Origin of the sequence: Chloracidobacterium sp. (genome assembly GCA_016711345.1) — a bacterium.
In the GTDB taxonomy this organism is placed as follows: domain Bacteria; phylum Acidobacteriota; class Blastocatellia; order Pyrinomonadales; family Pyrinomonadaceae; genus OLB17.
This window is the reverse complement of sequence record JADJTD010000001.1, coordinates 2,824,615-3,285,987: the sequence shown is the minus strand read 5'-3', so window position 1 is coordinate 3,285,987 and position 461,373 is coordinate 2,824,615. Positions and strand designations below refer to the sequence as shown.

The following is a 461,373-nucleotide window of genomic DNA, read 5'->3' as shown; positions in this document are numbered from 1 at the left end:
GAGTTATTTCCCTCTTAAACCTTTTGAAAGAGCGCTCGAGGGCGGGACGATTTCGAAATCTAAGGTGATAGTCGCCGTTCACCCACCTAACCTCAAAACGGCTGCGATCACTCAAGAGGAGTTTGTAAGGAAAATCATAACGCAGTATCGTATCGAGCATTAATTTATGCTCGCGGCTTGTTAGGCCTTGATCCGATGCTTTTGAGTATTCGTATATAGCACCCAACACGAGAAGGTGTTGTTTGTCGGAGTCAACCGCATCCAACAGTCGCTTAAAAATGGGCTTGACGCGAAAGCTGATCCCAGCACCGATCTTATCTTTCGCAGCCCCAATCTCATTGCTTCTCTCCCGGCCCACGTACGAGTCGAAACGAAAATTCCTTGGCAGGTCCACCGCGATCGCAATGCCGGGATCAAACTCGTCGACTGTGCCGGGTTCTTGGCCTGAGGTAAAGATCGGAGCAAAGCAAAGGAAACAGGCCCCGACTAAGATGAGCTTTCCAACAGCGATGATCATCTTGATAAGGGCCTCCTTTCCTGCCAAATTGCATTAACCTAGGTCGTCATCGACAAATTACTGGATCACAAGCGGTATCTCCGACGCCAACTGAAGGTCGATAAGGAGACCAAGCCGTTTTTCTATCTGAAAGAAAAGTGCTGCTTTCTTACCCGGCAATACCTTTCCAACAAGCGGAATGTATTTCTGCCTAAGTTTGGTGATAGCTTCTTCGTTGTCGATCGAGCGGCGATTAAGGTTCGCGGCCGTCGCATTGGTGAGCTTGTCATAATTCGCAGCATAGTCCTTGACTATCTGAACGCGGGCATTATAAATCGTTGCAAGCTCGCCTGCGTACTGCTCGTAAACCGGCCAGAACTTCACCGCCTCAGCCTCTGTCAACGGCATATTTAGCGCAAGAAACTGCTTTTTGTCCGATCTCAGGTCCTTTCGCAAGAGTGTGATGTATTTGTCATATTCTGGATTGGATATGCTTGACTGGGCGGATATAGCCTGGCCAGCCATCAGTGTGACGACCAATATCGCAACCGTCATAAAGACTCTCAATATCATTTGTTTTCTCCTTAACTTTGGTTCCGCCACCTCACCTTAGCAAAAAGCGGCTAATTATTTCCAAACCTTTATGTTCACTAAATTCCATGGGTTCTGGAAAGTTTCGATCATGATCTCACCCTTCTCATCAAGTTTGAGTTTAGCGACTGGGTAAAGTGTTCCCTTGGTTTCTCCTTTTTTCTTGCTGATTATGATCTCACCCATGGCAAGTGAATAATCCATCGATCGGCTGCTGCTCCAAAGTTCACCAAACGCGATCGGCCGATCAGTCACAAACCGGATCCTTCGGCCGCCATCCGGCATCGGAAACGTCCGAATGTAGTTAAGATCGAAACCAAGGGTTCCGGTGACTGCTATCCGCCCCTTCGACTTCATCTTGTCTAGCGCATTTGCTAGTCCCTCTGAGCCCTTCTCCCGAAAAACTTCTAGGAGCACGTTCTTGTCTTCCGCCGTAGAATATTCGCTGATACGGACATCGACATTTGTTAGTCGCCCGAGTTGTGTCGAGGTCCCCATCGCCGTGCCGCTGATCTGCTCCATCTTTTGTGCAGAGACGGCCAAACCTGCCAAAAGCAGAAGGAAAACCGACATCAGTATGGTAGCCAATATATTCTGATCACTATTTTTACTCATCGTTTTTGTCTCCATTCTCATTTTTTATGTCGCGGTATATAAAATCCCCCGACCTAATTGAATAACTTACTTTCCGTCCTAAGTATACGGATCAACTATTGCTGTTGTAACTGTCAGTTCTTACAGGTAATTCCAAAAAATTTCATTGATCGCATGCTAAGTTCTAATAGTAATTTCGGGTTGGGTGTTCTGATTGGTTCCCAAAAAGACGCGCCCGTTTCCGGGCGCGACCAAACCAACAGTAATGGCCGTAGCTGTTGCTGGCCACGACGGCCCCGTTGGTGAACTTGTGTGTTGCATTAGTTGCCCGCAATTCCCTTGTTGAGCAGCAATTTGATCTCAACGCGGCGATTCTGTGCCCGCCCAGCGGCTGTTGTGTTCTCTGCCGCCGGCATATCAGAACCCGCTCCGAATGGTTGAACGAGACGCGTTAGCGGCAAACCGTATTTCGTGACCAAATATCCAATCACCGCATTTGCACGCTTTTCGCTAAGTGTCTTGTTCTTTGCACTGTTTCCTGTGGAATCAGCAAAGCCGATGACCGATATCATCCAACCCTTAGTATCCTGCGTCTTTACCCATGCCCGTGCTTCATCGATGATCTGCTTGCCCTTCGGTCCGAGTGCAGCACTGCCGGTAGCGAACGGAACGACGATCGTTTTTATGGTGTTATAGTCACCAAGCCCGTTGATACGATTGTTGGCGCGATCCGCCGAGGCTTGTGCAGCAGCGGCCATTGCCTGAGCTTCGTCGATCTGGCCAGCCATACGTTTCGCATTTTCCTCAGTCGCTGCGATCCTTGCTTCGTTCTCCTCTATCTTCTTTCTGTTTGCCTCAGCTTGCGCCTCAACGGGGTCAACGCTAACCTGTAGGGCTTGCGCAGTCCTCAGATCTTCCGGATCGAAATCGATCTGTCTCGCTATAATGTGTCCGTCGGCGTTTCCTGTTCCGCTTACCTGGATTCGAAGTCCCCTTAGCAGATAACTTGCCGGAAATTGATCGCCCCCGCGAAGCACTTTTTTATAGGTTTGAACTTTAGTGCTCGGCAACAAATCGACATAGTATATGTCAGCACTCGAAACATCGCGCATCGTCAGCGAATCTGCACCCCGAGTCGCAATCACACCTTTGATCTTTACGTTTTCGTTGAAGCCGATGCTCTTAAAGGCCGTCTGAGCGGATGCGTTTACGATCATCCCTGTAAACAAAATTATGGCCAATAAGACTACTTGGCCCGATCTAAGATTTTTAACTTTCATTTGAATAACTCCTTTCATGATATTTTCCCATACGCCTTAATAACGATTTAACAAGTGGTAAACAGAAATGGTCTTGTAGGCGTCCTCGAAAAGACCTCTTCCTTAGCGCACGGACATATCGTATTTGCAAATCAGAGGTCTTTCAACTGTTACTTTTAACAGTCTTGCTCCGCCCCGACCTTTCATAGCTTAGGCGCAAAGAAACGGTTCTGTGACAATCCACCTCACCAAATCGATACTGGCATCCATTTGGTTACCGTAATTCTTGATTCAATTGCCCTCACAAGTAAGAAAGCCAACTAAGCCTTCTCGTTCGTTCGACATAAAACCAGGTGGAAATCGCAAAGATTGTGTAACTTAGCGTCCTGCACAAAAATAGGATGTTTTTGGCTAAATATTGTGAGAAGCCTAAGGGGTACACAGTCTTAAGGCAATTTTTCGTTAGTGCAGCGAATGGGCAGACAAATCCGAGCCTGTTCGCCGAATTTTTTGCTGGCTCATCTGTATTAAAAGATGTTAAACTGGTTCTGGCGATATATTTCGCCGGTCACTTTCCTCTTTTTCACTCCTGATTTATCGTCCTCTCATGGATAGAAAGCAATTATCCAGTATTAGCAAAGGGATAGTTATCGTTGCAGGCATTGTCTGTTTTGCGATAGCTGTCGCGAATATTGCGGTGGCCACGTTCACGGTGGGCTTCCTTTGTGTGCTTGCCTTCTCGGTCCTGGTTGCCCCGCATGACCCTGACGCTGCCGCGATCCAGATTCGCTATTAGCTTCTCTGACGCGCTTGTTTTCTTTACATTCCTTTTTTACGGCGGACCGGCGGCAATCGTAGTGGCTGCACTTGAATCACTGGCAAACTGCCTTTATTTAAGGTCAAAGGGATTTCCTTTTGGCCGATTGATGATCCCGACCAATGTCTCGATCAACACGGTTTCGACGACAATAACATTTGCAATTTGGCAGATAGTCACTCACGTCGGATACGTCTCTGCAAATCCTGATGAGACGCAACATCTGATATCGATGGTTGGCTTCCTTGCCTTGACCCAATTCGCAGTATCATCATTTCTTGCAGCGATCTTTCAAGCTCTCAAGGACGGTTCGAGTCTTTTCGCAACTTGGCGAAAAGACTGTTTTTCGAGTTCGATGACGCAGATCGTCGGAGCGGCCTTGGCAGGTTTCTTGTTTAAGCTGATCAATTTCGGCGATCTCATAACGGGAGCCATCGCCTTTATTGCTTTAGGGATAACCTACTTTAGTTACAAACAGTCTATTGACGAAGTAAACGTTGCGATCAATCAAGCTCAGACTGCGGAGCGCGAAAAGGTCGAAACGGAACGCGATCGCCGACGAGAAGCTGAAAAACATGCTTCCCAGCTTGCGGTTTCACTCGAAAAAGAAGAAAAGGCCAACGAAGCCCTGCGTAAGAGCGAGAAGGACCTTCAACATGCGGCACTTTATGATTCACTGACCGGCCTTCCGAATCGAAAGCACTTTGGCGATATGCTGCGGCGGTTGATCGACCAATATAAGAATGATCCGGCAGCGGCATTTCAGGTCCTGTTTCTTGATATTCAGAAGTTTAAGAATATTAACGACAGTTTGGGGCACACGCTTGGCGACAAAGTGCTGATGGTAGCCGCAAAAAGATTTGTTCGAATGCTCAGCTCCGGTGATATGGTGGCACGCATCGGCGGTGATGAGTTTGCCATAATTCTTAGAGACCTTTCGACGGCCAGCAAGGCACAAAAGGTCGCCCGCCGCATCCTCACCAATATTTCTCAGCCTTTCTCGCTCAGCGGAAATCGCATTTCGATCAGCGTTAACATCGGCATAGCGCCTTGTGACACGGAATACAACACACCCGAAGAGATCCTTCGCGACGCCGATATCGCGATGCATTACGCAAAGGAAAAGCAGACCGGCGTAGCGGTGTTTACCAAAGAACTTCGCGTTCGCTTTCTCGAACACGTCAGGCTTGAGAACGATCTCCGCAACGCTATCGACCGGAAAGAGCTTACGATGCACTATCAGCCGCTTGTATGCTTGCAAGATGGTACGCTGTTGGGTTTTGAAGCTCTTCTGCGTTGGCATCACAGCGAATTAGGCCAGATACCGCCGAACAAATTCATACCCATCGCCGAAGAATCGGGCCTTATCATTCCGATCACGACCTGGATCTTGCAGGAAACTACAAACCAGTTGGCGAAGTGGCAGAAGATTGGCTCTTCGCACAAAGATCTGATCGTCAGCGTAAATATCTCGGGCAAGCATCTCGGTAAAGATGAGTTGGTTGACGATGTAGAAAATGCGCTGGCTATCTCGAAGATATCACCTTCTTCGCTCAAGCTTGAGATAACGGAAAGTGCCGCGATGGAAAACGCTGAGCACACGATCAGCATTCTCAACCGCTTGAAGCGGCTTGGCGTGCAGCTTAGCATCGACGACTTCGGGACCGGATATTCCAGCCTCAGCTACCTGCATCGCCTGCCGTTCGACACGTTGAAGATCGACCGTTCGTTCGTTTACAGCGTCGGCGAGAGCGGCGAGAATTCCGAGATACTGCAAACCATAATCTCGCTGGCAAAAAGCCTCAAGAAAAAGGTCATCGCCGAAGGCATCGAGACCGAAACGCAATTATCACTACTGCAAAACCTCGGCTGCGACTATGGCCAAGGCTATTTGCTTGCTAAACCTCTAACAAAAGAAAAAGCGGAACAGGCACTCTACGAAAGCCGCGGCTGGCTGCCGCACGGCGACGTTCGCAGCGTACCCGACTACACACCGCCGCAAACAACAGAGACGCGGCTGTAAGGTTTTCGTGCGTCGAATCGCGGCCGCTTTCAGGTTGCAATGTTCGTGGATAGGCGTATGGTTAGACACATAGCTCCTATTTTGTTGCTTTTGCGAGTCGCCTGATACAGGACATCTGACCGCACCGATCGTTGCTCTTTGGCTTTTTGAGTTGTCATCACCACTCATTTCGTTATCCGGCAAATTCCTGATGGAAGAGGATAATAAATGGACGACTCCACCCCCCAAGGGATTCACCCCGAATTTATTGTATTGTTAAACCGCTCAGAAACAGTTCTCGCCGAGCTAAAGAAAATGAACGACGGCCCGAAACCGATCGATACGGCAAGATATGTGAGGCTAAAAAATGAACTCCGCGAAATCGCCGACCAAATGGAACTCCTCATGCCCGGCCACAAGACGTAATCACAATGCAGAAGCCCGCACGTAAGTAAGGGCGTTCACGCAACACGAATGAAACGCGGCCCTTTATGCAGAAGCCCGCACGTAAGTATGGGCGGAACACGCAACAACTGAGTTTCGCCCTTGCTAACGCGCAGGCTTCCACAAATGCCGCGTAAATTCCAGCCAAACGAAGTATGATTTGCAAAGAATTGTATAGGAATTTGCTTGATGGATTGTTTACATACTTTGATAGATATTATGCGTCGTTAGATGGAAATTGTGCATCTATGGATTGACAAGTTCCGCCCAGAGTTTATCCATGCTCATCGGTCAACGAATATTTACAATCAACCGATGTAAACACTCAATCTATACATTTAATATCTGCATTATACGATTGAGCTATCACATCGATAGATGCATTTATTGCATCTACTTACCGGTGAAACGAGCAGAAATCCTTCGGTTCGCTGCCTGCTCGGTAGGTTTTGGCTTGTTTGTCGGGGCAATTTATGGTGGCTCGCATTCCTGTTAGCGGACAGATCATCACTGTTATACTTCCCGTCTCATCGGCGGGCGGGCGCTGATCTTTCTGCTGTTTATTTGATGGAGGCTCGCTGCCGTCCTGCCAGGTCTCGTCAAGAGGCGTCGGGCTGCGTGACGGGTTTACGCTCGTATCGAGGTCATCAACGTCGTCCGCAACCTCCACCAACGCACGAGTCGGCATAGTTCCAGCTATAAAAAATTCGATACGGCGAAATTCCGCTGGAACATCCGTCACATAGATCTCCGGCTCGGGCGTCGGCTCGTCAAAGTCAGGCATGTCGGGATCTTTTGGCCGCTTTGGAGTTGGCGAAGGCGTCGGGCTCGGCTCGGTTGTCGCGTCTAGTTCGCGAATGAGCGCACCGTTGCGAATATCGATCTCGGCTTTTCGAAGGTTCGCCGGCATCGTCCAGTCGCCGTTCCATTCGGGATGCATCCGCAAGGCTTCCTTCATAAAATCCGCCCACACCGGCATCGCCGAATCGGAGCCTTTCATTCCAAGGTCATCGCCGTTGTCAAAACCGACATACACCACACAAACGAGTTCGGGCGTAAAACCTGCGAACCATCCATCGCGCGAAGTTCCGGTCTTTCCCGCAAACGCAGTCTTGCCGGCATTGTTACGAAAGCCCCAACTCTGCGCCTGAGCAGCAGTGCCGCGATTTATGACGTCCTTCATAATGTCGTCCATGATATATGCGACATCAGGACGAACAACATTTTTACGATCAGGTGGCGGAGCAGTTTTGGTGCGGCCATCGCCTGTGGTGATCCGCGTGATCGGCATCGGCAGAACGCGGTCGCCGAGATTGGCGAACATCGTATATGCCGTCGCAACCTGAAGCGGTGACGCCTCAGCCGTGCCGAGAGCCATCGAAGGATAGGCTTTTTCGACCTTTGGAAAACCTGCTTTGGTCGCAAGATTCATGACCTTGCCGACGTTTATCTGCATTGCGATATCAACCGTTATCACGTTCTTGCTTTTGACCAGTGCGTCACGCAGCGTTGTGTCTTTGTTAGAGAAAAAGTCGCCGAAATTTCCCGGTGTGTAAGATTCCTGATTGAATGTGAAAGTCTTTTTCTCGTCCTTGAAAATGCTTGCTGCCGTGAACTGCCGAGTGCTGGAATCGTAAGCCGAATTGATCGCCGCTGCATAAACGAAAGGCTTAAATACCGAACCAGGCTGACGCATAGCATCGGTCGCACGATTGAACTGGTTCGCCAAATAATCGCGTCCACCAACCATCGCGACGATCTCGCCCGTCTTTGGCCTGATCGCGACCAGAGAAGCGTTCAAGCCTTCTTTTTTGGGGAAATGTTTATCGAGTCCGGCAAGCCGTTTGTTGACGATCTCATAAGCCATCCGCTGAAGATCAGGGTCGATAGAAGTGTAAACCCGCAGATGCTGAAGGGCTTCGGGATCGTTGACCAGCTTAGGCAGTTCCTCGATCGCATATTGCGAAAAGTACGGCATTCCTTGAAGGTCTTTTGCGTTCGATACCTGTTTGAGTTCGATCGGGAGATCGCGATATTCGGCAAGCTGCTCGGGCGTTATTTCGCCCGTTTTGGTCATCGACTCAAGGACTTGATTGCGGCGTTCCTTTACACGGTCGGGATTTTTGTAGGGATTGTAACGATTAGGGCTGCGAATGATACCGGCGATAAACGCGGCTTCCGGAACGGACAGTTGCGAAACATCTTTACCAAAATACGCACTCGCTGCTTCCCCAACTCCGTAGATCGAAACACCCGACTGCTGGCCGAGATATATCTGGTTCGCGTATAGCGTAAATATCTCCTGCTTCGAAAGCCGCGTTTCTAGGATCAGCGACATGTATGCTTCAGTTACTTTGCGCTCGATGGTCTGTTCGCGGGTGAGCAGAAGATTCTTTACAAGCTGCTGCGTGATAGACGAGCCGCCCTGATTTGCAAGCGGTGAGTTTTCGTCGCCTTCGTAACGCCGCCAAAGAGCACGCGCAATACCGCGAACGTTTACACCGTAATGCTCAAAGAACGAACGATCCTCGGTGTTTGTTATCGCTTTTACGAGGTGCGGCGGCAGATCGGCGAATTTTACGGTCTTTCGACGGCCATCGCCTTCCGCGGCAATTGAACTAAGAATTTTTGGTTCAAGTTTTACTTCATTGAGCTGAGTATTCGCGTCTCGATCACCGATACCCGCCACCGTCTTGAGGTCCCTGCCAAATTTGACTGTCAGCGATGGAAAAACCTTTTTACCATCGATAGTTGCGGTCATTCCTGGCTCAATACCAACGATGTCGCCCTCGACCACATAACGGCTGCGCGAGGCATCTGCCTGATTGTTTCGCTCAATGTAACCGGCTGACTTCAAATACTCAACCAGTTCGGGAATCGTCAAGGCTTCGCCGGTCTTTAATGTCTTCGGTGCTGAATAAACTCCAGCAGAAGGAGTAAACACTTCGCCGCTCAATAGCTTTTGATCGATCCGGCCTGAGAAATCAAACCAAAAGTAGGTAAGCGTCAGAAAAATGCCAAGCAGCACGAACAGGCTCGCCGCGAGCGTCCATCTATTAAAGAACAGCCTCAAAAGACGCCGGAAACGCGAAGTCGGCGGTGCCTGATATGAGGAAGTCTTGCGCCGGGCCTTTACCCAGCCTTTTGGCGGCATCTTCGATCGGTTTGATCTGACTGATTCGTTATCCTGCATCTACGGGTTGGAAATACAAAGACGAAGTGAGATTATCACTTTGGCGAGAGCCACGATTATTCTAACGAGTTTTGCCATACAATGTCGAACTAATTTCAGTCTATGAGCGTCGGCATCTATTCCACGATAGCCAAGATCACAAGTCGCAAGCTGGTTTTTGCGGCAGTCATCGTGTGCACGATGATCACGATCGGGGCAGTTGGATTCAAGTACTTTGAGCAATTTTCGTGGCTTGACAGTTTTTATACATCCGCCCAGACCGTGACGACAGTCGGTTACGGCGATCTCGCGCCAACTACTGCCGCGGGTCGCATTTTTGCGATCCTTCTAATGCTGACGGGCGTCGGAACTGTACTATTTGGCTTGACGCTGCTTGCACAGGCCGTGATCCAATCTGAAATGGTCATGTCACTGGGTAATCGCCGTATAATCAAAGAAATGGAAAAGTTAGAAGGCCACTATATCATTTGCGGAGCGGGACGCGTCGGTCGCCGAATAATCCGCAGCCTCGAACGCCAAAATCTGCCACACGTCATTATTGAACGTAGCGAAAATCGGCTGTCCGAGCTCGATCCGGACAGTTCGCACGTCATTGTAGGCGATGCGACATCTGAAGAAAATTTGACCAAGGCAGGAGTAAAACGTGCACAAGGCCTCGCGAGTTGTCTGCCGGATGATGCGGCGAACATCTATGTCGTATTAACAGCGCGCGGTCTTAATCCAGATCTTCACATCGTCGCACGGGCTGTCGAAGAACAAGCGGAACCAACCCTCATCCGTGCAGGTGCAAGCCGTGTTGTTGCCCCGACCATTATCGGCAGCCAATCAATGGCGAGAGCTTTGCTCAAACCCGCTGTTGCGGACTTTATGGATTCGATCGTCGCGGAGACGCACGATCTGGTATTTGAAGAAATGGCCGTCGACGCAACTTCGCCCTATTCCGGTCAATATCTAAAGGACACAAATATAATGAGTGAACTTAGTCTCATCGTTGTTGCAATTCGTCGAAAGGATGGTGAATTGGCGTTTCAGCCAAAGGGTGACACAAGAATTGCGAACGGCGATCTGCTCATTGTGATCGGCAAGGCAGAATCGGTTCAGCGGCTTGTCGAGACAAACAAGCAATGAAGATATTGGTTACAGGCGGCAGTGGTTTTTTGGGAACACATGTCAGGCAGATATTTGACGCCGACGATCTATCGCGGCGTTCAAATCTCGACATTCTGAATATACAGGATGCAGCAATAGTGCGTGATTACGATGTCGTGATCCACCTCGCTGCTCATCTCGATAAATCACCTGAATCAGCCCGACAGGTGTTTCTCACCAACGTCGAAGGCACGGTCAATCTCCTGCGTGAGATCAAAGAAAACGCCGTGTTCATATTCGCATCCACGAAGGACGTCTATGGACGTTTCGCAGACAACTATTTCGAGGTTCCCGAGTCTTGCCCGACACTCTATGCCGGACAATCCGCACTCGAATGGTCAAAACTCATCGCCGAGAGATATGTCGAATATTATGCCCACGCAAGGAATTTCCGTTCATGCATCTTCCGGCTCTCGACTGTTTATGCCAGTGTCAGCGAAGGCAACGCACCCAACTTTGTCGGCCATTATGTTGACGCGATAAACAAAGGCGAGCGTTTGCAATTACAAGCGAACGGTACGCCTCGGCGCGATCTGCTTCACGTTGATGATTTTTCAAGAGCATGTTCTGCGTTCACTGAATCGGTGATTCGACACGGCCTATACAACCTCGGCGGCGGAGCCAGAAACGCATTGACGTTAAGTGAACTAGTAGCAAAGATGGAACAAGTTTCAGGCTTTAAGGCAGTGATCGACAAAGAAAACCCACTGCCAGCCCCGATACCGATGAACTACGTCACAGACCTGAATCTCGTAACTCAAGAACTAGATTGGTCGCCGACTGTTGAACTTACTGAAGGTTTGGAAACACTTTTTTAACGCAAAGACGCAAAAGAGCAAAGACGCAAAGGAAGACATGAATACGTCAAACCGATCATTTAGTTTTTTCTTTCCTTTGCGTCTCTGCGTCTTTGCGACTTTGCGTTAAAAATTCTGGTGGAATGAAAATAATCGTACGCGGAACAAATTGGATAGGCGATGCGGTGATGTCGATTCCGGCTTTGCGTGAGCTTCGGCGCATTTTTCCGGATTCGCATGTTTCGCTGCACACGCGTTCTTGGGCCGAAGGTTTGTTTAGGGATGCAGATTTCATTGATGACCTTGTGACCTTTGAAAAGAACCGTTGGAAGATCAAGGACGTTTACGATAATTCGCAATTTCTGCGTGACGACGGATATGAACTTGCTGTGCTATTTCCAAATTCGTTCGAGTCGGCAGTTACAACTTTCTTTTCTCGAATTCCTCGCCGCATTGGTTATAACAAAGACGTTCGTGGCCTGTTGTTGACCGATCCGGTCGCGGTTCCCGAATGGAAGAACCGCAAGCACGAGGTTTTTTATTACCTAAATCTCGTCGCCGAAGTCGAGCGGCGAGTGCTTGGCCGCGATACGGTTTCGCAAGCGATCCCAAATATCGATCTCAATATTTCGGAAGAGCGAAAGATCGAGGCACGAAGGAAACTATCCGATCTCGGCGTTGATCTCTCTACAAAAACCATTGCCCTCGGCGTCGGCTCAACGAACTCGCGAGCAAAACGCTGGCCTGCCGAGCGGTATGCAGAACTTAATGACAAGCTTCAAACCGAAATGGATGTTAATGTCATTTTGGTCGGGTCGGAATCTGAAAAAGATGTTTCGGACGAGGTCATCAAGCTCAGCAATATAAAACCGATAGACTTAACAGGAAAAACCGATCTCGCCGAAGCGGTTGCGGTGCTTTCCGTGATAGATCTTTTGATCTCAAACGATATGGGACTTGCACATGTAGCTCCGGCGGTCGGCACTTCAACGATCGCGATCTTTGGCCCGACAAATTCTGAAACAACGCGGCCATATTCATTAAATGCCGAGGTTATTAAGAAAGATGTCGATTGCTCTCCGTGTATGCTACGCGATTGTCCGATCGATCATCGCTGCATGACTTTGATATCGGTCGATGAAGTTTTCGAAGCGGCAAAACGCAGGTTAGCCGATGAAGGAGAGAATATGAATAAGCAACCAGCAGTATTTCTTGACCGCGACGGCACGCTGATCGAAGAGGTGAATTACCTCTCGCGAGTTGAAGACCTGCGCCTATTTCCATTTAGTGCCAGTGCTGTTCGATCGCTAAAAGATGCAGGTTTTCTCGTTATCGTCGTCACAAATCAATCGGGCATCGGCAGAGGCATTTACACCGAAACCGACATGCACTCGATCCACGAAGCCATACAAGCCGAGCTTTCAGGAGCGATCGACGCTTTCTATTTCTGTCCCCATCTGCCCGACGCCGGCTGCCGCTGCCGCAAGCCTAATATAGGAATGATCGAATCAGCGATGGCTGATTTTGATATTGATATTGAGAGATCGTGGATGGTCGGCGATAAAAAGATAGACGTTGAAACAGGCTTGGCAGCAGATCTTAAAAGTGCTTTAGTGTTAACAGGTTACGGCAATGAGCATCAATTACTACTCGAACACGAACCGAACATATTAGCTAATGATCTGAAAACGGTCACGGCCGCTATACTGGATGATACGTTCTAGCTGTTGGCAGCCGGTATCAGATTCTCCCAAAATCATCTTCCAATCTAATAATATCGTCCTCGCCGAAATAATCGCCGGTCTGAGTTTCGATGAGAATCAGTGTTTCGGAAGTGTCAGAGTTTTCGATCCTGTGGGCATCTCCACAAGCGACATCGAGCGATTCACCGGTTTTTAGTAGAATTTCACTGCCGTTTAATGTTACTTTAGCTATACCGCGCACGACGTACCAATGTTCTGCGCGGCGCGCGTGTCTTTGGTAACTTAGACGTTTACCGGGCAAAACCTCGATCCTCTTTACTTTGTAATCAACTGCTTCGTCGATCACGGTAAAACTGCCCCAAGGCCGTTGATCGTGTTCGGGCGAATTGTTTTGAACTTCGATTGTTTCCATTTTGCTTCGCTGCAAGTATGTTCAGTTTAGACGAAAAGGACGAATCAGCCAATTCCCGACAGATACAGAGAATTCAAACGCTCATAATCGGGCGTTTGATGGCGATCTTTTTGCTGCTCGTAACGAGCTGGTTCTGGTACAGCGGCACGTTCAAGCTGTCGTTTGACACATTTCCGCAAGGAGTGTTTCTTGCTTTTCTGATCTCGGTCGGGCTGACGATCGTTTATTTTTTCCTGCTTCGCCTAAGCAAAGATCTCAGATGGCAGATCCGCACACAGTTTGTTCTCGACGCCCTTTTGATTACTTGGCTAGTTTGGCGGACAGGAGATCTTACATCGCCTTACATTACGCTCTATATTGTTCTCATCAGTGTAGCGAGTTTTTTCCTGAGGCCGCTCTCGACGCTTCTGATGGCGATGGCCTGTTCACTGCTGTTTATAAGCTTGGCGATCTTGACCGGCAATGCCGTGATGGAATCTTTCGGCACGGCACAAGCAACAGGTAAGGCTGTCCAGATCGTCAGTTTTCATGTAGTTGCATTTCTGGTCGTAGGCCTGCTTGCGTCGAGATTGTCCGATAGGCGAACTTCCGGCGAAGAGTTAGCTGAGACTGCAAAAACCCTCGCCAACCTCCGCGTCCTGCACGAACGCATAGTCGAATCGATCCGCTCCGGTCTGATTACGACCGATCTCGAAGGTAATATATATACATTCAACGCTGCGGCGACGGAGATCACAGGATATCGATTGGACGAAATGCAGGGAAAATCGATCAGTTCCCTTTTTGGTGATATTCGCGAATCCACTAACCTTTCGCTCGCAGCGGCCGGCGAAGGTGAGCAATTGCCGCGTTTTGAGACAGATCTTTTGACTCCTGAGGGTTTTGCGGTGCGTATTGGTTACAGTGTTTCGCTCCTTTTGTCTGAGCTGCATGAGGCTTCGGGGCTGATCATCACATTTCAGGACCTTACCGATATTCGTTCGATGGAGGAAAGCGTTCGCCGCAAAGATCGCCTTGCTGCCGTTGGACGCGTTGCTGCAGGTTTGGCTCATGAGATTCGGAATCCTTTGGGAGCTATGCGCGGGGCGATACAGGTGCTTGAATCAAAGATACCGATGGGTTCGGTTGAAACAGGCTTGATGGACATAATTCTTAAGGAGTCTGATCGCCTGAACACTATTATTACAAACTTCCTCGGATACGCGCGTCCGATGGCGGCGACATTTTCTGACACCAATGTCGGCGAAGCTATAAACGATACGATCACGCTTTTAAAACACAGCCCCGACGTTAAAGAAAATCACAAATTAAAGCTAAATATCGAAGAAACGCCTGTCATCATTTCGGCGGACATTACGCAGTTGAAGCAGATATTCTGGAATCTGGCACGAAACGCTCTGCAGGCCATGCCTGATGGCGGCGAACTGGCGGTTGGCGTTGATTCCGTGCCGAACAATCGTATCCGCATAACTTTTGAAGACACAGGCATCGGAATGACGCCGGATCAGGTCGAGCAGCTTTTCGAGCCGTTCTCGAATTCGACGACCGGCGGCACAGGACTTGGGCTTTCGATCGTTTATCAGATAGTAAAAGATCACAACGGTGCGATAAATGTTCGAAGCCGCGAAGGCGAAGGCACGGTAATAACCGTCGATCTGCCAAAGGAAAACCGAAGAAAGGCCATGGAAGCGGCAAATGGCAATAAAACCGATGGTCAGCCATCGAAACTTACTGAGTTTTTGAAAGTTTCGGACAATAAGTAGCGGGCTGGAATGGATATTTCTCTTGAACAAAGCAATCATAATTTGTCACAATAGAAATAGCGGCTTTACCGCATCCATTCCCCTTTTATAGCGAATCAACATTTCTCCATGCCAAACATACTAATCGTTGACGACGAGCAAAGTTACCGCCAGCTTTTGAGCCTTGTGTTCGAGACGGATGGCAACAACATCCGCACGGCAATGAACGGGCGGCAAGCCTTGGAACTGCTTCAGGAAGGCCCGGCGGACATTATTATATCGGACGTAAAAATGCCCGATATGGACGGTATCGAGATGTTGAGGGCTGTTCGTGAGACTTTGCCGGATATTGGCGTGGTTCTGATGACCGCCTTTGCGTCGGTCGAAACGGCTCGCGAGGCGTTCAAGCTAGGGGCGGATGATTTTATTACAAAGCCGTTCGATGTCGAAGAATTAAAGCTGATCGTAAAGAAAACGCTTGAAAAGCAGGCGTTGATAGACGAAAACCGTGCTTTCAAGCGTGCGCAGCGCGAGCGCGGCAGCGTAAAGAACATTGTCGGCACTTCGGGCGTGATGAATGCGATCTTTCAGATGATCGAGACCGTTGCCGAGGTGCAGTCAACTGTTCTAGTGACCGGCGAAAGCGGCACTGGAAAGGAGTTGGTCGCGAGGGCGATCCACGATCTGAGCCCGCGTGCCGAAAAGCCTTTTATCTCGATAAATTGCGGTGCTTTTACCGAAACGCTGCTCGAATCCGAGCTGTTCGGCTACATGAAAGGAGCGTTCACTGGTGCGAACGCCAACCGCAAAGGCCTGTTTGAAGCCGCGCACGGCGGGACGATCTTCCTCGACGAGATAGGTGAAATGTCACCTGCTATGCAGGTCAAGCTGCTTCGTGTTCTGCAGGAAAAGCGTGTAAGGCCCGTCGGTGCTCATGACGAACTGTCGATCGACGCCCGCGTAATAGCCGCGACCAACCGCGATCTCAAGCAGATGAGCGAAGAAGGTACGTTTCGCGAAGACCTTTTTTATCGTGTATCGGTGATACCTATACATTTGCCGCCGCTGCGTGAGCGTACCGAAGACATCGCCCAGCTTATCGATCATTTCTTAAAGAAATTCTGCGATCAGGCGGGCAAAACGTTGACGATCTCGCCGAAAACCATAGTTATTCTTGAGAATTACGCATGGCACGGCAATGTTCGCGAGCTTGAACACACTATCGAACGAGCCGTCGCGCTCGAACGCACAGGCGAGATACAGCCCGAACAGCTTCCCGATCATATAACTAATTACAATCCGCAGCGTATCAAAGCCGAGTTCGATCTGCCCGAAGCAGGCATCGACCTCGTCAGCCATCTCGACAACCTCGAAAGGACCTACGTTGTCGAAGCCCTCCGCAAAACCGCCGGCAACCAAACCAAAGCCGCCGATCTGCTGCATATACAAGTCCGCTCGCTACGCCACTTACTTGATAAACACAGCATACGAAGCCTTTCCGCTCAAATGCGTTCTTCCGATTAGATCAGCAATTGGCGACAGAACGCGGCTTTGCCGCTCGATGTGCGGAAAAGCTATGCTTTTCCGAATAGACCTTTATCAAAATCCTGCGGCTATGCCGCCGCTTTTACGAAAGCAGCGGCATAGCCGCAAACATTTGAGTTGAACTTCGGAAAAGCATAGCTTTTCCGCAAATCGACGGGCAAAGCCCCGAAAACAAATAACATTGACACTTTTTGTTACCTTGTAGATACCAAAAACTGTTAAAACAGGCCTTCCAAACGATCTCACGGCACTTATCCACGCTTGACCTTAGAACATATCGCCGCTCTTAACCTCTTTACTCTCAGCACTTAGCACTCTCACAACTCTCCAAACTCCCTTGTGGCACGGGTATTGATAATAGAGCAGTGGCCTGGGAAAGGTACATATTTCGAATACTTTAGGAGATTGTGAATTTAACATGAAAAATCAGAAAGGTTTCTCGCTTATCGAACTTTTAATCGTTGTTGTGATCATCGGCATTATTGCTGCGATCGCTATCCCTAACCTGCTTGCTGCACGTCGTTCAGCTAACGAAGGATCGGCAGTTTCAGCTATGCGTACATTGCATGGTGCTCAGATGACCTATGCTTCGACATTTGGTAACGGACAGTATGCCGGAACAACCGCTCTTTCGGGTGGTGGTGTAACAGGTGCTTTGGGTGCTCTTGCTACCAACGGTCTTGTTGACGGCGTTCTCGGAACGGGAACAAAGGCTGGCTATAACTTCCAGGGCTTGAAGGCTGACTCGACCACGCTTATCCCTGCACAGTTCATGTACACGACCATACCGACGACCACGACCGGCATTACACAGACCGGTTCGCGTAGATTCGGTGTCGCGACAGAAGGTGTGATCATGGCGGATACGACTCTGACCCAGTTCGCAACCATCTTGGCCGTACAGGGCGGAACACCGCTTGGTAACTAATACGGTTAACACTTAATCCCACAAAGAGGCTGCCTGATTCAGGCAGCCTCTTTTTTTGTTCAGAGTTACGCGTTTACGCGTGAAGATAACGGCTTTTGGGCCGTTCGGGTTTACTTTGGCTCGTTCGGGTTAACATTGGGCTTGATCAGGTTAACTTTTGGCTCGTTCGGCCTAACTTTGGGCTTGTTCAGGTTAACTTTTGGCTCGTTCAGCCTAACTTTGGGCTTGTTCAGGTTAACTTTTGGCTCGTTCAGGTTAACTTCTGGCTCGTTCGGGTAAACTTTGTGCTTGTTCAGGTTAACTTTGGGCTTGTTCAGGTTAACTTTGGGCTTGTTCAGGTTAACTTTCGCAATAGTAGAGTTAATTTTGCCAAGAATTAAGTTAACTTTCGCATTAGTTAGGCGAATTTCGGCTCTGTTCAAGCCGCTTCTATTGCGTTTCAGCCAGTATTCATAAGGTTTCGGTTGGAATTTGGGCCTTCAAGACGTCCTCCGCCGCCTTCCCGCGTCTTCGTGTCCCTCGCCGAGCGGTGAAGCTATGCTTCACCGTGAGCCTAAATATCTCTTTGCGGCTACGCCGCCGCTCTTGCGGTTATTCAAAGACGGCGGCACAGCCGCAAAAAACTAGTGGAGCACTCTCGGAAAAGCACAGCTTTTCCGCTTGGCAACCGGCACACGAGGCTAATACCTCCCGCGAAACATAACTCACGCCGGAAATGTCTTCAATAACGTATCAGAGTCGTGGTAAAATTAAACTAGCCGCTCGGCTACGCTCTACAAAATTCCCCCTCGCAGACAATGCACCCTGACACAGCATATTTACCGGCATCGGACTCTGGACGGCTAAGCGGATTTTTAATGCCGGCGCTGCTGGCGTTCGCGCTTTTGGCGATATTGTATTCGCTGCCAAAGCCGGCGATGCAGGTAAACCAGCCATTTAAGGCAGAACTGCTGTTGTCGGTCTTTTTGATGGCGTTCTTTGCGTTGATGCAGCGAGGCCGGACGCTCGTTCTCTCGGCTCCCGCGAAGGTCATCGCCTGCACCGTCGCAGCCTTTATATGCTGGAGCGCCGTTTCCGTCTTCTGGGCAGCGTCGTTCGGCGGCGTCGCACATCATACGCTGCTGTGGGCGATGTATCTGATCATTTTCGTGATCTTTACCGGCAAAGCATGGCCCGCCGCCAACCTGCGATTTATTATCACGACCTTTGCCATCGCCGCGCTCATTCTCGGCCTGCTGTGCTTTTTTGATTATCTTTCGATCAGGGAGTTTTCGAGCGCCGAAGGCAACATACGCATCAGGTACGGCAAATACGCCGAACTGCTCGTCACCATCGCGCCGCTTCTATTCGCCGCCGCCATCTACGCCCGCAACCGTCGGCACATGGCGTTCATTCTCGTGACGGCTTTGTTGAGCTGGATAACCGTAATGCTCTCGCTCAGCAAAGGCGCGTTCCTCGCCGGGATCATCGGTTTCGCAATTTTCTTTGCCGCGTCCTTTGCTCTATCGGCAAAGATACTTCGAAAACGCGTTGCTCTGTTCGCCGCCATCTGGCTCGCCGTTACCATCGGCACGCAGGTTTTCTTCTCGTTCTTCTCCGCCGTTCCTTCGACGACGAGCTACATCACCGGAGCCGCCGATCAAACACGCAGCACTTCGACGATGCGAATATTTACCTGGAGCGTCGGTCGACAAATGACTCGCGACAACTGGCTGGTCGGCGTCGGAGCAGATAATTTTGGCGTCGCATTTAATAAGGAACGCATCCGCTATCGAGAGACGCACCCAAACGAAACGTTCGCCGAGATCGCCGAAGATTATCTAGTCGAACGCGCCCACAACGAACCGCTCCAAGTCCTGTCAGAACTAGGCGTCATCGGTTTTGCGCTGTTCGCTATGCCATTTATTTTGGCGGCGATGTATTTCATTAAAAAGTTTCTGCACGAAAGGCTGCGATCTTCACCGTTCCTGTGGGCCGCGTTTGCCGGAATGGCCGCGTTCGCCGTCAGTTCGCAATTCAGTTCGTTCTCTTTCCGCTCCGCACAAAACGGCGTCGTGTTCTTCATGGTGTTCGCCGTCGCAATTAACCAACTGCGCAAGTCTCACGTCAAAACAACGACCGATCATCGCCCCGTTGTTGCACTAAGCTGGCTCGCGATAACGCTGATGGCAGCATTTTGCGCGACGAAAGTCTTCGCGCAATATCACACTTACATGGGCGAGCGTTCGGAAAACTCCAGCATCGCCAACAGCCATTTCCAAACCGCCGTCAAAGCCGATCCCGAATACGCCGGAGCATACTTATCACACTCCGGACTTGCCATCAGAGATTCCGATCCTTCGACGGCAGCGCAATTAACGCGAAAGGCCATCGATCACGGCGTCGGCAGCGTCACGGTCTATTCGCAACTGGCAAAACAGCAAGTTAAGGCCGGAAACATCGCCGCGGCAGAAGCAACTTATCGCGAAGCACTTTCGATATATTCGCGCTCAGTTTATATGCACATGGAGTTTGCGATCTTTCTCGAAGATCAATCCAGGCCCGACGCCGCAGCAGAACATGCCGCGATAGCCCGCTCGATCGATCCGCGTCAGGCTTTGGGTTGGTACCTCATCATGCGCGAAGGCAGCGTCCGGACTTTTTACAAATCGCGGCAAGATCAAAGCATCACGCCGCCCGCTGAGCTTGTGCCGCCGACGGCAGTTCTACAATATGTTGATAAAGCGCCCGGAACCTGATCGGCGTTTTTTATGATAAAATAATTTGACGCAGAGCAATGTCTTGGGCTGCGATTCAATCAAACAAAAAAGATGTCCAACGAAGGAACAGGAACCCTGCCCCGAATCTTCGCCATCGCGAAAAATGCGTTTCGCGAGGCCGTTCGTGATCGCATCCTCTACAATCTGATACTGTTCGTCCTGCTCATCACCGCGAGCGCGATCTTTCTCGGCGAAATGACCGCCGGGCAAGAAGCACGCGTGATCGTAAATCTCGGGCTTAGTTCAACTCTCATCTTCGGCACGTTCATCTCGATCTTCGTCGGCGTCAGCCTCGTTTGGAAAGAGATCGAAAAACGAACCATCTACGCGATCTTTTCAAAACCAGTAGGCCGCGGCGAATTTATCATCGGAAAATATCTCGGCCTCTGCCTAACGCTGTTCGTAAACGTCGCCGTGATGGGCATCGGCGTCTCACTCGCTCTGCTCTATGTCGGCGGACGGCAATTTGCGGTCTCGATCTGGCCGGCGATCTTTCTGATATTTCTCGAACTAACCATACTAACAGCCGTCGGGATAATGTTCTCATCATTCTCCACACCTGCTCTCTCCGCTCTGCTCACATTTTTCATCTTCGTGATCGGCCACTTCAGCGCAAGCCTGCGTGACCTCGCCCAGGCACTTGGATCGCAAACGGCGAAGGTGGTCTTCGACGCCATTTATTATTTGGCGCCTAACCTTGCTCACTTCAGTTACATAACCGAAACCGCCAACGGCATCGCCGCACCGCCATCGATGTTCGGCGGAGCATTACTCTACGCTGTCGTCTATGACATTATCCTGCTGACTATAACCATCGTTGTTTTCAGACGCCGCAACTTCAAATAATGAGATCGAACGTTTTACAAAAGATACTGCTGCCCGCCGCGATCATCATCGCAGGTTTTGCAGCCGTGTTTTTTCTAAGCGATCTCACGACGAACGCCCGTCCGCAATTGCCAGATGATTATGCAGATTCGGATCTCACCATAAATGGATCAAAGCTCAAGGGTTTTGCCTTTGGAATGGAAGGCCTGATCGCGGATATGTATTTTACGCGTTCGCTGCAGTACATCGGCGACAAGGTGGCAAAGTCTAAATCCGATTTTATCAATGTCGAGGACCTTCGCGATCTGAATCCGCGATTGCTGTATCCGCTTCTCAAAAATGCGACCGATGTCGATCCGCATTTTATTGCAGCGTATTCATTCGGAGCAATGATAATGCCCGCCATCGACGCTGAAAAAGCCGTGGAATTAGCTTCCACAGGAATTGCGAACAATCCAAACGAATGGCGTCTCTATCAGCATCTCGGTTACATATATTGGCGTCTGGGCCAATATGAAAAAGCTTCCGAGATCTACGAAAAAGGATCGCAGATCGAAGGTGCCGCATCGTTCATGAAGATAATGGCCGCTTCGATGAAAACCAAAGGCGGCAGCCGCGAAACGGCACGGGCCATCTATCGTCATATGCTCGAAGGAGCAGAAGACGAACAAACGCGAATCACCGCAGAAAGAAGGCTCAAGGAAATTGACTCTTTCGACGAACGCGACGCTGTCGATCGCATCCTTGCAGAATTCAAAGAGAGATCTGGCCGCTGTGCAAACAATCTGGCTGAGATATTTCCAATGCTGGCGACAATAAAACTGCCGTCGGGCAAAGACTTTCGCATCAACAAAGCAAACCAACTCGTCGATCCGACTGATGCACCCTACATTCTCGATAAAAATAGCTGCGTCATAACACTCGATATAGAACGTACCGGATTGCCGGATACTCGTACGACCCAACGCTAATAATATGGAATACGCCGTTGAGATAAAAAATCTGTCTAAGGACTATGAAACAGGTTTCTGGAAAAAGAAGCGTGTGCGTGCTCTCGATGACCTGACGCTGAACGTTCGGCCTGGCCAGATCTTCGGCTTTCTCGGCGGCAACGGCGCAGGAAAAACGACGACGATCAAAACTCTCATGAGCCTGATCTTCCCTACTGAAGGTTCGGCAAAGATCCTCGGCCATGACATCTCAGATGTTCAGATGCACCGGCGCATAGGCTATTGTCCAGAGAATCCCTATTTTTACGATTACCTGACCGCACGCGAACTAATGAATTATTTTGGCGAGCTTTTTGGTTTCGATGCCGCAAAACGCAAAGACAAATGTGAGCACCTTTTGGACGCGGTCGGACTCGCCGAGAAAGATCGCAGCAGACAGCTTCGTAAATATTCTAAAGGAATGCTGCAGCGCGTCGGCCTCGCTCAATCGCTCATCAACGACCCTGAAATAGTCTTTATGGACGAACCCATGAGCGGCCTCGATCCGGTGGGAAGACGCGAAGTTCGCGAACTCATTGCCGGCCTACGCGATAAAGGCACAACCGTTTTTATGTCAACGCACATTCTATCCGACATCGAAGCTCTGTGTGATGAGGTCGCAATATTACGCGGAGGCAAACTTTCGGCGTTCGGCAATCTCAACGATCTCCTTGCTACGGACGGCCAATCTCGCGCTCTCGAGATCAGCGTTCAAAATGTCACAGCCGATGCCATTCGCGAAAAGATCGAATTCATTTCCGGTGCAACACTCGCTCCAAAGCCGAGCGGGGCAGTCATACATGTCCTCGACGAAAGAGACATCGACGCTGTGCTCGACATCACCCGCCAAGCCGGCGGCCATCTCGCGTCAATTCAACCAGTAAAACAGTCCCTTGAAGAATTATTTGTAAAACAAACTCAGTAGCAGAGGCCCGCTCGTTAGCAAGGGTTGCATTAAATTATTTCTCAACCCTGATAGCAGTCACTTTCCACCGGATATTAGCGCGGTCGTCGTCTTTTGCAAAGCCGTCGAGCGATAACGTAACAGGAATAGTTTGGTCAGGTTCGAGTCGCGGAACCTGCGTGGGAACAACGAGAATGCGTTTTTCCTTTAAGACCTTTTCAAATTGAGTGACGACACTAACGTTGATCTCAAGTGCATTCAAAGTTCGCGTGCCCTTGTTGCGTATCTTTCCGTTGATAAACATCGAGATCGTTCCAGTCGCCATCGGCGATTGTATCGTGTTCGGGTCGGTGGAAATAATAATGTCCTTTGTGAGATCCGCAAATTCCGGCGAGCCTTCACGTAATGTGCCTTCAAGGATCTTTGCAGTCTGATCTTCTATCGAGGGCTTGAACGACAAAACCCAGATCGCAGTTCCGATCACGACTGCACCGATCAACAATGCCGCAACAAATACCTTATTAATGCCCTTTTTTTCCTCAGGTTTGAACAAATCTTCCATCTATTAAGAAGTTTAACGCAGAGTCCGCAAAGAACGCAGAGAAAAAGCTGTTTATCTTAGAAATATATCCGCATACTCAGCGGTCTCCGCGTGTAGATCTAATTACAAACTTAGACAACACATCTCGGCAAAATGTTCCCCGATACGGTATCATTTTGTCGAAATGTCCACTTCAAAGGCAAAAACTTCACCGCTGCCTACATTTGTAGAGGCTGTTCTGCCGGTTCCGCTTCGACGTGCTTTTACATACAGCGTTCCGAAAGAGATGCAGGATGTAATAAAGATCGGTGCTCGGCTCAAGTTGCCATTTGGACGGCGAAATCTGGTTGGTTACGCCGTCGGACTTCATGTTGAGCTTCCCGCAGATGTCGAGATCGACGAATCCAAGATCAAAAATATCATCGAAGTAATGGACGAGGAACCGCTCATTACACCCGAAATACTTAAACTCACGCAATGGACGGCGGACTATTACGCCAGCTTTTGGGGCGAAATGCTCAAAGCGGCTTTGCCTGCCGGCCTGAATTCCGAAAAAGTGCGCTCAAAACGCCGCAAGGCCGTTCGGCTTTTATCGACCGTTCCTGACGATGACAAACCGCAAACCGACCAGCAGGAATGGATCATCGACCTGCTCTCGTCAAACGGCGGCACGATGTTGTTTACAGAAATTATCGAGCAAGCCGATGTGGGAGCGTCGCCGATAAATACTCTTGCAAAACGCGGGATGGTCGAAGTATTTGTACAGGACGTAAGACGCGACCCTTTGGCCGGAGCGGAATTTCCTGACCGCGAAGACTTTACGCTGACGGACAAGCAACAAACGGCACTGGATCATATAACAACGGCCCTAAAGAAAGATGGTGAATTCAAAGCGTTTCTTCTTCACGGCGTGACTGGAAGCGGCAAAACCGAGGTTTACATTCGCGCAATGCAGATCGCATTGGAAACTGGAAGATCTGCATTGATGCTGGTGCCGGAGATCGCTTTGACGCCTGTTTTTTCAAGGCGGTTGCGAACTGTATTCGGTTCGGACGTGGCGATATTGCATTCAAATTTGTCGCAAGGCGAGCGCTTTGACGAATGGACGCGAATCCGACGCGGCGATGCTCGCATAGCAATCGGCACACGTTCGGCGGTGTTTGCCCCGCTTGAAAACATCGGCCTCGTGATCGTCGATGAAGAACACGATGCGTCCTATCGGCAGCACGAGTCGCCTTTTTATAACGCTCGCGATGTCGCGGTAATGCGTTCACATTTTGCGGGTGCGGTTGTCGTTCTCGGTTCAGCGACTCCGGCGATGGAATCTTTCTACAATGCCAAAACCGGGAAATATACCTATCTTCAATTGCCCGAACGCATAGGCGATCTTGGCTTGGCGGATGCTCAACTTATCGATATGCGCGAGGTCTTCAAACGCGTGGGCAAAGATGTCGCACTCTCGCCGGAACTGCTTGAGGCTATCAAAACAACGCATGAAAAAGGTGAGCAAGTCATCATTCTGCTCAACCGACGAGGCTTTTCGCAATTCGTCTTGTGCCGAACGTGCGGTGAAACGATGAAGTGCAAAAATTGCGACATTACTCTCACTTTTCACCGACGCGACAACAAACTGATTTGTCATTACTGCAACTATCGTGAAAAAGTGCCAGAGGTTTGCACGCACTGTCAGAGCGAATTTTTGTATTTTGTCGGTGAAGGAACTGAAAACATTTCTGATCAACTCGAAAAGAAATTCCCTGCAATGCGCATTGCCCGCGTTGACCGAGACACGATGTCGCACAAAGGCGAGATCGACGAAGTGCTGCTCAAATTCGCAGCGGGCGGCATTGATATGCTCGTCGGCACGCAAATGATTGCAAAAGGACACGATTTTCCAAATGTAACGCTCGTAGGCGTGATCTCGGTAGATATTGGTTTGGGCTTACCGGACTTGCGAAGTGCCGAGCGAACGTTTCAGCTAATCACTCAGGTTGCGGGCCGTTCCGGAAGAGGAACTCGTTCGGGCAAGGTGCTGATTCAGACTTATTATCCCGAACATTACGCTCTGCGTCACGCAAAAGAACAGGATTACGATGGATTCTATAAACAGGAAATAAAATTCCGCGAACGTCTGGGATATCCGCCGTTTTTTGTGCTGGCATCGATCATGATAAAGCACCGCGACCTTGCCTACGCATCAAAAAATGCTAATATCTTGCGGCGTTCGCTCGATGCGGCAAATACGGCAAAAACCTCTCGCATCCTCGGCCCTGCTCCGGCTTCTCTGTCTCGTCTCAAAAACGAATATCGCCTTCAAATAATAATCAAAGCTGTCAGCCGCAGATCATTAAGAGAAACTCTTGACATCGCTCTCGCCGACGCAGAACACAACGGCTGTGATCTGCGGTTCGTGTACGTCGAGATAGATCCGGTAAATTTAATGTGATTAACCAGCAGCCTTCGAAGTCATTCCCGCATCAGTCATCTTGACCTGAGCATAGACCTCGGTAAGTGAAAGTTTGCAATTGATCGATTCGAGCGAGATCACGTCTTCACGTTCATCGTAGATGCGATAGATCCACTGCTTAGCGTTTTGGCGGGCGTAATGCTCGATGCGCATTTCGCTTTCATTGACGAGCAGGCATTCCTTGATCTTCGGGATGGCGAGAAAGCCCTCAAGCTTTTGCGAACGTCCTCCGAATTTAGCCATTGTCGAAGATATCTCAATAACGACAGTCGGATTTAGAAGCAATTCGGCACTTGCATCGCTAAATTCAGGTTCTCCGCTGACCACAACAACGTCAGGAAAACAAATCGAACTCGTACCTAAGCGAACCGGCATATCGCCGCCGTAGACTTCGCTTGTGCCGCGATGAACACGGCTGCCGATCGCGACAATAAAATTGGTCGCGATAATATTATGCCAGCGGTTTGCAGCTTGCTTCGGAGCTATGCTCCCATCAAGGAACTCATTTCTAATCAGTTCTCGTCGTATTGGTGAGGTCCTTTGCTGCTTTCCGGCGGTCGGGTCTGACGTTGGCTGGGTCATAATGTATTTTTTGCTCCTATCGATTTAACAAATGAGACCATAGAAAACCAATAACAAAGACTGCGGGCTTTGCGTGGGCTAATTTGTTTGTAAAAATAGTGTGACACACGCGCTGGGCGCGTATCAAGGAAATTTTGATGAAACTTGCCGAATTGGCCACAGCAACCTTCTCGACTATAGAGCAGGGCTCGCCTGACCTTGAGATCACCTCAACCGCAGGATTGGACCTTGCGGGCAGCGGCGATATTACTTTCCTCGCCAACCCAAAATATCTGCCGCACATCAAGGAAACCAAGGCTTCTGCCATTTTTTTGAATGACGGCGTTGCCATTGCACGCGACGATATAGCGGTGCTGCGAGCAAAAGACTCTTACCTGGCATACACCAGAGCGATGCACTTGTTCTTTCCGGCAAAGGATCTCAAACCTTTTATTCATCCGACGGCTGTTATAGACGAAACTGTAAAAGTTGCAGATAATGTCGAAATTCACGCAAATGCGGTAATCGGTGCGGACTGCGTGATTGCTGACGGTGTGCGGATCATGCCAAATGTGACGGTCTATCCAAACGTCACCATCGGCGAAGACTCGATCATACATTCCGGCGTGTCGATCCTAGAGAACTGTGAGATCGGGCAACGCTGCATTGTTCAAAATAATTCCACGATCGGCTCGGACGGCTTCGGATACGCTAGAGACGAAAACAAACACTGGCTGAAAATACCCCAAACAGGCAGGGTCATTCTCGAAGACGATGTCGAGATCGGTGCCAACACGGCGATAGATTCCGCGTCTGTCGGCGAAACGCGAATAAAACGAGGAGCCAAGATCGATAACCTAGTCCAGATCGGACATTCCTGCACCATTGATGAGAACGCACTTATATGTGCCCAAACAGGTCTCGCCGGAAGTTCGCACATTGGCAAACGAGTAATCTTGACCGGCCAGGTTGGTATCGCCGGTCATTTAAAAGTAGGCGACGACGCTGTGCTTACAGCCAAATCCGCCACTTCACACGATGTCGAACCGGGCAAAATAATGTCGGGAATACCGGCATTTGAAAACCGTGATTGGCTCCGCTCGACCGCAGCTTTTCGCAAACTAGGCGAAATGGCACAGCGTCTAAGGAAAGTCGAAAAACAAGTTTTCGGCGAATAGTCACTTTGCGTTCTTCGCTCCTTTGCGTGAAAATTTTTTACATATGGAAACATCGGAATCAGGCTACGACATAACACCATTATCAGCCGAAGCCATAGAACGTCTCGCCCAGGACCTCAACGAAGAAGAATATCGGATTCTCCTGGACCACGGCACCGAACCGGCGTTTTGCGGGACGTTGCTCGACAATAAAATTGACGGCACTTACGCCTGCCGTTTGTGCGGGCTGCCACTGTTCAGTTCGAGTGCCAAGTTTCATTCAGGCACGGGCTGGCCTTCGTTCTACAAACCCTTCGACAAAGACCACCTGACAAACATCGAAGACAACAGTTACGGCATGCGCCGCGTCGAGATTCGCTGCGCAAGATGCGGCGGCCATCAAGGCCACGTCTTCCCCGACGGCCCTCCGCCAACCGGCCAACGTTATTGCCTAAATTCAGCGTCACTTGAATTCTTTAAAGAAGGCGAGGAAATCCCGCAAAAGAGTTGAGTTATCCAGATGCATCCTCCCGAGCAAGCAGTTCTTTCTTTCGCTCGATGCCCCAGCGATAGCCGCTTAGCTTGCCATCGGTTGCAATGACTCGATGGCATGGAATGACAAGGGCGACACGGTTTCTGGCGCATGCCTGAGCCACCGCACGGACTTTTTTCTTATCGCCAATAGCCTCAGCAACCTCGCTGTAAGATCGTGTATCGCCGTAAGGTATCTTTCTCAGAAAATCCCACACCTGCATCTGAAACGCGGTCGCCTGCAAGTCGAGCGGCAAGATGAGCGGCTTGTTTTTGCCAGCGAGATATTTCAGGATCTCCTCAACCGAAGACTTTAAATTCTCTGCGTCCTCTGCAATCTCCGCGTTGGGAAATTCCTTTCTTAATCCGTCAGCTAATTCCCTCTCGCTGTCGCCAAACGTCACGCTACAAATACCGCGTGGCGTCCTCGCGACCAGCAACTTCCCTAGCTCACAATCTGTAACTATGTAGTTGATGTTCATTCCTTTTCCACCTTTTTTATAAATTGCCGGCGTCATGCCGAGGTTTTCCGCCGCTTTTTCATAAAGCCTGCTGCTCGACCCGTAACCAGCTTCATACATTGCTGTTATGACATCGCTCCCATCCTTGATCTCGTGTTTGAATCGCTCCAGACGCTTTGCTTCACCGTATTTTTTGGGAGAAATGCCAACGATATCTTTGAACGTCCGCTGAAAATGCGACGGGCTGAGGTCTAGTTCGTTACTTAGGTCATCGAGCGAAAGTTGATCGTCCTTGTCCATCAATTCACACGCCCGAAGCACCATATCGATATGCGGATCGGCAGCGTTTGTCAGTTTGGGCTTGCATCGAAGACACGCCCGAAAACCGTCCAACTCCGCACTTTTAATTCCATCAAAAAACTCAACATTTTCACGTTTCGCTGGCCTTGCCGAACACGATGGACGACAGAAAATGCCCGTTGTTTTAACCCCAAAAACGAAAGCCCCGTCAAACCTCGCATCTCTCGCCTGCACAGCCCGCCAATAGATCTCTCTTTCCATGCTATTGAGTTTATTCGCTCTCGCAACTGAAATCTATCCGAAAATTGCTGTAGAATTTTATTTATGAGTTCGATCGTTTTGTTCGACGGCGTGTGCAATTTTTGCAACGATGCTGTGAATTTTATTATTCGTCACGATCGAGCCGGGCGTTTTAAATTTGCACCACTGCAATCTGAGATCGGACAGGCATTGCGGGCGAAATATGGAATCGGTGAAAACGTGGATTCGATCGTCTTGATCGAAGATGATCATGCCTTTACCCACTCGACCGCTGGTTTGCGGATCGCGAAAGGCTTGGGCGGCATTATGTCGGCTGCGTATGTATTTATTATAGTTCCGACAGTAATTCGCGATTTTTTTTATAAGACATTCGCCAATAACCGTTACCGATTATTCGGAAAAAAGGAAGTTTGCATGATCCCGACAGCGGAAGTACGAGAGAGGTTTTTATAATTATGAAGGCAATATGGAACGGCACAATTTTGGCCGAAAGCAATGACACAGTAGTGGTAGAAAACAATCATTATTTCCCCGCCGAATCGATCAAGCAGGAATATTTTTCGCCATCCGAAACACATACTGTTTGCGGCTGGAAGGGCACGGCGAATTACTATGATGTCACCGTAAACGGCGACACTAACAAAGACGCCGCGTGGTATTACCCTGAGACAAAGGACGATGCCAAGAATATCGAAGGCTATGTCGCATTTTGGAAATGTGTTGTCGTCGAAAATTAATACTGTGAGTTATTCGCTCGAAACATTGGAATATGCCAAGCTCCTTGAACTTGTCAGCCGCCACGCCCAGACACCGATGGGCGTAGATCGTTTCGCGCTCCTTAGGCCGCTTGCGACGCGGCGTGAACTCGATGCTGCTCTCGCGGCAATCATCGAGACCATCTTTCTCAACGAAGAAAATCAGGTAACGTGGTCGTTCAGCGGACTCGAAGATCCGTCCGATGCTGTCGCTATCCTCAGGATCCAAAACGCCGCGCTCGAACCGAATCTGATGCTTGAGGTCGCCCGAGTTTGCAGCCAGGCGTTGTTCGTCCGTTCGTCAATGCAGCCGGCAAAAGACGACGCTCCGACGCTATGGCAAATAGTGGAAAACATTCCGCCATCGCTGCTAGCAGTGATCGACCGGATCAACAAAAAGCTGCTGCCCGGCGGCGAGATAGACGATTCCGCCTCGCCCGAACTCTCAAAGCTGCGGCGTGAGATAAATTTGCAAAAAGGTCGGCTGACCAAATCGCTCGAATCCGCGATGCGGAAAGCGGGAACCGCGATCCAGGACGAAATCGTGACCGTTAGAAACGACCGCTTTGTCATTCCCGTAAAGACAGATTTTCGCGGCAAGGTCAGCGGTGTGGCTCACGGATTTTCTTCGAGCGGTTCGACGGTTTTTGTCGAACCGCTCGAAGCCATCGAGGCGAACAACGAGCTGCAAAATCTAAAAGGCAAAGAAGAACGCGAGGTCGCCCGAATATTATTCGCTTTAACGGAAGATCTTCGCGAACAGCTTCCCGCGGTCGAAATGGCGGTCGATGCCGTCGCCGAACTCGATTTCATAAAAGCAAAGGTAGAATTTGCCCGTAAATTCAATGCTGTCGTACCTGAGATCAACGATGACGAAATGCTCGACCTAGTCGACGCACGACATCCGCTTCTTGAAGAAAATCTAAAAAGTATTTCAGCGCAAAGCCGCAAAGTCGCAAAGTTAGAACTACCTGCGGTAGCGGGTGGTTTAACGTCCGACATAGTGCCGTCTTCTTTCTCGCTGACCCGCAATAACTCAGTCATGATAATCTCCGGCGCAAACGCAGGGGGCAAAACGGTCGTGCTCAAAACAGCGGGATTGCTGTCATTGATGGCGATCTCCGGCCTGCCGGTTCCGGCAACTGAAGCTAAAATTCCCTTTTACCGCTCGGTCTTAGCCGACATCGGCGACCACCAATCGCTCTCGGCAAATCTCTCGACTTTCTCGTCGCACATGTCGAACATTGCCGGGATGATCGAGGAATGTGTGCCGCCGTCGCTCGTCTTGCTTGACGAAGCAGGGACCGGAACTGACCCTGAAGAAGGCTCTGCCCTCGGCGTCGCGATCGTCGATCATTTTCGTCAAAAAGGTGCTCAGGTCATCGCCTCGACGCATTATCGCGGCTTGAAAATGTACGCTGCGAATGACGAAAGCATCATCAACGCCTCGGTCGAATTCGACGAAAAAACGTTGCAGCCTACATATAAATTGCTTCTCGGCCTCGCCGGTGCTTCGTCCGGTATCGAGATCGCACGGCGATTCGGCATTGATCAAAATGTCATCGATATTGCGCGTGAAAACCTCGACATTTCCGCTCAGGAAGCCGAAAATTACCTTAAAAAACTGCAAACCGAAACCAAGATCGCGACCGACCTCCGCATCGCTCTCGAAGAGGAACGCGAAGCGGTTGCGATGAAATTTGCAGGGCTTGAGATCGAAGCAGTCAAAAAAGAAAAGGATCGCCAAAAGGAATTCGAAGGCGAGCTTGCCAATGCGATCGACGAATTCGACCGCCAGTCAAAAGCCTTCATGCAGACGCTCGAAGACAAAGCCCTAAAAAACAAACTCGACAAAGAACGCCTGTCGCGAAAAGCCGAGCTCAACCGTGCCGTCATGTCCAAAGTCGGAACCAAGAAAAGTGGTCAGTGGTCAGTGATCCGTGGTCAGACGGACGGAAACGCGAGTGTGAACGAGCGTGCCGATTCGCAATCTACGATTATCCAGATTGGCAGCAAGGTCATTACGTCTTTCGGCAACATCGGCACCGTCGAAAAACTCGACAAAGAAGTCGCCGAAGTCCTCGTCGGCGGCATGCGGCTCCGCGAAAAGATCGCTGACCTTCAACTCGCAGAGGCGGAAACACGACCGGCAGGAAGTGTGTCTTCTCGTTCAAAAACTCAAACGATAAACATCGACGGAGGCGACGCACCCGCCGAACTAAACCTCATCGGCAAAACCACCGCCGACGCCGAATACGAGATCGACCGCTTCTTCGACGAAGCCTACATGTCCTCCGTGCGCCGCGTCCGCATTATCCACGGCTTCGGCACCGGTGCATTAAAAAATTATGTTCACCATTTCTTAAAGGGTCACCCGCACGTCGAAAAGTTTGGCTTCGCCCCATCCGACCAAGGCGGCAACGGCGCTACAATTGCGGAGTTGAAACAATGAAGAATTTAGGCTCTATTGTTGTTTTGTTTTTAGCGGCTTCTTGCTTTGGTCAGGTTTCACCTCAAGCTGTAAAGGTGGACGAGTTTGGAATGGTTACTTGTGGGGATTTACTTTCTCGGATCGACAATTTGTTTGTTCAGATGGGAAATAATCCTAATGCGTCTGCTTTCATTGTGATTTATCCTAAAAAAGGTCTGCTAGGGAAAGCCGAACGCCAAAGGAAGTTTATAGAGAACATCTTTCAACGTCGTCAAAGTGATGTGGACCGGCTCAGAATTATTCGCGGGGAGGAGTCCGAATCGGAAGCAGGTGCGTTCTTTCTTTTACCGCCAGGAGCAGCCGCTCCGATCAACGAAGTCTTAGGGTGGCCCGAGAAGAAGACGCTTGATCTTACAAAACCGTTTATTTTCGGCACCGAAGCAGACGAAGATCCTTGTCCGGATTTCCCTTTTTCGACCTACGCTCGCTTAATACTATCGAACCCAAATGTAAGAGGCCACATCGTTATCTATCCGTATTCACGGAAATATCGACACGAGGTTGCTGCGGATTGGATAAGAACACTTACCGCAAAATATGGGGTTCCTCGGAAACAGTTACGCGTTTTCTTTGGAACGCAAGCGAATTCACCGTATAGCGAGTTTTGGATCGTCCCGGTTAAGAAGAGGTAAATGCAATACAACCGACACTTCATCAACGATCTGAAAAACCGGTACTGGTTTTGAACCAATACCAAAAAACCGTGCGCCTTGATAATGATGCAATACTGTGCTATCGTTGCAACACAGGGTTTTGTGTCCGTCGCACTAATAAGTTTTACAGGGAGAATGGCTCGAATAATGGCCATAATTTTGCTCGTCCCCAAGTGGATCAATTTTTGTTAAAACTCGTGGGAAATGGGCGAATATGGCCGCAACCCAAGTATTTACAATATTTAGAATTTCCCACAGACGTGTGACAAAGTGGGATAAAAAAGTGGTGGGACAGTGGGACACTTTGCGTATTAGTGGGCTAAGATGAAGAGATTCAATCACTTAGCCTGTCCCAAGAGCTGTCCCAAAGTGTCCCACGTTGGGACAGCCGTTTGGGACGATGTGAACGCATTAACTGAGGAATGCTCTACGACCAATATTTCATTGACGATCTTAAAAACCGTGCAGACATTGTGCGGATAATACAGCCGTATGCGCAAGATCTGAAGAAGAAAGGGGCGAATTGGATGGCGTGTTGTCCATTTCATCAGGAAAAGACGCCATCGTTCTCGGTCAATCCGTCGAAAGGATTTTACAAATGCTTTGGCTGCGGCAAAGGTGGCAGCGTTTATAACTTTTTGATGGAAATAGAAGGGCTAAACTTCCCCGAAGCGATAAAACGCGTCGCCGAGATCTCCGGCGTGATGCTGCCCGAACCGATTGACGATCAAAACTACGAGATCAACAAAAAGAAGAAAGAAGAGAAGAAAAAAGTCGCCGACGAGATAGTCGAGCTGAACAAGATCGCCCTCGAATTCTGGGAAACCGAGCTGCAAGCCAAAAACGCCAAGGCTAAAGCGGCTCGTGAGTATCTGGAAAAACGCGGCATCTCTGAAGAAACGCAAAGGGCGTTTCACATTGGCTTTTCACCTGATAAATGGGACGGACTGCTCAATCTGCTTCGCGAAAGGAATGTTGATGAGAAACTCATTGAGCAAAGCGGCCTTGTCTCGGTAAATGAAGAAAAAGATCGTGTTTTTGACCGCTTTCGCGGGCGGATCATGTTCCCGGTTCTGGATGTCAACGGCAACGCGATAGCTTTTGGTGCCCGAGCAATGGGTTCGGACGAACCGAAATACCTGAACTCACCCGAAACGCCCGCTTACACAAAGGGCAACCATCTTTACGGGCTTTTCCAATCGAAAAACGACATTCGTCAAAAGAAATTCGCGATCCTTGTCGAAGGCTATCTCGACCTGATCGCGCTTTATCAATTCGGCGTTACCAATGTTGCCGCGAGCCTTGGAACAGCCTTTACAGATCAGCAGGCAAAACTTCTGCACCGTTTTACTGACCGGATAGTTATTAATTACGACGGCGATTCGGCAGGCATTAAAGCTGCTCGGCGTGCTATCGAGCATCTTCTGCCGCAGGAATTCGACATCAAAGTGCTGGTGTTGCCTGACGGTAAGGACCCTGACGATTTCATACGCGAGAACGGCGCCGAAGCCTACAATGAAAGACGCGGCAAGGCCGCCGGTTTTCTTCGTTTTGCTCTCGATGCATCGGTCAAAGACCGCAATCTCAACAATGCAAAACATAAGGCTGACGCTATCGAAGATTTCCTGCCCTTGATATCGGCGATCAGAAATAATATTCAACGCCGTGAGAGTTTCGATCAGGCGATGACGTTTTTCCAAATCGAGGACGCTGGCCTGCGGCGTGAATTGTGGACCTCGCTCAAGAATATCGATCACGTGCCAACGCCGAACATCACGCAAAAAATTTCCCGCGCAGCCCGTGCAAAGATCACCGTCGCCGAACGCCGTTTACTTGAACTGCTGATCTTCGACCGCGAGCTGCAGGATATTATCCTGCCACAGCTTGAGCCGAGTGATTACGAGAATGTTGCCGCTGCCGAACTCTTCGCTGCATTTATGGCGGCTCGTGAGGCACAGCAAGGGATCGATATCCCGACGCTTCTTGAACATATTGGTGATGATGACACTTCTCTGGAGCTTGCCCGCGAATTGCTCGCCGGCAAGCCGCGGCGTGAAAAAGATGATGCGATCGATGATGTTTTGCATCAGGCCGAGAATTGCGTTTTCAGCTTGAGAAACATGGCTATCACTAACCGAATCATGGAGATCAGCCGCGAAGCGACGTTGGCTGAGAGTGCTAATGATACCGAGCTTTTTAACCAGCTTACCTTTGAGCAGCTTGAGCTTGAAAAAATACGCCGTGAACTTCAGCGTCGAATCACTGAGTTGTGATATACTTACCGTTTTTATGCTCATCGCCGCTATATTGAACATTTGGCGTGTTTTGGACGTAGTAAACATATAACGAACAACGATTTAACCGACATTTTAATCTAACGCTTTTTATAGAAATATGCCTGATTACGACGAAAAAGAAGACCTAGTAGATCGCCTGGTTGCCCTCGGTCGGCGAAAAAAGGGGCTGAGCCTCGATCAACTCCATCGCGAACTCCCGGAAAACATGCTGTCGTCTGACGACATCGAGGATGTTTTAGAACGGCTCGAAGGGGCCAATATTTCAGTTACCGAAACTGACGCCCAACTCATCGAGCGTGCGCAGACTCTGGCACTTGATGACGAGGAAGAAGAAACAGCCGATGAGGATGATCTTGATCTTGACCTCTCGGCCGGTGTTTTGGATAAGTCCAACGATCCTGTTCGACTATACCTTCGTGAGATGGGTGTCGTGCCTCTTCTCAACCGTGAAGGCGAGGTCGTAATCGCAAAGCGTATCGAACGCGGCCAGATCAAGACCCATAAAGCAATTTCGAGATCACCTATCGCAGTGGAACGTCTGCTTCAGATCGGTACGGACCTTGCTGCCGGAAAGGCCAGCATTCGTGAGACGGTCGTATTCTCCGAACAGGCTGAGATCTCCATAGAAGAGGATAAGGCCGAAGAGTATCTTCGCTGGACGATCGAAGGCATCGAAAGCATCCGCGGCAATTTCAAAGAAGCATTAAAATCTTGGGTTGCTCTTGTCAAAGAACAGGAAAAGGCGGCGGGCAAGAAATCAAAACGCCTGCGAACCTTGCGTCGAAAGACTGCCCGTTTGCGACTCGATATCGCTCAGGAGATCAAGAATCTCAATATCACCGAACGCTCGCGGCAAGTATTGATCGCCGCCATTCGCAAGGTCGTTGAGGAAATTCGAAAGGCTGAGCGATCGATTAAGAGGAATCAAGATAAGCTTGATAAAAAACCGGCGGCACCCGAAAAGAAAGTCCTAAAAGCCAAGATCGCTGAGTCTCGCGCCGTTTTGACTGAGATTGAAGAGAAATATCATCTTCCGGTTGTCGAGATCAAGCGTTCATACCAGACGATCAGCGTCGGCGAATTTGATACCAACAAGGCAAAACGTGAGCTTGTCGAAGCCAACCTTCGTCTCGTCGTTTCTATCGCTAAGAAATACACTAACCGCGGTTTGCAGTTCCTCGACCTTATTCAGGAAGGCAACATCGGTTTGATGAAGGCCGTCGATAAGTTCGAGTGGCGTCGCGGTTATAAGTTCTCGACCTACGCAACCTGGTGGATCAGGCAGGCGATCACCCGAGCCATCGCCGATCAGGCGAGAACGATCCGTATTCCGGTCCACATGATCGAGACGATCAACAAGCTCATCCGCACATCGCGTCTGCTTGTTCAGGAACTTGGCCGCGAACCCACGAGCGAAGAGATCGCGAAGCGGATGGACATCCCTGTCTCCAAGGTGCGAAAGGTTCTAAAGATAGCTCAGGAACCGATCTCGCTCGAAACGCCTATCGGTGAAGAAGAAGATTCACACTTAGGTGATTTCATCGAGGACAAGTCGATCCTAAACCCAGCAGAATCAGTCACTTTCTCGAATTTACGTGAGATAACGGATGAAGTTCTTGCAACACTCACTCCGCGCGAGGAAAAGGTCATCAAGATGCGTTTCGGACTCGGCAACACGGGTTCCGAACATACTCTCGAAGAGGTCGGACAGCACTTCGCGGTCACCCGCGAACGAATCCGCCAGATCGAGGCAAAGGCCCTTAGAAAGCTTCGTCACCCTTCCCGGTCACGGCGTCTAAAGGCATTTTTGGAAGGAAAGCAACCCTAAATTTGGTATAAAGATAAAAACCGGTTGATTAGCTCTGCCGGTTTTTTTCTCCTAACTTCAAACCTAATCTGCATTACATATTTTCGTTTCTAGACAAGGAAACGTGTTGGATAGCTCCCTCTAGATCCGTCACCTTCCCATCAAGTTGTAGTTCATAAACTGTATCGAGAATTTTCTTGAATTCGGGCGATGGTTCCATTCCTAATTCGATCAAATGACGGCCCATCAGAATTGGATCGGGAGCTTTACTCTCAATCTGTAGTTCACGCACTTTCTCGATGAACCACTCTTGGGCCTCCGAGCCAAATCGTTTCTCCACGGGCAGCCAATCCGGATTGCGGCCAAGCGAATCAGCCTTTGCGACACGATAGAGCAAATCGGCCTCGACCTTTCGTGCGAGACGGCGAAACGCTCCGTCGCCGACCGGTGATTTTGCCTTGTAATATTCACCGGGCTTTAAATGATAGCGAACAAGCTGAACGACCTGCTCGCGAACATCAAAGCCGCCGAGAGTAAAAATGCCGAGCGTATCGAGGAAAGACAAAGTCGGCTCGACGCCCGCTTCGTCATGGCCTCGCGAACGCATTTTCCCATCAATAAATTCTGTCGTTGGCGGTTTGCCAAAATCATGCGCCAAGGCTCCGAGCATGACTGCAACTTTTCGTGCGTGATCGAGTTCGTCGATGAGTTTTCGAGCTTCATCGACAACCATCAGCGTGTGAACATCAACATCGCCCTCGGGATGCCATTCAGGTTCTTGAGGAACACCAACGAGTGCCTGCATCTCTGGAAATATTTGTTCGACAACGCGAAGATCGTAAAGCCACTTCAACCCGATCGACGGCTGCTGCGCCTGCAGCAAAAGTTTCTCAAACTCGCCCCAGACACGTTCTTTCGGGAGATCGGTAACATCAATGGTTTTGCAAAGATCAACCGTGTCCGCGTCAATATCGAATTCAAATCTCGCCGCAAACTGTGCGGCACGAAGAACCCGCAAACTGTCTTCGCCAAATGTGATGCCATCGACCATCTTCAGGACTTTACGTTCAAGGTCGGCTCGCCCTTCAAATGGATCGATGATCTCGCCCGTCATGATATCTTTCAAGATCGCGTTTATCGTAAAATCCCGGCGGCGGCATGCGTCCTCAAAGGACATTTCAGGATCGCCTTCGACAACAAAGCCGCGATGCCCGCGTGCGTTTTTACGTTCGCGTCTGGGAATAGAAACATCAAGATTATTTCCTAGCTTATAAACTGCAAACGCCTCGCCAACAACATTCACTTCGCCCGCAATGCCCGCTGTAACTATGAATGCATCCAGTATCTCGCGCAGCTTTTCAGACTGAACGCCGTACACCTCAACATCCCAATCCTTCGGCTCGACGCCCATTAGCTCGTCGCGAACACACCCGCCGACAAGCATTGCCCGCCCGCCCGATTTACGAACGTAATCGGCCAATTTGACTAAATTTTCTTGAAGATTGCGCATTCTCAAACGAACTACAATTTTGCCCCACATCATGAATCCAGGCAAAGGTAACAGCCCTATTCGAGCACTAAAAGACAGGAATCTACTCTTTTTTATCCAACGGGATGATGTGAACAGCCGCATCTTGGACCTCGCGAAGAAATCGGTTGATAACAGAGCCTTTCAATAGAATCTGCCAGCGTGAGCGGGCGGATTGACCGAAGATTACATGGGTAATGCTGTTTTCACGAGCATATTGAAGCAATGCATCGGCGACATTATTTGATTTGAGCTTTACGACCCTAGCACCAAGCGTCTCCGCAAACCGGATATTCTCCTGTAGGGCGGCATATACCTCAGGTGTGATACGTCCAGGTTCTTCCTTAGGGGTCTCGACATAAACTGCCGTCCAGTCCTCATTAGCAAATCGTCCGGCGATCCTAGCTCCCGTGCGGAGTATCCTTTTTGCGCTGCCGCGCGATGCCATACAAACCATGACTTTCTCTGGAATAACCGCGTTTTCGAGTCCCTCTCGTTCACGGTACTCTTGATCTTTTGTTGCTTGTTGCTGAGCGACCTGCCGCAGAGCCAACTCTCGCAACGCGGCAAGATTTCCTTTCCGAAAAAAATTATTCAGGGCCTGTTCGATCTTCTCAACCGAGTAAATTTTCCCCTGTCGGAGGCGTGTTCGCAGTGTGTCTATTGAAACATCGACATCGATCACTTCATCGGCACGATTAAAAAAGCAGTCAGGCACCGTTTCACGCACGTTTACACCGGTGGTGCGGGTAATTATGTCGTTTAAAGACTCAATGTGCTGAATATTTACGGCAGTAATGACGGATATCCCATTTTCTAAAAGCTCCAATACATCTTTGTAACGCTTGGTATTTTTAGCGCCCTCGATATTTGTATGTGCAAGCTCATCAACAATTGCAACTGCGGGACGGCGGGCGATCACAGCGTCCAGGTCCATTTCCTCAAACCAATTGCCGCGGTATTCAATTTTTTGTAAAGGCACCCTCTCGAGATCTTTGATCTGTTCCTCGGTTTCAACGCGCCCATGCGTCTCGATAGCCGCAATTACTACATCAATGCCCTGTTCCTTTAGTTGATGTGCGTCTTCGAGCATCTTGTAGGTTTTACCAACTCCCGCGGCTGCCCCTATATAAACACGAAGCTTTGCCCGCTCGCTCTCTTGAAGCATTTTCAGTAGCGATTCTGGAGTTGGACGATTGCCATCGCGATTTGGCATTTCTGTGATCTCGGTGTCTACAAACATACCGTATTTGTGATTATTTTGATACCGGTTTTTGTCTGTCGAGTTCAATATTCAACTTTAAGACATTGACTCGAGGCTCCCCGAGAAAGCCCAGTTGTCGCTCTTCGTTAAATTTTGCGACCACTTCACGTAATGCCGACTCACTAAGTCCACGTTCTTTGGCAATTCGTGGGATCTGAAATTCCGCCCCGGCCGGTGAAATATGCGGGTCAAGCCCAGACGCGCTAGTTGTCACAAGGTCGGCTGGCACGCGAGCGTTTAGATTTTCCGTCTGTAGCGCTTCCGTATCCGCCTTAATACGATCGATCAACTTCTTGCTCGTCGGGCCCAAATTCGAACCGCTTGAAGCGCCGGCGTCATATCCGTTGCCAGCGGCGCTCGGACGCGAGTGGAAATACTGAGCAGAAGTAAAATTCTGCCCGATGAGTTCCGAGCCCACGATCTCACCTTTCGCATTTCTAATGAGCGACCCATTTGCCTGGTTCGGGAATATGACCTGACTCACACCCCAAACCGCGAGCGGATAGAGAATACCGAGAGAGACAGTAAATACAAGGATCAGTAACACAGATGTAGTTATGTTTTTCATATATTTATTAAGCCAATCCTAGTGCTGTAATAACCATGTCAACCAGTTTAATTCCGATGAATGGTGCGATTATGCCGCCGAGTCCGTAGATCAATAAGTTTCTCTGCAATAGGGACGAAGCCGACATCGGGCGATATTTTACACCTTTCAGAGCCAACGGGATCAAGGCAATAATTACCAACGCATTAAAAATAACAGCCGATAATATCGCCGATTGCGGCGTCTTCAACCCCATGATGTTGAGCGTATTGAGAACCGGAAATGTCGCAGCGAACATGGCCGGAATTATTGCGAAATATTTTGCAACGTCATTGGCGATTGAGAAGGTCGTCAGAGCTCCGCGTGTCATCAGAAGCTGCTTGCCGATAGCGACAACCTCGATCAGCTTTGTAGGGTTGCTGTCGAGATCGACCATATTACCGGCCTCTTTGGCTGCTTGAGTGCCAGTGTTCATTGCTACGCCCACATCAGCCTGTGCGAGCGCTGGGGCATCGTTTGTTCCGTCACCAGTCATGGCGACGAGCTTCCCTTCGGCTTGCTCGCGTTTGATGAGAGCCATCTTGTCCTCGGGCGTTGCCTCTGCGAGAAAATCGTCAACGCCCGCCTCATTTGCTATTGACGCAGCAGTGAGCGGATTGTCACCCGTGATCATCACCGTTTTGATACCCATCTTCCGAAGCTCGTTAAATCGCTCCCGCATGCCGCTCTTGACTATATCCTTAAGATAGATCACACCAAGCGGTTTGAAATTGTCGGCAACGACGAGCGGCGTTCCGCCCGCTTTTGCAATTCTCTCTACAACCTCACGAAGTTCGGCCGGCGATTGCTGACCTCCGCTTAATACGTATTTCTCAATAGCATCAACCGCGCCTTTCCGGATCTGACGCCCGTCTAGATTTACACCCGACATACGAGTCTGAGCGGTAAAAGGGATAAACTCCGCCTGGCTATTGGAAAGCTCACCGACCTCACGACCGCGTAACCCATACATTTCCTTTGCAAAAACGATGATGGATCGCCCCTCAGGTGTCTCATCTGCAAGCGAAGAGAGTTGCGCAGCGTCAGCGAACGTTTCAGCGGAAACTCCTTTGAGCGGAATGAACTCAGCTGCCTGACGATTTCCAAGAGTTATCGTTCCAGTTTTATCGAGCAGGAGCGTGTTAACGTCGCCCGCAGCTTCCACAGCCCGACCGGACATCGCCAAAACATTATGCTGGACGAGCCGGTCCATACCCGCAATACCGATCGCCGACAGTAGTCCTCCGATCGTAGTGGGAATAAGGCATACAAGCAGCGAAACCAACACGAATATAGTTTGCGGCGAGTTCGAATAGATCGCAAAAGGTTGTAATGTTACGACCGCAAGTAAGAAAACAATGGTCAAGCCGGCAAGCAAGATATTCAGAGCGATCTCGTTAGGTGTTTTCTGTCTCGACGCACCTTCAACAAGGGCGATCATGCGATCGATAAATGTCTCACCCGGATTGGAGGTGATTTTAACCTTGATCCAATCGGACAAAACGCGCGTGCCGCCTGTTACAGCCGAACGGTCGCCACCCGACTCGCGAATGACAGGCGCCGATTCGCCCGTGATCGCCGATTCGTCCACGCTAGCGACGCCTTCGACAACCTCACCGTCACCTGGGATAAATTCGCCAGCCTCCACGTAGACTATATCGCCGACGCGGAGTTTGGTCGCCACAACCGTTTCGGCAATACTGCCGCCGTTCTTCAGCAGTTTTGCGCTCGTCTCGGTTCTTGATTTACGTAGCGTGTCGGCCTGTGCCTTGCCGCGGCCCTCGGCCATTGCCTCTGCAAAGTTTGCAAAAAACACTGTGAACCAAAGCCACAGCGTGATCTGCAGTTCAAAGCCCGTTACAGTCGCCGGCATAAACATATTGGCCATCATCCGGAAGGTCAAAAATGCGGCACCGACCTCGACCACGAACATCACCGGATTTTTTAGCATTCTCCGGGGGTTGAGTTTTCTGATCGCATCGATCAGCGCCTGAGTAATAATGCTTCGATCCCAAATTGAAATTGCTTTTTTCATTTTCTTTTATTGGAGAGCCAACAGCTCTTCCGCCCTCCTCGTTTAAAACGTCTGTCCGGCGTACATCTGGAAATGTTCCAGGATCGGAGATAGACTTAGGACTGGAAAAAAAGTAAGTGCCCCGACGATCAATATAATACTGACCAGCAAAACAGCGAATAACGGTGTATTCACCGGAAATGTCCCGAGAGTTGCCGGCACGGTTTTCTTGCTCGCAAGGTTACCGGCTATCGCCAGCATCGGAATGATCATAAAGAACCTTCCTACGAGCATAGCTATGCCGAGTGTTGTGTTATACCAAAGGGTATTGGCACTTATTCCGGCAAATGCAGAGCCGTTATTGCCAGTGCCGGATGTAAAGGCGTAGAGGATTTCCGACAATCCGTGGGCTCCTTGATTGTTCAATGATGTCAACCCGAAATCGGGTGAGACCGCCGAGATCGCGGTGAAAACAAGGATGATCAATGGGAAGATCAATATATATAACATCCCCATTTGGACGTCGTACGCCTCGATCTTTTTGCCCAGATACTCGGGCGTGCGGCCAACCATTAACCCAGCGAGAAAGACCGTAAGGATGATCATCACGAGAATTCCATACATCCCCGCGCCGACACCCCCGAAAACCACTTCGCCGAGCATAATGTTCACGAGAAGCACCATACCTCCGATCGGGGTAAAACTGTCGTGCATCGAATTGACGGCACCGCAAGACGCGTCCGTGGTAACCGTAGCGAACAACGCTGAATTTGCAACGCCGAATCGCGTTTCCTTTCCCTCGAAGTTTCCCCCAACGACAGTTTGGTTAACTGAAACGGGGTAAAGCGGATTACCTCGCGATTCCGCGCCGTAAGTTATAAATGTACCGGCAAGAAAGAGGAATGACATTGCTCCAAATACTGCCCAACCGTGCCCCTGCGACTTGACCATCCGTCCGAGCGTGTACGTAAATCCGGCCGGAATGAGGAAGATCAGCAGCATCTGAATAAAATTCGAAAACGGCGTCGGGTTCTCAAACGGATGCGCAGAATTTGCGTTAAAAAATCCACCGCCATTCGTGCCAAGCATTTTGATAGCCAGCTGTGATGCCACTGGTCCTTGGGCGATCGTCTGCGTATCGATCGTGCTGTCTTCTTTGACATTCTCACCGGCTTCATCAGTAATGACGTTTCCATCATCGTCTTTTTTGTCCACCTGTACGACAAATGAGTCGGTTAATCGGGCAGTGTCATAGGCCTTGAAATTCTGGACAACACCTTGTGATACGAAAAAGATTGCGGCAACGAAGGACAGCGGCAACAGCACATACAATGTTCCGCGAACGAGATCAACCCAGAAATTGCCGAGTTTGTCAGTCTCGAAACGAGCGATTCCGCGAATGAACACAATGGCTAACGCCATGCCTACCGCGGCCGAGAGAAAGTTCTGCAGGGCGAGGCCGGTCATCTGCGTGTAATAGCTCATAGTCGTCTCGCCCACGTAACTTTGCCAATTGGTGTTAGTGACAAATGAAACGGCCGTGTTGAACGACGAGTGTTCAGACGGGCCCGCAAACTCCTGCGTGTTGAGCGGCAAATAGAACTGAAGCCGCTGGACCGCGTAGAGAGCGAGCGATGATACCAGGCTGAAAAGCAGCATGGCGATACCGTATTGCTTCCAGTTCATCTCGCCTGACGAATCAACTCGCGTGATCGCATAAAGAAGACGCTCTACGGGCGCGAAAATGATGCTGAGTATCGTCCTCTCACCGTTATAAACCTTGAGCAGATAGATGCCCACCGGCTTTGCGAGTATTGTAAGAACGAAGAAAAACAGAAGTATCTGTAAAATTCCATTAGTAGTCATGATATTAAAATCTTTCAGGGCGCAGCAGCGCGTAAACCAAATAGATCAACAACAATCCCGTACAAATTAGCGCCAAAATAGTTTCCCAATTCATTCGCTTTTCTCTCCCTTCTTCAATCTGTCGCAACCTACGAGATACGCCATTGCAAGCAGGAAGAATCCGATGATCACACCAACAAAAACTAAATCCAACATTTCAACACCTCTCAATCAAGTCAATTAAAGTTATAGCCAAGCTCGAACAGGAAATAGTGATTGCCATCAGCCGCAGCAGTGTTGCCGATCGAATACGCCCAGTACGTCGTCACCTTCGAAGTCGGTTTGAAGATCACGCCGGGCGTGAAATAGCCGCTGGCATGCTTTCCGGTTATCCAATCGGCAGCAACCGAGAATTTGCTGTTCACCGTCTGTTCAATTCCGAACTGTCCGCCGGCGCGAACCGCATCCGCGGCAAACACATTCTTGCTGGCGACATATCCGCCCCCCGTAAGACGCGTCTTATTGATCGTCTTGCTTAGTGCAAGATACGAATAAGTCCCTATATTGTATGTACGGTTTCGCACAGGAATATAGAAATTGGTGCCTGCTACAAGGGCAGTGTCTTTCTTCTTATTCTCGAAAAACTTCCACTTCACGGTCGGCACGAAGGTCGTCGAATCACTGCCCGGCTGAACATTGCCTGTCAGATTAATGCCGACTTCGACATTGCCGCCGACGCCAACGACGACTCGCGGCACAAAGCTCGAAAATTTACTCAACGCTTCTTGATCGTTGACCTTGAACGACGCATCCAATTCGAGATATACCTTGCCGCGATCGAGAACATCGGTCGTCGGCACATTAAAGATCGTCTGCTGTGCATTCGCTGCGAAGCTGAATATACAAATTGTCAAAAAAGCCGATAATAATAATATTGTTTTCATTGTAATTTCCTTAGACCACGCTTTCCGCGCGATCGCTACATATTCCAACCGGTACGCACCATCGTCATCGACTTTTCCGCCTCGTGTGCTTTATCGATGCTATGTGCCGCTAAAATAAGAAGGGGAAAGGCGACCACTAACAATACGGTTCCAAAATTCTCAACCCGATGGTAATCGCTTAATAGCCTCAACAAAGAAAGCGTGCCGATCACTGTTCCCACGAGACCGGTGATTCCACCGAGGGCCGAGCTGAACACAAAGGTCATTTTCCAACGTAAAAGCGTTGTTTCGAGTGCAGTTCCAGACACCTTCCTTTCCGTATACAATGTTTTTGGCAAATATATGGTCCTCATCTCTTTATCATCCCTGGTCATGACAGGCTATTGTTCGCCAACTTCATTTCCAAAATCAGATTACGACGAGGTTCGTAAGTTTGGAGCAAAAGATCCATAAATAATTCGTAAATTTCCATATTTCCCAACCGTTCCGCCAATTAATATTGCAAACTCCATACCTGCCAGCCCACACACCGGCCTTTTTCCGTCGAACCGTCCTAATGGGTGGTGATTCTGAATAGGCTGACCCGTGCAGAGGTTCGTTGGGTCGAAAAAATGGTGAAGAATCAAGTTCAAAGCGCGAAAACATCCACAGTTACGCCTTACCATTTCCGGCCTCGTGTGCCTTATCGAAACTGCGCGCTGCGAAGGAGGACACCAGACAAGCGGTCACGAGAAACAAGGCTCCCAGATTGTCGAGATATTGGTAAGAACTCGTAATCCCGAGCTGAGAAGATACACTCAGGAAAAGACCCGCCAACCCAAAGAATATGCCAAACATTGAACTCCATCGGATTGCTAAACTCTTTTTTTTAAGATTGAAATGGACAGCCGGTACCGGCATCTTTTTCTCCCTATAATATGAATGTGAATTTGACTGAATTAGTGTGGACATTTACATATCATCCTTGGTCATGAGCGGTTTTGCTGAACAGCCCACGTCCAAAAATAGAGTGCGAGCCAAACAATAAGGAACGGGTAAAAGAGTCATAAAAGGTTCGTAAATATTTATTTTCGATGTATCCTGTAAGAACTCCGCGTATTTGTTTGCCTGTTAGTTTCTTTCGATCTTGTCCAGAAAGATCGCCCCGATCAAGATCATCGGTATCGCCACGATCAACAGGACCGTGCCGACGCTGTCGAATACACCGTCGCCCGAAACTAATCCATGGATCACCACGCAAACGACACCAACAAATAGCGACGAAATGCCGCCGAATATTCCGAACGAAGCCAGTACGGAGCACACGAGCGGGCTTAGTACCTTCTTTCGCACAATCCTTTTCACGCTCGGCAGTGAACGGGCCGCCTCCACCAATGCTTGTTGTTTGATCCCGTGTCTCATTACTGTTTTAAGCAGCATTAAACGCCGCCTACACAACAACGTTAATGGGAAGAAACTAAGGAGTGAGTAAGGGTTTTATAAAAAGTTCGTAAAGATTTTTACGATGGTGAAGAGTCAAATCTATAGCCGACCCAGGGTTCGGTGCGGAGGTAAAGCGGCTGTGACGGATCTTTTTCGATCTTTTTGCGAAGCTGCCCGACAAAGACGCGGAGATATTCATTTTGCTCACCGGAGTTGCCTCCCCAAACGGCAGTGAGAATTGCGCGGTGGGTGACGACCTTGTTCCGGTTGCGAAATAGGAATACGAGCAAGTCGAATTCTTTCGGCGTGAGATGTATCGACACGCCAGCGACCGAGACCTCGCGTGTAGAAAGATCAATGTGAAAGTCACCATCAGCAAGTTCCGTTTCGGTATCGCCATTAACCTCAGGCGAACGTCTCAAGGCTGCGCGAACGCGCGCGAGAAGCTCGTCAATGCCGAACGGCTTTACTACATAATCGTCGGCTCCCGCGTCGAGAGCCCTGACCTTTGTCCGCTCTTCGCCCTTTACGGATAGCACGATGATCGGCAGCGTAGAAACCTTCCGCACCTCTCGGCAGAATTCGATACCGTCCATTTCCGGCATTTGCAGGTCGGTAATTATCAGATCGGGATGCCAGTCGCGAAACGTGTCGAGAGCCGAGACGCCGTCGGCAGCCGTGCGAACGTCGTAGCGATGGGCGGTGAGGCTATGACGCAAAACACGCGTGATCTGCGGTTCGTCATCGACAACCAGAACTTTTTGCGGCTCGCTCATTACTCTCCTATCGGCAGCGTCAGCGTAACTTTTGTACCGATGTCATTCGCACCTGATTTGATCTCGATCTTGCCTTTCTGAGCCTCGACAATACCGCGGGCAATGGCAAGCCCCAGACCAAGTCCATCTGATGATTCGCCTTCGATTCGAACAAACTTCTCAAATACTCTATCCCGCATTTCTACCGGAATTCCCTTGCCTTCGTCCATGACGGAGATCACAACGCTATTGCCGTGCGATTGCGCCGAAATCGTGATCGTCGTATCAGGCGGCGAATATTTCGCGGCGTTCTCGACGAGATTATAGACCACTTCGGCTATGGCCCGCGCATCGACGCGGATAAGAGGCAATTCCAGTTCGAGATTTAGCACCATGTGATGTTTCGCGATTACCCGTTCTGCGCGCTCCAGGGCGATGGTGATAATCTCTTCGACATTGGCAAGAGCTCCTGTCGTGTCTACCGAACCTGCCTCAACGCGTGCCAGTTGGACCATACCTTCGATGAAGCCATTGAGCCGGTCCGTTTCTTCATTAATTATATTCAGAAATTCGCTGCGGCCCGATCCGTCTAGTTCAATCGTCCGATGGCCGCCTTCACTGTCAAGCAATGTGGTGACCGAAGCCTTAATAGACGTCAGCGGCGTTCGCAGATCGTGAGTAACAGCATCAAGCAAAGCCGATTTCAGCTTTTCGCTTTGCCGCAATGCCTCAGCCTGGGTCGCCGTTTTGAACGCCGCCTGCAATTCCTCGAAAAGCCGCTCAGACTCTCGTGCTCGTCGCTGCGCATACGCCGACAGTTCACCGGCGATAAGAGCCGTCAGCGTGAACGCCGCCCACGCGACGAGATTCTGCGGATCAGATATCGTCCAGGTGTGCACCGGCGGCAGAAAAAAATAGTTAAAACATAGCATCGCAACAAACGACGCCAGAAGAGCAGGGTTTCGCCCAAAAAAGGTCGCAGCAGCTAGAACAACCAACAGGAATACCAGGGCAACGGTGGTCGAATTAACCGTGTCGCGCAACTCGATCAACAGCACCGCGAGCAAAAGCACCGCCGCCAGAGATACGCCGAATCTCGTCAGTTTTGATGTAAAAACGCCCTTCGCCATTGCCGCAGTTTTATTGCAGCCGCTTCTGCAAATACTCTTTTAAGGCATCGACGCCCACCCGTTCCTGTTCCCAAGTGTCGCGGTCGCGGACGGTGACGGCGTTATCGACTAGCGACTCATGATCGACGGTTACGCAGAATGGTGTGCCGACTTCGTCTTGGCGGGCGTAGAGCTTGCCGATGCCGCCGGTGTCGTCGTAAACGGCTCGCATCGAAGGCTGCAATTCTCGTTTCAACTTCTTAGCCAGCGTAACGATCTCGTCGTTATTTTTTGCAAGCGGCAGAACGGCAACCTTGATCGGGGCTAGTGCAGGTTTGAGTTGTAGAATAACGCGGACCTCGCCTTTGTCGTTTGTTTTTTCGGTGTACGCGTCCATCATCACTGCGAGCAAGGTGCGGTTGACGCCGATCGACGGCTCTATGCAATAAGGATAGAACCTTTCGTTTGTCTGCGGATCAAAATACGACAGGTCCTCAGTCGAGTCAGGATTGATGCGTTTTCCCTCGGCATCTTCAGGCTTTTTCGAGTGGACTCGCAAGTCATAATCAGTACGGTTTGCAATTCCGAGCAGCTCATCGAATTGCTTATCTTCATCTTCACGCTCCGGAAAAAACCGATAGAGAAAATCGACCGTCCTGTCTGAATAATGCGCAAGCTCCTCCTTTGTTTGTTCGTAGTGTTTAATGTTCTCACGTGCAATTCCAAGCGAATCGAGCCATACACCGTAAGCATCGATCCAATCCTGGTGAATTTGCGGAGCAGACTCGGGACGGCAAAAATACTCTACCTCCATCTGTTCGAATTCACGCGTTCGGAAAATGAAATTGCCGGGCGTAACCTCGTTGCGAAAGGCTTTGCCGATCTGCGCGATGCCGAACGGCAGTTTGCGACGCGAAGTGTCGAGCACATTTTTGAAATTAACAAAAATTCCCTGCGCGGTTTCCGGTCTGAGATATGCCAAAGCCGTCGGGTCGTCATCCGCCGAAGCCGCTCCGACCGTTGTGCGAAACATCAGATTAAAATCGCGCGGGTCGGTCAGATTTGTCGAACCGCAGCTTGAACAAAGGTGCTTGCCGTCAGCGTTCGTGTCGAGCTTGTCCTGTCGCAGACGCGAGTTGCAATCGCGGCAATCGACCAACGGATCGCTGAACGTGTCTTCGTGGCCGGAGTATTTCCAGACAAGCCGATTCTGTATGATCGACGAATCGACACCCTCAATATCGTCGCGTTCATAGACAAGCCAGTTCCACCAGCTTTTCTTGATGTTATTTGCCAGCTCAACGCCCAGCGGCCCGTAATCCCAAGACGAGCCAAGCCCGCCATAAATATCCGATGCCGGATAAACAAACCCGCGACGCTTGGACAGCGATACAATAGTTTCAATGTTTGGTGCAGACATATAAATAGATAACAGTGAAAAGTGCAAGTTTAACGCTTCCAAACGTGCATTTCCAATTAGGGCACCTTATGCGACCGAAAATAGGTCAACAACAGTGATGAAGACTATGTTGCTCTATCTCCGTGCCACAAGGTTCTTCCTCAAACCCGCAATCCCATATCCGAATCTAAACTCTAAAATCGACCTGTCCCACTGTCCCACCGTTTTTTTCGTTCCAAAACGTTCCACTTCGCATTGGAACGGTCTAACTGTTGTAATCATTGCAGTTAACATCACTTTTTTTGACCAGATTTCAGCATTTCGGAAAAAAACTTTTTCCTTTTCCCCGTGGAGCGAATTTACAGCTAAACTACTGTAAACAGTAATCTTAGACCATTGGGCTAAGTTGTCCCACCGTTTGGGACGCTTGGAACGCTTTTTGGGACAGCATGGTCAACCCTACTTAACAACGACGCGTGTTTTCTTTTTCACAAAAAAATATTCGCACCCAAATCAGCCTTACGTCTCTCGCAACCGAGTCAACACGTGTTTTGTCAAAGAACCATCAAGCTAACCATTATACACCGCGTGTCAACCGTAGATGATTTTTGCCCAGGTGAAACATCGAAAGATCGCGGAGCTTACACCGGTATTTTCATTTCCACGGTTATTTAACTTCTCGAAACGGCGTAGCTTTCTCGATTTGATACGACTTTCTGATGAAAATGGTTCGGATTCCGCCAATTTCCCGTTTAGAGGTCTTAGAAGTGGAAAAAAGTGATCAATGAACACATTTAAGGCCCAGGTGTTTCTCGAATGGTAGGAAGTCGCGGTCGTTGTGAAGCAGCTTATAGCCGCTTAGAATGCATCGTGTCGCGATCAAAGCATCAATAGTTTTTCTAACGGTGAACCCTAGCGAACGTAAACGAACATAGTTTTTCGCCGATTCGATAGAAACTCTTTGGCCGCCAACCACAATCAAATCAAATCCAGTAAGAACTTTAAGTGCCGCGTCGAACTCGTTCTCCCGACTATACCCTTGCAGCACCTCAGTCATGATCAAATCGCCAACAGCGATTTGTTCGACACCCAAAATACTTTGCAGCTTAGTAGTATGTGGCTTATCGACCTGTCCAAAATAGTCGATCCAGACGCTAGAATCGACGACAATCATCTATCAAGCCTCATTTCTTCCAGATCTCCTTCCCAATGCAGTTTGCCTCGTAGCTTTTTCGCTTCCCGTTCCTGCCGTTTCAAACGCAAGATTGTCTCGAGCCCAAGCTCGACCGCCTCGCGTTTTGTTTTTAATCCGGTAACTTTTAGCGTGTCTTTCATCAACTTATCGTCGATCTCGATATTCGTTCTCATGATGTGTATATTTTCCACCTCTTATACACATCATAAGTTTCTTAATATGATGATGTCAATAAAAAGAGACGGGCCGAGACTCGTCGTCAATTATCCCTGTCGCTGAAGGTGGCAAAAATAATAGGAAATGTCTAAATGATCGATTATCTGTCTCCGTAGGAGACAAATGTTTGTAGTAAGGGCGATTGAATTTTTAGTACCAGCCCCGTTAGGGGCGACATATAGCTAATAATTACAGCAAATGCCGCTCCTACGGAGCTATGTCGGATTTTTGTTCGGTGCTACAAACATATCGCCCCTAACGGAGCTGAAAAGACCGGGGTCAGGAGTGCGTTTCGTCAATTCTCGAGTGTGGCAATGGTATCGCAAAAGATCTCTAGAAGAAATCAAAAAAATCGCAATATCGCAGGCCTGACACCGATTGTTCTACCGATTGTTCTATGTTCTATGTCTGTCTGGGGTGATGCTTTCTAAAATTCTTGAAAAAGAACAATTTGCCGATTTCGATCAACTGAGCCAATTCCATTTTTTTTAAGATTTCGGGATTAAGTCCAAGATATTCATAGAAATCAAATAAAAGCTCAGTAAGTTGATGGGAGTGATCTTCGCCCGTTTCAATTATTTCAGCCCCAACATAAGGCGAATCATCTGGCACAGGATCGAGTCTTTGACCTCCGGCATCAAAAACCTTGTAGATTCCATCCCGAATATCGATTGGCTCCATCTCGATCTGCGCGTCATTTATCGCGTAGAAAAACTCTACATCCAAACCTTCAGCTATGATTATTGGTAATTTCATCAAAATCTATCAAAAAACCAATTGTCAGATGGATGGCTCTCAAAGGGACGATGTCGTCCCATACCCTGACCTGGCATTGATTCTCCTTTTCTCTTTCCCTTAGTATATTTCGGACCTTGACGGTGATAATGAGGAAACTGGCCTATACCCCCTTTCCGATTTCCGAACGGTGCACCGCGGAAGTTTGGTCCAACCGGTACCTCGTCGCCGTATCTAACCCATTTTCCTGCCTTCCCTAAATATCTACAGACAGTCCCTCCCCCAATGATGTTGAGAGCGACGTTGGCTCCGAGCCTCATCGCAGCTTCAGCTCTCACATCGTTCGGTTGCGAGTGGTCACCTAAATCCCAAGACCACCGAGCCACATCGTCTAAGCCCAGCAAATCGGAAAGCGTGTTGGAAAGTCCGTTCCCCATCCAGTTGTCAGGAGAAAATGGATCGCGAAAGTAATTAAGAGGACCACCGTCTAACCCAAATGGATCAATAAAGTTAAGTGGATCATTCCAAACATACCCATACAGATTCACATCACCGCCGGCGAAGCCGATCGGGTCTTCGGAGATGAAGCGGCCTATTTGGGGGTCGTAGAATCTGGCACGGCTGTATTGCAGACCGCTAAACGAATCAAACTCCCGCCCCGTAAACTGATACCGCGTCGAGAACGAAGAATTCGACGGATTCCCAAACGAATCGTAGCTGTTCACCTCGTTAACGCTCCCATCCGAACTAGTCACCGCCACCGTCGAACCAAGATGGTCCTGCAAGAAATGATATCCGCTCATCACCCAATATCTAAAGTTTGTCCTTTCAGCAAACCGTTTCGATAATACACGTCACGACATCACCTGACAACAAAAAAGAACGCATCCGAAGATGCGTCCTTTTTTTTCCCTTGAAAAAACTATGTCCGTTCACGGAACCGGCGGAGTTGCTCCGGGTGGAACGACCCAGATGACTACGTTGGTCTTATTTCGAGGTTCGCCTCGGACCATTCTAATTCTTGCCGGGTCCATGCCGCGGCTTCTTACCATGTAGTCGAGGTAGAATTTCGCCGTTCGGTCATATGGGTTTTTTGCTCCCGGATAGATGATGACGTACATCTGTGCGTCGGGTGTGTTCTGGACCTGGATCACGCAGTTGTCGAGGCGTGCTTTGTCCTGATCGCGATTGCCGGGTTCAAACTCGTCGCATCTGAATGGTGTCGGTGCAGGCGGCAATTTGCCGACCTCTGTCGGAACCGAGATCACCTGACGGCATTTATTGTCATAAGTGTCGTCGTTGACGTCGAGTTCGGCGTCGATCGTTCCGCTGCCCATTCCCGTCGTGTCCACCGTTATGGTCGGCGTGCCGAGTCCGCTCGTGATCTTGCCATTCGAAACTTTCCAGTCGTAGCGGAGCGGTATCGGTGCAGTGCCGGAATTGATCGCGGCAAATGTAACCAGATCGCCGTCCATTACTTTGTCCGGGCCTTCGATATGAAAGCGGTAAGGACAAGGCGTGTTGATCGTTTCGCGCACCAGTTTTAGACAAATACATGTCTTGCCGTCGCGGCGGATCTCGATCTCATCCTTCCAAACTTTGCCGTCAGGGCCGGTTACTTCGACCGTGTGAAAGCCCGGAAGAAGATAAAATTCAGCCGCAGTTCCAACCCCGCTCATGCCGACTTGCTGTCCGTCAACGATAACGGGAAGTGCATCTGGCGTCGTTCTGACGCTAAGCGTGCCCATTCCTTTGGGCCGCTTTTTCGAATCTTTATCACCGCTAGCCAACGCTGTCGATATGCCAAGCGTTAACATTAACCCAAGCACGAAAAGAAAATTGTATCTGATTACTCGCATTTTTATTTCCTCATCATTTGAGCGAAGAGCATTCTACATTCGCCCGCTGATCGATATGAATCTATTTGTCCTCGTCTTCAGTTTCGCCAATTCCCTTCTTGCCGTACTTGCGGCGAGCGGCGAGTCCGATCGATGCCAAGCCTGTTCCAAAGAGCAGGATCGTGACCGGTTCCGGCACAGGCTGCGGCGGAGTCGGCGATGGCGGAGGTGTCATCGGAGTAGGTGTCATCGACGGCGTGTGCGGTGTCGGTGTCTGTGATGGCGTCACAGGAACAGACGGCGTGGGTGTCGGCGTCTTATCGTCATCGTCTTTGATAAGAATGAACGCGATGGGTATCGCAGCTAATCCTAACAGAGCCCATTTTGGAAAACCGCGACGCTCGTGATCCGGTTCTTCGCAATCGCAGACATCGTCTTTGACTATGTCGCTTTTGGTCTCCGTTATAACGCGGCCGTCTTGGGGAGCAGTGCCTTTTTTCTTATCGTCATCGTCGTCACCGAAAAGGAACGAATAGTCGCCCGCAACTTTGAGCTGCGTGAGCGAACCCGTTCCGGATTTGCCGGGACGCGCATTTATGACCTGAACAACTTGATCAAAACGGACCGGAGCCGCGTTGATGCTGGTTGTAAAACCTGCCAAGACCGAAGCCACTATTGTGGCTGAAAGGACTACCCTAAAGTTAATATTTCTCATGTCTGTAACCTGACTCAAACGGTATCTGGGCGAAAACGATTACGCTTTCACAGTTCGGTTGGCACTCACTGTCGAAATTGATTTTTGGGGCAGTCCTAAAACCATATCAAAGTTGCAACTAAAATGCACGCTTTTTTTATTTTTTTTGGGCCGGACCTTCCAAATTGCACAATTTACCAAATTTCAAGGGGAGAAAATGTTCAATCCACCTTCGATTCCAGGAATATTGGATTTATTTTTAATTATTTTTTTATGAAGAAGAAATAAAAAGCCGGTTATCACAAAATAGTGATAACCGGCTGTGTTTTCCTAATTAATATAAGTGCGGAGACCCGCACTTTAGTAAGGGTTTAACATTCAACATTGAGTGTAAACCCCTTGCCAACGCGCAGGCTTCTGCATCAATTATTCCTCTTCAGGTGCATCCTTTGCTTTTTCTTCGGAGAGGATGGCTTTGCGCGAAAGCTTGATCTTGTTGCCTTCCTTACCGATACATTTGACCATGATCTGCTGGCCTTCCTTGAGTTCGTCGCGAACGTCGCGAACGCGGCGATCTGAGATCTCAGAAATATGCAGCAGGCCATCTAGTCCAGGAATAATTTCAACGAACGCTCCGAAATCTACGATACGCGAAACCGTACCTAGATACGTCTCACCGATCTCAGCCTCCGCAGTCAGGGCTTTGATGCGAGCAATCGCGGCCTGTGCGGCTTCGCCGTCGGCTGATGCGATAGAGATCGTTCCATCATCGTCGATGTCGATCTTCGCACCGGTTTCCTCGGTGATCGAACGAATGACCGAACCGCCTTTACCGATAACGTCGCGGATCTTCTCAGGATTGATCTGCATCGTGATGATACGAGGAGCATACTGCGAAATATCTTCGCGCGGCTCGCCGATCGTCTTGGTCATGATGTCCAGAATATGGATACGGCCTTTCTTTGCCTGCTCCAAAGCTTCCTGCAATATCATCGCGTTAATGCCGCCGATCTTGATGTCCATCTGCAAAGCGGTGATGCCGTCGGCAGTTCCGGTTACTTTAAAGTCCATGTCGCCGTAGTGATCTTCCGCACCGGCGATGTCCGAAAGGATCGCGTAACGATTGCCTTCCATGACGAGTCCCATCGCAACGCCGGCAACCGGCTTCTTGATCGGAACACCCGCGTCCATCAGACTCAAAATGCCGCCGCAAACCGAAGCCATCGACGAAGAACCGTTGGACTCCGTAATGTCCGAAACAATGCGGATCGTGTAAGGGAAATCTTTCTCATCGGGCAATACCGACAAGATCGCACGGCGAGCGAGGTTTCCGTGACCTGTTTCGCGACGTGACGTTCCGCCGAAACGACCAGTTTCACCGACCGAATACGGCGGGAAATTATAGTGGAGCATGAACCGGCGATCGATAGTACCGTTCTCAAGATCGTCCATGAACTGCCCGTCTTGTTTCGTTCCAAGAGTAGAAGTGACTATCGCCTGTGTTTCGCCTCGCGTGAATAACGCAGAGCCGTGAACACGCGGCAGCCAGCCGACCTCGCAATTGATCGGACGGATCTCAGAGAACTTTCGTCCATCGGGACGACGCTTGTTGCCAAGCATGTCCTCGCGGAAGATCTTTTCTTTGAGCTGTCCAAAGGCTTTGCCAGCGGTCGCACGTGCGCCCGGATCGTCTTCGGGATAGCTTTCGACGACCTCTTTCTTTAACGCATCGAGACCAGCATAGACCTCGATCTTGTCGCGGCCAGTTGAATCAAGTGCCTTACGCAGTTTGTCAGTCCAGGTCTTTTCAACGTCGGTGACGATATGCTTATCCAAAGCAGGTACTTCAAACACGCGCTTCTTGATCTTAAGTGCCTTGCCGAGTTCTTTCTGCCAGAGGCAAAGACGTTTGATCTCACGATGGCCAAGCATTAGAGCCTCGACCATGATGGTCTCATTGACCTCTTGAGCTTCGCATTCGACCATGCAGATCGCTTCTTCGGTACCTGCAACGATGAGGTCGAGTTCAGATTCACGGCGTTCGTCAAAGGTCGGATTGATCAGGTACTTGCCGTCGATCAAACCGATACGAACTCCCGCGATCGGATTCTCAAAAGGAATATCCGAAAGGTAAAGAGCGCACGACGCTCCTGTGATCGCGATCACGTCCGGATCGTTCTCCGCATCGGATGATATGACCGAGGCTACGATCTGCGTTTCAAAACGATAGCCATCTGCGAAGAGCGGTCGCACCGGGCGGTCGATCATGCGGCAGGTGAGAACTTCCTTCTCTGAAGGGCGTCCCTCGCGGCGGAAGTAGTTTCCGGGAATGCGTCCGGCGGCGAACGAATTTTCACGATATTCGACCGTGAGCGGAAAAAAATCAAGCCCTTCCTTTGCGGTGCGGGCACTTACTGCAGCAACGAGCAGCATTGTATCGCCGTAGCGAATTACGACCGAACCATCGGCCTGTTTGGCAACCTTGCCTGTTTCGACGACCAATTCTTGGTTACCAAGTTTGATCGATTCACTTAAATATTTTTTTGTCATTATTTATCCTCTAAAAAAACAAAGACGAAAGAGCATGCCGTGAAGCCCTTTCGTCTTTGAAAAACTAATGGTTTTAGTGATGATCTTCTTTTGTCCGTCGGCGTTTTGTGCTGTCACGTTCAGCAACCGAGCGGCAAATTCTTCGCGAAGATCTCTTTTTCTAACAAGCCCGAAGCGACTCTCTAATAAGACCTACGAGTCCTATAAGACTCATAAGGCCTATAAACAAATTATCTTCTCAATCCTAATTTCTTAATGATCTCATGATATTCGTTAATATCACGACGCTTGAGGTAATCAAGCAATTTCCTTCGACGAGAGACCATTACAAGCAGTCCGCGTCGGGAATTATTGTCTTTTTTGTGTATCTTGAAGTGTTCCGTTAATTCGTTAATACGCTGCGTCAGCAACGCTATCTGCACCTGAGACGAACCCGTATCTGAGGTATGGGTTTTGTAGTCGCCTACTATCTGTTCTTTTAGTTCTTTTACTGTTGCCATTCTGTCTAGCTTATTCGGCCTCTCCTTCTGCTTGCAGTAACTCCGCTGGTAAAAAAGCGGTAACCACAAAATTGTTTTTTACTGAAAACTACTAACTTATTGGTTAAGAGTGATCTGTTTAATTATCCACTATTAACCTTTATCTATCAACTTTCTAAAAACACTCTTCCTTTAACTATCCGTCAGATCGTATTTGAATTCTTCCATGAACTTCGTTGAGAAATTTCCTTTCTGGAAATTCTCGTCCGCCATGATCTTTCGATGCAGCGGGATCGTCGTTTTGATCCCTTCGACGACCATCATATCGAGGGCTCGCTGCATACGAGCGATCGCCAATTCGCGTGTCCTCGCATGGACGATCAATTTTGCGATCATCGAATCATAATACGGCGGAACCACATAGCCCGGATAAACTGCCGTATCGACGCGAACGCCCGGCCCGCCGGGAATATTGAATGCGGTGATCTTGCCGGGGCTCGGCGTAAATTTGACAGGATCCTCGGCATTGATACGGCACTCGATCGAATGGCCGACGATCTGAACATCTTCCTGCGTGTAACCGATATCCTCGCCGGTGGCGATCCTTATCTGGTTGCGAACGATATCGGCAAGCGTCACCATTTCGGTGACGGGATGCTCGACCTGGATTCGCGTGTTCATTTCCATGAAGTAAAAACTGCCGTCTTCGTCGAGCAAAAATTCAAATGTTCCCGCGCTGGAGTAACCGATCTTTTTGCAAGCCTTTACCGCAACCGCTCCCATTTTTTCTCTTTGTTCTTGAGTGATGACAGGCGACGGCGCTTCTTCAAGAAGTTTTTGATGACGACGCTGGATCGTGCATTCGCGTTCGCCTAGTGAGATCGTGTTGCCGTGTTCATCAGCTAAGACCTGTATTTCAATGTGCCGCGGACGCTCGATATATCTTTCAATATAAACGGCTCCGTTCTTAAACGCGGCCAAGGCTTCGGTCTGTGCGGTTTCGAGTGCGTTGGCAAGTTCTTCTTCTTTTCGGACAATACGCATTCCGCGTCCGCCGCCGCCGGCTGCTGCCTTAATAATTACAGGATAGCCGATCTCACTAACCAGCTTCTTAGCTTCGTCCGCAGATTCGATAGGATCGGGACTTCCCGGCAGAATAGGAACGCCGGCTGCGGTCATAGTTCGTCGGGCCTCGACCTTGTCGCCCATCATCGCGATAACATCCGGTCGCGGCCCGATAAATTTGATATTGCAATCTTCACAAATTTTTGCGAACGTTGCCGACTCAGCCAAAAATCCGTAACCAGGATGAATGGCGTCGGCATTTGTTATCTCGGCAGCGCTTATGATCGCAGGAATATTGAGGTAGCTTTCGGCCGACTGCGCCGGACCAATGCAGAGAGCTTCGTCGGCATATCGGACATGGAGAGCTTCGCGGTCGGCTTCAGAATGTACGGCGACGGTCTTGATGCCCATCTCCTTGCACGTCCAAATGATCCGGCAAGCGATCTCACCGCGATTTGCGATCAGGATTTTCTTAATCTCACGCATAAACTAGTGTGTATAAAGTGTAAAGTCCAAGGTCCAAAATCTTTGCAGACGACCTGAGCCGGCTTTGACATTGGACGTTGGACTTTTGGACTTTGGACTATTTCTTTATCCCAAAAAGCGGCTGACCGTATTCGACGGGCTGGCCGTTCTCGACGTAAATTTTTACAACTGTGCCCGAGACCTCAGCCTGTATCTCGTTCATCAACTTCATCGCTTCCACAATACAAACAGTCGTTTCCGGCGAAACGCTACTGCCTTCGCTTACATATGAATCCTTGTCCGGGCCGGGCGAGCGATAGAATGTTCCGACAATAGGCGAAGTGATCTTAAAGAGTCCCGCATCCTCATCAGCAGTTTCAATGACAGGCGCCGTTGCAGCCGAAGCAGATGCCACGGGAGCAGGAGCAGAAGAAACCGATGCGGCAACAGGCGCTGCCTGCATGGGTACACCGGTCATCTTGCTTAGGCGAACGCGAATGTTCTCGTTCTCAAACTCAAAATCCGTAAAGCCGCTTTCGTTGACAAGCTCCGCGAGGGCACGTAACTCCTCCATGTTAAAGGACGGTTCTGCCATCTTTTTTACTTTTGCGGTGCCACTGTTACTTTTTTTCTCAACCACTAGATTCTCGTCTTTTGCTTTAGCCGAAGCCGATGTTGCTCCCATTTTAGAAAGCCTCCGTGTGTTTAGCCTTTTGCGGCCAGTTCTCGCGGATTATCAACCAATTCGATCACCGCCATTTCAGCGTTGTCGCCTTTGCGATGGCCGAGTTTGATAATGCGCGTATAACCGCCGTTACGGTCTTTATAGCGCACACCAAGCTCATTGAAAAGTCGCTGAACAGCTTTTACGCCTGCAGTTCGCTCGATCGGCTCTTTCGTTTCGCCCTTACTTCCGCGAAATCGGCTCTGCTGAGCCTTGAACGTGCCGTTTCCGGCATGGAAAAACCCAGCCGCCTGACGGCGAAGATGGACACCGCGAAGAACCGCATCATCACCGGTAAGATTCTGAGCTTTTCTTGCCATGGTAATCACCTTTTCGATAAAAGGCCTCAACTCTTTTGCCTTTGGAACAGTCGTAACGATATGTTCCTTATCCGCATTGATTAACGAAGTTGCCAGATTACGCAGCAGCGAGATGCGATGCGATGTCGTGCGGCCAAGTTTTCTGTGTGCTTTTCTGTGTCTCATTTCTTTAAATTCATGAGTCTGTAGTCTCTAGTCAAATCAAGACCCAAGACCAAGACCCAAGACTGGTCTTAATCTAAATCTCGGCCACCGCTTCCGGGGATCGGATTTCCCTGTTCGTCAAAATCCATTCCAAAATCGAGGCCCATTCCGTGAAGCAGGTCCTTGATCTCTGTAAGCGATTTTTTACCAAAATTCTTGGTATTAAGCATATCTTTTTCGCTGCGTCGAATCAGGTCGCGAATCGAGCGAATGTCGGCGTTCTTCAAACAATTATAAGAACGCACCGAAAGCTCAAGTTCATCGACCGATTTATCGAGCAGATCGTTCCGCATAAGCGGCGGACGAGCGATATCCTCGTATTTGTATTCTTCTTCTTCCTCTTCGAAATTGATAAAGATCGACATATGATCTTTGACCAATTTTGCTGCCAGGCCGATAGAATCTTCCGGCTTGACCGAGCCGTCGGTCCAAACCTCGATCGTCAAACGATCATATTCCGTGTTCGATCCCTGTCTGGTTTTTTCGACGTTGTAATTAACCTTTTTGATCGGCGTGTGTACCGCGTCGATGGGAATATAACCAACCGAAAGGTCTTCGTCGTTGTTGAACTCAGCCGACACATATCCGCGGCCTTGTTTGAGCCGCATTTCAATATTCAATTTGCCGCCGGCACTGATGGTCGCGATGTGAACTGTGGAATCAAGAATCTCTACATCACCATCGGCCTCAATGTCCGCACTTGTGACTACTCCCGCTCCCTTCTTGCTTATCGAGAGAGTTTTCACTCCGCCGCCATTCAATTTGAATGGAATCTGTTTGAGGTTTAGGATTACGTCGGTTGCGTCTTCGACAACACCCTTGATCGATGAAAATTCGTGTTCGACTCCCTCGATACGAACGGCCGTAATAGCAGCTCCTTCGATCGACGAAAGCAAAGCACGGCGGATCGAGTTACCGATCGTCGTGCCGAATCCGCGTTCGAAAGGCTGTGCATAAAATTTTCCGAATCGCTCTGTCAATGTCTCGGTCTCGACATTGAGGCGGCTAGGCATTTGAAAATCTGTCCAATTATTGCTTGTCATATGTGTTCTTCTTATAGTTTCTACGAGTGGCCTTGTCCCCGGTTCGAGCTTAGCAAGAACGAACTTTCATGAACCGGCTACTTCAGCCACTCTGGTTTAATTACTTACTGTAAAGCTCAACGATAAGCTGCTCGTTGATGTTTGCGTCAATATCCTGACGATTAGGCAGTCCCGCGATCAACACCTGCATATCTTTGCCCTGCGCATTTATCCATGCGGGACGTCCACGTCCAACTGCTGTTGCCCAAGCCCCATCAACGTGAGTGTTCTTCTGTGAACGGTCTTTGACAGCGATCGTGTCACCGGCCTTCACCTGAAATGAAGGAATGTTGACCTTGCGGCCGTTGACGGTAACATGTCCGTGGTTTACAAGCTGGCGTGCCTGACGGCGTGAAGTGGAAAATCCTGAACGATAGACTACGTTGTCAAGACGGCGTTCGAGCATGAACAACAAGTTCTCACCCGTAACACCTTTCTGACGACGCGCTTTTTCGAAATAATTGCGGAACTGCTTTTCGAGAACAAAGTAAATACGTTTTACTTTCTGTTTCTCGCGAAGCTGCTCACCGTAACCGGCAAGCATTTTGCGCCTGGCGGCACCGTGCTGTCCGGGAGGATTAGTTCCCCGCTTTTCAATAGCACAAGAGGGCTTAAAACATCTGTCACCCTTCAAAAATAACTTTCCACCTTCGCGACGGCAAAGCCTGCACACCGCATCTCTATATCTAGCCATTAATTTATTCCTGCCTCCGTGTTTTTAACGGAAAAGTTTACGAGCCGAAGCCCTTCTTCCTTTCGATAGTTATCAAAAAATCCAAATCTCAAATCTAAGAAAGCTCAGACTCGTCTGCGTTTCGGCGGACGGCATCCGTTGTGTGGGATAGGTGTTGTATCACGGATCGACGTAACACGTATGCCTGCCTGATTGATCGCTCTGATCGCTGACTCACGGCCTCCGCCTGGGCCTTTTACCCGAACCTCGACCTCACGCATGCCCGCATCCTGAGCTTTACGGGCTGCTTCTGAAGCAGCTTGCTGCGCCGCGAATGGCGTTCCCTTTCGCGAACCGCGAAATCCGCGTGCACCGGATGAAGATTGAGCGACCAAATTACCTTCGGTGTCGGTGATCGAGATCATCGTATTATTGAACGAAGCCGCGATATGGACGATCCCAATAGGAATGATCTTTTTCTCTTTCTTCTTAAAAGTCTTCTTTTTAGTTGCTGCTGCTTTTGCCATATTTTTAGTTCGGAGTTTGCTGAGGTCACCGAGTTTCTGAGCATTATGAGTTCCTGAACTCCTATAACTCTGTTAACTCTCTAAACTCGCAACTTTATTTCTTACCTGGAGCCTTCTTCTTCGCCACAGCCGCTTTACGCGGTCCTTTTCTTGTTCTTGCGTTGGTGCTGGTGCGCTGTCCTCGAACCGGCAGGCCGCGACGATGACGCAGGCCGCGATAACAGCCGATGTCCATCAAGCGCTTGATGTCCATTTGAATACGCTTTCTGAGATCGCCTTCAATATTGCCTTCCGTATCAAGAAGCGTACGGATCTTATTCAGATCGTCTTCGCTTATATCCTTGATCCTGGTATTAATATCAACGCCGGCCTGTTCAAGGATCACCGTTGCGCGCGATTTACCCACACCGTAAATGTAGGTCATTCCAATTTGTGCCCGCTTATTGGGCGGTAGATCTACTCCTGCTACACGAGCCATAAATTCTCCTAAAAATTACCCTTGACGCTGTTTGTGCTTCGGATTTTCGCAAATTACACGCACAATCCCTTTGCGGTGTATCACCTTGCATTTGTCGCACATTTTTTTAACTGACGGCCTGACTTTCATCTTTTTATACCTGTCCTACTTATAGCGATATGTAATTCGTCCGCGTTTCAGGTCATACGGCGATAATTCAACTAAAACTTTGTCGCCCGGCAAAATTCGGATAAAGTTTTTCCTCATTTTCCCAGAAACATGTGCCAAAACCTCATGCTGATTATCGTCCACGGCAACCTTAAACATTGCATTCGGCAGTGTTTCCAGCACTGTCGCCGTGACTTCAATCGCTTCCTCTTTAGACATACAACGCGTGCCAACCGATTGAATAGTTGAGCAAACGAATGATTTTATACGTTGTCCGACCTTTTTTCAAGTCAAGCAGACACGGTTTCTGTCATTACGTTCTGCCGAAGACGCTTTTGTTCCTTTGTAAGCGTCAAAATCTCCGGCCCGTCAACAGTTACCGCAAGCGTGTGCTCGGCATGAGCCGACGGTTTACCGTCAAGCGTAACCACTGTCCACTTATCGCTAAGTGTTTTTGTTTCAGCAGTTCCAAGATTCAACATCGGCTCGATCGCGAAGCAATATCCGGCCCGAATTCGCTCCTTAGTGCCCTGCCGACCATAATTGGGTATCTGGGGCGACTCGTGCATCGAACGTCCTATGCCGTGCCCGGTGTAATCACGAACTATTCCATAACTGAACTTTTCCGCATGCTGCTGAACCGCCCAACCGATGTCGCCGACACGATTATTCACACGGCACGCCTGAATACCAAATTCAAGACACTCCTCAGTAACGCGAATCAGTTGTTTTAGCTCATCGGTTATCTCGCCAACCGGCACCGTCATCGCTGTATCACCAACAAACCCTTGATACGTCGCCGCCATATCGAGCGAAACAATATCGCCTTCGTTTAGCGGGTCTTTCTTCGAAAAGCCGTGAACGATCTCATTATTTACCGAAGCGCAGATGGCAAATGGAAAGCCATGATAACCGATAAATGTTGGAATTGCACCCGCATCTCTGATCATCTTCTCAGCGGCGTTATTAAGATCCATCGTCGAAATGCCAGGAGCGACCATTAAACGCAAAGCCTCCCGCACCTCAGCGATCAACTCGCCTACGGCACGCATTTTGTCTAGATCTTTTGCTGACTTTGCGATTATCATTTGATTACTAAACAGGCTGCGAAAAATCTCAAATAAGCTCATTCAACTCGTGATAGATATTCTCGATCTCTCCGGTTCCGTCCACTTTCTTGAGGCGTCCGGACTTTTCGTAATGTTCCAGCAACGGCATTGTCAATTCATCGTAAGTTTCAAGCCGCACTTTGACCTTTTCCTCCGAGTCATCGGATCTATGGTCAAGCTTTGCTTCCGGGTGGTCGTCACAAAAACCATCGGCTTTTGGCGGCTTTGAATATATATTGTATATCTCACCACAAACCGGACAACTCCTGCGTCCTGTCAAACGTTTCATCAATTCGTCACGCGGAACATCGACCTCGATCGCCTGTATTTCCTTGCCTTGCTCTTTCGCAAGCTCTTCAAGCTGCTTGGCCTGTACCGCAGTTCGCGGATAACCATCTAGAACAAAACTTCCAGCCGTGTCCGGCTTCGATGTGCGTTCACGGACGATCTTGTACGTCAGGTCATCGGATATCAGCTTGCCCGATGACATTATCGTCTGAACCTCACGGGCGAGCGGCGTGTCGAGCGTTTTCATCTCGCGAAACATGTCGCCAGTTGATATCTGTGGGATCGACCGGCGCTCCTGCAATAGTCTCGCCTGCGTCCCCTTGCCTGCTCCCGGAGCACCTATCAAAACAATGATCTTATCCATTTAAACTGTTTACCGCAGAGACGCCAAGACGCAGAGGAAGAAGAATCATTTGACTCTTCTCAGCGTCTCTGCGTCTCTACGGTTCAAATGATCTAACTTCGGCGCCCTCTAAGTCGCGAACCTGCTCCAAGGAACCCCTCGTAATTACGCATTACCAGTTGAGCCTCTATCTGAGAAACCGTGTCCATTGCAACACCGACCAGAATCAGAAGCGAAGTGCCTCCGAAGAAAAACTGGTATCCCAAGCCTGTAGGAATCCAACTTAATCCAGGCGTTGCCGTCAAAAAGTTATCGATTGCTGTACCGACAAATGGCAACCGAGCAACCTTAAACCCGCTAAGGAGCAACTGCGGTGCGAACGCAACAAATGCCAAATACAAAGCTCCAACTGTCGTCAGGCGCGTCAGTATTGAATTCAAATAGTCAGCAGTCGGGGCACCTGGTCTGATACCAGCGATGAATCCGCCGTGCTTTCTTAGATTGTCGGCTACCTCATCTGTATTAAAAATGATGGTGATGTAAAAGAATGTGAAAACAACGATCAAGGTCAAAAAGACAAGTTCGTAATATGGATCACCGCCGTGAAATTGCTGAAAGAAAGCATACACTTTCGACCAAGCAGAATCAGGGTTAGCAGGGTCAGCCGGAAATGCCGAAAACAAAGTTTGAGGCATCGCCAAAACCGACGAAGCAAAGATTACCGGGATGACGCCGCCCATGTTGATCTTGAGCGGAAGACTCGTTTCCTGCCCGCGAAATGTCTGATTACCAACACGCCTGCTTGCGTAACTGATGGCGATATTTCGCCTCGCCGATTCGACATAAACGATCAAAGCGATCAGCGCGATAATGACAACGACCAAAAAAACAACGCCAAGCGACTGTAGAGGATCGCCCGAACGGACGCGTTCAGATATCTGCAAAATTCCGTTTGGCAACCCAATAACAATTCCGGCAAAGATCAGAAGCGAGATGCCGTTTCCGACGCCGCGTTCTGTTATCTGTTCACCTAGCCACATAACAAAGATCGTTCCCGTCGTGAGCGTGATAACGATCATTGCGGTCGCCCACCATGTTTCAGGGATGATCTGGTTACGTGACAGCCACGTCGATACGAAAAATGTTTGCACGGCGCAAAGAACAACGGTCGAATACCGTGTCCATTGATTCATTTTCTGCCGACCGACCTCGCCTTCTTCCTGAATCTTCTTCATTGCCGGCGAGAGCACTGGCAAAAGCTGCATTATGATCGACGCCGTAATATAAGGTGTGACGCCGAGAGCAAACACAGAGATGGTGCGGAAATTACCGCCGGAAAAGAGATCGAGAACACCAAGAAGCGTACCGGCAACGTCGCCCCAAACGCGTTCAAGCTGCGCCTTATTGATACCGGGTGCCGTAACGTGCGCACCCAAACGATAAACCGCCAAGAGCCCAAGCGTAAAGAGAATGCGTTTCCGCAGCTCAGGGACCTTGAACATGTTTTGGACAGCGCTAAAAAACTTCTCCATATATTTTCTGTTTTGAGTTCGCCCTCAGGCGGCCCCAATACAATGCATCTGCCGTCTACAGCAGGTACTTCAAAATTAAGCCGCAGCCTCAGCAGCCTTCGTGATCACCGTTGCGGTGCCGCCTGCTTTTTCGATTTTTTCCTTCGCCGTTTTTGTGAAGCGGTGCGACGATATCTTAAACGATTTAGAAATCTCACCGGTTCCCAGTATTACGAGATCGTGCTTTGCCTTTTTGATCAGGCCGCGCTCGTGAAGAATTTCTGGCGTGATCTCGTCACCAACCTTGAAATTTTCCTCGATCTTCCCAAGGCTTATCTCGATCCACTGTTTCTTAAAAATGTTTGTGAACCCGCGTTTAGGCAGACGTCGCTGAAGTGGCATCTGGCCGCCTTCGAACCCGCGCTTGCTGCTGTAGCCGGACCGCGATTTCTGTCCCTTGTGGCCCTTGCCTGCAGTTTTGCCAAGCCCCGAACCGGGACCGCGTCCAAGACGCTTTTTCTTATGCGTCGAGCCTTTCGCAGGGTGTAAATTATTTAATGATAAAGCCATAACTTTGCTCTTTAACTGCTTTCGATGCGTCCTAAGACTTAGTCAACAATACGCAGCAGGTGTGGAACTTTAGCCACGATACCGCGTGCCGCTGCCGAATCCTGATGAACAACGATCTGGTTGAGCTTTGTAATGCCCAACGCTTTAATGATCTCTTTTTGCTTTTTCGCGTAACCGATCATGCTCCGGTAATATTGGATCTTGATCTGTCCGACTTTTGCTTCTACTTTCTTTGCCATAACTGTTTGAGTTCGTAGAATTCATAGAGTTTTGTCGAGTATTTACTCAATAAACTCCGAGAACACTAAACACTCCTAAACCAATTCTTCTACCTGCTTTCCCCTTAAGCGTGCAACTTCAAGAGGATCCTTCATTCTAAGCAGCCCGTTAAACGTTGCACGAATTACGTTGTGTGCATTATTTGATCCGAGGATCTTTGTGCGAACGTTATGCACACCCAGACTCTGCAAAACAGCACGAACCGCACCGCCTGCGATAACGCCAGTACCTTCTGCAGCCGGTTTGAGCAGTACGCGTCCCGCACCGTATTCACCGATCATTTCGTGCGGTAAGGTTCCTGCGATCAGCGGAACGCGGATAAGGTTGTTCTTTGCCGCTTCGACAGCTTTCTTGATCGCGTTTGGAACTTCTTTCGCCTTTCCGGTACCAAAACCGACGTGTCCCGCCTCATCACCAACAACGACCAGAGCCGCGAACGACATATTTTTGCCGCCCTTAACAACTTTCGTCACACGGTTGATCGAAATGAGCTGATCTTTGAGCAACAACCCGCCCGGAGCTATTTTCTGTTTATTCTTCATTACTTTCCTGCTTTGTTTCTTTTGCGGCCGCTTCGTGTTTGTTAAGTCCGCCTTCACGCGTTGCGTCCAAAAGAGCCTTTACGCGGCCGTGATACACATAACCGCCACGATCAAAGACCACGCTTGAGATACCTGCCGCAACAGCCCGTTCAGCGATCGCCTTGCCGACTGTTTTTGCGGCTTCGATGTTGCCGCCAGCCTTGATGCCAAGTGCCTTTTCCGTTGTCGACGCAGTTGCCAACGTTTTACCGTTGTTGTCATCGATCACCTGAACATAAATGTGATTCAGGCTGCGGAAAACTGCAAGTCTCGGCCTTTCCGCCGAACCACGAACTTTCTTACGAATGCGGCTGTGAACACCTTGCCGAATATCTGATCTGCTTTTCTGTCCCATAACTTTTTTGAGTTTGGCGAGTTCCTTGAGTTTTTTGAGTTTTTTGAGTAAATCTCATACTCATGAACTCAAAGAACTCTATTAACTCTACAAACTATTTCCCTGTCTTGCCTGGTTTCAATCTGTAAAACTTATCCGCGTAACGAACGCCCTTACCTTTATATGCATCAGGCTTTCGCAGGCGGTTCAATTCCGCCGCGACCTGACCGAGCAATTGTTTGTCAATACCACTTAAGGTTATCGTCGTCTGATACTGATTGATTGATGTTTTAGTATTGACACGCTCGGCCTTGGCATCAATTCCCGCAGGCAGAGCATATTCGATCGGATGGGAATATCCAAGAGAGAACATGATCTTCTTGCCCTGAACATCTGCTTTGTAACCGACTCCGACGATATCCATATCCTTTGAAAATCCTTCGGTTACGCCAACTACAGCATTATTTGCTAACGCCCTTGCCAGACCATGAAATGCCGCTTGGTCATTACCAGCGCGTTCCGCGGTCAGCACTCCATCCTCTTGCTTGAACGAAACGCCTGCCGGGATCGGTGTGCTAAGTGTGCCCTTAGGCCCTTTCACTTCCATCGCCGAATCATTGATCGTCACGGTCACACCAGACGGTATCGTTATCGGTTTTTTTCCTACTCTTGACATATTCTTTATATTTTCAATTTACGAATGCCGATTTGCGAGCTTTCTTTCCAACGCAAATCTAAAATCGCAAATTAGTAAATCTCCGCCAGAATCTCGCCGCCGACATGTTCTGCCCGCGCACGCTTTCCGCTCATCAACCCTTTGGACGTCGAAACGATATTCACGCCGTAACCGCCGAGCACTCTTGGAATCTCGCCGGAACCAACGTAAACACGTCGCCCTGGTCGCGAGACTCTCGCCAAATGTGTGATCGACGGCGTTCCCTTCGCATCATAGCGAAGAAAAACGCGGATCATATACTTAACGCCTTCGCCCTTGATTGAAAAGCTGTTGATGTAGCCCTCTTCCTTGAGGATTCGAGCCACTTCCATTTTCAGTTTTGAGCCCGGAATATCAACGCGTGGATGATTCGCTGCAATTGCATTGCGAATTCGCGTGAGCATATCGGCTATTGGATCTGTCATTACTTAAAAACTCCGTTCAAAAATATGGAACGCTTACGTTCTATATGTCTTTTTTCTACCAACTAGATTTAACAACGCCCGGAATCTGTCCTTCCAGAGCCAAATCACGCAGTGCAATACGGGAAACTCCGAATTTTCGCAAAAAACCGCGCGAACGCCCTGATTGCGAACAACGGTTGCGAACCCTTGACGGGCTGGCATCGCGAGGCATCTTTTGCAGTCTTATCACCGCAGCATCGACCTCTTCCGGCGTCGATTTTGGATTATTTACGATCGCCTTCCACTCAGCACGTCGCACTTTGTAAAGCACGACCATATCTTTGCGTCTGTTGTTTTTTACTACTTTGCTTATCTTTGCCATAAATCTTGAGTCCAAAGTCTCAAGTCCAGTGCCCAAAGTCTTCCGTCCAAAAAACCTGGACGCTGAACTCTGGACCTTAGACTATTGTCTAAAGGGCATACCGAGCGCTTTCAGGAGCGATCGTGCCTGATCGTCAGTCGGAGCCGTTGTAACTATCGAAATATTCATTCCGCGAGTTTTATCGACCTTATTAAAATCGATCTCAGGAAAGATCAACTGCTCACGAATTCCGACCGTGTAATTTCCGCGTCCGTCAAAAGCTTTGCCCGAAATACCGCGAAAATCACGAACACGCGGCAGAGCGACTGAGATCAAACGATCGAGAAATTCATACATCCTGTCGCCGCGGAGCGTGACCATCGTTCCGATAGCCATTCCCTGACGAAGCTTAAAGGCCGCGATCGATTTCTTTGCTTTCGTAACCACAGGCTTCTGGCCCGTGATCGATCTCAATTCTTCCGTCGCAACATCGAGGATCTTTGCGTTAGCACTGGCTTCGCCCAACCCCATATTCACGACGACCTTCTCGATCTTCGGGATCGCCATCGGATTTTTGATATCAAACTCCTTAGCCAATGCCGGAGCGATCTCATTCTTGTATTTTTCTTTTAACCTGGCCATCATTCTCGTCTTCCTTTTCTGGGTTCCGGTCTCACCTGATCTTAAATCTTAAATCTTAAGTTTCAGATATTCCGTTTCCAGAGATCAACTATTTCTGTTCTTCAGCCGCCGGCACTGCTTCTTCCTCGCCGTCTATCTTCTTTTTCGCTTCGCGTCTGTATGAACCACTTTCCGCTATCACCTTGCCGCTTTTGGCAATGCGTACCTTTTTATCGTCTCGAACTTCATATTTGACCCTGGTCGGTTTGCCCGTTTCAGGATCCACCAGAGCAACATTTGAAATGCTGACCCAAGCTTCCTGCTCTATAATGCCGCCTTCGCGATTCATCTGAGGCATTGGTTTACGGTGACGCTTTACGATCATCGCGCCTTCAACCTTGACCTTGCCCACGCGTGCATCGACGGCAAGCACTTTGCCGCGAAACGGCTGACGCTTACCGGCGCTGTCATAACGGTTATATTCTTTACCCGCAATAAACACGACTTGGTCACCACGTTTAATTCTGCTTCTAACTGTTCCTGTCTTAACCGCTTTCATTTCTTATATAACCTCCGGAGCGAGGCTGACGATCTTCATAAAATTCTTTTCGCGAAGTTCGCGGGCGACCGGCCCAAAAACACGCGTTCCCACAGGTGTACCATCTTCCTTTACAAGCACCGCAGCGTTTTCGTCAAAACGAATATACGTGCCGTCCTTACGGCGAACTTCCTTTCGTGTTCTGACGATAACGGCATTGTAAACCTTGCCCTTTTTCGCAGTTCCGTCGGGGGATGCCTCTTTGACTGTAACCTTAATGGTGTCGCCAAGCCGTGCGATCTTTCCGGTCGAACCGCCCACCGGCATGATCATCTCGACCCGTTTCGCTCCCGAATTGTCTGCGACCGCTAACGAGGTCTGCATCTGAATCATAACTTTTTCACTCCGTTCGAAGTTCTCCGAGTTTTTTGAGTTTGGTGAGTTGCGAGTGTTAAAAACTCCGCAAACTCTGTCAACTCGGCCAACTCGTAACTTTAAAGCTCTGCTTTTTGAATGATCTCAACCACACGCCAACGCTTTCTTGCTGACAATGGACGTGTTTCAACAATTTTTACCTTATCGCCAACCTTGGCCCCTATTTCGTCGTGCGCCATAAACTTCTTGCGCTTTTTGACGTATTTACGGTAGACAGGATGCTTGACGAGTCGATCCACTCGAACCGTAACCGTCTTCATCATCTTGTCCGAAGAAACGATGCCGACCTTTTCCGCACGTTTGTGAACTTTTACCCCATCTGTCGCTGCCGGAGCTGATTCTTTCTTCTTGTCAGCCTTTTCGGTTTTGGCTGCTGCTTTTTTCTTCGGCTTTTCTTCGACAATAGCTTCCGGAGCGAACTCTTCCGCAGCAGCTTCGACGGGTTCTGCGGTCTCTGCCGCAGCTTCGACAGCGGCTACTTCAACTGCTCCTTCTGCCGTTTCAGTAGGCGTCTCTTCGACTTCGTCTGATTTCTTTCTCACCATTTTCTTTCTCTATTGGCTTATGCCTTTATGCTCGTTGCTTCCGCACCTTTCTTGCTAAGCAGCGTATAAACCCTCGCGAGTGTCTTCTTTTCCCGTCTGATATCCTTAACCACTTCGCCAACGCCTAGCGTCTTGCGAAACTTGAGCCTGAACAGCGATTCCTTCAGAGCATCGGCTTGATCAGTCAATTCCTCGACGGTCATTTCGTTAAGCTGTTCGAGTTGTTCTTTCCGTTTCATTTTAAACTATGCCTCCCTCGAGGTCTGCACGCGTAACAAACTTCGTCTTGATCGGCAGTTTCTGAGCCGCAAGATTCATAGCTTCACGCGCCAACGACTCTTCAACACCTTGAATCTCATAAAGGACACGTCCAGGCTTAACTGGAGCGACCCAATGGTCCGGAGCTCCTTTACCGCTGCCCATACGGGTTTCGGCAGGTTTTCTGGTGATCGGCTTATCAGGAAAAATGCGGATCCAGATCTTGCCGCCACGTTTTACATGGCGAGTCATCGCGATACGAGCCGCTTCGATCTGGCGGTCAGTGATCCACGCAGCCTCTAATGTTTTGAGGCCAAAATCACCAAAACTGAGTTTTTCGCCGCGTGTCGCTTTTCCGCGCATACGGCCTTTCATAACTCTTCGGCGCTTAACCTTTTTCGGCATTAACATAACTTAATTTCCTCTTCTAACTGCCTATCGCGTTCGATTACCTGTCTCCGCGATCCCTTCTTGGCCCGCGGTCATTACGTCTCGCGTTTCGATCCACCTTAACTTCATTCATCGGATCGGTCGTCGTTCCGCGTGCCATCGAAGCATTAGGGTCAAGAATCTCACCGCGATAGATCCAAACTTTTACACCGATTATTCCAAATGTTGTCAATGCTTCGGCAAACCCAAAATCTATATCTGCCCTTAGCGTGTGCAACGGCAGACGCCCCTGAAGCGACCATTCGGTTCTTGCGATCTCAGCTCCGTTGAGGCGTCCTGCGATCATAACTTTGATGCCCTGTGCCCCGAAACGCTGCGATTCTTCCATCGTCTTTTTCATCGCACGGCGAAACATAATACGTTTCTCCAATTGCTGTGCGATCTTCTCCGCCTGAAGCTGAGCATTCAATTCAGGATGGCGAATCTCTTGTATCGAGATCAGGACTTCGCGACCTGTGGTTCGCGAAAGATCTTCACGAAGCTTCTCGATCTCGGCACCTTTACGTCCGATGATGATGCCTGGACGCGAAGTGTAAATAATGATCTTTAGTCTGGCTGCCGCACGCTCGATATCGATGTGCGAAACTCCGCCGCCGCCGAATTTCTTTTTGAGATCCCGTTTGAGCTGCAGATCTTCAGCCAAAAACTTGGCAAAATCTTGCTTTGCAAACCAGTGCGAGTGCCAATCTTTGTTGTATCCGACCCTAAAGCCGTATGGATGAACTTTCTGTCCCATAATAAATATTTACTTTTTCTCGGCGTCCTCGCTAGTCTCGTCTGCGACGTCTTCAGCCAACTGCTCAGCAGCTTCTGCTGCAGGAGACTCAACATTGACTTCCTCAGCCGAAGCAATTTCCACTGCTTCCATTTCCGGAGACTCAACAGCCTCTTCTACCGCCGGTTCTTCGATCGGTTGCTCATCAGCAACCGCGGCTTTCTTCTCTTTCTTTTCCTTTTTGACCGGAGTCGCCTCTTTTTTCTTAGCTTTCTCAGCCTTTCTAGCAGCTATACGCTCTGCCCGAAGAGCTTCGAGTCTGATCTGTTCCTCGGTCTTCTCTTTTTCTTCGCTTGTCACCTGAATCGTGATGTGACAATAATGACGCTGCTCGCGATATGCGCGTCCCTGCGGGGCGGGACGCATTCTTTTTCGGCCTTTGGTCGGGCCCATATCGACAAAACATGTCTTGATCCAGAGATCGTCGGGATCAATAGCGATGTTGTCCTGCTCAGCCTTGTAGGTCGCATTAGCGATCGCCGAATTCAGACACTGTGCGATCGGATCTGCCGCACGCTTGTCAGTAAATTTCAGGATCGACAACGCACGCGATACGTTTATGCCGCGGATCATATCGATCACGAGCCTAGCCTTACGCGGGCTGCCTTTAAGATATTTTGTTTTTGCTATCGCTTCCATATTCTTAGTGAATAGTGAACTGTGGAAAGTGAAAAGATTCTAATTGTTCACTTCCAGTTTTTCACTACTTGCGTTTCGCCATTTTCTCCGCTTTCGTTCCCGGATGCCCCTTAAACATTCTCGTCGGCGAGAATTCACCTAACTTGTGGCCAACCATATTCTCGGTAACGAATACCGGAATATGCCGCTTGCCATTGTGCACGCCAAAGGTCAAACCGACCATATCGGGCGTGATCGTCGATCGACGCGACCAAGTCTTGATCGCTTGCGGCTTCATTGCACCATCGGCGATCTTGCGAAGCATTTTCTGAACGCTAAGATCAATAAAGGGTCCTTTTTTTAATGAACGTGGCATATTCTATTTTGGATTTTGGATTGCCGATTTTGGATTTTTCTTCAATCAAAAATCCAAAATCTAAAATCCAAAATGTGTTACTTCCTTCTTCTATCCTTCACGATCATATTCGTCGTGCGTTTGTTTCGTCGCGTCTTATATCCGCGTGTCGGCTGCCCCCAAGGCGTTACAGGATTACGTCCACCTGATGTCTTACCTTCACCACCACCATGCGGGTGATCGACCGGGTTCATCGCAACTCCGCGAACTTTCGGGCGTTTACCCATCCAGCGTGAGCGGCCTGCCTTACCAAGCGAGACGTTCTCATGCTCAGTGTTCCCAACTTGTCCAACTGTTGCCATACAAACAACAGGCACCTTTCGAACTTCCCCCGAAGGCATTCTTAGCTGTGCATAATCGCCTTCTTTAGCGACGATCTGAGCAAAACCACCGGCCGAGCGGACCATCTGCCCACCTTTCCCTGGACGCATTTCAATGTTGTGAACCTGCGTACCCAACGGAATGTTCTTGATCGGCAATGCATTTCCCGGCAAAATATCGGCTTCCTCGCCGCTCAGGATCATCGTTCCAACCGTCAATCCGAGCGGGGCGATGATGTATCGCTTTTCGCCGTCAAGATAGTTTATCAGGGCGATGTGGGCCGAGCGGTTCGGATCGTATTCGAGTTGGGCCACTTTTCCCGGAATTCCTGATTTATCGCGTTTAAAATCGATAATACGATAATGCCGTTTATGGCCTCCGCCGCGTCGGCGGATCGTAATGCGCCCGTCGCTGTTGCGGCCTGAAATTCTCTTCTTTGGCTCGAGCAACGATTTCTCGGGTGTTGCCCCTTTCGTCAACTCATCCCGCGTTAGATACGTTTGATAACGTCTCGCCGGTGATGTTGGTTTTAATCTCTTGATTCCCATAATTCCTAAATTTGAAATTTCAGATATGAAATCTCAGATGGCCATTTTATATCGCTTCGGCGTAATCAACCATCGGCTCGCCTTTTCTTAAGGTCACATAAGCCTTCTTAAAGCCTGCTCGCCGTCCTTCAATACGTCCGCGCCGTTTCATCTTGCCTTCGTAAAGAACAGTTCGCACCTGTGCGACCTTTACATTAAAGATCTCTTCTACAGCACCCTTGATATCGATCTTGGTCGCTTTTTTATCAACACGAAACGTCAATACCTGGCCCTTGGTGCGGTTACTGTTCTCGTCAGACGAGTCTTCTTTCAGAATGACGCTTTTTTCGGTAACGACTGGCGATTTCAATATTTCCCAAACATTTGGTTTACTCATTATTCTTCAGTAGCCTCCTCAGCAGCATCCGTGACCGGAGTTTCTACTTCCGCCGTTTTTTCAGCTTTCGGCTTGGCCTCTTTTTTCGCCTTCGGCTTGATCTCGGCTACTTCCACCTCAGCCATTGCTCCTGTTTCCCGTTTAGGGTCAAGCAGCGCGTTGAGTTCTTCGACAGCAGCTTTCGAGATCAAGAGTTTTTCATGATAGATAATGTCGTATATGTTAAGCCCAAAACTATTTGTAACCTTGGTCTTCTGGACGTTTCGCGACGACAGGATCAAATTTGCGTTATCTAACGAATCCACTATGAGCGTCTTAGTTGGCTTTTTAGTATTGTCCGAAAGGCCGAGCGTTTTGATCGCCACCAAAAACTCACTCGTCTTAGGATTCTTAAACTCAAACCCATCAATAATGATCAGGTTACCTTCGCGCAATCTTTCCGAAAGAGCCGAACGCAAAGCGCCGCGGCGCATTTTCTTCGGCATCTGGTACGACCAGTCGCGGGGCTGAGGCCCGTGAACATTGCCGCCGCCCTTCCACAGAGGCGAGCGGAGCGATGCGATACGCGCGCGGCCCGTTCCCTTCTGCTTCCATAGCTTGCGGCCCGAACCGGAAACGTTTCCGCGAGTTTTCGTCGCCGAAGTTCCCTGCCGGCCATTAGCCTGAAAATTCATCACCGCTGAATGGATCAACGACTCGTTAAGCTCAACGCCAAAAACGGCATCTGACAGAACGACATCACCAACCTCTTTATTATTCAAATTGCGAACCTTTACGGTAGGCATAATTTTCTCACTCCGTTCGAGTCTAGCGTTTAGTCAGAAATCGTAAGCTGGATGTTTCCTGCTCAAGACTTAAGACTTAATAACTTAAGACTTTTTCACTATTACAAGACCGCCATTAGGCCCGGGCACTGCGCCGCGAACCATTAAAAGATTATTATCTATGTCCACTTTCGCGATCGTCAGATTCTGCACGGTCACGCGGGCATCGCCCATATGTCCCGACGAACGCGTACCTTTAATAACACGCGAAGGATACGCCGACTGGCCGATCGAACCCGGCGCACGGACGTTCATCGAACCATGCGACTCAGGGCCGCGTTGAAAATTGTGTCGCTTGATGGTACCGGCAAAACCTCGCCCTTTCGACTTACCAATGACATCGATCTTGTCGCCATCCGCAAAAAGGTCAACCTTGACCTGATCGCCAATAGTCGCATCGACCTCATCCACCTGACGAATTTCCCTCAAAACACGCGTCGGAGGCGTTCCCGCCCCAGTTTTTTCAAAGTGTCCGCGAAGCGGCTTTGTAACGTTCTTAAGGCGAATCGGCTTGTCTTCGACAAGTCCAAGCTGCACGGCATTGTAGCCATCGCGACCCGCCGCACTCTTTGTCTGGACAACAACACAAGGTCCCGCTTTGATGACCGTAACCGGAGTTACAGTGCCATCCTCAGCAAAGAGCTGCGTCATTCCCATTTTTCTACCAATGATTCCGCTAATCATAACTTTTAAGTTCTGCGAGTTTCCCGAGTTAGGCGAGTCGGCTGAGCTTCAAACTCATAACTCGGTTAACTCTGCCAAACTCAGTCAACTAATTCTTCCCAAACGCCTTGATCTCTACATCAACACCGGCAGGCAGATCCAATTTCATCAACGCATCTACCGTTTCCGCAGTCGGATCAAGAATGTCCATCAAACGCTTGTGCGTTCTGATCTCGAACTGCTCACGCGACTTCTTGTCAACGTGCGGCGATCTCAAAACCGTCCATTTATTCTTAATGGTCGGTAGGGGTATCGGCCCCGCGATCCTCGCCCCCGTTCTCTTCGCCGTATCCACGATCTCGGCGGTGGACTGATCCAGAACGCGGTGATCGTAAGCCTTTAACTTGATGCGGATCTTTTCGTTTAACATATTTCTATTCCACCACTTCCGAAACTGTTCCGGCACCAACCGTGCGGCCGCCTTCGCGGATAGCAAAGCGGAGGCCTTTTTCCATGGCGATCGGAGCGATGAGCTCGATCTCCATCTGTATGTTGTCGCCCGGCATCACCATCTCGACTCCTGCCGGAAGGTGTGCAACGCCCGTTACGTCCGTTGTTCTAAAGTAGAACTGCGGGCGGTAGCCTGTAAAGAACGGTGTGTCGTCCGCCTTCTTCTTTGGTCAAAACGTATGCCTCGGCCTTGAACTTAGTGTGCGGCGTGATCGAACCCGGCTTAACGATCACCTGTCCGCGTTCGATCTCTTTTCGCTCAACACCACGAAGCAGCAGTCCGACGTTGTCGCCTGCCATCCCGCTGTCGAGCAGCTTCTTGAACATTTCGACGCCTGTGCAGACCGAGTTTCTCGTCTCTTTGATACCGACGATCTCGACAGGGTCGTTGACGTTGATCGTGCCTCGTTCAATTCTTCCGGTCGCAACCGTACCGCGTCCTTGAATGGTGAAGATATCTTCCACCGGCATCAGGAACGGCTTGTCCGTCTCGCGTGCAGGCGTCGGAATGAAATCATCTACCGCCTGCATCAGCTCGTCGATCTTCGGCTCCCAAGCGGCATCGCCTTCGAGGGCTTTCAGAGCAGAACCCTGAATGACAGGAATGTCGTCGCCCGGATACTCGTACGAGCTAAGCAGCTCGCGGATCTCCATCTCGACGAGCTCGAGCAGTTCCGCGTCGTCGACCATGTCCGCTTTGTTCATAAAGACGACCATCGTCGGGATACCAACCTGACGGCCGAGAAGGATGTGCTCGCGTGTCTGCGGCATCGGGCCGTCCGTCGCTGCGACAACGAGAATAGCTCCGTCCATCTGGGCGGCTCCCGTGATCATGTTCTTCACATAATCGGCGTGACCCGGGCAATCAACGTGAGCATAGTGCCGGTTTGCCGTCTCATACTCAACGTGCGAAGTCGCAATCGTAATACCACGAGCCTTTTCTTCAGGTGCGTTGTCGATCGAGTCAAACGACCTAAACGTCATCTTAGCGTTATGCTTTGACATCACCTTTGTTATTGCTGCCGTCAATGTCGTCTTACCATGATCCACGTGCCCAATTGTCCCAATGTTCACGTGCGGCTTGCTGCGATCGAATTTTTCCTTGCTCATTGTCTTTCTCCTAAAAAGTGATAGTTATTTAGCTACCTGAACTCGTTCCCGTTCCCTTGATCTTCGCGATAACTTCCTCTGCGACATTTCGCGGAGCTTCGTTATAACGCTCAAAATGCATACTCGAAGTCGCCCGGCCCTGAGTCGAACTTCGCAGATCGGTTGTGTATCCAAACATTTCCGACAGCGGCACAAATGCCGTCACGACCGAAACATTGCCCGGACGCGGTTCCATTTTGTCGATCTGACCGCGGCGGCGGTTAAGATCGCCATTGACCGCTCCCATATACTCTTCAGGCGTAACAACCTCGATGCGCATGATGGGCTCGAGCAAAACCGGCTTGGCTTTTTTCACCGCATCCTGAAATGCGAATGAACCCGCCAACTTAAATGAAATTTCGTCGGAATCGACTTCGTGGTATGAACCAAATAGCAGGCGAACCTTGATATCCACAAGCTCGTAACCAGCCAAATAACCACGGCCCATTGCATCGCGGATGCCTTCCATGGTCGGCTTGATAAACTGTCTTGGAATCGATCCACCGGTGATCTTGTCCTCAAAGACAAAACCTTCGCCTGGAGCCGGCTCGATCTCGAGCTCGACGTGCCCAAATTTACCGCGGCCGCCTGACTGTTTCTTATATATCTCTTTACCCGGTGCGGATGCAGTGATTGTTTCACGGTATGCAACCTGCGGTTTACCGACATTTGCCTCGACGCCAAACTCACGCTTCATGCGATCGACAATGATCTCAAGATGAAGCTCGCCCATTCCGGCGATGATCGTCTGACCGGTTTCGTGGTCGGTATTAACTCTAAAACTCGGGTCTTCCTGTGCAAGGCGATTGAGCGCGATGCCCATTTTATCCTGATCGGCACGCGTTTTCGGCTCGACCGCGACACGCACGACAGGTTCAGGGAAATCCATCGACTCAAGAATGATCGGCTTCGTTTCGTCCGAGATAGTGTCGCCGGTCGTGGTATTTTTCATACCGCCAATGGCAACGATCTCGCCTGCCGATGCCGTTTCGACATCTTCACGCTTGTTGGCGTGCATGAGCATCAAACGCCCGACTCTTTCTTTTGAATCTTTGATCGTGTTCGTAACATACGAACCGGAGGTAACCGTTCCCGAATATATGCGCACAAACGCCAACTGGCCTAAATGCTTGTCCGCCATCAACTTGAAAACCAAACCTGAGAACGGAGCCTTTGCATCGGGCGGACGAGTTTCGATCTCGCCATTTTTCGGATTTGTGCCCTCGATAGCAGGAATATCTAGCGGACTTGGAAGAAAGTCGACAACCGCATCAAGCAGCGTCTGAACACCTTTATTCTTAAATGCCGAACCGGTGAAAACCGGCACGATCTTCATCGCGAGAGTTCCCTTGCGAAGAGCGACGCGAAGCTCGTTTTCTGAAATCTCCTCGCCTTCAAGGAATTTCATCATCAAATCGTCATCGATAGCTGAAACAGATTCGACCAGCTTTTCACGCTGTGCCTTTGAAACCTCAACAAGGTCTGCCGGAATATCGACGATGTCATAATTTGCGCCTTTCGCCTCGTTGCTCCAGACAAAAGCCTTCATCGTGATCAGATCGACAACACCGGTGAAATGCTCCTCTATACCGATCGGAACCTGCATAGCAACAGCGTTTGCACCAAGTCTGACCAAAATCGATTCAAATGAACGATCGAACGAAGCTCCTGCACGATCCAGCTTATTAATAAAGCAGATACGCGGCACGCCGTACTTGTCTGCCTGACGCCAAACCGTCTCCGATTGCGGCTCAACACCGGCGACGCCGTCAAACACACAAACAGCACCGTCCAAAACACGAAGAGACCGCTCAACTTCCATCGTGAAGTCAACGTGTCCCGGTGTATCGATAATATTGATGCGGTGTTCGATGTTGTTGCGTGTCCAGAAACAGGTCGTCGCGGCCGAGGTAATTGTAATACCGCGTTCCTGCTCCTGCTCCATCCAGTCCATCGTCGCGGTTCCTTCATGAACCTCACCGATCTTGTGTGAAACACCTGTATAGAACAAGATGCGCTCCGTCGCCGTGGTCTTACCCGCGTCGATATGGGCCATGATGCCGATGTTTCTAAATTTGTCTAAACTAATGTTCGCCATTACTAAAAATCTTAAAATCTATAATGTGCAAAAGCCTTGTTGGCCTCTGCCATGCGGTGGACGTCGTCCTTTTTCTTCATTGCTCCGCCACGTCCGTTTGCTGAATCGAGAAGCTCGCCTACCAAGCGGTCTTCCATTGTCTTTTCACTGCGGCCGCGAGCATTTGTTACGATCCAGCGGATCGCAAGCGTATTGCGGCGATCACGGCTGACTTCGAGCGGCACCTGATAGGTCGCACCACCGATTCGGCGTGATTTGACCTCAAGCGTCGGTGCGACGCTGTCGAGAGCAGCCCTAAAAACTTTCAACGGCTCATCTTGAGCTTTCTCGCCCAACTTCGTCATAGCACCGTAAAAGATCTGCTCGGCGATGGACTTCTTGCCCGCCCACATCAAGCCGTTGATAAACTTCGTCACGGCGATGCTGTTGTAGATCGGATCCGGTAATACTTCGCGCTTTCCTGCAACTCTACGTCTTGGCATAACTTACTATTTCGCTCCCTTCGGACGTTTCGCTCCGTATTTCGAACGCGACTGGTTGCGGTTCGCGACGCCCGAAGCGTCCAGCGTTCCGCGAATAACGTGATAACGAACACCTGGGAGATCCTTCACACGACCGCCGCGGATCATCACGATCGAGTGTTCCTGCAGGTTATGCCCGATACCGGGAATATATGTAGTAACTTCGATCTGATTGGTAAGGCGGACGCGGGCGACCTTACGAAGAGCCGAATTAGGCTTCTTTGGGGTCGAAGTGTAGACACGTGTGCAAACACCGCGTTTCTGCGGGTTGGCCTGCAAAGCCGGACTCGCCGTTTTATACTTAACGGCTTGGCGTCCTTTTCGAACTAATTGGTTGATCGTCGGCATTCTTTCTTTCTGAACCTCTTATTTAAAAGACAAAAGTAAACCCTTACCTGACTCTTGCCGAATAAATCCGGCAGTTAGCTCAAGCAGCTCTCGCTGAATGAATTACTAAATTCGATTATCTAACTCACGAGAAGTGAAACTTTGCTGTAGCGTGGCATAAAAGAAATGTTCAAATTCGCCGACGGCCTGTGATGACCGCGTTTTACGCAACAATCCATGATTCAAAATCTCAAATATCTACTTTGCGACTCCTTATAGAACCGCTCAGCAAAACAGACCGTAAAAGTCCGAAACTTCAGATTATCGGTATTTGGGCATTCGATGTCAAGCCGCTCAAGGCACCTTCTTGTACAAAATTGCACAAATTCGGAAATATTTGTAAACTTTCCCTTTTCGTAAAGGGGAAAGCCCTTGCTCTATATATAATTAATAAGTAATACAGTAATACTACAATGACCAATCTCGAAACATATTTATCAAAGTTCACCGAAGCAGACTGGCTCGCCGCAATTGACGAGCTTCTGCCGTGTATTCACGAAGTCGATCAAGAAGCAGTACAGATCTGGTTCCGCTTCTATCCGCTTGACCTGGTTCGCTACATCGACGCTGCCGAAGATCGCGACGCAATTCTCAACGGCCTTGCCCTCAAAGGCGATCTCGAACTAAAGAACCAGATCGATACTTCGCATCATTTCCTATACGGCCACAGGTTTTGGCCAAAGGTTAAACGCAAAGTCGAAAAGGAAGCCGATGCTTTCAAAGATGAAGGCCAGCCGTTGATCGAGATCATAAAAAGCATTTCGTGCAGCACCGCCAGCAAACTCAACATCGAGCGCAATCTCGTCAACGCCATCGCCGCCGTCGGCCTCGCAACGCTGAATCAAGTCGGCATCGAAGCCTTCAAAGCCGCGTCCGGAGAACTCGATCCCAAAGCAAAAACGGCAAAATCGCCCGAAGCAGCTATCGCCGCGCGCGAAAAAGACGATTCACAAGGCATGCTCGGGTTTCTTAAGACCGTTGACAAAAAATTCTCGGTCAAGTTTTCCGGCATAAATTCGTCCGGCAAGTTTCCCGTCATCGCTGCCGAAGAGATCGCTTCTGCATCGCAAAAAGATCGTTCGCACGCATGGCAAGAGCAAGACGAACGCTGCTGGGAAGGTCCTGTGCCGATCGAATGCACGGCTGCGTCGTGCGGCACTTGCTGGGTCGGCGTGATCGGCGGTCGCGAAAAACTCTCCGACGTAACACCACGCGAACGCCGAGCGATGAGCGTCTTCGGCTACAACCAACCCGACAACGCCAAGCCGTTTCTACGCCTCGCATGTAAGTCCGAAGCCAGCGGCAACGTGACTATAGTCATCCCGCCCTGGAATGCAGTCTTCGGCAAAAAAGTCCGAGGCGACGTCGAGGAACTAGAACTTGAACCGGCAACCACATCAGCCCAAAAACTCCGCGACACAATAGCCTCAGCCGCTAATGGTGAGTAAGAAGATTTTTTTGCCACTAATTACACGAATATCACGAATTGATTTAATCTCTTTATTTGTGCCATTCGTGTAATTCGTGGCTAAATCTCTGTGCAAAACGAAAAGACAAACTTTCCCCCGATAGCATTTGTCCTGATAGCGGTTCTAATGTGGAGTACCGGCGGGCTTTTTATTAAGCTCACTTCCCTCGACGCATTTGCCGTGAACTTAGGCCGCTCGCTGTTTGCGGCGATCACGGTTGCGCTCTTTACTTATAAGAAAGGGCTGAAGCTCGACAGGTTTACGATGCTGACTTCGTTTCTTTACGCCGGCACACTGACCTGTTTCGTTTACGCTAACAAAAACACGACAGCCGCCAACGCCATCTTTCTTCAATACACCGCACCGATTTACATCCTGATACTCGCACCCTTTGTGCTAAAGGAGAAATTCCGTGTCAAAGACCTGCTCACCGTCTTTTTCTGCCTCATCGGTATGAGCCTTTTCTTCGTCGGCCAATTCGACACCGCAGCGCTCACCGGCAACCTCGTAGCCCTGCTATCGGGTTTATTCTTCGGCTTGTATTTCATCTTTCTGCGGCATCAGCGCTCGCTTGGGAATCGAAATCCCGCACTTTCCGTCTTCTACGGCAACGTCCTGATCGTAGTCCTAATGATTCCCCTCGTCGCGCCCAACTTACCCACACAGATCGGAACAATAGACGTTATTGCAATTCTTTTCCTCGGCGTCTTCCAGATCGGCATCGCCTATCTCCTCTTCACCAAAGGCATCGCCTCCGGCGTGCGCTCCCTCGACGCAAGCATCATCGGCTTCATCGAACCTCTCCTAAATCCAGTCTGGGTCTTCCTATTCCTGGCCGAAAAGCCAACCAACTGGGCCATTCTCGGCGGCACAATAATAATAGCGACAGTAGCTATACATACACTTGCCCAATACCGCCTGAGATTGGTTGTAGCTGACAAGAATTAAAGGTTTCGGTTATTATTCTGCTGGAGGATTTCTACAGATGAAAAGATTAGCGATCGTTATTTCACTGCTTTTAATTCCGATGGCCGCTGCGGCGCAGCATGATCATGGTAAGCCAACGAAAACGCCCGAGACAACGCTCGAAAAAGGCTTAGGCAACGTCGATCATCGGGTGACGACTTCGCAGCCCGAAGCGCAAAAATTCTTCAACCAGGGCCTTGCGTACATTTTCGCCTTCAATCACGAACAGGCTGTAAGATCCTTCAAACGTGCCTCTGAGATCGACGCCAACCTTGCCATGGCATATTGGGGACAGGCGCTCGCTCTTGGATCAAATTACAATCTTCAAGCAGATTCCGCGGCGCTAAAGGACGCCTACGCGAACCTGCGAAAGGCGGTCGAACTCGCGCCTAAAGCCTCGCAAAAAGAACAGGACTACATCAACGCTCTCGCAAAACGTTACGCCACCGATCCGGACAAAGTAGATCGCCAACAACTTGCCCGCGATTACAAAACCGCGATGGGCGAACTTGTAAAAAAATATCCAAACGATCTGGACGCCGCGACGCTCTATGCCGAAAGCATGATGAATCTGCGTCCATGGCAGCTTTGGACGCAGGACGGAAAGCCGGCTGAGGATACGCTTGAGATCGTCGCGGTCTTGGAGAGCGTGCTAAAACGCCAGCCGAATCATTCGGGCGCCAATCACTATTACATCCACGCCGTCGAAGCCTCGACAAATCCCGAACGCGCCCTGCCAAGCGCAAAACGCCTCGGACTCATCGCTCCGAACGCGGGACACTTGGTGCATATGCCTTCGCACATTTACATCCGGACCGGAGATTACACCGCAGCTGCAAAATCCAACGCGGATGCAGTCGTTGTCGATCGCAATTACGTCGCAAAAAACGGCCCGCAAGGCGTTTACCCGATGATGTACTACAACCACAACATGCATTTTCTCGCCTCGGCAAACGCGATGAACGGCAATTACAAACTGGCGATGAAATGGTCGCGCGATCTCGAGACAAATGTTAAACCCGCGCTCGAAGCAATGCCGATGCTCGAAATGTTTTCAGTTTATCCGTTTGTCGCGATGGTGAGATTTGCCAAGTGGGACGACATCCTAGCCGAGCCGCAGCCGAAAAAAGAACACGTTGTTACGACCGCGATGTGGCATTTTGCACGCGGAACCGCTTTTAGCCGCAAAGGTAAAGCCGAAGACGCCGCAAAAGAACTCGCCGATCTTCAGACGATCACCAATGTCCTTCCTGCCGACGGCCCGTTTGGCAACAACACCGCCGCAAATGTCCTGAAAGTTGCAAACGAACTTCTCACCGCCGCCGTTGCCCAAGCTCGCGGCGATAAAGAAAAAACGCTCGCCCACCTTCGGCAGGCTGTCGCCGCCGAAGACGCTCTAAACTACAACGAACCACCCGACTGGGACCTGCCCACACGCGAATGGCTCGGCCAGTTTCTGCTTGCCGACCGAAAGTTCGCCGAAGCCGAATCCACCTACCGCGCCGAACTAATCAAACACCCCAAAAACGGAAGAGCCCTCTTCGGCCTAACAGAAGCCCTAAAACACCAAAACAAACCCACCCGCGCCGTCCAAAAAGACTTCCAAAAAGCCTGGGCCAATGCCGATACGAAATTGCAAGTAAATTAGTGGGGGCTAAGGCGGCTGTCTATTTTCATACTCGCCGAGCGGAAAAGCTATGCTTTTCCGTCAAGCCCTTTTAATTCTTCGCGGCTACGCCGCCGCCCACTAAAAACTTGATCAAATGACACGAAAAAAATGATACAATTTCGCGTGTTATGAATAACCTTCTAGAAATCACGCCCGAAACGGTTACTCTCATCGAGTCTTACGCAAAACATGCAGGCTTGACGGTAGAAGAATATCTCCGCAGCCTGTTGCCATCAACCGAAGACGATCTTGGACTTGCCGCTGATTCCTCAGACACCGACTTCGATCGCGATATGGAAGCATTCGCCGAAACCGCGGACGCGATTACGCCGTACTCCGGCACTTATTCCCGCGACGACATTTACGCCGATCACAACTAATGGCATATCTGATCGACACCAACTGTTTCCTCCGTCTCGCGGAACCAAACAGCCCGAACAGAACCGACGTCCTTTCCGCACTCAAAAAATTACATTCGTCGGGAGAAACTCTCTGCTACACGCCACAAGTGCTCGCGGAATTTTGGAATGTTTGCACTCGTCCAAACACTGTCCGAGGCGGACTCGGCTTGTCCGTTGAATCCACCGAACGGAAAGTAAAACTAATTGAAAAACACTTTCGCTTACTGCCCGACAACCTAAAAACCTTCACAGAATGGCGGCGTCTCGTCTCTGACCTAAAGATCAAAGGCGTCCAAGTCCACGACGCCCGCATTGCGGCATCGATGATCGCCCATAAAATTTCGCACTTACTCACATTCAACGAATCCGACTTTCGCCGTTACTCTCAAATCACCATCATCAATCCTGTTAACGTTTAACTGGAATATAGTTACTGATTAGGCGGTTGACACACGCCCAAATGGGTGTATTATTTAACGACATTCAATATTTCCGACCATGCTCCAGCGAGGGCGAAGCCTGTTTTGAATATGGATAAAGATAATAGAATTCTTGCTTCTGTGGCATTATTCAGCGAGCTTTTTGATCGAAATCAGGACGTATACCACTTAGTGGGCGAATTCATAAAGTCGGCTCTTATTTCTAATCGAGCTTGGGAATTTACTCTCGACGAAGCAAATCATTACCTTCGCGATAATTTCGATTTTTACCTGCCCAAGGCGGTCATTTCAAAGGTTCTCCGACTTCGTCTAAAGGCGGCAGGTTTTGTTCAGGCATTAGGAAAAGACCACTATAAAGTCACCGACCCAAGTACGTGTTCGACAAATTCACTTGATGATGAATTTGAGAGGTTAAAGCAAACATACGATTCGATTTGTGGCAAGCTAATCGAGTATTCGAAAGCCTTCACAAGTACAGAACATCGAACCGGTGACGAGGTTGGCGACCAGTTCTACCATTTTCTTCTTGGCGATTCAGTTCCCGAAGACCTTTCTCGACTTTACAGCGCATTTATTGTCGAATTCAGTTCAGAAGACGAGTTTCGTGAACATCTAAATCTGATTCGAGAAGGCTTAGTAATTTACTCCGCCCTTATTTCTGCTCAAGAACCAAATGAGCAAGGAATATGGCGCACGGATTTGAAAGTCGTTCTTGACACCGAATTGTTACTCACTATGGGGGGATTCAATGGTCCCGTATATCAGCAATTCTTTGATGACTTTTACTCATTAGTAAAGGAAGTCAACAATGCAAATGCTAGTCGAGGTAAAAAAGCTCGAATATCTCTACATTATCTTGAGGAAGGCAAGAATCAAATTGAGGGAATATTTGCAAGAGCCGAAGCGACCGTGGGAGGTCGAGATGCCATCAGCGCACATTCAACTACTGCACATCGGACCATTATTAACGGTTGTAGTACTCCTAGCGACGTTCTAGAAAAGAAGGCTCGATTCTACAGACGACTCGAGATAGAGGGAATACGGGAGATTGAATCTTCGAGGGTCTATGAAAGGATACCGTTCAATGTGGAAGATTCCAGTTTATTAAAAGCTCTAAGTAGTGACGCCGCTCGCGTGGGTTCAGGTTATAGCCAAGACGAAATAGCCGCTCGTCTAGAACAGTTTACTATTATCAACCACCTCCGAGGTGGCGTGAGCAGCTCTCAGTTTGAAATGTCAAATGCGATATTGCTAACCGGTGATCGTCTCACACGCTTTTTGGGTAATGACCCACGCGTTAAATTTAATATAAAAGACTCTCCTTTTGCTATTGATATTGACTATATTACCAACCGGCTTTGGTTCAATCTCAACAAGGGCTTTCGAGATAAGACTTCCCTTCCAATGTCGTTTGATATGGTAACAAGGGCTCAAAGTGTACTTGGTGCTCAATTACGCGTAGCTGTAAATGCTCGGTACTCGAAATACAAAGGTCTTTATGATTCTGGCCGGATAGATCGTGACGAAGCATTAATAATATTCTCAGAAATTCGAGCCAAGGAGATTGATCCCCGTACCATTACAGAAGCTTCTCTTCAAGATGTTCTTGAATTTATTAGTGACGAACATCTCGATGAAAAAGTTGTACAGGTTAAACAACTCGAAACAATTGCTCAAAATGTTCCGACGCTTGAATATCGGCTCAAGTCTCAACAATTCGAGAATTTCCTCCTCATGCACAGAAACTTTAAGAGTTTATTGCGCGTTATTGCGGGAATACTCTTTTTTTTCATATACTCTTCGCCGATCTATATCGGAATTTTTATATTTTTGCTTGTAAGGGCTCTGCAGTCGGAGATTGATTCCCGACTTGCGGTTGTTGCCACATTTATTTCTTTTTTGATTCCGCTCTTTCCGCTCTGGGCGAAAAGACACCAAATTAGATCGGCCATTTCCAGGGGTATTTGCCGCCGATATCGTTCATACTTACTTGCCAAACTGGGCCGGCGTCGCCTTCAACTGAAATTGTAAGAAGGGAAAAGGCTCTGTTTAGAGGGGCGTTTGTCACGAACGGTCGATAACCGGTATGAGGGCTGCAAGGTGGCTGGGATCGGAGTCTATGTTGAAACACGGGCAGCCGATTTTGTGCGACCGAAGTCAAATAGAACGCTGGAGTTCTTCTTGATATTTGGAACATTCGAGAACGGCGGCGGAGCCGCAATGTTTTATTTTATGTTACGGAAAAGCATAGCTTTTCCGCACATCGAATGGCAAAGCCGCAGAACCTCCACTATCCCTTTTTCTCATTTTGGGCCTTACCTAAACCCTCTCCCGACGGCGACGGCGGTGCTTAGTTCTAGGAGCATTGTGCCTTCGTTGTCGAGGTCGACGTTTGTGAAAAGCAGCGTTCCGCGCGGGGCTATGCCGACCTCTTTGCAAAACGGTGCGGCGTGAATTATGCGGTAGGTGTATTTCCGCGCTTTGTGAGCTTTTAGCGGGAATGCACTGAGGATGCGAGGGTCTTTTGGTGCGAGGCCGATCGTGCGCGTGTTTTCGTCATATCGAAATTCGATCGCAGCGGGATAGTCAAGCGCCTTCACAGCGGCCATATTCAGCAAAAACACTTTTCGATGATTCAAGGTTACTCGCGGGATGTCACCGGTTCCCACTCGGTTCGGCAAGCCCGTATAGACCTGCCAACGGCTTTTTGGTTTTTCATTTATCATGTGAAGTATTGTTTCACAGTTGCAATATTCCGTCAAGTGCGGTTCCCAATGCAGAAGCCCGCACGTTAGTAAGGGCGATACATTCATCATAAAGGCAACTATGAGATCCTATAATCACGCTCCTTCGGTCCTTTACAAGTTGCGTGTTTCGCCCTTACTTACGTGCGGGCTTTTGCAAGCTGGAAGCGGTCTTTTGCATGGAAAACGACAATGAAGAGAACGACGGAATCTGAATGGAGATCTTTTTCAAAAAGCCCTCGAAAGCAATATTTCCCGATGGCTTTTTAGGGGTCTCCGATGGCTTTTTCACTCCTTCCGATGGCTTTTTGGGGTCATCTGATGGCTTTTTCTTATAAAACCCCTCAGCTATCGCTTCGCGGTTCTGACTTAGGCGTGATAAGCTGTTGAAATATCTTCAAAAAACAAGTCTTATTACTTGTTTATTACCTTTTGCTAAAGAAGTAGTTAAAATTTTGTCAGGAGAACATTAACGATAATGACAGATATCAATACGCCTTCACACGTCAAAAATGCCGAGCTGATCAGCTTTGTTACCGAGATGGTAGCGTTGTGCAAGCCCGACAACGTCTATTGGTGCGACGGTTCGCAGGAAGAATACGACCGTCTGTGCGAAGAGATGGTCGCGGCAGGCACTTTTACACGTTTGAACCCAGAAAAACGGCCAAATTCATTCCTTGCACGCTCGCATCCTTCTGACGTAGCCCGCGTCGAGGACCGCACTTACATCTGCTCTCGCAACAAAGGCGACGCCGGCCCGACCAACAATTGGATGGCTCCGGCCGAGATGAAGGCGCTTCTAAAACCCAAGTTTGACGGCACTATGAAAGGCCGCACGATGTATGTCGTGCCGTTTTGTATGGGCCCGATCGGTTCGCCGATCTCGCAATTTGGCGTGCAGCTTTCTGATTCGCCATACGTCGCGGTCAACATGAAGATTATGACCCGTATGGGCGATCAGGCTTTGAAAGCTCTCGGCGACGGCGAATTTACCAAGTGCCTCCACTCGGTCGGAATGCCGCTCGCGGCCGGTGAAAAAGACGTAGCATGGCCTTGCTCACCAGATCCAAAAGATAAATACATCGTTCATTATCCTGAGGAAAACACGATCGTTTCTTACGGTTCAGGCTACGGCGGCAACGCTCTTTTGGGCAAGAAATGTCTCGCTTTGCGTATCGCTTCGACGCTCGGACGCGATCAGGGCTGGCTCGCCGAACACATGCTCATCGTCGGTGTGAAATCGCCCGACGGCCGTAAAGATTACGTCTGCGCGGCGTTCCCTTCAGCTTGCGGCAAGACCAATTTCGCGATGCTCATTCCGCCTAAGGAATTTGTCGAGGACGGCTGGGAGATCACCTGTGTCGGCGACGACATAGCGTGGATCAAACCCGACGAAAACGGCAAGCTGCGTGCGATCAATCCTGAATTTGGCTTCTTCGGCGTGGCTCCCGGCACCAATTACGCCACCAACGCCAACGCGATGGAATCTATCAGGGAAAACACGATCTTCACCAACGTTGCATTAACTGACGACGGAGACATTTGGTGGGAAGGTATGGACGGCGACCCGCCAGCACACGCCATCGACTGGCAAGGCAACGATTGGACCCCAACCAGCGAAGTCAAAGCCGCTCACCCAAATGCAAGATTTACCGCTCCGATAACGCAATGCCCCGTAGCTGACGAAATGTTTGACGACCCAAGCGGCGTGCCCGTGTCGGCGTTCATGTTCGGCGGACGACGCAACAGCGTTGTGCCGCTCGTGATGCAGTCGTTCAACTGGTCTTTCGGCGTATATTCTGCCGCAACGATCGGCTCGGAAATGACCGCTGCCGCTTTCGGCAACATCGGCGAGGTTAGACGCGATCCATTTGCGATGCTGCCATTCTGCGGCTATCACATGGGTGATTATTTTGGCCACTGGCTCGATTTTGGCCGCAAGGTACCAAACCCGCCGCGTATCTTCACCGTCAATTGGTTCCGCAAAGATGAAAATGGCAAGTTCGCTTGGCCGGGCTACGGCGATAACATGCGTGTCCTAAAATGGATCGTCGAACGTGCCCGCGGCGAGGCTGCGAGCGTCGAAACGCCGCTAGGATGGATGCCAAGCTATCAAGATCTCGACTGGCGTGGACTTGACTTTACACGGGAACAATTCGATGCCGTGATGAACATCGACCGCGACACTTGGATCAAGGAGATCGCGATGCACGATGAGCTTTTCTTCAAGCTCTACGATCGGTTGCCAAAGGAAATGACCTTTATCCGCGAACTTCTGGTCTCGAGCCTATGGCGTTCACCCGAGCTTGGACTGGCAGCTCCGCGTCCGGAAGCGGAGCCGCTAAAGGCCGTCAGCAAAGGCGAATAAAGAATTAACCGCAATTGCCGCGGATTAACACAGATACGAAAATTAGAATCAATCAGACTTAGTTTATATTTGTGTTTATCCGCGTCCATTTGAGGTTAATTATCTTTCTTACGCAATTGACCTCGACCGTAGATTTCCGTATAATTTGAGTTTTTCGACTGGATGAAGGTTTTCTTCGCCATCGACAGGAGCTAACACAACAATGAGTTACGCAATTATTAAAACAGGTGGAAAGCAGTTTGCGGTCGAGAGCGGCATGACGCTTCGCGTACCGACGATCAGCGCTGAGGCAGGAAAGAAGGTTGATATCGACACTCTTCTCGCTGGCGGTGTAACCGGTGCGGGAACGGTCAAAGCAACTGTGCTAAAACATGGCAAAGGCGATAAGATCATCGTTTTCAAAAAGAAACGCCGCAAACAGTACAAACGCAAACAAGGCCACAGACAAGGTTTTACAGAAATAACGATAGACTAGATTTAGGAGTTTCGGATTTGGGAATTTGTTTTTTGGTTGCTTTCAATCCAAAATCCAAAATCTAAAATCCAAAATCGAAATATGGCACATAAAAAAGGTGTAGGTTCATCCAGAAACGGCCGCGATTCAAATGCACAGCGGCTTGGTCTCAAGAAATTTGGCGGCGAGCACGTTCTCGGCGGCAACATCATTGCACGTCAACGCGGAACTAAATGGCATCCGGGAAACAATGTCGGCCGCGGCAAAGACGACACGCTGTTCTCGCTGATCGAGGGCTTTGTAAAATTTGAGAACAAAGGCCGGAAAGGAAAATTCATTAGCGTGTATGTAGAAGGTGCTCCGGAACTTGCACCAAAAGCCGTTTAATCAGAAAAAGCAGAATTTTTTTCAGAAGAAAGAGGATGCCCGAAAAGGCACCCTCTTTTTCAATTGCTCCCAACTCTCCGTGGCGGACTAAAGTGTCCTCACCTTTTGCCTTCCACTTAAAACAGTGTGACTTGTCCCGCGTTAGCATTGGCACCGGGATTGCCTTCATTAAACATTATCCGCTCGATCGAAAGCGGCGAAACCGAACCCGACTTTCCGACCGCCGTAAACTTTAAATTCAACAACACACCATCTTTATCGATGGACTTTGCTCCATAAACGACAACCCTCAATACGCCGGGCTTTGATGGATTTGTCACCAGCGAAAGCTCGTTGCTTATTGTTCCCTTTATATCGGCGCCGGTATCGACTGGTTGTATCACTCCGGGATCGTATTTTAGGTCGAATTCATATGAGATAACGTCTTTACCGGCCAGGCCGGTAACTTTCACGGGAACGACAATTAGGTTTCCAACCTTTGACTTCATTTTTGGCAGATCAACAATTGCATCTTGTCCAAATTTCCGGCTGCCGTTTTGTGTCTGGGCTTCATTATCCGCTACGGTTTTCCCATCCTTTGTCGATGTGTCAATGTTCGTGGCATTTGAATTTTGCGCGAAGCTTTGTTTTGGCGACGGAGATAAACCGGCGGAGGCAATCCCATTGTTAGCCGACATCTGGTTTCCGCTGTTCGCGTTGCCGCATCCATTTTGAATAACGCACAGCCCCAACACTCCGACTACATATACCACGTAAATTTTCATGTTTTCACCTCAATTAACTCCTTCTTTCTGTTGCCCAACAGTCCTTCATTTTTGCGTTTCAAAATTTTTTTTCAAATAAAATTCTAATTTTACTTTCAACTTTGCCAAAACGATGCCTATAGAGCAAATTCACTAAGTTCTGCCTCCAAAACACTTGCCGGATTTTCCACATTTTTATCCACAGATCGAGCATCGACTAATCCACACGATTTCCACAGAATGCCCGTGAAATAAGGGCAATAGTTAAAGTATTTTATACTTGACATTGGTTTTTACGGGTGTAAGATGGTTCTACAGTCAAGGTTGCTTACGGGCATTTTGACCGGCACTTGGAAGTGGAACAGATGTGGCGACACATCGTTTGCGGACAGAAGGAGCGGAAAGCCGCTGTCCATGATCGCCAGAGCCGAAGCCGAAAGGCTTGCTAAGGTCGCCTTAGGGCAGACCGAGTTGTTCGGATAAAAACGAACAACACCCCACGGCACTGATCAGCCAACGGGCGTTAAGCCGCTCACATCCTTCGGGACATGAGCCTCGTTGCCGGGAACGTAACCGGCGGTGGAGGAAAAGCCACCAGAAAAACTACCTAACGGCATCGTGCTTTCGAGTACAACAACTTGAATTTATTCACTTTGGATGCTGACCGGAAACAACTCTCCGCAGAGTATATTCGGAATACAAAACCGGCGGTTAGAACGTGTACATGCGACAACCGCCACTCTTTCAAAACGCTTCGGCGTGATGAAAGAGCATAAAAATAAAAGCGTTGATCCGAGCAATCGAATCAACGCTTTTGTTTTTTTCCTTTTTCCTTTGCAAAAGCCCGCCGTGTCAGAACCGGGAGCAGTAGCGACTGGGTTCTTGCAGAACCCCGCACGTAAGTAAGGGCGATACACTCATCACCAAATGTACCGACACATACTAACGTGCGAGGCCTACAATTCTAAAAAAGCTCGACCTTACCGTCAGTCGCGAAAACTCGGGGCTCACCCTCGTTGAACATAAACCGTTCCCAAGTTAGCGGCGACACCGAGCCCGATGCCCCGACGGGAACAAATCTAAGATTCAACAACAATCCATTTTCTTCGATCGGGATCGGGCCGTACACGACGACCCTCAAAAGTCCCGGTTCGTGAGGATTTACAACAACCGAAAGCCCTCGGCTGACAGTGTTTACCAGATCGACCGGATCGTTTTGAGGCCGTATAACCGACGCATCGTATCGAAGATCGAACTCATAAGCAATAATGCCCTTATTTGCAGCACCTTGAACCTTGATCGGAATCAAAATTTCCCTGTCCGCCTGTGATTTCAGATGCGGAGCAGCAACTGCGGCACTTCGTTCAGGCCCATTTCGGTTAACGGTCGGACGCGACGGAGCGGAATCTGTCCAGTTCCCCGAAACATCGCCCATCAAAAGGGCATTGTAATTCTCTCCGGCGACATTACCTACAAGCTGGTAAGTTCTCGCAGTCGGAAGAAAGTTCCAAGTTGCCGTCGAACCTATCCCCTGCCCAGTGTATGGCGGCCCGGCAGCGAATTTGGCAAGCATAGCTGCGTCCAGTGACGAAATACCTGAATTGCCGCTCACATCCGATACAAGCAATTGTGTGGTATTTAACGTATTAGTGCCAGCGACATATTGAGTGATCTTCGCCGCGTCGAACGAAGTAATCGAGCCATTAACACCACCATCCTTTGAAAGCGTTATGGTGTAGGAACCTAGTCCTAAACCACTAAGCGAATACAACCCATTCGAATTAGTAACAGTAGAAACCGGCGGCGAACCCGAAGCGTTAAGCGTTACATTTGAAATATTTCGCGGTGACGGAGGATTGCCGATCGCATTGCCGTAGCTGATGTTGCCCGAAATCGATCCGGAACCGGAAACTGCAACACTTCCATTTGTGGTCACTGCTGGTGGATTGCCTTCGTTGAATAGGAATCCGGAATGTAGGCCGTTGCCCGGATCCGTATAGTTTTCAAAGTTCAAGGTGGTCGATTGTCCTGCAATGCCGACGATATTAAATCTCAGATTTAACAATGTTCCGGAGCCTGTTAAAGACGCTCCACTGAAGGCGGAGATGATAAAGTGCCCGGGATACTGCAAATTAGGCGTTATCGCCAGATTGCCGCTCAAGGTTCCAGTCCGATCATAAGGGGTTGAGGCCGGCGTTATCACTGTCGGATCAAATGTAATTTGCAAATCATAGGAAATAACTCCCTTTCCCGTTAGATCGCCGACCGTGATCGGAACCGTAATGGTTGAGCCCTCTTGAGCTGTTACCGAAGGCAGCGATACCGCAATCGAGTTGAATGGCGTGCTTGTTGCACTCGCCGTCGCCGTATTTGTACTCGTGCTCGTCGGCGTATTTGTTGGAGTTCCCGCATTGCAGACCCCAAGCCGGATCGAAGTCGAGCCGGAACCGTTCGCTGTGGTTAAATCTTGTATGTTGTCGCCATTGAAATCACCAATCGCTACGTCGTTTGAGCGGAAACCGACAGTAATTTCTGGTGCCGCAGGTGAAGAAAATTCTCCATAGTCGTCTCCCAACCGTATCGAAACCTTGTCGCTGTTATTGTATGAAACAGCAAAGTCCTGATAGTGGTCGTTATTAAAATCGCCAATGGCAATCGAGAATGGCTGCGGCGCGACTGCGACCTCCGGCGTTGCCGGCGAAGTAAAACCGCCGAGGCCGTCTCCCAAACGCACTGAAACCGTGTTTGTGCCTGTGTTTGCCGTGACGAAATCCTGTATTCGGTCACGATTGAAATCCCCAATTGCTATCGAGCGGGCAATAGACCCAACGGAAACCTCGGGTGTCGTCGGTGAAGTAAATCCGCCGACTCCGTTTCCTAATCGGATCGAAACAAAGTTTTGGCTGTGTGTAGCCGCAATATCCTGAAAGCCGTCTCTGTTAAAATCTCCTATCGCGATCGAGTTTGCCACCCCAATGACGGTCGGGTCACCGGCTGGCGACGGAACGAATCCACCTGCACCGTCACCGAGCCGGATAGCGATGCCTGTATCGAAATTCCCCACTGCAAGATCGGCTTTGCCGTCTCTGTTAAAATCTCCGACCGCTACTGCATTCGTGTTACTGCCAGCCGCAATCTCGGGTACGGCAGGCAATGTAAATCCACCATTGCCGTCTCCGAGTCGGATCGAAACGGTGTAGCCATATTGGTGGGGACCGAAGGAGTTAGTTACAACGATGTCCTGGTTACCGTCACCGTTAAAATCAGCTATCGCGACTGCAAGTGGCCGGTCCCCGACGACTACTTCAGGCACAGCGGGCGAGGTAAATCCGCCGCTGCCGTTTCCCAAACGAATCGAAACGTTATTGGATGAATAGTTGACCGTTAGCACGTCCTGATTGTCGTCGTTGTTGAAATCGCCGATCGCTACCGAGTTGGGTATAGAACCTGCGGGAATTTCCGGCACTGAAGGCGCAGTAAAATACGACTGCTGCCCACAATACGGTCCCGGTAGGACCAGCAAGCCAAATGTCTTCGAGATGCTAGCGCCGTTTGCCCCGAACGCTCTTACAGTAATTGCAATTCCTACAGACGTGTGCATCTCGGGTTGCGCGTTTGTCACGCGCACGATGCCTGTCACTGGGTCGGCAGTTAGCTGACCTGTAAAACTCGCCGGAGCCTCGACGCTTATGCTCACACTGTTTGTCGGAGGAGCATCGGGCGTGATCGTGATGTTGTCACTCAAATTCACACCGACAGTTGGATAATTACCAAGAGTAGGCGCCGAGCCCGCAGTTTTAGACTGCTCCAGTTCGCGATCTGCTGTCTGAACGCCCGCAGGCATTGAGTCAAATCTGCCCCAACCGGCATTAGAGGTGACAGTGGCGAGGAGAACTAAGGTTAGAGTGAGAAGAATATGGGATGAGTGTTTGGTAGGCATATCGGACTCCTTTAGGGTGCAGATGGCATCTTTGACGGTTCTAGACGATCTTCTCGTGCAGGCGTTAGCATTAAAATAGTTCTATTTGTCCATTATTCGCGCTTACTGCCATCTCACCTTCGTTAAACATAAATCGTTCCCACGTCAGCTGCGACCCCGTCCCTGATGCTCCGACGGAAGTGAATCTAAGGTTCAGCAAGATTCCATTTCCAGTAATTGGCATTGTTCCATAAACCGCGACCCTCAAAAGTCCCGGTTCTTCAGCGTTACTCACTGCGGTAAATTGACCGCTGACTGTTTTAGTAATATCAACACCTGTTCCCTCAGGTTGGATCACCGATGGATCGTATCTGAGTTCGAACTCGTAGGCAATTACGCCTTTATTAGCGACTCCTTCCACACGAACGGGTACTGCCACCTCTTTCCCTGCTGAAGATACCACACGCTCAATCAAAACGGACGCATTCCTTATCGGACCACCTATGCTTCGGTTTACGGGACGACCGCTGCTATCGGCCCAATTGCCGGAAACCTCACCGAACAGCAGGCCAACATAGTCCTGACCGGTAATACTGTCTGTCATCGACGGGTAAGTTCTGCTCTCGGGAAGGAATTTCCAGGTTCCTGTTCTTCCAGACGGCGAAGCACGAACAACAAAATTTGCGATCTGTCCCGCGTCGAACGAACTGATGCTGCCGTTATTGCTGACATCGGCAACTAACAGTTGATTATTTGCCAGAGAAGCAACATCCGCCGCATGCTGAGCAACCCTTGCCGCATCGAGTGAAGTTATATTATTCACGGCACTCGTCTTTGTAGGCGTTACGGTAAACGGGCCCGCTCCGGTTACACCAAGCGAGTACCCGCCCGGGAGATTGTAACTCCAGTTATTCATTGTACCCGTTGTTTGCGAACCTGATGCCCTCATCAATACGTACGAAACAGCGCGATATGGAAGCGTGCCTCCGTTTGCCGCATTACCGTAGAGGACGGCTCCGTCAACGGTATACGGAAAACATCCGCCAAGACGGATGGAAATGTTTGGCCGCTCAGGGCCTGACTGTGGTCTGGTTGTTGCAGCAAAATCTTCAATACCATCGCCGTTAAAGTCACCCACGGCGATCGATCCGACGCGATTCGAACCTGTTCCCAAATAAACTCGAAGCAGAGTTGACGTCGCAAAATTGCCGCTCCCATCACCTAACCAGATGGAGGCGGAGCCGTAGTTGAGATCGGTGATGACATCCTGTTTACCATCGTTATTAAAATCTCCAACGGCGACAGTGTCTGACCCTGCCATCGGAACCTCAGGTACGGCAGGTGAAGTAAAACCTCCATTGCCGTCCCCGAATCGGACCGACATATCCCCTCCATTCTGACTCGTGCTTGAAACCAAATTGGTCGTTACAAAGTCTTGGTTTCCGTCACCATTAAAATCTCCGATAGCGATGGACATCGGAATGTTTCCGACCGCGACTTCGGAATTGGCTGACGTAAACTCGCCTTTACCGTTTCCAATGCGGATAGAAACCGAGTCCGCAAGATCGTTTGATGTCGCAAGATCCGGAATGCCGTCGTTGTTCAAGTCCCCGGCAGCTAACGCAAAAGGCCGGCTACCAACGTCAACCTCAGAGACCGAAGGCAACACAAACCCGCCGTCTCCGCTTCCCAATCGGACCGAAATGCTGGTGTCCGACAAATTGGCTACCGCGATGTCTAGATTCCCATCGTTGTTAAAGTCGGCGATCTGCATTGACGTAGGACCTCTTCCAACGGCAATTTCAGGCACGGGCGGCGAGGTGAAGCCTCCATTGCCATTCCCAAGTCGGATCGACACATTATTTGCGGTGCCTTGGTTTGCCGTTGCAAAATCCAGAAAACCATCACCATTGAAATCGCCAACGGCAATTGGATGCGGAGCTGCTCCTACAGGAATCTCAGGCACGGGCGGCGATGTAAATCCGCCATTGCCGTCACCAAGTCGGATCGAGACGCTGCTAGCCGGAGCGTCGTTTGTTGAAACGAGGTCAAGAAAACCGTCCTCATTGAAATCGCCCATAGCGACTCCCATCGCCGGTCCGCCAACAGCAACTTCAGGTATTGCAGGCCAGGTAAATCTCTGATTTGAGGTACAAGCAGTACCGCCCGATGCGGGCAGTGCCGTTGATGCGCCTACAGAAGCCTTATTAGACGACACAGGTCTAACGGAAGAACCGTGACCAATTCGGCTTCCCCAATTGGCATTTACGGCGATGGTGGCAAAAACTACTAGTATCAGGGTGAGAAAAAGAACGCGGGATGAGTGTTTGGTGGGCATGTCGGACTCCTTTGTGGTGCGATTGGCATCTGACGGGTCGTTAACCGACCTTAAGATGGCTACTATTATTATACATTGATTAACAGTGTTTTCCCACACATTTCATCGCACTGTAAGCCCGTAGATATTGGCCGAAAATTGTATGGCGAAATCACACCGCGCCGCAAACGCGTGTTTTAATGTCCTTCACGCTCGAAAACAACGTCGTGTTCGGAAAGGTTGCGTCAAATCGAGGACGTTAATCTTCCCAACGATGCAACAATGTGCTATGTTGTGGCGTATATGGTCGTGATTACAGCGATTTTGCTCTTTGAAAACGAAATGTGAACAAGATTTGAAGGCAAAGAACGTCTTTTCTTGTCTTTCTTTGCGATCTTTGCGTCTTTGCGGGAGAAAATTTTCCCGCAAAGACGCGAAGTCGCAAAGCAGGCCAGAGTGCTCATTTCGGCACTCACGCATAACCCTCGATGAAATGCTTGTCCGCTCAAAGATTACCCTTCAGAAAATCCGGCGATACCGTAACCCCATTAATTGCTGTGTTTAGATTTGCTGTAAGACAATATCTTATTTTTTTGTAAAATTTGCCGGACAAGACATTTTTTTGACTGTAAACCATTGTGAATACAGTGGCCCACGTTGTCCGGTGGGGTCACCGGACAAATCCGGACAAGCCGGACAAAAAAAACGGTGGGACAGTGGGACACTTGATGGGACACCTAATGAAATCAACAACTTAGCCTGTCCCACTCCGTTTGGGACAGATTGGGACAGTTAGAACGCCGATGTTGACCAACTTTCCTTACGAGGACTTAACACATAGAATAAAGGTTTATGTTTCTCGACCGTGTAAAGATCAAAGTAAAGGCCGGTAACGGCGGTGACGGTGTTACGGCATTTCGGCGTGAGAAATTCATACCGCGCGGAGGCCCTTCGGGTGGCGATGGAGGAGTCGGAGGCAGCGTCTGGATGGAAGCCTCGGAGGGTTTGAATACGCTGTTGCACCTTCGATTTAACCCCGAACACAAGGCCGAACGCGGACGTCATGGCGAAGGTTCAAACCGCTCAGGCAAAGACGGCGAAGACGCGATAGTAAAAGTGCCTGTAGGAACGCAGGTGTTCGATCCAGAGACTAATGAGCTTCTTTTTGATTTCACCGAGGCTGGCCAGCGTTATTTAGCGGCAAAAGGCGGCAAAGGCGGTTGGGGCAATTCGCATTTTGCGACTCCGACCAAGCGTGCTCCGAAATATCATTATAATGGGCGGCCCGGCGGCGAGAAGGAATTGCAGCTTGAGTTGAAGCTGATCGCAGATGTCGGCTTGGTTGGGTTTCCGAACGCAGGTAAATCGACTTTGATCTCTGTGATCTCTGCCGCCAAGCCAAAGATCGCCGATTACCCTTTCACGACGCTGGAACCAAATCTTGGTGTCGTTGATATGGGCGATTTTCGGACGTTTGTGGTTGCCGACATTCCCGGTTTGATCGAAGGTGCGTCCGACGGAGCAGGCCTCGGCCATCGCTTTTTGCGGCACGTTGAGCGGACAAAGGTCATCTTGCATCTCGTAGATGTTTCATCGCTGTCGGGCCGCGATCCGATCTCTGATTACGAGATCATCAACCGCGAACTGACAAATTACGACGCCAATCTCGGCGCACGCCCGCAGATAGTGGTAGCAACAAAGATCGACGCCCTCGACGAACCCGAACGGCTCGAAGCTCTAAAAAAGCGTGCGAAAAAAGACAAGAAAGTGTTTTTCGCAATTTCGTCAGTAACAAACGACGGCGTGAAAGAGTTGGTCAACGCGGTCGCGAAAGCAATAGATCAATTCACCACAGAGAACAAAGAGGCCACAGAGAACTTGAAAACGGCTTGATCCTTGCCTCTGTGATCTCTGTGATCTCTGTGATCTCTGTGGTGAAATTATCCCAAATGAAGCGAATAGCATTTTATGGAGGCTCGTTCGACCCGGTTCATCGCGGGCATTTGGCGATCGCTCATGCGTTGTTAGATCAGTTCAGCCTTGATGAGTTTGTGTTTGTTCCAGCATTTCACGCTCCGCACAAGCTCCGTAAAACGTCGACTTCGGCTTATGATCGCTACGCAATGCTCTGTCTAGTTACTCAAAACGAACCAAACATTCGCGTATCAAAAATGGAGATCGAAATGCCCGAGCGGCCATATTCGGTCGAGACTCTGACGAGGTTAAATGCCGAGCTGCCAAATGACGAGATATATTTCGTGATGGGTGCAGATTCGTGGATGGACATAACGACTTGGCGTGAATGGGAAAAGGTTTTGGCGTTATCAAATCACATAGTGGCGACACGTCCCGGTGTTGAGATCGCCTTATCGCATGTAACTGATGAGATCAGATCAAGGATCGTCGATCTGCGGTCAGAACCGGGAGCGATAGCGACTGGGTCTCTTCCATCTAAACGCTCAATTTACATCACCGACGCTGTAAACATAGACATTTCAGCGACTGAAATAAGACAGAATATCCGCGACATTGTTACAACCTGGCGCGAAGATGTGCCTTTGGAAGTTGCAAATTACATCGAAAAATATCAGATTTATAACTAATGGAAGAAACACAGGAAAGATCGCTTCAGCGAGAAGCAGTCAAAATTGAAATAGCCGAAAAGCCTACGCCTTTTGCAGAACTCGACCCCGACGTAAAACTCGCCATTCGGTGTGCCGCCGAGAAGAAAGCCTTCGACCTGATCGCGCTCGACCTGCGTGATATTGCTAGTTTTACCGAGTTCTTTGTCATCGCCAGTGGTTCAAACCAACGCCAGGTACAGGCCATCGCCGACGAGATTAACGAACAGCTCAAAAAGCAGCTCGGAACAAGGCCCGTACGCATCGAAGGCTACAATTCCGCCGAATGGGTGCTGCTCGATTACGGCGATTTCGTAGTCCACCTCTTCAACGGCGAGGCCCGTGAATTCTACGACCTGGCAAGACTATGGCTCGACGCCCGCAAAGTCGAACTGCCTGAGAATCTCTAGAAATCTCTGTGTTCTGTGTGTCATTTCCTCTGTGGCCTTGTGTTTAGTTGGATTTAAACACAGAGGACACAAAGCAAAGAAACACATAACACAACGATCTTCAAACTAAGCCGTTACAGTTTTATGACAATATTCGTGTCGATGGCTTTAAAAATTTGCCGAATTGCCCCGTCTTTACGGGCTTTTATACAGAACGGCACTCGGATAATCGATAAAAAGCCGTTTGAGCCCCCCAAAAAGCCATCTTAGCGCCCTAAAAAGCCACTTTTCACCCCCCAAAAAGCCACCAGAAAATCATAATATCTGAGTATGATGGTTCAACCTTGGCGGCGTTGGCAGGATGGACGGAATGGTCGGCACATGCAGAGGTCCGTACATAAGAAAGTGCCGTACTCGCAATAAGGGCAAGAGAGTTTTTTAACGCAAAGACGCCCCAAGATGCCAAGGCGCAAAGAAACCCAAATCAACTCATGCCCGAAATAAGAACATTCCCCTCTGCTACTTTGCGTTGAGTTTTTTTTCGACTCCGATGTTGCGTGTTTCGCCCCTTTCTAACGTGAGGCTTCTGCATTCTAGAAAAGTTCGATCTTTCCGTCAGTGATTGTCACCCTCGGCTCGCCTTCGTTGAACATTATCCGATCGAACGAAAGCGGCGAAACCGAACCAGCCGAACCAACGGACGTAAATCTCAGATTCAAAAGCAAGCCGTTTTCATTTAGCGGCCAAGCTCCATAAACAACAACTCGCAAAAGACCCGGCTCAGCCGCATTTGTCACAACTGAAAGCCCTCGACTTACAGTTCCCGAAACATCGACTGGCTCAACCAAAGGCTGTATCACCGAAGTATCATATCTGAGGTCAAACTCATAAGAGATCACTTCCTTATCCGCAATGTCTTCAACACTAACCAAAACAACGATCTCCTTATCCGCTGCCGTCAAAACCTCCTGAACCGTGACGTTGATCGGTCTCGCCATCCTATAGTTGTCTTCACCGTCCACTGCCCACTGCCCACTGACCACTGTTCCCGCCGGCCTCGCTCCTGTGTTGTTCCAGTTGCCCGAAACCTCGCCCATCAGCAATGCAGAATAGTCTTCTCCAGAGATGCTGCTTGCAACCGATGCGTAGTTCCTGTTTGTTGGCGTAAATCGCCAGGTCGACGTCGAACCGATGCCCGGAGCTTCATATGGCGGCCCGGCAGCGAACTTCGCGATCATCGCCGCATCGAACGACGTAACCGAAGTGTTGCCGCTCACATCTGCCACCACCAACTGATTTCCGGTCAACAACGGATTCGGCGGCCCTGCGACATGCTGTGAGATCCGGGCGGCATCAAATGAAGTAATGCTATTCGATCCCCCCATTTTTGTCGGCGTCACAGTATATGAGCCCGCTCCAAAACCGGTCAGCGTATATTGTCCCGCACTCGCACCAGGAGCAGCAGTCGTCGTCATCACCGTCGGCGAACCTGCTCCCGTAATCGTCACATTAGAAACAAATCGCGGTGTCGGCGCTCCGATAGCATTGCCATATGTAACAGTGCCAATGATCGATGGTGTTCCTGCAGCAGTCGGCGTATTTGTTGGGGTGTTTGTGGGTGTCGGAGTTGTTCCGCCGGCGGGACGGAATAACGTCACTATCCTATCTCCGGAACGCCCGACTACCATTTGATTGTTTACTGCGTCGAATGACACTGATAAATTCGATCCGCCGTTCGCGGTGTTTCCCAGAACGCTGTTTGAGCTACTGATCGGGCCCGAGACACCGATAGATGCGTCAAGATAAGTTATGGCTCCGGCCCTCGATATAGCCCCATTAGCCCAGTCTGGGGAACGTAACGGATAAAGCCCATTTCCAAACGTCGAACTCACAAAGAAAGATGCACCACCTACACCATCGAACGCTGTGCTTCCTACCAGAGAGTTTGCCGACGAAACGGGGCCTGAGATTCCCGTAGTTCCATTCGCTATGGTGATAGCTCCGGCATTTTCGATGGCTCCATTGTTCCATGAGGGGCTATTTATCAGATAGGCGCCGTTCGAGAGTTCGACAACGGGTTCCGAAGTGTTAGCAAGATTGTCCCCTGCGCTAGTGCCGACAAGTGAATTTGCAGCGGAAACCGGCCCTATTAGTGGAACCGCAGGATTGCCAAACGTAACGGCACCCGCGTTCGCTGCTGCCCCGTTGTCCCACGCGGGTTGCCTAACGACATAATTGCCGTTAGCAAGGACTATAACGGCCTGGTTGATAAAATCATCGGGTGTTGTGCCGTATAGGGAATTTGCCGTAGACACGAGACCTGTAGAACCCGTCGATCCGTTTCCATAAGTCAATGCTCCAACGTTTGCGGTCAGTCCATTATCCCAACTAGGACTGGAGATAAGATAGTTGCCGTTTGCGAGCGCAGTAACTCCATTAAATATGTCGCCGATACGGTCGTCGGCAGTTCCACCAATATATGAGTTGCTCGCCGTTATCGCACCTGTAACACCAGTCGTTCCATTGCCAAAGCTAACGGCTCCGACATCAGCGATAACTCCATTGTTCCAAAATGGGCTGCTAATGAGGTAGTTGCCATTTGTCAATGTTCGCGATCCGCGAAAACCAACACGATCGCTGGCTGTCGTGCCGACAAGCGAATTTGCAGCCGTCACGGTACCCGAAAGGCTGCCGGAAGCGTTCAAAAATGTCCCAGCGCCAGCGTCGACTATTAATCCGTTGTCCCAGTTAGGGCTAAGAACCAGGAAATTGCCATTCGGCTGAGTTATGCCGCCGCTGCCGACCTGATCTGAGGCTGTGGTACCGATCAGCGAATTGGCGGCACTCACCACGCCGATCAAATTACTTGAGGTGTCCAGAAATGTAACGGCGCCTACATCGACTATTGCTCCATTGTCCCAGTTAGGGCTGGAGACTATATATTTCCCGCTCGGTGAAAAAATTGCGCTGCCGCTGCCGACCTGATCGCCCGCCGTCGTGCCAATGAGCGAATTCGCCGCTGACACTACGCCAGAGCCACCCGTTGCCACGTCGCCCAAAGTTACGGCACCAGTATTGGCGACGACTCCGCTATCCCATAGCGGGCTGCGAACAATGTACTTTCCCGCCGATGTAACTGTCACGCTGCCGCTCGACACCTGATCGCTCGCAGTCGTGCCGACGAGCGAATTAGAGGCCGAGATCGTTCCTGCAATGCCGGTTGCACCGTTAGCAAAGGTTGCTGCTCCGACGTTTGTAATCGCACCGGCGTCCCAGTTGGGGCTACGCACGACGTAGTTTCCGTTCGTAAATCGCGAAACTGTCGAATTTCCCGTGCCGCCGACCTGATCGTTTATAGAAGAGCCGACGAGTGAATTAGCTGCTGAAACAACGCCGGTGCATCCGGTTGTGCCGCTGCACCATGTGATTGCTCCGGCGTTTGTCGCTGCTCCGTTGTCCCATATCGGTGAGTGTACGAGAAAGTTGGGGCCATCCAGCAGCGGGAGGAGGCCACTGTCACTGCTTCCTACTCGATCGTTCAAAGTTGATCCGATAAGAGAATTCGCAGCAGTAATGGTGCCGAACTTTCCGGTATTTCCGTCGCAAAACGTAACGGCACCTACATTTGCGACTACACCGTTGTCCCACGAGAGGCTAACGACAACATAGTTCCCGTTAGCAAGAACCGTGGGTATATAAACGCCGTCATCGGAAGTCGAGCCGACAAGAGAATTTGCGGGCGAAACTACTCCTGTGCATCCTATTGTACCGCTGCACCATGTGACCGCACCTGCGCTGGTCGCAGATCCGTTGTCCCAGCCTGAACTGCGAATTATGAAATTCCCATTTCCGACGATCCTCATACCAAAATCCCCGATCGCGTCAAAGGCGGTTGAGCCGGTTATTCGGCTTATCATTGTTCCCGTCGCCCCGTTGTAGAGATAAACGGCGCCGACCGCAGTTGGCCCGCCGCCCGGCTCTGTAAAGCCCGGATCAGCGATAACGATGTTGCCATTAGGCAGCGCCGTGACAAAGCGGCCAAAGGACACGCTGCCTGTCGGCCCAACGATGTCCGTCTGTGTACTGGCCATAACATTACGTGCTATTAATATTTCAAGTAAGACGATTACAAGTAAAGCGATCAGTGTGCCGGCTGGCCTAGATGAGTTCATATCAAGATTCTCCGATTTTGCGGTCTTTAAATACTAAGCGTAAAACCCCGACATTTTCCGCCATTAAACTTTACACTTAGCCACGCCGGGCGGGTAAAACTATGTTGAAGTCGGAAACTTTGGTCAAATCGAGAAAGTTAGGTCATATCGGGAAAGTTGGTATTTCAAAGCGCGCGTCAATGTGCTAGCGTAAGTGCACATCGGATGGCTAATCACATGTTGCTTGAATTTGGGTTGTTGGGTAGTTTCTAGAATGCAATGAAATTTCGGTTTATTTGGGTTGGGAAGACCAGGGATAAGAATTGGCGGGCGCTGCATGATGAGTATTTGGGGCGGCTGGGGCATTTTGTGAAGTTTGAGGTCGTTGAGGTCAAGGATTCGGCGGCTCATGAGGGGAGAGAAATTGAAGGCAAACGTATTCTAGAAAAAGTGAATCAAAGCTCCTTTGTCTGTCTTCTCGATGTGACCGGTCAAGGGCTGTCATCGCCGGAATTAGCAAAGGAAGTTGAAAAATGGCAAAACGGCGGATCGAAAGAGATCGCATTCGTGATAGGCGGTGCCGATGGCATATCGTCAGCAGTTGCCGAAAGGGCTGACCACGTGCTATCTTTATCGTTTCTTACTTTTACACACGAGATGGCTCGTGTCGTTTTACTTGAGCAATTATACCGGGCATACACAATACTTAAGGGCTTTCCATACCAGAAATGACAAAATCCGCACTAACTAAAACTGCATTAAAAGAAGTAAAAGAAAAGCTGCTCCGCGAGCGAGACCTGTTGATCGAAAAGCTGAAAGGCAACGATCTGTCGATCGACGATGCGGAAACGCCTGATCCTGTGGATCTTGCAGTCAGGAACTATTCAAAAAATGTGATGCTTGCAGTTTCGGAAAATGAGAGCAAGCAGCTCGCCCTCATCGACGAAGCCCTCCTTCGCATCGAAGACAAGGAATACGGCACCTGCCTAAATTGCGAAAAGGAGATCAATCAAAAACGTCTCGCCGCGATTCCTTGGGCCAGATTCTGTTTGGATTGTCAGGAACTTCTGGAGCGCGGACTGCTCGACGAAGAATAAGATTTGAAACATGATCGCGGCACTCAGAAATTCGCTTTTCTCATTAGTTTATCCGCAAGAGTGCCGCGTCTGTTCTGCCCATGTCGAAGATCATTCGGACGGCACCGCTTGCCGCGAATGTTGGACAACCACACGGCTCTTCGACGGGACTGAAATGCTCTGCAATAAATGCGGAGCTTTTTTTGGCGACAAAGCCGCTCCCGTCGCGGTCTATTGCCGTCAATGCGACGATCATCATTACAGTAAAGCAGTTGCTCTCGGCATATATGAAAAGGCTTTGGCTGCGGCGATCGTGAATCTGAAAACCGCGCCTTCCCTGCCCTCGCGGCTTCGGTCTATGATTCGATCGTCGGGTACTTTGCGATCTCTAAACGAAGTTGACACGATCATCCCAATACCGCTTTCACGACTGCGGCGACGCGAACGCGGATTTAATCAGGCCGAAATAATCGCCGGTCCCGTCTCAGCGGCGCTTTGTATTCCATTAGACAGCCACAGCTTGACGAGAAAGCTTCCCACGCCTATCCACCGCATCGGAATGGACAGAAAGGCGCGGGAATTGACCGTTAAGAATGCGTTCGAGGTTGCTCGTCCCAAATTGATCAACGGAAAGAATATTCTGCTCGTCGACGACGTGTTCACTTCCGGTGCCACGGCATCTGCATGTGCGCGAATTCTGAAGAAGCATGGAGCGGACAAGATCAGTGTCTTCACGCTCGCACGAGCGGTGATGAAATAGATATTTAACAATCAAAGATCGTCTCTATAAACGATAAGGTACGCCGCGTTTTTTCAATTCAAGGTCTTCGTTTTCGAGATTCTGTAGGCGCATAGATATGTCGGCGGTCATTCTAAGATCAGCTTGCGAGCCGTTCTTTAGATGAAAATAACCGGCAGCGGCGATCATCGCGGCGTTGTCGGTCGAGAGGTGTTTCGACGGGAAATAGACAGGTAACGCGAGCCTTTTCGCTGCGTCTTCGGCAGATGTCTTGAGCGACAAATTGCATGCAACACCGCCAGCGACGATCAGAGTTTTTGGCTGTAGTTCGATGGCAAGTTTTTCGAGAGTTCCAACGAGCGCGTTGACGACCGCTGCCTGAAAACTGGCCGCTAAGTTTTTGATCGGCTGAGTCGGCTCTTCACCGTCAGCAAACGGAGCGATCTCATTTTCACGAACGTATCGTGCGACTGCCGTTTTCAGTCCGCTAAAGCTGAGATCAGGTCGGCCGTCAGATATTTTGGCCTTTGGAAATTTAACATGGCTCGCATCGCCTTCCAATGCAAGTTTCTCGATCACCGGCCCGCCCGGATAACCAAGCCCGAGCATCTTCGCGACCTTGTCAAAAGCCTCGCCCGCCGCATCGTCACGCGTCCGAGATACTACTTTATACTGCCCTTCCTTCGGTACGTAAAATATGTTTGTATGGCCTCCGGAAACTATCAAAGCCAGTGCGGGATATTCAACCTCAGGATTCTCGAACGCGACAGAATAAACGTGTCCTTCGATATGATTCACACCGATACAAGGAATGCCGAGCGAGTACGCAAGCGATTTCGCATAGCAGACGCCGACCAGCAGCGAACCGATCAATCCGGGACCTTGTGTAACGGCGATGGCGTCGATCTCAGTCAGAGACACCTCAGCCTTTTCAAGAGCTTCGGCAACTATCGGCTCGATCTTCTCGAGATGCTCACGTGATGCAAGCTCCGGCACAACGCCGCCCCAAGGCTTGTGCATTTCGATCTGCGAAGCGATCACCGACGAAACGATCTCGCGCCCGTCACGCACAACTGCAGCGGCCGTCTCATCGCAAGAGCTTTCGATGCCTAAAATGAGCATGTAACCAGATTAGCAGATTATGGGCTTGGAAATAATTTAACGATCTCCAACACTTGACGCGAGAATTCGATGCCGGTTGGAAAACGATCTTTAACTTCGGCACGAAGCCGCTCGGCATCATTGGCCAAATAGTTGGCGAGCTGTTCCTGAGAATCGACGTGATACCCCATTTTGTACTGCAAACCGTTCTTCGCAAAAAACGCGGCCGCAAAATGCCCGGTCGCCAGCAGATCGGGAATATGCTGCTCGGTCATATACTCTTCGTATTCGGCGGTTAGTTCGCTGTCAACGGTTGCGGTTACTTCGTAAATGAGCATTATCTTTCTCCGGTAAAAAGCGCTGTTTTGTTGCAAGTGATTTATTCTTAACTTAGGCGTAAAATAACACGAACAGGAACCTAACAAAAATGCAGTCCAAAACAAAAATGGCTTTTCGTCTCACAAAAACCGCTTACCTTAACTTCCTAAAATGTCCGCAGGAGTTTTGGTTGGAATATCATCAGCCGCTGTTAGTCGCAAAGGAGATTACGCTTGAACACGAGCATCTGCGTCAGCAAGGTTACGCGGTCGAGCAACTCGTCAAACAAATGTCCCGATTTCAGATGAACGATGAGATCGCAGTCGATTTTCAGCGGACATTCCAAACCGCAGACGTTGCCGCACGCAGCGACATTGTCGTGACGGACAGAGCGTCAGGCGAGATCGAAATATTTGAAATAAAATCGTCCTCATCTGTGAAAGAAGAACATTACGACGATGTTGCGTTTCAAAAGGTCGTTGCGGAACGTTCCGGCGCTAGCGTTCGCCGTGCGTATGTCATCACAATGAACAGCGAATACGTTCGCCAAGGCGAGATCGATGTCGAACAGCTATTTACTGTTACCGAAGTCACGGAAACTGTCGATCCAAGGCTCGCTCAGACCGAAGATCAAATTCAGAAGGCTTTCGAATATCTGGCTTCAACTCCTGTTCCTTCGCTTGTAGATTATTGTCTTGATAAAAAACTCGATTGCCAGTTTATCAAGCTTAATTTTCCCGGCCTGCCCGAATACACAGTTTTCGATATTTCGTTCCTCAAGCACGATAAACGCCGACAGCTTCTTGTAGACGGCATTATCGACATCGTTGACGTTCCCGATGATTTTCCACTGTCCCCAAACAGCGGTCACAGGTGCAAGCCGCCAAGTCGCGCGAAACTAAAATTGACCGCGAGAAGATAGCCAAAAAGATGAGCGAATGGGAATATCCGCTTCATTTTCTCGACTACGAAACGTTTGCATATGCAATCCCGCAGTTCGACGGCATTAAACCTTTTCAGCAGATGTGTTTTCAGTATTCGCTGCACACGATCGATCAACCAGGAGCGGAACTGCGACACCGCGAATATTTATCCCGCGGTAATGACGGCCCGCCGCGTTCAGTCGCCGAGCATTTACGCGATTCAATGTCAGGCGGCATCGGCACAGTTTTTGTCTGGTACGAAGCGTTTGAAAAGGGCCGCAACACGGAAATGGCCGAAATGTTTCCCGACCTCGCAGACTTCTTTAACGAGGTAAATGCCAAGACCTACGACCTGATGAAGATCTTTTCAGAAAATCTCTATATTCATCCTGACTTCAAAGGCAAGACATCGATCAAGAAGGTTCTGCCGGTTCTCGTGCCGTCGCTTTCGTATCAAGAACTCGGCATAAGCGAAGGCATGGCAGCGACAATAAAATGGTTTCGTGCCGCGACGTGGACGAGTATGAACGATGCCGAGCGGTTGACTATATTCAACGATCTTCAGGAATACTGCGAACTGGATACATTCGCGATGGTCGAGATCTTTCGAGTGCTTGCTGCGTTATAAAGCCGCTTGCTAGTCTCTATTAAGGCTTCTTACCTTCGTTCCAAGACGGCTTGAAATCAGAATTAACCAGCCATTGCACGGACGCGACCATCGAGTTGATAGCCTGCGTCATATGCACAAAGTCAATCGTTTTGATCTCGTCGCTGACCTTATGATAATCGGAGTGAATGCCAAAACTGGAAACTGTGTGGGCGATAATTCCTTGCTTAGCTAGCGTGTAATTATCTGATCTGCGAAAGAAATTCTGCTCCGGATGCGGATCTTGAACAAGCTTGGCACCACGCTTTGCGAGTTCAGGCCCGAGATTTGAACGCTCATAGCCGGTCAACCAAAGTTCCTCGGGCTTAACCTTCGCATCAGGACGGCCGATCATCTCAAATTCAAGATTTGCAACCAGTTTTTCTTTAGGAAAAGGAAGATTGTTGACGAAATATGTCGCACCAACGCCGCCAATTTCCTCACTGCCAAAACATACAAAATAAACTGTTCGTTTAGGCTTGTGTCCGCTGCCCAACACGCGGGCAAGTTCCAAAACCGCTATCGAGCCTGAAGCATCGTCATCTGCACCGTTATAAATTTTGTCATCGCCAGGCACATTTTCACGCACTCCTAAATGGTCGAGATGCGCACTTATAAGAATTACTTCCGCCGAGAGTTTTTTATCTGTTCCGGTGATCTTTCCGATCGCGTTCCATGTTTGTCGCGGCTTAACAACAGCCTGAACAAAAGTCTCTTTTCCTGAGGCATCTTTATCACCTGCCGGTTCGAGGCCAAACTGCATGAATTGCGAACCGATATATTCAGCCGCGATCCATTCAAACACCGTTCCACTTTGACGTCCCTGCATCGCATCGCCGGCGAGAAAGTTCATCGCCGCCCGCACATTCTTTTCATCAACTGCCGAGATGACCGGTTTCGTGCCGGTTTGCGCAAAAACATAAATACTTGATGCGACCAATAACGCCACTATCAGGCCAAGCCTTTTGAGACAATTTGGTTTCATAAGTTCTTCTATCAGGCTTCAGAAGACACGCAAATGTTCGTTAAGAAACTGATCCCGTCGTCAATTCTTACTCCGAAATTCTCCGCAATAGTCTGCCCGATGTCCGATAGCGATTGCCGCGTACCCAGACATACGCCCGGTGCGGCGGCTTTACCGTAAACAAGCAACGGCACATATTCGCGTGTATGGTCCGAGCCGCGATATGTCGGATCATTGCCATGGTCGGCGGTCATAATGAGCAAGTCGTCAATGTTCATGGCGTCGATGATCTCCGGCAATCGTGTATCGAAATGCTCAAGGGCCTTCGCATAGCCTTCCGTATCGCGTCGGTGGCCGTACAGCATGTCAAAATCGACCAAATTGCAGAATATAAGTCCATGTGAATCGGCATTCAAAGCATTGATCGTCTGATCGATTGTTTGGTCGTTGTTCTTTGCGGTCAATTCTTCCGTCACGCCGATTCCATCATAGATGGATGCGATCTTGCCGATGCACACGACATCAAGCCCGGCATCTTTCAGCTTTGGCAAGAGGTTTCTCGGCGGCGGCACTGCGTAGTCGTGACGATTCTCAGTGCGCTTAAAATCTTCGGCATTGTCTCCGAGAAAAGGCCTTGCGATCACGCGGGCAACTTGATCATCACCTTGCAGAATGTTCCTGGCGATCTCGCACATTTCATAGAGGCGGTCGATATGTACGACTTCCTCGTGAGCGGCTATTTGAAAAACACTGTCTGCCGAAGTGTAAACGATCGGCTTTCCCGTGCGGACGTGCTCTTCTCCAAGTTCCTTTATAATTTCAGTGCCGCTTGCCGGGACATTACCGAGCACGCCCGGAACATTAGCTTTGGCAATAAACTCATCTATGATCCTCGGCGGAAACCCGTCCGGAAATTTTGGGAAACCCTGTTCAAGAATTATGCCTGCCATTTCCCAATGACCAGTCGTCGTATCTTTACCATCGGACTTGAGCGTGCATTTGCCGTATGAACCCGTTGGACGTTCAACCGCTCCAAGTCCGTTGAGCGGCGCAATGTTTCCAAGCCCCATTGCCTGTAGGTTCGGAATGTTAACGTGGCGTGATTCGAGAATGTGACCAAGCGTATCAGAACCTGCGTCGCCCCACGCCGCAGCATCGGGCATTTCACCGATACCGGCACTATCCAACACCATCAAACAGACACGTTTATATTTCGACTTCATAACCCTAATTTTGCCACGAATCCGCGAAATCTTAAATTCCATGACGGAAATTGTCGCCAAGCTATCACCGTTATCACGTATTTATTGACATCACAGCGAAAAAAAGACTAAATTTTTCAATAGTTCAGACAAATTTTCCAATATTTATTTTCAGAGCCAGCAAGGAGGGCCAGATGTTTCTCAAAAGATCCGACAAGAACATTCGTTTTGCAACATATGCTTTTTTGGCATTATGTCTTACGGCTGCCGCCATTTTTTGGAGCGGCATTTATTCAACGACCACTTCGGCGCAGGCTCGATCAAGTGTGCCGACTTCCAATGCCGCGTTTGCAACATTTCCCGGATCGGGTTTCGGAGACATACCCGATGGCGGTGCAGGATGCCCTCAACCCGGTGCTCCCCTTACAATTGCTTATGAGGCTAGCGGCCTGAGCGGAGTTCCGACGGGTATCTCTCTTAGCATGACTTTGGGCCATCCATATATGGGAGATATCTCCGCGACACTATATGCACCTGACGGATCATCGCAAATACTCTTCGAACGAACCGGAGCGACCGCAGCCACTGCATTTGGCGACAATACTAATCTCGGTGCCACTTACATATTCTCGGACACCGCTCCCGCTCAACCAAGCGGAGGCTGGTGGCAGGAAGCGGCTGCTCGCACGACTGCTGAGATCATGACAGCGGGAACATACAGAACAACCGAGCCCGGAAGTTCTACGCAGACCAGTCCTGCTCCGTTCACTAACCTTGACGCCGCTTTTGCAGGAGTTGCTGACCCTAACGGAACATGGTCACTGATCGTAACGGACGGCTGTGCGGTCGATACCGGTTCAGTCACGGCTTCGACTCTCACGATCAGCACAGGCGGACCTTCGCAGGTCCAGCATGTGACAGATTTCAACGGCGACGGCAAGACTGATATCTCCGTTGCGAGAAATGAGGGCGGAACGATCGTCTGGTACAACTACGATGGCATCTCAAATCCTCCTGCCGGGATCACTTACGCCTTTTTCGGGGCGGCGGCAACGGATTTTATCGTTCCCGAAGATTTCGATGGCGACAATAAATCCGATATAACGGTCTGGCGTCCAGGTGTCGCAGGCTCTGCAGGGTTCTATACTCTACAGAGCACCAACAACACCGTGAGATTTGAGGCTCTTGGCGTCGAGAATGACGATCCTGCGGTCGTCGGTGACTATGACGGTGACGGCAAAGCCGATCCAACTGTCTATAGCTGTCCTTCGGTGTCGGGACCGGATGGCCAATGCTACTTCCATTACCGTGGCAGCCTGAATAATCCATCGGGCAACGTAACGTCAATACCATGGGGCTTTGGAGTTGACGGAGACTTTTTCCCGCTTGTCGGCGACTTTAATGGCGACGGCAAGAACGATTTCTGTATCCAACGGTCTAACCCCAGCAACCTGTCACAGGGACAATTTATTTTGCTTCTCAATTCCATTGGAACTGTCGAATATATCGACTGGGGATTCAGTTCGGACTTCCTCATTCCGGGTGATTACGATGGAGACGGAAAGTCCGATTTCTGTGTCCGCAGAACAGTTGGTGGATTTAGAAATCACTATGTTCTTTTGCGAACCGGAGCGGGCTTCTTCCAGCAGTGGGGAATCACGGGTGATGTGTCGGTTCCCGGCGACTATGACGGTGATGGCAAGACAGATATAGCAGTCTGGCGTGGAAGCTCGACACCGGGACAGACTGCTTTCTACATCCTCAATTCCGGAAACAACTCGGTTCGAGCGTTCCAATGGGGACAGTGCCCGGACGCCAGCAATTGCGACTATCCACCCGCAAATTGGTCAGTGCATTAAATTGTCAAAGAGCAATGAACTCAAGGCCCGGCAACTTCGCCGGGCCTTTTTTTATCAGTTTGCGGGGGCGGTATAACCTTCGCGAGACCTTACCGTGGCTCCGGCGGGCAAACCCTTGAGTTCAATTTTTATCTTGCGATAAGTTCCGTCGCGTTTTTCGTTCGACGAATAATAGCCGATAGAATACTTTGTTCCGATCTCGTCTGCGACAATCTTAAAGGCTGCTCGTGCCTCGCTGAGATCGCCGACGGGAAATACTTTCCCGCCCGAAGTTTTGGCAAGGTCATGCATCTCGGCGTCCGCTGTTTCATATAGCGTTTTGCTGACCGCAAGCCGCTCAAATTCGCCAAGCTGGCAAAAACTTGTAGCTCTTTCCATACCCTTGCCCTTTATGCCACGATAGTAGCGCCTGATCTGTGCAGTAGAAAAGCGTATCGCCAAGTTGCAGTCTCCGGAAAGCTGAGATTCGAAATCGTCTCGCGTGTCAACCTGGATAAAAAAAGATATGATCCCGGCATCACTGAGAGCTTCCTTGACCTCATAAAAATCCGAAGAGCTTACAGAATCTACACCGTCAGTCAATGCAACCAGCGCTCGCCGTCCGCGAAATTGCTCCTGCGGCGGATCGCGAAAAACATTATTCACGACCTTCATCAGCGAGTCGTAGTAAGGAGTGCTGTTGCTGGTCCTGACACTGTCGATCGCCGTGCGAAGCAGTTTACGGTCGGACGTGAGCGGACTAACGACCTCTTCCACGGCAAACGCCTGATTGTCCTTGCGTTCAGTGCTGTACGCAATGATCGCAACGCGGTCGCCGGGCCTCAGTGAAGCTACAAATGACTGAGCCGCGCTTTGTATCAGGCGCAGGTCCAACCTTGCCGAGCCGGAAGTGTCGAGCAGCAGAGCAACTTCGAAAGGTTCGGTCGTTGTGGAAAAATCGACGATCTCCTGCCGCTTGCCGTCTTCGGTGACGATAAAGTTTGAGGCCTTCAATCCACGCAGCGGCGTGCCGTTTGCCGAAACAACCGCAATAGGCACATCGACAAGCTGCGTATCGACTCGAATGACCTCGTCATTCTCGGTCGGCTTCGGCGTCTGTGCAAAAGCGCAAACAGAAATTCCAAGCATAAACATCAGCAATGGAAAAAACATTCTCAAACGCATAAAAACGATCTGCCTCACTTATACTTTCTAAAATAGATTACATTCAAGTGTGTAACTAATACCTAAACGCGGTCATCGTCGGCTTGTCGCCGGTTGCTCCGAACTGGAAAGCGATGAACGCTCCGTTCGAACTGTTCTGGCGATACCATGTGCCGTCTGACGGTCGGAAGACATTGATATCAGTTTTGCCGTCACCATCAAAATCACCCGGCGCAGGTATGTCGCTGGCTAGCCCAAAGACTTTGTAGTCGTAAACCGAATTCGAACTATATTTCAGATACCAGATGCCGTCTGTCGCTCGATATGCACCAAGGTCGGTCTTGCCGTCGCCGTCGTAGTCTGCTGGCGCGATAATGTCCGTTCCAAACCCAAACAATTCGCCATAGAGCGAACCGTCGCCGCTGTTTATCCGATACCACGCTCCGGACGATGGCCTAAATACCGCGATGTCGGACTTACCGTCGCCGTCAAAGTCTCCGACTGTCGGCTTGTCTTCACCTGCTCCGAATTGAATACCGGAGAACGACCCATTTGAGCTGTTCTGCCGATACCAAGTTCCGGTCGATGGACGAAACACAGAAACATCAGCCTTTCCATCGCCATCATAATCAGCGGGTGTCGGCAAGTCTTCTGCAAGCCCAAACACGTAATACTCGACTGTTCCATCCGAACTCTTGAGTACATACCAAATCCCAGTCGAAGGCCTATAAACAGCTATGTCAGTCTTCCCGTCACCATCATAGTCAGCCGGAGCTATCTTGTCCGAACCAAACCCAAACAAAGTTCCATAAAGCCCAGCCTGAGATTGCTGGATATACCAAGCTCCATCCGTCGGACGAAACACCGAAATATCTGTCTTGCTGTCACCGTCGTAGTCAAATAAGGCTTGGCTTGGAAGTCCTTCTGCCTCATAAGATCCGATATCAGTTCCGTCAGCCGCATTGGGGATGGATGCCAGATCCTTTGGCCTCATTGACAATCGCTGGTCATATATAACGCCCGAACCTGCATTATTGCCTGCGTCGAGAGCATCACTACGTGACAGCAGGGCGTGTGTTGGAGTTGTTCCGCCGTAATTGCCTAGCGGAGCAAGGCGTGGAAAGGCATTGATTTTGTCACCAGTGGCGTTTAGGTAACCGCCGCCGTTATCGTTCGTCAAATTAAAGCCTTGAGAAACATACGTTGCTTCCGGTTGTATAAAAGCACTCAGATTATTGGGCGAATTGTTAGCTATTATGGTATTACGCAATGTAGTTGTTGCTTGATCAACGGGACTGGCAGTTGTATAAATACCTCCACCTGTGCCCGCTGAATTATTGGCGATTGTACTGTTCACAACATTCAGTGTGCTTTCGTCAATGGCAGAAAAAAACAGAATACCTCCGCCCGCGCCGGTCGTCGAATTGTTAGCACTTATAGTGCTGTTGAGGATCTTTAAGTTTGATCCACTCTCGCCATAGAAGCCAATTCCGGCACCGCCGAAATCGCCCGCCGTGTTGCCGCTGATCGTGCAGCCGTTGAAAACGGCGTTTATGGGAGTAAAGAAGACTCTAAGATGAACACCGCCTCCGACATTTGATGCATAATTGCCGGTGATATGCACATAATTCAACGTTAAGTTCCCGAAGCTGACGATCCCGCCGCCATATTCCGCTCGCCCGTTCGCGATGGTCATCCCTTCGAGCCTGACATTCGACGATACACCCGCAATCGAAAAGACGGAAAAATCCGCTGCACCATCCGCACGCCGCACCGTCAATTTGTTCGCTCCCGGACCGAGTAGTGCCATCGGAGTATTGATCGAAGGCAAAGCGGTTTGGAGTTCTATGACTTGAGGTGCTGGGAAAAGAGAGCCGGCAAACGTAATAAAGTCCTCGCCTGGACCGTTTTCATTAACAGCATTGATCGCTTCACGCAATGTGCATTCATTGTCATCACAAACCCCGTTTCCAGGATCATTAAGCGAATTGATCGTCAACACGATTGGCGGAATTGTCGGTGTTGCGGTAGGCGTACTCGTTGGAGTAGTCGTCGGCGTTGAAGAGACAGTATTTGTCGGCGTCGAAGAAGGACTTCCTGAAACAGTCGGCGTTGGTGTGCTGGTTGCGGTTGGGGTCGAGCAGCTTCCGGTGACGATGAAGCCTTCGAGGCGGAATGCTTGTTCGGGGAAAGATGGATCTATGCCGCAGACGGCTCCTCTATTGGCAAAGTTCACGCACTGCGGGATGGAGTAGCCGCCGCCCGGATTTTTCCATTGGGCTACGCTCAAAGACGGAAATGCGGCTCGATTTGCCCAGGCCCATTGTCCGCCGGGCGTGAAATCCATTCTCGCCTGGACCGATGCCCAGTAAATTCCCGTTTGAAGAGTAACGCTCGACGGCAAAGTTATCTCGAACTCATCCCCATTTTTTGTATAACTCAATCCGTTGAACACTGAGGAGCCGATCCTTACATTGAATGAGTCTGCGGGGCCTGAGCCGTTGAAGTAGATGCCGCGTGCAACTATCTTTTGTATCGCCCAGCTTTGACCCGACGTGACCGTGAAATCTTCCATCGCCTCGGCATCGAATGCGTTATTGGCAGTCTCAAAATCCTGCGACGCCGTTCCGTTCGTTCCAAAGTTGCTCATCTGGTCCCAGAGCACTTGCGAAGAACATGTACCTCCTAGCGGCACTGAGACCTCGGAAGCCGGGTTTGCGGCTACATGCTCACTGCCGGTAACGGACAACATAAAATACATAACTGCGGCTATGCCAATAATGGTAAAAATGATCAGTCTTTGCATAAGTACAGTTTACTCCCACGATCCGGCAAAACAGCAACAAAAATAATACTAATACAGTGGTGGTTGAAAATATTTCAGTTCGCCTGTCCCAAGGTGTCCCACTGTCCCACTGTTTTTTTTCAAGCATTTTTGCTTGCAATCTTGTCTCACAGATGCTACAAACCATTATATAGCACACATCGCGATCTGTAAATGATATTTGAACAATGCATCTTTTGCGAGGAACACACATGAACACGAAACACACATTACAATATGCAGAAGAGCCGGATCTTGAGGGTCTTGTCGTCGTCAAGAAATTTAACGAATGGATGGCGCAGGTATGTTCGGTGCCTGTGTCGAAGCTGCTTTTCGGGCAGTTGTGGATTGAGGGCGAGATCGCGGTGCTGACAGGCGATCCCGGAGCCGGAAAGAGCCTGCTCGCGGTGCAGATCGCCGAAGCCGTTGCACGCGGCAAAGGTTATGCCGGCAAGATCACGCCTGAAGGCGTAACTCTGAACGATGAGCTTGCGTGTACGTCGGCGGCGCAAAAGGTTCTATATATAAACCTGAAACAATCATCAAAACAATTCGCAATGCGATATGCCGAGGAGCACGATCCAGAGGACGGCGAGACTCTCAAAAACCCATACAAATTCTCAAAAAACCTTCACCGCGTGGACATCGACATCCATTGCAAAGTGCCGGACGGATATAAGACGTTTGACGAAATCCTGCCGCTGCTTGTTGAGAAGCTGGCACATAAATACAAAGCAAAAGTCGTCATCATCGACAGCATAACTTATTTGCACCGTTCGGTTTACGGCTACCGCGAGACGTACGCGATGATGAAGGGACTGCATCGCATAAAAACAAAGCGCGGCATCTCGATACTCGTGCTGGCGAGGTCGTCGAAGTACGGTTCGGTGCGTGAAAGTGCCGCCGGAAGCTGCTCGGCCTTGTTCAGCCGGTTTGCCGACAGCGTGTTTAAGCTGGGCACGAGCAGGCTCGATCCATCTGCAAGATATCTGAAACAAATGATCGTCCACAGCAGCGAAAAGATCTTTGACGAATCGCGCGTAGCATCGCTCATGCTCAAGCGGCTCGGCGGCAACTTTCTCGGCTTTGAGCATTACGGTTATCACGCTGAGAACGATCACAAACATCAGACGAGTGACGACCGGCTTTGGCCCGCGATCGATAAAGTAAAGAGATTGTCGGACGAAGGAAAAAGCATTCGAGAGATCGCTGCGGAACTCGATATTCCGAGAACGACCGTTCACCGCTATCTGCAAATGTGGAACAAAGAGATCGGCGCTGCTATGAAGCGGGAAACATTTGTACGCGAGCAATACGACCCGACAAAAGACAAAAACCATTTCCCCGGCCACGAAGAGTACGACGAAGCGAAGAACCACCCGAAATTCGGACTGCTTTACGACCCGAGCATTCCCGACAACGACCCGCAATACCGGCTGCTGATGCGCGAATACGGCCTCATCGACAACGCTTCTTATAGAGCAAGTAAGGCGTACGAAAAGACCGGCATCACTCCGAAGCTCATCGAAGACAAACAGTATGCGGAGTTTATAAAAGACGTTTATGATGTCGGTCAATTTCCGCCGGAGATAGACGCAGATGACGCAGATAACGAAAAAGACAAAGATAAAGACAAAGATCATTCTTCATCTGCGTCATCCGGGTCATCTGCGGTTAACGAACGTCATTCACGCAAAGGCTGGCCGACCGTCAATGAAAAAGGAGTGCCGATCGATCTGACTAAATTGCCCCAAGGGGTGAAACACTCGCTCAACGCCTTCGACCACGACATCTGGATCGAAACCGAGGACGAATACACCGGCAAACCGGCCATATGGTATTCGTTTGACTCGAAAGGCCGATTAAAAAAACACGTCCGCGACTCCTTGGGCGTCAAGAGCATCCTCATCGACAAACCCGACGGCCCACGTAACGGAATTATCTGGGTTGATGAAGACGAAAACGATCGTGAGGAGGTTGACTAGTTTTTTGGGCCGTGTCCTCTGTGTCTTCACTTTGTGTTCTCTGTGTTGAGAAAACATCTAAACACAAAGTCCACAAAGCGAAGACACAGAGAACTCTGAGAAGAGCAAAAATCGGTGGAACCAGAGCGGCGGCATAGCCGCGAAAGTTTGGGAGACTCATCCGGCGAGGCATAGCCCTCGCCGCTCAGCGAGGGGCAAGGCCCATAAGAAAATTTCTGTTGAAACCAGTTAAGCGGAAAAGGCTTCGCGGATGGCGAAGCCTTTTGCTCTACTAAATTGTTGCTTCTAACTAAACGTATTTGTCGATGACCTTGGCGATCGCTTCGCGGGTGACGGCGCCCACTATGCGTTCTTGTTCTTTGCCGCTTTTGAAGACGATCAACGTCGGAATGCCGCGAATTCCGAACTGCTGCGGGACGTTCATGTTTTCGTCAACGTTCATCTTAAAGACACCCGCCTTTTCCTGATACTCTTCGGCGATAGCCTCGACGGTCGGGGCGATCATGCGGCAAGGGCCGCACCATTCGGCCCAAAAGTCCACCAATACGGGCTTGTCCGAGCCTAAAACATCGGTTTCAAAATTTGTGTCTGTTGCTTCTTTTGCAAAATGTGCCATTTTTTCTCCTACCATAACTATAAGTACGAAATTAAATTCTAACGGTTCTATTCGATTTTTGCCAAGCGTGTCCGTAGCCCGCACGTAAGTAAGGGCCGTCCTGGAATTCTATGTGGTCAATCTTCATTCCTCGGGTCGACACTGTGTCTTGTTGAGCCCTTACTTACGTGCGGGCTACTGACACGACTATCTTCCCAAAATGCGAGCCGCTTTCCATGTAATTTAGGGCTTCGCGAGCCTTGTCGAATTCGAATACGCGGTCGATGACCGGCTTAAGGTTGCTTGCGGCGATCTCGGCGTTCATCTCTTCAAACATCTGCCGCGAGCCGATGAAGATTCCCTGTACGCGAATTCCCTTCATAAAGACCGGCACCGGATTAAATTCACCCGACATGTCTAATGCACCGATCAGAGCGATGTGGCCGCCCACTCGAACCGCCTTAACAGAACGCGGCAAAGTGCCTGTTCCGCCGACCTCGATCACGTGATCGACGCCGATGCCGTCGGTCAATTCGAGTACGGCCTTGTCCCAATCGGGCGTTGTTTTGTAATTGATGATCTCGTCTGCACCAAGCTGTTTTATGCGTTCGAGCTTTTCATCGCTACCGGAAGTCGCGATGACCTTTGCCCCGAAGTGCTTTGTAAACTGCACTGCAAAAACCGACACGCCGCCTGTTCCAAGCGTCAGAACAGTGTCGCCGGATTTTATCTTTCCCGAAACCACAAGAGCGTTCCAAGCGGTCAGCGCGGCACATGGCAAAGTCGCGGCTTCTTCGTAAGAAAGATGTGCGGGAACCGCAACCAAACCTTCCTCGTTAAACGCTCCGTACTCGCGAAGAACGCCGTCGTTCCCTGCTCCGATAGCGGACTTTGATTTTGCGGCAGACGGCTCACCGTCGGTCCATGCTTGAATCACGGTCGAACAAACGCGGTCGCCGGTCTTCCATTTGGTGACGCTTTCTCCGACCTCGACGATCTCGCCCGAACCGTCTGAAAACGGCACCGCAGGCAGCTTCATTCGAGGATTGTATTGGCCTTTGACAACCATCACGTCGCGGAAATTGAGCGACGCAGCGTGAAACTTTACAACAACCTCATTCGGCGCGGGCACAGGCATTACCCGCTCGACAATGCTGAGATTTTCGATGCCAAATTGTGATATTTCGTAAGCTCTCATTGGGAGCAAATAACCGCCGCAAAACCGTGATGATATATAATTCCCAATCAATCTTATTCAAAAGTCGAAACAATTTTGTTACGGCGAATATTAAAAATCCTCTCGCTCAAAACGTATGCCCCCATTTGATTTTTTGCGCGATATTTAACGGAAACTCTCCAGTATGGTTCATTACCTATATTGATTCCGGTCACTTTTGACCAGCGAACTATACGCATTGAATAGGGGTCATGTAACGATTCGTTGAAATAGGCCATCACAATAGCCACTTTGCCGTCCTTAGCTTGGTATGGTTTTGGACCGAGTAGTTTTTTATCTTTGGGTTCAGATTGCTCGATTGAAGTCGGACCTGAATAATTACCACTACTGATACGAGTTCCTTTTATTGACACAGGCACAAAGACCTTCCCTTTTGGCGTCATCATACCGGGATTCGCCGCCTTTAACTCTAAAACACTTACACCTGTGCTATCGGACATATTTTGCCAAGTTTCGCTAACTTGTTCGCGTGGAATCCTGATTTCCCGTCCTGCACCTAAAACCGTATTAGGAAGAAGTCCATTAAACTTTGCGATACCGATACCACTTACCCTATAGCGAGCAGCAATTTTGGCTACAGTATCACCCGCTTTAGCCCTAACAACAATAGTGCTTATCGGTTTGTCAAGTAATGTGGATTTACTATATGGAACTACAGAATTTCGTTCAATCTGTTTTTTTTCCGGGAGTACAGGTTTTGCTAGATCGTCTAATGGAGAGGGGATAAATGTTTGCTTCGTAAAACCCATTGTCGGAGAGTCCTTTATCGGGGGGAATCGCTTCCTCAACTGAGAATATGCATAGTGGGCTCTAATATAATGGATACGGGCTTGGTCATAGTCTTTTTTTGCTAATTCAAGTCTTGGTTCTTCTGTTTGACCATGGGTGATTAACAGAGCAGTCAATAGGGTTTCTTTAGCATCAAATTCTTGTCGAGTTTCGTCCAAATTTTTTCTCGCCAGAAATACCTCTTTTTCTTCGCCACTTAATGGATGTTGCTGAGTCGCATTTTGTAACACTGATCTTGTGCTTCTTTCGATAAGTTGGTCGTCTAATTTCCATTCGCAACGTGTCACCACTTCGGATATCTGAGGAGACTGACTCTTAAACGGAAACTCAATCCGATATACCGTTTCGATCAGCTGGTCATAACAACCCTGAAGTTTAGGTTCACTTTTTATGTTCATTGCTGAAGTTAAAAAAACTTCAATGGATTTGTTAAATTTCTCACCGGCATCAGCAAACCTCCTGTCCTCATAGGCAAGCAACCCTTCCTTGAACGAAATGCCGGAGTTCTGTAGCACTGTGGCTACTGTGCTCACAACCTGTATTGGCGATTCATTACTTGACTTAGACTCGTCAACTTGAGCAACCACTAATGCGGCTACGAAAAACACCACTACTACTGTCTGCAGACCTCGCCACATGAAAGAGAACCTCAGCGTTTAAGATAAGTTCATGGTTATTTTACACCACGAATTGGAATTTCAACAAAAAAGCCATGCCCGTGAAGAGCATGGCCATCTTTATTTTAATAGGATTAGGAGATTTATTTCGCAGGGATTCTGATCTCGCGTCCGGCGGGCAGAACTGTGTTCGCTAGCACGCCGTTGTATTTTGCCAGTTCGGTCGCATTGACCTTGTATCGCTCGGCGATCTTCAAAACCGTTTCGCCTTTCTTAGCCTTGACGATCGTTACGTTGCTTGGAGCGAGCGACGTCGGCCTATTTGTAGGCCGAGAATACGATGTCGCCTGTAGATTGTTGCCTCTTACAGGAACAAATACTTTGCCGTAAGGCACTGACATTCCGGGGTTTGCCGCCATCAGTTCGGAGACTGTGACGCCGGTCCGGTTCGAGATATTCTGCCAGGTTTCGCCCGACGAAGAATTTGCAAGGTTCGTGTTGTTTACCTGCGAAGCCGGTATGCGTCGGAAAAGAGCGACAACCTGATTTGCGCGGCCAGCCGGAACGTTGATGACGTAAGGCTCAGGCGGCGTCGAATTGCTGCGAAGGTGCGGATTAAGGTAACGCAAATACTGAACGGTCGTGTCCGAAGCCTGTGCAACAATGCTCAAATTCGTCGAAGCCGGGATCCTGATGCGGTCATAACGCAGCGGAGCCGCTGGACGAATATGGCCAAAACCATATTGGTTCGGGTTATTTGCGATCAAGATCGTAGCCAGAATGTTTGGAACGTAGTTACGCGTTTCCTGAGGAAGATATGGATAGGCCGCCCAGAAATTTGTGACGCCTGCACGGCGGATCGCCTTGTCAACGTTGCCCTCGCCGCAGTTGTAACCGGCAATTGCGAGTTCCCAGTTGCCGTAGCGGTTGTAGAGAAACTTCAAATATCGTGCAGATGCTCGCGTCGCCTCGTCAAAGCTGTTTCGCTCATCGACATGAGCGGTTCTACGCAGTCCGTATCTCGCACCGGTTCCTGGGATAAACTGCCACAAGCCCGACGCCGCCATGTGAGACATTGCTCCGGGCTTCCAAGCACTTTCGACCTGTCCGAGCCACGCGACATTCTCAGGAATTCCCTCTTCCTTAAAGATGCGGCGGGCCATGAGCATGAACATTCCCGAGCGGTAAAGCCCGACTTCCATCGTCGTACGCCCGCGTCCGCGATAGTAATTTATGTACTGCTGGATCATCGGATGGACCTGAAAGGCAAACCCGAGTGATTTATTGGCGACCGCATACTGGATGTACTGATACTGCTGCTGGGCGACAGGATTGTCGTCGATCTGCTGCTCGTCCGCTGTCAATTTAAGCTGCGAAAGCTCGTCGAGCGGCGAAGCTTCAAACTTTTGAGTGTTAAATCCGCTATTAGCAAGATTTGCTTGGCTTGCGGCATTCACAGCAACGGTTGTATCGGAAGGCAACCCCGCAGACTTTGGTGTTGCGGTCTTAATTCGGCTGCTGATCCTATCCGCCAAACCGCTATCGATCGCGGTCCATTTGCAGGTCGCCGAAAGGTCCTTGATCCTCGGCAAATGGCCTCTATCGGGAAACTCGAGGAGATATACCGTCTCGATAAGCTGGTCGTAACACGATTGAAGGTTCTGCTCACGCTGGATATTCAGCGTAGAATTGAGGAAAACTTCTACTGATCTGTTAAATTTCTCGCCGGAATCGGACATTCGACTGTCCTCATAGGCAAGCAGGCCTTCCTTAAAAGCCACTCCTGACTCACGAAGGACGGTATTGACCGCTTCCTTTGCCTTTTCTATCTCAGGAGTATTCTGCGCGTTCGAACTCGAACCAAACGCAAAAAATAATACCGCTATAATACTAAAAAATCTAAAATTGCTTTTTTTCATTAAATAACTCTAACGTCTTATAATCACAAAAGTTGCGTATCTCCTGCCGAGCAGAAAATATCGCAATTTAATCCTTTGATTTTACCATCCACTAAGCACCTTGTCAAAGCTTAAGTCCTTATAGAATAAGGGCTATTGGCTCTGGCGATGGCTTAAGACGCCTTTGACGCCTTGGCTTTCTGGCCCTCAGCGGGCAAAATGCTCGCCTTTAGTGCAACTTCGAACACCTGTTGCACGTTTTCGACAAATATAAACGTCAAATCGTCGCGAACTTCCTGTGGAAGGTCTTCCAGATCACGTTCGTTCGGCGCCGGGAGGATGACCGTCTTGATCTTTGCCCGCCGTGCCGCTAACAGTTTTTCTTTGACGCCGCCTACCGGAAGCACGTTGCCACGCAAAGTGATCTCGCCCGTCATCGCCACATCCTTGCGAACAGGACGCTGGGCCAAAACGGACACAAGTGCCGTCGCCATCGTAATACCTGCGCTTGGGCCGTCCTTCGGTATTGCTCCTTCGGGCAAATGGATATGGATGTCAAAATTCTCAAGCACAGTTTCGTCTATCCCAAGCTCTTTTGAACGTGCCTTTGCATACGAGAACGCTGCTTGAGCAGACTCTTGCATCACTTCGCCAAGCTGGCCGGTGAGCAAGAGTTTGCCCTTGCCTTTTGTTTTTAATGCTTCAATAAACAAGATGTCGCCGCCGACGGCTGTCCAAGCGAGGCCCGTAACGATACCGATCTGATCCTTCTTCAATGCACCTTCGTTAAAGATTCGCGACACACGCAGAAAATCCTTAAGATTGTCTCGCGTGATCTGCATCGGCTTGAAGCCGCCTTCGCGCTCTGCCTTGTTTCGGGCGACTTTGCGGCAAACTTTGCCGATCTCACGCTCAAGCTGCCTTAGGCCGGCTTCCTGCGTGTATTCGGAGATGATCTTTGCTACGGCCTTGCGGTCAAATTTGACGTCGTTCTTTTCCAAACCGTTCTCTTCGATCTGTTTCGGGATCAGATGACGCCTGGCGATCTCGGCCTTTTCTTCCTCGGTGTAGCCTGAAAGCGAAATGATCTCCATCCTATCGCGCAAAGCAGGTTGGATCGTATCCAGCACGTTGGCAGTGGTCATAAACATCACGTTTGAAAGATCAAAGGTGATGCCAAGATAGTTGTCGCGAAATGTCGAATTCTGCTCGGGATCAAGCACTTCGAGCAAAGCGCTCGATGGGTCGCCGCGAAAATCCGCTCCGACCTTGTCGATCTCGTCGAGCATTATCAAAGGATTGTTCGTTCCCGCTTGCTGAATTGCTTGTATGATGCGGCCGGGCATTGCTCCGACATAAGTTCGTCGATGTCCGCGAATCTCGGCTTCATCATGCAAACCACCAAGCGACAATCGGATAAATTTACGATTCAATGCTCGTGCTACCGAACGGCCAAGTGACGTTTTGCCTACTCCGGGCGGGCCGACGAGACATAGGATCGAGCCTTTTGGCTTTTCGCGAAGCTTTCTTACGGCAAGCGATTCGACGATCCTTTCTTTTACACGCTCAAGGCCGTAATGGTCGTCATCGAGAATTTTTTCGGCCTTTTTCAGGTTGAGATTATCTTTTGAGGTTTTTGACCATGGAAGATCGGTCATTATATCCAGCCAATTTCTGAGCGTAGCGGTTTCGGCTGTGTCGGGATGCATACGCTCAAGTTTTTTCAATTGTCTGAGCGATTCTTCCTCTCCATTTTCGGGCATTTTCGCCTTTAAGATCTTGTCGCGATACTGTTCGATCTCCTCGAAAAGTTCATTTCCCTCACCCAGTTCAGATTGTATGGCCTTCAACTGTTGCCGCAGGAAATACTCCCGCTGTGACCGGTCAATATCGGCACGCGCCTGTGTGTTTATCTCCTGCTGAACCGTGAGTACATCGATCTCTTTGCTCAGAAGGTCATTCACGCGTCTCAACCGAGGCACAGGATTTTCAATATCGAGCACGCTCTGCGCGTCTTCGACTTTGAGTTCGAGATTCGACGCAGAAAGATCGGCCAAACGTCCGGCGTCATCAAGATTGGCGATGATCGCTAAAACCTCAGGAGAGATGTTTTTTCCGAGGCTCGCGGCACGTTCCATTGAACCGCGAACATTACGCACAAGAGCCTCGACCTCAAGCGAATTTTCTGGTGCAAGAGGTTCTGATATCGGCGTTACTCCGGCCTTAACATAATCGCCGCTGCCTATTACCGAATCTACGCGGCATCGCGAGAGGCCTTGTATCAGAATGCGAATACGGCCGTCCGGCAATTTGAGCATTCGCATGATGATGGCAACGGTGCCGACGGTGTATAGATCGTCCTGTTCCGGTTCTTCTTTATTTACGTCTTTTTGCGACACGAGCAGGATCATCCTGTCCTGGCCTAAAGCAGTTTCGACCGCTTTTATAGACCTGTCACGCGAGACAAAAAGCGGGACGATCATGAAAGGATAAATAACAATGTCGCGCAGCGGCAGAACCGGCAGTTCCGCCGGTATCTGCACCATGGGCTCGATAACATCTGTCTCAAGAGAGATAGGAAATTCTTCGATCTCAACCATAAACTTTTATGTTAAGTGACTTGGAACAAAAGGGCAAAACTTGAGTAGTGGAGGGACGGCGAGCAGGCTTGGGTTTAGCCGATGATCCGACGGAGAAAGTTCGTTTTTTCTTCGGTGAGATCTAAAAAGCGAACGCCGAAACCAAACCCCGGTAAAAGGTATGCAATTTCGCCGGTAAACCGCTGTGAATCACCCTGTCCGATCGTAATTGTAAGCGATATTGGCTCGCCTTCTACGACACTTGCGATCGAATCGACGTAGCAGCCGCCGAGGCTGATCTCACCAATGCGGGCCTGATAATTTCCGGAGGAAAACTCTAACGAAGCTTCGGCAAAATATTCTTTACGTTCGTATTTTCTTTGTTCGGACATAGATATTTCCTCCTACTTTTTTGTTTTCTTGGTTTTTCTTGTTTTTGAACGGACGAGGTCTTTTACTTCGGACATAAATTCGGACACGTCTTCAAATTGAAGATAGACAGATGCGAAACGAACATATGCGACCTTATCGAGAGCTTTTAGCCGCCGCATGATGATCTTGCCGATGTCATTGGTCGAAAGTTCGCGGTCGAGCGAATCCTGTACATTTTTTTCGACCTCATCGACGATCGCTTCTAATTGAGGTGTCGAGATCGGACGTTTTTCCGACGCACGAAATAGCCCGGCGAGCACCTTATTTCGGTCCCAACTCTCGCGTTTGCCGTCTTTTTTGACGACCATGTAGGGTATCTCGTCAATGCGTTCGTAGGACGTGAAGCGGCGGCCGCAGTCCAAGCATTCGCGGCGGCGGCGAATCGAATCGCCGTCCTTAGATTCCCTCGAATCTACGACTTTATCTTCTATATGTGAACAAAAAGGACAACGCATTAGCTTTCTGGTTGAAAATCCGGCGAATCTGTCTCGATCTCACGTTCGGCGTTCTCGCTTGAGAGCAGGCTACGAAAACGTTCGACACTAATGTCACCGTGGAACAAATAGTATAACCCGAACACCAGCGCCGGTGCGAAGTAGATAAGGTGCATCATTATCGAGACTGCTGCCGCCTGATCTTTATCGACACCGAGAAGAATAAGGCTGAATGCAGTTGCCCAATGAAACGCTCCTGCTCCGCCTGCAGGCGTCGGTGTAAGGGCGGCAAGTGTTGCCACAGCCATTACAAAAGTCGAGTCGAGGAACGTCATCGGCATACCGCCACCCGATGTTAGGCCAAAAGCCAGCAAGATCAACCATGTCGGTATCGCGATCGAGATCCACAAAACTGCCGTCCAAAAAACTGACAGAAACACGCCCAACGGGCTTTTGAGGATGTCGAGCGACGACGCGAGCTTTTTCAAAATGCTTAGAATCAGGTATTGCAGCCGCCCCGGAATAAATTTTTGGTCGATCAGACGCTCGAAGAACGAAATGATCGGTATTGAAAATCGATGGTAAACGACAAGTCCGATTATGCCGGCCAGAATCAGCCCGCTCAGAACATTTCCGGCAGATTTAATATAGGCAAATTGATCGGCATGTTCCGGCGGGATTCGAAACCAAATAAGACTGATCGAAAAGAACGCCATCACCGACGCAAGGTCGAGGATTCGCTCAAGTACTATGGTCACGAACGCAGAGCTCGGACGTATGCGGCGATCACGCATCGGGAGCCACATCGGGCGAACAATCTCACCAGCGCGGCCAACGATTAGAATTGCCGCAAAACCAACTGTAGTCGTCGCAAAAAGATCATGAAGACGCGAATCCGAGATCGGCTTGAGCAGCACTTGCCAACGCACTGCACGGATAAAATAGCCGAAACAGATCCCGATAAATGCCAAAGCCAAATAGAACTTATCAGCCTTTGCCAAACCGGAGCGCACCTCTGCCCAATCCAGGTTCCTCCCGAAAAAATACAGGATGACAACCATGACCAGAAAAAGGACGATGAATTTTAGATGTTTACGCAAATCTATGCTGCCGAATTCCTATCGAACGGCTCCTTTTCGTTTTGGACAGATTGTTAAGCTATCTTTCCCACAGTGTCTGTTGGAAAGCGACAAAGACATTAAGATACAGCATTAGAGCGAAAAATGGAAAAATTGGCATTCGCAAATGCCCAAAAAGCCATTTGAGAAGATAAAAAAGCCACCTCGCTCCACCCAAAAAGCCACTGCTATCGCTCAACAACACAAACCCGCATCGGCCGCCGGATCGGAATGCCCCCTCCTGTGAAATATTTCACAAGGGTATGGACTTTCTCGCGCTTTCAGGACGCTAATTTTCACTTTTTAGACGCGGCCGCGACGGCTTTGAATTGTTAGGTAGGCATTTAGGACGGTGCCGTATCAACGGAACAGTGTTTGCACTGATATTGGGTGTGATGGAAACTACAACGATAATTGAAAAAAGTATGGAAACGAAGTTCAACTTTGCCTTTGCGGACAGCCCATTCAATGGTGAAAGGTCACCCTTGGCCATCACGGATGATTTCGCAATGAAGAAGTTGCCAATGCAGGCTTGGGAATACTGTATTTTCGAGATCAAGGGAATCCACTCAGATCAAGAACGGGCAGAACGTGTTGATGAGCTGAATAAGCTGGGCGCGGCTGGATGGGAACCAGCAGGAACAACTTCAGGGGGGTCTCAATACCACGAGTATATAATCTTCAAACGTCCAGATCCGCTCACAGCTTCAATTTCGTGACCCGCGCATCTGAGCCAGTCAACGCGGACTCCATACCATGCTCGAGATACGGAACGCCACTTGCCTTAAGCGTATATTAGAGGACGCCGAAAGCCCGGTAACAGCGACAAAAACCGGCAACATCCATAAGCCATTTGGGACGTCATACCAGTCGATTAATCGAGGAGGTACCAAAATGAACAGGTTTATTAGATCACATAAAATTTTGATGATCGCAACGTTTGTATTTTTTGCATTATTTTTTACACTTACGTCATTTGCGCAAAAGCCTGGTCCGCCAATAGGAGGGGCTGCGCCGTTAAATCCGCATGATTTCTCGGATTCGTATTACATGCAGAATGGTGTGCACTATAAAGGCATAATCTGGAGGCGAAATGGTGCTGATGGGTTATCGGTTTTTAACGACCAAAGGTACACCAATTATCGGAACGTACGCGTAACAGTGACAGTACCGGCATATACCCAAGGCGGTGAACCTTATTTCTGGTACCCTTTGGGTGAGCTTACAAACACCGGATTTACCGAGGACACAGTCGGAATTATGGCCATGCAAATGGCGAAGCTTTTCCCGATCTATTTGTTTCCGGACGAGAAGTACATCACCTACAACACAATTGTGAACACGAGGCAGGCACCGCTGGTCGATAACTCGCTGGCGTGGTATGCCGAACCGGCGAATCCGCTCGGGCTGCGCGAAGTTTTTCTTGTAAATTACAGCAAAAAGGCGCATTCGGTGGATGGAGTCAAAATCATGCAATACATGCGTGAAAAGAATGGGACCGCAACTGATGGTATGCCGATCATTAAAACCCTCGTAGATCTCCAAATGCTTTACGAACAAGGGTATTTGACAATGGACTACGGCGATTCAGAGAAAGGCCCAAACATCGGACATTATGTAATGGCTCCGATCCTGAGCGACCCCACGAAGGGCGTCATCGCAAAGGACGCTTTCCTTTGGATGTCGACCAGAGATGGAAACCCGTTAAAGGCGGAAATGTTCTTTGTGGATCAGTTTAACTGTCTGCAGCGGACAGGTGAATGGTGTCAACAATAACCATCACCCGATTTATCCTAGAAGGGCTGCCGATCAGGCAGCCCTTTTTTGTCTGAGATAATCTTCTATTTTTTTGGATCCCTTTCGAAAGCGTCTTAAGGAGCGTATCCACCGAAAACTCGTTGTGGATGGTATCGACAAGGAGCTAACAATGCTCCTGTGGCTAGAAAACACGATCAGGGTCGGCCACAAATAGAAAGGCCTGTAGTACGCGCATATTCGCTTGCGGTTTTACTTTCGACAAAAAAAGCCGGCCGCATTTCAGCGACCGGCCACATCAATTAAGATCATTTCCCTGGGAAGGGACAATTTAGGTAAATTTACCGAACGCCGACATTTGAAGGGCCGGTGGCAGTGATCGAAAATTGCGATCCGCTGTTGAGTTCGAGGTTGTCGCGGCCTTGTAGAACTACTGTTCCTGCACCAGCTCCTCCGCCTACAACTGCTCCGATCGCGGCGCCTTTACCGCCGCCTGCGATGGCACCGATAATGGCTCCCAAAGCGGCTCCGATGCCCGAGCGGACAACGGTCGTTGTCGTTTGGCTCTTGTCCTGAACCGTTCCTTCGTTATTGACGGTTATGGTATTCCCATTTGTATCGCGAACCTGATCAACGATACCGGCAAATGCATATGTACGCCCATCACGCGTTCTGATCGTATCGAAGCTGAGCGTCATATTCGCTCTGCCCGAAACGACGCCGGAACCTTCGCCATTGACGGTGCCTTCGATAACGGCGCCATTATATTGCGACGGTGAAGTAACCGTCATTGAAAAGCGGTCGTTATCTCGTGTCGTTTTGGTAGAGATCGACGAATCGAGCGTCGCGACGATCGCGGTGTTGTTCGGGATCAGAAACCTGTTTGACTGATTGCCGCCGTTGTTTGTCGGATAACCGGTCGTGTTCCATTCCGGTGTCTGACTCGTTTTGTCATACACACTCGCGACTGTCACCGTTGTGTTCTGGTTTTCGATGTACACGCGGCGAGTAACCTTGAGCTGGCCATTATTCATCGGCGTAAAGCTGACGTAATAGTCATTCATACGGTCGCCTTCGTAGTTGATCGTCAGATCACGGTTTGTCGCTGTGACATTCGTGGTAACGGTTCGACCGTTTGGCGAGGTCTCGGTTTGACTGACGCCATCAGCATTGAGAGTCACCGATTGAGCGTTTGCCGATGACATAGTCACCTGCTGGCCGCGTTTTTCGAATGTGAGTGTTTCAGGCGACGTCAAGCGACGTTCGAGGCCGCGTCGTGACCGTTCACGCTGATTGGTATCAATGTTTGCATTCGAGATCGCCCGAGCGACCGCGTCCTGCACGTTGTCACTCTGAGCTGAATTCAGCCGATAAGTACCGGTCAATCGCGAATCAAAGTCGCTGTAGCCGTTGTTACCGTAGTTGCCATTGTTACCGCTGTTACCATTGTTGCCGTATGGGTCGTTGGGATAGATGGGATTGTTCCAGTCCCAGCTAACTCGGTAATAATTAGCAAGCGTGTTCAGATCGCCGCGGACGAGGTTCCATTTGTTGGTAACGTCATTGTTCGTGCGATTTGACGACATAAAGCTGTTGATCGAAGCCGACGGACGCATAACCTGGTCGATACCGGCATTACGGTTGCGATCGTTGAAGTTACGGCTCAGATCATTCAGAGCACGGTTAAATTCCGAGATATTTTGCGGTACATTAGCCGCCGAACCCATTTGCCCGTTTCGGTTATAGCGATTGTTCCAGCTATTGAAACTCTGTTGAAACGAGGTGCTGCGCTGCTTGAGCCTGTTTAGCAGATTTCTCATCTGCGTAACGCTTACCGTGTATGAGCCTTGGTATGTTGTCGGCGTCACGGCGTCGTTCCATGTGTAGCGCACCTGATAGTATCCGCTAAGCGTGTTCAGATCGGTTCGGATCTGGCTCCACAGATTTTGAGAGTTTTGCGACATGCGATTGTTTCGCATAAAGCTGTTCAAGAACGCCGCCCTGTCCAACACTTGCTGAACGTCATTAGACGAGGAACGACGCGAGGAGAAGTTGTTTTTGAGATTATCTGTCGCCGTCTCAAAGTTTGCGACGATCTGATTGATCGAATCTTCCTGTCGTGTTCCGTCAATGTTGCTTCGGTCCAGAGTGCGGTCAACCGCGGTTTTGAATTCGTTTGTTCTGCTCTCGATCCGGTCCAAAAGTGTCTGAACCTGACGGTCAGTTGCTCGATAGGCCCGATTCTGTGCCTGAGCCGTTGTGCTGAATGTGAACGCTAAAGCGATCAATGTAAAATATGTAATATGTCTTAAATTAACTTTCATAAGGTGGTCCTCCTGGAACCATGTATTGGGAAATTGTCGATCCTCCCGGATATTTTGCCTCGCTGCGACGGGTGAAGACTGTTCGGAGCTATACAATATTCGAGGCTTTTTGACCGTTTTTAGCCTGTTTTGAATGAGAATTAGACTCACTTTGTAATCCTTCGAGCCCGTCCATTACCGATCCGGCGGCTTCGGAAATAGCATCAGTGACAACATCTTTGCCCGAAGCAAGTTTGCCGGACGCGAAATCATAGACGGCTTCCGCTTTGTCCTTTACAGTCTGCACAGCGTCCGTTGACCGACGTTTCAATTCGTCCGCTTTTTCAAGCGTCGCGTCGTATCCTTTTCGCGAAACATCAGCGATATCGCCGCGTAATTTGAGTCCTGATTTAGGAGCAAAAAGAAGCCCCAGGACCGCACCTATGGTTCCGCCGATCAACAAATAGGTCACGCCATTAGCGAAACCGTGTTCACATTTATTATTTTCTGTCATTTTATTATTCCTCGTTGATTAAAGTGGTTGGACTATGAAAAGTACCGCCGCAAGTCACAATACTGGCGGCCACTAAGTATTATTGGGAGAACTTAGCTTATTGACTAAGGATATGGAATATAACTGTGTTTGTATGTATGGTAGAACACAATGACAAAACTGTCTGTTTTAAGAGTAACGCGGTTGGTAACAAATGAGATTTCACCTAAGAAATCGTTAAATCTGCTATATTTTTATTGGAACTTTTGTTTTTGCTGCCTCGTAACTAATCATTGACAAGGCGAGGTTTCGTGCTTTGTTGCTTTAGAGCAAGGGGCAGTAAAAGTTTCGGGAGAATACGTTTTTGGAAGCATTAAAGGCTGTGACCGAAATAAATGGTGCGGAACTCGTCAGGCGTGCTCGGGCAGGGGACGGCGCGGCGTGGGAAGATATTGTCTCGGCTTATTCTCGCCGGATATTCAATCTTGCCTACCGTTTTACATCGAGCGTTGACGCAGCAGAAGACCTCACACAGGATGTTTTCATCCGCATTTATAAGACGCTTGAGCAATTCGACGCGAAACAAGGCGATCTTTCGAATTGGCTGATGCGGCTCGCCCGAAATTTGATAATTGACGATTACCGGCACCGCCAACGGAATCCGCAGAATTCGATGGCCGACGCGGTTGACGATCATTCCTACCATTTGCGTGCAGCCGGGACTTCGGCCCACAAGGAGATGGAGCGAAAAGAACTCGCTTCGCAGGTGCAGGAAGGCATAGATAAATTGCCTGAAGATCTGAGAACATGCGTCATTTTGCGTGACATCGAGGAATTGACGTATCAGGAGATCGTTGACGTGTTACAGATCCCTGAGGGAACCGTCAAATCACGTATCAATCGCGGGAGAATTGAGCTCGCGAAGATATTGAGACGGATGAGGGTTGTGACTATATAAGGAGATATTAACCGCAGAGACGCAGAGAATTAAGATGATTGTCGAAGTGATATTTCAATTGATTTTTCAAGGGTTTGAATTGATTTTACATAGCGTCGCAGGGGCTCATAGGTATAAATAATTATGAAAAAGGAGCAGACAAACATAGTAAATTGTTCGACGTTCGAAGAACTGTTGACCGATTATCTCGACAAGACGCTTGAGTCGCCGGCACATAAGGCTGTTGCGGCACACGCGCTTAGCTGTCCGCTATGTCATTCGTTGCTCAACGACGTAAAAGAATCTCTTGAGGTCTGCCGCAATATTGCTGTTCCCGCTCCTTCGATAACGCGGCTTGAGGCACGGGTCATTTCGATGACGATGCCCGAAACGGCGATGTCGTGCGAGGATTTCGAGGGCTATCTGACAGATTATCTCGACGGATTTTTGCCGGCGGCTTCGTTCCATAGATGGGAACGCCACGCAGCGCTTTGCACTACTTGCGAAGATCTGCCCGGAATGGTCGTTCGTTCGATCGCGGCTTGTTATACATACAAGATGGAAGAGTTGCCGCTTCCCGCAGGTTTGCATGTACGAATTCTCAATCTGACCCTCGGCACCGAAAAAGCTAAGGAAGTAAAAATGTCGTGGGGAGCACAGGTTGGCGAATGGTTTCAGGGACTGCGATTTCCGGTTGGCATTCCACAGCTTGCTCCGGTCGCGATGATGTTCCTTTTTGCGTTTCTTGTCTTTAGCCAGACGGTGTCGGCTGACGGATCGCTCGCCGGGGTTTACACACAGAGTTTAGAACTCGCCGAGCAAACATATCAGCAAAGCGCCGATGCGTGGAACGGCAAGCCAAATTCTGAGGTAGAAACGATCAGGCAAAATCCGATCAGCGGCACAACCGATGTAAAAAACGAGGACAATAAATAATGAATTGTGCCTATCACACTCAAAATGCTGCAGTTGTCGGTTGCAACAGTTGTGGACGTCCGCTTTGTCCCGCTTGTGACCACCGCATCAAGGGTTTCCCTTTTTGTCAGGACTGCATCGTTCAGGGTGTCGATCTTTTGAGACAGCAAACCCGCGCTGACAATGTGCCATTTGTAAAGAAACGCACCTCACCGGTGATCGCGACATTTCTGTCGATGATCTGTCCGGGACTCGGAGCAGCTTACAACGGCCAGACGGTTAAAGCTCTTGTGTATTTTGCGGTTTTTGTCGGGCTGTTCCAGATGGCTATCCTGACTGGCGGAACGCCGCTATTTGTGCTCGGCTTTATGGGCATGTGGTTCTTTGCTGCTCTCGACTCCTGGCGAACTGCTCAGATGATAAGATCGGGACTAACGCCGGATGTAGCCGATGATATATTAGTAAGCCGATTTTCTGGCAATCCGAAGTTGTGGGGCATTGTGCTTTTGGTTCTGGGTGTCGGATTTGTGTTCAGTCGATTTATTGATCGTGCATTTTTAACGAGGGTTATTTTGCCTGTGATGCTTATCGGCCTCGGAATTTATGTAATCAGAGGCTACATTCTAAAGCCAAAGGCTGCTGAATCAAGATATGCTCCTCGTGAGCAGCCTAATTTTGCGATCGCCCGTTCACAGCCGAACCAAGCCGAGTATCAAATGGCCGATTTTACCAACCGGCCGCGAAGCGGAAACTGGCGGGATATTTAAGGAGTTTGAATTATGTTCATAAAAGCCGCGTCTGTTGTAGGAAGTCTTCTTGCGATCATCGCTCTAGTTATTGTTCTTCTAAAAACGCTGATCGGCTTTGTCGGCTTTCTGGCGTTTGCGGTCAAACTCATTATCGTTCTGGCGTTCCTAGCAGTTTTTGCTTTTGTCGGGTTTATGCTGTTTCGTGCATGGCAGGATAAGCAGAGAGCCGGATAGTTCAAATATGCACAGGCCCGCACGTTAGTAAGGGCGAAACCTTCGACCTGAGTATTTCGCCTTTACTAACGTGCGGGCTTCTGCATTGCTACATATAGTACCGGTTTGGCACATTTGCCTTTTTGGGTAGCTTATGTTGTTATATTAGTAAGTTTCTCATCATCGTGTTTGAGACGATCAAGGGGTAAATCACCCACACTCAGCGAGAGTTTGTAGTTTATTTTGACTCTTGTAGGTTTCGCGTTAGTCGCTCGCGGCTATTCTTGCGTGATTCCGCGTGCTGAAAATGCTTTTTATTTTCAGTGCGAAATCATTAAAAGGAGCTTAAAAGCATAATGCAGAAAAACGACAAGTCATACGCTTTTCTTTTATCGCATTCATCAAAATCGAGAATTTATATTAAACGGATCGCAATCTCGAAACGCTATGCGCATTTCGGTTCGGTCAGTGTCTTTTTATTTCTTTGTTGTACAGTTTTAGGTGCCGGGATCGGAAGTCTCATCGAAACGCCTGTGTTAGCAGAGGCATTTGCAAGGACTTCCCTGCTTACTCGAGTCGCAGCCGAAACAGTCGTTAGGACTCCAAAGCCCGATCCGGCTGAACCCGCTGCGGGAGGCGATTACGCTCTGAACAGCGGCGGCCCGGCAAATAACGAGCAGCCTCTCAGCGGTGATCCCGAGATCGACAGCGAAGTGCTTGCGATCCGCAACAATGCAGATCCAGACTTTCTGCCGACAATGTGGGCGCATTTAGGTAAGATCAACAACGAATTCGGCTTTCGACGTAATCCTTTCGGCGGACGAGCCTATGAGTTTCATCCCGGAATGGACATTGACGGCGAACGCGGCGATGTAATAGTTGCGCCGGCAAATGGAACAGTCATTTCCGCTGGTTACAAAGGCGGTTACGGCAACCTCGTCGAGATCGATCACGGCAACGGCCTCACAACACGTTACGGCCATATGTCGAAGATCGAAGCCGAGGTCGGCCAGACGATCACGCGAGGCACAACGATCGGTCAAGTTGGTTCTACAGGCCGTTCAACCGGCCCTCACCTTCATTTTGAAGTCCGTCTCAACGACAAGCCGATCAATCCACGCCTATTCCTTCCGGCTGAACCAGTCGACCTCAACGCCATTGAGCGTTAATTGGAATTGCATTTAGTACCTAAAAAGCGAGCTAAATCATGGCTCGCTTTTTTGTATTTAGGCATTTAGTTGGTAATATTTATTAAATCTGAAATTAAATCTTTGTAATCGAGGAATGTTCTTTATGACACTTAAAAATAACCGTTTGTTTTCTTTGGCAATATTGATCGCAATATGTCTTTCCAATTTCACTTTTGTCTTTGCCTATGACGAAGGCATGTACACGCCGGATCAGATCGCCGGAATGGCAGACACTCTTAAAAAGAAGGGTCTCAAGCTTAAACCTAGCGAAGTTTACAATCCGGCAGGCGGCGGAATAACCGACGCCATAGTGCGTTTGGACAGCGGATGCTCGGCTGAGTTTGTTTCGCCTGACGGATTGATACTGACCAACCATCATTGTGGATTCGACGCACTTGTGGCGGCTTCGTCGCCGGAAAGAGATCTCGTAGAAACAGGTTTTAATGCCGGAAGCCGCGCGGGTGAATTCCAAGCGAAAGACGGCGAAAAGCCTTTCTCGATCACGCTAACGCAGCGCGTCGAGGACGTGACAGCAAAGATCAAAGCCGGTACAGAAAACCTGTCTGGCAAAGAGCTTTCGGACGCGATCAAAAAGAACACAGATGCACTCAAGGCTGCCGAAGAAGCAAAGGCACCTAAAGGCTCCAAAATTGTCATTCAGGCGATCTCGAGCGGTTTCTTTTACTATCTTTACCAGACAGCGGAGATCAAAGATATTCGAATGGTTTACGCTCCGCCTCGCAACATTGGCGTCTTTGGCGGCGACCCGGACAATTTTGAATGGACACGTCACACTGGCGATTTCACGTTCCTGAGAGCTTATGTCGCACCGGACGGTTCACCTGCCGAGTATTCGCCGAATAACGTTCCTTATAAGCCGAAGAAATATCTTGCCGCGAACATTGGCGGTTTGAAAGAGAACGATTTTGTATTCGTGCTCGGTTTCCCGGGCGGAACGACACGTTACCGCGAAAGTCAGTCGATCCAGTTCGCTCGCGATGCCAACTTCCCTTTCCTTGGAAGCTGGCTACGGGCTGTTGGCGATACGCTCCGACTGGTCGGACAAAGTGATGAAGAAAAACGCATTGCTCTACAGGGCGAAGTTGCAAGCTATGACAATTCGCGAAAGGTTTTCGAAGGCGGAGCCATAAGGCTCAGGAATTCGAATGTTGTCCAGCAGCGTCAGGCTGAAGAAGCAAGAATGGCAGCCTGGATCGCCGCCGATCCGGCACGTCAGCAAAAATACGGTACGCTTTTAGCCGATCTCAAAACTCTGTCCGACGAGTCGAATGCAACAGCAAAACGTGACGTCATGATGCGTCGTTTCCCTGATCCGATCTCGGGAGTGGTCTTGGGTCAGATCGTCGCCGCAGTTACCGCTACGCAGCCTCCGGCAAAAATGCTGACCGACACCGAAAGAGCGGCAAAGCTGGAGCAGATCAAGGAAGCTTACAAAAAACGTGAACCTGTCTTTGAGCTTGAGATGCTCAAGTTCTTCCTCAAATCGTTTGCCGATCTGCCGGAAGGGCAGAAGTTCGCACCGGCTGAAGCCCTCTTTGGCTCGTTAAAAGGCTCTGCCCGCCGTCAGGCTGAGGCAAAGTTTGCCGATACGATCGTCAATGGCGAATATGCGTCCGCCGAAAGAACCGCAGGGCTTTACGGGCCGCGAACTATGGATTACCTGCCGGAACGTGAGGCCATTCTCACCTTCGCCAGAGGCGTTGCGGCGGAAAAGGCTGCTCTCGGTGTTCGTGGAGCCAAGTTCGGCGGCAGCATTGACCGTCTTCGCGTGCTCTACATGCAGGCATTGAAGGAAATGCGCGGCACTACGACGATGTATCCGGACGCGAACTTCACAATGCGTTTCACATACGGCCACGTTAAAGGCTACTCGCCGCGAGAAGCCGAATATCGCTCGCCGTTCACGACCGTCAAGGGCATGATCGAGAAGAATACAGGTGAAAAGCCGTTCGACGCACCGCAAAAGCTGATCGATCTGCAAAACTCGATGGATTTCGGCCGATATGGTGAAAACAACACCGTCGTGCTGAACTTCCTATCGACCACCGACATCATCGGCGGCAACAGCGGCTCGCCCATCCTCAACGCCAAAGGCGAACAGGTCGGCATCTGCTTCGACGGCAACTTCGAAGGCCTAGGCAACGATTTCTACTACGATTACAATGCAAATCGAACGATCTCGGTCGATATTCGATACGTCCTCTTCGTCACCGAAAAATTCGGCGGAGCGAAGTGGGTCGTAGATGAAATGAAACTCGTAGGCAAGAAGTAGGTCAAAACCGGGCGCGATAGCGACTGGATAAAGGCTTCGTCCACACGGACGAAGTCTTTTTTCTTTGGAAAAGTTCGATATTTCCGAGGAAACCCGCCGTATTTCCGGGGAAACGCGCCATATTTCCGGGGAAACGCGCCATATTTCCGAGGAAATGCGCTGTATTTCCTCGGAAAAACACGACATTTCCATAGTCGCGCCGTCCCCGACAAGTGTCGCGGGCTACTTTTCCGAATAATCCAGCTTGATCGAGTTCATTCCGCGTTGGATGACTTTCTGGCGGCGGACGACGCGTTTTCGGTTCTTGGTTGGGTTGAAGATGTTTAACGGGCTGGGGATCATTGCCGAGAGGTACGCGGCATCGCTCGGCGTGAGGTCTGAGGCGGACTTTTTGAAATAGGCTCGCGAGGCCGCTTCGGCACCGTAAATGCCGTCGCCCCATTCGATTACGTTGAGGTATATCTCGAGAATGCGTTTTTTTGTGAGTTCGCGTTCGAGAAAGTAGGTGTAAACCGCTTCGCGGCCCTTTCGCAGGAAGTTGCGGTCTTCGGAAAGGAAAAGGTTCTTAGAAAGCTGCTGCGTCACGGTCGAAGCACCGCGTTTGAAGCTCGGCATCGGCGGTATCCAGTCGTCTTCGCTCGGCTTGCAGTCCTTCTTTTCCTGCGGCGTCTTTGCCTCGGCCTCACACTCTTCGCGGGCTTCTTTTTCGCCTTCCTTTACGGCCTCGTCCCATGCCTTTTGGATCGCGTCCCAATCAAAACCGTCGTGCTCAAAGAATCTGGCGTCTTCGCCCGCAAGCACTGCACGCTGTAAATTAGGCGAGATCTGTTCGATCGGCATCCAGATCATAAACTTTCGCGGCTCACGGCCCTCAGCCGTCGCTTGCGAAAGTCGGTATTCGATCATCGACGAAGTCGTCGGATTCTCAGTCCGCAGACGCGAGATCGCCGGGAACGTGATGAACTCGTACAAAAACCACACGAGCAACGCTCCGACAAGAACGAGAGACAAGACTTTTATCCAATACCACATCCCTTTTAGTGAATAGTGAATAGTGAATAATGAATAGTCAAGAGCACAGGAATGTTCCCGCCGATTTACTAATCGCTATTTACTATTCACGATTCACGTTTTACTATTCACTTAGAAGCTATGGGGCAATACGACAATGTAGTTGCGGTAATACTTGGTGGCGGTGCGGGGTCGCGCCTTTTTCCCTTGACGCATGAGCGGTCGAAGCCGGCTGTACCGCTTGGCGGGACGTATCGACTGATCGACGTGCCCGTTTCGAACTGTATCAACTCAGAGATCACCCAGATATTCGTGTTGACGCAGTACAATTCCGCGTCGCTCAATCGTCATATCTCGCGTACATATCGTTTTTCAAGCTTCTCGACGGGTTTTGTCGAGGTTCTGGCAGCCGAACAGACAAAAGAGAACCCTGAATGGTTTCAGGGTACTGCGGACGCCGTTCGTCAGGTGCTGCCGCACTTGAGCGATCAGCATGTTGATACGTTGCTCATACTTTCGGGTGACCATCTTTACAGGATGGATTACACCGTATTTCTCAAACGCCACTTCGACACCAAAGCTGACATGACTGTTTCGGTTCATCCTTGCCGACGAGATGAGGCACCGGAATTCGGCTTGCTGAAAACCGATGCGAACGGCAAGATCGTCGAATTTCGTGAAAAGCCGACGGGTGACCTGCTCGAATCTATGCTTGTCGATACGACGGCCTTTGGACTGTCTGCCGCAGAGGCCGAGAGCCGTCCGTTTCTGGCGTCGATGGGGATCTATGTTTTCAACTACAACCGAATGGTCGAGCTGCTCAACGCCGATAATTCGTGGGTAGATTTTGGACGCGAGATAATCCCCGCTGCCATCGAGAAATATAATGTTCAGGCACATCTTTTTACAGACTATTGGGAAGATATCGGAACGATCCGCGCTTTTTACGAGGCAAATCTCGATCTGGCTTCACCGCTCCCGAAATTTAATTTCTTTGATGCAGCAGCGCCGATCTACACACGCAGCCGCTATCTGCCGCCTTCGAAGATGCACGGCTGCGATATCGATAATTCGATGGTCAGCGAAGGCTGCATACTGAACGGCGTCCGCGTTCGCAATTCGATCATCGGGCTGCGCAGTCGTATCGATAAAGGCGCAGACATTCAGGATTCAATAGTCATGGGCTCGGATTTTTTTGAATCGATATCCGAAATTACCGGTAACATTGCAAACAGGATCCCGCACATCGGCGTTGGCGAGAACACTATCATACGGCGTTCTATAATAGACAAGAACGTTCGTATCGGGAAAAACGTTCAGTTACTTAACAAGGACGGAGCGGAAAATTTTGAAGCCGACGACAAATCGTTCTATATCCGCGACGGAATTATCATTATCCCAAAAAACGCGGTCATCGCGGACGGCACCGTGATTTAGACATTTAACTTCGGATTGGTGTGAAATGGGTATATAATCTGTAGCATTTCCACAAGGATAAGCAGAGCGTGATCAAACGACATTACATTATCTATTCGGCTATCGCAGCATTGACTGTGATCTATACTTTTGCATTTATAGGCCTTAGCTCAAATGCAGCATCGAATCTCGACGAAGGCTTTGAGGCTGGCGGCAAAGGTTCCTACGCTGTTGGCACGGTCACACTGAAAACGGGTGAATGGACACTGGATGACGCTCTCACCGGAAGCCTGACCACCGATCACAAAATCGGCACCTTTGCTGCGCGCGTTCGCAACTCAGGCACAGTGAGGATGAATTTCAATGTTCCTAACGCCGGAACATTCTCCGTCCAACATGCGGTTTACGGAACAGATGCGAGCAGCACATGGGAATTGTGGGGTTCACAAAATGACGGGGCGACATGGCAGAAGTTTGGCTCCACCATCACCTCAAGTTCGCAGTCGCTCACGACTGAAACATTCACTATCGGAGCCCGAAAGGCGATCCGCTTTGAACTTCGCAAAATTTCAGGCGGAGCAAATCGCATTAATTTCGACAGTATATCGGTGACAAGCCTTGGCGGCAACACAACGCCAACGCCGACAAATACGCCAACCAATACTGCAACCGCTACTCCAACTAACACGGCCACAGCAACAGTTACTAGCACTCCGACAAACACAGCTACCGCGACTTCAACGGCAACGGCGACCTTTACTCCGACCGCGACACCAAATGTGATCATTAACGAAGTTGATTCCGATACGCCTGGTTCCGATGTGGCTGAGTTTGTTGAGCTTTATGACGGTGGTGCCGGAAACTCTCCTCTTGATGGGCTTGTGTTAGTGTTTTACAACGGATCGAACGATCTGTCTTACGCCGCATTTGACCTTGACGGTTTTAGCACAAATGCACAAGGGTATTTTACACTCGGCAACGTTGGCGTACCCGGAGTCGATATTACCTTTGCAGGCAACACGCTTCAAAACGGACAAGATGCAGTGGCTCTTTACGCCGCCAATGCTACGGACTTTCCTGTAAATACACCTGTAACTACGACGAATCTCCGCGATGCAATTGTCTATGACACCAATGACGCTGATGACCCCGGCCTGCTTGTTTTGCTGAATGGAGGTCAGCCTCAGGTTGATGAGAATATAGCCGCGAACGGCGATGTTGTTTCAATGCAGCGTTGTCCAAACGGTTCCGGCGGCAATCGTAATACAAGTACCTACACGATTTTTGGCCCGACGTCCGATGCTGGAAATTTGTGCGGCGGAACTCCGACAGCTACCGGAACGCCAACGAATACAGCCACTCCGATGGCAACCGGAACCCCGACAAACACTGCAACGGCAACCGCTACTGCAACAAACACTGCAACGGGTACACCAACGCCGACGAACGTTCATATAACGATGGGCAATCCTTCGAACGCCATCACGGATGTTAATCAGCCAACTAACTATTTGATGCTAAAATCGACCTACGTCCTGTCGTATCACCGAGACAATCGCAGGCCAAACTGGGTTTCTTGGCATCTAGATCCATCTTGGCTGGGTGGTACCCAACGACAGGATGATTACCGTGAGGATCCCGCTTTGCCGGCATCATGGTATCACGTCAACCAAAACGGTTACTCCGGATCCGGTTACGATCGCGGGCATATGTGTCCGTCAGGAGACAGAACATTAACCGTTCCTGATAATTCGTCAACGTTCCTGATGACGAACTTTATCCCGCAAGCTTCGGACAACAACTCAGGGCCTTGGGCGGACCTAGAAACCTACTGCCGCACGTTGGCAAATCAGGGCAATGAGCTTTACATAATTTCCGGCGGTTCAGGTATAAACGGTGTTATTGGACCTGCGCAAGTTGCCCTGCCAACAGAGACCTGGAAAGTCATAATTGTCATACCGCAAGGAACAAACGACGTTTCCCGTGTGACAACTTCAACACGAACTATCGCGGTCAGAATGCCTAATGAGGATGGCCTTGGGCTTAACTGGCGCAACTATCGCGTCAGCGTTGATAATATCGAAACATTGACAGGTTTCGATTTCTTCTCAAATGTGCCGTTGGGGATTCAGGCCGTTATCGAAGCAGTCGTGGACAATGGGCTTGTTGAGGATTGGGAATTGCTACCTGACCAATATACGATTGATGAGTTAGAAGCCGAACGGAAATACAGGCTTCAAGACGCGATCAAATGACTATTGACATCTTAGGGATTAAACCGGTTGCCATATTTATTGGTAGCCGGTTTTATTATCTCTGCCGTTTTTTACGAACGATATACGTTTCTCTTGCCCGCACTGCCAACCCCTCTCTTTCGACCTTTACTTTTAGCTTCCTGACTTTTCCGGGCTTTACGTCATCGGGGTAAATGCCAAGACTGTAAAATTCGCGCAGCTCGCTCGCGATCTTGGAAAATCCTTCCGACAAATTCATTGTCGTGCTGGCGAGATAAACAGTGCCGCCAGTCCGCAGTGCGAGTTGATCGAGAAATTCTCTGGCTCTTTCGTAATCTTCTGCACTTGTGCCCCGGCTGTTCGGTGTTGCGATCGTTGGAAGTGGAAACGGAATAGGAATGCTGCCCTGCTGTGGGATCGGGCTTTGAATAGGCGGCGTTGTCGGAATTCCTGTCCCATTCTTCATTTTCTGAACGTCGGCATAAGTGTCATATCGGATAGGATAAATGAGAGCGTCAAGTTCCATCGCATCACCGGTGTTATTCATTGCATTTGCCCTGCGGCTCGTCGTATCAACGCCGTCAGTAAACAGAATGATCGCTTTACGGCCTTCGATCCTCCGAAGGCGTTCGTTCATTACGAGATCGACGGCTTCGTATAGGCTTGTGCCCGTTGAGATCTTAGTGCCTTTTATCGCACGGTATATGGCTTGGCGGTCGTTGGTAGCTTCGCAGAGCATGTGAACTTCCTCATCAAAAGAGATCACCATCACCTTGTCCTGCGGGCGAAGCTGGTCGATAAACGCAATAGCCGCCGATTGTATCTCAGTGATCTTGAAGGTCGTCGAGTAACTCATATCAAGCACGAGAGCGACGGTAAACGGCTGCTGTTCGTTTGAAAACAACGCGAGTTCTTTTTCAACTCCGTCTTCAAAAACCTTGAAGTTTTCCTTCGCCAGCCCGCCGACAAAACGGCCTTTTTTGTCCATCACACGCACCGGTATGGTCACAAGCTGAGTGTCAACCTTGATGACCTCTGTATCATCTACAGTTGCGGCTGAGTCATCAACCGGACTTACACTTCCTGGTTCTGGAGTTGGCGAAGATTTAACAGGCCTCTGGTTTGATTTACCACCCGACGAAGAAGTGTCACGGCCGGACTGTGCCAGTATCCCAATGCCGCTAAAAAGAAGAATAAAACCCGCAGCAAAGTATGTTCCGATATTCTTCATTGAATGTTGACCTTAGAATACAACATTCGATGCCGCGAAGTGCAGAGAAGGATGCCGCATCGATAAAAAAGAAGACGTTTTAAGTCCGTCTTCGATTTGCAACTTTTGCATAGGAATCTTGGGTTATCTGCCGGCAACATTCCTGGTTGTCTGTCCAACAATGTAGCTGTTCTTGGCTCGAACGACGACGTTCGGACGCATAACACGAATCTTGATCTGTTTTCTATCCCCAACCTTGCCTACGTTTTCAGGATAGTAGCCAAGCGAATACTGGCGTCTCAGTTCTTCGGCAATGCCTGAGAACGCCGCTTCGACGTTATATAGCGACTGAGCCTCAAATTCACGTCCGCCGCTGTTCTGTGCCAGCATTTCGAGATATTTGCGACCTTTGTCATATTCGCCCCTAGAACCCGAACCGCCGCCCCGACCTGTATTTACATTGCCGCCTGATAGTATCGCACCAAGAATGTCGCCAATAGAAACCTGGCCGCCTCGGCTTCCCGGACCGGGAAAATTGCCGCCCATGTCACGAGACGTGTCGTATCGAAGAGTGTAAAAGATAGCATCGGCCTCTTCGGTAGATCGCAGCGTGCTGTCGTAGTTCGCGTGACGCGATGTGGTGTCAACGCCGTCGCTAAACAGCACTACAGCCTTTCTGCCGTCTATCTGCCGCAGTTGATTGTCGATCACATAATCGACAGCATCATAAAGGCTCGTTCCGTCACCAAATCGCGCTTCTCTGATCGCACTTCGAAGCTGGTTTCGATTGCCTGTGACCGGGCTTAGAACATGAACATCTTCATCGAACGAAATAACCATCACACGGTCGCCGGGCCGAAGCTGATTTACAAATGTAATGGCCGCGTTCTGTATCTCATCGATCTTGAACTGCGTAGAAGGACTCACGTCGATCAACAGAACAACTGTAAACGGCTGCTCGACAGACTGAAAATAATCAACCTTCTGCTGGATGCCGTTCTCAAATATTTGAAAGTCCTTTTGCTGCAAGCCTGCAATGAATCGGCCTTCGCGATCGAGCACCGACACCGGCATAGTCACAAGATTTGTTTCGACCTTGATAACCTCGTTGTCATCACCTGCTTTTGCAGGCGGTGTTGGCAACGAAGATGGATTCGGATATCTGCTGCTGCCGGACAACACCGGAGGACTGTTCGGTGTTGAGGATTTGTAAGGCTCATTCGCAATTCTAGGCGGCGTTGCCGTAGTCGCAACTCGCGGGCGCGTTGACTTGTCCGTCTGCCCAAACGCTGAAAAAGCGAAGCTCAATAAAAGAAGGCCTAATGTAGTAACAAATTTCATCAACCGCGTTCTCCAGACTCAGTAATACTTGGGAAAGCGCCGATTTGATTAGAAATTAGAATAATTCGTTGCTAATGATTTTCATCAAGGAAATCTATCGCAAGATCATGAAACCTGCGGCGAACAGAATTGATATTTACAAACGGCAATGCGTGGTTATGGGTACGGTTGGTCAGCAAGATAAATACCCGCTCTTTGACAGGATCGATCCACAGGCTCGTGCCCGTAAAACCAAGATGGCCAAAGCTCTCCCGTGACATTTTGCTCCCTGCTGTCGAGTCCTTTGTCGAAGCAAGCTGAAAAGCAAACGAGCGGTCTTCATTCATCCCCTTTGTAAAATTGGTGCGGAAAAGCTCACATGTTTCAGGCTTTAGAAGTGTCGTGTAATTCGGTAAAAACTGCTGGGCGATCTTGAATGTCTCTTCCGCAGTTGAGAAAAGCCCCGCGTGACCAGCTATACCACCCATAAAATAAGCGTTGCCGTCGTGAACCTCTCCCCAAATCTGATGAGTGCGGAAAGCGGAATGCGGAATGCGGAGTTCGGGAAATAATTCACGGCAAGTGTTTTGTTCATACTGATTTCCCTTTTCACTCGCCGCAAGCCGCATTTTTAATTCGGCTGGCGGATTGAAAAATGTGTCTTTTAGTCCGAGCGGACTAAAAATCTCTTTCCTTGATTTATCTTCCAATGAATTCTGTTCGCTCATACTAGCGAGTCTGTAACCCAAAAGCAGGAAATTTAGATCGCTGTAGACTACTGACGCTCTTGGCGACTGATCTAAGGGGAGATCTGTAATTGTTGCCTTCACTGCTTCGGGTATAAATTTCGGATCAAAAAAGACGGAGTAAAAAGGAAACCAGGCTCTAAAACCGGAAGTATGAGTTACAAGGTCCATGACTGTTATTTCAGCCTTGTCGTGCGACTTAAGCTCCCGGAACAACTTCCAGATCGGACTACTCAGACTCAGATATGAGTCGCTCTCCAGAAATCTCGCAAACAAAAGCCCCGTCACCAACACCTTAGTCAAACTCGCCAGATCGTAGACGGTGTCGATACTCGTCTCGATCCGTTCAGGTTCGACAACAGCAAAGCCAAGAGCATCCCGCAAAACGATCTCGCCTTTTTCAGCAACGAGATAGACGGCGGAAGGAAAATCACCTGCGTCTATACGTTCCTGAAGAAATTTTGATATTTGATCTTTCACGTCGCTAGCTTATATTTTGCACGATTTATTAAATTTTGGTGAACTTAGCATCGGGTTTATTGACAACAAAATGGACGGGCAATAAACTTTAATTCTAAATCTATTTCAAAGAGGTAAATATACTATGAGCAAAGCAGAATCTGCAGATTTGATCTTAAAACTATATGACTTGCGTCGCGAAGCCACCATGCGCGAGGCCCGCAATTGGATCTTTGGTTTTAATCCGACTAGCGCTGAGGAATACATGCAAACCATGATGGACGAGAAGGTCGGCGGGTATCTCAGGATGGTCGTTTCATATTGGGACATGGCCGCGACAATGGTGAATCAAGGAGCCATCGACGCCGACATGTTCGATCAAACTAATGGCGAGCATACCTTAGTCTTTGCAAAGATCGAGCCTATTCTTGCCGATCTCCGGAAAATGTGGGACAGGCCCGAGGCTCTCGCAAATCTGGAAAAGGTCATCATGGATCGCCCCGACGGAGCCGAAAAGGTCAAGAAAACGCAGGAGTGGCTGAAGACCATGATGGCTCAATTCGCCGCTGCGAAAGAAGCTAACGCCTAAACATCAAGTCGTTGGCGATGCTCAGCAATTTTTTCGAGTACGCCTACAGCAAGTTCTAACGCCCGCCGCCCGTCATCACCAGTGACAGGCGGCGACGTATTTTCTTCGATTGAATCTAAAAACGCCGTGATCTCTGCCCGAAGCGGCTCAACCTCGTTAATTTCAAGCCTATTTATCGAAATCCCGGCAAGCGGATGTACTGCTTCTGGATTTAATGACGTCACAGACGCAAACTTCGTCGCGTAATCAAGCACGACATATGAATTCGTTTGATAAAACCGCGTCTTTCGAATTTTTTCAGTGCCTATGCGTGACGCGGTAATATTCGCAACCGCTCCATTTTCAAATTCGATCCGTGCGTTTGCTGCATCAACCTTGTCGGAGATCACAGGAATGCCGACCGCACGAATTTCCGACACCTTTACATCTTCGCCGACCAGCCATTGAATCGCGTCGAGATCGTGGATCATCACGTCCAGCACGACATCGACATCGAGCGAGCGATTGGGGAACGGCGAAACGCGATGTATCTCGAAATAGAGCGGTTTTGTAACATGCGGCCTGAGAGCTACCATTGCCGGATTGTAGCGTTCGAGTTGGCCGACCATAAGTTTTGCACCGGATAATTTGGCAACGGCAATCATTTTGTCGGCCTCGGCAAGAGTTAAAGCGATGGGCTTTTCCACGAGGACGTGAACGCCTTTGTCGAGAAACGCACACGCAATTTCGCAATGAGTTTCGGTCGGTGTTGCTATCGAAACGGCATCGACTTTACCGATTAGTTCACGCCAGTCGGCAAAACTCGCCACACGATGTTCGGAAGCAATTGCCGCGACTGTTTCGGCGTTCGAATCGCATATGGCGACTAATTCGATGCGGCCTTCGCCAGCGAGTTCTGCATAGTTTCGAGCATGATGTCTGCCGAGGCTTCCAACGCCTATCGCAGCAACCCGCATTTTTAGATTTTCGCCCATAATTTGATAACAAACTTCTTTTCGGCAATACTTTACATTCTTTATTATGACGCCGGAAATTTCAAAGACCGAAGATCAAACCCCAAAAATCACCGGCAGGTTTGTCTGGATACTTTTCGGTTTCTTGATCGTTTTTGTCTATTTCTTCGCGCTCAATATTCCTTTGCTTGGCCCCGACGAACCGCGTTATGCTCAGGTCGCACGCGAAATGCTCGATCGCGGCGACTGGATCACGCCAACGCTCGGTGGATTTAACTGGTTCGAAAAGCCGCCGCTTTTATATTGGCTACAAATCGTTTCATTTAAGACCTTCGGAGTCAGCGAATTTGCAGCGAGGCTTGGCCCGGCTCTTTTCGGTCTTGGAACGATCGCAAGCCTTTGGCTGCTTGGCAAATTCGTGTCAGAAAGACCTCCAGTAGAGAATGGTTTAATTGACGCATCCGGTAATAAACCATCCTTCGCACATTCCACGGCCTTGATCGCTGCGTCAACGCTTGGCATCTTGGTGTTTTCGCGTGGAGCAAGTTTTGACATTATCATTACTTTTCCGATCACCGCGGCGTTGGTAAGTTTTTTCATCTTCTATCATCGAACAGACATTGGCATTAAACCGCCCGTTACCGGTTCTGACTTGATACCACTTTTCCTTTTTTATTTCTTTATCGGCATTGCACTTTTGGCAAAAGGACTGATAGGTACACTCTTTCCGTTTGCGATCGTCGGAGTTTTCTACTTACTATCGAGGCGTTGGCCGAGCCGAACATTTGTTTTCAGCCTGCTCTGGGGAAGCGTGGTCGCCATTGCTATCGCATCCGCTTGGTATCTGCCGATGTATCAACGTCACGGCTATCAGTTTATTGATGAGTTTTTTGTCCAACATCATTTTCAGCGTTTTACCTCAAATAAATACCAGCATCCGCAGCCATTCTATTTCTATTTATGGGTTTTGCCGTTGATGACACTTCCCTGGCTGCCATTCTTTTTCGCGTCACTCTGGAATGTCGTAAAAAGATCATTGCTGCCCTTAGCCAAAGAGACCTCAGAGACTAAATCTCCTCACCTTCTCTCTTCCTCTCCTCTTCTCTTCATCTCTCTTGCGTGGGTTCTTGTGCCACTTATTTTCTTCTCTTTATCCGGCTCGAAACTGCCCGGATACATTTTACCGGCCGTTCCGGGAGCCGTGATCATTACGTCGATATATGTCTTCGACCTGGTACGAAACAACCGTAAATGGCGTAAAGCGATTCTGATAATTGCAGCATCGACATTCGGAGCAACTATTCTCCTACTTATATTCGCCGTGCCGCGATTCGCTGAATCCGACTCAGTTAAAGCTCTTATTCAGGCAGCGAATAATAGCGGTTATGGATCAGATCGCGTTCTCATGCTTCACACCATCTCGCACAACGCCGAATTTTACGCCAGCAACCGCTTGCTGCGTGATGCAGATGGTAAACAGCGTCGACTTTCCGGTGTCAATGAAGTAACAAACGAGATCGCTGCAGAAAATGGCAAATCCGTACTTGTTCTGGTTCCACTCGAGTATCTTTCACAACTGACTAAAAATGAAAAGATAGAAACAGTGGTCATCAAAGACAATGGCGAGCTTGCTATTGCTGCTGTATCAGCCAAATAGGTTTTCATTCCGCAGCCCGACGAATCCGATCCATCAGGGCAACGCCGATTCCCTTCTCTTCTACACGCTCGCAGTAAATTTTCTGCACTCCTTCACGATCACATTCGCGAAAAAACTCGAAGAGCGAATGCGCATAATCACCTACTGTCGAACAAATATGCTCTCGTACAAATGTTACATTTAGCCGGTCTAGGCCGATATATGCAGCCGATTCGGTATCACCAATTTCAGCGGCTCTTTCTACGATGATGATCTTGGCCGTGGGCGAATAATGCTTGTGACGCAGGCCGGGACTTCGAGGAACTTCAGCTTCCAAGGTCTCATAGATCATTGTAGTAGGAACAACTGATCGAAGTTGTTCGATAGAAACCGAACCACTCCGCAAGATCAACGGAGCATCCCTCGTGCAATCGACGACAGTTGATTCCAACCCGATCTCTGTAGCATCGCCCTGTAAAATACAATCGATCCGGCCATCGAGGTCTTCGGCAACCGCTTGCCACGTCGTCGGGCTTGGCCGTCCCGACAAATTTGCCGACGGCGCGACGATCGGCGTTTCACACGCTGACAAGAACTGATGTGCAGGTTCATATCGCGGCATTCGAAAGCCGATGGTATCCAATCCAGCCGTCGCAATATTAGGAACGTTTGGCAGCTTCCTTAAAACGATCGTCAACGGTCCCGGAAAAAATACTTTAAAGAACCTCGCTGCGTGTTCTGTAACTTCGGCGGCTAGCAAATTGATCTGTTTAATATCCGCAACGTGCGCGATCAGAGGATTATCCCCAGGACGTTGTTTTGCTTCAAAGATCTTTGCTATCGCCGAAGGGTCAAAAACGTTTGCCCCGAGGCCGTACACGGTCTCGGTCGGAAAAGCCACAATTCCACCGCGTTTTATGAATTCGGCTGCCTCGATCGGGGAAGTTGTAACAACAGTTTTCATTTACTAAAGCTTCACGCAAAGCCGCCAAGAAAGCAGATGGACGCAGATAAAAGGACTTTCTTATCCGCGTTCATCTGCGTTGATCTGCGGCTAATTTTTCTTTTCTCTGCGTTCTCAGTGCCTCTGTGGTGAATTCTCTCTTCTTCAAGTTAAAATAGGACTGTGACCATCGCGGAAAAATTAAAAATCCTTCCGACCGACGCCGGGATTTATATTCACAGGAATGTAGCCGGCAAGATAATCTATGTCGGCAAAGCAAAAAATCTGCGCAACCGCGTGCGGTCGTATTTTCAATCGAGCCGAAATCATGATCCGAAAACTCGCCAATTGGTAAAGGTCATCGCAGATTTCGAGTTCATCGTTGTCGATAACGAGGTCGAAGCCCTTGTGCTCGAATCAAACCTCATAAAAAAACATAAGCCTCGCTTTAATGTTTTTCTAAAGGACGACAAATCTTACCCGCATCTAAAACTGACAAACGAACCATTTCCAAAAGTCGTTGTCACTCGAAAGATCATTCGTGACGGATCGAGTTATTACGGACCTTTTTTGCCTGCTGTACTCGCACGAAATACGTTGAATCTTGTGAACCGCGCGTTTCAGCTTCGAACCTGCGAGATTGAGATAAACGGTAAGCTTCCGCGTCCGTGCCTCGAATATCATCTCAAACGCTGCCTCGGCCCTTGCGTCAAAGGCCTGTGTACGCAAGCCGAGTATCAAGAAGCAGCCGCCGACGTCAAAACCTTGCTCGAAGGCAAAAACAAAGAGCTTGCCAAGACGCTCGAATCGCGAATGTGGCAATTTTCCGAACAGGGAAAATATGAACTTGCCGCAAAATATCGCGACCTGCATCGCACGGTTCTCGCTTTGAGTGAAACTCAAAAAATGGCGACCACTGCGGAGCGAGATATCGACATTATCGGCTTCTATCGCGAAAATCAGCGGCTCGCACTTCAGCTTTTTACAATGCGCGAAGGCCGCATTGTTGGCCGCCGCGAATTCTTTTGGGAAGACTTACCCGAAGATAATTCCTTCAACGCGGCAGAGTTTCTCGGCGTCGTTCTTGCCCAATATTATTCGACGGATTACGTTCCACTCGAGATCCATGTGCCTCAGGATTTTGAAGATCGCTCAGTGCTTGAAAAAGCACTAACGGAACGTCGCGGCCGCAGAGTAAAGATCCTTGATCCCAAACGCGGTAAAAACAAACATCTGGTAAAGCTGGTCGAAACAAATGCAAAGATCGCTTTTGAACAGCGTTTCCGTGTGCTCAAACCAGATTCTCAAAAGGTCTTAGAAGAACTTCAGGAATTGCTCGAACTCTCGTATTTTCCCGAACGGATCGAGTCGTTCGATATTTCAAATATCTCAGGTTCGGAAAATGTTGCGGGCATCGTCTCATTTGAGAACGGCAAACCTGCACGCGCCAATTACCGCCGTTTCATTATCAAATCCGTTGAAGGTGCAAATGACTTTGCTTCAATGCACGAGGCAGTCTTTCGCCGTTACAAGCGTCAGGTCGATGAGCAAAAACCTCTGCCCGAACTTGTTTTCATCGACGGCGGCAAAGGCCAGCTTTCTGCGGCAGCCGCCGCGATGCAGGCTCTCGACCTTGAGCAGATAATGCTTGTCGGCCTCGTCAAACCGCCTAAACAACATAACCAGATCTCGCATCTACTAATTTACGGACGCGAAGACCGCCCCATACCGTTTGACCGAAATTCGCTTGCGTTTCGGCTCGTCCTTCAAATCCGTGAAGAGACTCATAAAACGGCTATCGAATTTCACCGAAAACGCCGAGAGAAACGCGACTTCTCATCCGAGCTTTCCGAAATTCCCGGCATCGGCGATAAACGCAAGATGAAACTGCTGCGAGAATTTGGGTCGATCGAGCGTATCTCAAAGGCAGCGGCAGAAGACTTGCGGCCTTTCGTCGGTCCAAAAGCTGCCGCTGAGATCGCAGATCATTTCGAAAATCAACGTAACCTTGCCTCTCGTTCGTGAGAAACAATTGAACGTTAAGCAGCAATGCCTTCAGCAGTCTCATGCAACGTCGGAGTGTCGGCATGAGGAACAAAGCATTTGCGGCAGCGGGCCTCGTATTTATCGCTCGCACCGACCTCGACGCGAGCTTCAGATGCAACCGTTCGCTGTGAGTAATTTGCTGTCGCACCGCATTTCACGCAGATCGCATGAGTCTTGGTGATAAATTCAGCAATAGATAAAAGCTGCGGCATCGGCTCGAAAGGCTTTCCGGTGTAATCCTGATCGAGCCCGGCAATGATGACGCGTTTGCCCTGTTCGGCGAGACTGTTAACAGCATCAACGATCGCCATATCGAAAAACTGCGCTTCGTCGATTCCGATGACCTGAGCATAGATGTCGATCTGGGACATCATTCCGGCAGTGTCGGCAACAGGAATAGAAATGTGCTTCTGGCCGGAGTGCGAAGCGATCTCCTCCTCCGAATAACGCATATCAATTCCAGGCTTGAACACCTGGACCTTTTGCCGCGCGATCCGCGCACGTGTAAGCCTGCGGATCAGTTCCTCGGACTTGCCCGAAAACATCGATCCGGCAATAACCTCGATCCAGCCGGTGCCATTTTGGCGGACTTGCCGGCGTTCGGTAGAATTATCAAATGCAAATTCTTCAACCATAAATAATATGAATTCCCTGAAATCTCACCGCTTTTTAGAAGAAGTTGAGATTACCATGTAGCAAAAGTTTTGTCATTTTCAGACCCGGAATTTATCAAATCCGCCAGAGCATGCATTGTTTCGTCCACAGATATCTTGTCGATCGTTTTATCGCGAATGATCGCAAGTCTGTCGGTCAAAGGCAGATACGTCATCGGAGCACGCTCGTCCAGAAGCAACAGGATCGGTGTTCCGGCACAAGCCGCAAGGTGCATCGGGCCGGTATCGTTTGTCACAAACGCTTTCACAAGCCCCGCAGCAGCTATAAACTGAGCCAGCGAAAGACCGTCAACTAGAATTGTAGACGGCGGAAACAATGCCTTGACTTGATCTTTGATCGCTTTTTCCTCGGGGCCAAGAAACACGACAGGAATGTAACCATCGCTCACCAGCCGAGATGCAAGCTGCGCAAAATTATCGAGGCTCCAACATCTGCTTGGATGTCCCGCTCCGGGAAAAATCCCGATCAATCGATCCTGCGAGTCATTGAAAAATTTAGCCCGAACAAATTCGAGGTCAACCGCTGAAGTCTGAAAGACAAATCTACGATCACTGCCGTCAACTCCAAGCGGAATCAGAACATCGAGATATCGGTCGCCAAGATGCTTGGCCTTGTCTTCCTTGGGCGGTGATGGACTAAAATTTGAAAGTATGTCAAGCGAGCGGCTTTCTCGATTTGCCAACAGCCGATGCTTTGCCTTTGAAAGAAATGCGAGCAGGTTAGTTTCAGAGAGGCTGTGAAGATCGATGACGAGATCGATCTTCCGGCGTCGGATGTCGCTTACAAGTCTAAAGATCTTTGCGATAGATGCGAGCCTCGGCCCATCTCGCAGTTCGACACGGTCAACCTTAATGACCTCATCTGCCAGTCCGGAAAGGGTGACAATTTCGCCCGCAGCCATTCCCGTGAGCACAGCAATATTTGATGCGGCAAACTTGTGCCTGATCGCTTTGAGAGCGGGCAAACTGAGAACTACATCGCCAAGCTGTCCAAAATCGATGACGAGAATATTTTGAAAATTACGCGTCTTGTGGTCCAAAAAAGTCTAATTACCGCGAAGGTCCGTTCCGGTCATTTCGAGCGGCTTATCAATGCCCAGCACACTTAATATCGTCGGAGCAACATCCTCGAGAGCCCCATTTCCTTTTAGTTTAATTTCACCTGCTTGAGCGTCGATATAATGAAACGGCACGGGATTTGATGTTGCTGTCGATCTGCTCTCGCTATTGGTCTTGGCGGACATCTCTTCACAATTACCATGGGTCGAAGTTATCATGACGACACCGTCGCGTTCCTGCATGCCGGCACAAATTCCACCCAAACATGTATCAATATATTGTATCGCTGCAACCGTTTTCGACATATCGCCGGTTCCGGCCATCATATCGGCGGCAGGAATATTGATAACGAAAACCCCTTTCCCTGTTGATTCCAATTCTCGCAGAAATTTATCAGTGATCTTAAAACTTTCGGCCTCCGGCTGCCCAAACTTCGACCCGTTCATCGGCGACGGCACTAGTATCTGCTGTTCGAATTGACGCTGGCCATCATCGCCTCCGTCAAAGAAATACGTCAAATGATGAAACCGTGAAGACTCAGTGATCTTGAAATTCGGTATCTCAAGTTCCGATAGGATCTCAGTCAGCGTATTTTTCTCCGGCTCACGCCCAAAAGCGACCGGAAGCCCAAATCCCGCATCATATTCAGCCATGCACACAGTATTCACGATCGGTTTAGTACCTATCGATCCGTCAGGAATTGAAACTGATCGCACTATCTGCAGCATTCCATCGGCGCGATGATTAAAGAAAACAACCAGATCATCGTCTTTAAAAGTCGTGACCGGTTCTCCAGATTCACGTTCGAGAATGATCGGGGAAATAAACTCGTCCGAAATACCACGCAAAAACGAACTGCGTATCGCGGTTACAGCATCGGCCGCTCGTTCGCCTTCGGCATAGGCAAGCATCGTGTAAGCACGCGCCGTTCGCTCCCAATTCTCGCTGTTGTCCATCGCAAAATAACGCCCGCAGAGCGTGGCGATCTCACCAATACCGATGTCCGCGAGCTTTAGCTCAAGAGCCTCAACATAAACATCTGCCGTTCGCGGCGCAACATCTAGGCCGTCAAGAATGCAGTGAACAAAAACGTCCTGCAACTCATGCCGCTTTGCCATTCGCAGCAAAGTAAACAGATTTTCGGTCGATGAATGGACTCCGCTATCGCTGAGAAGGCCGACAAAATGAACTGACGAGTCGCTCATTTTTGCCTTTTCGAAGGCTGATCTCAGCACCTCATTGTCCATAAAAGAGCCTGACTCGATAGCATTTTTGATCCGTGAGATCTCAGTTTGAGCGGCACGTCCCGTTCCCATTCTTAAGTGGCCAACCTCAGCATCGCCAACATCACTTATTTCTCCATCACCTTCAGCGGTCGTTGACAAAAGGGTCATCGGAAACGTGCGGCATATCTCGACGTAATACGGCGTGTGAGCAGCGGCAATTGCGTTTCGTTCCGTTCGCGGTGCATATCCCCACCCGTCTAATATGACGAGGGCAACTGGACGTTGGTTTGTTAGGTTATTTGATTCCATCTATAAAGGGCGGCCCGAACGGCCAAACGAAGGTGCAAAACAATTATAAACGATTACACCTATGCGAGAGCAACAATTACTTTCGCCCGGACGAAGCATGGATCCGAAACTCAGGCGCGACCGCAGGTAAACCGGCTTCAGTGCGTGCTCGGTTCACAAGATAAGTGTGTTTCAGCATATCCTGCCTCAAAAGCTCTCTGAAATACTCGCTGACCGAACTGTAGCCGAACGATCTTACCCGCTTTTCTACATATTGCCTCGCCTCGGCTGGGACGGAAATATTTATTGTTGCTCTAGACATCACTTACTCCTTTTAGCTCCCTTCAAAATCGCCGATTGTGGCACAGCCTGACACAAAAGATCGGCTCTGACCTTACTTAAACACTGTCAACATTACACTTAACCCTTGTACTTCGGCGTTCCACTCCGTTCCGCCTCGTTCCAGTGCTCGACGGAACGCTCTAACTGTTGCAATTGTTGGAATAACACCATTTTTCTTACCTCGTTCCGCCATTTTTCGAAAAAAAAATATCTATTTCACCGGTCGCCGACTTACTGGATACATAGTAGCAGATGTTGCGTTGTTTGTCAAGCTTTTTATCTGTGCAACAGATGGATTTGAGGAGCTTAACGACGCGAATCGGATATTTAATCTAGTATGCGTCGGGAGCGGGACGCTCCATCCAGCGTTCGGGATGTTTTAGGCCGGTAAAATCAAACTGGCTATAGAGGCCGTGTGCATCATAGGTCGCGAGCAGCCAACGCCGCAACCCTTGCAAGTCAGGCTGTGCAAGAATGATTTCCATCAGCCATTTGCTCAGGCCTTTGCCGCGATGCTCTTCGAGAATATATACATCGCCAATGTATGCAAAAGTCGCCTTGTCTGTGACCACGCGAGCAAATCCAACCTGAACGCGGCCGCGATAAACCCCAAAACTCAACGAATTTTCGATAGCCGTCAATGTCTGTTCCATCGTGCGGTTTTTCGCCCAATACGATTCCTGCGATAGGAAGCGATGGATCGCGCTCAGGTCGAGCCGCCGCTTGTCAGTATCTATCTCGTATTCACCTTTTCGTTGTTTCATGGCAGATTAAATCCCAAGAACGCGTCGTGCACGACTGCAAAATCCGGCGGTTGCGGCCTGCGGATATTTTGCCGCTACGAGCCGAAGTTCGTCGAGTAGTTCAGGCTCGTTTTCCGCAACCTTTGCGGCGACAGTCATCGAAAAAACGCGTACCGCTACGGTCTCAGCCGGATCGGCAAGCAGATTGTAGCATGCATCAAACACCCGTCCTTGATAGCGTTTGGGAATATTAACAAACTGAAACAGCCTTGCAACATTGCGTTTAACGGCGACGTGAGCGTCATCTCGTTCGAGCTGCTTTATCAGTACGTTGAAATATGGTTTTACAAGCTCAGGATGCCGCTCAATACAGTAACTTACTGGCCACGCCGCACGCTGCGAAAGCCTGTAAACCGGGCCTAGAAGATATTTCATCAATTCCGCAAACCGCACAGGATCATTGCCGACATAATCTGAGATCTTCGTCGCTTGTTCTTTTGAATGAACTTCGAGAAGGGCGTCGCGGATGTTCATGTCACAAAAGCACCATCTTAATGCACCCTCAGTATAACTCCCGTTTGTCGACCCCTAATCGCGAGAGTTTGGCAAGATACAAGCCAACTGCCTGAAAACTTTTAACTTCCGGACAGTAGCGATTAACAACATGATACTGCCCGTTCCTAGAGCCCTCAATGACCCACTCTGAACCATCAAGGCAGATTGTCACCTCGCCTTTTTCATTGGGTTCCTGTTTTTTTTCTAGGTAGGGCAACTCCCAAAATGAAGCTTTTCTCAGCAGGTCAAGCAAGCGATCCCATTCTTTTCGTCCCAATGTGCGCTTTTTCTCGACCTTGAGTTCTCCCGCATCATACCCGCCCTGTCCACTTAAACGCTTTGCAATAAGAACATAGTTGTTTTTATGTTTTTCAACTCGAATCTTTATTGGATTGTGGAAAGTTGGAATAAAGGTTATTCGATAAATTTCAGTATTCGAATCTTCAACCGGTAAGACAGGGTCTTCTCCGAACAGTTTAGATACCTTTATGTTGCCCGAACTGGAAAGAACACTCTGCCGAGGCGTTTCCTCCTGCGCCAAAGCCGTGGCAAATAAACAAAAAATAAGAATGGTTAATCCAAGTATCGGCCTCATGGTTTAGATAGGTACCTGCAAAATACGAAGTACTCACTGGGGGAACCGTTGACAAACTATTAGTTGCTAGGAACGAGTTTTTAGTTGGTAGAACGCCTTACGACCTGGATACTTTGCCGAATCGCCTAGGTCCTCTTCGATCCTCAGCAGTTGATTGTATTTTGCGATGCGGTCCGAGCGGCACAAGCTGCCGGTCTTGATCTGGCCGGCGTTTGTTGCCACTGCGAGGTCGGCGATGAAATTGTCCTCGGTCTCGCCAGAGCGATGAGATATCACGGCGGTCATGTTGTTTGTCCTTGCAAGTTCAATTGCATCAAGTGTTTCTGTGAGAGTACCGATTTGGTTGACCTTGATCAATATTGAGTTTGCGGCATTAACATCGATTCCCTTTTGCAAGAATTTTACGTTTGTCACGAATAGATCGTCACCGACAAGCTGTACTTTGTCACCGACCTTTCCGGTTAGATTTTTCCAACCGTCCCAGTCGTTCTCAGCCATGCCGTCCTCGATCGAGATGATTGGATATTTCGAACACCAGTCAGCCCAATAGGATGCCATTTCCTCTGATGAAAGCTCTCGATTGTCGCTCTTTTTGAAGATATACTTGCCGTCCTTATAAAATTCGCTTGAAGCAGGATCGAGAGCGATCATTACATTTTCGCCTGCTTTGTAACCGGCTATGTCGATGGCTTCAAGAATCGTTTCGACCGCTTCGTCATTAGATTTGAGGTTTGGCGCAAAGCCGCCTTCGTCGCCGACACTGGTCGAATAGCCGCGTGATTTAAGGACGTTTTTCAGATTGTGAAAGATCTCTGCTCCGCACCTGAGTGCCTCACGAAAGCTGTCCGCTCCGACAGGCATGACCATAAATTCCTGAAAATCGACATTGTTATCTGCATGGGCGCCGCCGTTGAGGATATTCATCATCGGAACCGGCAGCGTTTTGGCGTTCGTGCCGCCGATGTAGCGATAAAGCGGCATTTCCTGAAACGCTGCTGCGGCTCTAGCGTTTGCCAGTGAAACCGCGAGGATCGCGTTGGCCCCTAGTTTTGATTTATTTTCCGTGCCGTCCAGGTCGATCATCGTCTGATCGATCAATGTCTGATCGAGACAATCGAGCCCTTCTAGTTCCCGGCCAATTGTTTCGTTGACGTTACTAACGGCGTCCAAAACACCCTTGCCCAAATAACGAGATTTGTCTCCGTCCCTAAGTTCTACGGCCTCATTCTCGCCCGTCGAAGCCCCGCTCGGAACCGCCGCGCGTCCCTGCGTTCCGTCTTCCAAGATCACCTCGGCCTCAATAGTCGGATTACCGCGCGAATCCATTATCTCGCGTGCCCAAACCTGCTCAATAAAACTCATTTTTGCTATATTCTCCTCTGTAAGATTTTCAACGCAAAGACGCTAAGTTGCAAAGACGCAAAGCTGAGATTTTTTTATCTTGCTTTGCGTTTTTGCTCCTCTGCAACTTTGCGTTGAAGTTCTAATCTTCGACCGTCTCAACTTTTTCCATTCGGACCTGCTTGATGCGGCGTTTATCGACCTTTTCGATCTTGAAAATATGGCCGTTGAACGGCACGGTCTCGCCTTCTTCCAAAACTTGGCCTGCCTCGGACATCAGGAAACCGGCGATCGTCGTATAACCTTCGGAAACGGGCAAATTCATCTCAAGACGCTTATTGAGGTCGCGAACCGCGAGGCTGCCGTCCAGCACATAGCTTCCGTCCGGCTGCTCATCTATTTGTTCGTTGACCTCTTCGTCATGCTCGTCTGAAATGTCGCCAACTATCTCTTCGAGAAGGTCTTCCAGCGTAATAATGCCTTCGACGCCGCCATGTTCATCAACGACAAATCCGAAATGGAATTTCTCTCTCTGCATTTGCCGCAAAACGTCTTCTAGATGTGCAGTATCGACCACGTAATTCGGTTTATGCAGTATCGCGGCAAGTTTGAATGATTTCGGTTTGAGCATATAGCCGACGAGATCTTTGCTGTGAATAAAACCGGCGATCTCATCGAGTGAACCGCGGTAAACCGGAAGCCGTGAATAACCGCTGACCGCAAAAGCTTTCGATATCTCATCAAGTGTGCTGTTTTCAGGAACTGCGATGATGCCCGTTCGCGGTATCATCGCCTCCTTAACCGTCGTTTCGGAAAACTCAAAGACCCTGTTTATTAATGTTCTCTCTTCCTCGTTAATTTGACCGCTTTCTTTCGACAGATTGATCAGGCTGCGTATTTCGTCTTCGGTATAACTTGATCCGTGTTCGCCTGAAGGATGGAGCCCAAATAGCCTTACCGTCTTTGTACCTGCCCAATCTAACAAGCGGATCGGATAGCTAAATATTTTGTAAAAAAGGAGAAGCGGCGCGGCGATGACAAAAGAAACTCGCTCGGATAATTCAAGGGCGGCTGTTTTAGGAGCAAGTTCACCAAATACAATATGGAGAAAAGTTATAAACGAAAACGCTATTACAAACGAGATAGTGTGAAGCACAGTGCCGGACACTAAAAATTGCGCTCCGGTAATTTCGCCAATGTAGATCAATAAAGGTTCGAGAATAGCCGCAACCGCAGGTTCGCCGATCCATCCGAGTCCCAAAGAGGACAAAGTTATTCCAAGCTGCGTTGCGGAAATGTACGCATTCAGGTTGTTTAGCATCCCCAACAGACGCACAGCCGCTTTGTCACCCTCAGCAACCATTGCCTCGATCCGGGATTTTCGTACTGCGACTAACGCAAACTCGCTCGCAACAAAAAAGCCGTTCGCAAGCACGAGGAATATAACCAACAATATCTTGAAGAATGTGGTAAGCAGCGTTGGCATTTCTGCCACGGTTTCAATTTGAGCTGCAAAAAATAGAAGCAAACTGGCAGGGTCGTCCATTATCGAAGTCAGTGTTGAACATGTGCGACATTTTCCAATCAGGCAGTCGCCACCTATTTCCTATTTAGATCTCACCAAACCGGTGATTAGCGAACGATTATAGCACAAAAAACGGCTCATCCGGCTTTCAAATATTAACCTCGCGATCGTCAAGCATCTCCTGGATCAGCATCCGGCATGACCCACAGCCGCCACCTGCATTGCAAATGCTAGTCACTTCGTCAACAGTGTTTAGTGAATCTTCGGCGATCAAACCTTCAATTGTTTCCTCAGACACACCAAAGCAAGTGCAGATCAGAGCCTTCTCACCCAGAAATTCCTCGATCTGGCTGGTTCTATGGTCGGCAAAAGCGGCTCGAAGCGATTGGATGCAGACAGAGGCACATTCTATTCGACCCTCCGGCATTTCGCCGAGGTTCGATTGAATATGCATAGTCAAGTCGTAATCGGTCAACCCGTGAAGATCTGTGAGGCTTCTTCCATAAACGTATTCAGCCATCACATCAGCAGCGGCAAGCATAAAACCACATCCGTTCGACGCAAAGGATGCACTGGTTACCATGCGACTTTCTTTATTGATCGACAGCAAAAACCGAACAAAAGAGCCGCAGCAAAAATTTGCGGCAGTCGCTGATGCACTCGGTACAATGTCACGTCTATCATTTGCCAGCCGAGCAAGCCTGTCGGAAATATTGTCAGGATAAACCACGCCTTAGATGGTAAACATTTTGGGGCATTTCGCAAATCAGGGGCGGGCGGCTTTTACAATTGCGGATTAACAATTTACGATTGAATTGTTATGCGACGCATTTTGCTTTGCCTTGTTACACTGCCCTTTTTGATTTCGTGGGATTGCCGTCCCGCGGCTCCGCCTGTATCGGTCTCAAATCAGCCTCTAACCGCAGGCGACAGGCAGCCAATGAAGCCACTATCAGAAATGAGTTGGACCGATGCGGAACAGCGGGTTCAAAAACTCTCTGATCTGAAAGGAAAGGCCGTGATTCTTGATTTTTGGGCAACAAACTGCCCTCCTTGCAGAGCTGAGATCCCTCATTTGAATAGTCTGATTGCAAAATACGGCCCGGAGAATTTACAGGTCCGCGGACTGCACGTTGGCGACAGTCAGGACAGGAAAGAGATACCGAAATTTGTAGCTGAAACGCGGTTAGATTATCCGATAGCATTTCCCGAAGATGACCTGACCAACTTTATCTTTGCGGCTCGTACCGACATACCCCAAACCGCCGTCTTTGACCGCCAAGGTACTATGATCGCAAAGATCGTTGGATTTAGCCCTTCCATTCAGAAGGAACTCGACGCCGCTGTCGAGAAGGCCGTGGGAACGCAATGATCTATGAGAGATATTCCGGTCGGCAACGGTAATCTGCTCGTCAATTTCGACGATAAATACCAAATTCGCGACATTTATTTTCCGCACGTCGGGCAGGAAAATCACACTGAGGGTTTTCCGTTTCGCTTTGGCGTGTGGGCTGACGGCGAGTTTTCGTGGGTCTTTTCGGATGACTGGGAGCGGTCTTTGAAATACCTGCACGAAACATTGGTCACTGATGTCGTTCTCACAAACAAAAAATTAGGGGTCAAGATAACCTGCAATGATACGGTCGCGAGTCATGACAACATTTTTTTGCGTCGTATTCGGGTGACAAACTTGATAGACGCAGAAAGAGACGTTCGCGTATTTTTGCATCACGATTTTCGGCTTTATGAAAATAATGTCGGCGACACCGCATTTTACGATCCCGAAAATCTAGCGCTTGTCCATTATAAAAAACACCGATATTTCCTTATAAACACCGAGCCGCATTTTGACACATTCGCTACAGGCAGAAAAGCCTTTCGCGATCAGGAAGGCACTTGGCGCGATGCTGAAGATGGCGAGTTGCACGGCGGAGTGATCACCGAAGGCTCAGTTGATTCGACTATAGGACTTCATTTTTCTCTCACATCCGGAGAAACCAGCGAGTTTTACTATTGGATCAGCGCCGGGACGACACATTCTGAGGTCGCAAAATTAAATCGCCTTGTTCTCGCCAGAAAGCCGTTCGAATTTCTCGCTTACACCGAAAATTACTGGCGTGCATGGGTGAATAAAAATGACGTAGATTTCGGTGATCTGCCGCAGTCCGTCATTGATCTCTATAAACACTCCCTTCTCATTATCAGCACACAGATCGATGATGGCGGAGCGATACTTGCGGCAAACGATTGGGACGTAACGGAAAGGGCGACCGATCATTACAGCTATTTATGGACACGCGATGGAGCCTTTGTAGCAAATGCTCTGGACGCAGCCGGCTATCCGGAAATAACACGCACTTTCTTTGATTTTTGCAATAAAATACCTCATCCAAAGGGTTATTTTATGCAGAAATACAATCCCGACGGCACGGTTGCTTCGGGCTGGCATGCGTCGTGGGACATTCATAACAAGCGTCAGCTTGTTCCGATCCAGGAAGACGAAACTGCTCTTGTTATATGGTCGCTGTGGCAGCATTACGAATGGTATCGTGACATAGATTTTGCACACAGGCTGTATGTTGAACTTGTGGTTGATTGTGCACGGTTCATGGTCGAATATCGCGATCCAGAGACGAAGCTGCCGCAGCCGAGCTGGAATTTGTGGGAGGATCGTCGCGGCATTCATACTTTTACTTGTTCAACGGTCGTTGCGGGTTTACGAGCGGCAGCAAATTTCGCTGAGTTGTTTGGAGAAAATGACAACGCTATAACTTACAAAACCGCTGCTAATGAGATCGTTGAAGCAATGCGTGAACATCTCTACAGTCCGCAGCTCGGCCGGTTTTTGCGGTCGCTGCAGGTTAATGGAGATCATTCACTGACCGCAGATACAACCATTGATGCTTCGCTGTTCGGCGTATTTTATTTTGACTGCTTTGATATCGACGATGAGATGGTTGTCGGAACAATGAAAGCCGTCGAAGAAAAACTCTCGAACAACACCGAATTTGGCGGGCTTGCAAGATTTGAAAATGACAGCTATATGAAAGTTTCCGAACAAATAACCGGAAATTCATGGTTTATCTGCACGCTCTGGCTGGCTGAGTATTACATTGCAAAGGCTAAAACGGCGGGTGACCTTTTACCGGCGCTTGAAATTCTCCAATGGACGGTTGACCGTGCTTTGCCTTCTGGTGTTTTGGCGGAGCAGGTCGATCCTCTGACAGGCGAAGAGATCTCAGTCTCGCCGCTCACATGGTCGCATTCGACGTTTGTCGCTACTGTGCATAGCTATTTGGATAAAAGAAAAACCTTGGCGTCTTAGCGTCTTTACTACTTTGCGTTAAAATCTAATCAATGCGAAAAGCAAAGATATTAGCCACATTAGGCCCGGCATCGAATTCGCGGCCGATTTTGGAAGAGATGCTTAAAGCAGGTCTAAATGCCGTGCGCATAAACATGTCGCATGGCACGACCGACGAGCACGCAGAAAATATACGCACCGCCCGTGCAGCTGCTGCTGCCCTCGGCCTACCGCTAGCGATCCTCATTGACCTCTCCGGCCCAAAGATCCGCACACGGACATTAAAAGACGGGCTGCCGGTCATTCTCAAAGCAGGGCAAAGTTTTACGATCACGACCCGCGATATTGTCGGGAACGAAAACGAAGTTTCGACGAATTTTGATCATCTTCCCGACGCGGTCGAGGCAGGCGCTCGTATTCTTATTGACGACGGAGCGATCGAACTTGTCGTCGAATCTGAGAGCGGAACAGAAGTCTTTTGCCGTGTCGTGACCGGTGGACTGCTCAGCGAACGCAAAGGCATCAATCTGCCAAACACGCCGCTTCCGATCCCGTCAATGACCGAAAAGGACCACGCCGATCTGATATGGGCAATGGAGCAGAATGTCGATTACGTAGCCCTTTCATTTGTCCGAACGGCCGCCGATTGCATACAAGTCAAAGACATCATCAAAAAGCTGAATAAGCGTAAGCTCGGCCGCGCATTGCTAGTCGCAAAGATCGAAAAGGCCGAAGCCATCCAGAACCTTGACGAAATAATCGAAGCGACCGATGGAGTAATGGTCGCCCGAGGCGACCTCGGCGTTGAGACCAGCGTCGAACTCGTGCCCGTTTATCAAAAGCGGATCATTGAAAAGGCGGTCGCGAACGATAGATTTGTTATCACTGCAACACAGATGCTGCAATCGATGATCGAGCATACGTACCCGACGCGGGCAGAGGCTTCGGACGTTGCAAACGCCGTTTGGGACGGCACCGATGCCGTTATGCTCTCGGCAGAAACCGCCACCGGCAGGCATCCGGTCGAGACGATCAAGACGATGGCTCGCATCATTGATTCGGCTGAAACCATTGAAGTCGCTCAGTTGAGAAAGCCGGTGAAATTTAACCAACCGTCTTCTGCGAGAACCAGTCAAGCTCTCTGCAAAGCCGCTGCAGCCGCAGCAAAAGAGATGCAAACGGAAAAGGTCGCCGTCTTTACAGAGTCTGGGCTAATGGCTCGACGCCTTTCCGCGTTTCGCTCCGGACTGCTCACGTTTGCGTTAACGACTTCAGCGGACGCTCGAAACCAGTTGGCCTTGATCTGGGGCGTGCGGCCTTTCTATCACGAGAGTTTAAGTACGTCTGCGAGCGAACCCGACTTCGGCAATGTCACAATGATGGATCTGATGGATGCGGGCTCCGACTCCACCGAAGAGATGTTAAAAGTGGGCGAACTCACTCTCCTAAACGAAGGCGTCGTCGAAGTAGGCGAAACTCTTATTATGATGGCCGGCAGATTGTCGGGCTTGGGTTTGTCCAGTTCGGTGATCGTTTGGACGATAGGTGAACAAGTTCCGCGCAGGTAACAAAATGAAGTTAGCGTTTCTTTTAATACGGATAAGTTAGACGACCGCACCAAACAGTCTACCGACCAATGCGGTAGCTGCCATCGCTGCCGTTCCCCAAAACAAGACACGAAAAGCTCCCGCTAAAACGCCTGCTCCACCCGCTCGAGCAGCTACTCCGCCAAGCAGTGCAAGAAATACGTGAGAACTGCCAGCCACCCACGGGATCATTGCCGTGCCATTAACAATAGCCGTGACACCAAGCGGTAACGCCGCACCGATAGCAAAACTCACAGCTGAAAATAGTGCCGCCTGTATCGGCCTTGCACTTAGAGCCTCCGATATACCAAGTTCGTCGCGGGTATGAGCACCAAGCGCATCGTGAGCTGTTAGCTGTGTTGCCACTTCCATAGCAAGATCGGGAGAAAGGCCGCGGTCGATGTAAATTCCTGCAAGTTCGTGCAATTCGTGTTCGGGGCTAGCGGCCAATTCCCGCTTCTCGCGTTCAATATCGGCTTTTTCTGTATCAGCCTGTGAATGCACGGAAACATACTCGCCCGCTGCCATCGACATTGAGCCGGCGACAAGGCCCGCAACCCCCGCGATCATTACGGCCGCATGATCTGCATCGGCCGCAGCAACGCCTATCACAAGACTTGCCGTGGAAACAATCCCGTCGTTGGCACCTAAAACAGCTGCGCGCAGCCAGCCGATACGGTGAGTTCGATGTAATTCGCGATGGCTCATTATAATATTCTATCCAGAGACAGAATACTCTATTGGTGGTGTTTTGAGGAAAAGTTGTCGCGGCCATGACGAAGCGTCTTTGCCATCCAAACGAGTTCGTCGAGAAAGCCTGCAATGCGTTTTTCGTAGGCTTCGTCGAGAAGTTTGCCGTTCTCGTCAAATTTGTCTCCGACCTTTGGAAAATTGAGATCGCTAAATGTAACGACAAGGCCGAGTTCACGAACCATCGGAACACACGCTTCAATCACGCGAGTGCCTCCCCACGGTCCGGCGGACACGCCGACGAAGGCGACGGCTTTGTGGATATACTCTTTTAACAGCAGGTCGAGAACACTTTTCATGCTGCCGGGATAGCCGTGATTATATTCGGGCGTGACGATAACTAGGCCATCGGCGCGAATTATCGCATCGCGCCATTCGGGAAAATCTCCGCTGATCTCAGGACCGTAATGATCGTGCGGCAAATTAAAATCACAAACGTCAAAGAGCTGCGTTTCTATATCTCCGCGCTCCCGCATCTTACCGCAAACCCAGTTTGCGACATTGCCGCTCTCGCGATTTTTGCGTGCCGTGCCGAGTAAAGTTGGAATGAAGAGACTCGTACCCATGTTAATCCGCGCCTAAGACCTGAGCGACTGCTTCTTTCTTCAAGCCGCTACCGTTACGCTTCTTGTATTCGGTGAGCGAAATTTGCGGGTCGCGCCAGGCGTCTAGGTGGCCGACTTGGTGGACGCATTGGATCGTGCAGGTTGGGGCGCACCATTTTTCGGTGTTGTATTCGCGATCCATGTCGGCGTGGGTGTATTCGAGCAGCGGGATGCCCGGCGTGCCTCGCTGTTGCGAGCACCAACTGACAATTCCGGCTTCGTCTATGTAGAGATAACGGGCACCGGCACGGCAGCGCCATTCGTATTCGCCGCCATCGACGAGTTTGTCCTGAAACCAGTTCCAACGAGCGTATGAACTGGCTCCTTTCGACTTGATCTCTTTGTAAACTTCTTTTTCACGTGGAGTCAGACCTTTGAGCAAACCGTCGCCGTCGTGAATGACGCCGACCGTTGATGAAAAGCCTAGCTCTCTTGCTCTATTAGCGATCTGCAAAGCTTCATCGGGATTTGCAACGCCGCCGCCGACAACCGAATTGATGTTGACCTTAAATTTCGCGTGATCACGAAGGTTTATGAGCTTGCTGTCGAGCACCTTGAGGCTCTTTTTCGACACGTCATCGGGCGTGACGTTGTCGATCGAGATCTGCAGGTAATCAAGGCCTGCTTCATTGAGACGCTTGACCTTTTCGGGTTGAAAATAATAGCCGTTCGAGATCAGGCCGGCGATCATACCGTGATGGCGAATGCGTTCGATGATCTCGTAGATCTCAGGATGCATCATCGGCTCGCCGCCGGAAATTGTAATGACCGACGAGCCAAACTCAGCCAGTTTATCAATGCGTTCGAGCATTACGTCGATCGCCACCGGATCGCTCGTCTTGTCGTATTCGTTGCAATAGGTACACGCCAAATTACACCGCCGCATCGGCACAATATGCACCAAAACGGGATGTTTCGTCGATGCAAAAGCACGAACCGTGTGCCTCACACCGCGTGTAAATCTGCTAAAACTGCTAGCCTTTGGCATAAACTAAACCACAAATCTTCAAACAAGTAATTATAAATTTTGAACCTAATCCGTTCAAATCACTAAAGGCTCGGAAGGAGTGTGTAGCTGTCCCAAGTGTCCCACTGTCCCACCGTTTTTTTTCACTCTGTCCAGTTCCAACGTTCCGCACCGTTCCACTACCCCGTGGAACGCACTAAACCTTGCAGATGCAGGAGTTAAAGGCGCAAAATGCCCGCATTCCACGATTGTTGAAAAAAAGTAAGCTTTGTCTCGCAAAACTTCATAACTGCTGCACATATTAATGTTACAGCAACACGAGGATTCGAGACACCGCAAACATCGCCGGAACAAGTCTGCGAAGCAGAGTCAATCTCTTAATTCAACGGCTATAACAGGCTTGTTACTTGGCAACAACGTATTCGACGTAACTATGCTTTAATCTTCTTGGCCGAACTTGGATAGTTCAGCTTAAACATATTGCCGTCAAGTTTTACGTTCTTTTCAATCTTTGAGAGCAGAACTGTCGTTGTGTCGTTGTTTTGTTCCGTGATCTTCGCTTGGCGAGGCATTCCGTCCGGATCGACCCAGAGGTCAGCCATCTTGTAGCTAGTTGGCGTTTTGGGCGTAAGTTGAATGTGCCATGTTCGCGTTGTACCGCCGACCTGTTCTTCTCCAAGATAAACGACGGAGTAGTTTGCCTGAAGTTGGGCCTTGGACATGTTCATAAAGGACAGCGGTCCGCCGACAGCCGAACTATTCTTGGCCTTGCTGACCTTGCCAACGATCACTTGATTTAATCTTGGGCGATAAAGCTCATAATTATCGCCTATTACTGCCATCTGTTCCTCGGTAGGCTTTGTCCAATCAACTCTGATATATGAGCCGCGCTTTGCGGTTTTGGGCAGATAACTCGTGCTTCCTATGTAAATGTCGGAATCATTGATCTGAACATTTACCTTCTCCATAGTCACATTTGCTGTAAGAGACTGGAGCGCTTTATTATTCAAATCCATGCGTTTGAGTATTTCACCCAGGATATTCTGAGCCTTAGCTTCCGTTACGGAAACAGATGAAATCAAAAGGCCGAAACTGACAACAAAAAAACTATAACGTAATGCTTTTCTCATAAATTTAGCGATCTAAATCGATGTAATTAAAGGGTTTTATTAATTAACTCTGAGAGAGTCCTGATCTTTGACGGTCGAAGAGGCGGTTTTGGTTGCAGGCTCCTTGGTTTTATCGAACCATTCTTTTGGCGTCGCAAAGATGAAAATAAGGATAACGATGCACAAAACGTCCCATTGCCAAGAGGCCCGTTCATAGTTCCAGTTGATGATGTTTTTCATAACAACTCAATTTAGTCAGGCTTGCCGCCCGCTTATGCAGGCGGTTCTGACACAATGTGTCCGTCACGCATTTGTATCGTTCGCGAGCAGGCAAGCGCTGCCTCGGGGTTGTGCGTGATCATGATGATCGTCTGATTAAATTTTTCATTTAGCTCGCGAAACATCTCCAAAACGATCTGCGAATTCTCAGTATCGAGATTTCCCGTCGGCTCGTCCGCCAAAATTATCGCCGGAGCGTTGACGATCGCCCTCGCAAGAGCGACACGCTGCTGTTCTCCGCCGGAAAGTTCGAGCGGCTTATGGTGCATTTTATCTTCAAGCTTGAGAAGCCGCAAAACCTCGCGCCGTCTGTCCGAATTCTTGCTGCCGTTGCCTGTGTGTATTTTCTCGGCAAGTTTGAGATTGCCCTCGGCAGACAGTGTCGGAAAAAGATTGAATCGCTGAAAGACGAATCCGATCTTTCGGCGACGGATGTCTGTACGTCGTGAGTCAGACACTTTTGCAAGGTCCTCACCGTCTATTAAGATGCTGCCGCTTGTCGGGCTCAGCAATCCGCCGAGCAGATGCAGCAACGTCGATTTACCGCAACCGGACGGCCCCATTATCGCCACAAATTCGCCCTCGTTCACCTCAAGCGATATACCACGCAGCGCCGGAACATCTATCTTTCCGATTTTGTACGATTTTTTTAGATCGCTTGTGGACAGGATGGCTTTCATTGTCAGGTTTATTGAAATCGTGTGCCTGAGGTCTTTTGGGGGCCGTTATTTTTCTCGGTACCGGGCTGTAGATCGCCGCTTGCATCGCTCAGCCGCTTGTCGAGGTCGATCTCCTCTAAATTCCACGAGTTTTGAAGCACGAACGCGTTCTCAGGATAGGTCTTACCGATGCTCACAGCCTCAGGTGTTTGATAGGTCAGCTTCATCGAATATTTGTCCTGCGGACGCGTCACCTGGATCTCAAGCGGCAGGTTTGGATAGTCGCCGCTTTCGCCTAAGTTCCCTTCCTTACCATAAACGATGTCAGATTCGATCTCGCCCTTTGCGTCAAATATCTGCTGGCGTGCCAAGCGAATACCGCCAACACGGTCGAACCAAAATCGGCGTTGAATCATCAATCCGCCGTCAGTAGTTTTGCCGTATTCATCGAGCAAATAATAACCACGCATCACTTTACGAAGCGGTGATTTTTTGTCGACGCTTTCGTCTTCCTCGGTCTGAAAGATCGAGCTTTGAGTGTAAAGCTTTTCGTTATCAGTCGAACGCACAAGCATCGCATCGGTGAAATGCTGCGGCCTGAGATTGGCAAATGCGTTTACGCTCTCCTTAACTACTTTGCCGTTGCTCAGATCGGTGGAATTCAGGTTCTTTTGCAGTTTTGAATAGTCGGCATTATTAGTTCCCTTGACAAACTTTTTATATTTGCCCGAACCGCCATCCTGCAATACCGCTACTCGAAAATTTGTGCCGTCCGAAGTCATCTGAGCGACATCACTTTTTATTATCGGCACCTGGACCTTTAGCAAGATCTTGCCCGGACGCTGAACAACAACTTCGCCGTCCGCTTGTCGATAAACTTCCTTGCTGCCGAACTCGGCAAACGAGTTGTCCTCAAACTTCAAATACATCTTCGCCCGCATCGAAGTTACTTTCGCAAATCGATTGATCTCGTTGATCAAAGTCTGCTGGCCGGCATTTTCAGTTTTAAGGAGAGTTGGCGTTTTCTTGTCAGTCTTGACGATGTTGCACCCAACGGCAAAAAGAGCCGCCATTGCTATCAGCAATGTCTTTAGTTGCAATGATCTAGCGGTTAAAAACCTCATCCTACTCTGATGCCTCGAATCGGCCTTACAGTTGTAGCAAAGCTACCCAAATCACACCTTGTGACGCTCCTCAAACCGAAAATAATACCACGTCAAAACAGCATATCCTAACCAAGAAAAGGCGCGGAACCGAGGCCGCTTTTGCCTCATGTTCCGCGCACATCATTTCTCGAAAAGTGGACTAACCCGTAAAGACGCCCGAGCCTCTCGTCAGATAATCCTGCATTGTGTATGCAAACATTATCGCAAGCCAAAAGAAGCTGCCCACCGCAGCCAGCCAGATCATACGCTTGCTCCAATAGACGTGCATAAAAAAGAGCATGACAAAGGTCATTTTGGTAAACGCGATCAGAAGTGCGACCAGCGTGTTAGCTCCCGGAAAGATACCGTCCATATCCACGGTCGCCGCAAAATAGGTCAATATGGTACCGACGACAAGGATCATAAATATCCCCAAATACTTGGGAATATTCATGTGGTCGTGGTCGTGATGTTCGTGGTTATGTTCCGTCGCCATAATTTTCTAATGCATAAAGTGCCTGCCCAGCAGGTAGAGCAGAGGAAACAGGAATATCCAAACAATATCGACAAAGTGCCAGTAAAGTCCCGACATTTCAACCGGCATATAATATTCCGCCGTGTAATAGCCGCGCCAGGCCGTCCAGAGCAGCCATAGCATCAGGCCGAGGCCCACTATCATATGAAGGGCGTGCAGCCCTGTCATCACAAAGTAGATGAAATAGAAAATGCGCACCTTGTCGCGAAACTTGTTGGCGTCAATGATCCCATTAGAGAAATAGCCGATCTTTTCCGCGTTGGTCAGCAGATTCTTATCCTGGGCGTATTTGACCAGTGAACAGTCGGCCCACTGAAACTCACCTTTCGGATTTGGGGCGTGGTGAGCTGCCGCATCGGGGCCGTGCGATACCTGCCAACAGGGCTTCTCGGCTTCGTGATGAGCATTCTTATCCTCTTTATATCTTTTATTGAGCCCTGTGACCGGGATCAGGCCGTCGTTATACTTGCTCGTGTACTCGATCGCCTTGACACCCAAAAAGGCCGCGCCAAAGATCATCGTAAGCACGATCATCACGACCTGCATCATCCGTTTGCCCTTCTGAGCGTAATAGACCGTGAGGGCCATCGTCAGTGAGCTGACGATGAGTACGAGGGTGTTGAGGCCGCCCCAGAATGCGTCGAGATGATTACTGCCGGCCGCAAACGCCATCGGATACCGCGAACGAAAAACGAGATATGCCGTAAACAACCCGCCGAAGAACATGATCTCCTGGACAAGGAACAACCACATCCCGATCGAGACGCTTTCTTCCTGCTGGCCCATGTCTTCAAACTGATGCTGAAGCCCGGGCTCGTGGTAAACAAACTTGTCCGAATGTGAATGTGCCGACATAATTTATTTGCGATTTTAGATTTTAGATCTGCGATTGAGCGACCAAGTGACCGCAGACCGCAAATCGAAATTTTGCAAATCAGACCAAAGCCGCCTCCCGACGTTTTGCTTCCTCGATATCGAGGCCGTTTTCTTCGCCAAATTCGTATGCTTCCCAAGTGACGACCGGCATCGTCTCAAAATTCTCAGTTGGCGGCGGCGAACTTGTCCGCCATTCCAGTCCCGGCAGCATCCACGGGTTGTCACCTGCAGGTTTGCCCGCTATGAGCGAATGCATCAGATAAACTGCCGGCATAAGAAGGCCGATCCCCAAAACCGATGCTCCGGCGGTCGAAAAAATATTCAAAACCTGCAACTCCTCTGGATAGGACGCGTACCGGCGAGGCATTCCCTGATAGCCGACAATAAATTGAGGGAAAAACGTAAGGTTAAACCCGACAAATACAAGCATGGCCGAGATCTTGCCCCAAAATTCCGAGTACATCTTGCCCGTCATTTTAGGCCACCAGTAATGGATGCCGCCAAGATATGCGATCACCTGGCCGCCGACCATTACATAATGGAAATGGGCAACCACGAAATACGTGTCAGTAAGATGAACCGTAAGGCCCATAGCTCCTAGAAAAAGCCCAGTCAACCCGCCGATCAAAAACAGTCCCATAAAGCCGATCGCATAAAGCATCGGCGTGTCAAAAGAAATCGATCCTTTGTACAGCGTCGCCGTCCAGTTGAACATCTTGATGGCGGACGGCACGGCTACGACCATTGTCAGGAACGAGAAAACAAGGCCAGCATAGATCGATTGCCCGCTGACGAACATATGATGTCCCCAAACGAGAAATCCGAACACAGCAATGGCTATGCTTGAAAATGCGATAAATTCGTATCCAAAGACCTTTTTACGCGAGAAGTTTGAGATCAGTTCGCTGATAACCCCCATTCCCGGCAGGATCATGATGTAAACTGCCGGATGAGAGTAGAACCAAAATAAATGCTGAAACAAGATAGGGTCACCGCCTATTGACGGATCGAAGATACCAACCTGAGCAACCCGTTCAATGGCAAGGAGAAGCACAGTGATCGCTACCACCGGCGTTCCGAGTACCATCACAAGACTGGTTGCGTAATGTGCCCAAACGAACAGCGGCAACCGAAACCAGGTCATTCCCGGAGCACGCATCGTGTGGATTGTGACGATAAAATTGAGTCCGGTCAGGATCGACGAAAATCCGTTAATAAAGATGCCGAGACCAACGAGCATCACATAAGAATTGGAGAAAGTCGTCGAATATGGCGTGTAAAATGTCCAGCCTGTATCGACGCCGCCCTGCATCAGTGCAAACAGAACAAGGCCACCGGCGATCCAATAGATGTAAAGACTCAAGAGATTAATGCGCGGCAGGGCAAGGTCCTTGGCACCGATCATGATCGGCAGAAGAAAATTGCCCAGGATCGCGGGTATCGACGGGATCAAGAAGAAAAAGATCATCAGGATCCCGTGTTGCGTAAAAACCTTATTGTAGGTTGCTGATTCCAGCAGATCGCTGGCCGGTGTTAGCAGTTCAAGCCGGATAGTAGCTGCATAAAGCCCGCCAAAAAGAAAGAAAATCGACACCGAGATCAAATACATGATCGCGATGCGCTTGTGGTCCTTGGTCAACAGCCATGATCTGAGCGTCGAGCCGTTGGTCAGATAATTCAGCTTTTGCTTACTCCCGTAACCGTGTGATATGGCTTCTTGGCTTTGCATAATCTCTTAAAACCTACTTATTACTCGTATTGCCGTGTGCGGCCGGTTTTGATGCCGCTGTGTTAGCAGCCGATGTATTCGCATTGGCCGCCGGAGCCGTCGTCGCGGCCGCACTAGTAGAACTTGAGGCAGCGGCGGCATTGGGACTGAGCGATTTAATATAAGCTACAAGTGACGTGAGTTGTTCCTCAGTCACCTGTCCCTTAAAGGTTGGCATTATGGGCTGAAATCCTTCAACGACCTGCGATGACGGGTTAAGTATCGAATTGCGAAGATAATTCTCATCAGCCTTGACCGTGGCTCCTCCAACCAGTTTTACATCGTGATTGAATATGCCTTCGAGTTTCGCACCACGCTGGGCAGGTCCGCCGGCATGACAGGAGGCACAGCCTAATTTGTTCATAAAAAGGTCTTTGCCTTCTTCAACCGGAGTCTGTCCAGAAACACTGCCGCTCAGCCAATTGTCAAAATCACGCTGCTCCATTACATAAACATAGCCGCCCATTCCTGAGTGGTTAAGTCCGCAATATTCGGCACAGAAAAGGTGATACTTGCCGGGCTTTGTCGCATTGAACCAAAGATACGTGTAGCGTCCCGGCACGACGTCCGCCTTCGTCCTAAACGCGGGAATATCAAAATCATGCAGAACGTCTTCAGTAGTCATGGTCAGTTTGACATTGCGTCCTACTGGAACATGTAGCTCATTGATCTCGCGCTGTCCGGTTTGGTGTTGTATTTTCCACATCCACTGTTTGCCGACAACATAGATCTCCATTGAGTCATCCGGCGGTGTGAACTGTTCGAAGTATACTAACGCTCCACCGAGAAAGATGGTCATCGAAACAACGAAGGGAATGATCGACCACACGGTTTCGAGTACCATCGAACCATGCATCTCTTCAGGTGTCGCAAATTTTTCAGTCTCACGATACTTGATGGCGAAAACAAAAATAGCTACGACGATAGGAATCGAAAACACGATGCTGACGACTATAAGGTATGCATACAACAAGTCGACATGCGCCGCGAAAGTCGATGCCTGTTCTGGAAATAATGGAACCCAATTTGTAGTCTGCATAAATAATCAAGTCGCAAGTTTCGAGCGTTAGTCTTAAGTCAGAAAGAGATCCTGCTTAATACTAAAACTCAAGACTCCAGACTCTTCCGTTTATTCTTTCGCCAAAACGCGAAGATCATAGTTCCCATGCCGAGCAGCGTCAAAACGCCGAAAATTCGAACACCTCTCAATACCGCAAGGCCATACTTGCCGGTAGAAGGATCGTAGTGATAGCAATACAACAGCAACTTTTCCGTCGCGGAACCAACCTTGTTTTCTGCCGATTCCATAATGCCGAATTTAACATCCTTCGGCGAGTAATCGATCCCGTAAAGATATCGTGACAGTTTGCCGTCGGGCGTTACGACCATTACTCCCGCAGCATGGGCGAATTGATTGCTCTTTTCATCCCACTTAAAGCTGAAGCCCGCTGCCGAGGTCACTTTGTCGATGGCTTCCCGAGTACCGGTCAGGAAATGCCAGCCCTTCTCAGTGCCAGGTCGGCCGTAGCGCTCCATATAGCTCGCCTTTTTATTCTTTGCGAGATCAGCGATATCATTTTCACGAGCGTCAAAGCTGATCGCAACCACGTCAAATTCCTTGCCTGCGTCGAATGAAACTCCTTTTAAGCTGCCCGTCAACCCGTTCAGAACCTGATTGCAGAGCATCGGACATTCGTAATAAACAAATGTAAGAACAACCGGCCGGCCCGAGTTAAAATATGTGCCTAATTTTACAGATCTTCCATCTTCGTCTTTTAGTTCTGTATCAAGAGGCAATTGTTCGCCAAGCTTTTGTTCGATGCCGACTGTTTTCAAAGTCTCGGGCAGGCCGGTCGTAGAGCCAAATTCTGCCGGATCATACGTCTTAGGCGAATACAGCGGCGAATTGTAATGCTCGTTCTTTTGGGCAAAAGCATCAGAAACTAAAAGTGAAAAACCAAAAACTAAAAGTGACGTGAAAACCGCAATGTGCCGCACACGACCGCCAAAGCTGAACGTCACAGAACCTTTAGTTTTTAGTTTTTCACTATTCACTATCTTTTTATCGTCTCTTTTCCGCTGCTAATCTGCCTGCGCTCGCATCCGTTACATACGAACGGGAATTTTTAAGAGTTTCCTCCGCCTCGGCCCCGGCTTTTGCTTTCGGGTTACCCGCAAGAAATTTTTCTTTGGCTGTCTCGATCGGCATCACGCTAACCGTTCCGGTCTTCGAATCCTTTCGACCGTGTTCCCACATTTCGTCCCACTGTTTTTTCAATTCCCTGTATTCGGATTGGGGTGCTTGCAACTCCATGTTCACCCAACCTTTTTCAGACTCAACGCCAAAACCCGGTGCTGCCTGTAGCCTAGGCTCAGGCGGAAGTCTTTCTTTCTCGGACATGGCTAACGGATTTTTTTCACTGTCGGGCACCTTCCAATAATCATTCAAAGTGCCAAGAAACGCCCACATCAAGCCGAAAGTAATAACTATCAAAAGCACAAGTCCGATCGTGAAACCGACTATTCCCTTAAACTGTATCTCGTTCTGCTCATACGGGATATTAAGGTCAATGGCATTGTCCGAATGTTTCTTTGATGACATAACTTAATCTAAATCCAATCCCTTAGTGTCCACGGCCGTGTTCGATGGCTCCTTGCAAATATGGATCTTTGACAGGTACCAGCGGACGCTTCATCAACTCGCCAAAGAACCACCAAAGCCAAATACCGCCAACCGCGACTGGTGCTACGAAGTCCATCCAGCTAATGTACAATCCCCCCTGCTCAAGTCCGCCCGGCATAACACGATTACTCGGCCCGATCAGGTAAAACATATCAACGACACGCATCACAAGGATAAATATCGCTAGTGTAGCCAGCCATCGAGCCTTTCGCTTGAAATCCTGTTGAAGCAAAACAAGGAACGGAAACGCGAAATGGAACGCGATCAACCCGATACCAACATAGCCCCATCCGCCTTTCATACGAGTCAACCACCAGCCGGTTTCTTCAGGCAAATTTCCCGCCCAGATGATAAGAAACTGTGAGAAATTGAAGTATGCCCAAACCATCGTCAGGGCGAGCATCAATTTACCGAGATCGTGAAAATGCCGTTTTCCGACCACGCGATCCATTGGAGCCTTGTCCGACAAAAAGCTGAGAACCGCAACAACAAAGCAAAAACAGCTCAACGCCCAACCCGCGATGAAAAGTAGTCCCCATAGGGTCGAAAACCAATGAGCATCCAGCGTCATCATCCAATCAACTACCGCAAACGTTACAACGAGCGAGTAAATGACCAGGATCGGTCCTGAAAACCGGGACATACGCTCAAGAATGAGCCGTGATTCCTCGACGGTGTTGGTTTCATCCTGCTTGGCCGACCATTTATTGAGCAGGTAAACCATTATGCCTAAGAGAACAAAATATATAACCGAACGAACGATCCAGAACCACGGCGTCATATAAACCCCGCGATGCTCCATTACGTGATCGGTCGGCGGCAAAATTGTCCATTCGTAAACCTTATGCGTGTAAACGCCAATCGCGAGCGGAATGAACATCAAGGCGATCAAGGGCAGTGTCCTTGATCCGGCCTCAAGCATCCTTCGGATCACAACCCCCCAAGCCCCGCCTGTCAAATATTGCAGCATCAACACACCAAGTGAGCCAATGCCGATGCCGCCCCAGAAGATAAATCCGAGCAGCCACGACCTCAGGGCCTGCTCAACATTGAAGTAAGCCCCAACCGCCCACAATATCAATGCGATGCCGCCAATGCCGAGTGCCACCGTTCGCAGTCGGCTGATCTCATTCGGAGCCATGTAATTGCCGGAATTCGCCATTTACTCGTGTCCTCCGGTTTTATGCGGCTCAGTTTTGATTTCTGTATTTGAATTCATCTTCAAATTCTCATCCGGATTCTGGCTTACTTGAAGAGCACGGATATAGGCGACTATCGCCCAGCGGTCGGCGGGCGGGATTTGATAAGCATAGCTGCTCATCCTGCCCCATCCGTTCGTCATCACATCAAAGAAATGTCCGACAGGGGCATTTCGCAGCCGGTCGTCATGATATGTCGGCGGTTTTGGAAAACCGCGCCGCACGACCATTCCATCGCCATTGCCTATAGGGCCGTGACAAACGATACAGTTAATGTTGTACCTCTCCTGACCTCGGTCAACAAGTTCTTTTGTGACCGGCAGAGGAAATTCGTCAATATCATTTGGGAAGCTTGAAACAAGCGTGTTTCCCGACGCGTCTGTGGTGGTCGCAACAGGAGCGTTCAGATTTGGATTATCGATCTTGCCCGTGTAGAACGCCTTATTGTCGTTCAACTGACCCCGAGCGACCGTTCCTTCCACCTTTGCAGGCCAAGCTCGTTTATCGTCGATCTTCTTATAAGCCTTGTACCGCGGCTGGTCCTGCATATCAAACCGGACGCCGCAAGCAGAAGCAAGTAAGCAGAAAGCAGTGAGCAGTAAGCAGTAAGCTCCGATTCTGGACTTTGAGTCTTGAACTTTAGACTTATTCTTCAACATCAAAGACCTCCTGTCCGCCCAGGCCTTCCATAAAGCTTCTGGTTTTTTCGTAGTCGTATTTCGGATCGGCGGATTCTATAATAAGAAAGAACTTTTCACGCGTCGCCAAAGCAAATCTGGGCACGTTAAATACCGGATGATACGGAGATGGCAGCCCGTTCATAAACAACATTCCAAAAACCGCCACAAAGGCTGAGAACAGGATCGTCAATTCATATGACGCCGGAATAAATGCCGGTAGGCTGAAATGCGGCCTGCCGCCTACGATGATCGGCCAGTCGACAACATGCACGAAATATTGAAGTCCAAGACCGGCAACCAGTCCAGTAATGCCGCCTGCAAATATTAAATAGGGCAAAATGCTCCGCTTGACGCCAAGAGCTTCGTCGATCTCGTGAAGCGGGAACGGCGAAAACGCATCGGTCTTGACATAGCCCGCGTCGCGAACACGCCGCGCGGCATCGACAAGCTGGGTCGCCGTGTCAAATTCTGCCATTATTCCGTGAAGATTTTCCTTCATACTCAGCTACTGCTTCTGCAAGCCCGTTTTCGTTATTATCGAAGCTTCCTGATACTCGTCGTAATCAGTGTTTATTTCCCAAAGGTTATTTCCTTTGTTATTCAAAATATTCTCTGCCGCCAGCAACCCCATCAGGATCGAATGGTCTTGATTGTTGTACTTAAATGCTCCGTATCGCCCAATCGGCATCAAATTCTTTACGGTTTTCAAGTAGTCCTCGATCGGCTCTAAGATCTCTCTATAACCCATCGAATATATCGGATAGCACCGGTTAATTCTATAAACCTTGCCATCCAAGACCTCTGCATCGCCGATCAGTCCTGTCTGCCTGATCTCCTTTTTGCCCATCTCGATCAGATCGTCGTCGGGCATGTGCCACATTTCGTCTTCTTCCTGGCACCAGAACTCCATACACAAAATGGAAGTTTTTTCATCGCCGTACAGATACGGCACCCAATTCCGGAAGTTCGTAATTCGCCCGCAATTCAAAGATGGCGAATGAACATAAAGCCAATTGTCCTTGAACAGTTCCGTTGCATCAACGTTCAAATAAACCAGAATGGTGTTCCTGAACTTCAGCGAATTGGCCTTTTCCCTGATCGCATCCGGAGCCTCTTCGAGCCGTGAGACCAAAAGCGACAGCGGCATCGTCGAAACCACATAGTCAAATTTCAATTCCTCACCAGTCGTGAGCACCAAACCGGTAGCGGTCTCGTACTCCGTCACGACTTTCTCAACTCCGGTGTTAAGCCTAAGCTTGCCGCCATTGGCCTGAAACTTCTCGGCCATCAACTCATAGACCATTCCGGTTCCGCCGATCGGGTAAGCAAACTGATCGACCAGCGTCTTATGTTTGCCGCCGCCAAAGAATGCATTCTTTACCGCTTCCATCAACGAAAGCTTTTTGATCCGCTGTGCGGCAAAGTCTGCATCGAGCTCGGTACAACGTATTCCCCACAACTTTTCAGAGTAGGTCTTAAAAAAAACCTCAAAAAGCCTTTTACCAAAACGGCTCGTGACCCACGTTTCGAAGTCTCCGCGAACTTCCGTCGGCGACAATTTCTCTTTCAAATAGCTAAGAACACATCTGGTTGTTTCAAAAACCCCCAGTTTTGCAAAAGCATCAAGCGGCTTGAGCGGGTAATAGAAGAACCGGTTGTTATAAAAGATCCGGGTCAGCCTATCGACCATCTCATACTTATTCTCAACAACCTCAAGCCAAAATTCGTTCACCCTTGAATCGGATGAAAAAAATCTATGCGGCCCGATATCAACCTTTTGATCCCACAGCGTAATGCTCTTGGCAAGTCCGCCGACGCTGCCGCTTATTTCAAACAACGTGACCTCAACGTCCTTTTGCTTTGAGGCTTGATAGGCTGCGGTCATTCCGGCCGGACCGGCTCCGATGACTGCTACCTTTTTCAAATTACCGCCATTACTCATTCCCAAACCTAGCTCTTTGATCCGGGCGGGTCGGTCCGGTCGTATGTATATTCGACCTCATTCACATTTTCTTCGAAATCCTGCTGATGCCCGTGCACATTTGCCTCAGGCAACAGCGTTCTGACTTCAAATATCGAAATCATCGGCACAAACCTGACAAACAAGTAGATCAGTGTAAAGAAAAATCCGATCGTGCCAATGAACATTGACCAATCGAAAACCTGCGGACTGTACATCGCCCACGAAGACGGGAGAAAATCACGGTGCAGACTTGTTACGATAATAACGAAACGCTCAAGCCACATTCCGACGCTAACGACGATCGAGATCACGAAGAGCCAGAACTCACTTTCCCTGAACCGCTTGAACCACAAAAATTGGATCGAGATGCCGTTACAAAAGATAAGCAGCCAATACGACCACCAATACGGGCCTTCCCAGATTCGGTTCTTGACCATGAAGACTTCGTATTGCGAAGCGCTGTACCAGCCAAAAAAAGCCTCCATCGCGTAGCCGTAGACCACGATCAAACCGGTCGCGAGCATCACCTTGCCCATATAAACGAGGTGCGTATGCGTAATAAAATCCTTCATCCCGTACAAGTGACGCAGCGGGATACAAAGGATCAGAACCATCGCGAAGCCGGCAAAGATAGCACCGGCGACGAAGTACGGCGGAAAGATGGTAGCATGCCAGCCAGGCACCTGCGACACCGAGAAGTCTAATGACACGATCGAGTGAACTGAAAGCACAAGAGGTGTCGAAAGTCCGGCAAGGATCAAATATGTGATCTCATAACGATGCCAGTGTCTCGCCGAACCGCGCCAGCCCCATGACAAGGCTGCATAAACGAACTTGAAATATTTGTTCTTTGCCCTGTCGCGAAGCGTTGCTAGATCGGGTATTAAACCGACATACCAGAACAAGGCGGAAACCGTTGCATACGTAGAAACCGCGAAAACGTCCCAAATTAAAGGCGAGCGAAAATTGGGCCAGATGCCCATCGTATTCGGATACGGAAACAGCCAATACGCAGCCAGCCACGGACGCCCGGTGTGCAGAAGCGGAAACATAGCGGCGCAGGCGACAGCAAATAGGGTCATTGCCTCGGCAAAACGGTTGATTGACGTTCGCCACTTCTGATTAAGAAGCAGCAAAATGGCCGAGATCAACGTTCCGGCATGGCCAATACCGATCCACCAGACGAAATTGATAATGTCGAATGCCCAACCAACTGGTTGGTTGTTTCCCCAAATACCGATACCGTTCGCGAGAAGCCAAATGACCGAGAACAGAAGCATCTGTGCGATCATGAACGCAATACCGAACCCAATAAACCAATGGAACGGCGTTCGCTTCTTGAGCGTAACGTCGCTGATCTTGTCGGTGACGCTTGCCAAATTATGGTCGCCCTCGATCATGGCCGGGTGAAGCTTTTGTTGAAGGTCTTTGTCTTCGTTCAACATTTAGTGTTTTTCGCCTCCCGGTTTAGGCTTTGCCTCTTCAGTTCCATGGCCTTTTTGAACATGCGGCTTATAATCCGGCATTTCCTTGTTCTGGTTCTTCAGCCCTGCAAGGTATGTCGTTCGCGGCTGCGTATTCAACTCATTGAGCAGATTATAGTTGCGGTGATCCTTCTTCGCCTTCGCAACACGGCTGTTCGGATCACTTATGTCTCCAAAGATGATAGCGTCCGCCGGGCAAGCAGACTGACAAGCAGTCACGACCTCGCCGTCTCGTACTTTGCGACCATCCTTTTCAGCCTCGATACGTGCCTGCGAGATTCGCTGCGTGCAATATGTACACTTCTCCATCACACCACGACTACGGATCGAAACCTCCGGGTTTCGCATTAGCTTATATTGAGGGGTGTTCCAGTCCTGATAAAGCAGGAAATTAAAGCGGCGAACCTTATACGGACAGTTATTAGAACAGTATCGAGTTCCGACACAGCGGTTGTAGACCATGTCGTTAAGGCCTTCAGCACTGTGAACCGTAGCATGAACAGGACAGACGACTTCACACGGAGCCTGTTCGCACTGCTGGCAAAGCACCGGCTGGAAGTGAGGCCCGTCGGGATTCTCCATATCGCCTTCAAAGTAGGCGTCAATACGAAGCCAGTGCATTTCGCGGCTGCGATTGACCTGCTCCTTGCCCACGACCGGAATGTTGTTCTCTGATTGACACGCCAAAACACAAGCATTGCAGCCTACGCAGGAATTAATGTCGATCGACATTCCCCACCTGTAATTCTTTTCATAAACAGCCTGATGCTGTTCGTACGGATACATCGACTTGTCGTATTCGTTGTGCTGGTGGCCGTTTTTAATGCTCTCTTCGATCGTGTCGATATCCCAAACACGCAGCAGATCGCGGCCTTCCATATTGAAGTGGATCTGCGTCGACGCAATATCGGTCTGCTCACCCGTCACCTTGATGTCGCCGAAGCCGTGATCCATCGCATCCGAGCGGCGAATATCAAAAACGCTGTAGCCGATTCCGCTACCGACTTTTCCGGCACGCGTACGGCCATAACCCATGTAAATCGTCACAACACCGTCAGGCTGGCCCGGAGCGATCCACATCGGAACGGGCTTATCGACCTTGCCGCCCTGATATGTGAGCGTTACCAGATCAGAGAACTGGTTGCCGCCTTTTGTATTGATAAAGCTCCTGCCCTGAGCCCCGCCAGCAAATTCCCTCGCGTCGTTATCGACATTTATCTTAAGATCTGCGGCTGTTTTAGGGCTGATAAGGGCAACGTTGTCCCAGGTGATCTTGTTAAGCGGATTTGGCAATTCCTGCAGCCACCCGTTATTCACAAACCGACCGTCATAAACACACGGATCAGGCAAAATTGCGATCTCAAGACTACCAGATGCCGCAGTTTTTAGTTCTGGCTGACCCAAAAAGGTGGAATTTGCCGTCACCGGTTTCGGCACAGCGGCAGTGTTCGGTATGATACCGTCGTGGACCGCCTTTCGCCAATTGTCTTCAAAATTCTTTGGTGCAATTGCAGCGACCGGTACGCCAGTAGGCGACGCTGACGCTTTTAGGGCCTCTTTGCCGTCGTGTTGCTCTTTCGATTCCAGCTTATCTTCGGCCTTTGCAGGAGCCGCTGCTGCTGCCTTGATATCCTGCTTTTGCCAATATTCTTTTACAATGTCGAGATCTTTCTTATCAAAATTCTCTCTTAAGAAGAGCTGAACAACTTCGTGAATACTCTTTCCGTCATAAAGCGGCTGTATAAGCGGCTGAACGATAGAAGCCGTTCCGTCATATGCTCGAGCATCGCTCCAACCTTCGAGAAAATGCTTCTCTGCAACGTGCCAATGGCAATACTCAGCTGTTTCGTCGGAGTAAAGGCCTAAATGAATACAAAGCGGCACTTTAGCCATGCGCTCAGCATTTAACTTTAAGTCCGCTGGAGTGTTGTACATCGGATTTCCGCCCAAGATGGCAAGCATCTTGACACGGCCGCTATCGATATCACCAATAAGTTCGCGAAGCTGTTCGATCTGCAGTTTGTCTGAGTTTGGCGACAACGGTTCGGTGTAGACCACAGTCTCACCGGCATTTCCGAGAACACCATTAATAGCATGGGCAAGAGCGTGAACCAACGGAGACTGATTATCACCTGCAACAACCAGCGATTTGCCCTTGTGCGCCAACAGGTCTTTTGCGAGTCCTGCGATCCATGCCGCGTTTTCGGTGTATGTTGAATTCGCCCCCGAAACGCCGACCGCTTTGGCAATCGCCTTTGTAATTTCAGCTATTTGGCTCGGCTTGACGGCAATACGATGGTCCGCTTTTGCACCGGTCAAGCTGATCGTCGATTCGACGCAGTAAAGGCGGCTTATCTCTTTCTTCTCCTCCGAAAACGCCTTGCCCTTGCTGTAATCCTTAATGTAGGCAACGTTAAAGCCTGAAAAAATGTCCGCGTCTAGCGACAAAATTCGCTCTGCCTTATCAAACTTATAGACTGTATGCACCGGCGAGCCAAATGCCATCTTTGCTCCGGCCAGAGCGTTGTCTTTATTGATCGGCTCGTACTGTATCCATTTTGCATTGGGCAATTCGGCCTTAACTTTCGCAAACTGGTCGATCAGCGTTGGCGAAGTGACTGTTTCGGTCAAAAACCTAACTCCCGCACCGCCGTCCTTACGATTTTCTTCGACAGCGGCACGCACCTCATTCAAGAAAGCTTCCCAGGTCTTCGAGCCTCCACGGTAGGTAACTTCTTGCGAGCGGTCCGGGTCGTACATCCCGAGGATCGAAGCCTGAGCAAGCACGTCGGTCGCTCCGCGACTTCCAGGATGGCTTGGATTTCCTTCTATCTTTACCGGACGCCCCTCGTATGCTTTTGCCAGAAGACCTGTCGCGACTCCGCCAAGAGACATCGCCGTCGCGAAGAAATTAGCCTTTCCCGGCAACATTCCCTCGACGGGATGAACATACGGCACGATCTTTTCACTAGGCTGAATAACACATCCGCTAAGCCCCGCGAGAGCAAGCGAAGCTCCCATTACCTTTACAAAATTACGGCGGCTTAGGCTACTGTCCCACTCCTCGATCTCATGCGGATATTCCTCAGAAATGAAATCCCTGAACTCGGGTGTATCGGCATGTTCCTCGATACTACGCCAATACTCCTTCCCGTTAAGCGCCAAAATCTGGTCGCGAAGTGAGGCAAATGTTGTTTTGCTTGCTGGGCTGGGCATTATTATTCAGATTCCTCTCAAAATAAGCTCTATCTGTGACAGACTGAGCAACTCGTCATCATCTCTTTGCTTCTGATCTTATAATCGGCCTTCAATTGTTTGCGTTCTGCCGTGTCAAGGTCTCTGTCCTGCCACTGCATATTGTAGATCTCGGATTTCGGACGAATAAAATTCTCCGGAGCCCGGTGACATGCGATGCACCATTCCATTTGCAGCGTGCTTTCCTGGTAAACGGCAGGCATATTGTCTATTTGGCCGTGACAAGTCGAGCAACCAACACCTTTCGCTATGTGAATGCTGTGATTAAAATATGTATATTCCGGCAGATCGTGAACACGTTCCCATTCTATCGGCTTATTATCACGGAAACTTGCACGCACCAGCTCAAGATACGGCTGGTCTGCGAACAACTGGCTGTGACAATTCATACATGTCTGCGTCGACGGCATGCCTGCTGATCCGGTCGTCTCTACCGTCTGGTGACAATAGCGGCAATCAATGCCGTCATCTCCAACGTGATGCTTGTGGCTAAACTGCACCGGCTGCTGTTTTTCCACATACTGCCCCGTGAGATAAGATGAGCGGGCGAGCTGCGTAAAAGCAAAAAACGCAGTCGCACCGAGGATAGGCACCATGATCAAGCTGATCTTGGCGATATTATTTGCACTTTTATTAAAAAGTTGTGCCATCTTCTAGAATTCCCGCGGAGAATAATTTACAAAATTAGACCTCTCGCGCTTTCCATATCTTGAAACAGAAATGGAAAAAGGCCGAAGAACAAACGTATGACTTAAGATTGCGTACTGTAAACCGTAAATGATTTTACTAAAACTTCTAAAATCTGCAAATTGCACACAATAGAAAAATAACCGCGTTCCACATATCAAGCAATATATAACAACATAAGCCTTGTTAATAAGCAGAATAAATATTTTCGATTTCGGCTTATTACTCGGCCTGATGTGCAAGTAAGGCGGCTCCCGCAGCGGCTGCGTTTTCGCCGAGTTTGCCTTCTACGATCTTTGTAGAATCGAATGAAGGCCTGAACGAAAGCTCTTTTGATCGCTGGACGATACCATCCAGAACCAGATGCTTCGCCTTCATTATCTCGCCCCCAATAACAATCTTTTCTATATTGAGGAGATTGATCACACTCGCAACAGCACTTCCGACGTAGGCTCCCGTGCGCTGCAACATCATCTGGGCAAAATCGTCTTCCTTCAGCGCAGCTGTAATGATCGCGTCAAGCGTGATCGCTTCCTCATCGAGACTATTGAGAGACGATGTATTATCTTGATGAATTCGGCTGCGAATGCGGCGAATGATGTTGACGGTTGAGGCAACCTCTTCGAGTTTTGTTCCTTCGGAATCGATAGGCACATAGCCAAATTCTCCAGCAAAGCCCGCAGCACCACGCCATATTTCACCGTTCAGGATAAATGCTCCACCAACACCTTCGCCGAGCGTTATGTAAAAAAGGTTGCGACTTCCGCGTCCGGCACCTAGCACGAACTCACCGTAAGCAGCAGCATTTGCATCGTTTTCGATCACGGCCTCAATGCCGGCTGCAGAACGCATCTGACCAACAAGATCTATATCCGAATGTTCCGGAATTTGTGCCGAGAACGCTACCCTTTGAGCTTCTCTATCAACTAAACCAGGAAATGAAATGCCAGCACTAGTGAAATCGCCAAATTCCGCTTTCAGTTTCTTAACAAAACCTAGAAGCTGAGCAGCACGATCCTCTTCCTTTTCGACAGGTGACGAGAACGTCTTGGCGATCGCGTCTTTCTCATCAATCGAAACGGCGAGAAAATGCGAACTCGAAACCTCGATACCAACGCGATTGGATCTGTTTTCCATCGAACCTGTCATTAATTTGTTTGTGCAGAAAAAAATGCCGACGCTATTCGCGATTTTAGACACTGTAACTTGGAGTGTCAACCACTACGTTTTTTTCAACACGCCATAACCGGTAACTTTGACTGTATGAAACTGTAAAGTTACTCTTTTTAATACGATGCGGCTTATTGCCATCTCGATATGGAGCATCAGTTTTACGAACTAGTCGCAGAATTTGGCATCGTTGCCGTCTTTGCACTTTGCACGGTCGAAGGTGACATAACTCTCTTGATCGCCGGAACAATGGCGCACGGAGGCCTTTTCGGCGAGTGGGGATTTTTGTTGGTGTTGATCGCGGGTACGTTGGGCGGCGTCGTAGGCGATTGCTGCGGTTACGGAATAGGACGCATCTTTCACGAAAAGGCAAAAGACTATCGCTTCTACCAGGTAGCGCAGCCGCGAATCGAAAAATTAATTGAAAAATTTGGAAACTCAGCGATCATTATCTCAAAATACATTTACGGCATTCGCGTTGCGATGTGTGTATTTTACGGTGTTGGGCGAATGCCTTTTTTTCGATTCCTGAGTCTTAGTTTTATTAGCTGTCTTTTTTGGGTACTTCTGCTTTCCGGCACGGGTTATTTTTTTAGCGGGTTTGTTACATCGATAATCGGTGATTTTAAACAGATCGGCATCGCTCTGTTCATCATCGTCCTGGTCGGCGTTATTGTCTTTTATGTGATCGAAAGATTCTGGCTGTCCGAACGCGTTGAAGCCGCCAACCCCGAGACCATACAGAGGATCGAAGAAAAACTGCTAGCAGTCGAAGAAGTTGCAACCGAAAAGCTCCACGACCTTGGCGAACGCCTGCACCTAACGCGTGAACCAAATCGTGAAGAAAAAGTTGAAGAGAAAAAGAGAAAAGAAGAAGAAACAACAAGTCAGAACTACAAGCAATAGTATTTGCTTTTCCCCCACTACTGACTACTAACCGTTCACATATGATAATCGAATCCTCAGCCCCAACACGCGTTGACCTTGCCGGCGGCACAATCGATATTCCGCCGCTTTTTCTTTTTCATGAGGGTGCAGCGACGGTCAATTTTGCCGTAAGCCTCCTTGCGCATTGCCGCATCGAAACCCTAGCCGATGACCGCATCATTCTCGAATCGACCGATCAAAAAGAGAGTCTCGAAACCACTGTCGGCAAAATAGCTTCACTTAAAGACGAACTGCGTTTGAAGCTTCTCTCAAAACTCGTATATTTCTTTCGACCGGAAAAAGGCTTTAAGATGACGACTACATTGGAAGGACCTTCGAAAGCAGGTCTCGCTGGTTCGTCAACGCTTAATATCGCCTGCATCGGAGCCTTGAATAAACTTGTCGGCGATCGTTACAATCCCGAACGTTTTGTTCATATCGCCGCAAATGTCGAATGTCAGGTGATCGAAGTGCCGACCGGGTTTCAGGACTATTATTCAGCTCAATACGGCGGTGTTGCTTGCATTCATTTCGGCGCGGCGGGTATCCAACGCGAAAAGTTAGACATTGATATCGCGACGCTGGAAAGCCGCATCGCCGTCTGCTACGCTGGTGAACCGCACGACTCCGGCACCAACAATTGGGAGATCACAAAACGCCACATCGACGGCGACCGCGAGCTTTTTGAATTATTCGAAGGCATCCGCGACACGTCTTTAAAAATGCGTGAAGCTTTGATAGCGAATGACTGGAACGATGTCGGCCAGATCCTCGCCGAGGCTCATCCGCAACGTAAAAAACTTTCACCCAACATCACCACGCCGCAAATGGATCACTTAATTGACACCGCCCTCTCCAACGGAGCCATTGCCCCCAAGGTCTGCGGAGCCGGCGGCGGCGGCTGCATCGCATTCTACTGTGAAGAAGGCCGACGCCGTGATGTGGAAAAAGCCCTGAGCAATCAACCGGGCGCCAAGGTTTTGGAATGGCAAGCCCATCCACAAGGCTTGACCGTAAAAGTGACCTAACCCGCTGCATAAACGGCGAGCCAGCTTCAAAAAAACCCGCACTCGTATCAGAACCGGGAGCGATAGCGACTGGTTATTTTGCCGAAGCCTTACTAACCCGCCGGCCTCAGCATTTATTAAAGCAGTTCGATCTTTCCCTCAATGATTGCAACTCGCGGCTCGCCCTCATTGAACACTATCCGCTCAAACGATATCGGCGACACGGAACCAGATGCGCCAACTGTAGTAAATCTCAGATTCAGCAGAAGGCCGTTTTCTTCTATCGGATACGCTCCGTAAACAACAACCCTCAAAAGCCCCGGTTCCGTTGCATTTGTCACGACCGAAAGCCTGCGGCTGACTGTTCCATTCACATCAACCCCATCACCAACCGGCTGTATCACCGAAGGATCATACCTGAGATCAAATTCATAAGAGATCACGCCTTTGTTAGCAATACCTTCGACTGTCACGGGAACAACGATCTCTTTATCAACAGATCCAACAACCGAAGGTAATTCAACCGCAATACCCCTTTCCGGCCCGCTGCCTTCTACTTCTGCCAACTGCCTACCGTTAAAAGGCCTCGCCGCCGTCGGATTCCAGTTACCTGTGACCTCGCCGACAAGAATGCCGATGTAGTCCTGGCCCGTCTGAACACCTATCGGGTCGGCGTAACTTCGAGTCGTCGGTGATGCTCCGATCGGGAACGTCGGCTCTGTTAAGCTCGGAACGAAGAATCTCCACTGGCCTGCCAAACCTATTGGCGGCCCAAGCCCTGAAACAAACCTTGCGATCTGTGCCGCATCGGTTGAAGAGAGTGCTCCGTTGTTCGTCACGTCCGCCGCGATCCTCTGCCGGTCGTTGGTGATAAGCGAAACACCCGAAACATGCTGAGCGATCCTCGCCGCATCGGCTGACGAGACGCCGTTCTGCCCCGTTGTCTTAGTTACACCAATCGTATAGTTTCCTGTACCAAAACCTGTAAGCGTGTATTGCCCCGCAGTTCCGCCCGGCGCGTCAGTCACCGTCGTAACAAGGGGTGAACCAACCGTACTCGCTACCGTCGCATTAGAGATGAACTTCGTAGTCGGCGACGCCGGATTGCCGTACGTGACCGTTCCGCTGATCGAAGGCGTTTCCGCAGGTGTTGGTGTTGCCGTCGCTGTCGCTGTCGGAGTAGCGGCGGTGACTACTGTGAAACAAGCGGAGAATTCACTGGTGTTTCCAAAGGCCGAACCATCGGTGGCCGTGGCGGTAATGCTGTTGCCGGCGTTTAGGGCCGCTGGCGCAAAACCAAATGGCGTTACGTTGCCCAAGGAGTCAGTGTTGGATGTGGTGATAGACCCGAGCCATATCTGGCCCTCGCCATTGCCAGAACCGTCGCATGCTGTGTTCTCGAAGAAATCGATGCGATAGCCTGTTGTGCTGTTCGGAGTGGTGTTCAAAGTTCCAGTAATTATCGGTGTGTCACCGGAAACGGCGCTAGTAATGACCGGGAAATTCTGAAGGTTGTTTGCACCCGGGTCTGGGTCGTCGGTGTCGTTCGCCGTGACGCCGTCAACTCCGAGGTCTATTCCCAGTCCGCCGTTTGAGCGAATGAAATTACTCTTGATCGCGTTGCCTGTGCCGCTTAAGGCAAAAACGCCATCCAGAGCATTCGAACCGATAATATTGCACGAATTATTGCAGATTCCGCCTGTTACATCAGTTCCGCCAAGCGTGTTGGAGATACCGGCATTGAAGAAAACACCATGGCCGCCGTTGCCGAGGCCAGCGCCGGTTGAGCTGGTTCCAATCATGTTGCCTCGGATCAAATTTGCAGTGGTTGACACATTGAGCAGTTCGACTCCGTCCCCGTTGTTGCCTGAAATAACATTGCCGGGCGCCGTTCCGGCCGCAGCAGAAAGGCCCCCGATATTGTTGCTACTGGCTCCAACGGTGATCAGAACACCGTTGCTCGTGTTGCCGAGATCGAGTGTCCCTGTGATATCGGTGCCGATGTAGTTGCTCGCGATCGAATTGCTGACCGCCGCTCCGGCATTGATCTGGATGCCATTGGCGTCATTGCCGGAAATGATGTTTCGCAGTTCGGCGGTTGCTCCGCCGATAGTGTTGCTTGCGCCTGCGACGATGACTCCATCACCCGAGTTGCCGAGATCGGTTGTTCCGCTCGCGTTCAAGCCGATGATGTTGCCCTGAACCTGATTCGATCCGGAACCGATGTTCACGCCCTGCGCGTTGTTGCCGGAGATGACGTTACCCGCAGCGGTGCCGGGAGTTGCGGTCGTGCCGCCAATGGTGTTGCCAGAGGCATTCACCAGAACGCCGGCGGTGATGTTACCAAGGTCGGCGGTACCCGACGAATTCGTGCCTATATAGTTGCCTTGAACGAGATTACCGGTCGATGCCGCAACGCTAATCTGAACGCCGGCCTGGGCGTTATTGCTGATGATATTGCGCCCGGATGCTAAGGTGCTGCCAATGATGTTATTGGGCGAGTCTTCGATCCAAATGCCGTTGATAGCGTTGCCCGCGCCGGTCGCGATCGTTCCGTTTGCCTGCAGGCCGACGATATTGCCGCGCACCGACATTGCGGTAGACGTCGCGCCGGAAATGTAGATCCCTTGCTGACCGTTGCCTGAAATGACGTTTCCGGGAGCCGCACCAGCCGTCGTCGTTGTGCCGCCGATAACCGTGCTGTCCGAACCGCTTAGAATGCGCACGCCGCTGCCCGCATTGCCGACATCCGTCGTACCGTTGCTTCCCAGCCCGATATAATTACCAAGTATCTGATTGCCGTCCGCTGCTTCGCCGGTGATCTCGACGCCGTCGTGGAAACCGTTGACGCCATTACCGGAAATGATATTTCGCAAATCAGCAGTCGTGCCGCCGATAACGTTGTTAGGCGAACCGTTGATCAAAATGCCGTTTTGGTCGTTACTCGCTGAGGCTGTGCCCGCTGCATTTGTGCCGATGTAGCAGCCGGTTATTGTATTGCCGCCCGCGACTGCCGTGATCTGTATGCCGTCGCCGCCAAAGTTATTGATGATCAAAGCTCGAATAGTTGAGCCGCCTGCCGTGATGCTCAGGCCATCAATACTGCCGCCAGCGGATGTGCCGTTTAATTCTATAAGCGGTGTACCCGAAAAGCCGGGCTGTGTCGTTCCGTCGATCGTCACTGCCTCGGTAATTACTGGAAGGGCCGACAACGGGCTGATCGTCTGCACACCCGCCCCAACAATGTTAAAAGTGATAGTGTCACCTCCCGGTGTGGTATTTGCACAGTTCAACGCGTCGCGCAAACTTCCAGAGCCGCTGTCATTCGTATTTGTCACAACAGTGCAAGGTCCTGCAGTGGGCGTCGGCGTTGGAGTGTTTGTGGATGTACTCGTCGGCGTAAGTGTCGGAGTGTTCGTCTGCGTAGCCGTGGCAGTGTTGGTAGGTGTATTTGTCGTCGTCGCAGTCGGCCCGGCAACAAGGAACGCATTCCGCACCGATTCCGCAATGCTCTCCGAACCATTAAAAGCTCCGCTGCGATAATAACCGCGGGCGCGGATGTAAATGTTCTGTCCTGTCGAGAGGTTCAAACCTGTCAGCGACCAAGTGTCTCCCGTGGCCGTGCCATTGCCCAACGGAGTGTAGTTCACGTTGTCGGTTGACGACTCAAAAGTGACGCGCTCGAGTTGCGGACTCGATCCGCTGCGTGTCCACGTAACGGTTGTTTGCGTGACGGCCAGGTTTTGCAGCGCAGCAGCTGCGTTGCTCAACCGGGCAAAAAGGTTTCGAGGCTGTCCGCCAATGCTGCTGAAGTTGCCACCGGTTAAAATCTTGCCGTCGGATTGCACGGCCACTGAATAGACACCACCGTTCGCGCTCGGGTCGAACGAATCAGCCAACCCTGTTATAGAGTCGAGGCGTGCTATGCCGTTGCGCGTCTGTCCGCCGATGCTGGAGAAAAGGCCGCCCGCTAATATAGTGGCGTCCGCCTGCATCGCAATTGTCATAACACTAAAGTTTGCAGATGGGTTCCACGAATCAGCCGCTCCAGTAACGGCATCGAGCCGGGCGATGTAATTGCGCGACTGTCCACCGATGCCAGTGAAAAATCCGCCCGCTAGTATCTTACCGTCCTGCTGCACGGCGATAGAATTAACCTCAGGCTCACTCACACGGAACGCGTTCGGGGTAAACGAATCAGCCGCTCCAGTAACTGCATCGAGCCGGGCAATGTTGTTGCGAGTCTCTCCGCCGATAGTGTTGAAAAATCCACCCACCAGAATCTTTCCATCTGCTTGTATCTTGATTGGCTGGACAAAAGGAATTGGTATGCTGTCGGTTGCGTTTGGATCAAACGAATCTGTCAGTCCGCTCACCGGATCGACTCGGGCGATACGGTTGCGCGTCACTCCTCCGATGGTGTAAAAAACACCGCCCAAAACGACCTTACCGTCTGTTTGCACCGCGATTGAAAAGACAGCGTCGTTCGCATTCGGGTTAAACGAATCTGCCAACCCTGTTGCAGTATCGAGCCGGGCGATACGGTTGCGGGTCTGTCCACCGATGCTAGTGAAAGTACCACCCACCAAGATCTTGCCATCCGGCTGCACCACAATTGAAAAGACCTGTCCGGCAGCGTTCGGATTGAAGGTGGTGTCTAGCGTTCCATCGGTGTTTAATCGCGCAATGTTATTGCGCATAACGCCAAAAACCTGGGTAAAAGTGCCGCCAATGAGAATCTTGCCGTCTGGCTGCACTGCGAGGGCATAAATAATTTGGCCAACGGCGCTCAGATTCAGGGTTCGATCAAGCCGTCCGTCAATTTCCAGACGGGCGATATAGTTTCGCGTCAGTGGCGCTCCGCCGAAGTTCGGATCAAACGTAGTAAAATCCCCGCCTGCCAAGATCTTGCCGTCCGGCTGCACCGCGATCGAACGGATTCCACCATCCCCGTTCGGGTTAAACGAATCTGCAAGGCCGGTAGAAGGATCAAGCCGGGAGATGCCGACGCGTAACTGTCCGCCGATGCTGCCGAAATCACCGCCCACCAAGACCTCGCCGTCCGGCTGCACGACGATTGTACTGACAATGTTGTTCGGGTTCGGGTTGAACGAATCTGCCAGCCCCGTGGCCGCATCCAGTCGCGCAATGTGGTTGCGCGGCTGTCCGCCGATGTTTGTAAAAACGCCGCCCGCTAAGACCTTACCATCCGCCTGCACCGCAATTGCACTGACACCAAAGGATCCGGGGCTTACGTTCGGATTGAATGAATCGGCGAGCCCCGTCGTTGGGTCGAGGCGGGCCATGTGACTGCGCGCCTGTCCGCCGATGCTGCTAAAAGTGCCGCCTACCAATATTTTACCGTCTGACTGCAAGACAATGACACCTACCCCGAAACCGCTTACAGCCGGGTTGAACGAATCCGCCGTCCCGTCCGGGTTGAGCCGTGCTATGCGGCTGCGCGTTTGCCCGCCAATACTGCCGAAATCGCCGCCCACCAAAATCTGGCCGTCCGCCTGGACTGCGGCCGTGTAGACCTGAGCGTCAGCGTTCGGGTTGAACAGATCGGCCTGTCCGGTAACAGCATCCAGACGCGCAATGCGATTGCGCGTCTGTCCCCCGATGCTGTTCACTCCGTTAAAACTGCCGCCGACAAGGATCTTCCCGTCCGCCTGCAGCGCAATGGCTCCCACAAACGCCGAAGCGTTCGGGTCGAAGAGCGTGTCCACCGTCCCGTCGGGATTCAGCCTTGCGATGCGGTTCCGTGATATACCTTTTACCATAGTGAAATCGCCGCCAATAAGGATCTTGCCATCCGGCTGCACCACCACGATCTGAACTATACCGTTGGCGTTCGGGTCAAAACCGTCGAGCGCGGATTGCGCTCGAACAGCCAACGCAATGTTAAACATCAAAAATATAGTTACAGTGACGACATAAAATTTCTTGTTCATAGTTTTCCTTTAGAACCGTTCGATCTGTCCGTTGGTTATAAATACTCGCGACTCGCCTTCGTTGAACATTATCCGCTCGAATGAAAGTGGTGAGACCGCACCTGTCGAACCGACCACCGCAAACCTCAGATTCAAAAGCACGCCATTCTCGTCTATCGGATAAGCCCCGTAAACAACAACCCTCAAAAGCCCCGGCTCAGCGGCATTTGTCACAACCGAAAGGCCGCGACTTGCTGTTCCTTTTAGATCAATCACATCAACAAGCGGCTGTATGACCGAAGGATCGTATCGAAGGTCACATTCATAAGATATGACGCCTTTGTTCGCAATGCTCTGTACGCTGACAGGAATGGTAATTTCCTTATTCTTTGTAGAAATCTCTGGCAGGCTGACAGCGATGTTTGCTTTTAAACTCTCGTCTGTCTCCTGACTCAAGTCACCTGTCTCCTGTCTCCTGTCTGCGGTTCTCGCCGCGGTTGGATTCCAATTGCCGGAGACGTCACCCATCAAAAGGCCGCTGTAGTCTTCGCCTGCAATACTGCTCGTTACTGACGTGTATGTTCGGCTCGTTGGCGAAGTTCCGACAGGAAACGTCGGCCCCGGCGAAACAAAAAATCTCCATTGTCCGGCTAAGCCTGCTGATGAACCAGTAGCGACGAATGTCGCGATCTGTGCCGCATCAAAGGAAGAGATCGCATTGTTATTACTGACATCCGCCGTTACCTTTTGGCTATCGGTAGTTAAAAGCACGGAGCCTGAAACGTGCTGTGCGATCCTTGCCGCGTCGAGTGATGAAATGCCATTCTGGCCTGTTGTCTTGGATAACGAGACCGTATAAGAACCAGATCCAAATCCGGTCAGCGTGTATTGTCCCGCAGTTCCGCCGGGAGCCGCAGTCGTCGTGAACACACTCGGCGAACCGGTTCCGGTGACAGTTGCGTTCGAAATATACTTCGGCGGCGCGGCCGCGTTGCCATACGTGACCGTTCCGCTTACCAAAGGAGCTGCAGTGAGAAATACATTCCGCACGGATTCCGTTATGCTCGCAGAGCCGTTTTGGTTGCCGGTGGGATAAAAGCCGCGGGCACGGATGTAAATGTTCTGTCCGGTCGGCAGATTCTGCCCGCCGAGCGTGAAATCACTGGTCGTGCCCGTTCGCGTGCCTGTACCAAGGAACGTATAATTCACACCGTCGACAGATTGTTCGAACGTGACGCGAGAGAGTTCCGCGCCCGCTCCGCTGTGCGTCCACGTGAGGTTCGTCTGTGTGACAGACAGATGTTGCACCGCGATTTCGTTCGTAAGCCGGGCGAATTGGCGACGAAGTTGCCCACCGATGGCGCCGAAATCACCCCCGACAAGAATCTTTCCGTCCTGCTGCACCGCGACTGCATAGGGTGGGTTGTTGGCATTCGCATCGAAGGGGATGTCGAGGGTGCCATCGACATTAACCCGAGCGAAGTGGTTGCGGTTGAAAATCGGACCGCCGTTTGGCGCGATCGTGAAGAACACGCCTGCGAGGAGAATTTTTCCATCGGTCTGCACCGCAATGGCTCTGATAGTACCGCTGACGTTCGGGTCGAACGTTGTGTCGAGCGTGCCGTTGGCGTTTACCCGGGCGATGTGACTACGAGTGGCTGTCCCGCCGCCGTTTGGAGCGAGGGTAGTGAATTGTCCCCCAAGAAGAATGTTCCCATCCGCCTGCACCGCAATTGCACTGACAGCATTGTTGGCATTCGGATCAAAGGAGCCATCGAGCGTGCCGTCGGCGTTCACCCTAGCGATGCGGTTGCGCGGGGCGATCGGAGCGCCGTTTGCCTCCAGCGTGGTGAACTCGCCGCCGAGGAGGATCTTTCCGTCTGTCTGCACGGCAATAGCACTGACAGTACCGTTGGCATTCGGATTGAAGGTGATGTCAAGAGTGCCGTCGGGGTTCAGACGTGCGATGCGATTGCGCGTGGTCGTCGGGCCGCCACTTGGCGTAAGGGCGGTGAAGTTGCCGCCAATCAGAATCTTTCCATCCGCCTGCACCGCGATGGCGTTGACAGCAATAGGGGAGGGACCGGAGCTAACATTCTGGTCGAACGCTGTGTCCACCGTGCCATTCGCGTTGAGCCGCGCGAGGTTTCCGCGCGTGACAGTCCCGCCGCCGTTTGGTGCGAGGGTGGAGAACGTGCCGCCGATGATAATTTTGCCGTCTGCCTGCACAGCGATTGCATGAACTATCTCCGCAGTTCCGTCGAAGATGTTTGGATCGAATGCAATATCGAGTGTGCCGTCGGGATTGACACGCGCGAAGCGGTTCCGCGTCACCGGCGTCCCGCCGTTTGGCTCTAACGTGCCGAAACGGCCGCCGAGGAGTATCTTTCCGTCCGCTTGGATCGCAATCGCGGTGCCAACGGGACTGGAAAAAAAGTCGCCAGCAGCCGGATTAAACGACGCATCCAGCGTGCCGTCACTCTCAACCAGTGCGATTCGGTTGCGCGTAACAGCCGCCCCGCCGTTCGGAGCAAACGTGGTGAACTGGCCGCCCACGAGAACCTTGCCGTGCGCTTGAATGACGAGGGCGTGTACCGGACTGCTCGCTTTCGGGTCGAAGGAATCGGCCAGCCCGGTGGCGACATCCAGACGAGCGATGTAATTTCGGGATTGTCCGCCTATGCTATTTACTCCGGTGAAAAAGCCGCCAGCCAGAATTTTACCGTCTGCCTGCACGGCGATGGTACGGACATCACTGGTTGCCGCCGGGTTAAGTGAATCAGCCAGGCCGCTCACCGGATCCAATCGAGCCATCCTGCCGCGTGCCTGTCCGCCAATGCTGGTGAATTTGCCGCCTGCCAGAATCCTGCCATCCAACTGCGCCGCAATGGCACGGACTTCATCGTTCGCAGCTGGGTTGAAAGCAGCGTCCACCGTGGAATCCGGGTTCAACCGCGCGATGTACAGCCGGGCTTGGCCGCCGATGGTGGTGAAAGCTCCGCCGACCAATATCCCGCCATCCGTCCGTACGAGGATCGACCAAACAGAACTGCTCGCGTCCGCCTGAAACAGCGCATCAGCCGCGCCGCTTGCCGCCGCCAGCCGGGCGATCCGGTTGCGTGTCAAGCCGCCGATGCTGGTGAAATCACCGCCCGCCAGAATCTGCCCGTCCGTCTGCACTGCTATGGAAAGGACAGCATTATTAGCATTCGGATCATATGCTGTGTCGAGGGTGCCGTTTGCCTCTAAACGCGCGATGCGATTGCGTGTGGTACCGGCGACGCTGGTAAAAAGGCCGCCGAGCAGGATCTTGCCGTCCGGCTGCAGCGCGACGCAATAGACACTGGAACTCACGTTCGGGTCGAAGGATGCATCGAGCGTTCCGTCGTGGTTCAATCTGGCCAACCGATTACGTACAACCGCCGCTCCGCCATTCGGCGAGACGGAAGTAAAATCGCCGCCGATAAGGATCTTGCCGTCGGGCTGCGCGGCCACGGCCCTCACAAGGCCATTGGCGTTCGGGTCAAACCCGTCGAGCGCCGACTGCGATCGAGCAGCCAACGCTAAGTTCAGCATCAAAAATATGACTCCGGTTACGGCATAAAATTTCTTGTTCATGGTTTTTCCTGTTGATTATCTATTGCGGCAAAGCCTTAAAACGGGAGATGTGTTCACCCGTTCACTGCAAATAATTAGTTCCTGTCCGGCGCGAATTGTGCTACTTTTAAGAAAAAGCACGTTTGAAAATCACAGCATCGAATATTTCTCCCGGAAAAGTCCTTTGTTTTCGATGAGAAAGTTATTAGAAAGTTATTAGAGGCCGTATGTCGTTGAAAACACAGAGCTTTACGTTTGAAGGCTTTCTTCTCGATACTAAGGAAAAAGTCTTAGTGAAAGACGGTAAACCGCTGCCGGTTACGCCAAAGGCCTTTCTACTGCTCTCAATTCTGGTCGAAAATCACGGTCTTTTGGTCGAAAAGAATGACTTGATAAGCCAGGTCTGGCCGGATAGTTTTGTTGAGGAGGGCAATCTTACCTTCACTATTGGACTCCTGCGAAAGACGCTTGGCGATGACTCACGCAAACCTCGTTTCATTGAAACCGTTCCACGGCGCGGCTATCGTTTCATTGCGGAGATCAGCGAAGCACCGGTTGAAATAGCTACACAACCTAGAGTCATCGAGCAACCAACGACGAAGTACAGACGTTATGCGGCATTTGCTGCATTATGCATTTTCCTGCTCTGCACACTCGCGACGGGAACGTGGCTGGCTAAAACTCAAGTATTTGGGTCGGCTTCGATACCGATTTTGGATGCCAATTTTCGTTCCGAGAAATTTTCGAGTTCGGGCAAAACGTTACACGCCGTCATTTCGCCGGATGGCAACCTCGCTGCATATATCGATGAGACCGGCGGCAAATTAAGCGTTTGGCTAAGAAAATTAGAAACTTCAGAAAATACGCTGCTTGTTCCGCCGAGTGACGAATTTTATTTCGGGCTTGTTTTTGCTAACGACGGTCAATCCCTTTACTTTGTGCGAAAACCTCCGGGCGGAAACGAGAGGGAGGCAACGAGCATTTATCGCATATCGCTCCTCGGCGGCGTGCCTGAAAAAATAATAGCCTTTACCGAGGGCTGGATCAGTCTCTCGCCCGACGACCGGCAAATTTCCTTTGTTCGTTGCCAGTATAAGGAAAACGACTTCTGTTCCCTGATGATCGCCGACACCACCGGCCAAAACGAGCGTAAAATACACACGACTGCCAAACGTGTTCGGATCAGCGATAACCAGTTTTCGCCCGACGGTAAATCGATCGTTTTTGCGAGTGGAGTATCCGACAACGGCGCAAAAGATTTTCACCTTGCCAAGATCGATCTGCAAAATGGAATGGAATCCGCAATTTCATCACCTGCTTTTTTTAATATTCACAGTTTGAAGTTGTTGCCTGATGGGGAAACTCTCCTCGTGACGGCTCAGGAAACCCTTGACGGACAGTCAAAACTCTGGCAAATTTCAATGACGACCGGCGAAACGCGATCTCTCACAAAAGATTCTGCTAGTTTCAGGGGCATTAGTTTAACGAAAGATGCTAGCCGGATGATGTCCACGCAAGTTAGCGAGGATTTTCAGCTATTCCTTTCGTCTCAAGGGCTAACAAAAGGTTTGACTCGCGCTCGTGAGGCGGTTTTCTCTCCCGATGGAAACATCGTTTACTTTACACAGGATGGCAACATCTGGGGTATTAACCGCGAAGGAGGCGAACAACGCCAGCTAACTAACAGCCCTCACAAAGATCATTCTCCCTGCGTCTCACCCGACGGGAGCACAGTCTTTTTCAATTCAACCCGCTCCGGAACAAATCAGGTTTGGCGGATGAATTCTGATGGAAGCAATCAAACAGCAATGACAAAAACGGAAGGCGGTTTGCCGGTATTCGTTTCGCCGGACGGACAATGGGTTTATTACGAGGCGAACAAGCTGCATACACTGTGGAAGGTCTCCACGAAAACCGGCGAGGAGGTTCAGGTTTCTGATCACAAGGTCCATCGGCCCGCACTTTCACCCGATGGGACCTTAGCCGCCTTTTTTACTCGAAAGAGTGAAAAGGAGGAGAGGACAAGCATTGCCGTGATGCAGGTTGCCGATAAAAATATAGTGAAAGTTTTCGACTTTGCCGACGCCCGTTCACTTCCTGTGAGGATCGCATGGTCGATGGATAATCGTACATTTAGCTATGTGACTTGGAGCGAGCAAGGTAATACTTTGTGGGAGCAGTCGCTGGACGATGCCGAACCTCGTCATGTCGCCGATCTAGGCGATAAAGAAGTTGAATACTATTCACTTGCTCCCGACAATAATTCTTACATCTTTACCCGCGGCGAATGGTTACATACTGCGGTATTGATCGATGGTCTTCAATAATCCGTGTAATCTTAAACTACTTTGTGATAGTGGCTAGGTCGAAGAACGCTATGTGTATTGGCGCTGCTGACGGCAATGAGCAAACCGACGAATATGAATGGAAAATATTAGCTGTGACAACGAGGGGCAACGACAGGTCCAGTTTGGCGTTGACCCAAACGCTCCCTGTGTCATCCACTAATCCTTAAGAATCACTTTCAGAGATCATTCTTGCGCGATTTTAAGCTCTTGACGACACTGAATAGGGTTTTTAAGCGGCTATTCTCTCTATCGTATTTGCCAGCGAGCGAAAGATGTCGCGGCCATCGTTGGAGCCGAGCATTTCTTCGCAGGCTCGTTCGGGATGGGGCATCATGCCGAGGACGTTTCGGTCTTGGTTGCAGATGCCGGCGATGTTTGAGCGGGCTCCGTTTGGGTTGGATTCGTCGGTGGCTTCGCCGTTTTCGTTGCAGTAGCGAAAGATGATCTGACCGTTCTCTTCGAGCGAATTAAAGGTCGCGTCGTCGCAGGTATAATTGCCTTCGGCGTGAGCGATCGGGATTGAAAGGATCTTTGACGGATCGACTTCGGATGTAAAAGGCGTGTTCCGATTTTCAACGCGGAGATTGACGTGTTTGCAGATGAAATTGAGGCTGCGATTTCGCATCAAAACGCCGGGCAACAAGCCGGCTTCGCACAAGATCTGAAACCCGTTACAGATGCCGAAAACAAACTTTCCTTCAGAGGCAAACTGTTTAACAGCATTCATCACAGGCGAAAACCTTGCCAATGCTCCGGCACGTAAATAATCCCCGTAAGAAAATCCGCCGGGAACGATCACCGCATCAAACCCACGCAGCTCAGTTTCCTGATGCCAGATAAAATCGACCGGCTGGCCGACAAGCTTCGACAGCACGTGGTACGCATCGTGATCGCAATTAGAACCGGGAAAAACTACAACTCCAAACTTCACGCTGTGATCTCCACTCTGTAATCTTCGATCACGGGATTGGCGAGAACATCTTTGGCAATTTGCTCGACCGCTTGACGAGCCTCCGATTCGGAAGCCGCCGAGTCTATCTCGATCTCAAAATATTTTCCCTGCCTGATGTCACTGATATTAGTATGGCCGAGAAGTTCGACCGAATGATGGATCGCCTTGCCTTGAGGATCAAGGACGCTCGGCTTGAGAGTTACATAGACTAAAGCTTTCATTTGCCGCTCCGAAATAAATTGTAGATTGTGAACGAGTTTCTTGTATTTATCAATGTCTTGTGGTAAATTTCACCTAATTTCCCGGCTCTCGAACTTCTCAATTGAAAAATTTCTTAAGGAGAATTTAATACTAATATGAACAACTCTGGAAAGTCGGCCCTAGGACTTGACGCCAATGTCGCAGCCTTACTCGCCTATTTGCCAATATGTGCTGTTAACCTGATCATGAGCATCATAATTATTGCCACGGACAAGACCAATAAACTTGCACGGTTTCACGCCTTCCAGTCGTTGTTGCTAATGGGAGCGTGTATTGTTCTTGGTGTCGGTCTCGGGATCTTAGGCGGCATTGTCGCGGTGGCACAATCCACTGCACTCGCGTTAGTGCTTCTTTTGGTTCAGGCCGTAATAGGTCTGGCAATTCTTGCAGCGATTATTATGTGCATGGTCAAAGCTTTTCAGGGACAGATGTTTAAGCTCCCTGTCATCGGCGACATGGCCGACAAGTGGTCTAACTAACCAAAAACGCGGCTAAAAACTTTATCGACATTGCGCAAGTAATGTTGCAGATCAAAGACGCGGGCGATCTCTTCAGCAGAAAGGTGCGTAGAGATGTCCGCGTCTTTATTTATTAGCCCTTGATAATCACCGCCTTCGTCCCAGACCTTCATCGCATTTCGCTGCGTCCAGGCGTATGCGTCCTCGCGTGAAACGCCTTTTTGCGTCAAAGCCAAAAGCAATTGCCCGCTAAAAACAAGCCCTTTTGTCAGGTCAAGATTCTTAAGCATATTCTCCGGATATACGATCAGCGTGTCGAGAAGGCTCGTCGTCTTGGCGAGAATATAATCAAGTGTCGCACTAGAATCGGGCAGTACGATACGTTCGGCAGATGAATGCGATATATCGCGCTCATGCCAGAGAGCGACATTTTCAAGTCCGACGATCGAATTGGCACGGACAGTGCGTGCCATGCCGCAAATGCGTTCCGACAAGATAGGATTTCTTTTATGCGGCATCGCCGACGAGCCTTTCTGGCCAGTCTTAAAAAACTCCTGAGCCTCGCGTACTTCGGTTCGCTGCCAATGACGCACCTGCAGTGCGATCTTTTCTAACGTCGAAGCAATTATCGCGAGCGTGCAGAGATACTCGGCATAACGGTCGCGCTGGATGACCTGTGTTGAAACGTCAGCCGCTTTCAGGCCGAGTTTTTTGCAGACCCCTTCCTCGACCTCCGGCGAAAGATGCGCAAACGCGCCAACCGCTCCGCTGATCTTGCCTACTGAGACAATATCTTTGGCTTTCAGCAATCGCTCCCTATTTCGTTTCGTTTCCGAATACCAAAGAGCCCACACCAACCCGAACGAGGTCGGCTCAGCATGAATTCCATGAGTGCGTCCGATCTGCGGCGTATCTTTGAATTCGAAGGCCCGGCGTTTCAGAATTTCAAGCAATGCATCAGTCTTTGTAAGCAAAATATCACACGATTCTCTGAGCAGCAGAGCATTCGCCGTATCGACAACATCGCTTGAAGTCAGCCCGTAGTGTACAAACCGCGCGGATTCGCCGATGTTCTCGGCTAGGTTCGTCGTAAAGGCGATGACATCGTGATCGGTGGTTTTCTCGATCTCGCTTATCCGTTCGACCGTAAATGCAGCCTTTGCTTTGATCTCAGCGAGCGCCTCAGCGGGAATCGTGCCCATCTCGGCGTGAACTTCGCAAACGGCCATCTCGACATCGAGCCACTTTTGAAATTTATTCTGTTGCGACCAGACGGCGCCCATTTCGGGCAATGTGTATCGTTCGATCATAATTTTTCAGGCTCCTCACTAATTAAGAAGCCGTAGCAGGCTTTTCGTCGGCATTGTTGCTTCTCTCTTCATCCGGCAGTTCGCTCGCCGCAAGTTTGTCGCCCAACACGTCTTCAAAATAGACCATTTTCACGATCACGACGATTACGGCGAGCAACGGCGTCGCAAGCACCAATCCGAGACCGCCGATCAGGGCTCCCAGCACAAGCTGAAAAATGATGGTCAAGGCGGGTGCAAGCTCGACGGTCTCACGCTCGATGATCGGCGTGACGACGTTCGATTCTATCAACTGCACTCCGACATATAGGCCAAGGACATAAACGGCGCTGATAGGGCTATCAATGAAAGCCAGCAATATAGCCGGAATTGCCGAAATAATTGGCCCAAAATTTGGAATAAATGACAACAGTCCGGCGATCAACCCAAGCGTCAATGCCAGCGGCACACCCAAGATCGAAAGCCCGATCCAGGTCAGTATGCCAATAAAGATCATCGAACCGACTTTACCGATCAGCCACCAGCGGAGCGTTTCGTAGATCGTATCCAGTATTTCGCCAACCCGATCGCGCTTTGCTATGGGAAAAAACCTAGTCATTCCCAATGCATAAAATCGCGGTTCGCTTGCAAGATAAATGGCGATCAGAATGACAACAAAAATATTGCCTAACGCTCCCAAGGTTGAGGAAAAATAACCGCCAACCCGAGTCAGCATACTTGCCGCGTCAATCTTTGCCATTACATCATCGGCACTGGGAAGTTGATCTATGAGCGTGCGGCCCCAGTTATAATGAGATAAATATTCGCCGGCGCTCTCAGCCGATCGAGGTATCTCAACCCTCAAAACCCGAACCTGTTCCGCGACACTTGGAGCCAGTAAAGCAATCGCACCCGCAACCAAAACAATGAGTAAGGCCGCAACGATCAGTACCAGCCACCCTTCACTCACCGGTACCCAACGACGCAAAATGTCGGCGAGGCCGCGTAAAAAGATCGCCAGCAATGCCGCCGCGAAGATCAACAGCAGGATGTCAAAAGTGAAATAGGCCAGAACGAGACAAAGTATGATGAGACACACCACGCCAACAGCAATGAGTACTCGCTGTGCGTAGCTTTTTCCCGGCTCGGTTTTTTCGGCCATTGATTAGATGAGATTCTTTGCGATCAGCAGTTCCGCATTCAACACGGCACATCCGGCCGCGCCGCGCAGAGTGTTATGGCTCAACGAAACAAAACGGTAGTCAAAAATATTATCAGGAAAAACACGTCCGACAGTGATCGTCATACCATTGCCGTTGTCGCGGTCAAGCCGTGTCTGCGGCCGCGACGGCTCGTCTGTGACTTCCATGAAATGCTTCGGCGACGAGTGCAGATCAAGCGACGGAAATGTTCGCATCGACTCGATAACTTCTTTGAGGGTTGACGTTTGTTTTAGTTTCACTCGAAGCGACACCATATGGCCGTCGATCACGTTAACACGGAAGCACTGTGCAGAAACGGCAAAATCAGCTTTGACTATCGCTCCGTCAACGAATTTGCCGATTATCTTTTGAGCTTCTATTTCGACCTTCGGCTCTTCGCCGGCTATGTATGGAATTACATTGTCAAAAATATCAAGCGACGGAACGCCCGGATATCCCGCACCCGAAATGGCTTGGAATGTTGTCAAAATAACCGATTCGACACCAAACTTGCGATGCAAAGCCGCAAGCGGCGGAGCAAAGCTGGTAACCGCACAATTCGGATTGGTAACAATAAATCCCTTCGTAAAACCGCGATTGGCTTTCTGTTTCTCTATCAGGCCGACGTGTTCGTGATTGATCTCAGGGATCAACAGCGGCACATCCTCGTCCATCCGATAGCTCGACGAATTGCTGATTACCGGATAACCTGCGCGGGCAAATGCTTCCTCAGTTTCGCGAGCAACGCTCGACGGCAAACTCGAAAAAACAAGATCACAATCCAACGGCGGCTCGATCGGCGACACGACAATGTCGCGAACCGACTCCGGTATCGCCCCAGCCAACTTCCACGCACAAGCCTCCGAATAAGGCTTCCCCGCCGATCGGTCCGAAGCCGCCATCGCAGTGATCTGAAATTGCGGATGCCCCTCCAAAAGCTGCGCAAACCGCTGTCCAACAGTGCCCGTTGCACCTAATATTCCAACTCTGTATTTTCTACTCATAAGCTGTCGAGAAAAAATTCAATTCTGATCAAAAACTAAACGTCAACGCTCCCGAGACCTTAACTGCCGTTCCTGACAGGATCGTCGGCTCAAAAACCGCCTTCTTCGCGGCCTCGACAGCCGCCTTCCTGAGCAACGGATGCCCCGATACGGCGGTGGCTGATACAACGACACCTTTTTCATCCACCGTGACCTGAACCATGACCGTTCCCGATGCTTTAACCGCCTTAGCCGCAGCAGGATAATCCGGCTTCGGCAGTGACCTGGCTTTTCCGTTCATGATGCCGCCGGAAACCAATCCTCCAAAATGCTGAGTTTTCGGTGGTTCCGTTTGCGTAGGCGTCGCCGATGCATCGATACTTGGTTGCGGCGCTGATTCGACTATCTGCAAAGGTGTAGGAGTCGGATCGATCTTATTGCGGATAGTGCTGCAAAATATCGCGGATGCAAATATAAATGCGAGCGGAATCAATTTCACAATGACAAGGCCCCTTTCATCCGCCGAACCCCCTCGGCCATCCTTTCCTCTGTATTACAAAACGAGATTCTCAAAAAACCTTTTGCCTCGTCGCCAAAAGCAATGCCCGGAACGGTCACCACGCGATTTTGCAAACACTTTTCTGCGATCTCAATATCATCTCCAAGCGAACGCACATCAAGCATCGTGTAAAAAGCACCTTCCGGCGAAGTCGCGTGTAATCCGAGTTCTTTATCAAGAAGATCTACCAAAAATGCTCCGCGTTTTTTGTAGATATCGCGGGCGTTTTGTTTGGCGGCCTCGGCTTCGTCGGTCCAGCCGAGGAGCGAAGCTTTTTGCGTTATGGTCGATGTGCAAACTGTCAGAAAACCGTGAAGCACCTGAATGGCATTCATAATGTCGGCATCGGAACTTGCCGCCCAGCCAAGACGCCAGCCGGTCATACTCAGAGATTTTGACAAGCCGCTGACGATAACGGTCTTATCGTAGTATTGCGATGCCGAATGCGGCCGTTCGCCAAAATAAAGGTCGCTGTATATCTCGTCCGAGATAAGATAAATGCCCGTGCCTTTTAACGCGTCCGCGATCTGTTTCAGATCTTCGGGCGTCAGTATTTTGCCTGTCGGATTGGATGGCGAGATAACGACGGCCGCTTTTGTCTTTTCTGTAATTTGAGATTTGAAATTTGAAATATCAAATGCAAATTCGCGATCCGCAGGCATACGATAATAGACAGGCTTTCCCTGTGCGATCTTGACGCAGGCGTCATAGGCAGGAAAGCTCGGATTTGGCACGAGCACCTCATCGCCTTCGTCAACTATGCACATGAATGCCGCTGTCATCGCTTCCTGCGAACCGCACGTCACGACAACATTATTGCGTTCCAACTTGAGATGCGGATATTGCTCTGCGATCTTGTCACGCAACGCCGGAATTCCCGGATGCGATGTGTAGCCGTTTTGCTCATCGAGTGTCACACGAGCGGCTTCGGCCCGCATGAATTCGGGCGTCGGCAGATCGGGCTCGCCAAGGCCGAAATTAATACTGTCCGGCAACGCACGCTCAAAAAACTGCCGTATCAGTGTCGGCTGCAGCCCCTGCATCCGCCGAGGCAATACAAAATTCTCGATCGATCGTGCCGGCATCATTTTTCTTTCTCTTCCTCGATCCCGCTTTCCTCGAGGTCCTCGCGAACCGTACCGACTTCGACATTAAATTCGCCTTCGGCCTGCGCCAGCGGATCTGCGTTTATAACTCCCGCGAGCGTCTCGATCTCGCCTATGATCTTTTGCCCAAAACCGGTAATGCTTTCTTTCAGCCCGTGTTTCTCGCCATTATCGTGTTCGTTTTCTGTCATTATAATTGCCTCAATTTCCATTTTAGACGAATGCGCCAAGAGATTAAACCCGGCAAATTTGATAGGTCAGATACAAAGCCCAAAGAATTTTCAAACTGCTACAGATCGCTTTCAGCGCTGGAACAAATCCTACTTCTTCCTACCGGAGTAGGAAATCTTCATACTCCTTACTACCATGAAACGGGCTTGGAACGTGTAACTTGTTGTTAATAAATGGATTATCCTATTCGTTCCGTTCAGTCGCGTTTTTAAAAGTTTTTCTGAGAATAAGTTTTCAAAGAGCAATTCTTTATACGAAAAATCCTAGCATAATTTTCTGCAAATAGCAAGAAATTTTATCTGTGAAACAGACATTTATTATCACAGATATTCAATAGCAGGTTTAACGATGGGCAGCAAAATCGATAAATCCGCTGCGCGGATCGGCTGAAAGCAGGCGCACATTAACTTTCTCACCGACATTCAGCCCGTGTTCGCCTTGTTCGATGCGTCCATCGACAGGCGGCCGCAGGATGCGTGCAAACGTACCGCTCGGCGTAATGCCGGTGACGATGGCGTCAAAATTCTCACCGATGTGCCGCTGCATCACTGTCGCCGCGACTACCTTTCGCATCTTTCGCTCGACTTTACGGGCGGCACGCTCCTGATCATTGCAATGCGTGGCGATGGCCTCGAGTTCATCGGCGGTGTAGGGCGATGGCTGGTTTGAAATGACCGCTTTGACGAGCCGTTGGACAACAATGTCCGTAAAACGGCGATTTGGCGCAGTCGAATGAGCATAATCGCGAACCGCAAGCCCAAAATGTCCGCCTGTGTCTTCGCCGGGACGCTCGACGACATACTCGCCGCTGCCGATCAACTTTATTATCGAAAGCGAAAGGTCTGGGAAATGTTCGGGGTCGGCCGCACGGCGTCTTTCTAGAAAATCTGCCAACGCAGGTTGATCCGGCTCATCAGGTAAATGCTCGCCATATTCGGTGGCGATGCGAACTATGCCGTCCCATCGCTGAGGCGTTTTGACCACGCGGCGGAGCGAGATCGATCCGTGAGCTTCGAGAAACTCGGCCATCTCGACATTTGCCGCGACCATAAAATTTTCGATCAGCTTGCGAGCCGAATTTGGATGGACGGACACAATGCCTTTGATCTCGCCATCCTCAACGACGGCAGATGATTCGATAGATTCGAATTCCAGCGAGCCTTTTGCACGACGATATGCCTGCAAACGAATCGCCGCCTGTCTCTGTAGCTCGATCTGCTCCTTCAACCCCGAAGTTTGTACGACCGAACGAGGCATCTCTCCGCCGTTGTCGAGCCATTCGCCGACATCTTCGTAAGCAAGCTTTTCGCGATTACGAACCAACGCTCTGTAAAACGTACTCTCCGGCACATCGCCATTTTCCTTGACCGTCATATCGGCGACTATCGCCAGCCGATCTTCGCCTTCGTTCAACGAGGTAATATCCGTCGAAAGTTCAACTGGCAGCATCGGAAATATCTTGCTTTCGGTGTAAACGGTGACGGTATTTTGCTCGGCGTGCGTGTCTATGGGCGAATCTTTCGGGACAAGTGTATCAACATCCGCAATGCCGACAAGCACTCGAATATCGCCATTCGGCAAACTTTCGGCCCACTCGATCTGATCGAGATCGCGCGAACTCGCATTATCTATCGACGACCACAACAGAGCACGCAGATCTTTAATTGAGGCATCGGCGATAGGCTCAGCGGCATTTTTTATTTGGTTCAATTGATCTGAAACAGCGTCCGAAAACTCCGGCTCAAAACCGTTTTCAGCCATCGTTTGACGTGCCCGCTGTGTCAGCCAACTACTCGATCCTTGATCGTTCATTTTCTTACTCTTACTTTGCGTTCTTTTGCGACTTTGCGGGAGATTTTATCTCAAATAATCTTCAAGCTTGGTCGAGGCGTCGGTCTTTTCGTCGCGGTATTTGACGATGATCGGGCAGTAGATCGAGAGGCCGTTGTCTTTGCCAAATCCGCTCGTCACAGCTCGTGAACCTTGCACAACAACAGCACCGGCAGGAATTTCGAGCGGCTTGTCACCTTCGGATTTGATAACGCGGCCATTCGGCAGATCAAATACCGGAGTCGAACGCGTCAGTATCACACCGGAAGCCAAAACTGCACCTTCGCGAACAATAGTTCCTTCGTAAACGCCCGTGTTTCCACCGACCAGAACATCATCTTCGATAATGACCGGAACTGCACCAACCGGCTCCAAAACGCCGCCGATCTGTGCCGCCGCCGAGAGATGAACACGCTTGCCGATCTGCGCACACGAGCCGACGAGAGCATGAGAATCGATCATCGTGCCTTCATCGACATAGGCTCCGACATTGACGTAAGCCGGCGGAACCACAACTACGCTCGGTGCAACATAGCTTCCGTCACGTATCGCCGAGCCGCCTATCACGATCCGGACGCCGTCCTCTAGCGTCATCGGACGGAGCGGAAATGTATCCTTGTCAAAGAATTGCAGTGTCTCGGTCGGCTTAGAAATCTCGACCATCTTGCCCATCCGAAACCCTAGCAAAATTCCCTGCTTTACCCAAGCATTCGCATTCCAATTGCCGTCCGCATCTTTTTCAGCCGAACGGATCTCGCCACGACGAAGAGCCGTCTTAAAATTCTCGTAGACCTCGCGATCTGCGGATGTAAACTCTGTTTTCGCAAACAATTCTTCTATTTGGTTTCGTAAATTCACAGTTTTTCTAATCTCGAGCAATAAATACCGCTCTTGCGATCAACCCAATGCCGCCGGCGAATAAGATCAACATTATCACCGTATTAAAAAGGCTCGTCGGCTGAAAGTATATCTGTAGATTCATCAGTATCCCCGAGCCGATGAAAATAACGCTCAGACCTACAAGTATCCAGCCAATGATCGATCTGCCGTTAAAGAAAACAAAAGCGATGCCGAAAATGAGCGGGACGAGCGACAAACCGAACGAGTTGTAACCGCCCCAATTCCAAAAGCCGCTCGCAACGACAACGCGGCTGATGAGCATGTATGCACCAGAGATCGTCATCACAAGGCCGATAACAAACTCGATGATGCCTCCGTCCGTTCCGCCTGGTCTTTTTAAGCCATCAAATTCCATCGTCAAAATCCCTCTTCCGCGGCAGTCCCCGAATTGATTGAATTCTTGCCAGTCGAAAAATACCTATAACTGATTTTCCCTAATCCAACGCTCACTAGAAGATTTAGTGGTAGCCAGAGGAAAGGGTAAAAGTCATTCTTTCCAAATAAAGGTCTCCTATCTTGATGCCCCCATGTGAACCAGTAAAACACCACCAAATTGACCAGTAATAAGATACTCACAACCGCAAAATGAAAGAATGATTTGAGACTTCGCAGTGATCTTCCACTATTCGAAACGTTCACAACCACAAGGATCGCCGAGATACCCCAGTACAGCGCCAAAACAACTACAGTGGCCACAAGCATAAGCCACACGAACACATCCGTTAGGTTGAGTTCTGGTAAACTCAGCATTACTTACAAGATCTCGGCCATTATCTGTTTCAATCTTTTCTTTGTTGCTTCCTTTACTGGCACGAGCGGAAGCCGCAGATTTTCCTCGCATAGACCCATTTCCTTCATCACAAATTTACACGGAGCGGGCGAAGATTCGACAAAGTTTGCCTCCATCAACTCCAGCAGTCGGTAATTGATCTTGCGTGCAAAATGGAACGAACCATTGAGTGCGTGATCGACCATTTTTGAGGTTTCTTTTGGCAGTTCGTTGGCGATGACCGAAACAAGGCCGTCGGCACCGAGCGAGATCAAAGGCAATGTCGCAGCGTCATCACCGGAAAACACCTTAAAGTTCTTTGGCCGGTTTTTCAGTATCTCCATTATCTGCGAATAATCGCCAGATGCTTCTTTGGTCGCAACGATGTTCTCGTATTTTTCGGCCAGCCGCAGCGTTGTCTCGGCGGAGATATTCGAAGCGGTCCGAGAAGGCACGTTGTAAAGCACGATCGGAAACCCCTTCACCGATCTCGCGATCTCGGAAAAATGGGCAAACATTCCTTCCTGCGTCGGTTTGTTGTAATACGGCGCCACGACAAGAGCCGCATCGGCTCCAACCTCGCGGGCTTTTCGTGTCCGTTCGATAGCATTAGCAGTATTGTTGGTTCCGGTCCCGGCGATCACATGAACTTTGTGCCGTTTAGCTACGCCGACTGTCAGCCGTATTACTTCCGACAATTCATCCTCGTCCATCGTGACGTTTTCACCGGTCGTCCCGCACGGAACAAGCAGCTTCACGCCATTCTTCACTTGCCGTTCGACCAGCTTCTTAAAGCAATCGCCGTCGATCGAGCCGTCCTTTTTGAAAGGTGTAACAAGAGCCGTCGCGCATCCACGCATCCAGTCAATTTTCATCGTCATAAGAAAAATACATTGCCTCTAAAATTGGCTTAAGTATATTCTTATCGATGTTGAAGTTACAAAATAAATCTGCGGAATTTATGAATGCTGTAAAATTATTTTTATTAACTGCTCTTATTTTCCTGTCCATAGCTTGTCAATATCCGACTATTGAACAGAAGAATTCCGTCACGACACAGAGCAATATTGAACCAAAGTCTGTTGCAATTGCCGACAGTTTTGCCTATCCAGTTGGAAAAACAGACGTTGTGACTCAAAAGAAAGATAAGGACGAATGGTATAACGCTTTAGACTTTGGAGAGAACGACCATCTTGGCGAAGATTGGAACAAAAATACTGGCGGTAACACGGACTGCGGCGAAGCGGTTTATGCGGCGGCCAACGGTATTATCACCTATGCCGGAGATGCTGGACCAGGCTGGGGAAATGTCGTGATCATTGAGCATACGTTACCGTCCGGAGAAAAGATCGAGTCGCTATATGGTCACATGCTGGAGATCCTCAAAAGAGACGGCGGGGTCAAAAAACGGGAGCAAATTGGTAAGGTAGGCAATGCGAATGGCCGCTATCTGTGTCACCTGCATTTTGAAATGCGAACGAAAATCAGTCCGGTGGTGGTTACGCAAGCGAACGAAAAGGATGGGTTGATCCTTCTGATTTTATAGATTCACACCATTGAAAAACTGCTCTAGCTTTCGCAGGTCAAGTTTCCCGTCAGTCCGCACACCTGAACAAAGATCAAGACCAAATGGCTGAACCGTTTCGATAGCTTCTCGGACATTCTCCGCGTTCAGTCCGCCCGCAAGAAAAACCGGCTTGCCGCAAGTCTCGACTATTCTTCGACTCAGACGCCAATCGTGTCGTCTTCCTGTACCACCAAGTTCTTTTACTGCAAGATTCGGATTTCCGCTGTCGAGCAGGATCGCGTCGACAAATTCTGCAAGTTCTGCGACTTCGTCAATCGATTGCTCATCAATTACATGAATGACCTGTACCAGCTTTATATGCGGCAACGCGTCACGAACTACCTTGTAATCACGTCCGTGCAGCTCGTCAACGATCTGGATAGTGTTGGTTTTAGTGCGGTGATGATGATCGATGATACCCTGTGCAGTTTGCTGGCTCGTCAGCAAAAATGTCGCTACCGGCGGCGGCACTGTTCGGGCGATCGCATAGATTTCTTCATCCGCAATCGGCCCTGGTCCCGAAGGCATTTTGCCGACGAGGCCGATTGCAGATGCACCAAATGAGATAGCATCGGCAGCCTCTTGTTCATTGGCGATACAGCAGATCTTTACGCGCGGTTTCATTTTCCAACGATCTCGTCCATAACATCGGTGAATTCATAAAAACCCTTTTTCCCGACGATCCACTCCGCCGCAAGCAACGCTCCCGACGCAAATCCTTCACGTGAGCGTGCCGTGTGTTCGAGCAATATCTGATCGGCGAGGCCGTCGAAACCGACACTATGTGTTCCAGGAATGCTACCGGCCCGTGTCGTAGAAATACTGATGTCTTTCTTGATATGTTCGGCAAGAATCTCTTTGAGTTTCAGAGCCGTGCCGCTCGGGCTATCAAGTTTGCGTGAATGATGCTGCTCCTCTATAAAGGTTTCGTATTCGGGAAATTTAGCAAAAAGTTCGGCTGCAAGATCGGCGATACGATAAAAAATATTCACGCCGATGGAAAAATTAGCACCAAAAACAAACGCACCGTCGCCACCGTGGACGATTTGTTCGATCTCGGCCCGCTGTGCGTTCCACCCGGTTGTTCCTTCTACGAGCCGCACGCCCGCAGCCACGCAAGCCTCGACATTTCGCCGAACGGCCCCAGCCGTTGTGAAATCTATCGCCACATCGGAGCACTTCAACTTCTCGCCCAATTCTGCCGCCGACAAACTAGCGTCCGTGTCATCAATAACGACAGCGATCTCGTGTCCTTTCTCCTCGGCAAGAGCTCGGATGAGCTTTCCCATCGCGCCGTAACCGATAAGTGCAATCTTCATAAGTTTTATTTCACCATAGAGCCACGGAGAACACAGAGAAGATAATAGTATTAACTCTGTGCTCTCTGTGACTTTGTGGTGAGTAATCTTTTTGCCAATTCGACATACAACCCAACAGCTTCTTCCAAACCTTTTTTTAGCACAAACTCATCCTTTGTATGCGCAACAAGGATCGAGCCCGGGCCAAGCAGCAGCGGTTGGCCCCAATTGCCCAAATGCGGAATGTCGGTCGTGAACCGCACGACCTTTTGCTTAAATCCATCAACTTGGAGCATCCTGACCGGCAAGCTGTATGACAATACTTCAAGTTCACCGCGTCCGCGTATGAGGCTTGTCAAAGCGTCGCGGATCGGTTCCATCGGCGTCGTCAAGCGAATTAGCAAACCTGTCTCGGCGGTTGGCGGAATGACATTGAGTGCGACGCCGCCGTCGAGTGTTGCGATGTTACATGTCGTCTCGCCAAAGAAATCGTCGTGCGGAAATTTCGTATGCCGAACGTCCTCTAAAATATCAAGCAGTTTCTCTATCGCTGAATCCCCCTGTTCAGGATAAGCCGAATGTGCAGCTTTTCCTTGCGTCTTGATCTTTGCGCGAAACGCTCCTTTTGAACCGATTGCCAGGTCATTATCGGTCGGCTCGCCGTTTATCAGATATTCGCATTTCGCGGCCATCGGATGGTCATTAGCGACCTTAGCACCGGTTGAAGCTCTTTCTTCTTCAACGGTATAAAGCAGCCCAATATCTTCGATCCCTTGCCGCCTTAACTCCTCAGCCGCGACAATCTGCGCGGCAATTATCCCCTTCGCATCACATGAACCTCGCCCGTATATTTTCTCATCGTCTTCAGTCGGAGCAATAAACGGCGGCACCGTGTCCATATGCGTCGAAAGCCAAACTCGCGGCGTATCGTTCAAATAAGCAATGACATTGCTCTGCTTTTCCGAAACCGCCTGCAGCTCAACCGTCCAGCCAAGCGATTCGAGATAGTCGCGAAGATAGAATCCGACCATTTCCTCATCGCCGGAAACGGACGGAATATTCATGAGAGATTTTGTCAGTTCGAAAAGATCCATAAGAATTTTCACCACAAAGGCACTGAGAAAACAAAGAAAACTAAAAGAACTCTTTGTGAAGCCTTCCTATTACATCCGCAACATATTCTTCCTTCACAACAAACGTTAAATTCACGCTCGAGGCGCCGTGTGAGATGAGGGCGACATTAACGTCGTTGATCGTTGAAAAAACACTCGATGCGAGGCCGGTCTTTGCTCGCAGGCCTTCGCCGACGACACAGATAACGCCGTAACCGGCTTCGACCTCGACATCGCCGAGGCGTTCGAGTTCGGTGACGATCTGTTCGAGCGAGGCGGTGTTGTCAAGCGTCAGGGCGACCGAGACTTCCGAAGTGGAAATAACGTCGATGACAGTTCGGTATCGTTCAAACACCTGAAACAGCGCGCTCATAAAACCATAGCTGCCGAGTTTTCGTGCCGAAGTGATGCGCAGGATCGTGATCTTTTTCTTGTGGGCGATCGACTTGATCTTGTTCGGAGCTTCGTCAGAATCGGCAAGCACCATCGTGCCAACCGCATCCGGCTCGAACGTATTACAAACGCGAACAGGGATCGAATTATCGACCGCCGGTTTGATCGTTTTCGGGTGCAAAACTTTGGCTCCGAAATACGCAAGCTCGGCCGCTTCTTCGTAAGAGAGAACGGGAATTGTACGAGCCTCACTGCAAATACGCGGGTCGCAGGTCATCACACCGGTCACGTCTGTCCAGATCTGCAATTCGCCGGCCCGCAAAGCCGCCGCGACGAGCGCCGCCGAATAATCAGAACCTCCGCGTCCGAGCGTAGTTGTCTCACCGCCGCGATTTGCCGCGATAAAACCGCCCATGATCGGAACTTCGCCGGCGTTGATAAGCGGTTCGAGTTCTAGTTTGATAAGTTCGTTTGTCTCATCGACGAGCGGCGTTGCAGCGCCGTATTCGTCATCGGTGACGATCATCCGCCGCGCATCGACCTGTCTTGCATTAACGCCTTTCGCCTTCAAAACCTCGGCAAGCAAACGAGATGAAAGCTGTTCCCCATACGAAACGATCGCGTCCTTCAGCATCTGTAGCGGTAGCGAACGCCGTGTAACACGCATCAGCAGATCAGACAGCTCGTTACGGGCGAACTCCAACTCGCCATTGAAAGCATTTGGTGCATCAGCGGGAATGAAGAGCCTTGAAACCTCGATATGTCGCTCAAAATGCGGTTCAAGCGAAGCAATGGCCTCAGCAAAATCGCCTTTTTTGGCGATCTCAACCGCATCGAGCAGAGCGTCCGTTACCTTAGTCATCGCCGAAACAATAACCACCGGCTTCCTGTCCATCTGCGTCGACACAACATGGAAAACGCGCTCAAACGCCGCGACATCGCCCACTGACGTGCCGCCAAATTTCATCACTGTCGGGTGTAGGGTTTCGCTCACAATTACCTTGTAAATTTAAGGTAAATCCAGCTAGTAAGCAAAAGGAAAGAAAGAAATTCACTTATTTGGGAAGTGCAGCAAATTCTGCCGGATCAACTCGGCCTATCGTCTGGTAGCCAAAAAGCTCAATGTCCGGTGAAAGATAACCGTCCTTTAACGGCACATCGTGAACCAGATCCGTGCTCAGATACTTCTTGTTGTCATCGCAAAATACAGTTGCGACTATTGCGTCTTTGCCCAATTTCTCCTGCGCCATCAACGCTCCGAGAAAGTTGGCCCCTGACGAAATCCCGACCCCGAGGCCAAGCCGCGACGCAAGTTTCTGGGCCATAAGTATCGAGTCTCCGTCCGAAACGCTGATAACTTCGTCCAACTTACCAAGGTCGCATATCGCTGGTATAAATTCATCGGAAATTCCCTGGATCCTATGACTGCCCACCTTATGCCCCGTCGAAAGCGTCGGCGACTCCAATGGTTCGAGTGGATGGACCTTGATCTGCGGATCCTTTTCGCGGAGAAATGCCGCCACCCCCATTATCGTTCCGCCAGTTCCGACACCGGCGACGAAAGCATCAGGCTCAAACCCGACTCGGGCAAGCTGCGCCCAGATCTCAGGGGCTGTCGTCAAGTAATGAGCTTCGGCGTTACAGAGATTTGAGAATTGATGAGGCAGGAAGACGCGGCCATGTTCGTATTTGAGAGCATCGGCCATCTCAATACTGCCGATAAACCCGCCTTGCTCACGGCTGACCAAAGTAACTTCCGCACCGTAACTCTTTATCAGTGAAATCCGTTCCTTGCTCATCCAGTCAGGCATAAAAACGTGAACGGGATTGCCGAATGCATGGCCGATAGCGGCAAACGAAATGCCCGTATTCCCGCTAGTAGCTTCGGCGATAATGTCGCCTTTGCGGATGACATCATCGCGATAGGCCGATCTTAGGATGTGAAACGCCATCCTGTCTTTTATGCTTCCGGAAAGGTTGAGATGCTCTGCTTTTGCAAAAATAGTTCTGCGTTCGCCTTTGAAATGAAAATGAATGGCTAAAAGCGGCGTATTGCCGATCAAATTCTCGACGTACGACGAACTGGTGGGCACGGCGCTGAAATGACTTTGATAATCGCTGAGGCTGTTAATGTTCATAGATGGTGTGCACTCGTGAAAAAATCCCTAATCACACGCTTACCACCATCAAAAACAAATTTCCGTGTTCTCGGTCACAATCGCTGAGTGTCAACCACACAGAACAGCGCCGCCGTTGATGTTCAGAATTTCGCCGGTGATATGCTGCGACCAATCAGAGAGCAAAAAGCAGATCGACAAAGCAACATCGTCCGTCGTCGCAATTCTTTTTAGAGGAATGGAATCAATAACTGTCTGCCGATAACCGTCCGTATCAAATGTAGGCCGCGACATCGCCGTTTCGATCCAGCCGGGAGCGACCGCGTTGACGCGGATCTTTGGGCAAAGCTCGCTCGCTAAGGCTTTTGTAAATGATATCTGTCCGCCTTTCGATGCTGAATAATTTGAATAATTTGCCTCGCCGCGTTGGCCAGATGTCGAAGAAACCATCACGATCGCAGCCGACGCCTGTTTCTTCATCGCGGGAACACATGCTTTTGTCATCGCCCAGGCCGATTTGAGATTCGTGTTAATGACCTTGTTCCAAAGATCTTCGGTCATGTCCTCGATCGGTGCACCATCCCATACACCTGCGTTACAAACAAGCAGATCGATGCGGCCAAACTTAGCAAGCGTTTCTTTTGCGATCTGCTGTGCACCGGAAAACTCAGAGACATCGGCTTGCACAACGATAGCTTCGACGCCTTTCGCCTTGCACATCTCGACCGTCTCAAGCGCCTCAGCCTCATTGCTCAGATAATTAACAACAACATCAGCACCAGCCTCAGCCAGCCGCAAAGCGGTCGCACGCCCGACGCCGCGTGAGGCACCTGTAACTATTGCCGTCTTACCGGCAAAAAGGTTGTTTGGAAGTTTTATCTGCGATGCAATTTCGGTCATAAGATCCCCCGGAAAATTAGATGCGATTTGGACGTAGATTTAATGAAATTTTTAACGCAAAGACGCCAAGATGCAAAGTCGCAAAGTTCTTTTATTGTCCCTTCCTTTGATTTCCTGCCTTTGCGTCTTAGCGACTTTGCGACTTTGCGTTAAAATCTTCCCAATGAACGACACAAACCTTCTCGAAGACCAACCCATCGCATGGACGCCGACGCCCGATGTCATCGAACGCGCGCAGCTTACCCGTTTTATGAAACAAGTCGGCGTCTCCACGTGGGATGAGCTTTACGCATATTCGATCAACGATGTCGAGAAATTCACCGAAGAGGTTTTACGTTTTCTCGACATCAAATTCGACCCGCCATACGAAAAACTGCTCGACACTTCTAATGGTGTAGAAATGCCTACATGGCTCGCCGGTGCGGGTTTGAACATCACCGAAATGTGCCTCGACCGCTGGCAAACGGAAGAGTTGAAAGATCAACCAGCGGTGATTTGGGAAGGTGAGGAAGGTACAGACAAAAGCATAACTTATCAACAACTTAAAAAATCGGTGGATACGTATGCGGGAATCTTGCGACACGAAGGGTTCACAAAAGGTGATGCCATTGGCATCCACCTTCCGATGATGCTCGACACCGTGGAAGTCCTTCTTGCCATTAACCGAATTGGAGCAATTGCAGTACCAGTCTTCTCTGGATACGGCATTGACGCCATTGCGTCACGAATGAACGCAGTAGGGGCAAAGGGCTTGTTTACGTTTGACGGCGTAACTCGTCGGGGGAAGGAAATTAACGCTTTGGAAATTGCTCGGGAAGCGGTAAAACTCTGCCCATCAGTTAAAATTGTTTTAGTTGTTGGACGCTTGCCACAAGGTGATTTTGATTGCGACGAGTTGACTGGGCAATCCGATGTAAAATATGTAGATCTCCACGACGAATTCTACGAATTTGCCATCTACGTTGAGGATCACGGCGATCCGAAAGAATATTGTAAAACCGAACCAACCTCCGCCGAAGACCCGCTCATTATCCTCTACACCTCCGGCACGACCGGCAAGCCCAAAGGCATTGCTCACACGCATACGAGTTTTCCGATAAAGGCGGCGCAGGATATGGCGTTTGGGACGGATGTCGGCAAAGGCACGCGAATCAGTTGGTACACAGACATAGGCTGGATGATGGGGCCGTGGCTGATCTACGGGGCGTTGATAAACGGTGCGACGATCTGCATCTACGACGGAGCACCCGATTATCCGCAGCCCGACCGCATGTGGGAGTTTTGTGCCAAACATAAAGTCGAGGTTTTGGGCATCTCGCCGACATTGATCCGAGCGTTATCAAATTGCGGCGACGACCTGCCGAAAAAGCACGATCTTTCTTCTCTAAGGGCTTTCGCCTCGACCGGCGAGCCTTGGAATCCGGCCCCGTGGTGGTGGCTTTTTGAAAAGGTCGGCGACAGCAAGCTTCCGATCATCAATTACAGTGGCGGCACAGAGATCTCCGGCGGCATTTTGATGGGCAATCCGCTGCTGCCGATCAAGCCGTGCTCGTTTCCCGCTCCGTGTCCGGGAATGGATGTCGATATCCTCGACGAAAACGGCAAACCGGTTCCACCGGGAAAAGTCGGCGAACTCGTCATCAAACAGCCATGGATCGGCATGGCACGCGGCTTTTGGCAGGAAAAAGAACGCTATCTCGACACTTATTGGCGAAGATTTAAGGACATCTGGGTCCACGGCGATTTCGCCATGCGTGACAAAGACAATCACTGGTTCATCCTAGGCCGCAGCGACGACACGCTAAAGGTCGCCGGCAAACGCGTCGGCCCCGCCGAGGTCGAAAGTTTATTGGTCGCTCATCCGCTAGTCACCGAAGCCGCCGTCATCGGCGTACCCGACGAGATGAAAGGCACCGCGATGGTTGCGTTCGTTGTAGTAAGGGACGCGGGCGGAGGGATGAAGGATGAAATTCAGCCCGCTCCGGATTCATCCCTCATCCCTCATCCCTCATCCCTAGAGACCGAGCTGAAGGCTCTCGTCGCCAAAGACATGGGCAAGCCGCTCGCTCCGTCAAAGATACATTTCGTCTCAGCCCTGCCCAAAACCCGCAACGCCAAAGTAATGCGTCGAGTTATCCGCTCCGCCTACCTCGGCGAAGACCCGGGCGATCTGTCTGCTCTCGAAGATCCGAATGCAGTTGAAGAGATAAAAAAGGTTGCGGGATAAGCGTCAATGACAAAACCTCTGAACGATCGGCAAATAAAAAATGCCTGCATCAAATTGTCACTGGATCACGAAGAATTGTCGTTTGTTTACAAAACCTACGGCACGCCGCCGCTGTGGGATCGGCCGACTGGATTTTCAACCTTGCTGCATATCATTCTTGAGCAGCAAGTCTCGCTCGCGTCGGCAAAGGCTTGTTTCGACAAGCTCGCATTTCACCTTGGCGAAGTATCGCCCGATGGCTTGCTCTCGATCAATGATGCCGATCTGAAAGCTATCGGTTTCAGTCGTCAAAAGGCTGCTTACGCACGCCATTTGTCCGAAGCGATTCTTACGAAACGCATCGACCTAGACGGATTGTATATGCTGTCTGACGCAGACGTGAAGGCGGAACTCGTCAAACTCAAAGGTGTCGGCGAATGGACGAGCGATATTTACCTGTTGATGGCGATGCTCCGGCCAGACGTTATGCCAAAGGGTGACATTGCTCTGCACGAGGCTTATCGAACATTGACGAACGGCGATAAGCGTCCGGGATCGGATGAGTTTGTTGCGATGGCTGAAAAATGGAAGCCTTACCGATCAGTTGCCGCAAGGCTCTTATGGCATTTTTATCTTTCCGAGAAGGCCCGTCGAACTTTGTAAGCTCTACGAGAAGGATCTCAATAGAGTAAATAGCTGATTTAGCAATATCGTGATGTAACAGGCTTAACAGCCTTAACAAGTTAACACCTTTAACAGCTTACTGACGTTAACAAGTTACAAGCAGTAACAGAGGATTGTTCTCATACCTTTCTTTCTTAATCTATTATTAACTAACGTAATCTAATAATAACTAACTTGTTAACGTCGTTAAGATGGTATGAGTGTTAACTTGTTAAGGCTGTTAACCTTGTTGAGTTGTTACATCGCGTTCTTGAGACCTAGCGTCACGTTCCTTGACAGTGGTGTTTCTGCCCGTAAAACTTAAAGCACGATGACCAAGATACTCGATGTCGGCTGCGGAGCCAATAAAACTGAAGGTGCGATCGGCCTTGATAACAATCCGCGTACTGCGGCAGATGTCATTCACGATCTGGGCGATATTCCTTATCCTTTTGCGGACAACGAGTTTGATCTGGTCGTTTCAAATCATGTTGTTGAGCATGTGCCGGACGTGATGGCGTTTATCAGTGAACTACATCGAGTCACCAAAAACGGCGGTCGAATTAAGCTCCTCACACCGCACTACACTAACCCCGACTGGCCAAATGACCCGACACATCGCAATCACATTAATTCGTTCACCTTCAATACATTCCTCGCCGGCCGCGAAGTGTTTGATTTCTATACAGACGTTCAGCTAAAGCCCATAGATTGTTATGTTTCACTCGCAAATCTTTGGAAGGCTATCGGCATTGAATTCATCGTAAATTTGGACTGCAAATGGGCGTCAATGCGATTTACACGTAAATTTTGGGAGCAGTATCTGAGTTACATCATTCGCGGGAAAGAACTGAGGTTTGAATTCGAAGTCGTTAAGAAGAGTTAGCCACGAATTACACAAATATCACAAATTTCGGACAACAATTTGTGACATTCGTGTTATTCGTGGCAAAAATCAGCAAACTATTTATGAACCTTGATGCATCTGTTATCGTTAGAAAAGCAACTTGGTATTTTGTTGAGGTATTAAATAATGAAAATCAAATTTTTTGCTCTGGCCGTGATGACCGGCCTTTTGTTGAATATTGTCGGTTTTGCAGCGAACGATACAGGTCGTTCAACTGTGAAATATCGTCAGGCGTCAAGGCTCGTCTCTTTGCTTCCTGCATCGGACGGCGTCGCTGTCTTTGATTCAAAACGCTTTCTGGTGGAGGCTGTGCCAAAACTGCTATCGGCAAATCAGCCGATGCTTAACCAGTTCACAACCAAGCTTGCTGAGATCGAAAACACCTCAGGCATTGACCTTCGCAAATTCGATCAGATCGCTGTCGGGTTAAAGATGAAGGCGACTGCGGAAAAAGGAGTTGATTTTGAACCTGTAGTCATCGCCGGCGGCGATATTAGCTCGGGAGCATTGGTCGCAATGGCGAAGATCGCTTCAAAGGGCAAGTATCGCGAAGAAAAGATCGGCGAGACGTCAGTTTATGTTTTCACAATGCCCGAAGCGGCAAAAAAGACTCCGGCACAGGTAAAAAATTCCAAGATCGGGCAAGTTATCGATCAGGGCGTAAAAAGCATTGCTACCGAGGTCGCTGTGACGTCTTTAGACAAGAACACGCTTGCTTTAGGATCGCTTACACGCGTTCGAGAAACGCTTGAAGCAAAATCGCAGGTCAGCACCGACATTTCCAGCCTGCTTTCGACGAAAGAAACGGCTGTGATGAGTTTTGCGTTCAAAACCCCAACCGGATTTTCAAAAACGTTCAGCCTAGACAATGACGAACTTGGTTCGAACATCGATTCGATCCAGTATATGTCAGGCTCGCTCGATGTTGCAGCCATTGGAACTTCGCTGCAAATGATGGCAAGAACTGCAAAGCCGGAACAGGCTCTTGCGTTAAAGGACATGCTCGACGCACTTCAGATGATAGGCAAAAGTTTGCTTGGGAACGCAAAACAAGCCGACAAAGCAATTTATGGCCGTATGGTAAAGAATGCAAAACTTGACGCACGCGGCAACGATGTCACGCTCGAAGTGCTCGTGCCGCAAGCCGACATTGACGTTCTCGTAGCTAAGATCAATTAGAATTCTATTGGCGGAAACGCGAGTGTGAACGAGCGTGCCCACGGCTTATCGGCACGCTCGTTCACACTCGCGTTAACGCACTTTAGCGCCTGCGGCGGCGAAAATCGTTAGATCGCTGCCTTGAGAATTGATCGAGGACGCGGTTGTATTGACTGTCTTCGCCTAGAAGCGGAAATAGCTGAAGATCACTGGAAAGATATGCGGCACGCAGTTCGACGGGCCTCGGGCCAGTTTTTATTACACGGACTTTCCCGCCTCGAACTTCACCTATCCACGCTGCAAATTCATCTGCCCTTCCGACTGTCGCCGAGAGCAGCAACAGCCTAATACGCGGCGGCGAGAGTATGATCGCTTCTTCCCAAACGTGTCCGCGTTCCTCGTCCGACAGGTAATGTGCCTCGTCGAGAATGACCAGATCAGTGCCAACCTCATTGCCATCGCGAAGAGCGTCAAAAAGCTGGTTTCGATATATCTCAGTCGTACCGACGATCAGCGGAGCATCCGAATTTTCTTTTCGGTCACCTGTCAAAATACCGACGTTCTCCGCTCCAAAGGCAATTGAAAATTCAGCGTATTTTGAATTTGTAAGTGCCTTGAGCGGCGTTGTGTACCAGGCCCGTTTACCGTCGGCAAGCAATCGGCGAATCTCTTCTCGAGCGATCCAGGTCTTGCCGCTGCCGGTTGGTGCCGTTACAAGGACATCTTGATGTTCGATCGCACTTAAGGCCTCGATCTGAAAAGCGTCAGGCTTGAAAGGCTGCTGCTCAGGCACGCCGATACCTGACAACAGGCGTTCGACTGCTTTTATTTGAGTTGGAGTTTGCGGTTTTACGATGCGTGCAGCGGAACTTTTCTCTGCAAGAGGGCGTTTATATCTTCGTTCTCCATTTTGACGCTGTTTTGACGGCGAAGGAGAATTACGACGGCGATTTGAGCCTCGATTGGGACGCATAGACGTGATATTAGAGGTTCAGAATGCGAAAGTCTAATCTTCCAAAGACGGCCTCAAAATGTTAGCATAATTAATTGCCTCGCAACGCGCAGCGAGTGCAAAGCGTCTAATTTTTACGTTTTTTTCGTCTGACGCATTTTTAGCAATATGTTCGAACAGCCATTATACGAATTTGAGCCAACTGCGGCTCCACAGCTAGAGAGCAGCCTTTTTCACGATTACGAGGTTAAGGGCTGGATGTCTTCGTCGGGTCTATTTAAGGTCGTCGGCATCTCGGCTGTCGCAAATATTGTTGCACTTTTTGTTTTTGCCCAAACGTCGCTTTTGACGATGAAAGGCTGCGACAGTCCGCTTGTCGGGACCGTTTGTCAGGTGCTGGATACTGTTTATGTCGGCGCTTTGCTTTTTGGAACGGACCGCGAATACGTCGATGCGGAATATGACAAGATCGATCTGGGCGAGGCAGATATTACCTTCATTGATGTCAGCAAAGAAACACCGCCTCTCACTTATCCTGTAGGCTATTTTGAGCTGGCAAATCCGGAAGACTTTGCGCCTCCCGCAGTTGATGATATGGAATTGGCTGCTGGAGATCTTTTTAAAGGCGGGATAAGCGGCTTTCCCGGAAACATACCTGGAATCACATCACCTTCTTACGGTGGAGACTTGACCGACACTCCGCCTAATATTCCTAAGGCAAATCCGGACGTGATCGATGAAGGCACGTTGCCGGGCAATTCCGGTAATGGCGGAGCAGTATATTGGCCAACGCCTTGGAAGCCGCCCGTATCAATTCGTAAGAAGAAGCCGCCGCTTTCTAAGAATACCCCTGATGAAAATTCTGGGTTTCCGCAGCCTGATCCCAACGCTGTTGCCGAAATACAATCACCGTCACCGTCACCATCGCCGACACCACAGCCGACCGTTGAACCAACGGATCCGGTTACAGATGTTGAGTTGAACAAACGGCCTTTTGTCGAACTTGCCGCCACGCTCAACGGACTTCTCGACATGAAGGCGGTCAATCTCGAAACGCCGTTCAAGATAAAGGCGACTGGCAAGCTCGATAAAAATGGCAAACTTGACCGCAAATCGTTTGCCTACACAGAAAGGTTGAGCCCTGACCCACGAATGATCGAGGTCGTTCAGGAAGCCATCGAAGCGATGAACAACAGTGGGTTCCTTCAATATCTCACCATGGTGAAGGCCAAGGATGTGTCCTTCGAGATACTTCAGGACGACCAAAGAGTCATTGCCGTCGTGCAGTCCGAATTTGAAGATCCGAACCGAGCTAATTCGATGAGTGGCCTTCTGAAATTGTTCATAGACCAAAAGAAAAAAGATAAAGAAGCACCTGATGCCTCGCAAAACGATAAAGACGATCTCGCCTTGCTCCAAAGCGCAAAGGTCGAACCGGTGGGCAAGAAGCTAATCGTCTCGTTCGCAATGCCCAAAGCGGATATGCAGAGGATGATAATGCGCATGCTTGCAGAACAAAAGGCACAGCCCAAATCTGAAAACACAAATGGCGTCGTGCCAAAGCCATCTGCTGATCCGGCTCAAAAATAAAAATTTTGAACAACCGCAAGAATCAAAATTCACTACTAGTCCTCGCCACCCTCGGCGTGTATCTCGGACTTGTGCTTGCAGGTGCAACGCCGCAGGTTTTAGCACAGGCGGCTACGGCGAAGCAGTTTAATGTTAAAGACGAGATAGAGGTTAAAGATAATCTTGACAACAAGCCGGACGATAAACCATACACTGAAATCGAAAAGGCAGGTGTTAGGTTTGTTGGTCTCTATATTGAGGGACTGATACGTTCTCTTGATGCCTTTACATACGCCGAATCTAAAGGATACAACCTTTCTTACAATATCAAGACGGCGGACATTTTTGACAGTGGATTCGATAATCCGTTTGCTCAAATCAACAAGAACATCACTGCGGGCTTCCTTGATCAGAGAATCGACGATAACGGGTTGTATTTTCGATTCTCTCTTAAATGGAATCAAGGGGAGCATGGAACAAGTGAGTTGTTTTCTGCGGTAGATTCAGGAAGGAGTGTCTTCGCTCGCCGTCCAAATGCCTTCAAAGAAAAACTCCTTATAAAGAATTCTTCCGTTTCAAGTGTCAACGACCAAGTTTTCATTGTCACACGCCTTCCTCGTGCCGGACTCGACTCGCTGCTTGCTTCTGACGCAAAGTAGCGGCGAGTTTACCAATCTTTTCAACTCAACTCGCCATAACGTCGGAATTCACGCTTGCTCAGCCTGCGTGTAAGAACCGACACAGATCATTCGCAGGCTGGCAGTCTGCGTTCCGACACGAGAGGAAAACATAATGGCAGTTAACAGTTTTGCAGATAAATTAGTAAAGAAAATTTTTGGATCGAGCAGCGATATCTTTTTAAAGAATGTTGCGCCGATCATTGACCAGATCAACGCTTGGGAACCGAAGCTCGAAAAGCTTTCTGATGCGGAGTTGCAGGCACAGACTCCAAAGTTTAAAGAGATGATCGTAAATCGTCTCGAAGGCATTGACGACAAAGAAGAACGCCGTAAGGCAGAGCAAGAAATTCTGAGTGAGATATTGCCTGAGGCTTATGCGACGGTTCGCGAAGGCTCGCGTCGTGTGACCGGAATGCGGCACTTCGACGTGCAGATGATCGGCGGCGTCGCTTTGCACCAGGGCCGTATCGCCGAGATGCGAACAGGTGAAGGTAAAACGCTCGTCGCGACCTTGCCGTCATATCTCAACGGCCTGACCGGTCGTGGCGTTCATGTCGTAACCGTCAACGATTATCTCGCTTCGCGTGACGCGGAATGGATGGGCAAAATTCACACCTTTCTCGGCTTGACGGTCGGCTGTATCCAAAACGATCAGGACGACGTCGAGCGTAAGGACGCCTACGCATGCTCGATCACGTACGGTACCAATAACGAATTCGGCTTCGACTATCTGCGTGACAACATGAAGTTCGATGTCGAGTCGCTCGTTCAACCCGATCATTATTTTGCGATCATCGACGAGGTCGATTCTATCCTCATCGACGAAGCCCGAACACCGCTGATCATCTCCGGCGCATCGGACGAAGCAACGGACAAATACTTCACGGCGAACGAGATCATCCCACACTTTGAACGCGGCCATAAAGACGAGGAAACGAAGGTAACTACCGGCGACTATTTGCTGGATGAAAAGAATCACTCATCAGTTCTGACCGAAGCCGGTGTGACAAAGGCAGAGAAACTTCTCGGCGTCTCGAATCTTTACGATCCGGCAAATATGGATCTCCTTCATTGCGTCGAGCAGGCCCTAAAAGCACACACGCTCTACAAACGCGATCATCAATATGTCGTGCAGGACGGCGAAGTTCTCATCGTTGATGATTTTACCGGACGCTTGATGCAGGGACGACGTTGGTCGGACGGATTGCACCAGGCTGTCGAAGCGAAAGAAGGCGTCAAGATCGAGCGTGAAAATCAAACTCTCGCTACGATCACGCTGCAGAACTATTTCCGCATGTACGAAAAGCTCGGCGGCATGACAGGAACCGCCGAGACCGAAGCGGAAGAATTCGGCACGGTTTACTCGCTCGACGTTGTTCAGATACCGACCAATCAGCCGATGGTACGAATTGATTCGTCGGACATGATCTATCGCACGCTTCCCGAAAAATGGGATGCCGTTGTCGAAGAGATCAAGGAACTTCACAACGAAGGCAGGCCCGTTCTGGTCGGAACCGTGTCGGTCGAAAACTCCGAGCTTGTCGCCCAAAAGCTAAAAGCCATCGGCGTGCCGCATAAGGTTCTCAACGCCAAATATCACGAACAGGAAGCCGAGATCATCGCTCAGGCCGGTCGTAAAGGAGCCGTCACGATCGCGACTAACATGGCAGGCCGCGGAACCGACATTCTACTTGGCGGCAATCCGGAATCGCTGGCTCGCGATTATCTAAAACGACAAGAGATCAATCCCGACGAAGCGACGCCGGAACAATTTGAAACCGAATTGCGAAAAGCAAAAGCTGTTGTTGCGGAAGAGCACAAAGAGGTCGTCGCCGTCGGTGGATTGCACATTCTCGGTACCGAACGTCACGAGTCACGCCGTATCGACAATCAGCTTCGCGGTCGTGCGGGACGACAAGGCGATCCCGGAAGTTCGCGTTTCGTTCTCTCGCTCGAAGACGATCTGATGCGTATCTTTGCCGGCGACAAGGTCCGCTCGATGATGGAATGGCTCGGCATGGAAAAAGGCGTCGCCATTGAATCTAAGACGGTTTCAAAACAGATCGAACGTGCTCAGAAAGCTGTCGAAGCCCGTAACTTCGAGACTCGCAAACACGTCCTCAAATACGACGACGTTATGAACAAACAGCGTGAAACCATCTACGGCCTGCGTCGTCAGCTGATGTTCGAGCCTGAGCATCGCGAATATCTACTCGGCGACAACGGCGTTGCCAAAGACCTTCTCGCCGATTTGACCGGGAGCTTTTTACCTTTGGAATCGCCGGACAAATGGGAGATCGAAACTTACGCAGCCGAGATCGAGAGCATTTATGCCATTGATCCAGCAAGAGATGCAGACGTCGATTTCAAACGGATGAATCCGCGAGAGATAGAAGAAGCGATCTGGAAAAAGGCTTCCGCCAATTACGCTGAGAAGGAAAAACTAGCGGGTGACGAATCCTTACGTGCCTACGAGCGTTACATCATGCTCAACATCATCGACAGCCAGTGGAAAGATCACCTGCTCTCGATCGATCAGGTCAAGCAAGGTATCGGTCTCGTAGGTTACGGGCAGAAAGACCCGCTTGTCGAATATAAAAAGCAGTCGTTCGATATGTTCCAGGACATGCTCGACCGCATCGATACGAATACGACCAAGGCGCTGTTTCACCTTGAGGTCGTCACGCAGGACGACCGCGACGAACGCGAACGCCTCGCCCGTCTCGAACAGCAGCGTGCCCGACGCCAAGCCGCAGGCATGGCATTTACCGGAGCAATGGCAACCGCCGAAGCCGCCGGTGCCGAAGCCGCCCGCCACACGCCGTACGTACGTGACACTCCGAAAATGAAACCCAACGAAGCCTGCTACTGCGGCTCGGGAAAAAAGTTCAAGAAGTGTCACGGAACGGCCATATAAAAATGCCGGAGTTGATGTAGAATTTTGAAAACAATATGAGAATCAGCTCAATTCTTGGAACTGTTTTAGTTATTTGTTTCTGCGCGCAGATTTTTGTTGGGCAGAGTACGGAAGTAGACAAAGGAATTGAGCTGGTCAAGAAAAAGGACTATGTATCCGCGATTTTGCTCTTTAATCAAATCGTAAAGCGCGAAGAAACAAATGCAAAGGCCTGGTTTTATCTCGCTAAGTCGTACGAGGCACTAGGCAAAGAGGGTGATGCTGGAAGATCGTACTATAAAGCCTTTGATACCGGGTATGAAGTTTTCAGAGAGAACTTTAACAAACAATTCGAGACGAAAAACACAAAGGTCGAATCGCTGCTTGAAGTTGTAAAGTCGCAAAGCGACGTGGTCTCAATATGCATAAACAGTGCCGGAAAAGCAACACAATATAACACTAAATTATCATACGACAATGAACCTCGCTTGAAGACAAATTCTCTTTATCAACTGTCGAAGATCGCGGAGTCCGGTGAAGCACTCTTTTGGAATAAAGATACCGACAATAGGGTAAAGTTTGTGAAAAGCACCTACGTTTCCGATGGCTTTGACACTTATCCTCCCCAACGAGGACTTGTAGTATATCCAAAGACGGTAAAACTCTTATTGGTCATAGATTCTAACGGAAAGGTTGTAGTTGCGATGCCAATAGCCAAGCCACAGTCGTGGTTCGATCTACAGGCGATGCGGAGAGTTTTAGAATATCAATGGGAGCCTGCTCAAAATAATGGAAAAACGGTCTTAACATTGATGCGTTTCGACTATCGATTTTCGCAATAACTCCTTGTTCCAATCTACTCCGCTTCATCGGAGAACGACTCCCAGTCCGAAACACCTTTGTAAGCCGGCGGCCTAAAATGAAAAAAAGCGGCCATGTCTGACCGCCTTTGCTAATAAATTTTTGAGTGACTACTTCATCATCGTTCCCTGTGATGACCATGCGACCCAGTTGCCGTCACGTTTCACCCAGATGTCGGTGTAGCGGATATTGGTGTCGAACGCCTTGCCATCTTTGTCTTCGCCTTTGAGGTGAAAGATGCCTGTGACACGAGCGGTCTTGCCTTCGATGGCAATGTTCATGTTAGTGGTTTCTACCATGTCGTAGGTGCTCTTGTCGCTCATCATACTGGCAAGTTCTTCGGTCTTGCCGCCCAAAGCACCGTCGCTGGCGCTGATATTGCTGAAATCCGATGCGAAGTTCTTCTTGAACCACTCGGCGTCTTTTTTCCAGAACGCATTGTTCCAATCCTGTTCGAGATACCAAATGACGCCGTAATCGTCCAAGTCTCCGCCGCCTGCATTGCTCACAGCCTGCCATTTGCCGCCGCGTTTTTCGAGAAAATGAACGCTGCGTCCGTAGTAGGTCTCCGGCTTTCCGCCTACACCATCGGCGGTCCAAATGGTGTTGCGGTGCGTGATGGTCGCGGTGTTTGGCGTACAGGTAATGATGTAATGATCATGCGTAACCTTGTCGGGGTTAGGATTTTTCTTAGCAGCTTCGGCATTCTTTACCGCATTGTCGATCGAGGTCGCCTTATTAACTCCGCCTGGCAGAGCCATAAAATCATCGGCAAACATCATCGACAAAGCCGCCCGGTCGCCGGCAACGGTCGCCTTACCCCAATCTCGGTCAAAAGCTTCGAGAGCTTTCTTGTCTGCTTCGCTGCACTGTCCAAACGCGGCTCCAAACATGCCCGCGATCAAAATTAAAGATACAAATATGTGTTTCATCGTCATTTCTCCTTGTTCTTCGATCTAGTTAAAAAGCAAAAAAGGGTCGCCTTTACCGCCGTCTCATGTGTTCTGTTGAGTGCTCCAATAAAGTTCTCCCTATACTTTGATAAACGGAATTTCGAGCATAAAAGGGGCATCGTTCGAAAATAATCAGAATACGAACGAATTGCGATTCGTGAAAAAAACAGGGGAAGCCTTACTTCCCTCTTGAAAAAATTCAAACGCTAATTTATTTCTTCTTTGGCGGCGGTATGTCGTCACCTACTACTGCATCAACCTTTGGATTACCTGTTGCCTTCGGAGGTTGGGCAGTGCCGTCAACGGACTTTGTGTTGTTGTCAGACTTTGCCGCACCGCCCTTTATGTCGGTTATTTGGGCATTCATAATCTGCCAGCCTTTGTCTTTAGATTTGCCGAGCACCCATGTGACCATCGAGTTTCTCTCTTCGGTCTTTCCGTCAATTGTCATTTTGCCTGCAACAAGTGCAGTAACGATCGCTCCGTCGCCGGTAGGATGCGTTTTGATCTTAAGGTCATTAAATTTAAGGCCTTCCCATTTGAGCTTTCCGGATTTTACTGCCTCGATCCTTGAAACCTTGGTCTGCATTGCTCCGTTCTGGTCGATCAGCGTATATTCATCGGAATACATTTTTTCGAGTGCAGCGGTGTTGCTGCCGTTCAGAGCGGCATTAAACTCGTCGAGCGCCTTTCTGACCTCCGCCTCGACCGTTGCCTTGTCCGGAGCAGGAGCAGCGGCTGCATTACTTGTTGCATTAGCAGGTTTGTTGCTCGCAGTGTTAGCACCGGAGCCGCCACATGCTGTAAAGAATGCCGCAACAACGAGCATCATCGACATCAAAAATATTTTTTTCATAATGTTTGTCTCCTCAAGATAGATGCATTAAGCTTAAAAAAATCAAACGGCAACCGCATCCAAAACAGCCGTTTTCTACTACTTGTTTACCTAAAAATCTGATATTACGCAGACAGTTATACTCGAATTAGGTTGCGTAGTCAATCACCTATTTGATTCGTTTCAAACTTCCCTCACCGCTGATCTTACGAGTGTTGATCTTTGCAACTGACTCCATTATTGACATCGCCCGAAGCAGATTTTCGCCAAGCACTTTGCGGATCTCTTTTTCGGTGTAGCCGCGTCTGAGCATCTCGTAGGTCACCAGCACAAGGTCTTCAGCTCCGTTCATTCCTGCGGGCAGATAAGGAATGCCGTCAAAATCCGAGCCTAAGCCGACATTGTCAATACCTGCGACCGCTTTAATATGGTCTATATGGTCAACGATACGCGTGTACGGAGTGATGTAGATCGGATTTTCGTCAAGCAATTTTCTTTCAGCCGCGTTAAGGAGCTTCGGTTCGTTCTTATACTGCTCCTTTAGCGCATCGATCTGCGGTTTGAGTCTCGCGGCACGTTCGTTATCTTCTTTGTTAGTTCTGGCATCTAGAAAACCCGGCAGAAAGTTGACCATTATCACTCCGCCGTTTTTGGCAACGCGTTTCAGGACATCGTCAGGCACGTTACGGGTATGGTCGTTAAGTGCTCTCGCAGATGAATGTGATGCGATGATCGGAGCATTGGTAATATCAAGGACGTCGTTCATCACTTTCACTGACACATGAGAAATGTCGATGAACATCCCCAAACGATTCATTTCGCGTACAACTTCTTTGCCAAATTCAGACAAGCCGTTGTTCTTGGGTTCGTCGCGATGTGCGTCGGCCCAGTCGTGTGTAACATTGTGCGTTAACGTCATATATCTGACGCCGAGGCGGTAGAATTCTCGCAATGCGGCGAGTGAATTCTCTATCGCATAACCGCCTTCTATGCCCATAAGCACACATAATTTGCCTTGACGCTTTGCATGTCGGATCTCCGCCGCAGTTGTGCATTGTGACAATTGATCCGGGTATTTTTCCGTCGCTCGATATGTGACATCGATCAATTCCATCGCACGCCGCATTGAGCCGCCTGATTTCAAAGTTGAACCTGAAACATAGATCGAGAAAAACTCACCGGTGATTCCGCTCGCCTTAAATCGCCCCAGATCAGAATGAAACGGATCGCCGTCCTCATGATATTTGCCCACGGTCGGCGTTCCGAGGTCAAAATCCTCGTTCGCCATTGGCGATGGAATATCATTGTGGCCATCAACAATTATGGCTTTTCGGTGAATAGATAACGCCTTTGCCCAGAGTTTTGGATCGGCGTCCTTTGGCATTGTTTGAGCGATGACTGAACTGCCGAACGAAAAAAGCAAAAATAGCACGATTGTGTTGTTCATACGGCTAGTTTAGCCCTTTAAACCCAAAAACGATAAGCGTCATGCATTGGTTTGATAACACTCCGCACATCAAAAAAAGATGGTCAAAGATGCTCGATACATGCTAGTATAAGTGTGGGGAAAATCTAATTCCCTCAAGTGTCTCCGCTTCGACACCCCCGTTTTTACGCTTCATCTTTAACCTCACCACTTTCAAATAAGATTTATTTTCATTCCGAGCAACCGGCCTTTTATGGCAAATAAGTTGACCTCTAGTTCAAAAAAAACGACCAGAAACGCCCGAAAGACAAAACAATCGGCGCTTCCGCAGGTGTTTTCCGGTCAATTGCCAAACGACGCCACATATCAGGGTTTTATCGAAAACCTGCCGGTAATGTTCTACGCCGTAGAACCAACGCCGCCGTATAAACCGATCTACATAAGCCCAACCTTTGAAGCTTTCGGTTACCCGATCAGCGAGTGGATGAACGATGCTAACATCTGGGATCGCATAATCCATCCTGACGATCAGGAAACGATCCTGAATGGTACCCGTAAGGCGATGAAAGACGGCAATAGCATCGATTATGAATATCGCGTCATCTGCAAAGACGAAAGTGTAATGTGGGTCCGCGACCGAAGCTGCTTTATCAAGGACGCGAATGGCCAATCGCTTTGCTGGCAAGGCGTTGTACTTGATATCACCGAACGCCGCCAAGCTGAGATCTCTCTTCACAATGCTGTCTCGCTTTTTGCCTCAACGTTTGAATCAACCGCTGACGGCATTGTCGTTATGAGTCTCGATCGCCAGATCGTTACCTGTAACAGCAAATTCACCGAAATGTGGAAGATCGATCAGAGCATAATCGAAAGCAAGAACGGCTTTGCGATGGTCGAGCAGGTCGTTCCTCAAATAAAAGATCCGGAGCAGTTCGTCGAAAATCTCGAAAAGCTCTACTCCGATCCGATGGCAACATCGACCGAAATTCTCGAATTACACGACGGACGGCTTTACGAAAGATACTCGCAGCCACAGTTTATGGAAGGCGTGCCTGTCGGACGTGTTTGCTGCTTCCGCGACATTACGGAACGCAACCTTGCCGAAGAAAAGCTTCGATATTACGCCCATCATGACACGCTGACAGACCTTCCAAATCGCGTCCAGTTCATGAACCACCTTCGCCAAGCCGTTGAGCGTGCCGAAGGAAACAATTACGCCAAGTTCGCCGTTCTCTTCCTCGATCTCGATCGTTTCAAGGTTATCAACGACAGTCTCGGCCATGCGGTGGGTGACAAGCTGCTCGTTGCAATCGCAGAACGCCTCACGACCTGTGTCCGTCCTGGCGACGTTGTCGCAAGGCTCGGCGGCGACGAATTTGTCATTCTGCTAAACCGCAGCGGTGATACGCCCGAAGTCGTCAACGTCGCCGAACGTCTGCAGTCAAGGATCTCGGAACCGTTCAAGATCGACAATTACGAGGTCTTTACGAGTGCGAGTATCGGTATTATCGTGTCCAGCAACGTGCAGCGAAAAGCCGAAGACTTCTTGCGTGATGCTGACGCCGCAATGTATCGAGCCAAAGAATCGGGCAAGGCACGTTACGAAATATTTGACCGTAAGATGTACGTTCAGAACATGAACCTGCTTCAGGTCGAGACCGATCTTCGTCACGCCGTTGAACGCAACGAATTTGAGGTTCTCTATCAACCGATAGTTAATCTCGCGACCGGAACTGCTCATGAATTCGAAGCGTTGATCCGCTGGCAGCATCCAATTCACGGGCTTGTCGCTCCGAACGAATTTGTACACGTTGCCGAAGAGACAGGCCTCATCATCCAGATCGGAAAATGGATACTCGACGAATCTTGCCGACAGGTTGCCGAGTGGCAGCGTCGATATAATTTGCCTCTTTCGATCAGCGTTAACCTCTCTGCAAAGCAATTGATGCATCCGACGCTCACCGCTCAGGTTCAGGACGTTTTGTCTCGTACCGGCCTCGACCCGAGCCAGCTAAAGCTCGAAGTGACCGAAAGCACCGTCATGGAGCACAGCGAAAAATCGATGAACATCCTGTCCGAGCTTGACGCTCTCGGCGTATCGCTTTCGACCGACGATTTCGGCACAGGTTATTCCAGCTTGAGTTATTTGCAGCGTTTCCCGTTCGACCGCTTGAAGATCGACCGTTCATTCATCAACATAATGGGCGAAAGCGAAAAGAGTGCTGCGATCGTAAAGACCATCCTTATGCTCGGCGAAAACCTCAACATCGAGGTCGTCGCCGAAGGCATCGAAACCGTCTCACATCTCGAAAAGCTTCGCCAACTCGGCTGCACAGCCGGTCAAGGCTATCTCTTCTCACGCCCTATCGACCGCGAAGGAGCCGAACGCTTCCTCGACGACGGTGCAAACGTCTTTGCCAACAACCCGCTCCTAGAATACCGCCACGCAACGCCTATCATCGAAGTCACCGACGTACAATAAACACTTTTGCACGTAGCTAATGTCTGCCACCTGACCAACAGGATGTTTTCTGCACTCTAAACTTCAATTGACTTTAATTTTGAAGGAGAAAAAACATGGCAGTAGGAAAATTGGTTGGAGCGGGGCTAATCACATGGCTGTTGGGCGGCGGGGCATTGATGTTTATTGTTGTTCTGTTGTTAATGCAGGCTTGTTAACATTAAATTTTTTTAGACACAAATGCACGAATGATATCCGAAATCAGATTCGGTCGGGTGCATTCGTGGCTATTTAGTTAAAGACATCTTCGCCGAGGAGATTTTCGCGCAGATATTGGATCGTGTCCAGAAGCGTCTCTTGCGGGTCGCGTGGTGCGAAGCCTAGTTCCTTCTCGGCCTTTGACGAGTCGAAATACCAGAAATATTCTGCCTGTTCGACCTCGGTCGGTGCGACGGGAGAAATTTTTCCCCAATTCTTGTAAACCGAACTGATAAAACTCGAACCCGCCATCGCAAGTTTCTTTGGAACTTTCAGCATCGGTGCAGAAACGCCGCTGAGTCTTTCGAGCCGTCCAAAAAAGTCGTGAAACGTCATATTCGCAGCACCGAGCAGATATTTGTCTTGATGCTTCCCTTTTTCCAAAGCTGAGATAAACGCCGAAGCCGCATCGCGTGCATCGACGAAGTTAACACCGCCGCTCGGACTGTAAGGAATCTTTTTCGCAAGAAAATCCAACACAACCTTTGTCGAACTGAGACGTTCGTCGTCAGGCCCGAGCAGAAGCGACGGATTCATGATCACAAGCCGCTGGCCCTTGCCGTCGAAATTCTCGATCGCTGTGCGTTCCTGATAATACTTCGAAGCGTAATAGGCCCAACGCGAAAACACATCGACCGGCTGCGGATAGGTCTCATCAAACATCTGTTCGTCTTCGCTAACAGCAATAGTTCCGCTCGACGAAGCAAGCACCATCGTGTTAACGCCCGACTCTTTTGCCGCTTCGCAAAGCAACCGCGTGCCTTGTAGATGGATGTTATTCATCGACATCGCATCGTCGTTGTCACGCGAGACTTTGCCCGCAAGATGAAAGATCGCTGAGACATTTTTCACCGCACTCGCAACGTCTTCCTTGTCAGTGACCGAGCCTTCTATAGCCTCAACGCCTGAGTCTTTCATCCAATCCGGCACACGCGATGCCATGACTCTCAAGTTTTTCTCGCCAGCTTCCAAAAACTGCCGAACAACATGCGAACCCAAAAATCCCGTTCCGCCGGTAATGAGTATTTTCTTTTCAATCTTTGTTAATGCCTTTGTCTTTGCCATAAGAATATTAACCACAGAGGTCACTGAGAACACTGAGAAAATCAACATTAAGCAACTCCGTGCTCTCCGTGTTCTCTGTGGTGAAAATCTTTCTAATCCTCGATCACAGGCTCCGATTTTCGAGAACGCCGTCGTTCTGCTTTCCATTGTTTTCGGATCGCATCGACGTCAAATTTAGCACGGCTTCCGTCACGCATACGTTCGACTTCGTGTTGAACGCGAGCAGCTATGAGCCGATACGCTTCGGTGTTCGGCACGCCTTCTGTCATTTTTTTGAGTTCGTCATATTCCAAAAATCTTCCGACCTTTGCACCGATCTTTGCTCCGACACTGCTTCCCTTTGGAATGATCGTTCCCTTTGGAAACGCCTCGTAAGTTCCCCAAATATAGATAGGCAAAATCCCGATCTTCTGATTGAGAGCGAGGTAGCCGATGATCGGTTTGAACTCAGAGATCTCGCCCGATTCTTGACGGCCGCCTTCGGGAAAGATGAGAGCGTTGTAACCGTCGTTCAATATCTGCGTTACATGACGAAGCGACTGTCTCAACGAGCCGGTGCGTTCGATCGGCACAAGCGTCGTGAAATTGTTCATATACGCACGCTTGTATTTTGTATCGAACCAGTAATCCGCCGCCGCAACAGCAACCGTCTGTTCAGCCACATCTTTACCCAAAGCTTTTTTGACCAGGCCCGTATCAAGATGCGATGTGTGATTTGGAGCGACGATAAAATTCACGTGCTGCGGCACGTTCGACTCGCCCTCGATGTGTGTCTGAAGAACAGAATCATAAAGAGCATCAGTCGCAAGGCTAACAGCCGCGTTGCCCACACGCTGCACGATAGAAGGAATGTAAATTTCATCCTCTTCTTTCTTTGTTTCGACACGCGGTTCGTCAGCAAGTTTCTTGGATTTATCAACACGTAGAACGACGGTCAGCAACTCGCGAACCGATTGAACTTCGTTCAAAGTATCCGGCGATGGAATGCGTCCGCCTGCATCTTCAACCGCCGCTTGCAGTTCGACAAACATCAGCGAATCGAAACCAAGATCAGCAAGTTTGTCTTCGACAGCGATGTCTGACAGCGGCCTGTTCGAAACGCTCGCAACGATCTTGCGGATCCAGAGCATGTTGTCGTCACCTTTTGAATCGGAAACAGTTTTTGCCTTCGTTTTCGAGCGATTTTCGAGCGTCTGAAGCATCTCGACAACCTCAGGACGTTTTACTTTTCGAGTCGCTGTTCGCGGCAATTCAAACGGCGTCATATGAAGAACCTTTACACGCTTGAAAAACGCCAACCCGGCGGAAACTTCCCTAAAATGCCCTTCAACCTGCTTGTTCACTTCCGTTCTTGTAAGGGCGATGTCGCGCTCGTAATCGGGGACAACGAGAGCAGCGATCTTTTCACCGCCGTCATCATCCGGCAATCCGACAACGCTCATTTCTTTGATCAAAGGCGACTTGCCGTAAAGGTCTTCGATCTCGTCGGGATAAATATTTTTGCCGTTCGAATCGATGATGACATCTTTTGAACGCCCGACAATAAACAAGTTTCCATCCTCGTCCAGCCGTCCAAGGTCACCAGTTTTAAGCCAACGATCATTCAGAACTGCCTCGGTTGCCTCTTCATTGTTGTAATAGCCGACCATCACATTCTGTCCGCGAGCCAGCACTTCGCCAACGCCGTTGTCGTCCGGCGAATCGATCTTGACCTCAACGCCCGGCAACGGTTTGCCAACGCTTCCACGCAATAATTTATTGCCAGGACGAGCGACAGTCAGCACAGGTGAAGATTCGGTCAGCCCGTAGCCTTCGAGAACAGTGAAGCCTAGGCCGTGCAGGTCTTTTTGAACTTTTTCCGACAAAGCGGATCCGCCCGAAATAAGATACCGCATCTTGCCGCCCATACCTTGGTGAATCGGCAAAAAGACGATCGGGCCAAGATTGAACGGCGTGTTGTCGCGAATCCATGCGTTAAATTCGATCACGTTGTCAGCCAGATCGGCGATCCAATCACCCTTTTCCCGAAGCCGCGTTTTGATACGGCGATGAAGCATCTCCCACAAAGCCGGCACGCCAACCATTCCCGTCACATGTCCGTTCTCGATAGTGCGCGAAAGGTCTTCGGCGGTCAGTTCGTTTAGATATGTGATCTGAGTTCCGTTTGAAAACGGTGTAAGAAAACCGGCCGAAAACTCGAACGTATGATGCATCGGCAACACCGACAACACGCCGTCCGTGATGTCCATGTCGAGCACTGACGAGAGCATCGAAATCATGTTGACGAAATTCTTATGTGACAACATCACCGCCTTTGGCGTGCCTGTCGTGCCCGACGTAAAGATCAACGACGCAACCGATGTCGAATGGATCTTCTCCGGTAAAAGCGCGTTGCGTTTTGCTTCTTCCGTCTCAGACTGAATTTCAAAAACATCATCAAAAGTCCACACCGATACTTCCAGCTTGGATTCTTTAAGTTTCTTTTTGAGATCGGGATTATCGCCGGCGAGTTTCGGACTAATGACAATTCCAGAAGCTTCGCCAGCCTTTGCAAACGCGATGATCTCATCAACCGTACTTGCCGGATCGATCGGAATTGCCGTCGCTCCTGCTTTCAAAATGCCAAAATACGTCATTCCCCATTCGGGCATGTTATTCGAAAACAAAATGACGCGATCGTTATGCTTAATGCCTTTTTGTGCCAGAAAACCTGCTGCACGCAACGTTAATTCACGAACGTCTTCGAATGTGTATTGCTCTTTGCGGCCATCACGCTCGATTCGCATCGCAACACGCGTCGGAAAACGCTTGACCGATGTATCGAAAAGATCGAGCAGGTCTTTATATGTATAAGATCGCTTTTCAACGGCCTTCAGATCTTCCTCAAGCTGCGGCAGCACCCATTTTCTCATTCCAGGAAAATGGACGTTGAGCCAATAGTCGTACCAGTCGAGACGTTCGGGGTACCAAGGCAACAGTTCCTTTTCCTTTTCTTTGATGAGCGAGTGCAACGCTCGAACATTGTCCGAGCGATACAGATACTCGTTATCGATCATGAACGGCTTGAACATTGCAAACGCATCCATTGTTGCTTGAGTAGTTTCTTTGAAACTCTCGGTCGATTTCTTTAGATCCGAAACGATGTTGCCGATACGACCGCCGCCCCAACGCGGTGTCATGCGATCCATCAGATTGTCAGCTTGTTTCGCAATACGGTTGAGCATCGGCGCGCTGGTCAATTCATAAGTCCGCTGCGTGACCGACGAAGCCTCGACCATACCGGCGAGCTTGTTAACGATCTTGCTGCCTGTCTCTTTGTCCTCAAAATGCTGGCGTTTGTAGAGGCCGACGAGACCGACGATGCGCTTCATATCGTTCGGGTTCGAATCGCCCGACGACGCCTGAAAAACAAGCGGCGGTTTTGGATCAACAATTGCATTCATTGTGGCAGCGAGTATTGCACCCGCAACCATATCGACGGGAATAATATCGAGAATCAGCTTTTCATTGACGGGAATTATCGGCTGTCCGCGCAGTGCGATCAATATAAGCGGTGCTGTCGTCGTAAAGCCTTCGTTCCAGCCTGGAAAGGGATATTGATTTGAAGATTCAACGATGCTCGGACGAACAAGGATCTTCGCGATGTCATCCTGCGACGCAATTATTTGCTCAGCAAGAGATTTTGAATAGGTGTAGATATTCGTCCAACCCCAATACTCAGCACGCTCTGCTCCAAGCTCGGTCGTCCGTTCACGGATCCACATTTTGCGTTCGCGAAAGATCGCTGATTTAAGCTCTGCCTCATCATCCGGATCGCGGCCTTCTTCGATAAATCGCTGGCGAGCCTGCTCGCGAAACTTCGCTGCCTGCACAGCATCGTCAGCCTCCTGCCGAGCCTGTTCACTCAAACGTGCGCAATCCTCAACCTCTTGATTAACATCAAACTTTGTTCCGACAAGCTCATCACGACGCGGAAAATATCCAACGACCGGCTCGTTTTCCCAGATCGGCCCAGAACGTTTGCCCGCGACAAAACACGTCGAAACATGAACAAGGCGAGGCTTTTTCATCATCCGCGCCATCTTGATGATGTTGTTCGAACCGACGACATTTGTCCTGAGAGCACTTTCGAGGGGCGGATTAAACGTCACATTTCCGGCACCATTAATAATGATGTCCGTGTCCCGCATTATCTTCTGCGCGTCTTTTTCATCAAGCCCAAGATACTCGTTACCTACATCGCCATTAACTGGCACGACCTTAGATTTAATAAAATCTTCAAATCCATCACCGTACTTCTCACGCAGCGGATCAAACGTCGGACTCGTGACAATGCTCGTCCAAAACCGGATCTTCGATTCCGCCGCATCCCGCGCACGCACCGTCGCATAAACCTTCCCGATATCCGGAAAATTATGCAGCAGCATCGACAACGTAACCTTCCCCACAAAGCCCGTCCCGCCGATAAAGAAGATCTTCTTGCCCTTAAATATTTCTGTTGGTGAAAGCTTCATTACGCTTTTATTGCACGAACCTCAAGATACTCGGACTCGACCTTTGTCGTTCCGTCAGTTCCTTGATTGTGTTCCGTCCACAAATTCTCAAGGTCGGTGCGCAGGGCGGCCTGTCCTTCGGTGTCGAGCGACTCGAAGGCCTTCTGCGTCGGGCCGAAATACATCCTGAAATGCTCGACCACATCAGCGGGCGGTATGTCGAAATAGAACATGATCGGAACGCGCCGCATTTCGAGATTTGAGATGCCTTCGGCGAAGCGTTCTCGGACGAGGTCTTCCATTCCCCATTGCAGCGGCGGTGACATTCCGGGCGGAGGCGGAACGTGTTTGGCGTTTGTCTTGAACATCGCACCCGTAAAACCCTCAGGCGTCCAGTTTGCCATCGCGATCAGGCCGCCGCTTTTGCAGACGCGTTTCAACTCGCTTGCTGTAACGTCAGGACGCGGTGCGAACATCGCTCCGAACATCGTCATTACGACGTCAAACTCACCGTCCTGATACGGCATTGCCTCAGCGTCGCCGACATCGAATTTTGCTTTTAGTCCTTCGCGTTCCGCATTCGCGATCGCCTGTTCGATCAGGTTAGGAGCGATATCAACACCGGTAACATTTGCGCCAATACGAGCCGCAGGAAGCGCAAGATTTCCTGTACCGCAAGCGACATCAAGGACCTTCATCCCCGGTTTCAGATAAAGTCGCTCAACAAATTCGCGTCCGCCTTCTTCAATAGATCGTGCGATCACGCCAAAATCACCGGCGATCCAAGTCGCCCGCAGTTTACTTTTAAGAGCATCCATTTCGGGAGTCATTTGTGTACTTTGCATTTTAGTTACCTCCTTAAGTCTGTTTACGGAAGCCCGCACGACATAAGGGCATCCACATTATCAACAACGCCCTTACTTCGTGCGGGCTTCTGTACCTTAATCTGTCACACTGCACAGCCCAATTATCGGCTGATGCAGCATCGTTATCTCGGCGTTGCGGCCCATGTAGCTGCGGGCCATGGCGATGGCTTCGGTTAGGTTGTCGGCGCGTTCCCAGCCGAGCATTTCGGGAACGTGGGCGTTTTCTGCACCGGCGACGATTACTTTGCCGACGTGTTGGCGGCCGTTCTCGCCCCAGTACCACATAAAAAAGGCGTGGGCTCCGTGATAGGCGTTGCCGCGGCGGTACATCTCGATGTAGGCCGGATTCGAAGCAAATTCGCGTTCGTATTTTTCGCGCAGATAAAACGCATCACGCGATTCCGGCAGCAAGCGATGGAAAAACTCGATGTACGACGGGTGAAACTTATGGTCGAATTCGTCAAAACACGGATGAGTAATTATCATCACACCGCCTTTTCTCAACAAAGGCTTGTTGCGATACATATTAAAGTGATACCCAAGCGCCATCACCTGAACAAGGATCGGATTAAGCGCCGAATAGACGTTATACGGCGAGATGTCGGGAATGCCCGAGATCAAAATGTCGCACTGGCCTTTGACCGGAATCTCATACTGCTGATAGTTCTTTTCAAGGATCTTCTCGTGAACCGGTTCGGTCTTTCCCGCATAACAAGCGATCAACTCATACTGAGCCGGGATCGCGTGTAGCATTTTTCGCCGAGCGGCACGCGGCATTTTTGAGAAGGTTTTGGCCATCACTTCCCATTTCATGCGATCTGCAAATGAGAATTCGTCCTCGTTCCGAGTTAAAATGTCGTAACCGTCGGGAAACATCTTGTTATTAATCGCCGTCTCAATGTGAAATACCTTGCACTGCTCATCGACGAGTTTGCCGAGGCGAATTACCTTGTGATTCAAGGCGGATTTGGGCGGATCCATATACGAATCCGACTCGCGGATCGTCTGTGGATCGTGATGAGCACGCAGAGATTCGTAATCACAAAGCCCCACCGCGACTGATTTGTGGCCGCCGTCCATCGGGACGAGATTAATGTTTAAATAAATAAGCAGGTCGCTCTCGATCGCACGTTTGTTGACCCGCAGCGGTTCGTTGTGCCGCGTGACGCCCAGCGTAACGAGGTTGTCGTCGTCCTCGGCGTCGTGATTGTAATAGCGGTCGGGGTAGTATTCGTTGTAAATGTCGGTGCCGACCATCCGCTTCATTTCCCACGCCGTCATCTTGCGGTGGAGCGAATTTGCGATGATCAGATGCACGTCATCAACGCCATTCGCCCCGCACATATCCAGCACGACCTCGAGCATCGTCTGCCTTAAGTCAGGCGTCTGCATCGGCGGCAGCGGCAGCGAAATATCATCCATCGCGATCGTCACCCGCATCCCCGGTTCGAGCATCGCGTAAAGCGGCTCCATCTCGATCGGATGATTTACGGCATAACGGATCGCCGCTTCGCGATTAGGCAACCCCTTGATCGGCGGATTCGGATAAATAACCCGCGTCCCTACCGGCAAGTCGTTAATTATAAAATCCTCACCAAACGGCATGATCCGCGGCGCGGAATCCTTGTCGATGTAAATGATCGATTCGTGTGTTTTTCGTCTTAGTTGCAAGGCCATAATCTTAGTAATTTAAGAACAATTTCCGACATTGTGTGCAGCGCCATCCACGCATAAACGGACCTTTCAGTACACCGAATTCTCCCACTTCCTCCCCGCCTAGGGCGAAAATTCCTAATGCATTTCGTGCAACCGACGGCTCACCCGCATACCAACGAAAACCGCCGTTGAGAGTTCCTATGTTGCCCATAATGCAGCCTAACTCAAGATCCGCTGAGCAAAATGGACATTTTTCCGACTTGTTCGAAACGCTCATTTCAAATCCAAAATTGCCCAATCATGCTGCAACGCCGTCTGCTTCAATCTGAAGTCCGGACACACTGCGACCGGATGTCCGACTATCGACAGCATAGGTAAGTCCGAAATGCTGTCGGAATATGCGTATGAGTCCGAGAGATTGATATTCTCTCGCTCAGCGTATTCGCGTATCCATTGTGCCTTTGTGGCCGAGGCCATTACTGGCGGGATAATGCGGCCTGTGGAATAACCGTTTACGAACTCCATATGGTTCGCCTTGTAATCGTCGATGCCGAGATAGTCCATCAGCCGTTCGATCGTAAAATCCAAAGCGCCGGTGATAACGATCTGCCGATGTCCGATCTTTTTGCCTTTGGCTATGAGGTCGTGTGTGCCGGGAAAGATCGCGGGTTTTAGCACTTCTTCGAAAAGCTCATCAGAAAAATACCGCAAACGGTCCTGCGAAAAGCCCGAGTAGCTTTTGAAAAAGACCTCGTTAAAAACATTTCGCGAATACAGATCGGCGACGCCAAAAAACGGCAGTCTTGCCAAAGTCCCAACGCTTTTTTTGGCCGTCTGCCACAGGCCTTGCTGACGCTTGGCATAAAAGGCGAGCGTGTGGACGAGATTGGTGCTCACCAATGTGCCTTCAAGGTCGTAAAATGCCGCTGCTTGTCCGTTTTTATTCATTCCGGCTTTGTGTTATCGTAATCACGCTATTTGAAACAGAATGTTATCACGAATAACTGGTTTTTAATAGACCATAAAGGGCAAAGTTACAATTTAATTACAAATCGTAATTACTTTGTATCCACATTTTCGTATTATTATGAGGCGAGCTATTTTTCCGGGTTCATTCGACCCTTTAACTAACGGCCATCTCGATATTATTAAGCGAAGCACACCGCTTTTTGACGAGATGATCGTCGCAGTTCTAAATAATGCGGACAAACATCCGATGTTTTCGGTTGAAGAACGCTGTGAAATGATCCGCGAGGTTATCCCGACCGTCGAAACAGGAAATTGCAAGCTCATAGTCGATAGCTTTTCCGGCCTAACCGCTGATTTCGCCCGTAATAGTGGGGCAACCGCGATCGTTCGAGGCATCCGGGCCGTAAGCGATTACGAATACGAGCTAAGAATGGCCCTAATGAACCGCCGCCTCGAACCATCAATCGAAACGGTATTTCTGATGGCAGGCGAAGAATATTCCTATGTTTCATCGACGCTCATGAAACAGGTCTTCGAACTAGGCGGCCGCGTAGCCGGATTGATCCCCGGGCTTGTCGAAGACCGCATGCGAAGCAAAAAGAAATAGCCACAGAGAACACAAAGTACACAGAGAATTATTTGACTTTGTCTGTGCCTTCTCTGTGTCCTCTGTGAACTCTGTGGCAAAATGTCTTCTATGTCTTTCCCCGTTTCAAAAAATGTTGCCGCGATGCAAGGGTCATCGACGCTAATCGCGGCTCAAGTTGCAAGCGATATGCGTGCAAGCGGAATCGAGGTTATTGATCTATCGGTCGGCGAACCTGATTTCGACACTCCCGAATTCATAAAGCAGTACGCCTGGGAAGGCCTGCAAAATGGCATTACAAAATATACTTCTGCAGCAGGCATGGCTGAGTTTCGGTCATCGCTGGTCGATTTTTATTCAGCTCGATTTAAGGCTGAGATCAAGTCAGATGAAATAGCTGCGGCATGCGGCGGCAAACAGGCGTTATTTAACGCCGCTTGCACTCTGCTAAACCTAGGCGACGATGTGCTGATCCCAAAACCTTATTGGGTAACATTCCCCGCAATAGCGGCATTCTGCGCTGCCAATAGCGTCTTTATCGAAACAGAATCCACGGATTTTATACTGAACGCCGAACAGGTCACCGATGCGATCACAGACAAGACCAAACTGCTGATATTGAATTCCCCAAATAATCCAACAGGCCGCGTTATACCGCCCGCAGAGATACTGAAGATCGTTGAAACATGTGCTGCACGCGGCGTTTATGTACTAGCGGACGAATGTTATTTGTTTTTCGCATATCCGCCAGCCGAACCGTTTACATCGGCATCGCTTCCGGCGGAACTTCGACAGTTTGTTTGCGTCGCAGGCAGCTTTTCAAAAACCTACGCCATGACCGGTTGGCGAATCGGTTACACAATAGCAAACCCCGAATGGACAAAAGCAATGGTCAAACTGCAAAGCCATTCAGCGACGCATCCGACATCTTTTGTTCAATACGCCTGCGCAAAAGCGCTTCAAGACGTCGACGCCACGATCGATGCGGTCAACTCGATGACCGCCGAATATGAACGCCGCAAAAACTGGTTCATACCGGCGTTGAACGAGATCAAAGGTTTTAAATGTGCAATGCCCGAAGGTGCTTTTTATGCCTTAGTAGATGTTCGTGAATTGATCGGCGACCAGTTCGCAAAGTCGGCAGATGTTGCTGACCATCTACTCCGCGAAGGCCACATAGTTACAACCGACGGAGCTGGATTTGGGGCAGATGGATTCATCCGCTTTTCTTATGCGACTTCTATGGAAAATCTGGAAAGAGCTGTTAACGCAATGAAGTCTATTTTTGGAGCAAAAGAATAGCAAGGCATGCACGAATAAGAAATTTATCTGGCACTATCTTTTATTCGTGCATTCGTGGCTAACTTCCTACCCGCCAGTCATCATAAGGCCGATATCTTCGACCGAAGTGACTTTTGGATCGACCTCGCCGACGATCTTTCCTTCACGAATAACTAGCAAGCGGTCGGCTAAAGCCGTGACTTCTTCGAGTTCAGCGGAAACAAGCAGTACGGCGGAACCTGCGTCGCGCAGGCCGATCAGCTTGCGGTGGATGAATTCGATGGCTCCGATATCGACGCCGCGTGTGGGTTGAGAAACAAGCAAAAGTTTAGGATCGAGTTCAAACTCACGTCCAATGATAAGTTTTTGCTGATTGCCGCCGGACAGCGATTTTGCCGGCAAAGCGGCGTTCGGCGGACGAACATCAAAATTCTCTATAATCTCGCCAACACGCTTTTCGATCGCCGCATTGTTCATAAAACCAGTTGCAGCCGCAACCGGCGGACGGTAGTGAACGCCGAGAATGGAATTTTCCGCAAGATCAGAATGAAGCAGCAGTCCGCGTTTATGTCTGTCTTCGGGGATATGCGCGATTCCTAATTCCTTTAACTCGCGTGCGTTGCGGTTGGTCACATCTTTGCCGTCAAATTCGATACGGCCCGAAGACGCTTTTGTAAGTCCTGAAAGTGCTTCGATCAACTCCGTCTGGCCGTTGCCTTCGATGCCCGCAATTCCGACGATCTCACCTGCACGAACCACAAACGAAACTCCATTCACCGCCGCACCGTGCTTGCCGCCGACGGTGAGGTCTTTGACTTCCAGGACCGTTGCTGCCGGATTTGCATCGGCCTTTTCAACACGAAGCAATACATCGCGTCCAACGATCATTCGCGCCAAATCTTTTGCAGTCGTCTCAGAGGTTTTGACGTTACCCACCGATTTTCCGTCACGCATTACCGTGACTTCGTCGGAGATAGCGAGAACCTCTTCGAGCTTGTGCGTGATGATTATGATCGTCTTGCCCTGCTCCTTCATCCGGCGAAGAATGCCGAAAAATTCCTCAACCTCTTGCGGCGAGAGAACCGCTGTTGGCTCATCGAGAATAAGCAATTCTGCATTTCGATAGAGGGCTTTTAGCAACTCGACCCGCTGCTGCTGGCCAACCGAGAGATCCTCAATATAAGCACGCGGATCAACGCCGAGTTTTAGCTCGTTTGAGAGAGCAAGAATATCGGCATTCGCCTTTTCCAGATCGAGATTCGCCGCCGAGCCGGTTTCGGCTCCGAGGATAATGTTCTCGCCAACAGTCATCGTATCCACCAGCATAAAATGCTGATGCACCATACCAATACCACTGGCAATAGCGTCATGCGGATTCCTGATCGCCGTCGGCTTACCGTCAACCAATATCTCTCCGCTGTCGGCCTTATAAAAGCCGTAAGCGATACGCATGATCGTCGATTTACCCGCACCGTTCTCGCCAACGATCGCATGAATCGTGCCTTTTTCGACCTTGATCGACACGTCGTTATTTGCCGTGACGTTGCCGAATGTTTTTGTGATATTTTTTAATTCGAGCATTTCTTACTTCGCCATCGCATCCGTAACTTTGATCTCGCCGGTGCCGATCTTGGTTCTTGCTTCTTCTACTTTTTTGATCACGTCAGCAGGGATAAGTGATTTGTTGTTGTCATCCATCGCGTACGCTACGCCGTCTTTGTCGAGGCCGAAGACATGAAAGCCGCCTTCGAATTTGCCGACCAAGAGTTCTTTTATAACGTCATAAACCGCGTTATCAACCTTCTTGACCATCGAAGTGAGGACAAAACCAGGCTTGACGCCGTTTTGGTTTGAATCGACACCGATGACAAATTTGTTTGCTTCGCCGTTGGTCTTGCCGTATTGCTCTACCGCATCGAAAGCTCCGAGGCCTGAATTCCCTGCCGCCGTAAAGATCACATCGGCTCCTTTTTCGATCTGTGCGAGCGAAAGTTCTTTTCCTTTGCCCGGATTGTTCCAGGCACCGTCGGTAACGCCGACGTAATTATCTATGACCCTAATATTCGGATTGATCGACCGTGCTCCTTCTTCGTAACCCGTTTCAAATCTGTGGATCAGAGGAATGTCCATTCCACCGAGAAAGCCGAGTATTCCGGTCTTCGATTTCGAAGCTGCGATCATGCCTACGAGATATGAGCCTTCATGTTCGCGAAAAACGAGTGACGCCACATTTTTGAGCGGCGTTTTGCCGTCAGCTTCAAAGATCACGCCGTCAACGATCGCGAATTTGTTATTTGGATAATCGAGCGCAACCTTTTGCATGATCGGCCCTTGGGCAAAGCCGACGCCGATGATCATATCGAAGTTCTTCTCGGCAAACGCTCGCATTGCCGGTTCGATAGAGGTCGGATTTCCCGGTTCGACATCGTAGAGGCAAATATCGAGGTCCTGCTGCGCACGTTTCACGCCTTCCCAAGCTGCGGCGTTGAATGAACGGTCGTTCTTGCCGCCGATGTCAAAAACAATGCCTACGCGGATCTTGCAGCCTTCGCGTTTTGCTTCGGTTCGCTCGACACACGACGAAACGAATAGCCCGACAGCAACAATTAGCAATACCGGCAAATAAATTCGATGTTTCATATCAGATCAGACCACCGCTCTTATCAATTTCGTTATCTTCGGGATTTCTCTGGATATTTTATATGCGTTACGCAGATTTTCGCTAACTGCGTCTGCTTGATTAGGACGGCGGCAATACACGATGCCAAGCTCGTCGCCTTTTTCTACGCGGTCGCCGATCTTTCTCGTGCACGAATAGCCAACAGCATGATCGATGCTGTCCTCAGCCTTAATCCGGCCACCGCCTATAGCGGAAACTGCGTTGCCGACTGCGAGCGTATCGATCTCGCTAATGAAACCGTTCAGCGTCGCCGTTACCGGAACTTTTGCTAAACCTTTTGTAAGCAGCAATTCCGGCTTGTCGCAAACTTTTGCATTGCCGCCTTGAAGTTCAATATTCTTTCGAAACGCCTCAAGGGCCTTACCGCTGTCAAGCACTGTCTTGATCTTGAATTTTGCACTGTCTAGCGAATTGCTGATCTTACACTGCACTAGCATGTGCGCCGTCAATTCAACAGATAATTCGAGCGAAGGCAGCATGACGTCTTCTGCTTCGCCGCGAAGGATTTTGATACATTCGTATGCCTCAAGTGCATTACCGACATATTGCCCAAGCGGTTCGCTCATATCCGTGATCAGAGCATGTGTCGTAACGCTGAAAGACCTTCCTGTTTCGCACAAAGCCTTAGCCAGCTTTAACGACTCTGCGTATTTTGGGATGAAGGCTCCCGAACCGGTCTTAACGTCCAGTACCAAAGCATCCAGCCCTTCTGCCAGTTTCTTCGACATTATCGACGCAACGATCAGCGGAATATACGGCACGGTGGCTGTCGCGTCGCGCAATGCATAAAGCTTCTTATCGGCAGGTGCGATCTGTTTGGTTTGACCGGCGAGAGCAAGGCCGCATTTTTTTAATATCTGCTTGAATTTTGCAAACGGAATGTTCACATCGAAACCCGGAATCGATTCGAGTTTGTCGAGCGTTCCGCCCGTATGGCCGAGGCCTCGGCCCGAGATCATCGGGACGGCAACACCGCAGGCCGCGGCAAGCGGTGCGATAATCAGCGAAGTTTTGTCACCAACACCGCCGGTCGAATGCTTGTCGGCCTTGGGAGCATCGATATCGGAAAGGTCCATTATCGTGCCTGACCGCAGCATCGCACTGGTGATCGAATACTGTTCGCGGCGATTAAGCCCGCGAATAAAGATCGCCATTACCAGCGCTGAGATCTGATAATCGGCCCAGCTTCCGTCGCACACGCCATCAATAAAGGCAGTTATCTGTTCATCAGAAAGTGCCTTGTTGTCACGTTTCGTCGCGATTATTTCCTGTGGGCGCATATAGGTTCAAGTTTCACCAAGCTCAATTATTTCTCTCGTCAAATGCTGTTTTTTTATTCTAGCAGTTTTAAGTAAAAAATCGTGACCTCGCACGGACAAATGTCACAAATTGCCACAGGCCTGTTTCCGTAAACTATAGTACTGCAATGACTTAGCATCTATTTTTCAAAATGGCGTTGTCCGGCGTGTCCGCAACCGCTGCGGACAGTGTAACTGTTGTAATAATTAGGTTTATGTCGCATTTTTCTGCTTGTCCGGCTAATTTCAAAAAAAATATTTTGCGCCACAATGTGCCATCGGTTCGCCGGGAATTTCGCACTCTTTTTTGAGTCGTCAATGATCACTTTCTGCAATCAGATACTAGCATGAAATTGCACATTTTGTCAAACGTTTTATTTATGCAACACGGTGCATTGAGAAACCGCTCAAATGCTGTGGAGCGTGTATCGCCGTTGCTAACGTGCAGGCTTATGCACTAAGACGACGGCTTCAGCACTGACAGCTCGTTGCTCGCCGATCGAATCGACGGATTCACCCGTTTTTGCTTTGATACTGACATTTTCAACAGAAATTTCGAGAGCGGCGGCAAGATTATGTCGCATCGCGTCGATATGAGGACGCAGCTTGGGTTTTTCGAGATGAATGACCGCATCAATATTGCCAACGGCGTAGCCTTTCTCTTTGATAAGCTCGACCGCGTGTCGAACAAACTGTGAGCTTTCAGCATTTCGCCAGCGTTCCTCATTATCAGGAAAATGCGTCCCCAGATCGCCGAGTGCCAACGCGCCAAGAACCGCATCAGCCGCTGCATGCATAAGCACGTCTGAATCGGAATGACCGTCTGCACCCAAATCAGATTCAATTCGAACGCCGCCCAGAGTCAAGGGCCGTCCAACGACAAGTCGATGAATGTCAGTTCCAAAACCGATTCGATACATAGTGTTTACAGTTGTTTCAGCAATGCTTCTGCGAGGATCAAATCTTCTGCCCGCGTGATCTTAATATTCTTCGAACTTCCTTCGACCAAGGCGATCTTAACACCAAGTTTCTCGACCAGATAACATTCATCGGTTATAGATTCGGAAAGGTCAACGCCATCAAAAGCCTTCTGTAGAATATCGTAACGAAAAGCCTGTGGCGTAAGAGCACGTCGCAATTTGTTCCTGTCTATCGTGCATGAAATGTACTCTTCTTCGATCTCCTTGATAGTGTCCGTAACTTCCGTAACCAAACATGCCGCTCCGGTTTCTGCGGCCTTTATTACCGTTCGACTGATCTCTTCGACCGAAACCAAAGGCCTCGCACCGTCATGGACCGCGATGATGTTGGCTTTGTTTGCATCAATTGCATCAAGCGCGTTCTTAACAGATTCGGCCCTTGTTTTGCCGCCCGTAATTATAGATCTGAGATTTGAGATCTCAAATTTGTCTTTGATCTGCTCAAAATAATCAAGGCCATCTTCAGACAATACAAGCACGATATCATCGATCTCAGGACAAGCATCAAATCGCTCTAAAGTGTGTATTATGAGTGGTTTTCCGAGGAGGTTAACGAACTGTTTGGGTTGCGGCCCGGCAAATCTCTGTCCGCTTCCGGCTGCAACTATGATGGCGGTGTTCATGAATAGTAAAGCGCGATTTACGATTCAATTTCTTCGATTATCGTCGTCTGACGAAGTTCGCGGGTCGCTTTGCGAAACCCGAGCGAGCGGGAGTCGTGTATCCCAAATGAACTATCGGTCGCTGCGTTGGCTTCTTCTTTCTCTTCCCAAAGCCGGCCAAATATCATCTTTCCGGCGGTAGTCTGCAGAACGCTCGTGACAGCAATATCGGCAGTCTTGCCTATTAGCCTTCGGGCGTTGTCGATTACGACCATCGTGCCATCGTCAAGGTATGCGACACCCTGATTGTATTCCTTGCCCTCTTTAAGAACGAAAACACGCATTGCCTCGCCCGGTAGCACGACCGGTTTGAGGGCGTTGGCAAGCTCGTTGATATTTAGCACTTCGACGCCGCGAAGCTGCGAAACTTTGTTGAGATTAAAGTCGTTTGTGACGATCACCGCTTCGAGCTGCATTCCGAGTTCGATCAACTTGAGATCGACTTCTTTAACTGCCGGAAAATCGGTCTCGACTAACTGGATATCGAGTTTACTGTTGTTGCGCAGGCGTTGAAGCATGTCGAGTCCACGACGTCCGCGTTGACGTTTTGACGAATCCGGTGAATCAGCGACCTGCTGCAATTCAGCGAGAATAAAATGCGGGATTATCAGAGTGCCGCCGATAAATCCCGTTTCAGCAACATCGGCGATACGTCCGTCAATAATTACGGAAGTGTCGAGTATCTTGTAATCGCGTTTTACATTCTTGTCGCTGAATATGCCGCCGAGAGCCGAAAGGTCTAGATAATCGCCTTTCGCGGCTCCGACCATCAGCCCGACGTAGCCCATAAAAAAGGCAAGCGAGATCGTAAGAAAGGTCTGCATTTCCGCCGTTACTGCTGCTTCTTTTTGTATGGAGATCAAAACGCCAATAAGAAAGGCACCCGTAATTCCGAGTATCGAACCCACCGCAGCGCCGATAAGCGTTTTCAACGAAGCACGACGAACACGCATCTCAAATCCGATTATCAGCAGTCCAACGGCAGCACCAAGTCCGGCTGATAATATTCGTCTCATCGACTCATCGGTAATACTTGCGAGTCCAAACCGCTGCGTCCGTTCAAAAGGATGCAGCAGATAACCCAGAAGGATCAACATGCCGACAAAGGCTATTCTCAATATGAAGACGTCTAACTTCATGCAAAAAAATCTTAACACGAAATATGTTCTCGCGGTACTAATATACGGTTAATAGAGTTGCTCTTTCAGACGAATATATGCCTGAGCAGTCGTCAAAATGCCCAAGTTCTCACGGGCTTTCCAAGGAGAAAACGCCGTGAATAGGCCACGAAAGCAATGTAGAACAAATGTGACTGTCAAAAAAGCCATCGGAGACACCTAAAAAGCCATCGGAGACAACCCAAAAAGCCACTTTTCAACACCAAAAAGCCACCGAAAAATTTGGCAGCTCTGCTTTGCTGATACGCTCGTTCATCATTTTGCCTACAGCGATTCATCAGAACTCTTGATAGTGCCGTTCATCACTATATGCATGTCTCCCGGTTATCTTTGCCATCTCAACGGAAAAAAAATATCCCGCAAAGCCGCAAAGAACGCGAAGTAAGACAAAGAGGAAAGGGCTCAAGATCGAGATCCAGACTTCGTCCTTTACAACGTGCGAGCGAGTCTTATCGCATGCTATTATTTGCTTTCTAATGGCAAAACAACCGGCGACAATTTTTGTGTGCCAAAATTGCGGCTCTCAAGCCCGCAAATGGCTGGGTCAATGCCCCGATTGCGAACAGTGGAATACGATGGTCGAAGAACGCTTTCGCCCAACAGCCATCGCTGCAAAGTCTGGCACGATCTATCGCGAATCAACTCCCATTGCATACGGCAATATTGAGGCGCAGGATGACGACCGCACGGCTTCCGGCATCGACGAACTCGACCGCGTTTTGGGCGGCGGCATCGTTGCGGGTTCGCTTGTGCTGATCGGCGGCGCTCCCGGCATCGGAAAATCGACCATCGTTATGCAGATGGCTGATAAACTCGGCCAAAACGGCACGAAGGTGCTTTATGTCTCGGGGGAAGAATCGGAACGCCAGATAAAAATGCGAGGCGAACGTCTCGGCGTCGAGGCACAAAATCTTTTTCTACTGCCGGAAACAAATCTCCAGGCGATCTTAGGCGAAACCGATAAGCTTCGCCCGGATTTTGTGATCGTCGATTCGATCCAAACAGTTTTCAGTGACCAGATCGAGTCGGCTCCGGGCAGCGTTTCACAAGTTCGCGAAGTTGCGGCGCAGTTTATGACCTTCGCAAAGAAAACTGCAACGCCGGTCTTTCTCACCGGACACGTCACAAAAGAAGGCTCCATCGCCGGGCCAAAAACGCTCGAGCATATCGTTGACACTGTCCTATATTTCGAAGGCGACCGCCATCACAACCACCGCATTATCCGCGCGACAAAAAACCGCTTTGGTGCGGCAAACGAGATCGGTGTCTTTGAAATGACAAACTCGGGCCTCGTTCCGGTAGGCAATCCGTCGGAATTGTTCTTACAAGAACGTCCCGAAAACGCCACAGGCTCCGTCGTAACAGTGTGCATGGAAGGTACGCGGCCAATGCTTGTCGAAATTCAGGCACTTGTAAGCGGCACAAAATTCGGCACCGGCAGAAGAATGACGCAGGGCTTTGACCACAATCGTGCATCGCTGCTTATCGCGGTTCTCGAAAAACGTCTCGGCTTCCAACTCGCGGGAGACGATGTTTTTGTAAACGTCGCAGGCGGAATGGAGATAGACGAACCAGCGGCCGACCTCGGCGTCATTGCCTCGATAGCCTCAAGCTTTCGCAATCTGCAAGTTCCCCCAGAAACCGCAGTCTTCGGCGAAGTCGGCCTAACCGGCGAAATCCGCGGCGTCCTCCAAGCCCAAGCCCGAGCCCGCGAAGCTCAAACGCTCGGATTTAAGAAACTGATTCTGCCCGAATCAAATAAGAAAGGATTGGAGAAGTTGTTGGGAATTCGTGTTGTTGGAGTTAAAAACTTAGAACAGGCAATGGATGAGCTTTTTTAAACTCCATCATCGCCGACCATCAACTTTTCAAGAACTGAATCTCGTTTTGCTCGAATGTCTGTAACGCGCGGGCTTGGATCATCAGCGGCAAAGGTTGGAGGCGTGACGAAAGGATCGACCTGTAGCGGAACGCCTTCGATATCGAGTCGGTGCTCTATTATTTTTGAGATCAGTGCCTGTTCAAATTCACAGATGTCGATAAACTTGACCCCGATACCGGTGTGGTCAAATCTGTAGAGAGCTTTGCAATAGAGCGGCAGAAAATTCTTGTTCGGCAGTTCGATCTCCATACGAAATTCGTCGCCGATGTAGATATTCTCTTCCCAGCCCGTAAAGCATCCGCCAATGCTGATCTGCTGCAGCCTCGTTTCCTGTTTCTCGCCGAATTTTGTGTAGATGATCGCCGGAATATCCAGCGAAAATCGGATGTGTTGTCGTTGATTGATCGACATTTGGTGCCTGGCGAAAGAAAAGCGGAATTCAAACGGCCTGCTTATATCTTAACGATTCCGCCGTCTGGCACGCAACACTTTTAATTCAATTGAGTTTGTGCAAAACCCGCACGTTAGTAAGGGCGATACACTCAGCATTGAACGTATCGCCCTTATAGACGTGCGGGCTTGCGCATTTGATCGATGATTAGTTATTCGCAGCTTCTGTCTTTGTGCAATGCGTGTTGAACGCATCGACCAGCGCCTGTGCGATCACTTGCGGCGGACGGCCTTCGAGGTCACTACGTTGGAATAATTGCACCAACTCGCCGTTCTTCAAAAACCCGATTGACGGCGACGAAGGCATATGACCTGTAAAATACTCTCGCGCAGTTTCGGTCGCATCGATGTCAGCACCGGCAAATACAGTGATCAACCGGTCAGGCTTGTTCGGCGAATTTTGCAAGGCCATTGCAATACCAGGGCGAACACCGCCGGCAGCACAGCCGCAAACTGAATTTACAACGACCATTAGCGTACCGTCTGTGTTTTTTACCGCTTCATTCACTGCTTCCGTTGTTGTGGTTTCTTCGATCCCAAGCTGCGCGAGCTCCTGACGCATTCCGTGGATCATGATTTCTGGATATGGCATAAAATTTCCTCTTATCTAACTAATAAATACAAACAATTTCAGATTTGAAATTTGAGATCTTAGATCGCAAAAAATACAAGGCCATGAAACTTGACCTTTTTTTCAAGTATCCGTGTCAACGCTTCAAAAGTCAAGCATGACGACGAACTCCAGCCTCTGTTTGCCCTGCCGTTTTCTTTTCTCTACAATGATTTTCTGTCGCTCAACACAGAACAAAAAATACTAATGGCAATCGAGATCGAAAAGAAATACCGGATCGACAAGAAACGTTTGGTCGAGCTTGCAGCTAAGCTCGGCGAGCTAGGTGCGACGTTTTCCTACGAGACATTTGAGGAAAACTATCTACATCGCGGCGGCCAGCTTGAAGCCAGGACGGCGTATCTTCGCCTTCGCAAGACCAATACCGTTAACACTCTCACCTATAAGGAAAAGGTCGTGACCAATGGCGATTTCAAGCACCAGATCGAATTTGAAACCAACGTATCCGATGTCGAAGCGACGGAACACATAATTGAAAAGCTCGGCTATAAACTTTCCGTCGTTTACGAAAAACACCGAAAAGCGTGGCATCTTGGCAATGTTGAAGTCGTTCTCGACGAGCTTCCTTTTGGATACTACATGGAGATAGAAGGTTCGATGAAGGATATTCTGAAGGTCGAAAAATTACTTAAAGCGGACGAACTCGAGGTCGAAGCTCGCGGTTATCCACGCCTGACCCTCAAATACGGCAAAGCCAACGGCGAAGTAACAGAAGCGAGATTTGAAAAGAAAGCCGCTGTCTAACCTAAATTATCTACCCCGACAAAATGCATCTGCGAGTCAAAGGCTTTGTCGCCGCGATGAGTGAGTTTTTTGTACGTACCGTCCGGTTTCAGGATATGCGCGTTGACGTCATCTTTTAGATAAGACTCAAGAAGTTCAGTCTTGAGATATTCCCTGACCTCAGGATCGAGAATCGGCGTTACAAGCTCGACTCGAGTATCAAAGCTGCGGTGCATCAGATCTGCGCTGCCGATATAAACCTCTTCGGCACCGGCGTTGGCAAAATAGAAGATCCGGCTGTGTTCGAGAAACCGTCCGATGATCGAGCGAACGCGAATATTCTCTGACATACCTTTTACGCCGGGCCGAAGAGCACATATCCCGCGAATTATCAGATCTACCTCGACGCCTGCCTGAGAAGCTTTGTAAAGCTCCTCGATCACCTGAACATCGGTAATGCTGTTTGCCTTAAAAATGATGCGAGCGTCCTTGTTCGCATTCTTGTTTTTAACCTCACGACGAATAAGTGCGATCAGCCTGTCACGCAAATGCAGAGGCGCGACGATCAGCCGTTTGTATTTGTCCTGTTGCGAATATCCCGTCAAAAAATTGAACAGACTGCTCGCGTCTTCGCCGATCTCTTCGTCCGCTGTAAGCAAGCCAATATCCGTGTACATGCGAGCCGTCAACGGATTGTAGTTACCGGTCGCTAGATGAACGTATCGTACCAGCTTGTCTTTTTCGCGGCGAACGACAAGCAAAACTTTTGAATGCGTTTTCAAAGTGCTGATACCGTAAACGACGTGAACACCTTCGTTCTCAAGCCGCCGAGCCCATTCGATATTGTTTTCTTCGTCAAAGCGCGCCTTCAATTCAACAAGAGCTGTGACCTGTTTGCCCAGCCGACTCGCCCGAATCAACGAATTAACTATCGGCGAATCTTTTCCGGTTCGATAAAGACATATTTTTATCGCCTGAACGTTCGGATCTTCGGCAGCACGCGAAATAAAATCTGCGACCGTACTGAAAGAAGTGTAAGGATGATGCAGCAAAATATCCTGCTTTCTAATGACGTCGAAGATGTTTTCCTTCTTTTGCAACACCGCAGGCACGACCGGCACGATCGGCTTTTCCTTGAGCCTCGGACGGTCCAGCGAATGAAGCTGCATAAGATCGGGTATGTCGATAAAGCCGTCTATGATCTCGACATCGTCGTCCGTAAGGCCTGTGCCTGTCGTTAGCAGCTTTACCATCTTTGGCGGCATCGCAGCCGCGACCTCAAGCCGTACTGCAAAACGATCCCGCCTGCGCTGAAGCTCGCGTTCGAGCGTACGCATAAGATCGCCTGCCTCGTCCTCTCGCAGTTCAATGTCGGCGTCGCGCGTCACACGAAATAGAAATGCCTCGCTCGTTTTCATACGCGGGAAAAGCTCGGCGACGTTCGCAGCGACGACTTCCTCGAGCAACGCATATCTTCCGTCCTTTTCACTGATCGGAATAAGACGCGGAACAGTCGGCGGCAGCTTGATCCTTATAAATCGTTTTTGTTTAAAGAGGTGCTTCAACTTAGCCTGTGTAAAAGCCCGGTTCGGCTCGATATAAAGGCCGAGGTTGATGCTCAAATTTGAGACATAAGGAAACGGGTGACTAGAATCAACCGACTGCGGCGTCAGTATCGGAAACAGATTATTTCGAAAATACTTATCAAGGACCTTCTTCTCTTTCGCATTAAGGCTGGCGTAAGCCTCGATCGTGATTCCCGCTTCTTTGAGAGCCGGAAAAACATTTGCGCTAAGGAACGAAACTTGCCGCTTGAGCATCGGGCGCAGACGTTTATAGACAGCCGCAAGCTGTTCCGTTGCTGTCATTCCGTCCGCCGAAAGTTCACCTACGCCCTCGTCGATCTGTTCCTTTAGACCCGAAATGCGGATCATAAAAAACTCATCGAGATTCGATGAAAAGATCGCGAGAAATTTCAGCCTTTCGAGCACGGGCAAGTTTTCTGCGGTCGCTTCGTCGAGCACACGCCGGTTGAACTCAAGCCAGCTAAGCTCACGATTAAAGAGCCTCTGTCCGTCGAATTCTTCGGCAGTTGTTGGCTCCGGCTGTGCCTGCGGAGGCGTTTTTGACGATTTCATATCCAAAACTGACATATGTGGCGGCCTAAATTATATGAAATGCCGCAGCCATAACAAAGAAAATTCATGTTAAATCTTTTCAGGCTCAACGATTACTTGCACTTTACGGGGCTCGTCGCCATCGCCATCGACCTTGATCGAAATTGTCCGATTTGGGAATGAGACATCACCCAGCCTGTCTGCCCACTCTATAATAGTGATCGCATTCTCGTTTTCAACTATCTCTTCCAACCCAACCGCCGAGGCAGTATCTTGCGAAACATCCAGCCGCCACAGATCGATATGATAAACGGCAAAAGTAGCCGTCTTATACAAATTTACGAGCGTAAAACTCGGACTCGTAACTTCATCAATATCAAACTCAAGAGCATTCAATATGCCTTTGGTCAACAGTGTCTTTCCCGCGCCAAGCCCGCCGTAAAGCAGAACGACATCGCCGCCGCTTAGCTCGCCGCCGATCAGTTCGCCGAGAGCAAAAGTTTCTTCAGGTGAATGACAAACGACGTTCTTATCTTTCATTCTTAAACCCTTCAAAGACTTCGCTAAGACACTCGCGAACATCAGACGCCGTCATCACACGCTTGCCGTATTTCTTTTCCGCGACATCTCCTGCCATCCCGGCGACATAAACCGCTGCGACGACAGTTTCGAAAATATCTATATTCATCACCGATGCCTGCGCGACAAACCCAGCGAGAATACCCGCCAGCGTATCGCCATTTCCCGCCTTTCCAAGCCCCGAATTCCCTGTCGGATTTACAACGACCTTGCCTCCAGGCTCACCGATCAAAACGCGTTCGCCCTTGAGTACAAGAATGACATTATGCTTTACTGCAAAATCACGAACCGCTGCCACGCGGTCTTTTATCGCTTCTTTGTCAGTCGTGCCGAGCAGCCGCATAAACTCGCCCTCATGCGGAGTGAGAATCAGAGGACATTGACTCTCGCCATTCGCCGCAAAGCCGTCGAATGGCGAGAGGAGGTTAAGGGCGTCCGCATCAACAATTGTAGGTTGTCGCCTATCTTCGACAACCTTTTTGACAAATAACCTCGTGCTTTCATCCTGCGAAAGCCCGCAGCCAATGGCAACCGAATCCGCCTTGCTCCATAGCTCACCAATTTCATTAAACGCCTCTTCGGAGATCGCACCACCATCAGTTTCCGCCACACCGCGAACCATCACCTCAGGCAAAATCCTTGACGCAACCAAATCCTTCGACGACTTAGACGTAACAACCGTCACCAACCCAACGCCCGAACGCATCGCCGCATTACCTGCCAAAACCGCCGCCCCCGAATAGCTTTCCGAACCAGCAATAATAAGTGAGTGTCCGCGGGTGTTTTTATAGTCACTAGTCGAAAATGTGGCCTCTTTAAGCCAATTAGCTGAGTCTTCCCTCTCTGCCAAATAGAGATTAGATGGTTGTTCATCGATCAACTCCATAGGCGAACCGATGTTTGCAATCATTAGCTCACCATTAAAATTTGACGCGGGCGGTAAAATATTTGCTGGCTTTGGAGAAGTAAAAGTAACTGTCACATCAACATTCGCACAAATAGAGCCGTTTATTTTACAATCTGCATCGAGGCCAGAAGGCATGTCAATTGCAATTACTTTTTCAAATAGATGTCGTTCCTTTGCTCGACTAACTGCCTCGGCTATCTTCTTGAACGAACCTTCTAATGGACGCGTCAGGCCTGTGCCAAATAGAGCATCAACGAAGACGCAAATATGTTGACTCCGCCAGTTATAGAAAAATGTTTCACGATTGTCCTCTGAGATTTCATTAATCAGCAGACAATTTTCATTTGGGCCGTTTGTATCAGGTGACTCATCAATAGCTTTTACGGCATCAAAATTTATACGCGCATCGCCGGTTGTTTCGCTAACCGAACCAATCAAATCTACAAAGCAACTGGCACCTTGATTCCATAAAATACGAGCCAATGCAGCGCCATCACCACCGTTGTTGCCTTTTCCGCATAAGATCAAAATTCGCCGACCTTCAACCGAACCGCCGAGTTTTTCAGTGATGACGCGAGCGACGGCGTGGGCGGCGTTTTCCATCAGGAGGATCGATGGAATGCCGTATTTTTCGGTCGTGAGGCGATCGACCTCGCGCATTTGCGCGGCTGTCAGCACTTTTTGCATTGATTGTAATTTATCATAGAAAACGTAACTGTTGGTTCGTCTTGCTGGGATCGTAACGGCAGAATACGAAAAACCGCATTGCTTTAACAATGCGGTTTGCCTTTAGATTTGGAAATTCCGAACAGACCTCTGGCGTTACAGTGGCGGCTAAAATGTTTGCCACTGTGCAGGAACACGCTTTTCTTCCGTTCATATAATAGAAACTGCTATTCGGCAGACGTTTCCACAAAATCAACTGCCGTGGGAGCCAATAAACATAGGCTGTTTCGATATTCTTTCACAAGAAAATATACAAAAAGTAAAATTTGGTGTTCCCGGCGTGATTCGAACACGCGGCCTTTCACTTAGGAGGCGAACGCTCTATCCAGCTGAGCTACGGGAACCAGCGAAATCGAAAATATCAGGATTTGAAATTGATCAACGATTGCACATTGTGGCCGTCAAATTTGCTTCGGCCTTTCAAGAAGTCCAGTTCGACTACAAATAGCAATCCGGGGACCTTTCCGCCTACGCTTTCAACAAGATCGACAACCGCACGTGCCGTGCCGCCGGTAGCAAGTAGATCGTCAACGATCAGCACATTATGGCCTTCGCCAACCGCGTCCTTGTGCATTTCAAGCGTGTCTTGTCCGTACTCAAGATCGTAAGAGATCGAAACCTTTTCCGCAGGCAGCTTTTTGGGCTTGCGAACCGGAATAAATCCTACGCCGAGCTGATACGCTAGCGGAGCACCGAAGATAAACCCGCGCGATTCAACGCCCAGCACCACGTCGATATTCATTCCACGGCACTTTTCGGTTAAGGCGTCGATCGTGCTTTCGAGCCCTTCGGGATCGAGCAGGAGCGTCGTAATGTCATAAAAATTAATGCCCGGTTTGGGAAAATCAGGCACCTCGCGAATCAATTTTCGTAAATTTTCCATTCTTATCTGTTCTTATCTTTCGATCCTAAATGTTGAATATAAATTGCTTGGCTCGATGACCAACTCTTCTATCTGACCGACCCGCGAATTAGCCGGACCGGCCGCAAGATCTTGTCTGAATGCTTCGACGGCCGCAGTATTTCCTTCTACCAACACCTCGACACGGCCGTCTTTGAGATTCTTTACATAGCCGCGAATCTGATGCTTTGCCGAAGAACGCTGAGCAAAATAGCGATATCCGACGCCCTGCACCTGTCCGCTTATCAAATATTTTCTCGCGATCATCGATTCCCGTCTAAATAATTTTGCAAGTTTGAGACTGTATGCGCAAGCCCGCACGTTAGTAAGGGCGAAACACATATGCTAAATGTACCGCCTTTACCGCGGTGTGCGCCTTGTACTTTAAAACAGTTAATGCAAAAATTGGTCTCATGAAGCGGCTGTCTTTTTTCCTCATTCTCATGTTTGCAGCAACGACTCTGCACGCTCAGCAAAGGCCTCTTCTGACCGACGATGTTGATATCACGCCTGCCGGTGCGTTTGATCTTGCCGCCGGCGTCGATTTTTATCAGGACGCCAAATTTCCGCTTTCGGGTATAACGGGCGACATGACGCGTGTTGGCGACATCCGTATTCGCACCGGGCTTGCGGCAAATGTCGAGATGCAGATCGAAGGCTCGATACAAAATTACGTAGCGATCAACTCGCAAGGGCCATCAGCCATTCCGCTCTCGTTCACGGGAAACTCGACAAACGACTTTGACGATTTTACGATCTCGGCAAAGATCAAACTCCGAAACGAAGGCAAAACATTGCCTGCCATCGGGCTCAAGTTTGGTTATCAAATGCCAAATACCAATCAAGCTCTCGGTATCGGCACCAATCAGATCAACATCTTCACGAAGATCTTGCTGCAGAAAAAGTTTGGCAGCGTCAGAGCTCAAACCTCGAAATTTAACGCCTTTGGCAATCTTGGTTTAGGCATAATGACCGCTCCGCTCGAACGCTTTACACAGAACGATGTCTTTCTCTACGGCCTTGCCGGCATTTACCGAGCCACTGACAGAGTAAACATTGTGGGCGAAGTAAACGGCCGCATGAATACTCGCGGTGGCGATGCACCGCTTGGCACCGAAAGCATCGGCCAGTTTCGCATCGGAACGCAGATCAAAGCCTCAGGACTTAGATTCGACACCGCCGCAGCTTTCGGATTAACCGAATTCAGCCCGCGTTCCGGCATCACCTTTGGTGTCACATATGTTACGCCAAGCATTCTCACTCCCGCTAAATGATCAAATATTGATCGGCGAATTCCCCTTCCCGAGATTCGGAGCAGTTCGTATCGCTTCGGTTACAAAATCCTTCGCTACTTCTACTGATTCCGAGAGATCATTTCCCAAAGCCAGATTTGCCGTGATCGCTGCCGCCAAAGTGCAGCCTGTGCCGTGTGTTGCTGTGGTTTCAATATACTCCGACTCAAAAACTCTCATATCGTTACCAACAAACAAATAATCGGCAGCCGTTCTACATCCCAACTCCGCACTCCGCACTCCGCACTCCGCACTCAACAAGTGTCCGCCTTTTATAAGCACATTTTTCGCGCCTAATGAACGCATTATTTCGGCCGCTTTATGAATATCTTCGGGCGTTTCGATCTTCATGCGGGCGATCCTTTCCGCTTCGGGGATATTCGGCGTTACCAGATCAGCCACCGGAAAGAGTTTTTCGATAAGTACTGTCAAAGCAGTGTCATCTATCAGGTCAAAGCCTGATGTCGAACGCACGACAGGATCGACTACGATGTTTTTGAGGTTGCGTTCGCGGATAATATTCGCAACTTCCTCGATGATCTCGCGCGTCGGCAGCATTCCGGTTTTTAACGCGGCAATATCATAATCATCCAGCACAGGCTCGACTTGCCTGCGAACAGAATCTGCGGTCTGATGCACTGCTCCAAAAACTCCGGTCGTATTCTGAAAGGTCACAGAAGAAACAGCCGCCGCCGCAAAACATCCAAAGGCCGAAAACGTCTTTATGTCCGCAATAATGCCTGCGCCACCCGATGGATCAAGACCCGCGACCGTCAAACAAACCGGCTGTATCACAACTTCTTTCATTTCCTAAACTGGCGGCAAATTGACCGCAGCGATTCCGGATCGTTCAACGCTCGGATTGCGGCAAAACCTGCTGCTCCGGCGTCTAAAACAGACGAAATATTGCCTTCATCTATTCCGCCGAGAGCCAATACCGGAAATGCCGGCAGCCTGTCGCAAACTTCTGATAATTCCGCGAGCCCTTTTGGTTGTCCTTTTCCGGGAGTTTCAAATACAGGCCCGAACACTGCAAAGTCAACATCGGCCTCGGATGCTTTGGCAGCTTCTTCAAAAGAACGTGTCGATGCTCCGATGATAAACTTCTTTGGAAAGTTACTTCTAACAACATCGACCGCAAGCGAATCAGCCGCGAGATGAACGCCGTCGGCTCCGGCGGCCATCGCGATGTCGGCTCGATCATTCACGAGCAATCGCGTTGCCGAACCGCGAGTAATTTCCGCCGCCCGCGAAGCGAGCACAATCAACAGTCGAGCAGTCAGAGCCTTTTCACGGATCTGCACGAGCGAAACTTTCTCTTCAACTGCAAGGCGAATGATATCCAATATCTCACCGCTTTTTGCGTCGAAGTTCGCGGGCGTCGCCTCGCCTTTCGTGATCAGATAGATGATGGTGCCGTCAAAGGAAAGGCTCACCGCTTCGTGTCGCCGCCTTGCAGCATTTTTACGCTTTGGTTAAAGTGGACGGTTTCCCAAACTGCGATGATGAGGTTGAGGACTCCGAGGCCTGTGATGCCGCCGCGAAACCAGTTTGACGCGACCACTTTCGAGATGATCGGAGTGCCGGTCTTGTCGGTGAGATAAACCAGCAAATAATTCTGCCCCCAAGGCCCGAACAGAGCATCCCAAGGCGCCAGAATGAGATAAAACCCAAGCAGCACACAAAGGATGATCAAAAAAATAACGGTCAGACGTTCAACCATAAGCACTGAGTATAAGCGATTGGGCCGTGTCACCAAAGTGTCCGAGGTGTCCCAGTGTCCCACCGTTTTTTTCACGCAGTCTTCGTTTTCATCGTTCCACATCGTTCCACACCTTAAGTGGAACGGTTTAAACCTTGTAATTTAATAAGTTAAGGTCGTAAAAATCGCCAAATTCCACGATTTTTGAAAAAATATCGTGGCTTGTCCACATGAGATACCAAAATCGACCTAAATGGTGATACGAGACAAATTCAGGTTTGTGACCGCTGTTATCGGTGGCGCACTCTTAGCCTACGTCATTACCGCTTGTGTTGATCCCCAACCTCCCCGCCGCTTCTTGAATACCTTTACTAAGCGAAATGATTGCTGCATCTTTCACCCAGCCCTCAGCAGCCGTCCAACGAAACGCCCAAGTATCCAAATTATATCGCTGTTCAACTTCAATATCCCAATAATCACCCCAGCCATAGACGTACAGAGTTTGCTGTTGACGTTCGACAATTTGCAAAAAACTATCTCTATCAATGAAATTCCAGTCTTCTTCGGTGTAAAGCAAAAGTGCGTTTATTTCGTCTTGCGGAGTGCAGATGTCAACGTAAATGATTTGGGATTTATTGGGGTTGCGCTGGAAAGAACTGTTCATCGTGACGGCAAACCACAAATTGATTTCAGTAGCCGTTCCAAGTCCGTGATTCGCAATTTTTATTTTGGGTTTGAGAAATTGATCGCAATTGACGGGGGCGTCGACGTCCAGCGCTACAAGAATTGGTCGTTGCGAGATATTAAAATGTCGGTCAGCTTGCTTGATAAGATTTCGGGTTTCAGTCAAACCGTCATGCATCAACTTAGCTTGCCTCGAATAGATTTCAGCCTGAATGGCAATTACGCTCAACACCAAGAAACTCAAGAGCGTAGTGATGTAAAACTGAATAGCGGCGGCGGAAATGCCACCGATGAGAAAGGTCAGAAAAGCCAAGCCAACCGCGAAACCAATGCCACCGCTTATGGCTTTCTTGCTGCGATAAAATGGAGTTTGTATATTTTGTGGTGGTGCGCTGCCTTCCTGTGGCTGCTTGGTAAGTGGCGATGGTGTCTCTTCCCGCATAAGTCACATCAGGATCAGTTAAAGAAAAGTGAGCAATAGATTTATTTGTCTTTATCTTTTTTCCGCTTCGCTTTCACTTCCTTTAGTGGCTTAGGCGGTGCGGATAGAATACGTCGCAGTGCGTCTTCCTCTGTCCAGCCGTGCAGTGACACAGGACGTTCGTTGCGGATATTCTTTGCAATAGGGTCTTTTTTTAGCTTTTTAGTCACAGCGTTACTCTACCATAAATGACAATGTATATGTGAGTGGCAAAAAAAGTTCCCAATCATTGCATTTTTAAATTTGCTAATCTCCATCCGTATCACATATACTAGGTTTCAATCTTACGGGAGTGGCAATATGGAACTAACAAATGAGATGTTTGTTGCGGGGCTGAAACAAAACATAAAAGAGCAGGATAAAGAATTTCTTAAGCGGCTGGCTGCGAAGAATGATCCTGAATTAACCAGATTCTATGAATTTATTTGTTCGCTACGCCAAACGGTGGATTTAGCAGATCAAATAGAATGGAAAACCGTATCTAAATCTGCCGACAATAGCGTGGAAGTCAAAATGGCTCGTATTCCTCGTACAGGCACAGAAGGATTTATTTTACGGGAAGCTGTGAGAGAGCAGATCAAACTCTTCGGAGACCGTAAATTCTCTACTCGTCAGATGTTTGATGCTCTAAAGAAGGCACATCCGAACGACGTAGATAAAAGTCGTTTTGCGAGTGTGTCAGCCACGCTGGCGAATTTATTCACAAAAGACGAGCTGGAGAAGTTTAATGAAGGCACACGGAAAGTGACTTTCCGTGCTGTGTAGTTTTTTGACAAGTTTGGGTTTTGATAGTGTTTCCCCAAAAATTTCTGCGACAGCGCAGAAAAAACTCCGATGTTCTAAGCATCGGAGTCGTTAGTAAAACACTATGTTAGTAGTAACTATCAGTATGGCTGAGAAACCGTCTCAGCCGAAGGGCAAACGACTTAGCGTGACTAAGGTTTGCTGTGGCAATCAAGTTGTAATCGTGAACACTTTTCACAACGGGGTGATCGAAGTATTAGCGAATCCGCCTTGATTTAATTAACTAACCCGCAGAGGCTCGGTTAAAGCCTCACTTTCAAGATGCGGATGTGGCGAAATTGGTAACCGCACCAGATCAGGGATCTGGCGACCGAGCAGGTTTTGCGGGTTCGAGTCCCGCCGTCCGCACTTTCTTTTATAGCATACCCCCGCGCGCGTGACAAGGTAAAACTACCCGACAAAATATCGGGTAAGCCCTTACTACTTAGTTTTCAACGATTTAACTTTATTTTTAGGTGTTTTATAGGTTAATTGCTTGCCTTGTGATAGCACAATCACCTTGTTAAGCCTTGCGTCTGCATCATCAAATCGCGTATTCCAACGATACTGACATTCTGCGATATACAGCGGTAAATGCTGTTTGCTGTATTGATGATAAATTCCGTGATGTCCACGTTTGATTAATGCAAAGAATGATTCCGCCTCATTAGTTGACATGCCATCTTTTACATACTGTTTCTGTTTGTGATTTACCACTCCATGCTTTGCAAAGATTTTGTCCAAACCTCTATAAACTGAAAATTCGTCGGTCATTATCGTTGCACTCGGACTGACATTCTCACAAATAATTCTTCGGATATTTGTTCCGTTCACTCGCTCTAACGGCTGTGCTAATACACGACCGCCTTTGGTTTCGACCAAAGCAAATACCGGAGTCTTAGGCGTTCCACGTCCACGTTTACCACTATTTTTGAAGCGCGGTCGTCCGCCGACATAGGTTTCGTCCGCCGCAATCGCTCCCTCCATTTTTTTAGGTATAAAAGAACCTGTATCCATTGCGTGTCTGATTTTATGTAGTAACAGCCATGCTGTTTCGTAAGAGCCTAAGCCTAATTCCTTTTGTAGTTGATTGGCTGAAAAACCTTTACGACTCGAACACAGCAAATGAATTGCCATAAGCCAGTTTCGGAGAGATACTTTTGATCCTTCCATAACAGTTCCCTGTGTCACTGTAAACGGCTTTCTGCATGTTTTGTTTTTGCACTTATACAGTCCGGCACGGGTTGTTTTGCCCTGCATTTTAGTTGCATTGTCAACCGTTTGGCAATGCGGACAAGTAACACCATTCGCCCAAATGATTTTCTCAATATGTTCGCGTGCTTCGGTTTCTGTTAATTGTGCTAATTGGATAAGATTCATAGTAGCTATCCTCAATCTAAGAATAGCTTACCTGATTAGATTTGGTATGTCAAGTGGATAATTCACAAAATATCACCCCTGTCTTGCAAAATTCGTAACTCACGTAAATATTGCTGTTACAGCGTTTCACAACTCCGAAACACCATGGCCATTGCTGGAACGGTAGATCGCTAAAGACTACAGACTTCCAACTCAAGACTCTCCATCATCTTGTCAAATAACACACCTAACAGCCGTCTATACGAAAAAACATACAGATTGTTCATTTTTTTATCTATGAAACGTTCAGACTTACGCCTTAATCCGTGAGTATTGCGTGGAGCGTTGTTTGGATGTATCCCGCGCCCGACAATCCGGGAGCATATCGTGCGACCCGTGCCGCACAACGATTTATTGACCGGGATGACAATTTTATTTTGAGGAGGAGCGGTTGATCAGGAGGACGTCGCTTGTTTCGACGCCTCGGATGACCGCGAGTTGGCTGCCGTCGGTATTCCAGTTAAAAGTGATGATGCTGTCGGATGGAAAGTCGGTCAGTGGTTTGGGGACTCCGCCGTCGAGGGCCTGGGTCCAGATGTTTGGAACGCCGCCGGGGCTATTGAGAAACGCGATAGCCTTTCCATCACGTGTCCATTTTACCAGCCGTTCAACGACGGTAGATGGAAAGTCGAAACGCTTGACGCGTTTACCGTCTTCGAGGCTGCTGATTCCGATGCCCCATTGGGACCCTTCAAGGCTTGAATCGAGATAATGATATGCCACGAACTTGCCGTCAGGCGAGATCGAAGGCCGTGAACCGGTCGTTTTTGTAATTGCCGTGGGTTCACCGCCGCCGATCGGCATTTTCCATAGCGTCGGATAATTTGCGCCGGACTGATAAACGATCCAGCGGCCATCCGGCGTGCATTGCGGATAGAATTCGCCGTCGCCGTTTGTTATTCGCTCAAGGTTTGATCCGTCTATATTTACACGCCAGAGATTGTACTTTCCGTCGCGCTCGGCGGCAAAGATGAGTTGCTTTTCATCTGCGGTAACGGTCAGGCCGAGCCTCGCGTTTGCACCAACCGTGAGCTGACGAATATTCGATCCGTCCGCGTTCATCGTCCAGATATCGGAGCTGCCGCCCGCTCTTGACGTATACGCGAGCCGGCCATCCGGCAGCCAGATAAGCTCGTTGAGCCAGCCGGCCTCGGATATTACCTGTTTTGCGGCGGACACGTTCTCACCCGTCGTCCAGATGTTAGAAACGACGTGATCCTGGATCACCGCCAATGTTTTTGTGTCCGATGTGAGACTTAGCCCCTCATAACTGTTCAAATCCCGCGTAATGCGTGACGCCGTACCGTCGGGCAGCGAAATATGCCAAAGCTGTTGAGGTGCCGTCGACCCTTCCGAAGCCGTCAGCAGGAGTCCATCCGCAAGCCACCGCGGCTGTCCGACCTGCTGCCAACGTGCGTCGGTTAATTTGCGCTCGACCCCTGTCTCAACGTCGACCGCCAGTACCGTCTCGTAACGGCCATTCTCATCGCCCTGACCTACCGGAAAGGCGATGCTCTTTCCATCGAGGGACCACGCCGGGGCATACCAGAACATATTCAGGTAATCTGGCTCGCGGCGTGACACAAGCACCGTTTCGTTTGTGCCGTTGGCATCGGCGACGAACAGCTTGTTCTCTCCCTGATCCGTTCTCATGTACGCGATCCTCGTTCCGTCGGGCGAAAATGTCGGCGGGGCAATATTGTTCAAAACTTTAACCGTGGGGCCGCCCAAAACCGGCACGCGAAACAATTCGGGCTCACCCTTATTTTTTTCGAGAGCCAGGTAATAAACAAAATTGCCATCCGGTGCAAAAGTAACCCAGACTAAATTACTACTTTGTAATGGGCCCGCAAGACGAGTGTCGTTTGGCACGGCGACCTGGCGGACCCAGAGGCTCTCGCCGTCCGCAGCGGCCATAACGTGGGCCACATATCGCCCGTCCGGCGAGATCGCGGAGCGTTTTGACCGGCCGGAAGTGGTTAGCCGCGTTATGTCGGACTCGCGAAAAGGAACGCTTCGTGCTTGGGCATTCTGGCCGCTCGTTCCAAATTTGTAAATACCGAACACGATCCCCGCGAATCCGGCCACCAAAACGGCAATCATCAGAGGTGAAAACCAATTCGAACGAGTTTGCGGAATAACCGGCAACGATGTATCGGCGACCGGCTCGCGACGCCAATCGGAAACAGTATAAATATTGTCCGAACGCTCGACGTTGACAGGATGGGGCGTTTCGCGTTCCGCGACGACAGGACTAAGCGCCTGAACGTTGCCGTGCCGCTCCACGCGGCGAGAGGGTGAATTTGATATGTTTATGCGTCCGTTCGCGGATTTGGCGTCAAGCTTTTCACCTTTCTCAATTGAAGGTGAGAGACCATTTGTATTTTGTACCACGCGAACCGTGCCGTTGAAACGGTAACCGCGCCGCTTCAGGGTTTCGATGAAAGCTTTGCCGTCGCTCGTTTCGCCGAGCGTTTTGCGCAGAACGTGAAGATACTGGGCAAGGTTCGACTCTTCGACGATCGTGTCGGCCCAGATCCTTTGCATCAATTCTTCCTTACTGATGACACTGCCGTGACTTTCGACCAGAGCGATCAGTGTTTCAACGGCCTTAGGTGTGAGCACGACCTGTTCGCCGCTCCGGTAAAGGAGCTTTGTATCGGCATCGAGTCGAAAATCTTCGAACTCAAAAACCTTATTTTTTAGCGGATTACTCACTTTAAACTTAAATTCAAGATTTTTTAATGTTAAATCCAAAGACATTTCCTCATTTCCCGCTTAAATTCTCTAAGTGAGCGGACAAATAGAGGACGAGATCGGCTCCTGATCCCTGGTAACGATACAGGAATCATAGCGCAGAGCGGGTAAAACATAAAGAATTTCCCGTGCTCCATTTTGTCCGCTCTGATCAATACCTGAAATTTAACATCGCTTTTTAAAAAATTGGAAACTGAGGATTACCGGCGCCACGACGTCCGCTAGACATTCCGTTAGACATAAGGAGAAATCATATGCGAAAGACACTACTCTCGATCCTGCTCTGCGTTTTTATTGCCACGGGCATCTCGGCGCAGACGACTGCGTTTAGTTATCAGGGCAGTTTGAAAGACGGCGCAAGTGCTGCGAACGGTAATTACGATTTTCAGTTTGCGTTGTATGACGCGGTTTCGGGCGGAAATCAGCTTGGCTCGACTCTGACGCGCAACTCGGTAGCGGTTGCGACCGGCATCTTTTCTGTTTCACTAGATTTTGGCAGCCAGTTTCCGGGAGCAAACAGGTTTCTTGAGATCAGGGTTCGCCTGACAGGCCAACCGAGTTTGACGACGCTGACTCCGCGACAACAAATCAACAGCCAACCGTATTCAGTAAAAAGTCTTGGTGCTGACACCGCAACAACAGCCACAAATGCAACTCAGCTTGGCGGAGTCGCGGCTAGTCAGTACGTCGTCACGACCGATCCGCGAATGACCGATTCACGATCACCTACGGCAGGTTCAACGAACTATGTCCAAAACGGTACATCGCCGCAATCGTCGAGCAACTTCAACGTCAGTGGTACGGGCACGGCAAATATTCTGAACTCGACAACACAATTCAATCTCAATGGCAATCGCATCCTGAGTGCTCCGGCCAGTAATTTATTTGTCGGTCCCCAAACGGGTCAATCCAATACCACCGGTAATTCCAACTCCTTTTTTGGTAGCTCCGCAGGGGCGAACAATAGTTCGGGCGGCAACAATTCATTTTTTGGATATTTTGCCGGAAACACGACCAACACCGGGAGCGGCAATGCGTTTTTCGGGTACCAAGCCGGACGCTCAAATACGACTGGTGGCGTAAATTCCTATTTTGGATTTAATGCCGGAGAATTCAGCACGACAGCCAATTACAATTCGTTCTTCGGGTTTAATGCCGGGAACAAGACGACGGCCGAGGACAATTCATTTTTCGGGGCTGCTGCGGGACAGAATACCACAACAGGATATCAAAACTCCTTTTTCGGCCGTCAAGCAGGATCGACTAACACTACTGGTTTTCAAAACTCGTTTTTCGGACGCAATGCCGGACTCTCGAACACGGCAGGTGATAACAACTCATTTTTCGGGACTGCAGCCGGGGAGTTGAACACGAGTGGTGTTCAGAACTCGTTTTTCGGAGGATTTGCCGGAGAATTTAATACGACAGGCTCCGCCAACTCGTTTTTTGGTTTCGTTGCCGGGCTTCAAAACACAACGGGCACTAGAAATTCTATTTTCGGATTCGATGCCGGAAGGTTAAATCAAGCCGGTAATGACAATGCCTCTTTTGGACACAGTGCCGGAAGAAACACCCTAGGTTCCAACAACTCATTTTTTGGAGCCGCCGCCGGAACTTTGACTGCTGATGGCGACTCAAATTCGTTTTTTGGACGCAATGCCGGAGTTAGCAATACGTCAGGTGATGAGAACTCGTTTTATGGAGCCGCTGCCGGCGGCTTCAACACCACGGGCATTCGAAACACCGCAATCGGGTATAACGCAAACCCCGGTGCCGGGAATCTGCAATACGCCACCGCTATCGGTGCAGATTCAACCGTTTCGACAAGCAATACGATCGCTTTAGGACGCAGCAACGGCAGCGATCAGGTTGTGATCCCCGGAGCACTCGTCGCCAATCTTCCCGCAGGTGACACTGACTATATTCAAAACCGCACTACGCTCCAGGCGGCGAGTAATTTTAATGTTTCCGGCAATGGCTATGTTGCCGGCAATGTCGGCATTGGGACAACCACTCCGTCTGACAAACTTCAGGTCAATGGGGGCATAACGGCTAATGGCGTAACTGCAAGCAGCCTTTCATCGACGAGTGGCCTGTTCTTAAATTCCGCGACCGGTAGCCGCATTGCTCTGCGGACGTCGGGTGGGAGCACAGAGCGGATGACGATCCTGGACAATGGAAACGTTGGAATTGGCATTACCAACCCTACCTCAAATTTCCAGGTGGGTAATTACTTTGTCGTTAGCTCCTCTGCGGTAAAGCTGCCGCTTTCTCAAACTGGTAGTGTCGGACACGTATGTTACGACAACATCTCCCTAGTTCTTTCTGTTTGCTTCTCTTCTGCCGAATACGCTCCTTCGATCGATAATGGTGCGGGTTTTCCCGAAACCGCCGACCTTGTGAGCATCGCAACCGCTGTCAAGAATCCATACGGCGATGCACACGGACCGTTTACAGTTGAGAAATCTTCGACCGCGTGCGATGCAAATTTACTCGGGTTTATTACTAACCCCGAAAAGGGAGCAAACGGCCCGAAACTCAACGACCATTATCTGCCGCTAAGTATTTACGGTTACTTTCCCGCGAAAGTCACGCTGGAAAACGGCCCGATCAAACGGGGCGATCCAATTACTTCAAGCTCAAAGGCCGGATACGGAATGAAATCGATAAAGGCATGCAAGATCATTGGCTACGCGCTCGAAGATGCGGACGAGGAAGGCACGATCCAGGTATTTGCCAATCTGAGCGAGTATTCGGCTCCTGTCGTGGCGGAACTTCAGTCGCAGATCGAAAATTTGAAAAAGGAGAAAAGTACCGAAGTCGAAGAGTTAAAAGCCCGTCTGGCTGCACTCGAGCAGATCGTGCTGTCTGCCGAAAAGAGTAAGAAATAAACATGTTTGAAAAGCTGGATAACCAGAGTATGATTGCCATAGATAAATTAAATTCTTGGAGGGAAATATGCGTCACGCAAATCGTTTATTTCTGGCAATCGTTTTCTTTGGTTTTCTCGCTTCCGTGGTTTCGGCGCAGACGACGGAGTTTACTTATCAGGGCAGCCTGAGAGACGGCGTTAGTGCGGCGAACGGCAATTATGATTTTGAGTTTGCGTTGTTTGATGCTTTGAGCGGCGGGGCACAGTTGGGTTCGACGCTGACGCGAAGCACTGTTGCTGTTGCTAACGGCATTTTCGCGGTTCAGCTTGATTTTGGTTTGCAGTTTACGGGAGCCAGTCGTTTTCTTGAGATCCGTTTGCGTCCGACGGACAATCCCGGCGGTTATCAACAGTTGCTGCCGCGACAGGCGGTAAACAGCGCTCCGTATTCGGTCCGCAGTTTGAATGCGACCACAGCGGACTCGGCTGTGAACGCAACGACTGCAAATAACTCTCTCCAACTCGGCGGCGTGGCGGCAAATCAGTTTGTCGTTACGACCGATCTTCGCATGAGCGATTCGCGTTCGCCGACAGCGGGCAGTTCCAACTACATTCAGAATCAGAACGCGGGAGCCCAAGCAACCAGCAATTTCAATATCAGCGGAAGCGGCACAGCGGGCGGAACGCTTTCTGGCGGCATTGTTAATGCCACGACCCAATTCAGCATCAACGGCAACCGCATCCTGAGCAGTACGGGCACAGGCAATATATTTGCAGGTATAGGTGCAGGCATCCTAAATTCCACCGGCATTAACAATACTTTTGTCGGAGCATCTGCCGGTCAAGCAAACTCAACGGGACTCGACAACTCTTTCTTTGGCAGGAGTGCGGGTTCTTCGAACACTATGGGCGGCGGCAACTCGTTCTTTGGCGTTTTAGCGGGAAGTGCAAACTCGACGGGCAGCGGCAATGCTTTTTTTGGCGGTAATGCCGGTAATTCGAATTCAACAGGCGGCAGCAACACGTTCGTCGGTTCGTTTGCCGGCCAATCGAACACAACGGCAAGTAACAACTCATTTTTCGGCAGAGAGGCAGGTATTTCGAACACGACGGGCTTTAACAATACGTTCGTCGGCGCATCTGCCGGTCAAGCAAACTCGACGGGCCTCGACAACTCTTTCTTTGGCAGGAGCGCCGGTTTTTCGAACACGACCGGCGGAAATAACTCGATTTTTGGAGTGTTGGCCGGCGACTCGAATACGAATGGAGGCGGCAATTCTTTTTTTGGCGGGAATGCCGGCAACGCAAATACTACGGGCAGCAGCAACTCCTTTTTCGGTGCGTATGCAGGTCAAGCAAATACAACAGGTCTCAATAACTCGTTCGTTGGATACGCAGCCGGAATTGGTAACACCACCGGTGATAACAACACTGTCATTGGCCATAACGCAAATATCTCGCTCGGCACTCTTAACTTTGCAACCGCGATTGGTTCCCAATCTGTCGCCAACTTCAGCAATTCGATTTATCTCGGTCGTCCGGGCGGCGAGGATACAGTTCGCATTCCAGGAGCGGTCATAATCGACGGCAGCCTTATCGTCGATACTCTTGGCAGCACGACCGGCAATGTGCATCTTTGCCGGAACACCGCAAATCGCTTGTCGCTGTGCACCTCGAATTTTGCGGAGAAAACCGAGCTTGAAACACTCAGGATCCGTGTTGCGCAGCAACAGGCACTGATCGAGCAGCTTGCAAAACGCCTCGAACAGCTTGAGAAAAAAGAATAGTGGCAACTAATTAACGCCAGATCGACGCGATGAAAAAATTCATCTGTCTGACAAATAATGCGGATTTTTGCGGAGAGTAATTTCGGAGGTTAATGAGCTGCGACGAGGTTTTTGACGCGGTCGGCGACGTCGCGGAAATCGACATTTTCGGCATAGACCATTTCGAAGTACATCGCGGCTTTTTCTTCTTCGCCGTTGGCTTCGTAGGCTGCGGCCAGTTCGTACCAAAGTCCGTATTGCTCTTCGTCTGAGATCTCGGTTGTTTCAAGGGCACGGTTAAACCAAGTGACAGCGTGATTCGCCATTCCGTTTTGCATAAAGCAATGGCCGAGTAGATTTGCACAGTAATAAAACCTTCGCGTTCCATCGTCCAGGCTGGTGAGGTTGATCGCGTCTTGAAATTCGCGGATCGCGTCCTCGATCATCCCCATGCCTTGATAGGCAACTGCCGTGTGATAGTGTGTTTCGTAATCGGCACCGTTTGCGTCTTCGGCACCTTCGATACCAAATTCCGACCTGATCTCGTCGACGCCGATAGTGTTGGCCACGACCTCTTGGCTTTCGGTCTCTGCCGTAACTTCGTCTGCAGGCGTCTCATCCGAAACTTCGTTTTCGGCAGCTGCTCCCATGCGGTTTCGTAGTGCGGCAAATTCTTCGCGGTCGCCAAATTCCTGAACTAGTTCGGCCAATGCCTTTTCGGCGAGTTCGTCATAATCGTTCTCTATATAGAACGTGATGCTTTCGATCTCTTTTTGGATCTTTAGCTCATCGGCATGCGACAGCTCAGGCTGTTTTGCGTTCTTATCCTTCGCACGCCGTTTTCCACCCTTCGAACCACTTTTATTTTCCGACGAGTCTTCGATTATCTCCGCATCAATGATCTCATCACTGCTATCCAATTCCGCATCTCCAGAATTCTCTGGTTTGTGGCCGTTCAGCTTTGCTTTGTTGCCGTTGTTCAATTCGATCTCTGCATCGCCGCTTTCTTCTTTGGCAAATTGTGCCTTTAGAAGTTCCTCGTCGATCGGATTATCTTCAAAACCGTACTTCTCATTTATCTCCGTCAACCGGTCTCGAAAACGTATCTCGTGCGGCAAGATAACGACCAATTGAGCGAGGGCAAAACGTTCGTCTTCGACGGCGTCCTGTGAAGCAGCAGCGGTGTAAAGCCTTTCAAGTGAAAGGCGGAAACCATTCTCATCATTGAGCCAGGAATTGTAGCGAACCAATAGTCTCAAGCCCGTAAGCTGAGCTGGATCGCGCTCGAGGATCTCGTTTATCCACTTGCAGCACTCGTCTGACTGGCCGCCCGCTAGCAAATATTCGCTGCTCATCGTAAGGATACGAGCCGCCGATTCCGGGTCGTTTACATTCAGATATATTCTGATCAGATCTAGGAATTTCGGATAATTTGCCGGTTCGATCTCTACAAGCCTTACGACGGCTTTTTCCGCTGCAACCGCGTTTTGCGAATCAATACAACACTCGATCAAAAGATAGAGCACGTCACGATTGTACGGCTCGTTCTCGAGAATTTCCTCGAGCAGCGATGCTGCTTTACCAGCACGGCCTAAGGCAGTCTGAGCACTCACGATTCCGCTGAGGATTCTGAGGTCAGTAGATTTTATGTCAAAGCCTTTCATCAAGGCTCGGATCGCATCTTCGTTCTTGCCTTGCCGACTAAATCGAGCACCGGCTTCGGCATATGCCTCGACGGCGTCTTCTTTTTGATTCTCGCGAACGTACGAATCCGCGAGGCTCATGCAAACTTCCGTATTGTTCGGATCGAGCAACGCGATCTGCTTCCACATTGCCAGAGCTTCGAGCCGACGTCCGTTTTTCTGATAATGCTCGGCAAGCGCAGTATAGTGCTCCTTTGCTTCCGAAAGAGCTCCTTTCCCCTTGTGCAGTTCCGCCAGCTTTACCAGAACCTCGATGGAATTTGGCTGTATCCGCGAGACTTTGTTGTACATCGCGATAGCTTTTTGAGCGAAGCCCTGCTTGTTATAGTGCTCTGCAACCTGAAGATAACATTCAACCGCTTCGCGCTTGTCCGAACTCTTTGCGTGAAGGTCGCCAAGCATATTTAGCGTCGCTATATCACGAGGATCGTGGTCAACGACGGAACGGTATTCTGATATTGCAGAGCGTATTTTGCCTTGCGCGACATAACGCTCCGCGTTTCGCATCGCTTTTGTTTTATCGAAGCTCATTTTTTATCTGACAACAGAACTTGGTTCGGGAACAACCGGATACGCCGAAAAGCAGGATTAGCAGTATGAATGCACAGGTCGGATCTTTGAACGAACCTGTAATAATTAATCTAACACGCCGCAATTTGGAGTGTCAATATATTTTAATATTTATAAGCATTGTTTAACATACGTCAAGAAAAAATGGCTTTCATTTTTACTGTGCACTTCTTTAGGCTCATAATTAGTTTTACATATGCAGGCTTTAATTTTGGCAGGCGGAAAAGGCACAAGACTCAGGCCGCTGACCGTTTACACACCAAAACCTATAGTTCCATTCATAAATCGCCCGTTTCTGTTATATCAGATCGAGATCTTGCGAAAAGCAGGCATTACAGACATCACTTTGTCGCTGAGTTATCAACCGGACAAGATCGAGCATATTTTGGGCAGCGGAGCAGATTTTGGCGTAAGTCTGCGTTATGTAACCGAGCCGTCACCGATGGGAACGGGCGGTGCGTATAAATTTGCTTCTAACGCCATTCGCGAGACTACCGTCGTTTTCAACGGCGACATCCTGACCGATCTCGACATCGGTAAAGTGATCGAATTTCATAATTCCAGATCTGCTGCTGCAACCATTACTCTTGTGCCTGTCGAAGACCCTACTCGCTATGGGCTTATCAAGATTGATGAGAACAACAACGTACAGCGCTTTGTCGAAAAACCCCAGCCTGACGAGCTTGCGGCGCTACAAGTAAATACAATAAATGCAGGCATTTACATTCTAGAACCTGAGATATTAGATACGATTGCTGCGGACGCCAATAAGTCCTTCGAATATGACGTGTTCCCTGACATTTTGAATCGCCAAATGCCGTTTTTCGGATTCGAAATGACGACGGAATATTGGCGTGACATCGGAACGCCCGCAAGTTATCTCGCTGCTCATCATGATTTCCTGAGCGGAAAACTGGATGGTTTTGAGATCGAAAAAGCTGCTTCCTCTGACGACGTAGCAACGCGGGCGGAGATCGATAAACTGTCTGTTCTCGGCAGCGATTGTGTCGTTAAGTCTGGTGCTCGTGTTGTTAATTCTGTGATCGGTTCAGGCGTTCATATCGAAGAAAAAGCCGTGGTCGAGAATTCTGTGATCTGGTCGCACACACGCATTTCCAGCGCTGCTGAAATACGCAACGCAGTCATAGGCCGAAGCTGCCATATCGGCAGAAACGCTATAGTCGGCGAAGGCTCGGTCATAGGCGACAAGAGTACGCTTACGGATTACACGAAAGTCTAAGCACGAATTTCAATGCCCGAATTACCTGAAGTCGAACTGATCTCAAGATCGCTTAACTCGCTGGTCAAAGGCCGGACAATTGTGTCTGCAAAACTTCTTCGTCCGCGACTCGCTCCTGATATATCACCAGTCAAATTTTCCAACAAACTTCGTAAAGCAAAGATCAATTTTGTCCATCGACGGGGTAAGCATATTCTCTTTGATCTCAGCAGCGAAAAAACACTGATTGTTCATCTGAGAATGAGCGGACGCTTCTCGATTTTGCCCGCCGAACGCGAAGATCCGAAATTCACCCACGCGGTTTTCCATCTGGAGGACGAAACCAGATTGGTCTTTGACGACCAGCGGCATTTCGGATTGATGAAAATCGTTGATACTAACGATCTTCACGATGCGAAGGAATTAATAAAACTCGCACCCGAACCTTTTTCTGATGATTTTTCTATCGAATATCTTTTTGATAGGACAAAAAATTCCAAACGCAGCCTGAAAGAATTTCTGCTCGACCAAACAAGAGTCTGCGGCCTGGGCAACATCTATGCCTGTGAAGCGATGTTCGCCGCAGGTTTGGATCCGAGAAAGCCAGCCGATAAACTTTCTAAACAAAACGTCATACGCCTGCATGAAAGTATTCGTGCCGTCTTGCAAGAAGCCGTCTCACACGCAGGAAGCCGCGTAGTCGATCCCGAAAACCTGGAAGGCAATTATTTCAGCGGTTCCACCGATGCCGGATGGTTCGTTTACGACCGTGAAGGTGAACTTTGCAATGCTTGCAAATCGCCAATTCTAAGGTTAAAACAAGGTAGTCGTTCAACTTATTTTTGTCCAAAATGTCAGAAAAAATAGTACCGGTCATATCTGCCAAACCTAAGATCTGCTCAGCTCGGTACGCTTACCTAACTTGTTTTGCACTTGTTGTCATCATCGCAGTAACGGCGGTCTACGTCGGGGCTCAGGACAAGGATGACAATAAGCCAAACCCGGATGCTAATGCCAAACGTGCGCGAGAATACGCGTCACAAATGCTTGACGAGATCGAGCGGCTAATGTTTGAGCATTATTATGACAAGACCTTTCACGGAATAGATCTAAAAAAAAGAATCAAAGAAGCAAAAGAACGTCTAAAAACTCTTGAGTATAACTGGCAAATGTATCGTGTTCCAGCGCAAGTGCTTTTAGAACTCAACGACTCTCACACATCTCTAGGCCTGCCGCGCACGGACAATTTTGATTACGGTGTTAGATGGCAAATGATAGGCGACGATTGCTTCATTACAATAGTCGACAAAAAAAGTGATGCCTTTAAGCAAGGCCTGGAACCTGGCGATCAGGTACTAAAGATCGGAAATTTTGTACCAAACCGCACAGACCTTTGGAAGATCAATTTTGTGCTTTATAGTCTCGATCCTGCCAAGACGATAGAATTAAAGATTAGGCGGCCCGATAATGCTGAAAAAACAGTTCGCATAACTGCCAGCAGTGTCAGCTCAGCAAAATTCTGGAACGACCTAATTGATCGACAAGAAACGAAACGTGACATTTTCAAGTGTTCGGAGATCAGTCCTACTGTTGTCGTTTGTAAACTTTATACATTTAATGCTGAAAATAACGATATCGCTAAAATGATGAAATTTGCGGCTAAGTACCCGAATCTTATCCTTGATCTACGAGGCAATTCCGGAGGTTTAGTTTCAGTGGAAGAGGCATTCATAGGATATTTCTTTGAAGAAAAGGTAAAGATCGCTGATATGGTGAAGCGGTCAAAATCCGAACTGCGAATGTCTAAGCCCGTAGACAGGGACAAGATTTATAGAGGCAAAGTCGCGGTGCTTATTGATTCTGCATCTGCATCAGCCGCCGAGGTGACTGCTCGCGTTCTTCAACTGGAAAAACGGGCTGTCGTGTACGGAGACGTAAGCAGCGGAAGCGTGATGACAAGCATTGGTTTTCCTTTGAAACTCCGTTCAATAACTAAATGGGACAATGCCCAATATTTCTCACCGGGAATGAGCATTACGATCGGCGACGTTGTCATGAAGGATGGCTCGCGGCTCGAACACATAGGTGTCATTCCCGATACTGTACTGCGACCGGGCGGCCTTGCTCTGCAGATGAAAATGGACCCGGTTTTGGCGTATGTGGCAATTGCGTTTGGGGTACAGTTAAGCCCGGCAGAGGCGGGAAAGCTGAATTTCCTTACACAAGGTGACAACAGTGAAAAAGATTCAAAGGATGCAAAACGATAAGACCTAGAATCAGTTAGCGCTTGACAGCGTCATTAGGAATATCAATACTGAATCAATCGTGGTGAGTTAATGCGACTTGCGACCACGTTAAATAAACTGCTAAACAGCCAATAGACACATCGATCTTGAAAGTCTCGCTGTTTTGGCGAGGCTTTTTGTTTTATGAAAAACTTTCGCGAACTTCTGGATTCAGACGGCATATACGTTTTTGACGGAGCGGTCGGGACGCGTCTTTACGATAAGGGCGTTTATATCAACCGCAGCTACGACGAGCTTAATCTCACAAATCCAGACCTTGTCCGCGAGGTCCATGAGGAGTACGTTGCCGCCGGTGCGGACATTATCGAGACCAATACCTTTGGTGCGACGCGGCACAAATTGCAACCGTACGGCCTCGAAAGCAAATTACGCGAGATCAATGTTTCCGCCGTGAAACTTGCCCGCGAGGCCGCAGGCGACAAGGCCTATGTTGCCGGAGCAATCGGGCCTTTGGGTTTGCGTCTCGAACCGTTTGGCCCGACATCTTTCGACGAGGCACGAGAGATGTACAAAGAGCAGATCGAAGCATTGCTCGAAGGCGGCGTTGACCTTTTCATCCTCGAAACCTTTTCCGAATTGCCGCTCATCGAACAGGCGATTCGCGCCGTCCGTGAACTGACCGATCTGCCGATAGTTGCCCAGATGACGATCCAAATGGACGGCAAAACACTTTACGGCGACACACCGGAGCATTTTACGAAGAAGCTCGACAAACTCGGCGTCGATGTCATCGGCCTGAACTGCGGAATGGGCCCAAACCATCTGCTCAACGCTCTCGAAAAAATGCGTTCGGTCACAACCAATCCGCTTTCTGCACAGCCAAACGCCGGTTTGCCGCGTGACGTTCAGGGGCGACAGTTTTACATGGGTTCGCCTGAATATATGGCCGAATTTTCACGGCGTTTTGTCCAGGTCGGTGCAAAATTCGTTGGCGGCTGCTGCGGAACTACACCGACGCACATCAAGCTTATTGCGGACGGCATCCGCTCGATCAGTCCGCGTGTCACGGCGAGAGCGGTAATAGAAAATGAGCCGGTCACGATCTCTGAACTGAAACCGGACGACGTTCAGGTCGTAAAGCCCGAGGATCGTTCCCGCTGGTCGGCAAAGATCGCTCGCGGCGAATTTGTTACGTCGGTCGAGGTTCTGCCGCCCAAAGGATGCGATGCTCAGAAGACGCTCGATTCGATCCGTTTGCTAAAAGACGCCGGCGTCGATGGCGTAAATATTCCAGACGGCCCGCGTGCCCAAACGCGAATGTCGGCCCAAGCGACTGCCGTTCTCGTCGAACGCGAGATCGGCATCGAAGCCGTCCTGCACTACTGCTGCCGCGACCGCAATCTGCTCGGCATGATGTCGGATCTGCTCGGAGCTTCCGCTTTGGGATTGCACAATTTACTGCTGATCACGGGCGACCCGCCAAAGATGGGGCCTTACCCTGATGCGACCGCCGTTTTTGACATAGACGCGATCGGCCTGACCAACATGGTCAACAAACTAAATCACGGCCTTGATCTAGGCAACAACCCGATCGGCAAACCGACCGCGTTCTCGATCGGAGTCGGTGTAAATCCCGGCGCGGTGAATATGGAAGAGGAAATAAAACGATTCGAGTGGAAGGTCGAAGCTGGTGCTGAATACGCTATCACTCAGCCGGTTTTCGACACCGCGCAGCTAAAACGCTTTCTCGATATGATCGATCACGTCCGAATTCCGATCATCGCCGGTATTTGGCCGCTCGTTAGCTTCCGCAACGCCGAATTTCTTCATAACGAAGTGCCGGGCGTCGAGGTAACCCAAGAGATCCTCGAACGCATGCGTATAGCCTCTGACGTAAGCAAAGAGGAAGCCCGCGAAGAAGGCATCAACATCGCTCGGGAATCGCTGCTCGAAGTTCGCGACGTAATTCAAGGCGTTCAGGTCTCGGCCCCATTCGGAAACGTGAAATACGCTCTACAGGTATTTGAAGCTTTGGATGAATTTAAGAGGTGACGGTTTAAGGCACAAGGACGATCTTGCCCAAAGCCTTGTTTTCCATTACTTCGTGATGGGCCAATGGTGCATCGGCAAGCGGAAGTGTTTTGCGGATGATAGGATTTAGAACTCCGGATTTAAGTCCATCGAATATTGCAGCGTGTATCTTATCACGGTCGGGCTGCAAAGAATTGAAAAGCGACATTCCGTAAACGGTTGCGTCCTTGCCCATGATCACGCGCGGATTAAAGTCGAGGCTTCCGCGATTCCCTATCACGACAATACGGCCAAACATTGCGAGCGCATCAAAATCTTTCTGCAAGTTAACATTAGCGAGCATTTCGATAATGACTTCGACGCCTTTGCCGTCTGTGATCTCTTTTACAGCCGCGAGATGCGAGTCGTCGGTGTGATCGAAGACGTGATCTGCTCCTTGTTCGGCCGCGAGTTTTTTGCCATCTTCAGAACTAGCTGTTCCTATGACTGTCAGGCCTGCGTTTTTTGCCCACTGAATTGCGGCGATACCAACGCCGCCGGATGCTCCGTGAATGAGAACGGTCTCGCCCGCCTTTGCATCGGCTCTTTGAAATAAAGCACGATAGCTGGTCGCATACGGCGTCCAGACGCCCGCTCCCTGTTCAAAGCTGACGTTGCCAGGCAAAGTTCCGAGCTGCTTTTCTTCGCACAACGCATATTCAGCATACGTTCCTGTCAATGAGTCGGCGATATAAACTCTATCGCCCGCTTTGAACTTGGTTACAGCCTCGCCGACAGATTCGACAATGCCGGCGGCATCTTTACCCGGCGTGTAAGGCAGATTTGGAGCGTGGGCATGAATTCCGGTGCGGAGATAAGCATCAACAGGATTAACACCCGCAGCTTTGATCTGAACCAGAACTTGGGAGCCAGACGACGCGGGCGTCGGAAGCTCTTCGATCTTCATTACCTCTGGTTCACCAAATTCGCGGACGACAATTGCTTTCATTACTATTCCACCGTCACAGATTTTGCCAGGTTTCTCGGCTGATCGACATCGCATCCTCTTCGAACGGCGATGTGATACGAGAGCAACTGCAATGGCACTATCGAGAGTATCGGACCCAGTAAATCGGATGTTTCGGGGATCTCGATTACGTGGTCGGACACTTTGCAGCTCATCGTGTCGCCTTCAGTCAAAACCGTCAAAATGATGCCGTCGCGGGATTTGACCTCGACGATATTCGAGTGCGTTTTTTCGTAACGCAATTCGCTTGCCGCATTATTTTTTTCACGTGTGTTGACGATCACAACCGGCAATTTTTCATCGATCAGTGCATTCGGGCCGTGTTTCATTTCGCCAGCGGGATAACCTTCAGCGTGGATGTAGCTGATCTCTTTTAATTTTAAGGCGCCTTCGAGGGCGACAGGAAAATTGATACCTCTGCCGAGATAAAGAAAATCCTGCGAACGGAAAAACTCTTTTGAAAGTTCCTCGATCGAATCCGCATTGTTCAACAATTGCTCGATCTTTAGCGGAAGTTCGGCGAGGTCTTGTGCGAGTTTTTTGGCTTGCGTCTCGTCGATCTTGCCGCGTAGTTGTCCCAGATACAAGGAGAACAAATACAAAGCGACCATCTGACAAGTAAACGCTTTGGTCGATGCCACCCCGATCTCAGGCCCTGCGTGCGTCAATATGGTTCCATCTGCCTCGCGTGTGATCATCGAACCCTGAACATTACAGATCGCAAGGATTTTACAACCGGACAATTTTGCCTCACGCATAGCCGCAATTGTATCGGCGGTTTCGCCAGATTGCGAAATTACGATTATCAGATCATTCTCGCTCAAAACCGGATCGCGATAGCGAAATTCCGACGCATAATCCACCTCGACCGGAACGCGTGCAAGCTGTTCGAGCATGTACTTTCCGGCGAGAGCGGCGTGCCACGAAGTGCCGCAGGCGGCAATCTTGATTGATGTAATGCCCTGTAGGTCGTCGTCCGAGATGTCCATCGGATCGAGATAAACTTTTCCGTTATCAAGAGAAACACGCCCTTGCGAGGTGTCGCGCACTGCACGCGGCTGCTCGTATATCTCCTTCAGCATAAAATGTTTGAAGCCGCCTTTCTCAGCCTGAATAGGGTCCCAAGTGATCCGCTGTGTCTGGGGCTCAACCACATTGCCGTCGAAATCCGTGACGCGAACAGACTCTTTTGTAAGCACAGCAATTTCCCTGTCGCCGAGAAAAAATACATCGCGTGTATGTGCTAATATCGGCGGAATATCCGACGCAACAAAAAACTCGCCGTCGCCCAAACCGATCACGACCGGCGGGCCTTCGCGAACGGAGACGATCATATCCGGCTCGTCCGAAGAGATGATCGAGAGAGCGAAGATTCCTTTTAACTCTTTCACCGTTTTTCGAACGGCAAGCTCAAGCGACAAACTTTCTGTATCTATGTAATGGCCGATCAGATGAGCGACGACCTCGGTGTCGGTTTCGGTATGAAACTCGTGCCCGATCGCCTGCAGCCTCTCTTTCAGCGTGAGGTAATTTTCGATGATGCCGTTGTGAACAACAACGACCTTGCCCGACTGATCGCGATGAGGATGCGCGTTTTCCTCAGTCGGACGCCCGTGCGTCGCCCATCGCGTATGGCCGATGCCGTAATTGCCGTCGAGCGGGCTCAGGCGAATTGCTTCTTCGAGGTTCCGCAGCTTACCCTCGGCACGCCGCAGTTCCATATGATGGTCACCGTCAACCACCGCAATCCCCGCCGAATCGTAACCACGATACTCGAGCTTCCTTAAGCCTTCGATGATCAACGGCACAACTTGTTTATTTCCAACGTATCCTACAATTCCACACATAAGTCTAATTCAAACGACTATTCTCTTCTCTATTCCTTACTTTTGTTCAGCTCTTTAGCCGGAACGCCAGCTACTACTTTGTTGGCCTCAACGTCTTTTTTCACCACGCTTCCGGCACCGGTTACAGCACCGTCACCTATTTTGATCGGAGCAACAAGCATTGTATCTGAACCGATCTTTACGTTATTTCCAATGTGGGTTTCATGCTTATTTTTGCCGTCGTAATTGCAGGTTATCGTTCCGGCACCGATGTTTGTGTTTTCGCCGATGGTTGCGTCCCCGAGATAGGTCAGATGGCTGGCTTTGGAGCCTTTTCCGAGCTTGGTTTTCTTTAGTTCGACAAAATTACCGACCTTCGAACCTTCAATCATAACTGCGTGGCCTCGAAGATGCGCCATCGGACCGACCGTGCATTTGTCGCCGACGGTCGAATCGGTAATAAAGCAATTATCGCGTATCTCGACGCCGTTTCCGATACTCGAATTTACGATCCGTGTTCCCTGCCGAACAACGCAACCTTCGCCGATGACGCTGTCGCCTTCGACAGTTACGTTTGGATAAATTACTGTGTCACGGCCGATCTTTGCACGGCGGCTTATGTATGCAGCTTTCGGATCGACAAATGTTACGCCAGTCTCTATCATCAGTTTTTCGACAGTACGGCGGCGAATTGTCTCTTCCATTGCCGCAAGTTGGCGGCGGTCGTTGACGCCCTCGATCTCATGCGGATCGTCGCATAGAAAGATCGCAACATCATCATCTTGCTCTCGCAAGATGCTCGGCACGTCGGTCAAATAATATTCACCTTGAGCATTATCATTCTTAACCTGCGACAAAGCCGCAAACAATTTTTTCGTATCAAAACAGTAGATACCGGAATTGATCTCATCGATCAGTTTTTCTTCGTCGTTTGCGTCCTTTTGCTCGACGATCTTTTCAAATGCTCCGTTTTCGTCACGCAATACGCGGCCATAGCCGCTTGGGTCTTTTAGCCTGACGGTCAGCACCGTACAAGCGGCGCCTCGGCCAAGATGTTCGTTGTGTTTTTTCACGAGAGCATCGAGCGTTTCCGAACGAATCATCGGAACGTCACCAGAAAGGACCAACAGTGTCGAATCGGTATTTTCCAAAATTTCGCGTGCCGCATTAACAGCATCGCCGGTGCCATTCTGTTGTTTTTGCAATGCAAAACCGAACAAATTTGCATCATTTTCACTCAAAACCGCGTCCTTGACGTCCTCAGACTGGTGTCCAACGACGACGTAGATCTTTTGCGGGTTGAGCGATAAAGCGGCTTCGCAAACATGATTAATAAGCGATCGTCCGTCGAGTTTGTGCAGCACCTTGGCAAGGTTGGACTTCATCCGTGTGCCAAGGCCGGCTGCCATTATTAGAATGTCGAGTTCAGATTTCACGTGTAAAATTTAAAGAGTTCTAATTGCCGACCGAGGCCTTTTCTCGTGGCTGCAGAGCACATAATAACAGGACATCAGCGAGCTTTGCGGCGTTATGCCTTACCTTGTCACCGTCGTCCAACAGATTACCATAAACGATCTCGGCTCCCTCAATCGTCGCGGGTGAGATCGATCCGTGAACGCCGATCTGCTCAGCTCCTTCGCCGGAGTATTTTTGAGTCTGCAAATCGCTGATAGGATGATCGTTGACTATCACGTAATCAAAATCGATCGCAGGAGCGTATTGACGAACGAGTTCGAGATGGTGTCGAGCACTGAAACCGTCCGTTTCGCCCGGTTGAGTCATCAGATTGCAAACAAATATTTTGATCGCACGCGACGCTGCGATCGCTTCGGCCACACCTTCGACCAGGATCGGAGGCAAAAGGCTTGTGAAAAGCGAACCGGGTCCGATCGTTATAACATTTGCGTTGTGAATTGCGGAAAGTGCCTCTGGCATCGGCAGACAATCTTCGGGATCGAGAAAGAGCCGTTTCATATTGCCGCCTAGTTGAGAGATCTTTGTCTCGCCTCTAACGATTGAACCGTCATCTAACTCGGCCGCCAGTGTCACATCGGCAACAGTTGCCGGGTAAATATGGCCCTTGCTCGCAAGGATCTCCGAAGAGAGTTTAACGGCCTCACCAAAATCACCGGTTATCTCAGTCAGTGCCGCGAGGAATAAATTGCCAAAATTGTGTCCGCCCAGATCTCCGTCACCGCTAAAGCGATGCCTGAAAAGCTGTGAGAGCAGATAGGAATCCTCAGACAGTGCGACCATGCAATTGCGTATGTCGCCAGGCGGCAGCATTTGAAGTTCGTCTCGAAGCCGCCCGGAACTTCCGCCGTCGTCCGTAACGGCAACGATCGCCGAAAGATTTTCCAGCCAGACTGGCTCAATATCGCCTGCGTTCACAAAACGTTTTAATCCGGAAAGCAGCATCGACAGCCCGGTTCCGCCGCCAATGGCGACGCAATTCAACCCAGCGGGCTTGTCGGAAAAAAGATGATGTTTCATCGAGGCGAGGCTGAACTCGGAATTTCGGCAAGGTAAGAGTTATTAGGTAGCACAGGGTAAATATCGGCGAGCGCCGCCGATAAGTAAAATTCTAGCATTTTTGAAAGTTGGCGGACAATAAATATTATGAGCTCCGCTGCATTTAATCGAGCTTTAAAAAAATCTCTTGTAGCCGTCTGCTTCGTTGTGTTAGATTTAAATGAGCGGAACGCCGCCCACAGGCTATTCAGCCGCTTTGACTTAACAATTCACTCAGTCATACTTGCCCCCTAAGCTAGTCACTAGCAACCACCATAATGGCAAATTCGCCTTTTATTCTACAAGAACATCAGTTTCAAAGACTCAAGAGCGTCCTGGCCCGACTTTGTGTCGAGTGCGCCGCTCGCGTAGTATTTTTGATCGACCGAGACGGTCAGCCGATCGCTTTTCACGGCGATATTAACGGTATGGATACGACGAGCTTTTCCTCGCTTGCGGCGGGAAATGTCGCGGCCACGCACAGCATGGGCCAGCTCATCGGTGAAGACGCTTTTCCGTCAGTCTTTCACGAAGGTGAGCGCGAAAGTATCTTTATCAACATCATTGGCCGCAGCCTGCTCGTCACCGTTTTTGACGAACGCTCGACATTAGGGCTCGTCAAAATTCGCACAAAAAGATGCAGCTACGACATAGCCGCCATTCTCGACGAAGCTACAAGGGATTCGGCCGCCTATCATTTAAACCAAAATTCGTTCTTCTCCGAGATCACGGACGAAGACATCGACAGCCTTTTTAGCTAATTAGCTCAAACTAATTTTCGACAATCGACCAATCATGACTTTTATCAATTACGCATCAAGAGAGATCAATTGCAAGATCGTCTATTACGGGCCGGGACTCGGTGGCAAGACAACAAATCTGCAATACATCTATGATTCGACTGCGCCGCAGGCGAAGGGCAAACTTATCAGTCTGGCTACCGAAACAGATAGAACGCTATTCTTTGATTTCATGCCGCTCGAATTGGGAACGGTTCGCGGTTTCAAGACACGTTTTCATCTTTACACGGTTCCGGGCCAGGTCTATTACGATGCATCGCGAAAACTAATTCTTAAGGGTGTGGACGGCGTCGTATTTGTTGCCGATAGCCAAGACGAGCGTATGGACGCAAACATCGAGGCACTATATAACCTCGAGGATAACCTGCAAACACAGGGCTACGATCTAAAAGAGATTCCCTATGTCCTACAGCTGAACAAGCGCGATCTGCCAAATGTAACACCGATAGAAGAGCTTTCTCACGAGCTTTGCCGCAAGAACGAACCGATATTCGAAGCAGTTGCGACAAACGGTACCGGCGTTTTCGATACGCTCAAAGCCGTCGCCAAACAGGTGTTGACGGAATTAAGAAACGGGTAAACATACAAAGTCATAGAGAGCTAAAAAAGAGACCGGAACATTTGATCCGGTCTCTTTTATTTTGTGCTTTTACACTATTTTACAAAAAATGACGCGGTGACAGGAGAGTAACCGCGTCTTTAATTTAATGCCAGGGAAGCAGGTGAACTACTTAGGCATTAAAACACTATCAACAACGTGAATCACACCGTTTGACTGCATAACATCGGCAATTGTGACCTTTGATTTGCCACCTTTCTCGTCGGCGATGGTCACATCCTTGCCTTCCATGGTGGCTGTTAACGTTCCGCCAGCGACCGTTTTCATCGTAAACTTGCCCTTACCTTCCTCGATCCCTTTGATTATTGCGGCAACGTCCATCTTGCCCGGAACAACGTGGTAGGTCAGGATTCCCGTCAGCGCTTTCTTGCTTTCAGGTTTGAGAAGCGTATCGACGGTTCCTTTCGGCAATTTGTCGAACGCGGCATTTACAGGAGCAAAAACTGTGAATGGCCCTGCTCCTTTCAGAGTATCAACCAATCCGGCAGCCTTTACCGCTGCAACAAGTGTTGTGTGGTCTTTTGAATTCGAGGCATTGTCGATAATGTCTTTCGTTTTTAACATCGCAGCTCCGCCTACCATCGGGCCTTCGGCGGGTGCCGGTGCGGTGTTTGTATTAGTATTTGCCGAAGCCATTTTCGGTGCGGTGTTGGCAGGTGCCGCGGTGTTATTAGCCGTCATCCCGCCGCAAGCGCTCATAACCGCCATTGATGCGGCCATTGCAAAAGTTAGTAATAATTTCATTTTCAGTCTCCCAAAGTTCTATTTAATTCAAATAGCAATTACACGGCATGTTTCTTTCGATCATCAACTAGTAAGTAGTAATGAAAACAAACCGAAGATTCACTATACAATTGCTTTCGCTTAAGAGTTAGCTTTGGATTCAGTCTTTATCAGGAGATAAATTGCCAAGAAGACACCTAAGAACGCAAAAAAAGAGACCGAACTGAAAGTTCTGATCTCTTTTTTTACTTGCGTCTTTTATATACTAAAAATGGCGGAGCCGACGGGACTCGAACCCGCGACCTCCAACGTGACAGGCTGGCGTTCTAACCAACTGAACTACGACTCCGCACTTACGAGTCGTAAGTCTGGAGTGATAAGTCTTAAGCAGGAATTTCATACTTAAGACTCAAGACTCGCGACTCGCGACTAGATAATGGTGGGCACGGAGGGACTCGAACCCCCAACTTCCTCCTTGTAAGGGAGGCTGTCTACCAATTGACGTACATGCCCAAAAAACCGACTAAACAAAAACTATTTCGCACGCGTGCCCCACAAATTTTCAAAAAAACATCGCCCTTTTGATAACAGAGCGAATTGCAATGCTATCTAATCACAGTCTAGACTGTCAAGTTACAGCCTTACGGCGGCGAAAATGAGAACGCTTTTTTCTTCGATCACAATTGCAGCTTGTCTTATGTTGGCTATGTTCATATTGAGCCAGACGATTGTTGCGCGGGCTTCAGACACAGAGAATTTCGCCGCAGCGACGCCGACATGCACACCTCTGAACATTATCCTTGACGGCGGATTCGAGGCCGGCGGTGTTCCAAGTGCGCTCTGGATCGATCCACAAACCTCGACAAATTTTGGTACGCCGTTGTGTACGGAAGCAACCTGTGGAACGGGCAGCGGTGCGGCTCCTCCTAGAAGCGGATTGACTTGGGCGTGGTTCGGCGGCATTCCTTTGCCAGAAACTGCAAAACTCGGCCAGAACGTTACGATCCCAACAGGAACGGCATCACTCCATTTTTGGATGAGGATCGGAACGGTTACCTCACCGTTTACCGACGTCCTTAATATAAAGATCGATAACGTCACCGTCCAAAGTTACACTGAACCCTCGATAGCAGAGACCGGTTACACTGAACGAATTGTCGATTTGTCTGCCTTTGCGGACGGAGGTTTGCATAACATTCAATTCGAGTACATCGGCCCGTCTAACGGAACTGGCAGCTATGTCATTGATGACGTAACGCTGCTCGCCAGCGGTGCAGGCTGTGCTTCGCCAAGCGCGACACCTACAAGCACACCAACCGCTACCGGAACGCCGACATGTACTCCGTCGGATCATATTGTTGACGGCACATTTGAGGCCGGAAATCCGTGGACAGCGTGGACCGTGCAAACTTCTACGATTTTCGGCACTCCGATCTGCAACACTGCGATCTGTGGAACAGACAGCGGAACTGCCTCTCCGTTTGCCGGAGACAATTGGATATGGTTTGGCGGAATCGCGGCTGCCGAGACGGCAACCGTCGGGCAATCTGTGATTATTCCGTCAGGAGCTCCCGCAACACTCACATTCCGACTACGGATCGGCAAGGTGATCACGCCGTTCACCGACACGCTAACCGTGAATATCGACGGCACGACGCTCACGACCTTTACTGAACCCGCTTCAGCGGAAACGTCATACACACTGCGGACATTTGATGTAAGCTCGTTCGCCGATGGTGCTTCTCACGCGATCCTGTTCACATACACGGGGACGACAACAGGCGCCTCAAACTTCACTGTCGATAATGTATCGCTGATCGCTGGCGGAGTTTGTTCGACGCCTACTCCTTCAAACACCCCAACAAACACGCCGACCGCAACTCCATCAGCGATGATCTCTGGAACCATTACTTACGGTAATGCGATCACAGGCCCGCCGCCGCCATTTGTTTCAAATGTTCTCATCAACGGAGTTGGTTCTGCTAACGTATCAACCACAACCGTCTTTCCTAACGGCAATTACTCGTTGAGCGGATTCGGAAGCGGCTCATATATTGTCACACCGTCAAAAACTGGCGGCGTTAACGGCTCAATAACTTCGTTTGACGCCGGAAGGATCGCACAGCACGTTGCCGGGATCATCGTCTTGAACGCCAATCAACTGATTGCAGCCGATGTCAGTGGAAACGGTTCAATATCGTCATTCGATGCGGCACAGATCGCTCGTTATACAGCGGCAGTTGCCGGGTCGGGATCGACCGGAAACTGGATATTTGTCCCGGCAAACAGAAACTACCCGAACATCACAGGAGTGTTGTCGGGCGAGGATTACGTTGCGTATCTTATGGGCGAGGTTTCTGGAAACTGGGCCAACACCGCAAGATAATACGTGCGTGTTTCGACATCTGTGGTATAAATACTAAACCTCCCATTGATCGGGTATAAAAAGGTACAGGAATATAAGATGAAGAAATTCTATAATTCGATTGGAATCGTTGTGTTAATGTTGTTTGCCGTACTTATCGAGGGGCAATTTTCATCTGCGCAAAACAAATCTAATCCCACGCTACCGCAGGAAATCGTCCGCGGAACATATCGAGGAGTTTCGACGCCAGTTCGTTTTGATATTTCGCCTCCGCTGCGTTCTATGCAAAACACAACTACACCGGACAACCCTGACAGAGACAAATTCGAAGAGCGTCGACCCAAATTCAACGGACCGCTAGGCCCTCAGGATATTGATAAAGCTGTTCAATCTGTAGTTTCGCCGTTTGCCCCTCTTGTAATGCCGACCCCGATCATTAGTTTTGATGCAGTTTTAGGATGCACCGGATGTTCGCCGCCCGATCCGGTTGGCGACGTAGGCCCGAATCATTACGTCGCCATGTCCAACTCGCAGTACCGGATGTTTAATAAATCAGGCACTTCCGTTTTGGGTCCGTCAAATATCAACACTCTTTGGTCCGGATTTGGCGGAGCCTGTCAAACGGAAAACGCCGGCGATCCTGTGGTGATCTACGATCAACTGGACGACCGTTGGATATTGACACAATTTACGGCAGCCGGGCCAACGTATTTTAACTGTGTCGCGATCTCAACAACCGGTGACCCGACGGGTAGTTATTATCGATACGCTTTCTCAACCGGCACAAACTTTCCAGATTACCCTAAGTATGGAATGTGGCATGACGCTCTGTATATCAGCACACGTGAATTTTCCAGCGCCGGGCCGTTTGCGGGCGTAGGCGCTTATGCCGTCAATCGCGCACAACTAGTCGCAGGTAATCCTGCCGCCCAAGTGATCTCGTTTTTGGCAGCGCCGGGCGGTGCGGCCTATAACGTCGGCGACGGCCTCTTACCAAGCGATCTGGATGGTTCTACACTACCGCCCGCCAACTCGCCAAACTATTTTGTCGGCAGCATGGACAATGGCGGGCCTTACAGTGCTCCAAGTGATGCATTGAATGTGTGGAAGTTTGCAGCAAATTTTGCAGTGCCTGCCAGCTCGACATTCACGCTTACGAACGTTCTTCCAGTTTCGGCCATAGACACAATGCCGGTTTTTTGCACACCATCAGCACGTGCATGCATACCGCAGCCAAGCACTACAACTAAGATCGATCATCTCGGCTATCGCCAACGTCCATCGCACCGCTTGGCATACCGCAACTTTGGCACACACGAATCCCTCGTAACCAACCAATCGGTCGAGGCCTCAACGACAATGTCCGGCATTCGTTGGTATGAGATTCGCCTTTCAGGCGGCACACCGTCGATCTTTCAGCAAGGCACATATGCACCCGGCACCACCGACGGTATTCATCGATGGATGGGATCGATCGCCATGGACGCCAGCGGAAATATGGCCCTGGGCTACAGCGCTGCCAATGCGACCGTTTTTCCAAGCGTTCGTTACACAGGGCGTTTAGCCGGTGATCCACTGGGAACTATGCCGCAGGGCGAGGCCTCTATAGTTGCCGGAACTGGTTCTCAAACCGGAAGCAATCGATGGGGAGATTATACGTCGATTAATGTTGATTCAACTGACGATTGCACATTCTGGTACGTTAACCAATATGTACCCACTACCAGTTCGGCCGGCTGGAGACTGCGAGTAGGTTCGTTCAAGTTCCCGACGTGCTCTGCAGGCGCTACCCCTACTTCCACATCGACACCAACTAACACGGCAACACCGACGTTTACACCAACAAACACAGCGACAGCGACCGCAACCGCGACAAATTCGTTTACGCCTACAGCAACAGCAACGAACACCTTTACTCCCACCGCGACCGCAACAAATACGTTTACTCCTACTGCGACGGCTACGGAAACGTTTACTCCGACTGCTACCGCCACGGAAACGTTTACACCTACCGCGACTGCAACCGAAACGTTCACACCGACACCGCTTGCTGTTATCAGCGGTTCCGTAACCTACGGCAACTCAATCGGATCGCCGTCTCCGCCCCGTTATGTCTCCGGCGTCTCGGTCAACGCAGTTGGCTCGCCTAATTTATCCGATTCGACAGGAGTTCTTGGCACCTATTCGCTAACAGGATTTGGAGGAGGGCCATACATTATCACTCCAAGTAAATCGGGTGGTGAAAATGGCTCCTTAAGCTCATTCGACGCGGCCAGAATCTCACAGTACGTGACTGGAAACATAACTCTTACAAGCGCCCAGTTAACTGTCGCGGAGGTAAGCGGAACCGGCGGCGTATCATCTTTCGACGCTGCATTGATCGCTCGTTACGTCGCATCACTTGGCTCTCCGACAGGAAACACCGGTGCATGGATATTCAGCCCGGCAAGCTACTCAAACCCGTCCGTCACAAAAAGCGTTACCCAAGACTATTCAGCACTCTTGTTGGGAGAAGTCTCTGGAAATTGGACAGACGCCGGACTGAGGCCGACCTTCAAAACTTTCGGATCATCAGGAAGCATTGAAGTTTCTGCTCCGGAACTCACGGCGGTGACCGGCAAAGACGTCATTGTGCCGATAAAGGTACGTGGGGCCAAAAACAAAGGAATTATTTCCTACGAATTCGATTTAAGATACGATCCCTCGGTGATACAACCTATGACAGATCCGGTTGATCTGACAGAAACCGCGAGCCGAGGGCTTTTGTCGGTTACTAATGTTATAGAACCGGGGCTATTGAGAGTTGTTATGTATGGCCCTTTGCCGCTCGATGACAATGGAACCCTTTTGAAGCTTCGCTTCACAGCAGTAGGAAACGCGGGTTCTGTATCAGCTTTAACTTGGGAACAGATAATGCTCAATGAAGGAGTTCCCGTTTCGGCGATCGCAGGGGCAGTCAGACTTTCGTCTGCGGGGCAGCAATGAAACTAATTGCTTGTCGATCAATTTACTTTAAATAGGCCTTCGTCAACCTTTTGGCCATAGGTGATCGTGCCGGTCTCGGTTTCTTCGATCTGCTTTTCGTCGGCCCACAGAACCGTGCGGAATGGAACGAGAGATCCCTGAGCGTACCTGTAATCGTAGAATTTGCGACGATATCTGACTCCCGAATCTTCGTAGGTGAGCATCATTATCCTAAAGGTTTTTGCACTCACATAAAAGCGAGTCTTTCGTTCCTGTTTATCTGTAATATCGACGACGTAATAATCGACGCCGTAAAGTTTTTCGTTTGGCCGAAGCTCTAGTTTGGATTCGTTCGCCTTGTATCTCAAAAACGCATCGAGCCCGCGGAAGATCGGGTCTTCAAATCCTTTCACCGCATCTTCTCTAGGCGTAAAGACGGTGTTGTTGAAAACACCAACGGTCTTTTCGTCGGCAAAAACAAGCGAAAACTTGGCGGTCGGCAATTCCTGATCGAGACGAATGCGATCTTTGACAAGAGACTCGCCGCGAATTGCAAATCGTCGATAAGAAGCTTGAACTGACCTGCCGTCGGCCGAAGTAATGGTTGAACGTCCGCGTTCGGTTGTCGTCTTTCGAATCTGATCGAGATTTGCCCTGCCGCCAGAATATAGAAAAATCGCTGTTTCGACTACTTGTTCGGCGGTTGTTGGCTTTTGAGGATTTTTGGCGGTCGATGGAGTCGCCTGCGGCGTTGCCGGAGTTGGGTTGGCATCGCTGCCAGCCTGTGCAAACACCATAGACACCGAGACAATCGTCAATAGCACCGGTAGAACGATCTTAGAAAAACGTCGGACAAATTTCACCATAAATTGAGGGGAAAGAGACAACAGCGGATTTTAACACAGTCGGCACGACTTCTCACAAATGCCGGACATTATGCCTGACAAATTGATGAAAATAACGTCGAAAAGGATGCACTTGGCGATTGCGGTTTTGCATTTTGCATTGTGAATTGTGCATTATGCATTGTCTATGTTTCACATCGCACTATACGAACCTGAGATACCGCCGAACACCGGCAACATCGCCCGGCTGTGCGCGGCTACCTTTACCGAACTCCACATCGTCGGCGTCACAGGTTTTCGTATGGACAATCGCGAACTCAAACGCTCGGGCCTCGACTATTGGAACGAGGTAAAACTGCATCGTCACATCGATATGGACGAACTGTATGCGAGTTTACCGGAATCGCGTTTTGTTTACCTGACGACCAAATCCGATCTGCCGTACACAGAATGGCAGTTTCGCGATAACGATTGTCTCGTATTCGGGCCCGAGACGCGCGGATTGCCGGAAGACCTTCTCCGTGCAAATTGGGAACGATGTCTTACGATCCCAATGTCAAACAATAACGTCCGCAGCCTCAATCTCGCGACCAGCGTGGGCATTGTCCTTTACGAAGCCATCCGGCAAACAACAAAATAACCTCGTGACGCCCCAGAGTGTTCCACTGTCCCAAACAGAGTGGGACAGGCTAAGTTGTTGATTTTATTAGGTCGTCTCATCAAGTGTCCCACTGTCCCACCATTTTTTTTCGCTTCAAGTTGTCAAAAATCTGCGATCCGACGTCAAAAACCAGATCTTCCCGACTCAACCTAGCGCATTTCGCTGCAAATTGGAATACCAACTTTCTCGATATGACGTGGTTTTCTCGATTTGACGTAACTTTCCAACCCAAAATTGCAAAAACCCACACGTAAGGCGATACACGCAAGTTGGATTTACCGCCCTTACTTAACTGCGGGCTTTCGCCAATTAACTTCTTAGTAAATCCGAATTATCTCGCCTGTCATTCTGGTTTCGACGGCACGAACGTAGCCGTTTACGACACGGTCCATTGAAACGGGATCGAAGCCGGGAAAGAACTCGGCGTAGGCTTCGGCGGAGTCTTCTACGACCGTCGGGCAAACAACATTGATACGCATTCCACGCGGGAGTTCCTGAGCGGCGGCTTTTGCAAAGCTGTTCACAGCGCCGTTCACCAGCGACAGCGAAACCGAGCCGAAAACCGGCTCATCAGCTAAAATGCCCGTCGTCAGGGTGAACGAGCCTCCGTCGTTGAGATATTTCTGACCGATCCGCACCAGATTGACCTGTCCCATCATCTTGCCGCGAATGCCGACGTAAAAGTCTTCTTCTGTCAGTTCGCTAAATGCACCAAACTTCGCCGGCCCTGCCACACAGATAACGGTGTCGATACCCTTTACCGACTCATACATCTTCTGTATCGAAGCCGCGTCAGTAATATCGACCGAAACGTCACCGCCGCTCCGACTCGCCTGAACAACCTCATGCTTTTTGGCAAAACGGTCATAAATTCGTTTCCCAATAGTCCCGCTGGCACCGATTAAAATAATTTTCATATTGACTCACAACTCCATTTACTTTTTTGTTTTTGAATTGTCTGACAATTCTAAAACTGTTATTTTTACAGACTCTTTATGTCCACAATCGCTGTTTTTCTCACCATTTTGATTTGTCACGGTAAGAAGTATGGAGTACGTGCCGGGCTTCTGAAATGTATGTTCAACCTTCTTCCCATCAATTAATGTGTCTGTGCCATCGTTGATACCCCATTGCCATCTAACAATTTTTGTTTTGTCTGGGTCGTATGAGGTACTACCGTCAAAAGAAACCGTCAAAGGAGCGACTCCCTGTGTGGGTCTGGCTATTATCTTATCAACTGGAGTATGTTTGCATCGTTCCATAAGTTTCCAGCTGGATTTGGCTTCTTCCAAAGGCGCCCCGTCACCTCTGACATTTGAATTCTGCTCGATAATTCCCGTTGGCGATGTCATCAAGCCCGCCGAAGAAGTAGCCATGTTTTGGTAATTAGAAGATGATGAATTCACGCTGTTCTGGTTACCACATCCGTATTGAAGCAGGCTGAGACCAAATGTGCCGATAATAAAGATCGATCTGATTGTCATTTTTCTTTCCCCGCGATTGAAACCTACTTTAAATCAGGGGCCCGCAAACGCAGCGCCAACTGCCACATTGCCTTTCCGCAGTCAATAAGTCATTATACTCGTTTGCCTTCGGGCAAGGAATTACGACTATGCTGACTACAGAAAAGATACGAAACATCGCTATTATCGCTCACGTTGACCATGGCAAGACTACTCTTGTCGATGCGATGCTGGCACAATCGGGTACTCATCGCGACAACGAAGCGGTTGTTGACCGCGTCATGGACTCGATGGACCTCGAACGCGAACGCGGCATCACGATCATGGCGAAAAACACATCGGTTCGCTATGGCGACTACAAAATCAATATTTTGGACACACCGGGCCACGCCGATTTTGGCGGCGAGGTCGAGCGCGTACTGAAGATGGTGGATGGCATTGTGCTGCTGGTTGACGCCGCCGAAGGCTGCCTGCCGCAGACGCGTTTCGTTTTAAGAAAAGCGCTTGAACTAAAGCTCCCGGCGATCGCACTCGTAAATAAGATAGACCGTCAGGATTCGCGTCCAGAGGAAGTTTTGGACGAGATCTATGACCTTTTTATCGATCTCGGTGCAAACGATCAGCAGATCGAATTCCCTGTTCTTTACTCGATCTCGCGCGACGGCATCGCGAAAAAACAGCTCGCGGACGAATCAAAAAATCTGATCCCGCTATTTGATCAGATCATCGAGTCGATACCGGCACCGCATGCATTGCGTGACGATTCGCTGCAATTGCTGGTCGCGAATATCGATTACAACCCGTTTGTCGGACGCCTGGCGATCGGCCGCATTTTCTCAGGCGCCATCGCAAAGAATCAGGAAGTCGCGGTCGCAAAACGTGACGGTTCAATCGTAAAGACTCGTGTTAAAGAGCTTTTCGTTTTCGAGGGACTTGAACGAACAACCGTCGCAGACGCCGGCACGGGCGAGATCGTCGCCCTTGCGGGTTTTGACGATATCGAGATCGGTGAAACGATAACATCCGTCGAAAATCCAAAGGCTTTGCCGATCATAAACGTGGACGAACCGACGATCGCGATGATCTTTGGCGTGAACACTTCGCCGTTCTCTGGTATCGACGGCAAATTTGTCACATCACGTCAGATCAAGGAGCGGCTCGACCGCGAACTTCTCGGCAACGTCGCTTTGCGTGTCGAACAGACCGAGGCCGCTGAACAATTTAAGGTTTCGGGACGCGGCGAATTGCAGCTTGCTATTCTCATCGAAATGATGCGTCGCGAAGGCTACGAACTCCAGGTTTCAAAACCTGAGGTCATCACAAAACGAGACGAGACGACCAACGAACTGCTCGAACCGATCGAGCTTGTCGTCATCGACGTTCCCGAAGAATTCATCGGCGTCGTTACCGAAGCCATGGGCCGCCGCAAAGGACAAATGACCAAAATGATCAACAACGGCTCAGGCCGCGTCAGGTTGGAGTTTGAAGTGCCTTCGCGTGGGCTGATCGGTTTTAGAGGCGAGTTTTTGACGGAAACCAAGGGAACAGGGTTGCTTAACACGCTCTTCCTGCGATTCGACAAATATCAGGGCGAGATGAAATCGCGTCAAACAGGCTCGCTTGTTTCCGACCGCGTTGGCGAGACAAACACATACGCTCTTTATAATCTTCAAGAACGCGGCGTACTATTTGTAAAACCGCAGGTCAAAGTCTATGAAGGAATGATCGTCGGCGAAAACGCACGTGCGGTTGACCTCGACGTAAACCCGATCAAAGAGAAAAAGCTTTCCAACATGAGAACGACCAGCGCTGACGAAGCAATGCGTCTCGTCCCGCAACGTGAAATGTCGCTCGAACGCGCACTCGAGTTCATAGCCGACGACGAACTGATCGAAGTCACACCAAAAGCTATCCGCCTGCGCAAGCGTGTATTGAAAGCCAACGAGCGGCCCAAAAAATAGATTTTCAGTCTTCTCAGCATTTCGGGTAATTGGTAAACTGGCAAAAAAGGAGAAATACCATGTCAACCAGAAATAAAGAGATCATTGAAGATGTAAATAAGTCTTTTGAGGAAAACAAGCCCGAGACGTTTCTCGATCATTGCACCGACGATATCGAATGGACAATTGCCGGCGACACTGCCAAAAAAGGCAAAGACGCGGTTCGCGAATTTATGGCTTCGATGGGCGAATGTGAACCGCCGAAAATAGGCGTTAACAAGATCATCTCCGAAGGCGACTCGGCCGCATGCTATGGCGATATGACGATGCGTGAAAATGAAGTAGAAACTACATATTCATATTGCGACATCTATCGATTTGACGGGGAAAAGATCGCTTACCTACAAACATTCATCGTCAAGCATCAATCTGCGTAGATACGATAGCTGCTCGACAAGACTCTACGCTTCATCATCCTCGACTTCCGGTTCGTTTGGATCATATTCCTCATACCCGTGAGCGTCGTCGTAATAATATTCATGCTTCTTCTGATCCTCTCTCCATGAGTCTTTCTCACGTTCGACATTCTTCTCTTTTTCAATGTCCCGTTTTTCCTTGGGCGTTTCCGGCATAAATCATTTACGTGCTTATACCCTCAAGGGAGGTAAATGAATGATTTTATGTTATATTAACATTTTTGGTCTTTTCTTATGCAAAATCCGCTTGCCAATAAGCCTCTCACGCAGGGCGTTCTCGGCAATTTTATCTTTCAGGTACTTTGGTATGCAGGAGGTGTGGCAGTGACTACACTTACCGGATATTCTGCCTACGTCAAAGAATTGCCGCTTTGGGCAGTCAGTCTTATTTCTGTTTCTACTCTTTGTGCAACCGTGTGGCTTTTGAACGGCCTGATCTGGTTGAAACAGTGGCGAAGCGGTCAAGCCACAGAAAATGGGGATTCAGGAAAAGGGTTATCAATCTTACCGGACGCCGAGCCAGATGATGAATTGCGAGGTCGTTATCAAGCTGTATATGCCGAAAATGAGGGGCGGAAAACGGAAATTGACACGCTTAGCGCAAGAATTGAACGGCTTAAAGAGAACCACAAGCAAGACCTGCGGGAACAACAAAAAGAAATTGATGGGCTGAAGCAATCTCTGGTTCGGGCGGGCGATAATTACACTACATTAGAGGGGCATTATGAAAGCAAAAAATGGCTATATGAATTAGCGGCATCCCACGCTCAATTTCCTGAATGGTTTGTTACCATTCAGCCCACAAAGGCGTGGATTGCGGATAGCGGTAAGCACGGAGTTTTAGATTATATTGCTTTTACTTTGAAGATCGTAAACCATTCAGTTTTCGACATTGCCGTTGAAAAAGAATTGGGCGGTGAAATAATGTTTAGAGGTAAAGGCTTGAAAAGACTAAAGTTTGTGGATAAACCGCCAAAACAATTACAGAATAATGAGGATACAGTTCTAGTGATATACCAAGAATTAGACCCTAGGGAAAGAGACTTTATTGAAGAGGGGTGGCAGGAATTTACTCAAAACAAAGATGCGTCAGACCTGAATTTTCACTTCTCAAAACTACAAATTACAATAAAAGGTAGTGATAAATTTCCAGAGGTGGCATCTAAACAGTTAGTTATAGGCGATAGCGTGCAGGCGAAATTTAGTGAATTACGAGAGAAATTATGGTCAGTGAACGCACCGTAAAAATAAAACAAAAAGAAGACGTGAAAAAGACTTCTAATCAGGCCGTCCAAGAAATCTCGGAAGCCGACGAAGAAATGTTCTCGCAAGAGGATTTTCAGGACGCCTTAAAAAAGGGCTAGTCAACGGATTTGCGAACCTGACCAAGAAACTGAAGAAACATAGGCGTTTCGTCGTTTCGGCGGTTGTAACGAAACGCGTATTCATTGACATAGCTTTGTAGATGCTGACGGCTCGTGTGCCTGTAAACGCCTTTAATGCCACCTTTGAGGATTGACCAAAAGCCTTCAATGGTATTTGTATGATTTTCGCCTTGCACATAAACCCGTTTACCGTGATAAATGCGGTGGTGGGTGTAGCCGTGATCTTTGACTTTGTTGTAGGACTTCCATTCGTCGGTAAATACGGTCGATTGAGTCTCGATAGAATTGCAGACAAAATTAAGTAAGGTCGGAGCGCTTACCTCTGGGATAACTTTCGTTTTGACTTTGCCACCGTCACGCTCTACGGCTCCAGCAACGACGGCTTTGGTTTTGGTGTTGCGACCTCTGATATTTGTGCCGATGTGCTTACCGCCTATGTATGTTTCGTCAACTTCAACTTTTCCGGTCAGTTTGTCGGCGTCGGATTCGTCAAGCATAGATCGAATTTGCTTAAACATACGCCAAGCGGTTTTATAGGTAACGCCTAATTCACGTTCAAGCTGTTTAGCTGATATGCCGCACCGTGTTGAAGCCATAAGAAAGACGGCATAAAACCAATCGGTCAAAGGCGTTGTTGATTTGTGATAGATGGTTCCGGCGGTCGGGTGAACGTGATGACCGCAAATTTGACACGAATAGCTTCGGCGTGAGGCTACTTTATGGTGCTTGGTGATTTTCTCGCACTTTTTACAGGTGATACCCTCTGGATATAGCAAATCTTTGAGATATTCGAGACAGGCATCATCGGTCGGAAATTGATTACGAAAATCTTTGACCGTATATCGCTTCATTTTGGGTTTAACTGCTGCTTTCATAATAGTTAGCCTCTCGACTAACTATAATAATAGCAAAATTTATACCTACTGTCAAGGGATAATCACGATCATTTATAATCGTTTCAAATTACTCTTCCAAATGAAAAAGATGAAATTACAAAGAAATATTTACACGCTTGCTCTTTTAGCTTGCACGGTTGCGGCTACATATTTCGTGACGATCTCAACCGCTGATGATGGTTTGGCTTCCGCGAAGGCACCTGACAACACGGAGTATCAGGCGGGTGCAACGCTTTTTATGCAAAAGGCGGCTGAGTATCGAGCATTGACATATCAGGCATACAACCTAGCTCGATGGCAGCTTGACGCTGATTTTGACAAAAAGAACGTCAAGAAACTACCCAAGGCAGATCGAAAAAAACCGCGTGCAATCATGATCGATATCGATGAAACTGTCCTGGACAATTCGCCCGGCCAAGCAAATCAGATCAAGAATCACATAGGATTTAATTCAAAAGATTGGGATTCTTGGGTCATGAAGCGAAAGGCAAAGGCGATCCCCGGAGCGGTCGATTTTCTCAATTACGCTGCTTCAAAAGGTGTGAAAGTGTTTTTTGTTTCAAATCGAGAAGAGTCTCAGAAACAAGCGACTATCGACAATCTAAAAAGCGTCGGACTAAATGACGTTTCGACCGAAAATGTATTGCTTCGACAACTAGACTCGGAAAACAAACCGATCTCAACAAAGGAGCCTCGACGGCTGATCATTTTGCAGAAATATCGCATTGTGATGTTCATCGGAGACAATCTTGATGATCATTCGGACATTTTTGAAAAGAAATCCATCATTGACCGCTTCGCCGAGACTGATAAAGCCAAAGATCTATTCGGCAAGCACTACATAATGCTTCCAAACGCGATGTACGGCACCTGGGAAAACGCCATCTACGAATACGGTCGCCTAAACGACGCCGAAAAAGCAGAAAAACGTGCAGCGGCGCTGGAATTGCCTTAAAATAATGATATGAAAAGAACTCCGAGAGAAAAACTTCTCGATCCGATGCCCGGAAGTAAGATCGCCGAAGCACGCGACTTTGGCATTGACCTGACGCAGCTTGCCGAAAACTTGCGGTACACGCCTGCGGAGAGGATTAAACGAAATGATGATGCAGCAAATTCGATGTTGAAGTTTGAAGAAGCAATGCGTCGAGCGAAGGCGGGCATTAAGGCTAAGACGACATGATCAATCTGTTCGAAATGGCCCGACGTTTTAGCGAGGCCGAGGTGGATTTTGTAATTGTCGGTGGGGTTGCTATCAGAAGTCATGGCGGTAGCTACGTGACAGAAGATTTGGATATCTGTTATTCCCGAACAAATCAGAATCTGAAGAAAATTGCTGACGTTTTGCTCCCCCTGAACCCTCGGCCGCGAAATTTTCCCGAGAATCTGCCGTACATCTTCGACTGGACGACTCTTCAACAAGGCACAAACTTTACGTTCGAGACCTCAATGGGCGACGTGGATCTGTTGGGAGAAGTGAAGGCTCTCGGGAATTACGAAGATCTTGTTCACCAGTCAATTCGTGTCGATCTCGATGGCAAATCAACCTACGTTTTATCTATACCCGCATTAATAATTGCAAAGCGTGCCGCTGGTCGTCCTAAAGATGCCGCGGGCCTGAAGGTGCTCGAGGCGTTAATCGAAGCCCAAGACAATTAGAACAGTATGAAAGTTTCGGTTTTTAGTCTCTTCTCTGTGTTCTTTGTGCTCTCTGTGGCAAAATACACTTTATGCGTACTCTAGTCACCGGCGGGGCCGGTTTTATCGGATCGCACCTGTGCGAACGCCTTCTAAATGAGGGCAATGAGGTTATCTGTCTCGATAATTTTTTTACGGGGCGCAAGGCTAACATTTCGCATTTGTTCGATAACAGGGCATTTGAGCTTGTCCGACATGATGTTACCGAGCCGATCCTGCTTGAGGTCGATCAGATATACAATCTCGCATGTCCCGCTTCGCCCGTCCACTATCAATACAATCCGATCAAGACCGTCAAAACCAATGTCATGGGCACGTTGAATATGCTCGGGCTCGCGAAACGCGTCGAGGCGCGTATTCTGCAGGCTTCGACATCCGAGGTTTATGGCGATCCGGTCGAGCATCCGCAAACTGAGAGTTATTGGGGCAATGTAAACCCGATCGGCTTGCGAAGCTGTTACGACGAGGGCAAACGGGTCGCGGAAACGCTGATGATGGATTATCATCGCCAAGGCCAAGTTGATACACGCATCGTCCGTATTTTCAACACTTACGGCGAACGCATGCTCGAAAATGATGGCCGTGTCGTATCAAATTTTATTGTTCAGGCATTGCGCGGCGAGGAATTGACGATCTACGGCAGCGGTGAACAGACGCGTTCTTTCTGCTATGTCAGCGATCTGGTTGACGGCTTTATCAGGCTGATGAACGCAACCGGTGACGACATTCACATGCCCGTAAATCTTGGCAATCCGGGCGAATTCACTATGAACGAACTCGCCGAAGAAGTCGGTAAAACTATTGGCAAGCCAATTCAGATCAAATATTTGCCATTGCCCCAAGACGATCCGAAGCAGCGCCAGCCGAATATCGAACGTGCAAAGAGTTTACTAGGCTGGTCGCCTACGATCCCGCTTGCTGAAGGACTGAAGAAGACCGTTGCGTACTTCGCTTCTGTCGTCAATGCCAAATAAGAAGTTATGAAGATTCTCATCACCGGCGGTGCCGGATTTATTGGAAGCCATCTCGCAGACAAACTGCTTGCCGAGGGCAACGAGGTCACGATCATTGACGACCTTTCAACGGGACGCTATTCGAATGTAGAACATCTCGAAGGCCACGACAGATTTCGCCTCCTTATCGACACTGTTCTCAACGCGAACTTGATGGATACTCTAGTGTCAGATTCGGATCGCGTCTATCACATGGCAAGCGCTGTAGGTGTTCGATTGATCATGGAACAGCCTGTGCGCACTATCGAAACGATATTTCGCGGCACTGATATTGTTTTGGCAGGCTGCTCAAAATACCGTAAACGCGTGCTGATACCGAGCACTTCGGAGGTTTACGGCAAAGGCGTGTCGGTTCCCTTTTCTGAGGACGACGACCTGCTGACAGGAGCCACTGATAAACACCGGTGGGCTTACGCCTGTGCGAAAACGCTCGACGAATTTCTCGCACTTGCTCATTATAAGGAAACGCGTTTGCCGGTGATCGTCGCAAGGCTATTTAACACGGTCGGCCCGCGTCAAACCGGCCAATACGGCATGGTCGTGCCGCGATTTGTCGAGGCCGCGTTAAAGAATGCTCCGATCGAGGTTCACGGCGATGGCACGCAGTCGCGATGTTTTGGGCATATTTCCGACGTAGTCGAAGGCCTTACCGCAATGATGGAAAACCCTGCATGTTTCGGCCAGGTGATCAACATGGGAAGCGACGCCGAGGTGAGCATAAACGACCTTGCCCAAAAGGCGATTTCGCTCACCTCAAGCAGCAGCAAGGTCACATATATTCCATACGCCGAGGCTTACGGCGAAGGTTTTGAAGACATGCAGCGGCGTGTTCCTTCGCTCGAAAAGGCCAAACGCCTGATCGGTTACCAGCCAACCCGAAGCCTCGACGACATCATCAATGATGTAGCTCAAGAAGTCAGGAGTCAGGAGTCGAGAGTCGGGAGTCGAAATGCAGCCTAAGCGAAAAGTCGGAAGTCAGAGGTCATCGGTCAGGATTAGGCATTGCGCATTGTGCATTGTGCGTTGTACATTCGTCTTTCTCCTTACTGCCTACTGCTTACCGTTCACTGCACAAGCCCAAAGTACCGGCGGAGCAAAGGGCAAGGTACGCAACAACCGCGACGAAGCCATCGCCGATGTAAGCGTCACGGCTCGAAAAGATTCTAAGGATATCAGCACAGTTACGACTAACAAAAAAGGCGAGTTCGCATTCAACAATCTCGAAACCGGTGTTTATAACTTTGTTTTCGATAAAGTCGGCTATGCCTCCGCGATCAGGTATAACATTGAGGTCCGACCCAATAAAAAAGTCGATCTCGGCGACCGCCTCATCCTGGTTGTTGATAAAGGCACGCTGGTACTCATCCAAGGCAGTGTGTTTTTTAAAGACGGCACAAGCGTCACCGGAGCAAAGGTCGAGGTCGAAAAGCTAAACGCCGATGGAACAACCCGCTCATTTCCCGCGGTTTATACTAATATTTCCGGCGAATTCACCTATCGACAGCCGGAAGGTACGGCTAAATACCGATTTACAGCAAAGTACAAAGATCGAACGGCCAGCAAGGTTATCGAGGTCAGTTCTGCTGCAATTTATCGAATTGCTCTCAACTTCGACATTTCTCGCTCTGATAAATAGGTTTTCAATAACTGGTCACGAACACTTATATAGGAGAATTGTGCCAGCCAAATAACACAATTTGCCGATTCACACTTCCCTTTCAACTAATACTTCACGCCAAGAAAACTATCGCAAATTCTGATGCGATTGCTTGCTCATAACAGTAGACTTAAGTTCATCCTCTTATACGAGCATCGTAAAATGACAGGCTGAACAGCCTGTTGACCGCTGTATTCAAGAGAATGAGTCTGACGGAAACGTTATATCAAGGGGTTTTACTTTAAGTAAAGTTATCGCGATCTTTTTTTTGCGATAAAGATTTATCTATTTTGCGCGCGCCAATAGGTGAATTTTGGAAAAAAACTTGAATTGTGTGTCTTTTTCTCTGTTGATTTTGCGCAACAACCGCGCGATTTTGGCAGGTTCTAAAGAAAAAAGCCGCTTATTCATTAAAGAGGCAGCAAAAAGATCGCTATCGCTCTTTCTGTTTACCTCAAACGGCATCGGATGTTTCACCGGAAGTAGTTATTTATGTTCAAACGCACTAAACTTTCTCGCCTTTCATTGGTCCGCAGCACGGCTTTAGCCGTTGTAGTCGGATTCACGCTCGTCATCTCAGCCAACGCCTCAACCGGCACCGGCTTTGCTTTTCTAGACTCCGTCGCGTCCTTTCTAGGCTTCGCCACCGAGCAGAACAGCGCCCAAACAGAGGCTGAGACAAACAGCGCCCTGGAACCGACAGCGATGTTCTTTGCACCTTGTACAAAAACAAGTACGGGGACAGGAACGTGGACAACGGCGGGCACATGGACACCAAGTGGTGAACCGGGGCCGAGCGACGTAGTTTGTATCGCGAATGGACATACTGTCACCATTGCCGCAGCTGATACGGTGGCAGAAGTACAAGTGGGAGGTGGAGCGAGCGGAATTTTGTCTCTCGCCAGCACCACAAACTTCGCACTAACCGTAACGGGCGAAGTGCTTATCAACGGCGGAGGCACATTGCGGGTGCTGGACACCGGAGGAAATGATACGCACACCCTTAATGTTGGTGGAAATTTTACTAATGACGGAACATTTACTGCTAACTCGACAGCAGGTGGCGGCACCGACAACCTCAACGTAGTTCTCAATGGCGGGTCGGCTCAGACAATGGGCGGGGCTTCTACAACGACGTTCGATAATTTAACTCTCACGCCGACAGCCGCGGCGACGATCACAGCAAACACGAATTTTAACGTCAATACAACATTTACGGTCAACGGAAATGCAACGTTCAGCCCGGCGGCTTCGGTCGTCATCGGCGGGACGACAAACGTGATCACGGGTACCGGAGTTATTCAGGTCACCAGAACGGCTGCTACGGCTGACTATAACACCCAGTATCCATTTACAACGGACACATTGACCAATTTAACCGTTGATTACAGTGCATCGGCTGCGCAGACAATCAGTGCTCTTACATACGGACCGCTTCGCACTAGCGGCACCGGCACTAAAACGCCTGCCGGAACAGTTTCAGTTGGCGGAACACTCACGGTTGGCACCGGTTCGACACTCAACGTAGGCGGAACTGACTTTTCGGTAACAGGCGCGACGTCAATTGACGGCACACTCACACACAGCAGCACAACAGGCACAAAGACATTTACGGGCAATATAACCGTAAACAGCGGCGGAGCGTGGAACGCTACCGTTAATGAAGATTTCGCGTTCAACGGTGCGGCACAAAGCCTGCAAAATGACGGCACTTTTACAGCCGGTTCGGGAATATACACTTTTACCGGAGCAAATAAAACAATCGGCGGTGCAAATGCCGTCGCGATCCCAAATCTTACTATCAGCGGAACAACTGCTAATAATGGAACGCTTACGGTAGCGACTGCGCTTTCAGGAGGAAGCCTCTTAACCAACAGTTCAACTGGAACACTGAACATTGTCGGCACTTGTTCCGTTCCCTTAGCAAATGCCGGAATCATCGAGCGCACAGGTAGCGGCACAACTACCACTACCCTTGCTAATTTCACAAATACCGGAACTATCAATCTCAATGGTTCGGGAACGATAGCAGGTATAACCAACAACGCAGGCGGGGTAGTTAATCTTAATAGTTCGGGAACGATCACTTCGTTCAATAACGCGACGGCAACCAGCACGATAAATATCGTCCCAGCCACGGTTCCGATTACAACCCTAACCACAACAACCGCCGGAAACACAGTAAATTACACAGGTGCCGCACAGACCGTTAAGGTCCAGGCTTACAGCAATCTTGGTTTCTCAGGAACTGGAGTGAAGTCAATAACGGCCGCGAACCCTGTATCTGTAGGCCGCAATCTCGACATCGGAAACAGCGTAGCTAAGGCAAACATCGGCGCGGGACTTTCTGTGAACGTTAACTCGCTTACTTTGGCAGGCGCCGCTCAAGTTCCGGGTTCATGGGGATCCAATGCCAGTGCTGCGACTAACAAAACGGATACCTATTTCAGCAGCACGACAGGTATTCTCAATGTAGCAAGTTCACTTGCGACCGCAGCAGGCACCGCAACAGCTACTACGGCAAGCATTTCATCGATAAACGTATCGATGCCTTACACTCTGGACTCAAATGCGAACAACACTTACACAGTTGACTACTGTTTGACATCTGCGGACTGTCCGACAAATGGCGGCTGGACAAATCACGTCACAGCAGCAGCACACGTCGCATCACCCTACACAACAACGATAACCGGACTTTCAAATGGAACGAGTTATGACGTAAGAGTGACGTATAACGATGCTGACGGTGTAACCGGAACAAATCCGCAGACGATCACCGGAGTTATAACCCGAACCCGTTTATATTTGCAGAATGTTGCTTCAGGAGTTACCACTACTAATCAAGGAACCTGGGGCGTAACGGCAGGAGCCCCAACATTTGTTCTGTCACGAACAAAGTCAGGAGCAATATCCAGTCGAGGCGTACAGCCTGGCTCCACTTCGACAACGAATGTTCTGGTTTACAAACTCGTTGGTGAACCGCTCGCGGCTCAGACCATCGCAGCAGCATCAACTCTAGACTGGGTGATCGGTGCTCAAGAAAATAACACCGATGCTGATATGGCATACCGCATCCATGCGTATGTGGTAAGTAATGACGGGACAACAGTAAGAGGTACCCTACTTGGAAATAACAACGACGGTGACGAGTGGACGACAACAGCGGCGGGAAGGGCTCCTTCAGCGGCGAAGTCGTTGTCCGCAGTTACGGCGCTGGCTGGAGACCGAATAGTTATCGAGATCGGCTATGTGGCGACCACACCTGGAGCGACTAATCGTGTCGGCACACTGTGGTATGGCGGCACCGGCGCTACCGATCTGGCTGACGGAAGTACGGCCCACACTACAAATCCAGGCTGGTTTGAATTTAGTCAGGGTATAGCGTTTCAGCCTCCTGGGCCGACGCCTACTGCAACCTCAACGGCGACCGCAACGGAAACGGCAACGCCGACGGAAACAGCTACAGCGACCGCGACGGCAACACCGACTTGCGGGAACACGTTTAGCTACACCGGACCCGCAGTCGCAATAACTGATAACATTCCAGCGGGTATTGATTTCATCATCCCGGTGAGCGGGATCGGAAGCATAACGGATGTTAATTTCCGCTTTGACGGCACGCAGAGTGCCGATCCGTTATCTACTACGCCTGGTGTTAACCATTCGTGGGCAGGTGACCTGATAGTAAAGGTAACGTCACCTGGCGGAACTACGGTAACGGTGCTTGACCGGCCAGGTGCTCCGGCCTCTGCGAACGGGTGCAGTAACAACAATCTTGCGCAGATATTGCTGGATGACGACGGCGCATTCCCGGCTGTCGAAGTCCAGTGCAACACAACGGGCACGACCACAAATAACGCATTCCCGACGGGAACATTTTCGCCAAATAATGCAATGAGCGCGTTTGATGGACAAAATCCAACTGGGAACTGGACGATCAATATCAGCGACAATGCAGCACAGGACACCGGTTCAGCACGTGCGTTCTCGCTGGTGATCGACAGCGCATGTTCGACGCCGACCAATACATCTACCAATACGCCGACACCGGCTGATACACCAACAAATACGGCAACCGATACCCCGACGCCGACTTCAACGGAGATATTTACGCCGACCGAGACCGCGACGCCAACAAATACGGCGACAGAAACGCCGACTTTTACGCCGACGAACACAGCGACACCAATGGCAACAAGTACCCCTGCTTGTGAGGGTATCCTCTACGATCAATCTGATAATTTAGGAGCGAATGGAACTAATTCCCAAGACTTCGAGGCGGCTAACGACACATTCGACAATCAGGGTGCCGATGACTTCGTTGTCCCGGCAAGCGAGACATGGACTGTCCAGCAAGTTGTCGCAAACGGCGTGTTCTTCAATGGAACAGGACCGGCAGATTCGTTCAACGTAACGTTCTATGCCAATGCGTCGGGTTCACCGGGTGCAGTAGTTCCGGGCGGTTCATTTACCGGTGCGTCGTTTACACATGTCGGAGATGCTTTCACGATAGCCCTTCCGTCGAGTTTGGTGCTCAATTCAGGCACCTATTGGGTATCAGTTCAGGTGAGAATGGATTTCACACCAGGCGGTCAATGGGCATGGACGAACCGTACGGCCCAATCTAATGCGGCTGCTGTTTGGCAAAATCCGAATGGCGGTTCTGGAATTCCGGCTTGTACGAGCTGGGCAGAACGAGGAGCAACTTGTGCGATCGACGCAACGGCGCCGGATCAGGGTTTCCAGATCCTGGGCACAAACAGCGCGTGCATGACGCCTACAAATACGCCGACTGCTGCTCCGACCAGCACGGCAACAGATACACCGACACCAACCGCAACAGCTACGGAAACATTTACACCGACCGCTACGGCTACGGAGACGTTTACTCCGACAGCAACTGCAACGGAGACATTTACTCCAACGGAAACGGCAACTCCGACAGCAACCGCGACGGAAACATTCACACCGACGGCAACAGCAACGGAGACATTCACTCCGACCGCTACAGCCACGGAGACATTCACTCCAACCGCTACGGCCACGGAGACTTTCACGCCAACTGCGACCGCGACGGAAACGTTCACTCCTACGGCAACTGCAACGGAGACATTTACTCCAACTGCAACTGCAACGGAAACGTTCACCCCAACTGCAACTGCTACGGAGACATTCACTCCGACCGCGACTGCTACGGAAACATTTACTCCAACTGCGACGGCTACGGAAACATTTACGCCAACGGCTACTGCGACGGAAACATTTACTCCGACCGCGACCGCGACGGAGACGTTTACACCAACTGCAACAGCTACGGAGACATTCACTCCAACTGCGACAGCAACGGAGACATTCACTCCGACTGCGACTGCTACGGAAACGTTTACGCCAACAGCAACTGCAACGGAGACATTCACTCCGACAGCAACAGCGACGGAGACATTCACTCCGACTGCAACGGCTACGGAGACATTCACTCCGACTGCAACGGCTACGGAGACATTCACTCCGACTGCAACGGCTACGGAGACATTCACTCCAACGGAAACGGCAACTCCGACAGCAACCGCTACGGAAACGTTCACACCAACGGCTACTGCAACGGAGACATTCACTCCAACCGCTACGGCCACGGAGACTTTCACACCAACTGCGACCGCGACGGAAACGTTCACCCCAACCGCTACGGCCACGGAGACTTTCACACCAACTGCGACCGCGACGGAAACGTTCACCCCAACGGCAACTGCGACGGAAACATTCACTCCGACTGCAACTGCGACGGAGACGTTCACACCGACGGCAACAGCAACGGAAACATTTACTCCGACAGCAACGGCTACGGAGACATTCACGCCGACAGCAACGGCTACGGAGACATTCACACCGACAGCAACGGCTACGGAGACATTCACACCGACTGCAACGGCTACGGAAACGTTTACGCCAACAGCAACAGCAACGGAGACATTCACTCCGACAGCAACTGCGACGGAAACATTTACGCCAACGGCTACTGCGACGGAAACGTTTACTCCAACAGCTACAGCCACGGAGACATTTACGCCGACAGCTACCGCAACGGAGACGTTCACCCCAACTGCAACGGCTACGGAAACCTTTACTCCGACTGCGACTGCAACGGAGACATTCACTCCAACCGCTACAGCCACGGAGACCTTCACGCCAACTGCGACCGCGACGGAAACGTTCACTCCTACGGCAACCGCGACGGAGACGTTCACACCAACTTCGACTGCAACGGAAACATTTACGCCGACTGAGACAAGCACAGCTACCTCAACGCCGACGCCTGTTTGCAACATATCGCCGCTGACGACGACATTTGCGGGCGGTGCAGGTAATAACGGGAATATGTTCGATATTACCGCTGTCAATACGATCGAGATCGACTCGTTTGACGAGAACCTTGAGAACAATGAGCCGCTTGCAATTTACTACAAGGTGGGAACGCATGTCGGATCCGAAAACACGGCAGGCGATTGGACCCTGATCGGAACTTACACAGGTGTGGTTGCCAATGGTGGAGGCGTAGCGACCGCTGTGCCGATCCCGGTAGATATAACGATCCCGGCGGGACAGACCTATGCATTCTACATAACTTACACGACATCGCAGGGTTCAATGCAATACACACCAGGTACTGCTGTGGGTAATGTCTTTGCCAGCGATGCCAATATCCAGATCCGCGAAGGAGTCGGAAAGGTATATCCTTTCGGCAGCACTTTCACGCCAAGAGTATTTAACGGCAATGTTCATTACACTGCTCTAGGCTGTCCGACAGCGACTGCAACTGCGACGTTCACGCCGACGGCTACCGCAACGGAAACGTTCACACCGACAGCAACTGCAACGGAAACCTTCACTCCGACAGCAACGGCTACGGAGACATTCACGCCAACTGCAACGGCTACGGAGACGTTCACACCGACTGCAACGGCTACGGAGACATTCACGCCGACAGCAACTGCAACGGAGACATTCACACCGACTGCGACAGCAACGGAAACGTTTACTCCGACCGCAACTGCGACGGAAACATTTACTCCGACTGCAACGGCTACGGAGACATTCACTCCGACAGCAACTGCAACGGAGACATTCACACCGACTGCGACAGCAACGGAAACGTTTACTCCGACCGCAACTGCGACGGAAACATTTACTCCGACTGCAACTGCGACGGAAACATTTACTCCGACTGCAACGGCTACGGAGACCTTCACGCCAACTGCTACGGCTACGGAGACGTTCACACCGACTGCAACGGCTACGGAGACGTTCACACCGACTGCAACGGCTACGGAGACATTCACACCGACTGCGACAGCAACGGAAACGTTTACTCCGACCGCAACTGCGACGGAAACATTTACTCCGACTGCAACTGCGACGGAAACATTTACTCCGACTGCAACTGCAACGGAGACCTTCACGCCAACTGCAACGGCTACGGAGACGTTCACACCGACTGCAACGGCTACGGAGACATTCACACCGACTGCAACTGCAACGGAGACATTTACTCCGACTGCGACAGCAACGGAAACATTTACTCCGACCTCAACGGCAACCTACACGCCGACACCGCTTGCCGTTATATCGGGAACGGTTACATATGGCAACTCGCTTCTTCCGGGACCCGCAACACGTTTTGTACCGGGTGTTCTGATAAGTGCAGCCGGCAGTCCGTTTATTTCCGATACTACGGCCGCACCGGGCACATATTCACTTACTGGATTTGGAGCAGGTTCTTACACGGTCACGCCTACCAAAACTGGCGGGGTAAACGGAGCTGTCACATCATTTGACGCAGCACTTGTTGCTCAATATGCAGTGGGAGCCGTTGACCTTAACGTTGCTCAATTAACGGTATCGGATGTTAGCGGCACTGGCGGCGTCTCTTCATTCGACGCGGCTCTGGTCGCACGCTATGCCGTTGCAAATCCGACACATGGATCATCAGGAACATGGAGATTTAGCCCAGCAACCCGAACCTATCCGTCCATAACCAGCAGCCTCGCAAGCGAAGATTACAGTGCACTGCTCATGGGCGATGTATCTGGTAACTGGGGTGATCCATCGTCGTTCCGCCCGGCTAGCGTCAATAGCGGCCCGGAACGTTCAACCTCTGTTGCGGTTCCGCATTTGGTGACACCGGCAGACAACGAGGTACTTATACCGGTGGCCGTTCAAGGATCGACTAATAAGGGAATCATCTCTTACGAGTTCGATCTCAGGTATGATCCTCAGGTGATACAACCTCAGGCCGCTCCGGTTGATCTGGTCGGAACGATCAGCAGCAGGCTGTCGGTGGTAACCAATACGGAAACGCCCGGCTTGTTGAGGGTTGCCGTCTACGGACCTACACCGCTCAGTGGAAACGGAGTTCTTATGAACCTCAGATTCACCGCAGTCGGAGCTCCGGGATCGACATCAACGCTCATCTGGGAACGCATGATGCTTAACGAAGGCAATCCACGATCACTGACAAGAGACGGCCTTGTGGAATTGTCCGCAGCGGCACCAAATCAGGCTGAGATCAACGGAAAGCTGTTAACGGCGATGGGACAAGGCGTTTCAAACGCTCGAGTCGTGTTGACCGATCTAAACGGCCAAAGCCGCTCGATCTTGTCTAACGGATTTGGCTATTACCGATTCGGTGGACTTCAGGTCGGGCAGACATATACGATCAGTGTTGATTCGCGATCCGCAGCGTTCACGCCGCTGACGATCAGCGTCACCAGCCAGGCTGTAAATACAGATATGATCGCGGTACCGTAAAGGGCCAAGATCGGATCTAGTTAACGAAAAAGGCTTCATCCATACGGATGAAGCCTTTTTAATTTAGCGCCGAAACGTCTGCACCGCTTGATCGGAATGAGATCAGTTTACTGTTTCAGAAATTTCGTCTGCCGGACGCATTGCTTCCATGTTGTTAGCATCAGCAACAATAAGCGGTAATTCGTCCAGCACAACGGTATTTGCAATGGTTTGGATCCAATAGGTTCCGGCACTTGGAAAAACAACATTAACAAAAAAACTGACGTTATCCGTAAAGCCGCCCTCAGCCAGTTCTATCTTTGTCGGTTGTGATGTCACTACCAGATTTGATTTGTCTGGTGAAAGAACCCTGATCTCGGTTTCGTGACTTCCCTGTCCTGTCCAATGATTAATGACTGCGAATTTGATCAATGAGACCGGCAGCTTCTCGACCATGATATTTTGAAATATCCCCATCAAAGAGATCTTGTTGCCCATCTCAACACGGACGTCATCGCACAGTAATGTATAAAGCAGTTTTAAGTTAGGTGTATTCATTTTGTATTAGTTTCAAAGTTACAGGTTCAAGATTCTGTTTCCAACATTGAATCTTGAACTTAAAAAAACTCAAATAGCGCCGTGTTTCTTAAACCACGCCTGAAGTTTTTTCCACGCATCGTCCGAGGCCTGTTTGTTGTATGTGGGACGGTAATCAGCGTGAAAGCCATGGTCAGCATCTGGATAAACGACGATCTCAGATTTTGAACTGCCTTTTTTTAGTTCGGCTCGCATTCGCTCGACGCCTTCCACTAGTATTCCTTTGTCCTGTCCGCCGTAAAGCCCGATCACTGGAACTTTCAGGTCTTTTGCGTGATCGATCGGAGTCGTCGGCTGTAAAGCGCTGACGGGCGAATTCGGCGTCGGCACAACCCGTCCATACCAAGCTGCACCCGCCTTAACTCTCGGATTATGTGCAGAATAAAGCCAGACTATGCGTCCGCCCCAGCAAAATCCGGTGATCGAGATCTTGTCGATGTTGCCGCTGTTCTTAGCGGACCAAACTACCGTCGAATCCAGATCGGCCATCGATTGCGTATCCGGAATCTTTGAATAGACCGCGCGGTTGATCTCGCGTGCATCTTTTAGATCCTTGACCTCACCTTGCCTCGCATACAATGCCGGAGCAATCGCCAAGTAACCAAGCTTTGCAAATCGTCGGCATATATCCTGTATCCATTCGTGAACACCAAAGATTTCATGTACGACGATCACAACCGGAAACGTGGTGCCCTTTTTGTCCGGCATTGCACGATATGCGGGCATTTCACCATCGGATACAGGGATCCTAACCTCACCGGTGATCAAGGCTTTGTCATCGGTCTTTACCTGCGTTTGCGCCTGTATTGGCTGAACCGCTGCAGCAAATGTGCCGGCGGCAAGTACTGACGTTACAAGAAATTCACGGCGGTCAAAGGTCGGCGCTTCTGGAAACAAATTAACGATATCTTGACGCATGCTCTTTTCTTCCTGTGACTGCAACTATGGTTAGATTCTTACTTTTCCTTTAGCCGAGGTCAAGAGTATAATTCGAGAAAAGAATTTGTAACTCTTGAATTATGCTGGTGTTCGTTCTCATAGGATTGTCGCTTGTTTTGGTCGGGGTAGTTGGGCTGCAGTTCACCTATATGTACTACGTTGAGAGGATGTATAGCGAACGCCGAAAACACATGCAGGCTCTCGAACGCAGAGCCGAAGATCTCAAAACAGAGCTCGAAACCGCGCGAAAACATCTGTTCGAGCAAAATGAACTGCTCAAAACCGCTTATTCCGAAACGAGAAAACCGGAAGAGGTCTGGGCCGATGTGATCGAGGAACGCTAAACGTCCAACTCCACAATTGTCGCTCCCCAACTGCCTGAAAACTCCGGAGCATTTTTGAAGGACTTCACAAAATCAGTCTCCGACAACACTTTCCTCACAATTTCACGCTGGATACCGACACCTTTGCCGTGAATTATCCTGACTGTTGAAAAGCCCTTTTTATGTGCCTCTTCAAGGTACACCTCGACCACGGCCCGAATTTCTTTTGGGCTGAAAGAATGGAGATCAAATGAGTCCGTTATCTCGATCTCGACTGGTTCGGAAAATGGATTTTCGGGTGACTCTATCACTTTGTAGCCTTTAATTGGTATTGAGCGATATCTTCGGGCGGCGTAACACGCATACGATTTTTATCTTTAAATACAACAAATTTCTTTTCGTCCATTTGTCCCGATGTAGGGTTGCGCAAGGTGACCGTAAACGTCTTATTATCGCCCTTGCCATCAACCTTTAGAGGCAGTGTGCCCCAAACTTCTGTCGAAGGTGTATTTCGCCAAACAGTGAAATAATTCTGGTCGTACTTGTCGAATGCGAGAACCATAATACTGTCAAAATCAGGCTCAACGCCGTCGATAGGTTTTGAGAAATTGCTTCGTGCAAGGATCACCCAGCTGCCTGGAGCGAGCGATTTGTCGCCTACGCCGACCTTGTTTGCAGAATCGGCGTCAAGCCGCTGCCATGTGACAAATTTGCGGTTGTTCTGCTGAAAAAATGAAATATCACTAGGAACCTGCAATTCCACCTGCCGCCCAAACAACCAACCTGCCGGAGCAGGCGAAACCGACGGATCAAGTCGCACCAGATACCAGATATCGTATTTATCTTCGATCTTTTCCGGCTCGCCTTCCTTTGCTGCTTCGAGTTCTTCGTTTTTGGAGCGCTTGCCCGTTTTCTGCTGGCCTTTTGGAGCATCGTCAACGTCGGGAACCTCTTGCTTTGGCACAAATTTCCAAGTCATGATCTCAAACGTCGAGCTGTGGGCAAGTTTGAACAGTACGTTCTCCGGACTCATATCCGGTGCTGAGCGCAGGTTTGAGCCTGAGCGGATTATTCCGGCGGCTTGGGGCGGTTGGTCTTTGAAATCTTCTGCTAACTTTTTAGATCTGGCGAGCGTGTCGCTGGTTATGATGTTCTGAGCCTCGATCCAGCCCTCCGTTTGAGCTTCATCGTATGCCCGCACACGATACCAGGGAACCTTCTCAAAATCTACTTGATCGATCACCTCAAGCCGGTCACCACGCTTCACTTCGAGCAGATCGGCAGCGACTACAGAATAAGAAGTGCGTATTTGCGCTGTTTTGGTTATGACGGTGGCGGTGTCGCTCGGCCCAAGCAAACTGCCGTCAAACACGCCGCAGCCCAGCTGAACAAGACCCGCTAAGATCAATCCCGTTAATGCGAAATAATTTTTTCTCATTATTACTTCGAAGATAGTTTTCGCCAGTTATTATAACCTAACTTATCCAATAAATCCTTTTGCCTGCCTGTTGGTTTTACGGTGACTTTCAAATTCGTGGTTTGATCTGTCGAATCGACTTCCAATCCCGCCGCTTTGATAAAGCTATTCCAATCAACGCTTTCTGCTCCGGTAATGTTCCTCTCGATCATCGGCGTCAACTCGGTGTAAGAACGAAGAAGTGCGAGAACTGCGGTGTTGCCATCTGTTTCGGCGCTCGGCGGACGATGTTTCTCATAAAATTTTCGCAAAATATCCGTGACCGACTGCTTGCCTTTGGATTTTTCAAGTAACGCCAGATCGCATAGAAACGCAACCAGCATCCCACGAGCATAAACCCGCGTATTGTTGTCGCCGGTCCAACGATTTTTCGAAACCTCGATCAACGAAAGTTTCTGTCCTAGTCGTTTATCAATATCATATGCCCGCGAAAGCGTATCAAGATAGTCATCAAATCGAATTCGATTCAACGCAACACCCGTCTTAAGCGACTGATACAAAGCAAAACCCTCATAAAACCAATCATAATTCCCGTTCAGATTTACACCGTTCGGTATCCAAAGATGAAACATCTCATGCCGCATTTGTTCGTGGAGTTGTTGCAAGGACTGCGATTTGAAATTCGCGTCGGAAGAAATGATCGTTATTGTGCGACCCCGCGTATCTGCCTCCCATGTGCCAATTGCCGTAGAACGGGGAAATTTGCGAATCGCGACGATAAATTCACCTGCGGGAGACACCCCCAAAAGCCGCTCATATTCGGAAAAAATCGAAGTGGCCGTCTCCGACGCCTTCTCGTCGGAAAAAAGCCAATTCCCCGAAATATTAAGTTCGAGCCTCTGCCTCACCGACAGCCTTCTCGGAGCTTCGTGTGTATCTATTATGAAAACTGCCTTTTCAGGGTTTGGAATCCAAAGCGTATCAGGACTGAAAATTTTCTCTGTGTCGGCAAAAACCCAATCCCTTGGTAAAGTGAATCCAATTGCCACCGCTGTTTTTCGGTCAAACTGCGGCAGTAGATCATTGAGCATCAAAAATCCGCCATTAGCAAGCCATGAAATATGAGCCGCCGCAAATGGCTCTTTACGCGGCGTAAGATCAACCCGATATGACCATTTTGTAAACGCAGATTCGGCCAAATATTCTCCGGACATCATGCGGCGAATATTGATCCGTTGATCATCTTTATCAAAGACCTCGACATTCGAAATCCTGTCGCCCAGACCTGAAATATCGCCTAAATTTGACAAAAACGACAGGTTCTTAATATCGCCCCACTTCAGAAATCTGCCGCTTATGGCAACCTTTGTTGGGGCTTGAGAATCAATTTTGATAAACGCTTTGACGTCCTGAGCACTCAAGTCGTTAAAAAAATGTAAAATCTGAACGACTGCGGCAAAAACAAATAGAAATGAGCGGAAAGTTTTTGACATTGGGTAAAAAAGAGGACTAGAATGCTCTTTTGCACGCAGGCGTAACTTCAGGATAGAGGATTTTATGAGTCTAATCAAAATTGTCATTTACGCTCTCGTATTTGTGTTAAGTCTTTTGTTTTTAGGCAGGTTCTTTTTCTAAAAGTGCGGCTTGAAGCAAGATCACTGCGGTCGTACCGCAAAACACCGCGGCGAACTGCCCGAACGTATAACAAAATTTTGCGTAAGAGGTTGTCAGAACGTAGGTTCGGCAGCCTTTTGTCTTTTATCTTTTATCTTTTATCTTTTCTCTTTTATCTTTTGTCTTTTGTCTCACTTTGCGTTCTTGGCGTCTTTGCGGGATAAAATTTTCCTGCGAAGTATTCCAATTTGCATCAAAGCATGTTATCCTATACATGCAACATTGTGTTTCATATGGCGTCACAAACCGACAACCTATTTCAGAAATCCATTGGTCCGCACGTTGGTGTGGGCGATACACTCAGCGTGAAGCGTTCCACTAAAGGTCGGCGTTATCGCAATAGTGGAATGGCTGCAACGCCTTTATTTGCTGTAATTACGAATTTGCGGCACGCTGTGCCACAATTTTTCAAAAAATCGCGGAACGGAGGCCAAAAAACGTCGCAACTCCAGTAAAACTGGACACTTACACGTTCCACTCACAGGTGGAACGTAGGTGGAACGGTATAGACACGATTTGAGTGAAAAAAGTGGTGGGACACGCGGGACGCCTGGGATACTTTGGACAGCCGGGACATGAAACAAATAGATCAGAAGAGAAGACATTAGTCCCTTTCAGAAGGCATACTTTTAGTTTTTATGAGTGAACTAAGGAAAATAAAACGGGCTTTGATCAGCGTTTCGGACAAAACCGGTCTGGCAGAACTTGCGACGGCACTAACCAATTTTAATGTTCAAATCATTTCCACCGGCGGCACGGCAAAGTTCCTGCGAGATAACGGTTTCGCTGTCACTGATGTCTCAGATGTAACCGGCTTCCCCGAAATGATGGACGGCCGCGTAAAAACGCTTCATCCAAAGATCCACGGGGCATTCCTAGCCCTTCGCGACAACACCGAACACGTCGCCTCAATGACCGAACACGGCATCGAGCCTATCGACCTCGTCGTCGTCAACCTCTACCCATTCGAACAAACCATCGCAAAAGACGGCGTCACGCTCGAAGAAGCTGTAGAAAACATCGACATCGGCGGCCCCGCAATGATTCGCTCGTCAGCAAAAAACTGGCGCGATGTTGCTGTCGTGACGGATCCTTTCCTGTACGATGACATCGTCAACGAACTCCGCGCTAACGATGGATCTTTGTCGTTGGAAACCAGAGGTCGGCTTGCCGCTTTTGCCTTTAGCCGAACGTCTACTTATGATCTGGTCATCACGGCCTATCTTTCACGGCAGCTGCCCCCGGACGAAGGTGACGAGTTGTGGGAAAATGTTCGTTCCAAAGCCATGGACACCGCCACCGGACATTTCCCGAATCGACTCGGTCTGCACTTGAACCGCGTCACTGATCTCCGCTACGGCGAAAACCCGCATCAAAAAGCGGCTCTCTACAAAACCGGAGAAGATGGCATTGCAAACTCCGAGCAGCTTCACGGCAAGGCATTGTCTTTCAATAACTACGTCGATGCCGAAGCCGCGTGGAATCTCGTTCAGGACTTCGACGAACTCGCTGTCGCGATCATAAAACACACAAACCCTTCCGGCGTCGGCGTCGGAGCAACAAATTCAGAAGCTTACAAACGAGCGCTTTCAACCGATCCGGTTTCTGCATTCGGCGGCATTGTGGCATTCAATCAAAAGGTCGATGCAGAAGCTGCAAAAGCCGTGATCGAAGTATTTTCCGAAGTAATAATCGCTCCAGAATTTGATGATGAAGCCATTGAGATATTCAAAACTAAGAAAAATCTTCGGGTTCTTCGTTTCAGTAGCCCGCATGTAAGTAAGGGCTCAAGCAACTTTGAATACAAGCAGATCTCCGGCGGCTTTCTCGTTCAGGACGCCGACCTGCATCGGCTCTCGATCAACGATCTAAACATCGTTACAACCCGCCAGCCAACCGATAGCGAGATCAAGGCTATGCTGTTCGCCTGGACCGCCTGCAAACATGTAAAATCGAATGCCATCGTCTTTGCCAATGAACATCAGACGCTCGGCGTCGGTGCGGGGCAAATGAATCGCGTCGATTCAGTTCGCATCGCGGCAGTGCGTGCCGAGCGATTTGAACTGCCGCTAAAAGGCGCAGTTCTCGCTTCCGACGCGTTCTTTCCTTTTCGCGATAACGTCGATGAAGCCGCGAGTTTTGGTGTTTCGGCGATCATCCAACCCGGCGGCTCGATCAAGGACGACGAATCGATCACTGCCGCCAACGAGCACAGCATCGCGATGGCATTTACCGGGATTCGCCATTTCAAACACTAACGTTTTGAGTTCCAAACTCACTTCGCCTATCATTGGGCAGTCAGAGAACACAAACCACAAAAATGTCTCCGCCCAAAGAACATGAAGAAGTGATGCAAGGAATGCTCTCAGAACTTGAGCAGGCGATCAAAGAATTCATACGCGTTGCCGAAGAAAAAGGCATGACCAAACAAGAGATCAATGACTTTTTGAAGCGCAATTGCGACGCGACCTTGGATGAGGTCCAAAAATCGAGAATCCTTCACTAAAGCCAAAATATTTGCAAAAAATGCTTGACAATATGTTGTATCGGTGTTTAAACTATACGCAATTAGGACGACTAGAGGAACGCTCGATTGGTTTTTACAAATATTGAAAACCCTCGGGCTTTCTGTTTTTTGATTCTAATACCTTGAGGAGAAAATACTATGAAAAAAGTCTATACATTTTTATTGATGACGGCCGTAGCAGTATCCTTTGCTGCTTGCGGCGGTGCGGCTGAAAATAAGCCTGCCAATGTCGCAAATACTAACACAAAACCTGCTGCTCCTGCGGCACCGACGGCTGAAATGCTGCTCGATATGGATAAAAAGGCCACCGAGGCATATGCAAAGGGGGATGCTTCTTACTTTGAAACCATGCTGTCAGACAAGATGGTAATGTCGATGGGCAAAGAGCATATAAACAAGGCTGGATTCCTTGCATGGGTTAAGACCGTAAAATGCGATTTCAAAGATGGCGTAAAGCTCAGCGACCCGCAGCTTTCTAAGATCGACAATGATACATATGCTTTCGCATACAAAAATGAAACCGAAGGCAAGTGTACCGAAGGCGGCAAAACGGTCGATATGAAGCCCTCACGAGCCTCAACGATTTGGGTTCGCAGCGGTGACAAGTGGCAAGCTGCATGGCACGGCGAAACTGACATCATTCAGCCAAAGGGCGATGCCAAGAAAGAAGAAGGTAAAAAAGATGATGCTAAGGCTGACGTCGCTAAGGACGCGAAAGCTGATGTTGCTAAGGATGTAGCCAAGAAAGAAGAGCCTAAGAAAGCTGAGGCTACTAAGAAAGAAGAAGTTGCCAAGAAGGAAGAAGCTTCTAAAGATACGGCTAAGAAAGACGAAGTGAAGAAAGACGAGGCCAAGAAAGATGATAAGGCCGCTCCGGTTGAGGCTCCGAAACCAAGTGCCAACACCGAAGCTCTCGTCAAAATACACACATCCGGATGGGAAGCCTTCAAGGCAAAAGATGCCAAGAAGTTTGAGGAGATCCTCTCGTCCAACATGGCGTTTGTTGATCCCATGGGTGGATGGCTTGCCGGTAAAGCCAACGTCATCAAGATGTGGACCGAAACTATGAAGTGCGAAGGCATAACAAAAGTATCAGTCACCGATGGCTTTGCTACAATGCTCTCGCCTACTGTCGAACTGTTGACTGTCAAAGGCTCCAGCGATGGAACCTGCGACGGACAAAAGAACGGCGCTCTATGGCAGACCAATGCGTACGTTAAAGAAGGTGATGCCTGGAAGCTCGCATTCATGTTTGAAACACCGGCGAAATAGTTTTTAAGCCGATTTGCCCGATTGGCCGCGATCTTTTTTCAAGGTCGCGGCCATTTTCGCTTGTTAGATCAAGGAGAAATATTGTGAAATCGCTAAGCCTGAGAATCTCTATTTTTGTCGTTACGGTCCTGTGTACTGCTCATATACTGATCGCTCAGAACGGTCCGACGGCTGACTTCTTCATAGCTCTGGAACGGCATGCTCAGGAAGCCTATGATAAAGGGGATTCAAAATTCTTTGAGGGTCTCCTAAGCGATAAGTTTGTCGCACGGCAAGGCAACCGTCGGTTGAGCAAGTCTGACTTCGTCGATTCCGTCATCGGTGTCAAATGTGATGTAAAGAGCAGATATCTCGACGAGCCGTGGTTGGCGAAAGTCGACGCCGACACGTACGTATTCGGCTACCGCGTCACACCGGACGGAACTTGCGCGGGAACGGATGGAAAATCAATGAAAATTCCAGGCCCTGCGCGGGCCGCGACGGTCTGGATCCGTAACAAAGATAAATGGCAGGCAGCTTTTCACGGCTCAAACCTGATCGTCGATCCAAAGAGTGTTCCTAAGCCCGCACTTTCTGTAGAACCGGCTGGGAAAGCTGCGGTCAACCGCAGCGATTTGAACCCAAAAGCCTTGGCCGCTGTCGAGAGATCTGTGTGGAAGGCATGGAAAGACCACGACCTAAAAAAACTAGATAGCCTAACGGCCAAAAGTCTGTCGTTCATAGATATATTCGGAAATTCTTACGACAATCGCGACAACATTCTGAAAACATGGAGCAGCCCCGTTTGCAAGATCAAAAGCGTAAACGTAACTGATCCGGTCGCTTTTTTGATCTCGCCAACTGTCGCACTACTTACGCATATTGGAACTGCCGACGGAACATGTTATGGCGAAAAACTTGGGACGGCTCCGATTTACGGCAATTCCATCTATATTAAAGATGGCCGAAACTGGAAGCTGGCGTTCACTATGAACATGCCCGCAATGTAACCGACGCGCCACAACGGCATCTACTCAACAAAGCTCGTGATTTCCAGATCGCGTCCGTCGGTCGACACTGAGATCGTTCCACGCTCACCAGTTGTCATTACGGTTGCACCGCTTTCTCTCCATCGATCCGCAACTTCGGGATGCGGATGCCCGAACGGCGAGTTTCGTCCGACGGAGATCACTGCGAACGTTGCGCCGACGGCATCGACAAATTCCTGTGTCGAAGATGTTCGACTGCCGTGGTGTGCAACCTTTATCATATCGGCTGTCAGCGTGCCGCCGTTATTCAGAAGAGCGGCCTCAGCTTTCCGTTCGATGTCGCCGGTCAGCAAAAAGGCTCGGCTCCCATAAATAATCCTCAGCACGACTGAATGATCATTATTGGAAACCGCATCAGGGTCATCAGTCTCGGTCGGGTACAAAACCTCGATCGTCACCCCGCCGAATTCTAAACGCTCGCCGCGAGCGATTGTTTCAACGGGAATATTCCTCCGTTGCAGTACTTCGGCAAGTGCTGAGAAATCAGGATCGTTCATCGGCGTGCGACCAAAAACCGCCGAGCCGATCTTGAAATTCCTCGCCACATCCGTCAGCCCTTGAATATGATCGACGTCGGCGTGTGTCGCAAGTATGTGATCGATCCGAGAAAGTCCTCGATCCCAAAGAAATTCAGAAACAACTGCCTCGCCGATCGTACGCACGTCCGGCTCGAACAGATCCTCGTCGTCATTCTCCTTCTTCCTAAAACTGAATCTCCCGCCTCCGTCTATTAGCAAAGTTTTTCCGTCCGGAAAAGTTACCAATACGGAATCGCCTTGCCCAACATCCAGAAAATCTAAGTGTAGGCGACCGTCAGGACGCGGCGCACTGAAAGGATGAAAAATGATGATGCCCGCAAATAAGATCAATATTGAAAACATCGGAAGCAAAATTTGCTTCTTAAGAAACCGAGATTCTTGTTTTAGACCGAAGGGTAGCCAACGGTTTACTACAATCACGAGAAACAGTATCGGTAAAAAATACAATGCATAAACTGCCCGCCCGGCTCCCGAATATGCAGGCAAACGAAAACTCGCCCTGCCGAGATCTGAAAAAACGCGTGGCAGCAAGAGCATAAGCCAATTTGCAACTTCGGCGAGCCAGAAAAAAGGTGCCGCCAACAAACTGCTCAAATTTCCGGCCACCGCTCCGATCACAGCCGCAAAACTTTCTATAGCAATAAAGAATCCAACCCAAAGGTTTAACAAAACAGACGCAACTGAAACGCGATGAAAATACACAACCAGTAATGGCAGCATCCATATCTGAACGATAAGCGAAACAAGGATAGCCTCGAATACAAATCTAATAGTCGTCTGAACTCCATCGGCGGCAAGCTTTACCCTAAACAACGACTTCATAAAACTTGCCGTCCAGACGTTCCGCTTTGCTTCTACTTTCCAATTGTTTGGACTCCAATACAGCAACTCGCAAAATTGCTTCAGCCGATTAGGAACATTCGGGGGAAACGGCGTCTGTGTTGACGGCCTCCATTTGCCGATTTTTTGCAGTTTATCTAACAACGGATAAGCTGATCCGATGATAGCTGCAACGCTTACGAACGTAAGTTGAAACGAGGGATTGAACAACTCCGACGGCCGCCAGACCAGCAAGATAAAAGCGCAAACTCCGAGCGAATTCAGCAAATTTCCCTGCCGAAAGATTACATACGAAAACGAAACAACAGTGAACATTATCGTCGCACGCACCACCGGAACGTCAGCACCGACCGCCAATGTATAAACCCACAACACAAGTGTCGTAACAATAAATTGAAACCATCGATTTCGCGTGCACTGCCGCAAGAACAAAATCAAAAGACCACCGATAAACGTGATGTGCAGGCCGGAAATTACAAGGATATGAAATGTCCCGCCGTCGCGAAAGAGATCGGCTGTGTATCTATCCAAAAAATATTTATCGCCAAGCAGCGAAGCGATCATAACACCTGCTGACGATGGTCCAAGATTATTCTTGAAATCACTTATCAACTGCGCGCGTCGATCATAGACCCACGCCAGCGGAATAAAAATACTTTCATCAGCGAGCTTTTCGACGAGCAAATGACTCTTGATCGAACCTGTCGCGTCAACGCCCAAACGGTCAAGGATATCGCGTTTTCGCATTACTCCAGGATTTAGATATTCGTCCTCACGGTCAAGTTTGCATGCGACACGAATGCGAGATCCGTATTTCAGATCTGAAATTTCAAATTTGAAATTAGCTTGTGCCTCCGAATCTTTCACCGGCAAGAACAGCCGGACATTACCAGATACGTGAAATTCTTTACTGTGATGTGTGACTTTCTCGGCCCGAAGATTAAGAAATACACCGTCGATGGATGGCTCCGGACGACCGAGCAAGACCCCTTCGACCTCAACAGGATCACCTGAGCGGATCATGGCGTTGTCGTACAATACCCTTATTCGAGTAGGAGAGCTATTTCGTTTTACCTCATACTGAAACGAAACAAACCCTGTGGCCACGAATGCAAGCGCAATGCAGATCGTTGAAAAGTTATATTTATGGAACGTAAACGCCAAAGCCGCCAACGCAACTACCAAAAGTGCCGGCAACGACGTTTCAGTTAATGGAACAAAATTCCCGATCAGAATACCCAATGCAAAATTTGCGGCAAGCAAGAGCATAGGGTGACGGTTGAAGTTTTGACGTGGACGATCTTCAGGCATCGCGTCGCGATCATTCGGCTTTTAGGAATTGTTGTATTTCGAGAAAACGCTTCTCGCTGATGCCTCGAATTTGCATGAGATGTTCGACACGGCGAAACGGGCCATTATCTTCACGAAATTCTATGATCTTTTCGGCGGTCTTTCGGCCAATATACGGCAATGCTTCCAATTCTTTCGCAGTAGCCGTATTTATATTCAATGAGCTCGGCGTTGTTGCAACGATGATCTGCTCGTCATAAACAACACGCGACGTACAGCCGGCCATCAACGAAAATAAGATCAAAATGAGAATGATGCGATACATCTAACTCAAATAAATAGTTCTCTCTGCGTAATCGGCGATCTCTGCGCTTAAAATCCTCGTCTCAATCTGACCGCCTACGGTTCATCTCCCAACGCGCCTTCTTCGATGTCCTGTAGATCTTCGTATGCCTTTTCGAGTACAGGACGAGCACGCGTCGAGCCGTCCATTTCACCGATGTAACCTTCGCGGACCATTGCATCGAGTATCGCGGCTGCGCGGCCGTAGCCAATACGCAAGTGACGCTGAAGCAGCGATGTCGAACCCCGTTTAGCCTGAACGACACACTTTAGAGCGTCATTAAACAACGGATCACGGCGTCCCGGCAGATCACCGCTGTCATCGAGTTCTTCTTCGGTCTTGGTGATTGTCGTATCGTACTCAGGACGGAAGACTTGTCCATTGTGTCCTTTGACATGGTCCACAACCTTTTGGATCTCTGCCTCGTCCACAAAAGCTCCGTGTACACGCGTCACCTGAGAATTGCCCGGCGGCAAAAACAGCATATCGCCGCTACCCAACAAACTCTCGGCTCCGTTCCCATCGATGATCGTTCGCGAGTCAACTTTGCTCGATACACGGAAAGATATTCGCGACGGGAAATTTGCTTTGATAAGGCCAGTGATGACATCGACCGACGGACGTTGTGTGGCAAGTACAAGATGTATGCCAACCGCGCGCGCCATCTGAGCAAGCCGTGTTATAGATTCCTCAACTTCTTTTCCGCTGACCATCATCAGGTCGGCAAGCTCGTCAATAATGATGACCACATACGGCAGTTTGCGGTACGGATCGCCATTGTCGTCGAGACGTTCCTCAGCTATCCAACCGGCAACCTTTTCGTTGTAGCCGGCGATGTTCCTCACGCCAAATTGGGCGAGGTCCTTGTACCGCTTCTCCATCTCGCTCACCGCCCATCGAAGCGCCACTGCGGCGCGTTTCGGATCGGTTATTATCGGTGTCGAAAGGTGTGGAATATCTGCGTAAAGCCCAAGCTCAAGCCGCTTTGGATCGACCATGATAAATTTCACTTCATCAGGCTTTGCCTTATAAAGGATCGACATCACCAGCGTGTTCACACCAACCGATTTACCAGCACCGGTCGCACCAGCGATCAGTAAATGCGGCATCTTGCTCAGGTCAGCGACATATTTTTCACCGCTGATCGTTTTGCCAAGGCCGAGCGTCAGTAGCGAATCTGATTTGTTAAAATTCGGCGACTCGATCACTTCGCGAAGGAAGATGACCTCGCGTTTTTGATTCGGGACTTCCATGCCGACGTGCGCTTTGCCGGGAATTCGATCGATCCTCATCGATGGAGCTTTCAACGCAAGACAGAGGTCATCTACAAGACCCGTTACACGCGAATATTTCACACCTGCGTCGGGCTTGAATTCAAACGTCGTTACAACCGGGCCAGGCGATATATGAACAACCTTGCCGGGAACATTGAACTCGGCGGTCTTCTGTTCCAGCAACTTTGCGACTTCCTGTAATTCTGACTTACTGAACGCGAGCGGTTTTGGAACTTCGGTGAGCAACGTGGAATCAGGCAGTTTGTAACCATCAAAATTCTGCGCTGCCTTCGGAGAGACCGGTTGTGCGTCTACGTCGTCATCGAGCGTTGGTGATTCTTCGATCTCACTTGACTCAGGATTTGTCTCGGCTTTTTCTTGCTCGGTGTCAACTGGTTCAGGCTGAGTTTCCTCGATCTCAGGCTCAGTGACCTTTTGCGTCTCGTAGGATTTATCAGGCGATTCAATGGTCGGAACCGAACCAAATCGGTCGTCGTCAGCAAACAACGGTTCGGAGCGTCCAATCGCCGCCGCTGCCGCCATCGCTTCCATATCCGCAACTGCGATTGTCGGCGGGGTATCATCCTCCACTTTGGCAACCTTTTCAATTTTTTCACGCTGTTTTTTACGCTTATCCGCTCGGTCTTTTGCGGCAGCGATCTCAGGTGACCGGGCTTCGCGGCGTTTTGCGAGGACTTCGTTTATGCGAATTCGAATATTCTCCCAAGCAACACTAAAGTTACTGTGCAATCCCTCGAGCGTGAAATTTGTTATCAATAGAACCGAGCAAATAAAGATCGCAAGCAGCAAAATACCCGCGCCGATAGAACCTATAAAATGTGCAGTACTTTGAGCAGCAGCTTCGCCAACGATCGCTCCGTAACCGCCAACAAGTGCCAGTAAACCCGAAAGTGAAACAGCAAAAAAGATAAACCCCGCAACACGCGAAGCCCTCGGCACGAGCGTGTCCGACTGATATACACGCCACGCAATCAACACGATCAAGACCGGTATAAGGTACGCCGTCCAGCCAAATGCGCTGAGAAAGACCGCCGCAATATTTGCGCCAACAAACCCGATCCAGTTTTTGGTTGTTGTTGAAATGCCGCCAGTTGAAATCAGCGACCGGTCATCTGTCGTGCTAGTGATCAAACACAAAAATACAAGTACCGCCAACGCCGCCAGAATAACCGCAACGACATCATTCCAATGAGAATGCTTGGCAGTCTTGCTTTTTTTCTTGAGCAAAGTGGTGCCGTCGGCGAGACAAAAATTAATGTCATCGTCCTTATAAACCTCGTTACATGTCGGGCAAACCTTCATCTATCTGGTAACGATCGCACCTTTCTTAAATACTAGAAATTCCTGAATAAACTCGTCGATGTCACCATCAAGTACTGCGTCAACATCTGACGTTTCGTGTTTTGTCCGCGTATCTTTTACCAATCGATATGGATGCAACACATAATTTCGTATCTGCGAGCCGAACGAAATATCCATTTTGCCTGCTTCGAGTTCGGCGGCGCCTTCGCGGCGTTTTTCTAGTTCGAGTTCGTATAGCTTTGACCGCAGGACCTGCATCGCAACGGCGCGATTTTGGATCTGCGAACGCTGATTCTGACATGTTACAACAATATTGGTGGGAATATGAGTAATTCTTACAGCGCTGTCGGTAACATTGACGTGCTGTCCGCCGGCACCAGACGAGCGGTATGTATCGATGCGAAGGTCTTTGTCCTCGATATTGACCTCGATAGTTTCGTCGATCTCAGGCGAAACGAACATCGACGCAAACGAAGTCTCGCGGCTGCCGCCGGAATTGAAAGGCGAAAGGCGAACAAGCCTATGCACGCCCGCTTCGGTCGCAAGCAGGCCGTAAGCGTAATCGCCTTCGATGCGAAATGTCGCCGATTTCAGGCCTGCTTCGCTGCCCGATTGTTCATCGAGTACCTCAGCCTTAAAACCTTTTTTCTCGGCCCAACGCAAATACATTCGCAGCAGCATCTGAGCAAAATCCTGTGCGTCCGTGCCGCCCGCACCAGACTGTATTGAGCAGATCGCATTGTTCGCGTCGGTTTCGCCCGATAAAAGGCTTTCGATCTCGGCCTCGGCAACTTCTTTATTTAAGCGATTTATGAGCGTCTCAAGTTCTATTGCAGAATCTGCGTCATCCGGAGCAAACTCAAATAAAACCTCAGCGTCCGAAACACCAGTCTCGAAATTCTTTTGCCTTTCGAGTGCCTTTTCGATGCGGCTCCGCTGCTGACCCACCTTTTGGGCCTTCTCCTGATCGTCCCAAAATCCGGGTTCCGAAATTTGTGTTTCGAGTTTCTCTAGCTCGGCTTGTTTAGCAGGCGCGTCAAAGAAACCTCCCAAGTTGGGCAACTTTGTCTTTGATCTCTTGATGTTTTGTCTGTAGGTCTGTGAGTTCCATTACTTCCATTCTATCTCACCGGGCGGTAATCGCACCTCGCTCTGGCGCCAAAAATCCATATTTCCATCTAGTTCGAGCCGACCTTCTTCAATAAGTTTTTGCACCCGAAGAATATAGAATGCATCCGGCACGGAAGGAATCTCGGCAGTCAACTGTTGCATCGCCGACATTACCAGAAACGCTACCTTCCTCCCTCGATGAATTGCGAATGAGAGTAACCAATTGTCTATCCTTGCGACTTCGGAAGGGGTCAACAATAAAATTCGCTCCATTTCATTACTGGACATATTTAAGTCCGAAGCAAACTTCTCGGGAAGATAATCATCGAGATTCATATTTTCAAAAACTTTGGCCTCTTAATCAAAAGTGTCAATAATAGTATTCCAATAGTAATCATTGAACACAACCACGCAAACCAATCGCCGTATTTTACATAAAATGTCTGTGAACCGTCGGATTTGGACACACTCCAAACTCTTGTTTCTTCCTGATACGGCGTTGCTGCGTCTAAAACGCGTCCTTTCTCGTCAATATATGCAGTTATTCCGACATTTGTGACGCGAAGGACAGGACGATTTGTTTCGACCGCTCGAAAAACGGCATTCGCAAGATGCTGTCGCAAGACAGGCGTGGGGCCAAGATAGCCGTCGTTGGTCATTTCAATTATCACATCCGCGCCGTTGCGGACATACTCGCGGCTCAGAGCTCCGAAATGCGATTCAAAGCAGATCATAACGCCCGCTTTGGCATCGCCGACCGGAAACAGATCGTATTCACGACCGTAAGCAAAATTGCCGACAAAACCGGGAACGATCCCTTCAAGAAACGATGGCACAGCCTCGCCAAACGGCAGCAGGTAGATCTTATCGTATTGATCGACCTGCTTTCCGTCCGGCCCAACCATCACCGCCGAGTTGAAATACTTGGTCGTCCCTTTATCTGGTTCAGATGAATTAAAGAGAACACTGACATTATTTTCTCGCGCAAAATCACCGATAAACTGCTGAAACTCGCGGTCGTCCGAATACAAAAAGTTCATCGGCGATTCGGGCAGTATGACGACAACCGGTGTCTCTGGTGGTTCTGGAAAGTCAATGTGACTGCGTCCATCTGGACGTGGTGTCGGAACAGGATGTCGATAGTCATAGACTTTCTCCTCCGCGAATCGCGTTTGTGCATCGCGGAGTCGCTGCCATTTTGATTGATCGAGACCGGACATCGGAACATTCGCCTGCACGGCTACAATTTTGGCTACAATCGGACTCCGGTTGATAAATGGGGGATCGCTATTCATTCCAAGCAACGGCCCAACGCTGAAATCAGATGTAAGCCAAAACAATAAAAAAAATACCGCCGGAAGCCAATACCGTTGAGGCTTTGCGACCCATTTGGTAACCAAGGATGCAAATAAAGCCAGCGGAAAGCCAACAAGCAAAACACCCCCAAATTCCGAGAAATGAACAGTTTGTTTCGTAAACGCCTGCGAATACCCGATCGCATTCCAATTATTTCCCGTGATCAAATACCGCAAAAACTCAGTAAACACCCAAACAAACGGCGCGGCAAGAAATGCCCGTGAACCGAATCGGCGAACGTGCATCGACAAGATCGCGGCAAAGATGCCCGGAAATAATCCTGCAACCGTCGTTACGCAAAACAGCAAAAAATAAGCAAGTATAGGCGGAAACGCGGCGTAGTTTATCGGGGCGTATGTCAGCCACCAGCAGGTGCCGAAAAAGAAGGTGGTTCCGAATATCCAGCCGAGGACGAAGGACCTTATGATCGACGAGTCTATCGCATGACTAACGCCCTTACTTCGTGCGGGCTTCTGCAACTCGGGCTTCTGCAATTTTGTTTCACGCTCGACGGCACACATCAGGGGCACGAGAGCAAACCACGCAAAGAACCAGATTTCAAAGTCCGGAAAAGCGAGAATCAGCAGAGCAGAAGCGAGGATGGCAAGAAGCATGTTCTTCCACGAAGGTAGAATCTTTTTTAGCAGACTAATTGCCATTGCGACATTTTAGCAGGAAAAAATAACGGGCGTTTGTATAGTCAGCGATTGGCAATAGTTCCAATCAAAAAACTTTGTGTCCTTTGTGTCCTTTGTGTCCTTGCTCCGTGCTCTGTGTCTATTAATCAGCTAAACACAGAGGTCACAAAGCCAAATCCGCAGTGAACACAAAGACAAACCTGAATGAGCTTCTTTGCGGCTTTGCGGGAGAGAATTTTCCCGCAAAGCCGCAAAGACGCAAAGAACGCAAAGTAAAATCAATTCAAGACAATCCTCAATCGAGTTAAGTCACATTGACAGTCGAAAATGGTCAATCCGACAATTAACGTCATTCTATTGTGACAAATTCTGTCATTTGCTCGTTTCTGTCGCGGCATTTTCGGTCAGACTGCACGAAGGCGGAATCCAAACAACAAAGAAACAAATCAGAATGAACGAATTTTCCCTTTTTCTGAGCATTATCAGCAAATACGGGCTATATCAATAAATACAGGGTTTAAAAGGAGGAAAGCCCGACCTTTTGGGTCGGGCTTTTTATAGGAAGGACAACTGAAGGAACGCTCGGAAGGTGTTCAAGCACAGTGGCAAACCGCGCTCGGAGTAGTGGTGGCGGCGGGGTCTTGATTATGTAACCAAGCTGGCCGCAGATGTATATAGCACGTTCCGTGCCACAGAAATGAGTTCGGAGTGCGGAGTCTGGAGTGCGGAGTCAAAAAAAATACAAAAAGCCCGTTTTATAGGGCTTTTCATGGATAAATAAAATTGGAAACTATACTAATTTAGGACTTGGGGCTTGGGACCGTGGCCATCGGACTCACATTTTGCGTTATTTAGAGCATTTTTCTACTATCCTTTGCAGTCCCATTACTTCCTGATTGGTTGGATCGAGTTCCTGCGCTAGTACTGCGTAGGTTTTGGCCAGATCGCAGCTTCCCTTTTCGGAATAGATCTTTCCTAACGCCACCGGAGCGTCAACGAGCCGGTTGTCCCAGAAGATCGCTGTTTTGAACTGGCTGATCGCCTGATCGATCTCGCCGCGGCTTTGGTATATCTTTCCGAGCATCAAGTAGCTTTCCGCGTTCATCGGTTCGCTGATCAGCACGCGCCTGAGCTTTTCGATCGCGTCATCATATTTTCCCTGCTTAAAAAGTGCGCGGGCCTGCGAGAGAAGATCGGCTGTCGGATCTAAAGCAGGCTTAACCGGCGCCCGTTTTGAAATAAAGACGACCTCGACAAAATCATCACGCGATGCCGGAGTGATACGGCTCTCGATAGACTCGATCGACTTTGACTGAGCCCAAGCCTGCTGAAGTTTTGCGTAGCGGTTTTGATCTTTTAGCAGCCTTTTGGCCCAATCGTCGCTCGCCGCCGCATCCTGTTCGCGGCCCGGCGTCATTTCAAATGATTTTGCTGCTAAGAACGCAGCTTCACCATCGTTCGGATCTGCGGCTGTCACATTTCGAAAATGCTGGCCGGCCTCATCGTATTTCTGATTTAGAAAAAGAGCGAGCGAATAGTTAAACGCTATTTTTCGGTCATCCGGAACTGTATCTTCCGCCCGCTTCAAAGCATCGAGAGATTTTAATAAAAAGTCCGCCGCTTTTGGTGAACCGGCCTTGTCGGAACGTGCTGCCTGTATTCCTACAACGCCGATCAGGTTGTTAATGCTGACAAGTTTGAGGTCTTTCACGTCGAGCAGAACCGCGAGTGCCTGTTCGTAGTTCTTTTTCTGAAAATAGATCCAGCCAAGATAATACGAAGCCTCTGCGTTTTCTTCGCCCTTGCATTGAGGAACTACACGTTGATTTAGCGCTGTATCGCGGCAAGTAGCAAACGCGTTAATTACATTTCGAAAACTCTCAGCCGCTTCGTCGCGTTTGTCTTGTGACCGATACAAATGGCCCAGTTCTAGAGCGGCCGACGTATATGTCTCGTTAGGATGATTCTTATCCTCTGCATAAAATCGCAGAGCATTTTTAAGGTAGTTTTCGCGAGCTGAAACGTTGGAAGTTAGCAGACCTTTGACGTAAGCCTCAAATGCCTTGGACGGCACTTTGTTTGCTGCTGACAAAAGATCGTCTCTTTTGAGGAACAACGCTTCTTCTTTGTAAAGGACTTTTCTAACCCTTGCAAAGACTTGGTATGCAAGGTCTCCCTGAATCGTTTGAAGCTTACTCAAAGCATCGTGCAGCTCAAAACCAGGTTTCGAACTCGTAAATTCCTCACTTAGAATTTTTCCGTCCCGAACACGGATGACCTTCGCTTTTACGTAAACTGTGGTTACATCTTTCTCATCAGCCGGCGGTATATCATAGCTGCCAACCATCAAAAGGCTGGCCTTCGCCCGTTGGGCTATCCATAGCGATGTCGCTAACGAGGGGATCGAGGTCAAGGGCACTTTTAGGTCTTGCTGCGTTATTTTGCGTTCTGCGTTGCTTATGATCCCGACACCTTTATTAACAAGTAATTCAGTGATGGACGAGCTAAAACTCTCTCCGATCCAATTAAATTCAGCTTTACCTGACTTATTCTCAAACGGAAGCACCATCAGAACGTCGTTCGGGCCTTCGGGCTTTTGGGCAAACGACGAAACACTTGCGAAAAGTAAAAATATCGTTGTAATGAAAGCACTTCTCAGCATTTTTATCCTCAAAATAAAAAATTCGCTCTGGAGGTCGAGCGAATTTGGTTAATTACTATGATGCAAAACTACTCAATAAAGATGGTATCCGGTACGGGATTTGAACCCGTGTTGCCGCCGTGAAAGGGCGGTGTCCTAACCCCTAGACGAACCGGACACATAAAGGCTCGCATTTTCCGCCCAAAGGCGAACGTTAAGAATATCGGACGAGTATTTTGTTGTCAAACTTGAAGCAGCAAGACAAATCCCTTAGATTCATCTAAAAATGTTCTCGATAGCCAAACCACAACAAAAAGAGATCGATAAATTCCTCGCTGATCGCATTTCCGATGATTTCTCTTATCCAGAGATCGGAGGCACAAAAAGCGATGCTCCGTCTGGTTATGTAGTCGATCACAACAGGGTAAAACTTGGTTCTGGAAGGTCTGACTACGAACGAGCTAAGACCGCTATTCGACAATGGAAGATGTTTGCGTTCGATTGGGTAAAACTCAGTTACGACAATACGCCGATAGAGGTTGGTCAGACAGTCGCGATTCTTGTTGCTCATTTTGGTTTCTATTCTCTCAGTGCTGCACGGATCGTCTATACCATCGATGAATCGGCGGAAATAGAACGTTATGGCTTTGCATACGGAACATTGCGAGAACATGCAGAGATCGGCGAAGAGCGATTTTCTGTTGAGTTTCACCACGATAGCGGAGGGATTTGGTATGACCTTTACGCATTCTCAAAGCCCGGTTCATTACTCGCCCGCATCGGTTATCCGTTGAGCCGATATTTGCAGAGATCGTTTGTGAGAGATTCAAAAACGGCAATGTTAGATTTCATGTCGCAAGATAGGTCGAATCTATAAAAATTCAAGACCCGTGCTAAAATTGTGAAAATGAAACGAGTCTTCTTAATCGACGCGATGTCGCATATATATCGCGCATTCTTTGCTCCGATGGGCATGAAGCAGGATCCGCTGCGTAACAGTAAAGGACAAGTAACGCAGGCGATCTTTGTCTTTACGAACATGCTCCGCAAGCTGATCAATGACGAAAAGCCCGAGTATATAGCGGCGGTTTTTGACACAGATGTGCCAACATTCAGGCACGATTCCTTTGCGGACTACAAGGCAAATCGCGAGGCGATGCCTGACGATCTTTCCAGCCAGATCCCGTACATCATGCGCGTGTGCGAGGCATTTTGCATCCCGATGTTGTTTGTTGACGGGTTTGAGGCGGACGATGTTATCGGCACGCTCGTTCAGGAAGTCGCGGCAAAAGACATGCAGGCGGTGATCGTTTCAAATGACAAAGACCTGTGCCAGCTCGTCCGCGATCCACACATTATTGCGATGCGAAATAACTCGCAAAACATGAAACGCAAAGTGCCCGTTCCCGCAGTTGAATGGTGCGATGAGGCTTGGGTCAAAAATAAATTTGGAGTGCCGCCTGACAAGATAATTGATCTGCTCGGTTTGATGGGCGATTCGGTGGATAACATTCCCGGAGCTCCGGGCATCGGTGCGAAAGGTGCATTGAAACTTGTCCTCGAATATGGTTCTGCTCTCGGAGCAATGGAAAACGCCGAAAAGATCACGCACAAGACCTATCGCGAGAGCCTGCAAAATAATCAGGACATCATCAAACAATCGCTCGAACTCGCAACCATTCACACAACCGTTCCGATCAAGCTCGATCTAAAAGAACTCGAGCACAGCACGCCCGACAGACAAAAAGCTTACGAGCTTTTTCGCGAACTTGAATTTACAAACCTTACAAAAGAATTTGCGGGGCAAGGCGTAGTTTCGATGCCGGCTTTCAGCGGTCCTGAACCGTCGGGCGGGTCGCCTGCATCTTCTGGTGGATTGTTTGATACTCAGCCGGCCGCAAATAGTCCTGCCGTCGCGTCAGAGTATTCCATTATCAACGACCGCGAAGGCCTGGATAAATTGCTCCGCCGTCTTTTTGAAATTGATCGTTGGAGCTACCTCGTCAATGACGCGAATTCGAACGAAAAAGCAAGCTGTTTCAGCAAGGCGGCTCCAAACGGTGTCGGCATCGGACTTGGAAATGGTGAAGCGTTTTACATTGATCTCGAAAACTTCACAGGCGGCGTTGATGCGGCAAAAGGCTCGCTGAAAGACATTCTGACCAACGGCTTTCTAGAAAAATCAGCATACGACGAAAAGCGAAATCTCGGCCCACTGTTAGGCATGGGAATTCGTCCTGAAGCAGTGAAGGACGACATCTTGGTTGCCGCATACTTGCTCGAATCGACCCGCGCGAGTTACCCGATACCGTTTCTCGCTCAGATTTACGCGGATCTCGATGCCGCGAATACTGTTCCAGCAAATTTCGACGAAGCTGCTTTTCGCACGACGGAAAATGCCGATTTCATTGCACGCCTCGCGCCGATCTTGACAGCTAAAATCCGCGAGGCAGAACTTGAAAAGGTCTATTACGAGATCGAATTGCCATTGATCCCGGTACTCGCCGATATTGAGCTTGTCGGTATGAAGGTCGATGGCGAAAGCCTAACGACGTTTTCGACATTTATTGCAAAAGAGCTTGAGACGTTGAAAGACAAGATCACAAAGATCGCTGGACGCGAATTTAATATCGGTTCGCCAAAGCAGGTCGGCGAGATTTTTGGCGAGCTAAATATCGAAACCGGACGAAAAACCGCGACCGGACAAATATCAACGAGCCATGACGTGCTTGTCGAACTCGCCGAAACTTACGAGATTGCACAACACATCATCGACTATCGCGAACTCGACAAACTCCGCGCAACATACGCCGACGCGCTGCCAAAAATGATCGCCGCCGACGGCCGCATTCACGGCGCGTTAAATCAGACTGTCGCTGCGACCGGACGACTGAGTTCGACCGAGCCGAACCTTCAAAACATTCCGGTTCGCACCGAACTCGGCCAGCGTATTCGCCAAGCTTTTATTCCCGAAAAAGGAAACAAACTCATCTCAGCCGATTATTCACAGCTCGAACTTCGCATTCTCGCGCACATCACGCAAGATCCGCGAATGCTTGAGGCTTTCAAAAATAACGAAGACATACATGCCCAGACCGCTAGGCTCGTTTTCGGAGCGACGACCGAAAAAGAGATGAAGGAAAAGCGGCGGCTCGCAAAGATCGTCAATTTCGGCATCGCATACGCGGTCGAGGCATTCGGCCTGTCGCAGCGTGTCGGCATCAGCCGCAGCGAGGCGAAACAGGTCATTGCTGACTACTTTGAAACGTACAAAGGCATCCGCGAATACATGGATCGCACACCGATCGAGGCTCGTGAAAAAGGCTACATCACTTCCCTTTTTGGTCGTCGCCGTTATTTCCCGTCGATCAACGATCGCAATTTCGCCGTCCGCTCACGTGCGGAACGCGAAGCCATCAACATGCCGATCCAAGGCACCGCCAGCGACATCGTCAAGATAGCAATGCTCCGCGTCGCCGACGCCCTAAAACGCGAAAAGCTCGAAACAAAAATGATAATGCAGGTCCACGACGAGCTTCTATTCGAAGGCCCCGAATCCGAAGTCGATGCCGCAAAGGTTCTAATAAAACGCGAAATGGAAGCCGCCGCAAAACTCGACGTGCCGATAACAGTCGAAATCGACGTCGGTGATAACTGGATGAACGCAAAGTAGGAGTTTTTGCCACGAAATTACACGAACGATCACGAAAAAAGTATTTAGTGTAGTTTCGTGATTGATCTTATGAAGACAGAACGCACGACAGTCAAACGCATTCCCAGGCGCGGCTCGTATGACCGCGAGACGATCAACACCATTCTTGACGAAGCATTTATCTGCCATGTCGGTTTTGTTGTCGAAGGCCAGCCGTATGTGATCCCTACCGGTTATGCGCGGATTCGCGAAGACTTTTATATTCACGGTTCGGCGGCAAGTCGGATGATGAGATCGATTGCCGAGGGCATAGACGTTTGCGTGACGGTGACACTTATCGATGGACTCGTACTCGCCCGTTCCGCGTTTCATCATTCGATGAATTATCGTTCTGTTGTCATCTTGGGCAAAGCCGAAATGGTCACGGACGCAGACGAAAAAAACAAAGCTCTCGAAGCATTCACTGAGCATGTTGTTCCGGGCCGCTGGGCAGAAGTTCGCTGGCCGACAGAATTAGAGCTAAAAGCCACGACCGTCCTGCGTCTGCCAATCACCGAAGCCTCAGCAAAGATCCGCACCGGCGATCCCGTAGATGACGACGAAGATTATTCTATGGATGTTTGGGCGGGCGTCTTGCCGCTGACGCTTCGGCCTAGTGAGCCTGTCGCGGATACCAAACTCAATCCGGGAATCACTTTGCCGGAACACGTTACCAAGTACAGTAGAAATGGAAGAAAGTAAGCCCGACGGCAATTCCTACGGCTGGGTGATCGTCGTTGTCGCGACCCTTTCGCTTGTTGTGAGCAACGGCTTGGCAATCGGCGGGCTGCCTCCGTTTTATAAGCCTATACGCGAAGAGTTTGTTCGTATTGGAGCAATTGACGCGGCGAAAGCCGAGAGTTTTATTGCCAACTGCGCAAATATTACGTTTCTGATGTCGGGCGTTTTTTCGCTGTTGGGCGGCTGGCTGATCACGAAATTTCGACTCAAGCCGATGATGCTTGTCGGTTGTGCGTTGCTCGGCGGCGGACTCGTGGTTCATGCTTTGGCATACGACGCGGAGACTGTTTATTTCGCGCGATTTTTTATGGGAGCGTCGCTAGGGTTTATTGGCGTTGCTCCGTGTGTTGTATTGGTTTCGCAATGGTTCGATGAAAAACGCGGCACTGCGTTGGGAATTTTGCTGACCGGCACGAGTCTCGGCGGATTTATTATCCCGCTTGTCGCTGCTCCAATGATCGCAAATTATGGTTGGCGAACTGCGATGCTAGCCGTCAGCGGTCTTGTGTGGTTAGTGCTCCTGCCCGCGATCATATTTTTCGTCCGCGAATGCGAAAGCCCGCACGTTAGTAGGGGCGATACACACATCTTTGTCGATGGAAAAACTTTGACCGAAGCGATCAAAACGCCGCTCTTCTGGGTCTTTGGATTATGTGCGGCTTTGGTTTTTTATCCGATCTTTGTGACGAGCCAGCAGTTTATTCTGTACCTGCAGACGCCAAAGATCGGAGTTTCTGCCGAAACCGCCGCGTTCGCTCAATCTGCTCTGTTTGCGATCAGTATCGGCGGCAAATTTCTCGCAGGATTTCTGAGCGACAAATTTCGCACCGTCGGAGTGATGGCTGCGTGTGCGGGTTTGATGTTCGCTTCGACGCTTGTTTTGTTTTATCTCACGGCGAATACTGCTTTGTTTTTCCTGCTTCCTTTCGCTCTCGGCTATGGCGGAACGTTCGTGTTGCTCCAACGTCTCGCGGCCGACTTTTTTGGCCGCAGAGAAATAGGAAAGATCCTCGGCCTCATCACGCTCATCGAAGTCACCGGCGCCGCCATAGGCGGACGCATCACCGGCTATTTAGCAGATCAAAGCGGCGGCGACTACACCTACGCATTCTACGGCGTAACCATCGCCGCCGCCCTCGCATTTCTCGCCACGCTTGCGATATTTGCTCGCAACCGAAGGGAAATGTTGTAAAAAGTACTAGCGTTGACGAAACTTATGAACGAGATTACTTAGGTAACACGAGTTCAATGTTGAATTCGCCCGAGTACACTGGCCCACGTTCTACCACAAGATATTGAGGCTGTTTAGCCGCGAGGTAATTGTACCCAGCGCAATCCTCAGTGGGAGCGTAGCCGCAATTTTTGAATTGAACAATTAGCTTGTACTTTCCCACTCCTAGGAAAAGCTTGTATTTCCCGTCGCGGTCAGTATGTATTCCAATCAAGCAATCCTTGCAACCGTCCCGCTGGAAAACCAGATACTCTCCGGATGCAGGAATCTTTTCGTCGTTCTTTTCAAGATAAACGACCGTACCTTTGACCTGTTGAATTCGTCCGTCATATACCTTGGCGTCTTCTTCCGAATACGGCTTACTCTTTTGGCCGTATGCCGAACCCACTGCACAAATGAATACAAGGACGAGAATAAGCCGTATTCTGTTTTTCATAAGTAATCCTTCACCTAGGGCGTTGGCGGTGCCTTTTTCTTCGGTGGTTTCTCTACATGAGATGCGCTGATCCAGGCGGCTAGTTTGCCGGGTTGGTCGGCGTAGATGTTTCGCATTACCTGGTCGAGGATGCGGATGGCGATCATCATACGTCTTATGGATTCGCCGAGGAGAGCTCTGGCGGCGACGCGTTCGTTGACGCCGGAGATTGGTATTGCCATCGACGATTCGAAGTTGCCGATGCAATCAGCGAGCACGGTTAGAAAATCGTCGGCCATGCCGTGGCTTCTGAAATCCAATTCGTACTGATTGAGTTCGTCGAGCCAGGCTTTGGCTGTCGCGAGGACGGACTGGTCGCTACGGCTGCGGGGCATTCGAAACTTGTCATTGATGCCGTCGTGCAGATAGATCATCACTTTTGCGGTGTCGCTGATCTGCTTCATGATGTCGCGGAGGTTTTCGCGTGCGGTGTCCTTTGACTCAAATCCCATCGCCGCGTCGCCGCCGCCTTCGACCTGATCGACCGCATACTCAGCCGCGAGCGTCAGCTCGCTTTTTATCTTGTTCAACTGCGTAAGCGGCACTCCACTCGCAAAATCGGCCGCGTTGTCGTCCGAAAAGACCTTTATTCGCTCTCCGGCTTCGATTCGAACTCTTTCTTCATCAGTCATCTTATTTTTCTCCTTTATTAGTGGTTGGGTTTAGATCGTAAGGTTTCTGGCTTGTTATCTTTATTTTTTACGTGTTAGATGAGTTTTTCTTGTGTTATGTAAAGTTCTCGTCTGTTATGCCTAATTATTTAATGTTATGATCGTTTCTGACGTGTTATGAGCATTTCTCGCCTGTTATGAGCATTTTTCGCCTGTTATGAGCATTTCTGACGCGTTATGAGCATTTTTTGCTTGTTTTACGCATTTCCTAACCGTTTTCTGAGTTTTCCGACGATAAAACGTGTTGCCTCTCTTGATCCTCAAAATAAAAAATCCGCAGTGTATGATGCTGCCATAACGATAAAATAAGACACAACGACAACTAGAAACGCCCATATTGTCCAAAAAATCAGACCTGAACGAAAAGATGATAAAGGACTAAGATTGAAAAGCCGATGTGCAATTGTTCTAGTTACATAACCGAAAACGCCAAAGCCGATAACTATAAAGAAGATCGCGACAAGAGTCCATGGCCATTCGTATGCTTTAGCTACGTTTTGTAAAAGAACCCACGAAATTATCCATCCAAAAACAGTTATCACGATATCGATGCGGCCCTCAATGGTTCGCGACGATTTATCGTACTGTTTTGGGGTATCCATCGTAGTAAGTGTTCAGGGAGCTAAATTGCAGCTTTTTGGGCAATATATGCGCGTTTTATTTCTAAGTCAAGTGTGGGACCGAGATGAAAAGAAGTTTGCTGAGCTAGGCATGATCATTGGGGCCTGAGCAAAAGCTTAGCCAGTTACCTTCTATCTGCCAAAGCTTGACGCGATTGTCGTTGAAGCGAAAGGCCCACGGGTCTCCGATAGCCTCACAATCAGGATCACCGTAACCAAATCGAATCCCGAAGCCTTTATTCAATTTTTCAATCTCTTTGAAGAAATAAACCTTGCGCGGATAATGATTCGGCGCTGGCTTTTCGAGTACGACAAATTTGATGTTGTTGATCTGCGGGAGCCATTCTTTTTTGATATTCTCCGACGCAAAATAGATTGTTTTCGGTTTTTTTGACGGCTTGAAATACCAGGTGACAATTCTTTTGACGACCTGTTCCATAACTGCGTCGGGAAGCGTTATTTTCGGTTCGTCTGAGCTTTCCTGCGAAAAAAGCGATGTGCTAAAACCTATCAGAAGACAGCCAATTAAAATGATTCTTTTCATTGGTTAGACAGATGTTTGAGAATTTATTTCGGTTGTATTATGGCACAGTGCGGCTGTCCGAGAAATTTCGTCGTATAATCGCTTTCATGAGATTTGGAAAGATTTTTGGCAGCTCGGTGGCGGTTTTTGTTTTTTTGTTCGTCGTGAACGCTTATTCACAGAGCGAGATGGGGAAGGTCGCGGTTGAGTGGCAGACGGCGGCTGAGAGGACGGATTACAAGAGGACTTCGACGTATGACGAGACGGTGGCGTATTGCAAGAAACTGGCGGCGGCTTCGGGCGGTTTGATCACTTATACGACGTATGGCAAGAGCGGCGAGGGTCGCGATCTGCCGCTGTTGATCGCGGCCCGCGACGGAGCGTTTTCGGCGAAGTGGGCGAGGAAATCGGGCAAGGCGGTCGTTTTAATTCAAGCAGGAATTCATTCGGGCGAGATAGACGGAAAAGATGCGGGACTTGCGCTATTCCGCGACATCGCGATCACTAAAACGCGGATCGGTCTATTAAAAGATGTCGTGATCCTTTTTCAGGTGATCTACAACGTCGACGGCCACGAAAACTCAAATGCGTTCATGCGGATAAATCAAAACGGCCCCGACGAAATGGGCTGGCGTGCGAACGCGACTAATCTCAATCTTAACCGCGATTACATGAAAGCCGACGCTCCCGAGACGCGGGCTTGGTTAAAACTTTGGAACGACTGGAAGCCCGATCTTTTTATCGATTGCCACGTTTCTAACGGAGCGGATTTTCAGTACAACGTTAATTACGACCATTCACAGTTTCAAAACACCAGCCCGTCGATAAGGGCTTGGATGAGCGAACATTTTGATAAAAATGTCGTGCCGAAGATCGAGGCCGAAGGCAATATCACGACGAACTATTTTGACCTCGTAGGCCGCGAGATAACCGAGGGCATTGCGATCGGCCCCTCGACGCCAAGATTTTCCACCGGCTACACGTCCATTCGCGATCGCGCCGGCATACTAGTCGAAACTCACGTTTATAAGCCCTATAAATCGCGTGTTCGCGGCACCTATGACCTTTTACGATACACGATCGAGGAAGTTGGCAAAGCAAAAGGAAGCCTGTTCGCCGCCAACGTTATTGCCGACACGCAGACTCTCGAACGCGGTAAGACTTATGATGAAAAGCGGCAGTTTCCTTTGAAGATAGAGCTAACAAACAGATCAACGCCATTTGTTTTAAAGGGCGTTGAGTACAAGATGGAAGACAGCCAGATTTCCGGCGGCAAAAAGGTCGTTTACGGCACCACGCCCAAGGAATACACGATCCCGCGTTTTGACGAAGGCAAGGTCACGGCTTCCGTCGCACCGCCGCTCTATTACATCATTCCGCCGCAATATAAAGATGTGATCGAGGTTCTAAAACTGCATGGCGTCAAGTTCACTCGTTTAACAAAGGCTCGAGAGCTCGATGTCGAAAGCTACAAATTAACCGAGCCAAAATGGGCAACGTCTTCATTTGAAAACCGCATAACCGTCAATTGCAAACCGCTCCCGATAAAAGAAAAACGCACGTACGCAGCTGGTTCGGTCATCGTCCCGCTCGATCAGGAAGCAGCAAACGTAGCCATCCATCTGCTCGAACCTGCAGGACCCGATTCGTTTGTCGCGTGGGGATTTTTTAATTCTGTTTTCGAGCAAAAGGAATACGGAGAAAACTATATCTTAGAAAAACTCGCAGAAAAGATGCTCGCTGAAGATCCGAAACTGCAAGGAGAATTCGATCGTCGATTACTAGATCCCGCCTTCGCCCGCAACCCACGAGCACGGTTGGAATTCTTTTATCAGCATTCGCCGTATTATTTGAAGCAGAAGGTTGGAATCTATCCGGTGGGGCGCATCCTGATAAGACAATGAAGAAATTCACCACAAAGGCACTAAGAACACAAAGAAGATTTTTATCTTCGTGTCCTTAGTGCCTTTGTGGTGAAAACTTCTGGTGGAGATGAGGAGGATCGAACTCCTGGCCTCGGCATTGCGAACGCCGCGCTCTCCCAGCTGAGCTACATCCCCGAGAGAATGATAGTTTAGAATTGCTATTTGACAATTTCAAGCCTACTGAACGCCAGCGGGCAGCAGCGAGCCTTTGGGATCGGAGGCAAATGCGTAGCCGTCCTCTATCTTGCCGATGATGCCGTGAAAGGTGATCTCCTCACCACTGCCGAGCACCACGACAACATCGCCGGGGCTGACTTTCTTTTCATCGACGGCAAATTTAATGACCGTCGCGTTACCGCTTTCCTGCGAGACCGATTCGTATTCAAAAGTGTCAGCGTTAAAGCTGAGTGTCTGACAAAATGCTACTTCCATAACTCAAATTAAAGCACAAAAGGCGTCATCGTGTCAGTAGCACGCACGTAAGTAAGGGCTCACCTTCGTCTACATGAGCCCTTACTTACGTGCGGGCTACTAACACAAAGTCCACAGTGATGGCATCGTGATCGGACAGCGGCAGTCCATCAGAATCAACCAAATTAGCGATGGTCTTGGGCTTGGTTTCAGGTGCGAGCCGCAAACCTTTTCCAACGAACCAGTCCAAACGGACCGAAACGCTTCCGCCGACACGCCCTGCGGCCCAGAAGATAAATTTGAAGCACCATTCCGGCACCCAATCGCGGAGATTGGTGTTTTTTTCGATGCTTTCAATGTGATAGTGCAGCGTACCGACGCCCGATTCGTTGAGGTTTTTGTATTCGTAGCCGCGAGATTCGAGATCGCCGAAAAGCCCGCGTTCGAAATAGCGGTCGGGATGAGGAAAGTGATTCTTGGCAACATTTTTTATGCCCATCATCACTCGCCGCCAATAACCAAGTATCGCGTGCGTCGCCGTTTGAGCATTAAAAGTCGTCGTGTTCCAATCACCGCCGATCAGCGTCGGCATCGGTGAAAGTGTATTCAGGTGATCAAGAATTATCCGCACCTGACGACGGCGATGTTCGCGCGAGCAGTGAACATCAAGATGAACCGTCACTGCTCGAAATGTGCCCGCCGGATGTTCAATATCGGCGATCAATGCCCTCAGCCAGCCCAGCCTTTTTTCCTTGCCCCACATCTTGTCCTTGCCATTCGGCAGAGGGACGGCGTGAACATTTTTCATCGGCCACGGAGACATCATCGCAAGCCCATGGATCGACCCAGTATTCTCGCCTTCCATCTCAGACTCAACACCGCTTCCCTTCTGCAGCGGAATATAGACAGGAGCAAATGCGTAATTCAATTTCAATTCGCAGGCTATTTCCCGCGCAACAAAACGATTACCGCTTCGCGCCATCCCGTGATCAAGTTCGGCGAGGAGTAGAACGTCTTTACTTTTTAGTTCATCGTTGTTTTTGAGAGCGTCTAAGATGCCGTCAAAGCGGATGCCGCGTTCGAGATTCCAGGCGAGTGCTCGTATGTCAGAACCACCTGCGGTAGCGGGTGGTTGAAGTTTAATTTCCAAACTGTTAGAAGTTTCGCTCGATTGAATTAACCCGCCCGCTACCGCAGGCGGTTCTGACAAATGCTCGACGACAACCGAGTTCATGATGCGTTCGACTTCCGGCTTGATCTTTGTATAAAGATCAGACGCCTCCATCTCAGCCGTTGAATCGAACTTCAACAGTTCGGGGAAATACGGATTGAGATCGTGATCAAGAATTGCGGGCGAACCCGTGCGGCTAGTCATCGTAACGCATTTTCACCGGAGCGACCGCGAGAAAATCATTTGTGATCCGATCGGTATAGAGGGTGATAAGTTCATCGATCCGCTTTTGTTTTTCCGAACGAAATATCAGCCCAACGTGTTTCGGCTTATTCACTTTATACACGATCTCTTCGTCGGTGTAGTGCGACGTGTCAGGCTCATCGACGTTGGCGAGGGCGAGCGTGATGCCGGCAAACTCTTTGTGCAATTTCGGCAGTTGATATGGATTTTCTTTCGTTGCTGTTTCAAGCTTTGCCCATTCGCGCCAGAGGTTGAACCCGCAGGCGTGTTCGAGAACGTTTGCAATGTAAGCACCGCCGACGCGGCAGGCAACCTCAAGCAAAAAGAACTCGCCAGTCGCGTCGCTCTGCAAAAACTCGGCGTGCGTGACTCCGCGATCATATTTGAATGCCATCAGCAATGCACGATTGAGGGTCTCAAGCTCCTTACGTTCGTCGGAGCCGTAAGGCACTATTGACGAACTAAAAACGCCGCCGTAATGCGACACTTTGAACGGCGTCGTTCCGTACTGGCTAACGCCGCAGGCGACAACCTTGCCGCCTTCAACGACGGAGTCAACATGAAAAACCCGCCCCTCTACAAACCGCTCGATCAAAAATTGCGAAGGATGATCGCGCCAATTATTAAGATTGTCGAGGTCGGTCAGCACTTGCCAAACCTCTTCTGCCGTCTCGCATTTGCGAATGCCAAAAGCCGAAACCTCGTGCCTAGGTTTAACGATCCACGGAGCGGGAACATTGCTCAAAAACTCGTTGATCTCACTCTCGTTAAACGCGGCGATATACTCGGGGCACGGAATTCCTGCCTGATCGGCTATGTTCCGCATCGTCAGTTTGTCGCGAAACCTCAAAGCGTGTGAATGGCTCATTCCGGGTAGATTGAGATGCTCACGCGTGGCGGCTGCGGTCAGCACATCAAATTCGTCCAGGCCGACAACGCGGTGTATCGGCATCGAACCGGCGATATTCGTAGCGGCTCGAACGTAATCCAGTTGAACAGCTTCGGCATCGACGGTTCTAACGTCATTGATCGTCGTCCAGCCCCAATCGTAGTCAAGCAGGTTCTCTCTCGTTACTAAAGTCACATGCCAACCGGCATCATGCGCCTCTTCGAGAAACTCAGTGCCCTTGTATTCGCTGGCGATGCATACGATGTGATTCTTCATAAACAAAAGGCGTTTTCCGACGTGCCTAATTCCAGAATGGAGATTTTATTTTGTACTAAAAGAATGTCACAATTTAGCTGTTAAGACAATCAAATTGCTTATTTAGATCGGTGAAAGTAGATTTGCGATAGAAAGAATATGGGCGATATAGATGTACTGAATTTGGTTAGTCACCTCGTGATCTATATGGTCGTGCTAGTGCTGGCGATCTCGGTTCACGAAGCCGGCCATGCTTGGACCTCGTACAAATTTGGTGATGATACCGCATACATGCTTGGTCGTGTGACGATAAATCCTGTTGCCCACACAGACCCGATCGGAACACTGCTGATTCCTATGCTCGCCTTTATTTTTGGTTCAGTGGGCGGAGCGTTGGGATCGATCCCGCTTTTGGGCTGGGGAAAACCGACACCGGTCAATCCGCGAAAGTGGACCAACTATAAATGGGGAAATATTTCAGTTTCGATAGCAGGCGTGGCGGCTAATTTGATACTTCTGGTCATCGGGTTTGTGATAGCTAAGGTTATGATATCGCAGGGCTTTTCGGTCAATGATTTTCTAGGTCGCAGCACTAATCCTGTAGTCATTCTCGTCGGTTATTTGATGACTCTGAATCTGTCGCTTTTCGTATTTAACCTGTTGCCTTTTCCGCCGCTCGACGGAAGCAAGATATTGCAGACCTTTTTACCGGCAAGTGCGGAACCGATTTTCAACCTGTTCGAGCAGTATGGCTTTTTGATTCTTATGGCACTTATTTATATAGGTATTCTAAGGATTATTATCACTCCTTTCTTTTACGGATTAAGGTACCTTCTGCAACTCTAGTCTATGAAGAAACGCATTTTTAGCGGCGCGCAGCCTACCGGCGATCTGCACATTGGCAATTATCTTGGTGCTCTTCGCAATTGGGTCGAGCTGCAGGATGAATACGAGAGTTTCTACTGTATCGTAAATCTCCACGCGATCACTCTGCCGCAAGCCCCAAAGGTTCTACGCCAAAAAACGCTCGACCTCGCACGCATATACCTAGCCGCCGGGGTCGATCCTGAAAAAGCAACGATCTTTATTCAGTCCGACGTTCCCGAACACGCTGAATTAACTTGGGTTCTGTCCTGCGTCGCCCGAATGGGTGAGCTTGAACGGATGACGCAGTTTAAAGATAAGACCCAAAAGGGAACTCCGAACACCGGTCTGCCACAGCTCGCTGATCTTCTCAATGAGTATGATAGAGGCCGAATCGATGCCTTTGCCTCGAAAGAACCAGACCCTAGAATTACTGAACTACTGTTCGGATCACTTCGTGACACTGAGGCACAAAAGTCCGTCGCCCGCGCAAGCGTCGGTCTTTTCACTTACCCAGTTTTAATGGCCGCTGACATTCTGCTTTACCAAACCGATCTCGTTCCCGTCGGCAAAGACCAAAAACAGCATCTCGAATTAACGCGTGACCTTTCGGAGAGGTTTAATCGCGATTTCGGCGAGACGTTTAAGATCCCAGAACCATACATTCCGCCAGTCGGAGCGAATGTTCTGTCGCTGCAGGATTCGACAAAAAAGATGTCGAAATCGGACGAGAATGTTAACGGCTCGATCTTTTTGCTTGATGACGCCGACACGATCACGAAAAAGGTCAAACGTGCCGTCACTGATAGTGGAACAGAGATTAACTTTGACGAAACACGGCCTGCGATCAAGAATCTGCTGACGATCTACCAGCTCCTAACGGGCAAGTCTGCGGAGGAATGCGTTGCACATTTCGAAGGCAAAGGCTACGGCCAGTTCAAGGGGGAACTCGCTGAAGTAACCGTCGAGTTCTTACGTCCTTTTCAGGAAAAAATAAAACAATACGACGACACTTCGCTGACAACGATATTAAAGACTGGTGCGGAGAAAGCTCGCTCTGTCGCCGCTTCGACACTCACGGACGTCTATAATAAAACGGGTATAAAATAGATGAAGATCACAGTTTACGAAAAACCAACCTGTACAACGTGCCGAAAGCTCTCAAAACTCTTCCTTGAGAAAGGCATCGGTCACGACAAGGTCAATTATTTTATCGACCCTTTTACTGAGAAAAAGTTGGCGTCGATATTAAAGAAAACCGGACTAAGGCCTTATGATGTTTTACGGCGAGCTGAGCCGGATTTCAAAGGACTTGGAATCACCTCCGAGTCAACTGATGCAGAAATAATAAGAGCAATGGTCGAACATCCGTCTATCATTCAACGGCCAATTATTGAGGTTGGAGAAAAAGCAGTCTTAGCCAGGCCGATCGAAAGAGCATTAGACCTTCTTGATTCAAGATGAAGATAAAACCTTTCATTATTTTATCTTTTGTGTCGATGATCGCGATGTTGACATCATGTGATCTCCGTAGCGGTATTGCGAAAGAAGAGATGGAAAAATGGGAGGCAAAGCCAACTTCGACTATTCAGCCGTCGCCATCTACCACGCCGCCTGATCCGGTTGATATCGTTGAAGTTGACACCTCTGTAGAAGGCGACCCGATCTCTGCTAACGGCTATAAGCAAACCACTAAAACCGTCTGCACTAAATATAATCGCTTAATGATAAATGGCAGTGATGGAACAATAACGGTCGCCGGAGTTTGCCGCCAAATAGTTATCAATGGCGATAGAAACAAAATAACTGCTAACGCTGCCATGCAGTTAGTTTTGAATGGCAGTGATAATATCGTAAAGTACCTACGCTATCCAAACGGCAAAAAGCCTTCGGTAGTAGAGAACAGGCCAGATAATATTATTGAAAAAATTCCGGTGGATTCAGTGATCATCAGTCAGCCGGAAACAGAAACGTTAAATGAGCATAACAAATGGCAACGGCCATTACCCAACACCGAAAAACGTCCTCGGCAGCGACCTGAAAAGCTGCTGCACCGACCCGATGACAGGCTTTTATCGTGACGGCTATTGCCGCACGGGTGCCGACGATACAGGACGTCATACAGTTTGTATTTTGGCGACGGATGAGTTTTTGGCTTATTCTAAATCGGTCGGCAACGACCTTTCGACACCGATGCCGCAGTTTGATTTTCCGGGCGTGAAAGGCGGCGACAAATGGTGCCTTTGCGTGACGCGCTGGCAGCAGGCTTTTGAGGACGGAATGGCTCCTATGGTCGATCTTGAAGCGACGCACGAAGCCGCGCTGCAGATCGTCAGACTGGAAGACCTCAAGAACTTTGCGTCTTAGCATCTTTGCGACTTTGCGTTAAAATCTTTCTGTAAGAAATGGAACAACCCGAACACTTCACTTTTGATTTTCACAAAGAAAGCGCGACGATTGTGCGCGATTCCGAAGCCGTGAACATCAAGATCGGCGATTTCGCCGGGCCACTCGATCTGCTGTTGTATCTCATCAAACAGGAACAGGCGAACATCTTCGACATCCCGATCGCGAGGATCACCGAAAAATATCTCGAATACATCCGGCTGATGACGCGGCTTGATATAACAGTCGCGACCGATTTTCTCGTGATGGCGGCAACGCTGATCGAGATCAAATCGAAGATGCTCTTGCCGCGCGACACGACTGTCACTGAGGACGAAGAGATCGACGATCCGCGTCAGGAACTCGTCGACCGCCTGCTCGAATACGAAAAATTCAAGACCGCCGCCGGAATGCTCTATGAGCGTGCGACCATCGAACAGGCCGTCTTTGCACGCGGGCCGATCGAATCGGATGATAATACCGAGGTTGATGCTTCGGTGTTTGATATTTTGACCATCTTTCAAAAGATCGTCGCCCGACACGTCGATGAGATCAAAATGGAGATAGAGCGTGAAGAAATCTCGCTCGCAGACATGCTAAAAACGCTAAAGCGTCGTCTTTTTGAAGATAGAGAACTTAGCCTCTTGAAGTTTTTCGAAGAAATGCATTCAAAACGCGAACTCGTGACAGCATTCATCGCCGTTCTCGAAATCGTCCGAACGGAAAGCGTAAAACTGATGCAAAAGGTGACGTTTGGAGATATTATTCTCAGAATGTCAGAACCACCTGCGGTAGCGGGTGGTTGAAGATGTAAACCACACAGCTTATATGGAATCAGCCGCCGAACAAAAACCCGTACGCACAACCGCCGAGTTGGTCGCACTCGTTGAGGCCCTCATTTTCGTCGCTGACGAGCCGGTGACTTCAAAGCTGCTCGCCGAGGTGCTTGAAGAAGAGCGTGACAGAGTTACTGCTGCCGTCGAAGAACTCCAACGCGAGTATGAATCGCGTGAAAGCGGCCTTCAAATACGCGGGATCGCCGGCGGCTGGCAAATCGCCACGCGAACCGAGTTTCACGAAGAGATACGGACATTTCTAAAGACTCGTCCGTCAGCAAAGCTTTCCATAGCCTCGCTCGAAACCCTCGCCGTCATCGCTTACAAACAGCCGGTAACCGTACCTGAGATCTTGGAAATTCGCGGTGTCCAGTCTGCATCAGCGATCAAAACCCTTCTCGACAAACGCCTCATCGTAGCCAAAGGCCGCAAAGAAGCCGTCGGCCGCCCAATGATGTACGGAACGTCGAAAGACTTCCTCATTCAATTCGGTCTAAAAGATCTTTCAGAACTTCCGTCGATCGAGGACTTCGAGGATTTAGTCCAGTAAGATTCACCACAAAGGCACAAAGAACACAAAGGTTTATTTGCTTATCTTTGTGTACTTCGTGCCTTTGTGGTGAAATGACTCTTTATGCAGGAAAGATTACAAAAACTAATCGCCCAAGCCGGAATTGCCTCACGCCGCGCCGCTGAACAGCTTATGATCGACGGCCAGGTTTCGGTAAACGGCCACATTGTGACTGAGCTTGGAACAAAGGCCGACCCTGAAAAAGATCACATAAAAGTTCGCGGTCGCCTTATCAATAAGAAACTCCAAGGCCGCTCAGATATTTATGTTCTTCTGAATAAACCCAAAGGCTACCTTTCGAGTGCGGCCGATCCCGAAGGGCGAAAGCTTGTTGTGGATCTCGTCAAAGGCAAAGGAAGACTTCACCCCGTCGGGCGGCTTGATTACAATTCCGAGGGACTGATAATTCTCACCAACGACGGGAATTTCACAAACCACGTTGCCGGTTCAAAATCGATCCCGAAAATTTACGAAGTAAAAGTTAAAGGGTTACCAAACAAAAACGCCATCAACAAACTGCGTCGAGGCGTCCTTCTCGAAGATGGTTATAAAACGGCACCCGCCGAGATAAAAGAACTACCGCCAACCGACAAAAACGGCTGGTACGAGGTCACTCTTTACGAAGGCCACAATCAGCAGATCCGCAAAATGTTCGACACTATCGGCCATTCCGTCGTAAAGCTCAAACGCACCGCCATCGGACCGATCGTGGACAAATATCTCAAAGTCGGCGAAAGCCGCCCGTTGACTCAAAAAGAGATCGAGCAGATCGGTTCAAATAAACCGGCTGTCAAGAGCGCTGTTAGAAGGAGTTAGTTCAGCGTCCTGTCAACTGTTTACACATGCGGTTTTTCCTTACTTTATCAACGCTCGGTGTTCGACCATTAAGCACAGATCCTGAACAACTTTAATGCCCGCTTCGGCTAGACGCTCCGCAACTTCGTCATTGCGAATGCCAAGCTGAAACCATACCGCCTTTGGTTTTTTTGAGAGGATATCGAGCGTATGTTTTGAAATGTCTTCGGAGCGTCGAAATACATTAAGAAGATCGATCTCACCCGGAATCTGACTAAGATCACGATAAACTTTTTGGCCCAGGATCTCTGTCACCTCAGGATAATAAACCGGAACTGGGATAATGTCGTAACCCACATCAGCCATGAATTTGGCAACGTAAAACGCAGGCTGTCCGGCGTGCGACTCAGGCTTAATGCCAAGTACAGCAATGGTTTTAGTTCCCGTTAACAACGTCCTTATCTCGTCATCCGTCGTTAGAATATTTGCACGCCAGTCCATATTGGAATTATAACTTCTCTAGGAAAAACTTGCTTCCAAACAACACGTTATGCAAACATAATTGTTTGCTTTTACACACCAATATGAATTTTGAACTTTCTGAAGAACAGCAGCAGATAAAGTACAGCATCCGCGAATTTGCCGAGAGCGAGATCAAGCCCCGCGTGATGGAATGGGACGAAACGCAGCATTTTCCTGAAGAACTGCGTCCCAAACTCGCCGAACTTGGCCTGATGGGCGTCCTGTTTCCCGAAGAATACGGCGGCGCAGGCATGGGCTATGTCGAATACGCAACGATCATCGAAGAACTTGGGCGAGTCTGCGGATCGGTTGCATTGTCGGTCGCAGCCCATAATTCATTGTGCTCTAACCACATCTACACTTTTGGCAATGAAGAACAGAAAAAGAAATATCTCACACCTTTGGCGAGTGGAGAATCTTTCGGAGCGTGGGGGTTAACAGAATCGCAGGCTGGCTCAGATGCTTCGGGGACTCGCACAACAGCTGTTCGCTCCAACGGCGGCTGGAAGGTCAACGGTTCGAAGAATTTCATCACACACGCCATTGCATGCAACACGCTCGTCGCCGTCGCCGTAACAGACAAAACCAAGGGCAATCGCGGGATTTCGGCTTTTATCTTCGACAAGTCGATGGAAGGGTTTCGCTCGGACAAAAAGGAAAACAAGCTCGGGATGCGAGCTTCGGAAACAGCGTCTGTTGTTTTCGAAGATTGCTATGTCCCCGACGAAAACCGTCTAGGAACCGAGGGTGAAGGTTTTATGCAGGCAATGAAGATCCTCGACGGAGGTCGCATTTCCATCGCGGCATTGTCGGTCGGCATTGCTCAGGGAGCATACGAAGCAGCCGTAAAATACGCAAAAGAACGCCAGCAGTTCGGCAAGCCTATCGCGGAGTTTCAAGCCATTCAGTTCAAGCTCGCCGACATGGCAACGCAGATCGAATGTGCGAGATTACTTACGCTCCAAGCAGCAGCGACGAAAGACGCCGACAAGCCTGTAAGTCAAAAATCGGCAATGGCGAAACTCTATGCTTCCGAAGCCGCCGTTCGCGTTTCAGAAGAAAGCGTGCAGATCCACGGCGGCTACGGCTATACAAAAGATTATCCTGCCGAAAAATACTGGCGCGACTCAAAACTCTGCACCATCGGCGAAGGCACGTCAGAAATCCAGCGGCTCGTTATTGCCAAAAATCTGCTGAAGTCGTTGTGATGTAAATAATTTCTTAACGCGGATTTAGCGGATCAGGCGGATCAAACCCGATCAGAATACTGATTTTATATCCGTTTTAATCCGCCTGATCCGCTAAATCCGCGTTCAAAAAAACATTAAGCCCTGCTGTTGCATTTGTGCAATTTTGTGTTACAATCATTTTCTAGTTTCAAAAACCAAACAGGAGTAAAATTATGAGTTCAAGTACCTCAATGAGTGCAGGCCGCCTTGCATCGGCCTTTTTAGCAGAATTAGACAACGAGGCAAAGGTTACACGCAGTTGCCTCGAACGCGTTCCAGCAGAGAAATTCGATTGGAAACCACATGAAAAGTCGATGACCATGGGCCGGCTTGCCGTTCACTGTGCCGAAATGTTCGGCTGGACAAAAGAAACCTTGAAAAGCGATGTTCTGGATTTTGCGACAATGGATTTCACGCCATTTGAGCCAAAATCGACAGAGGAATTGCTCGCTTTCTTTGACGATCACATCGCAAAAGCAAAGATCATCTTAGCCGAAACATCCGACGAAACATTTATGACCGACTGGACGATGCGAAACGGGGAGCAGGTTTATATGACGATGCCAAAAGTCGCAGTGATGCGCTCCTTCGTTATGAACCACATCGTCCACCACCGCGGTCAACTTTCAGTCTATCTGCGCCTCAACGACATTCCCGTCCCATCGATCTACGGCCCATCAGCCGACGAAGGCCAGATGTAATTGCAAAAGCCCACACGTAAGTAAGGGCGAAGCATCCGACACTAATTATTTAGGGCGAGCCAACCAGCTCGCCTTTTTTGTTTTTATTTCAAAGAATGAGAAGATAATTGCTTAGGTTTTTTTGATGTCGAATGAAGAATTAATTGAACGAGTGTTTGCCGGCGATCCGCGTTCGATCGCCCGCGCGATCACAAAAATGGAAAGCGGCAGTGACGATGCGGCCGCTTTGATGAAAGCCATCTTTCCAAAGACAGGCAAGGCGACCGTCATCGGCATAACAGGCTCTCCTGGCGCTGGTAAATCGTCACTTGTCGATAAACTTGCTCTCTTTTACAAAAATGCTGGCGAAAAGGTCGGAATCGTTTGCATCGATCCGTCAAGCCCGTTTTCCGGTGGAGCGATACTTGGTGATCGCATTCGGATGGCAGAGCTTGGTACTCAAAAGAACATTTTCATACGTTCGATGGCAACGCGTGGAAATCTCGGAGGACTTTCGCGAGCAACCGTGGATTGCGTAGCAATAATGGACGCGGCAGGCTTTGATAAGATCATCGTCGAGACAGTCGGTGTAGGCCAGGACGAGGTCGAGATCGTAAAAACAGCCGATGTTTCGGTGGTCGTGCTTGTGCCGGGAATGGGCGATGATATTCAGGCCATCAAAGCCGGAATTATGGAGATTGGCGACGTTTTTGTAATTAACAAGTCCGACCGCGAAGGCGTTCTGCGAACACAAAAAGAGCTTGAATCCCTGCTCAGCCTCGCCCATCGGCCCGATATGTGGAATCCGCCGATAGTAAAGACCATCGCCACCGAAAGCAAAGGCATCGAAGACCTTTCAAAGGCCATCGAAGCCTATTATGCCTACCAAACCGAAGGGTCAGGAAGCAAAGTGCGCCGTCAAGCTATCGCAAAATGGCGTTTATTGGAGCTTTTGCAGGAGAGATTGTTGTCGGATCTGCTCAGCAGAAATGGAACCGGAGAAAAGCTCGACAGGCTGGCTTTAGAAATTGCAGACAAACGAAAAGATCCATACTCAGCGGTGGAGGAATTGCTCGATTGAGGCAAAAAAACGGTGGGACAGTGGGACACTTGCAGAAATAGTCAATAGAATCAATAGTTTAGCCTGTCCCACGGCGTTTGGGACACTTTGGGACAGCCTGACACCGAGATCTTATAAGTATGAAAATAAACCACCTAGGAATCGCAACAAAAGGCATAGACGAAGCCCTGAAATTCTGGGGTGACGCTCTCGGGCTTGAAAATGTACACACCGAAGTCGTTGTGGATCAAAAGGTTCGCGTCACGATGCTGCAGATAGGAGAAAGCCGTGTCGAATTGCTCGAACCGACCAGCGATGACTCGCCGATCAGCAAGTTTTTAGAGAAACGCGGCGGCGGAATTCATCATATTGCTATTGAGGTCGATGATATCGAGGCTTCTCTCGCAAAACTCAAGTCGAAGGGCATGCGTCTCATCGACGAGTCTCCGCGTATCGGTGCTGAGGGCTGTTTGGTCGCTTTTGTTCACCCGTCAGCGTCAAACGGTGTTTTGCTCGAATTGGTTCAAACCGTAAAATAAGGCTTTTTTATTAGTTGAATCTAGAAGAATTTGATAATATGACCGTTTAGCGATTTTAACGGATATTTTTGTAAGTGAGGATTTAAGGCATTGAGTAATTTAACAAAAGGACTTATTTTGGTCGTCGTCATCCTGGCGATCGGGGCTGGGCTCGTCGTTTGGAAAAAGAAAGTCGGCGGTCAGTCAAGCGAATCTTTTAACCAGATCACACGCCCCGAGATCGAGGCTCTTCTGGCGGACGTCGCCAAGACCAATCCAATGGTCTTGAAGCGTCTTAAGGAAGATCCCGAAATGAAAAAGGATCAGGTCAAAAATCTGAAACAGCTTCTGGCATTTGCGAGTGAGGCTCAACGCGAAGGGCTGACAGCGGATCCGACTAATCGTCAGGAGCTTGAGAATATTCGGGCTGAGATACTTGCCGTGAACTACGACAAGGAAATCAATAAGGACAAAGGCCCGATGCCTCCGTTCGGTTTTATTACCGAGGATCAGATCAATGCGTTCTGGGCGGGCGAAACGCCAGCCGGCACAGGACAAGGCTGGTTTGCCGGCATGATGGAAAAGATCGGCCTTGGTGCCCCGACCGAACAGAGATCGCACGATGCCGAGTTTGCTGATTTCCTGGACACAAAAATCAAAGTTCTTAAGGCTAGCAGTCCGGAAATGAAAGACCGTGAGATCAGCGATGAAGAGCGAACTCAGGCGCGCGATATTTTTGCAAAAACCAGAATTTATCGTGCCGAATATTTGCAGAAAGTTAACGCCGGGGAACTTGCCCCTGAGTTTGTTACCAAGGCCAATCTGCAGGTCAAACTTCAGCAGGCACAGTACCTCGCACGTCTCTATTCAGAAAAACGAGCAGACACTGATAAGGTCACTGACGAGGACGTTGCTAAATACATTACCGAACATCCCGAACTGAGCCCAGATACGAAACGAGCTCAGGCGCAGCAGATTCTTGAACGGGCGAAGGCCGGTGAGGATTTTGCCGCACTGGCAAACGAATTCACTCAGGATCCTGGTAACAAAGGGCCTGATGGAACTATGCAAGGCGGAATTTACAAAGATGTGCCCAAAGGCCGCATGGTCGTTCCTTTTGAAACTGCGGCACTGGCGTTAGAGGAAGGAGCGGTCTCGCCAGAATTGGTTGAAACCGACTACGGTTTCCACATCATCAAACTCGAGCGAAAACTTGGGCCAAGTCCGAATAAACCAGCCTCGAAGGACACCAAAGCACCTGAGGATACCTACGATGCCCGCCATATTTTGATCTCAACCGGATTCAAAGATCCTGAAAAGCCGAATGCCCGCGAAATGCCGGTAAAAGACTACGTCCGGTCAAAGCTGGAAGAAGAGAAGGAAAAGAAACTTGTTGAGGACCTGATCGCAAAAAATAATATTCAGGTGCCCGACGATTTTACTGTTCCCGAAGTTACGGAAGAGCAGATGCAGCAGATGAGAGAGAAACAGCAGCCGCAAATGCCTCCGGGCGGTATCCCCCCTGGAGTACAGGTAACTGGTCCCGACGGCAAACCGGTCAAGCCGGACGCTAAAAAGCCGGAACCTAAGAAGAAATAACTAATTCAAAATTGAGAATGGAGAATGGAAAATTGCTGATGGCGTTTTCAATTCTCCATTTTCAATTCTCAATTCTCAATTATGTTACTCGGTGATTACCGCGTCGAGATCGTTCCCGATTGCGAATTCAAATTAGACGGAGGGGCGATGTTCGGTGTCGTCCCTCGCGTTTTTTGGGAACGCGTGTGCCCGCCTGATGAACTCAACCGTATCAAGCTTACCTGCAATTGCCTCTTCATCGACACTGATAAAGAAAAGATCCTGATCGAAACCGGAATGGGCGAGAAATGGTCCGCGAAGGAAACGTCGATCTACGGCATTTCCCGCAAAAAGAGATTTGCCGAGTCGCTGTTAGATATAACAGGCTGCAAACCCGAAGACATAACAATAATCATAAACACGCACCTCCATTTCGACCACGCCGGCGGCAACACAGTTTTGAAGGATGAGGGCGGAAGGATGAGGGATGAACATCAGGACTTTAGGTTTCATCCCTCATCCTTCATCCCTCATCCCTCTTTTCCCAACGCCCGTTATTTGGTATCTCAATCAGAATTCCACGCCGCCGAAAACCCTCACCAACGCGACCGAGCAAGCTACCTCTCCGAAAATTGGCAGCCGTTGATCGACAGCAAACAACTTGAACTGATGCCCGACAAATACGAGCCTGTCGAGGGGCTCACGGTCGAACAAGTTCGCGGCCACTCGGAGACAATGCAGACCGCCAAACTCACACGCGGCAGCGAAACACTCTTCGGCTTTTTCGACATGATCCCGACTCGTCATCATCTGCCGCTGCCGTGGATAATGAGCTACGACCTTTATCCAACTGAAACACTCGAATTCAAAAAACGCATCCTGCCGCAGGCTTTAGAAGAAAACTGGATCTGCCATTTTTATCACGATATCGAGATGCCGCTTTGCAGGCTGGCCGAGGTCAACGGTAAAATTACTGCAGCAGAGTTGCAGAAGCCCGCACGTTAGTAAGGGCGTAACACTCAACGTTCAGATATCGCCCTCGCCAACGCCTGGGCTCGAGAATAAATGGAACAAGTAAAAATCGGAATCATCGGCGGCAGTGGGCTTTATCAGATGCCGGAATTGGAAAATGTGCGGGAATTGAGCGTCGAAACCCCGTTTGGCAGCCCGTCTGATGCGTTCATTATTGGCGAACTCGACGACGTGACCGTCGCATTTTTGCCGAGGCATGGCAGGGGACACAAGCTCACACCCAGCGAACTTCCCTTCCGTGCGAACATCTACGCAATGAAGCTGCTCGGCGTCGAGTACATTTTGTCCGTTTCGGCAGTTGGCAGTTTGCAGGAACAATACGCTCCAACGGATTTTGTTATTCCCGATCAGTTCTTTGACCGGACGAGAGCCAGAGCGCAAGAATCGACATTCTTTGGCGAAGGCATCGTCGGTCACGTGACCTTTGGTCATCCTGTTTGCGACGAGCTTGGCGACATTCTCGAAGCTTCTTGCGCGAGAGTAGGCGTCAACACGCATCGCGGCGGCACCTATCTTTGTATGGAAGGCCCCGCGTTCTCGACCAAAGCCGAATCGAACGTCTATCGCCAATGGGGCATGGACATCATCGGAATGACCAACCTGCAAGAAGCCAAGCTCGCCCGCGAAGCCGAGATAGCCTACGCCACGCTCGCCCTCGTCACCGACTACGACTGCTGGCACGAAACCCACGACGCCGTCACCATCGACATGGTCGTCGAATACTTGAACAAGAACGTCCGCAACGCACAGCTCGTCCTCAAAGACGCCGTCAAACGTGTCGCCGATAAGAAGACGCCAAACCAATACCGCGACGCAATAAAAAACGCTATCTTCACCGCACCCGACCTATGGCCAGATGAGACTGCTAAGAAACTCGATGCGATTATTGGCAAGTATGCGAAATGACTAAAGAGAACATCCCGCTAGGTCAGGCTGCTTATGAATTCGGGATCGTGCTCTTGGCCCTTATTGTGGGCTTTATTTTAATGTCGTGGAGTTTTAGCCATACCAGCGGGTGGATAAAACTTCGGGCTATTCATGGCGTAAATAAGGCTGACCTTCTTCAATCTTGGTGGTTTCAGTCGGCAGTCTTCGACAACGGTTATGGAATACCAATTATATTTGGCAGCTATCGGAGTTGTCTGAAGTTTGGCTATTCGGCTGATGGTGTTTATTTGTCGGGAGTGTTTCCGTTTGTATTATTCCACCGACCAATATTGATCCCCTGGAAGGATGCTGTAGTGACTTTGGCTGACGGATATTTGCTCTATTCTATGTCAGTGCCCACCGTTAGCATCTCTATTTTCAGAACCGTTTTCAACGGATTGGTAGATTCAAAGCTAATCCAGAATACAAATAGTTTGCTCGCTTCATAGCGGAGAAAACTATTCGCATGGTTTCATCATCTGTAATTAGTTATGAAGAAAAAGTTTTTCGCCCTAGCTTTCATCGTCCTTGCAGTTTCGGTCATTGGAGCATCTGCCCAGCGCAATGTCACGCTTGCCGTCGATCCGATCCTTGAAGCCGACGCCAAGCACAACCTCGACGTTGCACGGCAGGCTTTTACGCCTTTGAAGCAGGCTTACAAACAGGTGATCTTTCGATTTGAAGAGACGTATGCGGCTTACCCGGAATTTACGGGCATCGACGAATTCCTCTACATGGCCGGGATGAGCAGCTATTACCTTTCCGCGAATAAAGGCAAACAAAAGGTAAATCTCAAAGCCGAGAAAGAAAAAGAGAAATTCGCTCCTGAGAAACTGAAGGCAGACGCGATAGCTTATCTTTCGACCATAGTTGATAAATATCCCGACAGTAAGTTCGTCGAGGATGCCAAAAAGACGCTTGCGGTAATAAAAGTAAAATGAATTGCCACTAGCTTTAGCTAGTGGTTGGCTTCATAAGATGGCTCGGGCTTTAGCCCAAGAATCCGGCTAAAGCCGGATGCTTTTTTTATTACTCTGTTCCACTAGCTAAAGCTAGTGGCAATTCAAATGAATCTCAACCAAGTCACAATTTACTCTGACAAAACCGTTGAAACAGTCGAGTTTTTCGAAAAGCTCGGACTTCGCCGTATAGTCGATTCCCTGCCGCGTTACGCACGGCTTGAGTGTCCTGATGGCGACGCGACGCTGTCGGTGCTGGAGTTCGGCGAACTGACGCCGGTTGAGTCATTAAATAACATCGTGCTCTATTTTGACTGCGCCGACATCGATGCCGAATACGAACGCCTCACCGCAGCAGGACTCGAGTTCACCGAACCGCCAACCGACCGCCAATGGCTCTGGCGTCAGGCTTTCCTAAAAGACCCGAACGGCAACAAAATTTGCCTCTTCAACGCCGGCGACAATCGCAAGAATCCGCCTTGGCGCTTGTCCTGACTCGAAAGCTACGCCATTTCGAAAAATCGTGACACCTTCCCACAAATGCAACAATGTGCCATACTAATACGTACATCGTTGTAATTACAGAAATTTTGCTATTTGACAAATTATTCCGTGGTGGCCACTACGCCATTCTTGTCCGGTCGATGATCGCTTCCTCTGGACGAGGTGGGTTTGTGCAAGCCGTTTATTTGCAGTAATTAATAATTTTGTCTTACGTTTTCCTACTTTTTTGCAAAATTCGCCGGACAAGGGCAAAAAATCGCTGTAACTTCAACAAAAAACAGTGAGTTACGTTGTCCGGTCGAGTCACCGGACAATACCGGACAAGCCGGACAAAAAAACTCGTGGTACAGCGGGACAGCAAATGTCAGAGCCGCTCGTGCAATCGGTTCCGATTTAGTCGAATCGCAAAAATCATATATGACGTGTAAAATATAGGTTTTAGTCATTCTATTTGGAGATTTATATAAGACATGTCATTAACAGTAGTTGGTTCGGTTGCGTTTGATGCTTTGGAGACGCCTTTTGGCAAGCGGGATAAGATTCTTGGTGGTGCGGCGACGCATTTTGGGTTGTCGGCGAGCTTTTTTACAAAGGTGAATGCGGTTGGCGTGGTTGGCGGTGATTTCGGCGACGAAGAGTGGGCGGTTTTTAAGCGTCACGCGATCAATACCGACGATATCCAGATCGTGCCTGACGGCAAGACGTTCTTCTGGAGCGGGCGTTACGATTTCGACATGAACACGGCTCATACGCTCGACACGCAGTTGAACGTTTTCGAGACCTTCGAGCCGAAATTAAGCGACAATTCAAAGGCCGCCAATCTTTTGTTTCTCGCCAACATCCTTCCGATGCTGCAAAAACAGGTTCGTGAACAAATGCCGAACGCGAAGTTTGTAGCGATGGACACGATGAATTTTTGGATCACGTCGATGAAGGATGCATTGATCGAAACGATCAAGGTTGTCGATTGCATCATCATCAACGACGCCGAGGCGAGGCAGTTAACGGACGAGCCAAACATCCACAAAGCCGCAAAGGCCATCATGGCGATAGGGCCTAAGGCAGTCGTCATCAAACGCGGCGAATACGGCGCGACGCTGTTTACAAAGGACGGCTATTTTGCGGCTCCGGCATATCCGCTTGAGAGCGTTTTTGACCCGACAGGTGCGGGCGATACTTTTGCCGGCGGCTTTATGGGCTATCTCGCCGCTCAAAAGGACATCAACGACGAGACTCTGCGCAGGGCTATGATCTACGGCTCTGTGATGGCGTCGTTCAACGTTGAAGAGTTCGGCACAGAACGCGTCGATGCCCTCGACTATCCCGAGATCAACGCCCGGTTCAAGGCGTTCAAGACGATGACGCATTTTGATGACATTCCGTTTGAAAGGGCTTCTACGGCTGCATAGATCCCGCTTTGCCGATGGATAAAATTGGCCAAAATCCGCTTGCCCGACTTGATAGGCAAAAGACCAACTATCCGCTGATCGCAGCGGCCGGAGCGATGGCTTTCGTTCTGTTGTTGGGTTTTATCATGTCGCTCAAAGACTGGAATTTGACGGCCGCATTGCTATTTTTTGCCGCCGGAGCGGTTTTCGTCGTTGTTGTACTCGTCGATATCGCAGCCAGACGCCGCATCGCCGCTGTCGATGACCGCAAATTCATTGATTGGGTCGCCGAGTTGCCGGAGTTGCAGCGGCAAAATGCCACCATCGAAGTTCGCGAACTCGCTCGTCTGCTCAGGGTCGGCGACGAACAGCTTCCTGAGTTGTTTATGGCGTATGTCGTGGCCTGCGACCTCGCTCTGCGGCAGATACAACAGGAAGAAAACCTTCCGCTGATGCGTCATGTCAGCATCGGCAAATCGCCGTTTGACGGCATGTTGGTCGATCAGGATTTGATAACTTGCATCGAAGTCACGTTCCTAGTAACACCAAACGTGCGGCAGGATCGCGTTGAATCGATGCTGAAAAAAGTCGCGCAAGCCAAGAAAAATCTTGCCGATATGAAAAGTCGCCTGCATCTGCGATTGATGTTGGTATTGGTTACGCAGCTTACCGAACGCGAAGAAGAGGACCTCCGTTCAACGCTCGGCACAAAGCGGTTTTCTGATACGCCGGTCGATATCGATATTCGACTGCTCGATTTTGAAATGCTGCAGAAACTTTATCTGAGCGAATAAGACTATGTTAGAAAACAAAATAGGAATGATATTCGGCGTGGCGAACAAGCGTTCGATCGCTTGGGCATGTGCCGCGGCGTGTGCGGAGCATGGTGCTAGGATGGCGTTCACTTATCAAGGCGAGCGTTTGAAAGAAAACGTCGAGGAACTCGCCGGTACGTTAAATGATTCGCTGGTCGTTCCCTGCGACGTATCAAATCAGGCTGATGTCGATGCCGCGTTCGAATCCGTAAAACAAAGATACGGCAGGCTCGATTTCGTCATTCATTCGATCGCCTTTGCTCCGAAAGAAGCTCTCGAAGGCGAGTTTGTCACCACAACACGAGAAGCGTTTCGCACGGCGCTTGAGATCAGTGCATTCTCGCTGACGCAGATCGCTCTTGCCGCTTCGCCGCTGATGACCGACGGCGGCAGCATTGTGACGATGAGCTATTACGGTGCTGAGAAAGTCGTTCCCAGCTACAACGTCATGGGCGTTGCAAAGGCCGCACTCGAAGCTTCGACACGTTATCTGGCTGCCGATCTCGGCAAAAACAACATCCGCGTCAACGCGATCAGCGCCGGGCCGATCAACACGCTCTCTGCACGCGGAGTGAAAAATATGGGCTCGCTGCTCGGCTACGTTGGCGAAAAGGCCCCGCTAAAACGCAACGTCCAAGCAAGCGAAGTCGGCAACACCGCACTCTTCCTAGTCAGCGATCTAGCCTCCGGCATCACCGGCGAAACGATCTACGTCGATTGCGGATATAACATAATGGGAATCTAACGATTTTGGATTGCTGATTTTAGATTTTGGATTGTTTGAAAACATCTGAAATCTAAAATCTAAAATCCAAAGTCCAAAATCGAAAAATGGCAATAACAAAAGCAAACAAACCAAAAAACAACAGCAAAAAGAAACCTGTCGTTCCGAAAACCGTCGCTGAGGCAAAAAAGCGTGAGGAAGAGACCGGATATTGGAATCTGACTGACGACGAGATACTGCTGCGATCGCCTGAACCGGAAGACGAATACAAAACCTCCGATTCGTGGCGTGTTTTCCGCATCATGGGCGAATTCGTTAATGGTTTCGATCACCTGCAGACGATCACGCGAGGCGTGTCGATCTTTGGGTCGGCGCGAACAAGTGAGAGAGATCCTTATTACAAAGCTGCCCGCCAAACCTCGAAATTGCTCGGCAAGGCCGGTTTCGAGATCATCACGGGCGGCGGCCCGGGCATTATGGAGGCCTCAAATCGCGGTGCTCACGATGCCGGAGCGACCTCGGTCGGCTGCAATATCGAGCTGCCCTTCGAGCAGATGCCAAATCCGTATCTGACCAAATCGCTATCCTTCAAATATTTCTTCGTCCGCAAGACGATGTTCATCAAATACAGCAACGCATACGTCATCTTCCCCGGCGGATTCGGCACAATGGACGAGCTTTTCGAAGCGTTAACGCTGATACAAACACGCAAGATTCGCAACTTCCCCGTCGTCCTTTTCGGCTCCCAATACTGGCGCGGCCTTCTCTCGTGGCTGACATCTACCATGCTCAACGAAAAAATGATCAACTCCGAAGACCTCGGCTTGATTCACCTGACCGATTCGCCAAAAGACGCTGTAGATTTCATCGTCAAAACGTGCAACGCCGGAATCGATAATGGAAAGTAGTTTTTATATAGATATTTGACAATTAAACTAAGGTCTTTGTTGCCCAATCAAGATATTGTTCTGAAACTTCGGCGGCATCAATAGCGATGATCTCAGGAACTTCGTAACTGTGATTTGCAGTTATCAAGTCTCGCAGTTCTTTCCATTTTTCAGGCAGGGTTTTGATGAGAACCAGGTATTCGTTTTCCTTTTGCACCTTGCCTTCCCAGATGTAAATAGAAGTCATTTGCGGGAGAATCTGAACGCAGGCAGCATGAGCAAGTGTCTCGCCTTCGTCCACGTTGGATACTGTAGTCAAAACGATAATCACTGTAATTAGTAATAGGTGATCTCACGGGTCGTGATCTCAGGCGAAGGAGCGTATTTGGCCTTCTCTTCCTCGATTTTTTTCTTCTCTTCAGGCGTTACGGGTTTCCCAGCAACTCCCAACATAAAATCAAAGAGTTGGCCGTCCTCGTTACGAACTGATGTTCGCTTTATCCAATTACCCTTTTCGTCGTACTCATAGTTGTATGACACAGTGGTAATAATTGGGTTTGATTTGATGACATAAAGCGAAATATTACCGCGCTCGTCATAAGCATAGGTCCAACTCTTCTTTAACTTGCCGTCTGTTTCAAATGCTGATTTTGAGATCACTCTGCCTTTATCGTCGTAGCCAAAGGTTACTCGATGAGCGCCAAGGCACGGCCCGATTGGAGCGTACGCCTTCTTGCCGCCCGTAAGATAGAAAGCGACCTCGATCGCTTTTCCCGAGGTGTCATTGGTATAAACAGTTTCAGCTCGCGCAATGTTTGGGTCAAAATAGGTCTCTTTTGTTAGGTTTCCCTCAGAATCAAATATCCGCACCGTCTTCTCACGCAGCACGCTCTTTCCGTCATAGTGCAACGACTCAACCAATCTGCCCCTGACATAAGAATATTTATACCTCTCGACGACAATGCCTTTTTCATTAGTATAAGTGCTTTCCGTTAACTGCCCCAAACTATCAAACGTTTGTGCTTGTTTGCCCATCTCAAATCCATAGTCGCTGACCATAAAACGCTCGATCTCATTGCCTTTTGAATTGTATGTGACGGTATCTCGCTTCTTCGGTTTTGAGTTTTTGTAACGCGTATAGGATTCACTAACAGACTTAACGGGGCCAAGAAGATTTGCTCTTTCGCGGTCGCTTTTTGTTTGCCCAATGACGGCAAGCGAAATCAACAACAACATTACCGGAATTCGAACAAGCCTAAACATTACTTTTTCTCCATCAGTGTTTGATATTGTCCGGTTTCGACCCATTCGAGGATCTCGGCGACGCGCCAGATGGGGAATGGGTGTGATAGGCCGGAGTTCATTACGTCTGCCCAGAAGCGGTCGAGGCGGCTGGCGTCGTAGTTCTTTTTGAATTCGCGTCCCTGTTCGAGGAAAAGTTCGTAGTCGATCTTTGAGGCAAATGTGCCGCCGGCGAGTTTCATCATCGTACGGCCAACGACGTGCGGGTCTTGCGTGACAAGTAAAGCAGCGCGGTCACAGCTCAATTCCGCTTTGCGTGCCCACGCAAGCAGGGCGCTGGCGATGCCCATTGAGATAATTAGCTTGATGATCTCAGAGCCCGGAAGCAGGCGTGCGGCAGAAACATTTATCAGAGCTTCCATCAGTCGCGCCGCAGTAAGGTAAAGGACGTGTTCGGCGTGAATGTGGCCGACCTCGTGAGCGATCACGGCAAGAGTTTCTTCGTCACTAAGCCGCTCGATCAATGCAGAGTGCAAAACGATGATCGGCTTTTCGACGCCGCCGGTAAAAGCGTTGACCATCGGATTTTGCTGGACGAACAAATCCGGCATCTCTACTCCGAGCGTCTCACAGGCGATCTGTAATTTGGCATGAAGATCAGGGCATTGCTTCGGAGTAACTTTTACGGCGCTTGCCATAAAAGAAACACGGATCGCCGACTCACCCGTCCAAGCAAGAAACTTTTTTAATGCGGAATCGACGCCGGGAATTTGCTTGAGAGCCTTGAGCGCCTTTTTGTCGGCGTCGTGAATGTAGTCATCTTTGTGAAGCGCCGTAAATTTTTTATGCGGCTCGTTAGATAACGGCAGCTTACAACGGCCGCAATTCGCGGCGTCATTTACATAATCGGCCTTGACCGCATTCTTTTGCCCGCAATAGCGGCATTTGACGGACATGCTTTTGGTGATCGCGGATGATGGTTCTTGGGAATCAGGTTTCTTTTTCGACATAAGTAATTTCTATAGTATTTCCAACATCTTAAAGAACGAAATGCCGCAAATAAAAGTTGCAGAGCATGTCAGTAGCCCGCACGTAAGTAAGGGCTCATCTTTGCAATGGCGAGCCCTTACTTACGTGCGGGCTACCGACAGTCGAACGACCGTCTCAACGTGATGCGTCTGAGGGAACATATCGAGTGCGGTTATTTTTTCGATCTTATAGCCTGCGTCAATCAAGATGCTCAGATCGCGCGCGAGGATCGACGGTTCGCACGAAACGTATGAAATATGTGCCGGCTTGAGCCTCGCGATCTTCGGTATCGTCTGTTTCTCAGTGCCGCTGCGTGGCGGGTCGATAAGGATAAAGTCGAGTCCCTTTTTTTGATTTTCCATCAAGAATTTAGCAACACTCTGGCTAGCAAGCCGCACGTTCGTTTGGCCAGAGGTGTAAACATTTCGTTTCGCAAATTTCACCGACTTTCCGCTCTCCTCGACGCCGACAACCGTGCCGAAACGCTTTGCCATCGGAATCGTAAAAAGACCGACGCCGCAGTAAAGGTCAAAAGCAGCCTCGCCTATAGCATCGCCAAGAGCGGCTTCTACGAGTGCAGGGATCAACGATTTGTTCGCCTGAAAGAATGTCTCCGATGAATAAACGTAATTGTTACCATCAAATTCGAAGGTGAGTTCAGATGTCGGTTCGGCCATATCAGCAGAATAGGTCGAGATGCTGCCGTCTTCACCGTTCGCGGCTTCGATCTGAGCTTTGTCGCTCCAGATCTCGTCCCAATTAAGCCTCATGCGGAGATCATCGAGAGCCGATTGTAGTTCAGGTGTGAGGATCGGGCATTTCTGCACGTCGATGACCTCGTGCGAATCGCGGCGAAAATAGCCAATTGCCTTTTTGTCGCGGTCGATATGCCAACGTGCACGCGAACGATAACCAAATTGCTGCGGGCTGGGAATGACATTTATCTCCGCGTCATAGTCTATTTTTCCAATGCGATGCAGACAGTCGCGGATTATCCCAACCTTGGCATCGAGCTGCGCCGCATAATTCATCTGCTGAAAATCGCATCCCCCGCATGATCCGAAATATTCACACGGCGGAGTGATGCGTTGTTCACCACCCTCGATGACCTCGACGATATCAGCGAAGGCTATTTTCTTTTTTACCTCACGAATGCGAACGCTGAGTTTGTCGCCGGTAACGCTGAGCGGCACAAAAACCGTTAAGCCATCAACAAACGCAAGCCCAAGCCCGCGCGGAACGATCTTTTCGATCCGAACCTCGAGAATATCACCGATAGTGTATTGTTTTTTCACAAGTAAAATAATCCAAGGCGTGGTACGCCGGCTTCTTCGCGAAGCCTTTTCAACAGCATCAACTCAAACGTGTTTTTGTAGGCATCAGGCTCCATTTCGCTTTTATAGATGCGAAGTTGTCCTGCAATTTCTTTCTTTAAGGTTTTCAGATGCGATGACTCCCAATGCGTTAGCATTGCACGGTCGATAAGTTTTTCAATGTCGCTGAGCGTCTTATCAATTGATTCAAAGTCACTGCTCAGACTACCGGTCAACTCATCGAGCCTTGAGATCGCGCGGGCGATATCTTCCTTCAAGCCTTCCATAGAAACAGCTTTCAAAGTCGCGATCGATTTTTCTATATGACCGCTGATCGATTCCTTTGAAAACTCCGGCTCAGGACTCCCAACTTCTGACTCCTGACTCCTTCCAGTCTGCGAGGTCTGCCATTCGTTGTATTGAACCTCGATCTCTTCGCGGCAGTAGAAGAGGCTCTTTATCGTGCGAGTCCGCATCGCTGGCGGCTGTTTATCATATACATCAAATACTGACTCAATTGACCTGATAACGATATGCAGTGGAATTCCGCGATCCTGCCAGGCTTCAATCATAGCCCAGTCCAGCGGGCTCAGAAAAAGGTGCTTTCCACGCCGTCGAACGAAAGTGTCCTCGATCTCGGTAAAGTAATTAAAATAGTTCACGGCTAGTGAAATGCTAGAGTAGCCGCACCGATTAGTCAAAATAGTGCAACGATTGCTGTTTAGTTAAGCAACTCGCCCGGCTTGTGCTAATCTATTTCCGCTATGGCAGAGCGACGCGAGAAATTTGAGACATCTTCGGGCATTGAGCTTCCGAACGATTTCAATCCAGATAACACTGCACCGGTTAATTACGTCGAGGATCTTGGCGATCCCGGCACTTTTCCCTACACTCGCGGCATCAGACGTAATTCGTATCGCGGCAAGCTTTGGACGATGCGGCAATATGCCGGTTTTGCCACCGCTGAAGAATCAAACGCCCGATACAAGTATCTTCTGTCGCAAGGCACGACCGGACTGAGCGTCGCATTTGACCTGCCGACTCAGATTGGGCTCGATTCGGACGACCCGCTTGCGGCTGGCGAGGTTGGCAAGGTCGGCGTCGCCATTGACAGCCTAGACGACATGATGACGCTGTTCGATGGTATTCCGCTTGATGCGGTTTCGACGTCGATGACAATAAACGCAACTGCTTCGACGCTTCTTTGCCTGTATCTGGCTGTCGCACGAAAGCAGGGCGTCGGTTTTGATAAGATCAACGGCACGATACAGAACGACATTCTCAAGGAATACATCGCTCGCGGAACTTACATCTATCCTCCAAAACCATCGCTGCGTCTGATCACCGACACGTTCGCATATTGTGCCGCCGAGGTGCCGAATTGGAACACGATCTCGATTTCCGGCTACCACATTCGCGAAGCCGGCTCGACCGCCGCACAGGAAATTGCATTTACCCTCGCCGACGGCATTTGTTATGTGCAGGCCGCTAAGGATGTCGGCCTCGACGTTGATAAATTTGCGCCAAGACTCTCTTTCTTCTTTAATTCCCATAACAATCTGCTCGAAGAGATCGCCAAATTCCGGGCCGCTCGACGTATGTGGGCACGAATCATGAAAGAGCGCTTTGGAGCAAAAGATCCAAAATCGCTGACGCTGCGTTTTCATACGCAGACGGCAGGTTCGACGCTCACCGCTCAACAGCCAGAGGTCAATGTCGTTCGCACTACGATACAGGCACTCGCTGCGGTTCTAGGCGGCACTCAGAGCCTGCACACAAATTCGATGGACGAGGCTCTCGGGCTGCCGACCGAAAATGCCGCACGCATCGCTCTTCGCACACAGCAGGTCATCGCACACGAATCCGGCGTTGCCGACACGGTCGATCCGCTTGCGGGAAGTTACGCTATCGAAGAATTGACCACTCAACTCGAACGCATCGCTCTCGAATACATAGAAAAGATCGACGCCATGGGCGGAATGCTTCGTGCGATCGAGACTGGCTATGTCCAAAACGAGATCCAGGAAGCCGCTTACGATTACCAGCGTGCGGTCGAAACGAATGATGCGATAGTCGTCGGCGTGAACAGTTTTCAGTTGGAAGAGGAAGTTCCAATGCCTGTGTTACGCATAGACGAAAAGATCGAACGCGAACAGGTCGCCCGCACCCAAGCCGTCCGCGCCAAACGCAATGCCAACGACGCCGAAAATGCGTTGCAGGCGATCACAGATGCCGCCACCGGTACCGAAAATCTTCTCCCGCGCATTCTCACAGCCGTCGAGGCCCAAGTCACCGTCGGCGAGATCAGCCACGCTCTCCGCAAAGTATGGGGCGAATACCGCGAATCGATAACCATTTAGCACCCGTCGCTAAAATTTGATAAGCCTTAGCTTTTGAGATGTTTCATCCATTCATTTTAGGCGCAAATTTTGATTCTATTTTTCCGAAAGTTCATTTTTTAAAAATAGCGCTAAATTTGATGATTTTTAAATGTGGCACGTGCCACATTGTTGCGATTTGTTAGCAAAATCGATGTTTTTTGAATGCGGCATTTTGAAATAAGCTAAAGTGTGGGGTTATGCTATCAGTGTTAAGTTGTTGAATATATTGTACTTGTAAGAACTGCACATTTATTTATTGCGCAAAAGCTACCTTTGAGGGTCAAAAAGCCATCGGAGACCCCCAAAAAGCCATCGGGCGAAAGGCGTTTTTTTGGCTTTTTTAGAAAGGTCCCCATTCAGTATCTGTCGTTCTCTTCATTAACCTTTTCCATCCAGTATCGTCATTCCAATCGTTACAGTCGTTCTCGGCGCCGAACGCGATATTTTACTTGTAAAAACTGAAAATCAGGTATAACATCCTTGGCTAATTGCGTTTTCAATATTGATCTTATTTTGTTTTTGATTGAGGGTCCTCAAATGAATGCAAAGTGTATCTGAAAGAAGTTCCCATGGAGAATGATCAGCATGAACCTTGATCCCAACTGCCTTTTGCGTCGATTTATTTCATCTCTAGCTCATTTCCTGCCGACATTTGCCGGGTTCGTCGTATCGATATGCCTAACCGTCATAATAGGCGCATTTCCGATCGGTGCGGACGCTGCGACATTTGTGGTCAATGACACAAATGACGTTCAGGATGTTTCGCCGGGAAATGGTGTCTGCGAGACTTCTACAGGTAACGGCATATGTACGCTTAGAGCAGCCATTACGGAGGCAAATGCTCTCGCCGGTGCGGATATAATAACTCTTCCAGCCGGGACCTATACTCACGCTCTGATCGCTGCCAACGAGAATGTAAATGCCGGCGGCGACATTGATATTACATCACCTTTAACAATTAATGGTGCAGGTGCGGGGTTAACGATCATACAGTCCAACGCGGCTCAGAACACTGCGACCGAAAGGGTGTTTCACATCCTCGCCGGAGGTACCGCGGTTGCTATCGATGGTGTGACGATCCAGAACGGAAAAGCACTGAACGTGACCGATGGTGGACGCGGTGCGGGCATCAAGGCAGGTGAAAATTCTGCAGGTGATTCAGCCATCAATCTTACGATCACCAATTCTACGATCCAGAATAACTTTGCCGACACACGCGGCGGCGGACTTGCTATTAACAAAGGCAATCTAACGATCACGAACTGTGGCTTTACCGGCAATGTTGCGGGCAGCAATGTAGGCAATAGCGGTGCAGGTGGTGCTATTTTTATAGATTCGCAGGATAACGTTACAGTTCCCGGCCAAAACGCGGTAATCACCAACACCGTGATGACCAACAACAAGGCGGAATCTTCAATCGTAAATACTTTCGGCGGTGCAGTTATCGCCAGGGCTCTTAATGCGACGGTGACGTTTAACGGCTGTACGGTCAGTAATAATCAGTCCATTGCAACTGCAACGACTGGCTGTGCTACCGGAGCCTGTAATGGTTTTGCAGGAGGGCTTTACAATCAACAGGGCCGCATGATCCTGCTGAATAGTTCGATCAGTGGAAACAGTTCCAGTCACTATCATCCGGGAATTCGAAATCTGGCTTCGACTCAGGCCGCCGCAACTCTCGACATAACTAACAGCACCATCAGTAATAACAGTTCCTCCTTTGATGATGCTCAAGGCGGCGGAGCTGCTAACATTGTCGGCGGTTCATTTGATGCCGCTATTAATATCGATCATTCAACGATCAGCGGTAATACGCTCACGGGAAACGTTAGCCTCGGTGGCGGGCTTCTAAATGTGGGAAACACCGGCGGATCTGCGGTGATGAACATCACAAATTCCACTATATCGGGAAACTCATCTCACGATGTAGCAGGGATTTATTCCGATGGAGCTTTTGGAACATGTGTCATTGATTTTTCGACGATCACGGGAAATGTGGCTGACGCAGCGTCGGGTGACGGCGGCGGTATTTATCAGGATACGACAGCAGGCGGTGCAACCTTTGTTTCAAATTCCATCTCGGCAAACAATGTAGCGTCTGTAAATGTGGATATAAATGATCTGCCCACATCCTTAAACTATAATCACATTGAAAATCCTGATGCTTTTTTTGTCGTTGCGGCTAACGACGTTATTGGAAGCGATCCGTTGCTCGGACCGCTGGCTAACAACGGAGGACCGACACTGACGCATATTCCGGGGCTTCCGGTTCGCGACTTGATCCCAACCGGAACGAACGGCTGCGGCAGTCCGGTAAGTAACGATCAGCGTGGAGCTCTGAGGCCGGCAGGCGGAGGCTGTGATAAAGGTTCGGTGGAGTTTGACGGGCCGACACCTACACCGACACTAACGGCGACAGCAAGCCCAAGTCCGACGAATACCGCAACAGCAACAACCACTGCAACCGCAACAAACACAGTTACGCCCACTAACACTTCGACCTCAACAAATACGGCGACGCCAACCCCGACTCCGGGACCAGCCGTGAACGGCTTGTTCGGTGTTCAGCCCGCGACCGGACTGATCGTAAAGATCAATCCCGGTAACGGAATTATCTCGGCCAGTTTCGCTGCTCCTTCCGGCATAAGCTCCACAACCACGTCGATTGGGCTGAGCATGGCCGAGAGTGATAGCGTACTGTTGTATAAAAATTCAAATGTGAATAGCACCACCCTTTTCCGGATCGACCCAACCTCAGGCGCGACGCTTTCGACTCTCGCGGCCAGCAGTTCTACTGAGGACGGTCTTTCGTATGAGTCCAACGCGGGAACAGACCTGATCTTCTCCGGTCATTCGGGCTCCGACTTACACAGGCAGTTCGGGTATGGCGGCAGTGTCACTACGGGCTGGGAAACAGGAGCTCCGATTGGTGGTTTGGGCGGCGACGGCCATGGTCGAGAATTCGGATATTTTACGGATGGCTTGATCCACGAATATTCTCCAACCGTTGACGACAATGCCTTCAACAGCACACTGCCTTCGCCTGCCGCCGATGTTCAAGGCATGGCATTTGACGGCACGAATCTTTACGTATCAACCGCGTCCGGCATGCTCTATACGCTCGATCCAAACACCGGAGCGGTGCTTAATTCGGTGTCAGTAGCTGGCGGAGCTCTTTACGGGTTGGGAGCATCGGCGTCAGTAAGTATTGCTACTCCAACAGCATCACCAACGCCGACGAATACTGCGACCGCAACTCCGACAGCCTCGCCCACACCGGGGTGCGGACTGATGGTCGTTTCAAGTGTCACAACCGGCTATCAACCCCACAATTACACGGCGATCGCCAACAATACCGTCAGTTATACGTTTTCGAATAGTGTGGCGGCAACTAACCAATACGCTATCTTCCAAACCCATGACCCGTGGGGAAGTACGGTGATCAAGACCGCGATCACTAACGCGGCACGCTCTTTTACCGTGTTTACCCCGGCCCAATTGACTGGTTTTAATTTCAACAACTACCGTGTTGTTGTTCTCAATTGGGACGATCACAATCCAAGTGAATTTAATTCAACTTATTCAGCTGCGATCCCGGCTTTGGAGAACTATGTAAATTCAGGAGGTGTTTTGTGGATACAAGGCGCCATCCAAAGTTCGAGCTACAGCCTGCCATTTGGTGGAACCGCCGCTTTTCATGCAAATCCGACCGCATTCATAATGGACACAAGTAACCCGCTGATGATCGGTGTACCAAATCCGTTTACGGGTGCCTCCGCGAGTCATGCGACCTTGACTGGACTCCCGGCCGGTGCAGCGATTGTGGTTAGAGAAACGAATGCGAGCGGCCTGCCAATTCTTTATCAGCTTGGCCCAAACGCCTGCACGACGCCAACTCCAACCGCGACTGCGTCACCAAGTCCGACAACAACGTCAACAGCTACACTGACGCCGACCCGTACTGACACGCCGACACCGACGCCAACCGCGACAGTAACAACCACTCCGACCGCTTCGCCTACGATCACACCAACTCCATGTAGCCTCGGTAGTTGGAATTCTGTGGCAAATTTTCCTTTCTTGGTAACGGATATGGGAGTTGCATCTGACGGAGTGTCGTTGTTCGTGGCGGGAGGTTACCAAAATGGCACAACGGTTATAAACACAATGTATCGGTATGATCCGGGTACCAATATCTGGACTGCTCTCGCAAATGCTCCTATTTCATTCATGCGCATGGAGGCGGCATATTCGCCTATCTCACATTCGATTTACTTCTTTGGCGGAGCGCAACAAAGCGGACCGGTTCTGAATACTACTTACATCTATAATATTGGAACAAATACATGGACCACGGCGGCACCTATGCCAGGCGGACGATACTGGAACTCAGCTGTTTATTACGCACCCTCTAATAAGTTTTATGTCTTCGGAGGAACCGACAATAGCGGCTCCGGCGGTCCGCCGCAGTACAACAATGTTTGGGAATACGATCCGGCCACCAATTTATGGAACACAAGCAGACAAGCTGCTCCGGCAGGTTTTTCGGGAGCCGCAGTAGCCTTGTCAGGCCAGTTTGTTTACGTTGCGGGTGGCTACGGAATTGCAGGAGGGGGTACGCTTAATCACCTTCGTTATGACATTGTTAACAATACGTGGACGACGCTTGCTCCATTGCCATTTCAAATTTTCAACGCCGTCGGAGCGTCCATCGGCGGCAAGTTTTACGTAATGGGTGGAGGTAATCCGGCGCGTCCGACTGGCTCGTCTGTAAATGGCAAATTCGACGCAATGGATGAAGAAGATGATGCGAATCGGACGGCTGCTCCGGAAGCCTCATTCCGTTCGACGCTGATATTCGATCCGGTTACCAACGGCTGGTCGTCAGGCCCATTGATGATCGTCCCGCATTCCTATGCTGGTGGAGGTACTATTGGAAATCGTTTGATGATCGTGGCTGGCATAAGTACTAACGTCGTTGAGATGAATACTGTTAGCGGCGACTGTAGTACACCGACACCGACACCGACCAATACAGCTACTCCGACATTCACACCGACCGCTACCGTTACCCCAACTAATACTGCAACAGCGACGTTTACGCCGACGCCTTTTCCAGAGATAAGCGGGGTTGTGATATATCCGAATGCTATTGGCGGGCCGATACCTGTGTCGGATGTATTGGTTACAGGTTACGGATCGCCTGATGTTTTTTCTTCGACTGGAGGTGATGGAACATATGTGCTTACGGGTTTTGGAGTCGGTTCCTATACGGTCACACTTAGTAAGGAGGATATTTTCCGTAACGGCGTAACGTCATTTGATGCTGCGAGGATCACCCAACACGTTTTGGGAATCAATCGATTCAACGCTAATCAGGAGACGGCAGCAGATGTAAGCGGAAACGGGTTGATCAATTCCTTTGATGCGGCATTGATCATTCGTTACGTATTATTTTTGTCCGGATCGGGAACAACTGGAGACTGGATTTTCACTCCTACAAACAGGGTGTATTCACCGCCTATCGGCGTCCTAACGGGCGAAGATTATTCGGCATTTCTGATGGGTGACGTTTCGGGAGACTGGACGGAGAATGGCCTTCGTCCGGCGATCGGCCCGGAAAGAGGGATTGCTGTTGAGTTGGCGTCGGTTACTGCTTCGACGGATAAGGAGATCGTTGTGCCGGTGAATGTTCAAGGCATTGCGGACAAGGAAGTGATCGCGTATGAATTTGATCTCAGATACGATCCTTCGGTGATTCTGCCTATGGTCGAGGCTGTTGATGTTTCGGGGACGGTGAGCCGAGGGCTTGTCGTGGTGACGAATGCGGCTGAGCCGGGGCTTTTGAGGGTTGTTGTTTATGGGGCTTATCCGATAGATGGCGACGGTTTGTTATTGAATCTTAGATTTACTGCGGTTGGTGCATCGGGTTCGGTGTCGCCGATCTCGTTTGAGCGGATGATGTTTAATGAGGGTGAGTCGAGAGTTTCCGTGACTGACGGAAAGATCGAACTGTTCTAACTTAAAGCTCGATGCAGAAGCCCGCGCGTGAGCGAGGGCATCTGCAAGGAACCCAGTCGCTACCGCTCCCGGTTCTGACACGTGCGGGCTTTTGCACTTTGAGGTACACATCAAAATATGCTGACAAACGTGGTTAAACTGTGTTATTATTTCAATTGAGTCGCTTAGGCTCGTGTTTGCCCGCCTTTTTTCCGGCCGTTCGGCCTCTTCCCCACGCTTAAGAATATGGAAAAGCTAAACGAATATTTAAAGACCCTTCTCTCTTCGTGCAGTGATGAATTGCGGCTTGAACCGGATAAGAATCCGTACCTGATATCAGAAAACCGCACCACCGATCTGGGAAGTGTGCCGTTGATCGGTACGCAGATCAGCACAATGGTCTTTCCGCTGATACCGCCCGCTGCTAAGTCAGCCTTGCCGAACAGCCCTGAGATCGAATTCGTTCATCCGCACAATCTGGGCAATTTTAATTTTAATGTGCAGAAATCGCCGGCCGGATTTATTGTAACTATCAGGCCGTTAATAAATGATTCGGAAGGTTCGATCCCGATCCCGCAGCCTCTTCCTGACGCACCTCCTTCATACGCGGGAGACTTGAACGCAACGTTCAACGCCGAGCATCCTACGGTCGAATCTATTCCGGTTCCGCAGCCCTTAGATGAGCTGTTGTCAGCCGAAAGGCCTGTGGCTGCTCCGTCATATCAATTCGAAAGCTCATCGCTCGATTACGATCTGAACTCAACCGCTCCCGTTGATAATGCAGCGCTTGCAAATCTTCTTTTTGAGGAGCGGGAACAGCCTGCTCTGGAATATATTCCTCCCGCCGATAACGAGCCCGAAATAGAAGTTGTAGATGTAAACGATCCGCAATTTCAGACTGCATTTTCCGACACGGCTACATATGAACCTCCGGGCAGGCGTGACGATTTTGACCTTGGCGATCTAGCTGGACTAACAGAAGAAGCGACAACTCATGAAACGCTTATGCAGAGCGCTCCAGCATATGAAGCAGCGACTGCATACGAGGCTCCGGTTGTTCCGCCGCCTCCTGCTTATGAACCTCCACCACCTGCACCGGTCGCTCACACATCGCCCGCACAACCTGCTCAGGCTTCGTTCGTCCCTGCTGCGGCCAACTCCGCAGAGAGAGCCAAAATGGATGAGCTTTTCAGAAAAATGGCGGAGATCGGAGCATCCGACCTGCATCTTTCGGTGACAATGCCGCCGATGGTCCGTAAGGATGGCAAAATGAAACCGCTGGAAGAAGGTGTCGCTCCTCTGACTCCTGAGGCGATGCGTTCACTGCTCACATCGATAATGCCGGAGCGCAACCAGGAAGAATTTGCACGACGCAGCGATTCAGATTTTGCATACGAGATCGCTGGACTTGCTCGTTTTCGCTGCAACATCTTTATGGACCGCAAAGGCATGGGAGCTGTTTTCCGAATCATTCCGTCAAAGATGACTACGGCTTCGCAGATCGGATTGTCGGAAGCGATATTAGGCTTGTGCGGACTTTCGAAAGGACTTGTTGTTGTAACCGGACCGACCGGTTCAGGAAAATCTACGACTCTCTGCGCGATGGTCAACGAGATCAACATGACCCGCGAAGAGCACATCATCACGATCGAAGACCCTATCGAATTCGTTCACGATAATGTCAAATGCCTCGTCAATCAGCGTGAAGTACACAATCACACCGATACTTTCAAAGACGCTCTACGAGCCGCTCTTCGTGAAGACCCAGACATCGTTCTCGTTGGTGAAATGCGCGATCTCGAAACGATATCAATCGCTATCGAGACCGCTGAAACAGGACACCTTGTTTTCGGCACACTGCACACGACCACTGCGGCGTCGACTGTTGATCGCATCATCGATCAGTTCCCTGCCGACCGTCAACAGCAGATACGCGTGATGCTTTCGGAATCGCTTAAAGGCGTCATCGCCCAAACGTTGCTGCCGAAAAAAGGCGGCGGACGCGTGGCAGCACTCGAAGTGCTGATCGTCACACCCGCAATCAGCAATCTGATCCGCGAGGGCAAGACATTCCAAATTCCATCAGCGATGCAGACCGGCAAAAATCATGGAATGGTCATGCTCAATGAAGCTCTCTACGCCCACGTCGAAAGCGGCGCCGTCGAGCCACGCGATGCATACATCAAATCCGTCGATAAGACAGGCTTTGAAACAATGCTGACCCGCGGCGGTTTTAAGATCTGATCGGAACAGAAAATACAGAGGCCAGTTTGTTCATAAGGGCGGCACATTCGACGCGAGTGTATCGCCCTACTGACGTGCGGACTATTGCATTGTGCTTTTGTGATATTTTATCTGCGCAATGATAAAATAAACTGATTCACAGAGGTTAAGTATTTATGCAAGAAATAACTGCGTCCGAGCTTAAGACGCGTATGGATGCCGGAGAAGATATTCAATTGATAGACGTTCGCCAGCCTGACGAGTACGCATTTGCAAAGATCGAAGGTGCGAAACTGATCCCGCTCGGCGAAATAATGTCGCGGATGAATGAACTCGACGAAAATCGTGAGACCGTCATTCATTGCAAAATGGGCGGACGCAGTGCACGAGCGATCGAAGCGATACGGCAGTCCGGATATAAAGGCAGCTTGATGAATCTTGTTGGCGGCATTACGGCGTGGTCTAATGAGGTCGATCCGAGTGTTCCTAAATATTAGTCCTCGGTGAGGTCGATTCCCTCTGCCATCCGAACTATCTTCATCCCTTCAGCTACGGTAGTGCGGCATGCCATGACGGCTTTTTCTTTTTCGCCTTGCTCCAGCCAGACCTGGCAATTAAGGCATTCACCATTCCAGCAGAAATCGCCGTAAGAAATATTTTCCATCGCAAGAAACTGAAAACACCGCAGAAGCGAATTGTTCTCCGGGACGCTGTGACGATTTCCTCTTATTTCGATCTCGATCAGCTTTTCGTAAGGAGTAAAGATGTCTGGCAATGTCATATAAATTTAACAGCTATTAGAGTTTGCAGTTGAACGCCTTGCTAGATTATCTTACTGAAAAGGTGTAATTTTGAATAATGGCATTAGTCATTTATACAAAACCGGGCTGCCCGTATTGTCAGCAGGCCCGAGATCATTACAACGCGGCAGGGACGGCGTTTGTGGAGTACGACGCGCAGAATGACAAGGTTCGTCAGGGCGAGATGCTGTCATTCTCGGACGGCGATCCCACAGTTCCCTGCATCGTAAAAGATGGGAAGTATATGGGTTCAGGCTGGGGCGACCCGCCGCGTGGCTGAACGGTTCACCCTTGAGAGCCGGCAGTTAGCCGGACAGACAATTTAGGATTTGGGATTGCGGATTGCGGATTGCCGCATCCGCAAGTATTATGTTGGATTGCGATTTTATAAGTTAGTGGTTGCGGTTTATAGTTATTAATCCGCAATCTGAAATCCGCAATCCAAAATCGTTATGATTGGTTCGCAAATTAACCAATACAAGATCCTCGCAAAGATCGGCTCGGGCGGCCAGGGAACTGTTTATAAGGCCCTCGACACTAAGCTGAACCGTACGGCTGTCATCAAAGTTCTCCCGCCTGAACTCACTCAAAAGACTGCGAATTTCAAACGCTTCGAACGCGAAGCGCAGCTTTGCTCGCAGCTCGATCATCCTAACATCTGCACGATCTACGATTTCAACAGCGACAACGGTGTCTTCTACATCGCGATGCAATATGTCGAAGGCAAAAACGTCCGTCAGCTCGTCAGCGGACGGCCTCTCGATCTGAAAAGCGCTCTTTCAATAGCGATACAGGTTACCGACGCTCTGGCTTACGCTCATTCGAAAAATATCATTCACCGCGACATCAAGGCCGGAAATGTAATGGTGTCCGAGACAGGACAGGCAAAGATACTTGATTTCGGCCTCGCCAAACTTCTCGAAGACGAACATGCTGAAGCCAGCTCGGGAATGGACAGAACGCAGATCACTGAACTCGGCATCCCATACGGCACAGCAACCTACGCAGCTCCGGAACAGGCTAAAGGCGAACGAGCCGATCATCGCTCAGACATTTTTTCGACCGGCGTCCTGATCTACGAAATGCTTACCGGCATTTGGGCATTTCAGGGCAAGACCGTGATCGATGTTCGCCATCAAGTGCTTTATGGAACGCCAAAACCGCTTGCCGATCAGCGAAAAGAAGCCTTGCCTCCACAGTTGCAGCAGATCGTTGATAAAGCTCTGGCAAAAGAACCAAAGGACCGCTATCAAAAGATCGCAACGATGCGTGACGAACTCCGTGCAGTGCTCCAACAGGTTGCGGGCGCTCAGATCATGCCCAGCGATACATTCGTTCCCGGCCATGCAGATGGCAGCGCGGTCAAACGAGTCCTCAATTGGTTTACCGGCAAATCCACTCCGGAGGCATCTTCACAAGCATCCTTTCCTTCGCAGATCTCGTCCAGCCAACCATCATTCGCACCCGATATTTCGATGACGGCGACCGGCACGGAAAAAAAGAGCGTCGCGATCCTGCCGTTTCAAAATTTAAGTCAAGATCCTGCTTCTAGCTTTTACGAATTCGCGCTCGCTGATGCTGTTATTACAGAACTTGCTCAAATTCGTTCGATAATCGTACGGCCGAGTTCGGTCATCGCAAAATATCACGGCAAAGACGTAGATCCGCGTGAGGCCGGCAAAGAGTTGCGTGTTCATGCGGTACTGTCGGCGGGCTTTATCCGCGCCGGAGATAAACTTCGAGTGACGGCTCAGTTGCTTGACGTTGTTAGCGGCGACATTCTGTGGAGCGACCGCATCGACGCGGAAGGCAGCGATATTCTCGCACTGCAGGACGGAATTGCTCATCGAATTCTCGAAGGCCTCAGACTCGAACTCACTGATCTCGAAGCGGAAAAACTCGGTAAACGCGCGACCGAGAACGCTCTTGCTTGGGAAGAGTACCTCCGTGGACGCGACAATTTCGGACGCTTTATCTTTCGCACGATCGACGCCGAAGATTGCGATGCAGCGATGGCAAATTTCAAACGAGCTATCGAACTTGATCCGCATTTTGCTCTCGCGTACAGTGGCCTCGGAGCGTGTTATGCCAACCGCGTTTTTAAAGGCCTTGGCGAACCGGAAGATTACACCTACGCCGAAGCCGCTTTTAGCAAAGCCTTTTTCTACGATCCAAATGTCGTAGAAGCTCGCGTCTTGATGGTGATGATCTACATGGCTAGGGGCGAGAAGAAAAAGGCGCGCAGCGAAATCGAGCTGCTGCAAAAACAATTTCCAAACGATGCCTCTCTATATTTTGTAAAAGGCACGATGCACCGGCTCGACGGTGAGTATGAAGAAGCCCTTAAGGCATTTGATAAGCTAACGCGTCTTGATCCGGCGGCTCGTTCCGTAGCATCGTACAACCGGGCGAGGCTTTATATCTATCAACGCAGATTTGACGAGGCATTGGCAGAACTGGACAAGGGAGCCAAAACCGAGCCTAATCATCCGATGATAAAGATCTTTCGCTCGGGCGTTTTTTATTATCAGGGAAAATTTGACGAGGCCAACGATCTCATCGCCAGTGTCCTAAAAGAACATCCGACAATGGACGGTATTCGCCCGCTCGCCGCAGAATTCCTCGCTGGCTCCGGCCGACTCGACGAAGCGCGCGCAATGCTGACCGACGACGCCCTAGCTCTCTCACGTTCCGACCACGATATGGCCTACTGGGTCGGCTCAACCTACGCCCTGCTTGGCGAAAAAGACCTCGCATTCAAATGGCTAAACAAAGCCATCAAACTCGGCAACCAAAACCGCCCATATTTTGAAAAAGATACTAACCTTGATTCTTTACGGGACGACCCGCGCTGGCAGGAATTGATGGTTAAGATGAATAACGGTGATTAGTTTCGCATCCACGAAATTACACGAAACATTACAAAAGCTTTTTGCGTTTTTTGGTGACTTTAATGGTTACTAATTCTGTTACGCTCAAATACAAACTCATTACAACCTAAACCAGTGCCCCCTGATTTAACTTTGGTTAATGAGAAGCCGCGCGTCTTATAAAATTCAAATATCTCATCCACGGTAGCAACTTCATATGGATAACCGCCGACCCAGTCGACGATGTCGTACCAGCGGTTCATGCCCCGGCCGTTTTTGTACTGCGTCCATGAGCGGATGTAACTCATCGGGTCGAGAGTGATGAACGATTTCAGAAGACTCTTGCCTTCTTCGGGAAGAATGACAGCGACCGCAAATAGCGTTTTTAACAAACGCGGCATGCGACAATATGTTTTTTTGATCCAATGCCAGCGTTTTGTCTGGCTGCCGGTGTCGTTGTAGATCGCAATGAAGAGCTTGCCGCCGGCTGTCGTCGGGGTCACGGCATTTTCTAACGCACGCCACATGTCTCCAGTGTGATGCAGCACGCCCCACGAATAAACGATGTCGAATTTGCCAAGCGAGGCCACATAATCGGCGTCAAGTGCCGATGCTTGCTCAACGCGCCAGTTTGAATCGTGTGGGAAATATCGATTGCGGAGTTCTTGTGTGCAAGCAAACGAGTTACTGTCAAAATCGAACGAATGCACCTTCCCACCCAAACGCCTCGCCGCCAGCGAAAACAAGCCACTGCCTGAACCGATATCGAGAAAAGTTTTGCCTTCCAGCGATGCACATTCGAGCATTTCTTTTAATGACTGTTCGGCCGTCGCAATGCGTTCGTCATCCAAAACGGACAAGAACGCGCTCCAGTTTTTGCCAAACTCGAAGCGCTCACCGCTTTCTACTTCAGAATGATGTTGTAAGGCTATGTCATGCATAAGTCGGAACGGAGACAGTCTGCCTGCGTTAATATCCTGCTAATCGGCACGCATGCTGGCAGCCTGCGTCCCAAGTATCTCCCTTAATTCATCGACTTTCGATTCCCAGCTTTGGTCACTAATCGCATCGCTCACTTCGCAGCGAGGTTTAGGATTTGCAATTGCTTGCTCGATCTTGCAAATAAAATCCTCGTGACCGGTTCCGACGAGACTGTCGCCAAGCACACGAACCTCGGGAATGTCAGTCGAGACTACGGGCAATCCGGCGGCGAGATATTCGCGCACCTTTAACGGATTGGCGGCGAGCGTCAATTCGTTGATCTCAAATGGATTCAGCGCGACATCAAACGCTTTGCAATATGCTGGTAATTCCTTATATTCCTTACGGCCAAGCATGTGAATATTCGGTAAATCGGCGAGCACCTTTATCTTCTGTCTGGCATCGACACTCGTTTTCCCTATAAGCACAACGGAGCCGTCTTTGAAATGCACGGCTACTTTCTTGATGAGTTCATAATCAACCCAATCGGCGAGCAATCCGTGAAATCCAATGATAGGCTGCGGCAGATCGGCAATGTCCAACGGTATTGGAAGTTCCGGGTCCAGTGCTGTTCGAAAATGATGCCAGTCAGTTCCATGGCGGATGACGAACGTATTCGGATTGAAGTGCTTTTTCGATTCGAACAATGTTTCTGCTGAAACAATTACCAGATCCGCTCGTCGAAACAGGTCATCTTCGATCTCTTTCAAACCGCGCGACGCTCCAGTAAATGCCGTGTATTCATCCACGCAGTAATAGATCACTTTGCTCTCGCCCAACTGGCCAGCGATCATACCTGCCGCAGGGTTAAAGACCATGTTGACCACATTCTCAAACTGCAGCCGCTTCATCGCCTTTTTGACCTGGTGGCATAGAAACTTCTGATTGATATCGAGGATCAATTTGTTTCCGTAAGAAGGAAAAGCGAGCGGATTGAGCACAAAAATATTCGGCTCAACCTTGTGGATCGGCTCGGTAAAAGCTTTTAATTTTTTGTAGATACGTGATACGTCTTTCGGCGAAGTCGTCGGCATTCGATTCGCGATAGCATTGATCCAGAGAATGCGATTGTCTTTCGCCAATACGCGCATAAGATGCGTTTTCGAAAGCGGATCACCTGACCAATCGTTTGCGAAACACAGGATGTCACGGCCGCGAAGCTCATTGCTCGCAGCAGCGCTGATGATCTCGATTTCGCCAGTTGTTGTCATACTCTTGCGGCCGCCGTTTTGAGGCGCCGTCGAACAGAATCCGGAAGCGACAAATAGGCATTGACCGCGATACGGGAAACACGTTCACGGTTTTTGTGCCTTCTAAATAGAGTCCTGTCGAGCCGATAACGATGCGCTGCGACGACATTACCTCCGAAGCGAGCCAAGAACGGATGACAGGCTCCTAGGCTAAAGTGCTTAAACCCGGCCGAGCACGCCCACCCAATCGCCCACCATCCAAGCAGCTCATTTGGCCGCAGTTTCTGAAATTCTTCCAGTGAGTTGTTTGCCGCGTATTCGACCACACCGCCGTTGCAGAAACGAAGGTACGTAGCCGCAATGATCTTGCCTTCAAATAAAGCGATAAACGTTGCTCGATACTCCGACGATAGCATTTGCTTGAACGCATCAAATCCCTCAGGTTGAGTTCCTTTTCGCTGATTCCAATCTTTGTGTATTGTGAAAAGCTCGCCAAGCTCAGCCTCGGTCTCGAGTTGTTTGACCGCGATCTTGCCCAGCTTGATCGTTTTTCTGAGGTCGGTACGGCGACGCTCCGAAAACTCTTTGAACAGTTCATCGGCTCCCTTTGAAAGGTCAAGCATTACAACCTGATCAGCTCCGCTGCAAAGTTCGTGCTCATATCCGAATTGATCTATTCCGTCGATAGGATCCCACGAGTAGAGTTTCACCACCTCCGCCGAACCATCAAATTCAGCCAAACCTGCGATCAAGGCCGATGCCGCTGAAGCACGGTCTACACCATTTCGAAACGCCGCCTGAGGGCGAACCGTTAGCCCGCAAGATATAGACCTTCCTTGTCTCAGTCCCGATAGAACAGCATCAATTTGTCCCTTACAAGTAACTAAAACCACAAATCTCTCGCCCGCCCCGACAAATGGGTCCGAAAAGAAATCAGGCGTAACGTAATGCGTCGCAAACGTCGAATTGCAAAGAAAGTTTTCCCATCGCTCGAGCATTTCAGCATCCGGCGGATGGGTCAAGACTATATAATCATGCGAGTTGTCAGTCATTTTTCACCATCAATAAAGCGCCTCTGCCAGATCTCAAAGTTGACCAGAGACCACAAGCGTTCGTCATGATTCTCACCGGAGTTGTGTTTTGCGACGAGTGAACGCAGGTAATTTGCGTCAAATATATTGCGACCGATTGCACGTTCTCCAAGCACAAATTCATCAACAACGTGCTTAAATTCACCTCGAAACCATCGTCCGATCGGCACCGGAAAACCCATCTTCGGGCGCTCGATAATTTCGGCAGGCAAGATCCCTTTCATCGCTTCTCGCAGTATCCACTTTGTCGTGCCGCCTCGTAGTTTCATCTCACGCGGCATTCGCGCTGTAAATTCAACAAGCTTGTGATCGAGAAAAGGCACGCGGCTTTCGATCGACGCGGCCATCGACATCTGGTCCTGTTTCATCAGCAGTTCGTGAAGATAGGTTTTGGTGTCGGCATAAAGCAATTTGTCCAGCACATCCTCGGCCTCACATTTTTCCAACAATTGATTCTGTAGAAAATATGGATTTGTATTCCCAATTCTCTCGCGCGTTTGGCGGTTAAATAGCTGTTTTTGCATCGCTTTCGGAAAAACCGCGAAGTTATCGAAAAAAAGACTCTCAATATCCGTTTCTCGTGATAGAAAAGTCCTATTAAGCTTGCGATTCAAAACTCCGGGCAGCGTCGCAACGCCGCCGCGAACTGCGTCCCGCAAGAACGATGGCGTCATGCTCTCGTATTTCTCTCCATAATTTAGAAGCGTCAACGCCTTCTGATAACGCCCATATCCGGCGAGTGTTTCATCACTGCCTTCGCCTGTGAGAGTGACCTTTACATGCTGTTGAGCGAGCTTTGAAACGAAATAAAGCGGTACCGAAGCGACAAATCCGATCGGCTCGTCTTCATGCCATACAAGATTTGGCACGGCTTCGAAAAACTGTTCGGGCGTGATCGTTATCTCATAATGGTCTGTGCGAAATTTCTTCGCAACGAGTCGGGCATATTCAAGCTCATTTGCCTCGCGTTCGCGAAACCCGACTGAGAATGTCTTGATCGGGTCCTTGACCAGCGTCGACATCATCGCGGCTATAGCACTTGAATCGATTCCGCCAGACAAGAACATTCCGAGTGGAACATCCGCCATTAAACGCAGTTGGACCGATTGTCTGAAAAGATCGCGCCATTCTTCTATGTACTCGGCGTCGCTGCGGATCTCGTGTTTGGGTTCAAAGCTCAGATCCCAAAATTCGCGTACATCGATGCGTCCTTTGTTCCACGTTAACGTGTGGCCAGGCAGAAGGCGTTTCACTCCTTGAAAAAGTGTTTCGGCGCCGCTCGTGCCGTGGTTCGCAAACTGGTCAGGCAACACATTGAAATTGACTTCGGCTTTGACCGCTTCTATCTCAAGAAGCGCTTTTATCTCAGACGCGAAGAAAAGATTGCCGTCATTGTCATGAACGTAATACAGCGGCTTCACTCCAAATCGGTCTCGAGCGATGAACAGCTCCTGCTTGCCTTTATCCCAGATTGCAAACGCGAACATTCCACGAAGATGCTCGACACAATCTCGGCCATACTCTTCGTAGAGATGAAGGATCGTTTCGGTGTCGCTGCGGTTCTGAAATTGGTAGCCTTTTTTGGTAAGTTCGTCTCGATAGTCCGCGTGGTTGTAAACCTCGCCGTTATAGATGATCGCACAAGAACGGTTGCCGTTGAACATCGGCTGTGCTCCATGTGCAACATCGACAATGCTCAGTCGGCGATGCGCCAGACCGACATTTCCATCGACAAATACGCCGCCATCATCAGGCCCGCGATGATGCAAAATATCGCGCATCTGCACGAGTTTTGCTTTATCTACTTGCCTGCCGGAACGTGGGGAAAATGCTATGCCGTTGATACCGCACATGATTTTGTCAGAACCACCAGCTGTAGCGGGCGGTTGTGACTAAAGAAAGTGAGAATAAGCCCCTATTTACAAATTTTTCTATGTATTCTAAGAGTGGATTTTGGCCATCTTTAGTCGTTTATAGCCATGTTGGCTTTTATGGTAAATGTAATGGCGGCAAATGCGGTAAGTGTTAGAAATAAAACGATCCGACGCAGGCAACGCAAAATAGTGCGGCCTTGGGCGCTGGTTTTTGTTGCATTTTTTTTCGTCGCGACCTCGATCCTCGGATATGACATGTATTCTGGCAGGCTCGGCATTATTGGCCCACAGCCATTGATCACCGAAAGCGGTGGAAAAAGAATCATCAAAGTTCCGCCGGGCGGCAATGTACAAGCAGCCATCGAAAAAGCAAACAGCGGCGACATAGTCGAACTCCAAGCCGGTGCAGTATATTCAGGAACGGTCAATCTTCCAAATAAGCCGCTGACCGATTTCGTCACAATTCAGTCATCTGCAGTAAGCGATCTGCCCGTTGACAAGCGAGTAAGCCCGGCACAAAGATCGTCGATGGCAATAATAGTCGCAGGTATTCTAGGTCGTCCCGCTGTCTCAGCCGCAAACGGTGCACATCATTATCGCTTCATTGGTATAGAATTCACCGCGGCGAGTTCGTTTTATAATTACGGCCTTGTCACGCTCGGCTCGGGCGAATCGCAGGCCGCCAAATTGCCGCATGATATTGAGATAGACCGTTCGTATTTTCATCCGCACAAGACCGGCACTACCCGTCGCGGTTTGGCTCTGAACAGCTCAAACACCATCATCAAAAACAGCTACTTCGAAGGCTTTGCGTTTCCGGGCGAAGAGACACAAGGGATCTGCGGCTGGACAGGCACTCGTAACGTGCGTGTTATCAATAATTATATCGAGGGCGGTGCAGAGAATATTATGTTCGGCGGTGCCGATCCAAATTCCGTTGATCTCATTCCAACGGATATTGAGGTTCGGGGAAATCATCTTAGCAAGCCCGCCGAGTGGAACGGCAAAGCCACAGTCAAAACTATCTTGGAACTCAAAAACGCAAAACGTGTGCAGTTCATCGGAAATCTGCTTACAAATAATTGGAAAGGCTCTGCATTTCGCATCACTGTTCGCAATCAGGACAATGGTGCGCCATTTTCAACGATCGAGGATGTTCTAATCAAGGACAACATCATCGACGGTGCGGGTGAAGGCATAAATATTCTTGGCAAGGACGACACATATCCTAGCCAAACCTTAAAAAAGCTCACAATCGAGAACAACCTGTTTTTGAATCTCGGCGGGGGAAACGGTTTTGAAGGTTCCGGTTACTTTATTCAGATCACAGATGGCGAGGACGTGACGATTACAAATAATACAATCTTTAATAGCGGCAATATCACAACGTTTTACGGTACCTTGCCGCGTAATTTTGTCTTTCTTGACAACATTATCGGACATGGCAACTACGGCATCCATGGCCCGATTGATCTCACATCGGACATCGCTAGATCGATGTTTCAAAACAACGTTTTTATGAATCTCAACAGTGTTCCCACTAGCGATTACGCATTTCCATCCGGAAACGAAATCGTTTCGGGCATCGCATACATTGGATTCGTTGATCCTTCACTAAAGGATTTTCGACTTGCCCCAAACAGCAAGTTTCGGGCTAAAGGCAGGAACGGAAAAAATCTAGGCAGTGATCTTTCGCCGCAACACGCTGCGTCACGGTGATCAAAGCAATCCTTCGTAGATATCAATAATTTCTTTGATGTTTGTATTGTCCGGCGAGGAGTTAAAACTTTTTTGTTTTTCTGTCGGCACGATCTGTTTGATCTTTTTGACAAGAGCATCTATGTCACCGATCCCGATCAAGTGAACACCGTCAGGCCGCGAATGTGTGTCGGTCGCGATCACAGATGTGCCTAGAAACAATGCTTCCCGAATCGAAATAGCATCGCCGTCAAACAACGTCGTACGCAAGACAATATCAGCATCATTGATGAGATGCAGAGTTAATGCGTGCTCGATATTCCCGGTTAGAAATATATTCTCACCGTATCCGCTCGCAGCAACGGCAGACTCGACCTCTTCCCGCATTGATCCGTCACCAACGATCATCAATCCTGCATTTTGAAATTCGCTCAGAACATCTCTCATCGCGTTGATCTGGATCAACGGATCATAATCCTTTTCAAGGCCGCCAACAGAGAGCAAAACAGGCGAATGCCGTTGGCAAAAGTTCGTAAGCTCCATTGGAAACACAATCTGTTCATCAGGATGCCGCAGCGAATATGGAAGTATAACTTTTATCCGATCCGAAGAGATACCATATCGCCGAAAAACATCAGCAATCGCTTCATTGACGGCGACCAGTCGAGAGAACCGTCGAAAGATATGTCCGCGAATCGTATTTGGAGACGCTTTTTGCGCTTCATCGGTCAATGGATACGCACCGGAATGCAGCGTGAGAACACACTTACCTTTTCCAAAGAACGCACACGCAGCCGCGAGGGCCAAAACACGACGACTGATAGTACCGCCGATATGTAAATGCAGAATGTCGAACCTCAGCGACGAGAGCAGCCGAAGTAATTCAATCGCTGAACCCGGATGATATACATCCTGTTCTTCAACGGCACGACTGCTTTGCGATGTTGCGATGACCGAACAGCTATGGCCGCGAGCGAACAACTCATCCCGGATCGCAAGCATATTTCGGCTTATGCCGCCTTCCGGCGGAGGATACGGGCCAAGTTGTAAAACGCGGAGCGGCATCAATTATTCTTCGTCAAAAGTGAATTGTATAGTGCGAGGGTCGCCTGTAGCTGAGATTGCTGTGAGAATTTTTCATCCACAATGAGCCTTCCTTTTGCCCCGAACGCAGACCCTTTTGCCCTATCATTCAAAAGTCCGATAAGGTGATTTGCCATCGCTTCGTCGTCATTTGATGCAACTACAAATCCGGTCTCCCCATCAATGATCGCCTCTGACGCACCGCCTACATTTGTTGCTACTACCGGTTTTCCAGCAGCCATGTACTCGAGTATAGAGTTGGAAAAACCTTCGGCCGTCGAGGTGAGCACACACGCATACGAGACGCCAAGCAACGCAGGCACATCATCGCACCTGCCAATAAAATGAACATTGTCTGCGATCCCCGAAAGCCTCGCTGACTCTTGCAACTGTGCCTCAAGTTCACCTTCGCCGGCAATCACAAAGTGAACATCGCGTTGATTTTCTATTACCCGCTTTGCCGCACGAAGATGCATCGGAACATTTTTCACACAATGGCGCAGATTCGCAACTATCGTGATGAAACAAATATTTTTGTCATGTGGAATGCCAAGTTTATTGCAGGTTGATGCACGATCTCTATTGACGATATCAAACTGGTCAACATCGATACCATTGTAAATAATATGTACCTTGTCCCGCTTGATCGCAGACTCTGTGAGGTAGTCGCAAACTGCGGTGGAATTGGCAATGATCGCATGTGCTTGTCCGAAAGCTATCTTCTCGATAAGCTTCTGAGTTCCCGAACGCATTCCACCGGTTTCGCGTTTTGATGCAATGCGAACCGGCACGCCCGCGATTCGTGCCGCAGTCATTCCAAAGATGTTGGTATAAAAATCGTGTGTGTGAACAATATCTATTTTATTGTCACGCAAATATTTGACGCAGCGTCGCACCTGACAAACAAAGTTCACATCGTAAAAAGACGTGAGTGGAAATTCGGGAATGTCCGGCAACCCAACTGTCTCGATCTCAGCTCGCAAAACTCCTGCGTTATTTAACGTCGCCGCAAATACATTATACGAACCTTCGTTGTTCAAAAGCTTTACAAGGTTTACAGCCTGACGTTCCGAGCCGCCTTGATAAAAGCTGCCGATAAGATGTAAGACTTTTTTCTTCACTTAGAGGAGCGACGGTCAGATGACGTTTGCCGTCGGTCACCTTGCCTTCGTTCAGCAGGTCCGAGCGAAGCTGTGTGGCGGCCTTCGTCCGTCTTGATATAAAGCTCGTTGCCCATTCGCCTGGCCGAAGCAAACGGAATCTGCGACTCATCGAAAATCTCATGCTCACCAATTCGCAATCCGCTGCCGTCGATCAAAACAAACTCGTCCGGTGTAGTTTCGTCCTGTCGAATGCGTGCCCAAGAGTATTTGAAATTAGAATCAAACGCACCTGTTTCAATATATTGATCGCTAACTTCGTTAAAGATAAATGCGTCGGTGTATCCATTATATTTTATTACAAAAGCACGTCCGGCTTGTATTGAAACTTCAAATACTTCGGGAGCTTCGACACCTTCAGCGACGGGTAATATGAATGTGAAAAATTCCTGCGTACCGTTACCTCGCGACAGGAATTTGATTGAAGTCGCGTCCACTTTATCGCCATGATTCTTCGAGACAAAGCTGTCCGCTTGCCGCCATATTCCGCTGTCGCCAAATGTAAACATTCGATGCGAGTCGTCACTTACCCAACCGCCATTCTCGGAGATCTGAGGTTTGCGGTCTGGGCTATATTGAAAATTCAGCGAAAAATCATGTTCGCCGGTCGTTTCCACAAGGTCACGCATTATCCAGTAGTCGCCTTTTAGAAACAATATGCTTCGCGTATGCGTCGCACCATTAATGAGCCGCTCGTAGCCGTCGTGAGAGCCTTCGAAAAAGTCAAAACGCTCTTCCGAAATCCACTCTTTTCGATGGCAGTCCGCACGAGTTTTCCAGCCAAAAGCATTGCCCGGCTCTGATGACGAACGACCATTAATTGAGATCGTGTTATGTGCCATGCTCGACCTAAAGTGGTCTCGCGCCTCGCTCGATTCGTGATAACTGTAGGTACCTGGATCAACAAAGAGGCTTTTACCTTGCAGAGCAACTTCTATCGAAAGGGCGTCAGCGTGACCGTGGCCGGCCGAGAGGGAACCAACCTCACCGCAATCGACGATGAGGTAATTGTCCGTTTCATCATAGCCGTCGCGCATTACGCAATAACCCCCATCCGCAAAATCTATTGACCCATCAGTCGGTTCCGCTTCTTCGATAGATTCATATTTTTGTATTCCTTCCGGCCCCATCAACCAAAACAACTCCGGACTGGCTTTACCTGCAATGTACTTAAGATCGCCGCGATGAAACAAAGCAGCTCCTACTGCAAGCGAACCGCGAAAATCATCCGGCTCAGCATCTGTAAGCGGCAACATTCTTCCGCCATCATCATCACCGATCAGCGGTGTGTGTCTATTCGGCAGCGTAAAATGTCCCATACATTCGAACGCCTTCTGCAGACGATTTTCCATATCAGGTGTAGCTGGCGACTCGTCAGAAAGCGATCTCAAAATGGCGAAATGCGAAAAGAAGTCAACCGTGTAGCGTTGGTACCAAGTGCTTTGTTCAAAATAAACGCCGTCGGGAAGTATTTGTTTCTCTATTTCGGCGAGCAGAATATCTTCCCCGACTTTTTTCCAATCTTTGGCCCGCTCAAAGAATGGAAGCTGCGTGCCGAGATAATACAGGCCCAGTCCTTCACCAGTGAGATGCGTGTTCGGACTGTAATATTTTGATAAATATTGCTCTATGTGACGGCCTTGCAGATATAGATATTTGGTTGCCTTTTTGAAAAGCTCCGGCGTAAAGTGATCGGAATTCTTAAACAAATGAAAAGCCCAGATCCATGACATTGCACGAAATGATATCTCAAGACTGCTCGACCAATTAACACCCATTCCCGGCGGATTCTGTTCCATCCACGATTCAAGATGTTCGGCAAAAGCAACTCCAAAACGCTCGTCATTTGTTAGGCAGAAAGCGACACCAAGCGTAAAGAAATGCTGGTGCCGATTGAGTTCCCAGATGATCTTTTTATTGCCTGTTTCCGTGGAGTCCAGATCGTCGAAGTCTTTCCAGTGTTTCAGCGGTGACCGTTTGCCTGAAAGCGGCTCACGATGCCAGTCAACATCAATTCCAATATTGAGATCTTTTAGACCAAGCAGATCGATCTTGCCATCTACAATTCTATTGGCGGCATCAATGAAATGTTCCGCAGACTTTTCGCCAAATATTATCCTGAATGATGATGCTGAGGATTCGGGATCACAAAGAGGTGGAAAGAAATGCTTATCGCCATTATTATAAAATTTTTGCCAGAGACTTTCTGCAATGATCGGAGCCTTTCCAAACTGCCCTGCGTCGATCAGCCGCACGAATTCTTCGTCTGTCGGAATATCAGCTCCACCAAGTACTTGTTCACGGTACACAGAAAACGCCTGTCCGCCGCGAGTGAGTATCTCATCTAAGCTACGTATCCGCTTCATTTTTTCTAGTGGCTTGCCCATCACCTCAACTGCCATAATACACCCTTCGTTAATTCCCTATTTTTAGCCGTTTTGCATTATTGATCTCAACCGATAACTTCGGTGATCATTTGGGTCACCTCCTTTGCCGTCAATCGCGGCAAGGGCGATGTTAAAAGCTTCACGTGCAGTCGCAAAATGGACTTTGAATGCCCCCGACTTTTCCGATTCCTCAACGATCCCGTCAAAAAAACGTTTCGCGTCTTCACCGATACATACCGACTGGTCATGGTCGAAAAAGCCGTGACAATACAATTTGATGAACACCCAATCGGACTTGCCCTTAACGGTTACGTTAGCCGACCTCCATCGGCTAAATCGTTCGGCATCGAGCGTTTGATTTGCAGTGAGTGCTCCGTCATCGATTCTCGGAACGGGCAAGCCGTTGATCCGCCGCGTCCAGTTAAATACTAACGGTCCTGTAAAGATCAGCGGCAATTGAGGTGCGTTTCCATTTGTCGACACGCGATGGCCGCGTCTGTGTGGCGCGGATTCGTTTATCGGCAAAGCACATTCATAAACCTGATTGATAACGGCCACCTGGGATTGATCCGGAGCCGAAGGCAGCGTCATATCGGCATAGCAGCCGGTGTCACGCAGGATCTCCATCTCATTATCAACGCCGCAAAAACGTCCACCACAGGAATTTGCAAGAGCAAGGTTACCGTGAACAAAAGCGTACATCGGATTGCCTGCCCCGTCCATTTGCGATAGACATTTGTGCTTGTCGGCGAGCGTATCGCGAAAATCAGTCAGCGTTTGTCGCAAATTTTTCGCAGTGTCCGGCCGTTTTACGCCGTGATGAAGATGCACTTCAACTTCGCCGAGCCCTTCGCTTTGCATCTCGGTCAGAATGTCGAGAACCTCTGGATGATACTGCTCTGCCGGATAAAAATTCGTATGTCGAAACTTTGTGCCGTCAACATCGCGAACAGCTTCGCCCGTTTCACGCGCCATTTTGTGGTAAGCCTTTAGGCGGGTCATCTGCGCCTTATGATCTAGCACTCCGTTCTCACTCCAGCCGGGCTCAAAATGATTGGCAACTGTGATGATAAGGTGCTTTTTCTCGAATGCCGTCTGTTCAAGAAACGACGCCGCACGCGACAACGGATAACGCGCCAGCCACGGAAGATTCCAGCGAAGTTTGGTACTAAATGATGTGTCGTTTGAGGTCATTATCAGGGTAAAACTTCCAGCCACTAGCTTCTGGCCAGGAGATGACTAGAAATCTATTTCGAAAAAGAAGAAGTATCATCGATATATCGCCGGTGCCAAAGCTCTAACATCCACAGTGTCCACAACGCATGTGAATGATCGCGTCGTCCTCGTCGATGTTCGTCGAGAAGCAGGCTGACATATTTAGGTTCAAAATATCCGCGTGACATAAAGCGGCTGTCTGACAGGTCACTCGTAATTCGGTCTTTTAACTGAAGATTGATCCATTCGTTGATCGGCACGCCAAAGCCTTGCTTTTCTCGATGTAGTATTTCACGCGGCACCAGATCGCTGATCGCTTTTTTGAAAATGTATTTTGTTTCCCTTCCCTTAAGCTTCATCGAGGATGGAATTCGCGTCACATATTCGATCAATTTGTGATCGAGCAGCGGGCTTCGCGTCTCCAGCGACGACGCCATGCTCATTCGATCAACCTTGGTCAAAATATCGCTTGGCAGATAGGTTTTGCTGTCCAGATACAGTAAATTTTCGAGCTGCTCATCTGTTGTCACACTACCTGCGATCTGACGAAATAATTTCTCGCCACGCAGGAAGCTTCCGTTCATTTTTGTCCTGATCTCGTTTGAATATAGTTTGCGTTTTCGCGGCCCGTTAAAATGCGAGATGCTGTCGATGTAACGGCCGGCCGCGTCGAGCGAGATATTAAAAAGATAATTCTTGCCAAAGGCTCCATGGGGCAATGCCTCGCTTAACGGACGCAGCAGTTTTTCTCTAACCGCACGAGGTAACCCCTCAAGGCCGCTACGATTTCGGTCGGTGACATATCGTGTGTAGCCTCCGAAAAGTTCGTCACCGCCGTCACCAGATAGAACAACCGTAACGTGTTCGCGTGCCATTTTCGACACCATATACGTCGGCAAAGCAGACGAATCAGCAAACGGCTCGTCAAAATGCCAAACGAGGTCATCGACGACATTGACAAAATCCGGAGTCAAAGTAAATTCGTGATGCTCGGTATTAAAATGAGTGGCGGCAAGGCGCGCATACTTCAATTCGTCAAAACTGTCTTCATTAAATCCGATAGAAAACGTCTTTACCGGCTGGTCCATTATCTGCGACATCAAGCCAACGACTGCGCTCGAATCAACACCACCCGAAAGAAACGCTCCCAGTGGAACTTCGGAGATCAATCTGACACCGACCGCGTCTCGCAGCTTGTCGTAAAGATCGGCAGCAACCTCATCTTCGCCCGTTGTAAGCAGTTCACCTGCAAAATCGAAATCCCAATATTTCTCTGTTCGTATCTCGCCGTTCTTGAAGGTAAGAAAATGTCCCGGCTCAAGTTTTTTGACGCCCTTGAAGATACACAGTTCTTCCGGCACATAGCCGAATGACAGATAGGAATCTAGAGCACCATGATCGATCTCACGGGTTACGCCGCCGTGTTCAAGAAGCACCTTCATCTCGGAACCAAAGACAAATTCGCCACTAGCCGTCATTGTGTAGAACATAGGCTTTTTACCAACGCGGTCGCGCGCCACAAACAAGCTTTGCTCCTCGACATCCCAGATCGCAAACGCAAACATTCCGCGCAGATGCAGCACACAATCCTCGCCAAATTCTTCGTAAGAGTGAATGATCGTCTCGGTGTCAGAGTTCGTTCTGAATTTGTAGCCGCGTGATTCAAGATCTTTTTTCAGCTCACGATAATTGTAGATCTCACCGTTAAAAACGATCAGCTTTGTACGTTCGCCGTTATAGACAGGCTGCTGGCCGTTCGCGAGATCGATGATCGACAACCGACGCATGCCCATCGCCGCTCGGCCTACCACGGCAGTTCCCTGTTCGTCCGGTCCGCGATAGGTGATGACGCGGCACATCGCATCGAGCAACGCAGCGCGTTCTTCCGTGCGGCCGTTAGTTTTTGAAATAAAGCCCGCGATTCCGCACATATTAGCTATCCGTCAGCGGGTGGATGCCGCGCTTTGGAAAAAGCCTCCTCGTGAAATTTCTAACTGTTTGTTTTTCATCATCCTCGATGACGCCCCAGGAGTTTGCAGCGAGCAAATACACAGGCACAAAAACCAATGCTGTAACAAGCAAAACAAAACTGCCGCCTACAAAGCTCAGAGCTGCCGGTGTGTTCAGTGACAAAACACTGGCTGCAAAACCCTCGCCGGCCAGTTTGAGAGATTCATGCGCATTTGTATAAACAATAAATGTGACGACGCCGGCCAATATACTTATCAAGGCTGTTTTTGCCGTGTCCTTGAAAAGCGACAGGTGCCGCGAACCGATCTTTAGCTTATGTATCACCATTGTGTCTGCGATAAATTTCTCGATCAGTATCGCGGCGACCGCAACTGTGATCATTCCCGTCAGGCTAAAGTAACCGAGACCGAAATACAGCACTGCGACCATGCTAGTCAGTACTAAAAGACGCGACAGGAGAAACAGTCTACCGAGTTCCTTGAACGAACGGACGATCGGATCGACAATGAGAACGCAAAATGGCAGTATCGTCAGATTGATGACAAAGATCGAAGCACTCAGTTCATAATCCTGCGTAAAAAGCGTAACGACGAACGTCTTCGCCGTTACCATCAAAAACACGTAGATCGGAAAATAGAAGAATGCAAGTTTCTGTGCCGAACGCGCCAGCAGGCGAATCATTTCGTCACGATCACCCACAAGTTGAAGTTCGTTCATTCGCGGGATTAGTACGGACGTGACCGATTCCGAAAGCATTGCAATCAGCGGTAATTCAAAACAGCCGTAAGCGTAGATGGCATATTCCGAAGGCGAAAATTGATACCCGACAAAGTAATTGTGAATATCGGTTTGAGCTATCCACAAAACTCCTGTCAGCCCGAAAGGCACTGCATACATCATCTGCTCGTGGAAAAATCCCGCATCGAAATGGCGCCAAAATCCCTCAAACCTGGTCCTTAAATAATTGAGTAAAATAAAAGTCTGAATGATTCCCTGGATCATCGCTGCATAGAGAAAAGATTCGACCGTGGCAAATGCAAATACAGCGGTTCCCATCAGCAGCGTCTTCGATAGCGAAGCGAGAACAATGAACATCGTCGCAACTCTAGCTTCCTGATTTGCGATGGCAACAATTTCCAAAAATGTCCCAAATATCCAGATCCAGATAACGACGCCAATCATCGGAGCGAGCTGTGAAAGTTCTTCGCTTCGAAAGATATTGCCCAGGATTTGCGGAAACACTTGCAATGCCAGACACGCCAACCCGCCGACAACAAAATTAAAGATGAGAATATTAAATATCGCTGCACCGCGTCTTGCAGTGCTCTCGCGCGCCAAGAAATAATATGCGCTCATCGAAAAGCCCAGCGGCAAGATGATCACAGCGTTGGTTATTACCAAAAATGCTTGTCGATAATGTCCGACGGCGTCCTGGGTCAGATGCCGGACAATGATGAGAGGCAGGACAAAGCTGAATGCAAAGCCGATGATCTTTGCGACCAGCAGCCAGGCACTCTGTTCTCTTAATGAGATCTTTGCGGTCTCCTTGTTTGTCACTACTTATTAACCATCAACCCGCTGGCCTAGACATGCGCCAGATATTGACCAACTTGCGAAAAACTTCCCAGCACGGCGCTTACCATTCCGAATCGAGCGTGAGTGTCAAACCAACCGGGAATAGACCGTCTGAATATTCGCTCAAGATGTGCGATCATGCGTTTTCCGTTCTGTGTTTGTATCAAATACGAGTAGTCGCCAAACAGCCAGTAGCGGACAAAGATCCTGCGATAGTCGTTCAGGACCTTGTCGCTGCTCTTCCATGTTCCCGCTGTTTCCTCGCCAAATGGGCCTGACGCACCTTCCTCAAACTCGTGAAATTTCAGTCCGTTTGTTGAGGGCAGCTGCGGACGCACCTTTTCAAAGTCCTGTTTGACTGCCTTAAATCCTGAGTAGCCAAGCTGTTCGAGCAGTTCAAATTCGTACTCGAGCTTTCGGAAAACGAGCTTCTCAGAGCGAATAGAAATGTAATCGGGTTTGTTCTCGAATTTGAGCAATGCACGCAGACAGATCGTTTCTGAGCCGACAATATCGGCCTTGAGATAGTGCGGAATTCCGTATTTTTCAAGGCACTGTTCAAAATCGACCGCGGGCACACTTATCAGATCATTTTTGGTGCCCAGAACTTCGTTTCTCGATGCCCAGTCATTACATGCGGTACTCCACAATGCATGATCGTTATTCCGGTAAAATCCTACTTCTGCCGGACGGCCATTTGAAGAAACGTTTTCGGTGATCGCGCCTTCAACGATCTCTAACCGGTCCTCAGCGATCTCACCCTTGAATCGGTTACGGCAAAACTCGACGCTGTCGGGATTAGCCTCAAAAGCGATGACGCGATAGCCCTTTTTCAGGTAATAGTCCGTATCCTGTCCACTTTGCAGTCCGACATCGTAGATCAGGTTCGGATCCTTTGCTGTTTTCTTAAGTTCGTTCATTCTCGGCACTCGAAAAATGCCGCTTGACCGGCAATTTCCTCTCATAAAAAGCAACAATACCCCTTGTTTTTCAGTATTTCCGGCAATATAAGTACTGTTGTAGGTTGAGGATCGGCTACGGACTGGAGTTCATCGGGCATTTTATTAGCAGATGCCGGAAAGTCTCAGACGGGTACGTGTTGAAGGAGAGACGAAAATGCGGGTGAAAGCAGATGGATTTCGGAAAAGGACTCGGCAAAGCCGACCTGAATGCACGCAAATCTTGCGCGCCACGCTCTCCAACCCCTTAAAATTACTTTCATCCAGATCCAATGACGTACCGGATGAATGACTGCACACACGGGACCGGGCATCACGCGGCCTTCGGGCCTGAACATACGCTTGAACTCGAAAACGTGGTTATTTCGTTTGGGGTCGCCGGGGCCGCCCATATCAAAATAATTGCAGCCTAGTTCTTGTGCATCGCGCATTCCGATCCATGTAAGCAGGGCCGCTGGACTCGGTTTTCCTTCAAGGGCATCAACATCTAGTGCGGATAATGTTCCTTCGGCTATCACTCCGCCACTAACAATGATCTGTGCGGCAACTAGTTTGTCTTCGTAAGTACACAGATAAAGCCGCGCGCGGGCATTTTCCGCCCCGAGTTCGATGATTTTTTTCCATACTCTTTTAGGTTTTGAAGAAAGGTTGAATCGCTTTCTAAGCGCGAGCCTTTCAAACAAATCCCATGCAAGATCGAAGTCTTCTTTTGAAGATGCAATACGGAATTCGTAACCCACGTCAGCTGCCTTTCTGATCTTTCTACGTGCTGTCTCATTGAAGGTGGCCAGCGTTTCATGCTTAGTGTCCTTCTGCTGGACGATCAAAAAGTTACGGGGATCGCGCGAAAACGGATATGGTTCTAGCGATTTAACTGACTCAGATCTTCTAAGAATCGAGAAAACTTCGTCCTGCCCATGAGTAAATCGGACAAACGCATAATCCAGATTCTTCGCAAGTTCGATCAGGCTTAAAACACACTTCTCAGCGTCCTCGGGACTTGAACTAAAAATGAAAGGCCCGCGATCCACAAGCGCAAAGCGGAATGGAAATCTTCCAGCTTCCATGATCGCCGCTGTCGCAATGGGGCGATCAACATCTCCGTAATAAAAAAATCTTGTTCTATAACCCTGTTCTTCGTGGGCCTTGACCCAAAACGGGAATTGAAGGTACGGGCAATCCGTGGACGCCAACTTTTGGTCCCAAACGTGAAAAGACTGACTGGGCACTTCGCACCATTCCATTTTTGTAGAAGAGGTCTCGGAATTGTACGAATTATAATTCAACATGAAATTACTTCTCGAAGTCACTGCAAGCCCGTCATCTCTGAGGCTTTCGCAAGATAATATTTTATTATCGAGGCGTTCCCTAATTTATCATACACATAATAGCGTTTGAATCCTTATTTTCAAGAAAATATTCATTCGCTTTTTTGAATATTCGCAGCCAAGCAAAAACTTTTCAAACTGTGGGTTTGCCAAAATCTCTTTCACATTTGGTTTCTATCATTCGCTCTCCGCAAGTACCTCCGCAATGGTCTTTTGTTTTTTATGCCCATTGGTCCTTTTTTTCAAACGCCTAAATCGGGAGCGAATAGGAACAAATAATCGATATACCAAAACCTTCCAAAGGCGAAACAATCGAGGTTTTAGAACTATTGTCACGGCTTCCGGATAGACAAATAAAACCGGCCGGAAGTTTCGTTTGAATTGAAACAGCTGGTTTTTGACACCGTCGCCGGGCGAGCCGATATTATAATATTCACAGCCCTCTCGATATAAGTCTCGCATAGCAAACCAATGGGCGAATGCCGCCGGACTCTCATTTGTCCGCAATCCATCAAGCTCCATCCCGCCGATCATGTATTCCGCGGTTGCACCGTACTTTAGTATCAATATGGCCAGCACTGGACGTTCGTTAAGGTGCGCCTTGTAAAGTCGAACACAATTATGTTTTCTCGCGTGTCGAATTACTCTAAGCCACGCATCAAGCGGCCTATTAGATACCTGAAGGCCTTTCTGGCCAGCATGTCTTTCAAGCATCGGCCAAATGTCTTTAAGGTCTTCCGGATCGTCCGAGACACTGATCTCATAACCTTCTTTCTGGCCTTTTCTGATCTTTCTTCGTCCCGTTTCGTTGAACGACAACATCATTTCGGTGTCGTCATCCAACTGCCGCACCAAAAGGTGATTCCTCGCATTTTCGTAACCTGGATAAAACCCGCCTTTTTCAGTAAGAACAGTGCTCAAAAACATATCAAGCACCGCTTGATCGGAATGGGTGATTTTCAAAAAGAAATAGCCAAGATTTCTAATCAATTGAACGAAACCCTTTATCAAGGAGGAGTCTATTTCGATGTCGGCTAAAGGAACCAAACCGCAGTGCATTATGCCGATTCGGGCTGTCGGCGGGCCCAAAGATAAAAAGCTAGTGTAGACCAAAGGCGTGTGTTTCGTCTGTAATATAAAATACCTTGGAGTCACCCAGCGCTTTCTAAATGATTCCACCCAGTAAGGATATTGTCGGTAGGTAGCCTGCGTTCTCTGAAGGCGTTGATTCCACTCAACGATCTCCTCTCCTTCGACCTCAGCCCACTCTGCTCCGTCCGGCACATTCATTTGAAATCAACCTTCTCCTCGCAAGGTTTAGGCGGAATTGCGCGGTTTTGAAATATGTGGACTGTCGTACGGGATTCCATCTTCTGTTCATCGATCAGTTCAAAGGTTCCGTTCTCTACGATCCGTTCATAATAATTTTCGGGAAGATTGTTATAAATGATCGTAAGTTTTCGCGGTTTATTTTCTAACGACAAACGTAGATTTTCCAATACGATCAACAGAACCGACAGAGGAAACGGATTGAATAAATAAACATAATTGTAGCCATCCAGTTCAGTAAACTCAGTTGCGTCTGCACAATATATTTCTGATCGTTTAGTTAGTCGAAGCCGTGAAAGATTCCTGCGAGCTATCCGAACCCAATCCTGGGAATGTTCCAAGCCATCTATCCTCGCGAATGGGAATTTTGACAACCGGATCATTGCTGCACCCTTACCGCATCCAATATCAATTATTCTATCGGCTTCAGTTATTCCGAGAGTTTCCACTGCTGATTCCAATTCGCTGCCCGAGGTTTGTCGTGGCCTTATCGTTTTACTCGACAACTTCAGGTCATCTAAACCGGTTCCTGAGTTCTTGGTGTATGTCTCCAGATCATCTGAGGCTAGATCCAGATATCCGAGCTGTGTTTTCTTATCAAGCAGTATTACGAATTCCCGCAAACCATGTTCTCGCACGATCCGAAGTAAAGTACGGGATTTTCGCGAAAGGTTCCGTACTGACATGGTTGATCTGTTTCCGTTATTCACGTTGAAAATTTCGCTCCCAATGCAATATCTGTTTCCAGGCTGATCTGATGTGATATTTACCCCATTTTGGGTCAAGTTGAAGGTCACCCCACTTCCCCGGTTTGGGTAACACCCGAAAACTTCCGCATAGTCGGGGAAAATCGATGTCACGCTGCCCCTCTGTGATCCACGGACTGAGATAATATCGTCCGGGATAAAGCCCCAAATCTTCTATGAACGCTTGAATCCTAACATTCCCCTTCGTTGTCCCGGTACGAAGCCCGTCATGCGTAGATCGAATATCGATAAAGGGTTCGCCGGACGAATCATGTATAAGAACTCCGAAACATGGATCGACGACAGGTTGATAAAATTCGGCTTCCATTTCGAAACACACTTTGCTTCCGACAGGAAAGGCGCCTTGTTGTTTTCCGGCTTCGTCTAAAACGGCAAGCCGTGTAAGACAAGCCTGCCCTGATCCCTGCCTGTCCTGCCAATCACGAATGTCCAGGCTGGTGCCTTGACGCGAATCGGACAGATAATCGCTAACGATCTCGGACGGAGATCCTGTGCTGTGTATTTGTCCGTTTCTGAACAGAATCGCCCGTTTGCAAAGCTGCTGGATCGTAGACATATTATGACTGACGAATAGCACTGTTCTACCCGCGCCCGCAACCTTCTCCATTTTTCCCAGGCATTTTTCCTGAAAGGCGGAATCCCCAACGGCGAGAACTTCGTCCACGATCATGATCTCAGCCTCAAGGTGGGCCGCCACAGCGAATGCCAGCCGGACAGTCATTCCGCTGGAGTATCGCTTGACGGGCGTGTCAATAAATTTCACAACCTCAGCAAATTCAACGATTTCGTCGAATTTTGAGTGTATCTCCGCCTTGGTCATGCCAAGAATAGCGCCGTTGAGAAACACATTTTCGCGTCCGGTCAGTTCAGGATGAAACCCGGTGCCGACTTCCAAAAGGCTTGCAATACGGCCTTTGACACGGACTTCACCACTGGTTGGTGCTGTGACTCTTGACAGTATTTTAAGAATCGTGCTCTTTCCCGCTCCGTTGCGTCCGATGATGCCGAGAACTTCTCCCTGATGAACATCAAATGAAACATTTCTCAATGCCCATATTTCATTTTCACCGTTCGCTTCCCCGCCGTTCGATCTTTTGACAGCCTGCGCATCGACCTTAACAAACGGGTCGGGCCGTCCTCTGAGTTTGGCCCATTTGCGGCTGACGTCATCCACCAATCGCTTACCGCTAATTACGCCAAGCCGGTAATGCTTAGAAAGATCGTCTACCTGAATCACGATTTCGGACATATATCTCGACAAACCCGAGCGGGATCGCTGAACCAAACTACTGTGATTTTCGCACATTTGGGCGGGGAAAGTTACGTCAAAGTGAGAAAACCGTATAATATTGAGAAGTTGATATTTCAATTTCACCCAGTCAGACGAAGCGTCTGCTGAGGGCAGCAAAACGGGATTTGCTAATGTCGCCTTTGCAGCGTGGGTTTGCTACTGGATTCTGATGTGTTGGATGTGGCGTTCGCGTCGTAGGTGAGAACGGTACCGCCGAAGCCGACTGCCCAGCCTCTATCGCCAGCAAAAGTGATTTTTTCGAGATTATGGCTTGTAGGTGAATTTCCGTCGGTCCAGGTCTTGCCGCCGTCGCGTGTTCGGACGATCATTCCTTTGTCGCCAACTGCCCAGCCGTTGGCCGCGTCGGTAAAGTAAACGTCCTTTAGATCGACCGTTGTTACCGATTCGATCTGCCGCCAAAGCCTGCCGCCGCCGTTTGAACGAAATATTCTTCCCTTCGTTCCGACCGCTACGGCGCCTTTTTCACCGGCAAATGACACGGCGTTAAAACGCGTATCGGTATTGCCTAAAAGCGAAGCCTTTTCCCACGTCAAACCGGAATCTTCGGTAAAAATGATCGTACCGCCGGTGCCGACAATAGTTCCTATCGGGCTGTCGGAAAACGCTCCGTCAAGCAGGAGAAAATGAATTGCGGTTTGGCTCTTCTTCCACGAAATGCCGTCTTCCTGCAGCATGTAAAAAATGCCGCCTTCGCCAAATGCGGTTCCGGCGCCGTTCTTGTTAAACAGCAGCTTTGCAACACGTTCGCGTCCGCCGTCCTGAAACTCGATACGTTCCCAGGTGCGGCCTCCATCGACGGTCTTTCGCAGATACGACGAAGCGTTCACGCCGCGAGCATAAATATTACGTTCGCAGAGTAGCCAGCCGGTCGTCTCGCTCGTGAAATAGACTTGAACAAAAGTGTCCGTCGTGAATTTTGTCTGCTGAACCCAGGTCTTGCCGCCGTTATCGGTCGAGAGCATAACGCCGTCGCCGCCGACGATCCAACCCTTTGTCTGGTTCACAAAAAAGACATCGCGAAACCACGCAAAGCTGTTCGTATGTTGTTTGACCCATGCGGCATTGGCTGTCTGGATGCATAACAGAAGAATAAATAAGATTGATAAACGATAGATCTTGATCATGCAAAGCTACTCAGAATTCGGAATTTCGTTCTAGAAAAATATCCTCGCCGCGCTGGCGCTGCCAAGGACTGAAAGGAATTTTTCGATGGTGAATCCCTTGCCCGCGACAAAAACCTGGTCGCCCGGATTAAGAAATACCATATCGGCCTTTCCGCTCTCCATAGCGCTGAGGCTTACCATTTTGCGGGTAAGACGCTGATCCTTGCCGTAGCTGACAATATAGACTTTGTTGCGGTCGCCGTTCTTTGTAACACCACCGGCATCGAGAATGGCTTCGTAAACGCTGACCTTGCGATCCATTACGCGAACGCCGGGCGTTGCAACATTGCCCATAACTGCGAAGCGAGTTGCCATTGCCTTGTCGAGCGTAACGCTGACCTTGGGGTCGATGATAAATTCGTCGAGCTTCTTTGTGATCTCCGCAGCAACTTGTTCGACGGTCTTTCCCGCGACCATTATGCCCTCGCGGATCAACGGATACGAGATGCGCGCATTCGGCGGGACGGTAATTCCCGTTTTGCAATAATCAGGACACTGGCCAAAAACTTCGACCGATATCATATCACTCGGACCGAGCCGGTATTCCTTGAGATAGTTGTTGTAATACGGCAATATCGTCTCAGCCTCCGGCGTATCGATCTCAGTTGCGTCACCTGTCTCGCCATCGGTCGATGTCGGTGCCGGAAGCGGAATGGCTTTCTCCGCACTAGCATCGGTCGCCGCAACGGCCTTGCCATCTTTCATTTTCGGCGGTGTCGTCTGGCTGATGGCCGTCGTGATCATACTGAACACGAATGTAGCCATTATTGTGGCGTTTCTAACGAATATTATTGCTTTCATCTCGATTTCCTCGTCCGTTAATTAAATAACTATTGCTCTCGCTAATCCAGATTTTCCTATCTGCCTTTACCGAAAAGCACGGTTTTTACTGTGTCAAAGACGATCATCATGTCGAGCGCGAGACTCTGATTTTTGATGTAGTAAAGGTCGTACTGCAGCTTCTGGATCGCATCGCTGACCGATGCTCCATACGGATATTTGATCTGCGCCCAGCCTGTCAATCCGGGAGCAACCAAATGACGATGCTCATAAAAGGGAATCTCTGTAGCCAATTGTTTTACAAAATGCGGTCGTTCGGGCCTTGGGCCGACAAAGTTCATTTCGCCTTTCAGTATGTTCCAAAATTGCGGTATCTCATCTATCCGCAGCTTGCGAATAATTTTGCCGACGCGTGTCGTGCGTTCGTCGTTGGACGCGGCCCATATCGGTTTGCCGTCGGCCTCTGCGTCCGTCGCCATCGACCGAAACTTGATGACATTAAAGATGCGGCCGTTCATCCCAATTCGCTCTTGTTTATAAAACACCGGACCGCGCGATTCGAGTTTGATCAAGATCGCCGTGAAGAGCGCAACGGGTAGAGATAGCACAAGACCGATCAACGCCAAAAGCCTGTGAATGATCTCGCGAATCACCGCACGTATCGGCGAGTCACGCCGTCGGCCCGCAAATATCAGCCAAGACGGCCTCAGCATATCGACATGAACTTTCCCAGTGATGCGTTCAAAGAATGACGTACATTCTTCGATCGAAACATCGCCTGCGAGACTCATTTTCAAAAGTGCTTCTGTCGGAAATGCTCCGCGGCGTTCGCGAACGGCAATAACAACGCGGTCGATCTTTTCGCTGCGAATAATTCCTTCGAGGTCGATCGCACGACCCAAGATTTCCGACCGTCCGAGCTTTTCCTTTGGCTTCGCACCGTTCTCGGATACAAAACCGACGATGCGATAACCCGCATCACGCCTTTCCCAAACCGCCTCAGCAGTATCGAGAGCCGTTTGACCAGTGCCGACAACAAGTATTTTTTCACCGATCCCGGGATGTCCGGTCAGTTGATGAATAAAGATTCTCCAGCCCAAAAGCAAACACAATACGATCGGCACCGAGATGACTGAAACGCCCCGGCCGATCATTAGCGGCGGCACGAAATAGAACAACAGAGCGAGCAGTACCCATGCAATGCCCAATGCCTGAACAAGCCGCAGCAGCAGCTCGCGGCGATTGGTCATCACGATGTAATCGTATAGATCGTAAAAGTAGAGGATCAATAAGCAAACGGCTGATGCAAGTGCGATCTTGAGCCAGCCGTTCTTTGCGTTCAATTCGTTTTGGGAACCGGAAATACCGAGGCGGAGATACATTGCCAGCATAACGCCGCTGTAAAGAAATGCGGCATCGGCCAGTATCAGCCAAAATATCCTCGGACTAAATCGTGTGGCACCCATAGTAAAATTTACGGACTCGGCAATTCGTTCAAACGTTTGTAGTTGTAATAGCCGTAGTTATAATGCGATTCGTCCAGAACCGCTTCGCTCTGATTGAGAACGACGCCTAGCAGACGCTCCTTAGGCAGCGGTTCGAGAAGCCGCTCGATCGCACTGTAACGCGTTCGATTTGCACGGACCACAATGATCGCGCTGTCAGCCTGATTGATGAGCACTGTCGCATCGGTAAAGATGCCGAGCGGCGGTGCGTCGATGATGACATAGTCAAACATCTCTCGCGCCTCGCGCAATATCTCTTTGAATTTTGGCCCTGAGATCAGTTCGGCAACATCGTTTCGTGCATCACCGCCCGGCAAGATATGAAGTCCGGCGGGCTCGAGCTTGACTATCGACTCGGCAAGCGTGGATGTGCCTGCTAATACATCGGAAAGCCCTCTGTCTGTTTCAATACCTAAATAATCTGCAAGGCTCGGCATACGAAGGTCGCTGTCGATTATCAAGGCCCGCACACCGTCTGTCTGCGCAAGCAGCCAGGAAAGATTGAGAGCCGTGACCGATTTCCCTTCGCTTGGATTTACGCTGGCGACGACGATGGCCTGCAGCTTTTGCCGTTGGCTCTTATGCAGAACGTGTGTTCTAAGGCTGCGATATTCTTCGCAATAGCTCGAGTGCGGGTGCGTTATCGACACAAGTCGTGGCTCGACGCGCGTCGCGTCGACAGTCCAACTGACAAAGTCAGGTAGATGTCGAGCTGCGACGAGCGCCGAGCTTTCAGCGTTCATATTTGCCCCGGCAGTTATTTCCGTTTCCAAATCAGGGAGTGCCGTCCCGACAGAGGAATGCGGCTGCCCTATGAACGCCGAACCTGGATTACCGATCTTAAAGTCCGCGGATGATAGTAATTCCGGCGGCTTGTTGTCACGTCGTCCGTTCCGGTCGAACGGCACGATGTTTGCCGATGGCGAGATTATTTCGCTGTCTGGACTATCGGTAAGATTTTTTTGTAATGCTTTAAGGATACTCATCTTCAAAATGCTCCGTTCTCTATATCTCGGTGTCGTTGTTATATTTTGTAAAAACGGCCGCCAAGTTCGAGATCGACTTCTTCTTCTATATCTTCAAAGATCAATGTGCCGCTATCTCCATTTGTAAATCCATTCGAATTCGATTTGCCGTTTATATAGCCATTTGCATGACCGTTCGAATGCCCATTTGCATAAACTCTCTCCGTCTCCGCGTCTTCCCTGAAGATACGCGGCTTGGTCGCTGCGGTACGGGCTTGACCTTCCCACAGATCATCTTTGCTGTCGGCTCTCATAACACGTCCACTTATAGCGGCCTCAGGCGTATGCAGAGTTTCGTTACGCGGCAGCAGATCGAGATTGTCCGCTACATCTTCGATGATCTTTCGTCCGATCATCTGTTCGCCCTCGGAGTAAGCGGCGAGCATCGCGTTGTCGCAGAGGTTGTTGATATTGCGTGGAATGCCCTCAGAGCACTGGAAAATAAAATCAACGGCACCCGGTGTAAAAACATGCGGCTGCTCGGCTCCCGCGATCACGAGACGCTCCGAGATGTACCTATCAACCTCCTCGACATTCGGGAATGGATGCATATTACATCGAAGTGCGACTCGCTGTTTCAACTGACGCAGATTTGCCTGATTGAGTTTGTCGCGAAGCTCCGGCTGGCCAGTCAACACTATCTGTAAGTGCTTTGCATTGTCAGATTCAAAATTGAGCAACAGGCGAATCTCTTCCAGCACATAATCCGACAGCTCGTGAGCTTCGTCGATGATGATCACGGTGCGAAGGCCGCGTCGATGTCTTTCTTCGAGCACCTTGCCAAGTGTATTAAGAAGATCGCTCTTATTCGTCCAATCCTTAATGCCGAGCATCTGTGTCACGTGCTGATAAAATTCATCGATCGACAGACGCGGATTAAATACATATGCCGCGAGCACCGACGAGTCCAGTCGCCGCAAGATCCAACGCAAAGCCGTCGTCTTACCTGTGCCGACCTCGCCCGTGAGAACGATCAAGCCTTTAGCATTCTCAAGTCCGTAATACAGGCTTGCAAGGACCTCGTTATAACTTGGCGTGAACACGATAAAACGCGGATCTGGCGTCAGCGTGAATGGAATATCGTCTAAACCGAAGAATTCTTTATACATAATTTACCTCTCGTAAAAGTGACCTTTTAAGGCGTTCACCTGTTGGTAAGAGAAAGACCTAAAGGCGTCACTTTTCCCTATGCTTATGAAACTAATTTCTCAAATATATGCGTCGCCTGAATTATGATCACGATCAACGGAATGATGCCCAAGGCCGCAGCCGTTCCGGCCATCAGCTTTAACCAGCCCGAACGCTTCATCCACGCTTTCTCATCTGCTGAAAGAAGCGGCGGCACCGATGCCAAAACTGGAAGCCCTGTGTAGTGTTTTGCGTCCTCGATATTCTGAATCTTTAAGAGCTTTGGAATTTCATAGAATGCGGCAAGGATAAAGCCGAATAAAAGGCCGATCCCCGTTCCGAGCAGCGTCAATAAAAATCTCTTTGGAGCGACAGGCGACTGAGGCACATTTGCCGGGTCCTGAACGCGGATCGTTTCGCCTTGCGCATTCGTCTCAACACCGACTACTGTTTCGGCGTCATTCTTTTTCTTTAAGATCTCGTCGTAGGTCTGTTTTGCCGACTGATACTGGGCAGTAATGCCCTCTAACGCGACCTTCACATTTGGGATCGAATTGATCCTCATTTCAAGAGCGGTGATCTGGCCGGCGTTTTGCTGACGTTCAACGTCTTTGCCGGTTATCTGCTGTTCGATCTGACTGATCTGCGATTGGATCCGTTCGTTCTCAAGTTCGAGGCTCTTTCTCTGAAGCTCTGCTTTGCGTGAGCTCGATTGTGTCGCGACAGCTACTCGCTTTTCGCTGCTCTTCTTCAGGTTGTCAAACTCATCATTCACCCGCTTGATCTCACTTTGCTTTGCAATCACAGCCGGATGCTTTTCTTTATAGACTTTCAAAAGGTTGTCCAACTGAGCGTTGAGATCGGCACGCCTTTTCATCAATTCGCCGTAGGCCGGAGTGTTTTCCGGATCGGAAACCTGACGGGCAGTGTCCTGAGTTTCTTTCTGGCCAAAATCCTCGATCACGCGCATCTGGCGATTGTTCGCCGCTATTGAGTCGCTGAGACGGCCTTTTTCGTTAAAAAGCGTCTGCTTCTCTTTTACGATCGTGTCCTCGCGTTGACGAAGTCCAGTCAGTTGGGCGACAAGCCCCTGTTCAGATTCCGGCAGCGTCGTAACGTTTTGCATCATGATGTCGAGACGCTGTTTTTCGAGATCGTCGAGTGCGATTTTCTTTTCGTTGAGCTGTCGTTCAAACAAGTCTTTGGTCGATTCGGCAATTTCAGTTTGCGTCTGGACCTGAGCGTTGACATACTTGCTGGCAAGCTCGGCGGTAACGTTTCGAGTCGCTTGAGGATCGCGGTCGCGATACCTAACGCGGAAAGCCGCAACCTTTTCACTGCCCGGTTCTTCCAAATCTACCTTTATATTCTTGTACATTTTTTCGATAATCAGTTCCATCGGCAACCCGGCAGCGCGTTCTTGTTTATACAGGTCGTATTTCTGAACCATCGGTTCAAGAGAAGAGCGGCTCAGGACTTCCTGATTGATTGTTTGAAGGCGTTGCGAAAGGTCTTCGTTTGTCAAAGATTGAACGAGATTTGAAGAAATTGTTGGTGGTTTTACCGTTAGCAATGACGTTGATTCGTAAATGCTCGGCAGCTTGTACACTACATAGCCGATCGCTGCGGTCATTGTAAGCGTGGGCAGTAGTATCAGCCATTTCTGGCGTTTGAGCATGCCGAAAAGTTCGCCGGGTTTTCTTTGTCTGAATTCAACACTCATTTCTCTTACTTCCTAATTAGTCAGTTCCTTTTCACTAAATTTCTCATCGGCCGTTTTGATATTGCCACGGTTTAGAAACCAGCGAAGCAGCACAACGGCGACGATCAGAGCAACACCGAATACAAAAAGTTCCATTGCCTCGGGTATTCCTACCAGAAAGGCTTTGACCGCAGCCAGATTTGCGATTTCGATCAAAAAGAACATGCCCAACGTACTCCTATAGATTTGCGAGGAGGTTCTTTGCGTCGCTGACCTCTCTCTGGCTCAATTCATTAATACTGCGAAGCGAAGTCTCAGCCTCGCGGCGTGCCGAAACCTTGTCGCCTGCTTTCGCAAGTGCCATTCCCAGACGCACGCGATAGCCGGGCGTTGATGCCGTTCCGCCTCTTTGTGCATTGGTCTCGTCGAGGGCTACTGCTTTCTTCAATTGTTCGACAGCGGGTGAATAGAGGCCTTTCTTGAGAAAGACCGAGCCAAGCGTGTCGTAAAATCCGGCGACCGCCTGATTCTTGCTGACAGCCGATGTCGCAAGCTGCAAAGCCTCGTCCAGATTCCCCTGATTCTCGGCGATCAGCCACGCAAGATTGTTGGCGGCGATAGCTGTTTCCGGTGCTATCTCAAGTGCCCTGCGATAGTTCATTTCTGCATCCGCAGTTTTCCCGCGACCGTCTTCAAGAATGCCGAGCATTGTAAAGACCTGTGCGGACGGCCGTTTCTCGACGACCTTCTGATACTGTGCGATGGCCTCGTCTGTGCGGCTTTGTGAAACAAGCAACGTCGCGTAGGCCGAATATGACTGAAGATAGTTTTCGTCGAGGTTGATCGACTGAAGCAGCTCTTGCTCAGCGGCTGACGGATTCTTTTCAGCCGAGAAAATTGTAGATTTCAAATAACGTAATGCCGCAAGAATGTCATTTCTGCCGCTGTAAGCAGCGATAAGTTCGTCAGTCTTGGCGTGTGCTTTTTGTGTCTGATTTAATTGGATCGCAGCCGTAACAACGCCGCTCACAGCGTCGAAATTCTGCGTGTCTAACGCAAGGGCTTTGTCATACAGGTCAAAAGCTTCCTGATAATTACGTTCAGCAATACTAACCTTCGCGAGGTTGACCATCGCTGCCGATGAATGCGGAGACAATCTTACAATCTCCTGCAAGTCGGCTTTCGCCTCAACGGTCTTACCGAGGTCAAGATAAGCAAGCCCTCGCGACGTTAAAGCACGCACACGAATGTCCTGCGTTTCCTGCGGGACGGTCCCTGTGTTCGAAACTGCCGCGTTGGCCTTGTTGATAAGTTCGTTCGCCAGCTTCAGAGCAGTTTCTGGTTCACCGGTCGAAAACGCGGCCTGAATTCTCAACAAACCTGTTTTCAAATACGTCGGATGATAGCGTTCCAGATCAGTAATAAATACACGTCCCTGATCGATCTGCCCAAGCGAAAGTTTCACCTGCGCCATCAGGAACAAAGCTTCTTTTCCACTTGGATATGTCTTTATTACCTCTTCAAGGTCCTTGACGGCTTCGTCGGGCTTGTTTTGCTGGATCTTCAACCGTGCCCTTAGCGTCAGAGCTTCGGAATCAATGTCATTGATCGCAAAAAGAGCGTCGAGCTGCTCGTTAACGCCCGCGATATCTTTTCGGTCGAGATAAATTTGCCCGAGCTTATAACGGGCTCGAACGTATTCAGGCGTGTCCGTCAGAATATTCTGCAAGACATTTATCGCGTCTTCGACTCGTTCAGAATCTGTATAAAACTCGGCGAGTTCAAGACGGCTTTCAGGACTGTTTTCCTGTATTTGAACTAGCTCTTTATAAACGGCTTCAGCTTTTTCAAGCTGGCGGCTCGTGACATAAAAATCTGCAATGGCTTCGTGTGCCTCGATACTTTTTGCATCGATCTCGATAGCTTTCTTGAACTGCAATTCAGCATCGGCGTCGCGATCTGCATACGTCAAAAATCTGCCGTATTCCGTGTAACCGAGAATCGCAGTCGGATTTGCCTCGATGCCTCTGAGGATCGCGGCTTCGGCTTCGGCGGCTTTTTCACGCGTCGTGTAAAGCCGTTCGAGGCTGATATAAGATTCAATGCGTTTCGGATCGAGAGCAATGGCTTTGTTAATAGCGTCTATTACAACTGAATCCGGCTTGCCCTGGGCGGCGAGAATGGATGCTCCGAGAATGTGGCCTTCAATAAATTTGCTGTCCGCCGCGAGAATTTCGTCGCGGATCTTTTCAGTCTCGGCGATCATCGGCGGCTGAAGCAAAAGGAAATAATTGCCTAGCTTAGCTTTGGCTTCGAGATTCGAACCATCCAGATCGACTGTCTTGCGAAGCTCTTCTAACGTCTCGTTAAACTGCCCTAGATTCTCGTATGCACGGGCCATGCCCCAATGCGCCGCTGCCGATTCCTTATCCGACTCAACAGCCGAACGAAACTGCATCAGAGCGTCGTTAAATTTGCGTTTTTGTAAGTATTCTTCGCCCTTGGCAAGAAATTTAGAGGTCGAGTGGCCGCATGAAACAAGAAACAAACTTAGGCAAAGTAGTAGGGAAAGGTGAGCAAAACGGGAAGTGAAAATTGGGCACTCGCGGTATAACATATCTTTTTCGCTTCGATCTTACTTACTGATCAATGTCGGGGCGACGACGGTAGATCTCGCAGGATCGAGAAAATTGGTTGATCCCGAGGGGAAAGTCTCGGGATCGGCCTGGTAATCAGATTTCAAAAACTAAAATCAAGTACCGAACTTCATCGGCACTTTGGGAATACAGTCAATCGAAAGTTGTTTTCAGAAAAATGGGTTGTATTCAGCGATGGCTGAAGAGATTTGATTAAAAAAAGCCATCGGAAAGGGTCAAAAAGCCACCGGAGACCCCCCAAAAAGCCATCGGACACCCTCAAAAAGCCATCGGAAAAATCAAAAAAATCTTAGCTAGACGAGCGCGTAATGCTTTGGAAACCGCTAAAGGTTTTGATCGTTTTGGTGAGTTTGTTGTGCGAATGCGTGAGTAAATACGGAAACGAATGTGATGTTTAACTCTTCTTTGCGTCTTTGCGGGAAACTTCTTGTGCCACGCTTGACACAAATCGTAACTCGCGCTACGATTAAAAAATGGAAAGAAAATGGATAGAATTTGAAGGGTCGTCGGACCGGCACACAACAGGCCAGCTTTATGCGAGCCTAAATCAGAAAGGGCAGATACTGGTGAACAGCCATACTTACGACCAGATGGAAACGCCTGAAGCTGTCACGCTTTTATACGAACCGGAAACAGAAACGATCGGCCTTAGGCCTGCGAGCCCACTGATGCCCAACGCGTTTCCCTTTCGAAAGAACGGCGTGTCCGGTCACCGCCTTATCTTCGCCCGGCGATTCGCAAAAAAACACGATATACGCGTCGATCACACCATCAGCTTTTATATGGCCGAGATAGAAAAAGGAATACTTGTCCTCAGCCTACGACACACGGTAAGAGCACCGCGCGGCCATAGTCGAAAGTCAAAGAAAAGCTGATGAACAAGTCAGAAAATTATCACGATCCGCAGGGCAGTGTCGGGCAAATGCAAAAGCCCGCACGTAAGTAAGGGCGGAACACTCAACTTGAATGTGCCGCCCTAACTGATGTGCGGGCTTTCGCATATTTTTAGGACAGCTCGACCTTTCCGTTAGAAACAGTCACACGCGGCTCGCCTTCGTTGAACATTATCCGTTCGAACGAGATGGGCGAGACGGCTCCCGGTTTTCCGACGGCAACAAATCTAAGGTTCAGAAGCACACCGTCACTGTCTATTGGCATCGCTCCGTAAACGACCACCCTCAACAGTCCGGGTTCGTGAGCATTGGTAACAACACTAAGTCCGCTGCTCACCGTTCCGGCCAATTTAACTGCATCTGAATCGGGCTGGATCACGGCCGGATCGTAACGAAGATCGAATTCATAGGCGATGATGTCTTTGTTCGCAACGCCGCGAACGACGAGCGGAACCAGGATTTCCTTGCCGGTCTGCGTAACAAGGAGAGGTGCCGTGACAGCCGTTGTTCTCTCAGGGCCGTTTTGCCCTCTAGCCGGCGTCGGCCCTCCGCCACTCCAGTTTCCGGAAACTTCGCCTTTCAGATAGGCGTTGTAGTCTTCATTCCCAATTGGTGATACCAATCCAAAATATGTTCTGCTCGATGGAGCAAACTCCCATATTCCCGTAGTTCCAACACCCGGAGGCGGATTGGGCGGCCCGGCAACAAAATTTGCGATCATTGCGGCGTCAAACGAAGATACTGTGCCGCTCATGCTGACATCGGCAACAAATCGCTGTCTGACGGTCAGATTGATCATTCCTGCGACCTTCTGGGCGATCAAGCCTGAATCATAGGCGGTGATCGCTCCAAGAAGATCACTACCGGCTGCTTTTGAAGGCGTTATAGTGTACAGGCCAAAGCCAAACCCGTCGAGTTCATAGTTGCCAAAAGCATCGGTCAATTCGGAAACCGGCACCGGCCCGGCAGCACTCATCGTTACGTTTGATACAGGACGCGTAAACGGTGCGATAAGAACATTGTCATAGCGGATCGCTCCGCTGACCACGGGCGAAGCAACCGGCGTCGCGGTCGCGGTCGCCAGAGGCGTTCCGGTATATGTTGGCGTTGGCGTTGAATTCGCCGCGATCGTAACGCTGCCGTTTGTTGTCAACGGAACCGGACCGCCATTCAAGTTATTGAAGCGAAAGGCGTGAAAGAGCGTTCCCGGACCCGGAGTGTAGTTTTGAAAAGCCACAACAGTAGCTTGGCCAGGTGCTCCTACGATGTTGAAGATCAAGTTTACCAGCGTTCCCGCTCCCGCTATTGGCGGCGGCCCTACCGGCAGATCACCGGAGACCTTAAGATACGCTGGATAGTTCGCATCCGCCGATAAAACCATCCCGCTGCTCAACGTGCCGGTACTGTCAAAAGCCGGAGACGCAGGCGTCATAACAGCCGGATCGAACGAAACATTAAGGTCAAACGAAGTGATGTCCAATCCCGTCGTATCGCTAACCGTGACCGGAACCGAGATCGTTGAGCCGGGTAAAGCGGCAACGATCGGAAGCGAAACCGTTACAAAAGGATAGACCGGTGTCGCAGTTGCAGTCGCGGTATTTGTTGGTGACAGGGTTCCGGTCGCTGTGGCCGTTGCTGTTGAGGTAGGCGTCGCCGTGTTCGTCGGCGTTCGGGTACTTGTAGGCGTGCCCGATGGCGTGAACGCTGCAAGCGTAACGGTTCCGCCAGTCATCGTCCCTGTTGACGGTGTTCCTTCGTTGAAAAGAAAACTCTGATGCGTCCTGCCGCTCGGATCGGTGTAATCCTCAAATGTCAACGCTGTTGACTGGCCCGGAGCTCCAATGACATCGAACCGCAGATCAATCAGCGTCCCTGAACCGGTCAAAGGGTTGGTAGAGAATCCTGAGACTATTAACTGTCCCGGATTGCTGGCATTCCGAAAGACATTCCACGACCCATCGCCGGTTAATGTTCCAGATGTGTTGACCGGTTGTGTCATCGGCTGCAAAACCGCAGGATCGAATGTGACCTGAAACTCGAAAGAGATCGCGCCAAGACCTGTCAGATCTCCAACCGTGACGGGAACGATAGCCGTTCCGCCTGCATTCATAGTCGGAAGCGAAACGGCAACGGCACCCGGCTGACCGTCGTAATGCGGCCCCGCTCCGGAAACATCACCCATAAGCAACCCAGGCGGCACAGTCGTTCCAGTACTTCCGGTGTTACCACTGTTGACGACGTAATTCGCTACCCGTGAGGCATCAAAAGATGAAACTTGGGTCTGCCCGTTTACCCTTGCCGCCGTCAACTGGTTAGCGATCAGAGCCGGAGGCAGCGCGACGACGTGTCTTACTATCAGCGCCGCGTCGAACGTCGTTATCGCATTCAACGGAGTGGTCATCGCACGCGGTTCGGCGGCCGCGTCACTTTCTTCGATGTATGGGGCAATGTCATTCGGCGCAGCAGACGATAAAAAACCAAATCCGCTGCCCCAATCGGCGCTCACGGCGATGGCCGCGAAGGCACAAAATATTAATGTAATAACGAAAATACGCGACGATGATGCGTTAGGCATAGCATAGCTCCTTTTTGTGGGTTGTCGGAATACACAATTCACGCCAGTCAGACGAACCTCGGTAGATCAGCTACAACGCAAAAAGAAGATTGGCCTGAAAAGGTAAATTCGCAATCAGTATGCTCCTGAAATCCGCTTATTGCAAGCAAAATCATCAATTACAGTAGGCAGCACACTAGATTTCCGTTATTAGTAGCACACGATATATCCACCCTAAACCGTCTATTGCGAAACTCTAAGAACGGCGGATCATTCGGGTACGAACTGTGTCAGGTTCTCGGCGAGGCGGGCGGAGAGGTCGGTGGCGGCTTGGACGGCGGCTGTTTCATCGGTTCCGACGCTGGTCATTACGCGGACGATAGAGCCGTCGCTGCGGCGGCGTGTGATGCTGTCGAGGACGGTGTTGACCTTGTCTCGGTATTCGCTGGCTTCGGTGCGGCCTCGGCCTTGATACCAATAGATCATCACTTCGTTGTAGATGCCGTTTTGGATGGTGTAGCGGTTTGCCTCGAAGGTGCGGCCGTCGGCGGTCGTGATATTGATGCGCTGAGGGTCTTTCATCACCCAACCGGCTCCGGGCAGGCAGTTTTGCGGGCTGTGATATGTCGATCCCGAACGCTGAGATGCGTAATATCCGACGTAGATATTGGCGATGCGTCCGTTTGGCAACGTATATTCGCGCATCGTGTAGTCAGTCGCCCGGAGAACGCTCTCGACCGACTCGTCAAATGTGATCTCGCTTCCCTTTTGCCGCCAGTCACCTAGAGTTGCCGGAACTTCCGCAAGAGGGCGTCGGACGATCTCGGTCTCACTGCGGGCCGCGAACCAGTTGATGAACAGGCCGCTCAGAACAAGACCGGTGATTAGTGGCAACACCGTTCGATTGCGGATTGCGGATTGCGGATTGCGGATCTGAAAATCGTTATCAGTCGGTGCTGATGAACGGTCGTTGAATATTTTTTGTAAGAGATAGTTTGCTGCTAGGAGCAACGCCAGAGCGGCGACGTAAACTAACCAACCGGACGCTTCGTGCCAGACGCCTTCGGATGCTTGTTTGCCGTAATAGTAGGTCAGAACGCCGGTCGAACTAACTCGCGCGGCATTTGTGAGAACGGCGATCGGCACGGCGGCGATCATCAGCAAACTTGCACGCCAAAAGTCCGCAGCAGAAAGTTTGCCGCTGATATTTTCCGCGTTGCGGGTGAAATACGCGAGTATCAAAGCAAGCGTTACGAGCGTCATCAGTGAGCGAATTCCGCTGCAGGCTTCGACGACCTCGAGCGAGATCGTTTGTGTAGATCCGCGAGGCAGAATGTCGATGACATTGCCGTTCCTAAGCGTCGGGACTTCGAACAGCCTGATGCCCCAAACCGCCATCTGCGACGCCCATATCTGAAGCGGAAACGCGATGCGGTTAAAGATGATCTGCGGTATCGGTATAGCGAGAAGCAGGAGAGCAAACGGCACAGCCAAAAGCGATAGTATTTTTGTGCCGTAGAGATAAACGACTATCGCGGCAAGCATCAGGACGAGCGAGATACGTGTGGTGAAAAGCTCGGCTCCGAGTGTACCGGCAAACAGCAGCAAAATTGCCAATATGCCTGTCACACCGCCGAGCCAAACGAGACCGCTTTGTGCGGCATGTTTGAGAGCGGGCCATTCCTTCCAAAGAATGAAGCCAATGACAACCGGAACGAGCAAGCCGTGTGAATAATTCTCATCCGACCACCAATCGCGAGCGAGTTTGGCGACGACGGTTGCGTACAAAAACACAAAGGCAGCCGCAATGGCCGCAGCATTGATAAGATGGTTGTTTTTGTTATGCGACAGTTCGCTCATACGCTAAGAGCGAGTGAAACGTCTAATAAGGTTGGTTTTCCGCCTTATCGCGTCCGATTTAGGATCAGATCGGCGAGTTGGTGGAGCAGCTCGGTATTATGGCTTATCGAGGAAAGAGCGTCACAGGCTTGCTGATGGATTTGATTTGCCATTTCTCGCGTTTTTTCGATGCCGAAATGGCTAGGGTAAGTAGCTTTTTCGGCGGTGACGTCTTTACCGGCGGTTTTGCCAAGCGTTTCGCTCGCCTGCGTTATATCGAGCAGGTCGTCTGTGATCTGGAACAACAAACCCAGATTCGAAGCGTAGTTTTCGATGGCGAATAGTTCGTTTGGTGACGCATTTCCGATGATCGCGCCGGCTAAAGCCGAGGCTGAGATCATCGCTCCAGTCTTTCCGCGATGTATCTGCTCAATCTCGGCGATGCTAAGTGTTTTGCCTTCGGCATCGAGATCGAGCTGCTGGCCCGCAACCATTCCAGAAGGAGTTCCGGCGGCGGCGGCGATCATTGAGATGAGTTTTATGCGAGTATCAGCCGGCAACCTCTCATCATCAGCGATCGCTTTAAATGCCAGTGTCTGCAAAACGTCGCCAGCGAGTATCGCCGTTGCCTCGCCAAATTTTTTGTGGCACGTCGCCTTACCTCGACGCATGTCGTCGTCATCCATCGCAGGCAGATCGTCGTGGATGAGCGAATATGTGTGTATCATCTCGACCGCCGCAGCCGTTGCAGAAATATTGTCGAACGCGGCATTGAACGTCTGCCCAACTGCAAAAAGGATAGCAGGCCGGATGCGTTTGCCGCCCGCGAAAAGGCTCCAGCGAATCGCTTCGTGCAGGCGGATCGGTTCGACATCAGATCGCGGAACGATCTCTTCGAGCTTTGCGTCCGTAAGGCGGCGGACTGTATCGATAAACTCTGTAAGTTCGGCCATCGCGGAAAATTATCAATTATTCGCGGCCAATTATCAAAGCCGTGTTTTTGCGATATGCTGTCAGTAGCCCGCTCGTAAGTAAGGGCTCTTGCGGATCGACGCGCCCTTACTTACGTGCAGGCTTCTGACATATGCCAATTTCACAAGACGATTTCAGAAATGCACTCTCGCGATTTGCGAGCGGCGTCACCGTAGTTTCGACAAAAGATGCGGCAGGCAAACTGCATGGAATAACGGTCTCGGCTTTTTGTTCGGTTTCGCTCGATCCGCCGATGGTGCTGATCTGCATCGAAAAATCGACGGTTAGCCATTATGCCTTTGAAGAGTCGGGCGTTTTTGTTGTAAACATTCTTCGCGATTCACAAGCAGATGCATCAGAAAGATTCGCGGCTCCATTTGAGGATAAATTCGAAGATGTCGAGTTTTACCCCGGCATCGAAGGCATTCCTGTATTGAAAGATGCTTTGGCGAGCCTCGAGTGCCGTCTGACCTTCTCCTATCACGGCGGCGACCATTCGATCTTTGTCGGACAGGTTGAAAATGTGACGGTCCGTGACGGCGATCCGCTCGTTTACTTCCGAGGTGCATACGGCACAATCAACCGCGAAACCTGAAGTGTCACTTGAACAAAAACAAACCCCACGACGCCCATCTCATAATCTAAACAACAACTTCACCTTACCCCCTCTGTTGTTGCAAATAAGAGTCTTAGCCCAAGATATTGTGTAAGATTTTTGTTGACACAATAAGTTAAGTCAGTTACGATTAGGCTTACCGAGGACGATTTTCATTCCCGTTCTCAAGCCCCTCGATTCAGCTTCAAAATGTGTTAAAATAGTGTTACAAGAAAATTAATCTTCAATACTTTTGGGAGTTTGTATGAGCACAGTTTTTGAGTCGGCTAAAGATGGTTTACGCAAAAAAAATAGCGTAGGTAACGGTGCCGGAACAGCATCCGCACGTAATATCGCTCCGCTCGGCCTCAACGCTCAGAAGGTCATCAGCAAACGCTATTCTCTAAGAGACGAAAATGGCGAGCCCATCGAGGCATGGGCCGACATCGTCAACCGTGTAGTCGGCCATGTGTCCAAAGCGGAGACCGATCCTGTTAAGCAAAAATTCTTTTACAACGACATGACAGCCGTCATGCTTGCGCGTGAATTTATCCCAAACACGCCTTGTCTGGTCAATGCCGGAAAGCCAAAAGGCCAGCTCGCGGCCTGCTTTGTACTAAATGTTCCCGACTCGATCGAAGGGATCATGGAACATGCTCAGCATGTAGCTATAATTCATCAAACCGGCGGCGGCACCGGCATGACTTATGAATTTGTGCGACCCGCTGGTTCTATGGTCAATTCGACTCGCGGCGTTGCTTCCGGCCCGGTCAGCTTTATGAATATCGTCAATCAGACGACTGAGGTCGTAAAGCAAGGCGGTGTGCGGCGCGGTGCGAATATGGGCATTTTGAGCGTGTCACATCCTGATATTCTGCGATTCATCCACGCCAAAAACGATCAGACGAGCCTGACAAATTTTAACATTTCAGTGACGGTGATAGATCTTTTTATGGACGCCGTCGACAGCGGCACTTGGTTCCAAACCGAATTCAACGGTGAACCGTGGCAGCAGCCGATATTCGATTCTTTGACCGGTGCTGACTATGTCGTATACCGGCGGCCTGATGGCAAGACTGTTACCTTTGCCGACAGACTCGCTTTTGAAACTGCAGACCTCAGCGACTGCACTGCTGAAGAGCCTCCGATGGCTGGCATGGTTTATGCTCCCGATATTTGGAACCGCATTATTGCTTCGGCTCATAAATATGCAGAGCCTGGAATCATCTTTATCGACGAGGTAAATCGCCACAATCACATGATGGCGTCAATGGGGCCGATTTATGCGTGCAATCCGTGCGGGGAGCAGCAATTGCACTTTAACAATTCCTGCAACCTTGGTTCGATCGATGTCGCAAAGTTTTTCGACAAAACGACCAGCGAAATCGAATGGGAACGTCTCGCTAGTGCTACTCAACTCTGTACGCAGTTTCTCGATAACGTCGTTGATGCAGGCTATTTTCCACTTCCTGAGATAGATGATGTTGTAAAACGAACGCGACCGGTCGGCCTCGGAATTATGGGTTTTGCCGATCTGTGCCTGCGGCTCGGTATTACTTATGGCAGCGACGAGTCGATCGAACTCATGGAAAAGGTGATGGGCTTTGTCCGACGCGAAGCGTGGATCGCCAGCTTGCGTCTGGGTCACGAGAAAGGAGTTTTCCCGGAACTCGAAGCTAATAAAGAAGCCTACAGCCGCTTTATTTATGACGAGCTTGGAATTTCGCGCGACGTTCCGCTGACACCTAGGAATTACGAAGTGACCACTGTCGCTCCAACAGGAACCATTTCGCTCGTTGCCGAAACATCGTCGGGAATTGAGCCAAATTTTTCGTGGGCATATGTACGGCAAGACACGCTTGGCACTCGAACCTATGTTCATCCGATCGCAGCCGAAGTTCTCGGACTTGATGTCGATCATGGAGACGACGAATCGATCAAAGAAGCTGCCGCATATGTAGTCGAACACGAAAATGCTCTGCCCGATCATTTTATTTCGGCAATGAAGATCAACTCGATCGAACATGTAAAGGTGCTCGCAGCAGCGCAGAAGCACGTTGATAATTCGATCTCAAAAACCTGCAACGGAGCTAAAGACGATACAGTCGAATCTGTTGATGAGTTATACCACCTGGCTCGTAAACTCGGATGCAAGGCAGTTAGCTATTATCGTGACGGCAGCCGCGAGGGGCAAGTGCTTAATTCAATGAAAACGAAAGAACGTGAGAAAGCGGAAAACGGAGAAAGTGATAAGGAAATCTCACCTTCTCACCATTACACCGGTTCTCTTTCTACTGAGAGGATCGAGCGTCCGCGTGAGTTACAAGGATCTACTTGGCAGATTCCTTTTGAAACACAGAATCTTTACGTGACTGTAAACCACGACGGCAAGCGTATTCTTGAGGTGTTTGTGGCCGGACCGATCAGTGCCGGTGTTGGATTGCTGGCATCAAAGATGCTTCGCGGCGGATTTGATGCAAAAGAAGTGGCTCACAGCCTCGACAAAGTAACCTCCACTCATGCCGTTTGGTTTAACGAACGGCTCCTCACTTCGCCTGAGCAAGCCGTCGCCGAATGTTTGCTGCTGATCGACCGCCGATTAAACAATCTACCCGAATCAGAACGTGCGATTGGTAAAATGGTCGGCGAAGAAACCGTCATGTCCACCATGATCAGCAAATGCCCCGAATGCGGCGGCCAACTCGAACACGCTTCGGGCTGCGATTCATGTCGAGACTGCGGTTATTCTAAATGTAAATAATTTCTCTAATTAGAAACGTATCTTCACACCACCGTTAAAAACGCGACCCTCTGTGTGCATGTAAAGCTCGGCAAATGTTGGCTCTTGATGTGGCGGAAAAACGACGGTGCTGTATCTCCCTTGCCGTTCGTCAAAAATATTCTCGGCATTAATAAAAATGCTGTATTTACCGAAAGTCTTCTCACCAAACAATCCGACTTCAGATGTTTGCCGCGTCAACGAACGATCGTCGAGCGTCTGCCGACTGCCGTAATAAAACTCCGCTCCGGTCTTGTAACTCTCATGCTTTTCAAACACTAGTGCCGAGTTTATTTTGTGCCTCGGCAGCAACGTCAAACGACGGTCGCCAGCAAGATAGCCTGCCTTCGCGTCGGTGAACGTGTAGCCGACAAACAGTTTTGCGACTCTGTATCCCAGTCGGGCGTTCGTCTCAAAACCCTTGCTGATGATCGGCGATGTTTCGTTACGAAATTGGTAGCCTAGAAATGCTACTGGCCGCAAAACTATCGGGTCAGTTATTGTAGTGTAGAAGAACATCTGATTTAGCGCATAGCTGAACCTTTCGCCGATTGTGTTTCGATAGTTGATGTCGAATGTTCCGCCTTTGCTGCGTTCGGCTTTTAGATTGTTTCCAATGGGAAAGACATTTTGGAACAAAAGCGTCTCGGCTTCTTCTGTAAACATCGTCGGTGTTTTGTAGCCAAGGCCAAATCCAACTCGAGTTGTCAGATGGCCGCTAAAGCGATAAAGGACTGAAACACGGGGCAAGAGGAACGTGCCATAGTTTGAGGTGCGATCAAGACGCAAGCCTGCTTCGAGTGAGAACTTTTCCGTAAGATCGACCGTGTCTTGGATGAACGCACCAAAAGTCGTACGGGTTTCGTTGCGAGGCTCGAAAGTAATATTTAGAGTTGTCTCGCGAAATTGATCGTGGACAGCACTCCCACCGACAACGACAGCATGTTTGCCAAACACTTTTGCGTAGGATACATCCGTGTAGGAATTAAACTGACGGCCTTTGAAAGCGTAGTTTTGCGTCGTTAGTTCGCGGTTAAAGAAGGCAAGACTTTGCTTGATGAATAATCGGCTGCCATTGTCGAATTCACGGTTGAGGTTTAACGTCGAAACGTTTCGGAACGATCTGTTCTGTTCAAAATACTGGTGAAAGTTATTTGAATCACCGTTCAAAACAAATGTGTCGCCGCCTTTGCGGTTTTGGTACGAGGCCGAGTTGCTGACGGTGAAAGTTGTTCTTTTGTCGATGTAGAAAATGAACTTCGGATTGAAAGCAAATGATTTTGTATTTGGAAGCTCTGTGAAATCATCATCGTCCACATCATATTGTCTCTGATAATTAACCGACCCAAGCAATGTGTAACCAAAACGTTCAAACTTTCGCGAGTTAAATATTGAAAAGTCAGTGCCACGTGCAGATGTCTGATTGAAGATCAGCGTTGTTACAGGTTTTTCTTCCGGATTCTTAGTGACGAAATTAACTACACCGGCGATCGCATCACCACCAAACAACGTTGCCGCAGGTCCTTTGATGATCTCGACTTGATTAAGATCAAGCGGTGGGATCTCAAGAATGCTCAAACTTCCGGAAAAGCCTCCGAATGCGGGAAAACCATCTTTCAAGATTTGCGTGTAACGTCCGTCGAGCCCCTGAATACGAACACTTTGTGTATTCGATGTTGCCGATGTCTGCTGAACTTGTATACCTGTACTCTCATGCAGGACCATCGAGACATTCGCCGGCCGCATGTTTATCTTTTCGTCTATCTCTTCTTCGTCGATAGCCTCGACACGCGATGGCTCGGCTTCGATCTCACGGCCTGTTCGGGTCGTGGTGATAGTAACTTCACCCATCTCGTTTTTGTTTTCGAGCAAAACGAGCCGCTCGCTAGTATCAGCTAACGGAAAAGTAAATTTCAGCTCGACGGTTTCAAATCCGGGCGAAAAAATCTCTATGGTCTGTTCGCCATTGGCGATATTTTTTAACTCAGCTTTCCCGTTCGCATCGGTCTTGGCATTTATTTCCGTATTCTTTACGGTGACAGTCGCGTCGGCGACGTTTTCTCTCGTATCCTTGTTTTGAACTCGTATTTTTATCGTATTGCCGTCTTGGGCAAACACAGATTGCGCCGTCAAAAGGACGGTGAGGAATAAGATTGCTTTGTACATAATCTCCTGAAGTCTAACTAGGTAAATAAATTACAACTCCTCGTTCGATAACAAGGAACAAAATGGGCGCAGTTTTGTTAGCTAGTTAGGCTTTTGGCGGTTGCCAGACAAGGTTGTTGTAGGTATTTGTGGATGGATTATGGTAGTCATCCGTGAGTTTTGGGATCAAGGCGACTGTTGTTTCAAGCGTTACACCAAGCGTAAGCCGGGTAATGGAAACAGGATGGCTACAGCACGAACAAACGCAGAAAGGCGAACAAAGGTCTGGACTTTCTTCTGTTTCGTTTGACGAGTATAAATGAGCGATACTAGTTTTTCCGTTTAGACAATCGCCAACATTCGCGGCCATATCCTGACACGGCTGTGCCAAGAGGACAAAAATATAGAAGATAAAGAAGTAACTAAATGCTTTCACGTTAATCGCTCAATGTAGTTTGGAGCTTTTGAGTATTTGACGCAAGTCGTCAGGTATCGGCATTGACTTGAAGAACCAAACATTCGAGCCGCCGGTGTTTCCTGTTGGATAAACTCCTAGCAGCGTCTTGGTCGAGGCTCCAATAATGCGAATAAATTGTCCCCAAATCTCATGAGGCGAACGCATCTTAAATCCAAGCTTCAACATTCGCCAGTGAACCCGAGTGTGCTGATAGGTCGATGCCTGCCCGAGTACGTGAGCGCGTTCAAGATGCCTAAACGCTTCAGCCAATTTTCCCGATGCAACGAGATTACCACTCATGCAAATCTCGTTTTGGATGTAAGACTCCAATTTCATAGAAAATAAACGCAATGTTTAGAAAATCGTGAATTTAAGGCGCTTACTAACTGAAAAGCCACCTACGGCATTTTGGTCAACCACATACCAACGTCCATAAAATGTCTGGCCGATCAATTGCGGGTCTTCAGGAATTGCGAGATTGATCGAACCGTAACCTGTTGGCAGACTATCATCCGAGGCCGAAGAGAAACCTCCACCGGACAGTGTGATAGTCTGAAACGCAAATGATCCGCTTGTAGGTATCGAATATCCTATACCAGGGTCTTGTGAGCCAATAACAAGTGTCGCTTGCTCCCCGCTACGGCCATTTGTGATGCCGATGGTAAAGTTCGGATTGCCGACGATAGGCGGTGCGATCACGATCATTTCTGGTGTCGTGGATTCTGTTCCCGGACGACCGCGTCCCGAGATCGCCGGCACTCGGCCAGACTCTGTGTACAAGGTAGGCCGATCAAATGGAGGCAGCTCATCCCGGACGCGCGGATCGGTAAGCGGACGCTTGAGAAACGCGACAAGATCGGCCTTTTCGGAAGGCGTTATCGTAAGCGGATGAATAACGCCTTGCGGAATATTTGGAGCCGCAAAATCTCCACCTCGGACATAAAATTCAACAACGTCTTCAATCGTGCTCAACCCGCCATTGTGCATAAACGGCCCACGAAGTTCTACGTTGCGCAGATTCGGGGTCTTGAAAGCAGCTCGGTCATTTTCGTCGTTTGTTACGGCGAAACGTCCTGCATCTTCCGCCTGTGGACGTACGCCGATGTTGAAAAAATTATGGTTTGTCATCAAAGGTCCGGCGTGACAAAAATCGCACTTAAATCCGGTGAAAAGCAGTCGGCCATTATGTTCTGAAGCCGTAAGCGGTTCGATACCGTAGATTTCCCGATCAAGCGGAGTTCTGTCGGAAAACAAGGTCCGTTCGTGAGTTGCGATAGCCATTGCGATTCGAGCGGGCGTGACCCTGGGTGTTCCAAAGACCTCTTCGAAGAGTTCCGGATATGTGCGCGAGCCGATCCATGTTGCAAGGCCGCTTGGGATGTTCGTTGCCAATGCCAGCGGTTTCGAGGCCTTTATGCGTGCCGCGACTTGTGTCCAATCGCGATTCATGTGACCCATTTCCGCACTTGAAACCGGTGGGCCGACCGATTGGCTTTCCAACGAAGCCGTATCTGTCAAAAGTATGTTGTTCGAAAGCGGATCACGAAAAGTGTCAAGTGCTCTGCCATCCCAAAACAACCCCACCGGTGAATAACCGGCATTCAAATAGCTCGGCGACTTTCTGCCCGTCACCTGTTCACGCATACCAAAAACGGGATTTAACCCGTAATTGCCGTCTGCGTAATTTTGCGGTACGCCGGGCGAGCCAAATATGTCGTCAAGCGTACCGAACCGGCCGTCAGGTCCCGGATTACGAGATCGGCTGTCACCAACTATTGTTCTGGGATCGGAACCGCCTTTTGCTGGCCGATGACAAGTGCCGCAGGCGACGGTTCGCGTCGAAGACAATTGCTCGTCCCAGAACAATGCCTTGCCAAGGTATGCCTTGGCGGCGGTGATCTGATTGCCAAAAGGAGCAGGCGGCGGAAGCAAAGGCTCTTCGCCCGGCACGATCTCGCCGACCGCTCGAGTCCCCTGATCGGGCGAGCTAAGGTCGCTCGTCGTAAAGCCATTCTCTGCACGAACCCAGTAATAATATGCTTGTCCGGGAATGCCGCCTCCGTCGAAAAAATAGTTCGCTGCGGTTGTTCCTCGAACGGTTGCGGTCGCCGGATTGTTAACCGTATTGCGATAGATGCGATAGGTCGTTGCGTCTCGGATCGTGTCCCAATGCAGCCCTACTTTATTGGAATAGTCGCCGTCAGAAGCGATCACACCTGTCGGAGCGGCCAATCCGCCGACCGTAGTTTTTGCGATGCCTGCAAACTGTGGTGCTGCCAAATAGCAGAACATCCCAAAAACAAAAAAACACGCAAGGATTACAAATTTAATGCGCTGCATAATTGTAATATCGTAACATCAAACATCGTTCCTTCCAATTTAATAATCCAGTCGAAATTTCGGGTTTCAAATTTACCAAAAAGTGATTTTTTAAATTGCGCTAGAATGGCCGATTTTAAATGTGGCACGTGCCACATTATTGCGATTTGTTAGCAAAATCGATGTTTTTTGAATGCGGATATTCTGACCGAGTTAAAGTGTGGGGTTATATTGTCAGTGTTAAGTTGTTGAATATATTGTGCTTGTAAGAATTGAAAATTTTCTTTTTGCCAAAAAGCCATCTTTGAGTGCCAAAAAGCCATCGGAGACCCCCCTAAAAGCCATCGGAGAACCCCAAAAAGCCATCGGGTGAAAGGCGGTTTTTGGGCTTTTTTAGAAACGTCTCCATTCAGTTTCTGTCGTTCTCTTCATTAACGTTTTCCATTCGTGTTCGTCGGTGTCTTCAATGGCTCCAATAATGCAGCGAGGGTAACATTTGTTTCGTCTGAGGCACCGTCGACGGCTTCGAGCGATCGCTATCGGGCTGGTTACTTAAACGGAGTAAAAGAAAATTGACCGTTTTCTGGCGATTTTTACGCTTATATTAGTTAAAGGAGCTTTTATATCGTTATGAACACCAAGTCTTTCCGCGGCAGATCAAAGATCGCAAGCACCGCTTTGCCGAAGGGGTACCTGCCACTTATCAGTCTTCTTGTGCTAACTGCCCTGGCAATGGCATCTTTTGCTCTGACCACCAGATCGGTCAAGACCAAAGAAAATGAACCTATGATGCCGACACTCATTGGTAAGGCTGCGGAGGATTATCTGAAAAAAGCGGACTCCTACGAATCGCTTGATGAGGCCGTCGCGGCGATGCAGGATGATGACCCTACGCTCATTCCTTCCGCCGAAATGATGCTGAGAGCGCCGGACGCGAGCACTTCGGACCAATTCGGATGGTCCGTGGCGATCACGGAGGATACGGCGGTTGTAGGTTCCAATTTAGCTGCCTATGTATTTATACGCGCGAGCGGTACATGGAATTTTCAGCAGAAGCTCATTCCGGTCGTGGTGCCCCCCTTTGGACTTCAGACGGGCATGACCGTTGGCATATCGGGCGATACAGTCATTGTGGGGGCTCCTCTCGGTCAAGGGCCCGCCGCATATATCTATGTGAGGAATGCCGGGACCTGGTCGCTGCAGCAGACGCTCAACGGAGCCGACAGCACCGGCTTCGGCTCTTCTGTTGACGTCTTCGGCGATACGGCCGTGGTCGGAGCGTCAGTTGGTCAGGGGAGCGCTTATGTTTGGGTTCGCAGTGGCGGTGTCTGGGCACAGCAGCAGCAGCTCTCAGCGAGTGACGCAGCAGCCAATGACTCTTTCGGCGCGAGGGTTGCCATCTCTGAGGAACGCATCGCCGTAGGGGCTCCCGGAAAGGCGACCGGTGCGGGGGCTGTGTATGTTTTTGTTCGCAGCGGCACTACATGGACACAGGAACAAAAGCTTATCTCGGGCGACCCGGGAAATTACGAGTATTTCGGATGGTCGGTCGATATATCGGGCGGCGATTTGATCATAGGTTCGCGAGGCGGCCACGATGGCATTAACCCGCCGGTGTGGGGCGCGGCGTACTATTTTAAAAAAGAAACCGGCGCGAACTGGACACAGATGCAAAAGCTTACATCCAGCGACCAGCAGGCCGATGACCAGTTTGGCTTCGCCGTTGCGATATCGGGCAATCTCGCGATAATCAGTGCCGCGTATCACGACATCTCACCGAGCTTCAATAAAGGGGCGGCCTATGCTTTTGTTCGGTGCGACGGGCCCTGGACGCAGCACCAAAAGATAATAGCAAGCAACGGGGCTCAATTCGACGTATTCGGCTGGACCGCCGCGGTCTCGGGAAACAGCGTTTTTTTAGGGTCTCCCAACAACCGCCTCGTCACGAACGGGCCGCGAGGCACAGTTTATGTCACGCCGACGGAAGATCTCAATTTGCCGCCCTGCGAAACCGAGATCGAAGTGAACATAACGGCGGATCAGGCCGATGCCGACGTTAATGATGAGGTGTGTGATAGCGACTTTGGACAAACGGGCAATCAATGCAGCCTGCGGGCCGCTATCGAGACCGCGAATGCAAACGACGGCCCTGACACTATTTCATTCAACATCCCCGGAGTTGGACCTCATACGATAACAACGCTGACACAGTTGCCGTCGTTGAGCGAGACAGCCACGATAGACGCGACTACGCAGCCGGGATATTCGGGGACGCCTTTGATCGAGCTTAGCGGGAATAGCGCCCTTGGAGGTGTTGGTTTTGTAGCCGGCAGTACCAACTCGATCCTGCGAGGTATGGCCATAAATCGATTCGCCGTTGGGGTCGGTTTGCAGGCAAGCGGCGTTAAGATCGAGAGATGCTACTTCAATCTTAGCCCGGATGGAAGCGCTGCGGGCACAGCTTCAGACCACGTTATAGCGATCGATATCAGAGGAGCGGCAGCGACCAATAATACTATCGGCGGTACCGGGAATCTTGGGAACATTATTTCAAATAGCAATGTTGGTGTCGGCATTTCGGAAGGTGCGACGGGTAATAAGATCTTCGGGAATCGGATAGGCACAAACGTATCGGGAACAAGCTCTATTCCCAATGTCGTCGGAGCCTTTATTTCCGCGTCGAGCGGCAACAAGATCGGCGACACAGTTGCGGGAACCGGCAATTTGATCTCAGGAAATTCGGGATCGGGAGTCGTAGTTAATTTAGGTTCTTCTAACAATATAGTAACGGGCAACCTGATCGGCACCAACGCTACGGGAATAGAAGCAATAGCAAACGGCAACGGCGTGATCGTTGACGCGTCTAACAATAACCGCGTTGGGAGCGATACAGGCACGAATGGCAATGTGATCTCAGGCAGCACTTTCACAGCTGTCACATTGAAGCTGGGTTCAGCTAACAACGTGGTCGTCGGCAACAAGATCGGAACCAACCTTGATGGAACGGCGGCTATCCCAAATCAATTTGGCATAGGTATCGATGCCGCAAACGACAATACGATCGGCGACCTTACTACAAGTACAAAAGGAAACCTGATCTCGGGCAATTCGGAGGAAGGTGTTGTCGTGCAGGCTAATTCGGCGAATAACCGTGTCAGCTACAATGCGATCGGCACCAACGGAAACGGAACAGAAGTGTTGTCGAACGGTGAGGTCGGAATCTTGGTAACCGGTGGTGCTCAGGGCAATTTCGTCGAAAAGAATGTCGTCGGCGGCCATAATCTCACGACCGAATCTTCGGGTATCGGACTAGCGGCTACCGCAGGTCCCAATAATTCAATAACCGGAAACTTTATCGGAGTTGTACGCAACGGTACGGCAGCTCTTCCAAATACATACGGCATCTCGTGCTTCGCCGACACCCAGATCATTGGTGTTCAAAACGACGGAAATATTATCGGTCATAACTCTAAAGGCGGCATTCGAGTTGTACACATACCCGGCGGTCCGAATCCGGTGGTCGAAGATAATATAATTCAGTACAACTTTGTCGGAACAAACGGCAGTGCAGATATTGGCAATGCTGAGATCGGCATCGCTTTGGTTGGCGAGGTTGAGGACACTCAGGTCAAGAATAATGTTGTTTCCGGCAATACGTTCGTGGGAATTGCACTTGGCCTGGGGCCGCGTATGAACCTGATCAAGGAGAATTTTGTTGGCACGAACACGAACGGAACGACTGCGATCGCCAATGCCCTCGGAATTGGTATATCAGGAGCGAGCGATAACACGCTCGAATCGAATCTCGTTTCCGGTAATAACGTGGGAATCCTTTTGGGCGACGGCATTGGTATCGACGGCATTTCGCCACCCGCGTTTTTTGCAGAGCAGAACGTATCACCCTCGGGCAACACCTTTACTTCGGGCAATAAACTATTTCTAAACAAGGTCGGCGTGAACGCAGACGCAACCGCCGCTATCCCGAATCGAGTTGGGATAGGTGTCGGCGAAAACGCCCGGGATAATCTGATCGGTGTTGACGGGCCAAATCTGGTGTCTGGTAATACGCATGCGCCGGATCTAGGTTGGGGCATCTTTGTGGGTACGCTTCGTGAAAATCCATCGACCGACGTCGTGCCGCAAGGAAATATTTTCCAAAGGAATGGGGTCGGCTTGGCAGGAAATTCTCAACTTGCAATACCCAACACCAAGGGGTTGGTTCTTATACAGGCTCGTGGAAATACGTTCGGCGGCGCAACGAACGAACTCGCAAATATTATCATCGCAAGCACTGCCGAGGGTATCGGGCTGGGCCTCGGAGTAGAAGACAATATTTTTCTGAAGAATTTTCTCGGCGTTCTGCCGCCTACGATGAGGCGGGGTAAAACGTCTACCACCGAATCGATAAGCGGCTCAACAAACTTTGGCAATGGCGGCCACGGCATTCTCGTTGAAAACGGTGCAAGCGGAAACACGTTAGGCGGAACGACGAGTGCTGAAGGTCTTGTCATTTCGGGTAACGGCGGCAACGGGATCCGTATCGATTCGACTGCGGGCAGCGGTAATCGTATGGGTGCGAATAGTATTTCCGGAAACACTCTGCCGGGCATCGATCTCGGCGGCGACGGTTTTACTGTGAACGATCCAACTGATGCCGATGTCGGGCCGAATAATTTGCAGAACTATCCGACCATGACATTCATCATTAGTAGCGGAAACTTGATAGTCAATTATCAGGTTGATTCTGCACTAGCAAATTCAAATTATGGAACGACCGGATTAACAGTCCAGTTTTTCGAGGCAGACGGTTCGGGCGCGGGAGTGAGTTCGCTCGGTTTGGATCAATATACCGCAAGCGACTACTCAAACGGAACACCGGGTTGGAAGAAGAAGAATCTAGGTAACGCGGCGGCTCTGGGGTTTGCGGCGGGTGATATGATGACCGCGACTGCGACAGATACAGACGGCAACTCATCGGAGTTTTCACCGGCGGTGAGCAGTGCACCGTCGGCAATCAGCGGCACAATAACTTATGGCAACGCGATCGGTGCGCCGAATCCGCGGTTTGTATCGAATGTGCTTATAAGCGGCTCAGGTTCGACAAATGTTTCGACGACGACTGCGGCTCCCGGAGCAATTGCAGGCCAGTACACGCTGATGGGTTTTGGTGCGGGTTCTTATACTGTCACGCCAACTAAAACAGGCGGCGTGAACAACATTACTTCGTTTGATGCGGCGAGAATATCGCAGCATGTCGCGGGGCCGCCGAATCCGCAGTTGACAGGCAATCAGCTTCTTGTGGCTGATGTGAGCGGCAACTCCGTTGTTTCGTCGTTTGATGCAGCGATGATCGCAAAATTTGTCGCCGGACCGCCATTTGCTGCGCCGGGTATCGGTTCGACATCGACCTGGAGATTTACGCCGACAAATAAAAACTATCCATCAGTCGCAAGCAGCATCGCAGGAGAAGATTACTCGGCACTGCTGATGGGCGAGGTTTCGGGAAACTGGAACAATACCGGTGCAAGGCCGGCGGGAAAAGTTAACAATGGACAGTGGACAATGGACAGCAAAGGAATGGGGCCGGAGAGAGGCATCTCTGTTGAGCTGCCGACACTCGTATCTGTTGATAAAGAGATCGTTGTGCCGGTGAATGTTCAGGGCATAGCAAATAAGGGCGTGATCGCGTATGAATTTGATCTGCGATACGATCCGACGGTGATACAGCCGATCGTTGAGCCGGCTGATTTGAAAGACACTGCGAGTCGCGGACTTTTGGTTGTCACGAACGCAACTGAGCCGGGGCTTTTGAGGGTTGTTGTTTATGGGGCTTATCCGATAGATGGCGATGGTGTTTTGTTGAATCTCAGATTTACTTCTGTTGGTGCTGTGGGTTCGATGTCGCCGATCTCGTTCGGGCGGATAATGTTTAATGAGGGCGAGTCGCGAGTTTTAGTCACTGACGGAAAGGTCGAACTGTTTTAGAGTTCGTGGAGTCGCAAATGTGTAGGGGCGATGCACGCGGTGTTGAGTGTATCGCCCTTACTTACGTGCGGGCTTTTACATAAAAATGCCCTTACTAACGTGTGGGCTTCTGCAATAGAGTCTTTTTTTGTAGACTTCAATCAATGAAGGTCGTCAAGAGATTTAGGTTCGATGTTCTGCCGTTGCAGATCGTTTTGGCAATCGGGTTTGCTACTGTTGCGGTTTGGGCGCAGGCTCCAAATTCGACGAGGGCGACAGCCTCACCTACTCCTGCGGCTTCTCCAATAAAATCTCCGACGCCGGTTCAGACGCTTGACGATCTGCGTGCAAAGATCCGAAATAGAATGCTCTCGCCCGAAGCGGCGCGTGGGCGTGTCGGCATCAAGATCACTTCGCTGAATAGCGGCAAGGTGATATTTGAGAACGATGCGGAAAAGTATTTCATTCCGGCGTCGAATATGAAGAATTTTACGGTTGCGGCGGCGCTCGAAAAACTCGGTCCGGATTTTCGATTTGTGACGAGCGTTTATGCGGCGGCAAAGCCTGACGCATCAGGCACGATCAAAGGCGATTTGCGAATATTTGGACGTGGCGATATTTCTATCTCGACGGCGTTCAACAATGGCGATTATTACAAAGGCATCGACAATCTTGTTGACAAAATAGTAGCCGCTGGCGTCAAACGCATCGAAGGTGACCTTGTCGGCGACGAGAGTTACTTCAAAGGCAATGCAGTTCCCTACACTTGGGAATGGGACGACCTGCAGTGGTATGACGGTGCGGAGATTTCGGCCTTGCCGGTGAATAACAACGCGCTCGACCTGACAGTAAAACCGGGAGCATCGACCGGCGGCCAGTGCGTGATAAATATCTTGCCGCAAACTTCGTTGATGCCGATCGTTAATACTTGTACAACCACATCAGCCAGCCAGCCGCGAACGCTAAAGGTATTCAAGCCGCTTGGACGAAATGTTCTTGAGATCTCGGGAATGATGCCTTCAAACGATAAAGGCTTTACCGGTTACATCGCGATCACTCGTCCCGCTGAGATGTTCATCGAACTGCTGAGGCAGCGGCTGCTCTTAAAGAATATCGTGTTTACGGGCAAGACTCGCATCGATCAATTTAAGCTGCCTAACTCCGAACCGGTAGAAATCACAACGCTCGAATCACCGCCATTCAGTCTGATCGCAGCCAAGACAATGAAGCCGAGTCAGAACATGTTCACCGAGACTATTCTTTGGACGCTTGGTGAACGGCTTGGCCGGCAATCTTCAGCGACGGCTGAAAGTTCGACGCTTGGCATAAATGTCGTAAAAGATTTTATTAATCAGATCGGCATTCCGCGTGATGCCGTTTTGCATTATGACGGCTCGGGAATGTCACGGCATGATCAGGTTACGCCTTCGGCGGTTGTAACGCTTTACACCTACATGACAAAGCAAAGCAAGAACGCACAGGTGTGGCGCGACAGTCTCACAGTAGGCGGCGTTGATGGAACTTTGTCACGGAGATTTGCGGGAACCGCAGCAGCGGGAAACATGCGCGGCAAGACGGGCACGCTCGATCAGGTTTCGGCTCTCTCCGGCTACCTTACGACAGCCGGAGGAGAACAGATAGTTGTATCGGTCATTGTCAACGGCATCGCCGAGACAAGAGGGAGAACATCACTCATAGACGACATCGTCGTCCAGTTAGCAAACTTTAAGGGCAAAATTGACTGACTACCAGCGGTCGCCGCCGTAATCGTTACGACCGCCGCCGTAATTGTCATTCCGGCCACCGCTGTAGCCGCCGCGATCTCTGCCGCCTCCGCCTCTGGGGCGATCCTCACGCGGGCGGGCTTCGTTGACGACCATATTGCGGCCGTCATATTCCTGGCCGTTGAACTGCGAGATCGCTGCTGTGGCTGCGTCTTCCGAAGCCATTTCCACAAATCCAAAACCCCGCGAACGGCCTGTCTCGCGGTCCATTACGACATTTGCCGAATCGACCGGTCCGGCCGCGCCAAAATATTCCTGCAGATCTTCACTCGTCACACGAAATGACAAGTTGCCGACATATAGTTTAGTACTCATTTTCCTTATTATTTTCGAACCAAAATCAGAGAAGCAAGAGGCAGGCAGAAGGAAGATATTCCCGAAAAAGCGGCGACGCACCCTACACTAAAATTAACTACTCTAAAACCACAATCCAACTCTCAAAACCGAACCGAAAAGCGTCACCCAAATAACCGGACGGGCATATCAACCGAGATATTGTCGAGAGCAAAAACTCTAAGAATTATGACTAATTTTTGCAAGATTGGCAAGAGGGATTTCACCACAAAGTCACGAAGGCCATAAAGGTTTTTTTAATTTCTTTGTGCCCTTCGTGACTTTGTGGTTAATTTCCTTTCAGGACTTTGAGAAGTTTCTCGTGAATACCGCCAAAGCCGCCGTTTGACATCACCGCAATAACGTCGCCGTCTGTCATTAGCGGTGCAAGGTGTTCGACGATAACGTCGGCATCAGCGAATGTTGTGGCCGTCTTTCCTGACGCGGCAATGTCCGCGACGAGTTTTTCGACATCGAGCAACGTGTCGCCAAATCGTTTGGCGTCTTCGGGATTAAAGACGCTGGCGATGATTATTTGATCGGCGTGTGTGAAGGCTCTTTTGTATTGTTCCTCAAAGATCGACAGCCGCGACGACCTTGAACGCGGCTCGAAAACGGCGATCACACGATTGTCAGGATACCTTTGCCGCAGAGCTTTTAGGGTTTCATCTACCGCTGTCGGATGATGAGCAAAATCGTCTATCACCGTCACACCACGCTCGACTCCCCGAACTTCCATACGACGTTTTACCGACTTAAACGTGTCGAATGCCTGCTGCATCTTTTCTTGCGAAATGCCCCACGCATCGGCTGCGATAATGACAGCGAGCGTATTGCGAACGTTGAATTCGCCGATCATTTTCGTCGTAAATTCGCCCCACAATTTGTCTTCACAATAAACTTTGAATCTCGTTCCGTTGCCCGCAAACTCAAGGTCGCGGGCTTGCCATTTAGCTTCGGACGACAGCCCAAAAGTTTCAACCGTCGTGTACAACTTCCCTTCCATCGAAGCGAGAACCTCACCGACTGCCGGCGAGTCGATGCCGCAGATCAGGCGGCCGTTCCCAGGAACGAGATTCATCAGCCGCGAGAACTGCCACTTGATCGCGTCGAGGTCTTTGTAGATGTCAGCGTGATCGAATTCGATATTATTCACAATGGCGATCTCGGGCAGATACGACATAAACTTTGGTTTCTTATCGAAAAACGCCGTATCGTATTCGTCACCTTCGATGACGAAATAATTGCTGTCAGCAACGCGAAAGCTCTGCCCGAAATTCTGCACGACGCCGCCGACAAGAAATGTCGGATCGAGGCCGCCGACCTCGCAAAGCCACGCCGCGATGCTTGTTGTCGTTGTCTTGCCGTGCGTTCCGGCGACAACGAGAGAACGCCGCCCTCGAATAAACTCTTCACGCACGGTCTCGGCCTGCGAGCGATATTCGAGCCTTCGATTGAGCACTTCTTCAAGCTCCGGATTGCCGCGCATGATCGTATTGCCGACTACCGTTATGTCGCGCGGCAGGTCCGTGTTTTCGGCTTTGTAGCCCTGTATTATTTCTATGCCGAGAGCCTCAAGCTGCGTTGACATCGGCGGATAGACGTTCTGGTCCGAGCCGGTGACCTTGTGTCCGCGTGCCTGCAGCATTCCCGCCAGACTAGCCATCGCCGTGCCGCATATTCCGATCAAGTGATAGTGCATTTTTCTATTTTTTCTTTAACAAATGGGCGAATGGTAATTTGCCTGTGGTTTTGTAATAGTCGATTTTCTTCGGATTATCACCCATCACTCCGCCGCCCTCAGGTTTTTTTGGTTTTTTGGTCGTCAGATCTAGATATTTTTCGGTTTTGCTGATCAACTTCCCGCTGCGATCAAAATGACGGCGCCGATTAACGATATAGTCGCCATTAAATGTGCGGAGTTCAGACTCGACTCGGGCGAGTGTTCCGTCCTCTCTGAAATAGTGATAAACATACTTTACCCAATCGCCGGAGCCGCTAAAAAACGTAAAATTTGATACTACGATCTTGCCGTTTTTCCGCCAGTTATAAGCGATGCTGTAGGTTTCAGAGTCTTCACGATATTTGTCGAGAGCCTTTTCAGATGCAAAGCTGCGCCATTTTTCCGTTTTGTCAGTCAAGCCTGAAACATCGGCAAAAACTAATTCCGGCGTTTTGCGTTTCTTGCCAACCGCATCAAGCGACTTGCAGTATGCATCGATACTTTTCACCTCGGCCTTTACCGATTGTCCGAGCAAATTGCTCTGAAACACAAAAACGATCATCGTCAGCAAAAATAATATTGAGTTTTTCATAATGCAGCCACAAAACCTTATGCGAACTTCTGTCATCATAGTTTAATGCAGCCGTGAGGTGCGGTGAAGTTTGCAACTTCAAGTTTTTAACAATATGAAACTAAAAGCGTTGATTTCCCTGCTATTAAGTTTCTGTTTTGTCGTGCAGCCGCTTGCGGTTTCGGCGATGGAGACCGATCAATACAATTTGCCGCCGATGCCGCTCGCGGACATTGGCGATGAGGTTTCGGAATATGTCGAGGAAAATCTGCTCGCGGCTGTAGCAAAGGTCAATGCTGACATTGCAGTGCGTCAGGCTTGTATCGAAGTTTTCCAGACTAAACAATCAGGCTGTAATTCCGCGGAAAAAGAAATTAAGGAACTCGCATACCTTCGTTCAAATGATGCGGTCGCGAAGGAATTATACAAACTGCTCGGCGACGGAAGTATTTTTTATTCACATATTGGAAGGTGGGCGAATAAACATAAATTCCGCTCACACCCCGCGACTTACAAACCAAATTATCTCGGTTCGATCTATGTCGCGGCACCGATTGATTTTGTCACGCTCAGCCCGACCGTTCGACTGTTCGGCGTCGAATTTGGCACCGACAAACTCGATCATTTTTTTCAGCAAGGCTACAAGTATTACGAAATTCAGAAAGAAGCTGCGTCAAAAGGCGCGACACTTGAGCAAGCAACGACTAAAGCTATTAAGTGGGGACAACGAAGCGAGCGAACATATTTCGGTCTTCTCGTTTCCGGTGTGTATTCAAACGCCGATCTCTATGCCAATTACGCCGGAATGAAATTTTATGAAAGGCTGACCGAGCCGTTTTCAATCGGCAATAAAACTCATCCATCGGTTTTGATTTTGAAAGACGGCAAATGGACGATCAATGTTTCAAACCTGCGCGAAGAGCTGCTCGAACCGTTCGTTTCCGATCATCTCAACGAAGCCCTCAATCCGTCCGGCTATGCATTCACGATCTTTGGTTCAGTCCGCCGCTCGATAAAGAAAAATGCCTGCAGCGAATGGCGAGAGCTGTTTCCCATTGCAACAAAAGCCGATCTTGAATCAAGATCGGCTTCGCTGGAAAACTGGGATGGTGAGGATTACGGCCACACTCGAAAAGGAAAGTCCGTTTCGATCGCCGCTTGCTTTGGCGTCTAGCTGCCTAGTAATTCCCTCACTAATGCATCGGCATCATAAACCTTTCTCAACGACTCGATGACCCCTGCCGAGTGAACACCGACTGCGCGTGAGCCTTCGCCTTCTTCGATGTACCAATAGCGGTTTGAGAGCTTTTGGTTATTGCTGTCAAAATTTAGGCCGACGACCTCGCCTTTGCGGTTGATGACGGGCGAGCCACTGTTGCCGCCGATCGTGTCAGCGCTGTAAACAAAATTGAGCGGCGTCGAAAGATCGATCTTGTTACGGGCGGCTTTCAGACTCGGCGGCAGGTTGAATGGCGAGGCTTCGTTAAAGCTCAGTGCCCTGTCATAAAGCCCGAAAAAAGTCGTTTTATACGGCACAAGCGTTGTGTCTTCGTCATAGCCTTTCACCACACCATACTCGATGCGAAGCTGTGAATTTGCGTCCGGCGGCATCGTTTTGCCGTAGATCGCAAACCGAGCCTCGGCGATCTTTGTGCCGTTGGCGGTTTCGACGTTGGTGATGTTCTTTTCATTCCATTCGCGGAGTTCACGAATGATAGGATCGACTCGGCGGGCAAGCGTGACCATCGGATCGGTCGAAGCATTGACCGCAGCCGCACCGCCATCGAGAAGTGCCTTTCGATCAGCAGGATTGATGAGTTTTGTTTCGCGAACCGCTCGCCCAACAACCTCAGAGGGCTCGGCATCACCGAGAGCAGCTTTGATAAAAGGATCGCTTGCGCCGAGAACCTTTCTCGCCTCAACAAACCACGCTGTCAGCGCTGCTTCTTCCATATCCGCATAGATCGGTGCGGGCGAAAGCAGCGACGTTTTGAAGGCTTCTAGCCGGGCATCGCGATACTCAGGATATCGTTCGCCGTTGGGTTTTGCGGTCTCGATCTGGAAAGTGACGATCTGCCGTGCAAAGGTCGCAAGCTGAGATGAACTTAGGCTTGAGAACGCGATCTGTTTTGCTCTCGTTGGCAACGTGGTGTAAGCATTTTCGATCGCTGCCCATGCAGGTGCGTATTGTTTATCGAGTTCGGGTTTCGCAGCAAGTTTATCGCGCAGGTCTTTTTCCTCTGCCTCTTTGCGCGCAAAATTACGTGGATTGAGCAAGCCTTTTTGCTGGCCTTCAAGACGCTTGAGCGAATTTGCGAACGAACGCATTCCGGGATTTGCCTGTCGAAGCTGTTCGGCACCGCGCTTTGAATAATCTTCCAGAGCCTTACGGCGAATTTTCCAAACCTGTTCCTGCAGAGGATTGCCGATGTCGCGTTGATAACCAAGCTGTGCGATCGTAAGCAAACGTGCCGTCGAGCCGGGATAGCCGGAAACTAAAATGAATTCTCCATCGGCTGCTCCGGTTGCAGACCATTTCAAATATTGCGGCGTGCTGGCAGGCTTGCCGTCCTCATAAGCTCTCAAAAACGTGAAATCAAGATCGTGGCGAGGATAGACAAAGTTGTCATAATCGCCGCCAAAGAACGCAGCCTGTTCCTCAGGAGCCATCACGAGGCGAATGTCGGTATAACGTTTGAAACGGTAGATCCAATACTCACCGCCGCTGTAAAGCGAGACAACATCGCACTTCAAGCCCGCAGGACAATCCTTTTCGATCGCCGCGATCTCGGCTGTACGTTTTGCGGCGATGTCAGCGTCGTTTGTACCCATTTTCGCGGCGTTGTGCACACGCGTGGTGATGTTATCGAATGAAAACAAAACAGAAGCGCTCGCGTCCGGAATTTTCAGTTCGTCAGCCTGCGTTTTCGCATTGTAGCCGAGCATCAAAAGGTCGCGTTCCTTGCTTGAAACCTTTTCGATATAACCCGCCGCGACGTGATGATTGGTCGCGATCAAGCCGTTCGGCGAGACGAACACAGCCGAGGATCCGTTCACCTTTGGCGAGGCAAGCCGCACCTTATCGAGCCACTCTTTCGACGGCTCAAAATTGTAGCGTTCCTTCCACTGCTTTAGCGGCGGATTGTCGAAGGTCCACATTCCCTCGTCGGCAAAGACCAAAGATACGAGCAAATTTATGCAAATCAACAGAGCAAAAGATCGTTTCATAATTACACCACTTAAATAGATAATTTTAGCGAAGAACGCGTTGCAGCTTTTCCATCGCACCTTCGAGGATGTTGTCTTCGCGAGCGATGCAGATGCGGACGTGTGCGTCCCAATCGTCACTGTCAGCAAAGGCGCTGCCGGGCGTCATTCCGACTCCGGCGTCGCGCATAAGCATTTCGTTAAACGCAATTGCGTCGCTGAAGGTTTCGGGAATGCGTGCCCAAAGGTAGAATGCCGAACCGGAATCGTAGATCTTAAAACCGAGATCCGTAATGCCTTCTGAAAAGCTGCGGCGTTTGGCGTCAAAATCGTCCCGGAGCCGCGGGTAATATGTGTCATCGGCCATCAAAACCTTAGAGAGAGCAGCCTGGAGCGGCGTTGCCGGACAGACGTAGATCACATTAGCGGCGTTGTTTACCTGTGCTATCAGCTCGCCTTTGCCGTAGGCGTAGCCGAGACGCCAGCCAGAAATGTTCCACGATTTTGAGAATGAGTTGACGGTTATCGTCCTCTCCCACATATCAGGCAAACTTGCGATGGAAACGTGCGGATTTTCGCCCATGACGTAATGCTCGTAAACCTCGTCGGAAATTACGAGCAGGTCGAGCTGTTTTGCAACGTCGGCGACGGCTTCGAGTTCGGCTTGCGTCATCACTTTGCCGCTTGGATTTGCGGGCGTGCAAACGATGATCGCCTTGAGCGGAAATTCGGTGCGATCCTTTAGCTCTTTGCAGCGGGCGAGCAATGCGTCCTTGTCGAACGTCAGGTTTTCGTCGAGTTCGAATGTTTCCGTCTTGCCGCCAAATTCCTCAAGTATTCGCCGGTGATAAGGATAATAAGGCTCAAAAACAAGTGCCGACTTGCCGCGAAGATAGCTCTGGGCGATTCCGATCAAAGCTCCCGTGCCGCCGTTCGTTATCATAACTTCAAACGGACGGGCGTCAACATCGATCTCGATGCCGTTGTATCTGGCGATCTTTGCGGCGACGGCTTTGCGCAAATCTTCGTTGCCCTCGCTGCCGCCGTAGTGATTTTGGCTCGCCGCAATTATCTGCCCGGCCTCGACCGCAAGCTGCGGGTCGATCGGCAATTCCGACTGGCCCTGAACAAGGTTCCCGCTCGCCGGAACGAGCCGCGTAATGGCCCGGATATCGGGCTTGACTTTCTTAACTCTAGCTTCTGACATAAGATTATAAAATAGCAGTTTTCGGGCGAGATTTCTAAATGCCAATTGGTGAATAGCCTATGTTTACAGAAGAACAGATTGAACGTGGCTTTTGGTATTGGAATATGCTAAACGACTTCCCGCCTGAAAGCATCACAAAGCCTGACGAGTATGAGGGACAATCGAAAGTTAACATTGCCTGTACTCAGCGATTAGACTTGACAGCAGGGGAACAAAAAAAACTTGTTAGGGATTGGATCGACTATTTACCAAGCTGCAAGAATATTGAAATGCTCTGGTTCACAACGCACACACCTCAACAACTTTTTGATAGTGTTTGTAGGTTAGAAAATTTAGTGGGGCTTAAAGTTAAGTGGAGCAACATAAAGTCCCTTGATAACTTGTCCGCATTACGGAAGCTGAGATATTTGGGTATTGGGAGTTCTTCCCAAGTTCAAAGTATTCTGCCATTGACGGAAATGACACAGCTACAAGTACTTTTCATCGAGAATTTTAAGAGAATAACCGACTTTTCGCCCTTGGTTACTCTAAAAGACCTTAGGTTCTTATCGATCGAAGGCGGCATGTATACAAAACAAAAGGTGGACACCTTCGAACCAATCAGCGAGCTATCGAACTTGATTCACTTTAGCGCGGTGATGATTAGTTGCCCTGACAAACGTATCGATCCGATTCTTAAGCTGAAAAAGCTGAAGGCGTTGAAATGGTTTCGCACATTACCAACAGAAGATATAGATAGGTTGAAAAGTGAATTGCCGAACTTAAAATATTTTCCCGGTCGCTACTCTCAAGAAATTTAGAATATCTTCCTTTAGTTTGAGGCTTGGTCAATAGCGTTATTGACTTTACTCACAAACTCGTTGTCTTTCACCCAAAACCGCCACGGCTTTTCCGCGTCTTCGCCCGCGTAGTCGATGCCGACGCGTTTACCGATGGCGATCTCGTTCGGGGCAAAGGTACAGTGATCTTCAAGCCAGATCTGCTTTCCGCGCAGGTCTTCGCCATTTAGACTACGGTCAATATTGAGCGCAATACAGAGTTTGCCGGGCCCGGAAGTCAGATTGCGGTCTTTCATCGGACCGCGACGTTCACGCATGATCTCAATACCATCGAAGGGTTCGACGGCCCGAATTAGAACAACGTGCGGACGTTCGCGTGGGCCGGTCACGATATTTAGCTGGTAATACATCCCATAAATAAAGAAAACATACGCATGTCCGCCCTTGCCATAGGTGACCTCATTTCGCGGCGTGCGGCGCCCGTTGTAGCTGTGTGCCGCTCGGTCGGTCTCGCCCAGATATGCTTCGGTTTCGACAATCATCGCAGAAACACGGCGACCGTTAACAGGAACGACGATCAGCTTGCCAAGTAGTTCTTTTGCTATCGAGATCGTATCCAGGCGGACGTAGAATGAGCGCGGAAGTTTTTTCCCCATATATTTGGTAAAATTTAATATCGCAACTTTATGAGATCGATCAACACTATTCTCTTCATTATTATTTTCACGTTCGCGGCTTTTGGGCAAAAGCCGGACGAAATTCTAGCGACTTCGACGGGGCATACGATACGGCTTCGTGATTTGCCGCCTGCAATTCAAAAAGCAGTTTCTGATTATCCAGCAAATCTTCCAAAAATACGCACGAACCTCTTTGAGCAGATGGTAAACGAAAAGGTTTTGGAGCTTGAAGCCAAGGAACGCGGCGTTACGCAGGGTCGTCTTATTGCGGCCGAAAAGGCAAAGATTCCGGCTCCTAGCGAGATCGAGATCAAAGCCCTTTATGAAGCAAAACGTAGAGAGATCGGATCCAGAACGCTCGAAGAAGTGCGAAAAGCGATCATTGATTACCTTCGCAATCAAGCCGAACAAAAGATGCTGGGCACGCTTTTGACCAGCCTAAAGACCAAATATAAAGTCACTGGTGGGAAGGAGGTAAACGCCATAGGGCTTGCTCAAACTGAAGTCCTCGTAACTATCAACGGCCAACCAGTTACCCTCAAAGATTTTGAGGATTTTGCGAAAATTCCGTTGTTCCAAGACAAAGCCGATCTCGCCGATTCTGTGGTTGATGCGGTAACGGAAACTCTCTATAACCTTTTGCTGGCGGATGAGGCCAAATCTCTCGGCATCGACGAAGGTACGCTGATCGGCCGCGAGATCACTAATAAACTAAAAGAGTTTTCGACCGAGGAACGCGCGGCGTTGACCGATGCATTAGGAAAACGGCTCTTTGCCAAATATCAGGTAAACATGCTCTACACAGCACCTGAACCGATGCGGCAAAACATCTCGGTCGGAACTTCGCCCGCGACCGGACCGGCAAATGCGCCGGTTACTGTCGTGATGTTCAGCGACTTTCAATGCTCGGCATGCTCTGCCACGCATCCGGTATTGAAAAAGGCGATGGAATCATATCCGGGCAAGATCCGTTTTGTCGTTCGCAACTTCCCACTTGAGGGCGTTCATCTCAATGCGTGGCGTGCGGCTCTTGCGGCCGAAGCCGCAAATGCACAGGGCAAATTCTTCGAATATATTGAGATTCTCTACGCCCATCAGGATGCTCTCGACGATGCGTCATTGAAGAAATACGCCGCCGATCTGGGTTTGAATGTCAAACAATTTGAGTTAGACTTTAACTCCGAAAAGACAGCGGCTGCTGTCAAAAAAGATATGGCCGACGGTGAATTCTATGGCGTCAGTGGGACACCCGCGATCTATGTGAACGGCATCTGGGTAAGGTCCCTTACGGTCGAAGCATTTAAGGCCGCAATAGATAAAGCTTTAGGAAGTAAGTAAATATGCGTTTATTGATGGTATTTTTTTTGTGTTTAGTGGCTTTCGGCTGCTCGGACAACAACAGCACTCCAAAGCCTAATGTCAACGCCGCCAATACGGCTGCTGCCAAGCCTACGGCTTTGCCTGTTTACGGCTACGACATAATTAAAACCTATCCGCACGACCCAAAGGCCTTTACTCAAGGTTTGATATACCATGACGGTTTTCTGTATGAAAGCACTGGCCAGGAAGGCAAATCGTCGCTCAGAAAGGTTGAACTTGAAACGGGAAAAGTTCTTCAAAAATTTGATCTGCCGTCCGATGATTTTGGCGAGGGTATTACTATTATCAATGGCAAGATATATCAATTGACGTGGCGAGGTGGGCTTTGCCGTGTATTCGACGCAAAAACATTGAAATTGGTCAAAGAGTTAAGTTATCAGGGCGAAGGTTGGGGATTGACGACCGACGGTTCGGCTCTTTATATGAGCCAGGGCACGCATGTCTTAAAGGTTCTGGACTCAGAAACATTCAAGCAGGCGCAGACAATTCCGGTAATGAGAGAGGACGGCAAACCGTTGATGCAGATCAACGAACTCGAATGGGTAAAGGGTGAAATTTGGGCGAATGTTTGGCATTCAGAAAGCCCTGAGATACTTGGTAAACCAAATTACATCGCCCGCATCGAACCCGCGACCGGCAAACTGCTCGGATGGATCAACCTCGCCGGCATTTCGCCGGACGATCAGGCCCAGGCCAACGACCCTTACGATCCGAAGGCTGAGAACACATTAAACGGCATCGCATACGACCCAATCAAAGATCGCATCTTTGTCACAGGCAAGAACTGGAAAAACCTATACGAGATCAAGTTAAAAAATCCATAGATGACCGAACTGGACAGAAAATTTATGGCTCGGGCGATCGAGCTTGCACGCAACGGTGTTGAAACGAACGCCGGCGGCCCGTTTGGCTGTGTCGTAGTCAAAAACGATAAGGTCGTAGGAGAAGGCAGCAATCGCGTCACTTCAACCAACGACCCGACCGCACACGCCGAAATCGTCGCCATTCGCAATGCATGTAGCCGCCTTGATTCGTTCCAACTCGATGGCTGTACGATCTACACTTCGTGCGAACCGTGCCCGATGTGCCTCGGCGCGATCTACTGGGCACGGCCCGAGCGAGTGTTTTATGCCTGCACACGTAATGACGCGGCAGATGTTGGATTTGACGACGATTTTATTTATAAAGAACTCGAAAAGAATAACGGCGACCGCGAACTTGAGCTGACAAACTTTATGCGCGACGAGGCCCTCGAGGTCTTTGGTCAATGGGCAGCGAAGCCGGATAAGACCGAGTATTAGCGAAAAAAAGCGTGGGACAGTGGGACACTTACAATATCGAGAGCTAAGTCTCTATTTGACAATATTTAGGCTGAACCATTAAGTGTCCCAAACTGTCCCACGGTAGGAGTATTTCCGAATTATTCCTACTTATTCGCACCTTGGGCTGAATTATTCTTACTTTGATTTAGTTTTGATCCAATTTGTCCTAAATAACGAGACCATCTCCACGGATTTGCCCGCTGGCACAACCGTGCTCGATTTTGTCCGTTATCACAAGAATCTCAAAGGCACAAAGATCGGCTGCCGCGAAGGCGACTGCGGAGCATGCACGATACTGGTCGGTGAGTTTGTCAACTCAGAGGTCAAATACCGCACAATGACCTCATGCCTGATGCCAATTGCGAATGCCTCTGGAAAACACATCGTCACCGTCGAAGGCATAAACCCGACAGATCGAGGCCTGACGCCTGTCCAGCAAGCAATGATCGACGAAAGCGGCACGCAATGCGGATTCTGCACCGTCGGTTTCGTTATGTCGCTGACCGGATTCTGCATTGACGACACCGCAAAGACACCTGAAATGGCTGTCTCCGCTATTGACGGAAATATATGCCGCTGCACAGGTTACAAGTCGATCGAGAAAGCCGCTTGTTCGGTCAACAAACAGATTGCTGAAGGCGGCAGGCAGTTTGTGCCCGATTACTTTGCGGACATAGCCGCACGTCTTAAGGGATTGATATCTTCAGCTCCGCCATCCTCAATCCGAACTTCGCACTCGTTCGTGGGTGGAGGAACCGATCTTTACGTTCAGCGTCACGACGAAATGACCGAGTCCGCCGCCGCACATCTGTTATACAACGAAAGCCTTCGCGGCATTCGTGACACAGGGAAATACATCGAGATCGGAGCATCTGCAACAGTCACCGACTTGCTAGTTTCACCCGTGATGCAGTCGATCTTTCCTGATCTTTACAAACACCTAAAACTCGTCTCATCAACGCCGATCCGCAACATGGCGACGCTCGCCGGAAACTTCGTCAACGCTTCGCCGATAGGTGATATGACAGTCTGGTTCCTCGCACTCGACGCCGAGATCGACCTATGCACAAGCCCGCACGTCAGTAAGGACAGTACTCGAACTTTACCGCTGAAAGACCTGTATTTGGGCTACAAACAACTCGCCAAACAGGACGATGAGATCCTCACGACGATCCGATTTAAAAAACCTTCGCGCGATTTTCGTTTCAATTTTGAAAAAGTCTGCAAGCGAACCTATCTCGACATTGCAACGGTTAACACAGCGATATCGATCTTATCAGAACCGCCTGCGGTAGCGGGCGGTTTAACGCGAGTTGGGGAGGCTCATGTAGTCGCCGGAGGCGTCGCACCGATACCGCTTTATTTACGAGAAACTTCCGCGTTCCTCAGAGGCAAGGAAGTAAACGCCGAGACGGTCAGACAAGCAAATGAAATAATGCAATCCGAGATATCGCCGATCTCGGACGTGCGCGGCACAGAACCATACAAACGGCTGTTGTTGCGACAACTTTTCCGTGCACATTTTATGGAGATGTTTAATTGATATGAAAAGAATAGCGATTTTTGTTTCACTTGTGTTGCTGCTTCCGACGTTCGCATCTGCACAAGTTAAGCTGAGTGCAAAGATAGCTAAGAGGATTGCAGACGCTACGCCAAAGTCACTGCCACAGTCCCCGAGAACTTCTAAACTCAGAACGGATGCTGAAGACGAAGCCGTTAAGGGAAAAGTAAAAAGCACTGTTGAGGAAAGCGAAGACCGTTCTGGGACATGGAGCGATCAAGGGAGACACCTCCAGTCCATCACAGAGTTTAACAAAAATGGAGATTATGTGAAGGTCATAAGTTTCAGCTCGAATGGCAATCCATACGAAGTAAAAGTATACGGCTATTTGGATGGGGTGCGAGCGTCCTCATATCAGACAATCTATGAAGATAGCGGGATAATTACCACCTTAGCTTCTCCGGATGAAGAACCGAAAGAGACGCAACCAGCCGATCCACGTTACAGCTACAAGTATGAATACAAGTATGAAGGCGGGAAAATGGTGGAGATGCAGATGCTTCTAAATAATGGCGAAAAGGGAATGCGTTACGTTTACAACCATTCAGAAAATAGAATGGAAAAAATCGCCTATGGTTATGACGGTAAACTAAATCAGAAATATATTACTATGTTTGATTCAAAAGGCAATGAAATTGAATGGCACAATATCGCCGTTATTAATCTACCTGAACCAGACAAGAAATATTTGATAAAGAACGATGCGATTGATAAATACGGAAATTGGACAAAGAGAACTTTTTTGAAGTTAGTAAA

395 protein-coding genes, 6 tRNA genes, 2 pseudogenes and 1 riboswitch (2 of these 404 cut by a window edge) are annotated in these 461,373 nt (G+C 49.6%); of the genes and pseudogenes, 152 read left to right on the top strand and 251 right to left on the bottom strand.

Translation table 11 applies throughout. The features are described 5' to 3' along the window. The 4 genes from IPL32_13700 to IPL32_13685 form a co-directional block, all read right to left on the bottom strand. A protein-coding gene (locus IPL32_13700; GenBank protein MBK8466878.1) for a hypothetical protein crosses the window boundary here: on the bottom strand, positions 1-517 show its 5' portion. It extends 50 nt beyond the left edge of the window; only the first 517 of its 567 coding nucleotides appear in the window; its start codon is at positions 515-517; the stop codon falls past the left edge of the window. A 57-nt stretch (positions 518-574) separates the two neighbouring features. Then, on the bottom strand, positions 575-1,069 hold the full coding sequence (locus IPL32_13695; GenBank protein ID MBK8466877.1) for a hypothetical protein: 495 nt from the start codon (positions 1,067-1,069) through the stop codon (positions 575-577). Positions 1,070-1,123: 54 nt separating this feature from the next. After that, positions 1,124-1,702 (bottom strand): hypothetical protein, encoded by a 579-nt coding sequence (locus IPL32_13690; GenBank protein MBK8466876.1) that lies wholly within the window; start codon positions 1,700-1,702, stop codon positions 1,124-1,126. A 299-nt stretch (positions 1,703-2,001) separates the two neighbouring features. Next, positions 2,002-2,961, bottom strand: a complete 960-nt coding sequence (locus IPL32_13685) for an OmpA family protein (protein MBK8466875.1) — start codon at positions 2,959-2,961, stop codon at positions 2,002-2,004. A 586-nt stretch (positions 2,962-3,547) separates the two neighbouring features. Here IPL32_13685 and IPL32_13680 point away from each other — a divergent pair. The 3 genes from IPL32_13680 to IPL32_13670 all read left to right on the top strand — a co-directional run bounded on the left by IPL32_13680 (position 3,548) and on the right by IPL32_13670 (position 6,185). Further along, positions 3,548-3,736, top strand: a complete 189-nt coding sequence (locus IPL32_13680) for a hypothetical protein (GenBank protein MBK8466874.1) — start codon at positions 3,548-3,550, stop codon at positions 3,734-3,736. 61 nt (positions 3,737-3,797) lie between these two features. Further along, positions 3,798-5,780, top strand: coding sequence for an EAL domain-containing protein (locus IPL32_13675; GenBank protein ID MBK8466873.1), 1,983 nt, complete (start codon positions 3,798-3,800; stop codon positions 5,778-5,780). A gap of 207 nt (positions 5,781-5,987) precedes the next feature. Further along, entirely contained in the window at positions 5,988-6,185 is a 198-nt protein-coding gene (locus tag IPL32_13670; GenBank protein ID MBK8466872.1) for a hypothetical protein, read from the top strand. A 415-nt stretch (positions 6,186-6,600) separates the two neighbouring features. On the opposite strand, the gene IPL32_13665 is transcribed toward IPL32_13670, so the two are convergent. After that, a complete protein-coding gene (locus IPL32_13665) occupies positions 6,601-9,396 on the bottom strand; it encodes a PBP1A family penicillin-binding protein (protein MBK8466871.1) in 2,796 nt (931 codons plus the stop codon). Between the two features lie 102 nt (positions 9,397-9,498). Here IPL32_13665 and IPL32_13660 point away from each other — a divergent pair, with 102 nt between their 5' ends. From IPL32_13660 to waaF, 3 genes are all read left to right on the top strand, one after another. Further along, entirely contained in the window at positions 9,499-10,524 is a 1,026-nt protein-coding gene (locus tag IPL32_13660) for a potassium channel protein (protein MBK8466870.1), read from the top strand. Further along, positions 10,521-11,363, top strand: a complete 843-nt coding sequence (locus IPL32_13655; protein MBK8466869.1) for an NAD-dependent epimerase/dehydratase family protein — start codon at positions 10,521-10,523, stop codon at positions 11,361-11,363. Before IPL32_13660 ends, IPL32_13655 begins: the two co-directional genes overlap by 4 nt. A 122-nt stretch (positions 11,364-11,485) precedes the next feature. Beyond that, the gene (gene waaF / locus IPL32_13650; GenBank protein ID MBK8466868.1) at positions 11,486-13,066 is read left to right on the top strand and encodes a lipopolysaccharide heptosyltransferase II; all 1,581 of its coding nucleotides are present in this window, start codon (positions 11,486-11,488) and stop codon (positions 13,064-13,066) included. A 16-nt stretch (positions 13,067-13,082) separates the two neighbouring features. Here waaF and IPL32_13645 read toward each other — a convergent pair whose 3' ends face one another. After that, positions 13,083-13,457, bottom strand: coding sequence for a phosphomannose isomerase type II C-terminal cupin domain (locus IPL32_13645; GenBank protein ID MBK8466867.1), 375 nt, complete (start codon positions 13,455-13,457; stop codon positions 13,083-13,085). A 17-nt stretch (positions 13,458-13,474) separates the two neighbouring features. Between IPL32_13645 and IPL32_13640 the strand changes: the two genes are divergently transcribed. The 3 genes and pseudogenes from IPL32_13640 to IPL32_13630 all read left to right on the top strand — a co-directional run bounded on the left by IPL32_13640 (position 13,475) and on the right by IPL32_13630 (position 17,246). Next, positions 13,475-15,220 carry a PAS domain S-box protein gene (locus IPL32_13640; GenBank protein ID MBK8466866.1) on the top strand — a complete coding sequence of 582 codons (1,746 nt, stop codon included), beginning with the start codon at positions 13,475-13,477 and terminating at the stop codon, positions 15,218-15,220. Between the two features lie 108 nt (positions 15,221-15,328). Next, complete coding sequence (locus tag IPL32_13635) at positions 15,329-16,723, top strand: sigma-54-dependent Fis family transcriptional regulator (GenBank protein MBK8466865.1); 1,395 nt, start codon at positions 15,329-15,331, stop codon at positions 16,721-16,723. A gap of 439 nt (positions 16,724-17,162) precedes the next feature. Then, positions 17,163-17,246 (top strand): annotated as a pseudogene (locus IPL32_13630) (prepilin-type N-terminal cleavage/methylation domain-containing protein). A 536-nt stretch (positions 17,247-17,782) separates the two neighbouring features. Here IPL32_13630 and IPL32_13625 read toward each other — a convergent pair. Further along, a complete protein-coding gene (locus IPL32_13625; protein ID MBK8466864.1) occupies positions 17,783-18,094 on the bottom strand; it encodes a hypothetical protein in 312 nt (103 codons plus the stop codon). Between the two features lie 375 nt (positions 18,095-18,469). Between IPL32_13625 and IPL32_13620 the strand changes: the two genes are divergently transcribed. From IPL32_13620 to IPL32_13605, 4 genes are all read left to right on the top strand, one after another. After that, complete coding sequence (locus IPL32_13620) at positions 18,470-20,410, top strand: O-antigen ligase family protein (protein MBK8466863.1); 1,941 nt, start codon at positions 18,470-18,472, stop codon at positions 20,408-20,410. A 72-nt stretch (positions 20,411-20,482) separates the two neighbouring features. Continuing rightward, on the top strand, positions 20,483-21,277 hold the full coding sequence (locus IPL32_13615; protein MBK8466862.1) for an ABC transporter permease subunit: 795 nt from the start codon (positions 20,483-20,485) through the stop codon (positions 21,275-21,277). Next, positions 21,277-22,227 carry a hypothetical protein gene (locus IPL32_13610; GenBank protein ID MBK8466861.1) on the top strand — a complete coding sequence of 317 codons (951 nt, stop codon included), beginning with the start codon at positions 21,277-21,279 and terminating at the stop codon, positions 22,225-22,227. The genes IPL32_13615 and IPL32_13610 overlap by 1 nt, the downstream gene beginning before the upstream one ends. 4 nt (positions 22,228-22,231) lie before the next feature. Next, positions 22,232-23,170 carry an ABC transporter ATP-binding protein gene (locus IPL32_13605; protein MBK8466860.1) on the top strand — a complete coding sequence of 313 codons (939 nt, stop codon included), beginning with the start codon at positions 22,232-22,234 and terminating at the stop codon, positions 23,168-23,170. A gap of 34 nt (positions 23,171-23,204) precedes the next feature. Here IPL32_13605 and IPL32_13600 read toward each other — a convergent pair whose 3' ends face one another. Continuing rightward, on the bottom strand, positions 23,205-23,711 hold the full coding sequence (locus IPL32_13600) for a hypothetical protein (GenBank protein ID MBK8466859.1): 507 nt from the start codon (positions 23,709-23,711) through the stop codon (positions 23,205-23,207). 163 nt (positions 23,712-23,874) lie between these two features. Between IPL32_13600 and priA the strand changes: the two genes are divergently transcribed. Beyond that, positions 23,875-26,136: a primosomal protein N' gene (gene priA / locus IPL32_13595; protein ID MBK8466858.1), complete on the top strand. Its 2,262-nt coding sequence runs from the start codon at positions 23,875-23,877 to the stop codon at positions 26,134-26,136. Here the strand turns inward: priA and IPL32_13590 are convergent, their stop codons facing one another. Further along, positions 26,137-26,739 (bottom strand): Uma2 family endonuclease, encoded by a 603-nt coding sequence (locus IPL32_13590; GenBank protein ID MBK8466857.1) that lies wholly within the window; start codon positions 26,737-26,739, stop codon positions 26,137-26,139. A gap of 137 nt (positions 26,740-26,876) precedes the next feature. Between IPL32_13590 and lpxD the strand changes: the two genes are divergently transcribed. Next, the gene (lpxD, locus tag IPL32_13585; GenBank protein MBK8466856.1) at positions 26,877-27,896 is read left to right on the top strand and encodes a UDP-3-O-(3-hydroxymyristoyl)glucosamine N-acyltransferase; all 1,020 of its coding nucleotides are present in this window, start codon (positions 26,877-26,879) and stop codon (positions 27,894-27,896) included. 43 nt (positions 27,897-27,939) lie between these two features. Next, positions 27,940-28,386, top strand: a complete 447-nt coding sequence (gene msrB / locus IPL32_13580; protein MBK8466855.1) for a peptide-methionine (R)-S-oxide reductase MsrB — start codon at positions 27,940-27,942, stop codon at positions 28,384-28,386. A gap of 1 nt (position 28,387) precedes the next feature. Here msrB and ada read toward each other — a convergent pair whose 3' ends face one another. Next, positions 28,388-29,428: a bifunctional DNA-binding transcriptional regulator/O6-methylguanine-DNA methyltransferase Ada gene (gene ada, locus IPL32_13575; protein MBK8466854.1), complete on the bottom strand. Its 1,041-nt coding sequence runs from the start codon at positions 29,426-29,428 to the stop codon at positions 28,388-28,390. A 63-nt stretch (positions 29,429-29,491) separates the two neighbouring features. On the opposite strand from ada, the gene IPL32_13570 reads away from it, so the two are divergent. From IPL32_13570 to rpoD, 6 genes are all read left to right on the top strand, one after another. Continuing rightward, the gene (locus IPL32_13570; protein ID MBK8466853.1) at positions 29,492-29,881 is read left to right on the top strand and encodes a thiol-disulfide oxidoreductase DCC family protein; all 390 of its coding nucleotides are present in this window, start codon (positions 29,492-29,494) and stop codon (positions 29,879-29,881) included. A 2-nt stretch (positions 29,882-29,883) separates the two neighbouring features. After that, on the top strand, positions 29,884-30,165 hold the full coding sequence (locus IPL32_13565; GenBank protein MBK8466852.1) for a DUF427 domain-containing protein: 282 nt from the start codon (positions 29,884-29,886) through the stop codon (positions 30,163-30,165). A 4-nt stretch (positions 30,166-30,169) separates the two neighbouring features. Beyond that, the gene (locus tag IPL32_13560) at positions 30,170-32,635 is read left to right on the top strand and encodes a Smr/MutS family protein (GenBank protein MBK8466851.1); all 2,466 of its coding nucleotides are present in this window, start codon (positions 30,170-30,172) and stop codon (positions 32,633-32,635) included. After that, positions 32,632-33,306: a hypothetical protein gene (locus IPL32_13555; protein MBK8466850.1), complete on the top strand. Its 675-nt coding sequence runs from the start codon at positions 32,632-32,634 to the stop codon at positions 33,304-33,306. The genes IPL32_13560 and IPL32_13555 overlap by 4 nt, the downstream gene beginning before the upstream one ends. A 443-nt stretch (positions 33,307-33,749) precedes the next feature. Beyond that, positions 33,750-35,600, top strand: coding sequence for a DNA primase (locus IPL32_13550; protein MBK8466849.1), 1,851 nt, complete (start codon positions 33,750-33,752; stop codon positions 35,598-35,600). Positions 35,601-35,721: 121 nt separating this feature from the next. Beyond that, positions 35,722-37,452 (top strand): RNA polymerase sigma factor RpoD, encoded by a 1,731-nt coding sequence (gene rpoD, locus IPL32_13545; GenBank protein ID MBK8466848.1) that lies wholly within the window; start codon positions 35,722-35,724, stop codon positions 37,450-37,452. 73 nt (positions 37,453-37,525) lie between these two features. Here the strand turns inward: rpoD and IPL32_13540 are convergent, their stop codons facing one another. The 57 genes and pseudogenes from IPL32_13540 to IPL32_13260 all read right to left on the bottom strand — a co-directional run bounded on the left by IPL32_13540 (position 37,526) and on the right by IPL32_13260 (position 82,197). Continuing rightward, positions 37,526-38,911, bottom strand: a complete 1,386-nt coding sequence (locus IPL32_13540; GenBank protein MBK8466847.1) for an HD domain-containing protein — start codon at positions 38,909-38,911, stop codon at positions 37,526-37,528. Between the two features lie 112 nt (positions 38,912-39,023). Beyond that, positions 39,024-40,175, bottom strand: a complete 1,152-nt coding sequence (locus IPL32_13535) for a universal stress protein (GenBank protein MBK8466846.1) — start codon at positions 40,173-40,175, stop codon at positions 39,024-39,026. Between the two features lie 40 nt (positions 40,176-40,215). Next, positions 40,216-40,791 (bottom strand): potassium-transporting ATPase subunit KdpC, encoded by a 576-nt coding sequence (gene kdpC, locus IPL32_13530; GenBank protein ID MBK8466845.1) that lies wholly within the window; start codon positions 40,789-40,791, stop codon positions 40,216-40,218. Positions 40,792-40,798: 7 nt separating this feature from the next. Beyond that, the gene (gene kdpB / locus IPL32_13525; GenBank protein ID MBK8466844.1) at positions 40,799-42,844 is read right to left on the bottom strand and encodes a potassium-transporting ATPase subunit KdpB; all 2,046 of its coding nucleotides are present in this window, start codon (positions 42,842-42,844) and stop codon (positions 40,799-40,801) included. 42 nt (positions 42,845-42,886) lie between these two features. Next, a complete protein-coding gene (kdpA, locus tag IPL32_13520) occupies positions 42,887-44,689 on the bottom strand; it encodes a potassium-transporting ATPase subunit KdpA (GenBank protein ID MBK8466843.1) in 1,803 nt (600 codons plus the stop codon). 4 nt (positions 44,690-44,693) lie between these two features. Next, complete coding sequence (gene kdpF / locus IPL32_13515; protein MBK8466842.1) at positions 44,694-44,783, bottom strand: K(+)-transporting ATPase subunit F; 90 nt, start codon at positions 44,781-44,783, stop codon at positions 44,694-44,696. A gap of 121 nt (positions 44,784-44,904) precedes the next feature. Continuing rightward, complete coding sequence (locus IPL32_13510; GenBank protein ID MBK8466841.1) at positions 44,905-45,612, bottom strand: hypothetical protein; 708 nt, start codon at positions 45,610-45,612, stop codon at positions 44,905-44,907. 35 nt (positions 45,613-45,647) lie between these two features. After that, a complete protein-coding gene (locus IPL32_13505; protein ID MBK8466840.1) occupies positions 45,648-45,920 on the bottom strand; it encodes a hypothetical protein in 273 nt (90 codons plus the stop codon). An 802-nt stretch (positions 45,921-46,722) separates the two neighbouring features. Next, positions 46,723-47,031, bottom strand: coding sequence for a hypothetical protein (locus tag IPL32_13500; GenBank protein ID MBK8466839.1), 309 nt, complete (start codon positions 47,029-47,031; stop codon positions 46,723-46,725). Between the two features lie 80 nt (positions 47,032-47,111). Then, a complete protein-coding gene (locus tag IPL32_13495; GenBank protein ID MBK8466838.1) occupies positions 47,112-47,810 on the bottom strand; it encodes a response regulator transcription factor in 699 nt (232 codons plus the stop codon). Beyond that, positions 47,810-48,919, bottom strand: coding sequence for a DUF4118 domain-containing protein (locus IPL32_13490; protein ID MBK8466837.1), 1,110 nt, complete (start codon positions 48,917-48,919; stop codon positions 47,810-47,812). The genes IPL32_13495 and IPL32_13490 overlap by 1 nt, the downstream gene beginning before the upstream one ends. Before the next feature lie 10 nt (positions 48,920-48,929). Next, a complete protein-coding gene (locus IPL32_13485) occupies positions 48,930-50,318 on the bottom strand; it encodes a glycine--tRNA ligase (GenBank protein ID MBK8466836.1) in 1,389 nt (462 codons plus the stop codon). Positions 50,319-51,078: 760 nt separating this feature from the next. Then, complete coding sequence (locus tag IPL32_13480; protein ID MBK8466835.1) at positions 51,079-51,471, bottom strand: PIN domain nuclease; 393 nt, start codon at positions 51,469-51,471, stop codon at positions 51,079-51,081. Next, the gene (locus IPL32_13475; GenBank protein MBK8466834.1) at positions 51,468-51,665 is read right to left on the bottom strand and encodes a type II toxin-antitoxin system VapB family antitoxin; all 198 of its coding nucleotides are present in this window, start codon (positions 51,663-51,665) and stop codon (positions 51,468-51,470) included. Before IPL32_13475 ends, IPL32_13480 begins: the two co-directional genes overlap by 4 nt. A gap of 445 nt (positions 51,666-52,110) precedes the next feature. Then, a complete protein-coding gene (locus IPL32_13470) occupies positions 52,111-52,464 on the bottom strand; it encodes a hypothetical protein (protein MBK8466833.1) in 354 nt (117 codons plus the stop codon). Then, positions 52,464-53,246, bottom strand: a complete 783-nt coding sequence (locus IPL32_13465) for an RHS repeat-associated core domain-containing protein (GenBank protein ID MBK8466832.1) — start codon at positions 53,244-53,246, stop codon at positions 52,464-52,466. Before IPL32_13465 ends, IPL32_13470 begins: the two co-directional genes overlap by 1 nt. A gap of 129 nt (positions 53,247-53,375) precedes the next feature. Next, positions 53,376-54,302, bottom strand: coding sequence for a hypothetical protein (locus IPL32_13460; protein ID MBK8466831.1), 927 nt, complete (start codon positions 54,300-54,302; stop codon positions 53,376-53,378). 61 nt (positions 54,303-54,363) lie between these two features. Further along, complete coding sequence (locus IPL32_13455; protein MBK8466830.1) at positions 54,364-54,996, bottom strand: PEP-CTERM sorting domain-containing protein; 633 nt, start codon at positions 54,994-54,996, stop codon at positions 54,364-54,366. A 405-nt stretch (positions 54,997-55,401) separates the two neighbouring features. Next, on the bottom strand, positions 55,402-57,525 hold the full coding sequence (gene pnp, locus IPL32_13450; protein ID MBK8466829.1) for a polyribonucleotide nucleotidyltransferase: 2,124 nt from the start codon (positions 57,523-57,525) through the stop codon (positions 55,402-55,404). Positions 57,526-57,755: 230 nt separating this feature from the next. Then, positions 57,756-58,025 (bottom strand): 30S ribosomal protein S15, encoded by a 270-nt coding sequence (rpsO, locus tag IPL32_13445; protein ID MBK8466828.1) that lies wholly within the window; start codon positions 58,023-58,025, stop codon positions 57,756-57,758. A 171-nt stretch (positions 58,026-58,196) separates the two neighbouring features. Then, a complete protein-coding gene (accC, locus tag IPL32_13440; GenBank protein ID MBK8466827.1) occupies positions 58,197-59,555 on the bottom strand; it encodes an acetyl-CoA carboxylase biotin carboxylase subunit in 1,359 nt (452 codons plus the stop codon). Between the two features lie 97 nt (positions 59,556-59,652). Beyond that, on the bottom strand, positions 59,653-60,108 hold the full coding sequence (gene accB / locus IPL32_13435; protein MBK8466826.1) for an acetyl-CoA carboxylase biotin carboxyl carrier protein: 456 nt from the start codon (positions 60,106-60,108) through the stop codon (positions 59,653-59,655). A 131-nt stretch (positions 60,109-60,239) separates the two neighbouring features. Further along, entirely contained in the window at positions 60,240-60,743 is a 504-nt protein-coding gene (gene rplQ / locus IPL32_13430) for a 50S ribosomal protein L17 (protein MBK8466825.1), read from the bottom strand. Between the two features lie 68 nt (positions 60,744-60,811). Beyond that, positions 60,812-61,825: a DNA-directed RNA polymerase subunit alpha gene (locus tag IPL32_13425; protein ID MBK8466824.1), complete on the bottom strand. Its 1,014-nt coding sequence runs from the start codon at positions 61,823-61,825 to the stop codon at positions 60,812-60,814. A gap of 100 nt (positions 61,826-61,925) precedes the next feature. Next, positions 61,926-62,558 carry a 30S ribosomal protein S4 gene (rpsD, locus tag IPL32_13420; GenBank protein ID MBK8466823.1) on the bottom strand — a complete coding sequence of 211 codons (633 nt, stop codon included), beginning with the start codon at positions 62,556-62,558 and terminating at the stop codon, positions 61,926-61,928. Positions 62,559-62,662: 104 nt separating this feature from the next. Beyond that, on the bottom strand, positions 62,663-63,064 hold the full coding sequence (rpsK, locus tag IPL32_13415; protein MBK8466822.1) for a 30S ribosomal protein S11: 402 nt from the start codon (positions 63,062-63,064) through the stop codon (positions 62,663-62,665). Positions 63,065-63,158: 94 nt separating this feature from the next. Beyond that, a complete protein-coding gene (gene rpsM / locus IPL32_13410; protein MBK8466821.1) occupies positions 63,159-63,542 on the bottom strand; it encodes a 30S ribosomal protein S13 in 384 nt (127 codons plus the stop codon). A gap of 15 nt (positions 63,543-63,557) precedes the next feature. Continuing rightward, entirely contained in the window at positions 63,558-63,671 is a 114-nt protein-coding gene (gene rpmJ / locus IPL32_13405) for a 50S ribosomal protein L36 (GenBank protein MBK8466820.1), read from the bottom strand. Positions 63,672-63,686: 15 nt separating this feature from the next. Beyond that, positions 63,687-63,908 carry a translation initiation factor IF-1 gene (gene infA, locus IPL32_13400; protein ID MBK8466819.1) on the bottom strand — a complete coding sequence of 74 codons (222 nt, stop codon included), beginning with the start codon at positions 63,906-63,908 and terminating at the stop codon, positions 63,687-63,689. Positions 63,909-63,979: 71 nt separating this feature from the next. Then, positions 63,980-64,777, bottom strand: coding sequence for a type I methionyl aminopeptidase (gene map, locus IPL32_13395; protein MBK8466818.1), 798 nt, complete (start codon positions 64,775-64,777; stop codon positions 63,980-63,982). 28 nt (positions 64,778-64,805) lie between these two features. After that, positions 64,806-65,450, bottom strand: coding sequence for an adenylate kinase (locus IPL32_13390; protein MBK8466817.1), 645 nt, complete (start codon positions 65,448-65,450; stop codon positions 64,806-64,808). A gap of 92 nt (positions 65,451-65,542) precedes the next feature. After that, complete coding sequence (secY, locus tag IPL32_13385) at positions 65,543-66,961, bottom strand: preprotein translocase subunit SecY (protein ID MBK8466816.1); 1,419 nt, start codon at positions 66,959-66,961, stop codon at positions 65,543-65,545. 75 nt (positions 66,962-67,036) lie between these two features. Beyond that, complete coding sequence (gene rplO, locus IPL32_13380) at positions 67,037-67,510, bottom strand: 50S ribosomal protein L15 (protein MBK8466815.1); 474 nt, start codon at positions 67,508-67,510, stop codon at positions 67,037-67,039. Between the two features lie 38 nt (positions 67,511-67,548). Further along, complete coding sequence (gene rpmD / locus IPL32_13375) at positions 67,549-67,749, bottom strand: 50S ribosomal protein L30 (GenBank protein ID MBK8466814.1); 201 nt, start codon at positions 67,747-67,749, stop codon at positions 67,549-67,551. A gap of 75 nt (positions 67,750-67,824) precedes the next feature. Then, entirely contained in the window at positions 67,825-68,331 is a 507-nt protein-coding gene (gene rpsE / locus IPL32_13370) for a 30S ribosomal protein S5 (protein ID MBK8466813.1), read from the bottom strand. Further along, complete coding sequence (rplR, locus tag IPL32_13365) at positions 68,321-68,725, bottom strand: 50S ribosomal protein L18 (protein MBK8466812.1); 405 nt, start codon at positions 68,723-68,725, stop codon at positions 68,321-68,323. Before rplR ends, rpsE begins: the two co-directional genes overlap by 11 nt. A 94-nt stretch (positions 68,726-68,819) precedes the next feature. Then, positions 68,820-69,380, bottom strand: a complete 561-nt coding sequence (gene rplF, locus IPL32_13360) for a 50S ribosomal protein L6 (GenBank protein MBK8466811.1) — start codon at positions 69,378-69,380, stop codon at positions 68,820-68,822. A gap of 71 nt (positions 69,381-69,451) precedes the next feature. After that, positions 69,452-69,844 carry a 30S ribosomal protein S8 gene (gene rpsH / locus IPL32_13355; protein MBK8466810.1) on the bottom strand — a complete coding sequence of 131 codons (393 nt, stop codon included), beginning with the start codon at positions 69,842-69,844 and terminating at the stop codon, positions 69,452-69,454. 55 nt (positions 69,845-69,899) lie between these two features. Next, positions 69,900-70,205, bottom strand: a complete 306-nt coding sequence (rpsN, locus tag IPL32_13350; GenBank protein ID MBK8466809.1) for a 30S ribosomal protein S14 — start codon at positions 70,203-70,205, stop codon at positions 69,900-69,902. Between the two features lie 81 nt (positions 70,206-70,286). Beyond that, positions 70,287-70,826 carry a 50S ribosomal protein L5 gene (rplE, locus tag IPL32_13345; GenBank protein MBK8466808.1) on the bottom strand — a complete coding sequence of 180 codons (540 nt, stop codon included), beginning with the start codon at positions 70,824-70,826 and terminating at the stop codon, positions 70,287-70,289. Positions 70,827-70,914: 88 nt separating this feature from the next. Then, positions 70,915-71,364 carry a 50S ribosomal protein L24 gene (rplX, locus tag IPL32_13340; GenBank protein MBK8466807.1) on the bottom strand — a complete coding sequence of 150 codons (450 nt, stop codon included), beginning with the start codon at positions 71,362-71,364 and terminating at the stop codon, positions 70,915-70,917. Positions 71,365-71,367: 3 nt separating this feature from the next. Further along, on the bottom strand, positions 71,368-71,736 hold the full coding sequence (gene rplN, locus IPL32_13335) for a 50S ribosomal protein L14 (GenBank protein MBK8466806.1): 369 nt from the start codon (positions 71,734-71,736) through the stop codon (positions 71,368-71,370). Between the two features lie 101 nt (positions 71,737-71,837). After that, positions 71,838-72,323, bottom strand: a complete 486-nt coding sequence (gene rpsQ, locus IPL32_13330; GenBank protein ID MBK8466805.1) for a 30S ribosomal protein S17 — start codon at positions 72,321-72,323, stop codon at positions 71,838-71,840. Positions 72,324-72,340: 17 nt separating this feature from the next. Then, entirely contained in the window at positions 72,341-72,562 is a 222-nt protein-coding gene (rpmC, locus tag IPL32_13325; protein MBK8466804.1) for a 50S ribosomal protein L29, read from the bottom strand. 1 nt (position 72,563) lies between these two features. Further along, entirely contained in the window at positions 72,564-72,992 is a 429-nt protein-coding gene (gene rplP / locus IPL32_13320) for a 50S ribosomal protein L16 (protein MBK8466803.1), read from the bottom strand. A 37-nt stretch (positions 72,993-73,029) separates the two neighbouring features. After that, entirely contained in the window at positions 73,030-73,767 is a 738-nt protein-coding gene (gene rpsC / locus IPL32_13315) for a 30S ribosomal protein S3 (protein MBK8466802.1), read from the bottom strand. Between the two features lie 9 nt (positions 73,768-73,776). Then, the gene (rplV, locus tag IPL32_13310) at positions 73,777-74,445 is read right to left on the bottom strand and encodes a 50S ribosomal protein L22 (GenBank protein MBK8466801.1); all 669 of its coding nucleotides are present in this window, start codon (positions 74,443-74,445) and stop codon (positions 73,777-73,779) included. 64 nt (positions 74,446-74,509) lie between these two features. Continuing rightward, the gene (gene rpsS, locus IPL32_13305) at positions 74,510-74,800 is read right to left on the bottom strand and encodes a 30S ribosomal protein S19 (GenBank protein MBK8466800.1); all 291 of its coding nucleotides are present in this window, start codon (positions 74,798-74,800) and stop codon (positions 74,510-74,512) included. A gap of 77 nt (positions 74,801-74,877) precedes the next feature. After that, positions 74,878-75,708, bottom strand: coding sequence for a 50S ribosomal protein L2 (rplB, locus tag IPL32_13300; GenBank protein ID MBK8466799.1), 831 nt, complete (start codon positions 75,706-75,708; stop codon positions 74,878-74,880). A gap of 46 nt (positions 75,709-75,754) precedes the next feature. Further along, positions 75,755-76,084 carry a 50S ribosomal protein L23 gene (gene rplW, locus IPL32_13295; protein ID MBK8466798.1) on the bottom strand — a complete coding sequence of 110 codons (330 nt, stop codon included), beginning with the start codon at positions 76,082-76,084 and terminating at the stop codon, positions 75,755-75,757. Then, complete coding sequence (gene rplD, locus IPL32_13290; protein ID MBK8466797.1) at positions 76,084-76,869, bottom strand: 50S ribosomal protein L4; 786 nt, start codon at positions 76,867-76,869, stop codon at positions 76,084-76,086. The genes rplW and rplD overlap by 1 nt, the downstream gene beginning before the upstream one ends. An 84-nt stretch (positions 76,870-76,953) precedes the next feature. Next, positions 76,954-77,592: a 50S ribosomal protein L3 gene (gene rplC / locus IPL32_13285; GenBank protein MBK8466796.1), complete on the bottom strand. Its 639-nt coding sequence runs from the start codon at positions 77,590-77,592 to the stop codon at positions 76,954-76,956. Between the two features lie 88 nt (positions 77,593-77,680). Continuing rightward, on the bottom strand, positions 77,681-78,001 hold the full coding sequence (rpsJ, locus tag IPL32_13280) for a 30S ribosomal protein S10 (GenBank protein ID MBK8466795.1): 321 nt from the start codon (positions 77,999-78,001) through the stop codon (positions 77,681-77,683). A 4-nt stretch (positions 78,002-78,005) separates the two neighbouring features. Then, positions 78,006-79,191: pseudogene (gene tuf, locus IPL32_13275) on the bottom strand (elongation factor Tu). 28 nt (positions 79,192-79,219) lie between these two features. Continuing rightward, on the bottom strand, positions 79,220-81,328 hold the full coding sequence (fusA, locus tag IPL32_13270) for an elongation factor G (GenBank protein ID MBK8466794.1): 2,109 nt from the start codon (positions 81,326-81,328) through the stop codon (positions 79,220-79,222). Positions 81,329-81,339: 11 nt separating this feature from the next. Then, positions 81,340-81,810, bottom strand: coding sequence for a 30S ribosomal protein S7 (rpsG, locus tag IPL32_13265; GenBank protein MBK8466793.1), 471 nt, complete (start codon positions 81,808-81,810; stop codon positions 81,340-81,342). A 6-nt stretch (positions 81,811-81,816) separates the two neighbouring features. Further along, positions 81,817-82,197: a 30S ribosomal protein S12 gene (locus IPL32_13260; GenBank protein MBK8466792.1), complete on the bottom strand. Its 381-nt coding sequence runs from the start codon at positions 82,195-82,197 to the stop codon at positions 81,817-81,819. Positions 82,198-82,649: 452 nt separating this feature from the next. On the opposite strand from IPL32_13260, the gene IPL32_13255 reads away from it, so the two are divergent. The 6 genes from IPL32_13255 (at position 82,650) to IPL32_13230 (ending at position 89,212) form a co-directional block, all read left to right on the top strand. After that, entirely contained in the window at positions 82,650-83,684 is a 1,035-nt protein-coding gene (locus IPL32_13255) for a hypothetical protein (GenBank protein MBK8466791.1), read from the top strand. Positions 83,685-83,774: 90 nt separating this feature from the next. Then, positions 83,775-84,653: a DMT family transporter gene (locus IPL32_13250; GenBank protein MBK8466790.1), complete on the top strand. Its 879-nt coding sequence runs from the start codon at positions 83,775-83,777 to the stop codon at positions 84,651-84,653. Between the two features lie 37 nt (positions 84,654-84,690). Further along, the gene (locus tag IPL32_13245) at positions 84,691-86,319 is read left to right on the top strand and encodes a hypothetical protein (GenBank protein MBK8466789.1); all 1,629 of its coding nucleotides are present in this window, start codon (positions 84,691-84,693) and stop codon (positions 86,317-86,319) included. Between the two features lie 149 nt (positions 86,320-86,468). After that, the gene (locus tag IPL32_13240; protein MBK8466788.1) at positions 86,469-86,720 is read left to right on the top strand and encodes a hypothetical protein; all 252 of its coding nucleotides are present in this window, start codon (positions 86,469-86,471) and stop codon (positions 86,718-86,720) included. After that, a complete protein-coding gene (locus IPL32_13235) occupies positions 86,720-87,160 on the top strand; it encodes a type II toxin-antitoxin system VapC family toxin (GenBank protein ID MBK8466787.1) in 441 nt (146 codons plus the stop codon). The genes IPL32_13240 and IPL32_13235 overlap by 1 nt, the downstream gene beginning before the upstream one ends. A gap of 111 nt (positions 87,161-87,271) precedes the next feature. Continuing rightward, positions 87,272-89,212 (top strand): hypothetical protein, encoded by a 1,941-nt coding sequence (locus IPL32_13230; protein ID MBK8466786.1) that lies wholly within the window; start codon positions 87,272-87,274, stop codon positions 89,210-89,212. A 284-nt stretch (positions 89,213-89,496) separates the two neighbouring features. On the opposite strand, the gene IPL32_13225 is transcribed toward IPL32_13230, so the two are convergent. Beyond that, positions 89,497-89,907: a hypothetical protein gene (locus IPL32_13225; protein MBK8466785.1), complete on the bottom strand. Its 411-nt coding sequence runs from the start codon at positions 89,905-89,907 to the stop codon at positions 89,497-89,499. Positions 89,908-90,403: 496 nt separating this feature from the next. On the opposite strand from IPL32_13225, the gene IPL32_13220 reads away from it, so the two are divergent. The 3 genes from IPL32_13220 (at position 90,404) to rpmA (ending at position 93,134) form a co-directional block, all read left to right on the top strand. Beyond that, entirely contained in the window at positions 90,404-92,293 is a 1,890-nt protein-coding gene (locus tag IPL32_13220; GenBank protein MBK8466784.1) for a phosphoenolpyruvate carboxykinase (GTP), read from the top strand. 202 nt (positions 92,294-92,495) lie between these two features. Continuing rightward, positions 92,496-92,768, top strand: a complete 273-nt coding sequence (rplU, locus tag IPL32_13215; protein ID MBK8466783.1) for a 50S ribosomal protein L21 — start codon at positions 92,496-92,498, stop codon at positions 92,766-92,768. An 81-nt stretch (positions 92,769-92,849) separates the two neighbouring features. Next, complete coding sequence (gene rpmA / locus IPL32_13210; GenBank protein ID MBK8466782.1) at positions 92,850-93,134, top strand: 50S ribosomal protein L27; 285 nt, start codon at positions 92,850-92,852, stop codon at positions 93,132-93,134. Between the two features lie 116 nt (positions 93,135-93,250). Here the strand turns inward: rpmA and IPL32_13205 are convergent, their stop codons facing one another. Further along, positions 93,251-93,898, bottom strand: a complete 648-nt coding sequence (locus IPL32_13205; GenBank protein MBK8466781.1) for a hypothetical protein — start codon at positions 93,896-93,898, stop codon at positions 93,251-93,253. Positions 93,899-94,183: 285 nt separating this feature from the next. Here IPL32_13205 and IPL32_13200 point away from each other — a divergent pair, with 285 nt between their 5' ends. Then, positions 94,184-94,360: a hypothetical protein gene (locus tag IPL32_13200; protein ID MBK8466780.1), complete on the top strand. Its 177-nt coding sequence runs from the start codon at positions 94,184-94,186 to the stop codon at positions 94,358-94,360. A 481-nt stretch (positions 94,361-94,841) separates the two neighbouring features. Here IPL32_13200 and IPL32_13195 read toward each other — a convergent pair whose 3' ends face one another. After that, positions 94,842-97,817, bottom strand: coding sequence for a VCBS repeat-containing protein (locus tag IPL32_13195; GenBank protein MBK8466779.1), 2,976 nt, complete (start codon positions 97,815-97,817; stop codon positions 94,842-94,844). A gap of 70 nt (positions 97,818-97,887) precedes the next feature. Next, positions 97,888-100,134 carry a VCBS repeat-containing protein gene (locus tag IPL32_13190; GenBank protein MBK8466778.1) on the bottom strand — a complete coding sequence of 749 codons (2,247 nt, stop codon included), beginning with the start codon at positions 100,132-100,134 and terminating at the stop codon, positions 97,888-97,890. An 831-nt stretch (positions 100,135-100,965) separates the two neighbouring features. Between IPL32_13190 and obgE the strand changes: the two genes are divergently transcribed. The 3 genes from obgE to rsfS are packed head-to-tail and all read left to right on the top strand — an operon-like array spanning position 100,966 to position 103,144. After that, a complete protein-coding gene (gene obgE, locus IPL32_13185; GenBank protein MBK8466777.1) occupies positions 100,966-102,006 on the top strand; it encodes a GTPase ObgE in 1,041 nt (346 codons plus the stop codon). A gap of 56 nt (positions 102,007-102,062) precedes the next feature. Further along, on the top strand, positions 102,063-102,716 hold the full coding sequence (gene nadD, locus IPL32_13180) for a nicotinate (nicotinamide) nucleotide adenylyltransferase (GenBank protein MBK8466776.1): 654 nt from the start codon (positions 102,063-102,065) through the stop codon (positions 102,714-102,716). Further along, positions 102,716-103,144, top strand: coding sequence for a ribosome silencing factor (gene rsfS / locus IPL32_13175; GenBank protein ID MBK8466775.1), 429 nt, complete (start codon positions 102,716-102,718; stop codon positions 103,142-103,144). The genes nadD and rsfS overlap by 1 nt, the downstream gene beginning before the upstream one ends. A 572-nt stretch (positions 103,145-103,716) precedes the next feature. Here the strand turns inward: rsfS and IPL32_13170 are convergent. Next, positions 103,717-107,295, bottom strand: a complete 3,579-nt coding sequence (locus IPL32_13170) for a hypothetical protein (protein MBK8466774.1) — start codon at positions 107,293-107,295, stop codon at positions 103,717-103,719. A 258-nt stretch (positions 107,296-107,553) separates the two neighbouring features. Between IPL32_13170 and IPL32_13165 the strand changes: the two genes are divergently transcribed. From IPL32_13165 to IPL32_13155, 3 genes are read left to right on the top strand one after another with little or no spacing between them, the layout of a single operon-like run. Continuing rightward, a complete protein-coding gene (locus IPL32_13165; protein ID MBK8466773.1) occupies positions 107,554-108,006 on the top strand; it encodes a 23S rRNA (pseudouridine(1915)-N(3))-methyltransferase RlmH in 453 nt (150 codons plus the stop codon). Then, positions 108,003-108,371 (top strand): TraR/DksA family transcriptional regulator, encoded by a 369-nt coding sequence (locus IPL32_13160; GenBank protein MBK8466772.1) that lies wholly within the window; start codon positions 108,003-108,005, stop codon positions 108,369-108,371. Before IPL32_13165 ends, IPL32_13160 begins: the two co-directional genes overlap by 4 nt. Before the next feature lie 10 nt (positions 108,372-108,381). Then, positions 108,382-109,110, top strand: coding sequence for a ComF family protein (locus IPL32_13155; protein MBK8466771.1), 729 nt, complete (start codon positions 108,382-108,384; stop codon positions 109,108-109,110). 24 nt (positions 109,111-109,134) lie between these two features. Here IPL32_13155 and tsaD read toward each other — a convergent pair whose 3' ends face one another. Continuing rightward, positions 109,135-110,211, bottom strand: coding sequence for a tRNA (adenosine(37)-N6)-threonylcarbamoyltransferase complex transferase subunit TsaD (gene tsaD, locus IPL32_13150; GenBank protein MBK8466770.1), 1,077 nt, complete (start codon positions 110,209-110,211; stop codon positions 109,135-109,137). A gap of 17 nt (positions 110,212-110,228) precedes the next feature. Beyond that, the gene (locus tag IPL32_13145) at positions 110,229-110,528 is read right to left on the bottom strand and encodes a DUF4286 family protein (protein ID MBK8466769.1); all 300 of its coding nucleotides are present in this window, start codon (positions 110,526-110,528) and stop codon (positions 110,229-110,231) included. Positions 110,529-110,617: 89 nt separating this feature from the next. Between IPL32_13145 and IPL32_13140 the strand changes: the two genes are divergently transcribed. Both IPL32_13140 and IPL32_13135 read left to right on the top strand, forming a co-directional pair. Next, the gene (locus IPL32_13140; GenBank protein ID MBK8466768.1) at positions 110,618-111,430 is read left to right on the top strand and encodes a hypothetical protein; all 813 of its coding nucleotides are present in this window, start codon (positions 110,618-110,620) and stop codon (positions 111,428-111,430) included. A gap of 8 nt (positions 111,431-111,438) precedes the next feature. Next, on the top strand, positions 111,439-112,059 hold the full coding sequence (locus IPL32_13135; GenBank protein ID MBK8466767.1) for a DUF2779 domain-containing protein: 621 nt from the start codon (positions 111,439-111,441) through the stop codon (positions 112,057-112,059). A gap of 19 nt (positions 112,060-112,078) precedes the next feature. On the opposite strand, the gene IPL32_13130 is transcribed toward IPL32_13135, so the two are convergent. After that, positions 112,079-112,930, bottom strand: coding sequence for a M20/M25/M40 family metallo-hydrolase (locus IPL32_13130; GenBank protein ID MBK8466766.1), 852 nt, complete (start codon positions 112,928-112,930; stop codon positions 112,079-112,081). A gap of 143 nt (positions 112,931-113,073) precedes the next feature. After that, a complete protein-coding gene (locus IPL32_13125; GenBank protein MBK8466765.1) occupies positions 113,074-114,264 on the bottom strand; it encodes a phosphopentomutase in 1,191 nt (396 codons plus the stop codon). Positions 114,265-114,437: 173 nt separating this feature from the next. Here IPL32_13125 and IPL32_13120 point away from each other — a divergent pair, with 173 nt between their 5' ends. Further along, positions 114,438-116,102 (top strand): VCBS repeat-containing protein, encoded by a 1,665-nt coding sequence (locus IPL32_13120; protein ID MBK8466764.1) that lies wholly within the window; start codon positions 114,438-114,440, stop codon positions 116,100-116,102. A gap of 54 nt (positions 116,103-116,156) precedes the next feature. On the opposite strand, the gene IPL32_13115 is transcribed toward IPL32_13120, so the two are convergent. Continuing rightward, entirely contained in the window at positions 116,157-117,266 is a 1,110-nt protein-coding gene (locus tag IPL32_13115; GenBank protein ID MBK8466763.1) for a VWA domain-containing protein, read from the bottom strand. Positions 117,267-117,321: 55 nt separating this feature from the next. Then, positions 117,322-120,051 (bottom strand): VCBS repeat-containing protein, encoded by a 2,730-nt coding sequence (locus tag IPL32_13110; GenBank protein MBK8466762.1) that lies wholly within the window; start codon positions 120,049-120,051, stop codon positions 117,322-117,324. A 230-nt stretch (positions 120,052-120,281) separates the two neighbouring features. On the opposite strand from IPL32_13110, the gene IPL32_13105 reads away from it, so the two are divergent. Further along, the gene (locus tag IPL32_13105) at positions 120,282-122,054 is read left to right on the top strand and encodes an AAA family ATPase (protein ID MBK8466761.1); all 1,773 of its coding nucleotides are present in this window, start codon (positions 120,282-120,284) and stop codon (positions 122,052-122,054) included. A gap of 289 nt (positions 122,055-122,343) precedes the next feature. Here the strand turns inward: IPL32_13105 and trxA are convergent, their stop codons facing one another. The 8 genes from trxA to IPL32_13065 form a co-directional block, all read right to left on the bottom strand. After that, complete coding sequence (trxA, locus tag IPL32_13100; protein MBK8466760.1) at positions 122,344-122,670, bottom strand: thioredoxin; 327 nt, start codon at positions 122,668-122,670, stop codon at positions 122,344-122,346. A gap of 163 nt (positions 122,671-122,833) precedes the next feature. Beyond that, entirely contained in the window at positions 122,834-123,847 is a 1,014-nt protein-coding gene (locus IPL32_13095; GenBank protein MBK8466759.1) for an NAD(P)-dependent alcohol dehydrogenase, read from the bottom strand. A gap of 53 nt (positions 123,848-123,900) precedes the next feature. Continuing rightward, on the bottom strand, positions 123,901-125,286 hold the full coding sequence (locus tag IPL32_13090; GenBank protein ID MBK8466758.1) for a LysM peptidoglycan-binding domain-containing protein: 1,386 nt from the start codon (positions 125,284-125,286) through the stop codon (positions 123,901-123,903). Between the two features lie 149 nt (positions 125,287-125,435). Then, entirely contained in the window at positions 125,436-127,211 is a 1,776-nt protein-coding gene (locus IPL32_13085; GenBank protein ID MBK8466757.1) for a transglycosylase SLT domain-containing protein, read from the bottom strand. 152 nt (positions 127,212-127,363) lie between these two features. After that, the gene (lon, locus tag IPL32_13080) at positions 127,364-129,790 is read right to left on the bottom strand and encodes an endopeptidase La (protein ID MBK8466756.1); all 2,427 of its coding nucleotides are present in this window, start codon (positions 129,788-129,790) and stop codon (positions 127,364-127,366) included. 74 nt (positions 129,791-129,864) lie between these two features. Beyond that, positions 129,865-130,161, bottom strand: a complete 297-nt coding sequence (locus IPL32_13075; GenBank protein MBK8466755.1) for a PilZ domain-containing protein — start codon at positions 130,159-130,161, stop codon at positions 129,865-129,867. A 12-nt stretch (positions 130,162-130,173) separates the two neighbouring features. Further along, positions 130,174-130,656, bottom strand: a complete 483-nt coding sequence (nrdR, locus tag IPL32_13070) for a transcriptional repressor NrdR (GenBank protein MBK8466754.1) — start codon at positions 130,654-130,656, stop codon at positions 130,174-130,176. Next, positions 130,656-131,735: a flippase-like domain-containing protein gene (locus IPL32_13065; protein MBK8466753.1), complete on the bottom strand. Its 1,080-nt coding sequence runs from the start codon at positions 131,733-131,735 to the stop codon at positions 130,656-130,658. Before IPL32_13065 ends, nrdR begins: the two co-directional genes overlap by 1 nt. A gap of 389 nt (positions 131,736-132,124) precedes the next feature. Here IPL32_13065 and IPL32_13060 point away from each other — a divergent pair, with 389 nt between their 5' ends. Then, complete coding sequence (locus IPL32_13060) at positions 132,125-132,472, top strand: hypothetical protein (protein MBK8466752.1); 348 nt, start codon at positions 132,125-132,127, stop codon at positions 132,470-132,472. A gap of 175 nt (positions 132,473-132,647) precedes the next feature. Then, positions 132,648-133,529, top strand: a complete 882-nt coding sequence (locus IPL32_13055) for a hypothetical protein (protein ID MBK8466751.1) — start codon at positions 132,648-132,650, stop codon at positions 133,527-133,529. Positions 133,530-133,849: 320 nt separating this feature from the next. Here the strand turns inward: IPL32_13055 and IPL32_13050 are convergent, their stop codons facing one another. Next, a complete protein-coding gene (locus tag IPL32_13050; GenBank protein ID MBK8466750.1) occupies positions 133,850-135,832 on the bottom strand; it encodes a hypothetical protein in 1,983 nt (660 codons plus the stop codon). Between the two features lie 88 nt (positions 135,833-135,920). Then, positions 135,921-136,325, bottom strand: coding sequence for a YtxH domain-containing protein (locus IPL32_13045; GenBank protein ID MBK8466749.1), 405 nt, complete (start codon positions 136,323-136,325; stop codon positions 135,921-135,923). Between the two features lie 343 nt (positions 136,326-136,668). Between IPL32_13045 and IPL32_13040 the strand changes: the two genes are divergently transcribed. From IPL32_13040 to IPL32_13015, 6 genes are all read left to right on the top strand, one after another. After that, positions 136,669-137,262 carry a sigma-70 family RNA polymerase sigma factor gene (locus tag IPL32_13040; GenBank protein MBK8466748.1) on the top strand — a complete coding sequence of 198 codons (594 nt, stop codon included), beginning with the start codon at positions 136,669-136,671 and terminating at the stop codon, positions 137,260-137,262. A 123-nt stretch (positions 137,263-137,385) separates the two neighbouring features. After that, on the top strand, positions 137,386-138,177 hold the full coding sequence (locus tag IPL32_13035; GenBank protein MBK8466747.1) for a hypothetical protein: 792 nt from the start codon (positions 137,386-137,388) through the stop codon (positions 138,175-138,177). Next, on the top strand, positions 138,177-138,923 hold the full coding sequence (locus IPL32_13030; GenBank protein MBK8466746.1) for a hypothetical protein: 747 nt from the start codon (positions 138,177-138,179) through the stop codon (positions 138,921-138,923). The genes IPL32_13035 and IPL32_13030 overlap by 1 nt, the downstream gene beginning before the upstream one ends. 12 nt (positions 138,924-138,935) lie before the next feature. Continuing rightward, a complete protein-coding gene (locus IPL32_13025; protein ID MBK8466745.1) occupies positions 138,936-139,139 on the top strand; it encodes a hypothetical protein in 204 nt (67 codons plus the stop codon). Positions 139,140-139,474: 335 nt separating this feature from the next. After that, positions 139,475-140,287, top strand: a complete 813-nt coding sequence (locus IPL32_13020) for a M23 family metallopeptidase (GenBank protein MBK8466744.1) — start codon at positions 139,475-139,477, stop codon at positions 140,285-140,287. A gap of 124 nt (positions 140,288-140,411) precedes the next feature. Then, positions 140,412-142,601: a S46 family peptidase gene (locus IPL32_13015; protein ID MBK8466743.1), complete on the top strand. Its 2,190-nt coding sequence runs from the start codon at positions 140,412-140,414 to the stop codon at positions 142,599-142,601. A 222-nt stretch (positions 142,602-142,823) separates the two neighbouring features. On the opposite strand, the gene IPL32_13010 is transcribed toward IPL32_13015, so the two are convergent. Beyond that, positions 142,824-143,612, bottom strand: coding sequence for a transglycosylase domain-containing protein (locus tag IPL32_13010; protein ID MBK8466742.1), 789 nt, complete (start codon positions 143,610-143,612; stop codon positions 142,824-142,826). A 141-nt stretch (positions 143,613-143,753) separates the two neighbouring features. Here IPL32_13010 and IPL32_13005 point away from each other — a divergent pair, with 141 nt between their 5' ends. Both IPL32_13005 and IPL32_13000 read left to right on the top strand, forming a co-directional pair. Further along, a complete protein-coding gene (locus IPL32_13005) occupies positions 143,754-145,049 on the top strand; it encodes a glucose-1-phosphate adenylyltransferase (protein MBK8466741.1) in 1,296 nt (431 codons plus the stop codon). Positions 145,050-146,254: 1,205 nt separating this feature from the next. Then, a complete protein-coding gene (locus IPL32_13000) occupies positions 146,255-147,283 on the top strand; it encodes a DNA/RNA non-specific endonuclease (GenBank protein ID MBK8466740.1) in 1,029 nt (342 codons plus the stop codon). 55 nt (positions 147,284-147,338) lie between these two features. Here IPL32_13000 and IPL32_12995 read toward each other — a convergent pair whose 3' ends face one another. The 3 genes from IPL32_12995 to IPL32_12985 all read right to left on the bottom strand — a co-directional run bounded on the left by IPL32_12995 (position 147,339) and on the right by IPL32_12985 (position 151,018). Continuing rightward, on the bottom strand, positions 147,339-148,493 hold the full coding sequence (locus IPL32_12995; GenBank protein MBK8466739.1) for a VWA domain-containing protein: 1,155 nt from the start codon (positions 148,491-148,493) through the stop codon (positions 147,339-147,341). A gap of 123 nt (positions 148,494-148,616) precedes the next feature. Next, the gene (locus IPL32_12990; GenBank protein MBK8466738.1) at positions 148,617-149,813 is read right to left on the bottom strand and encodes a VWA domain-containing protein; all 1,197 of its coding nucleotides are present in this window, start codon (positions 149,811-149,813) and stop codon (positions 148,617-148,619) included. A 71-nt stretch (positions 149,814-149,884) separates the two neighbouring features. Then, complete coding sequence (locus IPL32_12985) at positions 149,885-151,018, bottom strand: serine hydrolase (GenBank protein ID MBK8466737.1); 1,134 nt, start codon at positions 151,016-151,018, stop codon at positions 149,885-149,887. Between the two features lie 124 nt (positions 151,019-151,142). Between IPL32_12985 and IPL32_12980 the strand changes: the two genes are divergently transcribed. Beyond that, entirely contained in the window at positions 151,143-151,586 is a 444-nt protein-coding gene (locus tag IPL32_12980) for a hypothetical protein (GenBank protein MBK8466736.1), read from the top strand. Here the strand turns inward: IPL32_12980 and IPL32_12975 are convergent. Further along, on the bottom strand, positions 151,583-152,560 hold the full coding sequence (locus IPL32_12975; GenBank protein ID MBK8466735.1) for a Gfo/Idh/MocA family oxidoreductase: 978 nt from the start codon (positions 152,558-152,560) through the stop codon (positions 151,583-151,585). The two genes, IPL32_12980 and IPL32_12975, sit on opposite strands and share 4 nt — an antisense overlap. Positions 152,561-152,606: 46 nt before the next feature. On the opposite strand from IPL32_12975, the gene IPL32_12970 reads away from it, so the two are divergent. Continuing rightward, positions 152,607-154,196 carry a glycosyltransferase family 39 protein gene (locus tag IPL32_12970; GenBank protein MBK8466734.1) on the top strand — a complete coding sequence of 530 codons (1,590 nt, stop codon included), beginning with the start codon at positions 152,607-152,609 and terminating at the stop codon, positions 154,194-154,196. A gap of 4 nt (positions 154,197-154,200) precedes the next feature. Here IPL32_12970 and IPL32_12965 read toward each other — a convergent pair whose 3' ends face one another. Then, positions 154,201-155,139, bottom strand: a complete 939-nt coding sequence (locus IPL32_12965; protein MBK8466733.1) for a threonylcarbamoyl-AMP synthase — start codon at positions 155,137-155,139, stop codon at positions 154,201-154,203. A 162-nt stretch (positions 155,140-155,301) separates the two neighbouring features. On the opposite strand from IPL32_12965, the gene uvrC reads away from it, so the two are divergent. Next, the gene (gene uvrC, locus IPL32_12960; protein MBK8466732.1) at positions 155,302-157,143 is read left to right on the top strand and encodes an excinuclease ABC subunit UvrC; all 1,842 of its coding nucleotides are present in this window, start codon (positions 155,302-155,304) and stop codon (positions 157,141-157,143) included. A gap of 14 nt (positions 157,144-157,157) precedes the next feature. Here uvrC and IPL32_12955 read toward each other — a convergent pair whose 3' ends face one another. The 10 genes from IPL32_12955 to IPL32_12910 all read right to left on the bottom strand — a co-directional run bounded on the left by IPL32_12955 (position 157,158) and on the right by IPL32_12910 (position 166,242). Further along, positions 157,158-157,799, bottom strand: coding sequence for a thymidine kinase (locus IPL32_12955; protein ID MBK8466731.1), 642 nt, complete (start codon positions 157,797-157,799; stop codon positions 157,158-157,160). A 50-nt stretch (positions 157,800-157,849) separates the two neighbouring features. Then, positions 157,850-158,878 carry a glycosyltransferase family 9 protein gene (locus IPL32_12950; GenBank protein ID MBK8466730.1) on the bottom strand — a complete coding sequence of 343 codons (1,029 nt, stop codon included), beginning with the start codon at positions 158,876-158,878 and terminating at the stop codon, positions 157,850-157,852. A gap of 6 nt (positions 158,879-158,884) precedes the next feature. After that, positions 158,885-160,432: a 2,3-bisphosphoglycerate-independent phosphoglycerate mutase gene (locus IPL32_12945; GenBank protein ID MBK8466729.1), complete on the bottom strand. Its 1,548-nt coding sequence runs from the start codon at positions 160,430-160,432 to the stop codon at positions 158,885-158,887. A gap of 76 nt (positions 160,433-160,508) precedes the next feature. Further along, entirely contained in the window at positions 160,509-160,733 is a 225-nt protein-coding gene (locus IPL32_12940) for a hypothetical protein (GenBank protein MBK8466728.1), read from the bottom strand. A gap of 352 nt (positions 160,734-161,085) precedes the next feature. Then, positions 161,086-161,517, bottom strand: coding sequence for a GNAT family N-acetyltransferase (locus tag IPL32_12935; protein MBK8466727.1), 432 nt, complete (start codon positions 161,515-161,517; stop codon positions 161,086-161,088). Between the two features lie 6 nt (positions 161,518-161,523). After that, a complete protein-coding gene (locus tag IPL32_12930) occupies positions 161,524-162,030 on the bottom strand; it encodes a hypothetical protein (protein ID MBK8466726.1) in 507 nt (168 codons plus the stop codon). Positions 162,031-162,058: 28 nt separating this feature from the next. Next, complete coding sequence (locus IPL32_12925; protein ID MBK8466725.1) at positions 162,059-162,646, bottom strand: hypothetical protein; 588 nt, start codon at positions 162,644-162,646, stop codon at positions 162,059-162,061. 66 nt (positions 162,647-162,712) lie between these two features. Continuing rightward, positions 162,713-164,008, bottom strand: coding sequence for a phosphopyruvate hydratase (gene eno / locus IPL32_12920; GenBank protein ID MBK8466724.1), 1,296 nt, complete (start codon positions 164,006-164,008; stop codon positions 162,713-162,715). A 121-nt stretch (positions 164,009-164,129) separates the two neighbouring features. Then, positions 164,130-165,533, bottom strand: a complete 1,404-nt coding sequence (locus tag IPL32_12915) for an HlyC/CorC family transporter (protein ID MBK8466723.1) — start codon at positions 165,531-165,533, stop codon at positions 164,130-164,132. A 127-nt stretch (positions 165,534-165,660) separates the two neighbouring features. Beyond that, on the bottom strand, positions 165,661-166,242 hold the full coding sequence (locus IPL32_12910) for a (2Fe-2S)-binding protein (GenBank protein MBK8466722.1): 582 nt from the start codon (positions 166,240-166,242) through the stop codon (positions 165,661-165,663). A gap of 210 nt (positions 166,243-166,452) precedes the next feature. On the opposite strand from IPL32_12910, the gene IPL32_12905 reads away from it, so the two are divergent. From IPL32_12905 to pyk, 3 genes are read left to right on the top strand one after another with little or no spacing between them, the layout of a single operon-like run. After that, positions 166,453-166,884, top strand: a complete 432-nt coding sequence (locus IPL32_12905; GenBank protein ID MBK8466721.1) for a TlpA family protein disulfide reductase — start codon at positions 166,453-166,455, stop codon at positions 166,882-166,884. A gap of 3 nt (positions 166,885-166,887) precedes the next feature. Beyond that, complete coding sequence (locus IPL32_12900; protein MBK8466720.1) at positions 166,888-168,837, top strand: glycoside hydrolase family 15 protein; 1,950 nt, start codon at positions 166,888-166,890, stop codon at positions 168,835-168,837. A gap of 32 nt (positions 168,838-168,869) precedes the next feature. Continuing rightward, positions 168,870-170,384, top strand: coding sequence for a pyruvate kinase (gene pyk / locus IPL32_12895; GenBank protein ID MBK8466719.1), 1,515 nt, complete (start codon positions 168,870-168,872; stop codon positions 170,382-170,384). 36 nt (positions 170,385-170,420) lie between these two features. On the opposite strand, the gene IPL32_12890 is transcribed toward pyk, so the two are convergent. The 21 genes from IPL32_12890 to IPL32_12790 form a co-directional block, all read right to left on the bottom strand. Next, entirely contained in the window at positions 170,421-171,110 is a 690-nt protein-coding gene (locus tag IPL32_12890) for a VIT family protein (GenBank protein ID MBK8466718.1), read from the bottom strand. 29 nt (positions 171,111-171,139) lie between these two features. Next, positions 171,140-171,718, bottom strand: a complete 579-nt coding sequence (locus tag IPL32_12885) for an NAD(P)H-dependent oxidoreductase (GenBank protein ID MBK8466717.1) — start codon at positions 171,716-171,718, stop codon at positions 171,140-171,142. A gap of 1 nt (position 171,719) precedes the next feature. Beyond that, on the bottom strand, positions 171,720-172,745 hold the full coding sequence (locus tag IPL32_12880; protein ID MBK8466716.1) for a radical SAM protein: 1,026 nt from the start codon (positions 172,743-172,745) through the stop codon (positions 171,720-171,722). Positions 172,746-173,155: 410 nt separating this feature from the next. Then, entirely contained in the window at positions 173,156-173,854 is a 699-nt protein-coding gene (locus tag IPL32_12875; protein MBK8466715.1) for an outer membrane lipoprotein carrier protein LolA, read from the bottom strand. 39 nt (positions 173,855-173,893) lie between these two features. Continuing rightward, complete coding sequence (locus IPL32_12870) at positions 173,894-174,073, bottom strand: hypothetical protein (GenBank protein ID MBK8466714.1); 180 nt, start codon at positions 174,071-174,073, stop codon at positions 173,894-173,896. 32 nt (positions 174,074-174,105) lie between these two features. Then, complete coding sequence (locus tag IPL32_12865) at positions 174,106-174,792, bottom strand: ABC transporter ATP-binding protein (protein MBK8466713.1); 687 nt, start codon at positions 174,790-174,792, stop codon at positions 174,106-174,108. Between the two features lie 8 nt (positions 174,793-174,800). Then, on the bottom strand, positions 174,801-175,895 hold the full coding sequence (locus IPL32_12860) for a hypothetical protein (protein MBK8466712.1): 1,095 nt from the start codon (positions 175,893-175,895) through the stop codon (positions 174,801-174,803). Positions 175,896-176,076: 181 nt separating this feature from the next. Beyond that, positions 176,077-176,412, bottom strand: a complete 336-nt coding sequence (locus tag IPL32_12855; protein MBK8466711.1) for a cytochrome C oxidase subunit IV family protein — start codon at positions 176,410-176,412, stop codon at positions 176,077-176,079. 6 nt (positions 176,413-176,418) lie between these two features. Then, complete coding sequence (locus IPL32_12850) at positions 176,419-177,039, bottom strand: cytochrome c oxidase subunit 3 (protein ID MBK8466710.1); 621 nt, start codon at positions 177,037-177,039, stop codon at positions 176,419-176,421. A gap of 346 nt (positions 177,040-177,385) precedes the next feature. Next, positions 177,386-179,056, bottom strand: a complete 1,671-nt coding sequence (locus tag IPL32_12845) for a cbb3-type cytochrome c oxidase subunit I (protein ID MBK8466709.1) — start codon at positions 179,054-179,056, stop codon at positions 177,386-177,388. Positions 179,057-179,069: 13 nt separating this feature from the next. Beyond that, on the bottom strand, positions 179,070-180,134 hold the full coding sequence (gene coxB, locus IPL32_12840) for a cytochrome c oxidase subunit II (GenBank protein MBK8466708.1): 1,065 nt from the start codon (positions 180,132-180,134) through the stop codon (positions 179,070-179,072). A gap of 68 nt (positions 180,135-180,202) precedes the next feature. Beyond that, positions 180,203-181,150: an SCO family protein gene (locus tag IPL32_12835; GenBank protein MBK8466707.1), complete on the bottom strand. Its 948-nt coding sequence runs from the start codon at positions 181,148-181,150 to the stop codon at positions 180,203-180,205. A gap of 7 nt (positions 181,151-181,157) precedes the next feature. Continuing rightward, positions 181,158-181,697 carry a hypothetical protein gene (locus IPL32_12830; GenBank protein MBK8466706.1) on the bottom strand — a complete coding sequence of 180 codons (540 nt, stop codon included), beginning with the start codon at positions 181,695-181,697 and terminating at the stop codon, positions 181,158-181,160. Between the two features lie 22 nt (positions 181,698-181,719). Next, positions 181,720-182,940, bottom strand: a complete 1,221-nt coding sequence (locus IPL32_12825) for a hypothetical protein (GenBank protein MBK8466705.1) — start codon at positions 182,938-182,940, stop codon at positions 181,720-181,722. Then, entirely contained in the window at positions 182,941-183,525 is a 585-nt protein-coding gene (locus tag IPL32_12820; GenBank protein MBK8466704.1) for a cytochrome c, read from the bottom strand. A gap of 97 nt (positions 183,526-183,622) precedes the next feature. Next, positions 183,623-184,132, bottom strand: coding sequence for a DUF3341 domain-containing protein (locus IPL32_12815; protein MBK8466703.1), 510 nt, complete (start codon positions 184,130-184,132; stop codon positions 183,623-183,625). A gap of 30 nt (positions 184,133-184,162) precedes the next feature. Beyond that, positions 184,163-185,599, bottom strand: coding sequence for an FAD-dependent oxidoreductase (locus IPL32_12810; GenBank protein ID MBK8466702.1), 1,437 nt, complete (start codon positions 185,597-185,599; stop codon positions 184,163-184,165). Between the two features lie 8 nt (positions 185,600-185,607). Beyond that, the gene (gene nrfD / locus IPL32_12805) at positions 185,608-187,065 is read right to left on the bottom strand and encodes a polysulfide reductase NrfD (GenBank protein MBK8466701.1); all 1,458 of its coding nucleotides are present in this window, start codon (positions 187,063-187,065) and stop codon (positions 185,608-185,610) included. After that, positions 187,066-190,320, bottom strand: a complete 3,255-nt coding sequence (locus tag IPL32_12800) for a TAT-variant-translocated molybdopterin oxidoreductase (GenBank protein ID MBK8466700.1) — start codon at positions 190,318-190,320, stop codon at positions 187,066-187,068. A 29-nt stretch (positions 190,321-190,349) separates the two neighbouring features. After that, positions 190,350-191,009 (bottom strand): cytochrome c3 family protein, encoded by a 660-nt coding sequence (locus IPL32_12795; GenBank protein ID MBK8466699.1) that lies wholly within the window; start codon positions 191,007-191,009, stop codon positions 190,350-190,352. A gap of 259 nt (positions 191,010-191,268) precedes the next feature. Then, complete coding sequence (locus tag IPL32_12790) at positions 191,269-192,183, bottom strand: ROK family protein (protein ID MBK8466698.1); 915 nt, start codon at positions 192,181-192,183, stop codon at positions 191,269-191,271. Positions 192,184-192,363: 180 nt separating this feature from the next. On the opposite strand from IPL32_12790, the gene IPL32_12785 reads away from it, so the two are divergent. Next, complete coding sequence (locus IPL32_12785; protein ID MBK8466697.1) at positions 192,364-193,122, top strand: DedA family protein; 759 nt, start codon at positions 192,364-192,366, stop codon at positions 193,120-193,122. Positions 193,123-193,163: 41 nt separating this feature from the next. Further along, on the top strand, positions 193,164-194,171 hold the full coding sequence (locus IPL32_12780; GenBank protein ID MBK8466696.1) for a hypothetical protein: 1,008 nt from the start codon (positions 193,164-193,166) through the stop codon (positions 194,169-194,171). Between the two features lie 116 nt (positions 194,172-194,287). Here IPL32_12780 and IPL32_12775 read toward each other — a convergent pair whose 3' ends face one another. Both IPL32_12775 and IPL32_12770 read right to left on the bottom strand, forming a co-directional pair. Then, complete coding sequence (locus tag IPL32_12775) at positions 194,288-200,104, bottom strand: hypothetical protein (protein MBK8466695.1); 5,817 nt, start codon at positions 200,102-200,104, stop codon at positions 194,288-194,290. 9 nt (positions 200,105-200,113) lie between these two features. Next, positions 200,114-203,701: a hypothetical protein gene (locus IPL32_12770; GenBank protein ID MBK8466694.1), complete on the bottom strand. Its 3,588-nt coding sequence runs from the start codon at positions 203,699-203,701 to the stop codon at positions 200,114-200,116. Positions 203,702-203,907: 206 nt separating this feature from the next. Between IPL32_12770 and IPL32_12765 the strand changes: the two genes are divergently transcribed. Continuing rightward, the gene (locus IPL32_12765; protein ID MBK8466693.1) at positions 203,908-206,007 is read left to right on the top strand and encodes a PD40 domain-containing protein; all 2,100 of its coding nucleotides are present in this window, start codon (positions 203,908-203,910) and stop codon (positions 206,005-206,007) included. Positions 206,008-206,257: 250 nt separating this feature from the next. Here the strand turns inward: IPL32_12765 and purQ are convergent, their stop codons facing one another. Beyond that, positions 206,258-206,959 carry a phosphoribosylformylglycinamidine synthase subunit PurQ gene (purQ, locus tag IPL32_12760; GenBank protein ID MBK8466692.1) on the bottom strand — a complete coding sequence of 234 codons (702 nt, stop codon included), beginning with the start codon at positions 206,957-206,959 and terminating at the stop codon, positions 206,258-206,260. Next, positions 206,956-207,201: a phosphoribosylformylglycinamidine synthase subunit PurS gene (purS, locus tag IPL32_12755; GenBank protein MBK8466691.1), complete on the bottom strand. Its 246-nt coding sequence runs from the start codon at positions 207,199-207,201 to the stop codon at positions 206,956-206,958. Before purS ends, purQ begins: the two co-directional genes overlap by 4 nt. 135 nt (positions 207,202-207,336) lie before the next feature. Between purS and IPL32_12750 the strand changes: the two genes are divergently transcribed. Then, positions 207,337-207,720, top strand: coding sequence for a hypothetical protein (locus tag IPL32_12750; GenBank protein ID MBK8466690.1), 384 nt, complete (start codon positions 207,337-207,339; stop codon positions 207,718-207,720). On the opposite strand, the gene IPL32_12745 is transcribed toward IPL32_12750, so the two are convergent. From IPL32_12745 to IPL32_12700, 10 genes are all read right to left on the bottom strand, one after another. After that, positions 207,717-209,009: an adenylosuccinate lyase gene (locus IPL32_12745; GenBank protein MBK8466689.1), complete on the bottom strand. Its 1,293-nt coding sequence runs from the start codon at positions 209,007-209,009 to the stop codon at positions 207,717-207,719. The two genes, IPL32_12750 and IPL32_12745, sit on opposite strands and share 4 nt — an antisense overlap. 22 nt (positions 209,010-209,031) lie before the next feature. Continuing rightward, positions 209,032-210,147 (bottom strand): AI-2E family transporter, encoded by a 1,116-nt coding sequence (locus IPL32_12740; GenBank protein ID MBK8466688.1) that lies wholly within the window; start codon positions 210,145-210,147, stop codon positions 209,032-209,034. Between the two features lie 3 nt (positions 210,148-210,150). Further along, entirely contained in the window at positions 210,151-211,191 is a 1,041-nt protein-coding gene (asd, locus tag IPL32_12735; GenBank protein MBK8466687.1) for an aspartate-semialdehyde dehydrogenase, read from the bottom strand. A gap of 28 nt (positions 211,192-211,219) precedes the next feature. After that, positions 211,220-211,669: a TonB family protein gene (locus IPL32_12730; protein ID MBK8466686.1), complete on the bottom strand. Its 450-nt coding sequence runs from the start codon at positions 211,667-211,669 to the stop codon at positions 211,220-211,222. Then, a complete protein-coding gene (locus IPL32_12725) occupies positions 211,666-212,817 on the bottom strand; it encodes a pyridoxal phosphate-dependent aminotransferase (protein ID MBK8466685.1) in 1,152 nt (383 codons plus the stop codon). Before IPL32_12725 ends, IPL32_12730 begins: the two co-directional genes overlap by 4 nt. Continuing rightward, positions 212,814-213,026: a hypothetical protein gene (locus IPL32_12720; GenBank protein MBK8466684.1), complete on the bottom strand. Its 213-nt coding sequence runs from the start codon at positions 213,024-213,026 to the stop codon at positions 212,814-212,816. Before IPL32_12720 ends, IPL32_12725 begins: the two co-directional genes overlap by 4 nt. A 382-nt stretch (positions 213,027-213,408) precedes the next feature. After that, on the bottom strand, positions 213,409-214,878 hold the full coding sequence (locus IPL32_12715; GenBank protein ID MBK8466683.1) for an RNB domain-containing ribonuclease: 1,470 nt from the start codon (positions 214,876-214,878) through the stop codon (positions 213,409-213,411). A gap of 45 nt (positions 214,879-214,923) precedes the next feature. Further along, positions 214,924-215,766, bottom strand: a complete 843-nt coding sequence (locus IPL32_12710) for a 2,3,4,5-tetrahydropyridine-2,6-dicarboxylate N-succinyltransferase (protein ID MBK8466682.1) — start codon at positions 215,764-215,766, stop codon at positions 214,924-214,926. Next, complete coding sequence (locus IPL32_12705; GenBank protein MBK8466681.1) at positions 215,762-216,151, bottom strand: hypothetical protein; 390 nt, start codon at positions 216,149-216,151, stop codon at positions 215,762-215,764. Before IPL32_12705 ends, IPL32_12710 begins: the two co-directional genes overlap by 5 nt. 398 nt (positions 216,152-216,549) lie before the next feature. Continuing rightward, positions 216,550-217,440, bottom strand: a complete 891-nt coding sequence (locus tag IPL32_12700; GenBank protein ID MBK8466680.1) for a 4-hydroxy-tetrahydrodipicolinate synthase — start codon at positions 217,438-217,440, stop codon at positions 216,550-216,552. A gap of 53 nt (positions 217,441-217,493) precedes the next feature. On the opposite strand from IPL32_12700, the gene IPL32_12695 reads away from it, so the two are divergent. After that, entirely contained in the window at positions 217,494-218,111 is a 618-nt protein-coding gene (locus tag IPL32_12695) for a M23 family metallopeptidase (protein MBK8466679.1), read from the top strand. Here IPL32_12695 and IPL32_12690 read toward each other — a convergent pair. The 6 genes from IPL32_12690 to IPL32_12665 form a co-directional block, all read right to left on the bottom strand. Continuing rightward, on the bottom strand, positions 218,106-218,756 hold the full coding sequence (locus IPL32_12690) for a phosphoribosylanthranilate isomerase (protein MBK8466678.1): 651 nt from the start codon (positions 218,754-218,756) through the stop codon (positions 218,106-218,108). The two genes, IPL32_12695 and IPL32_12690, sit on opposite strands and share 6 nt — an antisense overlap. After that, entirely contained in the window at positions 218,753-219,451 is a 699-nt protein-coding gene (locus IPL32_12685; GenBank protein ID MBK8466677.1) for a dihydrodipicolinate reductase, read from the bottom strand. Before IPL32_12685 ends, IPL32_12690 begins: the two co-directional genes overlap by 4 nt. Before the next feature lie 50 nt (positions 219,452-219,501). Beyond that, on the bottom strand, positions 219,502-220,530 hold the full coding sequence (locus IPL32_12680; protein ID MBK8466676.1) for a M20/M25/M40 family metallo-hydrolase: 1,029 nt from the start codon (positions 220,528-220,530) through the stop codon (positions 219,502-219,504). A gap of 34 nt (positions 220,531-220,564) precedes the next feature. Beyond that, a complete protein-coding gene (lysC, locus tag IPL32_12675; GenBank protein ID MBK8466675.1) occupies positions 220,565-221,929 on the bottom strand; it encodes a lysine-sensitive aspartokinase 3 in 1,365 nt (454 codons plus the stop codon). A 61-nt stretch (positions 221,930-221,990) separates the two neighbouring features. Continuing rightward, positions 221,991-223,073 (bottom strand): cysteine synthase family protein, encoded by a 1,083-nt coding sequence (locus IPL32_12670; protein ID MBK8466674.1) that lies wholly within the window; start codon positions 223,071-223,073, stop codon positions 221,991-221,993. A gap of 90 nt (positions 223,074-223,163) precedes the next feature. Next, the gene (locus tag IPL32_12665; protein ID MBK8466673.1) at positions 223,164-223,952 is read right to left on the bottom strand and encodes a 3-oxoacyl-ACP reductase FabG; all 789 of its coding nucleotides are present in this window, start codon (positions 223,950-223,952) and stop codon (positions 223,164-223,166) included. Positions 223,953-224,115: 163 nt separating this feature from the next. Here IPL32_12665 and IPL32_12660 point away from each other — a divergent pair, with 163 nt between their 5' ends. The 4 genes from IPL32_12660 (at position 224,116) to IPL32_12645 (ending at position 228,907) form a co-directional block, all read left to right on the top strand. Beyond that, positions 224,116-226,179 (top strand): AMP-binding protein, encoded by a 2,064-nt coding sequence (locus IPL32_12660; protein MBK8466672.1) that lies wholly within the window; start codon positions 224,116-224,118, stop codon positions 226,177-226,179. Positions 226,180-226,185: 6 nt separating this feature from the next. After that, a complete protein-coding gene (locus tag IPL32_12655) occupies positions 226,186-226,821 on the top strand; it encodes a DNA-3-methyladenine glycosylase 2 family protein (GenBank protein ID MBK8466671.1) in 636 nt (211 codons plus the stop codon). A gap of 331 nt (positions 226,822-227,152) precedes the next feature. After that, complete coding sequence (locus tag IPL32_12650; protein MBK8466670.1) at positions 227,153-227,707, top strand: methyltransferase domain-containing protein; 555 nt, start codon at positions 227,153-227,155, stop codon at positions 227,705-227,707. A gap of 147 nt (positions 227,708-227,854) precedes the next feature. Beyond that, positions 227,855-228,907: a hypothetical protein gene (locus tag IPL32_12645; GenBank protein MBK8466669.1), complete on the top strand. Its 1,053-nt coding sequence runs from the start codon at positions 227,855-227,857 to the stop codon at positions 228,905-228,907. 82 nt (positions 228,908-228,989) lie between these two features. Here IPL32_12645 and IPL32_12640 read toward each other — a convergent pair whose 3' ends face one another. Then, complete coding sequence (locus IPL32_12640) at positions 228,990-229,859, bottom strand: DEAD/DEAH box helicase (GenBank protein ID MBK8466668.1); 870 nt, start codon at positions 229,857-229,859, stop codon at positions 228,990-228,992. 147 nt (positions 229,860-230,006) lie between these two features. On the opposite strand from IPL32_12640, the gene IPL32_12635 reads away from it, so the two are divergent. From IPL32_12635 to IPL32_12620, 4 genes are all read left to right on the top strand, one after another. Continuing rightward, the gene (locus IPL32_12635) at positions 230,007-231,428 is read left to right on the top strand and encodes a hypothetical protein (protein MBK8466667.1); all 1,422 of its coding nucleotides are present in this window, start codon (positions 230,007-230,009) and stop codon (positions 231,426-231,428) included. A gap of 5 nt (positions 231,429-231,433) precedes the next feature. Further along, positions 231,434-232,066: a hypothetical protein gene (locus IPL32_12630; protein ID MBK8466666.1), complete on the top strand. Its 633-nt coding sequence runs from the start codon at positions 231,434-231,436 to the stop codon at positions 232,064-232,066. 133 nt (positions 232,067-232,199) lie between these two features. Continuing rightward, positions 232,200-235,004 carry a preprotein translocase subunit SecA gene (gene secA, locus IPL32_12625; protein ID MBK8466665.1) on the top strand — a complete coding sequence of 935 codons (2,805 nt, stop codon included), beginning with the start codon at positions 232,200-232,202 and terminating at the stop codon, positions 235,002-235,004. Positions 235,005-235,039: 35 nt separating this feature from the next. Further along, positions 235,040-235,825, top strand: a complete 786-nt coding sequence (locus IPL32_12620) for a hypothetical protein (GenBank protein ID MBK8466664.1) — start codon at positions 235,040-235,042, stop codon at positions 235,823-235,825. Between the two features lie 129 nt (positions 235,826-235,954). Here IPL32_12620 and IPL32_12615 read toward each other — a convergent pair whose 3' ends face one another. The 3 genes from IPL32_12615 to IPL32_12605 all read right to left on the bottom strand — a co-directional run bounded on the left by IPL32_12615 (position 235,955) and on the right by IPL32_12605 (position 239,079). Further along, positions 235,955-236,776, bottom strand: coding sequence for a nuclear transport factor 2 family protein (locus IPL32_12615; GenBank protein ID MBK8466663.1), 822 nt, complete (start codon positions 236,774-236,776; stop codon positions 235,955-235,957). Positions 236,777-237,008: 232 nt separating this feature from the next. Beyond that, entirely contained in the window at positions 237,009-237,653 is a 645-nt protein-coding gene (locus tag IPL32_12610) for a nuclear transport factor 2 family protein (GenBank protein MBK8466662.1), read from the bottom strand. Positions 237,654-237,801: 148 nt separating this feature from the next. Further along, complete coding sequence (locus IPL32_12605; GenBank protein MBK8466661.1) at positions 237,802-239,079, bottom strand: dipeptidase; 1,278 nt, start codon at positions 239,077-239,079, stop codon at positions 237,802-237,804. 232 nt (positions 239,080-239,311) lie between these two features. On the opposite strand from IPL32_12605, the gene IPL32_12600 reads away from it, so the two are divergent. Beyond that, positions 239,312-241,540, top strand: a complete 2,229-nt coding sequence (locus IPL32_12600; protein MBK8466660.1) for an EAL domain-containing protein — start codon at positions 239,312-239,314, stop codon at positions 241,538-241,540. Positions 241,541-241,810: 270 nt separating this feature from the next. On the opposite strand, the gene IPL32_12595 is transcribed toward IPL32_12600, so the two are convergent. The 5 genes from IPL32_12595 to IPL32_12575 form a co-directional block, all read right to left on the bottom strand. Continuing rightward, positions 241,811-242,842, bottom strand: coding sequence for an NAD-dependent epimerase/dehydratase family protein (locus tag IPL32_12595; protein ID MBK8466659.1), 1,032 nt, complete (start codon positions 242,840-242,842; stop codon positions 241,811-241,813). Between the two features lie 92 nt (positions 242,843-242,934). Then, the gene (locus IPL32_12590) at positions 242,935-247,356 is read right to left on the bottom strand and encodes an AMP-binding protein (protein ID MBK8466658.1); all 4,422 of its coding nucleotides are present in this window, start codon (positions 247,354-247,356) and stop codon (positions 242,935-242,937) included. After that, complete coding sequence (locus IPL32_12585) at positions 247,356-248,180, bottom strand: class I SAM-dependent methyltransferase (GenBank protein ID MBK8466657.1); 825 nt, start codon at positions 248,178-248,180, stop codon at positions 247,356-247,358. Before IPL32_12585 ends, IPL32_12590 begins: the two co-directional genes overlap by 1 nt. A 96-nt stretch (positions 248,181-248,276) precedes the next feature. Then, complete coding sequence (locus tag IPL32_12580; GenBank protein ID MBK8466656.1) at positions 248,277-249,878, bottom strand: DUF2088 domain-containing protein; 1,602 nt, start codon at positions 249,876-249,878, stop codon at positions 248,277-248,279. A gap of 252 nt (positions 249,879-250,130) precedes the next feature. Beyond that, the gene (locus IPL32_12575) at positions 250,131-250,805 is read right to left on the bottom strand and encodes an HAD-IB family hydrolase (protein ID MBK8466655.1); all 675 of its coding nucleotides are present in this window, start codon (positions 250,803-250,805) and stop codon (positions 250,131-250,133) included. A 136-nt stretch (positions 250,806-250,941) separates the two neighbouring features. Here IPL32_12575 and coaD point away from each other — a divergent pair, with 136 nt between their 5' ends. Then, positions 250,942-251,433, top strand: a complete 492-nt coding sequence (coaD, locus tag IPL32_12570) for a pantetheine-phosphate adenylyltransferase (protein ID MBK8466654.1) — start codon at positions 250,942-250,944, stop codon at positions 251,431-251,433. Between the two features lie 90 nt (positions 251,434-251,523). Continuing rightward, a complete protein-coding gene (locus tag IPL32_12565; protein MBK8466653.1) occupies positions 251,524-252,714 on the top strand; it encodes a pyridoxal phosphate-dependent aminotransferase in 1,191 nt (396 codons plus the stop codon). Positions 252,715-252,780: 66 nt separating this feature from the next. On the opposite strand, the gene IPL32_12560 is transcribed toward IPL32_12565, so the two are convergent. From IPL32_12560 to IPL32_12535, 6 genes are all read right to left on the bottom strand, one after another. Next, on the bottom strand, positions 252,781-254,274 hold the full coding sequence (locus tag IPL32_12560) for an ABC transporter ATP-binding protein (protein ID MBK8466652.1): 1,494 nt from the start codon (positions 254,272-254,274) through the stop codon (positions 252,781-252,783). A gap of 3 nt (positions 254,275-254,277) precedes the next feature. Then, positions 254,278-255,333, bottom strand: coding sequence for a BMP family ABC transporter substrate-binding protein (locus tag IPL32_12555; GenBank protein ID MBK8466651.1), 1,056 nt, complete (start codon positions 255,331-255,333; stop codon positions 254,278-254,280). A 6-nt stretch (positions 255,334-255,339) separates the two neighbouring features. After that, the gene (locus IPL32_12550) at positions 255,340-256,653 is read right to left on the bottom strand and encodes a thymidine phosphorylase (GenBank protein MBK8466650.1); all 1,314 of its coding nucleotides are present in this window, start codon (positions 256,651-256,653) and stop codon (positions 255,340-255,342) included. 455 nt (positions 256,654-257,108) lie between these two features. Next, complete coding sequence (locus IPL32_12545) at positions 257,109-257,591, bottom strand: 2-C-methyl-D-erythritol 2,4-cyclodiphosphate synthase (GenBank protein MBK8466649.1); 483 nt, start codon at positions 257,589-257,591, stop codon at positions 257,109-257,111. A 5-nt stretch (positions 257,592-257,596) separates the two neighbouring features. Then, the gene (ispD, locus tag IPL32_12540; protein MBK8466648.1) at positions 257,597-258,274 is read right to left on the bottom strand and encodes a 2-C-methyl-D-erythritol 4-phosphate cytidylyltransferase; all 678 of its coding nucleotides are present in this window, start codon (positions 258,272-258,274) and stop codon (positions 257,597-257,599) included. 17 nt (positions 258,275-258,291) lie between these two features. Next, the gene (locus tag IPL32_12535) at positions 258,292-259,410 is read right to left on the bottom strand and encodes a TRAM domain-containing protein (protein ID MBK8466647.1); all 1,119 of its coding nucleotides are present in this window, start codon (positions 259,408-259,410) and stop codon (positions 258,292-258,294) included. Positions 259,411-259,967: 557 nt separating this feature from the next. On the opposite strand from IPL32_12535, the gene radA reads away from it, so the two are divergent. Further along, a complete protein-coding gene (gene radA / locus IPL32_12530) occupies positions 259,968-261,332 on the top strand; it encodes a DNA repair protein RadA (GenBank protein ID MBK8466646.1) in 1,365 nt (454 codons plus the stop codon). On the opposite strand, the gene IPL32_12525 is transcribed toward radA, so the two are convergent. Continuing rightward, on the bottom strand, positions 261,329-261,784 hold the full coding sequence (locus IPL32_12525) for a PilZ domain-containing protein (protein MBK8466645.1): 456 nt from the start codon (positions 261,782-261,784) through the stop codon (positions 261,329-261,331). The two genes, radA and IPL32_12525, sit on opposite strands and share 4 nt — an antisense overlap. A 187-nt stretch (positions 261,785-261,971) precedes the next feature. Next, on the bottom strand, positions 261,972-262,415 hold the full coding sequence (locus tag IPL32_12520) for a BrxA/BrxB family bacilliredoxin (protein ID MBK8466644.1): 444 nt from the start codon (positions 262,413-262,415) through the stop codon (positions 261,972-261,974). Between the two features lie 225 nt (positions 262,416-262,640). Between IPL32_12520 and cyaB the strand changes: the two genes are divergently transcribed. After that, positions 262,641-263,198: a class IV adenylate cyclase gene (cyaB, locus tag IPL32_12515; protein MBK8466643.1), complete on the top strand. Its 558-nt coding sequence runs from the start codon at positions 262,641-262,643 to the stop codon at positions 263,196-263,198. Here cyaB and ppk1 read toward each other — a convergent pair. The 6 genes from ppk1 to IPL32_12485 form a co-directional block, all read right to left on the bottom strand. Continuing rightward, complete coding sequence (ppk1, locus tag IPL32_12510) at positions 263,195-265,315, bottom strand: polyphosphate kinase 1 (protein ID MBK8466642.1); 2,121 nt, start codon at positions 265,313-265,315, stop codon at positions 263,195-263,197. The genes cyaB and ppk1 overlap by 4 nt on opposite strands. 69 nt (positions 265,316-265,384) lie before the next feature. Further along, positions 265,385-265,834 (bottom strand): tRNA (adenosine(37)-N6)-threonylcarbamoyltransferase complex ATPase subunit type 1 TsaE, encoded by a 450-nt coding sequence (gene tsaE, locus IPL32_12505; protein MBK8466641.1) that lies wholly within the window; start codon positions 265,832-265,834, stop codon positions 265,385-265,387. Then, the gene (locus tag IPL32_12500; GenBank protein MBK8466640.1) at positions 265,824-267,467 is read right to left on the bottom strand and encodes an NAD(P)H-hydrate dehydratase; all 1,644 of its coding nucleotides are present in this window, start codon (positions 267,465-267,467) and stop codon (positions 265,824-265,826) included. The genes tsaE and IPL32_12500 overlap by 11 nt, the downstream gene beginning before the upstream one ends. Before the next feature lie 306 nt (positions 267,468-267,773). Next, positions 267,774-267,850, bottom strand: a tRNA-Arg gene (locus IPL32_12495). A gap of 17 nt (positions 267,851-267,867) precedes the next feature. Then, the gene (locus IPL32_12490) at positions 267,868-268,389 is read right to left on the bottom strand and encodes an adenine phosphoribosyltransferase (GenBank protein MBK8466639.1); all 522 of its coding nucleotides are present in this window, start codon (positions 268,387-268,389) and stop codon (positions 267,868-267,870) included. A gap of 12 nt (positions 268,390-268,401) precedes the next feature. Then, entirely contained in the window at positions 268,402-268,674 is a 273-nt protein-coding gene (locus IPL32_12485; GenBank protein ID MBK8466638.1) for an acylphosphatase, read from the bottom strand. 176 nt (positions 268,675-268,850) lie between these two features. On the opposite strand from IPL32_12485, the gene IPL32_12480 reads away from it, so the two are divergent. Next, positions 268,851-269,681 carry a hypothetical protein gene (locus IPL32_12480; GenBank protein ID MBK8466637.1) on the top strand — a complete coding sequence of 277 codons (831 nt, stop codon included), beginning with the start codon at positions 268,851-268,853 and terminating at the stop codon, positions 269,679-269,681. On the opposite strand, the gene thiD is transcribed toward IPL32_12480, so the two are convergent. The 5 genes from thiD to IPL32_12455 form a co-directional block, all read right to left on the bottom strand. Beyond that, positions 269,682-270,506: a bifunctional hydroxymethylpyrimidine kinase/phosphomethylpyrimidine kinase gene (gene thiD / locus IPL32_12475; protein ID MBK8466636.1), complete on the bottom strand. Its 825-nt coding sequence runs from the start codon at positions 270,504-270,506 to the stop codon at positions 269,682-269,684. Continuing rightward, positions 270,503-271,135: a thiamine phosphate synthase gene (locus IPL32_12470; GenBank protein ID MBK8466635.1), complete on the bottom strand. Its 633-nt coding sequence runs from the start codon at positions 271,133-271,135 to the stop codon at positions 270,503-270,505. Before IPL32_12470 ends, thiD begins: the two co-directional genes overlap by 4 nt. Next, positions 271,132-271,422: a hypothetical protein gene (locus IPL32_12465; GenBank protein MBK8466634.1), complete on the bottom strand. Its 291-nt coding sequence runs from the start codon at positions 271,420-271,422 to the stop codon at positions 271,132-271,134. Before IPL32_12465 ends, IPL32_12470 begins: the two co-directional genes overlap by 4 nt. 286 nt (positions 271,423-271,708) lie before the next feature. After that, positions 271,709-272,527 carry a hypothetical protein gene (locus IPL32_12460; protein ID MBK8466633.1) on the bottom strand — a complete coding sequence of 273 codons (819 nt, stop codon included), beginning with the start codon at positions 272,525-272,527 and terminating at the stop codon, positions 271,709-271,711. Positions 272,528-272,568: 41 nt separating this feature from the next. Next, entirely contained in the window at positions 272,569-272,736 is a 168-nt protein-coding gene (locus IPL32_12455) for a hypothetical protein (protein MBK8466632.1), read from the bottom strand. Between the two features lie 130 nt (positions 272,737-272,866). Here IPL32_12455 and IPL32_12450 point away from each other — a divergent pair, with 130 nt between their 5' ends. Together IPL32_12450 and IPL32_12445 are read left to right on the top strand one after the other, a co-directional pair. Next, on the top strand, positions 272,867-273,331 hold the full coding sequence (locus IPL32_12450) for a hypothetical protein (protein MBK8466631.1): 465 nt from the start codon (positions 272,867-272,869) through the stop codon (positions 273,329-273,331). Between the two features lie 302 nt (positions 273,332-273,633). Continuing rightward, a tRNA-Pro gene (locus IPL32_12445) sits at positions 273,634-273,718 on the top strand. A gap of 72 nt (positions 273,719-273,790) precedes the next feature. Here the strand turns inward: IPL32_12445 and IPL32_12440 are convergent. Further along, positions 273,791-274,729: an IS1595 family transposase gene (locus tag IPL32_12440; protein MBK8466630.1), complete on the bottom strand. Its 939-nt coding sequence runs from the start codon at positions 274,727-274,729 to the stop codon at positions 273,791-273,793. A gap of 411 nt (positions 274,730-275,140) precedes the next feature. After that, positions 275,141-277,531, bottom strand: coding sequence for a PD40 domain-containing protein (locus IPL32_12435; GenBank protein ID MBK8466629.1), 2,391 nt, complete (start codon positions 277,529-277,531; stop codon positions 275,141-275,143). Positions 277,532-277,779: 248 nt separating this feature from the next. Here IPL32_12435 and IPL32_12430 point away from each other — a divergent pair, with 248 nt between their 5' ends. Next, on the top strand, positions 277,780-280,416 hold the full coding sequence (locus IPL32_12430; protein MBK8466628.1) for a hypothetical protein: 2,637 nt from the start codon (positions 277,780-277,782) through the stop codon (positions 280,414-280,416). 67 nt (positions 280,417-280,483) lie between these two features. Next, on the top strand, positions 280,484-282,184 hold the full coding sequence (locus tag IPL32_12425; protein ID MBK8466627.1) for a hypothetical protein: 1,701 nt from the start codon (positions 280,484-280,486) through the stop codon (positions 282,182-282,184). Positions 282,185-282,273: 89 nt separating this feature from the next. Here IPL32_12425 and IPL32_12420 read toward each other — a convergent pair whose 3' ends face one another. Then, positions 282,274-284,397, bottom strand: a complete 2,124-nt coding sequence (locus IPL32_12420; GenBank protein ID MBK8466626.1) for a tetratricopeptide repeat protein — start codon at positions 284,395-284,397, stop codon at positions 282,274-282,276. 235 nt (positions 284,398-284,632) lie between these two features. Here IPL32_12420 and IPL32_12415 point away from each other — a divergent pair, with 235 nt between their 5' ends. The 4 genes from IPL32_12415 (at position 284,633) to IPL32_12400 (ending at position 289,953) form a co-directional block, all read left to right on the top strand. Next, positions 284,633-285,676: an NDP-sugar synthase gene (locus IPL32_12415; GenBank protein MBK8466625.1), complete on the top strand. Its 1,044-nt coding sequence runs from the start codon at positions 284,633-284,635 to the stop codon at positions 285,674-285,676. Between the two features lie 12 nt (positions 285,677-285,688). After that, positions 285,689-286,522 carry a bifunctional DNA-formamidopyrimidine glycosylase/DNA-(apurinic or apyrimidinic site) lyase gene (mutM, locus tag IPL32_12410; protein MBK8466624.1) on the top strand — a complete coding sequence of 278 codons (834 nt, stop codon included), beginning with the start codon at positions 285,689-285,691 and terminating at the stop codon, positions 286,520-286,522. After that, a complete protein-coding gene (locus IPL32_12405) occupies positions 286,507-287,922 on the top strand; it encodes a PDZ domain-containing protein (GenBank protein ID MBK8466623.1) in 1,416 nt (471 codons plus the stop codon). Before mutM ends, IPL32_12405 begins: the two co-directional genes overlap by 16 nt. 48 nt (positions 287,923-287,970) lie before the next feature. Next, positions 287,971-288,046, top strand: a riboswitch (SAM riboswitch). Positions 288,047-288,084: 38 nt separating this feature from the next. Further along, on the top strand, positions 288,085-289,953 hold the full coding sequence (locus tag IPL32_12400) for a bifunctional homocysteine S-methyltransferase/methylenetetrahydrofolate reductase (GenBank protein ID MBK8466622.1): 1,869 nt from the start codon (positions 288,085-288,087) through the stop codon (positions 289,951-289,953). Between the two features lie 4 nt (positions 289,954-289,957). On the opposite strand, the gene IPL32_12395 is transcribed toward IPL32_12400, so the two are convergent. Genes IPL32_12395 through yvcK form a run of 4 tightly spaced genes read right to left on the bottom strand, consistent with a single transcriptional unit; the run spans position 289,958 to position 295,257 of the window. Then, on the bottom strand, positions 289,958-290,920 hold the full coding sequence (locus tag IPL32_12395) for an NADPH:quinone reductase (GenBank protein MBK8466621.1): 963 nt from the start codon (positions 290,918-290,920) through the stop codon (positions 289,958-289,960). Positions 290,921-290,922: 2 nt separating this feature from the next. Continuing rightward, the gene (gene glmS / locus IPL32_12390) at positions 290,923-292,785 is read right to left on the bottom strand and encodes a glutamine--fructose-6-phosphate transaminase (isomerizing) (GenBank protein ID MBK8466620.1); all 1,863 of its coding nucleotides are present in this window, start codon (positions 292,783-292,785) and stop codon (positions 290,923-290,925) included. A gap of 29 nt (positions 292,786-292,814) precedes the next feature. After that, positions 292,815-294,173, bottom strand: a complete 1,359-nt coding sequence (glmU, locus tag IPL32_12385; protein ID MBK8466619.1) for a bifunctional UDP-N-acetylglucosamine diphosphorylase/glucosamine-1-phosphate N-acetyltransferase GlmU — start codon at positions 294,171-294,173, stop codon at positions 292,815-292,817. Positions 294,174-294,219: 46 nt separating this feature from the next. Next, the gene (gene yvcK, locus IPL32_12380; protein ID MBK8466618.1) at positions 294,220-295,257 is read right to left on the bottom strand and encodes a uridine diphosphate-N-acetylglucosamine-binding protein YvcK; all 1,038 of its coding nucleotides are present in this window, start codon (positions 295,255-295,257) and stop codon (positions 294,220-294,222) included. A 296-nt stretch (positions 295,258-295,553) separates the two neighbouring features. Here yvcK and IPL32_12375 point away from each other — a divergent pair, with 296 nt between their 5' ends. Both IPL32_12375 and IPL32_12370 read left to right on the top strand, forming a co-directional pair. Further along, the gene (locus tag IPL32_12375) at positions 295,554-296,036 is read left to right on the top strand and encodes a roadblock/LC7 domain-containing protein (protein ID MBK8466617.1); all 483 of its coding nucleotides are present in this window, start codon (positions 295,554-295,556) and stop codon (positions 296,034-296,036) included. 34 nt (positions 296,037-296,070) lie between these two features. Next, on the top strand, positions 296,071-296,655 hold the full coding sequence (locus IPL32_12370) for a GTPase domain-containing protein (GenBank protein MBK8466616.1): 585 nt from the start codon (positions 296,071-296,073) through the stop codon (positions 296,653-296,655). A gap of 147 nt (positions 296,656-296,802) precedes the next feature. On the opposite strand, the gene IPL32_12365 is transcribed toward IPL32_12370, so the two are convergent. The 3 genes from IPL32_12365 to IPL32_12355 all read right to left on the bottom strand — a co-directional run bounded on the left by IPL32_12365 (position 296,803) and on the right by IPL32_12355 (position 297,930). Continuing rightward, positions 296,803-297,438: a fasciclin domain-containing protein gene (locus tag IPL32_12365; protein MBK8466615.1), complete on the bottom strand. Its 636-nt coding sequence runs from the start codon at positions 297,436-297,438 to the stop codon at positions 296,803-296,805. Positions 297,439-297,689: 251 nt separating this feature from the next. Beyond that, positions 297,690-297,766: transfer RNA gene (locus IPL32_12360), tRNA-Asp, on the bottom strand. A gap of 88 nt (positions 297,767-297,854) precedes the next feature. Further along, positions 297,855-297,930, bottom strand: a tRNA-Val gene (locus IPL32_12355). A 142-nt stretch (positions 297,931-298,072) separates the two neighbouring features. Here IPL32_12355 and IPL32_12350 point away from each other — a divergent pair. Continuing rightward, entirely contained in the window at positions 298,073-299,803 is a 1,731-nt protein-coding gene (locus IPL32_12350) for a dockerin type I repeat-containing protein (protein MBK8466614.1), read from the top strand. A gap of 78 nt (positions 299,804-299,881) precedes the next feature. Then, positions 299,882-302,767: a hypothetical protein gene (locus tag IPL32_12345; protein MBK8466613.1), complete on the top strand. Its 2,886-nt coding sequence runs from the start codon at positions 299,882-299,884 to the stop codon at positions 302,765-302,767. 17 nt (positions 302,768-302,784) lie between these two features. Here the strand turns inward: IPL32_12345 and IPL32_12340 are convergent, their stop codons facing one another. Continuing rightward, entirely contained in the window at positions 302,785-303,612 is an 828-nt protein-coding gene (locus IPL32_12340) for a hypothetical protein (protein ID MBK8466612.1), read from the bottom strand. A gap of 166 nt (positions 303,613-303,778) precedes the next feature. Between IPL32_12340 and IPL32_12335 the strand changes: the two genes are divergently transcribed. Then, positions 303,779-304,231 (top strand): tRNA (cytidine(34)-2'-O)-methyltransferase, encoded by a 453-nt coding sequence (locus tag IPL32_12335; GenBank protein MBK8466611.1) that lies wholly within the window; start codon positions 303,779-303,781, stop codon positions 304,229-304,231. A gap of 338 nt (positions 304,232-304,569) precedes the next feature. On the opposite strand, the gene IPL32_12330 is transcribed toward IPL32_12335, so the two are convergent. Further along, complete coding sequence (locus IPL32_12330) at positions 304,570-305,169, bottom strand: short chain dehydrogenase (GenBank protein MBK8466610.1); 600 nt, start codon at positions 305,167-305,169, stop codon at positions 304,570-304,572. 18 nt (positions 305,170-305,187) lie between these two features. Further along, a complete protein-coding gene (locus IPL32_12325; GenBank protein MBK8466609.1) occupies positions 305,188-305,736 on the bottom strand; it encodes a PKD domain-containing protein in 549 nt (182 codons plus the stop codon). 128 nt (positions 305,737-305,864) lie between these two features. Here IPL32_12325 and typA point away from each other — a divergent pair, with 128 nt between their 5' ends. Both typA and IPL32_12315 read left to right on the top strand, forming a co-directional pair. Beyond that, positions 305,865-307,676, top strand: a complete 1,812-nt coding sequence (gene typA, locus IPL32_12320; protein MBK8466608.1) for a translational GTPase TypA — start codon at positions 305,865-305,867, stop codon at positions 307,674-307,676. Between the two features lie 59 nt (positions 307,677-307,735). After that, positions 307,736-308,092: a nuclear transport factor 2 family protein gene (locus IPL32_12315; GenBank protein MBK8466607.1), complete on the top strand. Its 357-nt coding sequence runs from the start codon at positions 307,736-307,738 to the stop codon at positions 308,090-308,092. Between the two features lie 24 nt (positions 308,093-308,116). On the opposite strand, the gene IPL32_12310 is transcribed toward IPL32_12315, so the two are convergent. Further along, positions 308,117-308,287, bottom strand: coding sequence for a hypothetical protein (locus IPL32_12310; GenBank protein ID MBK8466606.1), 171 nt, complete (start codon positions 308,285-308,287; stop codon positions 308,117-308,119). Between the two features lie 78 nt (positions 308,288-308,365). On the opposite strand from IPL32_12310, the gene IPL32_12305 reads away from it, so the two are divergent. Beyond that, positions 308,366-309,376: a hypothetical protein gene (locus IPL32_12305; GenBank protein MBK8466605.1), complete on the top strand. Its 1,011-nt coding sequence runs from the start codon at positions 308,366-308,368 to the stop codon at positions 309,374-309,376. Beyond that, complete coding sequence (locus IPL32_12300; protein MBK8466604.1) at positions 309,355-309,495, top strand: hypothetical protein; 141 nt, start codon at positions 309,355-309,357, stop codon at positions 309,493-309,495. Before IPL32_12305 ends, IPL32_12300 begins: the two co-directional genes overlap by 22 nt. On the opposite strand, the gene IPL32_12295 is transcribed toward IPL32_12300, so the two are convergent. Continuing rightward, positions 309,492-310,391 carry an IS1595 family transposase gene (locus IPL32_12295; GenBank protein ID MBK8466603.1) on the bottom strand — a complete coding sequence of 300 codons (900 nt, stop codon included), beginning with the start codon at positions 310,389-310,391 and terminating at the stop codon, positions 309,492-309,494. The genes IPL32_12300 and IPL32_12295 overlap by 4 nt on opposite strands. A 109-nt stretch (positions 310,392-310,500) precedes the next feature. On the opposite strand from IPL32_12295, the gene IPL32_12290 reads away from it, so the two are divergent. The 6 genes from IPL32_12290 to IPL32_12265 all read left to right on the top strand — a co-directional run bounded on the left by IPL32_12290 (position 310,501) and on the right by IPL32_12265 (position 314,759). Continuing rightward, on the top strand, positions 310,501-311,367 hold the full coding sequence (locus tag IPL32_12290) for a 5'-nucleotidase, lipoprotein e(P4) family (GenBank protein ID MBK8466602.1): 867 nt from the start codon (positions 310,501-310,503) through the stop codon (positions 311,365-311,367). 9 nt (positions 311,368-311,376) lie between these two features. Next, the gene (locus IPL32_12285) at positions 311,377-311,595 is read left to right on the top strand and encodes a hypothetical protein (GenBank protein ID MBK8466601.1); all 219 of its coding nucleotides are present in this window, start codon (positions 311,377-311,379) and stop codon (positions 311,593-311,595) included. After that, positions 311,592-312,071: a hypothetical protein gene (locus tag IPL32_12280; protein ID MBK8466600.1), complete on the top strand. Its 480-nt coding sequence runs from the start codon at positions 311,592-311,594 to the stop codon at positions 312,069-312,071. Before IPL32_12285 ends, IPL32_12280 begins: the two co-directional genes overlap by 4 nt. Positions 312,072-312,142: 71 nt before the next feature. Then, complete coding sequence (locus IPL32_12275; GenBank protein ID MBK8466599.1) at positions 312,143-313,084, top strand: SDR family oxidoreductase; 942 nt, start codon at positions 312,143-312,145, stop codon at positions 313,082-313,084. A gap of 6 nt (positions 313,085-313,090) precedes the next feature. Continuing rightward, positions 313,091-314,083: a GDP-mannose 4,6-dehydratase gene (locus IPL32_12270; protein MBK8466598.1), complete on the top strand. Its 993-nt coding sequence runs from the start codon at positions 313,091-313,093 to the stop codon at positions 314,081-314,083. Positions 314,084-314,141: 58 nt separating this feature from the next. After that, positions 314,142-314,759 (top strand): carboxypeptidase regulatory-like domain-containing protein, encoded by a 618-nt coding sequence (locus tag IPL32_12265; protein MBK8466597.1) that lies wholly within the window; start codon positions 314,142-314,144, stop codon positions 314,757-314,759. Between the two features lie 306 nt (positions 314,760-315,065). On the opposite strand, the gene IPL32_12260 is transcribed toward IPL32_12265, so the two are convergent. After that, the gene (locus IPL32_12260; GenBank protein ID MBK8466596.1) at positions 315,066-315,245 is read right to left on the bottom strand and encodes a hypothetical protein; all 180 of its coding nucleotides are present in this window, start codon (positions 315,243-315,245) and stop codon (positions 315,066-315,068) included. Positions 315,246-315,272: 27 nt separating this feature from the next. Between IPL32_12260 and IPL32_12255 the strand changes: the two genes are divergently transcribed. Further along, complete coding sequence (locus tag IPL32_12255) at positions 315,273-323,588, top strand: proprotein convertase P-domain-containing protein (protein ID MBK8466595.1); 8,316 nt, start codon at positions 315,273-315,275, stop codon at positions 323,586-323,588. Between the two features lie 102 nt (positions 323,589-323,690). On the opposite strand, the gene IPL32_12250 is transcribed toward IPL32_12255, so the two are convergent. Further along, a complete protein-coding gene (locus IPL32_12250) occupies positions 323,691-324,125 on the bottom strand; it encodes a hypothetical protein (protein MBK8466594.1) in 435 nt (144 codons plus the stop codon). A 69-nt stretch (positions 324,126-324,194) separates the two neighbouring features. After that, positions 324,195-325,082 carry a dienelactone hydrolase family protein gene (locus IPL32_12245; GenBank protein MBK8466593.1) on the bottom strand — a complete coding sequence of 296 codons (888 nt, stop codon included), beginning with the start codon at positions 325,080-325,082 and terminating at the stop codon, positions 324,195-324,197. 101 nt (positions 325,083-325,183) lie between these two features. Between IPL32_12245 and IPL32_12240 the strand changes: the two genes are divergently transcribed. Then, positions 325,184-325,447, top strand: a complete 264-nt coding sequence (locus IPL32_12240; protein ID MBK8466592.1) for a hypothetical protein — start codon at positions 325,184-325,186, stop codon at positions 325,445-325,447. Here IPL32_12240 and IPL32_12235 read toward each other — a convergent pair. The 3 genes from IPL32_12235 to IPL32_12225 are packed head-to-tail and all read right to left on the bottom strand — an operon-like array spanning position 325,444 to position 328,336. After that, positions 325,444-325,737 (bottom strand): Smr/MutS family protein, encoded by a 294-nt coding sequence (locus tag IPL32_12235; GenBank protein ID MBK8466591.1) that lies wholly within the window; start codon positions 325,735-325,737, stop codon positions 325,444-325,446. The genes IPL32_12240 and IPL32_12235 overlap by 4 nt on opposite strands. Beyond that, positions 325,734-326,864, bottom strand: a complete 1,131-nt coding sequence (locus IPL32_12230) for a hypothetical protein (GenBank protein ID MBK8466590.1) — start codon at positions 326,862-326,864, stop codon at positions 325,734-325,736. Before IPL32_12230 ends, IPL32_12235 begins: the two co-directional genes overlap by 4 nt. A gap of 2 nt (positions 326,865-326,866) precedes the next feature. Next, entirely contained in the window at positions 326,867-328,336 is a 1,470-nt protein-coding gene (locus tag IPL32_12225) for a hypothetical protein (GenBank protein ID MBK8466589.1), read from the bottom strand. An 819-nt stretch (positions 328,337-329,155) separates the two neighbouring features. On the opposite strand from IPL32_12225, the gene purH reads away from it, so the two are divergent. The 4 genes from purH (at position 329,156) to IPL32_12205 (ending at position 333,305) form a co-directional block, all read left to right on the top strand. After that, entirely contained in the window at positions 329,156-330,775 is a 1,620-nt protein-coding gene (purH, locus tag IPL32_12220; GenBank protein ID MBK8466588.1) for a bifunctional phosphoribosylaminoimidazolecarboxamide formyltransferase/IMP cyclohydrolase, read from the top strand. A gap of 62 nt (positions 330,776-330,837) precedes the next feature. Further along, on the top strand, positions 330,838-331,023 hold the full coding sequence (locus IPL32_12215; GenBank protein MBK8466587.1) for a hypothetical protein: 186 nt from the start codon (positions 330,838-330,840) through the stop codon (positions 331,021-331,023). Positions 331,024-331,182: 159 nt separating this feature from the next. Beyond that, positions 331,183-332,316 (top strand): nuclear transport factor 2 family protein, encoded by a 1,134-nt coding sequence (locus IPL32_12210; protein MBK8466586.1) that lies wholly within the window; start codon positions 331,183-331,185, stop codon positions 332,314-332,316. 83 nt (positions 332,317-332,399) lie between these two features. Further along, positions 332,400-333,305: a nuclear transport factor 2 family protein gene (locus tag IPL32_12205; protein MBK8466585.1), complete on the top strand. Its 906-nt coding sequence runs from the start codon at positions 332,400-332,402 to the stop codon at positions 333,303-333,305. A 20-nt stretch (positions 333,306-333,325) separates the two neighbouring features. Here IPL32_12205 and IPL32_12200 read toward each other — a convergent pair whose 3' ends face one another. From IPL32_12200 to IPL32_12165, 8 genes are all read right to left on the bottom strand, one after another. Continuing rightward, complete coding sequence (locus IPL32_12200; protein ID MBK8466584.1) at positions 333,326-336,034, bottom strand: ComEC/Rec2 family competence protein; 2,709 nt, start codon at positions 336,032-336,034, stop codon at positions 333,326-333,328. A 10-nt stretch (positions 336,035-336,044) separates the two neighbouring features. Next, positions 336,045-336,338 (bottom strand): helix-hairpin-helix domain-containing protein, encoded by a 294-nt coding sequence (locus IPL32_12195; GenBank protein MBK8466583.1) that lies wholly within the window; start codon positions 336,336-336,338, stop codon positions 336,045-336,047. A gap of 74 nt (positions 336,339-336,412) precedes the next feature. Continuing rightward, positions 336,413-338,953, bottom strand: a complete 2,541-nt coding sequence (locus IPL32_12190) for a DNA translocase FtsK 4TM domain-containing protein (GenBank protein MBK8466582.1) — start codon at positions 338,951-338,953, stop codon at positions 336,413-336,415. Next, positions 338,954-340,036: a peptide chain release factor 2 gene (prfB, locus tag IPL32_12185; protein MBK8466581.1), complete on the bottom strand. Its 1,083-nt coding sequence runs from the start codon at positions 340,034-340,036 to the stop codon at positions 338,954-338,956. Positions 340,037-340,063: 27 nt separating this feature from the next. Next, positions 340,064-340,399, bottom strand: coding sequence for a hypothetical protein (locus tag IPL32_12180; GenBank protein MBK8466580.1), 336 nt, complete (start codon positions 340,397-340,399; stop codon positions 340,064-340,066). After that, the gene (lnt, locus tag IPL32_12175) at positions 340,396-342,078 is read right to left on the bottom strand and encodes an apolipoprotein N-acyltransferase (protein ID MBK8466579.1); all 1,683 of its coding nucleotides are present in this window, start codon (positions 342,076-342,078) and stop codon (positions 340,396-340,398) included. The genes IPL32_12180 and lnt overlap by 4 nt, the downstream gene beginning before the upstream one ends. A gap of 826 nt (positions 342,079-342,904) precedes the next feature. Then, positions 342,905-344,719, bottom strand: a complete 1,815-nt coding sequence (locus IPL32_12170) for a tetratricopeptide repeat protein (protein ID MBK8466578.1) — start codon at positions 344,717-344,719, stop codon at positions 342,905-342,907. Positions 344,720-344,801: 82 nt separating this feature from the next. Further along, positions 344,802-344,876, bottom strand: a tRNA-Glu gene (locus tag IPL32_12165). 108 nt (positions 344,877-344,984) lie between these two features. On the opposite strand from IPL32_12165, the gene IPL32_12160 reads away from it, so the two are divergent. The 4 genes from IPL32_12160 to IPL32_12145 all read left to right on the top strand — a co-directional run bounded on the left by IPL32_12160 (position 344,985) and on the right by IPL32_12145 (position 350,322). Further along, positions 344,985-345,575: a DUF1990 domain-containing protein gene (locus tag IPL32_12160; protein MBK8466577.1), complete on the top strand. Its 591-nt coding sequence runs from the start codon at positions 344,985-344,987 to the stop codon at positions 345,573-345,575. Positions 345,576-345,605: 30 nt separating this feature from the next. Next, positions 345,606-348,371, top strand: a complete 2,766-nt coding sequence (gene polA, locus IPL32_12155; protein ID MBK8466576.1) for a DNA polymerase I — start codon at positions 345,606-345,608, stop codon at positions 348,369-348,371. 69 nt (positions 348,372-348,440) lie between these two features. Continuing rightward, positions 348,441-349,091, top strand: coding sequence for a pyridoxamine 5'-phosphate oxidase family protein (locus IPL32_12150; protein MBK8466575.1), 651 nt, complete (start codon positions 348,441-348,443; stop codon positions 349,089-349,091). Beyond that, complete coding sequence (locus IPL32_12145; GenBank protein ID MBK8466574.1) at positions 349,078-350,322, top strand: MFS transporter; 1,245 nt, start codon at positions 349,078-349,080, stop codon at positions 350,320-350,322. Before IPL32_12150 ends, IPL32_12145 begins: the two co-directional genes overlap by 14 nt. A 34-nt stretch (positions 350,323-350,356) precedes the next feature. On the opposite strand, the gene IPL32_12140 is transcribed toward IPL32_12145, so the two are convergent. The 3 genes from IPL32_12140 to IPL32_12130 form a co-directional block, all read right to left on the bottom strand. Continuing rightward, entirely contained in the window at positions 350,357-350,797 is a 441-nt protein-coding gene (locus IPL32_12140; GenBank protein ID MBK8466573.1) for a hypothetical protein, read from the bottom strand. Between the two features lie 14 nt (positions 350,798-350,811). Next, entirely contained in the window at positions 350,812-351,468 is a 657-nt protein-coding gene (locus tag IPL32_12135; GenBank protein ID MBK8466572.1) for a hypothetical protein, read from the bottom strand. Positions 351,469-352,212: 744 nt separating this feature from the next. Continuing rightward, positions 352,213-352,671: a hypothetical protein gene (locus tag IPL32_12130; GenBank protein ID MBK8466571.1), complete on the bottom strand. Its 459-nt coding sequence runs from the start codon at positions 352,669-352,671 to the stop codon at positions 352,213-352,215. Positions 352,672-352,757: 86 nt separating this feature from the next. Here IPL32_12130 and IPL32_12125 point away from each other — a divergent pair, with 86 nt between their 5' ends. Further along, positions 352,758-354,554, top strand: coding sequence for a peptidase M14 (locus tag IPL32_12125; GenBank protein ID MBK8466570.1), 1,797 nt, complete (start codon positions 352,758-352,760; stop codon positions 354,552-354,554). An 80-nt stretch (positions 354,555-354,634) separates the two neighbouring features. Here the strand turns inward: IPL32_12125 and IPL32_12120 are convergent. From IPL32_12120 to IPL32_12105, 4 genes are all read right to left on the bottom strand, one after another. Next, positions 354,635-354,710: transfer RNA gene (locus tag IPL32_12120), tRNA-Ala, on the bottom strand. A gap of 42 nt (positions 354,711-354,752) precedes the next feature. After that, positions 354,753-355,007: a hypothetical protein gene (locus IPL32_12115; GenBank protein MBK8466569.1), complete on the bottom strand. Its 255-nt coding sequence runs from the start codon at positions 355,005-355,007 to the stop codon at positions 354,753-354,755. 85 nt (positions 355,008-355,092) lie between these two features. Further along, positions 355,093-356,361, bottom strand: a complete 1,269-nt coding sequence (locus IPL32_12110; protein MBK8466568.1) for an endonuclease/exonuclease/phosphatase family protein — start codon at positions 356,359-356,361, stop codon at positions 355,093-355,095. Then, positions 356,354-357,565 carry an ATP-grasp domain-containing protein gene (locus tag IPL32_12105; protein MBK8466567.1) on the bottom strand — a complete coding sequence of 404 codons (1,212 nt, stop codon included), beginning with the start codon at positions 357,563-357,565 and terminating at the stop codon, positions 356,354-356,356. Before IPL32_12105 ends, IPL32_12110 begins: the two co-directional genes overlap by 8 nt. 138 nt (positions 357,566-357,703) lie before the next feature. Between IPL32_12105 and IPL32_12100 the strand changes: the two genes are divergently transcribed. From IPL32_12100 to IPL32_12065, 8 genes are all read left to right on the top strand, one after another. Then, a complete protein-coding gene (locus IPL32_12100) occupies positions 357,704-358,390 on the top strand; it encodes a site-2 protease family protein (protein MBK8466566.1) in 687 nt (228 codons plus the stop codon). Between the two features lie 3 nt (positions 358,391-358,393). After that, a complete protein-coding gene (trpS, locus tag IPL32_12095; protein MBK8466565.1) occupies positions 358,394-359,518 on the top strand; it encodes a tryptophan--tRNA ligase in 1,125 nt (374 codons plus the stop codon). Beyond that, positions 359,519-359,872: an arsenate reductase gene (locus IPL32_12090; GenBank protein MBK8466564.1), complete on the top strand. Its 354-nt coding sequence runs from the start codon at positions 359,519-359,521 to the stop codon at positions 359,870-359,872. Next, positions 359,869-360,489: a DUF3060 domain-containing protein gene (locus IPL32_12085; GenBank protein ID MBK8466563.1), complete on the top strand. Its 621-nt coding sequence runs from the start codon at positions 359,869-359,871 to the stop codon at positions 360,487-360,489. Before IPL32_12090 ends, IPL32_12085 begins: the two co-directional genes overlap by 4 nt. Continuing rightward, positions 360,386-360,775 carry a DUF2237 domain-containing protein gene (locus IPL32_12080; GenBank protein ID MBK8466562.1) on the top strand — a complete coding sequence of 130 codons (390 nt, stop codon included), beginning with the start codon at positions 360,386-360,388 and terminating at the stop codon, positions 360,773-360,775. Before IPL32_12085 ends, IPL32_12080 begins: the two co-directional genes overlap by 104 nt. A gap of 38 nt (positions 360,776-360,813) precedes the next feature. Beyond that, the gene (locus IPL32_12075; GenBank protein MBK8466561.1) at positions 360,814-361,599 is read left to right on the top strand and encodes a segregation/condensation protein A; all 786 of its coding nucleotides are present in this window, start codon (positions 360,814-360,816) and stop codon (positions 361,597-361,599) included. Positions 361,600-361,621: 22 nt separating this feature from the next. Further along, the gene (scpB, locus tag IPL32_12070; GenBank protein MBK8466560.1) at positions 361,622-362,179 is read left to right on the top strand and encodes an SMC-Scp complex subunit ScpB; all 558 of its coding nucleotides are present in this window, start codon (positions 361,622-361,624) and stop codon (positions 362,177-362,179) included. Positions 362,180-362,263: 84 nt separating this feature from the next. Continuing rightward, positions 362,264-363,016, top strand: coding sequence for an rRNA pseudouridine synthase (locus IPL32_12065; protein ID MBK8466559.1), 753 nt, complete (start codon positions 362,264-362,266; stop codon positions 363,014-363,016). A gap of 39 nt (positions 363,017-363,055) precedes the next feature. Here the strand turns inward: IPL32_12065 and IPL32_12060 are convergent, their stop codons facing one another. Beyond that, positions 363,056-363,496: a CoA-binding protein gene (locus tag IPL32_12060; GenBank protein ID MBK8466558.1), complete on the bottom strand. Its 441-nt coding sequence runs from the start codon at positions 363,494-363,496 to the stop codon at positions 363,056-363,058. A gap of 83 nt (positions 363,497-363,579) precedes the next feature. Here IPL32_12060 and IPL32_12055 point away from each other — a divergent pair, with 83 nt between their 5' ends. The 14 genes from IPL32_12055 (at position 363,580) to IPL32_11990 (ending at position 375,839) form a co-directional block, all read left to right on the top strand. After that, positions 363,580-364,725, top strand: coding sequence for an acyl-CoA dehydrogenase family protein (locus IPL32_12055; protein ID MBK8466557.1), 1,146 nt, complete (start codon positions 363,580-363,582; stop codon positions 364,723-364,725). A 212-nt stretch (positions 364,726-364,937) separates the two neighbouring features. Then, positions 364,938-365,447 (top strand): DUF664 domain-containing protein, encoded by a 510-nt coding sequence (locus tag IPL32_12050; GenBank protein MBK8466556.1) that lies wholly within the window; start codon positions 364,938-364,940, stop codon positions 365,445-365,447. A 124-nt stretch (positions 365,448-365,571) separates the two neighbouring features. Beyond that, positions 365,572-366,507 carry a methylmalonyl Co-A mutase-associated GTPase MeaB gene (meaB, locus tag IPL32_12045; protein MBK8466555.1) on the top strand — a complete coding sequence of 312 codons (936 nt, stop codon included), beginning with the start codon at positions 365,572-365,574 and terminating at the stop codon, positions 366,505-366,507. Between the two features lie 113 nt (positions 366,508-366,620). Then, positions 366,621-367,025, top strand: coding sequence for a methylmalonyl-CoA epimerase (mce, locus tag IPL32_12040; GenBank protein MBK8466554.1), 405 nt, complete (start codon positions 366,621-366,623; stop codon positions 367,023-367,025). Positions 367,026-367,115: 90 nt separating this feature from the next. Next, entirely contained in the window at positions 367,116-368,603 is a 1,488-nt protein-coding gene (locus tag IPL32_12035; GenBank protein ID MBK8466553.1) for a peptidylprolyl isomerase, read from the top strand. Positions 368,604-368,684: 81 nt separating this feature from the next. Further along, complete coding sequence (locus tag IPL32_12030) at positions 368,685-369,587, top strand: MBL fold metallo-hydrolase (protein MBK8466552.1); 903 nt, start codon at positions 368,685-368,687, stop codon at positions 369,585-369,587. 60 nt (positions 369,588-369,647) lie between these two features. Beyond that, a complete protein-coding gene (locus IPL32_12025; GenBank protein ID MBK8466551.1) occupies positions 369,648-370,520 on the top strand; it encodes an S-methyl-5'-thioadenosine phosphorylase in 873 nt (290 codons plus the stop codon). Further along, positions 370,517-370,990, top strand: a complete 474-nt coding sequence (locus IPL32_12020) for a hypothetical protein (GenBank protein ID MBK8466550.1) — start codon at positions 370,517-370,519, stop codon at positions 370,988-370,990. Before IPL32_12025 ends, IPL32_12020 begins: the two co-directional genes overlap by 4 nt. Before the next feature lie 42 nt (positions 370,991-371,032). After that, entirely contained in the window at positions 371,033-371,482 is a 450-nt protein-coding gene (gene bamD / locus IPL32_12015; GenBank protein MBK8466549.1) for an outer membrane protein assembly factor BamD, read from the top strand. Between the two features lie 126 nt (positions 371,483-371,608). Then, the gene (locus IPL32_12010) at positions 371,609-371,995 is read left to right on the top strand and encodes a VOC family protein (protein MBK8466548.1); all 387 of its coding nucleotides are present in this window, start codon (positions 371,609-371,611) and stop codon (positions 371,993-371,995) included. 479 nt (positions 371,996-372,474) lie between these two features. After that, positions 372,475-373,413, top strand: coding sequence for a bifunctional hydroxymethylpyrimidine kinase/phosphomethylpyrimidine kinase (locus tag IPL32_12005; GenBank protein ID MBK8466547.1), 939 nt, complete (start codon positions 372,475-372,477; stop codon positions 373,411-373,413). 14 nt (positions 373,414-373,427) lie between these two features. Then, entirely contained in the window at positions 373,428-374,186 is a 759-nt protein-coding gene (locus tag IPL32_12000; protein ID MBK8466546.1) for a hypothetical protein, read from the top strand. Between the two features lie 4 nt (positions 374,187-374,190). Further along, the gene (locus IPL32_11995) at positions 374,191-374,952 is read left to right on the top strand and encodes an enoyl-ACP reductase (protein MBK8466545.1); all 762 of its coding nucleotides are present in this window, start codon (positions 374,191-374,193) and stop codon (positions 374,950-374,952) included. 86 nt (positions 374,953-375,038) lie between these two features. Continuing rightward, complete coding sequence (locus IPL32_11990; GenBank protein MBK8466544.1) at positions 375,039-375,839, top strand: TIGR00730 family Rossman fold protein; 801 nt, start codon at positions 375,039-375,041, stop codon at positions 375,837-375,839. 22 nt (positions 375,840-375,861) lie between these two features. Here IPL32_11990 and IPL32_11985 read toward each other — a convergent pair whose 3' ends face one another. The 5 genes from IPL32_11985 to IPL32_11965 all read right to left on the bottom strand — a co-directional run bounded on the left by IPL32_11985 (position 375,862) and on the right by IPL32_11965 (position 380,064). Then, on the bottom strand, positions 375,862-376,155 hold the full coding sequence (locus IPL32_11985) for a divalent-cation tolerance protein CutA (protein MBK8466543.1): 294 nt from the start codon (positions 376,153-376,155) through the stop codon (positions 375,862-375,864). Then, entirely contained in the window at positions 376,155-377,081 is a 927-nt protein-coding gene (locus IPL32_11980) for a hypothetical protein (GenBank protein ID MBK8466542.1), read from the bottom strand. Before IPL32_11980 ends, IPL32_11985 begins: the two co-directional genes overlap by 1 nt. Continuing rightward, positions 377,081-378,070, bottom strand: coding sequence for a M48 family metalloprotease (locus IPL32_11975; GenBank protein MBK8466541.1), 990 nt, complete (start codon positions 378,068-378,070; stop codon positions 377,081-377,083). Before IPL32_11975 ends, IPL32_11980 begins: the two co-directional genes overlap by 1 nt. Positions 378,071-378,190: 120 nt before the next feature. Next, entirely contained in the window at positions 378,191-379,384 is a 1,194-nt protein-coding gene (locus IPL32_11970; GenBank protein MBK8466540.1) for a class I SAM-dependent RNA methyltransferase, read from the bottom strand. Next, positions 379,381-380,064: a hypothetical protein gene (locus tag IPL32_11965; protein ID MBK8466539.1), complete on the bottom strand. Its 684-nt coding sequence runs from the start codon at positions 380,062-380,064 to the stop codon at positions 379,381-379,383. Before IPL32_11965 ends, IPL32_11970 begins: the two co-directional genes overlap by 4 nt. Before the next feature lie 102 nt (positions 380,065-380,166). Between IPL32_11965 and IPL32_11960 the strand changes: the two genes are divergently transcribed. The 4 genes from IPL32_11960 to IPL32_11945 all read left to right on the top strand — a co-directional run bounded on the left by IPL32_11960 (position 380,167) and on the right by IPL32_11945 (position 390,503). After that, complete coding sequence (locus IPL32_11960; protein ID MBK8466538.1) at positions 380,167-381,762, top strand: methylmalonyl-CoA mutase; 1,596 nt, start codon at positions 380,167-380,169, stop codon at positions 381,760-381,762. 606 nt (positions 381,763-382,368) lie between these two features. After that, positions 382,369-387,804, top strand: coding sequence for a hypothetical protein (locus tag IPL32_11955; GenBank protein MBK8466537.1), 5,436 nt, complete (start codon positions 382,369-382,371; stop codon positions 387,802-387,804). Between the two features lie 984 nt (positions 387,805-388,788). Beyond that, positions 388,789-390,027 carry a type IV pilus twitching motility protein PilT gene (locus IPL32_11950; GenBank protein ID MBK8466536.1) on the top strand — a complete coding sequence of 413 codons (1,239 nt, stop codon included), beginning with the start codon at positions 388,789-388,791 and terminating at the stop codon, positions 390,025-390,027. 155 nt (positions 390,028-390,182) lie between these two features. Next, complete coding sequence (locus tag IPL32_11945) at positions 390,183-390,503, top strand: hypothetical protein (protein MBK8466535.1); 321 nt, start codon at positions 390,183-390,185, stop codon at positions 390,501-390,503. On the opposite strand, the gene IPL32_11940 is transcribed toward IPL32_11945, so the two are convergent. After that, the gene (locus IPL32_11940) at positions 390,500-390,787 is read right to left on the bottom strand and encodes a (2Fe-2S)-binding protein (protein ID MBK8466534.1); all 288 of its coding nucleotides are present in this window, start codon (positions 390,785-390,787) and stop codon (positions 390,500-390,502) included. The two genes, IPL32_11945 and IPL32_11940, sit on opposite strands and share 4 nt — an antisense overlap. A 77-nt stretch (positions 390,788-390,864) precedes the next feature. Between IPL32_11940 and IPL32_11935 the strand changes: the two genes are divergently transcribed. Both IPL32_11935 and IPL32_11930 read left to right on the top strand, forming a co-directional pair. After that, positions 390,865-391,086, top strand: a complete 222-nt coding sequence (locus tag IPL32_11935) for a glutaredoxin (GenBank protein ID MBK8466533.1) — start codon at positions 390,865-390,867, stop codon at positions 391,084-391,086. A 172-nt stretch (positions 391,087-391,258) separates the two neighbouring features. Further along, positions 391,259-393,697, top strand: a complete 2,439-nt coding sequence (locus IPL32_11930) for a DUF3808 domain-containing protein (protein ID MBK8466532.1) — start codon at positions 391,259-391,261, stop codon at positions 393,695-393,697. A 59-nt stretch (positions 393,698-393,756) separates the two neighbouring features. Here IPL32_11930 and IPL32_11925 read toward each other — a convergent pair whose 3' ends face one another. From IPL32_11925 to asnB (IPL32_11910), 4 genes are read right to left on the bottom strand one after another with little or no spacing between them, the layout of a single operon-like run. After that, positions 393,757-394,617, bottom strand: coding sequence for a class I SAM-dependent methyltransferase (locus IPL32_11925; GenBank protein ID MBK8466531.1), 861 nt, complete (start codon positions 394,615-394,617; stop codon positions 393,757-393,759). Between the two features lie 39 nt (positions 394,618-394,656). Next, positions 394,657-395,868 carry a glycosyltransferase gene (locus IPL32_11920; protein MBK8466530.1) on the bottom strand — a complete coding sequence of 404 codons (1,212 nt, stop codon included), beginning with the start codon at positions 395,866-395,868 and terminating at the stop codon, positions 394,657-394,659. Then, a complete protein-coding gene (locus IPL32_11915; protein ID MBK8466529.1) occupies positions 395,865-396,899 on the bottom strand; it encodes a GNAT family N-acetyltransferase in 1,035 nt (344 codons plus the stop codon). The genes IPL32_11920 and IPL32_11915 overlap by 4 nt, the downstream gene beginning before the upstream one ends. Continuing rightward, a complete protein-coding gene (gene asnB, locus IPL32_11910) occupies positions 396,896-398,791 on the bottom strand; it encodes an asparagine synthase (glutamine-hydrolyzing) (protein MBK8466528.1) in 1,896 nt (631 codons plus the stop codon). The genes IPL32_11915 and asnB (IPL32_11910) overlap by 4 nt, the downstream gene beginning before the upstream one ends. Before the next feature lie 138 nt (positions 398,792-398,929). Between asnB (IPL32_11910) and IPL32_11905 the strand changes: the two genes are divergently transcribed. Next, a complete protein-coding gene (locus IPL32_11905) occupies positions 398,930-400,531 on the top strand; it encodes a right-handed parallel beta-helix repeat-containing protein (protein ID MBK8466527.1) in 1,602 nt (533 codons plus the stop codon). On the opposite strand, the gene IPL32_11900 is transcribed toward IPL32_11905, so the two are convergent. The 19 genes from IPL32_11900 to IPL32_11810 form a co-directional block, all read right to left on the bottom strand. Then, positions 400,532-401,575 (bottom strand): glycosyltransferase family 4 protein, encoded by a 1,044-nt coding sequence (locus IPL32_11900; GenBank protein ID MBK8466526.1) that lies wholly within the window; start codon positions 401,573-401,575, stop codon positions 400,532-400,534. Then, positions 401,575-402,714 carry a glycosyltransferase gene (locus tag IPL32_11895; GenBank protein MBK8466525.1) on the bottom strand — a complete coding sequence of 380 codons (1,140 nt, stop codon included), beginning with the start codon at positions 402,712-402,714 and terminating at the stop codon, positions 401,575-401,577. Before IPL32_11895 ends, IPL32_11900 begins: the two co-directional genes overlap by 1 nt. Continuing rightward, positions 402,711-405,155 (bottom strand): alginate lyase family protein, encoded by a 2,445-nt coding sequence (locus tag IPL32_11890; GenBank protein MBK8466524.1) that lies wholly within the window; start codon positions 405,153-405,155, stop codon positions 402,711-402,713. Before IPL32_11890 ends, IPL32_11895 begins: the two co-directional genes overlap by 4 nt. A gap of 27 nt (positions 405,156-405,182) precedes the next feature. Next, positions 405,183-406,334 carry a hypothetical protein gene (locus IPL32_11885; protein ID MBK8466523.1) on the bottom strand — a complete coding sequence of 384 codons (1,152 nt, stop codon included), beginning with the start codon at positions 406,332-406,334 and terminating at the stop codon, positions 405,183-405,185. A 53-nt stretch (positions 406,335-406,387) separates the two neighbouring features. Then, the gene (gene asnB / locus IPL32_11880; protein MBK8466522.1) at positions 406,388-408,286 is read right to left on the bottom strand and encodes an asparagine synthase (glutamine-hydrolyzing); all 1,899 of its coding nucleotides are present in this window, start codon (positions 408,284-408,286) and stop codon (positions 406,388-406,390) included. Between the two features lies 1 nt (position 408,287). Next, positions 408,288-409,883, bottom strand: a complete 1,596-nt coding sequence (locus IPL32_11875; GenBank protein MBK8466521.1) for an oligosaccharide flippase family protein — start codon at positions 409,881-409,883, stop codon at positions 408,288-408,290. Between the two features lie 26 nt (positions 409,884-409,909). Then, positions 409,910-410,821, bottom strand: coding sequence for an FkbM family methyltransferase (locus IPL32_11870; GenBank protein MBK8466520.1), 912 nt, complete (start codon positions 410,819-410,821; stop codon positions 409,910-409,912). Positions 410,822-410,985: 164 nt separating this feature from the next. Next, positions 410,986-412,149 carry a GNAT family N-acetyltransferase gene (locus IPL32_11865; protein ID MBK8466519.1) on the bottom strand — a complete coding sequence of 388 codons (1,164 nt, stop codon included), beginning with the start codon at positions 412,147-412,149 and terminating at the stop codon, positions 410,986-410,988. A 216-nt stretch (positions 412,150-412,365) separates the two neighbouring features. After that, positions 412,366-413,478 carry a GNAT family N-acetyltransferase gene (locus IPL32_11860; protein ID MBK8466518.1) on the bottom strand — a complete coding sequence of 371 codons (1,113 nt, stop codon included), beginning with the start codon at positions 413,476-413,478 and terminating at the stop codon, positions 412,366-412,368. Continuing rightward, positions 413,475-414,203 carry a class I SAM-dependent methyltransferase gene (locus IPL32_11855; GenBank protein ID MBK8466517.1) on the bottom strand — a complete coding sequence of 243 codons (729 nt, stop codon included), beginning with the start codon at positions 414,201-414,203 and terminating at the stop codon, positions 413,475-413,477. The genes IPL32_11860 and IPL32_11855 overlap by 4 nt, the downstream gene beginning before the upstream one ends. Positions 414,204-414,219: 16 nt before the next feature. Next, complete coding sequence (locus tag IPL32_11850; protein ID MBK8466516.1) at positions 414,220-415,533, bottom strand: ABC transporter ATP-binding protein; 1,314 nt, start codon at positions 415,531-415,533, stop codon at positions 414,220-414,222. 170 nt (positions 415,534-415,703) lie between these two features. Then, a complete protein-coding gene (locus IPL32_11845; protein MBK8466515.1) occupies positions 415,704-416,720 on the bottom strand; it encodes a hypothetical protein in 1,017 nt (338 codons plus the stop codon). A 30-nt stretch (positions 416,721-416,750) separates the two neighbouring features. Continuing rightward, the gene (locus tag IPL32_11840; protein ID MBK8466514.1) at positions 416,751-417,560 is read right to left on the bottom strand and encodes a polysaccharide export protein; all 810 of its coding nucleotides are present in this window, start codon (positions 417,558-417,560) and stop codon (positions 416,751-416,753) included. Positions 417,561-417,616: 56 nt separating this feature from the next. After that, a complete protein-coding gene (locus tag IPL32_11835) occupies positions 417,617-419,005 on the bottom strand; it encodes a TIGR03013 family PEP-CTERM/XrtA system glycosyltransferase (protein MBK8466513.1) in 1,389 nt (462 codons plus the stop codon). An 8-nt stretch (positions 419,006-419,013) separates the two neighbouring features. Further along, entirely contained in the window at positions 419,014-420,030 is a 1,017-nt protein-coding gene (locus tag IPL32_11830) for a CpsD/CapB family tyrosine-protein kinase (protein ID MBK8466512.1), read from the bottom strand. 38 nt (positions 420,031-420,068) lie between these two features. Beyond that, positions 420,069-421,178 carry an AAA family ATPase gene (locus IPL32_11825; protein ID MBK8466511.1) on the bottom strand — a complete coding sequence of 370 codons (1,110 nt, stop codon included), beginning with the start codon at positions 421,176-421,178 and terminating at the stop codon, positions 420,069-420,071. 83 nt (positions 421,179-421,261) lie between these two features. Next, positions 421,262-422,920, bottom strand: coding sequence for a hypothetical protein (locus IPL32_11820; GenBank protein ID MBK8466510.1), 1,659 nt, complete (start codon positions 422,918-422,920; stop codon positions 421,262-421,264). 12 nt (positions 422,921-422,932) lie between these two features. Further along, on the bottom strand, positions 422,933-423,124 hold the full coding sequence (locus IPL32_11815) for a hypothetical protein (GenBank protein ID MBK8466509.1): 192 nt from the start codon (positions 423,122-423,124) through the stop codon (positions 422,933-422,935). A 13-nt stretch (positions 423,125-423,137) separates the two neighbouring features. Next, on the bottom strand, positions 423,138-425,447 hold the full coding sequence (locus IPL32_11810) for a tetratricopeptide repeat protein (GenBank protein MBK8466508.1): 2,310 nt from the start codon (positions 425,445-425,447) through the stop codon (positions 423,138-423,140). A 582-nt stretch (positions 425,448-426,029) separates the two neighbouring features. Here IPL32_11810 and IPL32_11805 point away from each other — a divergent pair. Further along, on the top strand, positions 426,030-426,431 hold the full coding sequence (locus IPL32_11805) for a hypothetical protein (protein MBK8466507.1): 402 nt from the start codon (positions 426,030-426,032) through the stop codon (positions 426,429-426,431). Positions 426,432-426,561: 130 nt separating this feature from the next. Here the strand turns inward: IPL32_11805 and IPL32_11800 are convergent, their stop codons facing one another. The 3 genes from IPL32_11800 to IPL32_11790 form a co-directional block, all read right to left on the bottom strand. Next, entirely contained in the window at positions 426,562-429,024 is a 2,463-nt protein-coding gene (locus IPL32_11800) for a hypothetical protein (GenBank protein MBK8466506.1), read from the bottom strand. A gap of 249 nt (positions 429,025-429,273) precedes the next feature. Continuing rightward, a complete protein-coding gene (gene epsI / locus IPL32_11795) occupies positions 429,274-430,863 on the bottom strand; it encodes an EpsI family protein (protein MBK8466505.1) in 1,590 nt (529 codons plus the stop codon). Between the two features lie 44 nt (positions 430,864-430,907). Next, positions 430,908-431,795, bottom strand: a complete 888-nt coding sequence (locus tag IPL32_11790; GenBank protein ID MBK8466504.1) for a polyprenyl synthetase family protein — start codon at positions 431,793-431,795, stop codon at positions 430,908-430,910. A gap of 131 nt (positions 431,796-431,926) precedes the next feature. On the opposite strand from IPL32_11790, the gene IPL32_11785 reads away from it, so the two are divergent. Together IPL32_11785 and IPL32_11780 are read left to right on the top strand one after the other, a co-directional pair. Next, a complete protein-coding gene (locus IPL32_11785; GenBank protein ID MBK8466503.1) occupies positions 431,927-432,409 on the top strand; it encodes a flavin reductase family protein in 483 nt (160 codons plus the stop codon). A 265-nt stretch (positions 432,410-432,674) separates the two neighbouring features. Continuing rightward, on the top strand, positions 432,675-435,170 hold the full coding sequence (locus tag IPL32_11780) for an adenosylcobalamin-dependent ribonucleoside-diphosphate reductase (protein ID MBK8466502.1): 2,496 nt from the start codon (positions 432,675-432,677) through the stop codon (positions 435,168-435,170). Positions 435,171-435,179: 9 nt separating this feature from the next. Here the strand turns inward: IPL32_11780 and IPL32_11775 are convergent, their stop codons facing one another. The 3 genes from IPL32_11775 to IPL32_11765 all read right to left on the bottom strand — a co-directional run bounded on the left by IPL32_11775 (position 435,180) and on the right by IPL32_11765 (position 440,130). Further along, entirely contained in the window at positions 435,180-437,354 is a 2,175-nt protein-coding gene (locus IPL32_11775; GenBank protein ID MBK8466501.1) for a TonB-dependent receptor, read from the bottom strand. A gap of 424 nt (positions 437,355-437,778) precedes the next feature. Next, the gene (locus IPL32_11770) at positions 437,779-438,090 is read right to left on the bottom strand and encodes a DUF3703 domain-containing protein (protein MBK8466500.1); all 312 of its coding nucleotides are present in this window, start codon (positions 438,088-438,090) and stop codon (positions 437,779-437,781) included. Positions 438,091-438,144: 54 nt separating this feature from the next. Continuing rightward, positions 438,145-440,130 (bottom strand): hypothetical protein, encoded by a 1,986-nt coding sequence (locus IPL32_11765; GenBank protein ID MBK8466499.1) that lies wholly within the window; start codon positions 440,128-440,130, stop codon positions 438,145-438,147. A 609-nt stretch (positions 440,131-440,739) separates the two neighbouring features. Here IPL32_11765 and IPL32_11760 point away from each other — a divergent pair. After that, entirely contained in the window at positions 440,740-446,094 is a 5,355-nt protein-coding gene (locus tag IPL32_11760; protein ID MBK8466498.1) for a hypothetical protein, read from the top strand. Between the two features lie 143 nt (positions 446,095-446,237). Next, positions 446,238-447,818, top strand: a complete 1,581-nt coding sequence (gene dacB / locus IPL32_11755; GenBank protein MBK8466497.1) for a D-alanyl-D-alanine carboxypeptidase/D-alanyl-D-alanine-endopeptidase — start codon at positions 446,238-446,240, stop codon at positions 447,816-447,818. Here dacB and IPL32_11750 read toward each other — a convergent pair whose 3' ends face one another. From IPL32_11750 to IPL32_11740, 3 genes are all read right to left on the bottom strand, one after another. After that, complete coding sequence (locus tag IPL32_11750) at positions 447,819-448,172, bottom strand: RNA-binding protein (GenBank protein ID MBK8466496.1); 354 nt, start codon at positions 448,170-448,172, stop codon at positions 447,819-447,821. A gap of 307 nt (positions 448,173-448,479) precedes the next feature. Continuing rightward, complete coding sequence (gene mpl / locus IPL32_11745) at positions 448,480-449,892, bottom strand: UDP-N-acetylmuramate:L-alanyl-gamma-D-glutamyl-meso-diaminopimelate ligase (GenBank protein ID MBK8466495.1); 1,413 nt, start codon at positions 449,890-449,892, stop codon at positions 448,480-448,482. 4 nt (positions 449,893-449,896) lie between these two features. After that, complete coding sequence (locus IPL32_11740; protein ID MBK8466494.1) at positions 449,897-450,505, bottom strand: hypothetical protein; 609 nt, start codon at positions 450,503-450,505, stop codon at positions 449,897-449,899. Positions 450,506-450,599: 94 nt separating this feature from the next. Here IPL32_11740 and IPL32_11735 point away from each other — a divergent pair, with 94 nt between their 5' ends. Continuing rightward, entirely contained in the window at positions 450,600-451,658 is a 1,059-nt protein-coding gene (locus IPL32_11735) for a hypothetical protein (protein MBK8466493.1), read from the top strand. Here IPL32_11735 and IPL32_11730 read toward each other — a convergent pair. Continuing rightward, entirely contained in the window at positions 451,655-453,712 is a 2,058-nt protein-coding gene (locus tag IPL32_11730) for a S46 family peptidase (GenBank protein ID MBK8466492.1), read from the bottom strand. The genes IPL32_11735 and IPL32_11730 overlap by 4 nt on opposite strands. Before the next feature lie 25 nt (positions 453,713-453,737). Beyond that, positions 453,738-454,898: a pyridoxal phosphate-dependent aminotransferase gene (locus tag IPL32_11725; protein ID MBK8466491.1), complete on the bottom strand. Its 1,161-nt coding sequence runs from the start codon at positions 454,896-454,898 to the stop codon at positions 453,738-453,740. Between the two features lie 59 nt (positions 454,899-454,957). On the opposite strand from IPL32_11725, the gene IPL32_11720 reads away from it, so the two are divergent. Continuing rightward, positions 454,958-455,698 carry a hypothetical protein gene (locus IPL32_11720; GenBank protein ID MBK8466490.1) on the top strand — a complete coding sequence of 247 codons (741 nt, stop codon included), beginning with the start codon at positions 454,958-454,960 and terminating at the stop codon, positions 455,696-455,698. A gap of 11 nt (positions 455,699-455,709) precedes the next feature. Here IPL32_11720 and IPL32_11715 read toward each other — a convergent pair whose 3' ends face one another. Continuing rightward, entirely contained in the window at positions 455,710-456,333 is a 624-nt protein-coding gene (locus IPL32_11715; protein MBK8466489.1) for a DNA-3-methyladenine glycosylase, read from the bottom strand. 30 nt (positions 456,334-456,363) lie between these two features. Between IPL32_11715 and IPL32_11710 the strand changes: the two genes are divergently transcribed. The 5 genes from IPL32_11710 to IPL32_11690 all read left to right on the top strand — a co-directional run. After that, positions 456,364-457,692: a thioredoxin domain-containing protein gene (locus IPL32_11710; GenBank protein MBK8466488.1), complete on the top strand. Its 1,329-nt coding sequence runs from the start codon at positions 456,364-456,366 to the stop codon at positions 457,690-457,692. Positions 457,693-457,694: 2 nt separating this feature from the next. Next, entirely contained in the window at positions 457,695-458,558 is an 864-nt protein-coding gene (locus tag IPL32_11705; GenBank protein MBK8466487.1) for a glutaminyl-peptide cyclotransferase, read from the top strand. Next, positions 458,559-459,035, top strand: a complete 477-nt coding sequence (locus IPL32_11700) for a nucleoside deaminase (protein MBK8466486.1) — start codon at positions 458,559-458,561, stop codon at positions 459,033-459,035. It begins immediately after the preceding gene. Positions 459,036-459,207: 172 nt separating this feature from the next. Then, positions 459,208-460,599 carry an FAD binding domain-containing protein gene (locus IPL32_11695; GenBank protein ID MBK8466485.1) on the top strand — a complete coding sequence of 464 codons (1,392 nt, stop codon included), beginning with the start codon at positions 459,208-459,210 and terminating at the stop codon, positions 460,597-460,599. Between the two features lies 1 nt (position 460,600). Next, positions 460,601-461,373, top strand: partial view of a hypothetical protein gene (locus IPL32_11690; GenBank protein MBK8466484.1) — the 5' portion only. The gene runs 79 nt beyond the window's last position; 773 of the gene's 852 nt are visible here — the first part of the coding sequence; the start codon lies at positions 460,601-460,603; its stop codon lies off the right edge, out of view.

Bases quoted from the DNA above. Each gene is read 5' to 3' on its own strand.
- IPL32_13695 (MBK8466877.1), bottom strand. From the start codon at position 1,069: ATGATATTGAGAGTCTTTATGACGGTTGCGATATTGGTCGTCACACTG.
- IPL32_13690 (MBK8466876.1), bottom strand. From the start codon at position 1,702: ATGAGTAAAAATAGTGATCAGAATATATTGGCTACCATACTGATGTCG.
- IPL32_13685 (MBK8466875.1), bottom strand. From the start codon at position 2,961: ATGAAAGTTAAAAATCTTAGATCGGGCCAAGTAGTCTTATTGGCCATA.
- IPL32_13680 (MBK8466874.1), top strand. From the start codon at position 3,548: ATGGATAGAAAGCAATTATCCAGTATTAGCAAAGGGATAGTTATCGTT.
- IPL32_13670 (MBK8466872.1), top strand. From the start codon at position 5,988: ATGGACGACTCCACCCCCCAAGGGATTCACCCCGAATTTATTGTATTG.
- IPL32_13665 (MBK8466871.1), bottom strand. From the start codon at position 9,396: ATGCAGGATAACGAATCAGTCAGATCAAACCGATCGAAGATGCCGCCA.
- IPL32_13660 (MBK8466870.1), top strand. From the start codon at position 9,499: ATGAGCGTCGGCATCTATTCCACGATAGCCAAGATCACAAGTCGCAAG.
- IPL32_13655 (MBK8466869.1), top strand. From the start codon at position 10,521: ATGAAGATATTGGTTACAGGCGGCAGTGGTTTTTTGGGAACACATGTC.
- waaF (MBK8466868.1), top strand. From the start codon at position 11,486: ATGAAAATAATCGTACGCGGAACAAATTGGATAGGCGATGCGGTGATG.
- IPL32_13645 (MBK8466867.1), bottom strand. From the start codon at position 13,457: ATGGAAACAATCGAAGTTCAAAACAATTCGCCCGAACACGATCAACGG.
- IPL32_13640 (MBK8466866.1), top strand. From the start codon at position 13,475: ATGTTCAGTTTAGACGAAAAGGACGAATCAGCCAATTCCCGACAGATA.
- IPL32_13635 (MBK8466865.1), top strand. From the start codon at position 15,329: ATGCCAAACATACTAATCGTTGACGACGAGCAAAGTTACCGCCAGCTT.
- IPL32_13620 (MBK8466863.1), top strand. From the start codon at position 18,470: ATGCACCCTGACACAGCATATTTACCGGCATCGGACTCTGGACGGCTA.
- IPL32_13615 (MBK8466862.1), top strand. From the start codon at position 20,483: ATGTCCAACGAAGGAACAGGAACCCTGCCCCGAATCTTCGCCATCGCG.
- IPL32_13610 (MBK8466861.1), top strand. From the start codon at position 21,277: ATGAGATCGAACGTTTTACAAAAGATACTGCTGCCCGCCGCGATCATC.
- IPL32_13605 (MBK8466860.1), top strand. From the start codon at position 22,232: ATGGAATACGCCGTTGAGATAAAAAATCTGTCTAAGGACTATGAAACA.
- IPL32_13600 (MBK8466859.1), bottom strand. From the start codon at position 23,711: ATGGAAGATTTGTTCAAACCTGAGGAAAAAAAGGGCATTAATAAGGTA.
- priA (MBK8466858.1), top strand. From the start codon at position 23,875: ATGTCCACTTCAAAGGCAAAAACTTCACCGCTGCCTACATTTGTAGAG.
- IPL32_13590 (MBK8466857.1), bottom strand. From the start codon at position 26,739: ATGACCCAGCCAACGTCAGACCCGACCGCCGGAAAGCAGCAAAGGACC.
- lpxD (MBK8466856.1), top strand. From the start codon at position 26,877: ATGAAACTTGCCGAATTGGCCACAGCAACCTTCTCGACTATAGAGCAG.
- msrB (MBK8466855.1), top strand. From the start codon at position 27,940: ATGGAAACATCGGAATCAGGCTACGACATAACACCATTATCAGCCGAA.
- ada (MBK8466854.1), bottom strand. From the start codon at position 29,428: ATGGAAAGAGAGATCTATTGGCGGGCTGTGCAGGCGAGAGATGCGAGG.
- IPL32_13570 (MBK8466853.1), top strand. From the start codon at position 29,492: ATGAGTTCGATCGTTTTGTTCGACGGCGTGTGCAATTTTTGCAACGAT.
- IPL32_13565 (MBK8466852.1), top strand. From the start codon at position 29,884: ATGAAGGCAATATGGAACGGCACAATTTTGGCCGAAAGCAATGACACA.
- IPL32_13555 (MBK8466850.1), top strand. From the start codon at position 32,632: ATGAAGAATTTAGGCTCTATTGTTGTTTTGTTTTTAGCGGCTTCTTGC.
- IPL32_13550 (MBK8466849.1), top strand. From the start codon at position 33,750: ATGCTCTACGACCAATATTTCATTGACGATCTTAAAAACCGTGCAGAC.
- rpoD (MBK8466848.1), top strand. From the start codon at position 35,722: ATGCCTGATTACGACGAAAAAGAAGACCTAGTAGATCGCCTGGTTGCC.
- IPL32_13535 (MBK8466846.1), bottom strand. From the start codon at position 40,175: ATGCCAAATCGCGATGGCAATCGTCCAACTCCAGAATCGCTACTGAAA.
- kdpC (MBK8466845.1), bottom strand. From the start codon at position 40,791: ATGAAAAACATAACTACATCTGTGTTACTGATCCTTGTATTTACTGTC.
- kdpB (MBK8466844.1), bottom strand. From the start codon at position 42,844: ATGAAAAAAGCAATTTCAATTTGGGATCGAAGCATTATTACTCAGGCG.
- kdpA (MBK8466843.1), bottom strand. From the start codon at position 44,689: ATGACTACTAATGGAATTTTACAGATACTTCTGTTTTTCTTCGTTCTT.
- kdpF (MBK8466842.1), bottom strand. From the start codon at position 44,783: ATGAATTGGGAAACTATTTTGGCGCTAATTTGTACGGGATTGTTGTTG.
- IPL32_13510 (MBK8466841.1), bottom strand. From the start codon at position 45,612: ATGAAAACAATATTATTATTATCGGCTTTTTTGACAATTTGTATATTC.
- IPL32_13500 (MBK8466839.1), bottom strand. From the start codon at position 47,031: ATGCTGCTTAAAACAGTAATGAGACACGGGATCAAACAACAAGCATTG.
- IPL32_13495 (MBK8466838.1), bottom strand. From the start codon at position 47,810: ATGAGCGAGCCGCAAAAAGTTCTGGTTGTCGATGACGAACCGCAGATC.
- IPL32_13490 (MBK8466837.1), bottom strand. From the start codon at position 48,919: ATGGCGAAGGGCGTTTTTACATCAAAACTGACGAGATTCGGCGTATCT.
- IPL32_13485 (MBK8466836.1), bottom strand. From the start codon at position 50,318: ATGTCTGCACCAAACATTGAAACTATTGTATCGCTGTCCAAGCGTCGC.
- IPL32_13480 (MBK8466835.1), bottom strand. From the start codon at position 51,471: ATGATTGTCGTCGATTCTAGCGTCTGGATCGACTATTTTGGACAGGTC.
- IPL32_13475 (MBK8466834.1), bottom strand. From the start codon at position 51,665: ATGAGAACGAATATCGAGATCGACGATAAGTTGATGAAAGACACGCTA.
- IPL32_13470 (MBK8466833.1), bottom strand. From the start codon at position 52,464: ATGAAATTACCAATAATCATAGCTGAAGGTTTGGATGTAGAGTTTTTC.
- IPL32_13465 (MBK8466832.1), bottom strand. From the start codon at position 53,246: ATGAGCGGATATCATTTCTTGCAGGACCATCTTGGTTCGACGGTGGCG.
- IPL32_13460 (MBK8466831.1), bottom strand. From the start codon at position 54,302: ATGCGAGTAATCAGATACAATTTTCTTTTCGTGCTTGGGTTAATGTTA.
- IPL32_13455 (MBK8466830.1), bottom strand. From the start codon at position 54,996: ATGAGAAATATTAACTTTAGGGTAGTCCTTTCAGCCACAATAGTGGCT.
- pnp (MBK8466829.1), bottom strand. From the start codon at position 57,525: ATGACAAAAAAATATTTAAGTGAATCGATCAAACTTGGTAACCAAGAA.
- rpsO (MBK8466828.1), bottom strand. From the start codon at position 58,025: ATGGCAACAGTAAAAGAACTAAAAGAACAGATAGTAGGCGACTACAAA.
- accC (MBK8466827.1), bottom strand. From the start codon at position 59,555: ATGCGTGAGATTAAGAAAATCCTGATCGCAAATCGCGGTGAGATCGCT.
- accB (MBK8466826.1), bottom strand. From the start codon at position 60,108: ATGGAGGAGTTACGTGCCCTCGCGGAGCTTGTCAACGAAAGCGGCTTT.
- rplQ (MBK8466825.1), bottom strand. From the start codon at position 60,743: ATGAGACACAGAAAAGCACACAGAAAACTTGGCCGCACGACATCGCAT.
- IPL32_13425 (MBK8466824.1), bottom strand. From the start codon at position 61,825: ATGACAAGCAATAATTGGACAGATTTTCAAATGCCTAGCCGCCTCAAT.
- rpsD (MBK8466823.1), bottom strand. From the start codon at position 62,558: ATGGCTAGATATAGAGATGCGGTGTGCAGGCTTTGCCGTCGCGAAGGT.
- rpsK (MBK8466822.1), bottom strand. From the start codon at position 63,064: ATGGCAAAAGCAGCAGCAACTAAAAAGAAGACTTTTAAGAAGAAAGAG.
- rpsM (MBK8466821.1), bottom strand. From the start codon at position 63,542: ATGGCTCGTGTAGCAGGAGTAGATCTACCGCCCAATAAGCGGGCACAA.
- rpmJ (MBK8466820.1), bottom strand. From the start codon at position 63,671: ATGAAAGTCAGGCCGTCAGTTAAAAAAATGTGCGACAAATGCAAGGTG.
- infA (MBK8466819.1), bottom strand. From the start codon at position 63,908: ATGTCTAAAGAGGAAGCGATTGAAGTCACGGCGACAGTGCTGGAAACA.
- map (MBK8466818.1), bottom strand. From the start codon at position 64,777: ATGATAATCGCAAAGTCAGCAAAAGATCTAGACAAAATGCGTGCCGTA.
- IPL32_13390 (MBK8466817.1), bottom strand. From the start codon at position 65,450: ATGGATAAGATCATTGTTTTGATAGGTGCTCCGGGAGCAGGCAAGGGG.
- secY (MBK8466816.1), bottom strand. From the start codon at position 66,961: ATGGAGAAGTTTTTTAGCGCTGTCCAAAACATGTTCAAGGTCCCTGAG.
- rplO (MBK8466815.1), bottom strand. From the start codon at position 67,510: ATGGCTTTATCATTAAATAATTTACACCCTGCGAAAGGCTCGACGCAT.
- rpmD (MBK8466814.1), bottom strand. From the start codon at position 67,749: ATGGCAAAGAAAGTAGAAGCAAAAGTCGGACAGATCAAGATCCAATAT.
- rpsE (MBK8466813.1), bottom strand. From the start codon at position 68,331: ATGAAGAATAAACAGAAAATAGCTCCGGGCGGGTTGTTGCTCAAAGAT.
- rplR (MBK8466812.1), bottom strand. From the start codon at position 68,725: ATGGGACAGAAAAGCAGATCAGATATTCGGCAAGGTGTTCACAGCCGC.
- rplF (MBK8466811.1), bottom strand. From the start codon at position 69,380: ATGTCAAGAGTAGGAAAAAAACCGATAACGATACCGTCTGGTGTGACC.
- rpsH (MBK8466810.1), bottom strand. From the start codon at position 69,844: ATGACAGATCCAATAGCCGATATGCTCACGCGAATTCGCAATGCAATT.
- rpsN (MBK8466809.1), bottom strand. From the start codon at position 70,205: ATGGCAAAGATAAGCAAAGTAGTAAAAAACAACAGACGCAAAGATATG.
- rplE (MBK8466808.1), bottom strand. From the start codon at position 70,826: ATGGCCAGGTTAAAAGAAAAATACAAGAATGAGATCGCTCCGGCATTG.
- rplX (MBK8466807.1), bottom strand. From the start codon at position 71,364: ATGAAAGCGGTTAAGACAGGAACAGTTAGAAGCAGAATTAAACGTGGT.
- rplN (MBK8466806.1), bottom strand. From the start codon at position 71,736: ATGATTCAGATGCAGACCTCGTTAGCGGTCGCAGACAATTCGGGAGCG.
- rpsQ (MBK8466805.1), bottom strand. From the start codon at position 72,323: ATGGTGAGAAAGAAATCAGACGAAGTCGAAGAGACGCCTACTGAAACG.
- rpmC (MBK8466804.1), bottom strand. From the start codon at position 72,562: ATGAAACGGAAAGAACAACTCGAACAGCTTAACGAAATGACCGTCGAG.
- rplP (MBK8466803.1), bottom strand. From the start codon at position 72,992: ATGTTAATGCCGAAAAAGGTTAAGCGCCGAAGAGTTATGAAAGGCCGT.
- rpsC (MBK8466802.1), bottom strand. From the start codon at position 73,767: ATGGGACAGAAAGTTCATCCATACGGCTTTAGGGTCGGATACAACAAA.
- rplV (MBK8466801.1), bottom strand. From the start codon at position 74,445: ATGGAAGCGATAGCAAAAACAAAATATCTTAAAGGCAGCCCGCGTAAG.
- rpsS (MBK8466800.1), bottom strand. From the start codon at position 74,800: ATGCCACGTTCATTAAAAAAAGGACCCTTTATTGATCTTAGCGTTCAG.
- rplB (MBK8466799.1), bottom strand. From the start codon at position 75,708: ATGGGAATCAAGAGATTAAAACCAACATCACCGGCGAGACGTTATCAA.
- rplW (MBK8466798.1), bottom strand. From the start codon at position 76,084: ATGAGTAAACCAAATGTTTGGGAAATATTGAAATCGCCAGTCGTTACC.
- rplD (MBK8466797.1), bottom strand. From the start codon at position 76,869: ATGCCTACCGTAAAGGTTCGCAATTTGAATAATAAAGAGGTTGGTGAT.
- rplC (MBK8466796.1), bottom strand. From the start codon at position 77,592: ATGATTAGCGGAATCATTGGTAGAAAAATGGGAATGACGCAGCTCTTT.
- rpsJ (MBK8466795.1), bottom strand. From the start codon at position 78,001: ATGTTAAACGAAAAGATCCGCATCAAGTTAAAGGCTTACGATCACCGC.
- fusA (MBK8466794.1), bottom strand. From the start codon at position 81,328: ATGGCGAACATTAGTTTAGACAAATTTAGAAACATCGGCATCATGGCC.
- rpsG (MBK8466793.1), bottom strand. From the start codon at position 81,810: ATGCCAAGACGTAGAGTTGCAGGAAAGCGCGAAGTATTACCGGATCCG.
- IPL32_13260 (MBK8466792.1), bottom strand. From the start codon at position 82,197: ATGCCGACGATCAACCAATTAGTTCGAAAAGGACGCCAAGCCGTTAAG.
- IPL32_13255 (MBK8466791.1), top strand. From the start codon at position 82,650: ATGACCAATCTCGAAACATATTTATCAAAGTTCACCGAAGCAGACTGG.
- IPL32_13245 (MBK8466789.1), top strand. From the start codon at position 84,691: ATGAAAAGATTAGCGATCGTTATTTCACTGCTTTTAATTCCGATGGCC.
- IPL32_13240 (MBK8466788.1), top strand. From the start codon at position 86,469: ATGAATAACCTTCTAGAAATCACGCCCGAAACGGTTACTCTCATCGAG.
- IPL32_13235 (MBK8466787.1), top strand. From the start codon at position 86,720: ATGGCATATCTGATCGACACCAACTGTTTCCTCCGTCTCGCGGAACCA.
- IPL32_13230 (MBK8466786.1), top strand. From the start codon at position 87,272: ATGGATAAAGATAATAGAATTCTTGCTTCTGTGGCATTATTCAGCGAG.
- IPL32_13225 (MBK8466785.1), bottom strand. From the start codon at position 89,907: ATGATAAATGAAAAACCAAAAAGCCGTTGGCAGGTCTATACGGGCTTG.
- IPL32_13220 (MBK8466784.1), top strand. From the start codon at position 90,404: ATGACAGATATCAATACGCCTTCACACGTCAAAAATGCCGAGCTGATC.
- rplU (MBK8466783.1), top strand. From the start codon at position 92,496: ATGAGTTACGCAATTATTAAAACAGGTGGAAAGCAGTTTGCGGTCGAG.
- rpmA (MBK8466782.1), top strand. From the start codon at position 92,850: ATGGCACATAAAAAAGGTGTAGGTTCATCCAGAAACGGCCGCGATTCA.
- IPL32_13205 (MBK8466781.1), bottom strand. From the start codon at position 93,898: ATGAAAATTTACGTGGTATATGTAGTCGGAGTGTTGGGGCTGTGCGTT.
- IPL32_13200 (MBK8466780.1), top strand. From the start codon at position 94,184: ATGGTTCTACAGTCAAGGTTGCTTACGGGCATTTTGACCGGCACTTGG.
- IPL32_13195 (MBK8466779.1), bottom strand. From the start codon at position 97,817: ATGCCTACCAAACACTCATCCCATATTCTTCTCACTCTAACCTTAGTT.
- IPL32_13190 (MBK8466778.1), bottom strand. From the start codon at position 100,134: ATGCCCACCAAACACTCATCCCGCGTTCTTTTTCTCACCCTGATACTA.
- obgE (MBK8466777.1), top strand. From the start codon at position 100,966: ATGTTTCTCGACCGTGTAAAGATCAAAGTAAAGGCCGGTAACGGCGGT.
- nadD (MBK8466776.1), top strand. From the start codon at position 102,063: ATGAAGCGAATAGCATTTTATGGAGGCTCGTTCGACCCGGTTCATCGC.
- rsfS (MBK8466775.1), top strand. From the start codon at position 102,716: ATGGAAGAAACACAGGAAAGATCGCTTCAGCGAGAAGCAGTCAAAATT.
- IPL32_13170 (MBK8466774.1), bottom strand. From the start codon at position 107,295: ATGAACTCATCTAGGCCAGCCGGCACACTGATCGCTTTACTTGTAATC.
- IPL32_13165 (MBK8466773.1), top strand. From the start codon at position 107,554: ATGAAATTTCGGTTTATTTGGGTTGGGAAGACCAGGGATAAGAATTGG.
- IPL32_13160 (MBK8466772.1), top strand. From the start codon at position 108,003: ATGACAAAATCCGCACTAACTAAAACTGCATTAAAAGAAGTAAAAGAA.
- IPL32_13155 (MBK8466771.1), top strand. From the start codon at position 108,382: ATGATCGCGGCACTCAGAAATTCGCTTTTCTCATTAGTTTATCCGCAA.
- tsaD (MBK8466770.1), bottom strand. From the start codon at position 110,211: ATGCTCATTTTAGGCATCGAAAGCTCTTGCGATGAGACGGCCGCTGCA.
- IPL32_13145 (MBK8466769.1), bottom strand. From the start codon at position 110,528: ATGCTCATTTACGAAGTAACCGCAACCGTTGACAGCGAACTAACCGCC.
- IPL32_13140 (MBK8466768.1), top strand. From the start codon at position 110,618: ATGCAGTCCAAAACAAAAATGGCTTTTCGTCTCACAAAAACCGCTTAC.
- IPL32_13135 (MBK8466767.1), top strand. From the start codon at position 111,439: ATGAGCGAATGGGAATATCCGCTTCATTTTCTCGACTACGAAACGTTT.
- IPL32_13130 (MBK8466766.1), bottom strand. From the start codon at position 112,930: ATGAACTTTCTCGCCGGCGATGCGATGCAGGGACGTCAAAGTGGAACG.
- IPL32_13125 (MBK8466765.1), bottom strand. From the start codon at position 114,264: ATGAAGTCGAAATATAAACGTGTCTGTTTGATGGTGTTGGATAGTGCC.
- IPL32_13120 (MBK8466764.1), top strand. From the start codon at position 114,438: ATGTTTCTCAAAAGATCCGACAAGAACATTCGTTTTGCAACATATGCT.
- IPL32_13115 (MBK8466763.1), bottom strand. From the start codon at position 117,266: ATGCGTTTGAGAATGTTTTTTCCATTGCTGATGTTTATGCTTGGAATT.
- IPL32_13110 (MBK8466762.1), bottom strand. From the start codon at position 120,051: ATGCAAAGACTGATCATTTTTACCATTATTGGCATAGCCGCAGTTATG.
- IPL32_13105 (MBK8466761.1), top strand. From the start codon at position 120,282: ATGAACACGAAACACACATTACAATATGCAGAAGAGCCGGATCTTGAG.
- trxA (MBK8466760.1), bottom strand. From the start codon at position 122,670: ATGGCACATTTTGCAAAAGAAGCAACAGACACAAATTTTGAAACCGAT.
- IPL32_13095 (MBK8466759.1), bottom strand. From the start codon at position 123,847: ATGAGAGCTTACGAAATATCACAATTTGGCATCGAAAATCTCAGCATT.
- IPL32_13085 (MBK8466757.1), bottom strand. From the start codon at position 127,211: ATGAAAAAAAGCAATTTTAGATTTTTTAGTATTATAGCGGTATTATTT.
- lon (MBK8466756.1), bottom strand. From the start codon at position 129,790: ATGGTTGAGATCGAAGAATTTCCTATCTCTCTTGAGACAGATGTTATC.
- IPL32_13075 (MBK8466755.1), bottom strand. From the start codon at position 130,161: ATGTCCGAACAAAGAAAATACGAACGTAAAGAATATTTTGCCGAAGCT.
- nrdR (MBK8466754.1), bottom strand. From the start codon at position 130,656: ATGCGTTGTCCTTTTTGTTCACATATAGAAGATAAAGTCGTAGATTCG.
- IPL32_13055 (MBK8466751.1), top strand. From the start codon at position 132,648: ATGAACAGGTTTATTAGATCACATAAAATTTTGATGATCGCAACGTTT.
- IPL32_13050 (MBK8466750.1), bottom strand. From the start codon at position 135,832: ATGAAAGTTAATTTAAGACATATTACATATTTTACATTGATCGCTTTA.
- IPL32_13045 (MBK8466749.1), bottom strand. From the start codon at position 136,325: ATGACAGAAAATAATAAATGTGAACACGGTTTCGCTAATGGCGTGACC.
- IPL32_13035 (MBK8466747.1), top strand. From the start codon at position 137,386: ATGAAAAAGGAGCAGACAAACATAGTAAATTGTTCGACGTTCGAAGAA.
- IPL32_13030 (MBK8466746.1), top strand. From the start codon at position 138,177: ATGAATTGTGCCTATCACACTCAAAATGCTGCAGTTGTCGGTTGCAAC.
- IPL32_13025 (MBK8466745.1), top strand. From the start codon at position 138,936: ATGTTCATAAAAGCCGCGTCTGTTGTAGGAAGTCTTCTTGCGATCATC.
- IPL32_13020 (MBK8466744.1), top strand. From the start codon at position 139,475: ATGCAGAAAAACGACAAGTCATACGCTTTTCTTTTATCGCATTCATCA.
- IPL32_13015 (MBK8466743.1), top strand. From the start codon at position 140,412: ATGACACTTAAAAATAACCGTTTGTTTTCTTTGGCAATATTGATCGCA.
- IPL32_13005 (MBK8466741.1), top strand. From the start codon at position 143,754: ATGGGGCAATACGACAATGTAGTTGCGGTAATACTTGGTGGCGGTGCG.
- IPL32_13000 (MBK8466740.1), top strand. From the start codon at position 146,255: ATGCAGCGTTGTCCAAACGGTTCCGGCGGCAATCGTAATACAAGTACC.
- IPL32_12995 (MBK8466739.1), bottom strand. From the start codon at position 148,493: ATGAAGAATATCGGAACATACTTTGCTGCGGGTTTTATTCTTCTTTTT.
- IPL32_12990 (MBK8466738.1), bottom strand. From the start codon at position 149,813: ATGAAATTTGTTACTACATTAGGCCTTCTTTTATTGAGCTTCGCTTTT.
- IPL32_12980 (MBK8466736.1), top strand. From the start codon at position 151,143: ATGAGCAAAGCAGAATCTGCAGATTTGATCTTAAAACTATATGACTTG.
- IPL32_12975 (MBK8466735.1), bottom strand. From the start codon at position 152,560: ATGGGCGAAAATCTAAAAATGCGGGTTGCTGCGATAGGCGTTGGAAGC.
- IPL32_12970 (MBK8466734.1), top strand. From the start codon at position 152,607: ATGACGCCGGAAATTTCAAAGACCGAAGATCAAACCCCAAAAATCACC.
- IPL32_12965 (MBK8466733.1), bottom strand. From the start codon at position 155,139: ATGAAAACTGTTGTTACAACTTCCCCGATCGAGGCAGCCGAATTCATA.
- IPL32_12955 (MBK8466731.1), bottom strand. From the start codon at position 157,799: ATGGTTGAAGAATTTGCATTTGATAATTCTACCGAACGCCGGCAAGTC.
- IPL32_12945 (MBK8466729.1), bottom strand. From the start codon at position 160,432: ATGGAATCAAATAACCTAACAAACCAACGTCCAGTTGCCCTCGTCATA.
- IPL32_12940 (MBK8466728.1), bottom strand. From the start codon at position 160,733: ATGTCTAGAGCAACAATAAATATTTCCGTCCCAGCCGAGGCGAGGCAA.
- IPL32_12935 (MBK8466727.1), bottom strand. From the start codon at position 161,517: ATGAAACAACGAAAAGGTGAATACGAGATAGATACTGACAAGCGGCGG.
- IPL32_12930 (MBK8466726.1), bottom strand. From the start codon at position 162,030: ATGAACATCCGCGACGCCCTTCTCGAAGTTCATTCAAAAGAACAAGCG.
- IPL32_12925 (MBK8466725.1), bottom strand. From the start codon at position 162,646: ATGAGGCCGATACTTGGATTAACCATTCTTATTTTTTGTTTATTTGCC.
- eno (MBK8466724.1), bottom strand. From the start codon at position 164,008: ATGAGTTTTATTGAGCAGGTTTGGGCACGCGAGATAATGGATTCGCGC.
- IPL32_12915 (MBK8466723.1), bottom strand. From the start codon at position 165,533: ATGGACGACCCTGCCAGTTTGCTTCTATTTTTTGCAGCTCAAATTGAA.
- IPL32_12905 (MBK8466721.1), top strand. From the start codon at position 166,453: ATGAAGCCACTATCAGAAATGAGTTGGACCGATGCGGAACAGCGGGTT.
- IPL32_12900 (MBK8466720.1), top strand. From the start codon at position 166,888: ATGAGAGATATTCCGGTCGGCAACGGTAATCTGCTCGTCAATTTCGAC.
- pyk (MBK8466719.1), top strand. From the start codon at position 168,870: ATGCGAAAAGCAAAGATATTAGCCACATTAGGCCCGGCATCGAATTCG.
- IPL32_12890 (MBK8466718.1), bottom strand. From the start codon at position 171,110: ATGAGCCATCGCGAATTACATCGAACTCACCGTATCGGCTGGCTGCGC.
- IPL32_12885 (MBK8466717.1), bottom strand. From the start codon at position 171,718: ATGGGTACGAGTCTCTTCATTCCAACTTTACTCGGCACGGCACGCAAA.
- IPL32_12880 (MBK8466716.1), bottom strand. From the start codon at position 172,745: ATGCCAAAGGCTAGCAGTTTTAGCAGATTTACACGCGGTGTGAGGCAC.
- IPL32_12875 (MBK8466715.1), bottom strand. From the start codon at position 173,854: ATGAGAAAAGCATTACGTTATAGTTTTTTTGTTGTCAGTTTCGGCCTT.
- IPL32_12870 (MBK8466714.1), bottom strand. From the start codon at position 174,073: ATGAAAAACATCATCAACTGGAACTATGAACGGGCCTCTTGGCAATGG.
- IPL32_12865 (MBK8466713.1), bottom strand. From the start codon at position 174,792: ATGAAAGCCATCCTGTCCACAAGCGATCTAAAAAAATCGTACAAAATC.
- IPL32_12860 (MBK8466712.1), bottom strand. From the start codon at position 175,895: ATGAGGTTTTTAACCGCTAGATCATTGCAACTAAAGACATTGCTGATA.
- IPL32_12855 (MBK8466711.1), bottom strand. From the start codon at position 176,412: ATGGCGACGGAACATAACCACGAACATCACGACCACGACCACATGAAT.
- IPL32_12850 (MBK8466710.1), bottom strand. From the start codon at position 177,039: ATGGCCCTCACGGTCTATTACGCTCAGAAGGGCAAACGGATGATGCAG.
- IPL32_12845 (MBK8466709.1), bottom strand. From the start codon at position 179,056: ATGCAAAGCCAAGAAGCCATATCACACGGTTACGGGAGTAAGCAAAAG.
- coxB (MBK8466708.1), bottom strand. From the start codon at position 180,134: ATGCAGACTACAAATTGGGTTCCATTATTTCCAGAACAGGCATCGACT.
- IPL32_12830 (MBK8466706.1), bottom strand. From the start codon at position 181,697: ATGTCATCAAAGAAACATTCGGACAATGCCATTGACCTTAATATCCCG.
- IPL32_12825 (MBK8466705.1), bottom strand. From the start codon at position 182,940: ATGGCGAATTCCGGCAATTACATGGCTCCGAATGAGATCAGCCGACTG.
- IPL32_12820 (MBK8466704.1), bottom strand. From the start codon at position 183,525: ATGCAGGACCAGCCGCGGTACAAGGCTTATAAGAAGATCGACGATAAA.
- IPL32_12815 (MBK8466703.1), bottom strand. From the start codon at position 184,132: ATGGCAGAATTTGACACGGCGACCCAGCTTGTCGATGCCGCGCGGCGT.
- IPL32_12810 (MBK8466702.1), bottom strand. From the start codon at position 185,599: ATGAGTAATGGCGGTAATTTGAAAAAGGTAGCAGTCATCGGAGCCGGT.
- nrfD (MBK8466701.1), bottom strand. From the start codon at position 187,065: ATGTTGAACGAAGACAAAGACCTTCAACAAAAGCTTCACCCGGCCATG.
- IPL32_12800 (MBK8466700.1), bottom strand. From the start codon at position 190,320: ATGCCCAGCCCAGCAAGCAAAACAACATTTGCCTCACTTCGCGACCAG.
- IPL32_12795 (MBK8466699.1), bottom strand. From the start codon at position 191,009: ATGGCACAACTTTTTAATAAAAGTGCAAATAATATCGCCAAGATCAGC.
- IPL32_12790 (MBK8466698.1), bottom strand. From the start codon at position 192,183: ATGGAAAACAGATCCAATCGCGTTGGTATCGAGGTTTCGAGTTCGCAT.
- IPL32_12785 (MBK8466697.1), top strand. From the start codon at position 192,364: ATGGAGCATCAGTTTTACGAACTAGTCGCAGAATTTGGCATCGTTGCC.
- IPL32_12780 (MBK8466696.1), top strand. From the start codon at position 193,164: ATGATAATCGAATCCTCAGCCCCAACACGCGTTGACCTTGCCGGCGGC.
- IPL32_12775 (MBK8466695.1), bottom strand. From the start codon at position 200,104: ATGAACAAGAAATTTTATGTCGTCACTGTAACTATATTTTTGATGTTT.
- IPL32_12770 (MBK8466694.1), bottom strand. From the start codon at position 203,701: ATGAACAAGAAATTTTATGCCGTAACCGGAGTCATATTTTTGATGCTG.
- IPL32_12765 (MBK8466693.1), top strand. From the start codon at position 203,908: ATGTCGTTGAAAACACAGAGCTTTACGTTTGAAGGCTTTCTTCTCGAT.
- purS (MBK8466691.1), bottom strand. From the start codon at position 207,201: ATGAAAGCTTTAGTCTATGTAACTCTCAAGCCGAGCGTCCTTGATCCT.
- IPL32_12750 (MBK8466690.1), top strand. From the start codon at position 207,337: ATGAACAACTCTGGAAAGTCGGCCCTAGGACTTGACGCCAATGTCGCA.
- IPL32_12745 (MBK8466689.1), bottom strand. From the start codon at position 209,009: ATGATCGAACGATACACATTGCCCGAAATGGGCGCCGTCTGGTCGCAA.
- IPL32_12740 (MBK8466688.1), bottom strand. From the start codon at position 210,147: ATGGCCGAAAAAACCGAGCCGGGAAAAAGCTACGCACAGCGAGTACTC.
- asd (MBK8466687.1), bottom strand. From the start codon at position 211,191: ATGAGTAGAAAATACAGAGTTGGAATATTAGGTGCAACGGGCACTGTT.
- IPL32_12725 (MBK8466685.1), bottom strand. From the start codon at position 212,817: ATGATGCCGGCACGATCGATCGAGAATTTTGTATTGCCTCGGCGGATG.
- IPL32_12720 (MBK8466684.1), bottom strand. From the start codon at position 213,026: ATGACAGAAAACGAACACGATAATGGCGAGAAACACGGGCTGAAAGAA.
- IPL32_12715 (MBK8466683.1), bottom strand. From the start codon at position 214,878: ATGAACGATCAAGGATCGAGTAGTTGGCTGACACAGCGGGCACGTCAA.
- IPL32_12705 (MBK8466681.1), bottom strand. From the start codon at position 216,151: ATGGAATTTGATGGCTTAAAAAGACCAGGCGGAACGGACGGAGGCATC.
- IPL32_12700 (MBK8466680.1), bottom strand. From the start codon at position 217,440: ATGAAAATTGACTGGATGCGTGGATGCGCGACGGCTCTTGTTACACCT.
- IPL32_12695 (MBK8466679.1), top strand. From the start codon at position 217,494: ATGTTGAAGTTACAAAATAAATCTGCGGAATTTATGAATGCTGTAAAA.
- IPL32_12690 (MBK8466678.1), bottom strand. From the start codon at position 218,756: ATGAAACCGCGCGTAAAGATCTGCTGTATCGCCAATGAACAAGAGGCT.
- IPL32_12685 (MBK8466677.1), bottom strand. From the start codon at position 219,451: ATGAAGATTGCACTTATCGGTTACGGCGCGATGGGAAAGCTCATCCGA.
- IPL32_12670 (MBK8466674.1), bottom strand. From the start codon at position 223,073: ATGAACATTAACAGCCTCAGCGATTATCAAAGTCATTTCAGCGCCGTG.
- IPL32_12665 (MBK8466673.1), bottom strand. From the start codon at position 223,952: ATGACCGAAATTGCATCGCAGATAAAACTTCCAAACAACCTTTTTGCC.
- IPL32_12660 (MBK8466672.1), top strand. From the start codon at position 224,116: ATGAACGACACAAACCTTCTCGAAGACCAACCCATCGCATGGACGCCG.
- IPL32_12655 (MBK8466671.1), top strand. From the start codon at position 226,186: ATGACAAAACCTCTGAACGATCGGCAAATAAAAAATGCCTGCATCAAA.
- IPL32_12650 (MBK8466670.1), top strand. From the start codon at position 227,153: ATGACCAAGATACTCGATGTCGGCTGCGGAGCCAATAAAACTGAAGGT.
- IPL32_12645 (MBK8466669.1), top strand. From the start codon at position 227,855: ATGAAAATCAAATTTTTTGCTCTGGCCGTGATGACCGGCCTTTTGTTG.
- IPL32_12640 (MBK8466668.1), bottom strand. From the start codon at position 229,859: ATGCGTCCCAATCGAGGCTCAAATCGCCGTCGTAATTCTCCTTCGCCG.
- IPL32_12635 (MBK8466667.1), top strand. From the start codon at position 230,007: ATGTTCGAACAGCCATTATACGAATTTGAGCCAACTGCGGCTCCACAG.
- secA (MBK8466665.1), top strand. From the start codon at position 232,200: ATGGCAGTTAACAGTTTTGCAGATAAATTAGTAAAGAAAATTTTTGGA.
- IPL32_12620 (MBK8466664.1), top strand. From the start codon at position 235,040: ATGAGAATCAGCTCAATTCTTGGAACTGTTTTAGTTATTTGTTTCTGC.
- IPL32_12615 (MBK8466663.1), bottom strand. From the start codon at position 236,776: ATGAAACACATATTTGTATCTTTAATTTTGATCGCGGGCATGTTTGGA.
- IPL32_12610 (MBK8466662.1), bottom strand. From the start codon at position 237,653: ATGAAAAAAATATTTTTGATGTCGATGATGCTCGTTGTTGCGGCATTC.
- IPL32_12605 (MBK8466661.1), bottom strand. From the start codon at position 239,079: ATGAACAACACAATCGTGCTATTTTTGCTTTTTTCGTTCGGCAGTTCA.
- IPL32_12600 (MBK8466660.1), top strand. From the start codon at position 239,312: ATGGCAAATAAGTTGACCTCTAGTTCAAAAAAAACGACCAGAAACGCC.
- IPL32_12595 (MBK8466659.1), bottom strand. From the start codon at position 242,842: ATGGCAAAGACAAAGGCATTAACAAAGATTGAAAAGAAAATACTCATT.
- IPL32_12590 (MBK8466658.1), bottom strand. From the start codon at position 247,356: ATGAAGCTTTCACCAACAGAAATATTTAAGGGCAAGAAGATCTTCTTT.
- IPL32_12585 (MBK8466657.1), bottom strand. From the start codon at position 248,180: ATGCAAAGTACACAAATGACTCCCGAAATGGATGCTCTTAAAAGTAAA.
- IPL32_12580 (MBK8466656.1), bottom strand. From the start codon at position 249,878: ATGGCCTTGCAACTAAGACGAAAAACACACGAATCGATCATTTACATC.
- IPL32_12575 (MBK8466655.1), bottom strand. From the start codon at position 250,805: ATGAATAAAAACGGACAAGCAGCGGCATTTTACGACCTTGAAGGCACA.
- IPL32_12565 (MBK8466653.1), top strand. From the start codon at position 251,524: ATGTCTTTCCCCGTTTCAAAAAATGTTGCCGCGATGCAAGGGTCATCG.
- IPL32_12560 (MBK8466652.1), bottom strand. From the start codon at position 254,274: ATGCTCGAATTAAAAAATATCACAAAAACATTCGGCAACGTCACGGCA.
- IPL32_12555 (MBK8466651.1), bottom strand. From the start codon at position 255,333: ATGAAACATCGAATTTATTTGCCGGTATTGCTAATTGTTGCTGTCGGG.
- IPL32_12550 (MBK8466650.1), bottom strand. From the start codon at position 256,653: ATGCGCCCACAGGAAATAATCGCGACGAAACGTGACAACAAGGCACTT.
- IPL32_12545 (MBK8466649.1), bottom strand. From the start codon at position 257,591: ATGTATCGAATCGGTTTTGGAACTGACATTCATCGACTTGTCGTTGGA.
- ispD (MBK8466648.1), bottom strand. From the start codon at position 258,274: ATGAACACCGCCATCATAGTTGCAGCCGGAAGCGGACAGAGATTTGCC.
- IPL32_12535 (MBK8466647.1), bottom strand. From the start codon at position 259,410: ATGTTGATCCTTCTGGGTTATCTGCTGCATCCTTTTGAACGGACGCAG.
- radA (MBK8466646.1), top strand. From the start codon at position 259,968: ATGGCAAAACAACCGGCGACAATTTTTGTGTGCCAAAATTGCGGCTCT.
- IPL32_12525 (MBK8466645.1), bottom strand. From the start codon at position 261,784: ATGTCGATCAATCAACGACAACACATCCGATTTTCGCTGGATATTCCG.
- IPL32_12520 (MBK8466644.1), bottom strand. From the start codon at position 262,415: ATGCCATATCCAGAAATCATGATCCACGGAATGCGTCAGGAGCTCGCG.
- cyaB (MBK8466643.1), top strand. From the start codon at position 262,641: ATGGCAATCGAGATCGAAAAGAAATACCGGATCGACAAGAAACGTTTG.
- ppk1 (MBK8466642.1), bottom strand. From the start codon at position 265,315: ATGAAATCGTCAAAAACGCCTCCGCAGGCACAGCCGGAGCCAACAACT.
- tsaE (MBK8466641.1), bottom strand. From the start codon at position 265,834: ATGAAAGATAAGAACGTCGTTTGTCATTCACCTGAAGAAACTTTTGCT.
- IPL32_12500 (MBK8466640.1), bottom strand. From the start codon at position 267,467: ATGCAAAAAGTGCTGACAGCCGCGCAAATGCGCGAGGTCGATCGCCTC.
- IPL32_12490 (MBK8466639.1), bottom strand. From the start codon at position 268,389: ATGGAAAATTTACGAAAATTGATTCGCGAGGTGCCTGATTTTCCCAAA.
- IPL32_12485 (MBK8466638.1), bottom strand. From the start codon at position 268,674: ATGATCGCGAGAAAATATTTGATAAGCGGACAGGTGCAGGGCGTCGGA.
- IPL32_12480 (MBK8466637.1), top strand. From the start codon at position 268,851: ATGTTTGCAGCAACGACTCTGCACGCTCAGCAAAGGCCTCTTCTGACC.
- thiD (MBK8466636.1), bottom strand. From the start codon at position 270,506: ATGAAAGAAGTTGTGATACAGCCGGTTTGTTTGACGGTCGCGGGTCTT.
- IPL32_12465 (MBK8466634.1), bottom strand. From the start codon at position 271,422: ATGGTTGAACGTCTGACCGTTATTTTTTTGATCATCCTTTGTGTGCTG.
- IPL32_12460 (MBK8466633.1), bottom strand. From the start codon at position 272,527: ATGCGGGAAGAGACACCATCGCCACTTACCAAGCAGCCACAGGAAGGC.
- IPL32_12450 (MBK8466631.1), top strand. From the start codon at position 272,867: ATGGAACTAACAAATGAGATGTTTGTTGCGGGGCTGAAACAAAACATA.
- IPL32_12440 (MBK8466630.1), bottom strand. From the start codon at position 274,729: ATGAATCTTATCCAATTAGCACAATTAACAGAAACCGAAGCACGCGAA.
- IPL32_12435 (MBK8466629.1), bottom strand. From the start codon at position 277,531: ATGTCTTTGGATTTAACATTAAAAAATCTTGAATTTAAGTTTAAAGTG.
- IPL32_12430 (MBK8466628.1), top strand. From the start codon at position 277,780: ATGCGAAAGACACTACTCTCGATCCTGCTCTGCGTTTTTATTGCCACG.
- IPL32_12425 (MBK8466627.1), top strand. From the start codon at position 280,484: ATGCGTCACGCAAATCGTTTATTTCTGGCAATCGTTTTCTTTGGTTTT.
- IPL32_12420 (MBK8466626.1), bottom strand. From the start codon at position 284,397: ATGAGCTTCGATAAAACAAAAGCGATGCGAAACGCGGAGCGTTATGTC.
- IPL32_12415 (MBK8466625.1), top strand. From the start codon at position 284,633: ATGCAGGCTTTAATTTTGGCAGGCGGAAAAGGCACAAGACTCAGGCCG.
- mutM (MBK8466624.1), top strand. From the start codon at position 285,689: ATGCCCGAATTACCTGAAGTCGAACTGATCTCAAGATCGCTTAACTCG.
- IPL32_12405 (MBK8466623.1), top strand. From the start codon at position 286,507: ATGTCAGAAAAAATAGTACCGGTCATATCTGCCAAACCTAAGATCTGC.
- IPL32_12400 (MBK8466622.1), top strand. From the start codon at position 288,085: ATGAAAAACTTTCGCGAACTTCTGGATTCAGACGGCATATACGTTTTT.
- IPL32_12395 (MBK8466621.1), bottom strand. From the start codon at position 290,920: ATGAAAGCAATTGTCGTCCGCGAATTTGGTGAACCAGAGGTAATGAAG.
- glmS (MBK8466620.1), bottom strand. From the start codon at position 292,785: ATGTGTGGAATTGTAGGATACGTTGGAAATAAACAAGTTGTGCCGTTG.
- glmU (MBK8466619.1), bottom strand. From the start codon at position 294,173: ATGGCAGCCGGCCTTGGCACACGGATGAAGTCCAACCTTGCCAAGGTG.
- yvcK (MBK8466618.1), bottom strand. From the start codon at position 295,257: ATGAAACATCATCTTTTTTCCGACAAGCCCGCTGGGTTGAATTGCGTC.
- IPL32_12375 (MBK8466617.1), top strand. From the start codon at position 295,554: ATGGCAAATTCGCCTTTTATTCTACAAGAACATCAGTTTCAAAGACTC.
- IPL32_12370 (MBK8466616.1), top strand. From the start codon at position 296,071: ATGACTTTTATCAATTACGCATCAAGAGAGATCAATTGCAAGATCGTC.
- IPL32_12365 (MBK8466615.1), bottom strand. From the start codon at position 297,438: ATGAAATTATTACTAACTTTTGCAATGGCCGCATCAATGGCGGTTATG.
- IPL32_12350 (MBK8466614.1), top strand. From the start codon at position 298,073: ATGAGAACGCTTTTTTCTTCGATCACAATTGCAGCTTGTCTTATGTTG.
- IPL32_12345 (MBK8466613.1), top strand. From the start codon at position 299,882: ATGAAGAAATTCTATAATTCGATTGGAATCGTTGTGTTAATGTTGTTT.
- IPL32_12340 (MBK8466612.1), bottom strand. From the start codon at position 303,612: ATGGTGAAATTTGTCCGACGTTTTTCTAAGATCGTTCTACCGGTGCTA.
- IPL32_12335 (MBK8466611.1), top strand. From the start codon at position 303,779: ATGTTTCACATCGCACTATACGAACCTGAGATACCGCCGAACACCGGC.
- IPL32_12330 (MBK8466610.1), bottom strand. From the start codon at position 305,169: ATGAAAATTATTTTAATCGGTGCCAGCGGGACTATTGGGAAACGAATT.
- IPL32_12325 (MBK8466609.1), bottom strand. From the start codon at position 305,736: ATGACAATCAGATCGATCTTTATTATCGGCACATTTGGTCTCAGCCTG.
- typA (MBK8466608.1), top strand. From the start codon at position 305,865: ATGCTGACTACAGAAAAGATACGAAACATCGCTATTATCGCTCACGTT.
- IPL32_12315 (MBK8466607.1), top strand. From the start codon at position 307,736: ATGTCAACCAGAAATAAAGAGATCATTGAAGATGTAAATAAGTCTTTT.
- IPL32_12310 (MBK8466606.1), bottom strand. From the start codon at position 308,287: ATGCCGGAAACGCCCAAGGAAAAACGGGACATTGAAAAAGAGAAGAAT.
- IPL32_12305 (MBK8466605.1), top strand. From the start codon at position 308,366: ATGCAAAATCCGCTTGCCAATAAGCCTCTCACGCAGGGCGTTCTCGGC.
- IPL32_12300 (MBK8466604.1), top strand. From the start codon at position 309,355: ATGGTCAGTGAACGCACCGTAAAAATAAAACAAAAAGAAGACGTGAAA.
- IPL32_12295 (MBK8466603.1), bottom strand. From the start codon at position 310,391: ATGAAAGCAGCAGTTAAACCCAAAATGAAGCGATATACGGTCAAAGAT.
- IPL32_12290 (MBK8466602.1), top strand. From the start codon at position 310,501: ATGAAATTACAAAGAAATATTTACACGCTTGCTCTTTTAGCTTGCACG.
- IPL32_12285 (MBK8466601.1), top strand. From the start codon at position 311,377: ATGAAAAGAACTCCGAGAGAAAAACTTCTCGATCCGATGCCCGGAAGT.
- IPL32_12280 (MBK8466600.1), top strand. From the start codon at position 311,592: ATGATCAATCTGTTCGAAATGGCCCGACGTTTTAGCGAGGCCGAGGTG.
- IPL32_12275 (MBK8466599.1), top strand. From the start codon at position 312,143: ATGCGTACTCTAGTCACCGGCGGGGCCGGTTTTATCGGATCGCACCTG.
- IPL32_12270 (MBK8466598.1), top strand. From the start codon at position 313,091: ATGAAGATTCTCATCACCGGCGGTGCCGGATTTATTGGAAGCCATCTC.
- IPL32_12260 (MBK8466596.1), bottom strand. From the start codon at position 315,245: ATGCCGTTTGAGGTAAACAGAAAGAGCGATAGCGATCTTTTTGCTGCC.
- IPL32_12255 (MBK8466595.1), top strand. From the start codon at position 315,273: ATGTTCAAACGCACTAAACTTTCTCGCCTTTCATTGGTCCGCAGCACG.
- IPL32_12250 (MBK8466594.1), bottom strand. From the start codon at position 324,125: ATGAATACACCTAACTTAAAACTGCTTTATACATTACTGTGCGATGAC.
- IPL32_12245 (MBK8466593.1), bottom strand. From the start codon at position 325,082: ATGCGTCAAGATATCGTTAATTTGTTTCCAGAAGCGCCGACCTTTGAC.
- IPL32_12240 (MBK8466592.1), top strand. From the start codon at position 325,184: ATGCTGGTGTTCGTTCTCATAGGATTGTCGCTTGTTTTGGTCGGGGTA.
- IPL32_12230 (MBK8466590.1), bottom strand. From the start codon at position 326,864: ATGAGAAAAAATTATTTCGCATTAACGGGATTGATCTTAGCGGGTCTT.
- IPL32_12225 (MBK8466589.1), bottom strand. From the start codon at position 328,336: ATGTCAAAAACTTTCCGCTCATTTCTATTTGTTTTTGCCGCAGTCGTT.
- purH (MBK8466588.1), top strand. From the start codon at position 329,156: ATGAGTGAACTAAGGAAAATAAAACGGGCTTTGATCAGCGTTTCGGAC.
- IPL32_12215 (MBK8466587.1), top strand. From the start codon at position 330,838: ATGTCTCCGCCCAAAGAACATGAAGAAGTGATGCAAGGAATGCTCTCA.
- IPL32_12210 (MBK8466586.1), top strand. From the start codon at position 331,183: ATGAAAAAAGTCTATACATTTTTATTGATGACGGCCGTAGCAGTATCC.
- IPL32_12200 (MBK8466584.1), bottom strand. From the start codon at position 336,034: ATGCCTGAAGATCGTCCACGTCAAAACTTCAACCGTCACCCTATGCTC.
- IPL32_12195 (MBK8466583.1), bottom strand. From the start codon at position 336,338: ATGTATCGCATCATTCTCATTTTGATCTTATTTTCGTTGATGGCCGGC.
- IPL32_12190 (MBK8466582.1), bottom strand. From the start codon at position 338,953: ATGAAGGTTTGCCCGACATGTAACGAGGTTTATAAGGACGATGACATT.
- IPL32_12180 (MBK8466580.1), bottom strand. From the start codon at position 340,399: ATGAATCTCGATGATTATCTTCCCGAGAAGTTTGCTTCGGACTTAAAT.
- lnt (MBK8466579.1), bottom strand. From the start codon at position 342,078: ATGGCAATTAGTCTGCTAAAAAAGATTCTACCTTCGTGGAAGAACATG.
- IPL32_12170 (MBK8466578.1), bottom strand. From the start codon at position 344,719: ATGCTGAGAAGTGCTTTCATTACAACGATATTTTTACTTTTCGCAAGT.
- IPL32_12160 (MBK8466577.1), top strand. From the start codon at position 344,985: ATGTTCTCGATAGCCAAACCACAACAAAAAGAGATCGATAAATTCCTC.
- polA (MBK8466576.1), top strand. From the start codon at position 345,606: ATGAAACGAGTCTTCTTAATCGACGCGATGTCGCATATATATCGCGCA.
- IPL32_12150 (MBK8466575.1), top strand. From the start codon at position 348,441: ATGAAGACAGAACGCACGACAGTCAAACGCATTCCCAGGCGCGGCTCG.
- IPL32_12145 (MBK8466574.1), top strand. From the start codon at position 349,078: ATGGAAGAAAGTAAGCCCGACGGCAATTCCTACGGCTGGGTGATCGTC.
- IPL32_12140 (MBK8466573.1), bottom strand. From the start codon at position 350,797: ATGAAAAACAGAATACGGCTTATTCTCGTCCTTGTATTCATTTGTGCA.
- IPL32_12135 (MBK8466572.1), bottom strand. From the start codon at position 351,468: ATGACTGATGAAGAAAGAGTTCGAATCGAAGCCGGAGAGCGAATAAAG.
- IPL32_12130 (MBK8466571.1), bottom strand. From the start codon at position 352,671: ATGAAAAGAATCATTTTAATTGGCTGTCTTCTGATAGGTTTTAGCACA.
- IPL32_12125 (MBK8466570.1), top strand. From the start codon at position 352,758: ATGAGATTTGGAAAGATTTTTGGCAGCTCGGTGGCGGTTTTTGTTTTT.
- IPL32_12115 (MBK8466569.1), bottom strand. From the start codon at position 355,007: ATGGAAGTAGCATTTTGTCAGACACTCAGCTTTAACGCTGACACTTTT.
- IPL32_12110 (MBK8466568.1), bottom strand. From the start codon at position 356,361: ATGACTAGCCGCACGGGTTCGCCCGCAATTCTTGATCACGATCTCAAT.
- IPL32_12105 (MBK8466567.1), bottom strand. From the start codon at position 357,565: ATGAAGAATCACATCGTATGCATCGCCAGCGAATACAAGGGCACTGAG.
- IPL32_12100 (MBK8466566.1), top strand. From the start codon at position 357,704: ATGGGCGATATAGATGTACTGAATTTGGTTAGTCACCTCGTGATCTAT.
- trpS (MBK8466565.1), top strand. From the start codon at position 358,394: ATGAAGAAACGCATTTTTAGCGGCGCGCAGCCTACCGGCGATCTGCAC.
- IPL32_12090 (MBK8466564.1), top strand. From the start codon at position 359,519: ATGAAGATCACAGTTTACGAAAAACCAACCTGTACAACGTGCCGAAAG.
- IPL32_12085 (MBK8466563.1), top strand. From the start codon at position 359,869: ATGAAGATAAAACCTTTCATTATTTTATCTTTTGTGTCGATGATCGCG.
- IPL32_12080 (MBK8466562.1), top strand. From the start codon at position 360,386: ATGAGCATAACAAATGGCAACGGCCATTACCCAACACCGAAAAACGTC.
- IPL32_12075 (MBK8466561.1), top strand. From the start codon at position 360,814: ATGGAACAACCCGAACACTTCACTTTTGATTTTCACAAAGAAAGCGCG.
- scpB (MBK8466560.1), top strand. From the start codon at position 361,622: ATGGAATCAGCCGCCGAACAAAAACCCGTACGCACAACCGCCGAGTTG.
- IPL32_12065 (MBK8466559.1), top strand. From the start codon at position 362,264: ATGCAGGAAAGATTACAAAAACTAATCGCCCAAGCCGGAATTGCCTCA.
- IPL32_12060 (MBK8466558.1), bottom strand. From the start codon at position 363,496: ATGGACTGGCGTGCAAATATTCTAACGACGGATGACGAGATAAGGACG.
- IPL32_12055 (MBK8466557.1), top strand. From the start codon at position 363,580: ATGAATTTTGAACTTTCTGAAGAACAGCAGCAGATAAAGTACAGCATC.
- IPL32_12050 (MBK8466556.1), top strand. From the start codon at position 364,938: ATGAGTGCAGGCCGCCTTGCATCGGCCTTTTTAGCAGAATTAGACAAC.
- meaB (MBK8466555.1), top strand. From the start codon at position 365,572: ATGTCGAATGAAGAATTAATTGAACGAGTGTTTGCCGGCGATCCGCGT.
- IPL32_12030 (MBK8466552.1), top strand. From the start codon at position 368,685: ATGTTACTCGGTGATTACCGCGTCGAGATCGTTCCCGATTGCGAATTC.
- IPL32_12025 (MBK8466551.1), top strand. From the start codon at position 369,648: ATGGAACAAGTAAAAATCGGAATCATCGGCGGCAGTGGGCTTTATCAG.
- IPL32_12020 (MBK8466550.1), top strand. From the start codon at position 370,517: ATGACTAAAGAGAACATCCCGCTAGGTCAGGCTGCTTATGAATTCGGG.
- bamD (MBK8466549.1), top strand. From the start codon at position 371,033: ATGAAGAAAAAGTTTTTCGCCCTAGCTTTCATCGTCCTTGCAGTTTCG.
- IPL32_12010 (MBK8466548.1), top strand. From the start codon at position 371,609: ATGAATCTCAACCAAGTCACAATTTACTCTGACAAAACCGTTGAAACA.
- IPL32_12005 (MBK8466547.1), top strand. From the start codon at position 372,475: ATGTCATTAACAGTAGTTGGTTCGGTTGCGTTTGATGCTTTGGAGACG.
- IPL32_12000 (MBK8466546.1), top strand. From the start codon at position 373,428: ATGGATAAAATTGGCCAAAATCCGCTTGCCCGACTTGATAGGCAAAAG.
- IPL32_11995 (MBK8466545.1), top strand. From the start codon at position 374,191: ATGTTAGAAAACAAAATAGGAATGATATTCGGCGTGGCGAACAAGCGT.
- IPL32_11990 (MBK8466544.1), top strand. From the start codon at position 375,039: ATGGCAATAACAAAAGCAAACAAACCAAAAAACAACAGCAAAAAGAAA.
- IPL32_11980 (MBK8466542.1), bottom strand. From the start codon at position 377,081: ATGTTTAGGCTTGTTCGAATTCCGGTAATGTTGTTGTTGATTTCGCTT.
- IPL32_11975 (MBK8466541.1), bottom strand. From the start codon at position 378,070: ATGTCGAAAAAGAAACCTGATTCCCAAGAACCATCATCCGCGATCACC.
- IPL32_11960 (MBK8466538.1), top strand. From the start codon at position 380,167: ATGGCAGAGCGACGCGAGAAATTTGAGACATCTTCGGGCATTGAGCTT.
- IPL32_11955 (MBK8466537.1), top strand. From the start codon at position 382,369: ATGAACCTTGATCCCAACTGCCTTTTGCGTCGATTTATTTCATCTCTA.
- IPL32_11950 (MBK8466536.1), top strand. From the start codon at position 388,789: ATGCAGAGCGCTCCAGCATATGAAGCAGCGACTGCATACGAGGCTCCG.
- IPL32_11945 (MBK8466535.1), top strand. From the start codon at position 390,183: ATGCAAGAAATAACTGCGTCCGAGCTTAAGACGCGTATGGATGCCGGA.
- IPL32_11940 (MBK8466534.1), bottom strand. From the start codon at position 390,787: ATGACATTGCCAGACATCTTTACTCCTTACGAAAAGCTGATCGAGATC.
- IPL32_11935 (MBK8466533.1), top strand. From the start codon at position 390,865: ATGGCATTAGTCATTTATACAAAACCGGGCTGCCCGTATTGTCAGCAG.
- IPL32_11930 (MBK8466532.1), top strand. From the start codon at position 391,259: ATGATTGGTTCGCAAATTAACCAATACAAGATCCTCGCAAAGATCGGC.
- IPL32_11925 (MBK8466531.1), bottom strand. From the start codon at position 394,617: ATGCATGACATAGCCTTACAACATCATTCTGAAGTAGAAAGCGGTGAG.
- IPL32_11920 (MBK8466530.1), bottom strand. From the start codon at position 395,868: ATGACAACAACTGGCGAAATCGAGATCATCAGCGCTGCTGCGAGCAAT.
- IPL32_11915 (MBK8466529.1), bottom strand. From the start codon at position 396,899: ATGACTGACAACTCGCATGATTATATAGTCTTGACCCATCCGCCGGAT.
- asnB (MBK8466528.1), bottom strand. From the start codon at position 398,791: ATGTGCGGTATCAACGGCATAGCATTTTCCCCACGTTCCGGCAGGCAA.
- IPL32_11905 (MBK8466527.1), top strand. From the start codon at position 398,930: ATGGTAAATGTAATGGCGGCAAATGCGGTAAGTGTTAGAAATAAAACG.
- IPL32_11900 (MBK8466526.1), bottom strand. From the start codon at position 401,575: ATGCCGCTCCGCGTTTTACAACTTGGCCCGTATCCTCCGCCGGAAGGC.
- IPL32_11890 (MBK8466524.1), bottom strand. From the start codon at position 405,155: ATGGCAGTTGAGGTGATGGGCAAGCCACTAGAAAAAATGAAGCGGATA.
- IPL32_11885 (MBK8466523.1), bottom strand. From the start codon at position 406,334: ATGACCTCAAACGACACATCATTTAGTACCAAACTTCGCTGGAATCTT.
- asnB (MBK8466522.1), bottom strand. From the start codon at position 408,286: ATGTGCGGAATCGCGGGCTTTATTTCAAAAACTAACGGCCGCACGGAA.
- IPL32_11870 (MBK8466520.1), bottom strand. From the start codon at position 410,821: ATGAACGAACTTAAGAAAACAGCAAAGGATCCGAACCTGATCTACGAT.
- IPL32_11865 (MBK8466519.1), bottom strand. From the start codon at position 412,149: ATGTTGAATTATAATTCGTACAATTCCGAGACCTCTTCTACAAAAATG.
- IPL32_11860 (MBK8466518.1), bottom strand. From the start codon at position 413,478: ATGAATGTGCCGGACGGAGCAGAGTGGGCTGAGGTCGAAGGAGAGGAG.
- IPL32_11855 (MBK8466517.1), bottom strand. From the start codon at position 414,203: ATGTCAGTACGGAACCTTTCGCGAAAATCCCGTACTTTACTTCGGATC.
- IPL32_11850 (MBK8466516.1), bottom strand. From the start codon at position 415,533: ATGTCCGAAATCGTGATTCAGGTAGACGATCTTTCTAAGCATTACCGG.
- IPL32_11845 (MBK8466515.1), bottom strand. From the start codon at position 416,720: ATGATCAAGATCTATCGTTTATCAATCTTATTTATTCTTCTGTTATGC.
- IPL32_11840 (MBK8466514.1), bottom strand. From the start codon at position 417,560: ATGAAAGCAATAATATTCGTTAGAAACGCCACAATAATGGCTACATTC.
- IPL32_11835 (MBK8466513.1), bottom strand. From the start codon at position 419,005: ATGGGTGCCACACGATTTAGTCCGAGGATATTTTGGCTGATACTGGCC.
- IPL32_11830 (MBK8466512.1), bottom strand. From the start codon at position 420,030: ATGAGTATCCTTAAAGCATTACAAAAAAATCTTACCGATAGTCCAGAC.
- IPL32_11825 (MBK8466511.1), bottom strand. From the start codon at position 421,178: ATGTATAAAGAATTCTTCGGTTTAGACGATATTCCATTCACGCTGACG.
- IPL32_11820 (MBK8466510.1), bottom strand. From the start codon at position 422,920: ATGAGTGTTGAATTCAGACAAAGAAAACCCGGCGAACTTTTCGGCATG.
- IPL32_11815 (MBK8466509.1), bottom strand. From the start codon at position 423,124: ATGTTCTTTTTGATCGAAATCGCAAATCTGGCTGCGGTCAAAGCCTTT.
- IPL32_11805 (MBK8466507.1), top strand. From the start codon at position 426,030: ATGGAAAGAAAATGGATAGAATTTGAAGGGTCGTCGGACCGGCACACA.
- IPL32_11800 (MBK8466506.1), bottom strand. From the start codon at position 429,024: ATGCCTAACGCATCATCGTCGCGTATTTTCGTTATTACATTAATATTT.
- epsI (MBK8466505.1), bottom strand. From the start codon at position 430,863: ATGAGCGAACTGTCGCATAACAAAAACAACCATCTTATCAATGCTGCG.
- IPL32_11790 (MBK8466504.1), bottom strand. From the start codon at position 431,795: ATGGCCGAACTTACAGAGTTTATCGATACAGTCCGCCGCCTTACGGAC.
- IPL32_11785 (MBK8466503.1), top strand. From the start codon at position 431,927: ATGCCAATTTCACAAGACGATTTCAGAAATGCACTCTCGCGATTTGCG.
- IPL32_11780 (MBK8466502.1), top strand. From the start codon at position 432,675: ATGAGCACAGTTTTTGAGTCGGCTAAAGATGGTTTACGCAAAAAAAAT.
- IPL32_11775 (MBK8466501.1), bottom strand. From the start codon at position 437,354: ATGTACAAAGCAATCTTATTCCTCACCGTCCTTTTGACGGCGCAATCT.
- IPL32_11770 (MBK8466500.1), bottom strand. From the start codon at position 438,090: ATGAGTGGTAATCTCGTTGCATCGGGAAAATTGGCTGAAGCGTTTAGG.
- IPL32_11765 (MBK8466499.1), bottom strand. From the start codon at position 440,130: ATGCAGCGCATTAAATTTGTAATCCTTGCGTGTTTTTTTGTTTTTGGG.
- IPL32_11760 (MBK8466498.1), top strand. From the start codon at position 440,740: ATGAACACCAAGTCTTTCCGCGGCAGATCAAAGATCGCAAGCACCGCT.
- dacB (MBK8466497.1), top strand. From the start codon at position 446,238: ATGAAGGTCGTCAAGAGATTTAGGTTCGATGTTCTGCCGTTGCAGATC.
- IPL32_11750 (MBK8466496.1), bottom strand. From the start codon at position 448,172: ATGAGTACTAAACTATATGTCGGCAACTTGTCATTTCGTGTGACGAGT.
- mpl (MBK8466495.1), bottom strand. From the start codon at position 449,892: ATGCACTATCACTTGATCGGAATATGCGGCACGGCGATGGCTAGTCTG.
- IPL32_11740 (MBK8466494.1), bottom strand. From the start codon at position 450,505: ATGAAAAACTCAATATTATTTTTGCTGACGATGATCGTTTTTGTGTTT.
- IPL32_11735 (MBK8466493.1), top strand. From the start codon at position 450,600: ATGAAACTAAAAGCGTTGATTTCCCTGCTATTAAGTTTCTGTTTTGTC.
- IPL32_11730 (MBK8466492.1), bottom strand. From the start codon at position 453,712: ATGAAACGATCTTTTGCTCTGTTGATTTGCATAAATTTGCTCGTATCT.
- IPL32_11725 (MBK8466491.1), bottom strand. From the start codon at position 454,898: ATGTCAGAAGCTAGAGTTAAGAAAGTCAAGCCCGATATCCGGGCCATT.
- IPL32_11720 (MBK8466490.1), top strand. From the start codon at position 454,958: ATGTTTACAGAAGAACAGATTGAACGTGGCTTTTGGTATTGGAATATG.
- IPL32_11715 (MBK8466489.1), bottom strand. From the start codon at position 456,333: ATGGGGAAAAAACTTCCGCGCTCATTCTACGTCCGCCTGGATACGATC.
- IPL32_11710 (MBK8466488.1), top strand. From the start codon at position 456,364: ATGAGATCGATCAACACTATTCTCTTCATTATTATTTTCACGTTCGCG.
- IPL32_11705 (MBK8466487.1), top strand. From the start codon at position 457,695: ATGCGTTTATTGATGGTATTTTTTTTGTGTTTAGTGGCTTTCGGCTGC.
- IPL32_11700 (MBK8466486.1), top strand. From the start codon at position 458,559: ATGACCGAACTGGACAGAAAATTTATGGCTCGGGCGATCGAGCTTGCA.